This window comes from Gordonia mangrovi (genome assembly GCF_024734075.1).
Classification (GTDB): domain Bacteria; phylum Actinomycetota; class Actinomycetes; order Mycobacteriales; family Mycobacteriaceae; genus Gordonia; species Gordonia mangrovi.
This window is the reverse complement of sequence record NZ_CP102850.1, coordinates 3,622,189-4,083,561: the sequence shown is the minus strand read 5'-3', so window position 1 is coordinate 4,083,561 and position 461,373 is coordinate 3,622,189. Positions and strand designations below refer to the sequence as shown.

Sequence of the window (461,373 nt, the reverse complement as noted above, 5' to 3'; positions counted from 1 at the left end):
GTCGTCAGCCGCTGAACCACATGTGGCGCATAATTATTCGCCACTGCCGGTGACCGCGGCCACCGCCGAAGGCGCGTGGATCACCGACGTCGACGGACGTCGCTACCTGGACTGCCTCGGCGCGTACTCCGCGGTCAACTTCGGACATCGCCATCCGCGGATCGTCGCAGCCGCGCTCGATCAGATCGGGCGGGTCACTCTGACCAGCCGCGCATTTCGCTCCACGGAACTCGAACCCTTCTGCGCCGCACTGGCGACGCTGTGCGGCAAGGACATGGTGCTGCCGATGAACACGGGCGCCGAGGCCGTCGAGTCCGCGATCAAGGTCGCCCGCAAATGGGGTTACGACGTCAAGGGTGTCGCCGACGGTCGAGCGAAGGTCATCGTGGCGGGCGGCAACTTCCACGGCCGGACCATCAGTATCGTCAGCTTCAGCGACGACCCCGATGCCCGCACCGGATTCGGTCCGTACACACCGGGATTCGTTCAGGTGCCCTACGGCGATGCGGACGCGATCGCGGCCGCAATCGACGACGAGACGGTGGCCGTGCTCCTCGAACCGATCCAAGGCGAGGCCGGCATCATCGTGCCCTCCGACGACTACCTGCCGCGTGTGCGTGCACTGTGTACCAACCACAACGTGCTGATGATCGCCGACGAGATCCAGTCCGGGCTCGGGCGCACCGGAACCACCTTCGCCTGCGCGCATTGGGGTGTCGAGCCGGATGTCTACACCCTGGGCAAGGCACTCGGCGGTGGCATCCTGCCGGTGTCGGCGGTCGTCGCCGACTCCGACGTCCTCGGGGTTCTGCATCCCGGCGAGCACGGGTCGACATTCGGCGGCAACCCGCTCGCGGCGGCGGTGGGCCACACCGTGGTCGACATGCTCGCCGACGGTTCGTGGCAGCGTCGGGCCGCCGACCTCGGTGCGCACCTGCACACTCGGTTGGGTGAACTCGTCGGCAATGGCGTCATCGCGGTCCGTGGGCTCGGCCTGTGGGCCGGCATCGACCTCGAGCCCGGGGTCGGCACCGGTAAGGATGTCTGCCTGCGACTTGCCGAACGGGGCGTGCTGGCCAAGGACACCCACGGGTCGACGCTGCGCCTGGCTCCGCCACTGGTGATCACCACCGAGGAGATCGATTGGGCGGTGGATCAGTTGGCCGAGGCCGTACGCTCATCCTCGTGACCGATCCCAGCACCAGCCCGTCGCCGCCCGTCACCCGCCGCGTCCTGCTCATCCGGCACGGCCAGACCGAATGGTCGCTGACCGACCGCCACACCGGTCGCACCGACATCGATCTGACGCCGCGCGGCGAGGAGGACGCCCGCGCGCTGGTCGGCATCACCGACCGGCTCGGACTGACCAACCCGTATGTGTTCGCCTCCCCGCGCACCCGGGCACGGCGTACCGCCCAACTGGCCGGTCTCACCGTCGACGAGGTCGACGACAGATTCGCCGAATGGGATTACGGCGACTACGAGGGGCTGACCCGGGCGCAGATCCACGCCGCCGGGGATCCGGCATGGACCATCTGGACAGAGGGCGGACCGCACGGTGAGTCGGTCGAGGACATGACCCGGCGGGTCGACGGGGCCGTTGATGCCGTCGAGCAGCGGCTGGCCGACACCGACGTCATCGTCGTGTCGCACGGACACTTCTCCCGCTCGTTCATCTGCCGCTTCCTCGGCTGGCCGATCGGACAGGGTTCGGCGATCGATCTGCGTCCGGCCGGCGCGGCGATGATGATGCAACTCGGCGCCGACCGCCGCCTGTGCACGCTCGTCGGGCCGGAGGGGGCCGCCGCCACGCACGCCGCGTTGTGACAGTCGACCCCGACCGTCACCCGATCTACTCCAGCCGCAGCCCCATCTCGAGCGAGTCCCAGAGTTCACCGTTGCGTCGCCGATACTGGCCGGGACGCAGCCCCTCACGAACGAAGCCGTGCCGTTCGTAGAGCGCGATGGCCGCATAATTGTGCGGCCACACCTCCAGGACCACCTTGTGCGTTCCGCGGTCCCGGGCGTCGTCGGTTTCGGCCACCCGCACCCCGAATTCCGTGTGCTCGTCCATGGCGTCATCCGATTGCGGCAGCCAGCGCATCCCGATCGGTAACCGGGAGATCGCACACCGTTCCGCGGCAGACGTAGGCGGCATCGGCGCCGTCAATGGGGCCCCGACCATGCAGTAGCGGGATCGAATCCCGCTCGCCCGCAACCACGATCGCCCCACCCGGAGCCATAGCACGGGCCGATGTGGCAAGCTCACCCGCACTTCGATGGCTTTGCGCGACCGCGATCTGCAACGGACCGTGCAGTCGAGCCACCGCGACGGCCAGCCAATGGCCCGCAGACCGGGGCATCTTCGCCAACAGCACGATCGACCGCGCAAGTGTCTGATCGAGCAGCTCGGCATAGCGATTGGCCGGACCGAATTTCGCCAGCGCGGAGGCCGCCAACAACGCCTCGGCCATGAGTGAGGCGCCGGCCGGGGTCGCCCCGTCGACGGGGTCGCGAGGGCGGGTCATGAGATCGTTGCCTGTCGCGTCATACCAGGCGCCCGGCTCGGCGTCGTCGGAGAACAGCTCTATCGCAGCGTCGAGGATCGCCAATCCCTCATCACACCAGGATGTTTCGCCGGTCACCTGATGCAGGGTGAGGAGAGCGGTGACCAGCGCCGCATGATCGTCGAGCGCCGCGACGGGCGCACCGACGTGCCCGTCGAGCGAAGACCGTCGTAGTGTGCCGTCGACGAGATGGGTGTCGAGGAGCGCTCGGGCACACCGGGCGGCGAGATCGATCCAATCGGTGCGGCCCAGCGTCGCGCCCGCCTCGGCGAGTGCGGTCACCGCCATCGCATTCCAGGCGGTGACCACCTTGTCGTCGCGGGCAGGCTGTGGCCGCTGCGCGCGTGCCGCGAGCAGCCGGGACCGCACCGAGGCGAGTCGGTCGGCATCATCGGCGTCGCGTCTCAACTGCAGCGTCGACGTCCCGTGTTCGAACGTCCCGGCCTCGGTCACGCCGAACACCCCTGCCGCCCACGGGCCGTCATCGGGCCCGAGGACGTCGACGAGTTGTTGCGGCGACCAGACGTAGGTGGAACCCTCCACACCGTCGGCGTCGGCATCCAGCGACGAGGCGAAACCGCCGCGGACACCGAGGTCGCGGCGAAGGAACTCGACGGTCTCGGTGGTGATGCGCCGCGCGAACGCATCACCCGTGCGGCGCGCGAGGTGGGCGTAGGCGCGGATCAGCTGCGCGTTGTCGTACAGCATCTTCTCGAAATGTGGCACCACCCAGTCATTGTCGACCGAGTAGCGGGCGAAACCGCCGGCGAGTTGGTCGTAGATGCCACCGCGCGCCATCGCGACACACGTCCGGTGTACCGCGTCGAGCGCGGCGGTGTCGCCGTTGCGTTCCGACGCGCGCAGCAACCCTTCGAGCAGCGCTGAGGGCGGGAACTTGGGTGCCCCGCCGAATCCGCCGGCTGCCCGGTCCTCGTCACCCAGCGAGGTGGCCACGATATGGTCCAGCAGACGGTCGTCGAGGTCCACGTCGGCGACGGGCAAGGCGGAACTGTTCGCGTGCACATGGTCGCGGACCCGGCGGCCCATCTCGTCGATCTCGTCGCGACGGTGGACCCAGGCGTCGGTGACGGCACTCATGATCTGCGGAAACGACGGCATTCCGCCACGGGCGGTGACGGGAAAGTAGGTGCCGCAGTAGAACGGTTCACCCGTCGGCGTCAGGAAAGAGGTCATCGGCCAGCCGCCCTGGCCGGTCATCGCCACCGTCGCATTCATGTAGATGGCGTCGATGTCGGGCCGTTCTTCCCGGTCGACCTTGACACAGACGAAGTCTCGGTTCATCTGGGCGGCGACAACGTCGTTCTCGAACGACTCGTGTGCCATCACATGGCACCAGTGACACGCCGCGTAGCCGACCGACAGCAGGATCGGCACATCACGCTGCGCGGCCTCTGCCAGTGCCGAGTCGCCCCACTCCTGCCAGGCGACCGGATTGTCGGCATGCTGCCGTAGGTACGGGCTGGTCGAATTGCCGAGCAGGTTAGGTGTCGGCTTTCCTTCGCTCATCGGCCTGCACCCCATCTGTTGTGTCCGATGTGCCGTCGTCGTCGGTGTCGACGGAGTCGGTGCCGTCGTCGAACGCCTGATCCGGTTCCGGATGGTCGGCGTCGAACTTCTTCGGCAGCTTCTTGAGCTGAGTGTTCATCGACCTGATCAGGAATGCGGTGGCGACGAGCAGAACGATGATGACCAGCAATCCCAGTGGCGACGCCTTGCCGAACTCGGGCCCCTCGGGTTCCTCCACCGCAGCCAGGAACTGCACACCTGCGGTCCAGATCGTCGGGTCCATCGCGCTCACGGCTCCTCGATTCCGGCGAACAGGTCGGTCTCCGGGATCGACGTCTTCACCCGCGTCTTGGCGAGCTCGAACTCCTCGGTGGGCCACAGTCGCTGCTGCCACTCGAGCGGCACGGCGAAGAACACCCCGTTGGGATCGATCTGGGTGGCGTGGGCACGCAACGCGTCGTCACGCTGCGGGAAGTACTTTGCGCACTCCACCTGCGTGGTCACCCGACCCATCAGGTCTCCGCGACTCGGGTCGCGCTCCCACCGTTCGAGCCATTCGGTGAACGGACTCTCCTGGCCGTGGCGCTCGAACTCGTCGGAGAACAAGACCATGCGGTCCTTGATGAAGCCGTGCGTGTAGTACAGCTTCGAGACGGTCCACGGTTCCCCGGTGCCCGGATGGGCGTCGGGGTCCCCGGCACGCTCGAACGCTGCGACCGACACCTCGTGGTCACGGATGTGGTCCGGGTGCGGATAGCCGCCGTGCTCGTCGTAGGTGATCATCACGTGCGGCCGGAACTCCCGGACCACACGGACGAGGGCCTCGATCGGCTCTTCGATGTCGATGTCGGCGAACGATCCCTCCGGGACCGGCGGAAGCGGGTCCCCCTCGGGAAGCCCGGAGTCGACGAAGCCCAACCAGGTCTGTGCGACGCCCAGCGCGGCGGCCGCGTTCGCCATTTCTTCCTCGCGGACCTCGCTCATGCGCTCCTTGATGCCCGGGCGATCCATCGCCGGGTTCAGGATGTCGCCGCGCTCGCCACCGGTGAGGGTGACGACGAGCACCTCATGTCCCTCCGCCGCATACTTGGCGGACGTGGCGGCACCCTTGCTCGACTCGTCGTCCGGGTGTGCATGCACCGCCATCAGACGAAGACCGGCGTGGGGTCCACCAGTGTGAGATTCGGTCACGCTTCCTCACCTTCGGATCGTTACTCCTCCCATGGTAGGTATTGACCCGTGAACAGTTCAGTCGGGGGCACCGGCGCAGGTGACGGCGAAGGTCCGCGCAGCGGACCACGCGCCACCTATCCGGCGGCACAATCGGCGAGGAGCCGTCGGAACTGGTTCATCGCGCTGTCTGTGCTGGTCGTGGCCGCAGGTATCGGGCTCGCCGTCCTCGGCTACTCGAGATTCGCCAGTCCCGACGTGTCCGGGGAGGCGACCGGCTACGACATCGTCGACCAGTCGACTGTGGTCGTCCAGTTCACGGTGACCCGTGCGGATCCGGGACGGCCGGTGGCGTGCGTGGTGCGCGGCCGGTCGATCGACGGTGACGAGACCGGCCGGCGCGAGATCCTGATCCCGGCCGGCTCGCAGACCCAGGTCGGCATCCGGACCGAGGTCGCCACGTCCAAACCGCCGGTCATCGGTGAGGTCTTCGGCTGCACTGCAGACGTTCCCGCCTACCTAACAGAATCGACACCGTGACGCAGAAGCACCGGGACAGGGCCGTGTTCGCTACGCTGTCCAGCCCGTACTACGCCTATCTGCTGGCCCTGTTCGTCGGCGTGATGCTCATCAGCAACATCACCGGCACCAAGGGCGTCATCCTCTTCGACGACTGGCTGCATGTCTCGCTGGGCCCCATCCAGATGGACGGCCTGGTCACCGACGGTGCGTTCTACCTGTTTCCGCTGGCCTATGTGCTCGGTGACGTCATCAGCGAGGTGTACGGATTTCGCGCCATGCGCAGGGCCATCCTGGCCGGTTTCGTGGTGCTGGCGATCGCGTCGATCTGCTTCTGGCTCACGATCGAACTGCCCGCCGCGGAGTTCTACGAAGGTCAGGAGGCCTTCCGGACAGTGGCCGGGGTGGTGCCCCAGTTCCTCCTCGCCGGGCTGGCCGGCTACCTCGCCGGCGAATTCCTCAACTCGTTCGTGCTGGTGAAGATGAAGGAGCGAGCAGGTGAGCGTCACCTGTGGGCGCGCCTGATCGGTTCCACGGTGGTCGGCGAGTTCGCCGACACGCTGGTGTTCTGCTCGATCGCAGCCTCGGCGCTGGGCATTTCCACCTGGGGTGATTTCATCAACTACACCATCGTCGGATTTGTCTGGAAGACGTTGGTGGAGATCGTGATCATGCCGCTGACCTACCTCGTCGTGGGGTGGTTGAAGAAGCGCGAACCGAGCTATCAGCAAGCGCTGAACGAGACACGTTCGCAAACATCGGATGTGCTTTAGCTCTCAGCGACTGGTATCCTCGGTAAATACACGGCTCCGCGAGGGGTCGTGTTGCTGCATTTAGAGCAGTCCATATGCCCAGGTCCAACAATGTGCCGAGGGCGCGGACAACACAAAGGAGTAACCGATGACCGACACACAGGTGACGTGGCTGACCCAGGAGTCGCATGACCGCCTCAAGGGCGAACTCGATTCCCTGATCGCCAACCGACCGGTCATTGCTGCCGAGATCAATGAACGTCGCGAAGAGGGCGACCTCAAGGAGAACGGTGGATACCACGCGGCCCGCGAAGAGCAGGGCCAGCAGGAGGCGCGTATCCGCCAGCTCCAGGAACTGCTGAACAACGCCAAGGTCGGCGAGGCCCCCACCCAGTCCGGTGTGGCGCTGCCCGGTTCGGTGGTCAAGGTCTACTACGACGGCGACGAGAGCGACACCGAGACCTTCCTGATCGCCACCCGCGAGGAGAGCGCCAAGGACGGCTCCATCGAGACCTATTCGCCCAGCTCACCGCTGGGTGCCGCCCTGATCGACGCCAAGGTCGGCGAGACGCGCGAGTACACCGTGCCCAGCGGCGCGGTCGTCAAGGTCACGCTGCTGAGCGCCGAGCCGTACCACAGCTGACCGGGCGCAGTACCGGTCCACAACACGGCGGCCGGTGTCGAGGCGATGTCTCGACACCGGCCGCTACGTCGTCTGCTCGGCGAGAAGTCGCCGCAAAGCGTCCTCGACGCGAGAGAGTTCACGAACCGTCGCCTGCTCAGGAGACCGACGGCGAACCAGGTGGTCGAGATCAGGTAATAGGTAGGCAGGTGGGACCTCCAACGCCCGCGCCAGCCGGTACACAGTCGACAACTGCGGGTCCGCGATGAAAGGGTCGCGGTTACTCCTGTTGCGCTCGAGGTTCGACACCTGGTTGTGATGCATGCCGCACAACTGAGCGACCTCTTGTTGAGACAGTCCGCGAATCTGCCGGATCACTCTGAGCCTATGCCCGAACGAGTCGCCGTAGGTTCCCCAATCCAGGGATCCTCGTTCGCGGGCAGGCACAATCCCAATCTGTCCGACACACAACGTATTGTCTGCACAACATGATGTGCGTCGATGCGCTGGGAGAATCCCGTGAAGCTGAGTGATCTGTCGCCCGGCATCTCCATTGCGGGACGGTGGCCGCAAGCCGTAACGGTCGTGTCGGTGGCCCACCACGGCGACGACGCGGCGTCACTCGTACTTCGCTACGCTGATGGCACATTCGCCGAAGAAATGGTGTTCGCCGCAGACGTGACGAGCCTGACGACGGTCGACGACACAACCGTCGACTGGACATTTTCTGCTGCACCTGGCCAATTCAAGCTGGCCACCGAGGCACTGCGCATCAGAATGGCCGGCGTACACGACCCGATGGTCGCAGTCGCCACCAGCGACATATCTCCGCTTCCCCACCAGATACGTGCGGTGTACGGAGAACTGCTGCCGCGCACACCGTTACGCTTCCTCCTGGCAGACGACCCGGGTGCCGGCAAGACGATCATGGCCGGGCTCTACGCCAAGGAGCTGATCCTTCGGGGCGACCTGACACGCATGCTCATCGTCGCGCCCGGCGGCCTGGTCGAGCAGTGGCAGGATGAATTGGACAGCAAGTTCGGCATCACCGCTACGCTTCTCACGCGCGAAGTGATCAATGCAAGTATTGACTCAGACCCGTTCAGGACCCATCCCTTCCTCATCGCACGCATGGATCAGCTCGCACGGGACGAGGAGATCGCCGAACGGCTCGGACGCAGCGAATGGGACCTCGTCGTGGTTGACGAGGCCCACCGGATGTCGGCGAACTGGTGGGGCGGCGAGCTCAGGAAGACCAAGAGGTTCGCTCTTGGTCAGCTTATGGGCTCCATCACTCGGCATCTCCTCCTCATGACGGCGACGCCGCATTCCGGCAGTGAAGAGAACTTTCAGGCCTTCCTCAGCCTGCTCGATCCGGATCGCTTTGAAGGTCAGTTTCGTCCCGGCGCCCATGCCACCGAGACCGCCGGGCTCATGCGGCGCATGGTCAAGGAGGAACTGCTCACCTTCGACGGCAGACGGCTCTTTCCCGAACGTATCGCCGAAACCGTGCCGTACCGGCTCTCACCTGGCGAGCGGCAACTGTACGACGCAGTGACGCACTATGTCCGCGAAGAGATGAACCGTGCTGAACAGCACAGCGATTCGCCTCACCGACGGACTGTCGGGTTTGCACTCACCGTGCTTCAGCGCCGGCTGGCGTCCAGCACGCATGCCATCGTGCGCAGTCTGGAGCGGCGACGCATACGTCTCACAACGAAGCGCGCTGAGATGGCCTCTGGACAGCACCCGATCTCAGAACCGGGGCTCCGGTTGCCGAATCCGGACGATTTCGATGATCCTGACCAGTTCAATGCCGAGGAGTACGAGCGACTCGAGGAAGAAGTCGTCGATGCAGCGACTGCGGCTCGCACCGTCGCGGAACTCGACGTCGAAATCGCAATTCTCGATGACCTCGTCGCGCTCGCCCGCCAGGTTCGCGACAGCGGTGTCGACCGTAAGTGGGCCGAACTCCGCAACCTCCTGACCGATCATGACCTTCTCAGTGCACCCGACGGCGAGCGGCGGAAGTTGATCGTCTTCACCGAGCATCGGGACACACTGGAGTACTTGACGCGGCAGATCCGCAATGTGCTCGGAAACGATGAGGCCGTTGTGACCATCCATGGCGGCACGCGGCGCAGCGAACGCAAGTCAGTCCGCGAGCGGTTCACTCAGGACCCGGCCCGGCAGGTGCTGGTCGCGACCGACGCCGCAGGCGAAGGACTGAATCTGCAGGCCGCTCACCTCATGATCAACTATGACCTGCCCTGGAACCCCAACCGTCTAGAACAACGATTCGGCCGGATTCACCGCATCGGCCAGAGTCACGTCTGCCGACTGTGGAACATCGTCGCCGACGAAACCCGCGAGGGTCACGTCTACGCCCGATTGCTGGAGAAGATGGAGCAACAGCGAAATGCATACGGCGGCAAACTCTTCGACATACTCGGCGACGCGTTCGCGGAGAAGCCGCTCAGGACACTACTGATGGATGCGATCCGATACGGTGACGACCCAGCACGAATCGACGAGATCGAACGTGTGGTGGACAGCCAGATCGCAGAGGGCTGCGGCGACCTCGTGCGCGAACGCGCGTTGGCCAAGGAGACGTTGAATCCGCTCGAACTCGACAGACTTCGTCGTGAAATGGACGAGGCCTCCGCCCGCCGTCTGCAGCCATACTACATCGAGAAGTTCTTCGTCGATGCGTTCAGCGAGTTGGGGGGCCGACTGTCCCGCCGCGAGAAACGTCGCTACCAGATCACCAACGTTCCTGGGCCGCTACGACATCGTCCTGGACGCCGGGAGCATTTCGGCAAGCCCGTGGTGGCCGCGTATGAGCGGGTCACATTCGAACCCAATGCGCTCGGCGGCCGGGACACAATGCGGGCTGAACTGTTGGCGCCGGGTCACCCGCTCCTTGATGCGGTGCTCGATGCAACGATCGAAAAGCACCTTCCCGACCTCCAGCGAGGTACCACTCTGTTCGATCCGCTCGACAGCGCCACGGAACCCTATGTGTTGCTGGCGATCTCCAGTGAGGTGCTCGATGGGCACCAGCACGTCGTGAGCAAACGGTTCGCCTTTGTCGAACTGCGGGCCGATGGATCGGTCGTGGATGCGGGGCCTGCACCTCATCTCGATCTCGCGCCGCCACCATCGAGCGCAGCAGACGCTGTCGACCGCGCTCGGGAGCATCGCTTGCTCGATGCGGGACTCGTTGACCGCGCGATGGGTTGGGCCGCGAGCATCGCCGCACCGCACCACCTGGCGGATGCGCGGTCGAGACTTCTCCCAACGATCGAGAAGACCACAGCGGCTGTGCGCACTCGCCTGATCAGCCAGGTGAACTATCTGGACGGCGAGGCAGCCCGCCGGCGCGAGAGCGATGCCACCGGACGGACACGGAAACCGCGCAACACGCAAAGTCCAGATCGCCTGGAAGCGCGTGCTCGAGAACTGGAGCGCAGGTTGGCGGTTCGGACCGATGAGCTCTCGAAAGACGCAGCCCTCGTTGCACGGCCGCCGACGTTGACCGCTGCCATGCTGGTCGTCCCGGCCGGGATGGTCGGTGGTTCGCTGGCAACGCTCGCCCGCGACACAGCGGTTACCGAGCGACGGGCAGTCGACGCGATACTCGCCGCGGAGACCGCTCTCGGCCGGCAACCCGAGGAGATGCCGCACAACAACAAGGGTTACGACATTCGGTCGGTACCGCCACGCGACTCCTTGGGCGCCGCGCGGCCAACGGTGTTTCTCGAGGTGAAGGGCCGCGTCGAGGGCGCCGAAGACTTCTTCGTCACCTACAACGAGGTCCTGCATGCCCGCAATACGGGTGAACAGCACCGATTGGCGCTGGTCTCGGTCAGCGACGCGGGACCCGAGCATGATCGAATCCGATATGTCACCGACTACTTCCGGGACTTCGACATGGGCAGCACGGACGTATCGGGTGTGCAGCTCGATTGGCACAAGGTGTGGTCGAAGGGAAGGCCTCCGCACTGACGTTCCGCGGAACGCCGTCATCGACGTTCCGCGGAACGCGGGTGGCTATCTCAGCGACACCGCCACACCACCCGAGAACATCGAATCGTGCAGTTCGATGCTCGCAGGGACAGCGTCAACCGGCATGTCATAGATGACCTGGACGTCGACAGCATTTCCGGGATTGATGTTGTCCCACACAGCGATATCGTTGCTGTCGCTGTCCAGGGCGATCTGCGCGGACGTGTCTGACTCGAAGCTGCGCTCCTGCGCGTCAATGAGCTTCTGATTGCTCGGCGAGAATCCCTTCGCTTCATCACCGATGTTCGTGACCGTCATCGTCACGATCACGAACTGTCCCTGCGCCTTTTGTGCGAGGTAGGGGTTGTCGCCAACGCTCTGCAGGCCTTGCTGGACTTCTGTGACGACGAACTCGAACTTGCCGTCGCGTACCGGGGTATTGATCGCGGCGACTGCGTCGTCGGCTCCTTCGTCATCGGCTCCTACTTCCGCGGCCGGCGGCGCTGGTGTCTCCGCGACAGGATTCGCCGCACCAGCGCTGACCTCATCTGCGGGTTCGTCGGACCCACCACCGGACAGTGCCGCGATCACCATGAAGATCACAACGATGCCGCCGACGATCCACGGCCACTTGCGCTGTTTCTTCGGCGACTGCGCCGGCGGGACCGGCGGTTGCCCGTAGCCCCACTGGGAGTACGGCTGTTGGGCATACGGCTGCTGAGACGGGTACTCCTGACTATACTGGGGCGCTCCCTGCGGAGCGTTCAGGTGCTGTGGTTCACCCGGATTCACCGGGCCATTCTCTGGTGTATTCGTCATGGCCGGAGATACTGCACCAACGGTCTGACAAAAACGGCGAACCCCGCGTTCCGCGGAACGCCGACAAGTGGAGCAACCGCTGCGAACCAGCTCGTGAACCACCAACATGTTGTGCTACGTTTACCGGCTCTGTTCGGTACGCGAGAGGTGGCCATGTCCGTCGCTACACAACATGTTGGTAAACGCAAGCTGATCGAGGTCAGCCTGCCGCTGGAGGCGATCAACAAGGAGTCGGCCCGCGAGAAGTCAATCCGGCACGGGCATCCGTCGACGCTGCACCTGTGGTGGGCTCGGCGACCTCTGGCGGCCGCCCGCGCCGTCCTCTTCGCGCAACTCGTCGACGACCCTGGCTCACGTCCAGACCTCTACCCGACCGAGGAGGAGCAGACCACCGCACGCAAGGAGCTGCACAGGCTGATCGAACGTCTCGTCGTCTGGGAGAACTCCAACGACGAGGATCTGCTCCGCGAAGCGAACCAGAGAATCCTCGAATCGACAGATGGCAACCCCCCGCCCATCCTGGACCCGTTCGCCGGCGGTGGCACTATCCCGCTCGAAGCCCAACGACTCGGTCTGGAAGCGCATGCCTCGGATTTGAATCCTGTTGCGGTGCTCATCAACAAGGCTCTCATCGAGATCCCGCCAAAGTTCGCGGGACAACCACCCGTGTACCCCGGCGCCGCAGCGGAGACAATTCAGTCCTGGCCTCGTGCAACAGGTCTCGCCGAGGATGTCCGCCGGTACGGCCAATGGATGCGCGACGAAGCTGAGAAGCGGATCGGGCACCTCTACCCGAAGGCGACACTGCCGAATGGATCGAAGGCAACTGTCATTGCGTGGATCTGGGCGCGTACGGTCCAGTGCCCGAACCCGAACTGCGGGATTGAGATGCCATTGGTCCGTTCGTGGTGGCTAGGCAAGAAGAAGGGCAAAGAGGCCTACGTTGTGCCCATGGTCGAGGACAAGGCAGTGCGATTCGAGATCGGTCACGATCTGAAGAACGCGCCGACTGCGGAGACCGATGGCACGGTCGGCCGAACCGGGGCGGCGTGTGTGCGGTGCGGGGATGCAGTCTCACTCAAATACATCCGCGCCGAGGGTCAAGCGGGCCGGATGGGCGCGCAGTTGATGGCGACCGTCGCCGCAGGCAAGCGCACCCGGATCTACCTGGAGCCCACGGCCGAGCACGCGCACGCCGCCGACGTTGAGATCCCGGCCTCGGCACCCACGGGGGTGTTACCCAAAAACCCTCGAGACTTCAAGACGCCCAACTATGGGATGACGACATTCGCGTCTCTCTTCACCCCACGCCAGCTCACCGCGCTGACCACCTTTAGCGATCTAGTGGGCGAAGCACGCGAAGCCGTAGTTCAGGACGCGCTTACCGCGGGACTGCCAAGCGGCGATCGGCTTGATGCCGACGGGGGTGGCGCCGAAGCGTACGCGGATGCGGTGGCGACCTATTTGGGGCTCGGTGTCAGTCGACTAGCCGACATCTCGAACTCACTCTGCCGCTGGGAGAATACGAAAGAGCAGGTCCGAAATCTCTTCGCACGTCAAGCCATTCCAATGATCTGGGACTACCCGGACACTACGCCTTTCGGAACGGCTGCGGGATCATACTCCGTGAGCCTCGGCAGCATCATCAAGGGAATTCGCGCAGTCGGCCCCACCCCGGCTGTCACACGTCAGGAATCGGCATCCGTAGCTGATCTCGGCTATCTGATATCGACTGACCCTCCGTATTACGACAATATCGGCTACTCGGATCTATCAGACTTCTTCTACGTCTGGTTGCGACGGTCCCTTCACAAAATCCACCCGAGCATTCTCTCGACGATGCTGGTACCGAAGGCGGAGGAGCTCGTCGCCAATCCCTACAGACATGACGGCAGGGAGGGCGCACAGCGCTTCTTCGAGGACGGATTCCGCGAAGTGTTCCGGCGGGCACGCGAAACCGCGATGCCTGACTTTCCGATCACGGTCTACTACGCATTCAAACAACAGGAATCGGCACTCGGAGGCGAGTCTTCCACTGGCTGGGAAACCCTGCTTGAGGGCATGATCCGCTCCGGTTGGGTGATTACGGCCACGTGGCCGATGCGATCAGAACTGAGCAATCGGATGCTGGCCAGTGGCACCAACGCACTCGCCTCATCCATAGTCCTAGCCTGCCGCCCCCGTCCAGAAAACGCGCCGCGCACCGACCGCCGGGGCTTCATTTCGACGCTCCGATCCGAACTACCCGACAAGCTCCGCGAACTCCAGCAGGGCGCCATCGCCCCGGTCGACCTCCCCCAGGCCGCGATCGGACCGGGTATGGCCGTCTTCTCCCGCTACAGCGCGGTCCTCGAAGACGACGGCTCGAAGATGACCGTCCGATCGGCACTCCAACGGATCAACGCCATCCTCGACGAGGTGCTCACCGAGCTCGAGAACGACTTCGACAACGAGACGCGGTTTGCGCTCACATGGTTCCGTCAGGCCGGATTCGACAGCGGCAAGTTCGGCGAGGCCGAATCGGTGTCGAACGCACGCGGCGTCTCGCTCGATGCCCTCGAACGCGCCGGGATTCTGACCAAGGGCGGCGGCAAGGTCCAGCTCATCCCGCCACCGAACATGCCGGCCGATTATGACCCGTCGTCGGACACTGCCATCTCCCAGTGGGAGGTCGTCATGCACCTCACCCGGGCGCTCGCCAACCACGGCGTGCCGGCAGCGGCGTCGTTGCTCGGCCGCGTTCCGCGGAACGTCGACTGGGATCTGTGCAAGGAGCTCGCGACGCTGATGTTCAAGCTCGCCGAAAACAAGAAGCAGACCAAGCTCGCCGTGGACTTCAACGACCTCGGCGCCGCCTGGAACGACATCGCTCGGCAGGCTCCCGAATCGTCCTACCAGCCGTCCCTCGTGGACTGAGTTCACGCGGTCGATCTGCCCGATAGAGTCGCAGTTGTTCACAACATGATGTGCAAACTGCGAAGTGAGGCGAGCATGGCGCTCAGCAACCGGGACCGGATCAACCGAGCGATGGAGTTACTCGGGCCTGCGTTGGATCGGTTCATCACCTCGGTCCTCGAACCCGAGATGCCAAATGGTCACACCTGGATCCAGCTGATGCAGCTCCGCGATCAGAGCCGCGGCAGCGGGTCGTCGAACAACCGTCACTACGACCCGAACGACCCCTCCGACGGCCTGCGGATGATCATCGACAACATCCCGAACACTGTGCGTCGCGGGTGGTACCCATTCGACGACCGCCTCTCGCGGACGCAGAAGAGCTACGCCACCGAGCTTCGCGACTACCGACACGACTTCGCCCACATGAAGCCCTTCGACAACGAAGAGGCCCAGCGCGCGCTCGACACCTGCGAGCGCTTCCTCAAGGCGATCGGTGCACCGAAGGAGGCTGACGAGGTCCGCAGGCTGCGGCTGGACCTGCGTCGCGTGGCGTCGGAACGAGAGGACACCCAGGCCGCCCGCAAGCTTGATCTCGCGTCTGTGGGGGCCGACAACCTTCCGGCGTGGCGCGAGATTCTGAGCCCCCACCCGGACGTCGCGAGCGACAACTTCAACGCCGCCGAGTTCGCCGCCGACCTGTACACGGTGGCGCAGGGCAAGGAGGCGGGCGAATACTCCGACCCGGTGCAGTTCTTCGAGCGCACCTACCTCACTCAAGGGCTGCGCGACCTCATCGAGCGGAACGTCCGGCGGCTGACCGGCGACCTCAACGCTTCCCCGGTCGTCAACCTGCAGACCAACTTCGGTGGCGGCAAGACGCACTCGATGCTCGCCCTATGGCATCTGGCGTCGGGCCGGCCCAGCACCGCATACCCCGACGACGTCGCTGCATTGGCGGCTCCGCTCGACAGCGTGCCTCAGGGCGTAAGGCGCGTCGCGATCGTCGGCAATCAGATGGAGCCGGCGCGGATCAACACCGACGACGGCCGCCCCGGCATCCGGACCATGTGGGGTGAACTCGCGTGGCAGCTCGGCGGCCAGGACGCTTACGAGATCGTCGCCGAGGCGGACCGCGCCGGGACCAACCCCGGCGCCTCACTTCGTGAGCTGTTCGAGCTCTACTCGCCCGCTGTCATCTTGATCGACGAGTGGGTGGCCTATGCTCGCCAACTCGTGAACCCCGCGGCAAATGTGGTAGCCGGTGACTTCGACACGCAGTTCACGTTCGCGCAGACACTGACCGAAGCCGCCAAGGCCACCGCGGGCGTGCAGGTCGTCATCTCGATTCCGGCGTCGTATGACAACCGCACCGATGCCGATGACATCAACGACGAAGAAGTCGGCGGCGAACATGGGCGAGCCGCACTGGAGAGACTCAAATCAATCGTCGGCCGCACCGCCGATCACTGGCTGCCGGCCAACCCGCAAGAGAGCTTCGAGATCGTCCGCCGGCGCATCTTCACCGCTCCCGACGGGGAGACGCTGGCTAAGATCAGCTCAATCGCCAAGACGCTGGTCGAGTATTACCGCAAGCATGCCACCGAGTTCCCCAGCGAGGCGCTCGAACCTGCCTACGTAGACCGCATCCGGCGGTCATATCCGATTCACCCGGAACTGTTCGATCGGCTCTACGAGGATTGGTCGACCCTCGATCGCTTCCAGCGCACACGCGGTGTGCTCCGGATGATGAACAAAATCGTCGGCACGCTCTGGCGCAGCGCGAACCCTGCACCCTTGATCATGCCGGGTTCCGTCCCGCTCGAGAAGGATTCGGTGGTCACCGAGATCAGCCAGTACCTCGACGACAACTGGCGACCGATCCTGACCAGCGATGTCGCCGGTGACCACTCGGTGCCCTACAACCTGGACAACGACCACGATCTCTTCGGCAAGCGCAGCGTCACCCAACGGCTCGCACGCTCGATCTTCATCGCAGCGACACCGAGTCTGCACACTGCGCACAAGGGAGTCGACAAGCCAAGGATCTTTCTCGGCACCGCAATCCCCGGCGACGTCCCTGGCAACTTCCACTCGGCGCTCGACCATCTGGCAAACAAGGCGACCTACCTCTACACCGATGCCGCGCGCTATTGGTACGACACCCACGCCAACACCACCCGTGCCGCCCGAGATCATGCCGCGGGACTCCCCAAGGCTGATGTATGGGCAGAGGTCGAGGCTCGGCTCGACGCTGCCCGACGCGCATCCCGCGACACCAGCTTTGTCGGCATCCACGTGTGCCCATCGAACTCAGCCGACATACCAGATGAACCGTCGACCCGACTCGTCATCGCGTCCCCCGAGGTCACGCACGTGAACAAGTCGACGAGTTCATCAGCAATGTCCTGGGCGGCGGACGTCCTCGAACATCGCGGCGCGGGAAACCGCTCATATAAGAATTCCCTGGTCGTGCTTGCTGCCGACGACAAACGAGCCCGGGAACTCGAAGAGGCGGTCCGCGAGTTCCTCGCTTGGCGATACGTGCACACGAACGCCGATTCTCTTGGCCTCGGCGGTCAGCAAACCCGACAGTCCGAGTCGCGCATGAACAAGGCCGATGCAGTGGTTGCCGACCGACTCCTCGACACCTTCATCTGGGCAATCCTGCCGGAGCAACCGGTCGATCAGGCGACATACTCACTGGGTGCCGTCAACGCAGGCGGCACCACAGATGACCTGATCGCACGAACCGGGAAGAAGCTTGCCGACAGCAACCTGCTGTCGACGACACGTTCATCTCGATTGCTGAGCATGGATCTCACGGGCCCACTGGAGTCGGCATGGCGGCCAGGGCATATCAGCGTCGGCGAACTCCACGGCTTCTATGCCACCTACCCCTACCTTGCTCGACTCCGGAACCGAGACGCGCTCGTCGAGGGCCTTCTCACGGTCTACAACGACATGGCTTGGCAAGCCGAAGGCTTCGCATTCGCCTACGCCTGGGACGAGACCGAGCAGAAGTACGTCGACCTCCACCTTCCGACCGACTCCGCGACGCCGCAGCTCTCGGACACAGTCCTTGTCGTCAAGCCGGATATAGCCCAAGCACAACGCGATCGAGAGGTCGCCGAGGTCGCCGAAACCTCCGACAACGATGGTGGTGAGGCCAGCGCGAACGACGACACCCGGCGGACTGACACCGATTCGGAAGACTCCAGCGCGACGAGACAGACACCTCGAGCGACCCGCTTCTGGGCATCGACGACCCTCGACGGGGACTTTCCGGCCCGAGATTTTTCGACTATCCAACAGGAGATTCTGCAGTTCTTGTCGGGGGCGCCGGGTACAACTGTCGAAGTACGGATCGAGATCGATGCCGCGTCGCCGGAGGGCTTCGACGACGCGGTGCAACGGACGGTTCGCGAGAACTCGAACACCCTTGGGTTCGAGCAGTCAGGGTTCGAAATGGAGTGATTTGTGGCGGGGACAGAACTCGGGTGTCGATCGTTGTTCCGGGTCGAGAACGACTCGGACATCACAACCAAGGTCCACCAGCAGCTCTACGCATGGTGCAAGAATCCACGCAAGAACTGGGATGCCGACAAGCTCAGTGGCCCCGGCGTTGCCGAGGTTGCACCAGGCGTAACAGCCTCACTCGTCCGAGATGACCGCCAGGACGGCAGCACAATCGAGCGGTGGCGCTTTCACCAAGACGAAGGCCACGGTGTGTGGATCACCCAGTTGACCACCTTGGTGGACCGCAACGACGACGGCTGGGTATGGACAGACGTTCTCAGACCTTCCGGTGCTGACGCGAGTGTTCCGCGGCTGGTGAGCAACATCCTCGAGGTCGCTGACGGTCTGGATGGCCGTCATCGTCTCACTGCTGAGCCCTTTCGCGCACACATCGATGATGTCGACTACCTGTACGACGCATTACTCGACCCGCAACGTCGTGGATACCTGTTTCTGGCCGGGGCAGACGACAACGTCACCGTCCCACTTCCGGAGTGGGCCGACTTCGTCGCCAAGTTGCTGTCGCGGACCCGCGGCATCGCGAGCGCGTATGCGCTCGATGCGGAGACGACGCTCGCGCTCAACTCACGCCTGCCAGAGTCTCATCGGCTTCGGCCATGGTCGATTCGGACATACCTGCCGCATCCGGAACTGAACGATCCGCGCGACTCCACTCGACACCGCATGCTGACGACAGCGCGCATCATCGATGACTCCCAGTACCGGTTGCGAGATCTGCTGGGCCGGTCAGCGTGCAGACATTCGACAACCTTTGCTCTGCCTTCGGAGCTCATCCGAATAGACCGCAGGCTGCGCGAATTGTTGGACGAGACCATCGTCGACCGAGTCGTGGTCACGACACAGGTCCCGCAGGCGTCCAGTGAAACGCCGCGAGAGGTTGCCGAGCCACCGCTCATCGACACTCCCCCGGTCGACACCGCAGGCCCTGCACCAGACCGCGCATCCAGCGGAATCCTCGACACCCTTCGCACAGTGGTGCGATCTGTTATCGGCACCGCAGAGGTGACCACAGAAGCTGTCAGCCGCCTCGGGCAGCTCGCCTCCGAGGCCCTTCGACAACAGGACAGCGTTCGCCTCGTTCGATCTCGTATTCAGACGATCGAGTCCGAGCGCAGTGCACTTGAAGACCAGAACACCGAACTGACACGCACCGTGGATGATGGCCTCATCGACCTCGCTGAAGCGCTCAGTGACCTCGACACGGCGAACCGCGAGCTCCGTCACCTTCGCGGCGAGCTCGCGCGCGTGGGGCGAGACCAGGCCGACTGGCAACCGCCCGAGAATTCACTCGACATGCCGCCGGGTAGCTTTCAGGAACTTCTTGAGCGTCTCGACGAGCTGGTCTTTGTCGAATTCACCGGTCAGGAGAAGTATGCGCTTGAGCTCGACGAAAAGAACCCTCTCGACTCGTGGGCCAGAAAGACATGGAATGCGCTGCGCGCCCTGAACGACTATTGCCGTGTGCGGACATCCTCCGAGTTCACGGGAAGCGTGGACGACTACATCATCCAGACGCCTCCAGGGTGCGTGTCGATCCCGCCGAACAGCCACGCCAGGGACGAGACGGGTGCCACCGAAAACCACAAGCAATACGGAAAGGCCAGGACCTTTCCCGTACCGGTGGCGGTCGACGCCGGCGGCACGCTCTTCATGGGTGCGCACGTTAAGATCGCCAAATTCGGGAGCATCAGCCCGCGGATGCACTACTACAACGACGCAACCGGCACCGGCAAGATCTACGTCGGTTACATCGGACCCCACCTACCCAACTTCCGAACCAACTGACAGCTGCCCTCGTCGCTGGTGCTCGGTCAACTCGGACACACCTGCGACGCTGGACCAATTCACGATGCGCCGCCCTCACCTACCGCTGCCGGTAGACATGGGCTCGATGATCCACCCGGATCACCAGAACCGTTGCATCATCGGGCAATTCATAGATCACCCGGTATGCGCCCCGACGAGCCGAGTAGAAGCCCAGCAAATTGCCGCCGAGCGGTTTGCCGACACGCCGCGGATTCTGCGCGAGTGGACCGTAGATGAAATCGATCACAGCGTGAACGTAACGTGGTGAGAGTCTGTCGAGCGATCGCACAGCGCTCGGCGCGAGCTGCACGCGGTACATCATCAGCGCGCGTATCGAGCACGAACCGCAGCTTCGTCGAGGGTCGACTCATCAGCAAGCGCCTCGCGCGCCTCACGGATATCGTCTGCCAGCCCGGGCCGACTCTGCCAGTAGAGGGTTTCCTGCACGGCGTCCCACTCGTCGGCGCTGACCAGGACGACCGCCGCTGATCCATTACGCGTCACGGTGACGTGTTCATGCGTACGCATCACCTCGTCCACCAGCTCACTGAGCTTGGCCTTGGCGACCGACAGCGGAAGAATACGCACGTCGCCCATCATAGACCTGTTAACAGACCAGTTATAGACCAGAATTCGAACCATCCGGAGCATCGCGCGCCGCACCCGTCCACCCCGGTCATGCGGCCAGCACGGACACCGACGTCATTCCGGGCAGTTCCGGCCAACCAGGCTTCACATACTCGTACTTGTTCTTCGGGATGGCGACCTGATTCAACCGGAGCCGGCTTCTTTCGACTGCTGTGCCGAGTCTGCAGCACCGTGATAACCGGCTCGATGTCATCGGCTTGCGTCACCTTCAGATCGCGCGTGAGCGGCACGACGACCCGCGCGGCATCGGCCAACGTCGATGACCGCCACGGACTCAGAAAGTCGACCCGTTCGGACGGGCGAATCCGGGTCAGGACGTGCAGGATCAATGCATCGGCCCGCAACTCGCCACGGTCGCAGGCTCCACCGTCCTCCTCGTCCGGTTCATCGTCGGCATATCCCCACCACAGCACACCGTCCACACCGACGTCGGTCACGTCGAGCCTGAACAGGTCGAAGGTCGCCCAGAGCCGGGGGACGTCCTGTGGTGCCCACTGCGGTGTTGGTGTCCGGTTACGTCCCATGAACCGGAAAGCTAGCCGTCATCGACACAGGCGCCGCGAAACGATCCACAGGCCGCCGAGGCATCCACAGCGTCCCCACAGCAACGCCCAAGATGGTCCCCAACCCGCGGCATCATCCTTGGATCATGAGGAAGAACACACGCAGTCCCCATGTCGCACTGGTCGTCGTCGACGACGATCCCGCCGTCAGAGACCATGCTCGCACCCTGTTCGCACACGACATCCCGTTCGGCGTGGTCAGCGGCCACTACTCGGCGGTGGTGCCGTTCATGCTCGGCAACAACGGCCACACGGTCGCGCTCGTGGCCGACGTCGACGACCCGGATCAGCTCGCCGAGGCGATCGTCGCGACCGAACGCCGCCTGGGTCCGGTGGGTGCGGTGATCCGCTACGCGTCGGATCTGCCCGGCGGTACCGCAGCAATTGACGGGGCCGGCTCGATCGACGGGGCCGGCAGGGGCGGCGCCGCGCCGGCCGCCTGACGCCACGGCAGGTAGATGATCACCATCGCGACCGCGATGACCGCGGCGATGGCGACGATGTCGAGGATGTAGTGGTTCGCGGTCCCCACCACGACGAAGAATGTGGTGAACGGGTACACCGCACCGAGGACCCGCACCCAGCTGCGCCGCGCGTAGAGCACGATCATCAGACCGGCCCAGATGGCCCACCCGCAGTGCAGCGATGGCATCGCCGCGAACTGATTGGTCATCGACTCCGGTCCGGGCGATCCCGACGTCTCCCACCATCCCCAGGTCGCCGTCTGGGCCATCACGTCGTGATAGCCGTCGTACATCCGCGGGGGCGCCGTCGGAATCAGGTAGAACCCGGCCAGTGCGATCAGCGTGGTCATGGCGAGGACCAGCGATGCTCTCCGGTAGCCGGGTCGATTCGTCCAGTACAGCCAGACCGCGACGCCGATGGTGACCCACCAGTGCAGCGTGTGATAGTGCAACGCACTGATGTCGGCGATCCACCGGTTCTCGTTGACCCACTGATTGATGGGTTGTTCGATGGCGATGTAGAGGCGCTCTTCGAGGTCCTCGATGGCGGTGCCGTTGGCGAAGGCGGGTGCGACGTCCTTGCCGCCGAGGTTCCGGACAAATGAGTACGTCTGGTAGATCACCCAGACCAGCGCGACCTCGATCCACCATCGTGGTTGCGCAAAAAAGCCCCGGGTCCGGGCCAGCGACGGATATATGCGAAACCACAGGCCGGCCGGTACCGACCGTTCTGTGGTCACGTCTTCCTGCGCCGTTGTGGTCATGGCCTCCCCATCGGTGAACGTTCGACCAACAGCGGTTGTTGCTAGCTACAACTAAGCAATACCTCAGAGTAAACCCTGAGAGATTAGCGTGACGGGCGACATCCGGACAGACAGCCGCCCGCGATCGGTACGGACGCCGATGTCCGCCCCGAATGGCCGAGCACCCACGACGTTCCGAGGTGCCGTGTATGAATGAATGCCATGGCGCGTAGCTACCCACTCGAGTCCATCGATCTCGACTTCTTCGACACCGCCCCCGTCACCTATCGCATCGACGTGCATCTGCCCGTCAGTCCTCAACGTGCCTGGGCCGAACTGACCCGGCAGCACACCCTGGATTGGTGCCGGGCGATCAAATCGATCGAGTTCGTCTCACCCCCGCCCTACGGCGTCGGCACCAAACGCAAGGCGTCCCTCGGGCCCGGATTCGCCGGACTGTCCGAACACTTCTTCGTGTGGGACGAGAACCCCGACACCGGTGAGTACCGCAACGCCTTCTACGCCGAGAACGCATCCACCCCCGGGCTCAAGCGGTTCGGCGAACTCACCGAGATCTCGCCGGCCGATGTCGGCTGCCACCTCGTCTGGTCCTTCGCACTGGAGCTGTCCAGTTCTGCGAAGGCGGTCACCGCGTTCTCCGGCCCCACCGCGGCCACCGTCTTCAAGACCGTCGAAACCGACACGATCCGCCACTTCGCAACCCTGTCTCCGCAGATCTGAAGTGCGCGGCGACGGTCGGTGTCACCCCCGCAGGAAACCCGCGCCGGCCAGTGCCCGTTTCACCTCACGCTGATGTTCGGGGCCGCGGGTCTCCACACTGACGGTCACTTGCACCTCGTCGAGGTAGAGGTCATCGGCGACGCGGGAGTGAACGACGTCGACGACGCTGGCACCGCGGTCGCGGAGCAGTTCGAGCAGGGCGATCAGACCACCGGGCCGATCCGACACCGTGGCCGTGACCGTGAGGAATCGTCCGGCAGCGGTCAGTCCGTGGGTGGTCACGTGGCTGAGCAGCAACGGGTCGATGTTGCCGCCCGAGACGACCACACACACCTTGCCCGACAGGTCGAGGGTCCCGGCGGCCAGTGCGGCGACGCCCGCGGCGCCGGCCGGTTCCACCACGAGTTTGGCGCGCTCGAGCATCAGCAGCAATGCGGTGCTGAGCGATTCCTCGCTGACGGTGACGATGGAGTCGACCAGTTGGGTGATGTGCTCGAACGGCACGTCGCCCGGTCGGGCCACCGCGATGCCGTCGGCCATGGTGTTCATCGCCGCCAACGCCAGTGGGTGGCCGGCGGCCAGCGACTGCGGCCATGCCGCCGCCTGCGCCGCCTGCACGCCGATGACGGTGGTCTCGGGGCGTCGCGCCTTGACCGCCGAGGCGATCCCCGCGAGCAGCCCGCCCCCTCCGGTCGGCACGACGATGGCATCCACGTCGGGCATCTGCTGCAAAATCTCGGCTCCGACGGTGGACTGACCGGCCACGATGTCACGGTGATCGAAGGGGTGGATCAAAATCGCACCGGTCTCGTCGGCGTACCGGCGGGCCGACTCGAGTGCCTCGTCGACGGTCGAACCCTCGAGGATGACCTCGGCTCCATAGGCCTTGGTCGCGGCGATTTTCGGCAGCGCGGCACCGGTCGGCATGTAGACGCGCGCACGGATACCGAGTTCGGCGGCCGACCAGGCCACCCCCTGTGCGTGATTGCCGGCGCTGGCCGCGACGACGCCGCGGGCGCGTTCCTCCGCCGACAATCGGGAGATCCTCAAGTAGGCCCCGCGTGGTTTGAACGACCCGGTGCGCTGGAGGTTCTCGCACTTGAGCCAGACGTCGCAGCCGATCCGTTCGGACAGCACCCGCGAGGCGACCAGCGGCGTGCGTCGCATCACCGTGGACAGCGCGCGCACCGCGTCGTCGACGTCGGCACCGGTCAACATGGCCGCGGCCCTCGCCTCACCCCAGCGCGTTCTCGAGGTCGCCGAGCAGGTCGGCGATGTCCTCGATACCGACCGACAGCCGCACCAGGTCGGCAGGCACCTCCAACAGCGAACCCGCGGTCGACGCATGCGTCATCGCTCCCGGGTGTTCGATGAGCGATTCGATCCCACCCAACGACTCGGCGAGGGTGAACACCTCGGTGCGTGCGCAGAACTCCTGCGCCGCAACCTGTCCGCCCGTCAGCCGGACCGAAACCATGCCGCCGAAACGCCGCATCTGTTTGGCGGCCACATCGTGTCCTGGATGCGTTGCGATACCCGGGTAGAGCACGCTGTCGATCTTCGGATGCGACGACAAGAAGTCGACGACTTTTTCGGCGTTGTCGCAGTGTCGGTCCATCCGAACCGCGAGCGTCTTGATGCCGCGCATGGTCAGGTAGGCGTCGAACGGCCCGGGCACCGCACCCGCACCGTTCTGCAGGAAGGCCACCGCCTCGTCGAGTTCCTCGCTGTTGGTGACCAACGCGCCGCCGACGACATCGGAGTGGCCACCGAGATACTTGGTGGTCGAATGCAGCACCACATCGGCACCCAGGGCGAGCGGCTGTTGCAGATACGGTGAGGCGAAGGTGTTGTCTACCACCAGTTTCGCGTCGGCCTCGTGCGCCACCGCGGCCAGCGCCTCGATGTCGCCGACATTGAGCAGCGGATTGGTGGGCGTCTCGATCCACACGAGTTTGGTCGCCGGGGTGATCGCCGCGCGCACCGCGTCGACGTCGGTGACCGGCGCCGCGGAGTAGGTGATGCCCCACTGGCTGAACACCTTGTCGATCAACCGGAAGGTGCCGCCGTAGGCGTCATTCGGGATGACCAGGTGATCACCGGGCCGCAGCGTGGCACGCAGCAGCGCGTCGGTCGCCGCCATACCGCTGGCGAAACCACGCCCGTAGGTGCCGCGTTCGAGGGCGGCGATGTTGGCTTCCAGCACCCGCCGCGTGGGATTGCCGGTCCGGGCGTACTCGAATCCGTCCCGCAACCCGCCGACCCCGTCCTGTGCGAACGTGGAACTGGCGTAGATCGGGACGTTGACCGCCCCGGTCTGCGGGTCCGGGTCGTACCCGGCGTGGATGGCCTGGGTGGAGAACCCCTGCCAGCGAGACGAATCCGCAGCGCTGCGCTGTTCACTCACTTCGATGCTCCTCGGGTCGCGTGCCGGCCGGCTCAGCCGACGGTGGGATGGCTGCTGACGAAGGCCAGCAGGTCGTGCCGGGTGATGACGCCGATCGGCTTGCCCTCTTCGACCACCATGAGCGCGTCGCTCTCCGACAGCGCCTTGGTGGCAGCTGACAGCGGTTCACCCGAACCGATCAGCGGGAACGGGTTGCCCATGTGCTCGGAGACCGGATCGGCAAGGTTGGCGCGGCCCTCGAAGACCGCGCTGAGCAGGTCGCGTTCGGTGACCGCGCCGGCCACCTCGCCCGCCATCACGGGTGGCTCGGCGCCGACGACGGGCATCTGGGAGACGCCGTACTCGCGCAGGATCTCGATGGCATCGCGCAGCGTCTCCTGCGGATGGGTGTGCACCAGGTCGGGCAGCGCGCCCGTCTTGCCCCGCAAGACGTCGCCGACCAGCGACTCCTTGGTCTTGCCGTCCAGCGGGGTACGCAGGAAGCCGTAGCTGCTCATCCACTCGTCGTTGAAGATCTTGCCGAGGTATCCACGGCCGCCGTCGGGCAGCAGCACCACGACGACCGCGTCCGGACCTTCGCGCTCGGCCACCTGCAGCGCCGCAACCACGGCCATGCCGCAGGAGCCGCCGACCAACAGGCCTTCCTCCCGGGCGAGGCGTCGGGTCATGTCGAACGAGTCGGCGTCGGAGACGGCGATGATCTCGTCGGGCACGGTCGGGTCATAGGCACTCGGCCAGAAGTCCTCGCCGACACCTTCGACGAGATACGGCCGACCGGTGCCCCCGGAGTAGACCGACCCCTCGGGGTCGACGCCGACGATCTGCACCGACCCGTCGGACACCTCTTTGAGGTAGCGGCCGGTGCCGGTGATGGTGCCGCCGGTGCCCACGCCGGCGACGAAGTGGGTCACCTTGCCCTCGGTGTCGGCCCAGATCTCCGGGCCGGTGGTCTCGTAGTGGCTCTGCGGTCCCGCGGGGTTCGAATACTGGTTGGGCTTCCAGGCGCCGTCGATCTCGCGGACCAGTCGGTCGGACACCGAGTAGTAGCTGTCGGGATGCTCGGGCGGCACGGCGGTCGGACACACCACCACCTCGGCGCCGTAGGCACGCAGTACGTTGCGCTTGTCCTCACCGACCTTGTCCGGGCACACGAACACGCACTTGTAGCCGCGTTGCTGAGCCACCAGGGCCAGACCGACGCCGGTGTTGCCCGAGGTCGGCTCGACGATGGTCCCGCCCGGCTCGAGTGCGCCGGACTGCTCGGCCGCGTCCACCATCCGCACGGCGATGCGGTCCTTGCTGCTGCCGCCTGGGTTGAGGTATTCGAGCTTGGCAGCAACCAGTCCCGATCCGGGTTTGGTCACCGAGTTGAGTTTGACCAGCGGGGTGTCGCCCACCAGATCCACGACGTGATCAGCGATACGCATGTGTCCATGGTCCCAGAGGCGTGGGAACGACTCGAACTCGGACTAAGCTGGCTGCCGTGTCGCGCAGGTGTCATCGGTCAGGCCGCCGGTCAACTGGCCGGCTCACCGGCAAGTCAGGTCAGTATGGACAGCAATCGAATCCTGCGTGATGTGGGCGCGACCGTGGCGGCGACCGCGGCCAGCGCCGGCGCCTCGTGGGCTGCCTACAACTACCTCAATGGTCAAGCAACCCATGCGCGTACGGTGATCCCGCACCGCACCGACGACGCACCCAACGGCGACGGTATCTACTTCCCCGACGGCACCGGCCCGCACCGGTACACACGCGGTACCGCGGTCGATGTGTTCCTCGTCGTCTTCGGGGACTCCACCGCCGCCGGGCTCGGCGCCGACGTCGCCGAGGAGACCCCGGGGGTGCAGGTGGCACGACGGGTCGCCGCCGAGACCGGCAAGATCGTCCGGTACGCGAACAAGGCGATCGTGGGGGCCACGTCCAAGGGGCTGGCGGCGCAGATCGACGCGATGTTCATCACGGGCGAGCGTCCCGATCTCGCGGTCGTCCTCGTCGGCGCCAACGACGTCACCGCCCGCAACGGCATCCGTACCTCGGCGCGCCGCCTCGGCGAGGCGGTGTCGCTCCTGGTGGCGCAGGAGGCGGAGGTCGTGGTGGGCACGTGTCCCGATCTGGGCGTCATCACCGCGATCCCGCAACCGTTGCGCACCGTGTTGCGCCGCTGGGGACTGTCGCTGGCCGCAGCCCAGCGGGGAGCCGTGCGCGCGGCGGGCGGGCGGGCGGTGCCGATGGCCGACCTGCTCGCCAGTGAGTTCCTGGCCAAACCCGAGCACATGTTCTCACCCGACCAGTACCACCCGTCGGCGGCCGGATACGCGCTGGCCGCCGACATCCTGCTGCCCGAGGTCCTCGCGGCCATCGACGAGTGGGGCCCGACCCCGCTACCACAGCCGCCCGAGGTGTCCGAGGCGGTGGAACAGAGACGGGTCGTCACCCGGATGCGGCGGCTGCTCGGCCGGACCCGGGACCAGGTCTCGGCCGGGGAGTAACGTGACGCACATGCCTGAAGCAGTCATCGTCGCCCACGCCCGCTCCCCCATCGGCCGCGCCGGAAAGGGTTCCCTCAAGGATGTCCGCCCGGACGAACTGTCCCGCCAGATGGTCGCCGCGGCCCTGGCCAAGGTGCCCGAGCTCGATCCGAAGGACATCGAGGACATCCACTGGGGCATCGGGCAGCCCGGCGGTCAGGGTGGCAACAACATCGCCCGCGTCATCGCCGTCGAACTGGGCTACGACCACATTCCTGGTGTGTCGGTGAATCGTTACTGCTCGTCGTCGCTGCAGACCACCCGGATGGCGCTGCACGCCATCAAGGCCGGCGAGGCCGACGTGCTGATCTCCGGTGGTGTGGAAAGCGTCTCGAGTTTCGGGGTCTCCGGCGGTGCCGACGGTGCGCCGAACTCCATGAACCCGGTCTTCGACGAGGCCATCGCGCGCACCGAGAAGGCCGCCGAGGGTGGTGCCGGCACCTGGCACGATCCGCGCCAGGACGGATTGATCCCGGACGTCTACATCGCGATGGGGCAGACCGCCGAGAACGTCGCCAGCTTCACCGGCATCTCCCGTGAGGACCAGGACCGCTGGGGCGTGCTGAGCCAGAACCGCGCCGAGGAGGCCATCAAGGCAGGCTTCTTCGAGCGGGAGATCGACCCGGTCACTCTGGTCGACGGTACGTCGGTGACCACCGACGACGGCCCGCGCGCGGGCACCACCTACGAGAAGGTGAGCCAGCTCAAGCCGGTGTTCCGTCCCGACGGCACCATCACCGCCGGCAACGCGTGCCCGCTCAACGACGGTGCGGCCGCACTGGTGATCATGAGTGACACCAAGGCCAATGAACTCGGCCTGACGCCGCTCGCGCGCGTGGTGGCGACCGCCGCCACCGGCCTCTCGCCGGAGATCATGGGTCTGGGTCCGATCGAGGCGATCCGCAAGGTGCTGCGCATCTCCGGGATGTCGATCTCCGACATCGACCTCGTCGAGATCAACGAGGCGTTCGCGGTGCAGGTACTCGGGTCGGCCGACGAACTCGGCATCGACCATGACAAGTTGAACGTGTCCGGTGGCGCGATCGCCCTGGGCCATCCGTTCGGTATGACCGGCGCCCGCATCACCACCACTCTGCTCAACAACCTGCAGACCCACGACAAGACCTTCGGCATCGAGTCGATGTGTGTGGGCGGCGGTCAGGGCATGGCGATGGTGCTCGAGCGGCTCAGCTGAGAAGTTCTTCCCCCCTGGAGTCGTCGACCCCTCCACGAGTGTGTGGAGACTCTGGCGATACCAGGGGGAGGACCCGCGGCGTGCCGGCAGGGTGTGAGTAGCCGGCACCGAACGCCGGTGGCCTCCGACGCGTCCGGGCCCCGCACCGGATACGGTGCGGGGCCCGGATGTCGAACCGGTCGGGGTCGACCTACTCGGAGTTGAAGTAGCTCAGCAGGCGCAGGATCTCGACGTAGAGCCACACCAGCGTGACGGTCAGGCCCAACGCGACACCCCATGCGGCGCGTTCCGGTGCGCCGGCACGGATGAGGCGGTCGGCGGCGTCGAAGTCGAGCAGGAAGCTGAAGGCCGCCAGCGCGATGCACACCAGCGAGAAGATGATCGCGAGCGGTCCGCCGTCGCGGAGGCCGAAGCCCTCACCGCCGTTGAAGAACCCGATCACCAGGTTGCCCAGCATCAAGACGATGACGCCGATCATGCCCGCGAACAGCATCCGGGTGAAGCGCGGTGTGACACGGATGGCACCGACCTTGTAGACCAGCAACATCCCGAAGAACACGCCGAACGTGCCGAGCACCGCCTGACCGATCAGAGCTCCGGCCGAGGTGTCGCCGGAGACCATCCAGTTCGCGAACACGAACGAGATGGAACCCACGAACAGTCCCTCGAGGGCGGCGTAGGCCAGGACGATCGCCGGGTTGTCCTGCTTGCGGCCGAAGGTCGCGACAAGGACCAAGGCCAGGCCGCCGAGCGCGCCGACCAGCATCAGCGGCGTGGCGAGCGCTTCGTTGGAGTCGACCAGGAAGTACGCGACGATCGCGGAGATCGTCAGCACTCCCAGTGTCATGGCGGTCTTGGTGACCACATCGTCGATGGTCAGCTGACGGCTGACCGATGGGGCCCGCTGCGTGTACGGGTCGGTCTGCTGCCCGTACTGATTCCACATGGCACCTTGCCCGGCGGCCGCCGCTCCGGCACCGAACCCGGCAGGGCCGGTCTGGTTATCGCGGACCACCCCGCGCATAACCGGATTGCTGCTCTCTCGCACCTACGTGCTCCTTCGTGCTTGATGGTCTGCGGTGACGTCTTGCAGTGACAACGTGTACAGCTGCCGTCGAGTTCCGACTTTACCTTCTCTTGACCCTGGTCGTCGGCACCGTCTCACCCACCGTCGCTTCCGTCCGGTGATCGATGTTGCGCATGCAGCCAAGTGCGGAGGTCATCACACTCGGTGTCCAGGCCGAGCATGCCCAACGTGGTCCGCCCCAGACACACCGCTCGCAACAGCGTCTCTGCCAATCGGAAGTCCTCACCCCAGGGCAGCTCCGGCTTGGCCAACATCAGTGATGCCACCCCGTGCGCCGCGGCCCAGAGCTCCAGGACCACCTCGCCGACATCGGATTCCGGGTAGAAGCCCTCGGCGGCGAGTTCGGCCACCGTCGTCGCGATCCGGGTGAAGGCCGACGCCGAGAGCACCTCGTCGACCTTCGACGGCCCGGGCGCCGACTGGCGGAAAGCGATCCGATAGAGGACCGGGGTCGAGGTGGCGAAGCGCACATAGGCAATCCCCATCTGCAACGCCCGTTCCAGCGGGTCGTCGACCCCGTCGGCGACCGCGGCGAACTCACCGTCGAGCTGCTCGAAATAGCGAGCACACACCGCGTCGAGCAGCGCGTCCTTGTCTTCGAAATGCAGGTAGATCGACGGCGGCGTCACTCCGACCCGGGACGCGACCGCGCGGATCGACACGGCGGTGTCGTCACCGTGCTCCAGCAAGAGCTCACTGGCCGCGGAGATGATCTCCTCGGCCAGCAGCTCACCCGATCCGCGGGGTGATCTGCTCCTCTTCGGAATGCTCTGCACTGTTCTCCTGTGTCGATGGTCGGCGCGCGGCGAGCGCATCCGGCGCGGGTCCTTCCGACAGGCCGATCCTGTCGTGCAGCTGTCGCAGCGGTCGCGGCGCCCACCAGTTCGCACGGCCGGCCAGACGCATGAATGCGGGCACCAGCAGCATGCGGATGATGGTGGCGTCCATCAGCACCGCGAGCGTCAAGCCCACACCGAACATACGCATGAACGACACCTCGGAGGCCGCGATCCCAGCGAAGACGATGCTCATCAGCAGGGCGGCAGCGGTCACCACCCGCCCGGTGCGGGCGATACCCACCGCCACCGCATGATCGCTGGCGGCGCGAGACCGGTCCGAGGTGAGCCACTCCTCACGAATCCGGCCGAGCAGGAACACCTCGTAGTCCATCGACAGACCGAAGGCGATGCAGAACATCAGCACCGGCATCGTCGCCACCAGATATCCGGTCGCGGTGGTACCCAGCCCGCCGGCATGACCTTCCTGGAAGAACCAGACCATCGCGCCGAACGTCGCCGACAGCGACAAGATGTTGAGGACCAGGGCCTTCAACGGCAGCACGACACTGCCGGTGAACAGGAACAACAGCACGAAGGTCGCCACCGCGATGGAACCGAGGACCCACGGCAGGTGCGCGTAGATCGAGTCGACGGTGTCGGCGTTGGTCGCCGCGAGACCGGTGAAGAGCACGTCGACCCCATCCGGAGGCTCGACCGCGCGCAGGGCGTCGAGTTGTTCCTGCCCGTCGTCGCGCATGGGTTCGACGCTCGATCCGACCGACACGATGGCCACGTCACCGCGTTGGTCGCCGCTCGAGCCAGGTCCCACGACATCGCCGTCGACGAAGGTGCCCGTCGGCGTCGAGACGGAGTCGACCCCGTCGACGCGGGAGAGTTCGCCCGCGTATCCCGACAACGAGTGCGGGTCGCCGACGCCGGTGGCCACGATCGTCACCGTGGAGGCCAGATCCTGGGCGAAGTCGTCACGGATCTCCTGCGCGATGGTGTGCGCCGACGCCGACTCGGGCAACACCCGGTCGTCGGGGAAACCGAACCGGATGCCCAGGAACGGGGCCCCGAGGACGAGCAGAATCGCAGTCACCGTCAACGCCACCGGCAGTGCGTGGCGCAGCACGAACTGCACCATCCGGTACCAGCGGGTCTGCTCTATCGGCAGCGGCCGAGGCGTCGGACGGCGGAACAACCGCCGGATCGGCCGACGCACATCGAGGGCATCCACCCGATCCCCCAGCACCATCAACAATGCAGGGGTCAGGATGAGCGCCGCGCATGCTGCGACCGCCACCACCCCGACACCGGCATAGGCGAACGAGCGCAGGAAGTACATGGGGAAGATCGCCAGCGCGGCGAGCGACAGCGCGACGGTCACCGCGGAGAACGCCACAGTCCGTCCGGCAGTTGCCATCGTCGTCACGATCGCGGCGCGACGCTGCGAACCCCGAGTCACCTCCTCGCGATATCGGGTCACGATGAGCAGTGTGTAGTCGATGGCCAGGGCCAGACCGAGGGCTGTGGTGAGGTTGAGCGCGAAGATCGACACGTCGGTGAACTCGGCGATGACCCGCAGCATCGCGAACGTCCCGACGATCGCCACGATGCCGATGATCACCGGCAACGCCGCCGCGACCAGACCACCGAACACCACGATCAGCACCAGGAAGCTGATCGGGATGGCGATACCTTCGGCCACCGCCAGGTCCTTCGTCGTCTGTTCGTTGACCTGGTTGAACACCAACCCCTGCCCGCCCACGCGGAGGGAGATGCCGTCCCGCTCGCCGGTGAACTGCTCTTCTATCTCACTGGCGTATTGGGGCGCGTCCTCCTCACCACCCTCCAGCGTGACGATCACGAGCGCCGACGACGAGTCCTCACTGACCAGCGACGGCGCCAGTTCGGGGTTGTCCCAGACCGACAGGATCGGTCGCTGGACGTGGCTGTTGGTGCCGAGTTCGGCAACGATCGAGTTGCCCACTTCGCGCGCTGCCGGGTCGGTGGCCATGTTCGTACCCGGCGGGCCATCGAGTTTCACGACGACCTGCATGCCACCGCGGCCGAAGGTGTCCACCAGGATCTCGTCGGCGCGGGCCGAGGCCGACTGGGGATCGCTGTAGCCCCCGGACAGCAGGTGCTGGGCGGCGGTCGCCCCGTAGAGCCCCGCGAGCACGAGCAGCAGTACCGCCCCGGCGAGCACTGCTCGCGGGGCGCGCAGGACAAGCGCGGTCGTCTTCGCCAACATCACTACCCCCGAACCTTGGTTACCGTCGTTAAGTTATCAGCATTAACCGATCAGGGTCAATCGTTCCATCGGACGAAATCGAGGCCGGTAGGCGAATCCAGCCGACTCGCCCCACCGTCCGATTGGAACGTGTTCTAATTCACTCCTCCCCCCAATCGTCGGATGGATGCCCCCGATGCCGGAAACCGAGTCGACTCGCGACAGCGAGGTCGCGCGTCCCACCGCCTCACGCCGTGACCCGAAATGGTTGCGCACGCGCCTGGCCGAATGGCTTCCGCAGGCGGTCGGAGGTCCGGCGACCGTACGTCACCTCGAGGTCCCGTCCGCCAACGGCATGTCGAGCGAGACGCTTGTGCTCGATGCCGACTGGGATGGCGACGTACATCAGCTCGTCGTGCGCGTGGCCCCGCTGCCGGAGAGCGACCCGGTGTTCCCGGCCTATGACCTCGACCGGCAGTTCCGAATCATCGAGCACCTGAGCGCCACCACCGACACGGCGCTACCTCAGCTGTACTGGTCCGAACCCGACCCCGCCGCGTTGGGCGCACCGTTCTTCGTCATGGGTCGCGTCGAAGGCCTCGTGCCACCCGACGTGATGCCCTACACCTTCGGGTCGTGGCTCACCGAGGCCGATGATGCACAGCGCGCGCTACTGACCGGGAAGACGCTCGAGACGCTGGCCATGATCCACGCCGCCGACGTGCCCGACAATGTACTCGACCCACCCTCCCCCGGTGAGACGCCGTTGCAGGCGCATGTCCGCCGACTGCGGGATTTCTACCGATGGACCTCGGCCGGACGCCCGGGTTCGCCGCTGATCGAGCGTGGTTTCCGCTGGGTGGCAGAGCATCTGCCCGACGAGTCCACTCCGGTGTTGACGTGGGGCGATGCCCGGATCGGCAACATCATCTACCGCGACTTCGTGCCGGTCGCGGTGCTCGACTGGGAGATGGCCGCCTATGGACCGCGCGAGCTCGACGTCGCGTGGTTGATCTTCTTACACCGCTTTTTTCAGGACCTCACCGAGATGGCCGGCCTGCCGGGGCTGCCGACCTTCCTCCGCCGCGACGACGTAGTGCGTACGTATGAACGGATCAGCGGCCACGAACTTCGCGATCTGGACTTCTATCTCACCTACGCCGCCCTCATCCACGCGGTCGTCATGTTCCGCATCCAGTGCCGCGCCATCCATTTCGGCCAGGCCGAACAACCCGCGTACACCGACGACATGATCATGCACCGCGCCACTCTCGAATCGATGCTGGCCGGAACCTACTGGGAGCACATCCGATGACTCTGTCGCCGATGGCCGACCACCCCATCCACCAGATCGCCGAGGTCATCGGAACACGTGGAGGCCTCCGACCGAAACTGCTACAACCGGTGCTACTTCAACTGTCATGGGCCGGAATCTGATTCGCCATAGCCCAGCATCGGCCTGGGGGTCTACCCCAACCTCGGGGTGGCGAACTGCTTCGCGGCGGTCTGTTCGAATTCGCGGCGATCGGCCCGCACGAGCAGTACGGGTTCGCCGAGTACACCGAAACGGCATAGGTCGGCGACCGAGCGCGAGCGGGCCCGTGCCATGCTGGTTGTCGATCACGCCCCTATAGCCCAATTGGCAGAGGCAGCGGACTTAAAATCCGCCCAGTGTCGGTTCGAGTCCGACTGGGGGCACGGGTGAGCGACACCTCAGGGCTTCGAACCATCCTCGGGGACCTCCTCGGCATCCTGGCCGGACACGCCGTAGAACGACGCCTCCGCCAGCTGCGGCGCAGCGCCCTCACCCGGTTCGGTCTTCTGGATGGCGATGCCGAAGGCCGCGTAGATGAACGAGATCAGCGGGTTGATCCAGTTGAAGAACGCGAACGGCAGGTAGGCGATCGTCGTCACGTTCAGGACCCCAGAGGCGTAGGCGCCGCAGGAGTTCCACGGAACCAGCACAGAGGTGACCGTCGCGGTGTCCTCCATCTGCCGGGACAGTGTCTGCGGTGCGATGCCCCGCTTGCGGAACTCCTCCTTGAACACGTTCCCGGTCAGCACCAGGGCCAGGTACTGGTCACCGGCGACCACGTTGAGTCCGATCGCGGTACTGCCGGTCGAGGCCATCGCGCCCCGCGGGCTCTTGGTGCGCTTGCGCAACGGTTCGATCAGTTTGCCCAGGAACCCGGTGTGGTTCATGATTCCGCCGAACGCGAGCGCCGTGATGATCAACCAGACGGTGTTCAGCATGCTCTCCATGCCACCGCCGCTGAGCAGGTCGTCCACGGCCTCCACGCCGGTGTCGGCGACGTAGCCGGTCGCCATCGCGTCCCAGACACCCTTGAGCATCACCAACGGTGTGCCCAGCGAGTCGTCGTCGACGAAGGCGCGGACCACATCGGGCTGCAGGATGATCGCCAGCAGCCCACCGGCCAGTGCCCCGCCGAGGATCGCGAACATCGGCGGAATCTTGCGCAGCGCCAGGACGACCACCACGAGCAGCGGGATGAGGGTCGCGACGTTGATGTTGAACAGGGCCTCGATGTCGTTGAGTTCCTCCGGGGTGTCGATCCCCCCGGCGGGATTGGCCCGGAACCCCAGGATCAGATAGATGCCCAGGGTGATCAGGATGGATGGGACGGTGGTGGCCATCATCGACCGGATATGTTTGAACAGATCGGCCCCGGCGATGCCCGCGGCCAGGTTCGTCGTCTCCGACAGCGGCGACATCTTGTCGCCGAAGTACGCGCCGGAGATGACCGCTCCGGCAGCCATGGCCGTGCTCAGACCAAGCCCTTCGGCCACCGCGACCAGTGCCACCCCGATCGTGCCCATCACCGTCCATGAGCTGCCGACCGACACCGCGATGACCGCGCACAGGATGGTGGCGGCGACGTAGAAGAAATCCGGGTTCAGGACCCGAATCCCCCAGTCGGCCAACGTGGCGATGGTCCCGGACATGTTCCATGTGCCGATCAGCGCGCCCACCGAGAAGAGGATGAAGATCGCGCCCATCGCGGAAGCGACGCTGTCGACCGCGGCCTTGGTCAGGTCGGAGATGGTGTGCCCGTTGAAGTAGCCGACCTGGGCGGCCAGGGCGGCGGACAGGAGCAGCGCGACCTGCACCGGGCCGTAGACGGCGTCCTCGCCGTACAGCGTGATGGCCAGTGCCAGCGCCACGACGAGGAACACCAAGGGGATCAGTGCCTGCCAGAACCTTGGTGGCCGCAGTACGCGTTCCCGTCGCTCGGAGTTCTCGTCGGCCATGTCCGATCGCTCCCATTCGCATGGTGGCAGACGGAACGAAACGCAAGGCCCGTACTGCGACGTGACGTTGCCCTCGGACCCGACGCGCAAGGGTCACGGGGCGTGTACCAGCACTTACGCTAATCCACTCAGCTGGATTCGGCTGGGTTTCCTCCCGGCCGATTCGAGTCCGACCGGGGGTTCCGGTGGCTGGGCATCTACTCGCAGCGTCGGCCGACCGGCATACGAAGGTCCACCCACAGCGGTCGGCGCGACAATGGGGAATTCGACCGATGACGGCTCGTCGAACGGCTCATACCGTCGATATATGACCAGCTCAACGCCACACGACCGCCACTCCACCATCGCCGTCGGCGAGTTCCTCGACGCCCAGCAACGGCTGCTCGACCGCTTCGGGGTACGGGCGCAGTCGCGGTTCATCGACATACCGGCCATCAGCGGTCGGGCACACGTCCTGGTCGCCGGCCACGGCCCACCACTGATCATGGTGATCGGCGGTCTGATCCCCGCTGCCTTCTGGGTGCCCTTGATGCCAGAGCTCCGGGGCCACACCCTCTATGCCGTTGATCTGCCGGGCTTCGGTCTGACTGATCCCGTGGACTACCCACACCAGCCGCTGCGCCCGCTGGTCGTCGGGTTCCTGGCGCAACTTCTCGACGGCATCGGGTGCCGAAACGCCCAGTTCGTGACCCAGTCACAGGGGTCGCTCTGGTCGACCTGGCTCTCGCTGGATCACCCCGGGACTGTGGTCGCGCAGGTCATGGTGGGATGTCCGGCACACATACTCGGCACTACCGCGCCCGCACCGATGCGCCTGATGTCGGTGCCCGGGATCGGGCGGGCGATGCTGAGGATGCAGCCACCGTCGGCCCGCCAGGCCGGCCGGGTGTTCGCGTCGGTCCACGAGGATGTGTCCGGGCTCGACGAGATCCGCGATGTCCTGGTTACCTGCGAGCGCCTGCCCGCCTACGCCGACAGCTTCCTCGGACTGATGCGTGCGGTGATGCGGCTGGGCCGGGTGCGCCCCGAGATCAGTCTGACCGAACCACAACTGGCACAGGTGGATCATCCCGTGCTGATGATCTGGGGCGACAACGATCCGTTTGGCTCGCCGGAGGTGGCTCGCCGAGCGGCCACGTACCTGACCGATGCGCAGCTGCATCTGGTGCCCAGCGGTCACGCCCCGTGGTTCCGCAACGCTGAGTTGGTGGGTGACCTCGTCACACGATTCGTGGGCGAACGTGGCGAACGAAACTCGTCGACACTCTAGCCGGCTCCCTAAGACTTCTGCGGCACAACATACTTCGAGGGACGCTTGTCGGCGCCGACCGGTATCCTGAATTCGTTGCTTTTCCAGCCTGATTCACACCGATGGCCACCGACGATTGCGGCGTTGTCAGACCTGAAGTTGTCCATGGGGATGGCTACCCTGTCGACATGCTCCGAACGTGCTCGCGAATGCCGTTGGCGCCGATCTGATCTTGTCAGACCCCGTCGATACTCTGAATGTGTCCGATCTGCCCGCCACGGTTTCTCCGCCTGACCACAGCCGACGATTCTTGTCGTACCCACCCGTTAGCCTGACCGTAGTTCCTGTTTCCCACCCGCATGCCTGCGCCGAGAGGTCGTTTCGTGTTCTCCTTCACCGATCATGACGCCGACGACACGGTGTTGTCGGCGCCGCTCGACGGTGTCGCCGAGGAGATGGCCTACACCGACGGCGTGCGCGACATGCTGCGCCTGAGCCGCCAGTCCGAGGCACGAGCCGTGCTCGGCGCCGGCATGATCGGCGACCGCGCCTACAACGACCGCATGAACGGCCAAGGCCCGCACGCCACCTCCCGCTCCCACACCAAGGCCCACAAATACGCCATCGGCGAGATCTCCCTGCAACTGGGTATCACCCGCGGCAAAGCCGGCGAATGGTCCTCGCTCGCGCAGATGCTGGCGCACCTGCCCAAGATCCGGTTGGCCTACCTCGCCGGGGACTTCAGCACCCACCGCGTCACCGAGCTGGCCAAGAGCTCCCAAATCGCGCCCACAGGCAATCTGCGCGAACGCATCAACGAGATCATCGACGCAGCGCTCGGCCCCCGACCCAACCTCGGCACCGACGACCACCCGGACTCCCCGGACGACCCAGTCGCAGACGAGGCACTCGAGGACCCGGCCCAGGCGCCCATCGATTTCGAGGACATCGCGCTGGAACTGGCCTACCGGCCCACCCCCGACACCGTGCTACGCGACGAACTCGACAGCGCACTGATCAGCCTGGACCCCGACGCCCACGCCCAAGCCCGCGAGGACGTGGCTCGAGCCTTCCAGAACGTCACCTTCGCCAAAGAAGCCTTCGGCCACATGGAGATGTCGGCCTGCCTGAGCGCCGAACACGCCATCCACCTACAACACCGCATCGCCGACCTCCTCGACGAACGCGTCTGCCGCCGCGACCCCCGCCGCGTCGGACACCGCCGCGCCATCGCCCTCGCCGAAATCCACGGCGTCCCCGACGTGCGCCTGCAATGCGAATGCGGTTACGACACCTGCACCGCCCGCACCCGCACGACCACGCAAACCGAACCCGTCGACCAAGACATCCCCGAGACCCACCGGCGGCCTGCCGAACCCGTCACAGAGACCGGGGGATACACCCGCCCCGCCGAGCCCACCGAGCCCACCGAACCGGCTGCTGCACACTCGGATACGGCAGACTCCTCCCCCGACCAGACGCCTGCGGACGAGTCCGGCGACGATGGCGAATCGACACCACCACCGCGGACCGCACGTTGCGACGCACCCCCACCCCACGACAGCCCTTCGTCACCCGCCCACCCTTCGTCACACGCCTGCGCCGGCAACGCCGGGTCGGCACACGGCCCCGCCAACGTGAGCCGGCTCGAACACCTCGTCGTCGGCGAACGCACGGAGGGTGGTGAAAGCCCAGTCGACGTGAGGCGGGTGCGCGGCGTCGGACCGGCACCTGCGGTTGTCGCACCCGCACCCACGGTGCGCGAGACCCTCTGCGCAGCGACCCCGCGGGTACACCGGATCTTCCGCTACCGCGACTATCGCTGCCGACACCCGTAGTGGCGCTGCGCGGCGCCTCGCACGCGAGGCCGGAACCATGCACGACGCCCCTAACCGACCGGTCCGGCCGGTCGCCGAAACGTGCCATCTGAGGTCCCACAATCCGACTACGCGCGCCCATGACAGGTTCAGCTACCCAAATCGTCAATTCAGTTTCATTCATTTGATCGATGGATTTGCTATGTCGAATCTCCGTAACGTGATCAGAAGTATCGGGCATCGCACGGCACTCATCTGTCCTGCACAGCCCACCGCCACCTACTGACGGAGATAACGACCTTGGCGCATCGGGGTAAGCATCGCCGACCCCCACAGTGGTCAGCGAGCCGATTCCGGAGTACGTCGACGCGTGCCACGGCGATCTCGGCTGTCGCCGGCGCCATCTGTATCGCGACGCTCGGCCCCCTCGGACCCGCGGCGGCGGGCGCCACAGCCGTCGTTGATGACCTGATCGACGATGGCGTCGTCTACGACGCGACCGACGACCAGAACGGCCTCGACTTCTTCGACGACGTTCCCGGAAACGCGATCATTGTCGTGACGCCGGGAACCGATGACGCCACTCTCTTCCCCCGGATCTATCCGCTGATGGGCAGCCGGACGACCCTGGTGGTGAACTATCCCGAATCCTTCGGGCCCATCATCGCCGGCAAGTCCGGACAGTTGCCCTTCCTCGCCCCGCTGTACGACGACTCGAAAACGGTCGCCATCGACCGCAACCTCGAGGTGATGCGGGCATTCGACGCGGCCGCTTCGGGCGGTCCTCCCCTTGTCGTGTACACCGGGTATTCACAGGGCGCTGATGCGGTCGGGAACGCCGCCGAGATCGCCCACCAGGAAGGCTACCTCGATCCTTCGCAGACCCGCGTCGTTCTGGTCTCGGATCCGCGGAGCCCCTGGGGAATCAAACCGTGGCTGGCAGACATGCCGATCCTGCCTCAGGTCGCGACCGTTATCGGTATCGAGTCCGACGGCGCCCGCGACCCCGGGGCAACCGGGGACACCCCCGTGACCTCGGTGATCATCGTCGGCGACCCGGTCGCGAACTTCCAATGGGTCTGGTGCCGCCCCGTGTCGTCGTTGATCGTCGATGCTGCAGGCTTTCTCACCATCCACACCGGCAATGGCCCCAGCACCTACGCCGACATCGACAATTACGATGCGCCAACGATCTACCACAGTGTCGACGGCGACACGCGATACGAGGTGTACGACGTCGGACACCCGCTCGCGGTGGCCACCCAGTGGGTGTACGACGAACTGGGCATCTCCTACACCGACGACGACATCGAGAACTGGAATCGGCAGGCCGAGATCTTCTACCCGCTGCAACGACCCGAGGTCGGCAATGCGAGCGTCCCGGTCGTCGAAGAGCCGCCCGCGCCACCCTCCCCGTCGTACCGCGTGACGATGTCCGCGGCGGCGGCAACCGGCGCTGCGGCGCCGGCGGTGGACGACGCCGACAACCTCGACCCCACACCGACAACACGCACCGCACCGAAAACCGGCAGCGACCCGACAACCACGACACCCGAGCCGACGGGCGGCGCACCGGCCGAGTCCACTCCGGGTGGTCCGACCGCACCGACCCCCACCGAGGAAGTGGAGCGCGAGCCGGCCCCGAACTCTGGTACGGACGATTCCGCACCAACCGCCGACAGCCAATCGGTCGACCCGACGTCCGAGGCGGGCTCCACCACCGCCCCCTCTGGCGAGGCAACGAAGCCGGCGGCCGAGTCGGAGTCCGGTGGCCAGGCCGAGTCCGGTGGCGAGGCCGAGTCCGGTGGCGCCATCACCTCCGACACCTCAGACGACGCGGGGCCGTCGTCCGACGAGGACACAGGTGAGACCACCTCGTCCGAGGGTGACGCCGGCGCGTCCGGACAGTCCGGCAGCTGACCTTCGGCTCCGGCACGGCCGACCCGCCACGGAGCCGGGCTGCGGTTGGCTGATCAGCCGAGCGTGATCTTCCCGTCAGCGACACTGACCGGCCGCGACGCCAGCGGTTCGGTGGCCGGCCCCTCGATGACACTGCCGTCGGAGGCGGAGAACTTGCTGTTGTGGCAGGGGCAGATGATCTCGTTGTCGGTGACATCGCTGACCGTGCAGCCCTTGTGGGTGCACACCGCCGAGAACGCCTTGTACTCGCCATCCGCAGGGTGGGTGACGACGGTCTTCACCAGATCCATCACCACACCTCCGCCGACGGCGATCGACGCCGCGTCGGGCAGAACCCCACCATCGCCGGACGATTCGGCGGCCGAGGCCGTCGTGGAGGACTCGCTGCTGTCGTCGGAGCCGCACGCCGCGAGTGCGGCCGCGCCGGCGACAGCAGCCGCCGCACCTCCGAGCACCTTGCGTCGTCCGATACCGGTGGGGATGTTGGCGTTGCTCATGTTTCTCCCGGGCTGTGGATGGGCTCGCATGATCTGCGTTCATCGTGCCAAAGGTCGGGGCTCCGCACACCCGGAGCAACGGATTCCCCAGCGCGTCGCCGCCCGGCAGGTACGACGACCGAACCGACGAAGTCGGCCGTCTCGGCCATCTGGGTCGACGCGTGGGCATAGGCTCGCGGCGTGACCGATGCACACGTCCCGCGCTCACCGGGTGACCTGGCGGAGGCCCTCGAATCGACCGGCTACCTCGCCGATAGCGGGCTGGCCATGGCCGCCTTCCTCGCACTGCGGATGGGCCGCCCGCTGTTCTGCGAGGGCGAACCCGGAACCGGCAAGACCTCCCTCGCGGTGGGCCTGGCCCAGGCACTCGAATTGCCACTGATCCGGCTGCAATGCCACGAGGGCATCGATGCCTCACAAGCGCTCTACGACTGGGACTTTCCCCGGCAGCTGCTGCACCTGCGCACACTCGAGGCGGCAAGCGCAGGCTCCCTCGATGCCGAAGCTGCCGAGAGTTCTCTCTACACCGAACGATTCCTGCTCGCCCGGCCATTGCTGCGCGCCCTCACCGAGGCGCCCTGCGTGCTGCTGGTCGACGAGATCGACCGCGCCGACGACGAATTCGAGGCCTTCCTGCTGGAACTGCTGGATGAGAACGCGGTCACGATCGCTGAGCTCGGACACATCCGGGCCACCACACCGCCCCTGACGATCCTGACCTCCAACCGCACCCGCGAGGTACACGACGCCCTCAAGCGGCGCTGCCTCTACCACTGGCTCGAGCACCCCGCGCTGGACCGCGAGATCGCCATTCTGCACCGCCGCATCCCGGGTATCGGTGGCGACCTCGCCGCACAGGTGGCCCACGCCATCCACGCACTTCGGCGCCTGGAATTGCTCAAACCGCCGGGTGTCGCCGAGACCCTGGACTGGGCGCGCGCGCTGCGCGAACTCGATCGTGACGTGCTCGATGCCGAGATCGCCGCGGCGACGCTGGGCGCGGTGCTGAAGTACCGCGAAGACCTCGACCGTGTCACCCGCGAGGGCCTGGACCGGCTGGTGACGTGAGCGACGAGTTGGTGGGCCTCGCCGGATTCGCACGCAGCCTGACCCATGCGGGGCTGCCGGTCGCGACCGACTCCGTCGACGCGTTCGTCCGCGCTTTGCGCGAGATCGACCTCGGCGACGTCGACCAGGTGTATTGGGCGGGCCGGTCGACGTTGTGTCGCGACCCGGACGATCACCCGCGCTACGACCTGGCCTTCGACGCCTGGTTCGGGGGCCGGATGCCGCGCGCGGCCCGTCGTCCCGCGCAGCCGAAACCGAGCCGGATCGCGGCGCTGCGTACCTCCGGCGAGCAGACCACGACCGGGCCGGGCCCACAGCTGGCGGTGGCCGCCGACGACACCGAGGTGTTGCGCCACCGCGACATCGCGTCGCTCTCGGCCGCCGAGCGCGCACACCTGGCCGAACTGATCGCTGCGCTGACACCGCGACCACCCAGCCGTGCCGCACTGCGCCGAGCCCCGTCGCGACGAGGTCGGGTCGATCCGCGCCGCACCGTGCGCGAGATGCTCGCCGCCGGTGGCGAACCGGTGCGCCCGAGCCATCACCGGCCGGCGACCCGCCCCCGCCGGGTGGTGCTGCTCATCGATGTCTCCGGTTCGATGAGCCCATACGCCGATGCACTCCTGCGGTTCGCGCATGTGGTGACGCGCGCCGATCCGAGCGGGACCGAGGTGTTCTCGCTCGGGACCCGGCTGACCCGACTGTCGCGGGCCCTGCGCGCCCGCGATGCGGAACTGGCGCTCGCCGCAGCCGGGCGGGCCGTGCCGGATTGGGCCGGCGGCACCAGACTCGGTGAGACGCTGCAGGCGTTTCTCGACCGGTGGGGGCGGCGCGGTCTGGCCCGCGGAGCGGTGGTGGTGATCTTCTCCGACGGCTGGGAACGCGGCGACCCGACGCTGCTCGGAACGCAGATGGCCCACTTGCATCGCCTCGCCCACGCCGTGATCTGGGTGAACCCGCACGCCGGCGCGGAAGGCTACCGCCCGGTGCAGGGCGGGATCGCCGCAGCCCTCCCCCACGTGGACCGGCTGCTCGCCGGCCATTCGCTGGCCACCCTGCAGCAGCTGCTCCAGACCGTGTCCGAGGCCTGACAATCCACGCCGGCCGGCCCGGCGAATCCGATTTGTCACAAACGTATTCCAGCGTTTCGCATGTCTGGCGAGCGCTCGTGGAGCACAGTGATTCGGGAGTGCCCGCCAAGCACCCAGCCCACCGATTGGCGATCGCAATTGGAGACCATATGCGAATCACAGTCACTGTCGACGGAACCAACTACAGCGACGACGTCGAGCCCCGCACCCTGCTCGTCCATCACCTACGGGAACGACTCGGCAAGGTCGGCACCGTCGTCGGATGCGACACGAGCAACTGCGGCGCCTGCACGGTGCTCCTGAACGGCCACAGCGTGAAGTCCTGTTCGGTGCTCGCCGTCCAGGCCGACGGCGCCGATATCACCACCGTGGAAGGTCTCGCCAGAGATGGCACTTTACATCCGGTTCAGGAGGCGTTCCGCGACAATCACGGCCTGCAGTGCGGATACTGCACCCCCGGCATGATCATGTCGACCATCGACCTGCTCGGCGACGATCCCCGTCCCGACGAGCATGCCGTGCGCGAAGGCCTCGAGGGCAACCTCTGCCGGTGCACCGGCTATCAGAACATCGTCGCGGCCGTACTCGACGCGGCCGACCGGATGCAAGGTGCGGGAGGCACGCAATGACCGCAACCGTCGAACCGAGCGCCGCCGCCGAACACGAGGTCGGCCGGGCCCGGGTCCGCAAGGAAGACGAACACCTCGTCACCGGGCGCACCCGGTGGACCGACAACTTCGTGTTGCCGGGCATGCTGCACGCCGCGATGCTGCGCAGCCCGATGGCACATGCGCGGATCGCGAGCATCAACGTCGACCAAGCCCGCCAGATGCCGGGCGTCGTCGCCGTGTACACCGGCGCCGACCTCGCCGAGGAGCAGGGCAGCCTGCCCAACGCATGGCAGATCACCGAGGACATGAAGGCCCCGTCCGCACCATCGCTGGCGGTGGACGCGGTCCGTTTCGCGGGCGAGGCCGTCGCGATGGTGATCGCCCGCACCGCCGCCGAGGCGCATGACGCCACCGAGGCGATCGACGTCGACTACGAGGACCTGCCCGTCGTCCTGGACCTGGCCGCCGCGGCCGCCGACGGTGCAGACCTGGTGCATACCGACCTGGGCACCAACGTCAGCGCGGTGTGGAAGTTCGACTCCGCGGAGGCCGGGACCGGCAGCGATGTCGAAAACGCCATCCGGGATGCGGAGGTGCTCGTCGAACGCACCTTCCGGCAGCAACGGCTGATCCCCGCGTTCATGGAACCCCGCTCGGTGGTCGTCGATCCCACCGCATCGCAGATCACCATGTGGTCGGCCACGCAGGTGCCACACATCCTCAAGCTGATGCTGGCGATGACCCTCGGTATCCCCGAACACAAACTCCGGGTCATCGCCCCCGACGTCGGCGGCGGCTTCGGCGGCAAACTGCAGGTCTGCCCCGAGGAGCTGCTCACCCTGCTCGCCGCCCGACGGCTGGGAAAGCCGGTGAAGTACACCGAATCCCGCAGCGAGTCGATGCAGGCCGCCCACCATGGCCGCGATCAGATCCAGAAGCTCACGCTGGCGGCCCGCCGCGACGGCACGGTCACCGGGCTCAAGGTCGAACTGCTCGCGGACATGGGCGCCTATCTGCGGTTGGTGACATCGGGGGTGCCGATTCTCGGCGCGTTCATGTACAACTCCATCTACAAGTTCCCCGCCTATCACTTCGCGTGTACCAACGTCTTCACCAACAAGGTGCCCACCGACGCCTACCGCGGCGCCGGACGACCCGAGGCGACCTTCGCGATCGAACGGATCATGGACGAACTCGCCACCGAGCTCGAGATGGATCCCCTGGAACTGCGCGAGAAGAACTGGATCAAGCACGAGGAGTTCCCGTTCGACACCGTCTGCGGCTTGACCTACGACTCCGGTGACTACGAGGCGGCCACGGCCAGGGCCACCGAACTGTTCGACTACGAAGGGCTGCGGCGCGAACAGGCCGCACGCCGCGAACGCGGCGACACCGTGCAACTCGGCATCGGCGTCTCGACCTTCACCGAGATGTGCGGACTCGCCCCGTCGCGCGCCCTCGGCGCCCTGGCCTACGGCGCCGGCGGCTGGGAGCACGCGGCAGTCCGAATGCTGCCCACGGGGAAGGTCGAGGTGGTCACCGGAAGCTCGGCGCACGGCCAGGGCCACGAGACGGCCTGGAGTCAGATCGTCGCCGACCGCCTCGGCGTCGCGTTCGAAGACGTCGAAGTGCTCCACGGCGACACCCAGTCTTCGCCGCGCGGCCTGGACACCTACGGTTCACGGTCACTCGCCGTGGGCGGCATGGCGGTGGTCATGGCAGCCGACAAAGTCATCGACAAGGCACGCCCGATCGCGGCCCATCTGCTGGAGGCGGCCGAGGATGACCTCGAGTTCACCGACGGCAGGTTCGCGGTGACGGGGACGGAGAAGGCCGTCGGCATCGCCGACGTCGCGCTCGCGGTGTTCGCGGCGCACGATCTACCCGACGGGGTCGAACCGAACCTCGACTCCGAGGCGACCTACGACCCGGAGAACTTCTCCTTCCCGCACGGCACCCACCTGTGTGCGGTCGACGTGGACACCGAGACCGGATTCGTGAAGATCCACAAATACGTGTGTGTCGACGACGTCGGCCACGTGGTCAATCCGCTGATCGTGGAAGGGCAGGTGCACGGCGGCCTTGCCCAGGGCATCGCGCAGGCGCTGTACGAGGACGCCATCTACGACGAGGCCGGCACGCTGCTCACCGGCTCGTTCGCGGAATATCTCGTCCCGGGCAGCCCCGATCTGCCGACGTTCATCACCGACCGCACCGAGACACCGGCAACCGGAAACGCGCTCGGCGTCAAGGGCGTCGGCGAGGCCGGCACCATCGCTTCCACCCCTGCGGTGGTCAACTCCGTCCTCGACGCGCTGCGCCACCTCGGCGTCCGGGAGGTCGAGATGCCGTGCAGTCCGATGCGGGTGTGGAAAGCCATCCAGGCAGCCCAGTCCTCGTCCACACACGGAGGTGCCCAGTGATTCCATCCGAATTCGACTACGTCGCCCCGACCACCCTCGATGAGGCGGTGTCCGCACTGTCCGACGCCGGCGAGGACGCCAAGGTGATCGCGGGTGGGCAGAGTCTGATGCCGGTCCTGCGGCTCCGGCTCAATTCGCCGAGCACGATCATCGACCTCGGCCGGATCGAGGAACTCCGCGGGGTCCGCGAGGACGGCGACGCGATCGTCGTCGGCGCGATGACCACCCATCACGATGTGATGACCGACGACCTCGTGGGCCGGCATGCCGCGCTGCTCGCCGAGGCGACCACGACGGTGGCCGACCCGCAGATCCGCCACCGCGGGACCTTCGGCGGTTCGCTCGCCCACGCCGATCCGGCGGGCGACCTGGGTGCGGTGGCGGTTGCGCTGGACGCCGAGCTGATCGTCGCCGGACCCAACGGGCGACGCACCATCGACGCGGCCGACTTCTTCACCGATTTCTTCACCACCGCACTCGAACCCGACGAGATCCTGGTCGCCGTGCGCATCCCCAAGCACACCGACTGGACGGCGCACTACGAGAAGTTCCATCGGGTGGCGCAGAGTTGGTCGATGGTGGCCGTGGCGGCAACCGTCGCCGTCGACGGCGGCACGATCGGCAAAGCCGCGGTCGCCCTGACCAACATGGGTGCGGTGCCGGTACGAGCGCGCGCCGTGGAGGAGGCGCTGGTCGGACAGTCGGCCGATATCGATGTGATCCGCGCGGCGGCCGAGCACGCCGCAGAGGGCACCGACCCGATGAGCGACGCGAACGCCGACGCCGAATACCGCACCCACCTGGCGAAAGTGCTCACGCGCCGGGCCGTGGTGACCGCGGCGGGAGTCTGACCATGGAACTGCAGCACACATTTTCGGTTGATGCCCCGATGGCCGACGTCTGGCAGGCGCTGACCAACCCGGAACGAGTGGCGGGCTGTATGCCCGGGGCCACCCTGACCGAGGTCGACGGCGACACCTTCACCGGGCAGATCAAGGTCAAGATCGGTCCGGTCGCCCTGGTGTACAAGGGCGTCGGCAAGTTCATCGAGAAAGATGAGGACGCACACCGAGCCGTCATCGAAGGCAACGCGAAGGAGTCCCGGGGTCAGGGCACCGCCAAGGCCACCGTCACGATGACGCTGTCCGAAGACGGCGCCACGACCACAGGAACGGTCGTGACCGACCTGGCGATCACCGGCAAGCCCGCCCAGTTCGGCCGCGGCATGCTCTCCGACGTCGGTGGCAAGATCATCGGCCAGTTCGCCTCCTGCCTGTCGAAGAAACTGGGCGAACCGGAACCCGCCGCGGAACCTGCGAAGACCGAGGCCACCGGCGCGGCACCGGCGGCCACCGCCCCCACGCAGCCGTCCGCGGCGCCCCCGGAGGAAGAAGCCGAGGCGCTCGATCTCATGCAGTATGCCGGGGGGTCGGTGGCCAAACGCGTCGCGCCGATCGTGGGCGCGGTGCTCCTGGGTGCGATCGTGTTCCTGCTGGTGCGCCGATTGCGGAGCTGATTCGGACGCGGCGTCGGCGGCTGCGTGTGACGGCGATCGGCCGGGCGCGAACTGTCCGGCAGACTGGTAACCTCCGTGGCGAAACTGCGCCCTGACCAGCAGTTGAGCGGGGGAATGTCGTGACCGTGTCGGTCTGCCGAACCATCTGTCGAACACTGGCGAGCGTGCTTGCCGTCGTGGCGATCGGTGTGCCGGCCGTCCCGGCGGGAGCCGGTCCGTCGGCACCGGCGGGTGCCGGTCCCGGGTCGGACACGCCTGCTGTCCTCGCGGCCGAGATCGTCGCCGAACCTCCCGTCGCCGTCGACGCCGGCACGACATACCGCCTCCGGTACAGCTCCACCTCGGTGCGCGGCGCTCCCACAGAGATGACCGGGACCCTGGTGCTGCCCGCCGGACGGGCGCCGGCCGGCGGTTGGCCGTTGGCGGTGTGGAATCACATGACCGTCGGCGCCGCCGATCGGTGCGCACCGTCCACCGCGACGCCGACCCATCCGGAGTTGTCGCGGATGACATCCGGCGACCGACTGATCACGCACCTACTCCACGGCGGGTTCGCGGTGGTACGGCCCGATTTCGAGGGAATTGGCGGGCCCGGCGCCCACCCGTATCTCATCGGGGACTCGCTGGCGCGGTCGGCGATCGACGCCGCGGTGGCGGTCGCCCGATACGACGCGCGGATCGGCCGGGACGTCGTCGTCGCCGGCCATTCCGAAGGGTCGGTCGCCGCGCTGGCCGCCGGCGCCCAGAGCGCAGATCAGTGGCACGGCATGCGACTACGTGCCGTGGCTGCCCTCGCTCCGCCGACGCAGGTGGCCACCATCCTCGACGCACTGTCCGGGGTCCCGGTGGCCGGACCGGCGATCAACGAGTTGGTCGGTCTCGCGGCTCTGCTGGGCAGCGGTGCAGCCGCAGCGGACCCGGATTTCGACGACCTGTTGCGCGGCGGCGGCCTGAGTCGACCCGCCGCCGCGCTGTTGGGACACATCGAGGACCGCTGCTATGCCGAGCTCACCGAACCCGACTCGTTCGGCGGGCTCGCCCCGGCGGAGTTCTTCGGTCCTCGCGGCGCCGAGATGAAGGCGCAACTGGTGCAGATCCTGGAACACAATGACGTGGCGAACGTGCGCATCCCCGAAGCGGTTCCGGTGCGTCTGGACGCGGGGTGGGTCGACACCGTGGCCGCCCAGCCGTTGGTGTCGCGGTTGGCCGACACCTACCGTCGGCACGGCATGTCGGTGACTTACGCCGACCACCCGGTCGGCCATGCGGGTGTCGCCACCGAGCCGGCGGCGGCGAGCGAGATCGCCCGTTGGCTCATCGCACAGATGTGACTCCGCGCCGGCCGCGCGCCCGGAGGACCCACCGACCGCGCGTGGTGTACTCATGCCATGACGACGACGTTGCCCGCTCCCGTGACCCTGGCCCCGTTGGCGATGGCGGACTCGAACGCTGCCGCACTCACTCTCGGCATCGCCGTCTACGCCGCAGCGATCCTGATCGGCCTCGGCGTCGGCGTCAACGCTCTCATCCAGGGGCGTCGGCGGCGGGCGGTGATCGCCTGGGCAGTCGTGGCGGTCCTCACCCTCGCCGGTGTGGTGATCGCGATCGCCAGCAGCATCGGTTAGGTCCCATCCCGGCCCGGGGAGGCGAACGCCGTGCGCAACGCCGCCGTCTGCATCCGGAAGAACTCTCTGGAGACGGGCGCCTTCGTCTGCATCAGGTCGAACGCGTGGTAGGCGCCGGGGATCACCTCCAGATCGCAGTCGACCCCCGACTCGCGTAGCTGCTTCGCGTACGCCACGTCCTCGTCGTGGAAGAGGTCCAGGTCGCCCACCCCGATCCACGCCGGCGCGAGGCCGGCCAGATCCTCGCGACGTGCGGGCGCGACGATCTCCGGCGCGGCCCCACCCAGGTATGAACTCCAGCCGAACCGGTTGGAGCTGCTGTTCCACATCCGCAATCGGCTCTCCATTGGCGACGGCCCATCGGCTGCGGTGCGGTCGTCGAGCATCGGATACGCGAGCAGTTGCAGGACCGGGGCGGTCTCGCCGCGTTCCTTCACCCGAAGCGCCAGCTGGGCCGCCAGCCCACCGCCTGCGCTCGCCCCACCGATCGCCACCCGCATCGGGTCCACACCGTCGAGGTCGCGCGCGAGGGCGAGAGCTTCATGGCAGTCGTCGAGGGCGGCGGGAAACGGATGTTCCGGCGCAAGTCGGTAATCCACCGACACGACGACCGCGCCGAGTTCCGCAGCGAAGCGCTGACACAGCTGGTCGTCCTGCGCGGCCTCGCCGAGGACAAATCCGCCGCCATGGATCCACACCAGCGCAGGCGCGTCGGCAGAGGCACCGGCCGGTCCGAAGATGCGCACCGATGCCCCGGACGGGAGCGTCCGGACGTCGACACCCCGAGCGCGCTGCACACGGGTGAGCCCTGCCTGCAGGACCCGGACGATCCGCAGGCTTCGGGGGCCGGCCAGTCCGTGCGGCAGCAGACGCGCCGCACGCGCCAGGTCGGGATGGTAATCACGGTGCGCTGTGGTCATCGCCGTCTCACCTTTCACTGCGATTGGTTGGATCCAGGTATAACGCGGCAGAATCTCGCCCGATGAACATCGACGAGATCGGCAGAAAACGCTTCGCCCTCCCTGCGGTTCTGTTGGTCCTCTTCACCACCGGGTGGGGGGCCAATCATTTCGCGTCGATGATCCCGGTCCTCAAGGCCGACGAGGGACTGTCGTCGACGGTTCTCACCGGTGCGTTCGGCATCTACGCGCTCGGACTGCTGCCGGGCCTGTTCGGCGGCGGGACCCTGTCGGACCGGACCGGCCGACGACCGGTGGTGCTGACCGGCGCGGTCCTCGCCGGGATCGGCAACCTGATGATGGTCGTCTGGCACGACCAGGCCGGTGTGCTCATCGGCCGCCTGGTCGTCGGCCTCGGCGCCGGACTCACGATCGGCGCGGGCACCGCCTGGGCCGCCGACCTGCGCGGACGGTCCGGGGCGACGCTCGCCGGCGCCGTCCTGACCACCGGATTCGCCCTGGGCCCGGTCATCACCGGTCTGCTCGCCGAGTTCGTTCCCCATCGACTGGAGATGCCGTTCGCGGTGTCCGGGATCGCGTCGATCGGCGTTGCCGCGGCCGCGGTCGTCCTCACGCCTGCATCGCCGCCGCCATCCCCGCGCGGCGCCGCCGCCGACGACCCGGGCCACCGCTCGGTGCGCGCCGCGCTGTCGTGGTCGGTGCCGATGGCCCTGTGGGTGTTCTCGTCGGTGACCGTGGCGGTGGTCGTGATGGCCGAACGCATCGCCGACCGCTACGACGGTGCGTGGGTGCCTGGTCTGGCGGCTGCGCTGAGTCTGGGGTCCGGGGTGATCGTGCAGTTCGCGGTGCGCCGGCTGCACAGCGGCCCCTTCGCCGGCGTGGCGGGCGCCGGCCTGGCCGCAGCGGGGTTTCTGCTGGCGGCCGCCGGAGGGGCGCATCCGAGCATGGCGGTGTTCGTGATCACCGCCATCGTGCTCGGTCTCGCCTACGGTCTGTGTCTGCGCGACGGACTGATGGACGTCGAGACGATGACACCGGCCGACCATCGCGGCCGGGTGACCGGAATGTTCTATGTGGCCTGTTACCTGGGATTCGGCTTGCCGGTCCTGCTCACCAGCATCCGGCCGTCGGTCGGTGTCGTCGCACCGCTGCTCGTCCTGGCTCTCGCCGCCGCAGCCGCCTCCCTGTCCCGAGCGGTACGTCTGCGCCACGCCTGACGTCAGGCCGGCAGAAAGACTCGTCCACGGACGACGGCCCCTACGGTCCGCGTCGCCACGGTCGCCCAGGCCGCCACCAGCACGACGTAGAGCACGGCTCCCAGACCGCGAATCGGGGCGCTGTCCACCGCGACACCCAATGCGCACATGCCCGTCACACAGGTACCGACGGGGAAGGTGAAGCTCCACCACGTGAGGGCGAACGGCAGGCCGCGCCGCGCGGTTCGCACGGTGACCGCCGTGGCAAGCGCGAACATCGCAACCCCGAAACCACCCATCACCAGGCCGTAGACGATGCCGAAGATGGTGAGGCCGCCGGCAATCGGGGCGCGTTCGCCGAGGAAGACCAGATGCGACTCGGCCGCCAGCAGGTTGGCCGCGGTGATCGATTGTCCGACCATCCCGAGCGTGATCCAGATCGTGGGCGCCAACCGGGACTCCGGCACCCCACCGTGGATCAATCGCGCATAGATCACCGTCATCGTCATCAATCCGAGCAGGAGGCTCATCCCGAACAGCGCATAGCAGCCCGCCAGCAACGCCAGTCGCGGTTGCCCCGCCGGTAGGTGGGCCACCAGCGCGGCACCTGTGGATGCCGACACCATCGGCGGCACGACCGGCATCAGCCAGGCGGGTAGAGCCGCGTTCTCCGATTGCCGTGCAGCGGTCATCATCGCGAACGGCACCCAGATCGCGGTGACCACCCCGATCGTGGTGCCCGATACCCAGAGCACTGCGCTGGTCGCCAATGCGACCGTCTCGCCCAGCATCGGCTCCCCGATGTGCAGGGTGCCGGCACCCACCGTGAGCAGCGCCATGGGCACCGCGCCGTAGAACTGCGACATCACGGGGTCGGCGGCATAGCGGCGGGCCGTGGCGCTGTGTCTGCGCCAGTGCACCACGAAGGCCGCGCCGATCCCGATGAGCAACAGCGCTGCCAGCAGCCAGATCGCGGTCGCGAATGCGGTGATCAGCGGGGACTGTACCGGCAGCACCATCGCTGCGTTCGCCACGATGCCGGTGCCCATCACGGCGGCGAACCAGTTCGGGGTCAGGTGCTCGAACACCTGACGCGGATGGTCGAGATCGGCGAGAAGGCGACGACGGGCACCGGCGGTTCCCTCAAGCGTGGCGGTCATGCCTCCACTGTCGAGCAGCCGCGGCGCCTACGGGAGAGGTCGCGATCTTGTGTGGTCACAACGACCGATTGTGACTGCCCACCGACCGCGGTTGTGCCGGAACCTGCGCACCGACGTCGGGCAACTCGACCGTTCGGCTCAGTCGACCGACATCTCCCCCAGCTCGGACCAACCGTCCTGATCGAGCGAGACGTTGATGATGTCCGGTGTGCGCTGCAGATACTTCGGCAGCTCGGTCGTCGCGACCTGGAAATGCGGGCTGGTCACATGCGCTTCGGCAGCGTCGTCATCGAAGGCCTCGGTGAGCACGTAGGTGTGCGGATCGTCGAGACTCCGCGCCCAGTCGAAGAACCGATTGCCCGGTTCGGCGCGGGTGGCCTCGGTGAAGTCCCGCACCAGATCGGGCCACTCGTCAGCGAATTCGGGCTTGATGGGCCACTTTGCCACGATGAATATCATGGCTCCACTCTAATGATCTTGAGCTCTTCAGCGGGCTCCCCGGCGTCTCAATCAGAGAACCTGCGCATCTGACAACCGGCGTTGCCCCAAAGCCTTGTCGGTCGCATCGCATACCCGGCATAGTGTGGTGGAGACAACACGTGTCGAGTCGGAGGTACTACATGCGCGAGATCACCAAGTTCTACATCGACGGTTCATGGACCGAACCGGCCGAACTCAACCTCATCGACGTGATCAACCCGGCCACCGAGAAGGCCGCTGGACACGTCGCATTGGGCACCGCGGCCGACGTCGACAAGGCCGTCGACGCCGCCCGCAAGGCGTTCGTCACCTGGAGCCAGACGTCCGTCGACGAACGGGTGAGCATCCTCAACGCCGTGGTCGCCGAGTACCAGAAGCGGATGCCCGATCTCGCGGCGGCGGTCACCGAGGAGATGGGTGCACCGAACGGGCTGGCCAACAACGTCCAGGTCCCGATCGGACTCGCCCACCTGATGACCGCAGCGGCCCAGCTACCCACCTTCAGCTTCAGCGAGGATCGCGGCAGCTCACGCATCGTCAAGGAGCCGATCGGTGTGTGCGGCTTCATCACTCCGTGGAACTGGCCGCTCAACCAGGTCATGTGCAAGGTGGCGCCGGCCCTGGCGACCGGGTGCACCATGGTGCTCAAGCCGTCGGAGGTCGCACCGTTCAGCGCGGCGATCGTCGCCGAGATCTTCGACACCGCCGGGGTTCCGGCAGGTGTGTTCAACCTCGTCAACGGCGACGGCCCGGGCGTCGGCACCGCGCTGGCCGCCCATCCGGGTATCGACATGGTGTCGTTCACCGGCAGCACCCGCGCCGGCATCGAGGTCGCCAAGAACGCCGCACCGACCGTCAAGCGCGTCGCACAGGAACTCGGCGGCAAGAGCCCGAACATCATCCTCGACGACGAGGACTTCGCGGCCAACGTGGCCGGCGGTGTCGCGGCGATGATGATGAACTCCGGCCAGTCGTGCAACGCACCCACGCGGATGCTGGTGCCCAAGACCCGGATGGCCGAGGCCGAGGAGTCTGCGAAGTCCGTCGAGGCCACCCTCACGGTTGGCGATCCGAGCGGCGACGTGCGGCTGGGACCGGTGGTGTCCGAGCCGCAGTTCACCAAGATCCAGGGGCTCATCGAACGTGGTGTCGACGAAGGCGCCAAGGTCGTGTTCGGCGGTCCGGGCCGTCCTGACGACCTGCCCACCGGCTACTACGTGCGCCCCACCGTGTTCTCGGATGTCACCAACGACATGGAGATCGCGCGCACCGAGATCTTCGGCCCGGTGCTCGTGATGATCGGCTACGACTCGCTCGACGACGCGATCGAGATCGCCAACGACACCGAGTACGGTCTGGCAGGCTACGTGTCCGGCAAGGACGTCGACGAGGTGCGCAAGGTCGGTTCCCGTATCCGCGCCGGGTCGATCTCACTCAACGGCGCGCAGCTCGATCCCGTCGCTCCGTTCGGCGGCTACAAGCAGAGCGGCAACGGCCGCGAGTGGGGCGACTACGCCTTCGACGAGTTCCTCGAGGTGAAGTCGCTGCTGGGCTACGACGCCTGACCACACCGCCCTAACCACCCCGCTTCTCCTCTCACAGCCGGGTGTTCACCCGACGACCGCTCTCGTGCACCCGACGAGGGCGGTCGTCGTGCATCTGTGGCCGAACCCACACTCAGCCGCGAAATCGCCCGTCTCACAGCGGTTTCACAGGTGATGCGACCGTGCGAAGCTGTAACGCGTCGATGCGCCCCGACGACACACGGGGCAGCACGGACGACCTCCGCAGCAGAGGCGTCGTGCGTCGGGGGAAGTCGTTGACGTCAGGAGTCGCATGCCCAACCAACCGCAGCAGCCGGATCAGACCGCGATCGCCGATGGTTGGCAGGTGATCCCGGACGTCGCCGGCGCGACGCCCCGGCGCAGCGCGCGACGTCGCATCGCAGGTCTCGCCACCGTGGTGGTGCTGAGTCTGGGACTGTTCGGCGTGGGTTCGCTGCTCTCCGGCGGCAACACGGCGTCGGCGATGGCCGGTCACCCCGAAGTACTGCGCGAGGGCTGCACCTGGGACTCGTCGGGCAACTATGTGCAGAACTGCAAGGTGTGGTCGGAGTCGCAGAACAAGTACGTGATCGTGCAGATCCGGGCTTCCAACGGCAGCGACCAGGGTGTCTACCTGCTCGACGGGATGCGCGCGCAGGAGGACCGCTCCGCGTGGACCAAAGACGTCCAGGCAGCCGAGGTCTACGACGGCAGCACCGACACCACCCTGGTGATGCCGGTCGGCGGGGCGTCGTCCTTCTACACCGACTGGGACGCCGGAGCCGGCGCCGACAACACCACCATCCAGCAAGAGACCTTCCTGACCGAGGAACTGCCGGACTATCTGGCCGAGAACTTCGGGGTCAGCAAGAACAACAACGCGATCGTCGGTCTGTCCATGTCCGGCGGTCCCGCGGTGACCCTGGCCGAGCGGCATCCCGACCAGTTCAAGGTGGTTCAGGCGATGTCGGGCTACTACCAGACCGACAACCCGATCGGCGCGCTCGGCGTGTTCGCCAGCCAGACGATCGTGTCGAACTACACCAACGGCATCGTCAACATGTGGGGTGAGCCGGGCAGCCAGCGCTGGACCGACAACGATCCGTCGAAGAACGTCAACAAGCTCAACGAGAACGGACAGGTGCTGATCATCTCGTCCGGCAACGGATTCCTCACCTCGAGCGAGATGGCCAAGCTCTCCCAAGAGGATCAGATCAGTGCCATGGCGCTCGAGATGCTCTCGGCGGTCTCGACCGTCCTGATGCAACTGCAGGCCGCACAGAGCGGCGCGTCGGTGATCTCATTGCCGAACTACGGCGGTCACACCTGGGAGAACTGGGGCCGAGGGCTCGCCGACGGCAAGGATCACGTCCTGGAGGCGCTGCGCAACAATCCTCCCGTCACGGAGAAGGTGCAGGTCGTCGACGCCTCCGGCACGCCGGACCCCGAGGGATCCACCAAGGCCACCCAGGCCGCACTCGTCGCGGCGAAGTCCACGCCGGTGCTCGACAGCGTCGAGCTCTCGGCCGACCCGAGTTCCTCCGCCGTATCGGCGGAATCGAGCACCCCGGTGGAATCGAAGCCCGGCGAATCGAGCACCCCCGCGGAATCGAGCTCGGCCACCGACTCGACGTCGGCGACCTCCGGAACATCCGGCGAGGTCCCGACCTCATCCACCGCCGACAGCCAGCCGAGCAGGTCGGTCGCGGCGTCGGAATCGCCCGCGGTTGCCGATACGGATGCGCCGACGACCTCGTCGAGTGTCCCCCCGGTCTCGATCCCGGCGCAGTCGTCGATCCCGACGACGACGCCGGTGCCCTGACCTGACGATTGCCGAGCGGTGCTCAGTTCGACGTGTGCGCACCCAGCCAGTCGACGACGTCGGAGATGACCTGATCGCGCTCGGGTTCGTTGAAGATCTCGTGATAGAGACCGTCGTAGATGGTGAGGGTCTTGTCCGGCGATCCCGCCAGGTCATCGACCATCTCACTGCCGGCCGGGTTGGTCAGTACATCGTCGCCGCCGTGCAGAACCAGTAGCGGCACCCGCAGCTGCGGCAGTCGACGCGGGAACGACTGCATCGTGGCCAGCATCGCCGCCCCGAGGTCGGCCGGGATCTTGCTGCGCGTGACCAGCGGATCGGCGTTGTAGTCGGCGACCACCTGCTCATCGCGCGAGATCGCGCTCGCATCGAGCGCCGCGGTCGGCAGTCCCGGTGCGACCCGCGCGAGCAGCGGCGCGAGCTTCATCGCGATCGGCGACATGTCGTCGCCCGGGACGACCGCCGCCCCCGACAGCACCAGCCCCGCCAACCGTTCCTGATGGCCGAGGGCGTAGTCGAGCGCGATACAACCTCCCATGCTGTGGCCGATCAGGAATGTCGGCCGATCGTCGAGGATCGTCTCGGTGATCACCCGGTCGAGATCGTCGGTGAAATCGGAGAATCGCCGCACCCGCAGTCGTTTGCCGCCTGAGCGACCGTGCCCGAGATGGTCGGGCACCACGGTTCGGAAGCCCGCACCCACCAGCCGCTCGACGACGTGGGCGTAGCGGCGACCGTGTTCGCCCAGACCGTGCGCGATGACCACCACCGCCCGCGGTTCGTCGACCGGGTCGACGATGTCGTAGGTGATCGTCTCGCCGTGCCCGCCCACGAAAGTGTTCTCGCTGCGCTGCATACGCTCTCCCTCAGTTCATCAATCCGAGCCGCGACGCGACTGTGCGTCCCGCCGATTCGATCGCACCGAGCGGACGCAACGCCGCCTCGCCGATGCCGACGAGCACCTCCACTCTGCTGACCACCTGTTCGAGTCGCTCGACGATGTCACCCATCGTGGCGATGGTGGTGTCCACCTGGTCGAGGGTTCCCGACAGCTTGGACAGGGTGGCGTCCATGGTGTCGATCGCGCCGTCGAGGCCGGTCATGGTCTTGTTCATGTCGACGAGTGTCTCCCCGACGTCGGCGAGTATGCCCTCGACCTGGTCGACGGTCATATCCGCGTTGAGCGCCGCCTGCGCGAGTTTCTTGAACCGCTGACGTTCCGGTCCGCGCGCGTCGGTTCCCCTGCTCCCGATATCCCGATTGCCCAGTCCTTTGTCGGCCATATCCTCAATTATTCATGCTCGGACCCGCGGGCGAGACCATATGAACGCGTGTGAGCGATCCGGCCGGAATATCTCGGGAGGCCGCCCGGTTGAGCCGGGTATCGCTCAGATTTGAGCTAATCGAGAGGAGCCCGCCATGCCCGCTGTCACCGCCGATACGCTCCGCCTGCCCCGGGTGCGCACGGCAAGCCCCGACGAGATCGAGCGCCCGGTGAAGTCCATCACCACCGGTCCCCGCGGCTACGAGGGCGAAGGATTTCCCGTCGTCCGAGCGTTCGCCGGTGTCTCGCCGGCCGACCTCGACCCCTTCGTCCACATGGATCAGATGGGCGAGGTCGACTACGAACCGGGCGAGCCCCGAGGAACATCGTGGCACCCGCATCGCGGTTTCGAGACGGTCACCTACATGATCGACGGACGCTTCCAGCATCAGGATTCGACCGGCGGCGGTGGACTCATCGAGAACGGCGCGACCCAGTGGATGACCGCGGGTTCGGGCATCCTGCACATCGAGACACCGCCGGCGGAACTGGTCGACTCCGGCGGACTGTTCCACGGCATCCAGTTGTGGGTGAACCTGCCGGCGGCCGACAAGTTCTTGGCACCGAAGTACCAGAATCTGGAAGGCGACCAGGTGGGCCTGCTCGCTTCGGCGGACGGCGGTGCGTTGATCAGGGTCGTCGCCGGTGACATCGACGGGCAGGGCGGGCCCGGTGCGACCCATACCCCGATCACGTTCGCGCACGCCACCATCTCGCCGGGTGCCCGACTCTCCATCCCGTGGCGCCCCGATTTCAACGCGCTGGTGTACGTGCTGTCCGGTCGCGGCACGGTCGGCGCCGCGGCACGTCCGGTGCGGCAAGGCCAACTCGCCGTGTTCGGCGCAGGTGACCGGATCACCGCGACGGCCGACGCCGGGCAGGATTCGAACCGTCCCGCGCTGGAAGTGCTGGTGCTCGGGGGACGCCCGATCCGCGAGCCCGTCGTGCAGTACGGCCCGTTCGTCATGAACACCCGTCAACAGTTGGTGGAGGCCATCGAGGACTTCCAGGCGGGCCGGCTCGGTGTCATCCCACCCGACGCGCTGATGCCACACACCGGCCGGTGAGCACCGATCCCAGACCGACCGCCTGGCGGATCTTCATCGAGACCAGCGCCCGGCTGCAGACCGTCCTCGACGACGACCTGAAGAACAATGCGGGCTTGTCGCTGGCCGACTATCAGCTCCTGATGTTGCTGTACGACGCGCCGCAACGCCGGCTGCGCATGCGGGAGCTCTCGGATCGTCTGGTGTTCTCCACCTCGCGGCTGTCGTATCAGATCGACACGCTCGTCCGGCGCGGCTGGTTGTGCCGCGAACGCGCCGACGAGGACCGGCGTGGCAGCTACGCGGTACTCACCGACGACGGCGCTGCGGCCTTCCGTTGCGCCGCAACAGATCACGCACGGTGCGTACAGGACCTGTTCTTCGACGCACTCTCCGTCGACGACGGTGCGGTGCTGCTCGAGATGATGACGCGTCTGTCGGACCATCTGTCCGAGAGGGGCTTCCGCTGACACCACCCGGTCAATGACGAGCCCCTCTCGGTGTCTACATGGGAAGGGACGCAAGGACGTCATACGATGCCGGCCGAGGTTCGATTGGCGAGGGTAGGATCGGGGAGGCCGGGCCATAGAGGTTGTCCGCATCTGCTCTGGGAGCGGTCGGTGTAGACCGCGAGCACCACGCGCCCGCCCGGGTGGGCAGCGGCCTCGGCGATCACTTGCAAATTCGTAGAGGATCTTCGGACAGCACCACTCAGAGCATCAGAAGACGCCATCTGTGATGGCTTGCGTCACTTCTGCCTGGTTTTGCGAGTCGCATCCCACTTGTGCCACGCACCACCGGATCGGCTGCTCTGAACCGTAGGGTTTGCCCTATGACGATGAGTCGGGGGATCATCGCGGTGCTGGTGGGCGCTGTTTCAGCGTTCTCGGTCTCCGCCTGCACGCCGGGCAGCACTGAGCCGGCTTCGGTGTCGAGCAGTACCGCGGCACTGCCATCAGGAATTCAACACACTGCCAACGGCGACGAAATCGTGTGGTGTGCAGTGTCTCCGGTCTACCAGCACATGTACTGGGCGGTGGTCGTCGGTGATCCGACCGGTGGACCATGTGTTGCCGGGGACGTGATCACCCAGGAAGAATTCGAGGCCATTCACGCGACCTGGGTGTGCCAGGTCGCGCTGCCCGATGGCGGGACCGCAGACTACTACGCCGATTCTCCCGCTCGTGCCCGCAATCTCGCACAAGGGGCATGCCTGGCGAGTTGATCTCCGCCATCGCGGTCGATCCGCAATCCCTGTAGAGGGCAACCGGTCCCGGTCCAGGGGTGCAACCGGCGCGATGTGCTTCGGGTGGGCCGCCGCGATCGCCCTGTCCGCACCCGCAGCGACGGGGGCGTGCGGGACTCCGGATGACCGCAATGACCTCATGGAAGAGGACTACGCGACGCAGACCGATATCCGCACCACCGCGGTTGAGTTGTTCGAAGCGATGTCGCGCAACGACTGAGACCGCTACAACGCCCTGCAATGCCGTCAGCAGCGTTCAGACACCCATCGACCCAGAACTGGCCAAGAAGATGTCACGCCTGCAAGTCATCGGGGTCGTCGTCAAGAGCCGCACAGAGGGCTCCGCGCAGGTAAGTGTGGTTCCACTACGCTGACGAGCCCACCGGCGCCACTCACACCGAAGAGATCATCGTCATTCGGCAAGGCGGCGAATGGCTGGCATGTTGACACCGGGCCGAAACACTCGGGGGAGCCCCAGTTGCGGCACCTGCGAAGCAGCGGCTCACCCTGGCGGGCTGTCGTGAGCACCCGTCTAGTTGACTGGAAGGTCTGTTGGACAAATGATGTGGTGGGTGTGGCTCTTGATCGCTTTCCTCGCTGCTGTGGTGTTGGCGGTCGGCGGAGTAGTTGGACGTCGAACTCAAAGCCTCGCAGCTGGATTGGTGGTGTTGGTGGTGGCTGGAATTGTCTGCTACGTCACCTTTGTGATCGTCCTTCTCATCGTCGGCTATTGAGAAGTGCCGGCGCCTGAGTCGGATGAATTGCCGCTGATGAGTCGCCCTTTTCCCGGCTGGACGAGCCACGCCGCGGTCATCGGTTATGACGCCGTTGCGGGTGCGCAAGGAGTCGCCCACGGTGTGCTTCGGGCATCCGCGGGCCACCAGCTTCAATGGGTTACTCGCCTCGGTGACCTGGCGCAGCGGAATCCGCACCTCAGCCGAGGCGCGATGCGACGTCGGCCGCGACGACCTCCAGGTGGTCGAGATCGCTCAGGTCGAGCGTCTGGAGATAGATCCGGTCCACGCCGGCCTCCCGATAACGTTCGATCTTCTCGACGACTTCGTCCGGGGTTCCGGCCGCACCGTTCTCGCGAAGTTCGCCGACCTCGCGCCCGATGGCTTCGGCGCGGCAGGCCACTTCGGCTTCGGTTCGGCCGCAGCAGAGTACGAGTGCGGTGGAGAAGGTCATCGTCTCGGGCCGGCGGCCGGCCTTGGCGCACGCCGCCCGCACCCGCCCGATCTGCGCGGACGCGACATCGATTGGAGCGAAGGCCACATTGAACTCGTCGGCGAAGCGTGCGGCGAGCGCTGGGGTGCGCTTCTTGCCGGCGCCGCCGATGATGATCGGTGGCCGTGGCTGCTGCGCCGTTTTGGGCAGCGCGGGCGAATCGGACAGCTGAAAGTGTTTACCGAGATGGTCGAAGTGGCGCCCTACCGGTGTCCCCCACAGCCCGGTGATGATCTCGAGCGATTCCTCGAGCCGGTCGAAGCGTTCGCCCAGCGGCGGGAACGGGATGCCGTAGGCGGCATGTTCGGCCTCGAACCAGCCGGCGCCCAGCCCCAGTTCAACTCGTCCGCCGGACATCTGATCCGCCTGTGCGACGGAGACCGCCAACGGCCCGGGCAGGCGGAAGGTCGCCGAGGTGACCAGTGTTCCGAGCCGGATGCGCGACGTCTCGCGCGCCAGCCCGGCCAGGGTCAGCCAGGCATCGGTGGGGCCCGGCAGTCCGTCGACATTCATCGCGACATAGTGGTCGGAGCGGAAGAATCCGTCGAAACCCAACTCCTCGGTCGCCCGCGCCACGCGGAGGAGATCGACGTAGGTTGCGCCCTGCTGAGGTTCGGTGAAGATGCGTAGATCCACGGGAGCCAACCTACGCCCCGAAGGACTCACGGCGTCAGCGACGGTTCGGCGGCGGTGGACAGGGTCAGGACCGCCTCGACGATCGGGTCGTGCGCCTCGATCTCGCGTTCCACCCGCCGCAGCCGTTCGGCGAGTTCGTGCTCGGCGAGGTCGCCGACCATGTCGACGGCGGCGACCAGGTAGTACTGCAGCGGTCCGACGTATTCGATGTGCAGGTAGGTGACCCGCTCGATGTCGGGATGCGCCAGCATCTTCCGCAGGATCGCCGAGCGGGTGCGCGGCATCGCGGTCTGGCCCAACAGAAATTCGCTGTTGCGCTTGATCAGGAATAGCGCGATCACGCCCAGGAGGATGCCGACGAGAATCGACCCGATCGCATCCCACACCGCCGATCCGGTGATCTGGTGCAGCGCCATGCCGAGCGCCGCGATGGCCAACCCGGTCAACGCCGCGGCGTCCTCGAAGAACACCGCCCGCAGGGTCGTGTTCGATGTCCTGTTGAGGAAGCGGAGCGGATGGATGGCGAATCGCTCACCCGCCGCCCGTGCCTGTCGGATCGACTGCGCGAACGAGACACTCTCCAGCACAGCAGATATCGCCAGCACCACGTAGCCGATGAGGTAGTCCGTGTCGGGCTCCGGCTCGGTCAGCGATGTGATGCCGTGCATGACCGAGACCGCCGCACCGACAGCGAACAGGCCGAACCCGGCGAACATCGACCAGATGTAGGTCTCGCGTCCGTAACCGAAGGGATGGCGTTCGTCGCGGCCCCGCGAACCGCGGCGTTCGGCGATGAGCAGGAACACCTCGTTGCCGGCGTCGGCCCACGAGTGCGCGGACTCCGCCAGCATCGACGCCGACCCGGTGATGGCCGCCGCGACCGTCTTCGCCACCGCGATGAGGACATTCATCACGAAGGCGATGAGCACGGTCAGCATCGATTCGCTCGAGCCACCCGGCGAGTGGTCGACAGCCGGTTCGGACTCCGGTCCCGACTGCTCCGACGGTGGCGTGGGCGGCTCGGTCATGCGCCGATCGTCTCACGCAGATGGTGGCATCTCAGGATGTGACCCGCGTTGTCGCGCTTCGACGCGGCGTCCCGACGAGACCGCGCCACCTGGTGGTCTATGCCGGGTGGCCCCGCGTCCGCCGGTGACTTCCAGACCTTCCGGGGCTGCGTGTCGCAACCGCTCGGGGTGCGCCGAACTGTCGACTCAGCCCATCAGTCCCCGGATGTAGGCGGCCTGCCCGATGTGCTGCGCGTCGTCGTCGAGGACGCTGACCAGGCGCACGCCGAGGGTCACCGGCGGATCCCAGTTCTCGTCGATCACCCGGTCGAGGTCATCGTCGGACAGCGTGCCCAGATAGTCGACGGTCGCGGCATGCGACGCGTCGTGGTACTCCGCCAGCAACGCGGGCTCGACGACGACCTCGGCCACCTCGTCCGGGGACTGACCGTAGCCGGATGCGGAACGGTCGAACGGCAGCGCGAATCGGTCGTAGAAACCGCGTGCCGTCCACACCTCGTCGGTTCCCGCCACATCGGCCACCTGCGCATCCTGAACCCGGGAGATGTGCCAGATCAGCCAGGCGATCGTGTTCGCCTCCGGCGCGATCCGGGCGACGAGTTGCTCGGCCGTGATGCCGTCGAGGACTGCGTGAACGTTCTCCGAGACGCGGCCGAAACCATCGATCAAGATGTCTGTAGAGCGCATACTTCCACTTCTACTCCTCGATTCACGCCCGCATGGCCGTCTGCGAGGGCCGCGGGCTACGACCCACCGCTAAGGTATCGGCGTGAGTCATCCAGGTCGCGGGCACGGTCATTCGCACAACCTGTCGGAGATCCCCGCCGTATTGTCACCATTCGCGCGGTGGTTCGTGATCGTGACGCTGAGCGTGATCGGTGTCGGGGTGGTGATCGGCGCCGCCGTGCTGTGGCCCTCGGACAGCGAACACACCATTCCCATGCAGTTCCGCTCGGCCGACGGCGGATCGATCCAGACCGTCGATGCCCACGTCGTGGATCTGCAGCGGGCCGACTGCCTCAACCCGCTGACCGGCACCGTGCAGGACAGTGCCGTATTCCAGATCGAGGGTGCGGCGCCCGAGGGCCCCTGTGTCGCGGCGACCGCCCAGATCGACAGCGGCGACGACACGGGGCGACACACGCTGCTGGAGATCCCCACCAATCGCGCCCAGGCGGGCTCCGGGCCCGGATCGGTCGCCCCGAGCGCCGAACAACTCGATCAGCCCCAGGCCGGACAGCCGTCGCTGACCGTGGGTGACAAGATTCGCCTCGCCGTTGTCCCCGGACCGGACGGCAACACCCGGTACACCTTCTTCGACTTCCAGCGCACGGTTCCAACCATCATCTGGGCGCTGTTGTTCGTCGCCGCCGTGGTGCTCGTCGCGGCCTGGCGCGGACTTCGGTCGATCATCGGGCTCGTTTTCGCCTTCCTGGTCCTCGGCGTCTTCACCCTGCCGGCCATCCTGGACGGCAAGTCGCCGGTGGCCGTCGCGGTGGTGTCGTCGGCGGCGATCCTGTTCGTGGTGCTCTACCTGGCGCACGGGGTCAGTCTGCGGACCAGTTCGGCGCTGCTGGGCACGCTGATGTCGCTGGTGATGGCAGGAGTCCTGAGCTGGCTGGCCATCGAGACGATGCACCTGACCGGCCTGTCCGGGGATCAGACCGTCAATCTGCAGGTCTACCAGAGCAGCATCTCGATCAGCGGCCTGCTGCTCGCCGGCTTCATCATCGGCACCCTCGGTGTGCTCAACGACGTCACGATCACCCAGGCGTCGGCAGCGTTCGAGCTCGCGGCCGCCGGTGAACCCACCCGACTCGCGACATTCCGCGCCGCCATGCGCGTGGGCCGCGACCACATCGCCAGCACGGTCTACACATTGGTGTTCGCCTACGCGGGCAGTGCCCTGCCCCTGCTGCTGTTGTTCTCGGTGGCCCAGCAGCCTTTCGGGTCGCTGGTCACCACCGATGCGCTTGCGGTGGAACTGGCCCGATCGTTCGTCGGCGGCATCGCCATCGCGCTGTCGGTCCCACTCACCACGGTCATCGCGGCAGCACTCGCCCGACCGGCCGGCGCCGCACCCATCGGCACGGAATCATCGGCCTCCCCGCCACCGGCGGCGTCACCACCGTCGGGCGGCCGACACTCACGTCCGGACGCCTGACCGTTCGCGACTGCGCGGCCGCGGCGTTCGGTCCGGCCGGTCAGCACCGCCCGGTCGGAAGCTGTGCGAGGTTGCGCTCCAACCAGTCCCCGACTCGATTGAGCATCCGGGTGCCGGTGGTGAACGAGCCGTTGCGCGGTATCGCGGCCATCGAGACCGCGACGTCGCCTCGGCGCGTGGTGATCACCGCGAGCTGGCGCACCAGGTAGCCCGCCGAACGCGATGTCGCCGGCCCCCAGCCACCCTTCACCGCGGTCACCGCACCCTGCTTGCGTCCCATCGTCGCGACACCCCACTGCTGATTGGCCGCCACATTGCTCATCAGCCGGATCACATCCGCGCTGCCCGGCATACACGGCAGATGCGCCCCGAAACGCGCCTGATCTGCCAGTGCCCACGGCGTGTATCCGGGATAGGACGGCGGGTCGTCGGCCTCCGAACTGACCTGCGTACGGATGTCATGCCCTTCGCGCAGCACGGCGGTCACGGCGTCCACCGAACTCCGACCACCACCCAGCGCACCCCAGAGTTCGCCAGCGGCGTCGTTGTCGGAGAACGTGATCGCCTTGTCCTCCTCCGCGGCCACCGCGGCACCGAAACGGCGTTGCGCAGCGAGCGAGACCGGCACCTTCAGCGTCGACCACGCGCGACCGGTGGTGAGGTCCCCCATGGTGATCACCCGGTCTGATCCGACGGCCACCATGGCCAGGCCGACCTTGCCCGGCATCGACTTGCGCATCCCCTTCTGCATCTTCGCAAAGCTCGTGATCAGTTTCTTCTCCGTGGGCACCGGCGGCTCCAGGAACGTGGCGATCTGCGGAGGCAGCGGCGGGAGTTGTGGCGGCCACCACGACGGTGAGGCCGCGGCAGACGCCGATCCGATCATCAGCGAACCGGCGATCGTCACGGCCGTCACCGCGACGATCCACTTAACACGAGTCACTTGCGTCTCCCTGGTCACATCAGTAACAGGGAGACTAGCTGCATCTATCACACGACGCCCAGCCACGATGCGAAGTTGTAGCAATCAGGGAGCAGCGGGTGCAGAGGGAACGGCAGCCTACTCTGGCGAGACCCGCCACTGTCCCATGCCGAGGAACACCATCACGAGCTGACGCTCCGTTCGGGCGACGATCTCCCGCTCTGCCTCTTGACCCCGATACTCATTGTCGAGCAGGTCGGCAACCGCCGTCAGCATGATGGTGACGATGAGTTCGGCAGCCAGTTCGAGATCCTCGGGCGACCACTGAGCGAGATCCGGGAGCCGCGACAGATCGATGGCGAGCTCTCTCGAGAACAGCCGCAGTTCGGTGTCGATGGCACGGCGGATCTCGGCGATGCCGCCATGCTGCTCACGTACCAGGAAGCGGAACTGCGCCTCGTTATCGTGCACGTGGCGTAGCAGTATCGCCAGGGAGTTCTGCGCTGTCGGCAGCGCCTGACGCGCCGCGAGGTCGCGGCGACCTTCGCGCAGCGTGCGCCGCAACACCCGCATGGAATCCTCCACCAGGGTGACGCCCAGATCCTCCATGGAGGCGAAGTGCCGATAGAAGGCGGTCGGCACGATGCCCGCACCGCGCGCCACCTCACGAAGGCTGATACTGCCGAAACTGCGCTCGGCGACGAGTTCCATCGTGGCGTCCAGCAACGCCTGCCGGGTGCGACTCTTGCGCTCGGCCCGGCTCTCCGACGTCCGCCCCTCCGACTCACCGGCGCCGCGCGACGGCCGTTGCCGCGCGGTGTGTCGAGACCTGGTCACGGTGTGAGTCTAGGTCTCCCTGGCGGCCAGGATGGCGGCGCCGCCCCACGCCACGCACCGCCGGTGACAGTCGTCACACAGAAAGTGCTTGACGATACGGCGTGTGACCATGCCACACTGATTCGTGTACATCTGTTCACTCAAGTGAGCACACCGAACGGAGCCAGCCCATGAGCATCCGCCTCCCCTCGGTCCTGGGGTCCATCGTCGAGAGCGCCCTCTCTCCGCATCCCGTCGACCGCTATCTCGAACTGATCGATCCGATGATGACCTGGCGCGACCTGCGCGCCAAGGTCGTCGCGGTGGACCGTCCGACCAGCCGAACGGTCCGCCTGCAACTGCGCCCGACACGTCAGTGGACCGGACATCTGGCCGGACAATACGTCCAGTTCAGCACGGTGATCGACGGCGTTCGACACACCCGGTGCTTCTCCCCCGCCAACGCCGCCGGCGAGCGCGGCGACCTCGAGTTGACCGTGACCGCCCACGACGACGGGTTCGTCTCCCGGCACCTGCAAGAGAACGCCCACGTCGGCATGGTCGTTGGCCTGTCACCGGCGTCCGGAGAATTCGTCCTGCCCGCGGACAGACCTCGGTCCATGGTCTTCATCAGCGGCGGCAGCGGCGTTACACCTGTACTCTCGATGCTGCGAACGCTCGTAGCCGAGGGCTACGGTGGAGCCATCACGTTCCTGCACTACGCCCGGACTCCCGCCGATGTGGCGTATTCCGCGGAACTCGCCGCACTGACCGCGACCCATCCGAGTATCGACCTGCGTCTGCACTACACACGCGGAGCTGCGGCCGAGCATTTCACGGGAGAACATCTCGCCGGCATCGTCGACTTCGCGGATGCCGAACTGTTCGTCTGCGGACCGGGCGCGCTGATGGACGCCGTCGAGCGGCATCACGACGAGGCCGGCCTGACCCAGCCGCTACACCGGGAGGCCTTCACCCTCGCCGCACCGATCGCCGTCGACCCCGACGCACCCGTCGACGGCGAACTGACATTTCTTCGCTCCGGCAGATCGGCGACCAACGACGGCCGCACCATTCTCGATCAGGCGGAATCCGCCGGACTGCGTCCGGATTCCGGCTGCCGGATGGGGATCTGCTTCTCCTGTACCGCAATCAAGAAATCCGGATGCACCCGCAACGTGCTGACCGGAGACACCGACAGCGAAGCCGACACGCAGATCCAACTCTGTATCAACGCACCCGTCGGCGACGTGGAAATCGAGGTTTGACATGACCACCATCGACCAGCCCACCACCGGCGCCGAGCTCGTGCCGATCGCCCCGGCCGACGCCACCGACGGCCGCGACCCGAAACACATCGTGCTCAGCTACGAGCAGGTGGAAGCGCTCGGCCGCGAGCTCGACGAGCTCAAGGCCCGCGTCGTCGCCGACCTCGGCGAGAAGGACCGCGAGTACCTGTACTCCATCATCCGAGCCCAGCGCGGTTTCGAGATCACCGGCCGCGCACTGATGTACCTCGGCTTCTTCCCGCCCGCCTGGATCGCCGCGGTCGGCGCGCTGTCGGTGTCGAAGATCCTGGACAACATGGAGATCGGCCACAACGTGATGCACGGCCAGTACGACTGGATGCGGGAGGACACCTACAACTCACGCGAATTCGAGTGGGACACCGTGTGCCCGGCCGATCAGTGGCGCCACAGCCACAACTACATGCACCACACCTTCACCAACATCGTCGGCGAGGACCGCGACATCGGTTACGGCATCCTCCGCATGGACCGGGACCAGAAGTGGAACCCCTACTACCTCGGCAACCTGGGCTACGCGACCGCGCTCATGGTGTTGTTCGAGTGGGGCGTGATGCTCCACGACCTCGAGGTCGAGAACATCCTCGCCGGCAAACGCAAATGGTATGACGTCAAGGGGCTCGTGACAGGCATGTGGCGGAAGGCCGGCCGCCAGGTCCTCAAGGACTATGTGGTGTTCCCCGCACTTACCGGGCCGCTGTTCGTCAGCACCCTGCTGGGCAACGCGTCGGCCAACCTCGTCCGCAACCTGTGGACCTTCTCGATCATCTTCTGTGGCCACTTCCCCAGCGGCGCCCAGACATTCACCCCCGAAGAATGCACCGACGAGACCCGCGGCCAGTGGTATCTGCGCCAGATGCTGGGTTCGGCGAACATCACCGGCAGCCCGCTGTTCCACATCATGAGCGGGAACCTGTCGCATCAGATCGAGCATCACCTGTTCCCCGACCTCCCGGCCGCCCGGTACCCGGAGATCGCCGGCGAGGTGCAACAGATCTGCGAACGTTACGGGCTGCCGTACAACACGGGGTCGCTGCGCCACCAATTGGCCTCGACATGGAGAAAGATTGCCAAACTCTCGCTACCGAACTTCATGACCCGCGATGACAATGACCTGGTGGTGACCGTCGAACGCGCTCCGTCGGCAGTTGCGTGAGACACCGGCGGCCGGTGCGGGTGGCAGAATACGAGGCATGGTCGACAGCATCGAACGCAACAAGGATCTCGTCCAGGAACTCGTGGAATCGACGGCCACGCACGTCGGCCGGATCGCCACCATCATCACCGGCGCTGTCGCCGACGTCGCGCGCGAGATCGGCGACCTCGTCACCGATGGCTTCGAGATGCGCGACGCCGCGCGGCGGGCACGCGACGACGACGAACCCACCGTTCTCGAGGCGGTCGAGCTCGAACAGGCCCAACTCGAGGCCACCGACCCCGACGTCGGCGACCCGGAAGGCGTTGCCCCCAGCACGGCCGAAACCGCAGTCGACGCCGAGTCGGGTGAGGTCGCCGACGACGATCTACCCGGTGACCCGGTCGATCTCGGCGAGATCAACGAAGCCGAACTCGGTAGCGCCGAGGCCGTTCCGGAAGAGCCGGTCGACCTCGGCGAGATCCCCGGCGAGGCCCCCTGAGGACTGCCCACTCGGGTCGGTCGGTTCCCGCCAGTATCGTTGTGCCCTGTGGCGGACATGTGGCAGGTACTGGCGTCGACATTCGGCTACGAGTCGTTTCGCGGGGATCAGGAACAGATCGTCGAGCATGTGGTCGCCGGCGGTGACGCGGTTGTCCTGATGCCCACCGGGGGCGGCAAAAGCCTGTGCTATCAGGTGCCCGCGCTCGTGCGGGACGGCTGCGGGGTCGTCGTCTCTCCGCTGATCGCGTTGATGTCCGATCAGGTGGCTGCCCTGCGCGAGCTCGGGGTGCGCGCCGCGTATCTGAACTCCACACAGAACCCCGACCAGCGCGCTGAGGTGGAAGCGGCTTTTCGCGACGGCGAGCTCGACCTGCTCTACGTCGCGCCGGAACGACTCAACACCGCCGGCTGCCGCGCACTGCTGCAGCGCGGCGAGATCTCCCTGTTCGCGATCGACGAGGCGCACTGCGTGTCGCAGTGGGGACACGACTTCCGGCCGGACTATCTCGCGCTCGGCGAACTCGCCGAACTGTGGCCGGATGTCCCGCGCATCGCATTGACCGCGACCGCCACCCGCCGCACCCACGCGGAGATCACCGAACGTCTCCACCTCGGCGGGGCTCGCCACTTCGTCGCGGACTTCGACCGGCCCAACATCACCTACCGCATCGTCACCAAGTCCGAGCCGCGCAAACAGCTGCTCGACTTCATCCGCACCGACGGTGTCGTCGACGGGCAACCCGCCACCGGTATCGTCTATGCGCTCAGCCGCGCGTCGGTGGAGAAGACTGCGGACTTCCTGGTGGCCAACGGGGTGGACGCGATGCCGTATCACGCCGGCCTCGACCGCACCGTCCGGCACGACACCCTCGAGCGTTTCCTGCGCGCCGACGGCGTGGTGGTGGTGGCCACCATCGCCTTCGGCATGGGTATCGACAAGCCCGACGTGCGATTCGTCGCCCACATCGACCTGCCCAAGAGCGTCGAGGGCTACTACCAGGAGACCGGTCGGGCCGGCCGAGACGGCCTGCCGTCGGTGGCGTGGATGACCTACGGACTGGCCGATGTGATGCAGCAGCGGCGGCTGATCGACCAGTCCGACGGCGACGCGAACCATCGGCGGGTGCAGCAGCAGCATCTCGACGCCATGCTCGCACTGTGCGAGACCGTGGACTGTCGGCGCGCTCAGCTGCTGCGGTATTTCGGGCAGGACGCGCAGCCGTGCGGAAACTGCGACACCTGCCTGAGCCCGCCGAACACCTGGGATGGCACCGTACCGGCGCAGAAGCTGCTCTCGACAATGGTGCGACTGCACCGCGATCTCGGTGATCCGCCCTATGGTGCGGGCCACCTCATCGACATCCTGCGGGGCGCCGACACCGCCCGCATCCGCGATCGCGGACACAGCCGGCTGACCACCTACGGCATCGGCACCGATCTCGACGCCGCCGGGTGGCGCAGCGTGATCCGGCAGCTGGTGGCATCCGGGATCATCGCGCCCCAGGGCGACTATGGGGTGCTCACCCTGACCGACAAGAGCGGGCCGGTCCTGCGTGGCGAGACCACCGTGATGTTGCGCACCGATCCGGCGCGGTCGGCCACCCGCAGCACCCGGAGTTCGCGCTCGGCACCCGACCTGGCCGACGCCGACCGCGGGCTCTTCGAGCACCTGCGCGTCTGGCGCAAGTCCGAGGCATCGCGACGTGGTGTGCCACCGTATGTGGTGTTCAACGACGCCACTCTGCGTGAACTCGCCACCATGCGACCCGCCACGGAATCGCAGTTGCGGTCGGTATCCGGTATCGGCGACGCGAAACTCGAACAGTACGGTGAGGACGTGCTCGCCGCCATTTCCGGGTTCGATTCGGAATCCGAACCGGCGTGAGCGGAATCATTGCCCGGGGTCGCGACGTTGTCTACCTTCGGCACAGCTGTTGTTCAGGAGGTATTGCGTGTCCCCAACGTTGCCATCGGCGCTGACGTTCCCCAATCCGGTCAATGACTACGCGGCTCGCTCGACCGCCGGTCTGGTGATCGCGCTCGCGGTCGTCGCGATCGTCGTCGACCACCCGGTGCTGTATGCGCTGCTGGCACTCGGATTCCTCCTCCGCGTGATGGCCGGTCCCCGGTTCTCGCCGTTCGGGCAACTGTCGGTGCGGGTCATCGCCCCGAAGATCTGGCGCAAGACCAAGCTCGTCCCCGGCCCGCCCAAGCGGTTCGCCCAGACCATCGGACTCGTCTTCAGCGGCAGCGCACTGGTGCTGTCGTTGCTCGGCCTCGGTCTCGCGGCACAGATCGTCACCGCCGGCCTCGTCGTCGCGGCCACGCTGGAGTTCGCCTTCGGGCTGTGCCTCGGCTGCGTCGCCTTCGGCTTCCTGCAGCGCCGCGGCATCATTCCGGAAGAGGTGTGCGAAGCCTGCAACAACCTCTCACTCCGGATGCCCGCGGTGGCGGCCGACTGAGCCGGCTGCTCAGCGCTCCACCGGCCGGAGCAGCGCTTCGGCGGCGTCGACGATCGCCGGATGGTCGAGGTCGAGGTTGTCGACGGCCACCACCTCCGGCCGCATCCACGACGCCAGCACACTCCACTGCGGCCGGTGAAACGACCACCACGACACCGCGTCCCACGCCCGCTCACCGCGCGCATCGGTCTCGGCGTGGATGTGCTCGCCCCACCGCTGGGTGACGGTGAGATTCCGGACGACGACCTGCGACGGTCGCAGGCCGAGACGCACCAGCTGGGTGGGATCGTCGAGGTCCAGGATGCGCAGGTCGTCGGGCAGCCGGAACGTGCCGAGCGCACGACGGGCTCCCGGCACCTGCGGGAACTCGAACATGTCGTCCACCCAGGCCCGGAGATTGCCGAAGGTCTCGCCGCAGGCTGCCTCCGCGTGGCGGGACAGGTACCAGACGTGCCGGTCGGGGTGGTCGATGCGGCCGCCGATCTGCGGCCGGTGCTCATACAGCGGGTGACCGGGCCGTCCGGGTGCCGCCGAGTCGAGGTAGGGAAAGACCCGGTAGACCAGCAATCAGGCCGCCCCTCCCCATGCCTCGGCGTCGAGCGCGGTGAGCACCGCCGCTGCGCCGGACAAGCGCAGGGCATCGATCGGGCGAGCACCACCGAGGTGCACATTCTGACTGATCAGCCACGTCTGCGCTGCTCGTTCGCCCCAGATCAGCCGGGCACGGGCGAAGATGTGCTCGAGGTCGATCAGCAGTGGTCCCGCGATCGGGCCCGGGTACTCCTCACCGGAGATCCATCGGGTCGGCTGTGATCGGCTGACACCGATGAGCTCGGCGAGACGAGCCTTGCCGAAACTATCGGCGAGGTAGCTGACCCGCGCAGGCGCCAGCGGATCGGCGGGATCGGTACCGCGGGGACGTCGCGAGCCGGGCATGTCGCGCACACGTGCAGAGGTCATGCCACCATCCTACCCAACAAAAATGTTGGGCGAATCATGTCAGCAGTCCCATCGCGATCCCGTCGAGGATGTCGTGTTCACTCACCACCAGCTCGTCGACGTCGGACCGGTCGGCAATCACCCTCGCCAATTCCATGGTCACCAGTGCGCCACCGCCGATCACGTCGACCCGTCCCGGGTGCATCGGACCCAGCGCGGCGCGCTGCGCCCGCGGCATGTGTACCAGCCGCTCACACACGTCGGCGAGATCGGCGAAGGAGATCCGGGACAGGTGAATCGCCTCGGGGTCGTACTCGGCCAGCCCGGCACCCACCGCGGCCAGGGTCGTCATGGTGCCGGCGACACCGACCCAGGTGTGCACGCCGTCGACGGCCACCGCGTCGAAGGCCGGGGCCAGGCGCCCGCGCGCGAGGTCACGCGCGGCCGCGATCTCCGATTCGGTGGGTGGATCCGACGGCAGGCAGCGCTCGGTGAGCCGAACGCACCCGATGTCGGCGGAATGCGCGGCATGCACACCTGCCGCATCGCCGACGACGACCTCGGTGGACCCCCCGCCGAGATCGGTCACCACGAACGGGCCACGGGCAGAGTCCAGTTCGCCCACCGCACCGGCAAACGACAGGCGGGCCTCCTCGTCACCGGTGATCACCTCCGCGCGGGCACCCGCGACCACCGAACCGAGCAACTCCGCGGTCATCCCGAAGAATTCGTCCCGATTGGCCGCGTCCCGGGTCGCCGACGTGGCCACCATGCGGACGCGTTCGGTGGTCAGCGACGCCATCGTCGCCGCGTAGTCGGCCAGCGCGACGCGCGTCCGCTCGATGGCCTCGGCGGCAAAACGGCCGGTGGCGTCGACACCCTGCCCGAGCCGGACGACACGCATCTCCCGATGCAGATCCACCAGACGACCGGTGTCGTCGGTTCGCGCCACCAGCAGGCGAATCGAGTTGGTGCCGCAGTCCACGGCCCCGACGACTGTCATCGCCCCTCCTCGTCGCCGCCGTCCGGCTCCGCGGTGGCGCGTGGCCAGTCCGCCGGGATGGCGGTGCCACGCAGTTCGCCTTCGGCGGCCAGCGCGACGGCCTCGTCGCCGAGCGGGTTGACCCCCGGGCCCTTCGCCAACGAGTGAGCCATCAACACGTGCAGACATTTGACCCGGTCGGGCATTCCGCCGCCGGAGAAGTCGGTCCCCAGCGAATCGAGCTCGTCACGTTCGGTCAGATACGACTCGTGCGCCCGGCGGTAGGCCGCGGCCAATGCGGAGTCGGTGACCAGACGCGCCGTCATCGCCTTCATCACCCCCGCGGACTCCTGTCGACTCGCCTCGGCGGTCAGCCGTGGGTCAGTGAGGTAGTACAGCGTCGGGAAGGGGGTGCCGTCGGGCAGGCGGGGCGATGTCTTGATCACCGCCGGCTGGCCGTCGGGCGTGTAGTAGCTCACCTCGATCACGCCACGCGGTTCACGACCGAGCTGAACCGCGATGGTGGCGAGATCGGCCTCCGACACACTCACTTGATGGTCGGCGGGGTCGCCACCGACTCCCACAGGTTGCCGTACCACGGACTCCGCGCACGTTCCTCGGCCTGCTTCTGGGCCGCGATCCGCGCGTCGTCGCCGGGGAACATCATCACCAGCGCCTTCTCCCCCGGCCGGACGAACTGCAGGCGCTCTCGCGCCTCCGCCTCGATATAGGCCGGATCACTCTGTTCGTTGACCTTCTGCTGATAGTCGCTGACCTCGGACCGGAGCTGGTCGTTGCTCGCACGCAGCTGCTCGAACTCCGCCCGCTGCGAGAAGTACGTACGCACCGGCATCGCCAGCGTCAACGCGACGACACTCACCACGAGCGCGAGCACGATGGCACGCTTTGCGTCGAGCCCCTCCCACCGGGCCAGCAACGCGGCCCGATCGACGCGGCGTCGGGCCGGTCGTGACCGGCCCGACGCACGCGGCGATCGTGGTGGTGGCGATTCATCGGCGTCCTCGACCGGCGCCGAATCGAATTCCTCCTGCGGCTCTTGCTCCCCATGCAGCTCTTGTTCACCCGTCTCGGTGACCGCGAGCGGCTGCGCACGAGCCGACCCTGACCGCGCTGAGGCAGCGCTGGGACGGGCGGGACCGCGTGTGGTCGTGGCACGCCGGCCCCGGCGCCCGGACGCCTGGGGTCGCCGCTCACCACGCCCTCGGCGTCCGCCTGATGTCATGGGGTCCAGCTAATCACGAACCAAACGAGAATCGTGGGAAGGCGAGGTCACCCGCGTAGCGTGCCGCATCGCCGAGGCCTTCCTCGATACGCAGCAGCTGGTTGTACTTGGCGACGCGCTCGCTGCGGGCGGGTGCGCCGGTCTTGATCTGTCCGCACGCGCAGGCCACGGCGAGGTCGGCGATCGTGGTGTCCTCGGTCTCACCGGACCGGTGGCTCATCATCGTCTTGTAGCCGTTGTTGTGCGACAACGCGACGGCGTCGAGGGTCTCGGTGAGCGAACCGATCTGGTTGACCTTCACCAGCAGGGCGTTGGCGACGTCCTCGGAGATGCCGCGTTCCAAACGCTCCGGGTTGGTGACGAACAGGTCGTCGCCGACGAGCTGGACCTTGTCGCCGACGGCTTCGGTGAGCTTCGCCCAACCGGTCCAGTCGTCCTCGGCCAACCCGTCCTCGATCGACACGATCGGGAAGTCGTTGACGAGCTTCTCGTAGAACGGCACCATCTCGTCGGTCGAGTAGTCACGTCCCTCGAGCTTGTAGACACCGTCGCGATAGAACTCGGTCGCCGCGGCATCCAGTGCGATCACGACGTCCTTGCCGAACGAATACCCGGCCTTCTCGACCGCCTCACCGATCACACTGATCGCGGCGTCGGTGTTCGGCAGATCCGGGGCGAAACCGCCCTCGTCGCCCAGCGCGGTCGCCAGTCCCTGCTTGGCGAGCACCGACTTCAGCGCGTGATACACCTCGGCGCCACACCGCAGCGCCTCCTTGAAGGTGGGGGCGCCGATCGGAGAGATCATGAACTCCTGGAAGTCGATGCCGTTGTCGGCGTGCTCACCACCGTTGATGATGTTCATGCACGGCACGGGCAGAATGTGCGCATTCGGGCCGCCGATGTAGCGGAACAGCGGCAGTCCGGCCGATTCCGCGGCGCCCTTGGCGACTGCCAGCGACACACCGAGGATGGCGTTGGCGCCGATGCGACCCTTGTCCGGCGTGCCGTCGCAGTCGAGCAACGCCTGGTCGACGAGCCGCTGCTCTTCGGCCTCCAGACCGATGACCGCCGGTGCGAGTTCGCCCAGCACACCCTCGACCGCTTTCGTGACACCCTTACCGACATACCGGTCGCCGCCGTCACGCAGCTCGACCGCCTCGTGTTCGCCGGTCGACGCGCCGGAGGGAACCGCGGCGCGGGTGAAGGTGCCATCATCCAGAACAACTTCGACCTCGACGGTCGGATTGCCCCGCGAATCCAGGATCTCGCGTGCACCGACCTGCTCGATCATTGCCACAGTTCTAGCCCCTTTGTCCTCGACGGAACGACGCCACGTCGGCGCCGCCAGGTACGGGTCAAAGCCTAATCGCTGGACGCAGCGCCCACGCGGCAAGGGCCGGAGTCGTTTGCCTACTCTTCGGTAGTGGTGCCGGGTCCGGGTCAGTAGCGGACGTTGATCGAATACGCGTTGGCGCGATCACGCACATCCAGGACGTACGGTGTCGAGTTGTTGTAGACCTTGACAGCCTTCTCCCAGCCCTCGGGGGTGGTCATGTCTCCGCCGGAGGACACGCAGAGGTAGCGTGCGGCCGACAATGCGGCGTCGTCGATGTTGTCCGGGTCGGCCCGCCCGTCACCGTTGGCGTCGACGCCATAGCGACTCCACGTCTCCGGGATGAACTGGAACGGCCCCATCGCGCGATCGTGGACGGAGTCGCCGTCCATCGTGCCGCCGTCGGTGTCGTGGATCTGCATGTTGCCGCGGGTGCCGTCGAGCGCGACGCCGCGGATCGGCGGTGACGTGTCCCCATTGGCGGCGATGTCGGTGCCGCGATGGGTGCCGTGCTTGCTCTCCACCGCGGCGACCCCGGCCAACGTCGTCCAGGCCAACCCGCACTCGGGGTGCTGCTGACGCTGGATCTCCGCGGCGTTGCCGTAGGCCTCCAACGCGATCGCCGGGATCCGGGTCGACTCCGCGATGGGGGCAGCCCACTCGCCCAGCAGGTCGGCGGTCCGGCCAGGGGCGTTGATGTCGATATACGGGGTCGGCACACCCGCGCCGGGTGGGATGCCGTCGGGGATGTCGGGCCGATTGAGCGACGGCAGGTCCAGACATGCCGATGCCGCCAGGGCGGTCACCACCAACGTCAACGGCGCGACCACCAGTCGCCTACCGGCTCGGCGCCGTGCCATCCTCGGTCCCTCCAGTCACATCGCCACCCGGTCGTTTCGTCGCAGGGCGGATTGGCCCCATTCTCCATGACAACTTTGCGACAGCACTTTTGGTTCCATTCAGGCGTGGTCACCGTCGACCTGGGCACTGGTCACTGTCGACTGGGCACCGGTCTCGCCCGCCTCGTGAAACACCGACAGCCAGCTGTCGCGGTCGGCGAGCGTCAGCCCCTCGGCCTGCGCCCGTTGCTCCGCACAGCGGATCTGCGACATCAGTCGCCGGACGCGTTGTCGAGCGATCTCCTCGGCACTGTCACCCCCGGGCTGCACCGACACCCGGGTCAGGTCCGGATCGACACGGTCCATCGGGAAACCGGCGGCGTCGAGCCGCTCCAGCACCTTCTGCGCCAGAGCCAGCGCCGGCGCCGTCGTCGCGACCCCGTCGAGCACCGAACCGCGGGCCTTCTCGGCGGCCTTGCGTTCCTCCCACTCCCTGATCTGGGTGTCGAGATCGGCATGTGCACCGGACAAGATGCCGGGCGTGCGACCACGCACCTTCGCGGTGAAACTGCGTGCCACGTCATCGATGTCGAACGGGTGGTCGGGGTGATCGGCGGCGATGCGAGCGTGGAACAGCACCTGCAGCAGCAGATCGCCGAGTTCTTCGCGGAGCAGGTCATGGTCGCCGTCGTCGATCGCATCGAGCAGTTCGTAGCATTCCTCGAGCAGGTACCGGCGCAGCGATGCGTGCGTCTGTGTACTCTCCCACGGCCCGTTACGACGCAGTGTGTCCATCAGGGCCACCGACTCGAGCAAGGCGTCGCCGGGGACCGGCGCCGCGCCGATGACATCCTCGCCCCGCGCCATCCGGGCGAGCACGAAGCGGTGTGCGCGGTCACTGCTGAGCAGAGTGGCCCCGGGGTCGTCGTGTTCGGCCCAGGATGCCCCGGTGATGCCGAGGCCCCACAGGGTCGTCGGATGAATGTCCTCCGTGACGGCCAGCGGCCCGGACAGCAGTGGCACCGCACGCGTCGGGATCGTGTCCGGCCGTAGCGGATCGAGCAGGATGACGGTCATCGACGATCCATTCCCTTCGAACGCAGGTGGCTCGAACGTATCCCAGACTCCGCGGATCGGAGGTCATGACCCGCCGCCCCGAGCGCGTTGGCGGTCAGGCGGGGTCGGCGCGCAGGGCCAGTAGGAACGTCGTCAGGTAGTCGATCAGCTCTTCGTCGCGCACTCGGGCCGATCCGACACCCCCGGTGCGTGGGATCGGCAGGGTGATGACCGACGTCGTGGCGCGATAGCCCGCCGACGGGTACAGGCGCTTGAGCCGGACCTGCTCGCTGTCGAGGAGGGTCATCGGCGAGATCTTCACGCCCGTGCCGGCCAGGCCCACCTCGGCGACGCCACGCTCGCGGCACCGCAGCCGGAAACGTGCGATGGCGGCCAACCGACGGGTCTCCTCAGGTGGCTCGCCGTAGCGGTCGGCGAGTTCGGCGAGCACACCGTCCACGGCCGCGTCGTCGGTGGCCCCGGCGAGTTTGCGGTACGCCTCGAGCCGCAGACGGTCGGAGTCGACGTATTCGACGGGGATGTGGGCGTCGACCGGCAGGTCGATGCGCACCTCGGTCGGTTCGCTGGTTTCGACGGGTTTGCCGTCGGCGGCGGCGCGATAGGCCTCGACCGCCTCTCCGACCAGCCGCACATACAGGTCGAAACCGACCCCGGCGACGTGTCCGGATTGCTCACCGCCCAAGACGTTTCCGGCGCCGCGGAGCTCCAGGTCCTTGAGCGCCACAGCCATGCCGGCACCCAGTTCGTTGTTCTGCGCAATGGTGGCGAGCCGGTCGTAGGCGGTCTCGGTGAGCGGACGATCCGGACTGTAGAGCAGGTACGCGTAGCCGCGTTCGCGGCTGCGCCCGACCCGGCCTCGGAGCTGATGCAGCTGCGAGAGCCCGAGATTCTCGGCGCGGTCGACGATCAGGGTGTTGGCGTTGGAGATGTCGAGTCCGGTCTCGATGATCGTGGTGCAGACCAGGACGTCGTACTCGCGATTCCAGAACCCGGCGACGGTCCGCTCCAGCTGATCCTCGTTCATCTGCCCGTGCGCCACCACGACCCGCGCCTCCGGCACCATCGCCGCGATGTCGCGGGCGGTCTTGTCGATGGTCGAGACACGGTTGTGCACATAGAACACCTGGCCGTCGCGGAGCAGTTCACGCCGGATGGCCGCCGCGACCTGTTTCGCCGAGTAGCCGCCGACGTAGGTGAGCACCGGATGCCGCTCCTCTGGCGGGGTCAGGATTGTCGACATCTCGCGGATACCGGCCATCGACATCTCCAGAGTGCGCGGGATCGGCGTCGCCGACATCGTCAGCACGTCGACATGTGTCCGCAGCGATTTGATGTGCTCCTTGTGCTCCACACCGAAGCGCTGTTCTTCGTCGACGATGACCAGCCCGAGGTCTTTCCAGGTCACCCCGGTCTGCAGCAGCCGGTGGGTACCGATGACGACGTCGACGTCACCCGCCGCCATCGCGTCGACGATCTCCTTGGACTCCTTGACGTCGGTGAAGCGCGACAACCCGCGCACGCGCACCGGAAACCCGGCCATGCGCTCGGTGAAGGTCTGCAGATGTTGTTGCGCGAGAATAGTTGTCGGAACCAGTACGGCGACCTGCTTGCCGTCCTGCACCGCTTTGAACGCCGCCCGGACGGCGATCTCGGTCTTGCCGTACCCCACGTCGCCGACGATGACGCGGTCCATCGGGACGGGTCGTTCCATGTCGGCCTTCACCTCGGCGATGACCGTCAGTTGATCGACGGTCTCGGTGAAGTCGAAGGCGTCTTCCATCTCCCGCTGCCAGGGTGAATCCGGGCTGAAGGCATGCCCGGGGGCCGCGTGGCGCGCGGCGTAGAGTTGCACGAGCTCGCCGGCGATCTCCCGAACGGCCTTGCGCGCCTTGCGTTTCGTGTTCTGCCAATCCGAGCCGCCGAGTTTGGACAGCGACGGCTGTTCGCCGCCGACGTAGCGCGAGAGTTGGTCCAGCGCATCCATCGGAACGAACAGCCGATCACCGGGCTGACCACGCTTGCTCGCCGCGTACTCCAGCACGAGATACTCCCGGCGAGCACCCGAGACGGTCCGCTCGATCATCTCGACGAACTTGCCGATGCCGTGCTGATCGTGCACCACGAGGTCGCCGGCGCTCAGCGCCAGCGGGTCGACCTGGTTGCGACGTTTGGCCGGCAGCCGGCGGCCGTCCCGTACGCCGGCGACCCGGTTGCCGGTCAGATCGCTCTCGGTGACGATGACGAGTCCTGCAGCTGGACAGACCAATCCGGCACGCAACGTGCCGTGAAACACCGACACCTGGCCGGGTTCGGGCCGGGCCCCGGGCTCGACGATCACGGCGGGCACCTCGGCCTCGGCCAGCCGCTCGCCGACGCGCTGCGCCGTGCCCTTGCCCGCCACGACGATGGCGGCGGACCCGCCGGTGGTCACGTGCGCACGCAGACTCGCGAATGTGGCGGCGATCTCGTCGTCGTTGCCGCGCGGAGCCGGCCCTGCGGCCAGATCGAGCGCGACTTCGTCGTCGCTGCCGGTGGCCAGCGGACTCATCGTCCACCACGAGCGACCGGCCGCGACCGTGGTCTTCTCGACGTCGCCCATGGACCGATATGCGCTGGCCTGCAAGTCGATCCCAGCGCTGCCGGCATCCCGGCCGTCGAGCGGGGCGTCGGCGCCCAGCGCCGCCGCCGTCCAGGACGCCTCCAGGAACTCCGCACCGGTCTGCGCGAGATCTGCGGCGCGGGTGCGGATCTTCTCCGGGTCCAGCAGCAACACCCCGGTACCGTCGGGCATGACCTCGGTCAGCATCTGCATCTGCCCGTCCACCAGCATCGGGATGAGGGCCTCCATCCCCTCCACGGGGATGCCCTCGGCGAGCTTGGCGAGCATGTCGGCGAGTACCTTCTCCCCGGCGTGCTCGACGGCGAGGTCGGCGGCCCGGGCGCGCACCTCGGTGGACAGGATCAGCTCGCGTCCCGGGTGGATGCGCACCGTCGATGCGTCGATCTCGGGCTGACTGCGTTGATCGGCGACCGAGAACGCCCGCATCTCGGTGATCTCGTCGCCCCAGAACTCGACGCGGACCGGGTAGTCGGCGGTGGTGGGGAACACGTCCAGGATGCCGCCGCGCACGGCGAACTCGCCGCGGCGCCCCACCATGTCGACGCGTTCGTAGGCCATCTCCACCAGATCGGTGAGCAACTGCTCGAAGTCCAGTTCCAGGCCCTCGCGCAGCAGGATGGTGCGGACCGATCCCAGGCCCGGCGCCATCGGCTGGACCAGCGAACGCACCGTGGTGACCACCACGCGCAGCGGCGCGGCGTCATCGGGCTCGGCGAGTCGGTGCAGCACGGCCAGTCGCTGTCCGACGGTGTCGGCGCTGGGCGAGAGCCGCTCATGCGGCAACGTCTCCCAGGACGGGAACTGCGCGACGGCGGACGGGTCGTCGAGCAGTTCGGCCAGTTCGGCGGTCAGATCGTCGGCTTCGCGACCGTTGGCCGACACCACGAGCAGCGGCGCGGGTGCGGATTCACCGGGGGTCGCGGACGCGAGGCAGGCAACCACGAACGGCCGGGCCGCGTCCGGCGCGGTGATGTCGAGGCGATCCTGGCCACGACGCCCGAGCAGGTCCGCGATCGCCTTGTCGGCACATGTCATTGCGGCGAGCCCGTGCAGGGCGGGGGTAGTCGACACTCCTGCGATTCTAACGACGGCGTCTGGCCCCACCGGACCCGCCTGTGGCCGGGATCAGCCCACCGACCGCTGGAGGTAGACGCAATCGATCCACTGGTCGAATTTGTATCCGACCGCGGGTGTGCGACCCACCTCGACGAAGCCGTTCGTCAGGTGCACGGCGATCGAGGCCTCTCCCCCGGTGGCGGCGATCACCGCGATGATCTGGCGCACGTTCGCGGGGTCGGCGGCGGAGACGAGGGCGGCGAGCAACCTCGTCCCCAGTCCGCGCCCGCCGGCGCCCGGCCGCAGGTAGATCGTGTCCTCGGCAGTCCGGTCGTAGGCTCGTTTGTCGCGGAACGGACCGAGATAGGCGAACCCCAGGACGTCGTCACGGTCCGCCACGACGAGGAAGGGCCGCCCCGCCGAGGTGATGCGGGAGATCTTGGCTGCCCAGTCCGACGACGTCGGCGCCTCGTAGTCGAATGTGGCGACCGTGTTGTCGACATAGTGGCGATAGATGTCGGCGATGGCCGCGCAGTCGGGGTCGGCGGCGGGACGGATGGTGACCATGGCGACGATGATGCCCCGGGGGCGGCGGTGCGGGCGGTCAACCCTGCTCGTCGTCAGCGGTGGTCCGCTCGCGGGCCTCGATGTAGTCGGGGCCGACGAGTTGCGGGGACGGATCGAGTCGGGTCAGTCCGTTCCAGCACAGGTTGACCAGATGCGCTGCGACGACCTCCTTGGAGGGTTCGCGCACGTCGAGCCACCATTGCGCGGTCACCGACACCATCCCCACCAGGGCCTGCGCGTACAGCGGCGCCAACGCCGGATCGAATCCCCGACGTTCGAAGTCGCCGGCGAGGATGTGTTCGACCTGGCTGATCGCGTCGTTGAGCAGGCTCGAGTACGTCATCGTGTCGGTGGCGTCGGTGCGGTCGCCGCGCACCAGGATGCGGAACCCGTCGGTGCGTTCCTCCATGTACGTCAACAAGGCGAGGGCGACCTGCTGGATGCGATAGAGCGACCGGTTCTTCGACAGCGACGACGTCACCATCTCCAGCAGTGTCTCCATCTCTCGATCCACCACAACGGCGTACAGACCCTCTTTGCCGCCGAAGTGTTCGTAGACGATGGGTTTGGACACCCCCGCGCGTTGGGCGATCTCCTCGACGGATGTGCCCTCGAAGCCCCGCTCCGCGAAGAGCCCGCGCGCCACCTCGATCAGCTGCAGCCGACGCTGTGCACCGGTCATCCGGGCCCGGGGCGCACGCTGCACCTCTTCGGAGGGGTCGGTGGGACGGCCAACTGCCATACCCATAACCCTAACGACGACCACCGCACATGGGGTAATCAATAGAGATGATGACCGTTGACGAGATCTCCGCACGGCTCGAGATCCAGCAGGTACTCACTGACTACTCGACTGCCGTCGATGCGGGGCGCTTCGACGACCTCGACGACGTCTTCACCCACGATGCCACCATCGACTACCGCGCGATGGGCGGGATCACCGGTGACCTCACCACGGTCAAAGCGTGGCTCGCGCAGGTCCTCCCGGCGTTCTCCACCTACTGTCACCTGCTCGGCAACCACGACATCCGTGTCGACGGAGACACCGCGAGAAGTCGCACGCTGTGCCTGAACCCGATGCAAACACCCGACGACACAACATTTCTGCTCGGTCTCTGGTACCGCGACACTTGGCGCCGTTGCGAGCAGGGTTGGCGCATCGCCGAACGCACTCTGGAGAAGTGTTTCGACAAGCAGCTGTGATCTTTTCGCGGCCAAGCGGCCGATTCTCGTGACAATCGTAGTGTCGGGTATCAACACAGCTCAGCCGAAGTCGACATGCGTTCGCACATCACATATCTGCGCGTCGACCATTCGTAATACCCTCGGGTCATGGCCTTTCCGCGTTGGTGTGAGAACGGTCCGGCTGTGCACCTCGGTGCGTGGCCGGCGACAGCCGTCGGGGCCGTGACTGCGAGCGGGTTCGATGTGCAGCTGTGGGACTACGTTCAGGGTCACGCGGCAAATCTGACGTTTCTGACGTATCGGCATGCGTCACTGGCGTTCCAGACCGTCCTGGTCGGCACAGTGGTCGCGGTCGAGATTGCGGTGCTGGTCTACCGGGCACCGTTCTTCTCGGCGTTCACAGCCGATCATCGGCAATGCCATCGTGGGCCTTCGCTCGGTACCGCCGACGGTGATCGAATCCGCACGCGGGATCGGACTTCCGCGCTGGCGCATCCTGTTGTCGGTGGAACTTCCCATTGCCTGGCCGGTGATCCTCACCGGGATGATCCCTCCGATGTCGCCTACGAGTGGCTCAGGGACGAAGGAGTGATCGAGTAGGGGTGAGCGGTCGCCGCGACCTCCTCGTCGAGGGTCGCGCGGCCACGTTCGGCGACCTCGGAAAGGTCCTGGGCGAACGCACCGACAATGAGTTCATCGCGATTGGCGAAGGTCGACAGTGCGGACATGGCGCACAGAGTTCCGAACGACACCCCCGCTCTCTGTGGAGAGGGTCTCACCTATCGCTACCCCCGGCCGAACACACTCACCCAACACAGGGGTCAGCGCGGGTAAGTGACGATGCACTGACCGGTGCGGGCGTTGCGCCAGGTGATGGTGCGGTCGGTGTGCATGGTGGGGAGCCACGGGCCGTCGTGTTTGCGGTCGTGGTCGGGTCGGCATAGGGGTGCGAGGTTGAAGGCCACGGTCCAGCCGCCGGCCAGCGGGTCGGCGTGGAGGAATTTGTGTAGGTGGTCGAGTTCGCACTCTTCGGAGGGGCGGCCGCAGTAGGGGTAGCGGCAGCGTCGGTCGAGTTGGATGATCTCGGCGCGTAAGGCTGCTGAGGGTGCGTAGGTCAGTGCCCCGGGTGGTGGGGTGGCGAAGCCGCCGTGCCCGGTGGGGTCGATCGGCGGGGCCGGTGTGCGGTTGCCGAAGATGATCAGGCCGCTGGCGGTGCGGGTTTCACTCGGTGGGGCGGTGATGGTGGTGGCGTGGGGTGCGATCCGTGCGGCGTGGGCGGGGTCGATGGCGCCGTAGCCCATCAGGCGGGTGGGGTCGAGGCCGGTGGGGTCGTGCAGCAGGGTCAGGCCGGGGACGACGAGGCCTTTGTTGGTGTCGGAATCGGTGTCGGAGTCCGGGTCGGTGTCGGCGGGGTCGTTGTCAGAGTCATCGGCTACCGCGGCGTCTGCTGTGTCCTCGGCGTGTTCGTTATCGGTGGTGAGTTCGACCTCTGCGGCCGTGGTGACTTCAGTGTCTGCGTCGTCTGAGTCGGGGGCGTCGGTCGGCTCCGTATCGGCCCCGTCGGTGTCGTGCTCGGCGCGAGGTGCGGTGATGAACTCTCGTCGGGATTCCGCGGTGGGCTCGACGTCCTCAGCCTCGTCATCGGCATCGGCATCGATTCCGGTGCCCGACTGTTCGCCGTCAACCTCGATCGCGATGTCACGGTCATCATCGAGGTCGGCGAGGGTGATCGGCTGTTCTTCGGCCGCGTCAGGCCCACCCACTGCGGGTTCGTCGGCGGTGTCGACGGGTGCAGTGGCGTCGCCGCCCGTGCTGGTGTCGACCGACGAGTCGCGGACACTGCTGCCACCCACACTCGGGGTGGTGGCCGATGCTGGGTTGCTGGTGCGGGTTTGCGTGGCCGGGCAGGTGTCGTCGCCGCAGTGGCAGCGCAACTTCGCCCCGGGAGCCTTGATGATCTCCGCGAACGCCGCCACACGTTGGGCTTTGATACCGCGCCCATCCCGACGGCACACCCGCCGACCGATCAACGCGCTGATCCGCTCGCGCAGGTGCACACCGTGTTCGGCGGGAATGCAGGCGTCGACGGTCATGTGTCCGAACGCTTCGCTACCGATTTTCACATCGCCGAACAGGTCGGCGACGTCGTCGTGGGCCTCGACAGCCCGGTCGGGGTCGAGGGTGATGATGATGGCGTCGAGATCGGCCTGCAGCGCGGTGTCGGTGGTCGGGCGGCTGGCCAGATCGAGCACCACATCGTCGAAATCCCACGGCTCATCGTCGGTGGGATCGGTGTCGGCCGCACCATCACCGGCATCACCGGCATCACCGGCGTCACCGGCATCACCGGTGTCATCGGTGCCGTCACCGTCGGTGCCAGCATCAGTGTCGTCGTCGAAGTCGAGGGTGAGTTCCTCGTCATCGTCATCGTCGTCGGTGTCGGCGGTGTCGGTGTTGTCGGTGAGTTCGGCCAGTCGTGCTCGCAGGTCGCCGGTGGGGCCGGTGGCGGCGGCGCGGATGGCCACGCCCAGGCGGTGGGGGCTCAGGTCGCCGGCGCGGAAGGCGTCACGGATCTTGGGGTGTTCGTCGAGGAGTTCGTCGAGGTGGACCCATTCGCCGGCTTTGGTTCGGGCGATGCCCAGTTGCAGCGAGATTTCGCCTATGGCGGCTTTGTCGGCGGCGTTGCGGATTCGGTTCGGGGCGTAGTCGTTGTATCCGGTGAGGCGCTCGTTGTAGGTGGATTGGCCGATTTGGCGGGCGATCTGCATGGCGATGGCTTGGGCTTGGTTGCTCAGCCGGAGGGCGTCGCGGCCGTATTGGGCCAACTCGTCGAGGCTGCTGGTGGCCAGCAGGGCGTCGTCGGCGGCACGGTCGGTGAAGGTGAACACGACACGCTCCTTTCCGGCGACGACAGCGAGATCGGGATCGGGTTTGGTTGGTGGGGAATCGAACTGCTACCAGAGCATCGGGTGGGTCCGACAGTTTCGGTGGGCTGCAGGTGGGGTGTGGATTGATTGGTCGTTGAGCTGTTGGGTTCAGGATATCGGCGGGGTGTGACAATTCCGTTCGGGTGACATAGCCTGCGGGACAATGCTCGTGGACTGTCTGTCTCGGGTGGTGGTGGTCTCGATACGTCCTCGGCTGGCGCCTCGGCCTACTCGACCACCGGAGGTGTCGTCGCGGGATTGGTTGGTGGGGAATCGAACTGCTGTCAGACTATCGGGCGGGTCCGACAGTTTCGGTGGGCTGCAGGTGGGGTGTGACAATTCCGTTCGGGGTGACATTGCCTGCGGGACAATGCTTGCGGCGGCTCTGCCCCGGGTGATGGTTGTCTCGATACGACCTCGGCTAGCGCCTCGGACTACTCGACCACCAGAGGGTGGATTCGCGGGATTGGTTGGTGAGGAATCGAACTGCTATCAGAGTATCGGGTGGGTCTGACAACTTTGGCGCGCTGCGGGTGGGGTGTGGATGAGTCATTGCGATGAGTTGCGGGTTCAGGACAACGGCGCGGTACGACAACTTTCCTGGCCGAGAACAGTTGCAGTGGAGGGCTCTTCGTGACGATTCGCCCGATTCTCGCTGCCCTCCTCATGGGTCGGAGGATGCGTGCTCGCAAGCTTGGTCAGATCCCGTAGTGCTGGGTCACCCGATTGCCCCAAGAGCACCACATCGCCCATCTGCCAGGTACATCGGAAAGTGGCCTCCGGCTTGGTGATGCGATTCTGTAGCAGCCGGTGCAATTCTCCGAACTCGGCCGACTTGCGTCCTCGAGACTCTCACGTCATGAATTGCCGCCGGTTCGTTCTGTCGGGGGCTGATCGGGCGGTTCATCACCGTGCGCGGTATCACCGCCGGCCACCTGATCGGCCAACTCCAGACCGGCACCGGCGTACACGTTGAAGGCGATCCCCACGCCGTGGTCCTTGGCCCACTGCACCTCGTCGTCGTAGCGCGCGACCGACGCCACCTTGCCGCTGAATCCGGACTCGCGCAGGCATTCGAGTGCGGTCACATTGGCGCCGTGACGCGGCATGGCCAGCACGGCGATGCTCACCGAACCCGACCGGCGCAGCTGATTCCAGAAGTCCAGGTCGGTGGCGTCACCCTCGATGACGCGCAGACCCTGATCTTTGAGCCGCCCGATGCGTGGGCCGTCGTAATCGACACCCACCACGCGGAGCCCGTAGTGGTCGGTGAGCCGCTGATAGGCGGCGAAACCGACGCGGCCCATACCGATCACCACGACCTCGGCGTCGCCGGCGTCCCCGGGACGCTCCTCGGGATGCAGCGTCTGTTCGTCCTGAGCTGGTAGCCGCGCGGCGATCTTCTCCACCATCAGGTGCCCGCGGCCGTTGACCAATGCCGAGACGACGAAGCTCAGAGCCACCGCGATGGACATCTCCACCAGCCACGCCTCGGCCAGCAGACCGGAGGTGACCCCGACCGACACCACGATCAGCCCGAATTCGGAGTAGTTCATCAGGCCCAGCCCGGCGAGGATCGCCGTGCGGTAGCGCAACTTGAGAAATGACAGCAGCGCGACGTACCACGCCGCCTTCAACGGCAACAGCAACACCATCAGGACCGCGACAGCGATGGTGGGCAGGTCGGGCAGACCGGTCAGGCCGATCGACACGAAGAACGCGACGAGCAACAGCTCCTTGAGATGGAACAGCGAGCGTGCCAGTTCCGACGACGCGGGATGAGACGCCAGCAGGACACCGACGATCAGCGCGCCGAGGTCACCTTTGAGGCCGACGGCGGTGAACCAGGCGTAGCCGGGAACCAGCGCCATGACGATGCCGAACAACGACTGCATCTCGCCGTGGCCGAGCCGGCCCCAGATCTGCCGCAGCACGCGGGTCAGCGGCCACAAGGCCACCAGCGTCAACGCCCACGGACTCGGCGGATGCCCGCCGCTGACCGTCAGGAAGACCACCGCGACGATGTCCTGCATCACCAGGATGCCGATGGCGATGCGGCCGTAGAGCGAGTGGGATTCGCCACGCTCCTCGAGGATCTTCACCACGAACACCGTGCTGGAGAACGACAGCGCAAACGCGAGCAGAGCGATCGTCTGCACGCTCTGGCCGGCCAGCATCGCCATCCCGGCCACCGCGGCCAGCCACAGCACGATGGCACCGAGGACCACGCTGATGATCATGTGCACCGACGTCGTCAACCACACCTCGCGGCGCAGCAGGATGCGGACGTTGAGTTTGAGTCCGATCGCGAACAGCAGCAGCGTGACGCCCAGATCGGCGAGTACCTCCAGCTGGGGCAACTCTTCGACGTCCATCGCGTTGAGGACGAACCCGGCCGCCAGGAACCCGACCAACGGAGGCAGGCGCAACGCCATGGCGAGGCCACCCAGACCGAAGGTGACGACGAGATAGACGGCGATGACCTCGGTCACGATGCTCCCTACTTCTCACCCTGAGTCCAGGGTGTGCGCGGTCATCGGAGGGCCGACGACCACAGATGTGCGGTGTGAGGTCTCTCAGTATTCCGACAAATGCCGGATTCCGCTGTGGACCGTTCCCACCGGGAAGCCGATTGGCGCGACGAGATTCAGTGCTCCCCCACCAGGACTCGAACCTGGAATGCCTGAACCAAAATCAGAAGTGTTGCCGATTACACCATGGGGGATTGCGCGCAGACGATTGTGCCACAGGCACCGCCCACGCTTCTGGCCGCACCTGCAGGGTCTGGTCGCAGTCTCCACCGCAAGCCGGAACCCGCAGGTGCGGCCGGAACGCGATCAGTCCTTCGGCCCGCCCGCGGCGTAGACGACCTGGCCGGAGATGAAGCCGGCGCCCTCGCTGACGTAGAACGAGGCCAGGTGTGCGATGTCCTCCGGGGTGCCGACGCGGTTCACCGGGATCTCCTTGGCGGCGGCGGCCTTGAAGTCCTCGAACGACACCTTCATGCGGTCGGCGGTCGCGGCGGTCATCTCGGTGGCGATGAAGCCGGGGGCGATGGCGTTGGCGGTGACGCCGAACTTGCCCAGCTCGATCGCCAGGGTCTTGGTGAAGCCCTGCATGCCGGCCTTGGCGGCCGAGTAGTTGGCCTGCCCGCGGTTGCCCAGAGCCGAAGTACTCGACAGGTTGACGATACGGCCCCAGCCGGCATCGACCATGTGCTTCTGGCAGGCCTTGCTCATGTTGAACGCGCCGCGCAGGTGCACCCCCATGACCGCGTCCCAGTCGTCGACGGTCATCTTGAACAGCATGTTGTCGCGGATGATGCCGGCGTTGTTGATCAGCACCGTCGGCGGGCCGAGCTCCTCGGTCACCTTGGCGACCGCCGCGGCCACCGACTCCTCGCTGGACACGTCGGCGCCGACCGCGATGGCCTTGCCGCCGGCGTCGGTGATCGCCTTGACGACATCGGCGCACGAATCCTCGTTCAGGTCGAGGACCGCGACGGCGAGTCCATCGGACGCGAGGCGCTTGGCGACGCCCGCGCCGATGCCGCGGGCGGCTCCGGTGACGATCGCGACTTTTTGAGTGGTCATGGGTGTACCTCCGTTGGTCTGGGGCGGTCTGTCGCCTCACTGTTTCTATCAGGCCCGAACAATCGCTCGGTACCACGTGGCGGGTCAGGGGCTCCACGGTGCGGCAACTGCGTACTATCGGGCCACATGACGGAGACGTCCACGCCCTCGACCGCTGTCATCGTTCTCGCCGCCGGCGCCGGCACGCGGATGAAGTCGAAGACACCGAAAATCCTGCACAGCCTGGCCGGGCGACCACTCGTCGGGCACGCGCTGCATGCCGCCGCAGGAATCGACCCATCGGATTTGATCGCCGTCGTCGGTCACGAACGCGAACGAGTGAGCGCCGCGATCGCCGACATCGCCGACGGCCTCGACCGCGAGATCGCGATCGCCATCCAGGATCAGCCGCACGGCACCGGCCATGCCGCGCGCGCGGGCCTGTCCGCGCTGCCAGAAGATTTCGCAGGGACTGTCGTGGTGATGGCCGCCGACCTGCCACTTCTCGATAGCGCCACCCTCGACGCGCTGGTCACGGCCCACACCTCCCACGGCGGCGCTGCCGTGACTCTGACCAGCTTCCGCGCTCCCGACCCCACTGGATACGGCCGGATCATCCGCACCAACGACTCGATGGTGCAGGCCATCGTCGAACACAAGGACGCCACCGACCGGCAGCGCGCGATCACCGAGGTCAACGCCGGGGTATATGCGTTCGACGCGGTCTTCCTCCGTTCAGCGCTGGGACAGCTCTCCACCGACAACGTGCAGGGCGAGTACTATCTCACCGACGTGATCGAGATCGCGCGCGACGCAGATCAGTCGATTCACGCCCTGACCGTCGACGACCCGACACTGGTCGCCGGCTGCAACGACCGAGTGCAACTCGCCGACCTCGGCGCGGAACTCAACCGGCGCATCATCCGCCGACATCAACTCGCGGGTGTGACCGTCGCCGATCCGACCAGCACCTGGATAGACGTCGGTGTGGTCCTGGGCACCGATGTCCGGGTGGAGCCCGGCACCCAGTTGCACGGCGCGACGACCGTCCACGACGACGCGGTCATCGGTCCCGACACGACTCTGAGTGACGTCACCGTCGGGCCCGGCGCCTCGGTGATCCGGACCCACGGCAGCGAGTCGGAGATCGGCGCGGGAGCACACGTGGGACCGTTCGCCTACCTGCGACCGGGCACCCGCCTCGGCGTCGGCGGCAAGATCGGCACGTTCGTGGAAACGAAGAAAGCGGACATCGGCGCGGGGTCCAAGATTCCGCACCTCACCTACGTCGGGGACGCGACGATCGGCGAACACACCAACATCGGCGCGTCGAGCGTGTTCGTGAATTATGACGGCGTGGCGAAACACCGTACGGTGATCGGGTCCCACTGCCGCACCGGGTCTGACAACATGTTTGTCGCGCCCGTACAGGTCGGGGACGGCGCCTACACGGGAGCAGGTACGGTTTTGCGGGACGATGTCCCGCCCGGCGCGCTGGCGGTGTCGGCAGGACAACAACGGAATATCGAGAATTGGGTGGTGCGCAAGCGCCCGGACACCGAGTCGGCCCGTGCGGCGCTCGATGCCCAACAGACCGACCGCCCGGCAGACCGCCACACCGGCGCCTGACCGCAGCAAGACTTCTAGCAGAAGAGTTTTCATGACCTGGACAACGGACAACCAGAAGAACTTGATGCTGTTCTCTGGCCGCGCGCACCCCGATCTCGCCAAGGCCGTCGCCGATGAACTCGGTATCAAGGTGACCCCGCAGACCGCGCGCGACTTCGCCAATGGCGAGATCTTCGTTCGTTTCGAGGAGTCGGTCCGTGGCTCCGACGCCTTCGTGCTGCAGAGCTGCCCCTACCCGTTGAACCAGTGGGTGATGGAGGCGCTCGTCATGATCGACGCCCTCAAGCGTGGATCGGCCAAGCGCATCAGCGTCATCCTCCCCTTCTATCCGTATGCCCGCCAGGACAAGAAGCACCGCGGCCGTGAGCCCATCTCGGCGCGACTGATCGCCGACCTGCTCAAGGCCGCCGGCGCCGACCGCATCATCACTGTCGACCTGCACACCGATCAGATCCAGGGCTTCTTTGACGGCCCGGTCGACCACATGCACGCACAGGGCCAGCTCGCCGAGTACGTGCGCGACACCTACGGCACCGAGAACATCACCGTCGTCTCCCCCGACTCCGGCCGTGTGCGGGTGGCGGAGAAGTGGGCCGACGCCCTCAACGGGGCACCGTTGGCCTTCATCCACAAGACCCGTGACCCGCTGGTGCCCAACCAGGTGAAGTCCAACCGGGTGGTCGGTGAGGTCGAGGGCCGCACCTGTGTGCTGATCGACGACATGATCGACACCGGCGGCACCATCGCCGGCGCCGTCCGGGTCCTCAAGGATGCCGGCGCCGGCGACGTGATCATCGCCACCACCCATGGTGTGTTCTCCGACCCGGCCGCCGAGCGGCTCGCGAGCTGCGGCGCCAGGGAGGTCATCGCCACCGACACCCTGCCGATCGGCGAGGACAAGCAGTTCGAGAACCTGACGGTGCTTTCGATCGCTCCGCTGCTGGCTCAGACGATCCGCGAGGTGTTCGAGAACGGCTCGGTGACGAGTCTGTTCAACGGCAGCGCGTAGTCCTCGGACACGCGATTTGCCTGCGGCCACACCAGGTATGGTGTGCTGCGTGGACGCGACGATCTATCACAACCCGAAATGTTCGACCTCCCGTAAGGCGCTGGAGAAGCTGCGGGAGGCGGGCGTCGAACCGACGATCGTCAAGTACCTGGATCGGCCGTACACCCGCGACCAGTTGAGGACGATGTTCGCCGACGCGGGTGTCACCGCACACCAGGCTGCCCGCAAGCGCGAAGCCCTCTACAAGGAACTGGCACTCGCCGACGCGTCCGAGGACGCGGTGCTCAATGCCATGGTCGAACATCCCGTTCTCGTCGAACGGCCGTTCGTGGTGACCGACAAGGGGACCCGACTGGGACGACCGCTGGAGTCGATCGACGAGATCCTCTGAGCCGACGCGCTATACGGCCACGACTTTCGGCGGCAGCGGCTTGCGCAGTGCCGGGATGACCGCACCCAGCAGCCCGCGCACAAGGGCCTTGGTCATGTCGTAGTAGTCGAAATAGTCCCGCCACACCGCGATTCGCCCCTCGCGGATCTCGAAGCGACCGCAGACCCAGAACTGCATGACGACCGGCCCGAACCGGAGCTCGTCGACGCGTTCGGTGAGCACGACCGGACCGTCGGCGGTGACGTTGACCATCCGATAGTTGAAGCCGGCCCAGGAGTACTTGTCCATCCCGGAGAAGATCCCCGCGACCTTGCGTTTCCCGTGCACCGTCGGCAGTGAGACGTTGGTGTAGGCGATGTTGTCGTCGACGTTGTCCAGAGCTGCCGCCGTGTCCGAACGGGCGAGATCGTCGAGGAAGGTCGTGACGATGTCGATCGGTGTCTGCGATGTCATGGGGCCAGTATGCCTGTGACGGCGGGTTGCGGATAGGTTCCGCCGGCCCGCGCGCCCACTTCCCTCCCGCGCGTGAAGTTGCGCGCGCGAGAGCACGGCGGCCGCGCGAGAGCGAGGTAGCCGCGCGAGAAGGTGGGCCGCAATCGACGAACAGGTCCGAGCCGGCGAATGTGACATCCGCCCTGGCCATCGGCTATCCTTGCCGACGTTGTCACGGCGAGGGTGGACATCCACCGTAATCGGCGCGACCATCGTGAATCCTCTTGCGGGCCTCTGGGGCGCCCGCCGGCTGGTTCCCGGTCGTCGTCACTCGCCGCGACCGAGACCAACCACCGCGGTTCATCACCGAACCGCCGAACGAGGAGAAGAACAATGGCAACTCAGGCTTCCAAACTGGCTGTCACCGTGCGCACCGAAAAGGGCAAGGGCGCTGCCCGTCGCGCCCGCCGCGAGGGCAAGGTTCCCGCCGTGCTGTACGGCCACGGCACCGACCCGCAGCACTTGAGCCTGCCGGCTCTCGAGTTCGCTGCGATCCTGCGCGCGAACGGCGTCAACGCGGTCGTCGACCTCGACATCGACGGCAGCAGCCAGCTGGCGCTGACCAAGCAGGTCGACGTCCACCCGATCCGCAACTACATCGAGCACGCCGACCTGCTCGTCATCCGCCGCGGCGAGAAGGTCACCGTCGAGGTCTACGTGGTCGTCGAGGGCGAGGCTGCTCCGGGCACCCTGGTGACCCAGGACGCGAGCACCGTCGAGATCGAGGCCGACGCGCTGTCGATCCCGGAGCAGATCACCGTCGACGTCGAGGGTGTGGAGGCCGGCAACGCCGTGCACGCATCGGATCTGGCGCTGCCCGAGGGTGTCACCCTGATCAGCGACCCGGACACGCTGATCGTCGCCATCAACGCCGCCCCGTCGTCCTCCGAGCTCGAGGAAGAGGCCGAAGAGGCCAGCGCCGAGACCCCCGGCACCGACGAAGCGGCCGAGTAGTCTCCGGTCCACGACAAGTGAAATTGGTTGTCGGGCTGGGTAACCCCGGCCCGAAGTACGAGAAGACGAGGCACAACATCGGCGCGATGGTCGCCGATGGCCTCGTCGCCTCGGCCGGCGAGCGGTGGAAACTGCACAAGAAGTCGGGCGCGCAGGTCGCCCCGATCACCCTCGCCGGTCGGCAGGCACTCATCGCCAGACCCCGCAACTTCATGAACGAATGCGGCCGGCAGATCGGACCGTTGGCCAAGTTCTACTCGATCGCGCCCTGCGACATCGTGGTGCTCCACGACGAACTCGACATCGATTTCGGGCTGGTGCGGCTCAAGCAGGGTGGCGGCGAAGGCGGGCACAACGGTCTGCGCTCGATCAGCCAGGCCATCGGTTCCCGCGACTACCTCCGGGTCCGACTCGGCATCGGCCGCCCGCCGGGACGTCAGGACCCGGCCGACTACGTCCTCAAACCTTTTCCGTCCTCGGCCCGAACCGACGTGGACCTACTCATCGGCCACGGGGTCGACGCCACCGAATTGCTGATCTCGCAAGGCCTCGAGCCCGCACAGAACACCGTGCACGCCTGGTAATCGGCTCTCGGCTCCGCGACATCGACTGCAGGGTGACCGACGTGATGCAACGATGAGACGGTGTCCGACGCCACGTTGAGCCTGGTGATCCTCGCCGTCACCATCGTCTTGTTCGTCTGGAACCGCCTGCCGGTCGGTGTGGTCGCGATCGCGTCTGCCCTGGCCCTCTACTTCGCCGGGCTGGTCGACCTGGCCGGACTGACCTCGGGGCTCGGCGACAACGTCATCGTGTTCATCGCCGCCTTGTTCGTGGTGAGCGAAGGCCTCGAGGCGTCCGGCATCACCGCATGGGCGGGTCGTCTGCTGACCCGCGCCGCCGGCACCGATCGGACGCGAGTACTCGGCGCGATCACCGTCCTGTCGGCGATACTGTCGGCCCTCATCACCATCAACGGCGCCGCCGCGGCTCTGGTACCCGTGACCGTCTCGGTGGCGCGGCACGCGCTGATGCTGCCTTCCAAGGTGCTCATCCCGCTCGCCTACGCGTGTAGCGCCGGATCGATGCTCACGCTGAGCGGCAGTCCGGTGAACGTCATCGTCAACGATGCGGCGCGCACCGCCACCGGGGACGGTTTCTCCTATTTCGAGTTCGGCCTGATCGGTCTCCCGCTGGTCATCGTCACCTTCGTGGTGATCGCGCTGCTCGGTGACCGGCTGCTGCCCGACCGGCAGTCCACCACGCTGCCGGCGGACTTCAGCAATTATCTCGGCACGGTCGTGGACCACTATGGCCTCGGCGAGCGGGTCTATCGGCTGCACGTTGAAGCGGAATCGACATGTCTGGGCGAATCCGCGGACGACGCGGTCGCGCTGGACTACCCGGAGGTGGCGCCGATCGCCACACAGGGAAGTCTGGGTGCGGGATTGGTGGATTCCGGCCACAAACTGCGCGAGGGCGACGTCCTGGTGGTGTCCGGACCGGGTCCGGCCGTCGAGGAACTCGCCCGCCGCCACGAGCTGACCGTGGAGGACATCGCCGGACGCCACGCCACCTCCGGCCGTCTGATCGACCGCGATGCCGGCGTCAGTGAGATCGTCATCCCACCACGCTCGGAGTGGATCGGTGCCACGGTGTGCCCAGGCATGGTGCGGCCGGAAGACGGGCTGCTGGTGATGTCGATCCGACGTCGCAACAAGGACGTCGGGCCGCGTTCGGTGGAGCTGGTGGAGGGCGACACGATGCTGGTCCACGGCCCGTGGCGAGCCATCGAAGCCCTGGCCGACAACCAGCAGGTACTCGTCGTCGGATCGTCGGAGCAACTTCGTCGCCAGACCGTGCCGCTGGGCCGCAGCGCACCACGGGCCGCCGCCATCCTGGTCGCCATGATCGCGCTGTTGGCCTCGGGCGTCGTGCCGCCGGTGGTGGCCGGTCTGCTCGGCGCGCTGGCCATGATCGTCACCAAGGTCATCACCTCCGAGCAGGCCTACCGTGCGGTGTCGTGGCCGACCGTGGTGCTGATCGCGGCGCTGATCCCGATGTCGGCGGCGATCACCGACAGCGGCGGGGCCGAGCTGATCGCCGCGCCCATCGTCGATCTCGTCGCCGATCGCAGCACGTATCTGCTGCTGGTCGTGTTGTTCCTGCTGACGGCCATGCTGGGCCAGTTCATCAGCAACGCGGCCACCACACTCATCGTCATCCCCATCGCACTCGCCGCCGCTGCCGACATCGGCGTCGACCCGCAGCCGGTCCTCATGTTGGTGTGCACAGCGGCCGCCGCGGCGGTCCTCACCCCGATCGCGACTCCGGCGAACATGATCGTGATGAATCCCGGCGGTTACCGGTTCGGCGACTACTGGCGGCTGGGCATCGTCGTGATGGCGTGCTGGCTGGTCATCGCGCTGGCGCTGGTTCCGGTGTTCTGGCCGCTCTGACTCCCCAAGAGAGGAAACGCCGGAGGTCACTGGGTTACTTCCAGGTAAACACGTGCCTACAATCGCAGCGTCCGATCGACGGAGAACGGAGTCAGCGTGGGGATTGCGGCGAACACCGGCCACCAGAACGTGGCAATGCTGGGCATCGGCGCCTACCGACCGCGCCGACTGGTCTCCAATGACGAGGTGTGCGAGGTCCTCGACTCCTCCGACGAGTGGATCTTCGAGCGCAGCGGTATCCGCAATCGTCGCTGGATCAGCGGCGGCGAGTCCGCGCGGTCGATGGCTGCTGCGGCCGCGGAGCGGGCGATCCGGAACTCCGGGATACCCAAGGAGAGGATCGGCGCACTGATCCTGGCCACCAACAGCTGGAAGACCAAGATCCCGCACGGCGGCCCGATCGTCGCCTTCGACATCGGACTCAACGGCATCCCTGCCTACGACGTGGCGGCCGGCTGCGGTGGCTTCGGGTACGGCCTGGGTATCGCCGCCGACACCGTGCGGGCCGGTTCTGCCGAATACGTCCTCGTCGTCGGGGTGGAGACGATGTCGGTGGTGATGGAACCCACCGATCGCAACACCGCCTTCATCTTCGGTGACGGAGCCGGCGCGGTCGTCGTCGGGCCGAGCGAGGAGAACGGTATCTCGCCGACCGTCTGGGGCAGCGACGGCGAGAACGCCGAGGCCATCGGCCAGAACTACGACATCCCCGAATACATGGACCGTGCGCAGGAGTTCCAGCACAAGGAGCCCGACACCGATCCGGTCGGCCGGATGGTGGTGACCATGCAGGGACCGCGGGTGTTCCGGTGGGCCGCCATCACACTGCCCAAGGCATTGACCACGGTGCTGGAGACCTCCGGGGTCGGGATCGACGACATCGAGGTGTTCGTGCCGCATCAGGCCAACGCCCGGATCAACGAGCTGATGAAGAAGAACCTCGGCCTCGCCGACGAGATCCCGATGGCCAACGACATCGAGAACACCGGCAACACGTCGGCGGCCTCGATCCCGTTGGCCATGGAAGAGATGCTCGCGACCGGCAAGGCCACGGGCGGGCAGACCGCGTTGCTCCTCGGATTCGGCGCCGGGCTCAGCTATGCCGGAGCGGTCGTCACGCTGCCGCCGGCGCCGACCGAGACGAGCGGCGGCTGAGCGGAGCGGTTGTCGCGGTGGGGGCTACTTCCGAGTAGAGCCCAGATGTGAGACCGTCTATGGCGGGTCGCATAGTGAAAGGGACACGCATGGCTGTCATCGCGGACACCGCCGGGATAAACAACATCGGCATGCTCGGCATCGGTGCCTACCGGCCGGAGCGGGTCGTCACCAACGACGAGATCTGTGAGCAGATCGAATCGTCGGACGAGTGGATCTACACGCGGACCGGGATCAAGACCCGACGCTTCGCGCGCCGCGACGAGAACGTCATGGAGATGGCGGTCAACGCAGGCCGCAAGGCCATTGCCAACGCGCTGCTGTCCGGCTCCGACATCGACGCCGTCATCCTGGCCACCAACACCCACCTGCTGCTGACCCCCGCCGGCGCGGTCAAGGTCGCCACCGACCTGGGCGCCAACGGCGTCCCGGCGTTCGACATCACCGTCGGATGCGCCGGATTCGGCTACGGCATGGCGGTCGCCTCGGACATGATCCGCGGCGGCAGTGCCACCAACGTGCTGGTCATCGGCGCCGAGCAGCTGTCGGTCACCATGGATATGACCGACCGCACCAACTGCTTCATCTTCGGCGACGGCGCCGGCGCGGTGGTGGTCGGTCCCACCGACGATCAGCAACTCGGACCGGTCATCTGGGGTAGCGACGGCTCCCAGTTCAACGCGATCGCCCAGGACATCGACTGGGTCACCTTCCTTGACAGCGACCGCACCCAGCGCCCCTACCTGCGCATGGAGGGCACCGCAGTGTTCCGGTGGGCCGCCTTCGAGATGGGCAAGGTCGCTCAGCGGGCCCTCGAGGCCGCGAAAATCGGTGCGGAGCAACTCGACGTCTTCGTGCCGCATCAGGCGAACTCGCGGATCAACGACCTGCTCGCCAAGAACCTCAAGCTGCGCGACGACGCCGTGGTCGCCAACGACATCGAGCACACCGGCAACACCTCGGCGGCCTCGATCCCGCTGGCCATGGAAGATCTGCTGTCGACCGGCAAGGCCAAACCCGGCGACACCGCACTGCTACTCGGCTACGGCGCCGGGCTCAGCTATGCCTCGCAGGTCGTCAAGATGCCTCCGGTGCCGTTCGAGTAGCCCACCGCTTGCCGCTCTCGCGCGTCCGGCCACCGCTCTCGCGCGTCCACTCACCGTTCGCGCGCGCCGCCTCACGCGCGAGAGCACGGTACACGCGCGAGAACGTCCCGCCGCGGCGGCACGGTTTTGCCCGGTGAGCGCGCCGGACGGTAGCCTCGTCGGGTGAGTTCCGATGCTGCCACCGTGGCCCAAGAGGTCAAGCGTCGCCGAACCTTCGCCATCATCAGCCATCCCGACGCCGGCAAGTCGACGATGACCGAGGCGCTCGCGCTGCATGCACGCATGATCAGCGAGGCGGGTGCGATCCACGGCAAGGCCGGCCGCAAGTCGACCGTCTCCGACTGGATGGAGATGGAGAAGGCGCGCGGCATCTCGGTCAGCTCCACCGCGCTGCAATTCAACTACGCGGCCGAGCGCTCCGACGATGACACCCCCAACGTGATCAACCTGGTGGACACCCCCGGCCACGCCGACTTCTCGGAGGACACCTACCGGGTGCTCACCGCGGTCGACGCCGCGGTCATGCTCATCGACGCCGCCAAGGGCCTCGAACCGCAGACCCTCAAGCTCTTCCAGGTCTGTCGCCACCGCGGCATCCCGGTGATCACCGTGATCAACAAGTGGGACCGCCCCGGCCAGACCCCGCTGGAACTGATCGACGAGATCACCGAACGTATCGGCCTCATCCCGACGCCGCTCTATTTCCCGGTCGGCATCGCCGGCGACTTCCGCGGCCTGCTCGACCGACGCACCGGCGAGTACATCCGCTTCACCCGCACCGCCGGCGGCGCCAAGGTCGCACCGGAGGAGATGCTCGACGCCGACGCAGCACAGGAACGCGAAGGCGACGAGTGGACGGCCGCGGTCGAGGAGAGCGACCTGCTCGCGGAGATGGGCCAAGACCACGACCAGGAGATGTTCCTCGCCGGTCAGACATCGCCGATGATCTTTGCTTCCGCCATGCTCAATTTCGGTGTGCGCCAACTCCTCGAGACGCTGGTCGAGCTCGCACCCGCCCCGGCCGGCCGCGAGGACATCGACGGTGCGGTACGCGAGGTCACCGATCCGTTCAGCGCCGTCGTGTTCAAGGTGCAGGCGGGGATGGACACCAGCCATCGGGATCGCCTGGCCTACATGCGCATCGTGTCCGGCGAGTTCGAACGCGGCATGGTGGTGACCCATGCACAGACCGGGAAACCGTTCGCCACCAAATACGCCCAGGCGGTGTTCGGCCGCGACCGTTCCACCGTCGACCGGGCCTATCCGGGTGATGTGGTCGGTCTGGTGAACGCGATGGCCCTGGCCCCCGGCGACACGCTGTACATCGACGCGAAGGTGCAGTATCCCCCGATCCCGTCGTTTGCGCCCGAACACTTCTCGGCGATCCGGGTGAACACCGCCGACAAGTACAAGCAGTTCCGCAAGGCCATGGAACAGATGGACAGCGAGGGCGTGGTGCAGGTGCTGCGCAATGATCTGCGCGGCGACGCCTCACCGGTGCTGGCCGCAGTGGGTCCGATGCAGTTCGAGGTGGTCACGGCCCGGATGAAGTCCGAATTCAACGTCGACACCACGATCGAACCGCTCGGCTACTCGTTGGCTCGGCGCACCGACCCCGACAGCGCAACCGAACTCGGCCGGCAGCGCGGTGTGGAGGTGTTCACCCGCACCGACGGGGCACTGCTGGCGCTGTTCAGCGACAAGTGGCGATTGCAGTTCATCGAGAAGGAGCATCCCGACCTGATGCTCGAACCCCTTGTCGCCGCGGCAGACTGAGCTTCCGGTACGAGGTGTCGCAGGGTGGGCCGCCGTGCCGGCCACGGTGGCAGCGCTTGCTCTGCTAGCCGGCTGCGGGCCCACCGACAGCGCCGGCACCGGACCGTCGAGTACGGCTTCTGCGACAGCCGGAGCGGCCCCTCTCGACGCCGACGCGTGCCGCGAGACACCCAGCCGGGGGCGCATCGATCGCGCCGGTCACGCTCTCGAATTCCGTTCCGGCAGCATGCATGTCGCCATCGATCGGGCGGATTCAAGAAACGCGGCCGGATCTATGTGTTACGGGTTCACGAAGTCGGGCAATGCCGATCCGTCGGTACCGCCGGACAGCCTGCTGTTCGTGTTCACCGGACCCGGCGCCGACGGCGCGCAACTGGAGTTCCTGGTGGGAGATCTGACCGGTGGTGTACTGCCGCCGATCGGTGGGGTTCGCCCACGGGTGGGTCCGCTGGACGGGCCGATCAATTCGTCCGTCGGGGTTTCGGTGGGAGGTACCTACCACCATTCGACGACATGTCCCGTGACACTGACCGCGGTGTCATCGGAGCGGGTCGCCGGAACCTTCACGTGCTCGGCCGTCACACGTTCGGAGAGCAACCCGTTCGCCCCCGACGACAACATCGATGACGATGCGGCCCCCACCGAGATCACCTCCACCGAAACAGATGTGACACTGGCGGGTTGGTTCGAGACGACCCCCTGACCGAGCGCGTCGGTGGTTTCAGGCTCCCACGATCCGCGCGACGACGTCGGGGTCGACGTCATCGATGGAGGCCGGATCGAAGCGGGGCCGGCGATCCTTGTCCACCAGGACCGCGCGCACCCCTTCGGCGAAATCGCCGGTGGTGGTGATCTGTTCGGCGGCATGGAGTTCGCGTTCCAGGCATTCGTCGAGCACCGACCGTGCGCCCGCCGTGAGCATCGCCGCGGTCACCCAGAGACTGGTGGGTGAGGCCTGTTCGATCAGATCCACCATCTGCTCGGCCCAGGGGTCGCCGACCGCACCGCGCAGCCCGCCGACGATCCCGGTGACATTGTCGTCGGCGAAGTACTCCTTGATCTTGGCCAGCGGCAACTCGGCGGCCGGGCGATCCTGCCGGTCGCCGAGCACGTCGACGAGCGGAACCCCGGCGCGGATCTGCTCGGCGACCTCACCGATCTCGGTCGAGTCGACGAAATGCGTTGCCATACCGATCTCCACGGCATCGGCACCGCGGATGCGCGAGCCGGTCAGGCCCATCCACATACCGACGCCATCAGGGAGGCGAGGCAGGAAGTAGGTGGAGCCGACATCCGGGACGAAGCCGATCGCGGTCTCCGGCATGGCGATCACCGCGTTCTGGCTCACGACCCGCACCTCGCCGTGCACGCTGATGCCAAGACCGCCGCCCATGGCCGCACCGTCGATGACACTCACATAGGGCTTCGGATAGTCGGCCACGAGCTGATCGAGTCGGTACTCGCTGGCGAAGTAGTGACTCACCGCGTGGGTGTCACCGGCGAGCGCATGGTCGCGGATCGCGCGGATGTCGCCGCCCGCGCAGAAGGCGCGCTCACTCGCCGACGTCACCAGGACGGTGTCGATACCGTCGTCATCTCCCCATTCCGACAGCACCCGATACATGTCATCGATCATGGTCTGATCCAGTGCGTTGAGGGCGGCGGAACGATCGAGAACGATCTCGCCGACCCCGTTGACGATCGAGGTGCGGATGAACGACATACCGGCCACGTTAGCGCCTCACGCGTCAGAAAAGCGTTGGCACCATATGGGTGGGCGGCGCTATGGTGCACGCACAAGCATTTCCGCCGTCGCCGACATGAAACCTCGACCTCGACACCACCGAGAAGCTCGTCACAGCTCTGCGGCAGTGACAGGGTGCGCTGCTGGTGGTGTCGCACGACCACGGGTTCCCCGACCGGATCGGCATCGACCGCAGCGTCGACCCATCGGCCGGCCGCGACAAGGCCTGACGCTCACGGCGTACTGGCCTCTGATGAGTCATAATTGCGCGCGATGAGCGCAGCGCAGGAAGTCTCACCCACTCCCGTCGTCCTCGTCCACGGACTCCGAGTCAGTGGCGCGGCCCTACATCGCATCGCCGCAGGCATCACCGACCGGCCGGTGGGCACCCCCGATCTCCCCGGACACGGAGAGCGGTCTGCCGAGCACTTCGACATCGACGGGGCCGTACGGGCGGTGCTCGATGCGATCGACGCGCTCGGCAGGCCTGCGGTGGTCGCCGGCATGTCGCTCGGCGGCTACGTGGCGATGGCCACGGCGGGCCGTCACCCCGACGCCGTCGCCGGGCTGCTGGTCATGTGCGCGACTGCGCAACCCAGCCGCCTGCTCGCCGCCCCGTTTCGCGCCTTCGGTGCGGCGACCAGCGTCCTGCCCCGCCAAGCCGCGGCGATCAGCAAGGGCCTCACCCGGATGGCGGTCGGCGGCCAGGTCGCCCGGGACATGGAGGCCGGCGGCCTTGCGCTGCACTCCATTCGCGACGTGGTCAACGAACTGGCCGACCTCGACGCGCTGGCCGAGGTCGCGCGCTATCCGGGCCCGATCGAATTCCTCAACGGCGGTTGGGATCAGTTCCGGATCCACGAGCAGCGTTTCGCCTCCGCCTCACCGTTGGCGCAGGTACAGGTGATCCCGCGGGCCAGCCACCTGTTCCCGCTGATCCAGCCCGCCGAGACAGCCACGATGATCACGCGGTTCGCCCGCCGATGTGACGCACTACGAACTGTGTGAGCCGGATTGACCCGCCGATTCGCCCCACACGCCCGAGGAGATGTCCCCTACAATCCCAAAGAACATTCAGGGGGGATGCACCGCATATGGTCTTTCGTCGCTCGTCCACCGGTCCGGGCCGGACGCGGGTCAACGTAGCGGTGTTCGCATTCATCGTGCTGACCGCGATCACCACCGCAGTGGCACCGCCCGCCGAGGCGGCTCCGGAGGCAACCCCGGCGCGCTACACCGGCGGGGTGTATGTCGCAATGGGTGACTCGCGGGCGTCGGGCGGCTTCTTCTCCCCCACGCCCGAGTACTTTCTGGGCTGCAAACGCTCGGCGCTCAACTATCCGTCGATCGTCGCGGTCATGACGTTGCCGCGCCGCTTCATCGACACCTCATGCGCCGGGGCGCAGGCCCCGGATCTCTACCGCACCGGCCAGCGCACCAATCGAGGTGTCAAGCCCCCGCAGCTGACCCTGGTTCCGCGAGATGCCCAGGTCATCACGGTCAGCATCGGCGGCAACGACATGCGGTGGGGCGCCATTCTGGCCCAATGCAACACAGCTCCGCTGACCGATCGTCGGTGTCGGCACAATCCGCGCCTCGAGCAGGAGGTGCGCTGGCGGATCGCCAGAATGGAGAACCGGGTGACCCCGGCGCTCCGCGCCATCCGCGCTCGGGCGCCACGCGCACAGATCATCGTCGTCGGCATCGGCGGCTTCATGGGCAGCCATGGGTGCTGGCCGATGGTGCCCGTCAGCGACGCCGACGTCCGCTGGATGAACCGGGTCTTCGACCGTGCCGGTGACGCGCTACGGCGCGCCACCGGCAAGGTGGGCGCGACATTCGTCGACGCCAACCGCCGATCGGCCGGTCACGACCCCTGCAACCTGGTCGCGCCGTGGTACGAGAGCTCACTGTCCAACGGCAGTCTGGCCTACCCCTACCACATCAACCAGCAGGGGGCCGTGGCCATCGCGTCGATGGTCAACGGCGCGATCCGTCGGTGACCCCCGCCGCTCACTCGACCTTCTCGGCGGCTTCCAGCCAGGCGGCCTCGGCGGCCTCCTTGTCGGTGACCACCTGCCGCAGTTCGGTGTTGAGCGTCTGAAGGCGGTCGGGGTCGGTTGCCGCCTCGACGAGTGAGGCGTGCAGTTGTTCCGCGCGCTCGGCGAGCTGGTCCATCTGACGCTCGAGCCGATTCATTGCTTTGCGCGCCTCCCGGTGTTCGGCGGCACTGACGGTCGGTGTGGTGGTCTCGGGCGCGGGCGCAGCGTCGGTGGCCGCCCGATCGGCCGAAGCGGCCTCCGACGACGCCGTCTTCTTCGGACGCGCTGGGCCCGACCTCATCTCGCGGCGACGCTGCAGGTACTGCTCGATCCCGCCGGGCAGGTTGGTGAGATCTCCGTCGCCGAACAGCGCCCACGTACTGTCGCAGATCCGTTCGATGAGATAGCGGTCGTGGCTGATGACGACCAGCGTGCCCGCCCAGCTGTCGAGCAGGTCCTCGAGCTGTTGCAGGGTGTCGATGTCGAGGTCGTTGGTGGGCTCGTCGAGGAGCAGGACGTTGGGCTCGGCCATCAGCACCCGGGTCATCTGCAGACGCCGGCGCTCGCCACCGGAGAGATCCCCGACCGGAGTGCGCTGGCGGGCCGGGCTGAACCCGAGCCGCTCGGCGAGCTGCGACGCCGACATCTCTTTGTCGCCCACCATGATCCGCGTCGCAACTTCCTCCACCGCGTCGAGAACCCGCTGGTCCTCGTCGAGGTCGTCGAGTTCTTGACGCAGCCAACCGATCGTGACCGTGGTGCCCTCGATCCGACGCCCCGGCGACACGTCGACCCCGCCGGCCAGCGCACGCAGCAAGGTGGTCTTGCCCGAACCGTTGACCCCGACCAGACCGATGCGTTCGCCAGGCGCCAACCGCCAGGTCAGATCGTCCACCAGCACATCTCCGGCGGGCGTGGCGATGCGCGCATCCTCCAGCTCCACCACCACACGACCGAGCCGACGCTTGGCGAAGGCCGACAAGGTCACCGTGTCGCGGGGCGGCGGGACGTCGGCGATGAGACGTTCGGCGGCCTCGATCCGGTACCGCGGCTTGGACGTCCGTGCCGGCGGCCCACGACGTAGCCAGGCGAGCTCCTTGCGGGCCAGGTTGCGTCGTCGCTCTTCGGCGGCATCGGCCAGCCGGGACCGTTCGGCCCGCGCGAAGATCCAGTCGTTGTAGCCGCCCTCGTACTCGTCGACGACACCCGAATGCACCTCCCAGGTACGGGTGGCGACGGTGTCGAGGAACCACCGGTCGTGGGTGACGACCACCAGAGCGCTGCGCCGTGACACGAGATGTTGGGCGAGCCACTGCACGCCTTCGACATCGAGATGGTTCGTCGGTTCGTCGAGGATCAGCAGATCGGCGTCCGAGATCAACGCGGTCGCGAGTCCGACCCGGCGGCGCTGCCCACCGGACAGTTCGTCGACCCGGGAATCGAGCAGTTGGTCCACACCGATACCGGCGAGGATGCCCCGGATCCGGGGATCGCCGGCCCACTCGTGTACTGCGACGTCCGGTCCGCCGACCACCACATCGGCCACGCTGGCGCCGGCGGGCAACTCACCGCGTTGGGTCACCGTCGCGACCCGGATGTCGCCGGCGCGCGACACCCGTCCGCTGTCCGGTTCGGTGATGCCGCCCAGGATCTCGAGCAACGTCGTCTTGCCGCCACCGTTGAGACCGACGACGCCGATCCGCTGCCCCTCGTGGACGCCGAGGGACACCGAGTCGAGCAACGGCTTGATGCCATAGCTCTTGCTGATCCGGTCCACGTTGATCAGCGCGACGGGGTTTGCGGGTGCCACCCGCATGACCCTAGCAACGGATCGTCACGTGACCGCCGTCACCGCCGGGCACGGTCGGCGCCACGCCGGGCACGGTCGGCGGGATGCCGGGCACGGTCGGCGAGGTCGAGGCAGGGGCACGGGCAGCGACACGGGCGGGGTCGGCAAACCTTCTGCGCGATTCTGGATCGGTGCAATAGCGTGGAGCCGTGATCCTCCGGCGACTGATGATGACCTCGGCCACGGTGGCCACCGTCGGGCTTGCGGGAGCGATGACAGATCCGCCCCAGGCCGGCGCCGCTCCGCAGGTCGGGCCGGATGTGTCCAGCCATCAGCATCCCGGCGGCGCGAGCATCAACTGGTTCGCGGTACGCGCGTCCGGCCAGCACATGGCCATGGTCAAGGCCACCGAGTCCACCTGGTACGTGAATCCACACTTCGTGCCCGACAGCCTGGCGATGCGCGCCGCCGGGCTCGTCCGCGGCACCTACCACTACGCCGACCCGAGCCGATCGGCCACCCAACAGGCGATCTTCTACGCCACGATCGTGCTCGGCCAGAACGGCATCCTCGATCTGCCGCCTGTCCTCGATCTGGAACACTCCGGTGGCCTCGGCCCCCGCGCCCTGGCCGCCTGGGTGCGTGAGTTCTTCGCCGTCCTCGAGCCGTTGACCGGACGAAAAACGATCCTCTACACCTATCCGAACTTCTGGAACACCGCGATGGGCGCCACTCGGGAGTTCGCCGATCACCCGTTGTGGATCGCCTCCTACAACGGTGGCGCGGTGCCGCAGATGCCTCGGGGCGGTTGGCGCACGTGGACGTTCTGGCAGTTCACCAGCTCGGGCCGTCTCCCCGGCGTGTCCACTCCGGTGGACCTCAACCGCTACAACGGATCTGTCGCCGGTCTGCGCGCCTACGGCAACGCGATCAACGTGTTCGGCAGCTGAGCGCTCTCACGCCGACAACAACCGAGCGCCCGGAACCGGCCCGGTGGCCGTGCGCACCGCGCGGGCCACCCCGGCACCCGACAACTCGGCGGCGACATTGACCGCCGACGTCTCGTCGGCACACAGGAAGGCACACGTCGGGCCGGACCCGGAGACGATGCCGTTGAGCGCTCCCGCATCGATACCCGCACGCAGCGTACGGCGCAGCACGGGCTGCAGACTCAGCGCGGCGGGCTGGAGGTCGTTGTGCAGCAACGGCGCCACGGTCCGCGGGTCGCCCGAGGTGAGCGCGGCCATCAGATCGTCGGGCCGTCGGGCCTCGACATCAGAGACGGATCGGTTGCCCCGGAGGCGATCCAACTCACCGTAGACGGCCGGCGTGGACAGCCCGGACCGTGCGATGGCGAGGACCCAGTGGAACTCTCCGCGCGCGAGGATCGGCATCAACTGCTCACCCCGACCGGTTCCCAACGCCGTCGCCCCGTGCAGCGCGAAGGGCACGTCGCTCCCGAGCCCGGCAGCGATCTCGGTCAATTCGTCGCGGCCGATGTCGAGGCCCCACAGGTTCACGGCACCCACCAGCGCACCGGCGGCGTCCGCGCTCCCGCCGGCCATGCCCCCGGCCACCGGTATCCGTTTGTCGATGTCGATCGCGACACGCGGGCTCCGATCGGCGCGCCGCGCGACCTCGGCGACCGCGCGGGCCGCGAGGTTGGTGCTGTCGCCTGGAACGTCGGCAGCGCCGTCACCGCGCGTGGTCACCCGCAATTCGCTCGACGGGCTCAGCCGGACATCGTCGTAGAGCGACAAGGCCTGATACACCGTGACCAGATCGTGGAATCCGTCGTCGCGCAACGGGCCCACACCCAGGTGGAGATTGACCTTGGCCGGCACCCGTACCGTGACCGCATCGGACACCACCGATAACGACGCTCGAGACACAGCTATTCAGGATAATCGAGAGTGGACCACGGGTCGCGCACCGCAAGCGTCGATCAGGACGCCGCCACCGCTGCCAGCCGGACGAAATCGTCGATGTGCAGACGTTCGCCGCGGACGCCGGGATCGATACCCGCGGCCCGCAACCGTCGCTCGGCCTCGGCCGGGCTGCCCGCCCAGCCGGCCAGCGCCGAACGCATGGTCTTGCGGCGTTGGGCGAACGCCGCGTCGATCACCGTGAACACGTCGCGACGCACCGCCGGGTCGTCGGGAAATGTTGCCGTACGGTCGACCCTGACGAGGCCGGATTCGACCTTGGGCTCGGGCCAGAAGACGTTGCGCCCGACGGCCCCGGCACGACGGACCGTGCCGAAGTAGCGCGCCTTGACACTCGGCACACCGTAGACCCGGCCACCCGGTTCGGCGGCGAGACGGTCGGCCACCTCCGCCTGCACCATCACCAGCGCTGTTGCGATGGTGGGACATTCGGCGAGCAGATGAAGCAGCACCGGAACGGCGACGTTGTAGGGCAGGTTCGCGACCAGCGCGGTCGGCGAGCCCGGGAGGTCGGCGCCGGTGACCGCCATCGCATCCGCGGTGAGAACCGCGAAGCGATCTGCCTGCGCCGGCGCGAACTCGTCGATGGTGGCGGGCAGACGGGTGGCCAGGACGGGATCGATCTCCACCGCGATCACCCGTCCCGCCGCTCCGAGCAGCGCCAGGGTCAACGATCCCAGTCCGGGGCCCACTTCGAGGACCGTGTCGTCGGCGCCCACGCCGGAGGTGGCGACGATGCGCCGCACCGTATTGGCGTCATGGACGAAGTTCTGCCCCAACGTCTTGGTGGGTCGCACACCGAGTTCAGCGGCCAGTGCGCGGATCTGGGCGGGCCCCAGGAGACGTGGTGAGTCGCTCAGCGCAGTCCCAGCCTCGACGAGCAGGACGGCCATGCGCCCCAACCCTGGGCGGCCTGGGTCTTCTTCGCGATGGCGATCTGTTCCTCGCGGGTGGCGAGGTCGGCGCGCGGCGCATACTCGGTGCCGCCCCACCGCTCCCAGGTGTTCTGGTCGAACTGCACGCCCCCGTAGAAGCCGTTGCCGGTGTTGATCGCCCAGTTGCCGGTGGCCTCACATTGCGCCAGCGCGTCCCAGACCGATCCCGGCGGGACGAACGGTGCACCGGGTTTGGTGCCGATGCGGACCGTGGCGGCCAGTGGTTCGGTGAGCACTACGGAGTCCAGCTTCTCCCGCTTGACGACCTTGCCGTTGACCGTGGTGACCGCATAGGTGACCTTGGCCTCGCCCGGCTTGCCCGGATTCACCACGACCTTGCGGTCGCGGACCAGGTTGGGATCCTCTTTCTCGATCTCCGGTGGGGCGACGTCTTCGGTGACCGTCGAGTCCACGGTGCGGATCCGCGTCACCGCGATCTTCATGTTCTCGGTGACCGGGGTGTCGGCGGCGGGCACCACCTCGTCGTCACCGGAGAGCGGCTTGCCGGTCTCGGTCAGCAGGTCACCCACCGTCTTGGCCGCGACGACCGGCCGGAATGTCGTCACGCCGTCGGTGAGTCGCACCTGTTTGGGCGTGGTGACGTCCACCACGGCGCCGTCGACCGGCAGGGAATTCCCGCTCGGGAAGTTGGTCTCGGTGGCGGTGTCGGTGAGGCCGTGCTCGCTGAGCAGACCGTGCAGGTCGGCAGCGGTCGTCTCGACCATCTGCCGTTGGCCGTCGACGTCGAGGGCCACTTCCTTGAGCCTGTTGAACGTGATGGTCTGGCCGTCACCGACCCCGGCGTCGAGCGGCGGGGAGACGTGGTCGCCGGCATCCGGGTCGAACCCCTGCGAACGCAGCACCGAATCGACCGACATCGACATGGTCGAGACGTTGCGCACCTGGCCGTCGACGTTGAGCTCGACGTCCTTGTGCATGGCGATGCCCATGACGCCGCCTGCGGTCAGGGTCGTCAGCACAGCGCCGACGGCTACCCGCGCACGGGTGGACTTCGAGTTGTTGATGTGGGCGAGAACAGACAAGAGGGAACATCCTGGTCGGGGACAATTGCGTCCGCACTGCGCTCATCAGCGACCCCGAAACCCCCGGACGGCACAGCCCTCTCTGGCCGGAATCGCTGCCCCCAGGCAGCGGGATCACAATACGATAACGAACAGGCGTGATTACTGCAAAGGCAACCGGTAGACGCGGCGCGCGTTGTCGCCGAGGATGCGCGCCATCGTCGCGTCATCGACGCCCCGGACCTCCGCCAGCGCGCGGGCCGTGTACGGCAGGCAATAGGACTGATTCGGCTGGCCACGATAGGGATGCGGAGTCAGGAACGGTGCGTCGGTCTCCACCAGGATCTGCTCGTCGGGCACCAGTTCGGCGGCGAACCGCAGTTCGGCGGCGTTGGCGAAACTGACCGTGCCGGCGAAACTGAGCACATAGCCGCGTTCGACACATTCCTGTGCAACGGTTCGGTCACCGGAGAAGCAGTGCATGATCACGGTGTCCGGCGCACCCTCGGCGGCGAGGACGGCCAGCAGGTCGTCGTCGGCCTCGCGGTTGTGGATCATCAGCGGCTTGCCGATCCGCTTGGCCAGGTCGATATGCCAGCGGAATGCCTCCGCCTGAACCGCGGGGGTGGCACAGCTGTCCGAGCGGCTCGGCCAGTAGTGGTCCAACCCGGTCTCCCCCACGGCGACGACCCTCGGGTCGGCGACCATCTGCTCGAGTTCGGACTTCGCGGCGTCGTCGAGTTCGGCGGCATGGGTCGGGTGCAATGCGACCGCGGCGAAGGCCCGGTGGTCCCAGCGACTGGCCTCGAGTGCCCAGCGCGCATCGATCATGTCGTCGGCGACCGTGACCACCTGACCGACACCCGCGCGTTCGGCGCGATCGAGGATCGCGCGCACCGTATCCGGGTCCCGTCCACCGCAGGCGGCCAGATGGGTGTGCGCGTCGACCAGCCCCGGCAGCGGCGTCGGCTCCGGCGGCGGCTCTTTGCGACGACGTTTGCGCGCGGCCTTGTTGCTCTCCGAGGTCGAGGTGTCCTGGCTGTCGGCACCCGACCCGACGATCCCGGCTGTCTCGCTCACAGCACCACTGTGCCAGCGATGACGGTGGTCGCCACACCGCCCACCCAGATGTCGGTGCCGTCGTCGGCGACGTGCACGCGACCGGATCGACCCAGTGCGCCACCCTGCGCAGCGACGTAGGCGGCGGGTGCACGACCGTCCTGCCGCAGCCAGACGGCCAGACCCGCATTCAGACTCCCGGTCACCGGGTCCTCGGCGATTCCGTACCCGGGAGCGAAGGCGCGGACCTCGAACAGCACGCCGGGCTCACCGGGCAAGCCACCGGAATACGGGCCGATCAATCCCACCTCGTGCATGCCCAGCGCCGCCATGTCGGGCTCCACCTCCAGCACCCGATCGCCCGAGGCGAGCAGCAACGCCATCCAATCCGGACCGTTGGCCACCCATTCGGCGGCGACGACCTCGGCACGGTCCAGGCCGAGCGCGTCGGCCACCGACTGCACCGTCTCCTCGTCGACCGGGCCCGAGCGGACTCGTGGCGGAGCCGCGAACGACAGCCGGCCCCGCTCGGTCCGGATGGGCACGAGCCCGACGCCACATTCCTGCACGATGCGGCCCCCGTCCGTCGACCCCCCGTCCGTCGACCCCCCGCCCGCCGATCCCCCGGCCTCCAACCAGGCATGGGCCGAACCGAGGGTGGGATGGCCGGCAAACGGTAGTTCCCCGGCAGGGGTGAAGATGCGCAGGCGGTAGTCGGCCGCGGGATCGTCCGACGGCAGCACGAACGTCGTCTCCGAGAGGTTCGTCCAGCGCGCGAACGATGCCATCTCGTCGTCGGTGATCCCGTCCGCGTCGAGCACAACCGCAACCGGGTTGCCACCCACGGGCACACCCGAGAAGACATCCACCTGAGCAAAGCGTCGGGTCGTCATCGCTCCATCCTCTCCATCCGGGGTCACCCGTCCAATCGAATTTCTCCGGCCGAGGCACCATTCCGCGCGGTTTCAGGTTTCATATATGAAACCTGGTGCGATACCGTGCTCAGTGCGCGACACAGATCACAGTCACGTTCGGGGTGGCTGTGCCAGAAATCGAGTGCGCAACGAAGAACAGGGGGGCCGCATCATGGCCGGGCGATACCTAGCGTCAATCGAGGAGACCACACCGGAGCTGACGAACGCACAGACCCGGATCACGATCCCCGCGCGCAGACAGCGCGTGGCCACCAGCCGCAAGCCGGCCCGGATTCAGGAGGCGATCGACTTCTGGGCCTTCGCCGGCGCCGCGGCCAATGTGGTCATGCAGCTGGGGTGGCCGGAGGTGGCCTACGGCGTGATGGAGAGCAAGGTCGAATCCGGATCGCTGATGAAGCACCCATGGAAACGCGCACGCACCACCGCGCAGTATCTGACCGTGGCGATTCTGGGCAACGACGAGGAGAAGGCGGCCTTCCGGGAGGCGGTCAACGCCGCCCATCGGCATGTCCGCTCCGACGACAAGAGCCCGGTCAAGTACAACGCGTTCGATCGCGAACTCCAGATGTGGGTCGCCGCTTGCCTGTTCGTGGGCATCGAGGACACCCATCAGCTGCTGCACGGGATCATGGGTCCCGCAGATGCCGAGGAGTTCTATCAGTCTGCCAAGACATTGGGCACCACACTGCAGGTGCCCGACGACATGTGGCCGGCAACCCGCGTCGAGTTCGATCGCTACTGGAATGTTGCCGCCGGCCGTGTCGCCATCGACGAGACCACCAAGGCGTTCCTCAACGACCTGGTCGACCTGCGCATGATCAGTCCGGCGCTGCGGGTTCCGTTCGCACCGCTGCTGCGTTTCCTGACGATCGGGACCCTGCCGCCGCTGTTCCGCGAGCAGTTGGGACTCGAGTGGACCAAACGAGATCAGCGGCGGTTCAACCGTCTGTTCGCGTCGGTCTCCACGGCCAACCGGGCACTGCCCAAACCGATCCGATTCGGCGGGAACCGCCTGCTGATGCGCGACCTGCGCTTCCGCATGAAGCACGACTGGTCGCTGGTCTGACCAGGGTCGCCTCGCGGGATCGTCGTGTCGCAGCGCCCACGATCCCCACGCTCGCGCCGGAAAACGTACCGTTGACGGTGAGCCCCATCACTGTCGCCGGCGAGGGGCGCAACGGCGATGCACGACAGCAGCATCACGAGTGAAAGAGAAGTTCGTGGATCACGATCACCGCGACGGGGAGCAGACGGCATGAGTCGCATGTCGCTGCGCCGCACGCAGCTCACCGACGAGGTGGCCGATCACCTGCGCAACCGCATCATGACCGGCAACCTGCGGCCCGGTGAGTACATCCGGCTCGATGACACCGCGTCGGCGCTCGGCTGCAGTGTCACCCCGGTGCGTGAGGCGCTGGTGACGCTGCGCGGTGAGGGTCTGGTCCGATCGTCACCGCATCGCGGTTTCATCGTCGAACCACTCAATCGTGGCGACATCACCGACATCTTCTGGATCCAGGCCGAACTCTCCGCACGGCTGGCCTGCCATGCCGTGGACAACCCCGACCTCGGCATCCATCTGGCCGAGATGCAGACCATCGTCGACCAGCTCGAGCTGGCGGTGGATGCGGGTGACGATGCGCAAGTACTCAATCGGGAGTACGCGTTCCATCGTCAGGTCAATCTCGCCGCCAACAGCAAGAAGCTCGCCTGGTTCGTCTTCTCCGCCAGCAAGTACAACCCCTACGACCTGTACGCCCGGGACTCCGAGTGGGGCCGTGAGGCGGTCGCCAGTCATCGACGCCTGATCGGCTATCTGCGCTCCGGGGATTCGCGCGCGATCCGCGACGAGATCCACACGCAGTTCGCCGACGCCCGAGATCGACTGGTGCAGCGGCTCGAGTCGATCGGATTCTGGGACGACGCGGCCGCGGACACCGCTGCCTCGTCGGCGTGAGCCGACGCCGGCACCACAGGTCGGCGGCGAATACCCGCGCATGGCGCGCGGAGTACCCGCTCGGGCGGGTAGCGTTCGGGGAGTGTTGGGTTTGCCAGAAAGCACCTCGGTCGCACTGTTCGATCTCGACGGTGTGCTGACGTCCACAGCGGTCCTTCATCGCAACGCCTGGAAGCAGGCGTTCGATGCCTTCCTCTCCGAACGGGATCCCGAGAACTGGGTACCGTTCACCGAGCAGGACTATCTCGACCACGTCGACGGCCGACCCCGTGACGACGGCGTGCGCGCGTTCCTGCATTCACGGCAGATCGACGATGTCGACGAGGAGACCGTCGCCGCGATCGGGACCGGCAAGAACGCCGAGTTCGTGTCGACCCTGGAGACCAACGGTGTCGATCCCTACCCCGGTTCGGTGCGCTACCTCGAAGCAGCGCGGGCTGCCGGCCTGCGGATCGCCGTGGTGACGTCGTCGAAGAACGGAGCAGCAGTGTTGGATGCCGCCGACCTGACGAAGTTCGTGGAGGTGAGAGTGGACGGACTCGACATCGTCGCGAAAGGACTGCGCGGTAAGCCGGCTCCCGATTCCTTCCTGCTCGGTGCCGAACTCATGGGCGTGACACCCGACAAGGCCGTGGTGTTCGAGGATGCGATCTCCGGGGTGGAGGCGGCGGTGGCCGGCAAGTTCGGCTATGTCGTCGCGATCGACCGGGTGGGCGGCGGCCAGGCCGCGGCGATGCGCTCGGCCGGTGCCGATCGGGTCGTGAACGATCTCGACGAGTTGGTCTCCGCGTGAGCCCGGGCGCCATGGAGCACGGATTCGACGTCCACCCCTGGCAGCTGCGCTGGCGTGGTATCGACGTCGATGTGCTGGGCCGGACCGAAACGCTGTTCGCACTGTCCAACGGCCACATCGGCCTGCGCGGCACATTCGAGGAGGGCGAGCCGGTCGACCATCCGGGGACGTACCTGAACGGCTTCTATGAGTTGCGCGGTCTGCCGTATGCCGAAAGTGGCTACGGCTACCCGGAATCCGGGCAGACCGTGGTGAACGTGACCGACGGCAAGATCATCCGACTGCTCGTCGAGGACGAGCCGATGGATCTGCGCTACGGCCGCACCGTCGAGCACGAACGCACCCTGGATTTCCGGACCGGTACGCTGCGTCGCCATACGTTGTGGACGTCGCCGACCGGTCGCACCGTACGGATTCGCTCCGAGCGGCTCGTCTCCTTCACCAAGCGGACCATCGCGGCCATCCACTATGAGGTGGAACCGGTCGACGAGGACATGAAGTTGGTGCTGCAGTCAGATCTGCTCGCCAACGAGCCGGTGCCGGCGCCCGGCAACGACCCCCGCCTCGCTGCCGCGCTGGAGTCGCCGTTGATCTCCGATCTCTCGGCCTGCCGCAACTACTGGGGCATGCTGGTGCATCACACCAAGCAGTCCGGTCTACACATCGCTGCCGGGATGGATCACGAGATCGACTTCCCGGACCGGGCCGACGCCTTCATCCGCGCCGACGACGACCTGGCACGTCTGACCGTTGCCGCCAACGTTCCGCAGGGCACCAAACTGTCGCTGACCAAGTACATGGGATACGGCTGGTCGGCGCGTCGATCGGTCCCGGCGCTGCGCGCACAGGTCGACGCGGCTTTGGCGATGGCGATGGAAACCGGTTGGGAGGCGCTGAAAGCCGACCAGATCGAATACCTCGAGGACTTCTGGCGAGACGCCGATGTGGAGCTCGACGGCGACCCCGAACTGCAGCAGGCGGTGCGGTTCGCGCTCTTCCACGTGCTGCAGGCGGGTGCGCGTGGTCAGTCCCGCGCGATCCCGGCCAAGGGACTGTCCGGCCCCGGCTACGACGGCCACACTTTCTGGGACACCGAGAGTTTCATCTTGCCGATGCTGACCTACACGGTGCCCGCGGCGGCCGGCGAGGAGCTGCGCTGGCGACACTCGACGATGGACAAGGCCAAGAGCCGCGCCGCCGAACTCGGACAGCGCGGCGCGATGTTCCCCTGGCGTTCGATCAACGGCGACGAGTGCTCCGGGTATTGGCCGGCCGGCACCGCCGGTGTGCATGTGAGTGCCGACATCGCCAACGCGACGGCCCGGTACCTGCGCGCCACCGACGACGAACAGTTCGAGACCGAATGCGGCGTCGAACTGCTCGTGGAGACCGCCCGCCTCTTCGCCGGCCTCGGGCATCACGACGTGAACGGCAAGTTCCGCATCGACGGGGTCACCGGCCCGGATGAGTACACCGCCGTCGTCAACAACAATGTGTTCACCAATCTCGCTGCGCAGCAAAATCTTCGAGATGCAGTCGCAGCGGTGCACCGTCGACCCGATCTCGCTCGCGAGTTCGGTGTCACCGACGCCGAGGCCGCGCACTGGGAGTCCTGCGCCGATGACATGTCGATCCCGTTCGACGAGGCTCTTGGCGTGCATCAGCAGTGCGAGTCGTTCACATTGCTGGGGGCGTGGGATTTCGAGGCGTCTGTCGGGCGCTATCCGCTCCTGTTGAATTACCCGTACTACGACCTCTATCGCAAGCAGGTGGTCAAGCAGGCCGACCTGGTGTTCGCGATGTACAGCTTCGGGTCGGCGTTCACCCCCGAGCAGAAGGTGCGCAACTTCGACTACTACTACCCGCTGACCGTGCGGGATTCGTCGTTGTCGGCGTGTTGTGAGGCGGTGGTCGCGGCCGAGGTCGGCTACCTCGATCTGTCGTATGACCTGATGTGCGAATCGGTGTTCACCGACCTGCACGACCTCCACAGCAACGTCTCGAGCGGACTGCACATCGCGGCGCTCGCCGGCGCGTGGACCGACTGTGTCGCCGGGTTCGGTGGTATGCGCGACTTCGGCGGCAACATCACCTTCGCGCCGCGGCTGCCGAGCCGTCTCACCTACCTCTCCTTCCGGATGGCGGTCGGCGATTCCAAGTTCGTCGTCGCGGTGGATCGCGACAGCGCCACCTACCGGTTGCTGTCGGGACCTCCGATCGACCTCGCCCACCACGGGGACAAGTTCACCCTGCAGGAGCGTCATCCGGTCACCAAGGGCATCCCGGAACTGGTCAAGCGCGAGCCGCCGAAGGCCCCGCCGGGCTGCGAACCGTATCGTCGTAACGAGTGAGCCCGCATCGCCCGTACCGTCGATGACGGGACGGGCGATGCGCGGGGTCGGCCACCAAGTATTCTGACGACACCATGACCGACCCGACCCGCACCGAATCCGCTGATCACGCCTCCCACGGCGCCGGCCGCCCGTACTACATCACCACGGCCATCGCCTATCCCAACGGCGTCCCGCACATCGGCCACGCCTACGAGTACATCTCGGCCGATGCCCTGGCCCGGTTCAAGCGCCTCGACGGCTTCGACGTCCGTTTTCTCACCGGCACCGACGTCCACGGCCAGAAGATGCAGCAGACCGCAGTCGCCGAGGGGATCGCCACCGCAGAGCTCGCCGACCGGAACTCCGATCGGTTCCAAGCCTTGCAGGAGCGACTCGGATCGAGTTTCGACCGCTTCATCCGCACCTCCGACGCCGACCACAAGCGGGCCTCGGAGGCCATTTGGCAGCGCATGACCGACGCGGGCGACATCTACCTCGACACCTACTCCGGGTGGTATGACATCCGCGACGAGTTGTTCTACAGCGACGCCGACACGACGGTTGCCGCCGATGGCAGCCGGGTCGCCACCGACAACGGACACCTCCTGACCTGGACCGAGGAACAGACCTACTTCTTCCGACTGTCGGCATATCAGGACAAGCTGCTCGATCTGTTCGCGACCAACCCGGAGTTCCTCGGACCCGAGGTCCGCCGCAACGAGATCGTCAGCTTCATCAAGGGCGGGCTGACCGATCTGTCCATCTCCCGCACCACCTTCGACTGGGGTGTGCCGGTGCCGGGACATCCCGAGCACGTGATGTACGTCTGGGTCGACGCACTCACCAACTACCTGACCGGTGTCGGATTCCCCGACGACATGGCGGCGTTCAACCGGTACTGGCCTGCCGACCTCCACGTCATCGGCAAGGACATCATCCGGTTCCATTGTGTGTATTGGCCGGCGTTCCTGATGAGCGCCGGGATCGACCTGCCCAAACGTGTGTTCGCCCATGGTTTCCTGTTCAACCGCGGCGAGAAGATGAGCAAATCCGTCGGCAACGTGGTGGACCCGGATGTGTTGATCGACGAGTTCGGGCTCGACCCGGTCCGCTACTTCTTTCTGCGCGAGTTCTCCTATGGCCAGGACGGCTCGTACTCGACCGAGGCGATCATCAGCCGGATCAACGCCGACCTCGCCAACGAGTTCGGCAATCTGGCCCAGCGCACGCTGTCGATGATCGGCAAATACTTCGACGGCGCGGTACCCGCCCCGGGCGCACGCACCGACGAGGACGTGGCGCTGCTGGACCGCGTCTCCCAGTTGCTCCCCCGGGTCCGCGACCATTTCGACGCGCAGGCCATTCACCTGGGTATCGAGGCGCTGTGGTCGGCGTTGGCCGAGACCAATCGCTACATCTCCGCACAGGAGCCGTGGAAGCTCGCCAAAACCGATCTCGAACGCACCGCGACCGTCCTCTATGTGTGCGCGGAAGTGGTCCGGGTGGTGGCGCTGCTCGCCCAACCGGTGATGCCGACCTCCACCGCGCGCATGCTCGATCTGCTCGCCGTCGATCCCGATCGGCGGCAGTTCACCGCGATCGACGAGCAGCTCGTGGCAGGAACGGCTCTGCCCAAGCCGGCGCCGGTCTTCCCCCGTCACGAGGCGTGACGACCCCGGCGCTCGACGTCCTGCGTGCGCTGCACGCGCACACCCGCGCGGCCGGGATGCCGCCGCCGGCCGCGCTGATCGGCGACTGGTGGGACGCCGATGCCGTCATCGCGCCGTCGGTCCGGCTGCGGCCGGGATTCGCCCCACCGGACGATCCGGACCGATTCTGGTTCGGCTACCTCGGATTCCCGGTGGGTGCCACCGAGTCGGCATTGCCCCCGGCCGTGGGCGGGATGACCGACGAGATCCTGATCCTGCGTGACGGTCGGTGGACCCACCACCACGTCGACGGGGCCGCATGTGCCCCCTGGGTCGCCGCCACACTGACCGCCCGCGCATCAACCGCCGCCGGCACCTGGACGGCACAGTGGCAGCAACCGACACCCGAACCCCACCTGGCCGCCATCGACGAGTGTCTCGAGGCGATCCGGGCCGGCGAGGTCTACCAGGCGTGTGTGTGCACCCGCTTCACCGGCGTCGTCAGCGGCGAACCGCTCGAGTTGTTCGGTGACATCACCGCAGCCACCCTCCCCGCGAAAGCCGCTTTCCTGCAGGGCACGTGGGGGACCGTGGCGAGCTTCTCACCGGAGTCCTTCCTCCGCCGTACCGGCCATCTCGTCACGTCATCCCCCATCAAGGGAACCCGCCCGGCGTCGGCCGACCCGGAATCGCTGGCGCGCTCGGCGAAAGACGTCGCGGAGAACGTGATGATCGTCGACCTGGTCCGCAACGATCTCGGCCGGCTGGCCCGCACCGGATCGGTCCGCGTCGCCGACCTGCTGTCGGTGGTGGCGGCACCCGGGGTGTGGCATCTGGTCTCCCGGGTCGAGGCACTCGTCGATCCCGGGGTCGGCAACACCGAGTTGTTGCGGGCGACCTTCCCGCCGGCATCGGTCACCGGTACCCCCAAGCTGCGGGCCATGGAGTTGATCGCCGGCTGGGAAACCGATCCGCGCGGGGTCTACTGCGGCGCCGTCGGGATGGCCGGGCCGGGCCACGCGCTCGATCTCAACGTCGCCATCAGAACCGTGGCCGTGACTCCCGACGGGTCTGCCACCCTCGGCGTCGGAGGCGGGATCACCATCGATTCCGACCCGCACCGGGAATGGCAGGAATGTCTGGACAAGGCTGCCAGCATCGTCGGTGATGTCGACCGCCGATCCGGCTGACCGACGCTGCTGGGGTAATATTCGAACATGCGGGGTTCCATACTTCCCAGTACGGGAGGTGCGGGGTCGGCTCGCAGTCGGGGTGATGAATCAACGATCGAGGTCACTGCCGAACTGCCGGTGCCGACCGAACGTACCGAGGTGGTCGCGTCCTGGGGGCGCGCGAATGCGGCCGGCGCGCGGGCGGATCGGCACGCGCCCGTCCATCTCGCGGCGTCCGACGTCGACAGCCGACAGGCGACCAGCCCGCTGGCCGGTGGTGCCGCACGGCTGCAGCGGATCTTCGTCGACAGCATCGACGACGCCGAGTTGATGATGGGCGTGTTCGACGCCGAAGGGGTTCTGCTGTGGCGCGGCGGAACCCAGCGATGGCTCAGTGTCGCCGACACCCTCGAGTTGGTGGAGGGCAGCCGCTGGGACGAGCGGTCCACCGCCACCACCGCGGTCTCGCTGGTGATGGCCGAGCACCGCGCGACCCGGGTGGTCGGTACCGAGCACTACAACCACGCGTTGCAGTCGCTGTACTGCGCGGCCGCCCCGATGCACGATCCCCGGACCGGCGCGTTGTCCGGGATCGTCGGGCTCGCCGGACCTGCCGATGCCGTCCAGCCGTCGTCGACGGCGTTCGCGACGAGTCTGGCCGCTCTGGCCGAACACGAGATCGCTGCCGCGCACGCGCGATCCCTGGCGGACCTGCGCCGGACAGCGGGGGCCCGCCTCGCCGGGGTGCGCGGACCCGCCCTGCTGGTGGACCGCGACGGCTGGGTCGCCGACAGTCGGGGGTGTACCGCGCCGTCCGCTGTCGCGGTGCCCGCCGAAGACGCCCCCCAGTTCGTCCCGGGCATCGGTAGTTGTGTCGCACAAGCGGTCGGCACCGGCTGGCTGCTGCGCCGCGTCGGTCCGGCCAGCCCGATCGTGGCCTCACTCGACCTGCGCGGCGAACCGTCGTTGACCGTCGACGGCGACGGGGACGAGTGGCGCACGGTGCTGACCCGGCGCCACGCGCAGATACTGCTCCTACTCGCCGAGGCCGCCGATTCCGGGCTGACGTCGGCTCGGCTCAGTCGCCTGATCTTCGGCGACACCGGTCATGTGGTGACGGTGCGCGCCGAGATGTCGCGGTTGCGGCGCGCGGTGGGCGCCCTCATCACCAGCCGGCCCTATCGGCTCGCCGCCGGGGTCACCCTCCATGTCGCGACCGAGGATCCGAGCACCGACACCCGCGGCGTCATCGATCCCGCTCCTGCCGACGCCGCTCCAGTACCGCTTGATACACCTCACGTCGGGAAACACCGCCGCCCTGCGTCACCTGCGCACATGCATCCTTGAGTCGCATGCCGCCCTCGACGAGCCGCTCCACCTCGTCGACGAGATCCGCGGCGTCGGTCTTCCGGGCGACGGCACCCTCGACGACCACGGTGATCTCGCCACGCACGCCGTCGGCGGCCCAGCCGGCGAGTTCTGCCAGAGTGCCGCGGCGGATCTCCTCGTAGGTCTTGGTGAGTTCCCGGCACACCGCGGCCCGACGGTCCGGCCCCAGCACCTCGACGGCGTCGGCCAGCGTGTCGGCGAGCCGATGCGGTGACTCGAAGAAGACAGTGGTGCGGGGTTGGTCGGTCAATCCGGCCAGCCAGTCCCGTCGGGCCCCGGGACGTCGGGGCGCGAAACCGTCGAAGCAGAACCGCTCCGACGGCAACGCCGACACCGCCAACGCGGTCGTGACCGCCGACGGGCCCGGAAGGCAGGTGACCCGCAGCCCCGCCTCGGCGCATGCGGCGACGATCCGATAACCCGGATCACTGACCGAGGGCATGCCGGCATCGGTGATCAGCAGTACCGTCGAGCCGCCGCGGACGGCCTCGGCCAGTGCGGGCGTACGGGAGGCCTCCACCTGGTCGTAGTAGCTCACCAGCTTCCCGCCGATCACCACCTCCAGCGCGGCGGCCAGTGCACGCGCGCGGCGGGTGTCCTCCGCGGCGACGATGTCGGCACTGGCAAGTGCTGCGCGTAGGCGCGGCGAGGCGTCGTCGACCTGCCCCATCGGGGTCGCCGCCAGCAGCAGGCAGCCCACGCCGTCGTCGTCGACGTGCGGTGTGGGTGCGCCGGCGGAGTGTGGTGCTGCATTCATCAACAGTCAGCTTACGAGGGCGCACTACGATCGATCGGGTGACAGACTCCGCCGTCCTCGATCGAGACCGGCCGGCCGACGGCGACCATCCCACTCCTGTCGATCGCGGCCGCGCCGAGGACCTGGGCACCGCCCCCGGTCCGCCGCTCCCGGCCCCGGTCTTCGGGGCACCCGATCGGTGGCGGGGACTGCTCGTCGGAGTGGTGCTGGCGGCTGTGGCGGCCATCACCCGGCTCTGGGGGCTGGCCCGGCCCACCGATCAGGGCACGCCGGTGTTCGACGAGAAGCACTATGTGCCGCAGGCCTGGCAGGTGTTGACCGGCGGCAACTGGATCGAGGACAACCCCGCCTACGGCCTCGTCGTCCACCCACCGGTGGGCAAATGGCTGCTGGCGGCCGGGGAAGCGCTCTTCGGCTATGGGCCCGTCGGCTGGCGGATCGCGCCGGCGATCGCCGGCATCGCGATCGTCGTGATGGTCTACTGCGCGGTGCGCCGCATGTCGCGATCAACGCTGGTCGGTGCGATTGCCGGAGTGTTCGCGATCTGCGATGGGGTGCTGTTCGTCCAATCCCGCATGGGGATGCTCGACATCTTCCAGGCAGCGTTTGTCGTGGCCGCGTTCGCCGCCCTGATCGCCGACCGCGACCAGGTCCGCGCCCGGATGCATCGGGTCCACGTGGAAGGCCGGATCGCCGCCAGCGACTACGGCCCCCGGCTGGGTTTCCGCTGGTACCGCTTCACCGCCGGCGTCATGCTCGGCCTGGCCTGCGGCACCAAATGGTCCGGCGCCTACTTCGTGCTGTTCTTCGCGCTGCTCGCCATCGGGTTCGACGTGGCGGCGCGCAAGGCATATCACGTCCGCCGGCCGTGGCTGGGGGTGCTACGACGCGATCTGGTCCCTGCGGGCATGAGCCTCGCGGTGTTGCCGGTGATCCTGTACTTCGTCACCTTCATCCCCTGGTTCACCAGCGAGACCGCGGTGTACCGATACGAGGTGGGCAACCAGATCGGGGTCGGGGGCTCCTTCGCGTGGGTACCGGGTGCGTGGCGGTCCTTCTGGTTCTACGAATCGGGCATTCTGGAGTTCCACGCCGGGCTCACGAACTCGGCGGGGAACCACCACCCGTGGGAATCGAAGCCGTGGACGTGGCCGATGAGCCTGCGCCCGATGCTGTACGCCATCGAGAACGGTCCAGACCAGTGCGGCGCCGGAGAGTGCGTCCGCGCGCAGATGCTGATCGGTTCACCGGCGATGTGGTGGCTGGCACTACCGATGGTGCTGTGGGGGCTGTGGTCGTGGATCGTGCGCCGCGACTGGCGATATGCCGCGGTGCTCACCGGCTACCTGGCCGGCGTGCTGCCCTGGTTCGCCGATCTGGACCGCCAGATGTACTTCTTCTACGCCACGGTGATGGCGCCGTTCCTGGTGATGGGACTCGCCTTGGCCTGCGGCGACCTCCTCCGCACGGCCGGGCGGACGGCGCAGTCCCGTCCCGAACGCCGCACGCTGGCGGTGCTCCTCGTGGCCGTGTACGTCGGGCTGGTGGTGGTCAACTTCATCTGGTTGTGGCCGATTCTCACCGCGAGTCCGATCTCACCGGCACAGTGGCAGCAACAGATCTGGCTGCCCAGTTGGGGCTGAGTTGGACGGGTCGGCCGGACGGGTTGCGGCCGGGCGCGTCGATGTCGAGGGCCGGTCAGCCCTGGATGACCTGCCGCACCATGGCGACGATCATGTCGTCGTCGATGCCCAGCTGGCGCAACGCGGCCACATGATCGACGGTCGCCTGCTGGGCACGGTCGCGAGCGGTGTCGCCGCCGGCCTTGATGAACGAGCCGTGGCGGCCACGGGTCTCGATGATCCCGGCCGATTCGAGCTCGCGGTAGCTCTTGGCTACCGTATTGGGCGCCAGGTCCAGATCGGCCGCCGGCCGGCGGACCGTCGGGATGCGCTGGCCCACCAGGAGATCACCGCGACGAATGAGATCGATGATGCCGCTGCGCACCTGCTCGAACGGCGGTGGCCCGTCGGGGTCGAGAGCGAGCCGGTCGGCCAGGTCCATCGGCGGTCCTCGTCACAGCTCGTCGCGTGCCAGCGGACAGGACATACAACGCGGTCCGCCACGTCCGGAGCCCAGCTCACGGCCCTCGATCTCGAGGACTTCGATTCCCGAATCCCGCAGGCGGCGATTGGTCTCCACGTTCCGGTTGTAGGAGACCACGACCCCTGGTGCCAGCGCGAGCGTGTTGTTCCCGTCGTCCCACTGTTCGCGTTCGGCGGTGACCGGGTCGAGTCCGGTGTCGATCACCCGCAACTTCTCGATGCCCATCGCCTCGGCGGCCGCATCCACGAAGGGGCGGGGGCCGGACACGACCACCGTGTCGCCGACCGATCGGAGTGTGTATGCCGCCATGGTCTCGGCGATGTTCGGGTACATGACCACCGCATCCACGTCGACCATCGTGCAGACGGTGTCGAGGTGCATGAAAGCGCGGGCCTGTTCGATCGGGACGGCGAGCACGGTGTGCGCCAGCCCGTCGTCGAAGAGGCTGCGGGCCAGCGCCTCCGCACCGGCCGGAGTGGTTCGCTCCCCCACCCCTACCGCCACGATTCCCGGCGCGAGCAACAGCACATCGCCACCCTCGACGGGCGCCACCTGCGATTCGTAGGCCCGCCGCGCGCCGAGGAACCGCGGGTGGTGCGCGTAGATGATGTCGGTCAGCGAGGTCTCGCGTACCCGTGCGGGCAGTGCCAGGGAGGTGATGGCGAATCGCGCACCGATCCAGAACGAGCTGTCGCGGGTGAACAGCAGATTCGGCAACGGCTCGATGGCGAACTCGGGTCCGTGGTGCATCCGCCGCACCAACGACGACGACGCGGCCGCGGGGGTGACCGGCAGTTCGTCGAAGGTCATCCCGGCGGTGAGCACATGCGCGAGATCCATGGCCGGCAGGGAGCGCAGATGGGCGGCCAGATCCTCGGCGAGGTGGGTCCCCAGGCGTCGCGGGCTCACCGCCGAGCTGATGCCCTGGATGCGCGCGGCCCCGCTGTGCTCGATCGTCTCGGTCAGCAGGTCACCGAGGAGGTATACGTCGACGCCGTTGGCGCGCAGCACGTCGGCGAACGCATCGTGCTCTTCCTGAGCCCGCGCCACCCAGGGCAGGCCGTCGAAGAGCAGCTGATCGTTGTTACGCGGGGTGAGCCGAAGCAGTTCGTCGCCGGGGCGATGCAGCATCACCGCGCGCAGCCTACCGACCTCGGATCGTGATCCCAGCGGATAATTCGCAGCCGTCATGCTCATGGATCAACGGTAGTTCGTCACGCGCGATCTCACCCGACATCACGAATCAGTCGTGTCGCGGTCCGCCTCGGTCAGGTGCGGGCCGGTGCCGACCACCGCGGGAGCCGTCTCGCCGGCGAAGGACCACAACACGAACGCCACCGCCGTCACCACCCCGGTGAGCACGAACGCCGGCCCGAAGCCGGCCCGGTCGGCGACAAAGCCCACCACCACCGGTCCGCTGACCGCGCCGAGATCCGAGGACATGCCGTAAGCGGCCAGCGCCGACCCGCCCTGCTGCCGATTACCCAGCACGTCGGCCAGCGCCGCCTGGTGTGTCGGTGCGAACAGTCCGGAGCCCACGCCCGCGACGAGACAGAGCCCCAGCGCCGCCAACAGGTTCGGGGCCAGACCGAGCAGGCCGGTGGCGATCGTGGCGGTCGCGAGGCCGGGCAGCATGACCGGGCGGCGGCCGAAGGTGTCCGACAGTCGTCCGGCCACCACGATGGCGGCCACATTGCCGGCGGCGTAGATGGCGAGTGCGACACCGGCCATTGCGGGGCCCTCGTCGAGGCCTTCGGTGATGAACAGCGGCACCACCGCGACCCGAACGCCCATGGACGCCCACCCCTGGGCGAAGTTCGACGTCAGGATCGCCCGGTAGGTGCTGTTGCGCAGCGCAGTCCGCAACGCGATCACACCGGGTTGTGGAGTCGACGACGACGCAGGTCGACCACCCTGGTCGCGCAGCTGGGTGGCCACCACAGCCGCCGCGATCATCAGGGCGATCGAGTACACGACGAACGGCATGCGCAGTCCGAAACCGACCAGTGCGCTCCCGATCAGCGGACCGGTGATGTTGCCGATGAGGAATCCCGCCGAGAAATACCCCGAGACCCGTCCCCGGATCTCCCCGGGCGCCATCCGGATCAGCAGCGCCATCGCCGAGACGGTGAACATGGTGGAACCCACGCCGCCGGCCGCGCGAAACAACAGCAGTTGCCAATAGCCCTGGGCGAATGCGCATGCAAAAGTACTGCCCGCCACGATGAGCAGTCCGATGAGATAGATCCGACGCTCCCCGAACACCGTGACAAGTCGGCCGGTGGTGGGCGCGAACAGCAGGCGCATCACCGCGAATGCGGAGACGACTGCCGAGGCCGCGGTGAAGCTGACGTTGAAGCTGCGGGCGAAGGCCGGCAACGCCGGCGCGATGAGCCCGTAGCCGAGTGCGATGACGACATTGGCGGCGAGCAGAACCCAGATTCCGCGGGGGATCTGTCTCACGATGCCGGTCTGGTCGTGTCGAATGCTGCACCCATGGTGATCATGAGCCTATCGACCACGCGCCGACCGGCGGCCGCGGCACCGGCGAATCGACCCGTCGCTCAGTCGCGCATCAGGCGCCGCGGACCGGGACCGAGTTTGTTCATCTCGTCGCCAGGATTGAGCAGATGACATTCGCCCAGCGACAGACAGCCGCAACCCACGCAGGAACCGATCATGTCGCGCATGTTCTCCAGAAGCGCGATGCGATTGTTGATGTCGTCGATCCACCGCTTCGATGCGGCCTCCCACATCGACTTCGGCGGCGATTCGTGATCGCCGAGTTCGGCGAGCACATCGGCGATCACGGACAGTGGGATACCGGCGGTCTGCGAGGCGCGGATGAAGGCGACGCGGCGCAGCATCGCGCGATGATATCGGCGCTGGTTACCCGAGGTTCGGCGACTGAAGATCAGCCCCTGATCCTCGTAGAAGCGCACCGCGGACGGCGCGATGCCGGCCCGCTGCGCCAACTCGCCCACCGACAGCTCGAGCTTCTTCAGCGACACGCCACCATGGTAGGTCGCCGCCACCCCCGAGGGTTGCCGTGCTGGGGCAACCCTCGAGACCGGGTCACTCGCGAACGACCATGACCGGGCGCTCCGCCTGATGCAGGATCTTCTGGCTGGTCGATCCGAGCAGCAGCCCGGCGAACCCACCGCGGCCCCGGCTGCCGACCACGATCAACTGGGCGTCGCCGGCTGCATCGAGCACCGCCTTGGCGGGTTCCTCCGGGATCACCACCCGTTCCACGACGACGTCGGGATAGTCGGCGGCGTAGCCGGCGAGGCGTTCGGCGACGGCCTCGACCGCTTCACCCGACATGCGGGTGATCTCCGCCGGTTCGATGCCGTAGCCGTGCAGTGCGTCGACGTCGAGGGGAGTCCAGGTGTGCACGGCCACGAGCTTGGCGTTGCGCAGCGAAGCCTGCCGGAACGCCTCGGACACCGCCACATCACTGACCGGCGAATCGTCGACGCCCACCACGATGGGGCCGTCACCGCCGGGGCCGGCCACCACCACGACCCGACCGTGGAAGTGCGCGGCGACGCTGACGCTGACCGACCCCAGGAACAAGCCCTTGATGGAACCGAGTCCGCGGGTGCCGAGCACGATGGTGCCCGCATCCTGTCCGAGCTCGAGCAACACGCGCGCCGCGTCACCTTCGGCGGTGGACGTCTGCAAGGTCACGCCAGGAGCGGTCTGCTTGGCGAGTTCGGCGGCCGCATGCACCGCGTCGGTGGCGTCCTGCCTGATCGCGTCGACGACATCTTGCGGGATGATCAGGCCCGGCGCGTAGTTGCTGGTGCTGATGTCGTAGACACCGACCAGCTTCAACTCCACATCTTCGGTGGTGGCGGCCTTCGCAGCCCACCGTACTGCGGTGTCCGAGGCATCCGACCCGTCCACACCGACGAGAATCGCACTCATTTTCGGTCCTCACTCCTCACTGGTCTACGCTGGTGTCCTCATCTTCCATCCTGCCAACAAGACAGCGGATCGAAAAGGGCAAAAAGTCCCGGTCACAGTAGAATTCGTCACCGGGTACCGAGGAACCGAGGGCACGAATGACCGATCAGAATCCGGACGCAGGTGACCGGCGAGGACCGCGGCGATCACGTGACGAGTTCCGCCAGGCACTCGTACATGGTTCGGTGACAATCGGATTGGCACTTCTCGTACTCGTCGCCGCAGGGTTGACCGACGGAACTGCGCGCACGGCCTTGATCGTTACGGCACCGATTGTCGTCCTCGTGGGCGCCGTCGCCGCACTCTGGCGCACCTACCGCAATTGGCGGGCGGGGGGCCGATGGCAGGTGTGGCAAGGCGCCTCGTGGTTCCTGCTGGCGATGTTCATCTTCTTCCTCTTCGGGACCGGACCGGCACTGGTCAGCTGAGGGCGCCGATCATCGGCGCAGGCCCGGGTAGCGACGATGGAACTTCTCGACTCGTCCGGCGACGTCGCGGACACGTGCCACGCCGGTGTAGAAGGGATGGGACTCATTGGTGACATCCACGGTGATCCGCGGGTAGGTGTTGCCGTCGGTCCACTCGACGTGATCGTCGGACGTCGCGGTGGACCGGGTGAGGAATTGCGATCCCGTCGACGCATCGCGGATGACGACGGGATGGTAGTCGGGGTGGATGTCTCGTTTCATGGGTCAGGCCTCTCGCGGGTCGATGTGGTCGATGATCGTCACAGCGTCGACGACGTCGCCCACCGGCGGGTCGAGGTCGTCGCAGGGGTCGGCATGGAACCCGCCGAAGGGGTCGTCAAACGTCGCCCAGAAATCTTGTCCGGCAGCGAATTCCACTTCATTGAGGCAGGCGCTGCGAAGCGCGGCATGGATCTCGTTGACGTCGGCGCGATGAACCAGGGCCACCAGCGAGGTGTGCCGGTCGCCGTGGTCCGCATCCCAGCGCAGCGCTCCCATCGCGCGGCGTTCGAGGGAGACCGAGTTGATGTCCTCGTCGCTCATGGCGGCCAGCCACCGACCGCCGTGAGCCACCTGCAGTGCACCCCCGGCCGATTCCAGCCATAGTGCCTCGTCGGACTGCGTGGCGAGCCAGATGCGCCCGCGGGCGGTCACCACACCGTCGAGCAGTGCGTCGATGGCGTCGTGCAGACGTGCCGGATGCATCGGTCGGTCGGCGTGAAATTCCATCCAGCGCACTCCGCAGTCGGCGTCGAGTGGCGGCTCGCCACGCAGGAGCGGATCGTGTGGCGCATCCACCCGACCGCGCCGCGACGTCGGACTCACATGCGCGAGCAGCCGCGCGACGAGGAGCGGCGTCGCCGGCCGTTGTGGCAGTTCCATCATGATCGGCGCATGCGGCGCGAGTCGTTTCAGGACGGCGGTCAGACGTGCCGACTCCCACGCGTCGCGCATCGCCGGGTCGCAACCGGCCACCACCAGCGCATCGGCGAAGGCCACCTGACCGACCGCCACCTGGGCCAGGGTTCGCTCATCGTCGACGGGCCCGAACCCCGCCTCGGCAAGGGTGGTGTCGCCGGTCGCGGACTCGAGCCAATCCTGCTCGGCGACACACGCAATGGTCGCCTCGATCCGGACGTCGCGGGAGGCCGGTCCGTCGACGAAGCCAGGCATTCCCTCGACCACGACCTCCGCCACCGCCCAGGCGATGCGCTCGGGCTCGAGGATCGGGTCCAGGGTGAGCACGATCCGCCGCACCGCGCTGCGCCGATGCAGACGCCGCAACAGGGGCAGCAGATCCTCTCTCAGCGTGCAGGACACGCACCCGTGCGCGAGCTTGACGCCGACCGTCCGCTCGCGCCGACGCCCGTCGGGATCGACCCAACTCATCCGCCGCGCCACCCGGCCATCACTCACGTCGGAGAGGTCGTGATGCACCAGAACGGTCCCGGCGGCGACCCCCGGCTCATCGGCCGTGAGCGCATCGCCGACCCGGGACACCACTTCCGAATCCAGGCCGGTCACCAGGACGACCGGCGTCCGGCCGTCGCTCGTCGCTTCTGCGCCCTGCTCCTGAGCCGACCCTCTGTCGTTCACCGTCCACCACCTTGTTGACAACAATTTCCATTTACCTCGGCTCGACGGTACCGTGACAGTCGGGCTAACGCCAATCATTGTCAATAACCCATTTCTGACGACCAAACACGAGAGGAGGCACCGTGTCCCGACGGTGTCAGGTGACCGGCCGCGAACCCGGATTCGGCAAACAGGTCTCGCATTCCCACAAACGCACCTCACGTCGGTGGAACCCCAACATCCAACGGCGCCGCTACTTCGTCCCGAGCGAGGGACGTCACATCACGCTGCGCGTGAGCGCCAAGGGGATCAAGACCATCGACAAGATCGGCATCGAGTCGGCACTGGCCACGATGCGCGCACGCGGAGAGGAAGTCTGATGGCTCGCAACGAGATCCGGCCGATCATCAAGCTCCGATCGACGGCCGGTACCGGCTTCACGTACGTCACGCGCAAGAACAGACGCAACGACCCCGACCGAATGGTGCTGCGCAAATACGACCCGGTCGTCCGCAAGCATGTCGACTTCCGAGAGGATCGCTGATGGCGAAGAAATCCAAGATCATCCGCAACGAGCGACGACGCGAGACCGTGGCGCGGTATGCCGAGGTCCGCGCCGAACTCAAACGAGTCATCGCCGCGCCGACATCGTCCGATCAGGAACGCGCCGACGCCCAACGCAGGTTGCGGCAACTACCCCGCGACGCCAGCCCGACACGCCTGCGCAACCGGGACGTCGTCGACGGTCGCCCCCGTGGCTACATCGGTAAGGCCGGCCTGTCCCGCGTCCGGTTCCGCGAACTCGCTCACCGGAGCGAACTCCCGGGCATTCAGAAATCCAGTTGGTGACACGCCACCCGAGATAGAGGTGATCCCATGACCCGCAAGCCGACTCGACTTCGCCGAGAGGATTCCACGAAGCGCGCCCGCAACCTGTTGCACAGCCAGGGCGTGTACGTCGACGGGCGCAACCCGATCGACTACAAGGATGTGGCGCTACTGCGACAGTTCCTGTCCGACAAGGGACGCATCCGCAGCCGCCGGGTGACCGGTCTGTCACCTCAGGAACAACGACAGGTCGCCACCGCCATCCGCAATGCGCGGGAAATGGCTTTGCTCCCCTACGATTCCCGTCGCTGACACCAGTCCAAGACGCTCCGGGGTCACCCGTCGTCGACCCGCATGTCGAGACTGATCTCCTCGGCATCGAGTTGTGCCAGTTCGTGACTCAACAGCGACGAATGATAGCTGCCGGTGGCCCGCATCCGTAGCAGCAGGTCTCGCTGGGCGTCGATCACCGCCCGCCGGGTCTCCTCGAACGCCGCCCGGAACGCGAGATTGGTGCCGATCACGGTGTCGTCGCTGTCGGCCTGGCGTTCCATCCGCTGGATCCGCTCGCGAATCCAGGGATAGCGAGCCGCGACGTCGGAGGCCGCGAGGGTCTCCGACGCGGTTCGCGACAGGGCGGCGTGCAGTCGGGCACGCTCGGCCGCGCGGTCATCGGAGACATCGGCCAGCCGCAGCACCCGGATCAACCAGCCGAGCGTGCCTCCCTGCACGATCAGCGAGGCCGCGGCGACCACAAACGCGAGGAGCACCAGCAGTTCGCGCGACGGGGTGTCGGCCGGCAACGTCTGGGCCGCCGCGAGGGTGACGACGCCACGCATCCCGGCCCAGACGATGATGGCGCCCTCCTTCGGCCCCATGGGCGCGGCCGTGTAGTAGTCGATGTCGGCCATCCTTCGGGTGATGCGATCGCGCACCCGCTGCGCCGATTGAGGATCGGCGGCGAATGCCGCCGTCGACAACTGCTCGTCGCCGCCGTCGTTCCGGGTGGCGCGACGGAGCCGAAGCGGGCGACGTGGTCGCCCGCGGTCGGGGCCGGCTCCGGGGCGATCAGCCGCTACGGCGGCCTTGCGGGACTTCTCGACGATGGTGGCGTCCATGCCCGCCAGATACGGACGCATCGCGGTGCGCCGGCGCGCGACGCGGTCGAGCAGGAGGATCAGCGGGGTCACATACAGCGCACGCACGGCCACGGTGAGCGCCAGCGCCGACAGGCCGATCCAGACGGCCGTCACGATGCCACCGTGGTCGTCGCGGACGGCCACCAGCAGACCCCACAGTTCCAATCCCATCAGCAGGAACACCCCGCCCTCGGCGAGAAACTCCACCGTTCGCCAGTTCTGCGCATCAGAGACGCGATGGCGCGGGGACAGATACCGGACTGCGCCGGCGCCGGTGATCAACCCGGCGGTGACCGCGGCAACCAGTCCCGAGGCCCCGAGCTCCTCCGCGGGGAGATAGGCAAGATACGGCACTGTGAACGAGATGGCGGTGTTGACGGTCGCGTCACCGATGCGGCGCCGAATCCAGAGGTTGCCCCACCCGACCACCGCGCCGATGGCCACCGCGGCGACCACAGCCCAGAGAAAGCTGGCCGCCACGTGGCCGAACGAGAATCCGGCGGCGGTCGCGGCGACCGCCGCCCGCAGCAGCACCAGCGCGGTCGCGTCGTTCAGCAGGCTCTCGCCTTCCAGGATTGCGATCACCCGACCCGGGACGCCGAGCCGTTTGGCGATCGACGTCGCGACGGCGTCGGTGGGCGAGACGATCGCCCCCAGCGCGATACCCGTGGCGAGATCGACGCCGGGAAGAACCTGGTCGAAGAACAATCCCAACAGCACCGAGCTGATGACGACCAAGGCCACGGACATCGCGCCGATGGCGGTGAAATCTCGACGGAATTCCATCGTCGGCATCGACACCGCCGCCGAATAGAGCAGCGGCGGGAGGACTCCGATGAGAATCCACTCCGGATCGACCGTGACCTCCGGCACGAACGGCAGCACACCCACGACGGCGCCGACGACGACCAGCAACAACGGTGCGGCAACCCGGATACGGGGTCCGATGACATGCGCGGCGGCTATCCCGAGGACCGCGATGACGACGAACAGGATCTTCTCCATGCCGACCATCCTGTCGCACGCGTGGCGACCATTGGCGCCACGCCGTGCCATCACAAATTGTGACATTGACTGTTGACATATAGGTGGCCACCGAACTACTTTCGACATCCATCGACCATCCGTCGGCACGCCCCTCGGTCAATCGACCTGGACAGCAGGACTCTGAGCGCAGAAGGACCCGCACCATCATGACCAACGCCATCGAACGCCTCGGTGCGCCGTATGTTCCCGAGCGACCGGAAACGTCGGCCGACGACTACCCGCAGGTCCTCGACGACCTGTCGGCCGCATCCGTGCACCGCAATTTCGACCCCTACCTCGACATCGACTGGGACGACCCGAAAATGGCGATCGTGCCCGACGACGACCGGTGGATTCTGTCGCCCGAGGTCGACCCGGTCGGCCGGCACCCCTGGTATCGGCAACTCCCCCGCGACAAGCAGATCGAGATCGGCATGTGGCGGCAGGCCAACGTCGCCAAGGTCGGCCTGCAGTTCGAATCGGTGCTGATCCGCGGACTCATGCAGTACAGCTTCAAGCTGCCCAACGGCGCCAAGGAGTTCCGCTACACCACGCACGAATCCAAGGAGGAGTGCAACCACACGCTGATGTTCCAGGAGTTCGTGAACCGCTCCGGCATGGACGTCCCGGGCGCCAAGGTCGGCTACCGAGTGATCTCCCCTCTGGTGCCACTGGCATCGACGATCTTCCCGACCGTCTTCTTCTTCGGGGTACTCGGCGGCGAGGAGCCGATCGACCACATCCAGAAGGACTTCCTGCGCACGCGCGCCAATCTGCATCCGACCATGGCCGCGGTGATGCAACTGCACGTGGCCGAGGAGGCCCGCCACATCTCGTTCGCGCATCACCTGCTGCGCGAGACCGTTCCGCGCAAGGGTCGAATCCAGCGGTTCCTGCTGTCGCTGATGTTTCCGCTCACCATGCGCATCCTGTGCGGCGCCATCGTGGTACCGCCGAAATCGTTCCAGAAACGATTCGACATCCCCGACGACGTGATGCGCGACATCTTCTGGCGTTCACCGGAGTCGAAAAAGTTCCTGCGCAACGTGTTCGGTGATGTCCGGATGCTCGGTGAGCAATGCGGCCTGATGAATCCGGTCTCGCGACTGCTGTGGAAGTTGCTCGGTATCGGCGGCCGCCCGTCCCGGTTCCGCAGCGAACCCACCTACACCGCCGCCTGAGCGCATTCACCCACAGCCGTAACGGAAGCCTATGCCCCACGTCGTCACCCAGGCGTGCTGCGGAGACGCGTCGTGCGTGTACGCATGCCCGGTCAACTGTATTCACCCCACCCCCTCCGAGCCCGACTTCGGCACCTCGGAGATGCTCTACATCGACCCGTCGACCTGCGTCGACTGCGGCGCCTGCGTGAGCGCATGCCCGGTCGGCGCCATCATGCCCGGCCATCGCCTCCCCGAGGATCAGGCCCGCTTCGCCGACATCAACGCCGCCCACTTCGATCCCGCGACGTCGGGCACGGTCCGGTTCCCGGTCGACGCCGGACGCCGACTTCCGTTGGCGCCGATCGACAAGCCGCGACGACTCGCCGTCGATGAACCGTTGTCGGTGGGGATCGTGGGCTCCGGGCCGTCGGCGATGTACGCCGCCGATGAGCTGCTGCGGCATCCACAGGCCACAGTCACCATCTACGAGCGGCTGGACCGTCCGTTCGGTCTGGCCCGCTTCGGGGTCGCCCCCGACCACCTCGCCACCCGCTCGGTGATGCGGCTGTTCGACGACATCGCCCGCGAACCGCGATGCGACATCCGCCTGAACGTCACCGTGGGCGCCGACGTCTCGCTGGACGCGCTGCGACGCCGGCATCAAGCGGTCATCTGGGCGGGCGGCGCCCAAATCGACCGACGGCTCGACCTCGAGAACGCCGACGCACCAGGTGTTCTCAGCGCCACTGCACTGGTCGGCTGGTACAACGGCCACCCCGACCACGCCGACCTCGACGTGGACCTGTCGGGCCTGCGGGCAGTGGTCATCGGCAATGGCAATGTAGCGCTGGACGTAGCCAGAATCCTCACCACAGACCCCAAATCACTTGCCGACACCTCGATCTCGCGGCAAGCACTGAATGCACTCCGACGCTCCGCCATCGACGAGGTGATCGTGCTCGGACGCCGCAGCGCCGCGCACGCCGCATTCACCCTGCCCGAGTTGGTGGGCCTGGTCGACACCGGGATCAACGTGGTCGTCGACCCCGCCGACCTCGACTCGGCATCCGACCTTGTCATCGATGATGCCACCACACAAGCGAAGCTGGAACTGCTCGGCGAGGCGTCCCGACGCACCCCCGGTGACGGCCCGCGCATCCGGCTGGCCTTCCACCGTTCCCCGTCGGCGATCCGCCTCGGTCCCGACGGCCGGGTCGTCGGGCTGGTCACCGACCACACCCGAGTCGGCCCCACCGGCGCGATAGAGCCCATGGGCACCGCCGAGACGATCGACACCTCGCTGGTGCTCACATCGATCGGGTACCGCGGAGTCGCCGTCCCGGGTCTGCCCTTCGACGACGCCCGCGGCGTCATCCCGCATGATGCCGGACGCATACTCGACGACGGTGGGCTCCGACCCGGCATGTACGTGACCGGTTGGATCAAGCGCGGACCCTCGGGGTTCATCGGCACGAACAAAACCGACTCCGCCGAGACCGTCGCCTCGCTGCTGAGCGACCACGAGTCAGGGAAGCTGTCGGCCCGATCGGCGGTGTCCGGGATGCCGGGACCGCTCGACTGACCGGACGGCGTAAACCGCTGGGCTCACCAGCGCCGGCACGGATAGATTGTGCCGATGCATGACCTGCGCCGAGCCGACACGTACGACGCGAGGCCATCGGCATCGTGAACACCCGAACCCGCACGTCGACGGGACTGCTACTCGGACTGGCCTCCTCGGCCGCATTCGCGCTGTCCGGCGTACTCGCCCGCGCGATGATCGACTCCGGGTGGACCGCCGGAGCCACCGTGACGCTCCGGATCACCTTGGGTGCGGCGCTACTGGTGGTCCCCGGGATCATAGCCCTCCGCGGCAACTGGAATGCACTACGCCGATCGTGGTCGTTTGTGCTCGCCTACGGAGTCCTCGCCGTGGCCACCTGCCAGCTCGCCTACTTCTACGCGGTCACCTATCTGCAGGTCGGGGTGGCGCTGCTCATCGAGTACACCGCGCCGGTCGCCGTCATCGGCTGGATGTGGCTGCGTCACCGGCAACGACCGGGACGGCTCACGATCCTGGGCGCGGCGGTGGCGCTGGCGGGCCTGGCGCTCGTCCTCGACCTGCGCGGAGGTGTCGGCATCGACGCCCTCGGTGTGGTGTGGGCACTGATCGCGATGGTGGGCGCGGCGGCCTATTTCGTGATCTCCGCGGACGACCGGATCGATCTGCCACCGCTGACGCTGGCGGCCGGCGGACTCACGATCGGCGCCGTCGGCCTGTCGCTGGCAGGTCTGGTCGGGCTGCTACCGATGGCGGCAACCACCGATGCCGTGACGCTCGCCGGCCGGTCCATGGCGTGGTGGGTCCCGGCCGCCCTGTTGGGGGTGGTGACCGCAGCTCTCGCATACTCGCTGGGCATCGCCGCCGGGCGGCGCCTGGGGTCACGGGTGATGAGTTTCGTCGGACTCTCCGAGGTGTTGTTCGCGGTCCTCTTCGCGTGGGCCGCACTCGCCGAACTACCCACCTCCGGGCAACTTCTCGGTGGTGGGCTGATCGTCGTCGGTGTGATCGTCGTCCGGTCCGGCGAGGCGTCGACACGGGGCGAGGAACCGGTGATCTGACGCCGACACTCGGACCACCGTCTGGGACAACCGTCCCAGACGGTGCGACCGGCCGCGCACTGACCGCAATTGGATTCAGCACCGCGCATCCAGGCCGGGCCATTGCGATTTCCCTGTCCGCCAAACGGTTCCGCGATATCCTGACAGACACTTGGCCAGGGGGGTACCACGGATGCGAACCATGTACTCGCGCTTCGACTACATTGACACCGCACGCGATACCGGGAAGCGCTTCGTCGACCTGGTACGTACCGTCGCCGAGCCCGACGTACGCCTCGCAGGCACTCCGGGATGGACCGTCGTGGACTGCCTGGGCCATGTGGCGACCGCCCCGGGCCGCTACCTCGAACTGATCGAGGGCGCGGGTTCGTGGCCCCACCGGCCGGGCGATCTGCCCGACTTCAACGCCAAGCAGATCGCGAACATGTCGACGCGTGACGTGCACCGGCTCACCGAACGATTCCTGGACGACCTCGAACGCCTGCTGGACACCGTCTCGCACTTCGGCGCTCGGGTACCGGTGATGAACTTCGACGCCGATTCACGGGTCCGGTCCGACGCGGCGCTGGGCATCCTTATCGGCGAGTTCGTCGTGCACGGACATGACGTGGCGAGAGCCGTCGGCGCCTCGTGGCAGATCGATCCACGAGTGGCCCCGCTCGTGGCGCGCGGGCGACACCAGGTGCTTCCCCGGTGGCTGATGGAGTCGACATGCGGTGGCCACACGGCCACCTATGACATCCGCCTGCGTGGATCCGACGAGCGGTATGTCTACGAGTTCACCGACGGCCGACTGGTGATCGACCCGCCAGACTGCCGGCATCCCGACGTGCACATCAGCGTGGACCCGGTGGTCGCCATGCTGACCGCCTACGGTCGGATGTCGCCCACCTGGGCGGCACTGACCGGACGGGCATTCGCCTGGGGCGCACGACCGTGGCTGGCAGCCGGCCTCTGCCAACGATTCGCGCCGGCCTGATCAGGTCGATTCGCTGACCATGACGGCCACCGTGTCGGGCTCGAGCGCCGCGAACACGTGCTCGACATCGCCCGCATACGAGACATAGTCACCCGCAGCCAGTTCCACCTCGCTGCCGGTGGGGCCGACCCGTGCCCGCCCGCTGCTGATCACCACCAACTCCACGACCCCGCGGGCGTGCGGCGCCGAGATCCGCGGCTCCCCCGGCTGAGCCCGGATGAGATACAGGTCGCGACGTGTCCCCGGCCGCGCGGTGGACAGCAGTGTTGCCGAGTAGTCGGCGGCGGCCGCCGGGATGACCGGACCATCGCCGAACCTGATCACCTCCACCGAGCGCGCCGGAGAGTCGAGCAACGCCGAGAACTGCACCCCCAGCGCCGTGGACAGGGCCCACAGCGTCTCCACGCTGGGGTTGCCCTCGCCTGACTCCAACTGCGACAACGTCGACTTGCCGATCCCGGCGCGGCGGGCCAATTCGCCGATCGACAGACCGGCCCGGGTCCGCTCGCGTTTCAGTGCGGCTGCCACGACCCGTTTGGGATCCAATGTCTCGGCCATCCCGGAACCGTTCGATTCATCGGACGATCGTCCATCTTGACGAACATCAACCATAGTGTTCACTATAGTAGCCATGCGTTCGATTCGAGGAACACTCACCTGGTCGACAGTGCGCACCGTCCTGGTGATGAGCATGTCCGTGCTGGTCATCGGCGCGTCATATGGCGTGACGGCCCACTCGGCGGGTTTGGCGTGGTGGCATGTCGTCGTCATCGCGACGGTGGTACTCGCCGGATCGTCGGAATTCGTGTTCGTCGGCATCCTCGCCGCCGGTGGCGCTCCCCTGCTCGCCGCCCTCGCCGGCCTGGTGGTCAACACGCGCAACTTCGGCTACGGCCTGTCGGTCGGGCGATTCCTGCCACGGGGATGGTCGATGGCACTCGGTGCCCACCTGATCAACGACGAGACCGCCGCGATGACGGCTGCCGAGTCCGATCCCCGGCGGGCCCGGGCCACGTTCCTCCTCTGCGGTGCAGGGGTGCTGATCAGCTGGCCGCTCGGGTCGGCCATCGGGGTGGCGATCGGCGAGGTCGTGGCCGACCCGGCATCCCTGGGCCTCGACGCAGCCTTCCCGGCACTGCTGGTTGCTCTCGCCGTGGGCGCCCTACGCGACCGAAAGACGCTGTGCGCCGCGCTGATCGGCGGAACGGCGGCCATCGCGGCCACCCCGTTCCTGCCGCCCGGACTGCCAATCCTGTGCACACTGACCGGCCTGGCCGTGGTGGCACGAAGGCCCGCCCGCACACCTCGCGCATCGGGCGCGCATGCCGAACCCCTCGACCACCGACCACGGGAGTACACACGATGACCACAGCCCAACTCATGACGGGCGTCGCGGTGCTGGCCGTCGGGACGTATCTGATCCGGGTGACCGGCCCCGCCCTGCGCAGCCGATATGAGGTGAGCCCGGGTGCCGCGGAGTTGATGGATCGCGCGGCGATCGTGCTGCTCGTCGGCGTGGCATTGACCGGCGCAGTATTCGCCGGTCAGGAGATTGCCGGCTGGGCCCGACCGGCCGGCGTGGCCGTCGGCATCGTCGCCGCGGTGTGGCGGGCGCCCCTGATTGTTGTGATCGTGCTCGCCGCGGGCGTCACGGCCGGTCTGCGGGCCTGCGGCGTTGCCTGATCGCCACGCCGCACCGAGGACCGGCCGCCGACGCGACTATCGGCCGGCGGTCTGTCGCGCTCCGGCGCCGCCGCGGTTGCCCGAAGCAACACGGCTACCCGAGCCGGCCGCGCCACGGCCACGGCGCGCGGCGCCGCCACGACGCCGTTGTCCGTCACTCGGACGACGTGCGTCGTGGCCGCGACCGCGACCGGCGTTGCCGCGCTGCCCACGCGGCGCCCCGCTCCGCGGCTGGTTCTGCGCCGGCTTCGGCTGCGGTGCCACGAACTCGGCACGGGGACCGACGAGGTCGTCGACCTCGGCGGAGGCCGCCACGACGCGGGTCGGCGCCACCTTGATGTTCGCCTTGCGCAACAGACCCGCGACGTCGCGTCGCTGATCCGGCAGGCATACGGTGACGACGTCACCGCTGCTGCCCGCGCGTGCGGTACGTCCCGAGCGATGCAGATAGGCCTTGTGCTCGGCAGGCGGGTCCACGTGGACCACGAGTTCCACACCGTCGACGTGGACTCCGCGGGCCGCGACGTCGGTCGCCACCAGGACACGCACATCATCGCCGCCGAACGCCTTGAGGTTGCGGTCCCGTTGAGCCTGGCTGAGGTTGCCGTGCAGGTCGACGGCCGGGATGCCGCCATCGGTGAGTTTCTTGGCCAGCTTCTTGGCCTGATGCTTGGTACGGGTGAACAGGATCCGTCGACCGCGGCCGGCGGCCAGCTCACGGACCAGATCGTTCTTGGCGCCGGGATCGACCTCGAAGACGTGGTGGGTCATCTGGACCGGAGCCGTGGTCTTCTCGGTGGAGTGCACCGTCGGGTTGTCGAGGAAACGCTTGGCCACCTTGTCGACCCCGTTGTCGAGCGTGGCGGTGAACAGCATGCGCTGCCCGTCGCGCGGGGTGGCGGCAAGAATGCGCGTGACACCGGGCAGGAAGCCGAGATCGGCCATGTGATCGGCCTCGTCGAGCACGGTGATCTCGACGTCGGCGAGCCGCACGATGCCCTGGCCCATCAGGTCTTCGAGTCGTCCCGGGCAGGCGACCACGATGTCGACCCCGCGGCGGAAGGCCTCCTCCTGCCGGTTCTGTCGGACACCGCCGAACACGGTGGTCACGGTGAGGTTCAGCGCCTTGGCCAACGGGGTGAGCACGGCGGCGATCTGGGTGGCCAGTTCGCGGGTGGGCGCCAGCACCAGGCCGGTGGGAGAACCGGGGCGCCGGGTCACGCCCATCTCGGCCAACCCGGCAACCATCGGGATGGCGAAGGCGAGGGTCTTACCGGAACCGGTCTTACCGGAACCGATCACATCGTTGCCGGCCAGGGTGTCGCCGAGGGTCTCGGCCTGGATCGGGAACGGTTCGGTCTTGCCCTCGGCGGCGAGGACTCGGACGATCTCGGCAGGTACGCCGAGGGAAGCGAAGGTAGTGGACAAGGTCCGTCTTTCTCTGTGGACACCGAGCAGCGTCAGACCGCAGGTCGGGGTCGGATGGCGAAGACGCATCTGTGCGTGTTCGTTCGCCGTATGAAGTCAAAGAGCAGGCGCTTGCAGCCTGTCGAAGAAGCGTTCTACGACGCGTTGACCGCACCTCCATGGGTGCATCAATGACTTCAGGCTACGCGAGGCCGGTCAGCCCGGCCAAATCATCGTGATGACCGTCATGTGGCCAGGGGCCGCGTACCGCGTGAGGTGAACGCCGCGGAAATCGGCACGCTCGCCTCAGTCGATATCGACGAGGCGCTGCGGGAAGGCATAGAAGAAGCCTTGGGCGAAGTCGCATCCGGCCCGCTCGATCGCCGCGGCCTGCCGAGACGTCTCCACACCTTCGGCGACGACTGTGATGCCGAGCGCGTGCGCAGCGCTTGCGATGCCCGTCACCATCAGTTCGGCGCGGTCGGCCTCGTCGGCCGCACCGTCCTCCATCTCGTCGACAAACGCCTTGGCCGTCTTGACCGTGGTGATAGGCATTTGGTAGAGGTCACTCAAACCCATTCCGCCCGTGCCAAAGTCGTCGACCGCTATCTCGCACCCGAGGTCGCGAATCGACGTCATCGTCGCCTTGATGCCCTTGGCGTCACCGGCCGCGAGGTCACGCTCGGATATCTCCACACACAAGCGGCTGGGCACCAATCCGGAGTCACCGAGCGCCAATTGCAGACGGGGCACGAAGTGACGGTCCGCCAGTTCACGGCGCGTGAAGTTCAGGCTCAGCACCAGCCCGTCCGTCGTCGCCTGGTTGTCGACGAACTCACGCATCGTGGTGTCCACAAGGTGTGCCCCCAATTGCTCGATCAAGTCGCTACGCCGGGCGATGGTGATGAACTCGCCAGGCGACACCTGCCCCAACTTCGGATGCCGCCAACGCATCAGCGCCTCCAGCGCGACCCGCTCGTGGCCACGTCCGACATCCACCACCGGGTGATAGTCGAAGTACAGCTGGCCGGGGTCAGATTTCACCGAGTTCCGCAATTCGTACTCGATGCGTTGCCGGCGCAGTCGATCCGACCGGTAGTGCGGACGAAACCACGCATACGGCCGGACCGTCGTGTTCGTCCGGGCCTCATACAGGGCGATCTCCGCATCGCGCAACAAGTCCAGCGGCGCAGGATGATCCGCACCGTGGCGCGCGACGGCCACCCCGATGGAGGCGGAGACCCGTTCGGTGCGGCCGTCGAGAGCTATCGGCTGGTCGATCGCGTCACGAATGCGAGCCGCCTGATGGTCGAGCCGATCGCGCAGGTCGTCGCGGATCAGCTCCACCACCACGAAGTCGTCGCCACCGAGCCGACCGACGGCGGCGGTGTGGCCCAGCGCATCGCGCAACCTGCCGCCGATCGTGGTGAGGATGTCGTCACCGACCGCCCGACCCAGCCCGTCATTGATCATGCCGAAACCGTCGAGGTCCACGTAGTGCACCGCCACACAGTCCTCGGGTGCGGACAGCTTCTGCAGGTGCTCACCGATGGCGGTGAGGGTGCCCGCCCGGTTCAACAGATCGGTCAGGTCGTCGTGAAACGCCTGCCATTCGAAGCGGTTCGCGTCCCACTCGAGTCGCGCGGTTTCCCGGTGACGTTCGGTGATGTCGGTGATGGTGACCACCACCGCGGCCGCGCCGTCGTCGGCAATGGGGCGACCATTGCACGACAGCCATCGCCGGCCCTGCGACGCGACGATCGTCGCGACCTGATCGTCGAATGCCTCGCCGGTCCGCGCACACACGGCGATCGGCGAGGATTCGGTGGCGGCGAAGTCGATGCCGACGTCCTCCAGCGGAATTCCCGGCACTGATGCGGACCGTAGATTCAACACATGGAGCGCGGCGGGGTTCGCCATCGCCACGCGCCCGTCCGCCCCGACGAGGATCACCGGTTGCGGCATGGCCGCAAGCACATGCGCCGCTCGACGGCCGGCCTGTTCATCACCCCGATCGGCGTGATCGCCCCGACCGTCTGACATCCAGGATCACTCCCCGCTCGGAGCACGCTGTTCACCCAACACATCCGAGAATATACGTCGGGTTCGACGTCGCGCGTACCCAGGGCGGATGTGCGGGATACGTGTGCGGGATGATTCTCCGATGACAGAACCCGCCCCGATCATCGATCGAGACGGGTTGTCGGCGTGGAGCTAAGGGGAATCGAACCCCTGACCTACTCGATGCGAACGAGTCGCGCTACCAACTGCGCCATAGCCCCGGGCGGTCGCGTGACCGGCCGTTGGCCACTCTAGCAGCCCACACCCCGATGAACCCAAACCGCTGCGCAACGCGACGAGAGGTTTGCCGGAACCCGACCGGGATAATCTCGCGGCATGGCGAAGATGTCCGATGAACAGGTCGCAGCGGTGCTCGATCGGGCCGTGGCCGGCATCAACCCGGTCCTCGAGGCGTTGGCCCAGCGCGATCCGCTGGGACTCAAGAGGCACACCTTCCACGAGGATGAGCACACCGATTCGCGGCTCCAGCGGGTCCTGCATCTGCTCGCCCAGGGCCTCGACGTCACCGACTGGCCCGGCACGCTGGGCTGGACTCAGCGGTCGATGAACAGCCGCGCGGATTGGTGGATCAGCCGGATCGGGACGATCAACACCGTGGCCGTCGCGTACCCCGGTGTATTCGGCGGCTGGACCCGTCGACTCCCGTTGGCCTCACTACTCGGATTCGCCAATCAGGCCATCGTGCTGGTTGCGATCGCCCGGGAATACGGCGTGACCGATCGTGGACATCAGGTGCAGTTGCTGGCGTCGGTGTTGTGCGGCCGAGATGTGCCGGCGGCGGTTGTCGACGGCGACGCCGAGGACCTCGAACCCGACCAGCGCGAGGGCACCACCTTGATCGGCGCGATCTGGGACATCGCCAAGATCATGCGTGGATTGTCCGACGAGTTCGATCGCCGGCCACAACCCCTGTTGCCGTTGCGCATGCTCGCCTACATCCCGGTGGTCGGGGCGCCGGTGACCTACATCGGTGAACGGCTCGCGCTGTCGCAGGCCACTCGGCGGGGCCGGCGGTGGATTGCCGATCACCCCGCGGCGGTCAGCCGGCGACCCTCCTGAGACCGTCGTCCTCTCGCATGAGACGCCGACGCTGGAACGGCGGCAGGTGATCGAACACCGGGTCCTCGTCGTCGATCTCGAGCACGGTCGCACCGCCCGGTCGCCGCAAACGCGGCGGCGGTGGAGCGGACTCGAATCTCGCCGCGGCGTCGGCCCGACGCCGACGCTGGGCTTGGTCGCGTTCGGACCGACGCGCCCGCGCCGCGCGCTGAGCCCGGATCTTCTGTTCCATCGCGACAGTACGTCGCAGGTAGCCGAGATACGCCACCAGCATCACGCCGACGACACCGGTGGCGATCCAGCCTGGTAGCCCGACGAAGAAGCCGACCGCCCCGGCGATCACGAGGAGTGCGAGCAACCCGATCAGGACGCGTTGGCGTTCCCGGTAGCGAAGTTCGGACTGGCGGGCGTCCGGCGAGTAGACACTTCGTCGCCGTGACGGGTCGGGCCGGTCGGCCTTCCGACGACCAGACCCAGTCCCCGCCGCGGGCGCCTCCGACACCTGCTCGATGTCCTCGTCGAGGTCGTCGTACACGTCCTCGTACTCGTCGTCGGTGTCGTACTCGTCGGTGTCGTACTCCTCCTCGGCGTCGTACTCCTCCTCGGCGTCGTACTCGTCGTCGAGGTTGTCATCGTCGTCGTCGTAGGCGTCGTCGTAGGCGTCTTCGACGTCGTCGTCGACCACGAACGCGGAGTCGTGGTGGCCGTGGCCGTGATTGTCGTCGACGCCGTCGGCAGACTGTGCTGCGGCTTCCTCGGCGGCCATCTCCTCCGCCGACGCGATCTCCGCGTCCTCGACGTCCTCGAGTTCCTCGTCGACCGCGTCGCGGTCGGCGTCGACGAACTCGCCATCGAGGGTGATCTCCTCGTCGTCGTCGGCGCTCGTCTCATGCGCGGTTGCGGTGTCGGCGTCGATGTCGATCTCATCGTCGTCGGCCGTCGGCGCCGCGGCCTCGGCATCCATGGCGCGCCGCATCGGCGTCGCGTTGTCATCGGTGGCGGCGTCCGAATCGATGGCGTCCGTGACGTTCTCGGCGTCGCCCTCGACGCCCTCGGCGTCGCGGTCGTCCTCGTCGTCGAGAACTGCGGTGGCCGAGTCGGCACCGGACTTCGCGCGCCGCGACGTCCAGGACGGATCGTGCGGGTGGGAGCCGGCGGAACGCCGCCGAGTGCCCCGGGCACGCGTACCACCTCGGTGCAGCAGACGCGTCTCCTTGGCTGCCACCGTGGACTTCCGCATCTGCGGGCGGCCCTTGATGACCATCGGAACCAGTACGAAAAGCCATACGGCCACGAGGCAGACCCACAAGACTGAGTTCGGCATGCGACTCTCCCTTCTTTCACTCTGGTTACACGAGGCCACCTCACAATCTAGGTGCGCGGGCGGTCGACCCAGCGCAGACGCGCCGAGGCCCGCTCACTTTCACGGATTCACAGGGCGTTCTCAGCACCGCCGGATCGGGTGGTGTCAGTCGAAGGAGGCGCGGCCCGCGCGGACCAGCGTCGCTGCGGCACTGCCGGTGACCTCTTCGACGGTGAGCGCGAACAGGATGTGATCACGCCACCGCTTGTTGACGTCCATATACCGTTCGAGAAGTCCCTCGCGGCGGAACCCGACCTTGGTCAACACCGCCTGAGAGGCGACATTGGCGGGCTGAACGGTGGCGTCGAGCCGATGCAGGCCGACCTGACCGAAGCAGTGGTCCACGCCGAGTGCGACTGCCGCGGTGGCGATTCCCTGACCCACGTGTGTCGCGTCGATCCAATAGCCGATCCAGGCGCTGCGCACTGCTCCGCGCTGCACGTTACCGATGGTGAGCTGACCGATGTAAACGCCGTCGAGTTCGATGACAAAGGGCAGCACGGTCCCGCGTTTGGCCTCCGACCGGAGCACCGAGTACAGCGGCGGCCAGGCACTCGGCTGGTGGCGCTCGGCCCACGACCCGATCCCGGTGGGTTCCCACGGCATCAGCGTGTTCTGGTTGCGGATGCGCAGGGTGCTCCAGGCCTTGGCGTCGCGCATCCTGACCGGGCGCAACGTCACCGCACCCGCCTGCGTGTGCAGGGGACCCAGTGTCGCGGGCCAGCCAGGATTGATCTGCGCCCCCGACAACCACCTCAACACGAGAGTGAGTTTATGTCCGCGTCAACCCCGCTGCGCCAGGAACGCCACCTCGACCTCGTCGCCGGTGGCCAGCTCCTCCACGTCGGGTTCGACGATGATCAGGCAGTTCGCCTCGGCGAGTTCGGCGAGCAGGTGGGAACTCCCCGTCGGCGAGGCGCCGATCACCTGCACCAGGTATTCGCCGGAGCGTTCGTCGCGCATCAGCTGTCCGCGCAGATAGCCTTTGCGGCCCTGGACGGAGGCGATCGGGCCGATGGTGCGGGCGGTGATGACCCGGCGCATCGGCTGACGCTTACCCAACGCGATCCGGATCAGCGGTCGCACCATCACCTCGAACGTCACCAATGCACTGACCGGGTTCGCCGGCAGCAGGAAGGTCGGTACCTCGTCGCGGCCGAGCCGGCCGAATCCCTGGACCGAGCCCGGATGCATGGCCACACGGAGGATCTCGAGCTCACCGAGGTCGCTCAGCGCCTCCGCGATGGCCCGCGATGCACTCCCGCCGACCGCCCCGCAGATCACCACGATCTCGGATCGGATGAGCTGCGCCTCAACCACTTCCCGCATCCGCGAGGTCTCGCGTTCGGCGATGCCCACCCGGTTGACATCGGCACCGGCGTCACGTGCGGCAGCTGCCAACGCATAGCTGTTGACGTCGTAGATCTGCCCCGGACCCGGGGATCGGTCTATGTCGACGAGTTCGCTGCCGATCGAGATCACCGACAGTCGCGGCCGCGGATGAACCATCACCCGGGCCTGCCCCACCGCGGCGAGCAAGCCGACCTGCGCGGGCCCGATGATGGAACCCGCGCGTACCGCGACATCGCCCGGCTGCACGTCGTCGCCGACTCGACGCACATAGTCACCGCTTTCCACGGCGTGGCCGACCTTGACCTTCTGCTCGCCACCGTCGGTCCACCTCAGCGGCACCACCGCGTCGGCCAGCGTGGGCATCGGCGCTCCGGTCTCGACGCGGACCGCCTGTCGCGGCTGCAACCGCGTGGGTGTTCGCGCACCCGGTTCCACCGAACCGACCACCGGCAACGACACGATCATCTCCGCGCCGGGTTCGAGGTCCACCAATTCGGCGCCACCCGGGTCGAAGTCCTCGACGTCGTCGGGCGCGATGGTGCCGGCCAGGTCCACATCGACCGCCCGCACCGCGTATCCGTCGATCGCGGCATGGTCGAAACCCGGCATCGGCCGCTCGGTGACGACCTCCTCGGCGCACATCAGGCCCTGCGCCTCGGAGATCGCGACACGCACCGGCCGTGGTGCCACCGCGGCAGCGGTCACCCGGGTCAGATGATCTTCGACCGAACGCATCTCACCTCTCGCCCCATCTCGGCTGACAGACTTGACCAGACATTAGCCGGAGGTGGCCGCCGGGTGTCGCAGGCGCGCTGGCCAGGTCGCCGGTCAGCCCTCGGCGAGGCGCTTACCGAGCCACTCGCGCAGGTCGGGCCCGTAGTCGTCGCGGTCGAGCGCGAAGTCGACTGCCGCCTTCAGGTATCCGCCGGGATTGCCCAGATCATGCCGCGTACCGTGATGCACCACGACGTGAACCGGCTCGCCCTCGGCGATCAGCAACGCGATCGCGTCGGTCAGCTGCAACTCACCGCCCGCGCCCGGCTCGATGCGACGCAACGCGTCGAAGATCTTGCGATCCAGGATGTATCGCCCGGCCGCCGCCAGGTTCGACGGCGCATCCTTCGCGGCGGGCTTCTCGACCATGCCCTTGAGTCGCTTGACGTTCGGGTTGTTGGCGTCGGGCAATTCCTCCACCTCGAAGACGCCGTAGGCGCTGATGCGATCCTCGGGCACCTCGATCGCACACAACACCGAGCCACCACGGCGCTGCCGGGTGCGCGACATCACCTCGAGCACTCCACCGGGCAGCACCAGGTCATCGGGCAGCAGCACCGCGATCGCGTCCTCGTCGTCGTCGAGATACTGCTCGACGCAACCGACCGCGTGCCCGAGTCCGAGCGGCTTCTCCTGGACCACCGAGGCCACCTCGAGCAGCGACGGCGCCTTGCGCACCTTCGCCAGCATGGCCGCCTTCCCCCGGGTGGCGAGGGTGTTCTCCAGCACCAGGTCTTCCACGAAATGCGCGACCACGCCGTCCTTGCCCGGCGAGGTGACGATCAGGAGCCGCTCGGCGCCCGCCGATTTCGCCTCCTCGGCAACGAGTTCGATGCCTGGGGTGTCCACCACCGGCAGCAGTTCCTTGGGAACCGTCTTGGTGGCCGGCAGAAAACGCGTACCCAGACCCGCAGCGGGAACGACCGCGGTGCGCGGGATCGGCGGGGTGTTGGGCACGGATTCGTATTCGGTGAACACGTCGGTATTCTGGCTCACGTCACTGGTGCTCATGCGACCACCCTAGTGCTGATTGCTGGCAAGATCCTCCCGTGAAGCCAGTCAATTCCCGGGTGTGATGGCGTACGGCGAGATGCGACGAGGAGAGGGCGGTCGGGTGCGGTCCACCAAGAGACGATTACGTGCCGAACTCGAGCAGCGGCGGGTGGCGCGACCGTTCGCGGCACGCAAGACGGCGGCCGACAACCTCGCCGGATGGGTGTCCTCGGCACCGTTTCGGCTCGAGTACGACGTCACCGTCGCCGCGTATGTCCCCTTCGGCGCGGAGCCCGGATCGCCCGCCCTGCTCGACGCGTTGACCGACCGCGGCGTAACCGTCATCGTGCCGGCGGTACCCGCGGGCGAGCCCGCGGCACTCGACTGGGTGCGCTACGACGGCGCCGAGTCGCTGGCGCGGGGGCGCTGGGGGTTGCTGGAGCCCACCGGCCATCGCCTGGGTGCCGACGCCATCGAGGCGGCGTCGATCATCTTCGTCCCCGCCTACGCGGTGGACAGGGCGGGCAATCGGCTCGGGCGGGGCGCCGGCTACTACGACCGAACCCTCACCGGGCTGACCGCCGACATCGTCGCGGTGGTCTACGACGAGGAACTCGTGGATTCACTGCCCACCGCACCACACGACGTCCGGGTGCGATGGGCGTTGACGCCCGACGGCGGGTTCCGCGAACTGGGCTGAACGACGTCCGCGCGCAGGGCAGCCGGGTTGGGGCCGCCGGGGTTCGGATCAGGACGCGGCGGACGCCGTGGCCGACGTGCTGTCGGATTTCGACGACGAGCTGCTCGACGAATCCGACGACGAGCTACCCGACGTCGAGCCACCCGATGAGGAGCCACCCGATGAGGAGTCCGAGGACGACGACTCGCTCGACGACGACGACTTCCGCGAATCGGTGCGGTAGAAGCCGCTGCCCTTGAACACGATGCCGACCGAGTTGAATAGCTTGCGGAGCCGGCCGGTGCACTGGGGGCACTCGGTGAGTGCATCGTCGGAGAACGACTGCACGATGTCGAACTTGTTGTCGCACTCCGTGCACGCATACGAGTAAGTGGGCACCGATAACCTCCGGAAGACTTGTGATCGTTGCACAGTGTAACCGATTTTGGCACTCCACCATTCCGAGTGCCAACGATCATCGTTCGCCGTGCGGTTCGCGGGCGGACATGCGATTGTGTTACGCACATCAATCCAGGCGTCGGGGACCTGGGACCCATCTGACTCCGAGAGGGCGGATTCCGCCGATGAGCGACTTCCTGAGCGACATCAATGGGTACATCTGGAGCAATGCACTCGTGTTTCTGTGCCTGGCCGCGGGTGTCTTCTTCTCGATACGTACGCGACTGCTGCAGGTGCGCCAGATCCCCGAAATGGTCCGGCTGATGTTCCGCGGTGAGAAGTCGCCGTCGGGTGTCTCCTCGTTCCAGGCACTGACGATCTCACTGGCCGGCCGAGTGGGTACCGGCAATATCGCCGGCGTCGCCACGGCCATCGCCTTCGGCGGTCCGGGTGCCCTGTTCTGGATGTGGGTGGTCGCCTTCCTGGGTGCGTCCACATCCTTTGTCGAATGCACCCTCGGCCAGATCTACAAGACCAAGGACCGACTCACCGGTGAGTACCGCGGCGGACCGGCCTATTACTTCAGCCGGGCGATGGCCCACACCAACGCGAGCGGGGCGTTCAAGGTCTACGGCCTGATCTTCGCCGCGGTGACCGTCCTCGCCTGCGGCCTGCTGCTGCCCAGCGTCCAGTCGAACTCGATGGCGCTGGCGATGAACGAGGCCTGGGGCATCTCCGAATGGGTCGTGGCGGTCGGCTCGGTCATCGTGCTGTCCTTCGTGATCATCGGCGGCGTCAAGCGCATCGCCACCTTCGCCTCGATCGTCGTGCCGTTCATGGCCGTCGTCTACATCGCGCTCGCCATCATCATCGTGGCACTGAACGCCTCCGAGGTGCCCAACGTGATCGGCACGATCTTCTCCAGCGCCTTCGGCGCCGACGCGGCCTTCGGCGCCATCGTCGGATCGGCGATCATGTGGGGGGTCAAGCGCGGCATCTACTCCAACGAGGCCGGTCAGGGCACCGGACCGCACGCGGCCGCGGCCGCCGAGGTCTCCCACCCGGCCAAGCAGGGCCTGGTCCAGGCGTTCGCCGTCTACATCGACACCCTGTTCGTCTGCACCGCCACCGGATTCCTGATCCTGTCCACCGGCGCCTACCGGGTGTTCGAGGGTGAATCCGCGGACGGCTCGGTCATCGCCGAGGGCGGCATCCTGCCGGCCGACGTGGCGGTGGGACCGACGTTCGTGCAGACCGGGTTCGACTCCTTCTGGAGTGGCGCCGGGTCGTCGTTCGTCGCGATCTCCCTGCTGTTCTTCTGCATCACCACGATCATCGCCTACTACTACATGGCCGAAACCAACCTCCGGTTCCTGATGGGCAAGGCAGCCACCATCGAGATCCGCCCGCTGCGCAGCACGCTCGGCGCCAACCTCACCCTGCTGCTCCAGGCCCTGATCCTGGTGTCGGTGGTCATCGGATGCGTGTCCACCGCCTCGGAGGCCTGGACCCTCGGCGACATCGGTGTCGGGTTGATGGCCTGGCTCAACATCGTGGGCATCATCATCCTGCAACAGCCCGCCTTCAAGGCGCTGCGCGATTACGAGCGCCAGCAGAAGCTGGGCAAGGACCCGACCTTCGATCCGAAGGCGCTCGGCATCATGGGCGCGACCTTCTGGGAGAACTACGATCCGGTCACCGGCAAGACCCGGGAGGCCGTCGACGCTCCCTGACCGGCGAGCCCAGCGGTCCTCGACCGACGTTTCACGCGGCCACCTACCTGCCCGGTAGGTGGCCGCTGTCGTTGCTGACACGGCGGGAATCGCCGGGGTTCACCAGTGGAAGACCGCTGTTGTCGGCGGGAATCTGGGTTCGGTCGGCAGCGATCTGGGTTCAGTCGGCGACAAAGCGGGTTCCGTCGGCGACAAAGTGGGTTCAGTCGGCGACAAAGCGGGTTCCGTCGGCAACAAAGCGGGTTCTGTCGGCAACAAAGCGGGTTCTGTCGGCAACAAAGCGGGTTCTGTCGGCGACGAAGCGGGGCTTACGTCCGCACGAGGCCGAGGGCCTCAGCCGCCGATGACGTCGATGTTGCGGTCCGGCACGTTGTCGCGGTTCATGTCCGCGGCGCGGGCCTGACGCGCATCCCACCGCAGCCAGAGAGCGGCGAGGATCGCAGCGACCAACGAGCCCACCAGGATCGCGGTCTTGGAGGCCTCGGCATGCGCGTCGGCGTCCGTGAACGACAACTCGTCGATCAGCAACGCGACGGTGAAACCGATTCCGGTGAGGAAGCCGACCGGCAGCAGGTCCCGCACGCCGATGGCGTCGGGCAGGCGCAGCGGCGTGAACCGGGTCATCAGCGCGGTCACGCTCATCGCACCGATCAGCTTGCCCGCCACGAGGCCGAGGAAGATCCCGATCGACACCGGTTGGATCAGCTCGGCGTCGGTACCCACCACGGTGACACCCGCGGCCAGGAAGGCGAAGATCGGCAGCGCCACCGCCGAGGACACCGGCCGGACCGCGTCGTCGAAGTGGTGCGTGCGCGATTCCTTCTCGTCGTACATCAGCTTGGCCGGCACCACGAAGCCGAGCAGGACACCGGCGACCGTCGAGTGCACGCCGGAGGCGTGCATGAAACCCCACGCGGCCACGGCGACCGGGATGAGCATCCACCAGTGCGTCTTGCGCATCCGGACGAGGAAGGCGAACACCACGATCAGCGCCAGTGCGATCACCAGCATCAGGAAGTCGATGGATTCGGTGTAGAAGGTCGCGATGATCGTGATGCCCAGCAGGTCGTCCACAACGGCCAGGGTGAGCAAGAAGGTACGCAGAGCCAACGGCAGACCACGTCCGAAGATCGCGAGCACCGCGAGCGCGAAGGCGATGTCGGTGGCGGTGGGGATCGCCCAACCGTTCAGTGCATCGGGGTCGCCGATTCCGACGATCACCACGTAGAACAGCGCGGGGACGACCATGCCGCCGAGGGCCGCCGCGATCGGCACGCCGGCCTGTTTCGGCTGCCGGAGGCTGCCCATCACGAACTCTTGCTTGAGTTCCACACCGACCACGAAGAAGAAGATCGCGAGCAGTCCGTCCGCGGCCCACTCCTCCAGCGACAGATGCAGGTGGAGAGCCTCGGGCCCGAACTCGAAACCGGCCAGGGAGTGGTAGGCCGCTTCCCACGGCGAGTTCGCCCAGACCACCGCGAGGACGGCCGCGATCAGCAGCAGTGCGCCGCTGGGGGTGTCGAGGGAGATCCACCGACGGAAACGGTCACGGGCAGACGGCTGTCGGTCAACTGTTGACATCAAGTCTCCTGGTCATCGGCCGCAGGACGGACGTGCGTACAGTACATCCCTGCCCAGTCGACGGCAGGGGCCGACCAGACTTCCCGGCGCACCGTTGGTCCATTCTCCCCGATGCCTCCGGCGCGGTCCAATCGGCACGTGGACAACTGAGCGGACGACGACGCGGTGTGTGGCGGGTTGTGAGTGGTCCACCCACGTGTCCACAGATCCGCTGCGGGCCCGTCACGCCGGGTCGCAGCGCCTACGTTCGCCGTATGCCGGCCTTGTTCCGCGGTGAGTTGTCTCCACGCCTCGTCGACCGTGTCCGTCATCTCGCGCGTCCAGGGTGGGCCCGGTCGATCGTCGTGCGCCGGGTGGTGTCGGGAGCACTTGTCCTCGCCGCGGTCGTCACCACCGTGGTGGGCCATCGCAACGACGAGTCGCGTTCGGTGGTGGTGGCCGCGCACGATCTGCGACCCGGTCAGACGGTTGCTCCCGACGATCTGTCCGTCGTCAGCGTACCGGGCGGGCTGATCCCGACTGGCGCCCTGCGCATGACCGCCGATGCCACGGGACGCACGTTGGTCGGCCGTGTGCGCACCGGCGAGATCCTCACCGATGTCCGACTCCTGTCCTCGCACCTGCCAGCGCAGCTGACGGGACGGCGGGAGGCACGGCTCGTCCCGGTCCAGCTCGCCGACGACACGGTTGCGTCACTGCTGCGCGAAGGCGACGTCGTGGACATTCTGACCGTGCGTGGCGGCGAGTCTGCGCCAAGCGCGGTACTCGCTCGCGCAGCCATCGTGGCGCTGACGGTCGGATCGGGTCGCGACAATGCGCTGTCACCGTCGGGCGCAGCCCGCCGGCCCGTGTTGCTGGCCATGGCCGAGGTCGATGCCCATCGCGTCGCAGCGGCCGGCCTGGACGGCCCGCTCACGGTCGTCGTGCACTGACCTGGTAAAACGGCGCGCTTCCGGCGAAACAGTGCAAAGGTCGTTTACGATCCTGGATAGGTTTGCCGAGCGCGGCGCGCGTCTGGCGTACTCATCAGCGTTGACCTGCAACAGAAGCGAATACCGGAACCGAGCGGCAACTGATTGCGAGAGGACCGCACACCGTGCTCAAGGGCTTCAAGGAATTCATACTCAAGGGCAATGTCGTCGAGTTGGCCACCGCGGTCATCATCGGTGCAGCGTTCACCGCCATCGTCACCGCATTCACCGATCAGATCATCCAGCCGCTGATCAATGCGATTCCGATCGGCACCGACGCGGCAGAAGGGCTCGGCTTCCAGATCACCGACAACCCGTCGACATTCGTCGACATCGGCGCCCTGATCACCGCGATCATCAACTTCCTGATCATCGCGGCGGTCGTCTACTTCCTGATCATCGTGCCGTACAACAAACTCTCCGAACTCGGCGGTTTCGGGAAGAAGGCTGAGGTGAGCGAGGTCTCGCTGCTCACCGAGATCCGTGATCTGCTCGACCCGGAGGGCACGTCGAAGGCCAAGGAAGAAGCCCAAAGCGACCTCCCCGATCACCTGCGCGAGCCGGGCACACCGTCTGACCACACAGAATCGGGTGCGACGCAACGCCTTACCACTCCCCCGCCCGCGGCCGTGGAAGCTCAGACCCGTTCCGCCGCCAACCCGCCCTACCCCACACCGCAGCCCGCGCCGGGGTCGTATCCACCGCCGGGCAGTTACCCCCAGGGGACCTATCCCCCGAGCGGTTACCCGCAGGGCACCTATCCCCCGGGAAGCTATCCGCAGCAAGGACAATTCCCCGGCGAATACCCGCCGTCGGACACACCGGGACGTCATTCCCGCTGACCGTCAACGACTTCGGGCCGCGCTCATCACGAGCGCGGCCCGAAGTCGTTGAGGGGCATCCGTATCGGCGTTCAGTCGGGCTCCCAGCCCATTGACAGCGGGCCAGGCAGGCAACGACAAGGTTGCCCTCTTACCGTCGCAGAAGTCGACGGAGAGATCCGCCGGCACCACGAGAATCAAACGACACGGAGGTTGCATCAGCAATGCCGCAGAAGCAGAGCCCGAACACCCGCACCAACAATCGCACCACTCGCCGTACGCCGAGCCCTCAGCCGCGTCGCCGTCAGCAGCCGCAGCCGTTCTTCCCGTTCCCGTTCTTCGGGAGCTGATCCACGCCGGTCACGGCACCAGCGACGCCGAAGGGGCGGGATCGGAACTCCGATCCCGCCCCTTGCGGTGGTGTGTTCAGGCGCCCGCGGTAGCAGGCTCCGATGCGATCAGCCCAGGCTGAACGGCTGGCCGTACAGGGTCACAACACCCTTCACCGCGTCGGTGTTCACCGTGACGGTGATCTTGGCCTTGGCCTCGGCGAAGCCGCCGCAGTCGACGCGCGGCAGGGCTTCCTGGCTGTAGGCCACGCCACCGCTGTTGCCGGAGAAGGTGAACGCGTTGACAGCATCGCCGTCGCCATTCTCCTCGGTGATGACCGGCAGGAAGGCGACGTCACCCGGCCCGAGGTCCAGGCTCGAACCGCCACCCGGGTTGCCGTAGTTGCCGCCCCAGCGAGGCGCGGAATCGACACCACCATCAGGGCTCGGCGCGGCGTCGAAGCCGATGCCGCCACCGAGGTCGGCGCCGATGCCGACGTTGACCTGGCAGCCGACGATGTAGCCGGCTGCGATGGTGCCGCCCTCGGCCTCACCGCCGACGGTCACCTTGACCTTGCCGGTGACCCATGCCTCACGGGTGGTCGGGAAGGCGATGAGCGGGCGCTGCACGTTCACGGCCTCATCGAACAGCCGGACGGAGACCGGAGTTCCGTCGACCAGCGTCTTGGTCAGGTAGCCACCCGGTAGCGGGCCGGCCGCGGCGCCACCGGCGCCGAGGCTGGTCAGGCCCATCACCGCGACACCGGCGGCGCCGGCAGCCGCGGCCACGCGGCGCGAGATGATCTTCTTCATGATTCCCCTTCGTGGAAAGTAGATCTGCTCAGTCGCAGATAAGTCTCAGAGTTGCTGGTTATCTGCTGCCGTCAGCTCACAAAGAAGGGCTGGCCGTACAGGGTGGACTTGATGAGCGAGCCTTCACCGGTGACCGTTTCGCCGTCGTCCTCGATCTCGTAGCCCTGGGCCGCGATGGTCTTGACCACCGTGCGCGCGGTTGCATAGCCACCGCAGTTGGGGAAGTTGATCTCGTAGTCGGACAGCTGGATCGCGGAGGTACCGCCCTCCGGGATGTCCTTGTCGGTCACCGAGTAGATCGCAGCCTGACCCGGTGCGAGCGGGATGCTGATGCCGCCGTCGAGTGAGATACCGGGCACCGGGTTGCTGAAGTCGCCGAGCGAGATACCGGCGCCACCGTCGAGCGAGATGCCCGCGACGTCGATCTGGCAGCCGGCCAGGATCGAGACGGCGAGGCTGCCGGAGACACCTTCGGAGGCCTTTGCCTGGTAGAGACCGGAGAGCAGCGCGGTGCGGCCGAGGCCGCCGTTGTAGGCCACCCGCTTGACCGAGTACTGCGACTCGGCCTTCCGCCAGGTCTGGAGCGTCTCACCGTCGACACCGCTGGCGGACTTGTATCCGTTGGCCAGCGGAGCTGCTGCTGCAGTGCCCGCCCCCATACCGGCCAGGCCGACAGCCGCCGCTGCGGCAACTGCGCATGCGCCGGCCGCGCGACGCAGCCCAAGCTTGCTGAACTTGCTCATTCGTTCCCTCTCACAGGATTCGGTTGTTGCCCCACGCGCACACCTCTGTACGCGCGGGTCGACCCTCGTGGGCTGCGGACCCCCGCCCCGCAACCGAACCCATGCCGGTTTCGGTTCGCTGGAAGTCACCTTCCGCACACCCCTGGTCACTGCTGCGTTGCCACTCGCGACAGATCGCAGGACTCCCCGTCGGTGCCCCCTCGAGTGCACCGCGCGCTTCGTCGTTGCGAACGTTATCGGAGCGATATCCAGCGGGGCAACAGATACGTTCAGCCGTGTCTCAGGTTGGACACTGTCGATATTGAACTTCACATTCGCCATCGCTAGATGAGTGAATGTTAACGGAGAGAAAACACGCTGGGTCGGCCATGTCGCAGGACGCCTGTTCATTCGTAATGCGGCGGCCGGTTCGCCTCATACCAGTCGCGCGTTACGCCTTTGTGACCTTGCTCACACTCGTCGGCGGTCACGTCCGGAAGGTCCGAGCCGAACACTTCGTCGATCCTGCGCCGAGCGCGCCAGTCGGTACGACCACGCGTCTCAGCGCCGGAACCGCCGCTCTGCTGCGGTTCCGGCGGATGATCCGCGTCGGCGCTCATCGGTCGGACAACGGGCGAATCGATGCGCGACTCAGAACTCGCTGATCTCCTCGATCACATGCTTGGCGAGCGGGGCGACAGTCGCCATCCCGTCGCGCACCGCAGCGCGGGTGTTGGACAGATTGACCACCAGGGTCTGACCGGAGATGCCGGCGAGCCCGCGGGAGAGTCCACCGTCGGCGGAGCCCGCCGCCAGGCCGGAACTGCGTACGGCCTCCTCGATCCCGCGCAGCCTGCGATCCAGCAACGGTTCAGTGGCTTCCGGTGTGACGTCACGCGCGCCGACACCTACGCCGCCGACGGACACGACGAGATCCACGCCACCGATGACCGCGGTGTTCAGCGCGTTGCGGATCTCCACCTCGTCACCCGAGACGGCGACAGTGGCATCCACGTGGAAGCCGGCCTCGCCGAGCAACTCACCCACCAGGGGGCCCAACAGGCTCTGTTCTTCTCCGTGTGCCGCCCGATCGTCGACGACCACGACCAGTGCACGACCGATCTCGTCGCCGCTCTCGGCGGGCCGGATGTCGTCGTCGCGATGTCGGGCGACGAACTCACGGGCGGCCGCGTCGGCGGCCACCACGTCGTCGGGGTCGATGGCGGTGGATCCGGTGTCGCTCATTGTCTGCCTTTCTGCTCCCGTTCAGGAGAATCGTGCTCCGGGCGTCAGCCGACCTGCAAGGTCTCGAAGGTGACCTGGGTCGTCTTGGTCTGCCCGTTGATGACGTAGGTGATGGTGACCGTGTCACCGGGGGCGTGGGACCGCACGGCAGCCACCAGCGCGTCTCCGCTGGAGATGGTGCGGTCGTCGACCTTGGTCACCACCGCGCCCTGCGGAATTCCGGCCTTGTCGGCCGGGCCACCGGCGGTCACGTCCGAGATATAGGCGCCGGGCTGGTCGACCTCGGTATTGGCCCGCACCGATACACCCAGGCCTGCCTGAGTGGCCTGGCCCGTCTCGGTCAGCTCGTCGGCGACCCGTTTGGCCTGGTCTATGGGGATGGCGAAGCCCAGGCCGATACTGCCGCCCTGCTGTTCGGCGGACGCCCCCAGGGTGGCGATGGCGGTGTTGATGCCGATGAGTGCCCCCTTGGCGTTGACCAGCGCGCCACCGGAGTTGCCCGGGTTGATGGCCGCGTCTGTCTGGATCGCGTCGATCACCGATGTGGTACCCGATTCGCGCGAGGTCGACACCGGTCGATTGAGCGCACTGATGATGCCCGTCGTCACAGTGCCCTCCAGTCCGAGCGGAGCACCGATCGCGATCACGTCCTGACCCACGGCGAGGTTGTCGGACGTGCCCACCGTGATCGGCTTGAGACCGCCCTTGTCCACCTTGATGACCGCGATGTCGGAGATGGGGTCGGCACCGAGAACGCGGGCAGGTGCGCGCGAACCGTCGGAGAAGATCACCAGCACCTGACTCGCGGTCGCTGCCCCGGCCTCGGAGACCACGTGGTTGTTGGTCATGATGACGCCGTCCTCGGACAGAATGACCCCGGAGCCGCCGCCCTCGGCGTTGCCGGAGCGCACGATGATCGAGACCACCGACGGCAGCACGTTGGCCGCGACTTCCTGAACCGAACCGGCCGGCGCCTGCACCACGTCCTGACCGCTGCTGTTCGGATCCCCGCCGAGCGGGCCGTTGAGCGACGACGACGAACCGGCGTCGACGAGGTTGGCACCGACCACACCACCGATCCCACCGGCGACCAGGGCAAGAATCAGGGCGCCGATGATCAGCCCCGTCTTGCCGCCCGACTTCTTACGGGGAGCGGGTCCGGCCGGCGAGGGACCGCCGTAGCCGGGACCGGGATACGCATGCGCGGGCAGCTGTCCGGTGGTCGGCGGGCCGTACTGGGGCGGACCGGATGGGGGTTGACCATAGGGGTTCGGCTCATAGGGGTTCGGCTGCGGGGTGGCCGCGGCGTGTTGGCCGTAGCCGAAGTCCTGGGCGGGCGGCGCGTACGGCGACGGCGACGTATTCGGGCCCGCGCCGTAGTCCGGCGCCCGATACTGGCCCGCAGCAGCGTGCGATCCCTGCCCCGAACCGCTGCCGGTGCCATACGGATCGCCGTGCGAACCGCCACTGGTCATGTCCTCGTCCTCAGCTTTCCCGAACCCCGCCACCATGGCGGGTGTCCCGATCGATGTGCAGGCCTCGACTCGCGCCGACCCTGGTCCTCAACCCTAAGTGATCGAGGCGGCAGGTTAATGGCCGAATGCGGGTCGGCCTGCGCAGCAGCGGCCGACATCCTATTGACGAACGACCTGCGGCGAAGGTTCCTCAGGGCTGGGACTGCCCGGCAGCGTCATCCGGATCAGCGTTCCCCCCAGATCGGACTGCTCGGCCCGGACGGTGCCACCGTTGCGCGTCACCACTTGTCGCACGATCGCCAGGCCCAGACCGGAGCCGGGCATCGACCGCGACTGCGTCGATCGGTAGAACCGTTCGAACACCAACTCCCGATCCTCCTCCGGGATACCGGGTCCGGCGTCGGCCACCGTGAGTTCGGCAGTGCCTGCATCGATCTGACTCAGCGTCACCAGCACCGGCCGCCCCCGTGGGCTCCATTTGGCCGCGTTGTCCAGCACATTGAGCACCGCCCGATTGAGCCCGTGCTCCTCACCGAAGGTGAACCACGGCGTCACCGTGGTGTGGAAATCGACATCGGTTCGTCGCCGACGCACCCGGTCCAGCGATCGGGTGATCACCTCCACGAGGTCCACCTCCTCGTGCACCACCTCCGGCGCATCCTCGCGCGCGAGGTCGACGAGATCGCCGACCAGCGTCGACAATTCCTCGATCTGCGCCATCACATCCGAGCGCAACTCGATCATGTCCTGCGGCGGCATCGCGGGCGCACCCGGCTCACCGGCGGCGATCAGCAACTCGAGATTGGTGCGCAACGAGGTGAGCGGTGTCCGCAACTCATGACCGGCATCGGCCACGAGCCGGGCCTGGCGATCGCGCGAGTCGGCCAGGGCACGCAGCATCGTGTTGAAACTCTCGGTCAGCCGCGCCAATTCGTCGTTGCCCGACACCGGGATCGGCGTCAGGTCCTGCGTGCGCGCGACCCGCTCCGCGGCCCGCGTCAATCGGGCGACCGGGCGTAGACCGGCGCGCGCGACGGTGGTGCCGGCCAGCGCGGCCAGTGCGACTCCCCCACCGCCGACGACGAGCAGCACCCACGCCAGACGCTTGAGTACGCGGTCGGTGTGCAACAGGCTCTGCGCGAGCACGAGAGTGTTGCCGTCGGCCAGTTTCCGGGCGAGGACCCGCTGGTTGTCGACCGTTCGCAGACTCTGCATGTTGTTGACCGGCCGCGGTGTGGAGCGGGCGATGGTGCGTTCCACGTCCTCGAAGGGCACATCGCCGATGAGATAGGTACTGCCGTCCGGGTGCACCAGGGCCAGGGAGATGTTCGTGGAGAAGACCGTCCCGGTGACCAGCGACTCGGGTCGTTCGTTCAGCAGACCCGTCTTGGCCAGCGCGGTCATGCCGTCGGCACGGCTCTCCAGTTGCGAGTCCACCTCGTTGTACATCGCCCGGTAGACGACGAAGTAGGCGGCGGCCGCCATCAGACTGACCGACACCAGCACCACAGTCGCCGACAGCAAGGTCACCCGGGTCGTCAACGACACCGCACGGGTCAGCGGCATCGGCGCCCGCATCTCCTTCGGATCATGCCGACGCACACGAAAGACGGACCGTCGACGCGCCGCCGCCGATCCCGACTGCGGCGCCGACTCCGGGGTATCGGTGACCACTAGGGCGGGGTCTCCCGCAGCACGTAGCCCACCCCGCGCACCGTGTGAATGAGCCGGGGTTCGCCGTCGGCCTCGGTCTTGCGTCGCAGATAGCCGACGTAGACCTCCAGGGCGTTGCCGGAGGTCGGGAAGTCGTAACCCCACACCTCCTCGAGGATGCGACTGCGGGAGAGCACCCGACGCGGATTGGCCATCAGCATTTCCAGCAACGCGAACTCGGTACGGGTGAGACTGATGCTGCGCTCACCGCGCGACACGTCGCGGGTCACCGGATCCAGGGTCAGATCGGCGAAGGACAGCGCCTCGCTCTCGGCCTCGTCGTCGGGACTGGCCCGACGCAGCAGCGCGCGCAGCCGCGCCAACAGCTCCTCCAGTGCGAAGGGTTTGGGCAGATAGTCGTCGGCGCCGGCGTCCAGTCCCGAGACCCGTTCGGACACGGTGTCGCGGGCGGTGAGCACCAGGATGGGCAGGTCATCACCGGCCGAGCGCAACCGGCGACACACCTCCAGACCGTCCAAGCGCGGCATCATGACGTCGAGAATGGCCACGTCCGGCCGCTCGGCGACGATCTTCTCCAGTGCCTCGAGACCGTCGGCGGCGATGTCGACGGTGTAACCGTTGAACGACAGCGACCGACGCAGCGACTCGCGTACCGCCCGATCGTCGTCGACCACAAGGATGCGCATGCCTACAGTCTTATCGCGTGGGGCTGAGATGTGTCTGAGGACGGCCACCGTGTCACGGAACCGATCGCCGCAGGTCTGCGGTATTGCGGGTCGGGTATCGCCTCGCCCCCGATCCGGTACGCACATCGGTTGCCGGCCCCTGTGAGGTCAAGTTGATAGGCGTGTAACTGGACGATTCGCATCAGGAAACACACCCCGCCGACGCTGGAGATCGTGAAGTCCGTCGACATCGTGCATTCGCTGTGCGCCTACTGCGGAGTGGGCTGTGGGATGGATCTGGCGCTCGGCGCCGACGGCCAGGTCGCCAAGACCGTGGGCCGCAAGGACCATCCGACCAACTTCGGCCGGTTGTGCACCAAGGGTTCGACCACCGCCGACATGCTGTCGGCGGGTGGGCGCCTGGCCGCACCGATGGTGCGCGACGAACGCGGCGCCCCGCCCCAGCCCGCCGACATGGATCAGGTGATCACCGACACCGCGGCGCGGCTGCGCGCCATCGTCGACGAACACGGCCCGGATGCCGTCGCCCTCTATGTGTCGGGGCAGATGTCGATGGAGGCGCAGTACCTCGCGACCAAGCTCGCCAAGGGCTACCTCCGGACCACCCAGATCGAATCGAACTCGCGGCTGTGCATGGCCAGCGCCGGCACCGGCTACAAACAGTCCCTCGGCGCCGACGGTCCGCCCGGTTCCTATGAGGACTTCGACCACGCGGACGTGTTCTTCGTGATCGGATCCAACATCGCCGACTGTCACCCGATCCTGCATCTGCGCATGATGGACCGGATCAAGGCGGGCGCCAAGCTGATCGTGGTGGACCCGCGCCGCACGGCCAGCGCCGACAAGGCCGACCTGTTCCTGCAGATCAAGCCCGGCACCGACCTGGCCCTGCTCAACGGGCTGTTGCACCTGCTGATCGCCGGTGGCCACACCGACGACGACTTCATCGCGTCGTTCACCGACGGTTTCGAGCAGATGCCGGAATTCGTCGCACAGTACCCCCCGGAAGTGGTCAGTGAGATCACCGGTATCCCGGCCGACGACATCCGGCGGGCGGCGGAGATGATCGGCTCGGCGGGCAACTGGATGAGCTGCTGGACCATGGGGCTCAACCAGTCCACACACGGCACCTGGAACACCAACGCCCTGGTCAATCTGCACCTGGCCACCGGAGCGATCTGCCGACCCGGCAGCGGACCGTTCTCGTTGACCGGGCAACCCAACGCGATGGGCGGCCGCGAGATGGGGTACATGGGTCCCGGTCTGCCAGGGCAGCGGGCGGTGATGTCCGACGACGACCGCGCGTTCGTCGAGCAGGTGTGGGGTCTGGCGCCCGATACCGTGCGCACCGAGGTCGGCGGCGGCACCATCGACATGTTCGAACGGATGGCCGACGGCGAGATCAAGGCGTGTTGGATCATCTGCACGAATCCGGTCGCGTCGGTGGCCAATCGGTCGACGGTCATCTCCGGACTCGAGCGCGCGGATCTCGTCATCACCCAGGATGCCTTCGCCGAGACCGAGACCAACGCCTACGCCGACGTCGCGCTGCCCGCCGCCTTGTGGACCGAATCCACCGGCACCATGGTCAACTCGGAACGCAACGTGACCTTGTTCGAGCCCGCACTCGACGCACCCGGTCAGGCGCTACCGGACTGGGAGATCATCGCGCGGATCGCCTGCGAGATGGGGTATGCCGAGGCGTTCTCCTACACCGACGCCGAGCAGATCTTCGACGAGATCCGCCGATTCGCCAATCCCCGCACCGGCTACGACCTGCGCGGAATGACCTACGACGGGCTGCGGCGCACCCCGATGCAGTGGCCGTGCCCACCGACCGACGCCACCGCGGACCCGGCTGATCGAGGCCGCAATCCCATCCGCTATCTCAACAACGGTGTGAGCCAGACGTTGCACACCACCGACGACGGGACCGTGCCCGCGTTCGCGTTCGCGACCCCGAACCGTCGTGCCCAGTTCTTCGCCCGACCGCACGTCGATCCCGCCGAGATGCCCGACGATGCCTATCCGATCCTGCTGAACACCGGCCGGCTGCCTCATCAGTGGCACACCATGACCAAGACCGGTCGCGTCACCAAACTCAACAAGCTCAACCCGGGGCCGTTCGTGGAGATCCACCCCGAGGACGCGCAGCGGTACGGGATCGGCTCGGGCGACCACGTGGAGGTCGCCTCGCGACGAGGTCGCGCCGTGCTCCCGGCCACCGTGTCCGACCGGGTCCGGCCCGGTAACTGTTTCGTACCCTTCCACTGGAATGACGTCTTCGGCGAGCATCTGACGATCAATGCGGTGACCTCCGACGCGGTCGACCCGATGTCGCAGCAACCCGAGTTCAAAGTGTGTGCGGTGACGCTGACGAAGGTCGCTCGGCCGCAGACGGACGCAGCGCCGACCACAGAGGACTCCGACAACCTGTCCTCGACGGCCCGGCGCGACGCCGACCCCGTCGACGCGCTCGCGTCGGCCCTCGGGGTCACCGCGGTCGACATCATCCCCTCTGATACCGAGCGCACCTATCTCGCCGGACTGGTCGCCGGGCTTCGCGCACAGCCACCGGTCGACGACCGGCCCTACCTGCCGACCGGTGCACCCCTACGCAGCGAGGTCCACGCGTGGGCGTCGGGACTTCTCGACGGCATCTTCGCCCGGGCCGCTCATCCGGTCGGCGGCACTCCGGTCACCACCGGAACCGACGAGGCGGTCGAGGCGGTCCGGGAGACGATCACCGTTCTCTGGGCGTCACAGATGGGCAATGCCGAGGAGTTCGCGACAGAGACCGCGGATCACATCCGGGCCAAGGGATACGACGTCAATGTCACCGAGATGGATGCCGTCGATGTCGGGGCGCTGGGCGGGACCGCCCTGTTCGTCAGCTCCACGACAGGCGACGGGGAGCCGCCGGACAACGGCTCGGCGTTCTGGGATGCGCTCAGTGGCGACGCGGCTCCGGACCTGTCGGGGCTGCGGTATGCCGTGCTCGCCTTCGGCGATTCCAGCTACGACAACTTCTGCGGACACGGACGCAACCTCGACGAGCGGTTGGGCGAACTCGGCGCCCAGCGAATACTCGAGCGCGTCGACTGCGAGCCGGATTTCGAGGAACCGGCCGGCCAATGGCTCGATCAGGTGGACACCGTCATCACCACGGACCAGCCGTCCGACGCGTCGACGGACGGCCGGGTCACTGTGCTCAGCGAGCCGGCCGACTCGTCCGCACAGCCCTCGGTGCGTTCGGCACCGGCCTTCTCGAAGAAGAATCCGTTGGTCACCCACCTGTCGCGCAACATCAAGCTCAACGGCGAAGGGTCGGCGAAGGATGTGCGCAACTTCGGCTTTCATCTTCCCGGCGACACCCTGAGCTACAAGGCCGGAGATGCGCTGGGCGTCTGGCCGCTCAACAGCAATACGCTCGTCGACGAATGGCTGGACGTGACCGGTCTCGACGGGAGCGAGATCGTGAACGCTCCGGGCGGCGACGAGATGCCGTTGCGCCGCGCGCTTCGTGAACGCCTCGAGTTCGCCAAGGTCACCCCGGACTTCATGCGATTCGTCGCCGACCGCAACGGTTCTGCTCATCTGCACTCGCTGGCGGCGGCGGGCAACAAGCAGGAGCTCGAAGCGTGGACCTGGGGTCGGCAGTCGGTGGACGTCCTGACCGAGTACCCGGTGAAGGCCGACCCCGACGAATGGGTATCGGTGCTGAAAACTCTTCAGCCACGGTCGTATTCGATCTCCTCGAGTCCCCTGCACAACCCGGAGGAAGTGGAACTCACCGTCTCGGCCGTGCGTTACAACCTGCATGGCAAGCAGCGTGGTGGCGTGTGTTCGACTTTCCTCGCCGACCACTGCGACGGCCAGGACATCGGGGTGTTCGTCACGTCGACAACGCATTTCCGTCCACCGTCCGACCCCGACACCCCGATGATCATGATCGGGCCGGGTACCGGCGTGGCACCCTTCCGCGGCTTCCTTCGGGAGCGGGAGGCCATGGGCCACGAGGGGAAGAACTGGCTGTTCTTCGGTGAACAGTATTCGGCCACGGACTTCTACTACCGCGACGAACTGACCTCGATGTTGTCCGACGGTCTGCTCACTCGCCTCGACGTCGCATTCTCGCGCGACCAGGACCGCAAGATCTATGTCCAGGACCGCATGCGCGAACACGGCGAGGAGCTCTACCGCTGGCTACATGAGGGCGCCCACGTCTACGTGTGCGGCGACGCCACCCGGATGGCCAAGGACGTCGATGCCACCCTCAAGGAGATCGTCGCCCACCACGGTCGCCGCTCACCGGCGGGCGCGGAATCCTACGTCAAGGCACTCGCCGCCGACAAGCGGTACGTCCGCGACGTGTACTGAGGCGTCGTCGGGACACGCGCTGCCCAGGTGTCCGGCAGGGCGCGCGGGCCACGGTAGCACCAGTGAGGTGGCATCGAGTTCGACCTCCAGCGAGGGGCGCGAGCTCTTCCTCCGCGAGCGCGTACGCCTCACCCGCGACGAGCGCATCGGCGCAGCCGGCCGTCCCGGCATCCCTTGCACCGTCCGGCACCGGCTCACCATCCTGTCGATCCCGATCGGAGAGGCCAACCCTCACCTTCGGGCCCGAGCGATACATCGTGCCGGACGCCACCGTCAACTGACCACGTGTCCCAGATGACACGCCAGCCGCCCACCACCGGGCAGTGGAGGTCTGCCGGGCTGCTGAGGTGTCATCTGGGACAGGGGTTATGGGTGCGCTCTGCACATTCTCGGATCTGTCCACAGATATCGTCCGGGAACCAGCCGACCACCTCGTCCGCGCCTCACCGGATGTCAGGCTGCACCCCATGGATCAACCCGACTACTCCGAGGTCCTCGCTGCTGGGTTCGGCGTCGCTTCGTGGAAACAACTGCGTGAGGCCGGCATGACGCGAACCGAACTCCGGGCCGCCCTCAAGAACGGCACACTGCGATGTCTGCGGCGAGGGTGGTACGCCACACCGTGGGCCGACAGTACTGTGGTGTCGGCAGTGGCCGGTGGCGGCGTGCTGAGTTGCCTGTCGGCACTACGACTGCTCAAGGTCTGGGTTCCCGGTACATCCGATACCGTTCACATCCGGGCCCGCGCCTGTGCGCACCGCACGCCCGGCGCGACGTTCTGCGAACAGTACGGCCGACCGGAATCGGAGATCACGTCCGTCGACGAACTGGCAGTCGCGCTGCGGCACGCACTGAAATGCCTGGACGACGAAGGCATCGTGGTGGTCTGCGACTCCATCATGAATCTGGGGCTGCTCGAACTCTCCGACCTCCGGGTCGTGTTCCGGTCCGCACCCGCGCGGATCCGCCGCCTGCTGGACCGATGCGACGGCAGTTCTCAGTCCGGTACCGAATCGATGAGCCGATTCCGGCTCCGATCACGCGGTATCGGTGTGCGCTCACAGGTCGACATCCCGGGAGTGGGCATCGTCGACCTGGTGGTCGGCACTCGCTTGATCATCGAGGTGGATGGATACGAATTCCACAGCAGCAAAGAACAATTCGAGAAGGACCGCGAGCGCGACCGCACAGCTGTCGAACTCGGATACCTGGTCATCAGACTGACGTATCACCAAGTGGTGCACGAGTGGCCGGCCGCCGAAGAGACGATCATGGACCTCGTGCGTCGGCGCGAACACCTCAAGCCACTGATGCCCACCAGGGAACTCGTCTCAGATGACACCGGAGCGCGACACGATCGCTGCTGAGACGACCGCGCGGCGCTGAGGTGTCATCTGGGACAACCTCACGGCCAGACGACGATCCGCCCGTCGCGATCCTCCACGCGGTACACGCTCAGCGAGCCGATCCCGTCGGCGGTACAGCCGCCGTCGGCGAAGCGGAACACGTACTGGTGCAGCGGACACACGACGTGGCCGAGATCGAACTGGCCGTCGGCGATCGGACCTCCCCGATGGGGGCAGACCGCGTCGGTGGCCCGTAGGCTGCCGTCGGTCATCCGGAACACCGCCACCTGTCGGCCGTCGACCGCGTAGGCGCGCCCTTCGCCGGGGAGCAGATCATCGGTGGGGCCGACCGGGACGCCTGTCTCGACGCTGGTCATCGGACCGGCACCTGCGGCAATGGGAGCAGTGGCAACGCGGGGGTGAACTGTGCGGGCGAGCGCGGCTCCTCGCGGTCGAGCCACGGGTCCACGTAGTCGGCGACGGCCTCGTCGATACGTTCCTGTAGGCCCGCGACGATGCCATCACGATCCTCGACGAGGATCGCCCGCAGTTCCTCGATCCCGACCCGAGGCACCCACGCGTAGGTGCGCTCGAGCCATTTGGCCTGCTCCCGGTAGTACTGGATGAAGATGCCGCACAGCCGAATGACCTCCTCGGGCGAGTCGACCGTGGCGAGCAAATCACCCTTGCGGATGTGCGCACCGGCGGCACCACCGACGAGGATCTCCCACTTGCCGTCACCGATCGCCACGACACCGAAGTCCTTGCACAACGCCTCTGCGCAGTTGCGGGGACAGCCGGTGACCGCCAGCTTGAGTTTGGCCGGCGATTCCAAACCCTGATAGCGGGTCTCGATCGCGATGCCCAAAGCGGTGGAGTCACCCAGCCCGAACCGGCAATAGTCGGTTCCGACACAGGTTTTCACGGTCCTGAACGACTTTCCGTACGCATATCCCGACGGCATGTCCAGGTCTGCCCACACCTTGGGCAGATCCTCCTTTTTCACACCCAACAGGTCGATGCGCTGACCACCGGTCGCCTTGATCATCGGGATGTCGTACTTCTCGGCCACGTCGGCGATCTTGCGCAGCTGCTGGGGCGAGGTGACCCCGCCCTTCATCTGCGGCACCACCGAGAACGTGCCGTCACGTTGGATGTTGGCATGTACGCGGTCGTTGACGAACAACGCTCCGGGCTCCCGGTTCCAGCCGGTTCCCCAGATCACCCGCAGCAGCGACGACAGCGGCATCTTGGCCGTTGCGTCCTCACCCTCGGGAGCGAGGTTCGCGAAGACCTCCGACACCGAGCGCAGATTCTGGCGTTTGATGGCGTCGATCAGCTCCGGCTTGGTCAACGGGATACACGGCACGTACCAGTCCGCCGACTTGTCGACGGTGAGTGCGTCGCCCGCCGCGAACTCCACGATGTCGGCGACCAACGGTTTGCACGAGCCGCAGCCCTTGCCGGCCCGTGTCTTCGCGCAGACATCACCGATGCTGGTGCAGCCGGACTGCACGCAGGCCACGATGTCACCCTTGGTGACACCGTTGCAGTTGCACACCTGCACGTCGTCGGCGAGTTCGGCGGCGCCCGTCTCGGCGCTGGGTGCGCCCATGTCGAACAGCATCGAGATGCGTTCGTCGGGCAGTGGGACCTTCTCGTCGAAAGCCTGGGTGAGGAAGTTGGCCTTGGAGATGTCCCCGAGCAGCATGGCGCCGATCAACTTGTTGTCGCGGACCACCACGCTCTTGTAGATCCCGCTGCGCGGTTCGTAGAACTGGACGAATTCGTCGTCCTCGCGTTCGGGTCCCTTGACACCCATCGCGGCGACGTCGACCCCGGCGACCTTGAGCTTGGTGGTCAGCCGCGAACCGTGGTACTCCGCCGCAGGATTCGCACCGGTGATCACGTCGGCGAGCACCACCGCCTGCTCCCACAGCGGCGCGACGAGCCCGTACACCTCACTGCGGTGCTGGCAGCATTCCCCGACTGCGTAGATGGAACCCTCGTCCTCGCACCGCATCTGGTCGTCGACGACGATGCCGCGTTCGACGATGAGTCCGGCACTGCGCGCGAGTTCGACATTCGGCCGGATACCGGCGGTGACCACGATCATGTCTGCCGGGAGCGACTCGCCGTCGGCGAACCCGACTCCGCTGACGGTCCCGTCGTCGTTGCGGAGCACGGCGGTGGTGCGCTGGCCGGTGTGCACGCCGACGCCGAGTTCCTCGATCTTGTTGCGGAGCACTTTTCCGCCACGTTCGTCGAGCTGCTGGTTCATCAGATGGCCCGGCGAGTGGACGACGTCGACATCGACGCCCTGGGTCTTGAGCCCGTACGCCGCCTCGAGACCGAGCAGGCCACCACCGATCACGACGGCCCGCACACCGTCGCGGGCGGTCGCCATCTGCAACATGCCGTTGGTGTCCTCAATGGTCCGGAAGCCGAACACCCCGCGTGCAAGGCGTCCGTCCGGCTCGCGCAGTCCATCCATGTTGGGGAAGAACGTGTTGGAGCCGGTGGCGATGATGAGGATGTCGAAATCGATGACGCGTCCACTGGCACAGGTGACCGTCTTGGCGAAACGATCGATGCCCTCGGCGCTGTCCCCGGAGTAGAGGGTGACGCCGTTCTCCCGATACCACGCCATCGGGTTGAGCATCAGGTCGTCGTCGTCGAGGGTCGCCTCACCCGACAACACGTGACTGAGCATGATCCGGTTGTAGTTGCCGTACGGTTCGTCGCCGATCATCGTGACGTCGAACAACTCGCCGCCGCCGCGCGAGAGGATCTCCTCGACCGTGCGGGCCCCGGCCATGCCGTTGCCCACGACAACCAGGCTGCGCTTTCGGCCCGGCTCTTCTCGGACGGGCGTCACATCGACGGGCATCAGAAGATGACCATCCCGAAGTCGATGACGACCTCGCCCGTGGTGGCCTCCGGAGCTGCGAGCACCAGTTCGAGCGTGGTGTCGGGATCGACGTCCTCGACGACTCGCAGCGGCACGTTGACCGAGGACTTCGCGCCCATCGGGAAGATCCGCATGGGCTGTCCGTCGCGCAGGAGCGTCACATAGATCAGCTCGCCCGAACTGTTGCCGCCGCGGAAGTAGAGGGGCTGCGCCGTCATGCCGGCCGGAACCACGAAGGTCAGCGACGGATCGATCGGAGCGGGCTTGGTCAGCCCCGTGCCGGTGAACGCGTAGACGCCTTGCAGAAATCGCGGTGTGCTGGACATACGGCCACTATCGCCATCGCTCGTGAATCGCTTCTTGCCTGGGTGTTACAAGGCGATTGTCAGGACCTCACCGACGGTCCCCGCACGAGTGATGTGATTGTGCCCTCCCCGGAAAGCGACATCCACCTTCGTGTCGTGACGAAGGTGGATGTCGAGAGTTCGGGCGGATGTGCCCAGCCCGAGGGATCTACCTCTTGCGCCACCCGGCGGCACCGACCATGTCCGACACCTCGGTGTACTTGACGCGTGGACGGCCCTGCGTGACACCGCGGCGCCGTTCGCCGGCGTCGATCGCGCGCACGCCCCGATAACCGATCACGTTTCGGGTGCGGCGCCGCAGCAACGCACCGAACGCCTTCGACGACCGACCGGTGCGCGGCAAGCGTCCCTCGGCGGCGTCTCGGATGAAGTGCTCGACGGTCGCCTCGGCGCAGACCTTGTTGGTGCCGATCCCGCCGCTCGGGCCGCGTTTCGCCCAGCCCAACACGTAGGCACCGGGGATGACATCGCCACTCACCGTGGTCATTCGGCCGTCGGTATTCGGAAAGACCCCGCGGTCGCCGTCGAACGGCAGGCCGTCGATCGGCGTGGATCGGTACCCGATCGAGCGGACCATCAGGTCGGTCGCGATGGTGTGACGGTGCTCGCCGGTCCGCACCGTGACCCCGTCGACCCGCGACTGGCCGAGAATCTCTTCGGGAGCACTGTGGAACAGGAAGATGATGCGGCGATTGTTCGGATCTGCCGACGAATCGAAGTCGGGCAGCGCGGCGGCGGGATCGTCGTGGACCACCACCTCGACACCCGGGATGGTCGACAACGCCCGGTATTCGGCGGATGTGTATGCCGCGTGGGCCTGATCACGGCGGCCGAGCACCGCCACCTCGTGGATGTTCTGCTGCTCCAGGATGCGTAGTGCGCGATCGGCGATATCGGTGGTGGCCAGCATCTCGGGCGGCGACACCAGGATGCGCGCAACGTCGAGGGCAACGTTGCCGGTGCCCACCACCACCGCGCGACCGGTCCCGTCGCGCGGGATCGGTGGCGCCTCGATGCCGGGCACCGCGTTGTACCAGGCGACCAACTCGGTCGCGGACGTCGAGCCCGGCAGCGATTCCCCGGGGATCCCGAGGCGACGTGACTCATTGGCACCGACCGCATAGAACACCGCATCGAAATGCTCGGCCAGTTCGTCGGGCGTGATCTGACCCGGACCGGTACCGACCTCGACGTTGGTCGCCATGGTCACACGCGGATCACGGTAGAGCAGGTCGAAACCGCGCAGAACTCCCTTCGTGCCGGGATGGTCTGGAGCGACGCCCGCACGCACGAGCCCGCCCGGAGTCGGGAGCTTGTCGATGACGGTCACCAACGCCTCGGTGCGATCCAGGATCGTCCGCAGCGCATAGCCACCCGACGGTCCGGTGCCGACCAGCGCAACGCGAAGGCCGGCAGGGAGTTTCGGGATGTCCGGATAGGTGACCGACGACCACCCGGAGGTCACGTCCGGGTTGTTCTTGTAGTAGTCGGCGTTAATGTCGATGAAGACCTTGTCGCGGGTGCCGAGTTTGTCGGCCGGGTAGATCGCGTCCACCGGGCAGGCGTCTGCGCAGGCCCCGCAATCGATGCAGGCCTCGGGGTCGATGTGCAGGATGTCGGAACTGCCGAAGCCGCGTTCCTCCGGCGTCGGATGGATGCAGTTGACCGGGCAGACCGACACACAGGCTGCGTCGCTGCAGCAGGACTGGGTGATGACGAACATCAGAGCATGTTCGCTTTCCGGTAGTAGTACATGGCCGGCCGGGTGAGCAGCCCGACCTCGTCGAGGAAGTCCATGAGGTGTGCACAGCTGCTGCGGATCATCGACTGAAAGTGCGAGTTCGATCGCATCTCGGCCACGGCGCGGTCGGCATCGAGCCCGGCGTCGGCGAAGGCCGTCTTCTGCACCAGGCTGGTGACGATGAAGTAGGCACCCAACGCCACGTAAAGGGCGCTGAACTGGCGACGCGCCCAGCCGACCCCGTCCATCGACTCGCGCACCTCCTCGCGGGCGAAGCGCATGTGGCGCGATTCCTCGAGGACATGGATCTCGTTGACCGTCCGGATGAACGGCAGCACCCGATCGTCGCGCATGCAGCCACGCTGGAAGACGTCGAGCACCTCCTCGGCGACCAGAATGCCGGCGTAGGCGACCTCGTTCTTTGCGGTGCGCTTGAACAGTTTGCCGAGTCGGCCGACCTTCTTGGTCGGCTTGTAGGAGGTGCCGACCATCTTCTCCGACGCCTTGGCGAACATGATCGAATGCCGGCACTCGTCGGCGATCTCCGTCAGCGCGAACTGGAACTCGGCACTGTGATACTCGCCGAGATACTGATCGCGGATCACCATCTCCTGCAGGATCATCTCGAACCAGATGCCGATGTTCATGATCGAGGCGAACTCATGGCGCGTCACGGATATGCGCTGTTCCTCGGTGAGCTCATCCCAGTAGTCGGTGCCGTAGAGCGATGACCATTCCGGGCTGCAGCCGTACTTCGACGGGTCCATCGGTGCAGACCAGTCGATCTCGGTCATCGCGTTGCGCGACAGCCGGGCCGCCGAGGCCAGGAGACGTTCGGAGACCTCGTCGGTCCCCTCGTCACGCATGCTGACCACGTTGTCGGTCTCGGCGACACCCCCGCGGATCGTGTCGTCGCGGGTGCGGTCCATCGCTGCAGTCATCTGGTCTCGACCTCCGGGCAGTTGGTGAACAACTGTTCTTTCATGACAATGAGCACTGTTATGACAATGCGTGTTGTCACGATAGCATCGGGTCATGCGGAAGTGAACAGCGGCGGATATATACTCGCCGGTAAGTTTCACGTGGGCACACGAACACGCAGGTCAAACGCAGGAGAAGCACATGTCATCGATCTTCATCACGGGCGGCGCCGCAGGCATCGGACTGGCGACCGCGGAACGCTTCGGGCGCGAAGGATGGACGGTTGGCGTGTTCGACGTGGACGCCGAGGCGCTCGCGAAGGTGAAGGCCAACCATCCCGGGTTCATCACCGGGACACTCGACGTCCGTGATCCGCAGCAGTGGGAGAACGCACTGGCCGAGTTCACCAGCCACACCGGGGGCACCCTGGACGTCCTCGACAACAACGCCGGCATCCTGGTCGAGGGCCCGCTGCACGAGATCTCCCCCGACGCCGTCCGGCGCCAGATCGACATCGACGCGCTCGGTGTCGCGTTGGGCGCGCAGGCCGCCTATCCGTACCTGAAGAAGACGCCGGGGGCGCACCTGGTGAACATCGCCTCCGCCTCGGCCATCTACGGCCAGCCCGGTATCGCGACCTATAGCGCGACCAAGTTCTTCGTCGCCGGCCTGACCGAAGCACTCGAGCTGGAATGGGAGAACGACGACATTCGCGTCGTGGGCATCTGGCCGCTCTGGGCAAAGACGGCCCTGGCCATGAACGAGGCTAAGTCGACCAAGACCCTCGGCGTCCGGATCACGCCCGAACAGGTCGCCGACAAGGTGTGGGAATCCGTGCATCCCACCCGCCAAGACAAACTGTTGCACCGCACCAGCTACTCGGTCGGCACCCAGACGCTGGTCCTGGGCAACGCGTCGAAGTTCATTCCCAACTTCCTCAACCGGGCCGTCAACAAGGTGATCGCCCAGTAGCCGAGGCCCCTTGTCGAGCCCGTGGTCGGCTCGGCCGAACGGCCCCGCCACGCCCGCACAGCGGCCGACGACCATGGCGACTACGCTGTGTTCGAGCATGAGTTCGCGACTCGGTGCGGTGTGCTCCACCGAGATCCTCGAGTGGAGGGAGACGTCTATCCGCACGGGTTTGCGATCACCGGCATCGGAGTCGGCAGGTGTCGTGCGTCTCACGCACCACCGCTCGATCGGTGCACTCCGGGGGCGCTCACGTGCACGTCACCACGATTGACCGTTTTCGCCCGGAATCGGGTGAGCTGCTGACGTGGTCGGTGGACTCGTCAGACGCGACGCCGCAACGCTCTCGGATACCGCTGTCATTCAATCAAGGCATTCATCTCGCCGGCGCAGGCGAACACAGCACGTGGCTCGCCGCCGCGTTCCGGGTCGAGGGCCCGATAGACCGGCACGCACTCGGACTCGCCTATCACGCCCTGATCGTGCGACATGGAACCTTGCACAGTTCGTTCGTGAAGTGCGGCGACACCATCGTGCGCGAGGAGTTCGATCCGCTCGCACTACGGCTCGCGGCGACCCCCGGCGTACGGGTGACGTCGGATGTGGCGCTCCAACAAGTCCTGTGGGCAGCACTCGACGCTGCCTGCCATCCCTTCGGGTTCCCCGCATACCTGTTGGGTGCGATCGACCGGCCCGACAGTTCCACGATTCTGTGCGGTTTCGACCACTCGCATGTGGACGCCTACTCGATGTCGATCATCGTCGACGACGTGCACCGTCTCTATCACGGCTTCCGGCGCTCTCCGGAACTGTTCGCCGCCGAAGAACTCCCGATGATCGGAAGCTACGTCGACTACTGCGCGGCAGAAGCGGAGACGACCGAGATCAGCTCTTCGGACTCCCGGCTGCTCTCCTGGCTGCACTTCTTCGACCAGCACGACGGTCATCCGCCGACATTTCCGCTCGACCTCGGTGTGCGTGAGGGTGGGACGGCCCCGCAGGGGGCCGACGTCCGGCCGTTGCTCGGCCCGTCCGAGACCGAAGAGTTCGCCGACTTCTGCCGACGTAACGGCGGCAGCGTTTACGCGGGCGTGTTGTCGGCGATGGCACAGGCGGTCAACCGACTCGGTGGTGGTCCGCAACTGTCACTGCTGTTCCCGATGCACACACGCCGCACCGAGCCCTGGCGCAACGCCGTCGGGTGGTTCACCACCAACGCCCCCATCCGCGTGGACGGTACCGACGACCTCTGCACAGGCCTCCAGCGGACCGGACCCGAATTGCGTCGGGCAGTGCGGCTCGGGGATGTCCCCATCGCGCGGGTGATCGCGGCACTCGGCGGATTCACGCCGATCCGTAACGACATCTTCATGGTCTCTTACGTCGACTACCGCAATCTGCCGGGCGCCGACCTGCACGACGAGATCGACGCGCACCACATCTCGAATGTGACCACTGCCGACGATGCACAGTTCTGGATTTCCCGTACCGGCCGCGGGCTGGCGGTCCGGAGCCGATTCCCCGACACGGCGGTCGGACGCGCCACGGTGGGCGAGTTCCTCGAGGAGGTGCGCACGATCCTGCGTACCGCGGTGCCGACGGCACGCCGAGTCGCGGTGGTCACGCCTCTCGACGGCGGCGACGGACCCCTGCGGGCGCCGTCGGCAGGCGCCAGCCGAAGATGAGTCCCAGCACTCGGAGGCCGGTCGCCACGATCGTGCCGGCGACGAGCCAGATCCAGATCGGTACCGACGTTTGGCCGCCACCGAGGGCAACAACCGCGGCACCCAACAGAGCAGGTACCGCGTAGAGGTCGGCCGGCTGCAGCAGCAACGGGATCTCGTTGGCGAGCACGTCACGCAGGATGCCGCCACCGACGGCGGTCAGCAGACCCACCAGCGTGGCGGCAAACGCGCTGACCTGGTGATCGACCGCGATCGCCGCACCACTCGTCGCGAAGACACCCATGCCGACGGCGTCGAAGAGCAACACGCTGCGCCGCAACTGCGCGAAGGCGGGATGAAAGAAGAACACGACGACGCTGGTGGCGGCCGCGATCACGATCGGCAACCAGTTCTCAATGGACGAGGGAGGGGTGATTCCCAGCATGACATCGCGCAGGATTCCCCCACCCACCCCGGTGAGGGCGCCGACGGTGACGATCCCCCAGAGGTCGAAATCCTTGCGGACACCGAGCAGCGCGCCGGAGGCGGCGAACACCGCGATACCGACGTCGTTCAGGATCTCTTGCAGCATTGGGCCATCGCGTCCATCTGTTCAGCGCACAACCTCTCCGGGCATGACAACGACCGCCTCGAAAGTCCGAGGCGGTCGTCGAGTCCGATCAGAGGTGTGCCGTGGCTCCCGTGCGGGAGTCAGCAGGCAACGCTCAGCGACGATCCAGGTCGATGACGCCGGCCTTGGCCGCCTTCACCAGGCGACGCGGGATGCGCTGCGCGACACCGTTCACCTTCACCTCTTGCAAAGCGGGGTTGTCCGCCTTCCACTGCGAACGACGGCTGCGGGTGTTCGCCCGCGACATCCGGCGCTTGGGTACAGCCATGGTTGAGCCCTTCTCCTACGTATGATTCCGCTGGGTCCGCCGATATCATCGGTCGGACCGCCGATCGGTGCGCCCGGTCTGTCACAGCCTTCGGCCGGTCAGGCGCGGCACACAACCTCACTAGACTACCGGGCTGCAGCCGTATCCTCCAAAACGCCGTCGGGGGCCGTCGTCAGACCGAGGCAACGGCGCCGATGATCAGCGCGATCAGCACCACGAGCAAGGCCACGACGACCAGGGCGATCGAGATCCACCCGAGGATGACACCGGCCTTGGCCATTCCTTCGCCCTCCTGGGTGCCGGCCGACGCGACGATCTCGTCGCGCGCCGAGTTGCCGAGGATCACCGCGACCACCCCGAGCACGCCGGGACAGGCGAGGAAGGACCCGATGCCGCAGATCAGGGCGGCGATGGCCTTGGCGTTGGTCTGCCGCATGGTCGGGTACCCACCCTGCGCGTAGGGCCCACCGAATTGCGGGGACCCGTATGGTTGGGCCCCGTACTGTTGCGCCCCATATGGAGGTTGCGCCCCGTATGGAGGTTGCGCCCCGTATGGAGGTTGCGCCCCGTAGGGCTGGTCCCCGTACTGCTGTGCCCCGTACTGCTGTGCCCCGTATTGGGGATCGCCATATGGTTGACCCCCGTACTGCTGGGCTCCACCGTGCTGCTCGCCGTATGGCGCAGCCCCGTAGGTTTGGCCGCCGTAGGTTTGGCCGCCGTAGGGCTGGGTCCCGGATTGCTGGTCGCCATCGGGTGGCGTCCCGTAGTGCGGGCTCCAGGCTTGCTCGGTTCCGTCCTGCTGCCTCTCATACGGCGGCCCGGCCGACTCTCCCGACGGTTCGCCCTCGGGTTTCGGGGTGCCGTCATTCGGGTTGGTCATCAATGCATCCTTCCCCGGGCGCCGCCCCGGCGTCGGTGAAGATCGGCGGCCTCAGTCCGGGCGTGCGGCCGAGGTGGTCGTTCCAATGTAGTGAATTGCCCCCGACGCGCCGACGGTCCGCCCGCCGTGTCGCATGTCGAGTGTGGCCGGCCGGGTCGGTCGGCACACGGTGAATACACTCGACCGGTGTCTGGCGTGGTCTCCGGTTTCACCGTCATCTTCATCGTGGTCGGTGTCGGTTACCTCCTCGGCCGGACCCGGGTCCTCGGCAAGAGCGCCCATGAGGTGTTGTCCCGCCTGGTGTTCTTCGTCTGCACACCGGCCCTGCTGTTCCATTCGCTGGTCACCTCCGACCTGTCGGTGATCTTCTCGAAAACGCTGGTCATCGCTGGCGGCAGTGCACTCGTCATCGGGGTGGTCTACGTGCTGGTCGCTCGGCTCTGGCTGCACCGTCACATCCCCGAACTCGCCATCGGCGGCCTGGCGGCCTCCTATGTGAACAGCGTCAACCTGGGCCTGCCGATCGCCATCTTCGTGCTCGACGACGCCTCGTTCATCGCTCCGCTGCTGTTGTTCCAGATCCTGATCTATTCGCCGATCGCGCTCATCACCCTCGACCTGACCGTCACCGATCCCGCACTCGGCCACGCGTCCCGGTCCGCCACGTTGCGCGATGCGGTCGTCGCTCCGCTCACCAATCCGATCGTGCTCGGCGGCGTCGCCGGTCTCACCGTGTCCGCGCTGGGGCGGCAGCCACCGACGGCGATCCTCGAACCGATGAGAATGCTGGGCAATGCATCGGTGCCCTGCGCGCTGCTGGCCTTCGGACTCTCGCTGACCGGTGTCGCGGTGTTCAAGAAGGGCGAGAGTCCCCGCCGCGACATTGCGCTGGCCACCGTGTTGAAGATCGTCGCCATGCCGGTGCTGGTGTACATCATCGCCCGCTGGGGTTTCGGTGAGACCGGCCATGACCTCTTCGCGCAGGTGGTGATCGCGGCACTGCCCACCGCACAGAACGTGCTGGTGTACTCGACCCGGTATCGACGAGCCCAGATCCTCGCTCGCGACACCGCGCTGATCACGACCCTCGGGTCGATCCCGGCGATCGCCGTGATCGCGCTCCTACTGGCCTGACCATCCCCGCACGCGTCCCACGCACGGAACTATCGGCGGGGCTCGCGGTCCTTGCGTTTGACCTCGACCGCTCCCATCAACGCCAGACCGACGACACGCACCGTCGGCGCCCCGGGCGCTCCCGGACCGGCCGCACGTCCGCCGAATCCGCCCATGACGGCCCAACCGTTGACATCGACACCCACGTCCGGAGGCACGGTGATGTCGATACCGCCCATCAGTGCGGTGCAGCGAATGGTGAGTTGGGGCGCGGTGAACTCGACCTCACGCAGGTCGATGTCGATACCGCCCATCACCGCGGTGGCGGTGAGGCCATCCCCGACGGGGACGTTGCCGCGCAACTCGGTCCCCGACATCAGCGCGAACCTGTGTTGGATCGGTCGACGACCCGACGGCGGCGCGACACGGCTGACCGTCGTCTCCCCGACGAAGGGCATCGGCACACCGAGTTGTCCCACCGGTAGGTCGTCGGTGAGGGCGTCGAGCTCGCCGAACGTCTTCGCCGCGACGGCCCGGCCGGCGCGCTCTTCGTATTCGCTCAGCGTCAGGCTGCCCCGCTCCACCGCCGCGGAGAGGATCTGATGCACCAGTTCGCGATCGGCGTCCGCCGCACGCAGACGCGCCCGCGCATCGTCGGGCGCCGGAAGGTCGTCGGGAGTGGTCACACCGGAGAGCCTACTGACGATCGCAGCACGCAACCACCCTGATCTTCAGTGTGCATCGTCGGGTCCGACGACAGGGAAAACCCTGAGGACGACCCCGATTCGATCGGCTCAGGCGCGCCGACCGCGCCGCGAACTCAGGTAGTCGCCGACCACGGCGGCACCGAGTCCGTCGATGTCGGGAGCCACCACCCGTCCGCCGATCCGTCGCGCGATCTGGTCCATGAAGTGCGCGAGACCGGGATCTTCGCCGAGCCGGAAGAATGTGACCTGTGCGCCCAGCCGGGCGACATGATCGAGTTCGCGAACCGTCAACGCGATGGTCTGCGGATGCGGCGGGTAGAAGAAGAAGGGCTCGCCACTGGGGTCGAGGTGGGCGGTGGGTTCACCGTCGGTGACCACCAGCACCACCGGTTGGGCATTGGGGAACCGTCGCAGATGCCGCTGCGCCAGGAGAAGTGCGTGGTGCAGGTTGGTGCCCTGTTCCATCCGCGGTTGCAGGCCGGTCAGTTCCGCGATGTCGATCGAGCGCGCGTACCGACCGAACGCGATCAGATGCAACTCGTCGCTGCGGAACCGGGTGGAGACGAGATGGTTGAGCGCGATGGCGGTGCGCTTCATCGGTGTCCACCGGCCCTCCATCTCCATCGAGAACGAGGTGTCCACCAGCAACACGACGGCGGCCTGGGTACGTGCCTCGGTCTCGGCGGTCTCGACGTCGCGCACATCGATCCGCACTCCGGCGCGCGCCATCTCGCCGGCCGCCAGCGTCGGCTCGTCGGTCTCCGAGATGGTCCGCAGCACCGCATTCGACACCGTACGGGTCACATCCCAGGGGTCGGTGTCACCGAACTCCCACTCCCGCGATGCGCCGGTGGGCTCCCCGAGTGCGCCGCTGCGCCGGGTCTGACGGTCCCCCCGCCCCGACAGTTGCTCGGCGATGTCGCGGAAGATCGATTGACCCAGCTGCCGCATGGCCTTCGGGCTCAGCCGGAGTTGCCCATCGGATGTCCGATCGAAGAACCCCTGCTCCGACAACGCCTTCTCGAGCTCCTGCAACGTGCGGACGTCGACCGCAGCTTGATCACCGAGTTGCCGTGCGAGCGCATCGATATCGATGTCGTCCAGCTGCGCACCGGCATACTGCTGGGAGAGCTGCTCGCTCAGCGCCTCGAGTTCGGAGATGTCGCGCAACGCGGCCGCGCCTTCGCCGAGGCCCATCGGCTGGTCGCCTGAGAAGGACTGCGCATCGTCCCAGTCCAGCCCGGGACGCGCTTGGCGTAGCGCCGAATCCATCTGGGCCAGTTGGCTCATGAGGTCGGGCGAACCGAACGCCTGCTGGGCGAGCTGATCGAGTTCGGCGCGTTGCTCCGGAGTCAGCGAGTTGTAGAACTGCTGTGCCGCGGCCGCACGCTGCGCCAGCGAGTCGATGAGTTCCTCGGTGTTGCGTGGGTTCTCCGGGAAGTACTCGCCGTGCTTGCGCATGAAATCGTCGAACTGCTCGGTGGTGTCCGCACCGCGGTTGTGCGCGTCGAGCAACTCGTTGAGGTCCTTGAGCATCTCGGAGATGCGCTGCCGATCTTGCTCACCGGCCCCTTCGAGGGCTTCCTTCATCCCGGCGAAGCGCTGGTCGAGCAGTTCCCGGCCGAGCAGATCCTTGATCTTGTCGTAGTCCTCGCGGGCCTGCGGGCTGCGCCAGTTGTATTCGGACAGTTCCTCGACGGCCTGGGCGGTCGAGGGCGGCAGGCTGCCGATCTGCATCTCGGCGAAGCGCGCGTCGTCGTCGAGGTCACGCGCGAGTTGTTTGCGCTCCTCCAGAACCGCCCGATCGAGCAGTTCGCGGATCTCGCCGAATGTGCCGTCGAGATTGCGCTTCTTGAGCATCTCCTGGCGTCGGCGGTTGACCTGCTCACGCAACCGGTCCAGACCCCGCATGTCCTCCGAACCCCGCCGCAGGAACTCGCGCAACGCGCGCTGCGGCGACGCGCCGGCCATCACGTCGTCGCCGATGTCGCGTAACGCCTCGCGGAGGTCGACCGGTGGTGCGAGCGGATCCGGTCCACCCGCGTAGCGCTGATATCGGGATCGATGAAAAGTTCTGCGGGCCATGGCTTGTGCCCCCTAGGTCAGGGTTGTCGGGATCGCTCGCCCGGATGGCGGTTCGGCGCACTTCGCCGCACGCATCGCCGCCGGGGCTCACCCATACATCGTCTGTCCGGATTCGTCGGCTTCCTTGCCGATGCGACGGGCCAGGAACAGGCCCTCGAGCGCCAACTCCACGGCGCTGGCGCGCTCACCCTCGGCCTCGGCGTCGAGGCGGTCGGCGATCTCGTCGAGAACTCCCGCGGTGGTGTCGGGGTCCGGGATGGAATCGAGGAAATCGTGCGCGGTGACCCGGTCACCGGTGACCACCGGTTCGCCGCTCTCGAGCGCTTCGACCAGCGCCGCCATGTCGATACCGCCGAGGTGCGCGCGGACGGTGTCGGCCACCGACTTGCGCATCAGGTGTTCGAGGATCTCGAGTTCCCGGCCTTCCTCACCGGACTCGAATTCGATCTTGCCGCGCAGCACCTCGACCACCGATTCGAGGTCCACCACGCGCGCCACCGGGACGTCCTCGCCGGTGACGGTGGCGCGGTGCAGCGCGGCAGCGGCCACCGTCTCGGCGCCCGCGATGGAGAACCTGGCGGACACACCGGAACGCTGGTCGATCGACGGGTGATCACGTGCATACCGGGTGAATCGGGCCAGGATCTCGGTGACAAAGGTCGGCACCGACGCGGTCAGGTCGGCTTCCTGCTCGATGACCGCGATCTCGTCGTCCAGTTCGAGCGGGTAGTGGGTGCGGATCTCCGCTCCGAACCGGTCCTTGAGCGGAGTGATGATGCGGCCGCGGTTGGTGTAGTCCTCCGGGTTGGCGCTGGCCATCAGCATGACGTCGAGCGGCAGCCGCAATGTGTAGCCGCGCACCTGGATGTCGCGTTCCTCCATCACGTTCAGCATCGACACCTGGATGCGCTCGGCGAGGTCGGGCAATTCGTTGATGGCCACGATCCCGCGGTGCGCCCGGGGGATCAGTCCGAAGTGGATGGTCTCCGGGTCGCCGAGGCTGCGACCCTCGGCGACCTTCATCGGGTCGATGTCGCCGACGAGGTCGGCCACCGAGGTGTCCGGCGTCGCGAGTTTCTCGCTGTAGCGCTGGCTCCGATGACGCCATTCGATGGGCAGGTCGTCGAGCAGGTTGGCCGCCTTGCGGATCGACGCCGGAGTGATCGGCTCATACGGATGTTCACCGAGGTCGGCACCCGCGATCACCGGGGTCCACTCGTCGAGAAGTCCGACGAGGGTGCGCAGGATGCGCGTCTTGCCCTGTCCGCGTTCCCCGAGCATCACGACGTCGTGTCCGGCGATCAGGGCGCGCTCGAGTTGCGGGATGACCGTCGCCTCGAAACCGACGATGCCCGGCCACGGATCGCGGCCCTCGCGCAAGGCGGTGAGCAGATTGTTGCGGATCTCGTCACGCACGCTGCGCTGGATGTGACCGCTCGCGCGCAGTTCACCCAGGGTACGGGGCGATGGGTGGCGGGTCTCGGTGGTCTGGGAGGTGTGGGCGGTGAAGTTCTCCTCTGGCACCTTGTCCACGGTACTCCGGTGGCCGCCGAGCGCACGGGCGGTTGTCGCGCCCGTGCGCTCAGGACGCGGGCCGCCAGGCGGGGTCGCGGCCGATGAAGCCGATCAGTCTGCTGACCGCGTCGGCGTCCGCGGCCACCGGCACCGCCGGTCCGTACTGTCCCGACGATCGCAACAGGTCCTCGATGCCGGACATGCCGTCGAGCAACTGTTCGGCGAACGCCGGGTCGAGGTCCGCCGTGCGCCCGGAGGCCGCCGCGAGATCCCACGTGTGCATGAACACGTCGGCGGTGTAGAAGCGGTCGACAGCATCGGCGAGCCGATGCTCACCGGCCATCGGATGGCGGAACGTGTCGTCGGCCGCAGGCCCGTCGAGCAGGGCCTGCACGGCCGCACTGTGCGCCCGCCAGGCCACGGCCGGGTCGTCGGCCACCGGCGGGGCCGGCGGCAGTCGGACTCCCCCACCGGCGAGGAAGCCGCCGAACCACTCGACCAGATGGGCGACGACGTCGCGCGCCACCCAGCCGTCGACCGGCGTCGGCGCATCCCAGTCCGTCACGGCGGCAATCTCGTCGGCGAAGCCGGCGGCGACGACCCGGTGCCGCTGGGCGGGGGTGAGGTCGCCGATGGAGATGGCCATGGTCAGACCTCGCCCGAACCGAGCAGTGCGTCGAGTGCGGCGTAGCCCTCGTTCACTCCGACGTCCATCCCGGAGGCGAGCCAGCCGTCGCGCGCTTCGAAACTGTCACAGAGCGATTGTGCGTGCAGGCGCGTCGTGCCGTCACCGAGATCTTCGAGCCACAGGGTCTCCAGAGCCACGTGGTCGGGCATCCCCTCGAAGGCGAAGGTCTGCACGATCTTGTCGTCGGAGACGGTGTGGAAGCAGCCGCGGAAGCCGAATTCCTCGTCGCCACGCGAGGACACATACCGCCAGCTTCCGCCGTCGCGGACGTCCCAATCGATGATCCGGTTGTCGATGGAGTCCGGCCCGACCCATCGGACGAAGAGCTCCGGATCGGTGTGTGCCTTCATCAGCTGGGCCGGTGTGCCGCGGAAGTCCCGGGTGATCCGGATGATCGGGACCTGCTGATCCGCTTCGATCGCCGCCTCGCGGTAGCGGGTCTGTACTGCGCTCATGACGCCTTCCCTTTCTCGGTGGTGTTGTCGTCCCCGCCGGTGCGCATTGCGGGTCCGTCGTTCATCTCCTCCAGCAGCCGGTCGAGGCGCTGGTAACGCTCCTCCGCCTGTCGGCGGTACCGCTCGATCCACTTGGTCATGAGGTCGAACACCTCCGCTTCCAGGTGGACCGGACGGGTCTGCGCCTCCCTGGTGCGGGTCACCAGGCCGGCGTCCGCGAGCACCTTGAGGTGTTTGGACACCGCCTGGATGCTCACGTCGTAGGGCTCGGCGAGCTGACTGACCGTCGCATCCGAGACCGCCAGCCGCGCAACCATGTCGCGTCGCGTCGGATCCGCGAGTGCGGCGAACACCCTGGACAACTCGTCGGCCACTCGTCCTCCTCAACCATTCGGTTGAATACGACTGTGCGCCGTCGCGGAAGCTTTGTCAACCCCCTGGTTGAATACGATCCCGGACGCTCTGTGCGCCATCGGCGGGATTCTGGTTGTCATCGGCGGGATTCTGGTTGCCATCGGCGGGATTCTGGTTGCTGTCGCGCCGGAACGGTGACGTCAGCCGAGCGCGAGCCAGACGGCGAGTCCGAGCCCACCGATCCCGACGACGATCCGCAGCGGTTCGGCGGGGAGGCGTTTGACCACCGGCGGACCGCACCAACCGCCGGCCAGACACCCGATGGCCATGGCCAGTGCCGCGGTCCAGTGCACCGGGCCGAAGATCATGAATCCCACTGCGGCGACGGTGTTCGCGATGCCCAGGAACAGCGACTTCGACAGCGCTGCCCGCCACAACGGTTCGCTGGTCAGCACCAGCATCAAGGCGAGCACCATGATCCCGGCACCCGCACCGAAGTAGCCGCCGTAGATGGAGATCAGCACCAGACCGAGCAACCACACACCCGGCCGGTCCTGATGACGTGTCGCCCAACGGCGCAACACCGGTTGTCCCAGCAACGCCAGCGCGGCCAGCGCCACCAGGAACGGCACGATGGCCTCAAAGGCGTCGGCCGGGGTCAGCAGCAGAGTCACCGCGCCGATCGCCCCGCCCACCAGAGACGCCACCGCACCCCCGATCAGGCGACGACGATCCCCGTCGAGCAGTACCCGACCGGACTGGCCGGTGCTGCCGATGCCGACGGCGACCAACGACACCGTGTTGGTGACGTTTGCCGCGATGGGGCTCAGCCCGACGGCAAGCAGCGCGGGATAACTCACCACCGACGCGAGGCCGGTGATGTAGCCGATCAGACCGGCCGCGAATCCGGCGACGATCAGGAAGGCGACGTCGGCCGGGCTCACCGGCCGACGAACTCAGTGCGCGAAATGGCGTGCACCGGTGAGGTACAGGGTGACCCCGGCCTCCGACGCGGCCTCGATCACCTCGTTGTCGCGGATCGAGCCGCCGGGCTGGACCACCGCACGTACCCCGCCGTTGAGCAGCACCTGCAGACCATCGGGGAACGGGAAGAACGCGTCGGAGGCGGCGACACTGCCGGACGCACGATCGCCGGCCCGGTTGACGGCGAGGTGGGCCGAGTCGACCCGGTTCACCTGTCCCATACCCACTCCGACCGAGGCGCCGTCGTGCGCGAGCAGGATGGCGTTGGACTTGACCGAGCGGCATGCGCGCCAGGCGAAGAGCAGATCGGCGAGGGTATCCGGGTCGGCCGGCGCGCCGGCCGCCAGCGTCCAGTTCGCCGGATCGTCGCCCTCGGCGTCGAGCACGTCGCGCTGCTGCATCAGCAGGCCGCCCGAGATGGGTCGGGTCTCGACCCCGGCGCGCGGTGGCGCCGTCGCGGTGAGCACACGGATGTTCTTCTTGCGCGTCAACACCGAGAGGGCGCCGTCGGCGAAGCCGGGCGCGATGATCACCTCGGTGAAGATCTCAGCGACCTGCTCGGCCATCTCGACGGTGATCTCGCGGTTGGCGGCGATCACACCGCCGTAGGCGCTGACCGGGTCGCAGGCGTGGGCCTTGCGATGCGCGTCGGCGATGTCGGCGCCGACGGCGATGCCGCACGGGTTGGCGTGCTTGATGATCGCGACGGCCGGAGCGTCGAAGTCGTGCGCGCTGCGCCAGGCGGCGTCGGCGTCGGTGTAGTTGTTGTAGCTCATCTCCTTGCCGTGCAACTGCTCTGCGGACGCCAGGCCGCCGCCGGTGCCGGCGATGTAGAGTGCCGCCGCCTGGTGCGGGTTCTCGCCGTAGCGCAGCACGGCCGACCGGTCCCAGGTCGCCCCGACCCAGTCGGGGAAGGTCGACGAATCGGTGGCCGGCGCCACCACGCTCGACATCCAGGAGGCAACCGCCACGTCGTAGTCTGCGGTGTGGCGGAAGGCTTTTGCGGCGAACTGCTTGCGCTCGGTGAGATCGAATCCGCCGGCGCCGACGGCGTCGCGAACCCGGTCGTAGTCGGCGGGGTCGACGACCACCGCCACCGACGGGTGATTCTTCGCCGCCCCGCGCACCATCGACGGGCCGCCGATGTCGATCTGTTCGACGCACTCGTCCGGGGCGGCACCCGAGGCGACCGTCTCGGTGAACGGGTAGAGGTTGACGACGACGAGATCGAACGCGGCGACACCCAGTTCGGCCAGCTGCTCGACGTGGCCGGCCTTGCGGGAATCGGCCAGGATGCCCGCATGCACCTTGGGGTGCAACGTCTTCACCCGGCCGTCGAGGCACTCCGGGAACCCGGTGAGCGCCGACACCTCGGTCACCGGGACACCCGCGTCGGCGATCTTCTTGGCCGTCGAACCGGTGGAGACGATCTCGACATCCGCTGCGTGCAACGCGGTCGCGAGTTCGTCGAGGCCACTCTTGTCGTAGACGCTGACCAGCGCGCGACGGATGGGCCGGCGGGTGTCGTCGGCGGGGCTCTGTGGGTTCACGGGATGTCGGCCTTTCGTCCGTCGATCACTACACCTTTGGTGACCAGGTTCGTCACCACGTCGGCGAGCAGCTCACGCTCCACCGATTTGATTCGTTCGTGAAGAGTGTCCTCGGTGTCGTCCGGGCGGACGGCCACCGGTTCCTGCGCCAGGATGGGGCCGGTGTCGACGCCCGCGTCGACCAGATGCACCGTGGTACCGGTGACCTTCACACCGTGGGCCAATGCGTCGGCGACACCATGGGCACCCGGAAACGAGGGCAGCAGTGCTGGATGCGAATTGACGATTCGTCCGCCGAACCGGGACAGGAAGTCCGGCCCGAGGATCTTCATGAAGCCCGCGGTGACGACCCAGTCCGGCTCGAACGCGGCCACCTGTTCGGTCAATGCCGTATCCCAGGCTGCTCGGTCCGGATGGTCACCGACCCGGCAGTCGACCAGAGGGATGTCGTGGCGGTGGGCGATGTCGGCGGCCGGACACTGCCGGTCGACGACGATCCCGACGATACGGTAGGGCGCTTGCCCTTCGGCCCGACCGATCAGGGCGGCGAGCAACGATCCGGCGCCCGAGGCCATCACGACGATCGGCACACGGTCCGAGGAGGGTACGCGAACTGCGGACTCCGATGGCCCTGCAGCTGCGTTCACACATGGGAGCCTAGTGGTCGGCACCGATCCGCTGGTGGCCGGGGTTCTCGGAGCAGACGCGTCGCGGAGCGGAGATCGTCAGCGGGGGTCGGCCGAGTACTCGTCGGCGTAATACACGTCGGAGTCGTCGACGCCGTACTCCTCGGGGGGACGTCCGACCGCGTCGTGCTCGATCGTCGCCGACTCGACCATGTCGTCGCCGTCGGCTGCCGTACCGCCGCGGTCATCGTCGTCGACATACCCGTCTGTCCCGAATTCCTCGGTGACGTACTCCTCCGGGTAGTAGTCGTCGGTGAGGTACTCGTCGGTGAGGTACTCGTCGTCGTAGCCGTCGTCCTGGTCGAGGTCGTACTCATCGAGGCCGATGAGAGCGGCCGCGCGGCGTGCGTGGCGGGTTCCCGGCAACGCCGCGTAGATCAATCCCACCACGAGACCGACCACCACGAACCAGCCGAGGGTGAACACACCGACCGTCGGCATCGTGACGCCGGTGCTGCCGAACTCGCCGAGCTCGCCGCCGGCCAATGCACACAGGATGACCATCGCGGTGGCTGCCACGGCGCCGGCCAGTGCCACCGACCGCAGGTTCGCCAGCGGGTCGATGTCACGACAGCGCAGGCCCACCACCACGGCAATCGATGCCGGCACCACGAACCCGAGCAACCCCATTGTGCCGACGCCCGCGTCGGGGAGGACGCCGAGCAGCGGCAGGGGCGGGACCGGACCGCCCTGCACGTCGACGAGATCGACAGCCGCGGCGCCGACATGCACGTCGGCACCGATGAGCACGGCGGCGGCGGCGACGATCACATTGGGCAGATACAACAACGACAACACGGTCAGTCCGAGGTAACCATCTAAATCGTTGCCGCCGGCGATGAGGTCGCCGACGGTCTCCCAGCGCATCGCCAGCCGTACCACCACTACAGCGGCGGCAGCGGTGAGCAGGGCGATCACGCCGGCGGCGCCGTAGCGCATCCCACGTCGCACGGACGCGGGGACGGCGAGCCGATCGCAGATGTCGGTGCGACGCCGCCAACCGATGCCGGCGATCGCGGCGCCACCATGGATGCCGAGGGTGGCGGCGAAGGCGACCAGCGCCGGCGGGCTCTGCAGCGGCAGCACCGACGTTCCGTCCATGACGACCGCCAGCGACAATGCGGTCACCAGCAGCGGTCCGCCGAGTGCCGAGAACAGTACCGCGATCAATTCGCTCGTCGGCCGTTGCGGTCCCGACGCCGACGCTGCCATTCGCGCGGTGCCCACCGCGATGAGAATCGTCGGCAGCAACGGTAGGACACCGATCGTGACCCCGCTGATCGTCACCGGCACCTGATGAATCGCCAGCCACATGCTGCCGACCGCCGGGCCGAGGCCCTCGAGGCCGCTGCCCGCGAACAGCAGAACGGTGAGGGTGGCCACCGCGATCGTCAACATGGTGACGACCGGAACCGCGAACGCCACCACGATCAGTTCCCGCGCCGACCCTTCGGTCACCGACCCTTGCGCACGGTTCAGTTGCCGCATCTGTCGCAGACGCGACGCTAGGCTCTCGGCTGTCGGTGGCATCGGCTATGAGCCTGACACGGGACCAGACGCACGCCGAGCAGACGCGCCGCGTGAACCTCAGAAAGCGACAGACGCCTCAGCCGTCGCAGCATCGTCGTGACCAGAAACGACGTGTTCAGACCGGAAACGACGTGATACCCCGCCGGATGGACGGGGCATCACGCACTTCACGAGACCGGCGGGTCAGTGGCCGCCGTGTTGTTCGGGTCGATTGATCTTTGTCGTCGCGTCGGGGCCCTCCGCGGCCGGCGGGTAGCCGGCCGACGAGCCACCGGCGTCTGCGGCCCCGGCGGCCGGGGTGTAGGGCTTCGCCTCCGACACGGCGCCGCCGGGCGAGGTCCCGCTTGCGTGAGCGGGTGTCGACGGGCTCTGCGTGTAGGCGGACGGATCGTAGGTGGGCTGCGGGGCGGCGCTCGCGCCGGCAGTCGCGCTGCCGTATGCGGAGGCCTGGGCGTCACCGAACGCCGTGGTCTGCGGTGCAGACGTCTGCGGGCCGGTCGTGGGCGCCCCGGCCGGCTGTGCGGCGGCGGCGCTGGAGGCGTCGGACGACGCGACCTTCATGATCTCCACGGCGACGAGCAGCCAGAACACCGCGAGCCCGGCGGCGATGATGCTCAGCGTCAGCTGGGCGTAGTCGACACCTGAGTTGGTGATGATGCCGGCGCCCTCGGAGGCGGTGTAGCTGACGTCGTAGATCTGGGTGATCGCCGTCGCGACCGCCGCAGCCGCGACCACCGGGACCACGACCTTGGCCTGCACCTTGGGCAGCAACGTCAGCAGCGCGAGCAGCGCGATGAACACCAGGTACGGAAGGTAGGAACCTCGGTTCCAGAAACTGACCAGGGCGTCGACGCCGGCGACCGCAGCGATGGCGACGGCGAGCAGCTGGCCGATGTTGGCCGGCAGACCCTGACCCGCCGGTGTGGGCGCGCCGTATCCGGGCCGGCCATATCCCTGGGGGTACTGCTGGCCGTAGCCCTGCTGCGGATACTGCTGGGTCTGACCCGCGTATTGCCGGCCGTACGGGGATTGTTCCTGCCCGTAGCCCTGCTGCCCATATCCCTGCTGGCCGTACCCCTGCTGGCCATACCCCTGTTGGCCGTAACCCTGCTGGCCGTAGCCCTGCTGGCCATAGCCAGGCTGCCCGTAGCCCTGGTGGCCGGAGCCCGGCTGCGACTGTCCCGCCTGCTGACCGTAACCGGGCGCGCCCCCCGGCTGGCCCTCGGTGGCGCCTTGGCCGTAGTACCCCGGATATCCCTGCTGGCCGTATCCCGGCTGCTGGCCCTGCTGGCCGTACCCGCCGCCTTGCTGGTAGGTCATCGCATCTCCTGCTCGGTCGTCTTCGCCCCCGCGGTGAGCGCGTGTCGCGCCCCACGCTAGTACATGCCCGAGCCGTCACCGGGCGGCGTGTTCACTCCCTGGCCGCACCTCCGGCCGATCAGCCCTGATCGGCTACCAGCGGTGGGCGCGGCCCTGGTCGGCGTACCAGTCGATCAGCCCGAAGTCGTCCACCGACTTCGGGTCGATGGAGACCTCGGCGCGTCCGGCGAGGATGCCGGTGACCGGTACCTCGAGCTTCTTGCCGGTACGGGTGTGTGGGATGCCCGGCGCCTCGATGACCTCGTCGGGGACGTGTCGTGGCGACAGTCGGGACCGCACCTCGGACGCGATGCGTCGGCGCAGATCGTCGTCGAGGGCGGCACCGGGCACCAGGGTGACGAACAACGGCATCCAATACGCGCCGCCCGGGCCGTCGACACCGAGCACGAACGCCTCGGCGACCTCGTCGATGCCCTCGACCACCTCGTAGATGTCGGCAGATCCCATGCGGATACCGTGGCGGTTGAGGGTGGCGTCGCTGCGCCCGTGCATGATCAGCGAGCCCCGATCGGTGACGGTGACCCAATCGCCGTGGCGCCACACCGGCGCGTCGTCCGGGGAGTCCCATTCGTGCTCGAAGTACGCGCGGCGATAGCGCACGCCGTCCGGGTCGTCCCAGAAGGACACCGGCATCGACGGCATCGGCGCGGTCACCACCATCTCCCCCACCTCGTCGATCAGGGGTGTGCGATCGGGCGCCCAACTCTCCAACGCGACACCGAGGTAGCGGACCGACAGCTCACCGGCGACGACCGGCACGTCGGTGGACCCTCCGGCGAACGCGGTGACGACGTCGGTGCCCCCACTGATCGACGAGATCGGCAGTCCCGCCTTGACGTTCTCGTCCACCCAGGTGAACAGGTCGGCGGCGAGCGTCGATCCCGTACTGCCCACGGTGCGCAGGGCCGTGAGGTCGTGTTCCTTGCCCGGGACCAGGCCGGCCTTGCGGGATGCCTGCAACTGGCCCGGGCTGGTGCCGAAGTAGGTGACGCCTTCGGACTCGACGAGCTGCCACAACCGGTCGGCATCGGGAAACAACGGTGATCCGGAGTAACAGACGATGCGCGACCCGCAGAGCAGACCGGCGACCTGGAAGTTCCACATCATCCAGCTCAGCGCCGTCTGCCAGAAGAAGACGTCGTCGGCGCCCAGATCGCCGTGCAGACCGGCCGCTTTGAGGTGCTCGACGACGACGCCGCCGTGGCCGTGCACGATGCCCTTGGGTTTGCCGGTGGTACCGGAACTGAACAGCACCCAGAGTGGGTGGTCGAACGGGACCGGCTGCGGTCGCAGGGCAGAGCCGTCGGCAGCGCAGGCATCCGCGTAGGCGATCCGCCGGATGCCGCCGGCAGACCGCGCTACCGGAGATGCGCCGACCACGACGTGGGCCACCAGTTCCGGGAGCAATCGTGCGAGTTCGTCGCTGTCGGCGGACTTGTCCACCACCTTGCCGCTGTAGCGGTAGCCGGCCGCGCTGACCAGCACCTTCGGCTGCAGTTGCGCCAGTCGTCCGGCGGCCCCCTCGGGCGCATAGTCCTGACCACAGCCCGACCAGATGGCACCGACATGTGCCGTTCCCAGGAAGGCGACCACCGCCTCCGGGATGTCCGGCAGGTAGGCGGCGACCACATCTGCGCGTCCTACGCCGAGGTCGGTCAGGGTCTGCGCGAACCCGGCGGCGGCGTCGGCCAGTTCGGCCCAGGTGAGTTCGGTACGTCGGCCGTCCTCATCGAGGCCGACGACCGCGGCGCCGGGGCGTTCGCGGTGGCGCAGCACGGCAGACACGTAGTTGAGCGAGATGTGCGGAAACCATTGCGCGCCGGGCATCGACGCATCCTGCAGGACGTCGGCGTCGGTTGTCACCGGCGGCGCGTCCACGGCGATCGCGCCGAGGTCGTAGAAGTCCCACACCGCCCGCCAGAACGCCGCCGGCTCGTCCACCGACCACTGCCACAGCGATGCGTAGTCGTCGATCGTGCGATCTGTGCGATCACCGACGAACCGGGTGAACGCCTGGATCTGCGTCTGGCCGGCCCGGGTGTCGATCACGGTCACCCGCGCCGCTCCGCCGCCGACCCGATGCCGAGGATCTCGACGGCCTCCGCGCGCATCTCGACCTTGCGCACCTTGCCCGTCACCGTCATCGGGAACTCCTTCACCACATGGACATACCGCGGGATCTTGTGTCGCGCGATCTTCCCGTCGGCGAACGCCCGAAGGTCGTCGGCGGTGAAATCGGTTGCGTCGTCCCGCAAGCGGACCCACGCCATGAGTTCCTCGCCGTATTTCTCATCGGGTACGCCGATGACCTGGGCATCCAGGATGTCGGGGTGGGTGTAGAGGAATTCCTCGATCTCGCGCGGGTAGATGTTCTCGCCGCCGCGGATCACCATGTCCTTGATCCGGCCGGTGATACGCACGTAGCCGTTGTCGTCCATCACCGCCAGGTCACCGGTGCGCATCCAGCCCTCGTCGTCGAGTGCTTCGGCGGTCTTCTCCGGCTCGTTCCAGTAACCCTTCATCACCGAGTAACCCTTGGTGCAGAACTCACCGGTCTCACCGCGTCCGACCGTGTTGCCGGTCACCGGGTCGATGACCTTGATCTCCAGGTGCGGACCAACCCGCCCGACGGTGCCGACCCGCAGTTCCAGCGGATCGTCGACCCGGGTCTGCGTGGAGACCGGGGAGGTCTCGGTCATGCCGTAACAGATCGACACCTCACCCATGTGCATACGGTCCACCACCTGCCGCATGGTGTGCTCGGGGCACGGCGACCCGGCCATGATGCCGGTGCGCAGACTCGACAGGTCGAATCCGTGCTCGTCGCCGCGTTCGTCGAGCAGCGCGAGTTCGGCGATGAACATCGTCGGCACGCCGTAGAGGCTCGTGCACCGATGGTCCGACACCGCCGCGAGGGTGGCCTGCGGGTCGAAGGCCGGCGCCGGGATCACCATGGCCGCACCATGACTGGTCGCCGCCAGGTTTCCCATCACCATCCCGAAGCAGTGGTAGAACGGCACCGGCAAGCAGATGCGGTCGGACTCGGTGTAGTCGAGCAGCTCGCCGACGAGATAGCCATTGTTGCCGATGTTGCGATGAGTCAGCGTCGCCCCCTTCGGGAATCCCGTTGTGCCCGAAGTGTATTGGATGTTGATCGGGTCGTCGGGGTCGAGCGACGCGGCGATCTGCGCCAGCCGCTCGGCTTCCTCGGCGGTGGGATCGTCGAGCAACTGCGTCCATTGCGGCGACTCGAAGAGCACCACCTCGCGCAGCTCCGGGCAGCGCGGGCGCGCCTCGGCGAGCATCGACGCGTAGGCGGAATCCTTGAATCGCTCGGCGGCGAACACCACCGAGGTACCCGACTGTGTCAGTGCGTACTCGATCTCGTTCTGCCGATAGGCCGGATTGAGATTGACCAGTACGGCGCCGATCTCGGCAGCTGCATACTGGGTCAGCACCCACTCCGACCGGTTGGGCGACCACAGTCCCACGCGGTCACCCGGGTTGACGCCGAGGCGCAGCATGCCGGCCGCGAGTGCACGCACGTCGTGGTGAAACTCCGTGTAGGTCCACTGCCGCGACGTCGGCGCATCGATCAGGGCGTCGTTGTCGCCGAACGACGCCACGGTACGTGCCAACGTGGCACCGATGGTCTCGGTGAGCAGTTCGGGTGTGTTCTCTCCGCGTGCATACGCCGGTAGCGTCATGATGGGCTCCGATTCTTCGCGGGTGGTCACTCTGATTGGTCCGGCACGTCGCCGCCGGCTCCGGCGCGGGTGAGCACGACCTCCGCCTGGCGCAGGACCGGGCCGTCGATCATCTGTCCGTCGAGCTTGAACACACCGCCGGCGTGCTCGGCCGATCCGTCCACCACCCGCCGCGCCCAGTCGACCTCATCGTCGGAGGGCCGGTACCCGGCGCGGATGTGGTCGACCTGGGAGGGGTGGATGCAGGCGGTGGCGGTGTAGCCGAGGGCGACGGCGTCCCGCACTTCGGCGACCAGGCCGGACACGTCGTCGATGTCGAGGTGGACCGAGTCCACTGCGAACTTGCCATGCGCGGCCGCGGCGATGCGCACCGTGGACCGCACCCACCGTGCGACGTCGCGATACTGACCGGCCCGCTCCTCCCCCGGTCCGAACCGGCTCGATTTGCCACCGAGCCCGGCCACGAGATCCTCGGCACCCCACATCAGGCCGATGCAGTTGACCGCCGCGGCGATCTCGTTGACCCGTGTCGCGCCCAGGGGTGTCTCGATGAGCGCCACCGTCTGCAGCGCGGTGTCGATGATGGAATCGACGTCCTCGGCCTTGGCCTGCATCACCACCCGATAGTTGGTCTCCACCACGGCGGCCAGATCCCGCCGGTAGTCGCCGGTACCGGCCGGATTGATCCGCACGATTGTCCGGTCGGGATCGATCGGGTTCGCGACCAGCGCCTCCCGGGCGGTCACCCGATTCTCCGGGGAGACGGCATCCTCGAGGTCCAGGATCACCACGTCGGCGCGGTCGAGGGCTTTCTGGTAGCGCTCCGGACGGTCGGCCGGACAGAACAGCAGTGCCGGTCCGGGCGGTGTCCAGGCGTTCGCGAATTGCATCATCACTCCGTTGGCTGTCGTCGCACCAGCGTGGCCCGAGCGGCGCGCGCAACGACCTCGCCGTGCTGATTGCGTCCGATGTGAGTCAAGTTCACCACGCCTTCACCGGGCCGCGATCGGGATTCACGTTTACCGGTGCACTCGGTCTCGGCGTAGAGGGTGTCGCCGGCGAACAGGGGCGCGGGGAAGGCGACCTCGCTGAACCCGAGGTTGGCGACCAGGGTGCCCTGGGTCAACTGTGACACCGACAGCCCGACGATCGTCGACAGCGTGAACATCGAGTTGATCAGTCGTTGACCACCAAATCCGGGTTGCTGCGCCGACCACGCGGCGTCGAGGTGCAAAGCCTGCGTGTTCATCGTCAACGTGGTGAACAGGACGTTGTCGGCCTCGGTGACGGTGCGCCCCGGACGGTGCTCATAGATGGCGTCCTCGGTGAACTCCTCGAACCAGAGTCCGCGTTGGACGATCCGAGTCGATTCGCTCATGCGAAGCCCAACTCGCGCGCGATGAGCATCAGCTGCACCTCGGTGGTGCCCTCACCGATCTCCAGGATCTTGGAGTCGCGGTAGTGCCGCGCCACCGGGTACTCGTTCATGAATCCGTAGCCGCCATGGATCTGGGTGGCCGTCCGCGCGTTGTCCATCGCGGCCTCGCTGGAGATCATCTTGGCGATGGCGGCCTCCTTCTTGAACGGCTTGCCCGCCAACATCTTCGCGGCCGCGTCGTAGTAGGCGGCGCGCGCGACGTGAGCGCGGGCCTCCATCCGGGCGATGGCGAAGGAGATGGACTGGTACTCGCCGATGGGTTTGCCGAAGGACTGCCGCTCTTTGGCGTACTTCACGCTCTCGTCGACGCACCCCTGCGCCGCCCCGGTCGCCAGGGCGGCGATGGCGATGCGCCCTTCATCGAGGATGGAGAGAAAGTTCCCGTATCCGCGTCCGCGTTCGCCGAGCAGGTTCTCCGCGGGCACGCGTGCGTCGGCGAAACTCAACGGATGCGTGTCGGAGGCATTCCAGCCGACCTTGTTGTAGGCGGGTTCGGGGGTGAAGCCCGGGGTGTCGGAGGGGACGATGATCGTCGAGATCTCTTTTCGCCCGTTGTCTTTCACTCCGGTCACCGCGGTGACCGTGACCAGCGACGTGATGTCGGTGCCCGAGTTGGTGATGAACTGCTTGGCGCCATTGATGATCCAGCTGTCACCATCCCGCTTGGCGGTCGTCGCCGTGGCGCCGGCGTCCGAACCCGCACCGGGTTCGGTGAGCCCGAATCCGGCCAACGCCCGGCCCGAGGTGAGGTCCGGCAGCCACTTCTGCTTCTGCTCTTCGGAACCGAACTTGTAGATCGGCATGGCGCCGAGGCCGACGCCGGCCTCCAGTGTGATGGCCACCGACTGGTCCACCTTGCCGAGTTCTTCGAGCGCCAGGGCGAGAGCGAAGTAGTCGCCGCCCATGCCGCCGTATTCCTCGGGGAACGGCAGGCCGAACAAGCCGATCTTGCCCATCTGGGAGACGACTTCGTACGGAAAGCTGTGTTCTTCATCGTGTTTCGCCGACACCGGCGCCACCACCGACTGCGCGAAATCGCGCACCGTGTGGATCAGATCGGTGTGGTCCTGACTGAGTTCCATCAGTTCTCCTTCTGCACATCTGCCAGCGCCTGACCGGCCGCGACCTTGTCTCCGACGCGGACAGAGACCGCGACGACACCGTCGATCGGTGCGGTGAGCGTGTGTTCCATCTTCATTGCCTCGACCACGACGATCGGGTTGCCTGCCGCGACGGTGTCACCGGCGGTGGCGGGTACGGCGACCACGGTGCCCGGCATCGGGCTCAGGATCTCCCCGGCGTTGTCGGCCGCCGCTTCGTCGAGCAGCGGACGCGCGAGTTCGAGTTGCCACGTACCGTGCGGCCCGGACACCCACCAGGTCCCGTCGATCTCTGCTTTCGACCAAGACTGACTCACGCCGTCGATGATCAGACGGCGGGTTCCGTCGGCATCCGCTGTGCCGCGCCGTATCCGGCGGTATTCGACGTCGGCGTCCCAGTCACCACGGTCCTGTTCCTCGTAGGTGACCCGCGCCCGACCGGACACCGCGTCCTCGGTCGCCGCGGTCACCGCGATGCCGACCGTGAAATGCTGCCCGCCCCAGGTGAGCCGGGTGACCACCGGTTCGATTGCACCGATCCGCCAGCCGACCGCCGACTGCCACACGTCACCGCGGTCGCGGCTACCTATCCGGGCGACCGCCGCCAGCACGAGTGCTTCGGGTTCCGGTTCGGCGACCGTGTAGTCGACGACGAGCCGGTCGAGCAACTCGGTGTCGAGTTCGGCGTCGCGAACCTCCGGACGCGCCAACACGAAGCGGCAGAAGTCGACGTTGGTGACCACCCCCAGCACCCGGGTGTGTGCGAGCGCCTGATCGAGCCGTTCCAGAGCCTCCTCGCGGTCACGACCGTGCGCGATCACCTTCGCCAGCATGGGATCGTAGTCACTGCCGACCACCAGCCCCTCGGCCATCGCCGAGTCGACACGGACGCCGCTGCCGGGCCCGGTGTCGGGATGAACCAGGCGCGTGATGGTGCCGCCGGTGGGCAGGAAACCGTTGGCGGGATCCTCGGCGTACACCCGGGCCTCGATCGCGTGACCGGTCAGTGCGATGTCGGCCTGGGTCAGGGCGAGGATCTCACCGCGCGCCACCCGGATCTGCTGTTCCACCAGGTCGACGCCGGTGACCAACTCGGTGACCGGGTGTTCGACCTGCAGCCGGGTGTTCATCTCCATGAAGAAGAACTGGTCGGGCCGGTGTGCGGAGACGATGAACTCCACCGTGCCCGCGCCGGCATAGCCGACACTGCGGGCGGCGTCGCAGGCCGCCTCGCCGATGCGGGCCCGGGTCTCGGCGTCGAGTAGCGCCGAGGGCGCCTCCTCGATCACCTTTTGGTGGCGGCGCTGCAGGGAACACTCACGTTCGCCGAGATGGATGACGTTGCCGTGCTCGTCGGCGAGGATCTGCACCTCGATGTGACGTGGGGTGTCCACGAAGTGTTCGAGGAACAGGCTGTCGTCGCCGAATGCGGAACCGGCCTCGCGGCGGGCGCGCTGCAGCGCCGCGGGCAGGTCGGCGGCGTCGGTGACCCGATGCATGCCCTTGCCGCCGCCACCGGCGCTGGGCTTGATGAGGACGGGGAAGCCGATGGCGGGGGCGGCGGCGACGAGATCGCCGTCGGACAGGCCCGGCCGTGACACACCGGGCACCACCGGCACATCCCGTTCGGTGACTGCGGCGCGTGCGGTGATCTTGTCACCCATCGTCGCGATCGCCTCGGCGGGCGGCCCGATGAAGACGATCCCGGCGTCGTCGAGGGCGGCGGCGAACTTCTGGTTCTCCGAGAGGAAACCGTAACCGGGGTGGACGGCGTCGGCGCCGGTGTCGAGGGCGGCACGCACCACCGCGTCGATGTCGAGATAGCTCTGGGTCGCGGCGGCCGGGCCGACCCGCACGGCGACGTCCGCCTCACGGACGTGCCGGGCGTCGGAATCGGCGTCGGAGTAGATCGCGATGCTGCGGATGCCCATGCGGCGCAGGGTGTCGATGACGCGGCAGGCGATCTCGCCGCGATTGGCGATCAGCACGCTGCGGATCGGCCGGGAGGAGTTGGGGCTGGTCTGATTCATGGTCAATCACATCCGGAAGACGCCGTAGCGGGGTTCGGTCAACGGTGCGTATCGGCAGGTCTCCAAGGCCAGCCCGAGGAGCGTGCGGGTCTGCGCCGGGTCGATGATGCCGTCGTCCCAGAGCCGGGCCGTGGAGTAATAGGCGTCGGACTGCTCCTCGAACTGTTCCCGGATCGGCGCCTTGAAGGCTTCCTCATCGTCGGCCGGCCACTCGTTGCCGGATCGTTCGATCTGGTTGCGGCGCACCGTGGCAAGGGTGTCGGCGGCCTGCGGTCCACCCATCACCGAGATCCGGGCGTTCGGCCACATCCACAGGTAGCGCGGCGAATACGCGCGGCCACACATCGAATAGTTGCCGGCACCGAAGGAACCGCCCACCATCACCGTGAGTTTCGGTACGCGCGCACAGGCCACGGCGTTGACCATCTTGGCGCCGTTCTTGGCGATGCCGCCTTCTTCGTAGGCACGGCCGACCATGAAGCCGGTGATGTTCTGCAGGAACACCAGCGGAATGCGTCGCTGATCGCACAGTTCGATGAAATGCGCCCCCTTGAGCGCGGATTCGCTGAACAGCACGCCGTTGTTGCCGATGAAGCCGACCGGGTGGCCGTGCACGTGGGCGAACGCGGTGACCAGCGTGGTCCCGTAGTTGGCCTTGAACTCGGTGTATTCGCCGCCGTCGCTGATGATCTCGATCACCTCACGCACGTCGTAGGGCGTGCGCGAGTCGGTGGGCACCACGTCGTAGAGGTCGGTCTGCGGCCGCAGCGGTTCGCGGGCCGGCACCGTCTCCCATTGCGGTTGCTCCCGCGGGCCGAGGGTGGCGACGATCTCCCGCACCTTGGCCAGGGCCTGCTCGTCGTTGTCGACGAGGTGATCGGTGACGCCGGAGACCGATGAGTGCATCGCGCCGCCGCCGAGTTCCTCCGCCGTCACATCCTCACCGGTCGCCGCCTTCACCAGCGGTGGGCCGGCCAGGAAGATGGTGCCCTGGTTGCGCACGATCACGGTCTCGTCGCTCATCGCCGGGACGTAGGCGCCACCCGCGGTCGACGACCCGAGCACCGCCGCGATCTGCGGGATACCCGCGGCACTCATCGTGGCCTGGTTGTAGAAGATGCGACCGAAGTGTTCGCGGTCGGGAAACACCTCGTCCTGCTGCAGCAGCATCGCGCCGCCGGAGTCCACGAGGTAGATGCACGGCAGCCGGTTGGCGGCCGCGATCTCTTGTGCGCGCAGGTGCTTCTTCACCGTCATCGGGTAGTAGGTGCCGCCGGAGACGGTCGCATCGTTGGCGATGATCATGCATTCACGCCCGGCGACCCGCCCGACGCCGGCCACCACACCCGCCGACGGCACTCGCCCGTCGTACATGCCGTGGGCGGCGAGCGGCGACACCTCGAGGAACGGCGAACCGACGTCGAGGAGGCGGTCCACGCGGTCGCGAGGAAGGAGTTTGCCGCGGGAGATGTGCCGCTCGCGCGCTTTGTCGCCGCCACCACGACGTGCCTGCGCAAGTCGGTCGCGCAACGTCGCGACATTGGCGACATGCGTGGCCCGCGGACCGGGCGCGTTGCCGTCCACCCGGGGAACCTCGGCATCGAACGTGCTGGTCACCATCGACCTTTCAGTTAGCGGTCATTAACTGAGTTCATCGTACGGCACAACCTGCCGCGTTGTCACGCGTCGATCGATCCGCCATCACATTGTCGCAGCCAACGTGACGTAGCTCACGCCTATTGCGTAGTGTTAAAGGCAGGCCCACCACCCCTCGGGCCGCGACAACCGATGCCCGCAGCACCCCACACCCACGGGTGCGAGCGGACCGATATAAGAAGAAGGCCAGGTAATCCCATGACCCTCGCAGACGACCGCGCGCACCGCCTCGGTGCGCCCACCGACGAGACCGCGACGTTCTCCCCGAGCTCGTCCTCGGCGGCCTCGTTCTCCCTCGACGACCGCTACACGCGCGAAACCGGGACCATCTACCTGACCGGCATCCAGGCGCTGGTCCGCATGGTCCGCGACCGCGCCCGCATCGACCGCCGACAGAATCTGCGTACGGCCTCCTTCATCTCCGGCTACGAAGGTTCTCCGCTGGCCGGCTACGACCTCGAGATCGCCCGGCGGTCGGACTACCTCGAACCGTTCGACATCGTCCACCGCCCCGGACTCAACGAGGAGATCGCCGCGACGTCGGTGATGGGGTCGCAGGTCGCCGGCCAGATCGCAGATCTCTCGCCCGACGCCGAGGGGACGGCTCGTGACGGCGTGGTCGGCTACTGGTACGGCAAGGCTCCCGGCCTCGACCGCGCCACCGACGCCCTACGGCACGCGAACATGATCGGCACCCACCCCTGCGGCGGCGCGGTGGCCCTCGTCGGCGACGACCCGGGCGCGAAGAGCTCCACCATCCCGTGCGCGTCGGAGATGGCGCTGGCCGACTTGTACATGCCGATCCTGTACCCCGCCGACTCTCAGGACATCCTCGATCTCGGTGTGCACGCCGCGGTGATGAGCCGGATCAGCGGCTTGTGGACGTCGATGAAGATCTCCGCGCACGTCGCCGACGGCGCATCCACCGCCGAGGTCGACCCCAACCGGATCATGCCGGTCTACGGCGACCTGGGCCGCAGCCCGCATGTCCCGAGTGGACGGCTGCTGGGCGCCAGCCTGATGGAGTTGGAGCAGAATCAGCTCACCACCCGCATTCCGCGGGCGCTGCAGTATGCCCGGCTCAACGGACTCAACCGGATCGTCACCTCGAGCCCGGACGACCGGATCGGCATCGTCGCCGCCGGCAAGACCTACCTCGATCTACGGGAGTCGTTGCGGCTCATCGGCATCGACGACGCGCAGCTCAATCGACTGGGTATCCGCATCCTCAAACTCGGCATGGTCTACCCGCTCGACCGCGACATCCTCGACCGGTTCATGTTCGACACTGCCACCGGCGACCTCGACGAGGTGATCGTGGTGGAGGAAAAGCGCGACTTCATCGAGACGATGATGCGCGACATCCTGTTCCGCCATCCGCGCGCCCCACGCATCGTCGGCAAGACCAACGAGGACGGTTCGACACTCTTCTCGAGGTTCGGCGAACTCGACGTGGATGCGGTGTCACGGGGGCTGGCCACCCGGCTGGCGCATCACCATCATGTCGATGCGGCACAGGACTGGCTCGAACGGAAATCCAGGCGGCGCGGCCGAATCGAGCTTCCGCTGGCCGTCCGCACACCGTACTTCTGCTCCGGCTGCCCGCACAACAGTTCCACCAAGGTCTCCGATGACACGCTCGTGGGCGCGGGCATCGGCTGCCACGCGATGGTGCTGTTGATGGATGAACGTCAGGTCGGCGACATCGCCGGCGTCACCCAGATGGGCGGCGAGGGTGCGCAGTGGATCGGCATGGCTCCGTTCGTGACCGCGAATCACTTCGTGCAGAACGTCGGCGACGGTACCTTCATGCATTCCGGCTCGCTGGCGCTGCGCGCCGCGGTCGCCTCCGGCGAGAACATCACCTACAAGCTGCTCTACAACGGCACGGTCGCCATGACCGGCGGCCAGGATCCGGTGGGCGCGATGAGCTTGCCGCGATTGACGTCATTGTTGCTCGACGAGGGGGTGTCCCGGATCGTCGTCACCTCCGACGATGTGGCTCGGACCAAGGCGCTCGGACTGCCCAAAGACGTCACGATCCGCCACCGCGACGACATGCTCGACGTGCAGACCGAACTGGCCGCCGTCCCCGGCGTCACCGTGCTCGTGCACGACCAGCATTGCGCCGCCGAGAAGCGTCGCAAGCGCAAGCGCGGCACCATGAGTACGCCGAACCAGCGCGTGATGATCAACGAACGCATCTGCGAGGGCTGTGGTGATTGCGGCGAGAAGTCCAACTGCCTGTCGGTGCATCCGGTGGACACCGAGTTCGGCCGCAAGACCCACATCGACCAGAGTTCGTGCAACCTCGACTTCTCATGTCTGAAGGGTGATTGCCCGTCGTTTGTCACCGTGACGCCGGGTACCGGGCGGCAGCGCCGCCGCGCCGAGGACATCGCCGCGTCGCTGATGCCCACCCCGTCGGTACCCGCCGTGCGCGATTCATTCGCGATCCGGGTGACCGGTATCGGTGGCACCGGCGTCGTCACCGTGTCCCAGGTCTTGGCCACCGCCGCGGTGCTCGACGGAAACGCCGCACGCACCGTCGACATGACGGGTCTGGCCCAGAAGGGTGGTGCGGTGGTCAGCGATGTGAAGATCACCCCGGAGATCGTGGAGCAGGCCGGAAAGGTGGCCTCCGACGATTGCAGCCTGTACCTGGTGTGCGACCCGCTCGTGGGCACCGATCCGGTGAATCTGAAGGTCGCCGATGTCGACAAGACGGTCGCCGTGGTGTCGACCACCAAGATCCCGACCGGCGCGATGGTCATCGACACCACCGTCGGCTTCCCGGCGGACGCCCAGGTGCATTCGGCGATCGATGACAAGGTCCGTCGCGCGGTCTATCTCGATCCCGGGGAGCTGTCGACGGATCTGTTCGGCGACGAACAGTACGCCAACATGCTCATGGTGGGTGCGGCCTATCAGGCCGGGGCCTTGTCGATCTCGGCCGAGTCGATCGAGCACGCCATCGAGCTCAACGGCGTCGCAGTGGAGGCCAACATCCAGGCCTTCCGTCGTGGACGTCAGGTGGTGGACGACCCGGACGCGGTGGCGCACACGCTCACCGGCCTGCACGGGGCAGCGGCCACCGGCGACATCGAGCCGTCCGAGTACGCGCGGTCCGTGGTGGCCGCCATCGACTCACTCGACGCCGACCTCGCTCGCACCATCGCGATCCGCTATGACGAGCTGATCGCCTACGCCGACGAGCGTTATGCGCGTGAGTACCTCGAGTTCGTGACCCGGGTTCATCACGCCGGCCACGGTGCTGAGTTCACCGATGCGGTTGCCCGCAACCTGTACAAGCTGATGGCCTACAAGGACGAGTACGAAGTGGCCCGGTTGACCCAGGATCCCACATTCGCGGCCCAGATCGCCGAGCAGTTCGGCGACGACGCGCACGTCGCGGTGCGTCTGCATCCGCCGACGCTGCGCAGCATGGGGATGAAGGAGAAGCTGTCGCTCGGCGCCTGGGCCGACCGGCCGTTGTCGGCGCTGGCGACGATGAAGCGCCTGCGCGGCACCAAGCTCGACCCCTTCGGCCACAACGAGATCCGTCGGACCGAGCGCACATTGATCGGCGAATACCGGGAGCTCGTCGAAGATCTCCTCGGCGGGCTGGCCGACGGCCGGGTGAACGCCGACCGGCTGGGCTCGGCCGTGGAGTTGGCCGGCCTGCCCGACATGATCCGCGGCTACGAGAGCATCAAGATGGCCAACGTCGCGCGCTACCGCGAGGAGGTCGCGCGCCGACGGCAGGCGCTCGGCATCTGAGGGCGCAGCGGGCCCTCCGCTTGCGCAACCGCGCACCAGTCCCGCTCGCGCGCATGTCGCGACGTGCGCGCGAGCGGATCGAATGCGCGCAGACCGGCCGTCCCGGCGGCCCTTACTCCCAGAGGGTGCGGTTGCGCTCCAATCCGTCGAGCACCACGTCGAGTCCGATGCCGAACTCATCGGCGTACGAATAGCCCGGCTGCATGACGTGCGCCGTGGTCAACTCGGTGAGATGCGGGAGATCGGTCGGGTCGATACCTGACTGGATCGACTCCGCGACCTCCCGTGTGTCGGCTTCGTCGGTGGAGTCGAACGGCATGGTCGTCTCCTGCAGCACGAATCCGTACAGATAGCTGTCCAGCAGGGAGAATGCATGGGCCGCACCGCCGATCGTGAAGCCGGCTCCGCGCAACACCCCGATCACGGCATCGTGATGCCGGAGCGTCTCCGGGCCGGGGTCGCGCCGGGAATCCATCAGTCCCAGTGCCCACGGGTGCCGCACCAGTGCGTCGCGCGCGGACTCGGTGCGCACCCGCAACGCCTCCCGCCATGCCACGCCCGTCGGGATCTCGATCTCCGCGAAGACATGGTCGACCATGATGTCGAGGATCCCGTCCTTGTTGCGGACGTGGTGATAGAGCGACATCGCCTCGACACCGAGTTGCTGGGCGATCTTGCGCATCGTGACCGCGCCGATCCCGCCCTCATCGGCCATCTGCACTGCGGTTGACACCACCGCGGTGCGGGTCACCGGCTTGCGTTCGGCCTGTCGTGTTGTCGCCACTTTCCCTCCTCCTCTGGACATCACTTCACCTTACCGCGTAAGGTGAACTTACATCGTAAGGTACCGCTGATCGAGAGGACCGCACCATGGCCACCGACCACAATCCCAATCCCCCTGCCGAACACCCGCTACGGATCTGCATCGTCGGCGCCTCCGGCAAGCTCGGGCGCTACATGATTCAGCACTGCCTGGATCGCGGCTACCAGGTGGTCGGCGTGTGCCGACCGGAGAGCGTGTCGAAACTCGACGACGTCGCCGACCGCATCGAGATCATTCCCGGGCGCACCGACGACCGCGAGACGATCGCCCGGGCCGTCGCCGGCTGTGACGGCGTGTTGACCGTGCTGGCGCCGTGGGGTGTGCACGACTACTCCTCGGGCACCGCCAGAGCCGTGCTGGATCACGCCGAACCGGACGCCCGGCTCATCTTCTCCTGCGGCTGGCACATCTCCCGCGACGGCCTCGATCGGTATTCGTGGCGTCTGCGCTACCTGGTGCCCATCGTCAGCACGCTTGCCCGATGGGCGCGGTTCGTCGACATCGACGACCAGGTCCGCGCCACCCGGCTCATCTTCGACTCCGACACCCGATGGACCGTGGTGCGCGGCAGCGACCTCGAGGAAGGCGAGAGCCAAGGCCTGCCGGTGTGGAGCCGGCACGTCGGCGATCCGATCCTCGCGAGCAACCGGACGCGTCGCATCGACTTCGCGTTGTTCATGGTCGCCGCCTTGACCGACGACACGCTGGTGCGCGAAGCGCCGGCGATCAACGGATGTGCGACAGAATCGGCGCGGGCCTGCGCAGCCGATCAGCCCCGGGTGGAGTCCGAACGTGCCGACATGCCGTGATAGACGCGGGTCAGGTGCACCCGGCTGCTGATGTCGAGCTTGCCGTAGATGTTCTTCACGTGCTGCCGCACCGTGTGCAGACTGAGCACGAGTTCATCGGCGATCTCCCGATCGGTGAATCCGGCTGCGACGAGTCCGGCGACGTCGTACTCGCGTGTCGACAGAACATCGAGACCGGCGACGCCGGGACGGTCGCGCGACGACTCGAGCTCGAGTTCGAAGAGCTGGGCGCCGGGCTCACCGGGTACCGGACGCGACGTGCATTCCAGGACGTCCTTGACTCCGCTCCGCATCCGCACCAGGTAGGAGCGATGAACCACGGAGCCGGCGCCACCGACATCACGCAGGAGGCGGTACAGGATGTCCTGCCCCTCATGCAGGTCCTGGAGCAACTCGGTGGCCCCACGGCTGATCGCCGGTTCGATTGTGTTGGCCGCGAAATACACCACTGCGGCCGAGGTCGTTTCCATCGCGAGTTGGTACACCTCGAGTTGGTGCTGCAGGTCCTGGCGCGTACGCAACGTGGTGACCGCGCTACCGACAGTCTGAGCAATCGCGGACGCCATCCTGATGTCGTCGGTCTCGACCTTCATTCCCACCGAATCCGACGCGAAGTCCACCGTCCCGATGATCGAACCGTGATCCAGGATCGGCGCCTTGACGACGTGGACCATGTTCTCGAGGCAGTCGACGCGCTGGTAGACCTCGGAACGGCGCCATTCGGCCAATGACTGGTCTGCCAGGTTGTACACCGGAACCGAGTTCGCCAACAACGACCGCAGTTCTCCGTCCACTTGACGACCGCAGCGCTCGTAGGTCGCCATGAAGCGATCACTGACATTGCGCGAGTCGTACCAGTCCGGTGACGGCCCCTTGTCACCGAACAGGTAGATGGCGCTCATCGGTAGGTCCATCACCGCGCCGATTCCATCGAAATAGGTGGCGCTGAGCTCATCGAGATCGTCGGCTTCGGCCATGGACGCACTCAACCCGATCAGTGCTGCATATCGTGTGCCCACATCCGGCGAATAGCGATCAACGCCCCCGCACGAAGTTGTGGTCGGCAGAACTTTTGATGGTGGTCTCATCCCGAGAAAGACTCCGTCTCGATTGCTGTCCGGTTGACCGCGATTGCGCGGGACATCGAATCGCTCACTCCAGACGGAATTCGCCGGGGCGCGACATGGCCGACCGTCCTTGCACGGCCGGAGCGTACGGTGTCCCCCGACCGATTGCGTGTTCCCACTTTATTGCGTGGGGACGCGCCCCGCTGACCACGAGTTCCGCATCACATCTGAGGCATCATCGATGACTCTCACGCCGCAGATGGGAGAGCACTGCGTCCACGAACGCATCCGGACGCTCGAACGGCGGCCAGTGCCCGCACCTGCCGAGCAACCGGATGTCGGCGTGGGCGATATACGACCCGATTGCGAGTGCCTGCTCGTAGGGCACCATCCGGTCGTTTCGACCATGAACCACGGTGACCGGCAATTCCAGCTCGGCGAGCGCTGCCATGTTGCTGTGCGGAACACTCACCGAGGCCCGGTCGGCCAGGCCATGATCCGCACGCAACCGCCGCAGGTCAATCATCTCGCGCACGATGTCGTCGGTGACGAGGCGCTCGTCATACCACAACGCGCGCAGCATCCTCCGTAACCGATCGGTGCTGTCGGGGTCCTCGTCGAGTTCCGTCGACAGCCGCCACACCTCGGAAGGAAACGGCGAGAGCAGGTAGGGGTCGCCACCAGTGGATGCGTGACACGCACCCACCACAAGGGAGTCGACGCGACCAGGATGAGCGAGAGCCAGGTCGATCGCCGTCGTCGCGCCCATCGACGAGCCGATCACCGGGGCGTGTTCGATGTCGAGGTGGTCCATCACCGCGAGTACGCCGCGCACAGCGACGTCGTGCACGGGTTCGTGATACTCGACGGGACCGGTGAGCCCATAGTTCGGCAGTTCCACCACAACGCAGCGATACCTGTCTGCCAGTGCATCGCACACGGCCCGGTACGCGAGTGACGCGGTCGCCCCGGGCCTCGGCCCCCACGCACCGATCATCACCAGCACCGGGCCGGTTCCACGGTCGTGGTAACCGACGGTCATCTCGCTGGTCGACACGAAGCGCAACCATGTGGGGTCGACGAGCCGCGCGGGCAGTTCTGTCACGGAGGTGGTCATGCGGCCACCTTCTTCACCAGCGCACGCAGATCGGCACCGGTGTCGGCGATCTCCGCGTCGGTGACGTCCACGCCGCGGTCCATCAGCATCATCGCTGCCCGTACGTCTCGTGGCATATTGACACCCACGGCACCGATCACCCGGCCATTGCGGACATAGAACCAGCTGACCGAGTCCTCGGTGTGCTCGCGCGTCACGATCGTGGCCGTCTCGTCGATGTGACCGGCCATCTGCACATTCAGACCGAGATGGTCGGACCAGTACCACGGGACCTGCCGATAGGCCGCCGTGTCACCCATCATCGCCCCCGCCACGAACTGGCCCTGGTTCTGCGCGTTGAGCCACATGCCGTAGCGGACGCGACCACCGACGAAGGGATCGACGAAGTTGGCCACGTCGCCTGCCGCGAATATGCCGGGTACCTCGGTTTCGAGTCTCGCGTCGACGGACAGTCCGTGCCGGGTGTCGAATTGTGTGGGATCGAGGAAATCCAGTGCGGGTCGCTGACCTATCGCCGTCAGGACGACGTCGGCCGGTAGCGTCCGTCCGTCATCGAGGATGGCCCCGCGCACCCGGTCAGTCCCTTCGAACCCGACCACCGAGACCCCGGCGATCAGATCGAAATCCGCCTCGCGATAGCGCGATCGGAGGTGGGCGGCGGCGTGGCCGCCCACCGCACCGGTCAACGGGTGTCGCGACCGGCACAACCAAACGACGTCGTTGCCGAGCGCCGCCGCGGCTGATGCCGCCTCCACTGCCAGCAGACCTCCACCGACGACCACCACCTTTGCCCGGCCCCGCCGCAACCGGTCACCAACGACGTCGCAGTCATCCGCCGTGCGCAGCGAATGAATCCCGGCCAGATTCGCGCCGGGGACCTCGAGGGTGCGGCATACACCGCCCGTGGCCAGCAGCACCTTGTCGGCGACGATGTCGATCCCGCTGTTGAGCCGGACCGAACCCGCTGCCGTGTCGACCGCGGTCACCGGATCGTCCAACACGAGGTGGACCGCCAGCTCCATCCAGGAATCCCACTCCCGAAGCGTCGTGGAGAACAGCGAACGCGACCCCTGTAGACACTCCTTGGACAGGGGCGGCCGTTCGTAGGGCAGCCGCCCCTCGTCGCCGACGAGGAAGATCCGATCGTCGAAACCCCTCGCCCGCAGCGATTCTGCCGCACGAGCGCCGGCCATACCAGCGCCGACGATCACGTACGATCTCTTGTTCACCACGTCGCCTCACCCTTCGATGTCAGAAGAAAACACTCAGGTTCTTCGCCAGAATCAGGTTCTGGTCGAGCAGGATGATGCGATCGGCGATGCGGAAGCTCCCGTCCACCAACCGCAGCACATCCCGACGTTCACCTGCCCACAGATCGACTTCGGCTTCCAACCGGTTGCGATAGATGAAGAAGTTCGACCGGACGAAGTACTCGCCCTCCGCATCGGCTCGCTGGACGCGGACATTTGTCACCAGATGCCGTGAGCGCGAGGGTGGATCCTCGGCCCAGTGCATGCCGCTCTCCAATTGCTCGATCCGCATCTCCAGCGAGGCTTTGTCGTCGTCGAAGTGCGCGACCTCCAATCCGTTGAGGTCGTCTGCCTCGTCGGTCTTGCGCTGGCGACGTAGCCGGTTGCGCCGAATGGGCATCCGATAGTGCGCATCGTCAGTGAACAGATCGAACCAGGTCCGCCACTGCCACTCATCGATCAACTCGGCCTCGGCGTACAAGAACTGCTCCACAGCATGCTGCTCATCGATGCTGACCGACGTCATCCCCAATGACCGGAACATCGGCGCCGATCGTTGCTTCGTCGACTGCTCACCTGTTGTCAGCATTGGCCACTCCCTTCATGATGGCGGCTGCACGTGGACCGATACCGGCGCCCATCGCGGTGGCCTCGTGCTCGTGTCGCTCTGGTTCCACCGCAGGAGCGACAGGCCACTCCTCACTGGTCATGAATTCGAGCCAGCGACGATAGAACGTGCGCTGCGGCCCCTCGCCGAAGTAGTTGCGCAGGACCCGGCCCGGGTACACCGGGTCGTGGTCGGTCTCGTGGCCGTGGCCCATCTGGTAGTTCCACGCCATCTTCCGCGTTTGCGTTCCCCGGTCCAGCATCTGTCCGATGAGATCCCAGTTCTCCCCGTCGTCTGTCTCGACGACACCGGCGGCGCCCTCCGTGAATGCGGCCGAGGTCCGTTGGGCGCGCTTGACCTCCTCCGGGGCGTCGGCATCGACGATCGTCCACGACCAGATCTCGAACTCGTTAGGGCCCTTCGGATGCCACACACGGAGGTTGGCCGAACCGGGCAGCCCGGACAGGTTGGGAAAGACCGTGAAGTTGCCGACCGTGTTCGCGCGGTCCTCACCCAAGCGCTCGAGGCGGGCGTCGAACTGGTCGCTGTTGTATCGCCCGAGCGGATCGTCGGCGAACCGCGTCATCCGGTCGAAGATCATCGAGTACCCGTGGCCCTGGCGGGAGGCGAACTCGATCCCCTGGATGTCGCGCAGGAAGCCCGGATCAAACGTACCCAGCGACGAGGCGTGGGTGATGATCGCGTGATAGCCATCTCCACCGAACTGTTCGGCACCGAGCTTCCAGTTGCCGTGAATCGTCCATTTGATGACGCCCGGCAGCATCTCGATGCCACCCGGGGTCCGGTCGACCCAGCTGTCGATGTAGTACGTCATATCGCCGAGAAAGTCCGTCAGCGGCACCGCATTCTCGTCGAAGGTGGCGAACCACATGCCCTTGTACTGGTCGATCTGGGCGACCTCAACCAAACCCCAGCGCTTCTGATCGAGGTCGTTGAAGTACGCCGTATCCAGGTTCGGCACATTGATCAGTTCGCCGGCGGTGTTGTAGGTCCAGCCGTGATACGTGCACATGAAATTCCGGGCATTGCCATCCTCGGCGCGGCAGATCTTCATGCCGCGATGTCGACATGCGTTCAGGAAGACGCGCACGCTTCCGTCCTTCTGGCGGATCGCCAGCACGGGATCGCCACCCATGTAGGTGTTCACGAAGTCACCCGGCTTCGGCAGCATCGAGTCATGGGCGATGAACAGCCATGCTCGCCCGAACACCTGCTCGAGTTCTCGTCGATAGATGTCGTCGTTGATGAAGATCTCCGGACCGATGAGACCGTTCTCCCAGTCCACCAGCTCCTGCAGCTGGTCATTGATGTCGCGCGTCATGATTCTTCTCTCTGTGAATGGAATCGGTTCAGGAATCGAGGAAAGCCGTCGCCACGGCAGCGAACTCGTCGGGCCGCTGCTCCTCCATGTGATGCGCCCCGTCGGCCATCACATAGACCGAACCGTCCGCTACCTGTCGGCTGAGTTCGAGGGCGTACTCGGGCACCGCGAAGGCATCGGAGTCGCCCCACAGGAACAGCGTCGGGGACGTCACGAGCGGCAGATGCGCACTGAGATCCTGCGGGATCCCGCGGCCGCCCTCGGCCGTCCAATCGGAACCGAGTTCGAGGAGGTCAGGCATCAGGCTCAGTTCCCACCGCAGGTCGAAGGTCCAACGGGGGATGTCGTCGCCGCCCTTCCATTCGAGCTCGGCCATGATGTCGAACAGCTTCTCCTTTGTCGGGCCCCCGTCGGCGTAGTAGCGGCCCCAGGCCTCACGTCCGAAGCGGCCGAGTTCCGGGGTGAGCGGCTGCGCACCCGGCACCGGTTCACTACCGGTGACGATCAACCGGCCGACCAGCTCGGGACGTTCGGCCGCAAGCGCGATGGCGGTGGAGCCGCCGACAGAGTTGCAGACGAAGTCGGCCTGCTCGATTCCGATCGCGTCCAGCGCCTTGCCGATGACCCCTGCGTGGTAACTCCAGCGTGGGGCGCGGAACGGTTCTTTGCTGGAGCGCCCGTAGTGCAACATGTCCATCAACAGCACGCGCCGGGATTCCGCGAATGTTTCTGCCACGGTGCCGAAGTCGGTCCAACTCGAGCAGCCCGGGCCGCCGCCGTGCAGAAAGACCGTCGGCCGGCCGGTCCCCATGTCGATGTAATGGATCAGGTGATCCCCCGCGCGGACCTGCTTGCCTTCGGGTTCGGTCAACTGGATATCTCGCATGTTCTTCTCTCTCAATTATTTCCGTCGGTCTCCACGAGCGGGAGGTCATCCAGCGAGCAATCGCGGTCGGCCGGCGCCACGTAATCGGTGATCGTCTCGCCGTCGACGATGGTCCCTGCGACCACGTACTCGGGCTGAGCTGTCCCGTCGATCGCATCGCGGGCGGCGGCGACCATCGCCCAGCCGGTGCACACCGGATCGGTGTCGATGGTGGCAGAGATGGTGCCGTTGCGGACCGCGGCGATGGCCGCCTCGTCTCCGTTGTTGCCCGTCACCACGATGCCCTCCGGGTTGCTCGGCGAATATGCCGTCAGACCCCGGGCTTGCATGGCGGAACCGATACCGAGTGCCGAACCGTCGTTGTAGGACCAGAACCCGTCGATCGAGGGATTCGCCGACAGCATGTCCTGTGCAAGCGCTGATGCACTGGCCGACGTGTCTGCGGTGTTGTCCTGTCGAACAACGATATTGAGACCCTTGTTCTCAGCCGCCTCAGTGAAGCAGTCGGTCATGGTGACGATCGATGGCGCCGGCGGGCCGGACATGATCGCGATCGTGCCGTTCGGTTTGGCTTCGGCGTAGTAGTCGGCGAGCCGATCGATGACACCACCCGGCTCACAGGTGGTGCTCTCCGTCCACACCGAGGCGTCCACACCGGTACCGCCCGAATTGATCCCGATGACGGGGATGCCGGCGGCGTCTGCACGAGAATAGGCACCCGAAATCGCCCCCTCGTCCAGCGCCCATGCACCGATCGCCGAGGCCGGACGGTCGACCATTGTCTGGAGGTTCGACACCTGCGTGTCGGGCGACAGGTTCGCATCGTAGACTTGCGCTTCCCAACCCAGCTCTTGCGCAGCGGCTTCCACACCCTCGGCCGTGAACTTCTGCCCTTCCTGCGAGAGCACCGGGGAGGAGAACCCGAAGAACTCGCTGCCGGAATCAGAGCTGCCGCCGCACGCGACCACGCCGACTCCGAGAGTGGCGGCCAACGCTGCCGTGACCAATGGTTTGGTGATCTTCATCGTGGTGTCTTTCCTTCTGTCACTCAATGGTCAGAGCCGGGATTCCGCGATGACGCATCGTTGCGTCGCCGCCACCTGGATCTGGTCGTCATGTACGCGAACCGAATACGTACCGACGGGTTCTGTGGCCGGAGCGGTCAATGCTGCGCCCGTCTTCACCGAGAAGGCCGCGTAGTGCAATTCGCACTCGACGGTGTCACCGTCGACATATCCCTCGGCTAGCGAGTACTCGGCGTGCGAGCACGTGTCGTCGATCGCGAAATATTCTCCGTCGATGTTGAACACGGCGATCGGCGGACAGGTACCCGGAACTTTGAGTCCGGTACCAGGTTCGAGGTCAGCGGTGCTGCAGGCGCTAATCCATGTGTCGGTGTCAGACACTGGTCGTCACCCCCGTCTGGCGTGTCGAGAGCACACGTTGCATCCGTGCAAAACCGCCCGAACTCCGAGCAACGCCGACGCCCACCGCAGCGATGAGCAGCACGCCGTTGACTGCCTGTCGCCAGAAGCTGGAGATGTCGGCCAATGTCATGACGTTCTGCACCACACCGAGAAACAGCACGCCGATCACGGTGCCCCAGATGCTGCCCTTGCCACCCTTGAACGATGTGCCGCCGATCAGGACTGCCGCGAGGACGCCGTTCAACAACGCCGGATCGACCTGGGGGGACGCACCTGTCAATCGCCCCACCTGCACGATCGCGGCCACGCCGGCGGACAGCCCGGCCAGCGCGTACACCCCGGTCCTGACGTTCTTGACGTTGATGCCGTTGAGCCGCGCGGCGTCGGCATTGGAGCCCACGGCGAACACCGCTCGTCCGAAACGCGTGTAGCCCAGCACACCCGCAGCGACGAGAACCAGCGCGATGTCGAAGAGAAGGATGATCGGGATCGAACCGATACGACCGGTGGCAAAGGTGTTGACTGCGCTGAAAGCCGGGATGTCGAACACGTTGACGGTGGAGCCGTCGTCGGCCAGTAGCGCGATGCTGGCGGCGATGGACGCCATGCCGAGGGTGACGACGAGAAATGAGATGTTCGCTCGCGCTACCAGGATGCCGTTGATGACGCCGAGAACTGCCCCGCTGGCCAGCGCCCCGGCGATGCAGAGCAGCGCGGGTGCGCCTGACTGGAGCAGAAGGCCGAAGCCCATGCCTGCCGCAGCGGTCATGGAGACGATCGACAGATCGATCCCGCCGGCGATGATGACGAATGTCGACCCGAGAGCCAACGACAACGCCACGCTGTTGGCACCGACGATGTTCATCAGGTTGGACCAGGTCAGGAAGCTCGACTGACTGATCGCCGCAACCACGACCAGGACGGCGAATGCCACCAGGACGCCACCGGTGTCACCCAGGTGTGGCATCGATGGTCTACTGCGCTGCGTGATCGGCGAATCCCCGGCGACATCCGGGCGTTGCTCGAGTGTGGTCACATCATTCTCCTCGTGGAGGTCGAATCGATTGTCGGTCAGGGTGATAGCAGCCCGAACCGGTCAGGACTGCAGGAGTGGTGCACGTCCGGTCACCATGGCCGTGTTGATGTTGTCCTCGGTGATCTCCTGCCCGATGAACTCGGCCACCACATCGCCTTGGTGCATGGTCAGAACCCGGTCACACATTCCGCACAGTTCGTTGAGTTCCGAGGAGATGATCACGATCGCGGCCCCGCGAGCCGCCTGCTCTCGCAGCATCCGGTAGATCGAGCTGCGTGCACCGACATCGATGCCGCGGGTCGGTTCGCTCATCACATAGACGGGCAGCGTCAGTTCGAACAGCCGCCCGATGATGATCTTCTGTTGATTGCCGCCGGAGAGCAGTCCCACCGCCAACCGAGCCGATGCGGTCCGTACGTCGAAGCGGGACACGGCTTCTGTCACGTATCGACTCTCCAACGCGGAACGTCGCAGGCCCTTGCGGAAGATCCTCGACCGCCAGGCGAGCGCAAAATTCTCCGCCACGGAACGGTTCAGCATCAGCCCCATCGCCTTGCGGTCCTCGGGAACAAACCCGATGCCTCCGTCGAGCACCTTGTCCGGTCGGCCACTGGGTACTGATTCACCATCCACCCAGATCTCGCCGTCGGCGACCACAGCACCGCCCAGAGCGTGGCCCAGGACCTCCTTGCCTGAACCGGCAAGACCAGCTACTCCGAGGATCTCTCCGCGAGCCACCGCAAAGTCGACGGGCCGCAGCCCTTTGGACTCGACCGAAACGGCTTTGACACCGAGCACGACGTCATTCGGATCAGCTGTGTGCGTGCGCTGTCCGTAGTAGTCACCGAGTTCGCGACCAACCATTTGCCGGACGATCTCGTCTTCGGTGGTTGTCGCGACATCGAGTTCGGCGACGATACACCCATCTCGCAGTACGGCGGCGGTGTCGGCGGCTCGGAAGATCTCGTTCATCCGATGCGTGATCATCACGACAGTCGTTCCGGCCCGACGCTGCGCCTCGACCAGTTCCAGCAACCGATCGGCTGCCTTCTCGGACAGGGAGCTGGTGGCCTCGTCGAGGATGAGTACCGACGGGTGTGTCGACAGCGCACGTGCGATTTCGATCTGCTGCTGTGTCTCGATGGGCAGGTCGCCCACGCGTGCCCGCGGATCGGCATCGATTCCGCACATCTCCAGAACTGTGACCGCCTCGGATCGCATGCGCCGCCACGACACCACCGCCGGTGCCCTCGCCGGGAGACGTCCCATGAAGATGTTCTCGGCGACGGTGAGGTCGGCAGCCAGTGTGAGTTCCTGACTGATCAGCGCGATGCCCTGGCGCCGTGCCGCATTCGGATCGTTGAGGCGGCAACTTTCACCGTCGATGACGATCTGTCCGGAGTCGGGGCTGATGAGCCCACCGATGATCTTGGCGATCGTCGATTTGCCTGATCCATTCTCTCCGGTCAGTGCCGTCACCGTCCCGCGACGAAACGACAGCGACACGTTCTCCAGTGCAACGGCATTGCCGAAGCGCTTCGCGATTCCATCGAGGTGTACGACCACGTCGTGCGGATCGATGGGGTGGGGGCTGGTCATGAACACGAGTCAAACACCGGGCCGACATATCTGGAATACCGCTGCGCGGTGAACCTTTGGGCTACCTCATTTGCGTCAGGCGGCGCAGGGTCGCCCCGTCGTGTGTGCCGACGACGTCATGCTCGTTACGTTCACATGTCGGATCGCGTAGGCCTGTTACGCCGCAGTGACATCGTGCCGAAGACGGCGGCGGGCCGCCACGATCGAGAGCGCGCATGTGAGCAGCGCCACCGCGCCACCGATCACGAACAGTGCGCGATAGGCGGCCTCGGACGGCACGACAGCGCCGTGATCGTCACCAAATGCCTCGAGCACGGCCACCACGAGCGCGGAAGCAACCGCTGTTCCCGCGAAGCGGGCCACCACGTTGAGCGCCTGTGCTGCCGCCATCCGCGTGGGCGGGGTCGACACCGAGATCATCACCGGGGTCGCTGTCATCCCCATGCCCACTCCCGCCGCCACGACGGTGACGCCTACAGACACCTGCCACGGAGCGTCGTGCCATCGCAGGAGCAGCAGGTACCCGACGGCGACGAACGCCGCGGCCACGGCGAGAGCCGTTGCTGCACCGCTGCTTCGGATGAGCCGGGCGGCGACAGGCGTGCTCACCACAATCACCAGGCCGCCGGGAGTGAGGAGGATACCGGTGATCAGGATCGACTCCCCCATGCCTGCATACGGGCCCACCGGCGCCGTCTGTAGCAGCTGCGCGGCCGTCAGGGTGGCGAGCATGTACATCAGTCCGATCAGACCCGACGCGATGTTCGCCACCGCGATCACCGGAGATCGAGCAGCACGTAGATCGACGAGTGGACACCGGTGCCGCATCTCGTACCGCATCCAGAAGACGGCCACGAGCACACCTGCCCCGAGCAGGCTCAGCAGTGCCGGTGATGTCCATCCCCACCGGGGTCCCTGCGAAACGGGTATGAGCAGACACAACATGACGGCGACCAGACCAAGCGCACCGACCGGGTCGAACGACTCGCCCGAGCGTGCCGGGTCGGGCGGCAGCAGCGCGCGGACGCCCACCGCGAGTGAGACGCCGGCGGCGGTGGCGATCCAGAAGAGTGCCGAGATGCCGAGGTCTTCGGTGATCCACGCTGCCAGCGGTAGGCCCACACCGCCGCCGAGGCCGACCGCCACCGACATCGTGGAAGCGCCGACGGCCGCCCGGGACGGCCCCAGCAGGCGACGGATGATGCTCATCCCCACTGGGATCACTCCGGCCCCGCATCCCTGCAGGGTGCGCCCGATGACCATCGGAACGAGGTCGTCGGTGAGTGCACAGACGGCGGTTCCGACCGAGATCGTCGCCACCAGGATGGTCAGTACCCGTCGATCTCCGACGAGGTCCGCGGCGCGCCCCGCAATCGGCGTACTCGCCGCCGCGGCCAGGAAGGTGGCGGTCAGGGCCCAAGACCCACTGGTGGCGCTGACTCCGAGGTAGGCGCCGATCATACCGGCTGCCGGGACCAACGCGGTGGCCAGAAATGAGGCGAGCATTCCGCACCCGCACAAGATGAACAGTCCCGCACGATACGATCCGCGTCGGGCATCGCCTGCTGGGGCTATGTCTTGGTGTCGTCTGGAACGTCGTCTCGCTGCAACGCCGCCACGGCGGGAACTGGGCATCGGATCAGTCCATCAGCTGGCGAGCCCACGACGCCATCGCTGCGCCGTGGTATCCGCACAGATACCGCATCGGAGGTATGGACGAGGATCGTCGGCGCCCCATACGATCTCATCCACCGAGATGTGTTGAGATGCAATTCCTCGGCCAACCCGACCCAGACATCGGTGTTTGCGAATGTGCCTTCCGAAAGCGAATCCCTATGTGTCAGAATGCTAATCAATTTCCGGGACTCGTACTCGGAACCGCGACCTTCGGTGTGGCTCCGCGCTCCGACGATGTCCCCGCACTGGTACGTGGTGCGCTCGAGCGCGGGATCACCTCCTTCGACACCGCCAATTCGTATGGCAATCAGCCCGAGTACGACCAGCCGTCGGTACCGTCACACCGGATTCGTCCCTCGTCGGAGGAACTGTTGGGGCGTGCGCTGCGGGGCATACGCGACGAAGTCCATCTGGCGTCGAAGGTGGGAGAACCACTCGGGCGGTCGCGCGTGGACGGCCCCTTCGTCGGATTGCTCACCCGGGACCACATCGTCGAGCAACTGGACCTGAGTCTTCGCCGGCTGGGCACCGATCGCCTCGATCTCTACTACGCCCATCTCCCCGATCTGCACACGCCGCTCGATGAGACGGTCGCGACCTTCAACGATCTGATCACCCAGGGAAAGATCCGCGCATGGGGTATCTCCAACTACTCCAGCGCCCAGACCGAGCAGCTGATGCATGTCGTGTCGGAGTCGGGCGCGCGGCCACCCGCCACCCATCAGGTCCGCTACAGCCTGGCCGAACGCGATGTCGAAGACAGCGGCGTCACCGCAGCGGCGCAGAAGTTCGATATTCCGATGCTCGCCTACTCCCCCTTGGCCGGGGGTCTACTGGCCGGACGCGGTGCTATCGAGCGCGCATACGTTGGCCACAGACGTTGGGGTGGAGGAGGGTTCAGCGACGATCAGATCGGTCGAGCCCGGCGGTTCGCATCCCTCGCCGACGATTGGGGAGTGACCCCCTCCTCACTCGCGCTGGCCTGGCTGTTCAGGCGACCGGGAGTAGCGGGTGTCGTCGTGGGCACCAGCGCGTTGTCGAATCTCGACGACGCCCGCCGCGCAACGGCGATCGACCTGGACGACGAACAACTCGCCTTGCTGGACGCTCTTCGGTTCGCGGAGGATCGACCCGGTCGATCGGATGCTGTCGACCGGCAGCTCAGTCAACGATGAACGGGCGCTACCGATCGTGAACCGAGCCTCATCGACGCCCGGCCAATGACCGCGTGGACGTGGCGACTTCGGATTCACTGTGCGTTGTTGAACAGTTGGAGTGCGAGGCAGGCTTCGACGACCGAGATGGGTGGGGCGATCATCTCGGTGAGTTCGTATGTGTTGCGCCGCTGTGGTGGCGGTGGTGTGGGTGGTGGGTGGATGCGGGCGCGTACCTGTTCGAGGTTGCGCAAGAACAGGGCGGCGACGTCGGGGCGTCGGTTGTGGCGTTTCGGATTCGGTGGGGCGCCGGGTTCGCTGTTGCGTCGCCACCACACCCGCCCGGCGTCGGGGCCGTCGGTGTACACCCCGGTGGTGAACTGGCCCGGGTTTGTGCCGACCATCCGGTTGTGCGGGCCACACGCGGGGGCGAGGTCGACGATGTCGGTCTTGCCGCCGTCGGCGAAATCACGCACGGCGTGATGCATCTCCACGTGGGCGGCGGGCTGGTCGCAGTCGGGTGCCGAACACACGTGCCCGTCGGGGCGGGCGAAGGACACCAGCCGTTGCGCGCGGGTGGCCAGTCGTTTGGCCTGCCCGAAATACAGCGGTATCGGACTGCTGTCGGCGAACACCGCCAAATACTGTTGCGCTTGGGCGGCCAACCGGATCACATCAGACATCGGCAGACTCGACCCGGTCGCGGTGATCCCGACCCCGGATTCACGGATCAGATCGTTGAGGTCGGCCTTGATGATCAACTGCACCGGCAGACCACGATGCGACTTACCGAGCAGGCCGTCGTCGAACACCGCCCGCAACAACGCCGCCAACGCATCGTGTTTGCGTTGCGCCGGGGACCGCAGATCCCGTGCGGCGGCTGCTTCCAACGCCTTGGGGTCGGCGTCGTCGACCCCGCCGCGTGGGGAGTCCGGGTCGTCGGGATTATTGAGGCCGGGTTTGGCCCACACCGCCCACAACGTTTCGATCAACGCCCGGGTTTCCGGGTCGAGGTGGCCGGTCAGTTTCGACATCTGCTGGGCGTCTTGCCGGTTGACCCACACATTACGACGCCGTTTACGGTCACTGTCGTCGGTCAACTCGCCGTCGGGGTCGAGGTTGTCGAGCAACCGCTGCCCGAGTTCGCCGATCTCGGCGGGCGTGTGCTCGCACGCCAACCCGGCCAGGGTCGCCTCGGCGGCCACCTTCTTGTCATGCGGCACCCGGTGCGGCAACGCGTCGAGGAACTCCACGGTGGTGTCGATGTGGGCGGGCCCGACCCGGCCGTCGGCGAACGCCTCGGCCAGGGTCGGATATTTCGGCTCGGCCGGCTGCCCGTCGAGTTGACGGAACTCACCGGTCGCGGTCATCTGCTGTCGGCGACGACCGGGGTGCGACACCCGCAACACCGCGTTCATGAAGTTGGGCAGACTGCGATACCCCATCGACCGGGGCACATCACGATCCGAGATCTCCAGGATCTGCCGGTTGCCCTCGAACAACATCCGGTTGATCGCCCGTTCCTGCGCGGTGGCCACCGCCACCAACTCGGCATCACTGCACTTCGACAGATCCGCCGACGCCAACCGATCCACCACAGCATGCAACTCGGCCAGCAGACCCGGCACCTCAGACAACGACACATCCGATACAGGTGCATCGACCGCATCAGACTCATGAGACCCGGCCATACTCACCCCCGACAGACCGCGTTGCGAACGTATGTTCGAGAGTAACCCATGATGGCCGAACCCGCAACCCTTGCTGTCCCAACATCGGCGACAGTGCGGGTGGTCGTGTGGAGACACCTTTGCGTCGAGGCTCAGGGGCTGGCTGCTCTTGAAAACTTGGTCTTGTCGTGCGTTTGGCCTTCTCGCGATGGCCGGACGTAGGCCGAAGCCGCAGACAGGTCTCGACGCTCCCGGCCGAGACCACGAACCGACAGGCTTTTCGACGAGATGAGCTCGCGGGACCCGGCACGGGACCACCAGAGGACATCTATCGACTTGAAAATTCCGAAGTTTCGGCGAAGCCTCACGCCGAAAGGACGAACGCTTCGGCGTGCTTGCCGTTCGACTACCAGGCTCACGTTCAGCGATTGTTGCCCTGAACGCCGCCAATCTTCATATCTAAGCGCAAACCATGCCGAACGCTGGCGCTCGAGGTGTTCCTCTAGACACTTCCACCCGCGTGGGCCTGCGACACCGTGACTTCGACGCCGTAGTCCCCCTCTCTGGCCTCCGCTCGGAACTCTCGATCGGGATACTGCTCCGAAGCTGCGCGCTCCCAGCCCCACGCCAACCATTCACCCAGGGTGAGCGCGACGACGGTCGGCATTGAATCCAGTCCTGGAAGGATGTCCCACAAATGAACATGGTTAACGACTTCTTCAACAGATTGTCGATCCGGCAACTGCCGGAGCCAGTCGCGAACGTTGTCGTGGTCCGAACCTGCCAGGATCACGCAGCCCTCAACTTCCTCAAACCGTGGTTTCTGTAATAACGCGATAGCTACGGCCGTGACTGGATCGCCAAGATTACGTAGATAAGTCTTGGGATCCATCCACGTGCCGTACTCACTGATCTTCGGAATCTGCTGCCAGATGTCTGCCATCACCGCAATCCTCTCGTCTCTTCAGGGGTCGCCGGCCTTACTTCTTTGGACTCCTTAATAAACAGGTTTCCGTCAGGCGCGAAATGCCGTTCAAAAACCATGACGTGCGGGGTCGGTACACCGCCGTGCGCTCGTCCCGTGACGTCGACTCGCTGGAGTGGGGAGCCATCGGAGTCGTAAGCCTGATATGAAGTGACCTGCGGGCCGTTCGAGCGGTACAGAACTTCCCCCGGCTGAGCAAGCTCCGGGAATCTACCGCTCACGCGCCGCGCACCCTCTATTGCGGTGCCCTCCAGACACGGTTCCGGCACCAACCCCAACGGATCCACCCACGCCGTCGGATTGAACGGATAGCCGGCCGGATTCGGTGACGGCGCCAGACCCAGCGGGTCCTGGGTCACGTAGCGGGCCGTCTCTGGGTTGTAGTACCGATGCAGGTTGTAGTGCCAGCCGGTCTCGCCGTCGAAGTACTGGCCGGGAAACCGAATCGGCGTCTGCGCACCGGACCACGTCGTCGAACCCCACACCGTCGACGCGGCGTGGCCCACCACCTCACCGGACTCCGGCACCACCAACTCGGTCGGCGACCCGACCAAATCGGTGACAATCGCGAAGAACTCGGCATCCACCGCATCCTGATCAGGTGCAAACCGGGCACAGGTCTGCGTGAGCGGCGTATGAGTACCCGGCCGATACGACCACCGCGTCGCCTCATCGGCCGAGTGCTGCTCAATGACCGTCTCGCCGTCCCAGACGAATCGCATACGGTCCGTGATGTTCCCCGCCGAATCGAGGCGCGCCTTGGTGATGCGACGGCCTAGAGCGTCGTAGGTGTACACCCACCGAACACCGTCCGGAGTCGTCACCTCTGCCAATTGGTCGAATGCGTCGTAGCGGTAGTGCCAGACATCGGTTGGCCGAGACAATCGACCCACGGACTTGCGCACAAGTCGGGCAGCCGCGTCATAGGAGTATCTGGTACGTCCGTCCCGCACCAGCAGATTGCCGCGAAACTCTCGACGCCCCATCGAATCACGATCGATCGATGTGGCAGAAGCCACCTGTTGACCCACCACGTTGCTCAGTGCGTCGTAGGCATACTCCTCGGTGACCGCGTCGTTGTCCACGACGCACGTGATCCGACCGACTGGATCGAGATCGAGAGTCCGCTGTCGCACTTCTCGTGGCGTCGTCGTTGCCTGACCCGTGAGGAAGCCGTCAGCACGATAGTCGTACGTGTCGGCCCGAATCACCAGCGGTTCTGGTCGAGTCGAGCCACCCAGACCCAGGTCGAGAAGTTGCTCTGGATGGGTGAGCACTCGCTGTCCACTCAGCTTGCCACCCGCGTCGTAGGCCCGTGACACCGCGAGCTCGCCGACACTCCACTTGGTCAACGCACCGCGGATGTCGTGCTCGAATCCGATGCGACGGCCGTCGACGATCATCGCCGACAGTTCGCCGGCGGGACCCCATTGCCACGACGTCACGGCCCCCGAGGAGGAGCGCCGTTCGATGCGGCGGCCCGCGATGTCATGGGAGATGCGAACGACGGATTCACCGTCGATCGATTCCGCAGAAGTTACCCCGGTAGCCGTGGTCCGGAAATTCACGGTGTGGGTGACGGTGTCGCCCACACCACTGACCGCCGTCGTGCACCGGCCCGCCAGATCGTATGTGTAGTTCCGAAATTCGCCGCTGTCGGCGCGGGTTTCGACCAGTTGTCCGAGGACGTCATAGCGGAGTCGGCGCGTCACCCCGGTCGCAGGTGTCACCGACGTCACCCGTCCGGTCGCCTCGTGGGTGTAGTCGGTGCGCGCACCCGAGAAGTCGGTTTCGGCGGTCAGTCGACCGTCGCCGTCGTAGGTATACGCCCACGTCTGGCCCAGTGGGTTTGTCACACCGACGAGACGGCGTTCGGTGTCCCACGTATAGCTGGTCACGGTACCGTCCGGCGCAGTTGTACTGGCCAGCAAATCGAACGCGCCATATGTGTGAACGGTGTGCGCACCCGCCGGATCGATGTGGCGCAGCAGGTTGCCTTCGCCGTCGTAGCTCCACAGGTCCTCGGTGGCATCCGGGTTGCCGCGCCGCAGCAGTTTCCCGTCGGGAGTCCACTCGTACGTAGTGACTCGTCCCAGCGGATCGGTCACCGCTTTCGGGCGCCCGAATGCGTCACGGTCGATCAGTGTGGTCGCACCTGCCGGATCGGTGACCTGGACCGGTAATCCAGCTGGGTCACAGAGGACACGGGTAATGCCGCCGGCGGCGTCGACGACCGTTTCGATGGTGCCGTCTGATCGGTACGTGTATTCCGTTCGAGCGCCGCGTTGATCGGTTACTGCCACCAGATTGCGCTCGGTATCCCACTCCTGGCGAGTCACGGTCCCGTCGGCATGGTGGACCGCGGATGGACACCCGGGCGCGGCGTAGTCGACGCGGATTGCCGCACCGTCGGGCCTCACCAGTTCGGCGACATCACCGTCCGGTGTGTAGAGGTATCGGGTCACTGCACCATCGGGCGCGGTGACCTCGAGTGGCGCGCGACGCGGATTGAAATCTGTATGCGTGCGTGCGCCACTGGGTAGTTGCCGATCCCGGAGTCGCAGGTCCGCGTCGAAGCCGTGCGCAGAACGTGCTCCGCTGGAGTCGGTGACAACGGTGACCGATCCCGTCCCAGTGGTGAGGTACTCGAATTCGGCTGACATGATGCCGCCGGTTCCGTCTTGCCGCACCACCCGACCGTCGCCGTCGTAGGTATTGCGCATCTCGTTGTCGTTGGAGTCGCGCCACGACAGCATCCGGCCATATTCGTCGTACGCATAGGTGGTCGCCCCACCCGACGCGGAGCTCACCGAGGTCAACTGTCCGGATTCGTAGTGGAATTCGCGGACGACGCGCGGCGTCGCACCGTCGTCGAGACCGACAGCCAGAGAGCGAATTCGTCCGCCATGCGCCTCGACGTGGACTCGATAACCGCCGGAATGCCTGATCTCCACGGGCTCGCCGCGTTCGTTGTAGTGGAAACGGATCCGATTGTGGTGACGATCGGTGATGGCGCTGATGGATAGATTTCCGAGTGCTACATCCAGACCCACGAGTTCGGATTTGGGCGCGAAGTGCCAGGTGAGATCACGATCTGGGTCTGTCACCCGGTAGCCGCCACCGTCTGTCCGCGACATCGTCCAGCGCTGCTGGGAGTGCCGCGCAGTCACCGGCTCGTCGACACGCGGATGCGGGTACGTCAGCATCACGCCGTCTTCTGCCAGCAGTGTGACACCGCTGTCTTCGACAACGATCCGCATGTCGAGGGTGCTCGACCACGTCGGCCCGAACCACCGTCCGAATCGATATCCGGAGCGATGGCGCCGGCCGATTGTCAGTGGTAGAACGCTTGGAAGTGTGAGATCTGTTTCCGGGAGCAGGAATTCGCCGGTAGCCAGATCGACGGGGTCACGGCCCGCAGTGACCTCGTGAGAGGTCTGGTCGCTTGCTGCACCCGCCTCGTCTGTGGCACTCGCAGCGCCGTGGTCGTGCACGGCCATGTCTGCCGGGCCCGACGCGGAATGAACATCACTCTGGCCGCCCGAATCGGTTTTCGCAGAGAGTGTTTCAGCTGAATCATCGATCGATCCAGGGCTATCGCCACCATGATCGGCGTGGGCCGCGTGTTCGGCCGACGGGCCATCGTTCCCGGTCGGAGCAACACTTCCGGATTCTCTCTCCGCGGACTGGCCATCCGGTTCGGAGCCTCGATCATCGGGCGCGTCCTGCTCGCTGGCATGCACCGACGGCTGTTCGGACCGCGAACCCTCGGATGCCTCCGCGGCCTTCGACTCCGCGCCGGACGCTGCGTCCGGCGATACCGGATGCCCGCCCGGTCGTGCCGTCGGACGTGCTGCATCGACGGCACGTTCAGCCCCACGTGCCGCACCCAGCGCGTCGCGTCCGATACCACCGACACGAGCGGCGTTCTTCCCCAATGCGGCCGCGGCACCACCCCCACCGGTCGCCGCAGTCAGGATTGCGTCACCGGTGAGACTGCCCATGGTCTCGAACGGATTCGCACGCGCATCCGACAACACTGCGTCGACAGTCGCTCCGGGGTCGGCCGCTGCGACGATCATGCCGGTGACCAGGTCACTGGAGCCCTTGATGAACTCGGCCGGATGGGTGATGTTGTATGGGTCGGTGGGGCTGAGTTGTCGGGCGAACTGGACGATCCCGGTGAGGCTGGTGGTGACGCCGGACGAGAAGGTCAGACGTGCGTGCTCGGCCACGCCTGTCGCGTCAGAGACGTTGGCAGCCATCCGATTCAGGAAGGGCGGCTCGGTCGGCGCGGTCGCGGTGTGAGCGGCGATCGCGCCGGCGATGTCACCGGCGATGTTGTCCCGTTCTGTGCGTGCAGACTTCAGAATCCGCCGCGCTTCCTCATATTTGGCGGTCCAGGAATCGACGAGAGGTGTCGCCGCGCGCTCTTCGCCGGACAGTGCGTTGTAGGCGGCCTTCTTCGCTCGCTCCTCGTTCTCTGCCTCTTTCCAGATGGCAATCGCCTCGTGCGCCTGGGACTGAGCCCACTCGACGGTGCTGGCCCACGCCGAGAGCTGAGCAGAGCTTGCTTCCATGGCTGCGGAGGCCTCGCTCCACAATGCCGGTTGTTGATCGAACACCGCGTTGAAGGCGTCGGCCCCCTCGCCTGTCCAACCGGCTGCATCCACCTGTCGCAGTGCCGATCCCGTCGATCCGACGTCGGCTCCGATCCCGTTCAAGGTGCTCGCCGATTCGTTGATCTTCCCGCTGTCACCGCGGATGAGTTCACGCTTGTCCTCGGTCTCACCCAGTTCGCGCTCGTCGACCGCGCCGCCGGTGATGCTGGCGACCTTGTCGCCGGCATCGTCGAGAGCTTCGGCGACGCCGTCGGCCCCCACCCCGCGTGCGACACCGGCAGCGGCATCCAAACCTGCGTCGACCGCCTGACCGGCGTGCTCGGCGGCACTCTCGAGAGCATCTCCGGCTGCGTCGCCGAGTCGGTTGACACCATCGGCGAGTCCGTCGAAGAGGCCCATCAGTCTCCGGTCCCCGGCGCCGGCGCCTGTGATCCGGCAACGATCTCGGATGCCTCTGCTGCTGCACCCGAGTGGTAGTGCGCGCCGTCGCCCACTCCCATGGCTGCAGCTGCCGGTGACAGGTTCGCCAGCGCCTGGTCGCCCACGGCACCGACCACGGCGCTATTGGTCTGGAAGTGGTCGAATGCCTCGTCGAACGATTCACCGCTGTAGTCGGGATTCATCACGTTGTTGATCGGATTGTCGGCGAACGTTTCGCCCCAACTTCGCTCGGAGATCTCCTCGTCGCTCAGATGCGGGTTGCCCAGAAGATGCGTCCACGCCGTCTTGAACGTGTCCGACGACTCCTCATCCATGATGTGATAGCGACCGGCCGAGAGGTCGAGGACCTCGGCGATCTCGTTGGCGGCCTGCACCAGGTATCGCACACCCCACGACCATCGCTCGGTGAATTCTTCGAAGTTCTTCTGCACCTCCTGTTTACCGGCTTCCTCCGGTGACAGGCCGAGCAATGAGAAGCCTCGACCGAGCGCCCCGGTCTGACCGACTCCCAGCCCCGACAATCCGCCGATGATGCCGGTGATGCCGTCGGCCGCTTCGTGGAGAACCTGAGGATCGACGTTCAGATCGCCCATGAGTCGACCTCTTGCCCCACTGCCGGCGGAAACGGCATCGGACGGTCGCCGCAAGGATCGACGACGATCCCGGTGGCGTCTGCGAAGCTGGTGGTGACGTCGTCGAGGATTCGAGACCCCGACAGTGCGTGATACTTCGCGGCACCGAATTCTCTGCGCGCCGACATGAATGCTGCGTATTCGTCCTCGCTGGTGAAGACACCAACCCAGCCGACGCCACCCACCACAACCCGCCAGACGCGGTCATCCGAGGTCAGCGGCACGAGTAGCACCGATGTCCGCAGTGCGGCAATCAGCTGCGCAGGCTGACCGAACCCCTGATGGAACGCGTCGATCTCGCTGACGAGATCAGCGCATCGTGCCACCGGTGATCCCCCATCGGCCACCCCGAACGGCCCATTCACCGGCAAAAACCTACCAGAATCTGGAGCGATCGACGCGGCCCGACCGCTTCCCCGGGCAAGAATCATTCAGACGGGCGACTCCTCCGACTCCACGACGACGCGGCCACCTCAACCGGCTCACGTCCGCGAGATGATCACCTTCAGGGCGTGCTCGTCGGCTGCATTGGCGAAGGTCTCGTACGCCGCATCCATCTCGTCGAACGTGAATCGATGAGTGATGAATTTCTGCGGGGCGATCTCGCCCTGTTGGATCCGCTCGAGCAATACGGGAGCGGTGGTGGCGTTCACCAGGCCGGTTGTGATGGTCAGGTTGTTGATCCAGTCACGTTCGATGGGGAATTCGACGCTCTCACCGTGAACACCGATGTTGGCCACGTGGCCGCCCGGCCGGACGCTGTCGAGCGCAAGAGTGAACGTCGCCGGTATCCCGACGGCCTCGATCGAGACGTCGACGCCGAGTCCGTCTCGACTGAGTTCCTTGAGCTTTGCGCTGATATCTCCGCCGGCGTTGACGTCGATGGTGTCGGTGGCGCCGAACTCGCGGGACTGTTCCAGACGGAACTTGTTGCCGTCCACGGCGATCACCTTGGACGCGCCTTGCGCAGCTGCCGTCATGACCGCGGCCAGCCCCACCGGACCGACACCGACGACGGCGACGACGTCGCCCTCTTTCACCGCGCCGTACAGGACACCGATCTCGAATCCGGTCGGCAGAATGTCACTGAGCATCGTGCCCTGTTCTGCCGAGACGCCGTCCGGCAACGGGATCAGTCCGTTGTCGGCGAACGGAACTCGGACGTACTCTGCTTGCGTGCCGTCGATCAGGTGGCCGAAGATCCACCCGATCCCGCCCACCGTCTGGCAGTGCGAGGTCATCCCGGCTCTGCAGTATTCACAGGTTCCACATTTGGTGACGCAGGAGATGATCACCCGGTCACCGACGGCGACCTTGGTGCACTCCGGACCGACCTCGGTGACCACTCCGACCCCCTCGTGACCCAGGACGCGCCCTTCGGTGACCGCGGGGACGTCGCCCTTGAGTATGTGCAGATCGGTGCCACAGATCGTGGTGGTCTCCATGCGAACGATGGCGTCGGTCGGGTCGATCACCTCCGGGTCCGGAACGTCTTCCCAGGCCCTCTCGCCAGGGCCGTGATACACGAGTGCCTTCATTGTCGGGATTCCTCCGTGGTCGTCGTCGCGCGCGGGGTACACGCCCTTTCACGATCCCGCCCGGATTCGGATGCTGCGCTGTATTCGCGCAGTCGTCTCATATTGCGACAGGGCAAGCGTGTGCCGGTCGTCGCCGACGAGAGTCACAGCCCTGATACGGGGGCCTACCGCAACAGGTTGGCCGCTACGCCAACAACGCCGACCATGCCATCGTCGTCAGCACCGAGCGCAGATCGTCGGCCCCGAACGCGGGCAGCCGCGGCGAGGAGTTCAGCAACCCGAACGTCGCATGGACTCGTACCCGCGCCTCAGCGCGGGTCAGATCCACGCCACGATCGCGCGCGAGCGCCAGGAGCACATCCACCCACTGTTCGACGTAGCGGCGCTGCAATGACCGCACCTGATGATTGGCCGCGGCGGTCATCGACGTCAGGTCGCGATCCTGCACGGTGATCAGATCCGGCTTGGTGACCAGCACGTCGATGTGAAATCCGATCAGGTCACGTAGCGTTTGGGCGGGCTCGGCGTCCCGGCCCACCACCTCGGCCCCGCCGTCGTGCAGGCGTTGACTGATGTCGACCAACATCTGATCGAGCAGGTCGGTCTTCGACGAGAAGTGCCGGTACATGGCCGGGCCGCTGACGCCGACGGCACGACCGATGTCCTCCAACGTGACGCCGGCGAATCCCCGTTCGGCCATCAACCGGGCCGCGGCCTCGAGGAGCTCGGCACGGCGCGCGGCCTTCGCCTGGCCTCGGCGCGTACGCGGAGGCTGTTCGGACGAGGGAGACGTGGTCATGGTGACCTCGGACTCTACCGCGCCCGGCGCACCATGACGGCCGTGTCACCACCCGTTGATGTGCAGGATGTCATCGAGGGGTTTGCGGCCGGCCGGCTTGAAGTCGGTGCCGGTGTAGTAGGCAACCGGCAGCAGGACGCCCTGATGGATGTTGGCCGGAATCCCGAGGATCTCGGCCACCTCCTTCTCGTAGACCAGGTGCAGCGTGGTCCACGCCGACCCGAGACCGCGGGCCCGCAGAGCCAGCTGCAAACTCCAGGCACCCGGCAGCAGCGACCCCCACAAACCCGCCTGGTTGCCCGCCGGCAACTCTCCCCCGCTGTAGATGGCGCCGATCACCAGTACCGGCACCTGCGCCATCGTGTCGGCGAGGTACTGGGCACTCGACGCGACCCGGCGGGCCGTGTCGTCGTGCCGCGGCTGATTGGCCGAGTACGCGGCGAACGACTTCGCGTACAGGTCGGCGACCTTCCGCTTGATCTCCGGGTCGGTCAGCACGATCCAGTGCCACGTCTGGCTGTTGCTGCCGGTCGGCGCCTGCAGCGCCACCTCCAACGCCTCTTTGACGATCTCCAGCGGCACCGGCCGCTCCAAGTCGAGACGCTTGCGGACGGAGCGGGTGGTGGTGAGCAGTTCGTCGGGATCGAGCGGCAGGAGGTCGGCAGTCATGATCACACCTTCCCGCCCGGCCGCGCGTCCTGGCAAGCCCGCAGGCCTCCGCCGACCCGACTACTCCCGCAGCTGAGCCCGCTCGAGGACCGGCCTCAGGAATCCGGGAGCCCACCAGTTCCAGACCCCGGCGATCCGCATGAACGCCGGTACCAGAACCATCCGGAGCAGAGTCGCATCGACGAGGACCGCAACGGTGAGCACCACGCCGAAGATCCGCATCAGGGAGACCTCGCTGGTGATCATCCCGGCGAACACCACCGCCATGATCAGCGCCGCGGCGGTGATCACCCGACCCGAACGTGCGATACCCACCGCCACCGCACGATCGTTGTCCGCGGCCGTCTTGGCGGAGCTGTCCCATTCTTCCCGGAATCGCGCCAACAGGAACACTTCGTAGTCCATGGAGATCCCGAAGGCGAAGCAGAACAGCAGGACCGGCACGGTCGCCACGGTGTAGCCGGTCACCGTGGTGCCGAGCCCGCCGAGGTGTCCGTCCTGGAAGATCCACACGACTGCACCGAAGGATGCCAGTAGTGACAACGTGTTGAGCACAAGGGCTTTGAGCGGGAGTATCACGCTGCCCGTCAGCAACATGATCAGGACGAACATACTCGCCGCGATCCACACCGCGGCGAGCGGGAAGCCGTCCATGATCGCGCGTTTGGTGTCCCGGGTCTGCTGCGCGAGCCCGCCGAACAGGACGTCACCGGGTGCGGGGACTGCGCGCAACGCATCGAGTTGTGCACGCGCCTGTGACGAATAGGGGTCCACGGTGGTGTTGACGCGTAGGTGTACGGCACCGTCCTGCGCGGCCGCGGCGTTCCCCGGTCCGACCCGTGTCCCGTCGACGAATGCCGCGCTGGGTGTCACCACCCCGGTGACGGCGTCGGCTGTCGACAACTCCCGCGCATACCCGTCGACCGCCTCTGTCGAGGCACCGTCGGCGTCCACAAGGACGATATCCACCGCGCCGGTCGGATCCGTACTCAAGTGGTCGCGCACCTGGTCACCTCCGACATGTGCCTGTGCGCTCGCGGGCAGCACCCGGTCGTCGGGCAGACTCACGTTGAGTCCGAGCGCCGGCGCACCCAGCGCGAGCAGCAACGCCAGCACCGGCAGTCCGAATGTCCAGGGGCGGGCCTGCACCGACCGTGCCAGTCGGAACAACCGGCTGGACTCCACTGGCGGAGGATCCGCAGGCACACGCTTGTTGATCCTGGTTCCCAGCAACGTCAGTGCCGCCGGCACACACACCGTCGCCAGCACAACGGAGAGAATCACCACGGCGATGCCCGCGTACGCCACCGAACGAAGGAACGGCATCGGGAACACCAGGGTGCCCACCAGGACAAGGGCCACGGTGATACCGGAAAAGCGCACCGCTCGTCCCGCGCGAGCGCACGCGACCGCGATGGCCCCGGTCTGATCATGCCCTCGCCCCAACTCTTCCCGGTAGCGGCTGATGATCAGCAACGAATAGTCGATGGCCAAAGCCAGGCCGAGGGCGGTGGCGATGTTGAGTGCGAAGACCGAGACGTCGGTGATCAACGTGAACAGGTACAGCACCGCACTGGTCATCACGATCCCGATACCACCGATGACAACGGGTATCGCGGCACCCACCAGGCTGCGCAGGAAGAGCACAAGAAGAAGGAAGGCAATAGGGAGTGCGAACATCTCTGCCCGCGTGAGATCCTCGGCTGCTTGTGCATTCACGTCGTGAAATACCACCGCCTGTCCGGTGGCACCGACCGTGACGTCGCCGAACTCGCCGGTGAGATCGTCGGCGATGGCTCGCGCGGCGGCGGGGGCCGTGGCATCGTCGCCGGCCATCGCCGCGACGATCACCCCGAGCTCGCCGTCATCGCTGAAAAGTGAGGCAGCGCTACCGGGGTCGGACCATGGCGACACCACGGCCCGCACCGCCGGATCGTCGCGTAACGTCTGCTCGATCGCATCGGCGCGTGCCGCGGCGTCACCGGACCGCACATCCGGCGCCGACACGGTGAGGATCAGCTGCATGCCACCGATGTCGTAGTCCTCGGCGAGGATGTTCGCCACCCGCGACGATTCCGATGAGGGATTCACGAATCCGCCCGCGGACAGGCGATCCTGAACCAGTCCACCGAGGAGAGCGCAGAGCAACGCCAGCACGCCCACGGTGCCCAGTACCAGCTTCGGGTGCCGGATCGACACTCCGGTGACGCGACCTGTCTTCGGTTGCGGTGGTGGGTCTCCGACTGGGCCGGCGCCACTCGGGGGTCTCCAGGTCAACGGGGTGATGGCAACTCCGTCGGTGAGTTCGACGTCGGGTCCCAGGGTCCACCCCAGCACCTCGCACATCTCGGCGACGCCCTCCCCTTTTGCTTCGCCGTAGCAGGGGATGCGGTGCTCACGGGCGTACGCCATGGCACGCTTGAACAGCAGACCGCCGCCGCCCAACGCTGACGATCCGACGTACCAGCAGTACAGGTGTGGCTCTTTGAGCTGATGCGACTTCGCCTTGCTGAGCATCGCGACCATCCGCAACGAGGTCAGCACACCGATGAGGAACATCGCCTTGAGTCTCAGGAACACCGAGAACCACGGGAAGGGTGAGCGCCCGGGCGGGTAGGCCAGCAGCACACCGGTGATCTTTCCACCGGAGCCGTAAGCGGCATGGACGAAGCCACCGGCACGAGCGCAGATCTCCACCTCGCCGCGGAAGTACTGGTACAGCGCCCGTTCCGCGCGATCGGCGTCGAACGGACGAACTTTGGCCCACAGCTTGTCGTCGGCGAACGCATCGGCGAGTACCTGCGCGGCCTCCGCCCGTCGCGATTCCGCGACATTCGTCTGCAATGCACTCGGCCGATCACTCAGCACGTCGGTCACCGCCGTACCCCGCTTCCCGTCAACTCCCGATTCCGAAGGTGCCCCTCGGCTGTCAGTGCATCGAGTTTGGCCTCCGTCGCTGCGGCGATGTCAGCGCCGACAGCAACCACGTAGAACGCCACATGCCCGGGTGGCAGCAATGGTCGCCACGCGCGCGGGTCGATCCCGCCGATGCCGGTCACACCCAACCGTCGCGCGGTCGCCTCCAGGTAGATGCTCTGACCAATGACGCCTGCCGCCAACAGCATGCGTTGCCGGTCCGGGTCGACACAGTTCTGATGCGGCTGTTCTGCGCTCATCACCACCACCGCGTCCGGCCCGCAGAGATGCCGCTGGCCGGCCAGCGCGACACTCAACTCATCCTGTGGCAGGTACCGATCGAGTTCCGCACGTCCAACCATCGTGAGATGGGGTGCGGCGATGTTCAGCCGCATGAGGTTCTCCCGCCCCGAGGCGATCGCCGCATCCAAGCAACCTTCGGCTTCGGCAACCGAACCGGGTGCGCCGAACCGCGGAGCCGACTTGCGCCGCGGCGACACCGCGGGCCAGGTGTCATCGAATCTCATCCCAGCGAGGTCGAGCGGTTCCGGGGACTGGTCCGGCGCTATGGCCACGGCGGTCTGTTCGAACTCGTTGCGAGTCCGCGGTGCCGCCGGGTCGGCGATGTCGAGGACCCATCCCGACGCCGCGCCAGACGCCGATGGGGCGATCACCCCGATCGCGCGCGGCACGCCGCCGAGTTGCTCGGAGAGTCCGACCGATCGCTCACGCAGTCTCGCGCTCAATGGATCTCGCCCCGATCGCATACCCAGATTGACCAGCGCATGCCCGATGTCGAGCAGGTGGTACAGGTAGCCACGGCGTCCGTACTTGCGCATTGACAGCCAGGGCCGACCGATCACCATCCAGCCGTAGTGATCTACGTCGGTCGGCAGGGGGGTGTTCTCGGGTACGCGCAGCTTGCGGGTCACCGGATCGAGCACGGCCGCCGAACAGAACTCGGGGTCGGTGATCACGACGTCATAGGGATACAACGCACCGGCCGAAGGAACGAAACGCCGCGCCGTGTCACCGTTGCGACCCACCGCAGCATCGATCTCGGCGATGGCCCGGTCAAGCGCACCCACGATCGGGGCCGAACGGCTCGACGAGTACGGGGGCAACGCAACCAGGTCATCCCAATTGATCGTGTGCCCACCGGATTCCGGAGGTGTCACGGTGTCCACGTCTGAACCTCCGGGCTTCGACGGCTGACGCTGCGCCGCAGATGATTCCAGTAGGACTTCACCGAAAGATCCGCGAAGATGTAATTACGTTTGGCGTCCACATCACTCGACGACGACACACTGAAGGGAAGGCGGGTCGACAGCGCCGTGAGTTGGAGCCGACACGCACGCTCGAGCATCAGCGCATGGACCACGGCATGCCGCACGCTCTTGCCGACCACCACGCTGCCGTGATTCACCAGGAAAACCCCGACGCCGTCACCCAACGATTCGGCGATGCGGTCGGCGACCTCGATGGTGAGGACCGTATTGCTGGTGTCGGTGAAATGCGACACCTGCCCGGACAGCAAGGCGCCCTCGTGACTCAGCGCCACGATCGGTTCGTCCAATGCGCCGAACACCAGGCCGTCCGGCGCGTGACTGTGCACAATGCCACCGACGTCGGGCCGCGCCGCATAGATCGCCTGATGGAGCGGCAACTCCGGTGGCGCCAGCCGGTGTGGTCGTGCAGTCGCATCGACCTGGGCTTCGACGAACTCCGCGGGTGTGACCTCGTCGAAACCCACCATGGCGTTCTTGATCGCGAACTCTGCGGCACCCGGAACGCGACAGGACACCTGGCCCTGGTTGAAATCGTCGTGCCCACCCTCCGACAGCGCCCGCGCGCCGATACATGCTTGTGTCACCAGGGACTGACCGATCCCTGCGGTTGCCACCGACATCTCATCCCTCCAACGATGTGTACGAACTGATGCTCACAGCCGCTCGGCAATGACCAGCCGCTGAATGTGATTGGTCCCCTGCAGGATCTGCAAGAGTTTGGCCTCACGCATATGCCGCTCGGCTGGGACGCCCGCCCGGTAGGCCTCCGCCCCGAACACCTGGACCGCGCTGCTGGTGACGGCCGCCGCGGTGTCGGTGGCGAACAGCTTCGCCTTGGCAGCCGACTGCACTGCCGTCGGCGCACCGGCCGCGTAATCGTCTGCCGCCGAGCGCACCAGAGCGCGAGCGGCATCGATCTGTGTGGCCATGTCGGCGAGCTGAAAGCCCACGCCTTGGTGCCGAATCACCGGCACCCCGAACTGAACTCGGGACTTCGCGTAACGGACGGCATGGGCGGCCGCGGCATCGGCAAGCCCCACCGCCGCGGCAGCCAGTCCCAGTCGCCCTTGAACCAGCATGACCTCGGCGAGGCGAGCGCCGCGATCCGGTCGGGACAGCAACCGCTCGGTCGGCACCGCAACATCCCGGAAGTCGATGTCGGCCGACGGCAGCGCCGCCGCGGCGTGCTTGTCCAGCACCTGTCCCACCTCGACTCCGGGGGTGTCGGCATCGATCAGAAAGCAGGTGATGCCGGTGAGTCCGGTGCCCCGGGTCCGGGCGTAGACGACGAGCAGGTCCGCGATGGGGGCATGCCCGACCCAGGTCTTCGTCCCGTTGAGGACGTAGCCGTCCTCGGTTCGCTCTGCGCACAGGGCGATTGCACCCATGTCGGAGCCCGCGGTGGGCTCGCTGATGCAGTTGGCACCGATCTTGCGCCCGGATCGCAGATCGTCGAGCACATCGGCGCCGACCGACGGTCCGGCACCCGCTGCCACGGTGGCCGCCACCAACGACTGCAGATGTACGGATTCAGCCAGCGACAGCCACGTGCGGGCGATCGTCGAGATGGCGTCGCAGAATATCCGCGCTCCACCGGAACCGTTGCCCTTGTCGATCATCAGATCGGCAATCCCGTAGCTCAGTAGCTCGCGGAACACCTTCGTCGGATGGTCGCCGGCTTGTTCGGCCGCATCGATGCCCTCCACTCCGGCGAGGCCGGCGTGTACGCGGTCAAGCAGACCCATGGCGCCGCTCACCGTCGACCGCCGATCCAGAACTCGGACTCGGGCCCTGGCGCTGGCGCTGGCTCGGCGACAGCCGAATTCATCGCGGAGAAGGCGTCCGACACTGTGTAGAAGCCCGGCTGCTGCCGCGCGAGCCAGACCGCCGTGGTGATTGCGGATCGTGCGGAGAGTCCGAGGTCCGCCACCGCGTGGGTGATCTGGATGCGGTTGCCGTCGACGGCGTACTCGACCCCGTGGTCGCATACCGGTCCCCCGGCACGCTCGACATGGGTGGACACGGGCCAATCGAACGCGTCGGCCATTTGCCGTGCGGTGCCAGACGGCGCATCAGTCTTTGAGACCGGGTGCCGCTCGGACACCACGGTGTGGCCCCGCTCCGGCAGGGTGGCGGCGACCCGCGCGAGCATCTGCACCGATTGCAGCATCACGTGCGCCAGCGGATTCAGGTTCGTCGCGCGACAGACGGCGACCCGGCTGCCGAGCTCGGTCAGCCTCTGCGTGCGCGCAGGACCCGGATTCGACACCCCGTACAGCACCGCTGCACCGGTCGCAGCACTGAGTTCCACGGTGGCGTCGAGCACGTCAGGTGCGGAGACATCGATGATCACGTCGGGTGTCGCGCCCCCCGGCCACGACTCCCGCGTGATCGCGAGCAGTTCCACATCGGGCGCTGTCCGGGCCGCCGCGCGGATGGCGGTCCCGAAGCGTCCGTCGGCCCCGATCAGGGCGACCCGGATCGTGTGGTCGCGACTACGCATCATCGACCTGATCCACTCACACCACGGCACCGATGTGGACGAGCTGATCGACGATGTGCTCGACCGAATCGTAGGGATCCAGTCCGCGGTCGTCGAGTCCCAACTCGATGCCGAACTTGATCTCGATGGCGTCGATGAGGCGCAGAAAGGCCAGCGAACTCATCCCTTCGTCGGCGAAGGTGCCCGGCATGGCGCGCGCAGACGACTCGGTGATCACCCCATCGGTCGCCGCTTCCACCATCACCGCCACATCGGCGAGCAGCTCATCGCGCATGGTGTCATTCACGTCCATCACTCCTCGACATCAGGGCGTTCTGCAGAAGTTCTTCCACCGCCGCGGACGGCACCTTGCCGGTCTGGCCCGTCGGCAGACGATCGACGGTGACGATCAGTTCCGGCACCTTGAAGGCGGCCAGATGGTTTCGGAGATGTCCGCGCAGTGCGTGCTCGTCACAACCGGTCTCGGATTGCACCACCGCGCCGAGCAGCTTGCGGTCCCCGGTTCCGGCGAATTGGACAACACGACAATCGATCACACCGCCGAAATCCATGATGGGCGCTGCCACGGATTCGGGGGTGAACTTGTTTCCGCCGACATTGAGCAGCTCCTCCACCCGGCCGTGCAGTCGTAGTTCACCATCGACGAATTCGCCTCGGTCCGAGGTGAGATACGCCCCGGACGCGCTCACCCGCTTCTCGAATTCACCCGGATAGTTGAGGTAGCGGGTGCCCATCGACGGGGTACGCACCCGCATTCGGCCCGGATGCGCTGCGGTCTGGTCGTCGAAATCGATTGTCACACCGGCCAACGGCCGTCCCTGCGAACCGTATGTACTGCCCGGGTTGAACGTGACCGGTCCGGTCTCGGCGATGCCGTAGTAGTCATTCACGTGTCCCGACATCTCGGCCAGCGCACGCGCGCTGTCCGGGTTCATCGGTGCAGCCGACGACAGCCGCAGCCGAAGGCCCCGCATCGCCGCTGCGGCCTCGGCATCGATGGACCCGATGTCGAACTGCGCGAGAGCGTCGTACAGGGCGGGAAAGGCCGTGAGCACCGTCGGACGCAACCGTCGCGTTTCCCGCAGGACGGTGCCACCACGCGGCAGTCCAGCCATCAGAACCATGTCCGCGCCGGTCAGCAGGCTCGGGATGAGCGTGGTGTTGAACGCGAGGCCGTTCGCGAAACCCGCTGCGAGCAGCGTCCGGTCGGCGTCGGTGAGGCCACTTCCCGCGGTCCAGGTGGTTGCCGCGGAGATGACGGCATCCGCCGAGAACTCGATGCACGCCGGCAGGCGCGTCGAACCCGAGGTCAGCCGTCCGAGCACCGAGTCGGATGCGAGTTCCGGCGCGACGCCGTCGAATCCGGTGGGCGCGATCCCCGATACGTCATCGATGGCCAGGCTGTCGGATGTCGGTGTCGCGGTGACGTGATGGCGGATTCCGCAGGCGTCGATGAGACGACGGATCTCGCCGCCGCCGAGCGCCGGATCGGCCAGAATCGGGAAGTGGCCGTCGGCGAGCAATGCAAGCAGCGTCGAGATGTAGCCCGGATGATTGCGGAGTGTGACCAGCACCCGCGACTGTGGCTCGACGACACGGCGAAAGTCCCTGCGCTTGCGGTCGGAATCGGTGAGTAGGGCGCCGAATGAGACGACCTGATCGAGATGATGGACCTCTGCGTGGGGATGCCGCGACATCCCATCGACCAGCGCGCGATAGAGCGCCGACTGCGGCATCATGACGGCACCGGCGTCGTGGGGTGGGCGACCGCGGCGATGATCGCTCGGTTGTTCCGTCGCAGTTCCCGTTCCGCGAGGGGGTTGAGCATGGCGGCCATCGACGGAATCCCGAAGTCGAACTCAGATCGGAACGTGATCACGCATCCGGCCTCGTGTTTCTCGACGCTCCAGTGGCCTTCGAGGTACGCGAGATCGCCGTCTATCAGCGAGAACGAGATCGTGCGGGCATCGTGATCGATGACGTCACGTTCGCGCCACTGCATCACACCTCGACGAAAGATCACCCCCCACGAGCTGATCTGCTCGCCCGGGCCGACCGGGGTGATCTCGATGCGCTCGACGTCGTCGACCAGCCCGGCCAGGGTTTCGAAGTCGCAGAGCCGCGCGAAGGCGGCGTCGGCGTCGCAGCCGTCGAGCGGATGGCTTTCGGTGACGACCGGGCGTGCGAGAGAGGTCATGTCATTTCCTGTTCTCGTGGGTGGGCGTACGCGAGATGGTCTATCGAACTGCCAGCGGTGACCGGCGTTGCTGCTGTGCGACATAGCGCACGGACGTACGCAGCAAGTCCTCGGCATCGGCGGTGGTCATCGCCGGTGGACCGTCGGGCAGCGTTCCCAGCGACGTCGGGAACTCGTCCACCGGGAAGAGCGAGGATACGGTCGCCAACAGATTGGCCACCTTCGTCTTCGAGCGATCGTCGAGATCGGCGAAGAAGGCCGGTCGCAACAGACGGTCGAAGAAGTCCATGTCCACGCGGCGGATCGGGCTCACGTCGACTCCGCACTCGACGGCGGTGTCGACGATGAGCTCGAGCACGCGCTCGGCTCGCAGTGCGGCGGATCCGGCGGTGGCCCAAAAGATTCCCTCGGCATCAGGATGGTCGATGAGGGCTGCGATGGCGTCGGCCACGACGTCGCATGCCACCAGATCGCCCCGGGCGTCCGCGTCCACGATCGCCATCGGGATTCCCTGGGTCAGAACCGACTTCGTCAGGCTGTGAAATCCCTGGTACTCACTGATCTGCCCGGTCACCGAGTGGCCGGTGATGACCGACGGCCGGACGATGACATGGCGAACTCCGCTGCGCTGCACGATCTTCTCTCCGCGGCGCTTGCTGGCGAGATAACGCGAGGGATGCATGGTGGCATATCCGCCGGTGATGTCGGCCTGGGCCTCTCGATCGACGTAGGCCGTGCTGACATGGATCACCCTGGCCTCTGCACGCCTGGCGAACTCGGTGATGTTCACGACGCCGCGGACGTTGAGTTCCTCGACGGTGTCGATGCCGGCCGTGAAGTCGACGTTGGCCGCGCAGTGCACGATGACGTCCACCCGATCAGCCAGGTCGTCCCACGCTGCCTGCGCCAGACCGAGGTGAGGCCGCCGTAGGTCCGCGGTGACCGAATCGACGCCCTCCACGGCCCGGCGATGGGCCAGCGCGATGACCCCCGGGCCGTCGAGCCGCTCGCGCACGGCGGTTCCCAACACACCGGACGCCCCGGTGATCAGAACGGTGGTCATGAGTTCCCTTCCACGTCGGCGGCACATGCGTCTCGGACAGCACGGCAGGCATTGGCCAGCGAGCGAAGCAGCCATTCCTCGTCGCCCGCCGAGAAGATCGCCGGCGGAGTGAGCCGCAGCACCGTCGACGAATTGAGCGAGTGATTGACGAGCACCCGCTGCTCGATCAGCGCACCGAGCATCTCCGCCGCGACGTCCGGCCGCGTCAGTTCGATGCCGATCAACAGACCGCGCCCGCGGACCTCGGCCACGAGTCCGGGGCACTCTCGCTCGCAGATCTCGCGGACCGCGGGCAACAGGCGCTGCCCGAGTTCCTGGGCCCTCCCCGGCAGGTCTTGCGCCTCGATCACGTCGAGAGCGGCGGATACTGCCGCCATCGCCATCGGCGATCCGGAGAACGTCGAGGTGTGCAGACAGAAGTCGGCGTCGAACGGCGCGAAGATCTCCGCGGTCGTCACCGCCGCCGAGGCCGGCACCACGCCACCGCCAAGGCTCTTACCCGTCAGCAGGATGTCGGGCACCACCCCCTCGGCCTCCGAGGCCCACCAGGAACCCGTCCGGCCGAGTCCGGTCATGATCTCGTCGACGATGAGCAGCGCTCCGAATTCACGGCACGCCGCCGCGACTCCCCGCAGATATCCAGATGGAGGCACGATGGCCCCTGCCTCACCCTGAATCGGCTCGAGGATCACACACGACGCGTCGCCCGCAAGGGCCAGCGCGTCCCGCAACGCGCCCACATCGCCGTAGGTCACCAGGCGACTCGCGGGCAGAACCGTTCGAAACGGCCCCTGGTATGTCTCGTTGCCGGTGACGCTCAGCGAACCGATCGTCTTGCCATGATATCCCCCGACCATCGAAATGAATCGCGATTTTCCCTGCGCAACAGCCATTTTCAGGGCAGCCTCGGTAGCTTCGGTACCCGATCCGGCGAAATAGACCTTGGTCAACCCGGCGGGGGTGACCGATGCGAGGCGCGCCGCCGCTTCGGCCACCGTGGATTCCAGCAGCACCTTCGACGCGACGGGATGTCGGTGCAGCTGACGACTCACCGCGTCGACAACCACGGGATGGCAGGCACCGAGGAGAAAAACCCCGTATCCACCGCAGTTGAGGTACTCCTCGCCCGTGTCGGTCCAGAGCCGAGATCCCCGACTTCGGACCTCCACCATGCCGCCGAAGACCCGGCCGAGCATCGCCCTGGCGGAGCCGAGATGCGCAGCGGTCGAATCGATTGTGGGAGTCGTCGTTTCAGTTACCAGACTCACAGCTGGCGCGCCCTTCTCTGAGGCGAGGAGTTACCTCGCTGGAAACCGGATGCCGCGACGTCGAGACTCGTTCAACTTCTGGATACGTCTGCTTCTGAATGTGTGCGCTTCTGAATACGTCCGTATTCAGTCAGGCAAGAGTACTGCCTCGTGACCCTCGTCTGTCAAACTTGACGGGCCATGAGTGATCTACCGAACAGGCCCTACAACGGGGTGGACAGCGAGAAGCGCGTCGCGATGCGCAAAGAGCGACTGCTGCATGCCGGCTTGGAGATCCTCGGAAACCCCCAGGGGCCCGAATCACTGACGTTGCGGACGATCTGCGGTCGGGCGCACTTGGCGCAGCGCTACTTCTACGAGAGCTTCGCCGACAAGGATGAGTTCGCGGCCGCTGTCTACGACTGGAGTATCGCGACACTGCTCGAAGCCGCGAAGGCAGCGTTCGCCCAGAAGGGTCCCGATCCGGCCCGCGCCGGTGTCGTCGGCGTCGTGGAGGCCATCGCCGACGACCAGCGAATCGGGCAGCTGTTGTTCAGTCCCCACCAGCTCAATGCCACGCTCGTTCGCAAACGGTTCGAGTCGACCGCGACCTTCGTCGAGGTGTTCAGCAAGTATCTGCGCAGCGAGTATCAACTCGACGAGCACGGCCAGGCGCCGCTGCTCGCGCACTTCCTCGTCGGCGGTGCCGGGCAGGCGATCGCGGCCTGGCTCAACGGCGACGTCGCGGTCAGCCGAGATCAGGTCATCGAGGATCTGGTGGAGATGCTGGCCGCACACGGCGTGGGCGGCGACGGCTCACAGCGGCTCGGGACGCAACGATACGTGTCGGAGTGAGCAGCAGTCCCCGACTCCTGACTCTCACGTCAGCGCATCAGGCCGTATCGGGACAGGTGCGCAAGCAGTCCGTGGGTCAACGGGAGGTCGCCGAGTTCCGGTACCGGCACCCACCGCGCGTCAGCGGCGTCGTCGCCCGCCCGTAGCGTCCCCGATCGCACCTCGGCGACGAAGTCGTGGACCTCGAAGACAACAGCGTCGGCGGGTATGTCGACCACCCACGCCTTCTCCCCGACCTCAACGTGCAGACCGGTCTCCTCCAGGACTTCGCGGGCCACCGCAGCCTCCAGGGACTCTCCCGCCTCGACCTTGCCGCCGGGCACGGTCCAGCGCCCTGCCTGCGGCGGATGGGCGCGTTGCACCAACAGCAACCGGTCGGCGTCGTCCCACACGATCGCGCCGACGCCGACGATGCGGCGGGTCATCGGTCACCGCCCGGTGTCCGGGTCCGACGTCGCATCGACGGGCGCGATCTGGCGTCCAACGCTTCGCCGATCACCGCCCGCAATCGAGCGGGTCCGTCGGTGGCGGTGAGATCGACCACGCGGTCGACCGTCCCGTCCGCGACCAGGGCTGCGGCCGCGATGCGCTGTGCGTCGGCCAGCGCGGCAGCATGGTCGGTGTCGTGATGCACGATGACGCTCGCACCTTCCGGGGGGAGAGGCGACAGCCACGCGTCGGCCGCGGCGATCCGCCAGTCCGCCGGGAACAACGCCAGTGCCGCGCCACCGGCTCCCTGTCCCAGCAGGACCGAGACCGTCGGCACGGGAAGCCGGATCAGTTCGGCCGTGCACTGCGCGATCTCGCCTGCGAGACCGCCCTCCTCGGCCGCCACCGAGAGCTCGGCACCCGGGGTGTCGATGAAGGTCACCACCGGCAATCGCAGGTCGGCGGCGAAGGCGAACGCCCGCCGCACCGATCGCAGGTCGGTGGGCGTGATCAGTTCTCCGGCCCCCTGACGGGCGCGATCGTGACCGATGACGACGGTGACGTGCGTCCCGAAACGGCACAGCGCCAAGCAGATCGGTCCATCACCACGCAGGATGGCGACGTCGGTCCGACCGAGGACGTCGTACACGGCGGGACGGTCCGACGACCGGCTGGTGACCACCGCGTGCCAGGCGTCGCTCACCGGCTCGGCATCGTGCCCGGCCCCGGATGTGTCGGCGCCGTCGGCGCTGTCGGCGCTGTCGGCGCTGTCGGCGCTGTCGGCGAGCACCCCCAGCACGTCCGAGATCCGCGCCGCGAGTTGCTCGATGGGGAAGACGGCGTCGATCAATCCGCGACGGTGCAGATTCTCCGCGGTCTGCACACCGTCCGGAAAGGCCTCGCCATGCAGGCCCGCGTACACCCGCGGACCGAGAAAACCGATGAGCGCCGACGGCTGCGCCCAGGTGACATGGCCGAGCGATCCCCAGGAGGCGAACACACCGCCGGTCGTCGGATCTCGCAGGTAGACCAGGTAGGTGAGGCCTGCCGCCTTGTGTGCGAGCACCGCGCCGGTGATCGCGACCATCTCCAGGAATGCGGGGGTACCCTCCTGCATCCGGGTGCCGCCGGATGCGGGCAACGCGAGCACCGGAAGGCGTTCTGAGGTGGCGCGTTCGATCGCCCGGACAACCCGGCCACCGGCGACCTCGCCGATCGACCCGCCGAGGAAGCCGAATTCGCTGACCACCAAGGCCACGGCGACGCCGCCGATCGAACCACGTCCGGTCAGCACCGACTCGTCGACGCCGGTCCGCTCGCGCGCACGCTCCAGGGCGCTGCGATACGCGGGCGAAGCCGAACGACGATCGCTCGGCTCACCCCAGGACTCCCAGGTGCCGCGGTCGACCACCAGGTCGATCACCTTATGCGCGTCGAGATGCCGCCGGTCCGTCACGATGCCAGCGTAGTGGGACTCAGTCATCCGATGAGTGACCCGGTTGCGGTCGGTCATACTGCATGCACACCATTCACGGGAAAAGGAGAACCCGACCATGGGCGACTACGAGGTGACCCGGTCCGCGACAATCGCAGCGGCTGCGGAGCAGATCTATCCACTCATCGTCGATCTGCACGAATGGCGGCGATGGTCACCCTGGGAGGACATCGATCCCGACCTGAACCGGGACTACTCGGGCGCGGATTCTGGTGTCGGCGCCAAGTACGCGTGGTCGGGAAACCGCAAGGCCGGTAAGGGCACGATGCAGATCATCGACGTCACCGAACCCACCCGTGTCGCCGTGCAGGTGGCCTTCGAGAAGCCGATGAAGTCGACCAGCACCAGCGTCTTCACCCTCGCACCACGCGGCGCGCAGACCGAGGTGACCTGGACGATGACCGGCCCGCACTCGTTGTTCTCCCGCGTCGCCGCACCGCTGGGCATCTTCGACAAGATGCTCGGCAAGGACTTCGAAAAGGGTTTGGCATCACTGAAATCCGCGGCCGAGGCCTGAACGCGTCGAAACTAACCCGGCGGATCAGCGTGAGTAGATGACGCGCGTTCCCAGGATCACGTCTTGGATGGACCGTCGTCTGAGGTCGACGGCGGCCCAGGCCAGGCCGATGGGGAAGAATGTGTAGAAGACCGCGCGGATCAGGGCGATGCTGGGGCGCATGACATCTCGTTTCCGACCGCGCACCCGCAGTCCCATCACGACACAGCCCAGAGTGCGACCCGAGATCGCCCAGCACAGCGTGTTGTAGCCGATCGACGCCACGATCAGGCCGGCCGCGGTGAACAGTGGGCCCGGGTTGGGGAAGGAGAACGAGGAGGCGTTGACAACCAGCATCGCGACGGCGAACCCGATGTAGGCGCTGCCCAGCAGCGCCCAGACGGTGGCCAGATCGATGAAGGCGGCGATGCCACGGCTGACGATCCCCGCCGTCTTGTCGGTGTCGTGCACAACATGGTGCGCCGGCCCTTGCGCGTCGGAAACCCGATGGGCATCTGCGTCCCTCGCGTCAGTCATCGAGGGCCGCCGCGTCAGGCTGTTCGGCGGTCCCGTTGGCGCGCCGACGAAGGACCCGGCTCACGATGTTGGCGACCGCATCATCGGCTCGTTCGCCACTGCTGCGGACATCGGTCATCACGTCGGCGGTGACCGACGTGCTGGCCTCCCGGATGATGTCGGTGAGGTCCACGCCGTCGATGATGTCATTGGCCAGACCGATCATGTCTACGCGACCGAGGATGGCCTCGATGTCGATCCGGGCTGCGATGGCGTCGATGTCGATGGCGCGAGCGATCTCGTCGAGGTCGACCAGGGCCACGGCACCGTTGAGATCGACCCGATCGCGGATCACCGCGTCGAGGTCGACCCGATCCAGAATCGCCTCGATATCGAGGCCGGCAGCGACCTCGTTCAAATCCACGTTGTCGCGCACCAACCGCGTGAGATCCAGTTCCTCGACGATCGCCGAGACCACGATGGCCACGAGAGATTTGCCGCGGTCGACCACTTCCGGCGCCAGTGCCAGCACACGCTCACCCTCGGTCTCCAACCGCACCAATCCCCGACGACCCAACGATCCGACGACCGGAAGGCCGAGCGCGAATCGTGCGGCGGATCGCGATGCCCGCGCCGACACGACCACCGCGCGGGCGCCGACGGCGATCGCGCCCACCGTCAGAATGGCCTCCCGCGGCACCTCATTGTCTCGACCCACGGATGAATCGTAGTCGTGCACAGGTCGAAACACGGCAACAACGACGCAGCCGTCGTTCCCGTGGCGGGAACGACGGCTGCCTTCGGTGCGAGGTGCGGGTCAGAGGCTCTGGTAGAGCTCCCGGGCCAGCTTGGCGGTCTCGCTCGGCGTCTTGCCGACCTTGACGCCGGCGGCCTCGAGGGCCTCCTTCTTGGCCTGCGCCGTGCCCGAGCTGCCCGACACGATGGCGCCGGCGTGGCCCATCGTCTTGCCCTCCGGCGCGGTGAAACCGGCGACGTAGCCGACGACCGGCTTGGACACGTTGGCCTTGATGTAGTCGGCGGCACGCTCCTCGGCGTCACCACCGATCTCGCCGATCATCACGATGACCTTGGTGTCGGGGTCCTTCTCGAAGGCCTCGATCGCGTCGATGTGCGTGGTGCCGATGACCGGGTCGCCACCGATTCCGATCGCGGTGGAGAATCCGATGTCACGCAGCTCGTACATCATCTGGTAGGTCAGCGTGCCCGACTTCGACACCAGGCCGATCGGACCGGTGCCGGTGATGTTGTTCGGCGTGATGCCGACCAGCGACTCGCCGGGGGTGATGATGCCCGGGCAGTTGGGGCCGATGATGCGCGTCTTGTTGCCCTTGGACTGGTTGTAGGCCCAGGCGTACGCGCTGTCCTGTACCGGGATTCCCTCGGTGATGACCACGAGAAGCGGGATCTCCGCGTCGATGGCCTCGATGATGGCGTCCTTGGCGAACTTCGGCGGCACGAAGGCGATCGAGGTGTCGGCGCCGGTCTCCGTCATGGCCTCCGACACCGAACCGAACACCGGCAGCTCCACGCCACCGTCATGGCTGACGGTGGTGCCGGCCTTGCGGGCGTTGACACCGCCGACGATGTTGGTGCCGGCTTTCAGCATCAGGGCGGTGTGCTTGGTGCCCTCACCACCGGTGATGCCCTGGACGATGACCTTGTTGCTCTTGTTCAGAAAGATGGACATTCTGCTGCTCCTACTTGCTCGCCAGTTCGGCGGCCTTGTCGGCGCCGCTGTCCATGGTCTCGGCCAGCGTCACCAGCGGATGGTTCGCGTCGGCCAGGATCTTGCGGCCCTCCTCGACCTTGTTGCCGTCGAGGCGGACGACCAGAGGCTTGTTCGCCTCGTCCCCGAGTTTGTTCAGCGCGCCGACGATGCCGTTGGCGACCGCATCGCAGGAGGTGATGCCACCGAAGACGTTGACGAACACGCTCTTGACCTGCTCGTCACCCAGGATGACATCCAGGCCTGCGGCCATCACCTCGGCCGACGCGCCGCCGCCGATGTCGAGGAAGTTGGCCGGCTTGACACCCTGGTGCGCTTCGCCCGCGTAGGCGACGACGTCGAGGGTCGACATGACCAGACCCGCACCGTTGCCGATGATGCCGACCTGTCCGTCGAGCTTGACGTAGTTGAGGTCGTTCTCCTTGGCCTTGAGCTCCAGCGGGTCGGTGGCCTCTTTGTCCTCGAACGCCTCGTGACCGGGCTGACGGAAATCGGCGTTGGCGTCGAGGCTGACCTTGCCGTCGAGGGCGAGGATCTGATCGTCGGGGGTGCGGACCAGCGGGTTGACCTCTACGAGCAGAGCGTCTTCGTTGATGAACACCTCCCAGAGCTTCTGGATGGTGACAGCCGCGGCGTCGAGCACCTCGGCAGGCAGCTTGCCGGCCTCGGCGATGCTGCGCGCGAATGCGAGGTCGACGCCCTTGACGGCGTCGACGGGGATCTTGGCGAGAGCGTCGGGGTTCTCCTCGGCGGTGACCTCGATCTCGACGCCACCCTCGACCGAGCACATGGCCAGGTAGGTGCGGTTGGTGCGGTCGAGCAGGAAGGAGATGTAGTACTCCTCGGCGATGTCACTCGCCTCTGCGACCAGCAGCTTCTTGACAACATGCCCCTTGATGTCGAGGCCCAGAATGGCCTCGGCGTTGGCCACCGCGGCGTCGACGTCGGCGGAGTACTTCACGCCGCCGGCCTTACCGCGGCCGCCGACCTTGACCTGGGCTTTTACCATCACAGGTTTGCCGATTTCCTCGGCAATCTCACGTGCCCCGGCGACCGTGTCGGTAACGCGGCCGGCCGAGGTGGGCACCTCGTGCTTGGCGAAAAGTTCCTTCGCCTGGTATTCGAAGAGATCCATTCAGCTCACCATCTCGTAGATTTGTCCGCAGAAGGATGTAACACCGCAGGGGTGTTGTGCGGGCCATATCGGACTCTAAACCTGCCGCGTATGGGCTTTGTCAGTGCACCCACCGCTTGTGCGACAGATCACTCGGTCGGTAGCGCACGAGAGCCGCCCAGCACCCCGAACGGAGCACCACCGCGCCTGCGTGCTCTCATAGATCGTCCGCCGACAGACGGACTTCGGGTGCGGTATCGCGAACTTCGTGTTCACGTCATCCGAGTTGGGCTGCCGCACCGTGTGACCCGCCTCACATACCCCGGATTTTGCGGTCCCAGCGTTGGACTTGCCGCAATCATTTCGTTACCGTCGGCTGGCAGATCACAAAAGGATTACGGACGGTAACGCGGTAGTCCTCGCTAGTACAGAGATGAGGTGGACGATTTGACGGGACGTGGCCACTCCAGCCCGCCGGTCGCGACCACCGGGCGCCGCACCGCCCGCGACGACGACCAGACCGGCACCGAGGTCACCACGATCATCCCGATCGATGAGTTCGCCGACGCCGCGCCTGCGTGGGAATCCAGCGACGACACCTGGGACTCGAGTTCCTGGGACCGCTACTACCAGCCCACCCGCTCGGAGATCACCCAGGACATCCTGCTCCCGGAGAGCGAGTTCGACGGCTACGAGGTCGACGAGCCGCTCGACATGGCGGGCGCGCGGCCCGACGACTTCTCCCTGACGAGCACCGAGAGCGGCGAGATCCCGCTGCCGCTCGGGCCCGATGCGAAGCCGTTCCGCACCCGCACCGACACCGGAGTCACCCGCCGCCGCGGCAAGCACCGCATCAGCGCCCCGCCGACCGCACTGCAGGGTGGTCGTGCCGCACTCGTGGCCATGGCCGCCGGCGCAGCGGTCGCCGCCGTCGCGCAAGTGGGATCGTCCGACAACGCCACCACCCCCACACCCTCCAACGCAGCCAACGTGGGCACCACCGGGCAGACACCCGACCTGGGGCCCGGACTGGCCGCCACGACGCCGACGAAGGACATGAGCACCTTCACCGAGCAGCTTGCCGTCGGCGAGGCCCGGGCCGTTGCGGAGGCAAAGCGAGAGGCCGCTGCGCGCCGACCGTTGTTCGCCGCGCCGATGCTCGGCCAGTACGACTTCACCTCGGCGTTCGCGATGCGCTGGGGCAGCTTCCACGGCGGCATCGACATGGCCGCTCCGCTGGGCACGCCGATCCACGCGGTGACCGACGGTGTCGTCGTCGAGGCCGGCCCGGCGTCGGGCTACGGCAACTGGGTCCAGATCCGCGCCGACGACGGAACCATCACGATGTACGGGCACATGTCGTCCTCCGGCGTGCTGGTGCAACAGGGTCAGCGCGTGACCGCCGGCGACACCATCGCCCTGGTGGGCAACGAGGGCTTCTCCACCGGCCCCCATCTCCACTTCGAGGTGTGGAAAGACGGTACGACCAAGATCGACCCGGCCCCCTGGCTCGCGCAGCACGGCATCACGCTGTCGGGCTACACCGGCGGCTAGAGCCACCGCGCTCCCCACCGCGCACCCGGCTCCCCAACGCGCCCAGCACGGCAGCCGACAGAACCCAAGAATTCGCCGACAGAACCCTCAGGTTCCGGCGAAACTTTCGCTGGAAACTCGGGGAGGGTTTTGTCGGCGAATTCTTGGGTTCTGTCGGCGCGAAACCGGGTTCTGTCGGCCTCCGTGCTGGGCGCGATGCGCGCTCGGGTGCGGTTGGCGCGGGCCGCTAGAGCTTGTCGCCGGGGAGACCGCCGGCGGTCAGGAGCGTGACGCGCCCGACGTTGCCACCGAAGTCGAAGGTGATGCGTTCGGTGGCGCCACTGCCCTGCTTCTCCACGGCCTTGCCCATCCCGTACTTGGGGTGGTTGATGCGGTCACCGACCTCGTAGTGCACCTGTTTGTTGCGGCCACGGGTCGGATCCGACGAGTACGAGGAACGACCGAGGCGGTCGCTGCCGAAACCCGAGTCACCCCGCCCGAACACGCCACCCGTCGACCCGAGATGCCGACTCGTCGACCGACGCGGCTCAGCGCGACGCCAGTCGAGTAGGTGTTGCGGAATCTCTTGCAGGAAACGGGATTCCGGGTTGGACACCGGCTGACCCCAGGATGCCCGCGTCATCGAGCGGGTGAGGTACAGCCGCTCCTTGGCGCGCGTGATGCCCACATAGGCGAGGCGTCGCTCCTCGCTGAGTTCAGCCGGATCACCCAGCGCCCGCATGTGCGGGAAGTGTCCGTCTTCCCAGCCGGTCACGAACACGACCGGGAACTCGAGGCCCTTGGCCGTGTGCAATGTCATCAGCGTCACCACGCCGTCACCCTCGTCGGGCACCTGGTCGGCGTCGGCCACGAGCGACACCTTCTCCAGGAACGCTGCCAACGATCCGGGTTCGGGCTCACCTTCTCTCGCGTCGGCGGCCTCGTCGTCGATGTCATCGAGGTCGACGTCGTCGGAGGCGGCCAGGCCGGCCGCATCGGCACTGAATTCCCGTGCCACGGCGACTAATTCGTTGATGTTGTCGAGGCGCGCACCGTCCTGCGGATCACGGGAGGCCTCGAGTTCGGCGCGATAGCCGGTGCGGTCGACGATGGCGTCGACCAGCTCGCCGATGTCGGCGCCCTCCTCGGTGGCGTCGACGACGGCGACGTCCTCACCGCTCTCCCCGGCACCACCGAACGTCGCCACGAAATCGTTGCGCAGACCCTCGATCAACTCGACGAATCCGCCGATCTGCTTCACCGCACGCGTGTTCAACAAGGGCACCTTGCCCTCGGCGCCTTCCACGAGCGCTTCGTAGAAGCTGATCCCCAGATTCTCCGAATGCACGGCGACACACGCCTCGGCGCGGTCCCCGATACCGCGTCGGGGGGTGTTGAGGATGCGACGCAAGCTCACCGCGTCGTCCGGGTTGGCCACCACCCGCAGATACGCGACGACGTCGCGCACTTCCTTGCGCTCGTAGAACTTGGTGCCGCCGACCACCTTGTAGGGGATGCCGTGGCGGACGAACACCTCCTCCAGCGGACGTGAGCCGGTGTTGGTGCGGTAGAACACCGCGACGTCGGAGTACGAGTGACTCGACGAACCGCCGATCGAATAGTCGGTGAGGTCCTCGATCTCCTTGGCGATGAACAGCGACTCGTCACGGTCGGAGTCGGCCACATAGCCGACGATCAACTCACCATCACCGGAATCGGTCCACAGGCGCTTGTCGCGCCGGTTCTCGTTGCGGGCGATCACCGCGTTGGCCGCGGACAGGATCGTCTGGGTGGAGCGATAGTTCTGCTCCAGCAGGATCGTCTCGGCGTTCGGAAAGTCGCGTTCGAATTCCTCGATGTTGCGGATGGTGGCGCCGCGGAAGGCGTAGATCGACTGATCCGCGTCGCCCACCACGCACAGTTCCGACGGACCGACCGGCGAGTCGGGATTCTCGTGACCCACCAACTCCCGGACGAACACGTACTGGGCGTGGTTGGTGTCCTGGTACTCGTCGACCATCACGTGCCGGAAGCGCCGCCGATAATATTCGGCCACCTCCGGGTGGCGCTGCAGCAGCGCCACCGTCTCACCGATGAGGTCGTCGAAGTCGAAGGCGTTCGCCGACAGCAACCGCCTCTGGTACTCCGCATATATCTGTGCGATCACCTCGACCACCGGCTCGGCGTCGGTCGCCTTCTCGAGCGCCTCGTCCGGACCGATCAGCTCGTTCTTCAGATTCGAGATGCTGACCGCGACCCCACGCGCGCTGAACTTCTTGGGGTCGAGATCCATGTCCCGGATGATCATGCCCAGCAGTCGTTTCGAATCATCCGAGTCGTAGATCGAGAAGTTCGAGTTCCGCTTTCCCAGCAGTGCCGACTGGGCCCGCAGAATGCGCACACACGTCGAGTGGAAGGTCGAGACCCACATGTAGGCCGCACGGGGACCCACCAGGTCGATGACCCGCTCGCGCATCTCGGCAGCCGCCTTGTTGGTGAACGTGATCGCCAGGACCTGCCCGGGCGTCGTGTCTCGCGCGGCGAGCAGGTAGGCGATCCGGCGGGTGAGCACCGCGGTCTTGCCCGAACCCGCGCCGGCGACGATCAGCAGGGGCGGACCGGCGTGCAGCACCGCCGCGCGCTGCTGGGGGTTGAGACCGAGGAGGAGGCGGGCGGTGGGGTCATCGGGTGCGGCCTCGACACCGGCTCCCGGGGAGCCGTCGGCCGTCGCGCGGATAGAGCTTGTCATCAGGAAACAAGGCTACCCCCGACCGCAGACAGACCCGATGAGCGTCCCAGCCGCGTCCGCCGATACCCACGAACGGCCACCACGGCAGCCGATCCGTCAGCCGACCAGTCGGGCCTCGGCCACCTCGCCGACGCGGCCCTCCCCGGTGTGCAGTGCCAGCCCGGGCGTCAGCGGCCGTATCGAGATGCCGTGTCCGCGGCCTTCGAGCTGGACATAGGCGACGTGCAGACCCGCTTGCACCGTCACCTGCTGTGCGGGTCCGTCGTCAAGCGCCATCTCGATCTGCCCCGGGATGTTCGCGCAGTAGCCGACCCCGATGGTCCATCGCCACTGCAGCAGCGGCCCGGACAGCGACAGTTCGGTGGGACCGGTGATCTCCGGTCGGTCACAGGCACCGCGGCCCGGCTCGATCGTGCGGGCGGGGGTCACGGCTCCGTCCACCATGCGGCCGCTGCTGTCGAGGACCTGCAGCCGGTCGGTGGTCACCCCGAATTCGGGGCGCTCCCGCAGACGTCCGAACGTGTGGCTGATCTGGTTGTTCGGGTAGGCGACCGGCAGCAGGACCTCCAGCGGCAGCGCCTGATCGAACATGGTGTGGTCCTGGTGGTCGGCCAGCGAGCGTTTGGCGTTGGCGAGGTAGTCGCCGGTGGGATCGTCGCGCCACGACGAGGAGAACGACGCCAGCGAGATCATCGCCGACGCCACCGCGAGCGCACCGACGAGCGCCACGGCCAGGACGCCGGCCTGCCGCCGCTCGGGCCGAACGCCGGTGTGTCGTCCCGGAGCGTGGCGGCACGACGGTGGCGATGAGATGATCAGCGCGATCGCGATGGTGATGACCAGCGCGGTGTCCGGTAGGTATCGCATCGTCTGCGCGAGTTCCAGCGCGGTGTTGGCGCTCGAGCGGTTCCACATCACCGGGATCTGCGCGGCCACCACGTACACGATCACGCAGGCCACGACCGCGAGTGCGCCGCGCCGCATCATCACCGCCCACACGACGAGGGCCGCGAGCACCAGCCACCCGAGCACGATCATCCAGACGGGTGCGAATCCCATCGGTGGGCTCGGCACCCATCGCTCCCATTCCCATGGCCCGCCCACGAACGACGGCACCACCGCGTTGTTGATCGACCGCCACACCAGCCGCAGGGTCTGGCTGATCGAGTGCTCACCGGCGGTGGCGTCGGACACGGAGAAGAACACCAGCAGCCACACCACGAAGACGCCGCCGAGCACCACCCACAAGGTGCGGGCCCCGGTGAAGGCGCGGATCAGCGCGGTTTCCGTCGGTTCCGTCGAGGCGTCGAGGCGATCAGTGTCGCTGCCGACCGCGGTGTCATCGGGGCGTCCGCGGACACCGCTGCGGGCACTCAGCGTCGCGGCGGCGAACGCGACCGGCAGGATGAACAGCGACTTCTCGAAGAACGCCAGCGCCACGACGAACACCACCGTGGATCTGATCACGATGAACCGGGCATCGTGCCGACGGCCGCCCGACCGCACCAACAGCACCGCGTCGGCCACGATCCACGCCATCGCGGCCTGCAGTGGCAGCGAATTCAGCGCTGCCGCCCACCATGCGAAGGCCGGCACCGTCATGGGGCTGAACAGGTAGAACGCCAGCGCCGCGAGCGCACCGATCCCCGCCTGAGGTGCCAGTACCCGGATCATCCGCCACACCGCCAGCGAGGCGAGCGCCTGCAGGACCACCAGCGTGACGGCCGGGACCACCCAGTTGACCGGCGCGATCACCGTGGATACCCCCGCCACCAGAAATGCGGCGGGCATGAAATGCCCGTCGTGACTGTGTCCGAGGTAGTCCCAGCTCAGAATCGGGTTCGACGACGCACGCCCGATCAGGACGAGGTCATCCCAGTAGAAGTTGCCGGTCGCGGCGAGCCAACCGCGGACCACCAGTTGTGCCACGATCATGGTGATCGCCACCGACCAGATCGTCCGCCTGCTGAGCATGCGGTCCAGTCTCACGGCGTGGTGGGCGCGTGGCAAAATCGACCGGGTGACCGACGCCAACACCCCTGACGAGCGGACCTCCGCCGCCACCCCCTTCGACGCGGATGCCTACGACCTCTCCGACGACGTGTCGACGTTGGCCGACGACATCGACGATCTGCGGCTGGAGATCGACCGGCTCGATGCGATGATCCTGGCCGCCATCAAGCGGCGATCGGCGGTCTCGAAGAAGATCGGGGCGGCCCGAATGGCCTCCGGCGGCCCGCGGTTGGTGCACAGTCGCGAGGTGAAGGTCCTCGACCGGTTCGCCGAACTCGGACAGGAGGGCCACACCCTCGCGATGCTGTTGCTGCGTCTGGGGCGTGGCCCACTCGGCCGATAGCGGCGTTGCCGTCGGCGGCTCCCGTCGTGATGAGGATCGCGGCCCGGGGCCCGACAGCATAGGGTGAGACCCATGAGTGACGTCTCCGGCAGCGACCTCGACATCAGTGACCACGACGACATCACCGCCACCCAATCCTGGCAGGCCCTTGCGGCCCATCAGCCGCACGTCTTCGCCATGCACCTGCGCGAGGTGTTCGCCGTGGATCCCGACCGCGGCCGGGAGCTCACGCTCGACGTCGGTGACCTGCACATCGACTACTCCAAGCATCGCGTGCTGCGCGAGACCATAGAGCTGCTGTGCAGCCTCGCGCGCGAGGCCGGCCTCGAGGAACGCCGCGACGAGATGTTCGCCGGTGTGCACATCAACACCTCGGAGGACCGAGCCGTCCTGCACACCGCGCTGCGCCTGCCGGCCGATGCCGCACTGACCGTGGACGGCCAGGATGTGGTCGCCGACGTACACGAAGTCCTCACCGCAATGGGCGAATTCACCGACCGGCTGCGCAGCGGTGAATGGCAGGGCCATACCGGCAAGGCGATCACCGACGTCGTCAACATCGGCATCGGTGGGTCCGATCTCGGACCGGTGATGGTGTACCAGTCGCTTCGTCACTACGTCGACAGCGACATCCGCTGCCACTTCGTCTCCAATGTCGATCCCGCCGACATGGTCGGAACGCTGGCCGACCTCGACGCGGAGACAACGCTGTTCATCATCGCGTCCAAGACGTTCACCACGCTGGAGACGCTGACCAACGCGGCAGCCGCGCGCACATGGTTGCTCGATCAACTCGGCGCCGGCCCGGATGCGGTCGCCAAACACTTCGTCGCGGTCAGCACCAACGCCGACGAGGTGGCGAACTTCGGCATCGACACGGCCAACATGTTCGGGTTCTGGGACTGGGTGGGCGGGCGCTACTCGGTGGACTCCGCGATCGGGTTGTCGGTGATGGCGGCGATCGGCAAAGAGCGTTTCGGTGAATTCCTCGATGGTTTCCACATCGTGGACGAACACTTTCGGACCGCCCCGCTGGAGCAGAACGCTCCGGTCCTGCTCGGGCTGATCGGCCTCTGGTACAGCAACTTCTGGGATGCGCAGACCCGAGCGGTCCTCCCCTACTCCAACGACATGGCACGCTTCGCGGCGTATCTGCAGCAGCTGACCATGGAGTCCAACGGCAAGTCCGTCACCGCCCACGGGCATCACGTCACCACCGAGACGGGCGAGATCTTCTGGGGAGAACCCGGAACGAACGGACAGCACGCGTTCTACCAACTACTCCACCAGGGCACCCGCATGGTGCCCTCGGACTTCATCGGATTCGCCGAACCCACCGACGATCTGCCCACCGCCGACGGCACCGGGTCGATGCACGACCTCCTGATGAGCAACTACTTCGCGCAGACCAAGGTGCTCGCCTTCGGTAAGACCGCCGACGAGATCGCCGCCGAAGGGGTTGCGCCGAATGTGGTGGCGCACAAGGTGATGCCGGGCAACCGACCGTCCACATCGATCCTCGCCCCGAAACTGACGCCTTCGGTGATCGGCCAGCTCGTGGCCCTCTACGAGCATCAGGTGTTCGTCGAGGGAGCGATCTGGGGCATCAACCCGTTCGATCAGTGGGGTGTGGAACTCGGCAAAACCCAGGCAAAGGAACTGCTCGGCGTCATCGTCGATGATGCATCCCCTGCGGCACAGGGCGATTCGTCGACCGACGAGCTGGTGCGGTGGTACCGCGCTCACCGCGGCCGGTCGGCCTGAGGGCCCTTCAAGGCCCTTCGTGACGCTCGGCTGGCGCCTCGCTCCTCAGGGACCAGGGAACGCTACTGCCAACGGGTTTCGTCGAACACCTCGTCGGGGATCTCGTCGCCCGGCTGCACCCCGAGCTGTTCGAGTCGCCCCATCAGTGCGGCGGCCACGGCGATGAAGGTGACGAGATCCTGCGGATCGGTGGACCGCTCGGCCGGGTCACCGCCCATGAACTCGTGCACCGACGGCGGCACGCAGTCCCCCATGTCGATCGACCGTTGCCCGGTGGCGGTGCGCCACGCGTCGAAACTGATCGAATCGACCGCATCGGCGATGTCGCCGTTGCGGACCGCGGCGAGTACCTCGCCCACCGACGCGAGCGGGCCACTGCTGCCGCTGGACGGATCGAAGCCGACGACCGTGTCCGCCGGGATCTCGCCATCGTCGTCGAGGGTGAAATAGACGATGCCACGCCAGTCGGCGCCCAACGCCGAGACGTCGTCGCGCCCGAAGACGTCCGACAACACCTCACTGACCTCGCCCCGGCGTCGCTCCCCGAACAACTGGAACGCGCCATGGGCCACAACCTGTCCCTGCTTGGCCGACACATCGGCTACCTTACGCAACGTGAGGCCTCGCCCGATCGCGCCACCGCTGCGGCGGCGTGTGGTCGTGTCCGCGATCGCCGCGGCAGTACTGCTGATCGCCGGCTGTGCCGCCTCGACGTCAACCTACACACCGACACCGACGTCGGTACCCACCAGTGCGGAGGTGACCGTCCCGGCCGGTCCGGTCGAGCTCACCGAGCCGAGCACCGCGCTGGGGTTCGGGGACACCGCGGTGCTGCCCGCGAACGCATTCGCCGCGACCGGCCCGCGGGCCATGTTCACCGTCACCGGGATCACCCCGGCCGAGGGTGTCCCCGACGACATCAGCAACGGGGGTACGGCGTACTTCCTGTACGTGACGGTCACCTCGCTGGCGGGGCAGCCTATCGCAGCCCCGTCGGTCATCGGACTGAGCGGCAGTCCCGACGGTCGGACGCCGACCTTCACCCGTGCACCCACACCGAATCTCACGGGCTGCCCGGCCACGGCACCACCGGAACAGATGCGGCGCGGCGAGTCCTACACCGCGTGTCTGATCTCGGTGTCCGATGCCGGGCAGCGGCTCGAGCGGGTGATCTACTGGGCCGACACGAGTTCGGACACATCCCTGGATTACAAGAGCGCACCCGTGGTGTGGGCGCCACCAGGGCTGTCGGCGGCACCGTCGTCGGCGCCCGCGGGTTGACCCCGCCGGCGTCACACCATTCGGCGGGTGATAGCCGACGGCAGGTAACGCAGCGCCAGGGCGATCGGCCGCCATGGCCATGCCGGGACCGGCGCCCATGCCGACTCCTTCTCGATGGCCGCGACCATCGCGGCGACCCCCTTGTCAGTGTCGGTCATCAGTGCGGTCTGCACACCGCGGTTGATGTCGGTCTCGATGTACCCCGGCAACAGCACGGAGATGGAGATGGGCGAGCCGGCGAACTCGGCCTGCAGTCCCTGTCCCAGCGCGGAGAGTCCCGCCTTGGACGCCGAATAGGCGGCCTGGGCTTTCGGCAGGCCGCGTATCGCGCTCATCGAACTGATCAGTACCAGGTGGCCATGGCCCTGCGCCCGGAAGATCTCGAGAGCCGCCTCGGTCTGCGCCAGCGCTCCGACCAGGTTCGTCTGGACGGTCTCGAAGTTCGCCGCGGCGTTACCCGTCCCGATCGGCGCGCCCTTTCCCAGCCCGGCGTTGACGATGACCCGATCCAGACCACCGAGCTCCTCGGCGAGCCGCGCGAAAACCGGTGCGACGGATTCGGTGTCGGTGACATCGAGACGCGCGGTGGCGACCTGGGCGGCGGTCGGGCGCAGCTCGCCGGCCAGCGCATCGAGACGATCGAGCCGCCGAGCACACAATGCCAGCGCGCGGCCGTCGGCGGCGAACCGGCGAGCCATGCCCTCGCCGAGTCCGGAACTCGCGCCGGTGATCAGGATCTTCTGCCGTGTCGTTGCGGTCACGGCCCCCAACCTACCGACCGTGCCAAGCCCCACGCGGAGCACCCGCGACGAACTCAGGCGGTCATGGCGGTCACCCGCAACGCCTGGATCAGGCGATCGGTACTGTCCGCGTCGCCGACGGTGATGCGGATGCCGTCGCGGCCGACTTCTTTGGTCAGGACACCACAACTGCGCAGCAGTCGACCGATCTCCACACCCTCGTCGCCGGGTACGAACAGGAAGTTGCCCTGACTGGGCAACGTCGGGCAGCCGATCGCGGCCAACATGTCCTGCAGGCGTCGGCGCTCCTGCCGCATTGCCCGAACACGCTGTGCGAGTTCGGCGTGGGCGTTCAATGCGGCAGGGACGGCGGCGATGGCGGCCGAACCGACCGCGAACGGTATCTCACCACCACGCAGCGACTCGATGATCGGTGCCGATCCGAAGGCGTACCCGACTCGGAGCGCCGCCAGCCCATGCGCTTTGGAGAATGTCCGCAGCACCAGGACGTCATCATGGTCGGCGACGAGGGTGAGCACGTCCGGTGGGTCGTCGCAGAACTCGACGTAGGCCTCGTCGATCACGATCAGCACACCCGGCGGGATCGCCTCGATGAATGTGCGGAGCGCATCGGTGGTGAGCACCGCACCTGTCGGATTGTGCGGCGTGCAGATGACCACGGCCATCGTGTCGGCCGTGACCGCCGCGCGCAGCGCGGGTAGATCGACGCCGCCGACGTCGGAGAGCCCGACGGGATCGATGCGCAGCCCGGCGCTGTGCGCGAGAATCGGATAGCCGTCGAATGTGGGCACAGACGTCACGAGCGACGGTGACCGGACATCCGATACCCGCGCTCTGCGTCGGCACTCGCCGAAGACGGCCAACGCCACGCCGGTGGCCCCCGCACCCACGGTGACCTGATCCGCCGCGATCCCGAGGTGGTCGGCTATCTGGGCGCGCGTGCGGTCGGGACGGAAATCCGGATAGTGGTGGACGTCGGCCAGGCCCTCCCGGAGTGCCGCCGAGACCGACGGCAGCGGGCCGTAGGCCGATTCGTTGAGATCGAGCCGGACCGTCGCGTGCGGTCCGCCTGCCGGACGCGAGCGCGACCTCATGGGCGGCCACCCCACCGCAGTGCCGCGGCCCCGGCGAAGTCGCCGGCGTGCGCGAAGGCAGCGGTCATCACGATGTCGCCCACCCGAATCCGTCCGTCGCCGACCGCGGCGTCGAGGGTGACCGGAATACCGACGGCGAACAGATTGCCGCACTCGTCGAAGGTGTCCGGGTGCCGTTCGGAGGGCAGTTCGAGCGCTTCGCGCCAGTTGCGAAGGAAGATCCGATTCGGCTGGTTCGTGATGAACCAGTCGAGGTCTCGTGGCGCCACCCCGATCGTGTCGGCGACCTCGATGGCGACTTCGGGCACCATCCGGTTGCCGCGCGCGAGCACTTTCGCGATCTTGGCCTCGGTGAATCCGATGTGGAGCTGTCCAGAACCGGCCTCCCAGTACTTACGCGGCGGATCGGCGACCCCGGTCATGTCCCCGGAGTACTGACCGAACGAGTGACATGTCACCCCGAGGACCTCACTGCCCCGGCCGCGGTCGAGACCGATCACCGCGACCGCCGCACCATCGCCTGGGATGGACGCCTGCGGTTTGCCGCGCACCTGTGGTTGGGTGAAAACCTGGGCGGCACTGTTCTGCGCCAACCCCAGCAAGGCCGTGCGGCCTCCATTGGCACGCAACAGCGCGCCGGCGAGGTCGATCATATGGACGAACGCCGCGCACCCGCCGTTGTGCACGTCGAGGACGGTCGACGGCCGCAGTCCAAGGCGATGTGCCACCTCACCGCCACATCCGCGGATCGGGACCTCGGGCAGCTGACTGTGAGTGAGGACGACGTCGATGTCGTCGAGGAAGTCCGGGCCGTTGCGTTCGGTGAGAGTCTTCGCGGCCGCGATCATCATGTCCGCGGATGTCTCGCCGTCGGCGGCATGATGCCGGAAGGACGGCGCACGGAACATGGCGTTCCCGGTCAGATCGTCATCTTCGGCGTATTGCGCGAAATAGTCTGCCGGGACCCGCTTCTCCGGCAGGTAGCCGGCCAGGTCCACGAGGGTCAGATCGGTGTCGGCGATGGTCATGACCGCATCCAATCCGGGGTGATGGGCAGCTGATGGTGATGGCGGTACTCCGCGATCGCGGTGAGGTTCTCCAGTTCGAGTTGGTGGCCGGCAGAGAACGTATCCCAGAAGTCACCCACCCAGACCGGCCGCTCGGGCGGCGCCGTCTCGGGGTAGGGATTCTCGTCATAGAACGGATGCCGACAGTTGCACCACAGCACCACCGAGCCCGGCTTGTCGAGCACCACCTGGGCATCGACCACCCGCATCAGGTAGATCATCCACAGGTGCCGTCCCTGGTCCCAGGCACAGTGGTAGTCGACAGTCATCGCCGCCGGGTTGGCGATGGTGCGCACATAGATCCTGGTGTCCGATCCCAACCGGTCCTCGGCGACCCACAACCCGTCCTCATCGGTGCGGGTGAATCCACGCAAGCTGTATGTCCATTCTTCGAGTGATCGGGTGTCGGCGAGCCAGTCGTAGAGCTCCCGCGGTGGCGCATCGACGAAACCCTGCACCGGACAGAAGTCGCCGTAGATCTGATCGTGCGGATAGACCGAGCGCAGCCGGTCGAGCAGGATCGGGGTGGCGACCTGACGCGGATGTGACTCGATGCGGGTCAGCCCATCCAGGGTCGCGGCCGCGTCACCGAGGTCGGAAAGGGCCGGTAGCACAGTTGTCATGGGGATCCTTTCGGGATGAGGGGGGCAAACGGCGGGATCTCGTCGGGATCCACGTCGACCACCAGGCAGTTCGGTCCGGGCTGCGACAGCAGGTCGGCTGCCGCCTCGCGGAGCTCCGTGAGGTGTGCTGGATGGGCCACGGTGAGCCCGGCGAACATGGCGGCCAGTCCCGCGGCGATGTCGGTGGGGCGAAATCTGTTGATGCTGGGGGTGCTCGGAAAGAACTGCCGCTCCCGGGTGATACACATCCCATGGGCATCGTTGTTGAGGATCACGAAGGTGACCGACGCGTCGAACTCGATCGCAGTGTGGATCTCCATACCGTGCATGAAGAACGAACCGTCGCCGGCGATCACCACGGTGCGCTCATCGGTGCCGGCGATCGCCGTCCGGATGGCATTGCCGACGCCGGCCGCCAGCGCATACCCCATGCCACCCATGCCGAGTGCCACAACGAATCTGCCGTGTCCCCAGGGAAGGTGATGGATGGCAGCCGCTCCCGCGTTGCCGGCATCGGCGAACACCGTGGTGCCGGGTGCGAGTGCCGCGCCGACGGTCTCGACGACGGTTCGCATCGTCGGCCCGGGCGTGGCTGTCGGCGGTACCGGAAGTACGTCGATCTCACCCGAGGAACGACCCGGCGGATGGTCGAGGATCGCGCTCACCCGTTCGGTCAGATAGCCGAGCGCTGCGCCGAGGTCGCCGCAGGGCAGGTGATCGACGTCGCGGTACCTCGGTGCGTGTGCGCCGAGATGGATCACCCGCCGGCCGGTGAGCACGTCGTCGAGGCCCGCACGGTCGGTTATCGACATCCGGCAGCCCACGACGAGGCACACCGACGACCGTTCGAGTGCCCGCCGGGCCGAGGGATGTCCCATCACCCCGGTCACGCCCGCGCATCCGTGACCACCACACAGGATGTCGCGGCCGCCGGGCGATGCCACCACCGTCGCTCCCAGAGCGTCCGCGAGTCGGTCGACCGGCTCCCGCAGGTCCGCGACCGACGCCTCGTCACCGGCCCAGATCGCCACGCGGCCCGCAGAGCCGGCCACCTCCGCGCACAGTTCCCCGGCGAGGCGGTCCAGATCGGGTATGACGAATCCCTGGTTGTCGTGTCCTGTTTCGACGTGTACGAGCCGTCCGGACTCGGGCATCACCGAGGCCTGCACGTCCTTCGGCAATAGGATGGCGGCCGGCAGCGATCGGTCCAGCGTCGCCAGCGCGGTCGCCAACGCCGCCGGGACCTCCTCGGCCGAGGTGACCACACAGCACGAACCGGTCACCGCCGACATCACCGCGGCGACATCGATGGTGTCGGGTGGCGACAGCATGTCCTGGAACGCACCGCGTCCGACCAGCGCCGATGGCGCGGTGCCGATGATTGCGAGCACCGGCACTCGGCTGTCGTAGGATTCCGCCAGCGCGGCAACGACGTTCAGCGCACCGCCGCCAGATGTGGTCATCACCGCGGCAGGGCGGCCGGTGATCCGGGCGGCACCATCGGCCATCGCCCCCGCGGCGAACTCGTGTTTGGCCACGACCGGAGTCATTCCCGGGAGCCGGACTGCCGCGTCGTAGAGGTCCTCGACGTTGGCGCCGTGAACCCCGTAGACCACCGAGATCGAATCTGACAACAGTTGTTGCACAATGTAATCCGCGACTGATACCGTACCTCGAGGTCCGGCCTCCGACAGATCGGTGGCCGGGTTGCGACGAACGGTGGCGGTCATGGGCCAACTGTGCGTCCCGGCACCTGAAAAACCGCTGAAGACGACGAGCGGGCAAGCCCTGTCATGCATTCAGACGACCTCCTACCATGTGCACACACGTGCGGTGATCGCCGACGGCACGGGCCATCGTCGACGCCGTGAGGAGCGCCGATGATCCGATGGTCTGGTCCAGAGTCACGCCGACCGGCATTTCTGCGGCGCCACCAAGGGCTGAGGGTGCAGTCCACCGTGGTCGGGACGCTGCTGGTGGCGCTCGCACTCGTGATCGGCGCAGTCGCGATGTTGGTCATGTTGCACCGCGCCGACAGTCGATCGATGTACGACTCGACGAGCTACCGTGCCTACGAGACGGCGGACTACATCCGTGATGCCGGCGTCGCCGCGATACCGAGCGAGGAACTCGTCGCCGGCACCGGCGTCGACATCATCCAGGTGATCGACTCCGCCGGTCGGGTGGTGGCCGCCTCGCCGGGCGCGCCCGGCGAGGCCATCACCGATAGGCAACCGGCTCCCTGGACATCGGTGACCACGGAGCAGCACATGGTTCCCGACGACGAGGACGAGTACTGCGCGACGATTGTCGGCGCGGCGCACGCGGGCGACCGCTTCACGGTGGTTGCGGCGGTCGCCAGCGGCCCCTATCGCGACGGACTGTTCCATACCGCGGTCATTCTGGCGGCGGGTCTGCCGCTACTGGTCGCTCTCGCGGGTGTGGTCATCCACTACTTCGTGGGCCGCGCGCTGCGTCCGGTCGGCGAGATCACTCGGCAAGCCACCATGATCACGAGCTACGATCTGTCGCTGCGGGTTCCGGTCCCGGCCTCCGACGACGAGATCACCGGACTGGCCACGACCATGAATGCGATGCTCGATCGCCTCGAGAAGGGCCGCCAGACGCAGTTGCGCTTCATCGGCGATGCGTCCCACGAGATGCGCAGCCCGCTGACCACCGTCGTCGGCATCCTCGACCTGGCCGACGACACCGACTCCGATGTCGACCTGGACACGGTTCGCACCATTCTGCTGCCCGAAGCCCGGCGAATGCAGAACATGATCGATGATCTGTTGCTGCTGGCGCGGGCCGACGAACGTGGACTCGCCGTGCGCAGCGACGATGTCGATCTCGACGACCTGGTCGTCGACGAGGCGCGTCGCCTGCGGGCGCTCGGTCTGACGCAGGTGACCACCACCATCGTCCCCATCAGAGTGACCGGTGACCGCGACAAACTCGCCCGGGCGCTGCGCAATGTCGCCGACAACGCCGCCCGCTACGCCCGGTCGCAGGTGCGGTTCGACATGCACCGCGACGACGATGCCGGCACCGCGACGATCCGGGTCGTCGACGACGGTCCCGGTATACCCGCAGACCAGCGGGCCGACGTCTTCGACCGATTCACCCGACTCGACATCGATCGTCGGAACCGGAGCGGTTCGGGCCTCGGGTTGTCCATCGTCGCGGAGATCATCCGAGCACATGGCGGCACCGTCCGTATCGAGGATCCACCTGAGAGGCACAGGTCCGGGACGTCGTTCGCGATCACACTGCCGACCACCGCGGTGTCCGCGCATCGGACGCCGGCACCACCGGATACCGAACTCGCACCACCGAACCGCTGACGCCGCGTCTCAACCGATTCGGTAGCCCGCGCCGCGCACGGTGACTATGCTGCGCACGCCGAACGGCGCGTCCACACGCTTGCGGAGATAGGCGATGTAGACCTCCACGATGTTGGGATCACCTTCGAAGTTCTGGTCCCACACCGAATGCAGGATGTCGGCTTTGGACACCACGGTGCCGGTGTTGCGGATGAGGTACTCCAGGACGGCGAATTCCCGTGGCGTGAGGGAGATCGGACTGTTCCCGCGCCGCACCGTGTGGTCGGCGGGGTCGAGCACCAGGTCGTCGACGACGAGCTGGGCGGGGCGCTCCGGTGCACCTCGTCGGAGCAGCGCACGCAGCCGCGCCTTGAGGACCACCACCGAGAACGGTTTGACCAGGTAGTCGTCTGCGCCGAAGTCGAGCGCCTCGGCCTCGTCGTACTCGCCGTCCTTGGCGGTCAGGACCAGCACCGGCGTCCAGATGTCGCGGGTCCGCAACTCCCGCAGCACGGCGAATCCGTTCATCCCCGGCATCAGGATGTCGAGCACGATCACATCGAAATGACCTTCCGACGCACGCCACAGACCGTCGGTCCCGTCGTGGGCGACGGTGACCGCCCAACCGTCGGTGACGAGCATCCGGCGGACGGTTTCGGCGGCCCCCGAGTCGTCGTCAACGACGAGCGCGTGCACCGTGGCTCATTTCAGCAACCGCGACATCCGGCGGTCGGCCAACACCTTTCCGCCGGTCTGGCATCCGGGGCAGTACTGAAACGATCGGTCGGCGAATGAGACCTCCCGGATCGTCTCGCCGCACACCGGACAGGGCAGTCCGGTGCGGGCGTGCACCCGCAACCCGGTGCGTTTCTCGGACTTGAGTCGAGCCACCGTCTGGCCTTCGAGCCGGCCGATGGCATCGGTCAGCACCGTGGTCATCGCGTCATGGAGAACGTCGACCTGCTCGGGACTCAGTGACTTGGCCGACGCGAACGGCGACAGCCTGGCGGTGTGCAGGATCTCGTCGGAGTAGGCGTTGCCGACCCCGGCCAGCACCCGCTGATCGGTCAGCACGTTCTTGATCCGACCGGTCGTGCCCGACAGGATGGCACCGAACTCGTCGCGGCCGATGGCGAGCACGTCGGGTCCCAGCGTGGCGATGCGCTCCACCTCGTCGACGTCCCGCACGATCCACACCGCCAGACGCTTCTGGGTGCCGGCCTCGGTGACGTCGAAACCCTCACCCGGCAGCCCGCAGTGCACGCGCAATGCGATCGGGCCCTTGCCGCCGGGCCGCGGTGGCGTCGGGGAGAGTTGGTCGCTCCACCGCAGCCAACCGGCGCGCGACAGATGAATGACCATGACGATCGTCGGGTCGGCGGAGTCCGCGGCATCCGCTCCCGGCATGGTCCGCATGATCAGGTACTTGCCGATTCGGCTCACCGATTCGACGATGCGCCCGGCGAGTGCGCTGTACGGCGGGTCGGCGGTCTTCAGCACGGCGAGCGAGGCCACGTCGACCCGGCGGATCGGCAGTCCGGCGGCTCGTCCGTCGACGTAGTCGGCGATCGCCGCCACCTCAGGAAGCTCAGGCATGTCCCCAGTGTGCTCTAGTAGACGGATGATCTCGCGCCTTTCCGACGCCGACCTGGCGGCTCACATCGCCGAGGGCGCGGGGCAGATCCTTCTGGGCGTCCGGCACGGCGATCTGCTGACCGGCCGTCACCTCGGTGACATCGGCGACGCGATGGCCCAAGCGTGGATCGCCAATGTCGTCGTACGTCACCGGCCACACGACGCGGTGCTGTCGGAGGAGGGCGCCGACATCGGCGACCGATCCACCACCGACCGCGTGTGGATCATCGATCCGCTCGACGGCACGCGTGAGTTCGCCGCCGGGTCCGCCGACTGGGCGGTCCATGTCGCACTGACCCACGACGGCGAGGTGACCGATGCCGCCGTCGCGCTGCCGGCCGTAGGCGAGGTCTTCCGGTCCGACACCGTCGTGCCTCCCGACGGTCCGCTCACCGGACGGATGGCGGCCTCGCGCTACGGCGGATCGTACGAGAGCGCGTGGGTGTCACGACGGCTGTCGTTGGGCATGGTCGGGATCGGTTCGGCGGGTGCCAAGGCGATGGCGGTGGTCCGCGGCGACGTCGACGCCTACGTGCATGCCGGCGGACAGTACGAGTGGGACAACTGCGCGCCGGTGGGCGTTGCACAAGCCGCCGGCCTGCACTGCAGCCGTCTCGACGGAACACCCATCGTCTACAACCGACCACAGCCGTACATGCCGGATTTCGTCATCTGTCGCAAGGAGATCCGCGACGACCTGCTCGGCGTCATCGACGAGATCTGGTGAGTTGGTCGGCTGGTTTCGATACGACCTTCGGCTAGTGTCCCGCGTCGGAAATTCGTTTCATGAGTTCGGCGGTCCAGGTGGATGCATCGCGAGGCGGCGGAGGAAGCAGGTACTGGATGTACCTGCGACGACGCCAACGAAGCGAGGCGCCGCCTGGGCGTCGAAATCATCAACGAATTTCCGACGCGGGACACTAGCGCCTCGCGCTACTCAACCAGCAGAATGCCGGCCTCTGCGGAAGTCAGGACTTGCGCAGTAGGTAGATGTCCATGATCCACCCGACCCGTTCGCGGGCTCGGGCACGGACGGCGACGATGCGGTCGGCGACGTCGGCGACGCGACCGGAGATCAGGATCTCGTCGTCGGTGCCCACGTAGGCGCCCCACCAGATGTGGTCGTCGGGATCTGCCGTGCGGCGGAAGGTCAGATCGCCGTCGAGCATCACGATCTGGTTGCCGTCCGCACCGGCCGGGGTCTCGGCGAGGCGACGCCCGGTGGTGATGTGGATGGGTTCGCCAATGCGATTGGCGGTGATGCGGTGCGCTGCGGTGAGCGCACTCGCGCTGGTGACACCAGGAATCACTTCCACGTCGATGTCGAGGCCGGAGTGCTCGCACAGATCGTCGACGATGCGCAGCGTGCTGTCGTACAGCGCCGGGTCACCCCAGACCAGGAAGGCGGCCACCCCACCGTCGACCAGTTCCCCGGTCAAGACGTCGGTCAAGACGGTGGCGCGGGCCCGATGCCAGCGTTTCACCTCGGCGTCGTAGTCGTCGGGGGCGCGATCTCGCGGTGGGTCGGCGACCTCGATGACGCGGTGTGTGGGTGCGGCGTGACGTGCCAGGATCTCGCGCCGGGCATCGGCCAGGGTCTGCTTGGCCTGCCCCTTGTCGAGCATCAGGAAGACATCGACGTCGGCGAGCGCGTCGACGGCCTGCAGGGTGAGCTGCCGGGGGTTTCCGGGCCCGATACCGATGACCCGCAGGGCGATCCGCATCAGGCGCTCAGCTCCGGATCTTGCGCAGGCCGTGTTTGCGCGCGGTGATGTCCAGGATCAACTGACTTGGCAGCAGGCGCCGCAGCGCGAACACCAGCCCTGCTTGGTTGCCTTTGGCGTAGAAGGGCTTCGGATGTTCGGCCAACGCCGCGTCGACGATGACCTGCGCCATCGTGGACGCGGCGATTCCGGCGTCCTCGTTCGTGCGGGTCGCGGCGGCCAGCGTCTGGTATTCGGCCGCATACGGCGATCGGTCGCCGATGTGCACACTGCGCCGCTCGCCGATACCGGTGGCGATGGTGCCGGGTTCCACCGAGATCATCCGGACACCGTACGGGGCGACCTCGCGACGGGTGGCGAGCGCGAATGCCTTCAGAGCGGATTTTGTTGCGGCGTAGTTGGATCGGAATGCCACCGGAAAGCTCGAGAGCATCGACCCGACCATGATGACGGTGCCGCTGCCACGTTCCCGCATACCCGGCAGCACCGCCTTCGTCAGTGCGATGGGCCCGAAGACGTTGACCCGGAACAGATTCTCGATCGCGTCCATCGAGGTGTCCTCGAGTGCCCCGGCCTGACTCTCGCCCGCGTTGTTGACCAGGATGTCGACGATGCCGACGTGCTCGACGCAGGCCACGGCACTGTCGTAGTCGGCGTTGTCGAGTGCGACGTAGTGGACGCCGCGGATCGGGTCGGCCACGGTCTCGGGATTTCGGCTGGTGCCGTAGACGGTGTGGCCCTGCTCGACGAACTGTCGCGCGACCTCGGCACCGATACCGCTCGACGCCCCGGTGACCAGCACGACCTTGGACTGTGCACTCACACCGAACACCGTAGCGCGTCGGGGGCCCTCGTCGGTCAGTCGGCGTCGGACCTGCGAAAGTGCGCCGATTCGGCCGCGGATTCGCTGGCGAACCAGATGTCGGCCACCACGGCGTCGAACTGGGGCGAGCCCGGCACGTGATAGGTCCCGGAGGAGGCGTCCGCCTTGACCGGATAGCCGTCGGGTCCACGCCCGGGTTCGTCGAGGGGCAGGTGGGCGCCCAGCGGCACCGGGACCTTGTCGCCACCGCGGTAGTAAGATCCGACGCCGTCGCCGGATGCCGGCTGTGCCGCACCGATACCGAGCTCGGCATCGTCGGGCGGCGCCATCACCTCGGAGAGGTCCTCTGCCATCAGTTCCTCGAGCGACAGTGGCATCGTCAGATCGCTGACGCCAGTTGTCGGCCCGTCAGCCGGGCCCACCGGTGGCGACGCTTCGTCGAGTTCCGACACGGTTGCAGAAGGACCATCGCCGCCGGCCTCTGTGCGTATCGGCGCCACGGGCACCTCAGCCACTTCCGCCACCTCGGCGGACGGCTCATCCGTCGTCATATCCCCGCTGATTGTGGCTTCTGCCTGCTCCGTTGGTGCCACGTCAGCCGACGTCGCGGCCTCGGGGCCGACCTCGTCCGGAGGGAGGAAGGCCGTAGCGGCGGCGTCCTGGTCGGGATACTCCGACACCACGGCCTCGGGCCGGGCTGCCCTCTGACGGAATGTGCTGAACAACCAGATCAGCAGTAGGCCCACGAGAATGAGCAGAAACGGGATCAGCAGCCACCACCAGTCGCTGCCATCGGTCTCGTCGGCGGCGTTCGTATCGGCGCCGGAAGCACCGACTCCGGCTGGATCGGCACGTGCCTGCGACCCCATGAGGAGCACCCAACTCGCTGCGGCCGTCAGGCCCAGCGCTATGACGGCCGTCCACCGTGTTCGTCTGTGTGTACTCATGCTCTGCGTGTACTCATCGTCATGGCGCCCCGATCACGTTGTCATCGAAGTTGATCGATCCTGTCATCCGCGGCGGATGAAACCGCCCATGATATCAATCTTTTCAATTCGCCAATCGAACATACACCGATACGACGGTGACAACCGGTAAGCGCGCGCAAGCCCTTTCGCTTCATGGGAAAGGCCCCGACAATCGAACCACCCGAGGCAGGTCGACATTCGTCGACCTGCCTCGGAAATGCATTCTCCGGCGCCATTTCTGGCGCGCACGTAGCCCGGTCAGGCGAGCCGGGACACCTGCTCGACGAGATTCTTGTCTGTCTGGCGCACGGCTTGGCCGGCAAACGGTTCCACGACGGTGCCGAGCGCCCGTCCGGCAAGGCCACCGGGCAGTGTGTAGACGAATTCGACATCGACCTGCGTCCCCACGCCGACGTCGATGAAGTTCCAGGTGGTGTGGGCCGAGAACCCTTCGACGGACTCGAGCCGGATGAGTTCGTTCTCGACCCAATCCACGGTCTCCACCGTGGACCTCAGGGTCTTGGGACCGACTTTCATCGTCACCGCGAATTGCGACCCGAGCCCCTCGGTGGCCGCGGTTACCGGGACGAAACTGCTGACGCCGAAGAAGAAGTTCGGCACATTCTGATGATCGTTGATGTAGGCGAACACTCGATGACGCGGAACCTCGAGCGATGAACTGTGGCGGACCGTCCCCATTGTCGTTTCCCTCCCGGTTTCCCTTGACCACGCACCGCCGGTCAGATATCCGTCGGAGCATGCCGGATCAGGACCGTTCGTCACCGCCCGGTTCCGGCGCACCCGACTCTGCCACACCCGGAACCTGGCGGGAACTGTTCGACCGCGGCCACCGCGCCGCGGTCACCGTGTTCGCCGGCGGGATCGCGGTCTTCGCGATCAACACGTACCTGACCGCCGCGTCGCTGCCGACGGCAGTCGCCGACATCGGTGGCCAGCGGCTCTATGCATGGGTGATGACGGTCTTCCTGATCACCTCGGTGTTCTCGTCAATGCTGGTGACCCGAACGCTGTCCCGGTGGGGTGCCCGCGGCGCCTACGTCATCGCTTTCGGCCTCTTCGGTGCCGGCTCCCTGGTATGCGCACTCAGCCCGGCGATGCCGGTCATGCTCGTCGGCCGCGGACTCCAGGGTCTCGGCGGCGGATTGTTGACCGGCCTCTCGTTCGCGGTCATCCGGGTGGCGCTGCCGGAACGACTCTGGGTGCGGGCGGTGGGGTTCGCGTCGGCGATGTGGGGTGTCGGCAACCTCATCGGTCCACTGCTGGGTGGGTTCTTTGCCCAGATCGGGTTCTGGCGGGGATCGTTCTGGCTGCTGGTGGTCGCGTCCGTGGCAATGAGCTGGTTCGTCCGAGCGTTGCCGTCCCGCCGGCGCGAGGCACGCGACGCCGCCGCTCTGCCGTGGGCGTCGCTGGGCTGGCTGGTGGCGGCCACCGTCTGCGTATCGGTGGCCGGCATCGTGGACGGCCTGCGGACACCGCTGATCCTCGTCGCGGTGGCCGTGGTGCTGTCGGCCGGTTTCGTCCTGGTCGACCGACACACCGTCGTCGGACTTCTGCCGCGGCTGACCTATACCGGCGGCAACCCGCTCAAGTGGATCTACGTCTCCATCGCGGTACTGGCCATCGGGTCGACCGCCGAGGGGTTTGTTCCGCTGTTCGGCCAGCAGATCGCGGGGATGGCACCTCTGGTCGCCGGCATGTTGGGTGCGGCGTTGTCCTGGGGATGGTCGAGTGCGCAGCTGGCCAGCACCACGTGGGCGAACGGTCGGCGTGCCACGACGGTCCGGATTCTGGGTCCCGGACTCCTGGCCGCCGGACTCGCGGGGTACGGACTTCTCCAGTTCTCCTCCGCCCCGGCGGTCGTCGCGGCCTGGTTTCTCGCCCTCTTCGTCGCCGGCGCAGGCATCGGAATGGCTTTCCCGCACATCGCGACCGCCGCAATGACGATCACCCGGGACGAGACGGAGGCGGCGCGGGCGTCGGCCGGCATCAACACGGTGCAGATGGTGGCCAACACCTTCGGTTCCGCACTGGCAGGACTCCTGGTGAGCGTGGGCGCGACCGTCGGCGCCGGCACGGACGATCCGACGGTGACGTCGGCGCGGTTCCTGACATTCGGATTCGCGGCGGTCGCGGTGGCAGGCGTGGTCGCCGCGGTGGCATCGGTGCGGCCGGCGAGGGTCAGCCCGCGAAGGCCGGGCCGTCGTACCGATCGATCGTGACGAAGTCTTCGACCGGCTGTCGACGCAGCTTCGTCAACTGCTTCACCGGTTTTCCGATCGGCACGACGGCCGCGACGGCATGGTCGGCGGGGAGACCGAGCAGTTCACGCACGGCCGGTTCCTGGGCGATGGCCATCGATGTGATGTTCCCGCCGAACCCCTCTGCGCGGGCGCCCATCAGGATGTTCCAGATCAGTGGGTACACACTCGCGCCACTGACCAGGCCCACCCGGTCGAGGTACTGGTCGACCGCCGCGACTCGACCCAGATCCACCGAGACCACCAGCACCACGGGCGCGCGACGGATCGGTTCGACGAAACTGCCCGGCACGGCGGTGGAGTCGATGACGTCCTGCGGAACTGCCGACGGCGCCACCGGATTCCACGGGTTCTCACCGGCGTTTCGCTGGGCCACGTATCGCCGGACCGTCGGCTCACCCAGTTCGCTGAGCCGCTGCTTGGTGTCGGCGTCACGGACCACGACGATGTGGGCCCCCTGCCGGTTGCCGCCGCTGGGCGCAAAACGCGCGTTGTCGAGGATGCGCCACAGCACCTCGTCGGGCAACGGATCGTCGGTGAACTGCCGTGCGGCGAAGGTGGTCCGCATGATGTCGTAGAGCTCCATGCGTCCACTATGCCCCGCGCGCCGTGCGGCGTAGCGCATCTCAGACGTGAACCGCCACCGAGACCTTGCGCAACAACGCCGCCAACGACTCCCGTTCGTGGGGACTCAGCCCCGCCAGCGCGGCCTCGTCGTCGGCGAGGCGGCGCGGCAGTTCGGCGTCGACGAGTTCGCGACCGGCGTCGGTGGGCTCGAGCAGCACCACCCGACCGTCCCGCTCGGACTTCCGGCGCACCAGCAGTCCGCGGCGTGCGAGATTCTCGGTGATCTTGGTGATCGAGGCACCGCTGAGCATGGTCGTCGAGACGACCTCGCTGGCACGCAGCGGCCGCGGGGAGCGTGCGAGCGCGCCGAGCACGTCGTACTCCGAGCGGCTAACCCCGTGCGGCTCGAGGTGGCGGTCGAGGCGATGGTTGCCGGCGGTGGCGATGTGCTGGATACGGCCCAGAATGCCGATCGGCCGCATGTCGAGGTCGGGATACGCCTTGGCCCACTCGGCTTGGATCCGATCGACGACATCGGGCACTTCTGGGCCGGTCACAAAGGTCATCGTAGGCCTCCTCGCCCGCCCGCCATGTGATTCACCACCACGCTGCATTTATTTCACTACTAAAATAGTGATAAAGTACCCGTCGTGTCGATCTCCCTTGCCGAGCACGCACGCACCCGCCGCGGCGCGCTCACACATGCCGTTCGCCCGTCGGTGTGGTGGGGATCGATGTCGGCCGACCTCGACCGACTGTCCGTGGCCGCGCCATTGCGAGTGGGGCTGGCGGTCGCCTGCACACTGATCGTCGGCGGGGCGTCCGGACACCGCGACGTGGCGGGCCTCGCCGCACTGGGCGCATTGATCGCCGCGTTCTGCCGAGCCGATCCATACCGGGTGCGCGTGGGCCGCCTCACCGTTCTCGCGATCGGAATCGTCGGGTCGGTGGGGCTCGGCGCCGTCCTGGGACTCACCGACGCTCCGGTGGCCGTCGAGATCGCGGCGATCGCGTTACTGGGCGGCGCGGCCGCCCTCGGAGTTGCCGCACTCCACATCACCGGACCCGGTGCGATCGTTTTCGTCTTCGCCGCCAATGCCGCCACCGGATTCACCGACGACGCGACAGACCTCACTCGGGCACTGCCTGCCACGGCAGTGGGTGCCGTGGTGGGTGCCGGCGCATCCCTGGCACCGTGGGCCTGGCACCGTCACCGGGCACGCCGCCGCGGGACTCTCGACCAGCCGCCTGCGCTGCGATACGAACCGCTCCGGCAGATGCTGCGTCGTCGGCCCCGGCCCGAATTGCTCGCCAACAGTGGCCGGATCGTGGTCGCCACGGCGTCGAGTGCAGCGATTGCGGCCGCTATCGGTCTCTCGCATCCGGTGTGGGCAGCGATGGGCGCCCTCGCGGCCATGCAGGGCGTGTCGTATCACCTGACCGTCGAGCGCGGCGTGCAGCGCCTACTCGGCAACGTCGTGGGCGGCGTCGTGGCAGCGGCATTGCTGGGTGTCGGCCTCGGCTACTGGGGCGCGGTGATCGCGATCGTGATCTGCCAGATCACCGCCGAGGTCTGGGCGCCGGTCAACTACGCGGTCACCTCGCTGGCGGTGACCCCGATGGCGATGCTGCTGATCGCGGTGAGCGCCGGACTCAGCCCGCAGGCAGCAGTCGACCGCGTGGCCGACACGCTGATCGGGGTGGTGGTCGGGATCGTGGTGGCCGCGCTGACGATCTCGGGCCGCCACGCCTTGCCTGCCACTTCGGTAACGCGGCAGCCCGCTCTCACGGTTCCCGTCGGCGCACGCGAACCGACGTCGACGAACCGCGCAGTCACACACGACCCGCGCACCCGGAGGCGGCAAGGATGTCACCGTGCGCCCGCGTGAATCTCTTTCAAACCATGCAGTGGGCGCACACCAGCCGGAGGCTGGCAGGGATGTCACCGTGCGCCCGCGTGAATCTCCTTCAAACCACACAGTGGGCGCACACCAGCCGGAGGCTGGCAGGGATGTCACCGTGCGCCCGCGTGAATCTCCTTCAAACCACACAGTGGGCGCACACCAGCCGGAGGCTGGCAGGGATGTCACTGTGCGCCCGCGTGAATCTCCTTCAAACCACACAGTGGGCGCACACCGACCGGAGGGCGGCAAGGATGTCACTGTGCTCCCGGCAGGATTCGAACCTGCGACACCGGCTTTAGGAGAGCCGTGCTCTATCCCCTGAGCTACGAGAGCGGATCGGCCGGACCGGCCGACCACAGTGGAGTGTACGGCACCCCAGATGCGGCTCGGTGGGTCGTCTCCGCGGACCCGCACGGCCGCCCCACCACTCGCACCACAGCGCGAGGGCCCCCACCGAAACCGCCCAAATGAGCGTTGTCGCCTGTGTCCCAAACCACACACAAGCACGACTCCGCGACCCTGACCAGCACAAACTCCCTCAGCCGCGCGAATCGCTGATTCTTCTGCCAGGAATAGCCCGTAAACTGCGCGACGCATGGCCATCGGAATGACCAGGAGGGGTGGAGTTGCACAACGGCGCCGATATGACGCCGGCGGGGACGCGTGACAGCGTCACTGCTCCCGGCACCACCACCATCGCGCACGGGGCTGCGCCGGACGGCGCCGCACGTGCAACCGCGAAGGCCGACCGCGCCCACACCGCCGACCTCGTCCGGGTCCTGCTGTTCGCCGGCGTGGTGGTGGCCCACAGCATCAACGGCATCAACACGACGCCGGATGTGATCCGGTCGAGCAACCTGGTCGGCACACTGCTGCATCTGACCCGCTACGGATTCGTCGCGGTGACCCTGTTCGTGTTGGTACTCAGCACCCGGGACCGGCCGATGTCGCCGGGCACGTTCTGGCGACGCCGCTTCGGGCTGGTCGTCTGGCCGTACCTGCTGTGGACGGTCATCTATGCGATCACCGACCACCTCGTCATCGCGGGCAACCCGTTCGGATCGCCGTCACAGTTCATCGGTGATCTCGGTGTGAACATCGTGAACGGTGAGGGCAAGTATCAGCTCTACTTCCTGCTGATCTCCATGCAGATCTACCTGGCCTTTCCCGCCATCTCGTGGCTGCTGCGCCGTACCGAGAACCGCCACTGGGTGGTGCTCGGCGCGGCCGGCGCAATCCAGATGACGATGTTCGTGATCTACCAATATCTGCCGCGGCCACCGGGCGACGGCTGGGTCGTCGTGTACGAGAACCTGTGGAAGACGCTGCCGATGTATGCCCTGTTCGTGGCGATCGGCGCATTGGCCGCCCATCACCACGAGACCGTCGAACGTTGGCTACGCGACCACGCGGTGTGGGTGATCGCGGCGGGCCTGATCGCGACGACGTTCAGCGTCTGCGCCTACCTGCTGGCAACCTCGCCGGGCAACGTCCCACTACAGTCCAACACCCCGTGGAACCCGGCCACCCTCCCGTGGCTGGTGGGCGGTCTGGCAATGCTGTGGCTGGCGGCGATGGGCTGGAACGACCTGCGCGCCGCGGGCCGGTCGGTGGGCGCCCGCGCGGTCAGCGCCGCGACGGTCCGCGCCTTCGGCGTCTTTGCAGTCCACCCGCTGATCCTCGACCTCTTGGGTCGTTTCGGTTTCATGTCGGGACTTTTCGAGTGGTTCCCGAACTCGGCTGCGCTCCGGTCGGTGATCCTGGTCGTGGCGACGCTGGTCCTGTCGTTGCTACTCGTCGATCTGCTGCTGCGTACGCCACTGAGCCGCTGGCTCGTCGCCCGGTCGCGGATCCCGCTGCGCGCTCGCGACCGAAACGTCCAGAATTCACACAAGTGACGCCAGTTTTCCTGGTCGTCACATCCGGGAAATGGCTCAGGTATCTCCTGCCCATAGCGTCGTATCGCTTGCACAACGAGCTCGCCGGGGTCTGTGGTCCGGCGAGCGACGAACCCAGGAGTGACCATGAGTGGCAGCATGTCTCGCCGTCAGGCGATCGAAGCAGTGACGACCTACGAGGTGGAGACCGACGGCTTCGCCGAACCCTTGGCAGATACCTTCGGGCGTAACGTCTTCACGCTCTCGGTGATGAAGAATCGCCTGCCCAAGCACGTGTTCAAGGCGGTTTCGGCAACCATCGACAAGGGCGCTCCGCTCGATCCGGCCCTCGCCGACTACATCGCCGTCGCGATGAAGGACTGGGCCATCGAGAAGGGCGCCACCCACTACGCACACGTCTTCTACCCGCTGACCGGCTTCACCGCCGAGAAGCACGACTCGTTCCTCGAACCCGACTCCTCCGGTGCGTCGCTGGCCGAGTTCCAGGGCAAGACCCTGTTGCAGGGCGAACCGGATGCGTCGAGCTTCCCCAACGGCGGACTGCGCGGCACGTTCGAGGCTCGCGGCTACACCGGCTGGGATGTCACCAGCCCGGCGTACATCCTGGAGAACCCGAATGGCAACACCCTGTGCATTCCCACGATCTTCATCTCGTGGACCGGTGAGGCGCTCGACAAGAAGACGCCATTGCTGCGCAGTCAGCAGGCGATGAGCAAGCAGGCCATGCGTGTGCTGGAGTTGTTCGGCCACGAAGACATCGACACGGTCGTGTCGTACGCCGGTGCCGAGCAGGAGTACTTCCTGATCGACCGCCACTTCTACTTCTCCCGTCCCGACCTGATGACCACGAACCGCACCCTGTTCGGCGCCAAACCGTCGAAGGGCCAGGAGTTCGACGACCACTACTTCGGCGCGATCCCCGACCGCGTGCTGGCCTTCATGATCGAGCTCGACCGCGAGCTGTTCAAGCAGGGCATCCCGGCCAAGACCCGTCACAACGAGGTCGCGCCGGGACAGTTCGAGCTCGCCCCGGTGTTCGAGAAGTCCAACCTCGCCCACGATCATCAGCAGCTCATGATGACCACGATGAAGAAGGTCGCCGAGCGCTACGGGATGGTCTGCCTGCTGCACGAGAAGCCGTTCGCCGGTGTGAACGGGTCGGGCAAACACGTGAACTTCTCGCTGGGCAACAGCAACCAGGGCAACCTCCTCAACCCCGGCGACACCCCGCATGAAAACGAGCAGTTCCTGGTGTTCTGCGCCGCGATCATTCGTGGTGTGCACAAGTTCGGCGGTCTGTTGCGCGCCTCGATCGCGTCGGCGTCCAACGATCACCGACTCGGCGCCAACGAGGCACCACCGGCGATCATCTCGATCTTCCTCGGCGATCAGCTCGCCGACGTCTTCGACCAGATCGCCAAGGGCGGGGCCAAGGAGAGCAAGCAGACCGGGGTCCTCGAACTGGGCGTCGACACCCTGCCGCCGCTGAAGGCCGATGCCGGTGACCGTAACCGCACCAGCCCGTTCGCCTTCACCGGTAACCGTTTCGAGTTCCGTGCGCCCGGCTCCAACCAGTCGATCGCCGACCCGATGATTGCCATCAACGCGATGCTCGCCGATTCCCTCGACTACGTCGCCACCTTCCTGGAGAAGGAGATCTCCGACGGCACCGAATTCAATTCGGCGGTCCAGAAGCTGCTCTCCGACATCATCGTGGAGCACGGCAAGGTGGTCTTCAACGGCAATGGGTACTCCGACGAATGGCAGGAGGAAGCGGCCTCGCGTGGCCTGCTGAACCTGCGCACCACCGTCGATGCGATGGCTCAGTACGATGAGCCGGCGATCAAGTCGGTGATGAGCGACTACGGCATCCTCAGCAATCGCGAACTCGAAGCGCGTAAAGAGGTGGTCCTCGAGCAGTACGCGCTCGCACTGCTGGTCGAGGCCAAGGAGACCCTCGAGATCGCCAAGACGATGATCCTGCCGGCCACCAACCGCTACCAGGGAGAACTGGCGGCGACCGCCGCGAGCCTGAAGGCCGCGGGTGTCGAGACCGATCATCCGGTGATGCTGACGATGACCAAGAACCTCAAGGATCTCTACGCCGCGATGGCCACCCTCGAGGAGGCCGTCGACGAGTTCCACGGTGACACCGTGGAGGCCGAGGCCGAATACGCGCTGAAGTCGTTGATCCCGGCGATGACCGAGGTTCGGGAGGTCTCCGACATGCTCGAGAGCTTGGTCGCCGACGATCTGTGGCCGCTGCCGACCTATAATGAGATGCTCACCATTCTCTGATTCGACCGGCGCAAGCCGGCCGACCAGCACCGAAAGCGCCTCAGAGAAGAACCCCAGACAGTGCGCCCGTCGACATGGTGTCGTCGGCCACGCTGACGAGGGTGCTTCTCTGGGGCGCTTTTCGTCTTCTGGCCGGGGGTCGAGCAGGTCACCACCGGCGCGCGGAACCGCGCGACGCGCAGTCGATGCACAACCGTGCCGCCGGCAGCGCTTCGAGTCGCGCCTCGGCGATCGGCGACCCACAGTTCTCGCACTGACCGTAGGTCCCGGCGGTGACACGTATCGATGCGGCATCGAGTTCATCGAGCCGGACCCGTGATCGCTCCAGCTGAGCCACCAGATGGCCTCGTTCCACGGCGAGAGTCGACCCCTCTGGATCGTGCTCGTCGTCGGAGCTGGAGTCTGCGGTCGCCTCGATCACCGCGTCCAGGCGGGCCGACAGCTGGTCGATCAACGACACCGTCTCACTTCTCTCGCGGTGCAGTGTGTCGTGAATCCGGTCCGGGTCGTGCGTGGTCATCTGGTCTCCTCACCCTCGGACCGCCCGCAGCGACAGCGCCACCACGAGCCGTGTCGCCGGATCGTCGAGGTCCATGCCGGTGAGCGCCTGCAGGCGACGAACCCGGTACCGCAACGTATTCGGATGCACATGCAGAGCCGCCGCCGCTGCCCGGACGTCACCGAAATGGTCGAGGTAGGTGCGCAAGGAGAGCGTGAACTCGCTCCCGGTGAGCTCGTCGGTCTCGACCAGCTCGACGACCCGGCTGTCCACGAGCTCGGGGTTGGCCGCCAGATGCGCAACGATCTCGCCCAACAGCACTCCCGTCTGCGATTCCTCCACGGTGGCGACATCGTCGATCAGCTCGCCTTCCCGCTCGGCGGCGTCGAGAACCCGATCGGCCTGTCCGCGCAATCGCGGCACCGACCCCAGCCCGGTGTCGGGGCCCGCGACGACCGCCCGCAGCCGGGCCCCGAATTGCCGTTCGGCCGCGCCCAGCACGGCACGCGCCCACGTCACCGTCGCCTGTGCGGTGACCTCCGGCAGGACGACGTAGATGCGCGAACCCAGCGTCGCGGTCACCGACAACGGGCTGAAGGCACTGGCGTGCAGGGTCACGGCGGACAGTTCGGCCGCGCCACCGAGCGAGTGCGGCGCGCCGGAGGTCGCCGCGAGGCCGACGACGGCGACGGATGCGTCGGTCGCCAATCCGAGTTGCGCCCCGAGATATTCGGCGTCGACGATGTCGCCGCGCGCACCGAGTAGTCGACGGACGGTCTCGGCATGGTCGTTTCCGCGTGCACGTCCACGCGAGATCACCCGCGCGGCAACCGCTGCCGCGCCGGTCAACACCTCGTCGGTGTCATCGGCGAAGTCGACGCCGCCGCGCTGAAGCCAGATGACCCCGACGAATTCGCCGACCGCCGACCCCGATACCCGGATCGCCACCGCGCGACGAGCCCGGACCCCGAGGTCTGTATGCTCGGCCACCCGCACCACCTCCGACGACCTGCGCAGTACGTCCATCACACCCCAGTCCCGAAGCCACGCCATCATCTCCGGCGGGCCCTCGCGGCCCAGGATGGAGAGCCTGCGCAATTCATCGGCCTCGTCTCCGGCCCGACTGTAGGCCAGCACGTGCGATCGTTCGTCCTCGATACTCACCAGACCGCGGGTCCGGCGAGCGACTTCGGCGGCCAGATCGAAGAGGTCGCCGGTCGTACCCGTACGCATCGACTCGCCCGCCACACCACCGGGATCGGCTTCCAGCACCCGCATCACCAGGTGATAGATCCGCTCCCAGCGAGCATGCGGGTCGACGGCGACGACCGCCGTCCGGGTGACCTCCGCACGCGCCACCACCTGGGCCGATGGCGATTTGCAGAACACCGCCACCGGTTCGCGGGTGTCGAGACCGCACAGCCAGGTGAGCAACTCCTCGTCGGGCACTCCGACGAACAAGAACACGTCCGCACCCCGTGCTGCGCGCCCCAGACCGAGCCGCACGTCGTCGACGTCTAGCAGGGCGGCGGAGGAGACCACGGCATCCAGACCGGCGGGCGCAGTGACCAGTTGCGCGACCGTGCGGTCCAACGCCAGCAACAGCCGGCCGAGGGAGACGCCGGCGGCTACGGTCATGCTCCCAGTATGCACCCTGGGTATTGTCTGATCCGACAAACCGGTACGCAAAGTGTTGGCCGATGATCCATGTTCTCGGTGACCGACCACCCGGTGGACTGGGCATATGGATGCCGTCACCACTCCCCCGCGACCGACCAACGAACCGGTACACACCTACGCGCCGGGCACACCCGAACGCAGCCTGATCCGCGCCGAACTCAACCGCCAATCGGCTACCGCCGCGCAACACCTGCCGCACGTCATCGGCGGCCGCAACCACATCGGCACCGGCCGACTCGTCGATGTCGTGCAGCCACACGCCCATCACGAAGTACTCGGCACCATCCGCACCGCGACCCACGATGACGCCCGCGCTGCCGTGGACGCCGCGCTCGCCGCCGCGCCGCAGTGGGCGGCCACCTCCTTCGACGAGCGCGCCACCGTGTTGTTGCGCGCGGCCGATCTGATGAGCGGCCCGTGGCGCGAGCGGATCGCGGCGGCGACGATGCTCGGGCAATCGAAGTCGGTGCAGCAGGCCGAGATCGACGCCCCCTGCGAGCTGGTCGACTTCTGGCGGTTCAATGTCGCCTTCGCCCGCGAGATCCTCGCCGAACAACCGATGTCCTCACCGGGTGTGTGGAACCGCCTCGACCACCGCCCGCTCGACGGGTTCGTCTACGCGATCACCCCGTTCAACTTCACCGCCATCGCCGCCAACCTGCCCACCGCACCGATGCTGATGGGCAACACCGTGATCTGGAAGCCGTCACCTACGCAGGCATACGCGGCCGCGCAGACGATGGAGTTGCTCCGCGCCGCCGGATTGCCCGACGGGGTCATCAATCTGGTGCATGGTGACGGCAAGGATCTCTCCGATGTCGTGCTGGCCGATCCGAACTTGGCCGGAATCCATTTCACCGGTTCCACTGCGACGTTCCAGCACCTCTGGCGGGAGGTCGGCAGTCATATCGATCGGTACCGCAATTATCCGCGGCTCGTCGGCGAGACCGGCGGTAAGGACTTCATCGTCGCTCATGCGTCGGCCGACCCGGAGGTGTTGCGCACCGCCCTGATCAGGGGTGCGTTCGAGTATCAAGGACAGAAGTGTTCGGCGGCGTCACGCGCCTACGTGGCGCGCTCGGTGTGGGACCGCATGGGAGATGACTTCCTCACCGAGGCCAACGAATTGGCGTACGGCGACATCCGCGATCTGTCGAACTTCGGCGGCGCACTGATCGATCGTCGGGCCTTCGACAAGAACGTGGCCGCGATCGACCGGGCGAAGACCGTCGCCCACATGACCGTGGCGACCGGTGGCGGATGTGACGACAGCACAGGCTACTTCGTCCGGCCGACCGTACTGCTCTCGGATGATCCCACCGACGAGGCCTTCGCCACCGAGTACTTCGGGCCCATCCTCGCCGTGCACGTCTATGACGACGCATCGTTCGACGACACACTGCGACTGGTGGACACGACGGCGAAGTACGCGCTCACCGGATCGATCATCGCCACCGACCTCGATGCCGCCGCCCAAGCAAACCAGGTTCTACGGCACGCCGCCGGCAACTTCTACATCAACGACAAGCCGACCGGGGCCGTCGTCGGGCAACAACCGTTCGGTGGGGCCCGCGGGTCGGGCACCAACGACAAGGCCGGGTCCAAGGCGAATCTGATGCGCTGGACCTCGACCAGGACCATCAAGGAGACCTTCGTCCCGCCGACGTCCTCGGCGTACCCGCACATGGAGACCGATCCCTCATGAGCCTGTTCGACGCCACGATGCGACCGATGATCCTCGCAGCCGCACGCAACGACCGGATTCGGCAGACCTCGCAGCGCACGGCGATGACACGGCGAGTCGTCGAGCGCTTCGTACCGGGCGAGACGCAGACCGATGTGCTGGCCGCCACGCGCACCTCGCTCGACGCCGGCATGTCGGTGAGTATCGACTTCCTCGGCGAGGACACCACCGACGAATCGCAGGCCACCGGTACTGTCGACGCCTACCTGGCCCTTGTCGGCGCCATGGCCGACATCCCCGAAACCGGCCTTCCAGCAGGGCGTCTGGAGGTGTCGCTCAAACTCACCGCACTCGGGCAGGCGTTGCCCCGGCATGGTGCGAAGATCGCCGAGGAGAACGCGCGTACCATCGCCGCGGCGGCCCACGATGCAGGCGTGTTGGTCACCGTGGACGCCGAGGACCATGCCAGCGCCGACGAGCGGTTGATGATCGTGCGTGCGCTGCGGCGCGACTTCCGCGATGTCGGCACGGTACTGCAGGCCTACCTGCGCCGGACCGAGGACGATTGCACCGAGTTCGCAGAATCCGGCGCCCGTATCCGGTTGTGCAAAGGCGCCTACGCCGAATCCCCGTCGGTCGCCTATCCCACGCGGGAACTCATCGATGAGGCGTACCTCCGCTGCCTGCGAATCCTCATGAAGGGCAACGGGTACCCGATGGTGGCCAGCCATGATCCGGTCATCATCGACGCGGCGCAGGCGATGGCCGACGAGTTCGAGCGCACCCCGGATTCCTGGGAACACCAGATGCTCTACGGGATCCGCACCGACGAACAGCAGCGTCTGACGGCCGCGGGCCGTCGAGTGCGGGTGTACATCCCCTACGGAGGCGAATGGTACGGCTACTTGGTTCGGCGGCTGGCCGAGAAGCCGGCCAATCTCGGGTTCTTTCTGCGAGCGTTGGCCAGCTGACCTGCGAAAAGCGCCCCATGTCACGCGCCCTGCAGCCCTCAACCGAGCGGCTGAGCGCGCTTCACCTGGTCGGCGGCACGAGTTGCGTCGAGCTCCACATCCGTGGTGATCACCGCCGGACCAACGCGCAGGATGCCGGAGGTCAGCGGCTGCGCACGCAGTCCGCCCCGGCCGATCAACGCTTTACGCACACCCGCACCCGCCACGGTGTCCATCCAGGAGCACGGGTGCGCCGGACGGCCACCGCGAAACCGGATCGGTCCGTCACCGGTGTCGACGGTGAACTCCTGGGCGCGCAATGGATCGAGTTCGAGCCCACGAACGACCACGTTGCGGCGCGCGACAGCGGGATCGATGTCCCCGGCCGCAGCCTGCCAGGCCTCGAGCGCGAGGAAGGTCACCGCAGCCTCCGTGTGGGCGCGCACCCCGAAGAAGCGGTCGCCGCGAATTCCCTTGTCCGCCACGATCTCGACCTGATCAGGCGTCGATGTCATGACCTCGTCGGCCGGCCCGTCCTTGGGTCGTCCGAAGTAGGCGTGCCGAGGCGACACCAGCAGCGACACGATCAAGAAGCGATACTCCACACCCGTCGAGGGTAGAGGTCAGCGGCGCTCGGCGACCGGGACGTAGTGCAGTCCACGGAATACCGCACTGCTCGCGAAAACCGAGGCGTCGAGGTCGACGTCGCGGTGGCGCGCCATCCGCAGCGCCAGTCGCAGCAGCATCTTGATGTCGCGCGGGGTGATGTCGGGGAAGCCGCCGACGAGGTCGTCGAGCAGAGCCTCGCCGAGGACCACGTCGTTGCCCGCTGCGAGGATCTGCCAGATCTCCCGAGCATGCTTCGGCCCCGGCGGTTGATACTCGATGACGGCGGCACACCGCGCGAGGATCGCCTCGTCGACGCCGTCGACGCGATTGGTGGTGAGGAACAGCAGTCCGTCGAAATACTCCAGGGTGCGCAGGAATTCGGCCACGATGGCGTTCTGCGCCAGATCCAGACCACGTTCCATCACGAACACGTCGGCCTCGTCGAGCAGCAACACCGCGTCCCAGCGTTTGGCCCGGTCGAAGATCACCTCGAGGTTCTTGCGGACCAGTTCTGGCGTGGTGCCGAGCGAACCCGAGTGGATGGAGTAGAGGGGCCGGTGGGTCACCTCCGCGTACACCTCGGCGGTCAGTGTCTTGCCCACACCGGGCCGCCCCTTGGCCAGGATCACGTTGCCGGCCGACTTGCCGTCGATGATGTCGCCGGTGAACACCGAGATGTCGGTGGTCAGGATGTTGAGCAGTTCCCGCTGCTCGTCGGGCAACACCAGCTTGTCGCGCAGGTGGGTGTCGTAGACATAGGGCCGCAGGTCGGCCGTGTTGACGTCCAGGAAATCCTGTGCCCCGAGGTCGAAGACGCGCACGGCGGTGATGACCGGCACCGGTCCGTACGACTCCGCATCGAACAGGATCGACGACGCCACCATCCGCAGAGCCGCGACCTCGCTCGGGGCGACGTCGTGGACGACCTTGCGATTGCCCCGCTTGTTCGGTGCGCGGTGGTCATCGGTACGGATCACCCGTCCGGTGTAGCGGTACTGGTGGCCGAATCCCTCGGCGATGATCGTCTCGTACTCGGCGCGGCGACTCGCGTACGCGGCCTTGAGATCCGGCGTCTCCTTGTAGGCGCCGGCGGCAGCGAGAACGTCGGCCGGCACCTTGCCGACGACCTCGGTCTCCTCGAATGTCAGCACCCGGGGTTTGCGTGCGGGTCGTTTCACCGTGGCGTTGTCGGCCTCCGCGGTGATCTTGATGCGAGGGCCATGCGTGCGGTCGGCGTGCTCCATCGTGATGTCGGCGACCAGGTAGGGATGGAGGTGACCGTCCGACTCTCGCACATACAACCATCCGTCGATGAGGTCGTGCGACAGGAAGCTGCGGAAGATCTCGCTCGCCGCGTCGATATGCGGAATGACGGGGAATCGGCCGGCGCGTGCCGACCCAATCGCGGCCGCGGCCCGGGCGAAGGAGGGAGCCGACACCTTCGCCGTGGCCACCAGGTCGGCCAGCGCCGCATCGGTGAGGTCCCGATCGGCGATGGCCAGCTCTGGTGACCGCCACGTCTCGGCCTGCCGCCGGGGCGCGGCGAGGTCCGGAGAGGTCGTGGCGGCGACCACAGCGGTGGGTGCGACCAGCATGGATCAGCTCTCGGGGTCGAGGACGAAATCGTAGTCCACCGCAACGCCCTCGCCGGCCGGGTTGTCGCGCGGGTCGAGCATGAGCTCCGGCTTCACCGCCGACGCGATGTCGTCGTCGTTGTGCGGATCGCCGGGGAAGTACAGCTGGGTGGTGATCAGCTCGTAGCCCGGTGCGCTCACCTTGAAGTGCAGATGCGCCGGCCGCCAGGCGTGCCATCCGGCGGCGGCGATCAACTGGCCGCAGGCGCCGTCGGTCGGGATCTGGTAGGGCGCCGGCCGCAGTGTGTGGATCTCGAATCGGCCGTCCTCGTTGGCGATCCAGGTGCCGCGCAGGTTCCATTCGGGCAGACCGGGCGCGAACTGGGAGTAGAAGCCGAGGTCGTCGGCGTGCCACAGTTCGATCTTGGCGCCGGTGAGTGGGGTGCCGTCGACGGCGCGTACCTGCCCCGAGAACAACAGCGGGGTGCCAGGCTCGTCGTCACGCATCGGGATGGTGCCGTTCCAACCCAGCTCCGGTGATCCGTCGAGGTAGTACGGGCCCTCGATGGTGCCCTTACTGCCCTCGCGGTGCGCACTGGCCACCTCCTCGACCGAGTGCTCGAGCCAGACGTCGAGGAACAGGGGCCATTCTCCGTCCTCGCCGACCTTGATCAGCCACGCCTTGAGCGCGTTGTATTCGGCATAGCTGACCTGGTCCTCGATGACGATGTCGTTGATCGCCTTGATGACCTTGGAGGCGAGGTGGTCGACGCGGGCGGTGTCGACCACGCCTGCGCGCCCGGCCGTTTCCATGCGTTCGCGGAATCGGGCGGACGCATTGGCGCCGGATTCGGCGGCCTTCGCGGTGACTTCGGTGTCGAAGCTGATGTCGGTCATGGTGGGAACTCCTTCTGTGATCGGCCTGAGGGCTGACGATGCGGGTGAGGGCCGGCTCAGCCCGCAGCGATATCGGATGGGTGGGTGGCCAGCGGGGTCACCACGATGTCCATGTAGGGAAACAACGGAAGTCCGGACAGGATCTCGTGTAGTTCGTCGTTGTCGGTCACGTCGAAGATCGAGAAGTTGGAGTACTCGCCGACGATGCGCCAGATGTGCGGCCATTTGCCGCTGCGCTGCAGGTCCTGCGAATAGCCCTTCTCGCGGGCCACTATCTCGGCGCGCACTTCGGGGTCGAGGTCGTCGGGGATGTGAACGTCCATGCGGACGTGGAACAGCATCGTCAGCTCCGATCGGTTCGATAGTGGGCAAGTTTGTCCGGGTCGATCTCGATCCCGATTCCCGCACCGGCGCCGCGGTGTAGGTGACCATCGCTGATCTGCAGCGGCGTGGCGAGCAGATCATCGGTCATGTCCAGAAAGTTCGACAGCTCCCCGGCGTTGCGTGAGGTCGACTCGAAGGCCGTCCCGAATGTCAACGCGCACGCGGTACCGACCTGCCCGTCGATCTGATTGCCGATCACCACCTCGAGGCCGAGTCCCTCGGCGAGATGATGTACGCGGCGCGACGCGGTGAACCCGGTGCGTGCGGTCTTGATGCTGATGGCGGTGGCGGCACCGGCGAGGATCTCCCGGGTGACGTCGGCCGCGGTCGGCACCGACTCGTCGGCGATGAACGGCACGTCGAGCTGACCGACCAACCACCGCCGGCCGATCACGTCGTCGGCCGGGCACAGTTCCTCGGCGAACAGCAGCCCCAGATCGGCCATCTCCTTCATCGCCCGAGCCGACTCCGATGCCGACCAGCCGCGGTTACCGTCCACGTAGAGATCGACCTCCGCACCGAACCGATCGCGCAGCGCACGGACCACTGCGGTGTCGAGTTGCACCGGCCGACGCCCCACCTTCACCTTGAAGGTGCTGATCCCGTAGGTGTCGCGCATCTTCTCGGCTTCGGCGACCATGATGGCCGGGTCGTCGAAACCCAGCATGTGACTGACCCGCATGCGGTCGGTGTAGCCGCCGAGCAGTTCGGCGACCGGAAGTCCCAGCGACTTGCCCAACGCGTCCCAGATCGCCATGTCCACCGCAGATTTCGCGGTCGGGTTACCCACCGTCCGGGCCAGGCGGCCGGTCACCACCTCGCGCTCGAGCAGCGTCAGGCCGATCACCTGCGGAGCGAAGACCTTGTCGATCACCGCGACGATGCCGTCCTGGGTCTCGCCGTAGGTGAACGGACGTGGTGGCGCTTCGGCCACCCCGACGATCCCGTCATCGGTGTGCACCCGCACCAGCACGTGCTCGGCGGCATGCACCTCGCCGGACGCGAACCGCAACGGTTTCGAATACGGTATCGCGAACGGAATCGCCTCCACGGCAGTGATCTTCATAGTTGTTCTCCCACGTAGGTGTCGTTCGGGGTGCGCCGCGGGGAAGCCGTCTCCGCGGCGAAAGCCTGTGCGATGACCTCGGATACGGCGTCGACCACCGGGTTGTCCTGCCCGCTGCGCCAGGCGAGTGCGAGTTCGACGGTGCCGGCGTCCACCAGGTCTCGGATGACCAGCCCCTCGAGGGGGAGCGCACGAACCGAAGCCGGCACCACCGCGACTCCCATCCCGGCGGCCACCAGGGCGAGCAGCACGGCGGTGCCGGGGGCCCGATGCGCTCGTTGGGGGACGAACCCCGCACGGTGGCAGGTGCGGACCGCGGCGTCGTTCACCGCGGAGTCCTGACTGTCGTACATCACGAACATCTCGTTGCGCAGATCCTCCACTGCGACCACCGGTTCCACCGCCAGGCGGTGGTCCACCGACACGGCGAGAACCATCGGTTCGACGTCGATCAGTCGCATGTCGATGCCGTCTCCCACCACCGGCGGACGCAGCACGCCGAGGTCGATCGACAGGGCGCGCAGGCCGTCGCATTGCACCGGGGTCAGCATGTCCGACTGGATCTGCAAGTCCACGTCGGGCAGCTCCCGCTTGACCACCCGGGCGATGCGCGGCAGGTGCGAGAACGCGGCGATACCCGTCAGACCCAGCCGGATGACGCCACTTCGTCCGGCGGCGATTCGACGTACGCCGTCGACGGCATCATCGACGCCGGCCAGGATTCGCGCCGCCTCGGCCTGGAGATATTCGCCGGCCGGCGTCAGCGCCACCTGCCGGGTGGTCCGGGTGAACAGGGTGACGTCGAGTTCGGCCTCGAGTTGCCGGATCGCGTACGACAAAGCCGGCTGCGCCACGTGCAGTTGCGTCGCCGCCTGCCCGAAATGACAGGTGTCGGCGACAGCTGCAAAGTAGCGAAGATGCCGTAGTTCCATGTCCTGCGACTTTCTGTCCATCACTCGGCGGCGCCATTGTGACCGGCACCACGTCCATCACCCACGGTAGGCCGACGATCCATACCTGACAAGAACATGGTTTCCGCAGATTCATAATCTCTATCGATCAATCAGATACTGGGTCAGGACTGGCGTTTGCCCTGGTGTGACAGGCGCCACGTAGTGCGACAGTGCAGAGGACAGCCCACATTCTTGGAGGTAGGACATGACCGCGTCGATCACCGACAACCTGCAGCACGTGCACTCGGTCCTCGAAGATGCCGTGATCGACGACCGCGAGGCCGGCATCTACCGGGCCAACCGCCGCATCTTCACCGATGAGGACATCTTCGAACTCGAGATGAAACACATCTTCGAGGGGAACTGGATCTATCTGGCGCACGAGAGTCAGCTGCCGAACCCGGGTGACTACTTCACCACCTACATCGGGCGGCAGCCGGTCATGATCACCCGCGACAAGGCCGGTGAGCTGCACTGCCTGATCAACGCGTGCGCCCACCGTGGCGCGATGATCTGCCGGCGCAAGACCGACAACCGAATGACGCTGACCTGCCCGTTCCACGGCTGGACGTTCCGCAACGACGGCACGCTGCTCAAGGTGAAGGACCCCGACGGCGCCGGATACCCCGACACCTTCGACGTCAACGGGTCGCACAATCTCACCAAGGTTGCGCGCTTCGACAACTATCGCGGTTTTCTGTTCGGCAGCCTCAACGACGACGTCGTGTCGCTCGACGAGCACCTCGGCGACACCCGCCTGATCATCGACATGCTGGTCGATCAGTCGCCCGACGGTCTCGAAGTGCTGCGCGGTGCGTCGACCTACACCTTCGACGGCAACTGGAAGGTGCAGGCGGAAAACGGAGCCGACGGCTACCACGTGACGGCCACGCACTGGAACTATGCCGCCACCACCTCGCGCCGCAGCACCGGCGAGTCCAAGAACGAGACCAAGGCCCTCGACGCCGGCGGCTGGGGCAAATCCGGCGGCGGCTACTGGTCGTACCCGAACGGCCATCTGTGCCTGTGGACCTGGGCCGCCAACCCGCAGGACCGTCCGCTCTGGGACAAGATGGACGAGCTCAAGGAGAAGTTCGGTGACGCCAAGGGCGAGTTCATGGTCAAGGGCTCCCGCAACCTGTGCCTCTATCCGAATGTCTATCTGATGGACCAGTTCTCGACGCAGATCCGGCACTTTCGACCCATCGCACCGGACAAGACCGAGGTGACGATCTACTGCATCGCCCCCAAAGGCGAGAGCGATGCCGCACGCGCACACCGTATCCGGCAGTACGAGGACTTCTTCAACGCCTCCGGCATGGCGACCCCCGACGATCTCGAGGAGTTCCGGTCGTGCCAGCTGACCTTCCGGGCGCAGGCGGCACCGTGGAACGATATGAGCCGCGGCGCCGAGCACTGGCTCAGCGGACCCGACCCCGTCGCGGAGACCCTCGGGATGACCGGCGTCATCTCGGCCGGCATGAAGAACGAGGACGAGGGTCTCTACCCGGTCCAGCACGGCTACTGGCTGGAGACGATGCGCAAGGCCGCCGCCGCGGAAGAGACACCCCACCCGGTGGTCGAGTAGCCCGAGGCCCTGGCCGAGGGCGTATCGAGACCACGCCACCCGATCTCGATAGCCACTCACTCCGTTCACGGCAACTCGATCAGCGACATGCAACAGACGCAGGACACACCGCGGCCACTCGATCAGCAGGAAACCTCAACCGAAGACATCTCCCAGACAGGATGATTCGATGACCACCACCCAGCCCGCTTCCGCAGCCACCACGTCCGAGAAGCTCATCACCCAGAACATGATCGAGCAGTTCCTCTACCGCGAGGCCCGCTACCTCGACGACCGTGAGTTCGAGAAATGGCTCGACTGCTACGCCGACGACGTCGTCTACTGGATGCCGTCGTGGGATGACGCCGACCGCTTGACCGAGGACCCGCAACGCGAGATCTCGCTGATCTACTACGGCAACAAGGGCGGTCTGGAGGACCGGGTGTTCCGCATTCGCACCGAGCGGTCGTCGGCGACGTCGCTACCCGAACCCAGGACCAGCCACAACATCAGCAACGTGGAGGTGATCGAACGGCGCGGCGACCTCGTCGATGTCCGATTCAATTGGCACACCATGTACTTCCGGTACAACACCGTCGACCCGTACTACGGCACCTCGTTCTACACGATCGACTTCTCCGGTGAGAGTCCACTGATCCGGCGCAAGACGATCGTGCTCAAGAACGACTACATCCACCACGTCGTCGACGTTTATCACTTCTAGGACACATCCGATGACCGTCACCACAGACCGCGACACGGCCGCACCCGCCGGCACCGACGCCCCGTCCCATCAGGTGGCTCTCGCCTTCGAGGACGGCGTCACCCGGTTCATCACCTGCCGCGAGGACCAGACCGTCGCCGACGCCTCCTACCGCCAGCGCATCAACATCCCGCTCGACTGTCGCGACGGCGCATGCGGAACCTGCAAGGCATTCTGCGAATCCGGCGACTACGACGGCGGCACCTATATCGACGACGCGCTGTCGGCCGACGAATCCGCCGCGGGCTACGCGCTGCCCTGCTGCATGAAGCCCACATCCGATCTGGTGCTGCAGATCTCGGCGACCTCCGACATCGCCAAGACCCAGGCCGCGACTTTCACCGGTACGGTTGTCGAACTCGAACGGCTCTCGGAGTCGACGATGCGACTAGCGATCGAGATCGCCAACCGGGGCGATCTGGCATTCCTGCCCGGCCAGTACGTCAACATTGCCGTGCCCGGCACCGACGACGGAGACGGCGGTCTGCTCACCCGGTCCTACTCGTTCGCCAACGGGCCGCATGAGGAGCGACTCGTCTTTCTCGTGAAGCTGACGCCGGGTGGCGCGATGTCGACCTATCTGACCGAACGTGCCACGCGCGGTGAGTCGATCAGCTTCACCGGGCCGCACGGTTCGTTCTTCCTGCGCGAGGCGGCCCGGCCGGTGCTGCTGTTGGCCGGCGGCACCGGGTTGGCGCCCATCCTGTCGATGTTGCGCAAGCTGCACGACGACGACAGTCGCCGCAAGGTCCACCTGATCTACGGGGTGTCCACCGACACCGATCTGGTCGCGCTCGACGAGATCGAGTACTTCGCTCGTGAGTTGCCCGGATTCACCTGGAATCATTGCGTATCCGATCCCGACAGCACAGCGGTCAACAAGGGCTACGTGATGAGTCTGATCGCACCCGAGCACCTGTACGACGGGGACGTCGCGATCTACCTGTGTGGGCCCCCGCCGATGGTCGAGGCGGTTCGCACGCATGTCTCAGATGCCGGCATCGACCCGACCGGGTTCTACTACGAGAAGTTCGCGCTCGCGGTTCCGGCGACGAGCAGCACGGTGGCCGACACGGCACCCCCGAGCGCCGTGGCCACGCTGCCGGTTGTCCTCGAGGACAGCGTTGTTCCTGCCGCCGATGCACGCGCGATCGCCGGACAGATCACCCTGCCGGTCGCCGACATCTCCCCGTGGCGAGGGCCGATGGCCGACCTCACCGACGACGACGGTCGATTCCGGATCGCCGGCCAGCAGATGTGGCACTCGACCGGAAACGACCGGATTGTCGATCCCGATGACGGTCGGCTCCTCCCGGCCGATGCGCGCGGCATCGCGGGTCAGAATGTGTTCTCACCCCGCGACATCGAACCACTGGCAACACCCCAACCGGCCTCGGCCGCAGCCACTGTGGCCGCCGATACGCCCGTTGCCGTTGCCCCGGATGCCACGACCATCACGCCGGAGGGCTATCAGATCGGCGAGGAGCATCCGGAGATCCACGAATCCGACGCCATCTTCGAAGCTCGGGCCGCGCTCGAACTCGGTGCGCTGGAGCTGACCTTCGGACGACTGACCAGTCAGCAGCTCGCCGGATATCGACTGCTGGCCGAGACCACTGTGCCGTTCGTCGAGGGCGATCGCTTCGTCGACGCGGCCGAATACACCGAGACCAACGCGAACTTCCACGACTATCTGTTCACCCTCACCGGCAACACCCATCTCCTCGACGCCTATCAGGCGCTCGGGGTGAAAGGACGCATGAGTGAGGTGCTGCGCAACGCCACCTGGTGTCATCCGCTGTGCGCCCAGGACCACGTCGACATCGTCGCCGCCTTCGAATCCGGCGACCGCGACGCCGCTCGCGCGCTGATCTCGGCGCACGCCGACCGGTCCAAGCAGACGATGCGGCGCGCGATGGCCGATGAGATGGCCGCCCGCCGCCCGCGTTTCGTCACTCCGGGCCGGTTCGCCGGCAAGGTCGTCGTGGTGACCGGGGCCGCCCAGGGCATCGGCGCGGCGACGGCGCGACGGATCGGTGCCGAGGGCGGCACACTCGTCCTCGCCGATCGTTCGGACCTGGTGACGGAGCTGGCCGACGAACTGACCGCCTCCGGCGCCGCTGCGGTGCCGGCCATCGCCGACCTCGAGGGCTTCGGTGGCGCCGAATCGGTAGTGGCTGCGGCGTTGGCGGCATTCGACCGGGTCGACGTGCTGATCAACAACGTCGGCGGTGCCATCAACTTCAAGCCGTTCACCGAGTTCACCGACGACCAGATCCGCGCCGAGATCGACCGTTCGCTCATGACGACGCTGTTCGCGTGCCGGGCGGTGCTGCCGTCGATGGTGGCACGCGGCGACGGCGTCATCGTGAACGTGTCGTCGGCGGCCACACGAGGCGTCAATCGCATTCCCTACTCCGCCGCGAAGGGCGGCATCAACGCGATCACCGCGTCGCTGGCCATGGAGTATGCCGATTCGGGTATCCGCGTGGTCGCCACCGCACCGGGTGGGACCCAGGCGCCTGAGCGCCGGGTCTCTCGCGGCACACCGGAACCGGTCACGGCGACCGAACAGGACTGGTTCCAGGCGCACATCGATCAGACGCTTGCCTCGTCGTTGATGCACCGATACGGCACGCTCGATGAGCAGGCTGCGGCGATCTGCTTCTTGGCGTCCGAGGAAGCCTCCTACATCACCGGAACCGTACTGCCGGTCGCGGGCGGTGACGCGGGCTGACGGTGATCGGCACCACCGAGATGGGGTACGGACCTACGATGGGACGATGATGGTGGTCGCCGCCTGCGTCGGGCGGGAACGAGAGATCGAGACCATCCTCGCCCGTGCCGCCGCCGTTCGGCACACCGAGTTCGTGGTGATCCTCGGCGAGCACGGCATCGGTAAGACGACGTTTCTCACCCATCTGACTCACCGGCACACCGAGTCTGCGGGTGTCGGGCACACGCTGTGGGCACAGGCCTCGGACTGGGATCAGCAGTGCGCAGGCGCGGTCCTGCGTCAGCTCACGCAGTCTCCCGACGGTGGCGACTCTGCGCTGGCCGGGTTGCTCGGCGAGACCGGCGCACCCACCCTGATCGCGATCGACGACGCCGAGTTCGTCGACGAGGAGTCGATGCACACGCTGCTCACGGTCACCCGCGAGCACCGCGATCGTCCGACACTGGTGGTGATGTCGATGACTCCGCCGGTCGGCCGTCGGCCGTCGGGTCTGCTCGTCGACGAGTTCCGCCTCGCCGGCATCACCGCCCCGGCCGTCGCCGAGGTCGCCGCGCGGCGTGGCATCGTGTTGCACCCCGCGATGCTGGAGAACCTCACCGGCCACACCGGCGGGAACCCACGCCACGTGGTGACCCTGCTCGACGACCTGCCCGCCGGAACATGGTCGCGCACCGGCGTCACCCTCCCGGCGCCGAGTTACGTCATCGACGACGTCCGGACCCGACTGCACAAGTGCTCGGCACCCGCCCGTGCGTTGGTGGAGTCGATGATGATTCTCGATGACGCCGAACCACTGTCGACCGCGGTGGCACTGGCCGGGCTCGATACCCCACTGGCCGCGCTCGACGAAGCGGCCGACAGCGGGCTGATCACTCTCGGGTCGGCGCTGACTCCAGCCGATGCGCAAGCGCGACCGGCCGATCCGCTCATCCGCGGGGCGGTCCTCGAGATCATGGGGATGGAGGCCGTCGGCGCCGCACACCGACGCGCCGCCGGGTTGGTGAGCGATCCGGCACGACGGATGCATCACCAGGTGTCTGCCACCCCCACCACCGATCCCGATCTGGCCGACGATCTGGATGACCTGGCCCGCCGCCGATCCGCCGACGGTGCGTGGGCCGAGGCAGCGGGGTTGTTCCGCCAGGCCGCCCGGCTCACCTCCGACCCGGTGCTGCGCGACACCCGTGTCACCCTCGCCGTCGACGCCCTGCTCGCCGCGGGCGACTGCGTCGGCGCCGCAGCGTTGGTCCCACTCGTGGAGAGCCTACGCGAAACACCCTTACGCAACGCCACTCTCGCCTACCTTGCCATCCTGCGCGGACGCGCCGCCGAAGCCCGGGTCCGGCTCGATCGCGCTTGGGACATCGTGAACTTCGACCGCGAACCCGACATCGCTGCACTCATCGCCCAGCGCTATGTGCTGCACAACCTGGTGCGCTGTCAGGGAGATGAACTCGTCGACTGGGCGGATCGGGCAATCGCCATGGCGGGCAGTCAATCACCAGCGGGGGTCGAGGCTGCGGCCATTCGCGGGTTGGGGCTGGCGTGGTCGGGGCGTCCGGCCGAGGCGACCACCGAGTACGCCGAGCTCACCGACCGAATCCGATTCGGGGCACAGGCGCAGCGCGCCACCATGGGCCGCGGCTGGCTGCAGCTGGGCCTCGATGATGTCGGCGCTGCCCGCAGCAATCTGGAGACCGCTGTGTCGATGGCGAATCTCGGTGGCTCCACCCGCATCTCGCTGTGGGCCTTGGCGTGGCTGGCCCGAACACAGTTTCTGACCGGCGATTGGGACACCGCACTGCACAATGTCGAGCAGGGGCGGGCGCTGGCCCGGACCAGCGGCATCGAGTTGGCCAGTCCGCTGCTGAACTGGACTGCCACGGCGATCCATTCGTTGCGCGGCGATTGGCAGGACGCCGAGCGCAGCGTGCAGCAAGCCGCGACGCATGTCGGCGACTACGAGATCATGCGGATCCCGGAAATGCTCGCGCGTGCACAGATCGCCGAGGCCTCGGCCGACTACGAGAAGGTGCGCCGCACCCTCGAACCGCTGATGACGATGGCCGCCGAGGTGCCCGCCCTCGCCGAGCCCGGCTGGTGGCCGTGGGTTGATGTGCTGGCCAACGCTCTGGTCATCGGCGGCCAACTCGATGCCGCTGATGCCCTGCTGACCCCCTACGAGGAAATCGCTGCCGAGCGCGGCCACCGCTCGGCCAGTGCGCGCCTGAAGTACGCGCGCGGTCGACATCTCGGCGCGGTCGGCGATATCCAGCAGGCAAAGCGGACGTTCTCCGAGGGGCTCGAACTGCTCGATGGTCTGCCACTGCGCTATGACCGCGCCCGGGTCAATTTCGCCTTCGGTCAGACGCTGCGCCGGGCCGGGAAGCGACGTGCCGCCGACGCCGTGATCGGTACCGCCCGCGAACTCTTCCTCTCCCTTGGCGCGTCCACCTACGTCGAGCGGTGCGAGCGAGAATTGAAGGCGGGCGGGCTGAATCTGAGCCGCAACGAACGCGGCGATGTCGAGTTGACCCCGCAGGAGGAGGCAGTGACCACCCTGGTCGCCCGTGGATTGTCGAACCGCGAGGTGGCCGCGGAACTGTTCATCTCGCCCAAGACCGTCCAGTACCACCTGACCCGCATCTACGCGAAGCTCGGCCTACGCTCGCGGTCCGAACTCGCGGCGTCGCGCCGCCACTCCGGCGCCGAGTGAGGGCGCTGCCCGTCTCCGCAGGGCTCTGTCCGGGAGGACGACACTCGGCGACAGCAACGAAATCGATATGCGCCTGGGGGCCCAAAAGAAATAGACTTGGTCACTAGCACGGATCGCGCCAATGTGCAATCGACACTGGCTGACCCGCAAGCTCTGCTGTGGATACCGCGATGGGCAAAAGGAGCTGGCGATGACAGTTACAGAAGACAGACTCAATGCATTTCTTGGCAAGGCAATCGGAGACCTCGGCGCGTCGGCGAGTGCGGTGCTGGTGTTGATCGGCGACGAACTCGGTTTGTACAAGACGCTCGCCGGGAACCGATGGTCAGCCGAGGAGCTCGCGATCAAGACCGGGACGAACGAGCGCTATATACGCGAGTGGTTGGCGAATCAGGCCGCCGGCGGCTACGTCGAGTACGACGCGACCAGCGACGAGTACTTCTTGAACGAGGAACAGGCCCTGTGTCTCGCCGATCCGAACGGTCCGGTCGATCTGCCCGGCGCCTATGAGGTCGTTCAAGATCTCTTCCACGTGCGTGAGCGTGCTCTGGAGAACTTCCGAACCGGCACCGGGACGGAGTGGGGTGAGCACCATGAATGTCTGTTCGACGGCACCGAGCGATTTTTCAGGGGCGGATACAACGCGAACCTGATCTCGTCGTGGCTCCCCGCCCTCGATGGTGTGGTCGACAAGCTCACCGCCGGCGCTCGGGTGGCGGACGTCGGCTGTGGACACGGCGCAAGTACCGTCCTCATGGCACAGGCCTTCCCGAATTCTCAGTTCGTCGGCATCGACTACCACGGTCCGTCGATCGAGACCGCACGGGAACGGGCGTCGGAAGCAGGTGTCGGTAATACGACTTTCGAGGTGGCCGACGCCACGACGTACGGCGGAGACGACTTTGACCTCATCGCGTTCTTCGACTGCTTGCATGACATGGCCGATCCATCTGGTGCAGCTCGACATGCGAGAGCCGCGCTGAAACCCGATGGCCACTGCATGCTCGTCGAACCGTTCGCGGGCGACAGCACAGCGGAGAACCTGAATCCGGTGGGCCGCCTCATGTACGCGGCATCCTCGATGGTCTGTGTTCCGGTGTCGGTGGCACGGGGTGGACCGGCGCTGGGCGCGCAGGCCGGCGAGCAGGCCCTGCGGAAGGTGATGGTCGATGATGGCGGTTTCACGACCTTCCGGCGCGCGACCGAGACACCCTTCAACCTGATCTTCGAGGCGCGGCCCTGACTGCCCGCACCCGACCAGCGGATGCTGCGCTGCGGTCAGTCGACGGGAGCGGCAGTCCGGTCGGCGAGCGGGGCGCCGGTTACGGCCTCGGCGTCGGCGAGAGTGACGCCCGGGGCCAGCTCCACCACGTCAAAACCTGCTCCGGTCACGTCGAATACACCGAGATCGGTGATCACCCGGCTGACGACGGACCTACCGGTGAGCGGCAGTGAGCACTCGGCGACGAGTTTCGGGTCGCCCTTCTTGGTGGTGTGCTCCATCAGCACGATCACCTGGCCGGCCCCGTTGACCAGATCCATGGCACCGCCGATGCCCTTGACCATGGCGCCGGGCACCATCCAGTTGGCGAGGTCGCCGTTGGCGGCCACCTGCATCCCGCCGAGGACGGCGACGTCGACGTGTCCGCCGCGGATCATCGCGAAACTCGTTGCGGAGTCGAAGAAGGAGGCACCCGGCAACACGGTCACCGTCTGCTTGCCGGCATTGATGAGATCCGGGTCCACCTGGTCGTCGTAGGGGTACGGCCCGACGCCGAGGATGCCGTTCTCGGCGTGCAGGGTGATGCCGGAGTCATCCGGCAGATGGTCGGGGATCATCGTCGGGAGACCGATCCCCAGGTTCACATAGTCTCCGCGGCGCAACTCCTGTGCGGCTCGCGCAGCCATCTCAGGGCGTGTCCAGGTCATGGTGCTCCTCCTAGGTGAGAGCCGGCTCGGTGTCGACGGTGGGCCGCACACGGGTGGTGCGCTGCTCGATCTCTTTGCGGGCAGCCTGTTCCGGCGTCAGCTCGACGACCCGCTTGACGAAGATGCCCGGCAGATGAATGTCCTCGGGCGCGAGCTCGCCGACCTCGACGACCTTCTCGGCCTCGACGATCGTGGTGCGCCCCGACATCGCCGCCGGAGGGTTGAAATTTCTTGCGGCGGCATGGAACTTGCAATTGCCGGCCTTGTCGACAACAGCGGCACGAATCAGCGCGTAGTCGGTGACGATGGCCTCCTCGAGCACCATGTCCTGACCGTTGAAGGTCCGCACCTCCTTCGGCGGTGACGCCAGTGCGACGCTGCCGTCAGGGTGGTAGCGCCACGGCAACCCACCTTCGGCGACGAGGGTGCCGACACCGGTCGGGGTGTAGAAGGCGCCGATCCCACTGCCACCGGCCCGCATCCGTTCGGCCAAGGTGCCCTGCGGCGTGAGTTCCACGGTCACCTCGCCGGCGAGGAACTGCCGGCCGAACTCTTTGTTCTCGCCGATGTAGGAGGCGATGACCTTGTCGATCTTTCGTGCCTCCAGCAGCAGTCCGAGTCCCGCGCCGTCCACGCCGCAGTTGTTGGACACGATGGTGAGATTGCCGGCGCCCTGATCGAGCAGTGCCTCGATCAGGAACCACGGGATTCCGGCGAGACCGAATCCGCCGACGGCGAGACTGGCGCCGTCGGGGATGTCGGCGACGGATGCTGCGGCCGAGGCGGCCACCTTGTCGATACTCATGCCTGCTCCAGATGTTCGATGAGTGCGGGAGTGATGATCTCGGGTTGTTCGGCGTTGGCCAGGTGCGCCGCGTGCTCGACGACCAGCAGTCGGCCGTCCTTGACGTTCTCGGCGATCTCGGCGAGCTTCGGCGGCGGAGTTGCCGGGTCGTCGGCGCCGGCGACGGCCAGGGTGGGCGCCGTGATGGTGGCCAGATCGTCGCGCTGGTCCATGACCGCGATCGCCTCGCAGCAACCGGCGTACCCGTCGGCGGACGTGGCGGCGATCATCGCCTCGTGGTGGTGGCGGGAGTCCGGGTTCGCAGCGAGGTAGGCCGGGGTGAACCACCGTTGCACAACGGCTTCGGCGACGGCGCCTGTGCCCTGTGCGCGTACGGTGTCCGCACGGTCGGTCCACGCCGACGACGGGGTGAGCTGGGCTCCGGTGCACAGCAACGCGAGCCGGTCGACCCGTTCGGGGTTGCGCACCGCCAGACGCATCGCGGTCATCCCGCCGAGGGACAGACCGATGAGGTGTGCACGCGCGACGCCGAGTCGGTCCAGCAGTGCGACAACATCATCGGCGAGATCGTCGATGGTGTAGGGGCCGGCCGGAACCGGCGACGCGCCGTGTCCGCGCGTGTTGTAGCGGACGACGCGGAACCGCTCTTCGAGTGCGGCCAGCTGTGCATCCCACATGCGATAGGTGGCGCCCAGCGAGTTGGACAACACCACGACGGGTCCGTCGGCGCGCCCCGTGACGACGTGTTCGACCTCCACCGCACTCACTTGACCACCTCGAAGATCGCTGCCAGTCCCTGCCCGCCGCCGATACACATCGTCTCCAGTACGTGGCGCGCGTCGCGGCGGCGCGCCTCGTGTGCTGCGGTGGCGAGAATCCGCGCCCCGGTGGCGCCGATCGGGTGTCCGAGCGAGATGCCGGAACCGTTGGGGTTCAGTCGCTCGTCGTCGGCGTCGAGTTTCCATTCGGCCAGCACGGCGAGCACCTGAGCGGCGAACGCCTCGTTGAGTTCGATGAGGTCGATCTCGTCGAGGGTGAGGCCGGCTCGGTCGAGGGCGGCCGCGGTGGCACTCACCGGGCCGATGCCCATCGCCTCCGGCTCGCAGCCGGTGACCGCCCAGGAACGCAGTGCGAGAACCGGATCGAGTCCGCGGTGCAGCGCTTCGTCCCGGGTGGTGACGACACACATGGCGGCGCCGTCGTTCTGGCCGGATGCGTTGCCGGCGGTGACCGTTGACTCCGGATCGATCTTGGCCCGGATAGGCCGCAGCTTCGCCATTGATGCGACGGTGGCATCGGCGCGGGGATGCTCGTCACGGTCGACGACGACGTCCGGCTTACCCCGGCGGCCGGGCACCGTCACGGAAACGAGTTCGTCTGCGAAGCGGCCGGCCTCGTGCGCAGCGATGGCGCGCTCATGCGAACGCACCGCGAGTTCGTCCTGTTCAGCACGTCCGAGTCCGTAACGCAGGCGAAGATTCTCGGCGGTCTCGATCATGCCGCCGGGTATCGGATGACTGTGCCCGCCGGCGGTCAGCCGCCCCCGGTCGAGACGGTCCATCAGCTCGACGCCGCCCTGCCGCACTCCGGTGCGCAGACCGAGCGCGTAGTGCTCGACGTTGGACATCGACTCGGCCCCGCCGGCGATCACCAGCCGGGCGCCGCCGGTGGCGATCTGCGACGCCCCGTTCAGCACCGCCTGCAGTCCGGACCCGCATCGGCGGTCGACCTGCATACCGGGCACCCCGACGCCCAGGCCGGCGTCCAGCGCCGCGATCCGACCGATTGCCGGGGACTCGCCGCCGGCGTACCCCTGACCCAGGACCACATCGTCGATGTCCCCTTCCCCGAGTCCGGTGCGCGCAGCGAGTTCCCGCAACAACCCCGTGGCCAGGTCGGTCACCGTCAGCGGGGCGAGGGCGCCGCCCATACGTCCGACGGGTGTGCGCACTGGCGAACAGATGACGATGTCGGTTCCGGAGCTCATACGACCACGATAGGAACCTGCGACGATATTGAGAAGTATCGATTTCGCGCCCAGTGATATGCGTAGAGTCTTAATCATGGAGCTGCGCCATCTCCGGTACTTTCGCGCGGTCGCCGAGGAACTCCACTTCGGCCGTGCCGCAGAACGCCTGCACATCGCTCAGCCGCCGCTGTCCCAACAGATCAGGCAACTCGAGGCCGAACTCGGGGTGACGTTGCTGGTCCGGTCTACCCGGCGGGTGGAACTGACCCCGGCCGGACAGGCGTATCTGGAACGCGTGGAGTCGATCCTGGATGCCGTTGACGTCGCCGGGATCCAGGCGCAACGGGTCGCGGAGGGCCGCGCGGGCACCCTCGCTGTCGGCTGTGTCGGGTCGGCAACCTATTCGTTGTTGCCGCGGTTTGTGCGGGCACTGGGCGAACAACTGCCCGACCTGGAGGTCAGCGTGCACGGCGAGATGCTGGCACCGGCCCAGTTGGCGGCGCTGGCCACCGGCGAGATCGACCTCGCACTCCTACGACCGCCCGTCGGCAGCACCGACCTGGTGGTCGACATCGTCCGCCAGGACCGGCTGTTCGTCGCGGTGCCCGAGGGTGCACCGATCGGATCTGCCGAGGGTGTACGCGCGGAGGACCTGCGCGACGCCGAGTTCATCGCCCACGTCGGTCATGGCCGATCGGTGATGAACGGGGTCCTCGCGACGATCTGCGCCGGCGCTGGATTCGTGCCGCGCATCCGCCACGAGGTTGCCGAGACCTCGACGCTGGTCACCCTCGTCGCAGCGGGACTCGGTGTCGCGGTGGTCCCGGAACCGACGGCGGCGTTGGGCATCGCCGGTGTCCGCTATCTCCCCCTGAAGCCCGACGCGCCGAGCGTGGACCTGGCGGTGGCCCGGCTCGCCGACGAGCCGTCCCCGGCCATCGAGCACGCGCTCGCCGTGCTCCGCCGCGTCGCGACCAGCGCCTGAGTTCAGTGCCCAGCGCCTGAATTCAGCGTCCGGCGGCCGCCACGCGCGCCTGAATGGCGTCGACGAACACGTTCTGAATGTCCTCGGGGGTCTCGGCGACGTAGGTGGACCCGCCGGGAGTCGCCTCGGCTATCTGCGCGAGTGCGTCGGTGTCGGCATCGTCGGAGATGCCGATGGTCAGGATCAGCACGGGTCGAGCCGGGTCCTCGAGGCGCTTGAGTTCCGCCAGCAGCTCGTTGAGGCTGATGCTGTTCGGGTCCTCGTTCTGACCGTCGGTCATGATGATCACCGAGTTCGAGTAGTTCGGGTCGTAGGTGTTCTGCACCTCGGTGAACGCGGCCAGCGTGGTGTCGTAGAGTCCGGTGCCGCCACCGAGCTGGGATGGCGCGAGACCTCGCTGCACGGCGCGACCCAACTGGTCGCGATGAGTGCCGCCACCGGCAGCGGTGGCGTCGAGCCGACGAATCGGCGACATCCACTTCCAGTCCTGGTCGGGTCCGCCCTTGTCGATGCCGAACGCCCAGCCACCGATCGAGGCGTTGTTGGGGAACAGCTTCAGGCCCGTCATGGACGCGTCGATCAGCAGTTCGGCCCGGGTGGTGTCACCGGCCGGCGCAGCCATCGATCCGGATGTGTCCTGCACGACCAGCGTGCGGATCGGCACACCGAGCACCTGCCACTGCCGGATCGCCGTGTCGACCTGCGACGGGTCATCGAGTTGCAGCCGCTGCACCTGACCGACCCCGGCACCGTCGGGCAGCGGGTCGCCCTCCGGATTCCGATAGCCCGACCCGTTCAGAGCGGCGAGGCCATCCTCGGAGGAGAGTCGGTCCAGCAGGGCCTGACCGGCCTCGGCAGCGGTGTCCTGCCGAGCGGCGCTCGCCGTGTTGACCATCGGATAGTCGAGCATCACGGTGCCGTCCGAGGGCACCGATGCCGACAGTCCCGCATCGCTGTGCGTCCGCATGTACAGCAGATACTGCTGCTCGGTGGTGACCACCGGAACACCCGTGGCGTTTGCGAGGTTCAGTCGAGCACCGTCGCTGTCGTTCTCCAGGCGTGCGTTGTTCTGCTGGACCGCGAGCACCGTCATCGCCGAGGTCAGTTCGTCCTCGGTCAGCTCGCCTGCATCGACCTCGGTCAGTGCGCCGACGATGGGCGCGTCACCGGTACTGGTGTCGATGGGGCTACCGGTTCGCAGGTCGGGGAGTTTCATCACGTCGACCCAGTTGTTCAACTCGGGGACGTCCTTGCCGACGACGACCGTCGGTGAGGTGGCGATCGACGGGGCGACCAGATTCAGATCTCGCCGCACCTGGGTGACCACTCGGCGGGCCTGGATCTGTGAATCCGCCACCCACAGGTCGGGCGCTTGATCGCCACTGGTCAGCTGGCCGGGCACCTCCGCACCGGCCACGCCGTCGACCTGATAGTCGAAACAGGAGTTCTCCGATGCCTGCTGCGCGACCGACTGCAATGCGCTGGTCATCGCCGGGTCCGAGGCAACCGCCACCGACGTGCGGTCCCCACACCCGACCGCGCCGGTGCGCCACAGGACGAACCCGGTGACCAACGCGACCACCACGACCAGCGCTGCGATCCCCCAGATCAAGCCCCCGCGACGTCCCGACGACGACCGTCGATGCTCGAACCCGAACCCGTCGTCGGCGGACGGTCGGCGGTCGGACGCCGGCAACGGACCGCTGGCCGGCATGTCGATCGGACCGGTGCGTGGTGCAGACAGTTGGTTCAGCCGGCCCGCCCCCTGCGACCGAGGTCCATCGTCGTCTGAACTATGACGACCCACGCCGTCCCCCCTTTGTCAATCAGCCGAACACGCGGCAGATCAGCCGAAAACCGCGCGAAATGTCATCAGCGACTTGCGCAGATCCCCGGATACCGCCATGGCCGCCGCCTTGCCTGCGGGACCGATCAGCGGCAAACCACCCAGATCGACTGTGAACGTTACTGCCGAACCAGCATCGGTGGGAAGGATGCCGAGATCGAGCTTGGCCTTCACACCACCTTTGCCGTTGCCTTTCAGCCGGACCTGCTCGAACGGCTGATAGGTCTCGATGAGCCAATCGAACCGGACCCGGGTGCCTTTGACCTTCACCACCGACGCGAGGTTGACGCCTGCACCGAGTTCGCCGGGGCTCGGCAATGGTGAACGCCATCCGTCGTGCAACAGCATCCACTCGGAAAACCTCGACAGATCCGATGCCGCCGCCCAGGTATCCTCGACGGACAAGTCCAACTCGATGGAGTCACTCGTCTTGGCCATGGTCAGTGAGCCTAGCGTCAGCCGCAATGCCCGAGCCCTCCTGGGCACCGTTCTTATCGGCCACGGAGCCGCGGCCCGCATCACGGAGGTCGAGGCGTACGGGGGCCGCGACGACCCGGCGTCGCACGGCTATCGGCGCACGCCGCGCTCCGAGATCATGTACGGGCCGCCGGGACGCTTGTACGTCTACCGCATCCACGGCCATTTCTGCGCCAATGTGGTGACCGGCCCCACCGAGCAGGGGGCGGCGGTGCTGATCCGCGCCGGGGAGATCATCGATGGCCTCCGCACGGCGCGGGAGCGACGTCCCACCGCCAAGAACGACGCCGCGCTGGGCCGTGGGCCGGGCAATCTGACCCGCGCCCTGGGGATCACCATGGCCGACCTCGACAGCCATCTCGATGACGCCCGACCGGTCTGCCTCGACGTGGCGCCGCAACTCGGCGGCGTCCACACCGCCGCCGGTCCACGGGTTGGGGTGCGGCTGGCCGCCGATGTCGCATGGCGATTCTGGATCGTCGGAGATCCATCGGTGTCGGCCTACCGGCGCCACCCGCGCGCCGCTGACGCCGACGTCACGACGGAGTCAGCTCTCACGTCTGCGGCGGATTCTCACCCTGCCGGCCGGATTCCTGCTGGCCCGGATTCTGCTGGGGCTGCTGAGTCTTCGGGGCGTCCGACGACTCGGCGCCGACGGCCTTCTTGACCGCATCCTGCGCCTTGTCGACGTGGCCGGCGTACTTTCCGCCGGTCGCCTTGTCGACGTACGAGCCGCCCTTGTCGATGAGATGCGGGTTGCCCCGCAGCGTGTTCTTGGCCTTGTCCACGAGTCCTTTGAGATCCATGTTTCCCACCCTAGCGGGACACTAATGACCAACTGCCGGATACGAGGCCTGTGCGTCCCGAACCACGATGAACCTGGGCACCACCCGTGACACCGCTTCGACGGCGGCGACACCGCCGGCGCCCACCACGACCGCCACGGTGACCATCTGCAGGTTGGACGAGTCGAGCCGGAAGAGATCCTGCGTCCACGACCAGGTGAAGATCACGACGTAGGCGCCCGCCGACACCGCCAGCAGCACCACCTTCCACCAGTTGTAGGGGCGAGCCACCACCGCGAGGACGTAGAGGGCCACGATCAGCAGGGTGATCAGTGCCGCGGTGGCGGCCTGGGTCTGTTCTGGAGTGAAGTCGATCGAGTCCTTGGCTCCGACAGCCATCTCGTTGCCACCCGGATTGACGATGATGTACGTCGTGAAGGTGGCGACTCCGACGATGATCCCGTTGGGTACCGCCTGCGCCAGGACCCGTCGGACGAATCCGGTCCGCGCGCGCTCGGTGTTGGGTGCCAGCGACAGTACGAACGCCGGTATCCCGATGGTGAACCACGCCGAGATGGTGACGTGGATCGGCTGGAACGGGTAGCTGATCGACCCGAATCCGAAGACCTCACCACACACACCGGCCAATCCCACGAACAGGGCCAGCAGCACGGCATACACCGTCTTGGTGAGAAACAGATTGGAGACGCGTTCGATGTTGCCGATCACTCGCCGGCCCTCGGCCACCACGTACGGGAGGGTGGCGAACTTGTTGTCGAGCAGGACGATCTGGGCGACCGATCGCGCTGCCGAGCTCCCCGATCCCATCGCCACGCCGATGTCGGCGTCCTTGAGCGCCAGCACGTCGTTGACACCGTCACCGGTCATGGCCACGGTGTCCCCGCGCGACTGCAACGCAGCGACCATCGCCCGTTTCTGATCGGGCCGTACCCGCCCGAAGGTGACGCCGCGCTCGACGACGTCGGCGAGTTGGTCGGTGTCGGTGGGCAGCGATCGTGCGTCCACCGACGTCTCCGGGCTGCCGAGTCCGAGCGAGGCGGCGACCGCACCCACCGATGCCGCGTTGTCGCCGGAGATCACCTTCACGTGCACCCGCTGCCCGGCAAAGTACTCGAGTGTGTCTCGGGCATCGGACCGGACGCGTTGTTCGAGCACCACGAGCGCGACCGGCGTCACGGTTCCCGGCGCCACCCGACCGCTCGGCGGGGATGTCGTCACGGCCACGTCGGTGCGCGCCAACAGCAGCACACGCAGGCCCTGCACGCCGAGGTCTGCGGCATCGGTCGCGGCCGCGCTGTCCGGGTCGAGCAGCACGTCGGGCGCGCCGATCAGCCAGTTGCCCATGTCGGAGTCCGTGGCGTCGTCGCGAAACGACATCCCGCTCCACTTCTTCGCCGAGGTGAACGGTTCCAGCGCACTCATCGACCAGTTCGGTGGATCGGGGTAGGCCTCGGCGAGGGCCTGGATACTCGCGTTGGGACGCGGATCGTGTGCCGCAAGCGCGGCCAGGACGCGGTCGACGTCAGCGGCTGCCTCGTCTCCGGTGAGCTGGACACCGGCGAGCCGCATGCCGTTCTCGGTCAGCGTGCCGGTCTTGTCGGCGCAGACCACGTTCACCCGGGCCAGGCCCTCGATCGCAGGCAACTCGTTGACGAGGCACTGCCGTTGACCGAGCCGGACCACGCCCACCGCGAAGGCGATCGACGTCATCAGCACCAGTCCCTCGGGCACCATCGGCACGAGGGCGGCCACCATGCCGAGCAGTGAGGCACGGATACCGCTGTCGCTGATGAACAGCTGATTGATGATGGTCAGGACGCCGGCCGGGATCAACAACCAGGTGATCACCTTGAGAATCTGGTCGATACCCGAGCGCAGTTCCGAGGACACCAACGTGAACTTCGACGCCTCTGCGGCCAATTGCGCCGCATATGCGTCCGCGCCGACCTTGGTGGCGCGGTAGGCGCCGGCGCCGGCCACCACGAAACTGCCGGACAGGATCGTGTCGCCGGATGCTTTGTCCACCGCATCGGCCTCCCCGGTCAGCAGCGATTCGTCGACGTCGAGCGCCAGCGCCTCGACCACTTCACCGTCGACGACGATCTGGTCGCCGGGCCCGATCTCGATGATGTCGTCGAGCACCACCTCGTCGGGGGGCACGTCGATCGATTCGCCGTCACGTCGCACGACGGGCCGGGCCTGACCGACGATGGCCAATCTGTCCAACGTCCGCTTGGCCCGGAGCTCCTGGATGATCCCGACGCTGCTGTTGGCCACGATCAGCAGCCCGAACAAGCCGTTGATCAGCGAACCGGTCGACGCCACGATCACGAACAGCACGCCGAGGATGGCGTTGATGCGCGTGAGGACGTTGGCTCGAACGATGTCGACCACTGTGCGCCCGGAGCGGTCGGGGCGGTCGTTGACCTGTCCGGCCGCGATCCGGCTCGCGACCTCGGCAGCGGTCAAGCCGGGGTTGCCGGCGGTCTCGGTCGAGACCTGCGTCACGCCGTCTTCTCCCACCAATGCGGCATCTCGAGTCCGGATCCGGTGCGGTGCACCAGGTGGACGGTGCCGCCCGGCGGTGGAACCAGCACGTCGGTGGGATTGGCGGCGGCCGCGGGCAGGAGCCGCGCGATCGGATCCACCCAGGAATGGCGGGCCAGGTTGAAGGTGCCCCAGTGGATCGGGATCATCACCGACTCACGATCGCGGGCGAGCATCCGGTGCACCACCACCGCCTCCTCGGGTGTGACATGTACGTCGGGCCACACCGGGTCGTAGGCACCGACCGCGGTCAGCGAGGCGTCGACCGGGCCGAGCCGGGCCGCGACCTCCTCGAAGTGCTCCGAGAAGCCGGTGTCACCGGAGAAGAAGACCCGGTGCACCGGGCCGGCCATCACCCAACTCCCCCACAGCGCGAGGTTGCGGGACAGGGAACGACCGGAGAAGTGCCGGGCCGGACAGCAGGTGAAGGTGATGTCGCGGTCTGCCGTCGACACCGTGACCTCACCCCACCAGTCGGCCTGGTCGATCCGGCCGGCGGACACACCCCAGGCGATGAGGTGTGCGCCCACCCCGATCGGTGCGACGAACCGCGCGCCGGGGTGTGCGAGCGCGAGGTCGACGACGGTCGCCATGTCGAGGTGGTCGTAGTGGTCGTGACTGATCAGCACCACGTCGATGGGTGGGAGGTCGGCGACGGTGACCGGCGCCGAGTGCATCCGGGCCGGGCCCACGGTCTGCGACGGCGAGCAGCGGCGACTCAGCACGGGGTCGGTGAGCACCCGCACACCGTCGAGTTCCACGAGCACCGACGCGTGGCCCAGCCACGTGATCTGCAGGTCGGTGACATCGTCAGCGAAGTCGGGCGGCATCACCGGAACCGGACGACGCGGCCGACCAGGACGACGCGCCATGTCGAGCACCACGCGCAGATCGGCATCCACCTGCGACGGCTCGTGGTCGAGGTTGTGGAACACGCCGTCACGCAGATTCGGCGAGCCGTGGGTGAACGCCCTGATCTCGTCGGCGCCCGCACCCAGTGCCCGAGCTGCCGACAGCCCGCTGCGGGCCAACGAACCGGTCGCCGATTCCACCGCGAATCGGCCGGCGGCGGACAGTGTGGTGGCGGCCCGTCGCGCCAGGCCCGAAGGATCTGAGCCGATCGTGGAGGTCACGGACTCAGGGTAATCCCGCCGCGCCCGGTGTATGGAGTTGATCCGCCCACCACCGTCCCGGGTTCGGCGGACAGCCCGCCGGCCCCCGTTGTTGGGACCATCCGGCACACCCTGTCCGATCTGCACTGATATTCTTCGTCGGATATGTTCGCCGCGCATGCGCAGGTCGCAGGCGCTCAGGGGGGTTAGCGGTTTGGCACGGATGTCAGTCGAGCAACGACGGACGGCGTTGATCGAAGCCGCGTACCGGGTCATCGCCGACCACGGCGTGGAGGGTGCGACGACCCGACGGATCTGTTCGCACGCCAACATGCCGTTGGCGAGTTTCCACTACGCGTTCGACAGCCGCACGGCGCTGCTGTGCGCGGTGATGGAGACCGCGGTCCCGTCGGACATCAGTCGTATGCTCGACGCGATCCTCCCGATGGCCGCCGACCCCCAAGCCCGCGGCGTCGAGGCGATGCGCAAGAACATGCAAGCCCACCTCGAGGCCTTCTACTCGTTGCTCAAGGCCGACCCCGGGCGCATGCAGGCGACGATCTCCCTCGGCATCTACGCCCACAATCACGCCGAGCTGCAGGCCGTGGGCAAGCAGATGTACCAGCGGCTCTACGAGGTGGCCGCTCGCGGCCTCGAGATCGCGGCCGAACGCGCCGGGGTCCGCTGGACCGAACCGGTGGACAACCTCAGTCCGGTGATCATCGCGACGACGAACACCATCACGCTGACGTATCTCAGCACCTCGGACGACGTCGCGATCGCGAAGATCATCGAACTCATGGTCACCGCGATGAGTGCCTACTTCGTCGAGGACTGACCGCCGCCGGACCGTCGACCCGACGGTCCGGCGGCAGTTTCAGCTCGGGCGCGCCGACTCCGACGGCGCGGGCACTCCCGGCGGTTGGGCCGGCAGCACGTGCTCGCCGCTCTTGTCGCACGACAACGCCAGCGAACTGATGTACTGCTTCTCCCCGTTGGGTCCGGGCACGGCCGAGGCGATCATGTCCGGACGCTCGAACTCGATCCCGGTGACGCAGCACAGGAGTTTCACGTCGGTCGGGTTGCCGTGTTCGTCGTACATCGGGATGTCGATGCCGTCGTCGGTGCGCCGCAGGTAGTACTTACCCTTCGTGGCGAAGGCGATGATCGGCGGCAACACCAGTGCCAGGACCAATGCGACCAGCGGGGAGTACGGCTGGATGGCGTCGCCGAAGACGTGGAAGTACACCATGATCGAGACGGTCGCCGACACGATCACCGAGACGAATCCGACCGGGTTGATGTTGTAGAGCATGCCGCGGCGGAACTCGGGTTTCTTCGGCGAGATCTTCAGCAGGTACTTGTTGATCGCGATGTCGGTGGCGACGGTCACGATCCAGGCGATCGCGCAGTTGGCGTAGAAGTTCAGCAGTTCGGCGAGGAAGCTGAACATGTTGGCCTCCATCAGCACAATGGCGATGGTGACGTTGAACACCAGGAAGACCAGGCGACCCGGGTAGGTCTTGGTGACGCGGGTGAAGCTGTTGGTCCAGGCCAACGATCCTGAGTAGGCGTTGGTGACGTTGATCTTCACCTGGCTGATCACTACCAGGATGACCGCCAGTGTCATCGCCAGCCAGTGCGGCATGAATTCTTCGTAGACCGCCAGGAACTGGTGCACCGGTTCGCTTGCCACACCGGCCTCCTCGGCCAGGTAGACCATGAGGTAGACCGCCAAGAACAGACCGACGACCTGCTTGATGGCACCGAAGATCACCCAGCCCGGTCCGGCGGTCAGCACCGCGGTCCACCAGCGACGGCTGTTCTCCGGGGTCTTGGGTGGCATGAAGCGCAGGTAGTCGATCTGCTCGGCGATCTGCGCGATGAGCGAGAGACATACACCGGCGGTGAGCATCACGCCGGCGAAGTTGACACCCTGGTTGAGTGATTCCCCTGTTGCGGTGTCCATTCCGCCGAAGGACAGGAAGTCGTCGATCGCATCCGGGTGCTGCACCACCAGGTAGCCGAACGGGAAGACCATCATCACCAACCACAGCGGGGTGGTCCACACCTGCAGTTTGGCCAGTGTGTTCATCCCGTAGATGACCAGCGGAATGACCAGCACCGAGGACAACAGGTACCCGAGCCAGAGCGGGATGCCCAGGCCGAGTTCGAGGCCCTGGGCCATGATCGAACCCTCGAGTGCGAAGAAGATGAAGGTGAACGACGCGAAGATCACGTTGGTCAGCACCGACCCGTAGTAGCCGAATCCGCTTCCACGGGTGACCAGGTCGAGGTCGATGTTGAACCGTGCCGCGTAGTAGGACAGCGGGAATCCGGTCAGCATGATCACAATCGCAAAGAAGCCGATGCCCAGCAGCGCGTTGCCGGTGCCGTTGGCGATGCCGACGGTGGCGCCGATCGCGAAGTCGGCGAGGTAGGCGATGCCACCGAGCGCGGAGACCGCGACGACGCCGGGGCCCCACTTGCGGTAGCTGCGTGGAGCGAACCGAAGCGTGTAATCCTCCAGGGTCTCGCGCGCGGCCGCCGCCTGTGCGCCGGTGGCGACGATACTGTGTTCCGCGTTCTCGATCTCACCGATGTCCTCGGTGAATTCCGATTCTCTCGACATGCTTCTCCCTCACCGGACCCGGCACCGACCGGAAGTGGTCAACGCCTTGGCTGAACGTAGGGAGTGACAGTTTCGGTCACTTGATCGGTATGTTTCGTCCGTGAAAACTGCGGCGCGGAAAGGTCTTCGACGCACCGGATGTCCGTCGTGGGGGGGATTGCGGGGTGGCGTCGCCGAGTTCGCGCGGTCACCGATCACTCGCGCGTGATATCGCACGCGCGAATGATTGACGGGCGCGCGACTTCGGCGCACGCCACTACCGCCCGGAGAATTTCGGCGCGCGTTTCTCGGTACGTGCCGCGCGCCCTTCGGCGAGATCGGCGCTCTCCCATGCCCGCATCATCGCCGAGAGTCGTTCGGCGGCAGGCTCGGTGCGTGCACCGTCCGCGTTGAGGACCATCTTGTAGTGCTGCAGCGTGAGCGGCGCGAGGTCGGCGATGATCGACGCCCAATGCTGAGCGTCGGTGAGATCACCGATCCGGTTGGCAAACCCCACGGCGTGCGCCCTATCCGCCGACAACGGGTCGCACCCGATGAGCATGCCGCGCGCCTGACCCGCGCCGACCAGCGACACCAGACGGCGGATGGTCCACTCGTCGACCGCGACGCCGAGCTTGGCTGCCGGGATCCCGGCGATCGCGTCGGGCGCCATTACCCGCAGGTCGGCTGCCATGGCGAGTTGCAGACCGGCTCCCAGCGCCGAGCCGTTGAGCGCGGCGATGACGGGGATCGGAGTGGACTCGATCTGCTGGAGCGTGGCGACCAGCTTGTCCAGAAATCCGGGGTCGTACACGGGACCGGAGAGATCGGCACCCGCGCAGAAGACCGTTCCGCGCCCGGTGACCACGATGGCCCGCGCCGCGGCATCGACCGCCGCGGCGAAGGCCTCCGACAGTCCCGTGAGCATCTGCTCGTCGAGGGCGTTGCGTTTGTCGATCCGGTCCAACTCGATGGTCACAACGGTCCCGGTGGCAGACGAGTGGATCATGAGCCGAAGCCTACCCATGCTCCGGTATCCGATCCGGGTGGACGGCACCGGATACGACGCCAGGCCACGCCCGATGCCTGGTGCAGCGCGATGCCAGACTGAACACCGTGGACATGGCTGACCGAACCGACGTGGTGGTGATCGGAGGAGGTCAGGCAGGCCTGTCGGCTGCCTACTTTCTGCAGCGATTCGGCCTCGGCGATCGGTATCTGCTGCTCGATCACGCGCCTGGCCCCGGCGGTGCGTGGCAGTTTCGTTGGCCCACCCTGACCCTCGCCTCGGCCAACCGCGTGCACGATCTACCCGGTCTCGGCCTGATCGAGGCACTCGGTCGAGACTGCGACACCTTCCCCGCCGCCACCGCCGTTCCCGAGTACTTCGGCACATACGAGCAGCGGTTCGGGCTCAACATCCGGCGCCCGGTGAGCGTGCGGACGGTCGACTACGCCGACGACGGCTTCACCGTGACACTCGACGACGGATCCGTCATCGGCGCGCGTGCCATCATCAACGCCACCGGCACCTGGGAGCGGCCGTTCGTTCCGCATGTGCCCGGCATCGCCGACTTCCGCGGACGACAACTCCACACCCATGACTATGTGGGGCCGGACGAATTCGCCGGCCGCCGCGTCCTGGTGGTGGGCGCCGGCATCTCGGCGGTGCAGCTGCTGATCGAGATCGCCCGCAACGCACCCGGTGTCGAGACGTTCTGGTGTTCTCGCAGCGAACCCGTGTTCGACGACACTCCATTCGACCCCGAGAAGGGCAGACGCGCGGTCGCCCGGGTCGAGGAACGGGTGCGCGCCGGTCTGCCGCCGACATCGGTGGTGTCGGTGACCGGGTTGGCGTTGACCCCATCGATCGCGGCCGCCCGCGACGACGGCATCCTCGCGTGGCGACGGATGTTCACCCGGATCACCGACACCGGTGTGTGTTGGGACTGCGGCACCGACGGCACCGATCATCTCGACGTCGACGTCATCTTCTGGAACACCGGCTTCCGCAGCTCGTTGGACCACTTGGCTCCGCTGCGTCTGCGGTCCGCCGGTGGCGGCATCACCATGACCGGCCGCCTGGCGACCACGGTCGCCGACGAACCGCGTGTGCAGCTGTTGGGCTACGGACCGTCCGCCTCGACGATCGGGGCGAATCGAGCTGGACGAGAAGCCGCGCGCAATGTCGCGGATATCCTCGCGAGCGAACGCTCCGACGCAAATTCTTGACAGAACAGTCAACGAGTGCAGACATGGGAGGTGCACGATGAGGGACCCCAACTCGGCCGTCCCCCAGGAGGCCACCCCGGAACTCCGGCGCCGCTACGATCTGTGGCGCGCCAAGCGGCACCTGCGATTCAACAGTGTCGGCGCTCGACGAGATCGAGGCGGCACAACGGAACTCGGACCTCGACCTCACCGGCTACCCGGATTCTGCTGACCCCGAACGGAGCACACGATGACCGAACCGTTGATCATCGACGGACTGCACAAACGTTACGGCGACCTGGTCGCCCTGCAGGACATGACCTTCCAGGTGTCGCCCGGCGAGTTGTTCGGATTCGTCGGCAGCAACGGTGCCGGCAAGTCCACCACGATGCGCATCGTCCTGGGCGTCCTCGCCGCCGACGCAGGCAGGGTGACACTCGGCGACAAGCCGATCGATCTGCACACCCGTCGTCAGATCGGGTACATGCCGGAGGAACGCGGCCTGTATCCGAAGATGAAGGTCGGCGAACAACTCGTCTTCCTCGCTCGCCTCCACGGCATGTCCACCACGGCGGCACGCGAGAGCGTGGAACGCTGGACCACCCGACTCGGGGTCGACCAGCGGGTCGGCGACGATGTGGGCGACCTCAGTCTGGGCAACCAGCAACGGGTGCAGCTCGCCGCCGCCTTGGTCCATGATCCTCGCGTACTCGTCCTCGACGAGCCCTTCTCGGGCCTCGACCCGGTGGCGGTGGACGTGATGAGCGACGTCCTCAAAGAGAAAGCCGCCGAGGGGATACCGGTGATCTTCTCGTCACATCAGCTCGACCTCGTCCAACGGCTGTGCGACCGTGTCGGCATCGTGGCGCGCGGCCAGATGCGGGCACTCGGGCGGGTCGACGAACTGCGCGCCCGCGACGGCATCACCCTGGAGATCACCGGACCGCCGACCTCCGCCCGGTGGGCCGACGGCCTGCCCGGTGTGCTGGCCGCCGACTACCGGATCGCCGACAACCTGACGTCGTTGCGTATCGATCCCGGGATCGCCGACGACCAGGCCATCCTCGCCGCCGCACTGCGTTCCGGACCGGTCCACCGGTTCGCCCAATCGACTCCCGACCTGACCGAACTGTTCCGAGAGGCTGTCTCCGCATGACCAACTCCGCCCCGCAGGCGTCGGCCGCACAATCGATCTGGCTGGTCGCCGAGCGTGAGATCGTCACCCGTGCAAAGACCCGATCGTTTCTCATCAGCACCGGGCTGCTGATGGTGGTGATCGTCGTCGGCGCCGTCGTATGGTCGGCGCTGGCAGGCGATTCCGAACCCGACAGGGTCGGTGTCGTCGGCGGCGACTCCGCGTTGTCGAGCATGATCGAGGAGTTCGGCGACGCGACCGGCAATCCGGTCGACGTGGAACCGGTGGCGACAGCCGACGATGCCCGACGCCAGGTGGCCGACGGAGGCCTCGACGCGGCGCTCGTCGTCGGTCCGAACGCGCAGTTCGTCGCGATCTCCGACAGCGGGCTGACTGCGACGCTCGGCGGCATCCTGCGATCGGCGGTCGACCAGGCTGCACTGGACCAGGCCCTCGCCGAGCGTGGTGTCGATCCATCGGCGCTGCCGCGCGCGTCGCTCACGGTGGAACAGACGACCGCCGACCGCCCGGACGAGGGACAACGCATCGTCATCGCGCTCGTCGGAACGATCCTGCTCATCACCGCGATCATGATGGGCGGCTCGATGGTGGCCGTCGGCGTGGTGGAGGAGAAGACTTCTCGCGTTGTCGAATTGCTGTTGGCCACGATCAAGCCACTCCATCTCCTGTGGGGCAAGATCATCGGGATCGGCGCGATCGCGATGGCACAGGTGCTGCTGCTGGGTGCCACGGCGCTGATCGCCGGCATGGCCACCGGGCTGTTGACCATCCAGGGCACCGCCATCGGGATGTTCGCCGCGGTGATCGCGTGGTTCGTCCTGGGCTTCCTGTTCTTCGCGACGCTCTACGCCGCGACCGGCGCGCTCGTCTCCCGGCAGGAGGAACTCAACGCCAGTTCGGCACCGTTGACCATTCTGGCAATGGCGGTGATGTACTCGGGCATCTTCGGTATCCAAGCCCTGGATTCGACCTTGATCCAGGTCCTCACCTGGATTCCGCCGTTCAGCGCGGCCCTCATGCCGATTCGCATCGCGACCGGCGACACCTCCACGATGCAGATCGTCGTCACCTTCGTGCTGATGATCCTCGCCTGCGCCGCCGCCACCTGGTTCGCGTCGCGGATCTACCAGCGGTCCATCCTGCGCACCGGCACCAGGATCAAGTGGGGAGAAGCGCTGTCCCTCGCGCGGTGACCGGCGGTCAGATCTCCCGAAAACGCCGCAGCGCCTCCGCGCGTTCGGCCTGGTGATCCACCATCGGCTCGGGATAGTCGTCTGTTCCGTATTCCGGCACCCAGCGCGTGATGTACGTGCTGTCGGGATCGAACCGGCTGGCTTGGGTGTCGGGGTTGAACACCCGGAAGTACGGTGCCGCATCGGTTCCGGTGCCCGCCGCCCACTGCCAGCCGTGCTGGTTGGAGGCCATGTCACCGTCGATCAGCTGCTCCAGAAACCACTGCGCGCCCCACCACCACGGCAGGTGCAGATCCTTCACCAGGAAGGACGCGGTGAGCATGCGCACCCGGTTGTGCATGAATCCGGTCTGCGCCAGTTGCCGCATCCCGGCGTCGACGAGCGCGAACCCGGTCCTCCCCTCTTTCCATGCATCGAAGCGCTGGTACGCCGCCTCGTCGCTGTCGAGTTCGATGTCGTCGAACTGCGCATTCCAGTTGTGCCAGGCGCTGCGCGGCCAGTGGTACAGCACGTCGGCGTAGAAGTCCCGGAACGCCAGCTCACGCAGATACGCTTGCGCGCCTTTCGATCTGCCGAGATCGGCGGCCATCGTGCGCGGGTGGATGTTGCCGAACTTGAGATGGGCCGACATCCGGCTGGTGACGTCGAGGTCGGGGCGGTCGCGGTCACTGTCGTAGCCGGACAGGTCGTCGTCGACGAAGGCACGCCACCGCTGCGTCGCGGCCCGCTCGCCCGCCGCCAGGGACAGTTCGGTGGGCGCAGCGGGCACTGAGATGCGGCCGGAGCGCGTGATGCTGCTGGGGTCCACCACATCCGCGTCGGGCACCGGCGACGATGCGGGCTTTCGCCATCCGTGTGCCCGCCACTGTGTGAAGTAGGGCGTGAACACCTTGTACGGGTCGCCGTCGGGTTTGGTGATCCGTCCCGGCGACACCAGATACGGCGAACCCGCCGCCGCCAGCGGGGTGTCGCCCAAGGCGTCGGCCACCGCCGCATCGCGTCTGCGCCCGAACGGCGAGTAATCCTCGCTGACGTGTACCGACGTCGCATCGATGGCCCGCGCGAGCCGCGGTATCTCCTCGTCGGGTCGCCCTCGGACCACCAGCAGGCGCCCCGACAGCTGATCGTCGAGGTCGCGTAGTGAGTCGAAGAGAAAACTCAAACGTCGTGGACCCGACGACTTCTCGAGTCGCGGGTCCACGACGAAACAGATCAGTACCTCGTCACCGGACTCCTTCGCCGCGATCAGCGGAGGCAGGTCGCTCAGGCGCAGATCGCGTCGCAGCCACAGCAGCGAGGGTTGAGCGGAAATCGGCTACCCCACACCCAGCAGGTCGATGACGAACACCAGGGTCTTACCGGAGAGACGATGTCCCGCACCGGCCGAGCCGTAGGCGAGCTGCGGCGGGACGGTCAGCCGACGCCGACCACCGACCTTCATACCGGGAATCCCCTCCTGCCAGCCGGGGATGAGTCGGTCGAGCGGGAAATTCGCCGACTGCCCGCGGTCCCATGAGGAGTCGAACTGCTCACCGGTCTCGAACTCCACACCCACGTAGTGCACGTCCACGACGCCGCCGCGCTGGGCCTCGGCCCCGTCGCCGACGACCAGGTCGGTGATCTGGAGCTCGGACGGAGCAGGTCCTTCGGGGAAATCGACTTCGGGTTTCTCAGCGCTGGTCAACAGGGACTCTCCTTTGAGTCGTCGGTCGGAATCTCGGGCGGGACGACTACTCGTTGCCGTCCGCCGGCTCCCCGGGTGTCGGTCAGCGCCCGTCCATGGCGACGTAGTCGCGCTCGGTGTAGCCCGTGTAGAGCTGACGCGGACGGCCGATCTTGCCGGTCGGATCCTCGTGCATCTCGCGCCAATGCGCGATCCAGCCGGGCAGCCGGCCGAGCGCGAACAGCACGGTGAACATCCGGGTCGGGAAGCCCATCGCACGGTAGATGACCCCGGTGTAGAAGTCCACATTCGGGTAGAGCCTGCGCTCGATGAAGTAGTCGTCGGACAGTGCGACGTCTTCGAGACCCTTCGCAATGTCGAGCAGATCGTCCTGTACGCCAAGCGATTCCAGGATCGAGTCGGCGGTCTTCTTGACGATCGCGGCGCGCGGATCGTAGTTCTTGTAGACGCGGTGCCCGAAGCCCATCAACTTCACGCCGGCCTCTTTGTTCTTGACCTTGTTCATGAAGGCCTGGGTGTCCCCGCCGGACTGCTTGATCTCCTCGAGCATCTCGAGGACGGCCTGGTTGGCGCCGCCGTGCAGCGGACCCCACAGCGCGTTGATACCGCCGGAGATCGAGGTGAACAGGTTGGCCTGCGACGAACCGACCAGTCTGACGGTGGATGTCGAGCAGTTCTGCTCGTGGTCGGCATGCAGGATGAACAGCATGTCGAGCGCCTTGGCGACCTCGGGGTTGACCTCGTAGGGCTCGGCCGGGAAGCCGAAGGTCATCCGCAGGAAGTTCTCGACGAGGCTCAGCGAATTGTCCGGATAGAGGAACGGCTGGCCCGCCGACTTCTTGTAGGCATAGGCGGCGATGGTCGGCAGCTTGGCCAGCAGCCGGATCGTGGAGAGTTCCACCTGGTCGGGATCCTTGGGATCCAGCGAGTCCTGGTAGTACGCCGACAGGGCGTTCACCGCACTGGAGAGCACCGGCATCGGGTGCGCATTGCGAGGGAACCCGTCGAAGAACCGCTTGAGATCCTCGTGCAGCAGGGTGTGCCGGCGGATCTTGTCGGTGAACTCGTCGAGCTGTGACGCCGACGGCAGCTCGCCGTAGATCAGCAAGTAGCTGACCTCGATGAACGTCGAGCGCTCCGCGAGTTGGTCGATCGGGATGCCGCGGTAGCGCAGGATGCCCGCGTCACCGTCGATGTAGGTGATCGCCGACTTGGTGGAAGCGGTGTTGACGAAGCCACCGTCGAAGGTCGTCAGACCCGTCTCGGCCAGGAACTTGCCGAGACCGACCGAGTCCGACCCCTCGCTGGCCTTCAGGATCGGGAGTTCCAGCTGACCACCGGGGTAGGTAAAGGTCGCTGAAGCCGTATCGGATGCTTGGTCAGCTGGGACTGTTTCAGCGGACACACGAACCCCTTTACACAGGTTTGAGCTTATGTTCTCTGCAGATCCGGATAAGGATGCTGTTGGCTAACAACCTAGTCGCTTGTCAGCTCGCTCGCCCACGGAGGGTCGGCACCGGGCCGTGAAACCGTGACCGCAGCGACCTGACCTGCAAATTCCGCCACCGCACGCCACTGGTCCGCGTCGAGCTCCGATACTGCCGCCGGCGACAAGGCACCGATCCTGTCCAGGTACCGCAGAACGCCGCCAACAACGCTGTCACCAGCACCGATGGTGTCGGCGACCTGCGTGGGCGGGGCAGGCGCGCTCACCTCGCCGTGCCGGGTGCGCACCGTGATGCCGTCGGCACCCGCGGTGGTTATGATCGCGCTCACACCGGCGGCCAGCCAGTCATCGCCGGTGGTGGCATCCGGTCCACTCGAGAGCCAATCGGAGTCCTCGTCGGAGAGTTTGACGATGTCGACCGCGGACATCCAGGACGCGAACCGACGACGGTAGGCGTCGGGCTCGGCGATCACCACGGGGCGGATATTCGGGTCGACCACCACCAGCCACCCCTCGTCGCGGGATCGACGCAGCAGCGACTCATATACCGACGCACCGGGTTCCAGCACCATCGACAGGGTGCCGAAGCACACCGCGGCCACCGTACTGGCGAACGGGCCGGGATCGCCGACCTGCCGATCGGCGGTGCCCTCCACATAGAAGGAGTAGTGGGCGCCGCCATCCGGTCCGATGGTCGCCAAGGCCAGCGAGGTGGGTTCGGACCGCCGCTGCAGCAGGGTTGTGCCGACACCGGCCGATTGCAGCGCGCTCACGATCGCCTCACCGTAGGTGTCGGTGGACACCGCCGAACACAGCGAGACCGCGCTCCCCAATCTGCCGAGGGTGACCGCGACGTTGAACGGGCCGCCGCCGAGCGCCGGCTGAAGTGGTGCCAAAACCCCGGAAGCGGCCGGACTCGCCGACTTCTGCACCACGTCGACCAGCGCTTCACCACACACCACGATCTCGCGCATCAGCACCTTCCGTGGTCGATGACCCTGTTTCTGTGCAGCCATCATCGCCGCTGCACGGCCGGTAGGTTGGACATATGCGCGAGTTGCCCGCAGGTCACGACGCGGTGATGCTCGATTTCTCCGGCGACCCGGCGCCGGCCGACGCGGTCGCCCGGGCCACGGTCGCCCTGCGCGCCGCCCAGCAGGCGGGGACGTTGCACATCGCCGATGTCGTGCCCAGCGCGCACACGGTGCTCGTCCAGGCCGACCGAGGCGCCGGGATCGACACCCTCGGCGTGCACCGGGCGCTGCGTCTCGACCCGACCGACGCGGCGGCCCACGGATCGGCATCCTCCCAGCTCGAGGTTCCCGTCGTCTACGACGGACCCGATCTCGCCGACGTGGCGCGAGTCCTCGGTCTCGGCACCGAGCGCGTCGTCCAGTTGCACACCGGCATCCTGTGGCGAGTGCAGTTCATGGGTTTCGCCCCCGGCTTCGGCTATCTCGTTCCGGACGGTGACGAGGAACATCCGTTGCGCGATGTCGGCCGTCGGCCAGAGTCACGCACCCGTGTGCCGCGCGGCGCGGTCGCGGTCGCCGCAGGGTACAGCGCGGTGTATCCGAGGGTCAGCCCCGGCGGCTGGCATCTGCTCGGCCGGACATCGATGACGATGTGGGACGAGTCCGCGGTCCCCCCGGCGCGGCTGGCTCCGGGCACCCTGGTCAGGTTCGTCGCGCAATGACTCATCACCGGCATCTCATCGTCGTCCAGACCGGCCCACTGGCCACGGTCCAGGACCTCGGACGCTCCGGGTATGCCCACCTCGGCGTCCCGGTATCCGGTGGCGCCGACCGGGGTTCGTTGACGTTGGCCAACCGGCTCGTCGGCAATCCCGAGTCTGCCGCGGTGATCGAAACCACGTTGGGCGGCTTGCATATCCGGCTGCACTGCGATGTGCTGATCGCGGTGACCGGCGCCCGCGCGCAGGTGCACGTGGACGGCATCCCGGTCGGCACCGACGCCGCACTGCCCGTGTCCCACGGGTCCGAGGTGATCATCGGGAGCCCGACCCGCGGGTGCCGCAACTATCTCGCGGTGCGGGGCGGCATCGGCGTGCCACCGGTGCTCGGGTCCCGCTCGACCGACGTCCTCTCCGAGTTGGGGCCCACCGGACTGCGCTCCGGCATGGAACTGCCGGTGGGGAAACCGACCGGCGATTGGCCGGCCGCGTCGTCGGCGCCTCGGGCAACCGCCGACGACGACGTGACCGAACTCGAGGTCACCGACGGACCTCGCCGCGACCACGTGCAGACTCCGGGGCATCTCATCCGTGGCGTATGGGAGGTCGGCGCCGACAGCAACCGGGTGGGTGTGCGACTGTCCCGGCCCGCCGACTGCGACGACCCGCTCGTCGTCCACCGCTCCGGTGCCGGCGAACTGGCCTCCGAGGGTATCCCGCACGGCGCCGTGCAGATCCCGCCCAGCGGCCGACCCGTGCTGTTCCTTGCCGATCATCCGGTGACGGGCGGATACCCTGTCGTCGCCGTCCTCACCGCGGACGCCGTGGACCGCGCGGCGCAACTCGTGGCGGGCGACCGGGTGCGTTTCCGCGCGCGCTGACGAACCCCGCCCCGACCGCCATTCGCATTGACACCGCAGTGAGACGATTCTAAGCTTTCGTCTCATGACCGAGGTACTGACGAACTCTCCGGAGGACATGTCGATCGAGCCTCGTCGCTCGGCCCCCATGCGTGCCGAGGACTATGCGCCACTGGGACCCGACTCGCTGACGTGGCAGATCTGGGGCACCTGGACCGGCATGTTCCAAGGACTGTGGGCCGGCTCGATGCAGAACATGCACCCCAAACTCGGCGCGGCGGTCTGGGAGCACTCAGACTTTTTCGGTGAACGCTGGCAGCGATTGATGCGCTCGCTGTATCCGATCAGCGGCGTGGTGTTCGACCCCGTCCCCGAATCGGGCCCCACCACCGGGCAGGAGGTACGCGACTACCACCGCGACATCAAGGGCCAGATGGACGACGGCTCGCGCTACCACGCGCTCGACCCCGACGTGTTCTACTGGGCCCACGCCACGTTCTGGTACGGGAACGTGCGACTCTGCGAGCGTTTCGGTCCGTGGCTCAGCGACGACGACAAGCGGCAGCTGTTCGAGGAGTCCAAGGCCTGGTACGCCATGTACGGGGTTTCGATGCGCCCCGTCCCGGACACCTACGAGGACTTCCTCGAATACTGGGACTACATGTGCCGCAACGAGCTTCGCGACCATCCCGCCGTCCGGACCGTGCTCGACATCAGCAAGCTACCGCCGCCACCGTTCCTGTCGTTCATCCCGGAGTGGTTCTGGTTCCGCTTCATGGCCGAGCAGAATCAGCGGTTCTTCACCTGGTTGACGACCGGCTTCTACGACGAGCCGGTGCGCGAGATCCTCGGACTGCCATGGACCGAGAAGGACGAACGACGATTCCGGCTACTGGGCCGCGGGGTGAACCTGGTGATGCACCGACTGCTGCCGAAGCGCGTGCTGCGCCACCCACGACCGCGCGACGCGTGGGACCGTGTGGCCGGCCGCGTCCCGGCCGACGCCCCGCTGGTGCACACCCCCGCCCGCAACCTGCCGCCGGCGGCCGAGCGCGACAACCCGATGCACTACTGCCCGGTGCACGCTGCGCGCCGGGCTACATATCCAGGTGTCGTCAGCGCCGACTGAGGGCCGTCACGACTCGTCCCCCCGGTGTCATCGATTTCCCCAACCGTTTCGGGAGGATCGTCGAGAGTCCGGGGGGGAACGTGATGGGTCGGGCTACTGCTGGCCGAGCCCGCGGCGCATGGCCTGGCGGACGCGTTGCGCTTCGCGGCGGGCGTACGGATTCGACTGCCCGGCACGGGAGCCCGCCAACTTGGCGCCGATGTGTTCGCCGACGGTGATCGGCGAATAGCGACTACCCGCGCCGACGCACGACGGCAGGGTGGAGATGGTCGCATCGATGTTGCCGTCGTGGAAGAACGCGGCCGACCGTCGACGCTCGATGGTTCCGTCGACCACCGGCGGCTTGACCCGGTGCAGCGTCGACATCCACCGTTCGTTCGTCCAGCGCGCCATCAGATCGCCCAGATTGATCAGCAGCGCACCATCGGCCGGCTCGACATCGTGCCACTCGCCGTCACGGTCGAGTACCTGCAGACCACGAACCTGGTCGGCCCACAGCACCGTGACGATCCCGTAGTCGGTGTGTTCCCCCATCCCGGTCAGGTCACCGTCGAGCTCCACCTGGCCGGGCGGCAGCGCATAGTTGTTCATCCGCAGCACGTCGAGGGAATGGTCGGTGTAGCCGTCAAAGAAGTCCGGCGGCAGGTCGAGGGCTTCGGCAAAGATCCGGGTGAGTGTGTGCGCGACCCGCGAGGCCTCGGCGAAGTACGCGGAGACGGCGGCCTCGAAGTGATTGACGGTCGGCCAGGTGTTGGTGGCGTACTGATCGGCCGGCAGTTCGAGATCGGGGTAGGTGGCCGCCTCGACACCGACGTTGTACGCCTCGAAGAAGTCGTTCATGCGGTCTGCCGGCTCCACGCCCAGACTCAGCGACAACGACTCCGATTTCGGGGGCGAATACCCGCGATTGATCTCCGGCGGTGTCCGGTAGGCCTTCTTGTCGTCGAGCGGTAGCGCGAAGAAGTCGTCCATGACCGCGGTGAACTCTTCGATGACCGCGGCGGGGATCTGATGTCCGACGATCTGGATGAAACCGACGGCGCTGGCGGCGTCGTCGACCTGCGCGGCGACAACCGCACGCTGCGCCGCGCTCCCGTTGGCCGTGTACGGCGTGATGTCGATGATCGGCACGGCGAAGGTGCCCGTGGGGTTGTCGACGACCGCACTCATAGCACCATAGTGGCACCGAATTCGCGGCTTCGCTGAGCAGGCAATTCGTCCGCGTCGGGGCCGCCGGCCCAACGATCAGGCCGACTGCCCGGCCCGATATCGAATGAACGCCGGAATTGCCAGCGCAGCAACAATCGTCAGCACGATCACCGCGATGCCACCCCCTGCGGTCGCCACCGCAGTGCCGACCACAGCGGCGGCGGCGCCGTGCGCGACGTCGGCGATCCGGGGCCCGCCGGCCACCACGACGATGAACACGCCCTGCAATCGGCCGCGGACGTCGTCGGTGGCCGCCGCCTGCAGCATCGTCTGCCGGAATGCCGCCGACGCCATGTCGGCGGCGCCGCCGACCATCAACGCCACCACCACGATCGGCAGGATCGGCAACGCGGTGCCGTGCGCGAAGAACAACGCACTCCCGGCGACGGTGATGGCGGCGCCCCAGATCAGAATGCACACGATCACCGCCATGCCCTGGCGGCGTACCCCGCCGACCCACCCGGAGAACACCCCGCCGAGCACCGACCCGAGCGGGATCGCGGCGAACAACAGGGCGAACGCGATGCCACCACCTTCGGGTCCACCGAAACTCTCGTGCGCCATCTGCGGAAACAACGCGCGTGGCATGCCGAAGATCATCGCGATGAGATCCACCAGGAAACTGGCCAACAACACCCGATGATCGCGTAGGTAGCGGAATCCGTCGAGCACCGACCGCAATCCGGCCGCGGGACGCTGCTGCCCGGGCGCGAGCTCGGGACGCAGAGTGGGCAACCGCAGCACCGCCCAGAGCGTGGTGAACAGACTCACCGTGTCGGCCAGGTACAGCGTGGAGTATCCGAGCACCGGGATCAGTGCGCCACCGACGAGCGGCCCGGCGATGGCACCCGCCTGCATGACCGTCATGTTGAGCGAATTGGCGGCGGGCAGTTCGCGCAGCGGCATCAGCCGCGGCAGCACAGCGGTGCGGGTGGGCTGGTTGACGGCGAAGAACGCCTGCTGAACGGCGAAGACGCTCAACAGAAGCCAGACATTTCCGATGCCGAGTGCAGCCTGCACCCAGAACAGCGCGCTGCATCCGATCAGGCCGAGTGTCGTCACGATGAGGATGCGTCGGCGGTCGAAGACGTCGGCCAGGGCGCCTCCCCACAGACCGAACACGAGCAAGGGCACCAGCCCGAAGACACCGGTCAGTCCGACATAGGCAGAGCTGCCGGTGATCTGATAGATCTGCGCCGGAACCGCGACGACGGTCAGCTGCGCACCGACCACGGTGACGATGTTCGCGGTCCACAGCCGCCGGAAGTAGGCATTGCGCAGCGGTGTGGTGTCCGCGAGCAGACGATTCACCCGAGGGCCGTGGGACACCCCGCGAGCCTACGGTTGCAGCCGCACGGCCTCCCACCCAGCGTCGGACCTGGTGAGTCGGACACGGTTGTGCAGGCGATTTGCGCGACCCTGCCAGAACTCCACGGTGGTGGGTACGAGCCGGTAGCCACCCCACGCCGGCGGAACGGGGATCTCGGCGCCGGCGTCGAAGCCGCCGAACTGTGCGGCCACCCGCGCGGCCAGATCCTCCAACGCGGTGCGCGTGTCGATGGGTTGTGACTGCGCGGATGCGTAGGCCGACAGCTGGGAGCCCCGCGGCCGCATGTACCAGTACTCCTGGGTCTCCTCCATCGTGACGTGTTCGACGGGGCCGCGGAAATGGACCTGCCGCTCCAGCGCGATCCACGGGAAGGTCACCGACGCATACGGATTCGCGGCCAATTCGTGCCCTTTGTCGGAATCGTAGCCGGTGAAGAAGACGATGCCCGAGGCGTCGGCCCCCTTGCACAGGACCGTCCGGGTGGACGGGATGCCGTCGGCGTCGGCCGTGCCGAGCACCATCGCGTTGGGCTCGGGGATGTGGGAGTCGATGGCCTCGCGCAGCCACACATGAAACAGGTCGAGCCAGGGCGGATCCCCACGCAGCCAGCTGGGGTCGAGGTTCTCTCGGATGCCGTCGGCGCCGGCAGCACGGTCACCCTCGCCGATGTTCGGCGGGATGCCGCCGCCGTAGCCCACCCGCATGTTGGGGAGGTCAATCGCATCATCGGCCACGTGGTGAGGCTACTCTGCGACTCGCGGTTACTCCTCGGTATGCCACGCGTGCTCGACTGACTTACAGTCCTAGTGGGTTGCGACGTCATCCCCACGTCCGTGATCCCCACGATGAAGTGTCGAGGTGAGGCGGTCTTCGATGTCCAACATGGTTCCCGACGATTTCGTCGCCGGTCTCGAGGGTGTGGTGGCATTCACCACCGAGATCGCCGAACCCGACAAGGACGGCGGCAATCTGCGCTACCGCGGTGTCGACATCGAGGATCTCGTGGAGAACCACGTGACCTTCGCCGACGTGTGGGCGTTGCTGGTGGACGGCGGGTTCGGCGACGGTCTGCCACCGGCGGAGCCGTTCCCCCTGCCCATCCACACCGGCGACGTGCGCGTCGACGTGCAGGCAGCGCTGGCGATGCTGGCCCCGATCTGGGGTTACCGACCGCTGCTCGACATCGACGACGACACCGCGCGCGCCAACCTCGCCCGTGCTTCGGTGATGGCGCTGTCCTATGTCGCACAATCCGCGCGCGGCATCCATCAACCCGCTGTGCCACAACACATCATCGATGAATGCGACACCGTGACCGCACGTTTCATGACCCGCTGGAAGGGCGACCCCGATCCGAAACACATCCGGGCGATCGACGCCTACTGGGTCAGTGCCGCCGAACACGGGCTCAATGCCTCGACCTTCACCGCGCGGGTGATCGCCTCGACCGGCGCCGACGTCGCGGCTGCACTCTCCGGCGCGATCGGCGCGATGTCGGGCCCGCTGCACGGCGGCGCCCCGGCCCGCGTGCTGCCGATGATCGAGGAGGTCGAAACCACCGGCGACGCCCGCGGCCTGGTGCGCGGTGTCCTCGACCGCAAAGAGAAACTGATGGGCTTCGGTCACCGCGTCTACCGGGCCGAGGATCCGCGTGCCCGGGTGTTACGCCGCACCGCCCAGGAACTCGACGTCCCCCGCTACGAGGTGGCCGCCGCGCTCGAGCAGGCCGCGCTGACCGAACTCCGCGAACGACGTCCGGATCGGGCGATCGAGACCAACGTCGAGTTCTGGGCGGCGGTGATCCTCGACTTCGCCGAGGTCCCGCCGCACATGATGCCCGCCATGTTCACCTGCGGACGGACCGCCGGCTGGTGTGCTCACATCCTCGAACAGAAGCGCCTCGGCAAGCTCGTGCGGCCCGCCGCCATCTACACCGGACCGGGGCCCCGGCGCCCCGAAGACGTCGCCGGCTGGGGTGAGGTGAAGCCCGTACCCGGTCTCTAGAGACCCGTCGACACCCCGCGATGCGAAGGCAGCTGCGCTCACCCCGGTTCCCAGCGGGCACCCCACCGGTGTCGTAGGGTCATAAACCAGACATAACGATTGCCCGAATTCCACCGACCGCACACATGAAACCTGCGTAGCGTCCGGAGTGGGGTCGTCCGATTCACGTCGGCGCCGTTCTCGGACCCTGGCTCACTCGGGCCCGACGCAGGCGAAGCCGCGGGAGTGGCAGGACATCTGCCGCCCCGTCATCGGCCGTGTCGATTGCACACGCCGTGTGCACGAGTTGCAAAGGGAGCGAGATATGTTCCGGTCCGCCTGGCGAGAGCAGCACAAACCGGTGTTCGTCACCGCGTCGCTGATCATCTTCGCCTTGATCGCCTTCTCCGTGGTCTACGCGAGTACCGCGGCCGACGCGTTCCAACAGCTGAACGATTGGATCACCTCCGGCGTCGGCTGGTGGTACATCCTCATCGTCACCGGCTTCGTCATCTTCGCTCTGTACTGCGCGATCAGTCGGATCGGCACCATCAAACTCGGCAAGGACAACGAGGACCCCGAGTTCGGGGTGCTGTCCTGGTTCGCGATGCTGTTCGCCGCGGGCATGGGCATCGGCTTGGTCTTCTACGGCGTCGCCGAGCCGCTGTCGCACTACGTCTCGCCACCCGAAGCCGGCGGCATCGAAGGCTCCACCGACGCCGCCGCCAACCAGGCGATGGAACTGACACTGTTCCACTGGGGCCTGCATGCTTGGGCCATCTACGTGGTGGTCGGACTCGGTCTGGCCTACATGACCTTCCGAAAGGGCCGTCCGCTGGCGGTGCGCTGGCTGTTGGAGCCGCTGATCGGCCGTGAACGAGTCGAGGGCTGGATCGGTCACCTCGTCGATGTGGTCGCAATCGTCGGCACCCTGTTCGGCGTCGCCACGTCGCTCGGATTCGGCATCCAGCAGATCTCGGCGGGCCTGGAATACCTCGGCTGGCTGACGGTGAACAACTGGGTCGTGGTGATCATGATCATCGCCATCACCGCCCTGGCCACCTTCTCGGTGGTCACCGGTGTGACCAAGGGTCTGCGCTGGCTGTCGAACATCAACATGGCGGTCGCCGCGATGCTGGCCGCTTTCGTACTCATCCTCGGCTCCACCTTGTTCCTGCTGCAGTCGTGGGTGCAGAACATGGGCAACTACATCGCCAGCCTGCCGGATCTGATGCTGCGCACCGCGCCGTTCGCCGACGACGGATGGATGGCGTCGTGGACCATCTTTTACTGGGGGTGGTGGATCAGTTGGGCGCCGTTCGTCGGCATGTTCATCGCCCGCATCTCGCGCGGACGGACCATCCGCGAGTTCGTCGCCGGCGTGCTTCTGCTGCCGACCTTCATCAGCGCCATCTGGTTCACCATCTTCGGCGACTCCGGCATCCTGCGTCAGCAGGAGGAGGGCAACATGCTCGACGACGGCAGCGTCAACGCGAGCACCTCGCTGTTCCAACTGCTCGACGGCTTCCCGTTGGCCGCGGTCACCAGCGTCATCGCGATCATCGTGGTGGTCATGTTCTTCGTGACCTCCTCGGACTCGGGCTCGTTGGTCATCGACATGCTCGCCACCGGCGGCAAAATCGAGACCCCCGTGGTCACCCGCGTCTACTGGGCCTGCCTGGAGGGCTTCGCCGCGGCAGTACTGCTGCTGGTGGGCGGAACCGACTCGCTGACGGCGTTGCAGACGATGTCGATCGCCACTGCCGTGCCGTTCTCCATCGTCATGGTCCTGGCCTGTATCTCGTTGCTCCGCGCCTTCCACTACGACCTCGCCGTCCGGCCGAGGTTCCTGCATCTCAGCCTCAATGACGGTCATGAGCCGGCAGCAGGTGCCGCGGCAGCACCTGAGCACCACCACGAACGGCGCCGGCGAGCGATCTCGGCGACCTTCGCCGGTCTGCCCGAGGACGCCGATCAGCCCGACAGCGCGCTGATCGTCGCGGTCCACGAGGTACCGCACCATGCCGTGACCGTCGACCCGGACACCGGATCATTCTCGATGGGCGAGTACCACGAACGCGCGGACCCGCTGGCGCGTCACGGGAACGGTGACGGTCCCGACGACCACATGCTCACCCGATCCGGCGACGACGAAAAGACACCAAGCCAGTCGTGAGGAGCGCTGCGGCGACGCAGAGCATCACGAGGACCGGTGTCGGGCGCATCGGATCCACGGGCACCAGCGGCGTGTGGGTGTAGGGCGAGAGATCCGACACCCACTGCGGCATATCGAACATGCCGGCCAGCGGCCCCAGGAGGAGTGCGCCGGCCACCACGATCCAGCCGACGTGCACGAACACCGGACGAATCGCGTAGAGCGCCAACGCCAGGGTGATCACCACCAGGACGGCCGGCACCTGAGCTGCTGCAGACTGTGCGGCGTGGGCGGCAGGGATCGCCCAGCCGCCGCCGGCGAACCCGCAGCCGAGCACCATGCCGATCGCCGCCACCGCCATCAGGACGACGCCGCCGGCAGTCGCCACACCGGCGTGGGCGAGAAAGTACCGACTGCGCGACGTCGGTGTCACCAGCACCATCTCCGTGCGACCGGCGGTCTCTTCGGCGCGGAGTCGCTCGGTGAGGTTCACTCCCCACGCACCGGCGGCGACGGCGAGAAAACCCAGCATGGTGATGCCGAACACGGTGCTCAGCGTGGCGTCGCCGAGCACCGCCCGCATGATCCGATCGAACTGTTCGTTGCCCTGGGTGAGTTGCTCGACAGAAGGCTGCATGAAACCGATGACGAGGGCGTACGCGAACACCCCGGTGACCCAGGACATCAGTAGCGGCCCCGAGGCCCGTACGGCGAACGCCTCGATGCTCGACAGCCTGGCGGTCGTGGCCGGTCCGGGTCGCGCAGCGAGCAGTCCCGCGCCGAGGTCGCGTCGGGCCGCCACCCATCCCGCGGCCCCCGCACCGACGACGAAGACTGCGACCGACATCAGCGCGGGCACGAGGTTGTTGGCACCGAACGGGTCGACCTGTTCGGCCCAGCCGACCGGGTTCGTCCACCGCAACCAGTCCCACCCCTGCGTCGAGTCGGCCACACCGCGCACCAGAAATCCCAGCAGGACCACCGAACATGCGGTCAGGTTGGCGATGTGTGCGGTGGTGGCGACCTGAGCGGCGACCAGGGCCACCGCGGTGGCGGCCAGCCCGGTGCCGGCGTACTGGGCGAACACGGCGACGACGTCGCCTGCGCTCGCCCCCATCGGGATCAGGATCAGCGACATGGACCCCGCCACGATGACGGTGAAGAACACCGCCACGCATGCGGCTGCGGCCACCGGCGCCAGGGACCCGACCGCGCCGGCGCGCACGAGTTCGCTACGGCCGAGTTCCTCTTCCCTCCGGGTCTGACGCACCGTCATCATTGCCGCGCACACGCCGAGCGCGGCGATCAGGAACAGACCGACCCGCCAGGAGACCAGGGCGGCGGAGGGCTCGATGTGGTCGAGGTCGCCCAGCAGGAAGCGGAACGCGGGGTTGGCCCCCGGCCCCGACTGCAGACCCAGTCGCTGTTGCGGGGTCGCGTACATACCGGAGATCGCCTGCGCGGTGGCGAGAGTGATGAGGACGAACACGGCGATGATGACCGGGACGACGATCCGCTCCCGACGCAGCCCCAGGCGCAGCAGGATGCCGACGCGGGTCAGATGCCGGGACGCCGCCGCGGCACGGGGTCCGGTCCCGACCGGGGGCACCGCGCTGGTCGCCGTCATACCCGAACCCCTGTTCGGTCGCCGTAGACGTGCAGAAAGAGTTCTTCGAGACTTGGCGGCTCCACCGCCAGTCCGGTCACCTCCAGGTGAGCCAACACGCGCGTGACGCCCGACAAGCAGTCGTCGGCGACCGTGAAGGTCACCTGGTCGCCGTCCATTTCGAAGTCGTGCACTCCCGGCACGGTCTGCAATTGGCTCGCCCCGGAACCGATCGTCGCGGTCACGCGGGAACGCCGCAGGTGCCGCAACTCGGAGAGTGAGCCCGACCGGATGGTGCGGCCGCCACGGATGATGGTGACCGACTCGCACAGCTGCTCGACCTCGTCGAGCAGATGGCTCGACATGAGCACCGCCGCGCCGCCGGCCGCGGCCTCGCGCACACAGTCGGTGAACTCACGGGTCATCAGCGGGTCGAGGCCCGAGGTCGGCTCGTCGAGGACCAGCAACTCCGACGGCGCCGACAACGCAGCGATCAACGCGACCTTCTGCCGGTTACCCGTGGAGTACGTGCCCGACTTCTTGGTCGGGTCGAGCTCGAATCGGTCGATCAGTTCGGCTCGGCGCGTGGTGGCCTCACGGCGTACGCCGCGCAGTGACAGCAGCAGGTCGATGCACTCCCCGCCGGACAACTGTGGCCACAGGTTGACGTCGCCCGGGACGTAGGCGAGGCGTTGATGGATCGCGACGGCATCGGCGAGCGGGTCTGCGCCGAACACCGTGACACGACCGCCGTCGGGCCGGTACATGCCGAGCAGTGTGCGGATGGTGGTCGACTTGCCGGATCCGTTGGGACCGAGGAACCCGGCGATCTCCCCGGCCCGCACAGTCAGGTCGAGTCCGTCGAGGGCGGTGAAGGATCCGAAGTTCTTGCGCAGGCCGGCGATGTCGACCACCAGATCAGTCGTGTTGTGCATCGTTCTCCTCCCGATGGGCCAGCACCGCGTCCAGCAACGATTCGTCGGCCATCACACCGTGGACGGCCAACTCGGTGGCGGGGACCACCACCCGGTCGACATAGGACCGCAGAATGGCGCCGGCATCCGACCAGTCCTCCGGCGGATTCATCACCACATCGACCAACAGCGCACCCATCGAGTGCGCCACCATGTATCTCGCCCGCGCGGCCTCGTCGTGCGACGGCCGGATGGTGCCGGCCGCCACTCCTCCGCGGAACGTCGCCTCGGCGTCGGCGGCCAGCTGGCCGAGTAGTCGGCGGGCCAGCTCGCCACCGGCCTGCAGACTGCGGATGAGGTAGACGATGCGCGGGCCGTCGGATTCGAGATCGTCCATCCGGTCCAGGAATCCGGCGAACGGATGTGGGCCCGAGTGGTTGTCGAGGCCGCGCTCATTGGCCTCACGCGTCCGGCGCAGCACGTGCGCGTCACATTCGGCCCGCAGGTCGGCCTTGCTGCCGAAGTGATGGATCACCAGCCCCGGACTCACGCCGGCGGCATCGGCGATCGCGCGCACGGTCGCCGAGAACCCATCGCGCGCAAAGACCTCGATCGCAGCGTCCCGGACCCGAGCCCGGGTGGTGCGGTCGTCGGCGTTCGTTGAACGCATGTACAAGATCTTAAACGTGTGTTCAATCCACGTCAACGGCTCGAAGGCATTCCTGAATTCGTCCGGGTATTCGGTGGCGCAATCGGCGATTGGCAAGGCGGCGGAGGAGGGAGCGATGACGGCGTCATCGTGACCGACGACAACGCCGCCAGCCGTTCATCGAACGCCGAAGACCCCTGGGGATTTCACGGACAGCACCACTTAGACTTGGCGACATGAGTGACACCGCCACCGCACCGATCACGATTCCCGCCGACCTCCTGCCGTCGGACGGCCGCTTCGGTTGCGGTCCGTCCAAGGTGCGCCCGGAACAGCTGCAGTCCCTCGTCGACACCGGAGCGGCGGTCTTCGGCACCAGCCACCGACAGGCGCCGGTGAAGAACGTGGTCGGCTCGATCCGGGCCGGTCTGTCCGAGTTGTTCGCCCTGCCCGACGGCTACGAGGTGGTGATCTCCAACGGCGGCACCACCGCCTTCTGGGATGCCGCCGCGTTCGGCCTGATCAAGCAGCGCTCGCTGCACCTGACCTATGGCGAGTTCTCGTCCAAGTTCGCCACCGTCGCCAAGAAGGCCCCGTTCCTCGATTCCCCCGCGGTGATCTCCACCGATCCCGGGACCGCGCCGGACCCCGCGGCGCTGACCGCCGACGACTTCGGCGGCATCGACCTGATCGGCTGGGCACACAACGAGACCTCCACCGGGGTGGCCGTGCCGGTGACCCGTCCTGCGGGCTCCGACGATGCGCTGGTCGCCATCGACGCGACCTCCGGGGCCGGCGGCCTCCCGGTGAACCTCACCGAGGCCGACGTCTACTACTTCGCACCGCAGAAGTGCTTCGCCGCCGACGGCGGCCTGTGGATAGCGCTAATGAGTCCGCGTGCCCTGGAACGTATTTCGCAGATCGCCGAGACCGACCGGTGGTGCCCCGAGTTCCTCTCGCTGCCGACTGCGGTCGACAACAGCAGCAAGAACCAGACCTACAACACCCCGGCGGTGGCCTCGCTGCTGCTGCTCGACAACCAGGTGCAGTGGATGCTGGGGCAGGGCGGCCTCGACTGGTGCGTCTCCCGGACCGCCGACTCCAGCTCACGCCTCTACGAGTGGGCCGAGGCGAGCGAGTTCGCGACACCGTTCGTGGCCGATCCGTCGCAGCGCAGCCAGGTGGTCGGCACCATCGACTTCGACGATGACGTCGACGCGGCGGCCGTGGCCAAGACGTTGCGCGCCAACGGCGTCGTCGACACCGAGCCGTACCGCAAGCTGGGCCGCAACCAGTTGCGCGTCGGCATGTTCCCGGCGATCGACCCCGACGACGTGAGCAACCTGACGAAGTGCATCGACTTCGTCGTCGAGAAGCTCTGACCCCGTCTCCCGTGCGAGCGTTTCCCGGACCCCGCGAGACCGATCCGGCTCCCGTGGCGGGTGGAACACTCGCGACTCCTATCGAGGCCGCATGACACACCTGTAGCCTGTGCCCCATGGGTAACACCTGCCACAACCTTGCTGATCTGCGGTTTTACCGCGTGTCAGACGCCTGGGCAGGTGACGTCTGGATTAACCTGACCCCAATGCCCGCACTCGTGGTCACCGGAGGAGGAGCAGATGCGTGAGCTTCGCGTCGTCGGCGTGGAGGCCGACGGCACCCATGTGATCTGTCAGGATCCCGAGTCGGGTGAGAAGTACCGGATGGCTGCCGATGAACGGCTCCGGGCCGCAGCTCGCGGCGACATCTCACGATTGGGGCAGATCGAGATCGAAATGGAAAGCACACTACGGCCCCGGGAGATCCAGGCCCGCATCCGCGCAGGCGCCACGGTGTCGGAGGTCGCGGCCCTGGCCGGTGTCCCCGTCGACAAGATCGAACGATTCGCCCACCCCGTCCTGCTCGAGCGCGCCCGGGCCGCCGAGCTCGCCTCGATGGCCCACCCGATCCGCGAAGACGGACCCGCCGTGTCCACGCTCGGCGAGACCGTCGGTGAGGCCATGACGGGACTCGGCCACAACAACCAGGACGTGGACTGGGACGCATGGAAGGGCGATGACGGCTACTGGGTGGTCCAGGTGTCCTGGCATGTGGGACGCACCGACAACCACGCGCACTGGCGCTTTCAGCCGGGCAGCCACGGCGGTACCGCCGACCCGCTCGACGACCTGGCCGACGAGCTGACCCACCCCGAGATGATCACACCTCGCCGCCGGCTGACCCCGGTCGCCACCCCCGACCTCGCACCTCCGCCTGCGGTCGAGCACGAGCCCGACGGCCACGACGAGGTCACCTTCGACGCCGACCGGTTGATCGACGCCCAGCGCACCCGCAACGGCAAGGTGCCCCCGTCCCATGACGAGCACGGCACCGTGGCGATCGACTTCGGCACCCCCGAGGCGGACTCGATGTGGTCGGCGCCGGCCGAGGAATCCCCCACCGACGAGGACCGTGCACCGGATTCCTCGGTGCCCGCCGCGTCCGGCGAGCAGGCCCCCGACGACTCGGCGACGACCGCCAAGCCGCGTCGTCGGTCCCGCAAGCCTGCGGTGCCCGCGTGGGAGGATGTTCTGCTCGGCGTCCGCAGCAACGGCAACGGCTGATCGCTGACGTGTCGGCCCGCGCAGTCACCCTGTGGTTCATCGACAGTGACGACCCCATCGCCCTGCTGTCCGGCGACCCCGTCAACGACGTGGTGGCTGCGCAGAAGCTTGCCGCGACGATCTACGGCGACCGGGTGCTGGTGCCCGTCGCCGACACCGATCTCGCCACGGCGGCCGCCGCCCGAGACGCGCACGTCTATGCCGGCTGGTACGGTCGGCTGTCGGTGCTCTGCTGTTCGCTGTTCGACACCACCGAACCATCCACGTTGACACGGACCCTCGCGTCCATCCGGCCGAGTGCCGCTGCCTCGCTGCTGGTCACCGACCCGGACCGGTCGGTCGGTGCCTTCGCCCGGTGGGAGAACGGCGAGCTACGCCGGTCGTTCGCGGCCGACCCGGTGACGATCTTCGAGGACTCCGGACTGCCCTACCCGTTCGAGCGGCCGTTCTGGGCGGGCGAACACCCGCTCCGCTATGCGCCCGGCGTGCCGGCCGAACCACTCGCACTGCCGTTCCATCCGCAGGAACTCGCCGAACAGGCCAACCGGGAATGGCTGGGGTTCCGGTTCACCACCCCGCTGGCCGACACCGATCTCGATCCGACCCGAATCCCGGTCACCGCATTCGCGATCCATCCCGCCGACTACGTACCCGCCGAAGAGGACTGGGCTCCCTACCAGGGCAACCTCACGGTATCCGGGAGCGCCGTGGCTCCCGACGGCGGCGACGCCGGGCAGACCGGCGAACCTCCGGCCAAGCGTCGCGGTCGCCTCGCGCGGTACTTCGGCTTCGGCTGACCTGCCCCGGCCGCCACCGCTGACCGTCATCGACCCAAGGCGAGCAACACGATCGACGACCCGAGGCCGGCCAACAATCCGATCAGCGCACCCCAGACGATCCAGCGCCAGACCGGCCGGTCTCGCAGGTCCCACAACGTCCAGCCGAGCCCGATCGACACCACGAACACGGCAGCCAGCCCGAGCCAGGTCACCAGTGATCCGATCAGTTCGTAGACACCGACGAGCAGCAGTGTCGCGAACACCGCGCTGACAAGGGTCACCAGCAGACCCAACGCCCACGGCGTCGGCTCGTCAACTGGCCCACCGACCGCCCGCTCGTCCGCGCTCGGGCCGCGGACGAGCAACCGCCCACCCCACCAGGAATCGTCATGCTCGGCCGATCGCATGAGGACATTCTTCCCGATCCCCACGTCCGCAGAGAGGACAAAGGCCCTTCCCCCGGTTGCGACCGGCCCTTGGGGCGCTCGCCGAGGCGAGCGATGATGGCAGGGAGAGGAATGGAGATACCGATGTCCGGTGAGATTCCCGGCGGGGTCCCCGCCGAAGTCCCCGACGACGCAATGCTGCAGGACATCGTCACATTGGCCTGCCGGGCGCCGTCGATCCACAACAGTCAGCCCTGGATCTGGCGGTTACACGGGCCGGAGTTGCGACTCTACGCAGACTACGACCGGGCGGTCCCGGTCGCGGACCCCGACAACCGGCAGTTGATCATCAGCCTCGGCGTGGCTCTGCACCATCTCCGGGTCGCGGCGGCAGCGCGCGGACTGCGCATCGAGCTCACCCGGCTGCCGAGCCCGCCTCGACCGGACCATCTCGCGACGGTGCAGTTCGTGGGTGGACAGACACCGACGCCCGCCGATGTGGAACGCGCTCGCGCCATCACCGAACGGTTCACCGATCGCCTTCCCATGGGTCCGGCACCCGACGACCGACTCGGTGATCTGGTCGATGCCGTGTCGGCTCGATCCCGTACGCGGATCGTGACGCTGCCTGCCGACACCCATCCCACCCTGGCCCACGCGTCCCGGATCAGCGAGTTCCAACGGCGCTACGACGCGACCTATCACGACGAGTTGGCATGGTGGACCGCCGATGACCCCGATCGACGCGAAGGGATCCCGCCGTCGTCGCTGACCTCAGCGAGTGAGGCGGACCGGGTCGAGGTCGCCCGGGACTTCCCTCTCGTGGTCACCGACCACTCCCGTCGGCCTGCGGTGGAGGTGGATCACGCCACGGTGCTGGTGATCACCGGCCCCGGAGAGACCACCGCCGACCATCTCGCCTGCGGTGAGACGCTGTCGGACCTGTTGTTGGAGGCAACCGCGTCCGGACTGGACACCTGCATCATCTCCCACGTGTTGGAGATCGAGGCCAGCGCGACGATGATCGACAATCTGCTGAGCTCCGCCGATCCGGCGCAGGTGCTCGTGCGCGTCGGTGTCGGTGAGGGTCACCGGCCGCCGGTCACACCGCGTCGTCCGGTGGGTGAAGTGTTCTCCCGCATGTGATGTGACGTCACCGCGGGTGACGGTCGGTCTTGCCGAGGTCGAACGGTACCGTCCACCGGATCAGCGTTCCGGCGCCGGTGGGCGGTGTGGTCACCACGAGTTCGCCGCCGAACGCGGCCGCCCGCGCACGCAGATTCGCCAGCCCACTGGCGGTCACGTCGGCGGGCATCCCGACCCCGTCGTCGACGACCTCGACCGTGATGTCGTCGCCGACCGCCACCGACACCGTCACGGTGTCGGCGTGCGCGTGCCGGACAGCGTTGCTCACCGCTTCGCGAATGACCGCCACGACCTGCTCGGCCGCATCACCGTCGACCACCGACAACGGGCCGGACACCCGCACGTGGGTGCGCAGCTGTTGCTCGCCCACCTGGGTGTCGACGACCTCGTGGATACGTTGCCGGAGTCGCGTCACCTCGCCTCCGCCATGCTGGAGATCGAAGATGGCGGCCCGGATGTCCTGGACGATGTCCTGCAGGCTGTTGATCGAGTGGGTCAACCGGTCCCGGACATCCGGCGCGCGCACACGCTGCAACGTCGCCTGTAGCGACATCCCTTCGGCGAATATCCGTTGGATCACATGGTCGTGCAGGTCACGGGCGATCCGCTCTCGGTCGGCGAGGACATCGACCTCGTGGGCGCGGGCCGACGTGTCGGCCAGTTCCAACGCGAGCGCGGCTTGACCGGCGAAATTCGAACTCAACGCGAACAACTCGTCGGAAAACGGCGCGGCGTCCTGTTTCCGCATCACGACAAGGACACCCTTGGTGGTCTCCGCGGTGCGCAGTGGCGCCACCATGGCGGGTCCGTACGCTTTGGCGGCGTACTCGCTCGGCGTGAACTCGAGTTGATCACATCGGACCGGCCGACGGGTTCGGAACGCATGTCCGGATGTCGATTCGTCGACGGGGATGCGCGTGCCGAGAACGTCGGTGCCGTCGGCACCTTCCGCGATCGTGATGATCAGATCGTCCACCTCGTCGGGCGGCACCTCGGCGTCATCCGGAGTGGCGATGAACACCAGATCGGCCTCGGTGAGCGCCAACGCCTGCCGTGCGATCATCTCCAGGACCTCGTCGTTGTCCGCGCCCGACAACAGTTCCGTGAGGACATCCTGCGCCGCCTCGATCCACATGAGACGCGACTGCGACTCCGTGTAGAGCCGCGCGTTGTCGATGGCGATGCCGGCCGCCGACGCCAGCGCCTGGATGACGAGCTCGTCACCCTCGGTGAACAGCGCGCCGCCACGCTTCTCGGTGAGGTACAGGTTGCCGAAGATCTCGTCCCGTACCCGGATAGGAGCGCCCAGGAAGGTCTTCATCGTGGGGTGGTTCGGCGGGAACCCGACCGAGTCGGGGTGTGTGGAGAGGTCGTCGAGCCGCATCACCTTGGGCTGAGCGGTGAGCGCGCCGAGCACCCCCCGGCCGGTCGGCAGTGGACCGATGCGCATCCGGGTCTCGTCGTCGATGCCCTGATGGATGAACTCGCTGAGCTCCTGGCCGGTGCCGCGCACCCCGAGCGCGCCGTAGCCGGCGTCCACCAGATCGACCGCCGATGACACGATCGCCCGCAGCGTCGCCTCCAGGTCGAGCCCGGAGGTGACGACGAGCATGGCCTCCAACAACCCGTCGGTGGTGTCGCGCATCTCGGCGATTCGACCGATCCGTTCGGAGACCTCATCCAGCAATTCGTGAAGCCGCATCTGCGAGAGTGCATCTCGCAACTCCCGCGATCGATCCCCGGCGTCACCCGACCCCGCGCTCATGCCGTGATGATAGTTGCCCACCCACCGGCATGCGACCGTTCTCAGCGACGGCTCGGCGAATCCAGAGCGGCCCAGTCCTGATCCCAGAGCCGGAACCGGCGCCGATCGGCGATGCGGCGCACGCACAGGGACACGAAGAACCAGAACGCGGCAACGATTGTCGTCGACATCGCCGCCGCGGCCACGCCGGCGGTGACGGCATCGGTTCCCGACCTCGGCTCGGGTACCACAGCACCCTCATCGTCGAGCCAGATCGTCTGTACGCTCCCGCCGTCCGCATCCACCATGATGCTCATCGCGCCGGGTGGCGGAGCCTGCGACTGATCGATCGGGCCGGTCACCACCCGGCCGTCCGGGTCGGTCCAGCGAGCCATCACGGGTGCACCCGGATCGCGCGGGAGGATGGTTGCGCTCACCGAATGTCGTTGCTGCTGTTCGAGTACGGCAGCGTCCTGGACGTGGGCGAATGCGGTACTCCCGACCATCAACGCGGCGATCAGCCCGAATGCCGCCGCCACCGCCAACGCGATCAGCGTCATCGACTCCATCCGATCGACCGGCCGGATGAGTCCGTTCTTGGACAGGTGCATGACGCGCCACCAGTGCAGCTGCCGAGCCAGCGAACCGAGCATGATCGCTCCCGAAGTCGACAAGTGTTGTCCTCACGTCGAACGTTGCCAAATGGCGGCGGTCAACTCGCCTGGCGTTGGTTACCTTCTGCAGGGACTTTGGTCATCGCCGGGCGTGCTGCGGACACCAGCCGGCTGCGGTCAGGGTTTGCGACCGCCGAGTTTTGTCGCGTAGACCGCGGCCTGGGTACGTCGCTCCATGCCGAGCTTCGCGAGCAGTCGCGACACGTAGTTCTTCACCGTCTTCTCCGCCAGGTTCATCCGGGCGGCGATCTGACGGTTGGTCAACCCTTCGCCCAGCAACGACAGCAGAATCCGCTCCTGCTGGGTGAGCGCGTCGAGTGGGCCGGTGTCGCGTTCGTGGCGCAACTTCTCCATCAACGCCGCGGCGGCACGATTGTCGAGCAACGACCGGCCGGCACCGACGTCATTGATGGCCTTGGTCAACTCCATCCCGGTGATGTCCTTGACCACATATCCACTCGCACCCGCCAAGATCGCATCGAGCATCGCCTGATCTTCGGTGAAGGATGTCAGCATCAGACATTTCAGGCCGTCGACCTTGGCCAGGAGTTCACGACACAACTCGATGCCGTTGCCGTCGGGCAGTCGGACGTCGAGGACGGCGACGTCGGGCCGCAACGCGGGGATACGCGCGAGCGCGTGCGAATACGACCCGGCCTCGCCGACAACGGTGAGGCCGGGATCGGAATCGATCAGTTCGATCAGGCCGCGGCGGACGATCTCGTGATCATCGACGAGAAAGACTGTGATCATCTGACCCTCCAACCGTGGTCTCGCATCGGTTGCGCCGAGTCTAGCGTCACTGGACCACGAGTACCGGACACCTGGCGTGGTGGACGAGGTTCTCCCCCACCGAGCCCAGCAGTGTCGAGGTGGCCTCGCCGCGGCCGCGGGAGCCCACCACGACCAGGCCGGCGGATGCCGAGAGGTTGACCAACCCGCGCCCTGGGGAGCTGTCCTCATAGGCGTAGTCGACTGCCACGTCGGGGTATTTCTCGCATGCTGCCGCACAGCGACGGGCGAGCCACCGTTCTCCGTCGGAGCGGATGGTGTCCCAGTCGACGAGAGTCGTGGCGTAACCGACGCCCACGAGCGCCGACACCGGCCAGAACGACGCGACCGTGAGGCGGGCGCCGGTGGACTGCGCATGGTCGAGAGCCGCCAGTAGCGCGTCCTCCGATCCCGCGGACCCGTCGTACCCGATGACGATGCGCCCGACCTCGGTGCGCTGTGCCGCAGGTTCGCGCCAGGCCAGTACCGGGCACTGCGCCGCATGGACGATCGGCATCACGTGACTGCCCAGTACCAGCTCGCGTACCCGTCCGCCATGGCCGGCGCCGATCACCACCATGCGGGCCCGAGCGGAGAGATTCTCCAGGTGTTCCACGATCGACCCGTCGAGCAGCGACGTGACGACGTCGACGCCGGGCGCGGCGTCGTGCACCACTTCTTGCGCTTCGGTCAGCGCCTTCTCGCCGACCACGCGAAGGCGCTCGTGCACGCTCTGATCGCCGAGGAGCAGGGCTCCTTCGTGAGCCGCGTACCACCTGCTGTGCGTCACACCGTGGATCAGATGCATCGGCGACCGGGTGCGCGTGCAGAGTTCGGCCGCCCACCGCACCGCGCCGAGCGCGGTCTGTGAGCCGTCGACTCCCACGAGCACCGGAATGTTGTCACCGTGTTCGTTGTCGCCGTGTGCCATCGGTGGACTCCTTTCGGTGGGGATCATCTCGACCGTACGGCCATCGCCCCTGCGGGCAATGCTGGACTTCAGCCCTGGATCGGGGGCCTTTGGTCCCTGCGCCCGATGCTCAACGGCCGCTGTGCGACCCGGGAGCGGGGCGGTTGACTGGTGATCACAGGACCTGAGCACAGGACCGATCGCATGATGGGAGATCACGATGTCGACAGTCAGCGAGATCGTTGTGGGTGTGGACGGCTCACCGTCGGCCCAGCATGCTGTGGCGTGGGCCGCGCATGAAGCAGAGCTGCACGGCTACCGACTGCAGCTCATGTCGTCGTACGCGTCACCGGTCAGCGACCGCGTACCGCAGAGCTACGAGGACACCCTGCGAGCGACGGCCGAACGTGACGTCGCCGAGGCCGGCACCATCGCTCAGGCGGCCGTCGACGATCCCGACACGCTGGACATCAGCACCGAAGTCGCTTCCGGCGCAGCCATTCCCGAACTGTTGAGCCGGTCCGAGACAGCGAAGATGCTCGTTGTGGGCAGTCGCGGACTCGGCGCCATCAGTCGCGCTCTGCTGGGTTCGGTGAGCGCCGCGATGACCGCGCACTGCCGGTGCCCGCTCGCGGTGATCCGAGACTCGCGCAGCGCGCCGGAGACTGCACCCATCGTCGTCGGCACCGACGGGTCACGTGCGAATCGGCCGGCCCTGGAATTCGCCTTCGAGGAAGCCGGTGTCCGCAAGGTCGGGCTCACCGTGCTGCATGCGTGGGCGGACGGCGATCTCGCCCTGGTCCACGCGAGTCAGGGTCTGCCGGTGTGGGATTGGCCGACGCAACGTAAGGAGGAGAAGGCGCGGCTCGACGCCGAGATCGCCGACCTGTGCGCCAAGTATCCCGACGTACCGATCCGTTCGGTGGTGGTGCGCGACCGGCCCGTCCGCGCGTTGTTGGACCACGCCCAGGCCGCGCAGATGGTGGTGGTCGGCAGTCGCGGCCGAGGCGGCTTCTCCGGCATGCTGCTGGGCTCGACCAGCCGAAACGTGGTCTACTCGGCCCAATGCCCGGTCGTCATCGTGCCCGACGCACGATGACCCGAACACGCCGTAGCGGTTGAGGTCATAGGTCCCACGACCGGTGACCTTGGCCGCTATCGCCGTTCGCGCCGTCGCGCGACGATCGAATCATGAACGCCACGTTCGAGGTCCTGTTCGTCATCGCCTGGTTGCTCGCCGGGCTGCTCTCCGCGCTGTGGCTGGCCCGTCACGGGCACTCACCGCTGTGGATTCCCATCGGGTTGGTACTCGGCCCGTTCTTCGTGCTCATCGCCCTCGACCGGGCGAGTCGGCATCCCGAGCTCGTGGCGGGCGGGCCACCCGATACCCCCGGTCGTCGTAGCGGACCTCGGGTGATGGTGGGGCACGACGGTTCGGCCGAATCCCAGCACGCGCTGGACATGGCCGTCGACATCGCGGCCGGCCGCCAAGGAACGGTGACCCTGGCCGAGGTTCTGTCCTACGACGATGTCGTCGAGGGCGATTCGACGCCGATGATCGACACCGCGACGCGCAAGCTGGCGGAGGTGACCGCGCAGGTCAATGCGGTACCCGCGGAGTACGAGGTCCTCGTCGGCCCACCGGGCGAGGCATTGCGCGAGTTCGCGGACAAGCAGAACGCCGACCTGATCGTGGTCGGTCGACACGGGCGCGGGCTGTCGGAGAGGCTGCTGGGCAGCGTATCCGCAGATCTGGTCGCGCACTCGGCGGTTCCGGTGCTCGTCGTCGAACCGCATGCCACGCGTACCGAGAATCGGCCGGTGGCGCACTCCTGAGCACCGGCCGCTCGATACCAGGTCAGGTGGTCCCTGCGCGGGCGCGTTCATAGAACGCGATGGCCGCGGCTGTCGCCACGTTGAGTGAATCGGTGCCGCGGCTCATCGGAATGCGCGCACGCACATCGCTGGCGCGCATCACCGTCTCGGACAAACCCGGCCCTTCCGCCCCCACCAGGAACGCGACCTTGGCGGCGTCGACGGTGTCCGACAGCGGCATCGAGCCCTCCCCCGGGGTCAGTGAGATGGTCCGGAAGCAGTTGTCGCGCAGCACCGACAGCCCGCGCGGCCAGTCGTCGAATCGAGCGAACGGCACGAGCAGCGCGTGGCCCATCGAGACCCGCACACAGCGCCGGTACAGCGGGTCCGCGCATCCGGCACCGAACAGCACCGCGTCCACGCCGAGCCCGGCGGCGTTGCGGAAGATGCTGCCGATGTTCTCGTGGTCGTTGACTCCCTCGAGGACGGCGATCGTCCGCGCGGACGCGACCACCTCGGTCACCGCCAGCGCGTCCGGGCGCCGAGCCGCGCCCAGGACCCCACGGTTGAGGTGAAACCCCACCACCTCGGCCATGACCTCCGCGGACGCCCGATAGAAGGGCACCCCCTGCACCGAGGGGTCGGCAAGATCGTCGGCGAGTTCGGCCAGCCGCTTGTCGACCCCGAGAAAGGCGTGCGGGGAGAATCGTGAGGCGATCATCCGTTGCGCCACCAGCACGCCCTCGGCGATCACGAGACCTTTGCCGATACGCCCGCCTGGCAGAGCCGGGAGATCGGGGCGCCGGTCGACAGAGTTGAGGTCGCGGAAGTCGTCGACGCGCGCGTCGGTGGGATCATCGATGTCGATCACGTCGACACGGAGGCTGGGCACGTCGTCAGTGTGCCAACCCGGGCGGTCACCGGTGGGGGTGGCCCTCCCGCACCGGGCCGCGAAGGCGGGGCTGACCGCTCGCATCTTCGCCCGTTGTGAAACGGTTGAGCGGTGCGTATCTCGGAAGCCACCTCGTCCGCTCTCACTCTGGCGCGTGCCACCGATGACGATTGGGACGAGATCTTCGCGACGGATGCCCGCGCGTTCCTGATGACCGATCCGCTGTCGGCGGCCGAGCAGGCAGACCTGCGCGGCAAGGTCGACAACAGTGACGTCGTGCTGGTTCGCGACCCGCAGGGCCTGGTGGGGTCCCCGCTGGTCGGGGTCTCGATGTTCTATCGGATGACGATGACGGTGCCCGGCGGCGCCCAGGAGCCCGCCGCAGGCTTGTCGTGGGTGTCGGTCGCAGCGACCCATCGTCGTCGCGGCATCCTGCGCACGATGATCACCGAGTTGTTCGACCAGTGGGAATCCGAGGAGCAGGTGTTCGCCATCCTCACCGCCAGCGAAGCGACCATCTACGAACGATTCGGCTTCGGGCCGGCGTGTCACGCGCACGACGTCTCCATCGACCTCGGGTCGGCGAAGATGCGGCATCGAGCCGACAAACACGTCTCGCCGGTCAACTTCGCCTCCGGTGACGAGGTGGCCCGCCGGATCCCCGAGATCCACGCGCGTTGGGCGGCCACGCGCCCCGGGGCGCTGAGCCGGCCGACGTCATGGTGGGAGCCGATCCTCGCCGATCGTCGATCGCAGCGTCCCGCGCAGACCAGCGGCCTGCACTACCTGCTGCACGCCGACGGGTATGCGAGCTACCGGATCAACACGTCGGTCGATCCGTCGCGGGGCGATGTCGCGGAGGTGGTCGCCGTGACCGAGGCGGCACACACCGACCTGTGGCGCGTCCTGGTCGGCCTGGATCTGATGTCGTCGGTGACCGCGTCGATCCCGGTCGACGACCCGTTGCCGTTGAAGCTGACCGACCATCGGGCGGTCTCGGTGACGGGCGTGCGCGACAAGATGTGGCTGCGCATCCTCGATGTGCCGCGGGCGTTGACGTCGCGCGCCTACTCCGCAGATCTGGATGTGGTCCTCGAGATCACCGATGAGTTCCGGGGCCGGGGCGGGGTGTTCGACCTCTCCGTGCGCGAGGGCGCGGCGACCGTGACCCCGAGCACGTCGGTACCCACGATCCGCATGGACATCTCGGTCCTGGGGTCCTTGTTCCTCGGCGGCACCCCGGCGCGGACATTCGCGGCAGCCGAGCGCCTGTGGACCGCGGATGAGCAGACACTGCGAGCCCTCGATCGCACCTTCGCGACGGAGCGGGCGCCGTACTCGGGCACATTCTTCTGATCCCATGCGTCGGAAATTCGACGCATGAGACTAGTCGCGGTTCACTCAGCGGTCATCGTCGCTGGTGATGATCTTGTTGATGATCGGCACGACGGACGCGAGTGCCGCTCGCTCCTCCGGGCTCAGCTCCTCCAGACGGTCGCTGAGCCACTCCTCGCGGGCGTCGCGCTCGGCGGCGATCACCTCGCTGCCCTTCTGCGACAACGTCACGATGGCCTGCCGGCCGTCGGTGGGGTGCGGCTCCCGCTTCACCATGCCCAGATCCGAGAGCGAGGCGATGACCCGCGTCATCGAGGGCGGCTGCACCCGTTCGGCCAGCGCCAGCGCCCCAGGCGTCATGGGGCCTTCGTGATGAAGGGTGTGCAACGCCGAGAGCTGGGTGAGCGAGACCACTCGACTGGGACGTCGCCCTCGCAGGCGTCTGGCGAGTCGGACCACCGCCAGCGACAGTTCCCCGGACAACGTCCCGTCCGGGAGGGTGATGTCTTCGCGTTCAAGCTGTGTGAGCGTCATGCCGCTGTGTCCGTTCCGACCGAATCAAAATTTGAGCGAATCATCTGAAGAGAATCAACAATCTGAGACGACGTGGTTTCCAATGCTAAGCGTAATTCACTTCCACGATCATGCAACGCCTTAACGACAGTTTTTGCGAATGCGAAGCATCAATATCGTCCCAACGACGTACAGCGACGGGAGCGGTCAGCCCACGAGGTCGTAGATCGGTCCGCGGGCGAAGTAGGCGAGGAACACCGCGGCGATGATCCACAGCAGCGGATGGACCGAGCGCGCTCGTCCGGCTGCCGCGTTGAGGACCACCCAACTGATGAACCCGACGCCGATGCCGTTGGCGATGGAGTAGGTGAACGGCATGATGACCACGGTCAGGAAAGCCGGCAGCGCGTAATAGAACTTGGTGAAGTCGACCGTGGTGAGCTGGCCGATCATCATGGCACCGACCACCACCAGCGCGGGCGCGACGGCCTCGAGCGGCACGATCTCATACAGCGGCGTCAGGAACATGGCCAGCAGGAACAGGCCACCGGTGACCACATTGGCCAGGCCGGTGCGGGCGCCCTCGGCGATACCGGATGCGGATTCCACGAACACCGTGTTCGACGATGAGGAGGCGACACCGCCGGCGATCGCGCCGGTGCCCTCGACGACCAGTGCCTTGCCCACGCCGCGCAGGTTGCCCTTGGCGTCGGAGAGGCCGGCTTCCTTGCCGAGGCCCGTCATCGTGCCCATCGCGTCGAAGAAGTTCGACAGGACCAGCGTGAACACCAACACCGAGGCGGCCAAGACACCGATGCGCGTGAACGCACCGAACAGGTCGACATCACCGACCAGCGCGAGGTCGGGCATCCCACCGAGACCGTCGGGGATCTGCGGGATCGACAGGCTCCAGCCGTCGGGATTGACCGCACTCGACCCGAGGTCGAGGGCGGCCTCCAGGATGATCGACAGAATCGTCGTGATGACGATGCCGATCAGCAGGCCGCCGGGCACCCGTCGGACCACGAGCACCCCCATGAGCAGCACGCCGATGCAGAAGATGAGGGTGGGGATCGTGTTGATCGAGTTGTCGGTGCCCAGTTGGACCGGCACGGTGGTGTTGGCCGCGTCCGGGACGCGTCGGACGAAGCCGGCGTCCACGAAGCCGATGAAGGCGATGAAGGCGCCGATACCTGCGGCGATCGCGGCCTTGAGCTCGGGCGGCACCGCATTGAACACCGCGGTGCGGAATCCGGTGACCGCCAGCAGCACGATGATGATGCCGTCGATGACGACCAATCCCATCGCCTCCGGCCAGGTGACCTGGGGCGCGATGCTGACCGCCAGCAGGCTGTTGATGCCGAGGCCGGTGGCGATGGCGAACGGATAGTTCGCGACCAGCCCGAAGATGATCGACATGACGCCGGCGACCAGCGCGGTGACCGCGGCGACCTGCGCCAGTGGCAGCACATTGCCCAGGACATCGGCGTTCTTCGGTTCGCCGGGGATGCCGCCGATGATGATCGGGTTGAGCACGATGATGTAGGCCATCGTGAAGAACGTGACGAGTCCGCCACGGATCTCGCGGTTCAGTGACGAGCCGCGCTGACTGATCTTGAAGAAGCGGTCGACGCCATTGGTGGGCGCGCGCGGTGGCCGATCGGGTACCACAGCTGCCGGATTCGATGCTCTCGGCGCGTTCTCGGGTGCTCTCGGCGCGTTCTCGGGTGCTCTCGGCGAATTGTCAGCTGCTGCCGGCGGGTATACGGGTTCGGTCGACCCTTGCTCTGTCGACGCTTTGCTGGGCTCGCTCGACGGATCGGTGGGCACAGTCGAAAGTTACTCTGAAGCCATGGCCGACGCACAGGACGTACCCGAACTCCCGCGCGCGTTGCGCGCCCCCGAACCGGTCATCGTCGTCGGCATGGTGTCCTGGCTGATCGCCACGGTGGTCGTGTGGGTCACGGGTTGGGGCGAGGACCGTGCCATGCAGGTGTGCCTCGTCGGCCTCGCGGTCGGCGTCCTGGGGACCACGATCGTCCTGATCCAGCGCGCCGCAGTGCGCCGCGGCGATCGGACAGCGCAGCAGGGTTTGGACTGACTCCGGCGCCGCGCCGCCGCACGGTTCTGGCCGCAGCTACAGGTTCTGGCCGCAGTTCTCGCTCCAAGCCGGAATCTGAAGCTGCGGCCAGAACCGTGGTGCGCTATTTGCCGCTGAACACCGGAAACGCACTCGCATCGCCGTAGTCGGCAATGCGCAGGCTGCGCAGGGCGGTCATGTCCTCGCCGGAGATCGTGAAATCGATCTGCGCGTTGCTGCGCATGTGATCGGGATTGGCGGTCTTCGGCAGCGACACCGCCCCGAGTTGCACCGTGTAGCGGATGCAGAGCTGCGGGACACTCACGCCGTAGCGCTGCGCCATCGCGGCGATCTCGGAATTCTTCAAGACCGCGCCGTGCCCGATGGGCGAGTAGGCCTCGACCAGGATGTCGTGGCTCTCGCAGTAGGCGATGAGGTCGGACGGGGTGTTGCCGGCGTGCACGAGGATCTGGTTGACGTGCGGTGCGACGGTGCCCTCGCTGATGATGTTGTCGAGGTCGTTCTGCTGGAAGTTGGACACGCCGACGGAGCGGAGTTTGCCTGCCTGGTAGGCCTCTTCCAGTGCGCGCCATGCCTCGAGGTTGCCCTCGGCGTAGTCGCCGCCACGCCAATCGGCCCACGGCTGCGGGCTGTGGATCAGCATGAGATCGATGTGGTCGAGGCCCATCGTGCGCAGGGACTCGTCGATTGCTGCGGTCGCATCCTGCCGGCTCTTGATCTCGGCGGCCAGTTTGGTGGAGACGAACAGGTCGTCGCGCGCGACGCCGCTGGTGCGCACACCTTCGCCGACTCCGCGCTCGTTGCCGTAGGCCTGTGCAGTGTCGATGTTGCGGTATCCGATGTCGACGGCCGACCTGACGGCTTGCGCGGCCTGGTCGTCGTCGATGAACCAGGTGCCAAGGCCGAGCTTGGGGATCTGAACACTATTGGACAGGGTGTAGGTCTCGGTGAATGCCATGATGTTTCGCTCCCGCTCAGGCTGTGTACTCGTCGTCTGTCACCTGGTCGAGCCACGTGACGACCTCGCCGTTCTCGTCGGCTTCCTGCATCGCCACATGCGCCATGAAGCGATCTGGGGTGGCCCCGTGCCAGTGTTCCTCGCCCGGCTCGATGTAAACGACGTCGCCGGGACGGATCTCCTGCACGCCGCCCGCACGGGTGGCAACCAGGCCGATCCCGTCGGTGACGTACAGGGTTTGCCCCTTCGGGTGGTGGTGCCAGGCGGTGCGGGCACCGGGCGAGAATCGAACGTGCGCGCAGCCGATGGCCGACTGCTCGTCGGGGTTGCGGACGCCGTCGATCTGGACGGTCCCGGTGAACCAGGTGTCGGGTCCGGGGGCGGTCCGCCCGCCACTCTTGGTGTATCTCATGCCGTCCTCCTCAGAAGCTAAGCGGATCTCTCGCATCCACTTAAGCCACCCTACGAACATAAACGGATACTGTCAATCCACTTTGCTGCTACGGTGATGCCATGACGAAGGCGCAATCCTCCCGACCACTGCGCAAGGACGCATCGCTCAATCGTGACCGGTTGCTCGATGCTGCTCGGGAATTGTTTGCCGTGAAGGGACTCGGCGTCACGCTCAACGACATCGCCCACCACGCCGGCGTCGGCGTGGGCACCGCTTACCGCCGCTTTGCCAACAAGGAAGAGATCATTGACACGCTCTTCGAGGAGCGACTGCAGGCGGTGGAGACCGTCGCTCGCGAAGCGCTCGAGGAGCCAGACCCCTGGACAGCGCTCACCGACTACCTCAAACGCGCACTCGCCATGCAGTTCGGCGACCGCGGTCTCCATCAGATCCTCGACGACCCCACACTCGGCGACGCGCGGATCAACGATGTGCGGCTTCGCATCGCACCATTGATCGTCGAGCTGGTCGGCCGCGCGAAGGACGCCGGCGTGGTACGCGAGGACTTCGAACCGACCGACGTCACGTTCATCCAGTCGGCTATGGCGCCGATCATGGACAGCACCCGCGACGTGGCGCCCGAGGTCTACCAGCGCTACCTGACGTACTTCTTGGACGGCATCCGCAACGACGACCGGGGATTCACCCCGTTACCGGCGCCTGCACTCAGTTCGGAGTCCACCCACAGCGCCATGACACGTCGGCGCCGGTCAGCCGCTCAACGTCAGTAGACCGACTCGAGAATGCAGGAGCAGCCACCGAAGCCGAGGCGTGGGCTCCGGCACGTCCGACTCGTCGCCACACCGCAGCACTGACACAATCTGACTCATGGCACAAACACATTTGGCAGGAACCGTCACCACCACCAGCGGAGAGTTGCCCGCAGTCGGATCGTCTGCACCGTCCTTCACTCTGGCCGGGATGGATCTCAGCCCACTGAGCAGCGCGACGTTCGAGTCGAAGCCGTTGCTGCTGAACATTTTCCCTTCCATCGACACCGGCGTCTGCGCAGCGAGTGTGCGTACATTCAACGAGCGTGCCGCCACGACCGGCGCGACCGTTCTCTGCGTGTCGAACGACCTCCCGTTTGCCCAGCAGCGATTCTGCGGTGCCGAGGACATCACCAACGTCGAGGTGGGGTCCGCGTTCCGCAGCAGCTTTGGTGACGACTACGGCGTCACCATCGTCGACGGCCCCATGGAGGGGCTGCTGGCACGTGCGGTCGTGGTGATCGGAGCCGACGGCAACGTCGTCTACACCGAGTTGGTCCCGGAGATCACTCAGGAACCCGACTACGACTCAGCGCTGGGATCACTCTGAGGCCTGCCGATGCCGTCGGCGGCGACGGAAGACGACGCACCCGCGGCCGACCGAATGCGGTCAAGGACTATGCCGTCCCGTGCCGCCCGTCCGCGCAGGACGGCCGGTCCTGACGATCATCCGGTCGGCGTCACCGATCGTCGGCGACGCCGCCCTGTCCTCGCCCTTCGAATGGCCGCCTTCCACATCACCCGTGCCGCCGACGATGCGTGCGGGAGGGTGACCGTGTCGCGCGCGAGAATGGCAGTGGCCCGGGCGACTGTCGCGGCCGACGATGTGGCCACGCTGCCCGAGTCGAACGGCGGGCGTGGGTCGTACTCGATGGCCAGCTGGATGGCCTTGGCACGCTCCTCGCCGTCCATCTGCGCCGCGATCCACAGGGCGAGGTCGATGCCTGCGGACACGCCGGCCGCGGTGACGACGTCGCCGTCGTGCACGATTCGTTCATCGGCGCAGGGTGTGGCCCCGAACGCACGCAGGGTTTCCACGGCCTGCCAATGCGATGTCGCCCGCCGGCCACGCAGCAACCCGGCGGCACCGAGGATGACCGAGCCGGCGCAGACCGACGCGGTCCAGGTCGCGTGCTCACGCACGGCGCGCAACCACTTACGCAGTTCGGGATCGTCGGCGTGGATCATCACCGAAGCGCTGCCGCCCGGAACCAGCACGATGTCCGGGCGGGGAGTCTCCCGAAACGTATGGGTGGCGCCGATGACGAGGACCCCGGAATCTGCGGTGATCGGCCCGATCTCGTGCCAGACGAACCGGACGTCGGCACCGGGCAACATCCGCAACACCTCGTACGGACCGATCAGGTCGAGCGCGGTCAGACCCGGGTAGGTGACCAGCGCGATCTGGGTCACGCCGCGGTTCCGTCCCGAACGTCGGAACTCCGGAACGGTGTGAGCCGCAGGATGTGCCGAAGCAGGGAGCCGAGGAGCGGGCGGAGGAGCGGAGCAGTCCACCGCCAGGGGAGGAACCCGATCCACCGCGGCGACCCCGCGATCTCCCACGTGACGACGACCGTACCGGAACGCTCACCGTCGGCGATGGTGAAGCGCTCGACGAAGCCCTTCACCGCGAGCGGCACCGAGACACCGTCACCGGTGAGCGTGAGTCGCTCGCGATCGGCGACCTCGATGACCTGCTCACTCACCGCCAGGAACGTGCCCGACATCCACCGCCGCCGCCCCGACCGCACGGGGGATGACGCGTCGGCCGGGCCACTGCCGGTCGTCCAGTGCGGTCCGTGCACCAGCGGGAGATTGCCCAGGTATGCCGACCCGGCAATGCGGTCCCACACCTCGCGGCGCGACAACGGCGTCGTTTCCACCACCGTGATGGCCAACGACGCGCGTTTCGCGACGTAGGCGTCGACGTCGTCGAGACCGATCGCCCGCACCCGGAAACGGTCGGGTCGCTTCGCCAGCGCGTACAGGATCGCCAAACCGATCAGTCCGATGACACCCAGTGCGAGGATCACCCCGATCACCGTCCACATGATCTGCGTGCCACTCATACAGCTCCCGATTCTGTGTCGTGTTTCATATATGAAACCTGAACATACGACCGATGGTCCCACGAGGGCAATGCTGCGCGTCGACGACCGCGGCGATCAGCGGTCAGTAGCCGCGGATCAGGAGCCGCGGTCAGGAGCCGGCGATCAACTCGTTGAGCCGGCCCTCGACCATGCCCACCGCGAGCCCGAGCGCACCAAAGCGCTCATTGGTGGTCTGTCCGTGGTAGTAGCGGTAGTAGATCTGCTGGGCGATGACCGCGAGGCGGAAATGCCCGAATGCCTCGTACCACCGCCATTTCTCCGGTGTCATATCGAAACCCATACGCTCGCAATAGCGTTCGACGAACTCGGCGCGGGTGATCATGCCCGGCAGATTCGTGGGGACCCGGCGCATCGCCTGGGTGGCCTCGTCGTCGTCGGCCTGTACCCAGTAGGCCAACGACCCGGCCACATCCATGAGCGGGTCGCCGAGGGTGGCCATCTCCCAGTCGAGGATGCCGATGACGCGCGTGATGTCGTCGTGGGAGAACACCACATTGTCGAGTTTGAAGTCGTTGTGGATGACGCAGTTCGCGATGTCCTCGGGCTGGTTGTCGGACAGCCACGCCATCACCGCCTCGTAGTCGGGGACGTCGTCGGTGCGGGCGTTGCGGAAGCGCGCCGACCAGCCGTCGACCTGCCGTCGCACGTACCCGTACCCCTTGCCGAGGTCGGACAGGCCGGCCTGCTCCGGGTCCACCGAATGCAGCTCGACGAGCACGTCGATGAAGTTGACACACAGCGCACGCGCCTGCTCCGGCGAGAGCGTCACCTCGGGCGGGAATTCCTTGCCCGCGATCACGCCGTCGATCTTGCCCATCGCGTAGAAGTCCGAACCGAGAACCGAGTGATCGTCGCAGAATGCGATCATCGGAGCGATGTAGGGCAATACCGCCGACAGCTTGGACTGGATCCGGAACTCGCGGCCCATGTCGTGTGCGCCTTTGGCTTTGGTGCCGGCGGGCGCCCGCCGCAGGATCACTTCGCGGGTCGGATAGGTCAGCAGGTAGGTCAGGTTCGACGCTCCACCGGAGAACTGCTTGACCGCCGGCACCGCGTCGAGACCGGCCGGGTCGTCGGCGTGATCACGCAGCCACCCGGCAACAACCTCGACGTCGAATGCGTCCTCGGTACGCACCTCGCGCGCACCGGCCACCTGACTGCTCACTGTCGCCTCCTCATCGGTACTTCCCCAGTTCGAGCCGTGCGACGACCCCGCGGTGGACCTCGTCGGGGCCATCGGCCAACCGTAGCGAACGCGCCCCGACCCATGCGGCGGCAAGCGGGAAGTCGTCGGTGAGTCCCGCCCCGCCGTGCAGTTGGATCGCCAGATCGATGACGTCGAGTGCCATGTTCGGCACGTCCACCTTGATCTCGCTGACCGCCGACAGCGCCGCGCGGGACATCCCCTGGTCGAGCAGCCATGCGGCATGCAGCACCAGCAGCCGGGACCGGTTGATCGCGATTCGTGCGTCGGCGATCCGCTCGCCGTTGCCACCGAGCTTGGCCAACGGACGACCGAATGCCGTGCGGTCCATCGCGCGGCGCACACCCAACTCGAGAGCGCGTTCGGCAAGGCCGATCGCCCGCATGCAGTGGTGTACGCGGCCGGGGCCGAGCCGGCCCTGCGCGATCTCGAAGGCTCGCCCCGGACCCAGCAGGATGTTGGTCGCGGGGACCCGCACGTCGGTGAACGAGACCTCACCGTGGCCGAGGGGTTCGTCGAAATAGCCCATCGTGGTCAGCATCCGATCGACCCGGACGCCGGGCGTATCCATCGGGACGAGCACCATCGTGTGGCGGCTGTGTCGGTCGGCGTCCGGGTCGGTCACGCCCATGAACACCAGGATGCGGCATTCCGGATTGCCCACCCCGGTGGAGAACCACTTGGTCCCGTTGATCACCACGTCGTCGCCGTCGAGCACGGCGGTCGCGGCCATGTTGGTGGCATCCGAAGACGCGACGTCGGGTTCGGTCATGCAGAAGGCGCTGCGGATCTCGCCGGTCAACAGCGGCTCGAGCCACTCCTGACGCTGGTCCTCGCTCCCGTAGCGGAGCAACACCTCCATGTTTCCCGTGTCGGGCGCATTGCAGTTGAACACCAGCGGGGCGAGCATCGAGGCCCCCATCGCCTCGGCCACGGGGGCGTAGTCGATGTTGGACAGGCCCTCGCCCCGGTCGGTGCCGAAGTCCGCCGCATAGCGCCCGGCGTGCTCTCGGGGCAGGAACAGATTCCACAGCCCCGCAGCACGCGCCCTGACCTTGAGATCGGCGAGTACCGGCGGTGGCGTCCAACGATCCTCGCCGTGCTCTCGGCGGCGCGCGATGTCACGGTGCACCTCGGGTTCCACCGGCGCGATGTGCTCGGCGGTGAAGGCACGGATCCGTTCGCTGAGTTCGGCCGATCGCGACGACGGGGCGAAATCCATGCCCCGACGTTAACGTGCCGGTCTCGCCGCGCGTGGTGGAATCCGACCATGCCGCCGAAGCCGGGTGGCGCAGCGTCGAGAAATCCACGCACACAACATGACCCACAGCGCGCCGAGCACCCACCCGGCGACGACGTCGCTGGCCCAGTGCACCCCCAGGTACACCCGCGTACAGCCGATGGCGATCGATGCGGCCGGCGCGAGGAGCAGCACGAGCGGGTGCGCGCGCACCCAGGAACTGCTGCGGTGGGCGGCGACGGCGAGGAGCCCGAACACCACCATGCTGATCATCGCGTGACCGGACGGAAACGAGTAGGTGTCGATGGCGAACAGCCGGTCCGGCAACGGCGGACGCGATCGGGCGACGAGCTGTTTGATCCCGACCATGAGGACGTAGCCGCCGATCGATCCCGCGGCCACCAGGATCGCCTCGTCTCGTTGGCCTCGCAGCGCCAACCCTGCGGCCGCAATGGTCACCACCAACGCGAGCACCACCGTGTTGCCGATCGCGGTGACGACGAACGCGAGATCCGTGAGCACCGGAACCCGGAGGTCGACCGCCGCGTCGGTGACGGCGTCGTCGACGGGGTTGGCAGCGTAAATCACCTGCTCAGCGCCTCTCCTGTGACGGCCGGGTCCGCCTCAAGTCGGGCCCAAGCGGTCCACAAGTCATGCACCCCACCCTAGTGATGTCCACCCACCTGCTCGCCGGTGCTGACCGCACCCGCCACGGTTCCCGGAGCACTCACCGAAGGAAGATCCCCGATGAACACCACACTGCTGTATCGACTGGGTAGGGCGTGCGCAGCCCATCCGGTCCGCGCCCTCGTCGGTTTCGTGATGGCACTCGCCGTGCTGCTGGGTGCGTCCTCGGCTCTCGGCGGGCAGACCCAGGAGGACTGGGATGTCGCCGGGACCGAATCCCACCGCGGCATCGAACTGCTGCGCGAGCACGTGCCCGGAGCCGGCAACGCCTTTGCCAATGTCGTCGTCCATTCCGAGAACGGTGCGCTGTCCGCGGCCACCACGACCGAACTGCGCGAACGTCTCGAACGCATGCCCCATGTCGCAACGGTCGCCCAACCCCGGTTCAGCGCCGATCGTGACACCGCGATCGTCTCGGTCGGCTATGACGTCCCGGAGACCGATCCCGATCTGATGGGCGACGCGAGCGCGCTCACCGACGCCGTCGACCCGATCCGTGCCGACGGTCTTCAGGTGGAGATGAACGGCTCACTGCCGGAAACCGCGGCGGCGCCCATCAAGGGCCACGCGGAGATCATCGGCATCACTTTGGCGCTGTTGATCATGGTCTTCGCATTCGGTTCCGTCGTCGCGGCAGGACTGCCAATCCTGTCGGCGATCGCCGGCCTGATCGCCGGATCTGCCGGCGTGCTGGTACTGGCCGCCGCCATCGACGTCAGTCCCTCCGCTCCGATGGTGGCCAGCATGGTGGGCCTGGGCGTCGGCATCGACTACGCGTTGTTGGTGGTGAGTCGACATGTCGAGTTCCTGCGCCGCGGCCACGACCCGGTGGATGCCGCCGCCCGCTCGGTGGCCACTGCCGGCCGCTCGGCGGTGTTCGCCGCCACCACGGTGCTGGTGTCCCTGATGGGCCTGCCGTTGGCGGGACTGCCGACCTATTCGTCGTTCGGTTTCGCCACAGCGATCGCAGTGGTCGCCATGCTGGTGGCGACCCTGGTGCTGGTTCCGGCGCTGTGCCGACTGGCCGGTCGGCGGATCGTGCCGCGCACGGCGCGGGCGCTGTCGGCCGAACCCGACGCCGACACGATCACCGCCCGTCCGCCACTGACTGCCCGCTGGGCCACACGCGTCGGTGCCCGTCCGGTCGCAGCGGTCCTGATCGCGATGACCGTGATGCTCGCGCTGGCGGCACCCGCCATCTCGATGCGCACGTGGCCCCAGGACTCCGGAGCCCAGTCGGCCGAACTGACCACCCGCAAGGCGCACGATCTGCTGGCGGCCGAATACGGTGCCGGAGCCAACGCCGACGTGATGATCGTGGCGCCGACCGACCAGGTCACCACCGCGCAGCTGACCACCGCGCGTTCGGCGACCGAACGCGTCGACGGCGTGACCACGGTGGCCCCGATCGCCCAGTCCCCCGATGGCGCCCTCGAGATCATCGGTGTCACCATCGCCCACGACCCTGCCGACGCGGCGACCGTCGACGTTCTCGACGCGATCCGCGCACAGCTTCCCGACGGCGCGATCCTGACCGGGTACACCGCCTACCTCGACGACATCTCCACGCTGCTGCAGCAACGCCTGTGGGTCGTGATCGGATTCGTGGTGACGGCGTCGGTGGTGCTGCTGACCGTGCTGTTCCGTTCGGTGGTGGTCCCGGTGAAGGCGGCGCTGATGAATCTGCTGTCGGTCGCCGCCGCGTACGGGGTGATCACGATGGTGTTCCAGTGGGGCTGGGGTCTGTCCCTGCTCGGCGTGGATCACCCGGTGGCCGTGTCGAGTTGGGTACCGATCCTGATCTTCGCCGTGCTGTTCGGGCTGTCGATGGACTATGAGGTGTTCCTGCTGTCCCGCATCCGCGAGGAGTGGCTGGCCACCGGCGACGCCCGCGCCGCAGTGATCGGTGGACTGGCCAAGACAGGACGGGTCATCACCACCGCCGCCGCGATCATGGTCGCGGTCTTCATCAGCTTCGCCACCGAGACCGACATCGTGCTCAAGATGCTCGGACTCGGCATGGCGGTCGCGGTGCTGCTGGACGCCACCCTGATCCGGATGGTCCTGGTACCCGCGACGATGTCGCTGCTGGGACGGTTCAACTGGTGGCTGCCCGCGTGGTTGGACCGCGTGCTGCCCCGCATCGACGTCGAGGTCGACGACGACCGGCCGGTCACCGCTCCGGCCACCGAACGCGAACTCGCCCGGACCTGATGCATCACGTCTTCCGCTACGATCCCGACGCCGCACTCTGAGCCGACGTGGTCAGCGCGCGGCCAACGATCGTGCGATCACGAGGCGCTGAATCTGGTTGGTGCCCTCGAAGATCTGCGTGATCTTGGCCTCGCGCATGTACCGCTCGACCCGGAAGTCCCGGGTATAGCCGTAGCCGCCGAAGACCTGCACGGCGTCGGTGGTCACGTTCATCGCGGCGTCGGTGGCCACGAGCTTGGCGGTGGCGGCGGCCCGCGAGTACGGGCGGCCGGCATCCCGGCGGCGGGCGGCATCCAGGTAGGTGGCTCGCGCGGTGTCGACGGCCGCCGCCATGTCGGCCAGCACGAAACCCAGGCCCTGATGATCGATGATCTTACGTCCGAACGCCGTTCGCTCCTGCGCGTAGTCCACCGCCGCGTCGAGCGCCGCCTGCGCCAGTCCGGTCGCCACCGCAGCGATGCCGAGGCGGCCGGAATCCAACGCGGAGAAGGCGATCGACAGCCCCTCGCCCTCGGCACCCAGGCGACGTTCCGTGCTCACCAGGGCATCGTCGTAGGTGGCCGATGTGGTGGGGACCGCGTGCAGGCCCATCTTCTCCTCGGGTTTGCCGAACGTCAGCCCCTCGGTGTCGCGTGCGACGAGAAAGCAGCTGACCCCCTTCGACCCCTCGCCGGTACGGGCGAAGAGGTTGTAGACGTCGGCGATCCCGCCGTGGGTGATCCACGCCTTCGCCCCGTTCACCCGATATCCGCCGTCGACGGCCGCCGCGCGGCAGGCCAGCGCCGCAGCGTCGGATCCCGCCTGGGGCTCCGACAGACTGTAGGCGCCGACGAGTGTGCCGTTGAGCAGATCCGGTAGCCAGCGCTGTTTCTGTTCTTCGGTGCCGTAATTGAACAGCGGGTGGCAGGCGAGGCCGTGCACACTGACCGCCACGGCAACCGCCGCCCAGCGCGCACCGAGTTCTTCGAGGACCTGCAGATACACCTCGTAGGGCTGGCCGCCGCCGTCCCACTCGACGGGGTAGGGCAAGCCGAGCAGACCGGCCTCCCCCAACTCGGCGAAGAGCCCTTCGGGGTACTTCTCCGCCTTTTCGTACTCGTCGACGATGCCCGCGAGGCGCTTGTCGGCGAAGTCCCTGGTCAGCGCGATGAGATCGTGTGCTTCATCGCTGGGCAGTAGACGATCGACGGGCATACCAGGACCTCCGAGGGATCTAGAACAGTACTTAAGTACTGTCGATAGTACTATGTTCGGCATGGACGACACCATCGGCTTCGGCACCCGCCGACGCGAAGACCTGTTCGACCGGCTGCTCGCCCTACTGTTGGCCGAGGGTTTCGCACAGCTCGGCGTCGCCGATCTCGCCAAGCGGCTGCACTGCTCCAAATCGACCCTGTACACCCTGGCCGACAGCAAGGAACAGTTGGTCGCCAAGACCGTGACACAGTTCTTCCGCACGGCCACAACGCAGGTCGAGTCGGCAGTCGCCGGGGCCGACACCGCCCGAGACAGGGTGATCACGTACCTCATCGCGGTCGGCGATGCATTGGCCCCGGCATCGGATGCGTTCATGACCGATCTGCACGCGTTCGGGCCGACGCGGCAGCTGTACGAACACAACACGGCCGCCGCCGCCCGCCGGGTGCAGCAGCTCATAACCGACGGCGTGGCCGCCGGCGAGTTCCGCGATGTGGACGCCTCCTTCGCCGCCGACCTCGCGGCCTCGATGATGAGCCGCATCCAGCGCCGGGAGGTCGCGGTGACCACCGGGCTCGACGATGCGTCCGCCTATCGGCAGCTGGCCTCGATCCTCACGGTCGGGATAGCCGCGGCAGGTGCGTGACCCCGTGCTCATCGACCCACCAACCGACGCGTTTATCGCGTCGATCTCCGTTGCGCCACAATCTAACCCAGAGTTCCTCGTGTAGCCGTACGTCGGCCCGGCCGATGTCGTGTCCCCACTGCACGGCAAACAGCGTGGCCTCCGGGCAGTCACGGGTGGCGGCGACTCCCTCGCCGACCACCTCCGCACGCACCTCGTCGTCCACCATCGGCAGGTCGAGTATCTCGGCCAACGCCGCAGCGTCGTCGCGGTCGGGCCGCACCCCGGCGAGGACCAGCTCACCGGAGCCGAAAACCTGCACCATCCACGGCCGGTCGAGCACCACGGCGTCGGTGACCGCTTCGCCGGAGGCAGCGCGCACCCGTTGCGGCACAGCGAGCTCTGCCGCATCGCAGACGCCGATTCGCACCGCCCGGACCACGGCGGCATGCACGGCAGCCGCGATACCGGGGGCGATGCGGCGGTCGGGGTCACCTAGGTGGGTCAGCACGGTGTCGGCGTCGTCGGCGGATTCGATCTCGATCCCGCCGAGCGCCGCCCCCAACGCATCGGCGTGGGGGTGGTCGAGCACGTCGCGGACTCCCACCATCGACAGATCCGAGGGCGCGCGGTACCACCCGAGCCGATGGCCACCGATGACCGCGTGGTGACGCAACCACCACGCGGTGTAGCCGGATGGGTCGTCGAGCATCACCGCGGTCGTCGAGTCGGCGGCCAGCAGCGTCAACGCCTCGTCCCAACAACCATCGTCGACGAGGTCCAGATCGCGGACTGCCGCAAGGGTGTCCGGCGGCGCATCCAGCGTCGACCACCAGCGCTCCTCGTCGGGTAGGTCGTGGTCGGGTGCCACCGGCAGTTCGTCGACGAGAGTGAGAAAGCCCCAGCCGACACCGATGCGGCGCAGTACGTCGCCGCCGACCCGACCGACCAGATCCGGGGACACCTGCCCGAACGGCGCGTCGTCGACCAGCACCGCCGCCAGCGGGCTGTCGGGTAACAGCAGTTCGTCGGCCGCCCGGAGCTCACCCTGCGCGTCGGGCAGGGGCAGACCTGCCAACCATTTCGGCACGGCCGCATCCGCATCCGCGCACAGCAGGGCGAGGACCTCATCGGCCACCCGCCCCAGTTCGTCGTCGTCGGCCTGTTCGACCAGCTGTTGCAGCGCCGGGTCGGCCACCGCCTCGGCCACCGCCACCGTCCGGGCACCGAGTCGTTCGATCAAGGGATGACGTGCCCGGGTGTGCACGGTGGGCAGCCAGCTCATCGCGGTGTCGATGCCGTCGGCGAGAAACAGGCCGCGTGCGCCGATGCCGAGCCGTTCGTCGGAACGCGGAATCGGTAGGGCGCCCAGTTCCTCCGCGTCTGCCGCGGTGGTGACCAGCGGGGACAACGCCGCGTACAGGTCACACCACCAGGACGGGTCACGCTCGGTACCGACCAGGCGTTCGGCGAGCTCGGCGAGGCCGATCACCGTGACCCCGACCGATTGCAGCCGCGCCAGATGACGCCGCTCGGACATGTCGGGATGGGCCAGGTCGGCCATCAGCGGGGCGAGCACCTCGGCGAGTTCAGGGGTGAGGTCGCCGAAGACCACCGACCGACTCGGCACCAGATCGTTCCCGGCCGCACCCGGCAACCACTCACGTTCGGACAGGTTCTCGACTACCGCGTGGCCGAGAGCTGCGTCGTCACGATTGCGGGCATGTGCGGCGATCGGGATCAGCGCCGGCCGGTCCGACAACGGCAACGCATGCAGTAGCTCCGCGTACCCCTGTGCGGCCGAGCTGATGTCGGCGTCGGGATGGAGATGACGCCGGTCCGGGGTGAGCGGGAGATCGGTGATGCAGATGGCGGGCATCGACAGTTCGACGTCGGTGGGTGTCGGGGCGCGCAGCACGTTCTCGGTCAGCGCGGAGCGCCGCGCGCACACCGCACCGCCCTCGTCGACCTCGATCAGCCATCGGGTGTCTCGCCCGGCCTGCAGCCATCGATGGACCACGCAGTCGGTCGGCGACGAGGCGGTGATGGTGAGCAGTTGCGTCGCGGCCGACAGGCTCCCCTTCCTCGCACGCTCCTCGGCGAGCGGGGGCATCTCTGCGCGCTCGATTCTCACCGTGGTGTCGGCGACCGTGATCGCACCGAGTCCGTCGAGCTCCACCAACAGCTCGGGCGCCTGGCGGCGGGCGGTCGCGAGGAGGTCGGCGGCCGCGACGCCATCGCAGAGATGCAGCACGATCTCCGTGTCGTGACCGCCAGACGGTACGGCGGCCACCGGCCAGGCCAGCCGCAGCAACGGCGGGCGGCGGGCGGCGGGATCGATGCCCTCGGCAGTGAGGGTCGCCGCGGTACGGTCCCGATCGAATACGAAGGAGGCCGACGTCGAACGCACCTCCACGCGATCGGCGACCGCCGCGGTGGCGGTGAAACCGACGCCATAGCGCCCGACCGTGTGCGATTCCGACGATTTCGCCGAAACCCGTAGCGAGAGGAGGGACCGAAGGCCATCAGCCGAGACGGGCGCTCCCGTGTTGGCGACGTGCACCGTCCCGCTGTCGCCCGCCCAGATGCTCACCCGCCCCGTGATGCCCGCCGCACCCGCAGCGTCGGCGGCGTTGGCGATGAGTTCGGTGAAGAGCCGGTCGCGGTAGCCGACGGTGACCAGATCGTCTTCGGTGGTCGCGTCCTCGCGATAGCGGTTGGCCGACGCCCGCCACGACGACACGGTGGCGGCGCGCAGGTCGCCGGTTCCGAACGGGTCGGGGGCATCGGCCCCGCAGTCGGTCAGGAGACCGCGTCCCCGCCGGAGTCCGCGGTCACCGCGACGATCTCCACGACACCGTCATCGAACGCGTCGTAGGCGGGTGACCCCTGGCCGCGGGGCGCGGCGACGTCGGAGTGGGCGCCGCAGCCGTAGCCGGCGGCCACCACATGTCCGTCGGCCGAGTACTCGTTGGCGCAGACACCGAACGCCGGCCGCAGGGCGCCGGCGAGCGGCACGTAGAAACCACAGGTCGCGCAGTTGAAGGGCGCCGCGGTGGCCATGTCGCTGTGCGGACCGAAATCGCCGTCGTGCCACCGCTGGGCCGCCTCCTCACGCCCCTCCGGGCTGAGCAGGCGTCGACGTCCGAGACCGATCTCACCGGCGATCTGACCGATGTCGTCGGGATCGGCGGTGTCGTCGTCGAAACGGAACTCGTCGGCGGTGTCGATCTGGTTGGGCACCAACCGGTGGTCGTCGGGTTCTGCCGCCAACATGTCGCCCGGTGTCAGGTCACCGGCGGCGATCCGTTCGTTCCACGGCACCCAGTTGGGCGCCAACAGCGAGTCCTCGCCGGGCAGCAGGACGATCTCGCTGACGGTGATCTCGTCGTGGCCAGGCGCACCCGCGACCACGACGCACCATTGCCACCCGCGATAGCCGGGCAGGTCCGCCTCGAAATAGTGGGCGACCGCCCACTCCCCCTCCGGGGTGCTCTCCAGGTGCCGTCCCGGACGCTGGCCGTCCTCGACGAGCGCTGTGCGCGCCACGTCGGCGGCGGCGAGCAGTCGGTCACCGTCGAATACTAGAGTCACCCCTCCAGTGTGCAACACGAGCGCGCGGTCGTGGCACGGACCCGCCTCGCTGGTGCCGACCATCCGCAACCGGGCGGCCGTCATGAGGAACAATTGTCGGTGTGAACCGACCCAGTCCCCACTCGCCCCGCCGGGACGACGGTGACCCGACCCGCTTCCCAGGCCGCGACGGCGCGGTGGGCAGCGGCCACGATCGGCGCAGCCCACGACAGCATCCAGGTACCGCGAACTACCCTGCCGACGAGGGCCGTTCCGGACGCGCCGGTGGCCGGGGGGCGGCCCGCGGCCCCAACGATCACGCGTACCTGCCGCCGCGCACCCACAATCCGCACCTGCCCCCACTCGACGACGATCCCGCCGATCCGGCGGCCACCGACCGAGTCGGCGGAACACGCGCCATGCCGTCGACGGCCTCCACCGATCCGCGGATGCCCAAGAAGCTCACCGTCGCCCGGGTGGCGGCGATGCGCAGCCGCGAACTGACCGGGCGCGGGGTGGGCAAGATCTACCAGGCGGCCACCGCCGATGGCGCCGACCGGTCGGGTATGACCGCGTTGACGCTGCCCGTCATCGCGAACTTCGCCGTCGACGCGGCGATGGCGGTGGCCCTGGCCAACACACTGTTCTTCGCGGCGGCGACGGGCGAGTCGAAAACGAATGTCGGCCTGTACCTGGCCCTGACAATCGCACCGTTCGCGCTGATCGCCCCGCTCATCGGCCCCCTGCTCGACCGACTCCAGCACGGACGCCGGATCGCGATGGCCACCACCTTCGGTCTGCGTGCCGTGCTCGCGCTGCTGATCATGGCGAACTCCTCGTGGGACTCGGCCGCGCAGCAATTGCAGTACGACCCGTGGGTGCTGTACCCGTGCGCGCTGGGCTTGTTGGTGTTGTCGAAGTCGTTCGGTGTGCTGAAGTCGGCGGTGACCCCACGCGTGGTGCCGCCGTCGATCGATCTGCCCCGGGTGAACTCCCGGCTGACCACATTCGGCCTGATCGGGGGGACGCTCGTCGGCGGTGCCGTCGCCGCCTTCTTCGAGCTGCTGCTGGCCAAGGTGCTGCCATTCCACATTCCGGGTGCCATGGTGTGGCTCGCCATCATCGCGGTCATCGGCGCCTGGCTGTGCATGCGTATCCCGTCGTGGGTGGAGGTCACCGAGGGCGAGATCCCGACCACCCTCACCTATCACGGCGAACCGGCGATGTCGCGCGCCCCCGAACACGATTCCGGCGCCGGCGGCGGGCTGAAGGGTGCGCGGGAGACGGCCAACGAACTCGCCCAGAAGATGCGGCAACCCCTGGGCCGCAAGGTGGTGGCCGGGTTGTGGGGCAACGCGACCATCCGCATTCTCACCGGGTTCTTGACGCTGTACATCGCGTTCTACGCCAAGGCCCAACAGGATGTGCACTCCGACTGGACGCAGCTGGTGCTGCTGGGTGCGGTCGGCGCCGCTGCGGCGGTCGGCAACATGCTCGGCAACGGCCTCGGCACCCGGCTGGAGTTGAAGAATCGGCCGATCATCGTGGTGTGGTGCACCGCGGCGTGTTTCGTCGTGGCGATCCTGGCCGCCATCTTCGGCAGCATCGTCGTCGCCACCGTTGCGGCCTTCGTCGCCTCCGGTACCAGCGCGATCGGCAAGGTGTGCCTGGACTCCTCGATTCAGGACGACCTGCCCGACGAATCGCGGGCATCGGCCTTCGGCCGGTCGGAGACGGTGCTGCAACTGGGTTGGGTCTTCGGCGCGACCCTCGGTGTGGTGTTGCCGACGACGCTGTGGATCGGGTTCACCGTGGTCGCCGTGCTGCTGGGCATCGGTTTGGTACAGACGGTGCTGACCAATCGCGGGTCCTCGCTGGTCCCGGGTATCGGCGGCCGCCGACCCGACTACGCCGAGCCGACGGTGGCGTTCATGGCGGTCGGCGACACCGACCGACCCTGGCGCCGGGGTTCGCACGGGTCACCGTCGACAGCGCCGACCCGTGCGCATCGGGCCGCCCACGACCCACGCCGGCCCGATCTCGATCCCGGCCGGACCACGCCCCCGACCAAACCCCATCACACAGGACGGCACTAGACGGTGAACCTCAGCAGTGCGGACAAGAAGGCCCTGACCATCATCGCGGCGGTGGTCGTCGCATTCGTGGTGATCGTCGGCGGGACCGTCGCGGTGTTGACCAGGGACGCGTGGTCGGGCGATGGGTCCGACGAGGAACCGTATCTGCACCTGGCGGTGGGTGATCGGCTGGTACAGGTGGAACCCACCCGGATGTGTGACGTGTTCCTGGAGAACTGCGAGCCGGAGGACCCCACCGACATCGACGTGGCGCGCGTACCGGTGCCGGTCGGCGAGTCGATGATGCTCTCGGTGTCCCAGGACATCGCGGAGTGGCCGTGGAATCTCGTCGTGCAGTACCTGACCCCGGAGGGTCCGGATGGCACGGTCGTGCCGATGCGGTCGAACTCCACCTACACCACGGTCCTACACTCCTCCCCGGAACGCATCCTGATCGCGATAGAGGTCCAGCTGCCGTCGGTCGTCTCTGCCGGCGACGACACCGTCAGCATGCGCGGTTACCTTGCCGCCGACACGTCCCCCGAGGGCATGGAATTGCCGGGGAGCGGCGCGGGCCTCAGCGCTCCAGCTCGCGGGTGACCGCGCGCACCACCTCGGAGATCCGCTGTGAGGTCTTGCGGTCGGGGTAGCGCCCCTTGCGCAGTTCGGGTTGGACAGCCCCCTCGAGGAGGGTGATCAGATCGGCGACCATGCCGTGCAGTTCGTCGGGGGTGTGTCGCTTGGTGTCCTTGCGGGCGGCCTCACGGGCATTCTTCGCCACACTGGGCGCAGGATCGAGCACGGCGACCTTGAGCGCCTGTGGCCCACGGCGACCGGCGGCCATGCCGAATTCCACGCGCTGACCGGGCTTGAGTGTCTCCACTCCCTCCGGAAGTGCGGACGAACGGACATAAACGTCCTCACCGCTCTCTTGCGACAGGAAGCCGAAGCCCTTCTCCGCGTCGTACCACTTCACCTTGCCGGTCGGCACTGTGCTCACCCTCATCTGCGTTTTCGGACGTGTCATGACAAAAGCGCCCCTCACCTGACCCAGCAGCCGGCCCGAGTCCGGGCGCGGCCCTCCATCAGATGAGCAGAGGCGCCTATGAGCACACAGTCTAGCCAACCCGCGCGGGCGCGGTCACATGGAATACCTCACCCCAGGCCGAATACCACCTCGAGCGCGTCTTCTCTACGCACGCCGCCGCCACCGGAGGGCCCGGTGTTCTACCGTGGAGGATATGCAGAGCCACTCCTCTCCCCGCCTTCTGCAGGCGGCCGGGGTCGTCTTCGCGATCGGGATTGCGGCGATCGTCGCGTTGTTCGTGACGCCGCTGGTCACCGACGGCGACACGGCGCCCACCTTCGTGTATCTGCTGACGATGTGCGCACCGTTGGGATTCGTCCTCGGGATCGCGTTCGCGCTGCGGGCGGGGCGGAGGACCCGGTGACCGTCGATTCCGTGATGCCCGTCGCCGAGGATCTGAGCCCGGCCGCCGACTCGGCGACGCTGCGCCGCGCCTACAGCTGCTTTCCGTCCGGAGTGGTCGCCGTGGCCTGCCGACTCCCGGATGCCGACGGCACCGCCTCTGCGGCCGGCATGGCCGCGAGCGCATTCACGACCGTCTCCCTGGACCCACCCCTGGTGTCATTGTGCGTCCAGAACACCTCGACGACCTGGCCGCGGCTGCGTACCGCGCCGGCCATCGGAGTCAGTGTGTTCGCCCAGGACCAGTCCGAGCTCTGTCGCCAGCTCGCCGGCCCCGCGGAGTCCCGCTTCGACGGCATCACACCGATCCGGACCGCCGACGGCGCGGTGTTCATCCCGGACGCGGCGGCGAGCCTGTCCTGCTCGTTGTTCAACGAGATCCCGGCCGGCGACCACACCCTGGTGCTGTTGCGGATCGAGGCATTGCGCTTCGATCCGGGCGTGGAGCCATTGGTCTTTCACGCCAGCACATTCCGGTCGCTGGAAGCACTGAGGGAGGGCCGATGAGCACCGTCGCGCTCGGCCTGCCGACCACTCCCTCCGACCGGGCGGAGCCCACCGATGCCCCGACCACCGGGCCGCTGCGCGACCGGTTCGGGCGGGTGGCAGCCGACCTACGGGTGTCGGTGACCGACCGCTGCAATCTGCGGTGCACCTACTGCATGCCCGCCGAGGGACTCGACTGGCTGCCGACCGACGCCGTCCTCACCACCGACGAACTGATCAGAGTGATGACGGTCGGGGTTCGTGATCTCGGCATCCGTTCCATCCGATTCACCGGCGGCGAGCCGCTGTTGCGCCGGGACCTGGAGGATCTGATCGCGGCGATGTCGGCGCGACCGGAGCGTCCTGAGATCGCGATGACCACCAACGGGCTGGGCCTCGCCCGCCGCATGGACGGTTTGGTGGCGGCCGGCCTGGATCGGGTGAACATCTCGTTGGACACGGTGGACGCGACCCGATTCGCCGAGATCACCCGGCGCGACCGCCTGCACGACGTGCTCGCCGGTCTCGCCGCGGCCCGTTCTTCCGGGCTGAGTTCGGTCAAGGTGAATGCTGTTCTCGCCGATCACACCGACCTCGGCGGGCTTCCCGAGCTGGCCCGGTACTGCCTCGATCACGGATACCAACTCCGCATCATCGAACAGATGCCACTCGACGCCGATCATCGGTGGGACCGCGCATCCATGGTGACCGCAGACGAGATCCTCGCGGTCCTGCGCGACCACTTCCCGTTGCGACCCGACCCCCGCCCGCGCGGCAGCGCGCCCGCGGCCACCTGGCTCGTCGACGGTTTCCACGTCGACGGTGCGCCGGCACGGATCGGGGTGATCGCCTCGGTGACCCGCCCGTTCTGCGGCGACTGTGACCGCACCCGACTGACCGCCGACGGCGCGTTGCGCAATTGTCTGTTCGCGCAGGGCGAGACCGACCTGCGCAACGTGTTACGCAGTGGGCTCACCGGCCAAGACCTCGACGACGCACTCGCCCGACGCTGGCGGGGCAACACCTGGGTCAAGTCGGCCGGTCACGGTGTGAACGACCCGGGGTTCCTGCAACCGAGCCGGCCGATGTCGGCCATCGGAGGCTGACACGTGCAGCTGACCATTCGGTATTTCGCTGCGGCACGAGCGGCGGCCGGTACGGACTCGACGGTTCTCGAAGTGGCCGACGACGCGACTCTGGGCGATCTGGAGGCCGTGATCGCCAAGGACAACCCGGATCTCGAACGAGTGCTCGAACGGTGTTCGTATCTGCGGGATTCCATCGCCCTGTGCGACCGCACCGTCCAGCTCGGTCGGTGCGAGACCGTCGACGTCTTGCCGCCATTTGCCGGTGGCTGACGCCACATCCGCTTGTGAGCTTGATCACATAACGGATTGATCACGGCTAGGACACGACTCGACCATCAGGCCGTGAGCAGGCAGGACGCGAAATCTGAGTCGAAAGCCCCACTCAGACTCGGAAAATGCACTTGCCAACAACGTGATTAGCGATGCGAGAAGTCGTAGTGTGACTGAACGACGCCCCTGGGGGTCACGAGAACGTAACCAAATGCATACGTCGCATCGGCCGCGCCGAACCTCGCTCCACCGATGAGACGCACGAGAACGACATCTAGGAGCGAGGACGGGGGACCCACCTCCCGCAAGGGAATCGGACGTCGCACGACGTCCTTGGGGTCAAGTCCCGCGTTGACAACCGTCACCGACGGGGCCGGGCACCTCTCGCCCGAACCCGACAGCTGACTTCGTAGGCGCGTGGAGAGAGGAAACAGCAATGTCCGGACGTCATCGCAAACCGACGACAGCCACCACCACCAAGACCTTCGCCAAGGTCGCGCTGACCGGGGCCGTCCTGGGCGGCGGCGCCGCTCTGCTGGGTACCGGTACCGCCAACGCGGCCACCGACGCCGAATGGAACCAGGTCGCCCAGTGCGAATCCGGCGGCAACTGGGCTATCAACACCGGCAACGGCTACCACGGCGGCCTGCAGTTCAGCCCCAGCACCTGGAGTGGCTACGGCGGCGGCGAGTTCGCCCCGACCGCCGACCAGGCCACCAAGGAGCAGCAGATCGTCGTGGCCGAGCGCGTACTCGCCGGACAGGGCAAGGGCGCCTGGCCGACCTGTGGCACCGTGCTGTCGGGCCCCACCCAGCGCTCCGCACCGGCTGCACCGAAGCCCGCCCCGGCGTTGCCGAAGCTGCCCGAACTGCCCGCTCCGTTCGACTGGGCCACCACTCCGGACGCCGGGAGCACCGCAGATGTGACCAAGCAGGTCGACCAGGCTCTGGGGCAGGCGATCGACAACAACCAGATCACCCCCGAGGTGCGCGACCTGTGGAAGGCCGCCAAGCAGAGCGGCTACGAGCTCACCCCGGAACAGATCGAGCTGTTCAACCAGCACAAGGATCAGCTGCCCAACCCCTGATCGGCGGCAGCCGACCGCGCCCACACGGGCCCCCGTCGAAGGGCCCCGCACGATGGCTCGTGAGCCCGTGCGGGGCCCTTGTCCAATTTCTGGGCTCGGGCTGCTGCGCCGTCCGCTCAGTCGTCGCCCAGGCGCCGACGCTCGTTCACCGGGAGCACCACCCACATGCAGGCGAAGACGACCACGGCCATCGCCGCCGCCGACAATGCCGCCCACCCGCCGAACACGATGTCGAAGATCACGGCGAGGACGCCGGTGAGTGCCATCCCGAGGAATGTGATGCCGATCAGGGTCAGTCGATGGGCACGGTTGACCAGCCGATCGATCGCGTGCCGGCGAAACAACAGTCGATGCAGTGCGACCGGTGAGATCAGGGTGATGGTGGACAGCACCGCGAACACCAGGCTGACCACGAAGACGTACTGCTGGCGCGCCGTGAGTTCCTCGAAGCCCTCTTGAAACGGGACGGTGAGCATCAGGCCGGTCAGGATCTGGCCACCGGTCTGCACCACCCGCAATTCCTGCAGCAGACTCGCCCAGTTGCGGTCCAGGCGTTCGGTGCGGGTCTCGTTGCGCTCGGTGTCGCGCGGCGATGCGGCAGGCTCGTCGTCGGTGGTCACGCCGATCCCACCCATTCCTCGGTGCCGTCACCGAAGTGCTGATGCTTCCAGACAGGCAGCTGCGCCTTCACCTGATCCACCAGTTCCGCGCAGATCTCGAAGGCGGCACGACGATGGTCGGCGGCGACCGCCACGACAAACGCCGCATCGCCGATCGCCAGATCACCCACCCGATGGGACACCGCGACAGCACGAACCCCCTCGGCATGCGACACCACGGCCTCCACCACCTGCCGCAACACGTCGGGCGCGGTCGGATGTGCCGAGTAGTCGAGTCGGGTCACCTCCCGGCCATCGTCGTGATTGCGCACGGCGCCGACGAAACCCACCACGGCCCCGGCACGGCCGCCGGCCGCCCGGGCGACGAGATCCTCGTGTTCGCTGAGCCCGATCGGCTCATCGGCCAAAGCACTACGCACGACCTGCACCGCTGCGGTGTCACTCACCTGTGATCGCCTCCTCGGATCTGGTCGAGTGCGTGATCGAGTACCCCGTCGAGCACGGTCAAACCATCGCGCACGCCACCGGTCGATCCCGGCAGGTTGACGATCAGGGTCACGCCGGCGACCCCGGCCAGGCCACGCGACAACACCGCGGTCGGAACCCTCGGCAATCCTGCCGAGCGGATCGCGTCGGCGAGCCCGGGAACCTCCAGATCCAGGACCTCGCGGGTTTCCTCAGGGGTGTGATCGGTCGGCGTCAGCCCCGTCCCACCGGTCGTGATGATCAGGTCGGCATGGGCGGCCACACCGGCGCGCAAAGCTGCGCCGACCGGCGGTCCGTCGGAGACCACCATCAGTTCCTCGACCACGAAACGACGCGCGGTGAGCCATTCGCTGATGATCGGCCCGGTACGGTCCGGATATTCGCCGCGGCTGGCGCGGGTGGACGCCACCACGATCCGCGCCACTCTCGGATGACCGCTCGGCGCGGGATCAGTCACGGTGCCACGGCCCGGATTTCCCACCGGTCTTCTCCAGAAGTCGGATATCGGTCATGCAGGCCCGGCGGTCCACCGCCTTGACCATGTCGTGCAGAGTGAGCCCGGTGACCGCGATGGCGGTCAGGGCTTCCATCTCCACGCCGGTCTGACCGCTGGTGGACACGGTCGCGGTGACGTCGATGTGGTCGTCGGCGATGGCGAAGTCCACCTCGACCGACGACAACGCCAGTTGATGACACAACGGGATGAGTTCGTCGGTGCGTTTGGCAGCCATGATCCCCGCAATTCGCGCGGTCGCCAGGACGTCGCCCTTGGGCAATTTGCCGTCGCTGAGCAGGCCGATGACCTCGGCGGTCGTTCGGAAGGTGCCGCCGGCCACCGCGCGCCGCGTCGTCGCCGCCTTGCCACCGACATCGACCATGCGCGCGGCGCCGGTCGAGTCGATGTGACTCAAACCGGCCGGACCCGACGATCGGTCCTGTTCAGACACCCGAGGATCAGCGATTGATGACGGTCTTCGACTGGACGAAGGGAAGGTCATCGACCGGGATCGGGAATTCGACCTCGCCGAACGGGGAGAGCGCACCCGAGATGTGGGTGGCGAACTCGGAGACCGCGTGCTCGGCGGCGTCGCCGTTTCCGTCCTTCGGCCAACCGTTGTCGACATACTTCTTCTTCTCAGCCACGCGCTCATTGTGCCATGCGCCCCAGGGCGCCGTGACGGGGAAACCGCCTGGCTGCCCATGCTCAGTAGAATCGGCCGAATGAGTGCGGATGACCAGGGAGTGAGCCTGGCCGACGATCTGGCGCTGCGCAGCGACGACGATCTCTTCGAGTTGCTCGCCGCGCGGCCGGATCTGGCGTCGCCGCCACCCGCCGGCACCGGGGTGCTGGCCTCCCGTGCGCTGGCAGCCCCGTCGTCGGCGCTGGTGGGCGAGGATTTGGATCTGCTCGACATCGCGGTGCTCGAACAGGTGATCGCGCTGGGCACCGGGTCCGCCGGACGCATTCCCGCTCCGACCTCGATCGACGCCGTCGTCGCCGCCCTGTCCGGACGTGCCGACGATGATGAGATCATCGCGCGTGTGCACCATCTGCGCACCCGCGCCCTGGTGTGGGGACCGGACGACGCGATCGTGTCCGGTGCGCACGCGTCGGCCGCGCTCCCGTGGCGGGCGCACCACCTCACCGGGCCCCTGGCGCGGCACTCGGCCCAGGAGCTGCAGTCCCGACTCGATGATCTCGACGAACGGGAACGCTCGCTGCTCGACACCTTGTCGCGTGGGCCGGCGCTCGGACGCAGCCGCGACGCGGCCCCGGATGCCGATCCGAATCAACCGGTGGCACGTCTCATCGCGCAGGGGCTCCTCGCCCGCATCGACGCCCAGACCGTCGAGTTGCCGCCGATGGTCGGGCAACTCCTGCGGGGCGAACCACCGCTGCACACCACCGACCTGCGTGCACCCGCACTGCACGACGCGACGGCAAAGAAGCGCTTCTCGCACTCCGCCATCGACGCCGCAGCCGGCGGTGAGGCGATCGAACTGGTCCGCCACACCAGCACGGTGATCCGGGTGCTCGGTGCCACTCCGGCGACGGTGCTCCGCAGCGGTGCGCTCGGCGTGCGGGAATTGCGCAGGCTCGCGAAGGTCAGCGGATTGGAGCAGCAGCGCGTCGCCTTCATCGTTGAACTCCTCGCCTACCTGCGGCTGATCGACGCCGGATTCCCGGACCCGCCGCCGGCCAACGACAACGGCGAACTCGCCTTCGCCCCGACCGCGACGGTCGATGGGTGGCTGCATCATTCTCCCGATCGGCAGTGGGCGGCTCTACTCGGCGCCTGGCTCGAGATGCCCCGCCGGGCATGGCAGATCGGTGAACCCGACCGCGATGGCAATGCGCTCGCCGCGCTGTCCGGCGAACTCCACGACGCCTATGCCCCGCGTCAGCGGCGCGCGATCCTCGACACCCTCGCGACGGCCACCCGATCGGTCCCGGTGGACACCGATGCACTGGTCAGTGCGCTGCATTGGCGGCATCCGCGGCAGATGCGCCGCTACTCGCGTCGTGTCGTCGAGCAGACACTGCGCGAGGCGCGCGAACTCGGGGTGGTCGCCCACGGGGCGCTGACCGGGGTCGGGCGCGCGGCGATCGGGCCCGGCGAACCCGCAGACGCGGAATCACGGCTGCTCTCCGCGATGCGTCTGGCCCTGCCCGAGCCCGTCGACCACTTCCTCACCCAGGCGGACCTGACCCTGACCGTACCCGGGCCGATGACCCCCGAACTCGCCGAACAGGTCGATCTGGTGGCCGACCTGGAGTCCGGCGGCGCAGCGTCGGTGTACCGCGTGTCGGAGAACAGCGTGCGCCGCGCGCTGGATGCCGGACGCACCAGCAGCGAGCTGCTCACGATGTTCACTGCGCACTCCAGTACACCGGTCCCCCAGTCACTGACCTATCTGATCGAGGACGTCGCCCGAAAACACGGTCAGCTACGTGTCGGGGTGGCCGCGGCGTTCGTCCGGTGTGAGGACGCCGCCACGCTGGCAGCGGTGATGCGCAGCAACGCTGCCGAACACCTCGCGCTGCGCGCGCTCGCGCCGACCGTGGCGGTGTCGCAGGCGGAGGTCCGGGACGTGATCGATCGCCTGCGGGAGGCCGGATTCGCCCCCGCCGGTGAGGATTCCACCGGCACCCTGGTGGATTTGCGCGAACGCGGCGCGCGGGTCGGCGTCACGCGGGCGCGGCGCCAACCCCAGTCCCGGCGCCCGGCCGCGTCGCCGGATCAACTGCGCTCGGTCATCTCGCGGATGCGTTCGGCGGATCGCGCGGCATCGGCGCGTCCCGCGGCCGCCGACACCTCGCCGGCGCCGGTCCGCGCGTCCGGCGGTGGTGAGTCGGCCACCGCGCTCATCCAATTGGCGCTACGGGTGAACCGCCGCCTGCGCGTCGACTACGTCGACGCCCAGGGCTCGGCGAGCCGCCATGTGGTCACTCCGCGCACCCTCGGAGCCGGGCAGCTCATCGCGGTCGACGCGGGAAGTGACGAAGAACAACGCTTCTCGCTGCACCGGATCACCAGTGTCGAACTGCTGGAGGCCTGAGGTGCGCGGTCGATGAGATCCCGGCGACCCACCAACGTCGAATCGGTGATCGAGGCCCGGACCGACGCGTCGAGGAACTCACCCGTGTGCGTCGGGTTGTCTGCGGTCGAGTGACCGGGATCAGCCCGCTGACCTGCGTCCGGGAGGATGTCCCCCGCATCGCCGCCGGGCAGGCGCTTCCGGCAGCCTGACAGGACTTGCACCCATCTGGACAATGGATCCGGTGACCGATGGACCTTTGATCGTGCAATCCGACAAGACGCTGCTGCTCGAGGTGGATCATCCCGACGCCCCGGCGGCGCGCGCGGCGATCGCGCCCTTCGCCGAGCTCGAGCGCGCGCCCGAGCATGTGCATACCTATCGCGTGACCCCGCTGGCGCTGTGGAACGCGCGCGCCGCCGGCCACGACGCCGAGCAGGTGGTGGACGCACTGGTGACCCACTCGCGGTACGCGGTGCCGCAGCCGCTGCTCATGGACGTCGTGGACACCATGGGCCGCTTCGGTCGACTCCAGCTCGTCAAACACCCGGCGCATGGACTTACGCTGGTCAGCCTCGACCGCGCGGTCCTCGAGGAGGTGATGCGTCACAAGAAGGTCGCGCCGATGCTCGGCAACCGCATCGACGACGACACGGTGATCGTGCACCCCTCCGAACGGGGACGCCTCAAGCAGATCCTGCTGAAGGTCGGCTGGCCCGCCGAGGATCTCGCCGGCTACGTCGACGGCGAGGCACATCCGATCGACCTGCAGCAGGACGGCTGGCACCTGCGTGACTATCAGCAGCTGGCCGCCGACTCGTTCTGGGCCGGTGGCTCCGGCGTGGTGGTGCTGCCGTGCGGTGCGGGCAAGACCATGGTGGGCGCCGCCGCCATGGCGAAGGCCGGCGCGACCACGCTGATCCTGGTGACCAACACGGTCGCGGGCCGGCAGTGGAAGCGCGAGCTGGTGGCCCGTACCACGTTGACCGAGGACGAGATCGGCGAGTACTCGGGTGAGCGCAAGGAGATCCGCCCGGTCACCATCGCGACCTACCAGGTGATGACCCGCAAATCGAAGGGTGAGTACAAGAACCTCGATCTGTTCGACTCGCGTGACTGGGGTCTGATCATCTACGACGAGGTGCACCTGCTGCCCGCACCGGTCTTCCGGATGACCGCTGACCTGCAGTCGCGTCGCCGCCTGGGGCTCACCGCCACTCTGGTGCGCGAAGACGGTCGAGAGGGCGATGTGTTCAGCCTCATCGGCCCGAAGCGCTACGACGCCCCGTGGAAGGACATCGAGGCCCAGGGCTGGATCGCGCCCGCCGACTGCATCGAGGTGCGTGTCACGCTCACCGATGAGGAGCGTCTGCAGTATGCGGTTGCCGAGTCCGACGAGAAGTACAAACTCTGTTCCACCGCGCACACCAAGGTGAACGTGGTGAAGTCGATCCTGGCCCGGCACAAGGGCTCGCAGACCCTGGTCATCGGCGCCTACATCGACCAGCTGGAAGAACTCGGCCGGGAACTCGACGCACCGGTCATCCAGGGGTCGACGAAGAACAAGGAACGCGAGGCCCTGTTCGACCGCTTCCGATCGGGCGAGCTGCAGACGCTGGTGGTGTCGAAGGTGGCGAACTTCTCGATCGACCTGCCGGAGGCGTCGGTGGCCGTCCAGGTCTCGGGCACCTTCGGTTCCCGGCAGGAAGAGGCCCAGCGCCTCGGTAGGCTCCTGCGTCCGAAGAAGGGAGGCGGCCAGGCCCACTTCTACTCGGTCGTCTCTCGCGACACCCTCGATGCCGACTACGCGGCCCATCGTCAGCGGTTCCTGGCCGAACAGGGGTACGCATACCGGATCACCGATGCCGACGACCTGCTCGGGCCGACGATCGGCGAGGAATCCGCAAGCTGATCACGTCCGCGGCGTACGGCCGCATCGGCCGTACGCGCCGGGGTCAGGGTTCGCCGAGGCAGTATCCGATCGGGTTGGGCAACGCGAAGAACACTCCCAACTGGGCACTGCTACATGTCGGCTGGCCCTGTGTCCGGCTGTCGACCCGCAAGACCTCGGTGCCGGCAGACCTGATCGCCCCGCACTCGACCTGCTGGTAGTCCGAGAGGCTCGCCGTCGGCAGTCCGCCGACCGGGATCTGGTAGCACTCGCCCTGGGTCAGATTCGGGACCAGGCACAACTGCTCCCCCGTTTCCTCGCCGTCGCGCAGCCAGTACAGCCGCGAGTAGTCGTCGTTGGGGCACGAACCACCGCTGATCTTCTGCGCCACATAGAAGGTGAAGTCGGTGTCCGATCCGCAGTCCGCCTTGGCCGCGCTGATGTTGTCCTCGGCTTGGCTGCCGCTGATGGTGACACAATCGCCGACAGCAACGTCGTCGCTGTCGGTCACCGCGTCGCGGGCGACGAATGCGATCAGCGCGACGATGAGCGCCAGCAGCACCACGACGATCCCGATCACCCACCACAACCGCTTACTCGACCGCTTGCCCGATTCAGGTGGCGGATACGCCCCCGACGGATAGGGCTGGCCGGGATAGGGTTGTTGGCCGGAGTCCGGCGGTGGCGGATACCCGGGGTAGGCCTGCTGACCTGCGGCGTACGGCTGTTGGGGCCCCGGGTACGGCGATTGGCCACTCGGGCTTACCGATTCGCCCCCGGGATACTGCTGGGCACCGGGATACCGCTGCCCTCCGGGATACTGCTCGGCACCGGGGTATTGCTGCCCTCCGGGATACTGCTGCCCTGCCGGATACTGACCTGCTGGATACTGCTGACCTGCTGGATATTGGGGCTGCTCCGGCGACGGGTATTGTCCGCCGACCGGTTCCGCGCCCGGATACTGTTGCCCGCCCGGATATTGCGGGACACCCGGAGCCTGCTGCTGACCACCGGGATACTGCTGCCCACCGGGATACTGCTGCCCAGCCGGATACTGCTGGGCTCCCGGGTGCGGTTGCCCACCGGGATACTGGTGGGGTCCGGCATCCTGTTGCCCGACCGGTCCGCCCGTCTCCGGTGTGCCGGAGTCGGGTCCTACTTGCGATTGCGCGCCGCTCGCTGCCGACGGCTCGTTCGATTCGGTGCCCTGCTGCTCCGGTCCGTTCGTCGACTCCGGATCGGGTGGTCCCGGCGGCGTGGTCATAGTGGCAGATGCTACCGCTGTCGACGGCCGGTCGGGGCGATGCCGTCAACCCGATGACCGACAGCTGCGCGTCCGACACCGCATATGTCAGCCTGGACTGCGTGCGCACCGTTTCTCGCCTCCGCCCGTTCGGCACCACGGTCTTCGCCGAGATGTCCGCGCTGGCCGTGGAGCATTCCGCGGTGAATCTCGGGCAGGGCTTCCCGGACACCGATGGACCGACCTCGATGCTGGAAACCGCACAGCGGGCGATTGCCGACGGCCACAACCAGTATCCGCCTGGCCTCGGCGTTCCCGAGCTCCGTCGGGCCGTCGCCCGGCACCAGGAGAACCACTACGACCTCCGGTACGACCCGGACAGCGAGGTGTTGATCACCGTCGGCGCCACCGAAGCCATTGCCGGTTCGGTGATCGGATTGGTGGAGCCCGGCAGCGAGGTGGTGATGATCGAGCCCTACTACGACTGCTACGCCGCCACCGTCGCAATGGCCGGCGGCATCCGGCGCACCGTCCCACTCGTCGGTGACGGGGACGGGTTCCGGCTCGACCGAGACCGCTTGGCCGCCGCGTTCACACCGCAGACGTCGCTGATGATCGTGAACTCCCCGCACAACCCGACCGGCACCGTGCTCGGTGATGACGACCTCGCGGAGATCGCCCGGCTCTGCGTCGAGCACGACGTCGTCGCCGTGACCGACGAGGTGTACGAACACCTGTTGTTCGATGATCGGTTTCACCGGCCGCTCGCCACATTCCCGGGCATGCGTGAACGCACCCTGCGTATCTCCAGTGCTGGAAAGACGTTCAATTGCACCGGCTGGAAGGTCGGCTGGGTCAGCGGGCCCGCCGACCTGGTGGCGGCGGCCCGAGCGGCCAAGCAGTTCATGTCCTACGTCGGGTCGGGCCCGTTCCAGCCGGCGGTCGCCCACGCTCTCGACCACGAGATGGACTGGGTCCACACATCATCGATCGAACTGGCCACCAAACGCGACCTGCTGTCGGCGGCACTGAGCGATGCCGGATTCGGCGTTCATCGCAGCGAGGCGGGCTACTTCGTGTGCGCCGACCCACGCCCCCTGGGCTTCTTCGACGGCGTCGAGTTCTGCCGGATGCTGCCCGAACGGATCGGCGTCGCAGCAGTGCCGGTCAGCACCTTCGTCGATGACACCGCTCCGTGGCGGCATCTGGTCCGATTCGCGTTCAGCAAGCGTGCGGACGTGATCGCCGAAGCAGCGCAGCGACTTCGGCGGCTCTGACCCCGGTACGGGCTGGACCGGGTACGAGGCTTCGTGGCCCTGTCCGTGAATTCGTCGGGGGTCTTCGGCGTTCGATGAACGACTGGCTGCGGGGTCGTCGTTCAGCGCAGCGCGGGCATCACCTGTTGCTCGAAGAGTTCCAGACCGGCGGTGTCGTGCGCGATATCCGGGAAGTAGAAGATGCCATAGGACATCCCGCGGTCGATCATGCCGGAGAGGTTGTCGATCACCTGTTGCGGCGTACCCACCGCCGGCATGCCCCGGAACGCACCCATCGTCGCCTTCGCGGCGTCGGCCGGCACGTATGTGGCGAGCTTCTGTTCGAGTGCATCCAGTCGGCGGTCCACCTCTGCCGACGTCTCCCCGACGATCACGTTGTAGTTGGCCGAGCGAACGATCGAGTCGTAGTCGCGACCCAGGTCGGTGCAATGCTGCTGCAACACCGCAGACTTGTGCGCAAACCCCTCGGGAGTGCCGTCGAAATTCGTGAAGTCGGCGTACTTCGCGGCGATGCGCAGCGTCTTACGTTCGCCGCCGCCGGCGATCCACAGCGGGATCCGTCCGGCCGACGGGCGCGGCGCGCAGATGGCGTCGTCGACCCGATAGTGCTTGCCGTCGAGCGTGGCACGGCCGCGCTCCCAGGCCTGTCTCATGATCTGCACACCCTCGTCGAGCCGCCCGAGCCGCTCACCGGCCGAAGGGAAACCGTAACCGTAGGCGCGCCACTCGTGCTCGTACCAACCGCCACCGATGCCCATCTGCACCCGGCCACCGGAGATCAGGTCGGCGGTGGCCGCGACCTTCGCCAGGTACATCGGATTGCGATAGCTCATGGCCGTGCACATCTGCCCGATGTCGACGCGGGAGGTGGTGGCCGCGAACGCCGACACCAGCGTCCACGCCTCGTGGGTCGCCTCGTCGGTCGGCATCGGCACGGTGTGGAAGTGGTCGTAGACCCAGATCGAGTCCCAGTCGCCGGTATCGGCGCGGTCGGCCAGGCCCGACATCACCGACCATTGGTCGGCCGGGGCTATCCCGGTGAGATCGAGCCGCCACCCCTGGGGAATGAAGAGACCGAAGCGCATGTCCTCACGCTACCGTCGTGACTCGCCGGACGACCTAAAATGACCGGGGAGTCCGACGGCGGGGTCGGCGGGGGCAGGCAGGAGAACGAAACCGATGGCAAAGGGCCGCACCGAACAGGTGGCGATGACGCGGGGGATTCTTCTCCGCACCGCCGAACGGCTGTTTGCCGAGCAAGGCATCTCGTCGGTGTCCAACCGACAGATCAGCGAGGCCGCCGGCCAGGGCAACAACTTTGCGGTCGGCTACCACTTCGGTGGCAAAGTCGAACTGGTGCGGTCGATCCTCGCGCACCACAACGCGGCGATCGAACCCCTTCGCCATGCGATGCTGGCCGATCTGACCTCGGAGGTGGAACTCCGTGACTGGATTCGCTGCTTGGTGCGCCCCCAGACCGACTATCTGGACTCGCTGGGCGCACCAACCTATTTCGCGAGATTCTGCGCCCAGATCACCACAGACCCGCGGTATGGCCGCACACTGTACGAGCAGGCCGACATCTCCGCCGAACTGATCGCGTTGCTCACCGGTCTGTATTCGTCGCTACCGCCGTTGCCGCCGCGCGTCCTCGAGATCCGCGACACCATGGCACGCAACATGATCCTGCTGACCATCGCCGACCACGAACGAGCCTGCGCCGACGGCGCCGCGTCCCGCTCGTGGTCGGATGTCTCCGATCAGATCGTCGACGCGCTGGTCGGCATGTGGCTGGCCCCGGTCACCGGGGCGTCCGACGATCCGTCGTCGTAGGCAATGACTCAGATGATCGACCCGACATCGCCGCACACCGACCCCATGTTCGCCCCGCCGAGTGCTTGCCACGTCGAGGGCACCACTGCATTGGCTCGGTGAGGATCGTTCGGGTGCCGGCGATTCGCCACGAAATGGATCCCGGAGGGACACAACGCGGTCCGGTCCGCCGCCCGACGAATCGGGGGCGACGCACGCGGTTCGGTCGTCGACCTGTTCAACATCCCAATGGCGGCACCTTTCCCCACCGCCTCGGCTGGCGGCTCCGAGGCGACTGATCCAGCGGCGGGGTCAACCAGTGATAGGGCGGCAGGCTCGCTAGCTCGTTGCTGGGTTCGCGCCGGCCTGCGGTGTCGCATATCGCGCACCACGAGGGTTGGGTGTCAACCGTTGTGGCCGTCGGGTACGCGACACCGTGGTGGCGCCGTCTACGCTGTGGAGTTCTCAAGGGACGGTTGCGGTCCCGACCGGGGCCGGGTGCGTGGGAAGTGGTGGGCCTGGCTTCAGGCGGCTGCGGGCAGGTTGTCGAGGTTGAGGGTGCGTCGGTTGTAGGCGGGTATCGGTCGGCGTTTGGGGTCGACCGAAACGGGTGGGATGAGCCAGGGATGGCGGTCGTGGCCCATGATCACCTCCCATCCGTTGTGGTGGATGTCGGCGTGACACGATGGGCACAGCAGACATCCGTTGTCCAACACTGTGATTCCTCCGTCAGCCCAATGCACGAGATGATGCCCTTGGCAGCGGGTGGCCGCTACTCCGCATTTGATGCAGCACTGATCCCGCTTGTGCAAGGCTTTGCGTAGGTGGGGCGGGAACAGGCGTTTCTCCTTGCTCATCTCCATCGGCACCTGCTCACCGTCGACGATCGCGACGGTCGCGGTGGTGTCGCAGGTCAGGGTGCGCAACGTGGCTTCGGTGAGTGACCCCATGAACGGTAGTTCGGCCAGGTCCGGGGTATCGGCGGGCACGGAGACAAGCATCTGGTGTCGTGGTGCGGACGCGGCATCCCCGCTGCGGGCGGCGATATCCAAGAGCGCTTCGAGGGCGTCGGCGTGGCGGCGCTCCGGGCTGCGGGCATCGGGTGAGCCGTCGGGTTCGGGGCGGGGTGCCGCCAACTCTTCCATCGCCGCACTGAATTTTTCGCCGACTTCGGTGTTGAGGTCGGCGCGCACCTGCAGGCGGCCGTCACCGTCGACGTCGTGGGTGAGGGCGTTGAGGTTGCGGTCCTCGGATGCGGGTAGCCCACCGGTGTCCTCGGCCTGCTGGTTACCCAGCCGGCGGGCGTGTTTTCCGATCTCGGCGGGGGTGGCGCCGGAGAAGAATTGGGCGAGGAGGTCGGTCACGACGTTCAGACGCGCCGGGTCGTCGATCGGTTCCGCCGATCTTGTCGCGACGTGCTCGACACCTTTGCCGACCGCGTCGACATGTTCGGCCGAGATCGCCCCATCGGCGGCATGGGCGCCCAGGGTCGGCAGTTTCGTGCGGGCGGCGGCGATCCGGATCAACCGGGAGGCGACTGCCGGGGCCAACCCCATCACGATCAACAACTCACTCACCTTGCGGCCGTGATCGGTGGCCACGCCGAGTCGGTCGAGATGGCCGACCACCGTCGCGGCGTGATGCTCGATCAGATTGCGCAACGTGACCAGCGCGGTCATCGCGTCGAACGCCGCCCGCCCCGACATGTCGTCGGCGAAACGCAGTTCACGCAATGAATCAGTGATGGTGGTGAGATCCCCCGAAGCTCCCATGACTCCAAGGTATTCGAACGCCCGTTCGACGTCAAGGAATTTCTTGAACATAGTGCAGAGAATTTTTCTCGGGGTGGGGTGGTTTCGATACGCGTCGGGCTCGCAAGCTCGCTCGTCGCTACTCAACCAGCGAGTTGCCGACGGATTGTCGAGATCAGCGAAACCGTCAGAAGTTCTGCGACCACGACATCGACTCCACCCAACAGTGAAAGGCCGGAGGCCCTTTCGTTTCAGCGCCTACCCCACGGCTACCGGATGTCTCAGAGCGGCAGTCCCTGCTCGAGCAGATGCACCGCGTTGAGCAATGTCGACAGCAGGTCATCGTCGGGGGCATCATCGACCGTCTGCGCAAAGTGGAACATCACCCCGCCCGCGGCCGCGATGAACACCCGCAAGCCCATGTCATCAGGTGGCACACCGAGGTATTCGGCGAAGAAGTCCGTCGCCTTAGAGATCGCCCCGTCACTCTCGATCTGGTACGCGGTCCGTAGGGCGGGCTCCGCCTGGATCAGACGCATGCGTTCGGTGCTGCTGGCCCACTCGTCGGCGGTGCCGATGCGGAACATCTCCGTGATCAACCTGCGCAACAGGTCGAAGTGACTCAGGCCGGACGGAATCGCGGCGATCGCCTCCTCGCGCGCCTCCTCGAGATCGTCGGAGATCACGACCTGCTCCTTGGAGGCGAAGTAGCGGAAGAACGTGGTGTGCGAGACCTCCGCCTCCCGCGCGATCTGCTCGACCGTCGTATGCGTGTAGCCGTTCTCGGCGAACAACGTCATCGCCGCGTCGCGGATCGCCTTGCGGGTGCGGATCTTGTTCTTCTCCCGCAAACCGATGCGACGCCCCGGTCCGCAGCCCGGGGACGTCGTCGGTGTGGCCATGCCCATGACCTCCTCGGATCAGGTCGCCGACGCGACCGTGTCCCGTGTCGTGTCGGTGTCGAGGTGCTCGAGTCCGCGGTTGCGGACGGCACCGCCCTCGATGTCGAAGTCCACCACGAGTCGATCCAACCACTTCGGCAGACCCCAGGCTCGATCACCCAGCAGCGCGATGATGGCGGGCACCACCATCATGCGGATGATGAACGCGTCGAAGGCCACCGCCACGGCCAGGGAGAAGCCGAGCATCTTGGCCGTCGTGTCCGGCGCGAGCATGAAGGCCGCGAACACGCTGATCATGATGATCGCCGCCGAGGTCACTACCCGGGCGCCGTGCCGATAGCCGGTGACGATGGCGTCCTTGGCGGTCATCCCGTGTATGTATTCCTCGCGCATCCGAGTCACCAGGAACACCTGGTAGTCCATCGCCAGGCCGAAGACCACACCGATCAGGAAGATCGGCAGGAACGACAGGATCGGCTTGGTGTTGTCGATCAGGCCGAGCGCACCTTCCTGGAAGAACAGCACGGTCATGCCGAACGTCGCGAGCACCGAGAAGATGAAGCCGAGCGTGCCGATCAGGGGCACCCAGATCGACCGGAACACACCGATCATGATCAGGAACGCCAGACCCACCACCACCACGAGGTACGGGATCAGCGCGCTGTCCAACTTGGCCGACAGGTCCGACAAGATCGCGGTCTGGCCGCCGACATGCAGTTCCACTCCCGCGGCCTCGGCGGTCGGCGTGTAGTCGCGGATCGTCTCCATCAGATCGTGTGTGGCGGCATCCGACGGAGCGCTGATCGGGGTCACGGAGATGAGTGCGGTGTCCGCACCCACCTGCGGCTGCGGGGTGCCGTTGCCCATCCACGTCAGAGTAGCCGCATTGGCGACACCGTCGAGGGTGGCGATGTGGTCCACGGCGCTCTCGGCAGCGGCGCTGACGTCGCCGTCCTCGGTGTGCAGCACCACCAGCAGCGGACCGTTGATTCCCTCGCCGAAGCCGCGCTGTAGCAGGGTCTGCGCCTGCGCTTCATCATCGCTGGTCAGCGACATACCGAGTTCCATCTTGGACATCGGGATGGCGGCCAGCGCCAGCACCGCCAGGCCCGCGACGATGAACGGGATCGGCCGGTTGACCACCGTGCGGCCGAACTTCACGCCGACGGTGTCGTAGGTGGGGCTCTCGGCGGCATGTTTGATCCACGGGATGCGCGGGGTGAAGGCGAATCTGCCCACCGCCCCCAGCAGCGCGGGGATCAGGGTGAGCGCGGCGAGCACCGCCATGAAGACCGCGACGGCCGCGCCCATACCCATCTGGGTGATCAGCGGGATGCCGATGACCATCAGTGCCGCGACGGCGATGATGACGGTGAGCCCGGCGAAGACGACGGCGGTGCCGGCTGTGCCGACCGCACGTCCCGCCGCGTCGGCGGGATCTCCGCCGCGCATCCGTTCGGTCCGGTAGCGCGACACGATGAACAAGGCATAGTCGATGGAGACGGCGATGCCGAGCATCGTGACGATCGCTGTCGCGGTCTCGTTGATGTTGAGGAACTCGGCGGACAGCGTCAGCAGCATGATGGTGATCATCACGCCCACCAGACCGGTGATCAGCGGAATGAAGGCGGCGACGAGCGCGCCGAACGCCACGATCATGACCACGAATGCCACGGCGAAGCCGATCAGCTCGGCGGTGCCACCCGGCTCCATCACCTGCATGAGTGAACCGGTCGCCTCGACCTGCAGGCCATCGCCGCGGTGCTCGGCCAGGATCTCCTGCAGCTGCTCCTTCTCCTCGACTGTGAGATCCATGATCTCGATGTTCTGACGGATCTGGATCAGTCCGACGCGGCCTTCGTCGCCGAGCACCGACCCGGCGATCGCCGGATTGGCCTGCGCGGCGACGACCGGATTCACCACGGTCGACGGATCGGTCAGCTCGGGCAGTGTCGTGAGGTCGTCCACGAGTGCGTTGATCTGGTCCGTGTGCGCGGCGAGACCGTCGTCGGCGGCCACCAGGACACTGGTCGACGCCTGCGACTGCTGTTCCATTACCTGCGGGAAGTACTCCTCGATCTGCGAGGTCGCGGTTCCCGAGTCAGTCCCCGGCAGGCTGAAATCCTTGGCAAATTTCGGGCTCAGGGCGCCGACGAGCCCACCGACTGTGATCGCCGCGAGCAGCCAGGTCGCAATTACCCACCATTTGTGTCGGAAGCAGAACCTTCCGACTCGGAACAGCACTGACGCCATGGTCTCCCCTATCGAATCGGCAGCCGAAGCAGTCAAAAGTGTTAGTGACTACCACTTGGTACTGGATAACAAGAAACGCCCGATCTCGCCAGCGAGACCGGGCGTGGAGTGGGCAACGCCTCGCCGAACCGCCGCGCGTGACGCAAGCTATATCGAACACGCGTTCGCATGCTGCGGTAAGCTCGTGGTCATGACCGCCGGCATGCAGTGGTCGCTCTTCGATCAGGCGACCGAGGACGCGGAATTGCTTCCACTGGACGTCACCACCCGACGACACCTGTCCGACGGCGCGTGGGTCGACGTCCGACCCGGCTGGATCTCGGGGTCGTCGGCACTGTTCGACCGGCTACACGCGGGGGCCGCGTGGCGCGCCGAGCGACGGCGCATGTACGACCGGGTCGTCGACGTTCCGCGGCTGGTCGCCACCTACCATTCCGCCGAGACGTTCCCCGATCCGCTACTGGCCGCAGCGCGCGAGGCGCTCGGGCGGCACTACCGCGACGAGTTGCCCGAAGGTTTCGCCACCGCCGGTTTGTGCCTGTACCGCGACGGCTCCGACAGCGTCGCCTGGCACGGGGACCGGATCGGCCGCGGGTCACGCGAGGACACCATGGTGGCGATCGTGTCGCTGGGGTCTCCGCGCCCGTTGCTGCTGCGACCGCGCGCCGGCGGCTCCTCATTGCGGTTCGAGGTCGGCCCCGGCGACCTGTTGGTGATGGGCGGAAGCTGCCAGCGCACCTGGGAACACTCGGTGCCGAAGGTATCCGGGGTCGGTCCACGCATCAGCATCCAATTCCGACCGCCCGGCGTCTGGTGATCGCACCAGCCGGGCGGAGGGCACGTCGTCGACGACCCCGCCGGGATGGGCACGCGGGCGGTGGTGATTCAATCGATGGGAAGTCCACGCCTCGGGGGGGTTGTCCATGAGTCTCAGGTCGCGCACGTCTGCTCTCGCCGTCGCAGGCGCGGCGGCGATCATCGCCGTCGGCGCCGCTCCGGCGGTGGCCGGCCCGCTGGACACCGTCTTCGGCAGCGCCGGCAGCTCGGACTCCGGTAGCGCTGGATCCGGTAGCGCCGGATCGGGCAGCTCCGATCTCCTCGACGCCGGCAGTTCGGCGCTCGGTTCGTCCGGCAACGAGCCCGAGCACTACGGCAAGCTGGGACGCGACAACGCACCCAACGGGGTGAGGTCGATCAACGTCTGGGTGTACGCGCCCTATGCGCAGCCCATCAGCCCGGGCGTGTATCCCCGGAACTCACAGCTCGGTGTCCGCTACAACTCGACCATCGATGCCGGACCCGTGGTCGATGGGGACGAATGCCGAATGGAGGTCCGGCTGTCCGGCCCGAAGGTGCCGGAAAAGGCCAAGCTGTTCAAGACACAGGACTGCACGTCGGTGAAGCCCTACACACTGCGCGCTCCGGGCGCCTACTAATGGGAGCTACTGGGTCTGGTCGTGAGTTTGGGTCAGACTTGGTGTTGGTGGCTGCTGCTGGGTGAGCACTCGTGCCTACGGAACCGTTGATGGCGAGTTCTGGATCGAGACCGTGCCCCTGGTGGTCGGCCAAGAGGGTGTGATTGCTGCTGGGATGTCGTGCCGGCTCCGATGTGGTTTCGGGGTGTGAGCACTGAACCATTAGTTCGCGAGGGTCCTCCGGCCAGCTGCCGTGTTGAACAATCGACGGCTTGGTAGCTGTGAGGAGGCACCGGCAGTGGCAGTGTTGTTCGTCGGGGATGATTGGGCCGAAGACCACCACGATGTCGAGTTTCAAGACGAGCGTGGGCAGGTGTTGCGGCGGGCGCGGTTGCCTGAGGGGATCGCCGGGATCGAGAGGTTCGGGGAGATCGCGGCGACCTTCCTCGACGAGGGCGATCAGCCTGACCAGGTGCTGGTGTGTATCGAGATCGATCGCGGTCCGTGGGTCAACGCGTTGATCGCTGCGGGGTATCGGGTATTTGGAGTCGATCCCAAACAGGCCCATCGCTACCGCGAGATCGTGGTCAGTTCGGGCGCCAAGAGCGACAAGGGTGATGCGCATGCGCTGGCCGAGATGCTGCGGAGTCGTCGCCACCAGTTGCGGGAAAGTGGTGGGGACTCCGAGATCGCGGACGCGGTCAAGGTGGTGGCCCGCGCGCATCAGACGATGATCTGGGAACGCACGCGCCACATGCTGCGGGTGCGTGCGGCGCTGCGCGAGTACTTCCCGGCGATCCTGCTGGTGTGTTCGGCGTTGGATCTGGAATTGACGAGCCGGCCGATCCTGGGCTTGCTGACCAAGGCGCCGACCCCGGCGCGGGCGGCGAAGCTGACCAAAAGCCAGATCCTGCCCCTCCTCAAGGGTCGCCGCAACAAAGACACCAAAGCTGTTGAGATACAACAGATCCTACGCGGACAGCACCTCGGCCAACCTGATCGGGTCACCGACGCCTACGCGGCCTCGGTGCGCGCCTCGGTGGCGGTGCTGGGTGTGGTGATCGAGCAGATCGACGAGCTCGCCGGCGAGGTCGATGCCCATTTTTCCCAGCACCCGGACCATGAGATCTACCTCAGCCAGCCCGGCATGGGGCCGACCGTGGGACCCCGGGTGCTCGCCGAGTTCGGGGACGACCCGTTACGTTTCCGCAACAGCAAAGCCCGCCGCAACGCGGCGGGCACCAGCCCCATCACGAAACAGTCGGGCAAATCGCGGATCGTCTCCGCCCGCTACGTCCACAACGACCGACTCGTCGACGCCCTGATGGCCCAGGCCCACGGAGCCTTCATGCACGACGACGGCGCCCGCGCCTACTACCGCAAACAACGAGCCCGAGACGTCGACCACAACGCCGCGCTACGCCAACTCGCCAACCGCCTCGTCGGCATACTCCATGGCTGCCTGGCCCGCGGTATCCCCTACGACCCCGCCACCGCATGGAAGGACCAAACCCCCGCCGCGGCTTGACATCAAACCTTCAGGGATGTCTCGATCAGCGTCACCGACACCATTTCCGGTGCCTCGAACGCGATTGCCTTCGACGTGCAGTAGGGGCCGATCAGATTGCGAACTCGGTCTTCGTGAGTTGTTCGGAGAGCGCCCACAACTCACCACGGAATGCCGTGTCGTCGGCACGCTTGCGATAGCCGGAGACGCCGGGGGCGCCGCGACTCCCGAACAACTCGGTCGGACCGTAGAACATGCCGTTGGCGGCATCGGGTGAGGTGGCCGCATACAGTGTGGGCAGAGCGCCGCCGGCGGCGCTCTGCGCAAAGATCTTGTTGCCGAACTTCATGAAGACGTCCTCGACGGTCTCCGACCGACCCTGTAGCTCTGTCGCTGCGTAGCCGGGGTGCGCGATCATCGAGGTCGCCGACGATCCGGCCGCGGCCAGTCGCTCGGCCAGTTCTTTGCCGAACATGAGGTTGGCCATCTTCGAGTCCCCATACGCACGCCAGCGACGGTATTTGCGCTTCTCCCAGTTCAGGTCATCGAGATCGATGCGACCGATCTGGTGCATGCCGGACGACAATGTCACCACCCGATCGGTGATCGTGGGCAGCAGCAGAGCGGTCAGCGCAAAGTGCCCGAGATGGTTGGTACCCATCTGCATCTCGAAACCATCCGCGGTGCGCCGCATGGGAACTGCCATCACTCCGGCGTTGTTGATCAGCACGTCGGCGCCGTCGAAGTTCTCGGCGAACGCTCGCACGGAGGCGAGGTCGGCCAAATCTAGTTGTGCCACCGTGGCATTCGGGCCTATTTCGGTTGCCACGGGCTGCGCCTTGTTCAGGTTGCGGCACGCCATGGTGACGGTGGCACCGGCGTTGGCCAACGCCTTGGCCGTCTCGGCCCCGAGACCACTGTTGGCACCGGTCACCACGAACCGCCTTCCCGTCTGATCCGGGATGTCCGCGGTCGTCCACTTGCTCATCAAGCCTCCCCGTTGACGCTGTGCACTTCCTGCCGGCGACGCTATGGCCTCGGGCCACCGCCGTCAATGAACTGTCCGGTGACCCGGCGCGCGGGCCGCAACAGACCGGCCACGACCGAGCCCATCGAGATCCCCGGTGCGCGGCGTGCGATCGACCGTGGCGCGAAGACCTGGGTCGGTTCGGTCCGGCCACGTAGAGAGCGCGTCCCCACCGGAATCCATTCGCCTGCCTCACCTTCGGCCGCACAGGCGAGCGCGGCACCCGACGCCACCACGAACGTGCCGGACTGTTTCGCCAGATCCGACAGGCGTGCACTCTCGTTCACCGCATCGCCGATCACCGTGTACTCGTAGCGGGTCTCGGCACCGATGTTGCCGGCGAACACTGTGCCGTACGAAATGCCCATCCCCCAGCCGATGTCGAGCTCGGCACCGAGCCGGTCGGCGAGCTCGCGGGCCGCGGACAGCACCGCCGTGGCCGGGTCGTCGAGTTCCACCGGTGCGCCGAAGATGGCGAGGGCAGAATCGCCTTCGAACTTGTTGACGAATCCGTGGTGGCTGTCCACCACATCGGCGACGATCGTGAAGAAGTCGTTGAGCAGGTCTGCGGTGGCACCCGGGTCCTGGCGTGCCGCAATACCGGTGGAGTCGATGATGTCGACGAACAACACGCCGACCGCCGCATTGACACCATGCATACCCTCGCCGTGTTCGAGGGCCTGCGCTGCGACGGTGTCGCCGACGTGCCGGGCGAACAGCCGCCGCATCCGCTCCCGCTCCTCGAGTCCGGTGACCATCGTGTTGAAGCCGTGCTGCAGCACGCCGAGCTCGGAGGAGTCGTACACGGGCACCCGCACTGTGTAGTCGGCGGCATCAACCCGCGTGACCGCGTGGTGCAGGTCGCTGAGCGGATCGGCGATCGAACGGCCCACGAGAGTGATCACCCGGATACCGGCGGTCAGCGCCACCACCCCGAGAACGACGATCGTCCAGTCGACCGGGCCGCTGACCGGCGGCAGCATATCCAACCACCGGCCGAGATTGAGCAGCAGCAGGCCGAGCATCGGCACCGCCGAGCTCACCAGCCACACGGCGATCATCCGGGTGCGGACACCGTGAAAGACGTGCCGCGCCGGGAAGTCACGGAAGGCGACCACGGCCAGTGGCCGGGCGGCCCGCTCGGCGAACAGGTAGGTGATACACGAGCTCGACATCGCCGCGAGCAGAAAGGCGGCGGCCACCCCGGCGGTGCGCGACGACGACGGATCGTCGGCGACCACGGCATACGAGCCAACTGCGGTGGTCCAGGCGGCAAGCGTCGCGATCACCTGGTTACGCGGGATGTGACGGATGGCTTTGCGGCGGGCGTGATCGGCGGGTAAGCCACTCACGAACCAATCCACCTGCGGTTTGATCAGCAGGACACCGAGCAGCATGTTGGTGATCGTCCCGACGATGATGCCGGTGACCACCGCCGGGAAGTTGGGGGCACCGACGGTGCTCTCGAAGGTGAGCTGGCTGCCGTTGTAGGCCAGCTGCACCAGTAAGAAGGTCTCGATGCCGATCGCGCAGTTCGTGCCGATCAGCGCGATCGCCGCAGCCGCTGTCGCCCGACGCGACATGCGGGCGCGCTGTACGCGCGGCATCTCGGCGAGCTCGTGGACGTCGGTCCGGCGATGGCGGCCCCACAGGTATCGCGGCAGCGCCTCGCCGTGGATGTACGGCCACGCCCGCTGCAGAGCGGCGTGGCCGAGTGGTCGCGCCATGACGGCCACCTCCTGCGCCGGTAGGTACCTGCAGGGTACCCATGACCCTCACCGGCGGACAGCGGTCCGAGACGTCCGGGCCCTCGAGACGGAGAAGGGCCGGCTCCGCGGCCTCGGGGGATGAGGGTGACCGCGGAGCCGGCCGCACGCGCCGGCCGGTGAGGCCGGAAGTCTCTGGCGAATCAGGCAGGCTGGTTGGCCTCGATCTCGAGGGTGATGGTGACCTTGTCGCCCACCACGACGCCGCCGCCCTCGAGCGGCATGTCGATGTCGATGCCGAAGTCCTTGCGGTTCAGGACAGTGCTGGCCTCGAACCCGGCGACCGCGCCGTGGCCCATGCCGGGGTTGGTGCCGTTGAACTCGAGGTCCAGCTCGACCGACTTGGTGACGCCCTTGAGGGTGAAGTCGCCGGTCAGGACGTAGTCGTCGCCCTTGGGTGCGACACCGGTGGAGACGAAGGTCGCCTTCGGAAACTGCTCGGCGTCGAAGAAGTCGGCGGACTTGATGTGTCCGTCGCGCTGGTCGTTGCCGGTGGTGATCGAGGTGACGTCGATCTCGGCCTGCACCGACGGGGTGCCGTCTTCGGCAATGGTGATGGTGCCCGAGAAGGCCTCGAAGTTGCCGCGCACCTTGCTGACCATCAGGTGCTTGACGGAGAACGCGACGGCCGAGTGGGCCTGGTCGATGGTCCAGGTGCCGGTGGCGATCGGTGCGGATACGGCTGTGGTCATGGTGATTCCTCCAGTGAGTGGTCTGTGGGTCTTGTGGGCCCTCTCGACCCAACACCACTCTAAACGGACCATGGTCCGATTCCATTCCCGGGGCGGCAAAGAATTTTTCTGGCGACCTCAGCGCGTGGTGGAAATCCCTCCGTCCACGGGGATGACCGCACCGGTCAGGTAGCTGCCGGCCCTGCTCACCAGGTACACCGTCGTGCCGATCACGTCGTCGGCACGTCCGATGCGGCCCAGCGGCGAGGACGCCGCGATCTCGTCACCACGTTCGGCCAGGAAGTGCGCCATCATGCGCGACTCGAACGGGCCCGGCGCGATGGCGTTGACGGTGATGTTGCGCGACCCGAGATGACCGGCGAGGTGCCGGGTCAACTGGTGCACAGCTGCCTTGCTGGCGGAGTAGGAGTACGACTCGGTCTGCGGTACCCGAATGCCGTCGATGCTGCCGATCATGATCACTCGCGCGGGGTCGTCGGCGGTTGCGGAGGCGAGCAACTGCGGCAGCAGCGCCTGGGTGAGGACGAAGGGGGCCTGCACGTTGAGGTCGAGGACCCGGTCCCAAGCGGCATCCGGGAACTCCTCGATCGGAGCACCCCAGGTGGCTCCGGCGTTGTTCACCAGAACGTCGAGTTGCTCCACCTCGCCGGCGACCTGGGCCGCGAGTTCCCGGCAGGCCTCCGGGGTGGACAGGTTGGCCTGGAATGCGATGAGGCCGGCGGCTCTGGCGTCGGCCAGCGCGGACTCCTTGCGTCCGGCGATGATCACCCGCGCGCCGCGTTCGGCCAGACCGTGCGCGATCATCGCGCCGATCCCGCTGGTGCCGCCGGTGACGAGTGCGGTCTTTCCGCGGATGTCGAAGAGGTCTGCGGTCATCGTCGTCGGTACTCCGGTCGTCGTTTTTCGAGGAACGCGGCGGTCGCCTCGCTCCGGTCGTCGGTCATCGCGGTGATCATCTGTTGCCGGTTCTCGAACTCCACGGTCGCGGAGAACGAGTTCGATTCGACCGCCGCCCACATCCCTACTTTGGTCAACTCGACCGAGAGTGGCGGGTTCGCCAGGATCGATTCGGCGGTGGCGATCGCAGTCGCCAGCAGGTCGGCCTGCTCGACGACGTCGACGAGCAGGCCGTAGCGCAACGCGTCGCCGGCATCGAACTTCCGGCCGGTCAACATCAGCTCATGCGCCCGGCCGGTGCCGACCAGGCGCGGCAGCAGCCAGGACACCCCGATGTCACAGGCGGAGAATCCGGCCCGGATGAACCCGACCGCATAGACGCTGTCCGCCGACCCGATCCGGATGTCGCTGGCGCAGACCAGCGCCAGTCCGCCACCGGCGGCCGCACCGTTGACGGCGGCGATGACCGGCTGGCGCAGTCCGTGGATTCGCCGTGCCAGGCCGGCGATGTCCTGTTGCCGTTCGAAACTCGAGATCATGGCGCCGCGGTGCTCGTCCGCGCCGTCGTCGCCGTACCCGCGCAGATCCAAACCGGCGCAGAACGCCCGACCGGCACCGGCGAGGATCACCACGCGGCACCCCTGGTCACCGTCGAGGTCGTCGAGTGCGGCCGTGAGATCGCGCACCATGTCGGCGTTGAGCGTGTTCATCGCGTCGCGGCGGTCCATCGTGACGATCGCGATCTGCCCGCGATGCTCGACGGTCACAGTGCTCATCGGCCACACCGTGCCATGTCGGAAATCACATATATGGTCATGATGTTGTTCGTACCACCACGTGGCGGATCGATCCGAACAGGGGCCGCCGAATCTAACGCCAGGCGAATACCGGCTGCTCGAAACCGTCTACACGGGTATGACGTTCGCGCAGGACCACTTCGGCGAACTGGTAGATCACGGCCGCGGTGGGCGCGTGGACCAACGCACCGACGATGGGCAGCTGGATGACGGGGCGATCGGATTGCGGAATGGTGAGGAACCGAGGCTCCACCATCAGTTCGTCGAAGGTCACGAAAAACAGCTGAGCGACCTCGTCCGGGTTGGGGGCGGGTACGTGCGACCCGTCCGACCAGCACACGACCGGCGTGATGACGAACCCGGATCGGGTCGGATAATCGTCGAGCATGCCGAGCACGCTGCCGGCCGGCAACTGCACGCCGATCTCTTCGTGCAACTCCCGCAGTGCCGCCGTCGGCTGGTCCTCACCCGGATCGAGCCGCCCCCCGGGCAGCGCGTACTGCGCTGCATGGCGACGCATCGTGGCCGGACGTTTGGTCAGCCAGATGCCGTGCCGCCCGTCCCGCTCGGCGATGGTGATGGCGACCGCAGCAGCGCGTGCGTCGGGCAGGTCGACCGCCCGGCGCTCGAATCCGGAGAGCCGCGCGGCGACGGCGGCGCGGTCGAGAGTGCTCACCCTCCCAGTTGACCATGACCACGCTCGCCGGTGCTGGGTGTGTCCACATGGGTAACTGTCATCCACGGTGGTTGTTTCGTGTGTGAATGTCAGATCCGTATGTGGTTGCGGGCCGAGTTCTGCCGCCCGAGGTGATAGCTGATCACGGCAAGCCCGAACAGCCCGATACCGAGATTGAGCAGGGCACCGAACCCTTCCAGGGCGAAATCGACCAGCGCGTTGGTCAGGGTGAACACCAACGCCGCCATCCGTAGTGACCGTAGCGGCCACGCCCTGTCGATGCGTCGGCGCGCGAGCATCGCCGGCAACGAGAACCCGAGGGTGACGATGCCGCTGACGAACAGAATCCAACTCGCCGTCGCATTTCGGCTGATCTCGAAGTAGAGGTCGACCTCGTCAGTCCCCCGGCTGTTGAAGATCCAGGCCAACACACCGATCACCAAGGTGTAGGCCGAACTGGCAACAAGTAACCAGCCCACCACCGATACCCAGTGCGGGCTGCGGAACACTCTGGGTATCAGTCCGGCCGCCTGATCACGCAGCCGCATCAGCCGATCCGGCGTCTCTGCGCTCGCCTCGAGCAACCCCCGGATGTGACCGATCGCGGTGGGGTCGGCACCTTGTGCCGCCGCGACCTCGAGGAAGCCGACCGCCTGCCGACGCCGGCGAGCTGGCAGACCATGCGAGATTCCGTCGGCTGCGATGGTGGCCGCGTTGGCCATCGCCTCGGCAACCGTCGGCGTCTTGACATCCCGGACGAGACGGCTGATGAGCAAAACCAGGACGACGAGGATGTACATGATCTCGGCCGAGGGGCCATAGAAGTAGTCGTTGTCCTTCGTGATGAACTTGCCGATCTCGTCCAGGAACAGACCGAAGCCGATGCCCCCCATCACAATCGTGGTGATCCTGGTGGCCGGCCCCAGGAACAGCCAGTTGATGACCAACGCCAGCATCATGAGCGCGCCACCCCACAGGGCGTGCGCGATGTGCAACGTCCCGCCGCCGACCTGCGGATACCCGGTGAGCTGAAGGCAGAGCCGCGTCACCAGGATGGTCCCGATCGCGAAGATGAGGAACCATTCCACCGACGTGGTGCCGTAGATGCTGCGGACCACCACCGCGTTCGCCCGATTGCGCGTCGCTCGCGATGTCACCGGTCGCGATGTCATTGACGCAGTATTGCGCGATCATGACCACTGACGGGCACGTTCACGCGATCAGATGAGTCGGTGCAATGGTCAGCTCAGACGCGGTTCTCCGCTCGTGTGCCCGCACGGGAGGGCAGGGGTGCCTCCATGTCGACACTCACCAGAGTTGTTCGTCCTCGAGCAGGCCGCCGGCCCCGAAGAGGTCGAAGAGCAATCGCGTCGGGCGCGTCGGCGCCAGGACCGTGATCCGGCCGGTCCCCGCGATCGGGTGTTCGGCGATTGCGCCGACCGCGCGCGGGCTCATGAAGGTGACGTCGGAGAGATCGACCAGCACTCGAGCAGACCCGAGACTCGCGCGATTCAGCGCCCGCTGGAGGTCACCGCATGCCGCGAGGTCGATCTCGCCGGCGACGTGCACGTGGACGCTACCTTCGGAGCGCTGCTCGATGGTGCACTCGTACAACGGAACCGATTGTTGCCGAGTGCTTTCCATTGAGCCGATGACATCGACGACGTCAATCGTGTCGTGCTGGTCATCAGTGTGGAACGGAGCAATCGTCATGGCATTCACCGATCGTCGCAGGGGTACTCGTCCGCCGTCACGGACGCGCTCTGTGCCACATCCCGCCGGTGGTTCCAAGCTACCGACGGGAGCCGACATTCACGCCCGCGCAGGAGACCAGTGATACCGCACCGAGATGGCCGGTCTCGGAACAGTCACGGAACACCATCTCGGCGCGCACTCGCTCCGAAACTCAATGGGCGGTCCGGCTGCTGGTCATCGACTCCGCGGAGTCCACGAGTCGCGGAATGCCTACGTCAACTGGCCGAGGGTACGGGAGCCGAGATGCGGTCGATTCCGCCTAACAGCGGATCTGCGCACAAGCCATGGAAGAACGATTCCTGTGGCAACCGATCCCCGGAGGGGTCCGGCGGCAGCGCAGATTCGTTTGAGTCCGTGCTCCCCGTAATGGAGTTCGCCGGAGCGGGAGCCGGTGGAGGCCGGAAGGCGGGAACGCAGGACCGGAGCCTGGAGGCTGGGAGCGGGAGCGCGGACGGTGGGGTGCCCGGAGGGTGGGGCCCCGACGGTCGCGCAGGAGCGGGAGGCCGGGAGGCGCAGGGCCGTAGGGGGGTGTCCCTATGGTTCTTGTCAAGCGGCTGCTGGTGATGGTTGGCGGTAGGGTTCGCGGTTTCTGAGCATGGCGTGGAGGACGTCGCAGCGTCGGCGGGCGAGGCAGATGAGGGCGGCGTTGTGTTTCTTTCCTTCGGCGCGTTTGCGGTCGTAGTATGCGCGGCTGGTGGGGTCGTGCAGCGCGGCGAACGCGGAGAGGAAGAAGGCGCGTTTGAGTTTGCGGTTGCCGAATCGGGCGGGGTGCTCGCCGCGGATGGAGGTGCCGGATCGGTGGGTGACTGGGGCGATGCCGGCGTAGGCGGCCAGGTGGCCGGCGGTGGCGAACGCGGAGCCGTCACCGACTTCGAGGAGGATGCGGGCTGCGGTCCTGACGCCGATGCCGGGCATCGAGGTCAGGACTTCCGAAAGAGGGTGCGCATCAAGCATTTCCTCGATCTGGTCGGCGATTGATTTTCTTTGCAGCAGTGTCTCTTTCAAGGTGTCGGCGAGTTTCGGTAGAACGGTGTCGGCTGCGGTGGTGCCGGGCACGGTGACTGTCTGCGTGTCGAGTGCGGTGAAGATGTCATCGACGAGGCGGGCACCCATGCGGGGTGCGTGCTTCGTGGCGATAGTGGTCGGTTTGCGGCGCCCAGCTTTGCGCAGTCCTTGTGGCCCGCCGTGACGGGAGAGCATCTCCAGCACCGCCGGATGGGTGACGCGTGGCCCCAGGACACGTTCGAGGGCGGGATGGATGCTGGTGAGCAGTCCGCGGATGCGGTTGCTGATCCGGGTGGCTTCACCGGCGAGGTCGTCGTCGAAACCGACGAGGACGCCGAGTTCGGCCAGCGTCTCGTCGCCGGTGTCCACGTGGCGCAAGGTGTGGGGCATGGTGCGGGCAGTGTCGGCGATGATGAACGCGTCGCGGGCATCGGTTTTTGCCTGGCCTGGGTAGAGGTCGGCCACTCGCCGCATTGACAGGCCTGGCAGGTAGCCGACATCGTGGCCACAGGCGCGGGCGACGGTCACCGGTAGGGCGCCGATCGTGTTGGGCTGATCGACGACTATCAGCATCGGTCCGTGGCCGGTGAGCCGGTCGAAGACCGCACGCAATCGGCGATCGTCGTTGGGCAGTGCCTTGTCGTAGACTCGGGCGCCGTCGGCGGTCAACGCGACGGCGTGATGTTCGCTTTTCCCCACGTCAATGCCGCAGAACACGGCGTAGTCGGTGTTCATCAGGTCCCTTCTCGTCGAACGAGAACGGTCGCCGATCCGACGTCCATGCCCGGCACCCACGTTACGAGGAGACCTGCTCCACGATCGAGCGGCCCTGTCCCTATCAGCGGTCCATCGACGTCCACCACATCCGGCGACACCACCCCCGGATCATGCGTGCGACAGGGGCAGGAAGTCATACCGGATCTGGCGACCGTAGCCCCTTGGTCAAGAGCTACGAAAAAGGTAACGGGGAGCCTGGAGGCCGGAGACGGCGGGAGCGCCGGCACTTCAGGATCGTGTGCGCAAGTGCGGTCTGAGGATCCCCAGTTTCAGTGGACACCCGAGATAGCGGGGCGAGGGGTCCTGCTGGAAGGATGTCGCCATGTCCAGGACGCGTCGGTCGTTCACACCTGAGTTCAAGGTGGAGGCTGCTCGTCGGGTGAACGACGGCGGCCGGCCGATCATTGAAATCGCACGTGAGTTGAACGTGCATGAGAACTTGTTGGGTAAATGGGTTCGTACCGAACGACTTCGCGACGGTGTCATCGACCAGGTGCGTGACGCCCCGCCCGATGGCGAGCTCTCGGGCAGCGGGCGCGCGGAGTTGACCCGACTTCGTGCGGAGGTCACCGAGAAGCATCGGGACATCGCGTTCCTGAAAAACGTATCGGCGCACCTTGCGGCGCAACAACATCGGTGAGCAAGTTTGAGCTCATCACCGCGGAGTGCGCCGACCACGACACCTCGAAACTGGCTGGTTCGCAAGGTGTTTCACGCTCCGGGTTCTATGCCTGGGGGACTCGGCAACGCCACACCGAACCGACGGCACGTCAGCAGTGGCGTCGGGATCTCGAGGTCAAGATCGCCGCGCACTGGAAGGCGTCGCAACGCACCTACGGCTCGCCGCGGATCACCGCTGACCTGCACGCCGAAGGCGTGGCGGCCTCGGAGAACACCGTGGCCAAGATCATGGCCGAGATGTGCATCGAGGGCATCAGCCCACGCACGTTCAAGACCACCACTCAGGTCGATCCGAACGCGCCGTTCCCGCCCGATCGGGTAGGCCATCAGTTCGACCAGGGGCGGATCGACGCCGTGTGGACCTCGGACATCACGTACCTGACCTGCGAGGAAGGTGATGTGTATCTGTGCGCGATCCGCGATGAGCACTCGCGCCGGATACTGGGCTGGGCGGTGGCCGACCACATGCGCACCGAGCTCGTCGTGGCCGCCGTCGACGCCGCGGTGCACACCCGCGGCGGGTCGGTGGCCGGCACCGTGATGCACAGCGACCGAGCCAGCCAATTCACCAGCCACGACATGGCTGCCGCATGCTCCAAGCACGGCCTCAAACGCTCTATGGGCGAGACCGGGATGTGCTGGGACAACGCCGGCGCGGAGGCGCTGTGGTCGACGGTCAAGCGCGAATACTACAAACGCCACGCCTACGACACGATCTCGAATCTGACTGCAGGACTTGATAATTACATCCGATTCTACAATCCTGACAGGAGACACACGGCGTTGGGAATGATCTCACCTATCCACTTCGAGACCGCCGAACCGACAAGCCAACAATCAAGCTAACCGTGTCGACTATTTCGGGGGAGCCCCACCCTCAATCCGGAGGAGGCACTCACAACCTGAGCTCTCCGGAAACACCGGGACGGATCATGGGGACCGTAAGGTCGTCTACATGTTCGACAGCAGTTCGCCAAAGGCCGAACTCAACCGTTTACTCGCATCATGAGGGCTTAGTTCACAGCAGGGTTGCCCCGGCATCAGCGGGCAAGGCGACACCGGTCACATGACGGGATTCATCTGAAGCCAGCCACGAGACGACTGCACTGATGTCCTCTGGCTCGGCCCACGGGACCGGCAACGCATTTAGCGAGCGAAAAGCGTCAAGACAATCATCCGCAGTAGGATTGTCAAGATCAGGACGGAAGAGTCGAAACAATCTGTCGCTGAGCAACATATCGGTGGCAACAGACGATGGGTTCACCGAGTTCACTCGGATCCGATATGGAGCGAGTTCGAGAGCGAAAGCCTTCATCAGACCCGTGACTCCGTGTTTGGCGGCGATGTAAGCCGCCAGGTTGCGCTGTGCTTTAATTCCGAGCGAAGAGCCGACGATGACGATCGAGCCGCCCTTATCGAGTTCAATCATGGACGGAATCACCGCTTTGAGGGTGCGCCAGACCCCCGTGAGGTCGATGTCGAGAACGTCCTGCCATGTCTCATCGGTTATCTCCCAAGCATTTCCAGGTCGCTGCGCGATCCCAGCATTGGCACAGACCACGTCGACACTTCCGAACGAGGACATGGCAGATGCGACGGCGTCATCCAGACCGGATTGGTCTCGTACGTCAACAGCAAGTGGCAGCACCCTCGAGCCGGTCTCCGTGACCAGTCGAGCCGTCTCCTCGAGATCCGACTGTTTCGACAGCAGATAGTCAACCGAGAGAGCCGATTCCGCCGGTAAGTCGAGGGCGACTATGGATGCACCCTCTCCGGCCAGCCGGACGGCATGTGCCCGTCCTTGGCCACGTCCGGCGCCAGTTATCAGTGCGACCTTTCCAAGAAACTGACCCACTTCATTACCCTTCGCTCCGGCACGTATTCTGTTTGACCAGCCGGTCTGGCCTGGGTGGTCATGGGTTGGTCGCCCCTTTGAATCACTCTAGTACTAGAGTTTGTCAACGTCAACGGACGTTGATAGCCTGAGATCGATTTCGAGCGCGACCTTCAAAGCAATTCACGAAATGCCTACGAACGATGCCCCCTGGTGACATATATGTGCGTTCACGACTATAGATACAACGACTACTGCAACGCCCTAGGGAGGCATCCATGACGCGGCTTGCGGGTAAGGTGGCCATCGTCACGGGTGGTGCGCAAGGGATGGGAGCTTCACACTGCCGGGCGGTAGTTGCTCACGGTGGTGCCCTGGTCGTCGCAGATGTTCAAGATGGCGTCGGTAGCCGACTCGCAGCCGACCTCGGTCCCGCTGCGCATTACGTGCACCTAGACGTCACCGACGAGGCCGGTTGGACAGACGCGATCGCTGAAACACTCCGTCACTTCGGCAAACTCAACGTTTTGGTGCACAACGCGGGAATCGTCCAGCACGCCCGGCTCGGGAAGTACACACGGGCCGATTGGGATCGAATGTTGGCCGTCAACACCACCGGACCGTTCATCGGAACCACGATTGCGCTGCAAGCACTCACCGACGCGGCTCCGTCGTCGGTGATCAACATCGCCTCCGGTGCCCGCTTTCGAGGTCAAGCCGGCATGCACGGCTATACCGCGAGCAAGTGGGCGTTGAGAGGCTTCACACGTTCGGCTGCACTGGAATTAGGAGGCCGCGGCACCCGTGTCAACTCGATCTGCCCGGGCGTCATCGCCACACCGATGACGGCGGAGGGTGATTTCAGTTCCCACTTCGGCCCCTTGGTCGAGCGGGCGATCCATCTGAAATCTCTAATCTGGTCGTCAACCTTGCGAGCGACGATTCGTCATATTCCACTGGCGCGGACTTCGTCGCTGACGGGGGCGACCTCGCTGGTCCGCTGCTGGTATGAGCGCGAACCGTGCGAACAAGCGCGCTCGCGCAATGTAATCCCGGCAGGTCCGCATCATCGAGGGAGTGGAAGAAGTGTTGAAGACCGCGTTTACCGAGACATTCAAAATCGACCATCCGATCGTCTGCGGTGGAATGACCGCAGTCGGAACGGCCGAGCTGATCGGCGCTGTGGCAAACGCGGGAGCACTCGGCTTTCTGACAGCACTCACGCAACCCACCCCTGAAGCGCTGGCAAAAGAGATCGCCCGCACACAGTCGCTGACCGATAAGCCGTTCGGCGTGAATCTGACAATTCTGCCTACCATCGAACCGGTCCCCTACGACGAGTACCGGGATGCCATCATCGACGGCGGGGTCAAGATCGTCGAGACCGCCGGCGCCAACCCCGCCCCACATCTGCCGGCGCTCAAGGGTGCCGGGGTCAAAGTTGTCCACAAGGCTGTCTCAGTTCGGCACGCCGTCAAGGCAGAGAAGCTCGGAGTCGACGCGGTGTGCATCGACGGGTTCGAGTGTGCAGGGCACCCGGGTGAAGATGATGTCTCGGGCCTCGTCCTGATCAATGCCGCAGCACGGCAGCTGACGATTCCAATCATTGCCTCTGGCGGGATCGCGAACGGCGCCGGACTCGTTGCGGCACTCGCGTTGGGTGCATCCGCGGTCAACATGGGCACCAGATTTGTGGCCACTACTGAAGCGCCCGTCCACGACAACGTGAAACAGCAGATCGTGGCCAATGACGAGCGCTCGACACAAATCGTGTTTCGTCAGTTCCGCAACACCGCCCGCGTCGCTCGCAACGCGGTCTCCGAAGAGATCGTCGAGATCTCGAGTCGTCCCGGCGCAACCTTCGCAGACATTGCCCACCTCGCCTCAGGCGCACGTGGGCGGTCGGAGGTCCTGGATAAAGGCGTCATGGATGGCGGCATGTGGTGGGCGAGTCAAGCTCAGGGACTGATCTTCGAAGTCGACTCCTGCGCCCGGGTGGTCGCCACGATCATGGATGAGGCCCAAGCACTGATATCGGACACACTTCCTGCCCTCACCCAGTAAGCGTGTGCGGATTGCCCAGGAGAAACCGATCCGTCCCGGTGTTTCCGGAGGTTCGTCTTAAAGGGAGAAAGCCCAGACGGGCGAATGGGATCCTGAAAGCGGCATCGGCTTTCTTCGCGGCCGAGATCGACCGGCCACACCGGCAATCGAGGACTTCATCCGCACCGACCAGGGACATCGGGTGGGTGCGGATGGTCTTGTCTGGGGTGTCGATTCGATGTGTACTGTGCTCTCTGAGCATGGGTGGCGCATCGCCCCGTCCACGTACTACGAGCATATCAATCGCGGCCCGAGCGCCCGTGTGCTGCGCGATGCGTACGTCATCGACGCGATTCACTCGCTGCGCAAGCAGCAACCGCTGGCGCAGATCCTGGGTTCACGTAATACCTGGATAGTGTTGCGTGGCAGAGGTATAGATGTTGCTCGATGCACTGTTGAACGGGTTATGCGGGAGATGGGATGGCGTGGCGCGAGCAAGAAGAAGCGGGTACGCACAACCGTGCCCGACTCGGGTGCGCAGCGGCCGGCGGATCTGGTCGACCGGCAGTTCTGTGCCGCGGCACCCAACCGGTTGTACGTGGCTGATTTCACCTACTGTGGCACCAAATCAGGTTGGGCGTATACGGCTTTCGTGATCGATGTGTTTGCCCGCACGATTGTTGGCTGGAAGGTGGCCACGGAGATGACGGTGAACCTGGTGACAGATGCACCGACCCGGTCTCCGATCGCCCAATCCGTGACCCCAACACCCAACTTCGAGATCACGCCAGCCGGTTCGTGCCCGAGCACGATGGGCCGTCGCGGGAAGTAGCCCAACCACGCTGGGTCGTCGACGGCCGAGACATCCGAATGACACAACCCGGATGCCTTATGGCAATCAACGCCTCACCCGGTGCCGGCTCCGGGTCAGGCCACTCGACCAATTCCACAGGGGTGCCCGTTTCGGTGAACTGCCAGGCCCTCATACGTGTCCCCGACACTCGGCTCGATCATGCGACATTGACGACCATCGCAACATTCTGCGGCCCACCGGCATTCGTCACCGCAGCAACCTTGGCCCCGGGTACCTGTCGCTCCCCTGCCTGCCCACGAAGTTGGACCACCGCTTCGGCAAGGAACTGCAATCCGTGGACTCTGCCCTCCGCGATGTGCCCGCCGCTGGTGTTCATCGGCATCTTCCCGCCGGGGCCGATCGTCTTTCCGCTGTCGATCCAGTCGCCGAACTCACCATCGCCGCACAATCCGAGCGCCTCGGCCCAGGCGATGGTCAAGTAGGTGAATCCGTCATAGAGCTGGGCCGTGTCGACATCTGCTGCCGTGAACTGAGACCGCGACCAGAGTCGGTCCGAACACAACTTGGCGCCGCCATACAAGAAGTCGTCGCCGAAGATCCACCGGGTATCCGGATTGCCCCCGTTCGAATACGCGATCGCGTCAACGAGCACAGGCGTCTGCTGCAGATCTCTGGCACGTTCTGCCGTGGTGACGATCACCGCGACCGACCCGTTGACCGGGTAGTCGCAGTCGAACACCCTCAGCGGGTCAGCGATCATCCGGCCGTTCATGTAGTCGTCCATCGTGATCTGCTCGCGCAGCACAGCCTGCGGATTGAGTGCGGCCCACTTTCGCGCGTTCAGGACAACGTGACCGTAATCCTCCTCACTACCGCCGAGTTCGGCTAAACGGCGCCGCTTCCGCATTCCGATGCCCATCAGGACACCTGCCCAGCCGTACGGCGCAAGATATTGCTCGGCACCACGAACGGGAGCACTGTCGGTGGAGACCGCTCCGGCGTAGCCGGTCGACCGGGTCATACAACGCAGCGCGAGGACGGTCTCGGCGGCACCGGACGCAACCGCCATGATTGCTTCTGTCGCGCTGACAAGCCCCGAGGGCCCCGTACTGGGCGACAGATCACCCCACACCGCCAGGTCGCTCATGCCGAGCATTCGCGCGACGTCGTGCGTCGGTATGTCGTCTTCGAAACGATAGTGGTACATGCCGTCGATATCGTCGGCGAGCAGGCCGGCATCTGCCAGTGCCCCTGTGCACGACAGGTATGCCAGCTTTCTCGGGTCGTCGAGCCCTCGACGACTGAAGGGCGAAAAGCCCACGCCGACAATCGCAACATCACGCGAGAGAGAACCCATGTTCACAGCTCCTTCGACACTCTGAAGACCGGAACGGTCTGCTCGCCGCGGTCGTCGAAGTCGACGATGAGCGGAAGCCCGATCGAAAGTTCTTCGAGCGGGGTGCCGACGATGTTGGTTATCATCCGTAGGCCAGGTTGTTCTTCGAGTTCGACGAGGGCGATGACATACGGAAGATGATCGGCGAATCCGGCGTGGAAGGCCTGGCTCAAGCCGGCATAGCTGTAGAGGGTCGCGCGCCCCGAGACCTCGACGTATTCGAGGGTTTCCCGTCTAGTCCAGGGCGACACCGTGTCCGGCGGATAGATGTAATTGAGGGTCTCGCTGCAGCGCTGGATCTTCAACTTGTGTTCGTTGGCGCCTGCCCAGAACTCGACACTTTCGAATGCCGGCCACGGAGCCGGTTTGGCGACGACGGATGGTGCGGTCACAGGACACTCTTTTCGACCGCGGTCACAAGATCATCGAACAAACCCACGTAGAACTCGCCGTACTCTTCGGCGAAGGAATTCGGCAGGACGTCCGTGATCCATACGAGTCTGCATCCGGCGCCGTCAGTTTCGAATATCTGCATCGAGGCGGCGTGGAAGGTAGCGCCGAACAGATTAGGAACCGTATAGGTCGCGCGGCGGTGCTCAGGGTCGACCGCAACGCCCAGTTCCCAGACCTCGTTGCCTTCCAAGTCCGTCACGACTCGGTAGTCACCCTCTTGGCGTTCGGCGGAAGCTCCGGAGAACACGTGGACCTCGGACCTGGTGAACCTATCGATGAAGTCCCACGCCTGCTCGGGAGTTACCGACAGATCGGCTGACTTGTAGATTGACGCCATGTCGTTTCCGTTCTCGTGTGGTTGAAGTGATCCGGACGATTGCCGGACCGAGTGTTCAGGGGAGCTTTGACAGCGACTTGATTTCAAGGAACTCCTCGAATCCCTGCTGTCCGTACATTTTTCCATTGCCTGATTGGCGATATCCGCCGAAGGGCGCGTCCGGGTCGAAGGTGACGCTATTGATGTCGACCTTGCCTGTACGGAGCGCCCGAGCCACACGTTCGGCGCGGACGATGTCCTCACCGTAGACGGCGCCCGCCAACCCGTAGACAGAGTCGTTGGCGATGCGGATCGCGTCTGACTCACCATCGTGGGGAATGATCACCTGAACCGGTCCGAAGATCTCTTCCTGCGCGATGGTCGCTTTCGAGTCTTCCACCACGAACACTGTAGGTCGCACGAAATTTCCGGCTTGGACTCCGTCGGGACGGCCGGTCCCGCCGCCGACGAGACGAGCGCCCTCGGCGATTCCGGTCTCGATATAGCCTTCGACGCGCTTGCGGTGAGCTTCCGAGGCCATCGGTCCGACAGTCGATCCGGAGTCGAGCGGATCACCGACCTTGATGTCGGCTAGGTATTTCTCGGCGAATCCCACCGCTTCCTCGAGCTGCCCGCGCGGGACGATCACCCTGGTGAGGCAGCCGCATCCTTGGCCATTGGCCGTAGTGACCGAGTCCATTCCGGCACGGATCACAGCGTCGAGATCTGCATCGTCGAGCGCGACGAGTGCCGATTTGCCGCCGAGTTCGAGGGAGACCCGTTTGACAGTGTCTGATGCGAGGGCACTGATCCGCTTGCCCACCGCGGTCGATCCGACGAAGGAGACCATGTCGACCATCGGGTTGGTGACGAGCGCTTCGCCTACTTCGGCGCCGGTACCCACGACAAGATTGAACACTCCCGCCGGCAGGGCGGCCGCGTCGATTGCCTCGGCGAGCAGGTACCCCGTGAGGGGTGCGATCTCGGCCGGCTTGAGAACGATTGTGTTACCGGCGGCAAGCGCCGGGGCCACCTTGATCGACATGAGTAGCAAAGGGAAATTCCACGGCGTCATCGCACCGACGACGCCGATCGGTTCGAACGCCAGCGTCGAGTGCTCGAGCTGCTGTGTCCATTCGAACGCTCTTGCCCGCTCGCCGTAGCTGGAGTAGAGACTCGCCGCCAGCCCTTGGAAGGCCTCGGCCTGTGGGCGGATGATTCCGACCTCCTGGCAGAACAGCTCGACGAGTTCGGGCATCCGCGCGTTGAGTTGTTCGGACACAGCCGACAGGTAACCGGCACGCTCGTCCGGACTCAACGCGGCCCAGGCCGGTTGGGCACGGGCCGCAGCATCGACAGCGTCGCCGGCGTCGGCCGAAGATCCCAGCGCCACCACTCCGATGGGTTCCTGCGTCGCCGAGTTGTTGATCGTCAGATTCTCGGTCCCCTGAGATGCGGTCCATTTCCCGTCGATGTAGAACTCGTCTCGCTGATACATCTCAATCACCTTTTCAGTGCGGTTGTTCTGGGTAGGCAGACTCTCGGATCAGAAATCGGCGTCACGGATAGACTTCGCCCCCATCGACCTTCAAGCTGGCTGCACTCACGTACGAGGATGCGTCGCTTGCGAAGAAGAGCGCCGCGCCGACCACGTCTTCTGGTTCACCGAGACGTTGCAGCGTGGTGCCCTTGACTTCCTCGAGAACTTGGTCCATGTCCCAGGCCTTGCTGATGTCTGTACGGAACCTTCCGGCCATGATGCAGTTGACACGCACCTTCGGCCCGTAGGCCCGGGCCAGGGACTGCGTCATGTTCAGTACCCCAGCTTTCGCTGCTACGTATGGCATCGCGATCGGCGTCGGATGGATGGCACCGATGGAACTGATGTTCAGTATCGACCCGCCATCACCGTCAGACATTCGTTTGGCAATCAAGGTGCTGAGCCGGAACACGCTCTTGAGGTTCACGTCCAGTGTCTTGTCGTAGAGTTGCTCGGTGATGGACTCGAGCGATTCGTAAGGCACTGACACACCGGCGTTGTTGACAAGGACATCGACTCTGCCGAACTCTGCGTACGCGACGTCGGCGAGGTTCTTGAGGTCGTCCCACTTGCCGACGTGGCAGCCGACTCCCAGTGCACGACGTCCGTACTTCTCTGTCAATTCGCTCGCCAGCTTTTCGCAGTTCTCCGCCTTCCGGCTCGCCACGATCACCTCTGCCCCTGCCGCCGCGAACCCGCGCGACATGGCCTGACCCAGTCCTCTGCTGCCGCCGGTGATCAGTGCGACCTTTCCCTCGAGTGAGAAGTTCGGAAGTGCTGGATCTGTCATGGGTGGATCTCCTTGTCTGGGCCCTGAGGGCGTGAAGGATTTAACGGTTGACGGATATCGCGGTCGGCAGAACCTCGGAAGTGTGTTCGCCGAGGCGAGGCGACCTCGCCGGCGGACGTTCATCAAACGCCGAGAACCGATAGGGCGCACCCGGTGTTCGGGCGCTCGCGGCATCGGCGAAGTCGACTTCGTTGAAGAACTCACGGACGCGGAGGTGTTCGATTCCGAGCACCTCCTCCGGGGAGTACACCGCACCGATTGGCATACCGCGCTGCTGGCCTTCACGGAAGGCCGTCTCCGCATCGATCATCAAGAAGAAGACCTCCAGCACTTCGTGGATGTGCGCGAAGTTCTCTTGGCGATATGCGGGGTCCAGAAACGCTTCGTCCACGAGGTCCATCGAAAGCCCATGGCTATCCAGCCATTCGAGCATGATCATCCACGCCTTCTGTTCGTTGAGTATGAAAACGAGCACAACATGTCTGCCGTCGGCGCACACGAACTGAGCAGGTGCGGTCTGAGTCGGTGATGCAAGGCGAGCAGTCTGGCGTCCGATCTTGACCCTGGGGTAGAACCAATACGCATTCGCCAGCTCGACGGTAATGGCCATCGCATCGTGAACGGCCAGATCAATGAAGTCTCCACTGCCAGTGGAGAGTCTGTGGATCAACGCCAGCAGGGCCGCTGAATGCGCGAAACTCGCGGCCGTGTGAAAGGTCTGGTTGCCGGTCGGCCTGATGGGCGGGATGGAGTGGTCGTCATAGCCGCAATTTGCGAGAACTCCACTGGCCGCGAACGCGACGAGGTCACACGACTTCAACTCGGACCACGGACCGGTGAGGCCGAACGGGGTGATCACGATGCTGATCAGCTTCGGGTTCAGCCCCGTCAGCAGTTCACTTGAGAGTCCGAGTTCACGGAACTCGGCAAGATGACCGCTGAAGACGAATATGTCGGCATCTCCGAGCAATGTGGTCAAACGGTGTCGTCCGGACTCCGTAAGTACGTCAAGCACAACGCTCTTCTTGCTCACGTTGTAATGCCAATAGGTGAGACTGTGTTCGAGATCCTCTCGGTCGCGGAGATACGGTCCGATCCGACGGCTGGGCGATCCGCCCGGGGGCTCGATCTTGATGACGTCCGCACCCATTTGGGCAAACAACTTGCCAACCAGCTCACCGGCAGCATTGTTGGCGAACTCGACCACTTTGAGGCCACTGTACGGCCGCTGTGAAGCCATCGTCAGATCACCCCACTATCGTGGAGATCGGAAAATTGTTCCGACGGCATCTGCAACAGCTCCTTGAAAACGTACTCATTGTCCTCGCCCAACAGTGGAGAGGACCGCCAGTGAACAGGTTTGCTCGCATCCGCCAGGAATGGCGTCCCTTCGAACGGTGCAGGCCCGATCTCGGGATGGTCCATTTCCACGAACACGCCGCGATGAGCCAACTGAGGATCACGATCAACGACGTCCTCGGCGTCTTGCACCAGAGAAGCCCGAACCCCGTGCTGTTGAAGAAGACCTGCCACTTCGCGGCCACTGCGGGCCCCCGTCCACTCCGCCACCTTCTGGTCGAGGCTCGCCACTGCACCGCGTCGTCTGGCTTGATCGGCGAACTCGGGCGCCGCGGCCCACTGCGGCCGACCGAGCGCATCGACAAACCTGTCCCACTCCGCATCATCGAAGACCGCGACCGCAACCCAGCGGTCTGGTTCGCAAGTCGGGTAGACCCCATGTGGTGCCGCATCTGAGAACTCCAACAGGTTCCCAGGCGGGAAATCCGAATCCCGATAGGTTCTGTTGTTCACTTCCGCATCGAGGAGGGCCGGTCCGATCAGATGGACCGACGCTTCGAGAGCGGACACGTCGATCTCCGTGCCCTCGCCTGTCAGGGCCCGATGATAAAGAGCCATCAGTATCGCGGCGCTGGCGTTGTACGCCGCCTGGTTGTCCATATAGGACATACCCCAACCAGAGGGTTCCCGATTCGGCAGGCCGCTCGAAAAGGTCAGTCCACCAACAGCTTGCACAACCGGACCATAGCTCCGGTAGAACTCGTCGGGTCCGGAATGCCCGAAGCCACTCATTCGGGCTGAGATGATCGACGACTTGATCTCCCGTAGCGCGTCATAGGCGAGATCCCATCGCTCCATGATCCCCGGAGCGAAGTTCTCCGTCACAACATCGCTTCTCGCGATCAACCGTCGCACCAGCGAACGCCCCTCCTCGGTCCTCATGTTGATGGTGACGCCGAGCTTGTTGCGGTTGTAATTGTTGAAGTGGCCGCTCATGTTCGGGCTCGCACCAGCGACCTCTTGGCTCATGGCGCGACTGGAGTCGCCCTTGTAGATAGGCATCCGCCTGGTGAGGTCGAGCCTGGTGCGATCCTCGATCTTGATGACCTCGGCGCCGAAGTCCGCAAGGAATCGCGTCGCGAGGGCTCCGACTCCCACCCAGCAAAAGTCAGCGATCCGGATCCCCGCGAGTGGCCCCTCTCCACGCTCACGCCGCGCAGCGGCGGATCGGCCGGTTTCCGGCACACGTAATTGCACTTGAGAGTCCTTACAGCTTGTGGTTTCGAATGCCATGACTTCCCTGACTACGCTGCTTTTTCGGAAGTGCAGGCGGTGGAGAGCCCGTTAGTCCGAAGCGGGCAGCGGCTTGCTGTCTTTGAGCGTCAGGACGACGCCGTCAATACTCAGACTTCCAGAACCCCCGCGCGTAGCCATGACCTCGACAGCCTCACTCTCGGGCAACACGTACCTCTTGCCGATAAGTGTTCCGGCGTCCAATCCGTCGGCCGGCGTACCGATCTCGCCACCCGACAGGTCAGCTGACATCGGGTGTCCACCACATTCGAGGCTGAACTCCTCGGCGGCCTTGATGATGATCACCTGGGTCGTACACACCGTGCTGGCCAACCGTTGACCGGCTTTCAAGACCGACGCAGTCTGATCCGTCATCAACTTCTCCATCATCTACTCGTTGAATATTCAATTCACTCTTCGGGTCACCGTAGAAGGACCGGACCGTGTGCGAAGACCTTTCGCGATTCGACCTCATCCGTAACCTGCGACAGCTCGGTCAATCAGGTTTGACTGAACCGCTGTCGCAACTACTCTACCAGTAGAGTAGTTTAGTTGTAACCCACTTCACAACCCAGCTTGTGCCAGCACGCAGGCCACAACGACGTAGGAGAATCATGCCCCTGGGAATGATCTTGGAGATGGCCGCAAGCGCCTACGGCCCCCGAGAGGCCCTCACCGATGCGAATGGCGAGCGAACGTCCTTCGAGCAATGGCACCGGCGCGCAAGCCAAGGCGCCTCGTGGTTGGTGGACCGAGGCACTACTAACGTCGCCTACCTGGGGCTGAATGGTTCAATGCTGCCCACGGTGATGTTTTCGTGCGCGCTCGCGGGCGTCCCGTTCACGCCCCTCAATTTCCGCCTCTCCGACGAACAACTTCGTGATCATCTCGAAGCGCTCGGAAGTCCCCTGCTCATATCCGACCCCCGCTATCTGGCGAAGTTCGGTTCGCGAGACCAGGCGATCGGTTCCGACGAGTGGTTGCACCAGATCACCGAAATGAATCCACTCCTGGACAAGCAGATCGAAGACGACGCAACCGCCGTTGTGCTGTTCACGAGTGGAACCACCTCAAGGCCCAAAGGCGTGCGGCTCCGTCACGAGAACCTCGTCAACTACGTTCTGCAGACTGTCGAGTTCGGATCGGCCGACGAGAGCGACGCAACCCTGACCACCGTCCCCCCGTACCACGTGGCCGCGATCGGCGCCGTGATCAGCAATCTCTATGCAGGCCGCCGCGTGGTATACCTTCCCGATTTCCGCGCCGACGAATGGCTGCGGGTCGCTCGAGACGAGGCCGTCACAAATGCCATGGTCGTTCCGACGATGCTCAGCCGGATCGTCGACGAGCTCGGAGACCAGGATGCAGAGCTACCACAGCTGAGAGGACTTGCCTACGGCGGCGCGAAGGTGTCGCAGCGAGTCCTGAAGAAGGCGCTGCAGAAGTTCCCCACAGCCGACTTCGTGAACGCATACGGCCTGACGGAGACGAGTTCGACAATCGCGCTGCTCGGCCCCCAAGACCACCGCGACGCCCTCCAGAGCGGCGATCCCGACGCCCTTGCCCGACTCGGGTCGGTCGGTCGTCCGGTGCCGGGGATCGAGGTCGAGATCCGCGACACCGACGACAACCCACTACCCACAGGTACCCAGGGGTTGATCTGGGTACGCGGACCTCAGGTATCCGGCGAATATACCGAGCAGGGGTCAGTTCTCGACGACAGTGGGTGGTTCCCGACGAAGGACGGCGGATACCTTGACAAGGCCGGATACCTCTTCGTCCTGGGTAGGCTGGACGACACAATCATCAGGGGCGGCGAGAATATCGCCCCACACGAGATCGAGTCGGTCCTCCTCGACCACAACGAAGTTCGGGAAGCAGCCGTTGTGGGAGTCTCTGACGACGAGTGGGGTCAGCGGATAGTCGCCGTGGTCGTCCTCACGGAAGCTGCGCGGACCACCGAGGAAGAGCTCACCGACTTCGTCCGAACCCGACTCCGCAGCTCGAAAACCCCCGACCAGTTCATCCTCGCGACCGAACTCCCCTATAGCGCGACGGGGAAACTCTTGCGCCGAGAACTGGTCAACAATCTCACGACCACACCCTCAGTTCACTGACCGATCAGACCGAATCGGCATTGACTTCTTAACAGCAGCGACCTAAATTTATCTAGTACTAGAGTATCTATTTTTCTGTTTTAACGCCGAGACCCAGTGGAGCGATGACGTGTCGTGGAACTTCGAAACCGATGGTGAATTTCAGAAAGAACTCAACTGGATTGAGGACTTCGTACGAGACGAGATCGAGCCGATCGACCACATCGTGGCCGACTACGGGTTTGATCTGAATGACCCGGTCCGCAAGGCCCTCATTCCCCCACTGCAAGAAGAGGTCCGCAAGCGAAAGCTCTGGGCCTGTCATCTGGGCCCGAATCTCGGTGGGCCGGGCTACGGTCAGGTCAAGTTAGCTCTGATGAACGAGATTCTAGGCAAGTCGAAGTGTGCCCCAATCGTTTTCGGTTGCCAGGCGCCAGACTCGGGTAATGCCGAGATCCTGGCTCACTTCGGCAGTCCACGTCTGAAAGAGAAGTACCTCCAACCGCTTATCAACAACGAGGTCGTTTCGTGCTACTCGATGACCGAACCCGAGGGCGGTTCCGACCCGACGGGGTTCAACACCACGGCCACACGCGACGGTGACGATTGGGTGATCAACGGTTCGAAATGGTTCTCCTCTCATGCCCGCTTCGCAGCATTCAACATCGTGTTGGCGAAGACGGCACCCGACGCCGAACCCCACAAGCGGATGTCCATGTTCGTGGTACCCGCTGGGACGCCTGGCCTGGAGAACGTACGCGATGTGCGCGTGTTCGGACACCACGAGCACAAGGGAACCCACGCCTACCTTCGCTACAACGATGTTCGAATCCCCAGCGACCACTTGCTCGGCGGCGAAGGTGACGGGTTCGCGGTAGCGCAAACCCGCCTGGGCGGTGGCCGCATCCACCACGCGATGCGGACCGTGGGTCTCGTTCGGAAGGCTCTGGACCAGATGTGCGAGCGAGCACTGTCCCGGCACACCCAGGGAGAACGTCTCGCCGACAAGCAAATGGTCCAGGAGATGCTGGCGGACTCCTGGATTCAGCTCGAGCAGTTTCGCCTGCTGGTCCTGCAGACCGCATGGAAAATCGACAAGTTCGATGACTATCGCGTCGTGCGTCGTGACATCGCAGCCGTCAAGGCAGCCATGCCCAAGGTGTTGTCCGACGTCAGCGGCCGCGCTCTTCAACTCCACGGATCGCTGGGGGCCTCCGACGAGATGCCCTTCGGCGAGATGATCATGGAGTCCTACCGAATGGGTCTGGCCGACGGCGCCACCGAGATCCACAAGATCACAGTCGCCAAGCAGACGCTTCGCGGCCATGAGGCCGCACCCGGCCTGTTCCCGTCCGGTCATTTACCGGCACTCAAGGCCGCCGCCCTCGAGCGATTCGGCCCGATCATCGCGGAGGCGACAAAATGACAACACCCGACGAGACACCAGAACTGGCGCCGGTCAGGCCCGGAGAAGAACTCGACTGGGACAAGCTGGTTGCGTATCTGGGCGGCAGACTGGACGTATCACCGAAAGGCTGGTCGGTGCAGCAGTTCCCCAACGGCTCCGCGAATCTCACGTACCTGCTCACGCTGAGTGATGACCTAAAAGTGGTCATACGTCGACCACCACTCGGCGAGATCGCCGTCGGCGCCCACGACATGGGCCGCGAGCATCGTGTGCTCTCGCGCCTCAACAAAGAGTTCCCCAGAGCCCCCCTGTCACTGCTGTTCTGTGACGACAAGTCGATCATCGGTTCCGACTTCGACGTGATGGAGTACCGGCCAGGCGTCGTCGTGTGGCGGACAATTCCTCAGGTTCTGCAGGTCGGCGATAACGTCGCGCACCGTGTCGGCCTGGCCGTTGCAGAAGCTCTCGGCGATCTCCACCTCGTGGATCCTGAGGCCTGCGACCTAGGCGATCTCGGTCGCCCGCAAGGCTTCTTGCAACGGCAGGTCGGTGGTTGGACGAAGCGGTGGAACGCGGTGGCGTCCGACGGGGAGACCGATCTGATGGCGGATGCGGCGAAGCGGCTCGCGAACGCGATCCCGGAGAACCCCACTGTGTCGATCCTTCACAACGACTACCAGTTGAGCAACGTCCAGTTTGCTGCGGGCAAGCCCGATTCCGTGTACTCGGTGTTCGACTGGGACATGGCTACTCTCGGTGACCCGCTGCTCGACTTTGCCACCTTGCTCAATTACTGGCCGGATCCGTCAGACTCCGAAGGAAGCAGCGGACTATACCTGCCCGAGGTGGGCGCTCTCGGGTTGCCGAGCCACGTCGAGATGACACAGCAGTACGCAAAGACCACGGGCTATGACATCGGCGCGTTCGGGTGGTACCAGGCGTTCGCGTCGTTCCGTGTGGCTGTCATCCTGCAGCAGCTCGCAGCACGTTACTACCGCGGAGAGACCACCGATCCGCGTATGAAGCAGCGAGGCGAATTGGTGCGTCCGCAGGTGTTGCGCGCGATTGAGTTGCTCGATCTGAACGGGATCCACTGAAGATGCGCAACCTCGACCGAACCCGGAGGCGGTGACCAGTGGCAGCTGTGGCGGCCTACGACACGCCGCCGAGAGTGCGTGTTGTTGCAGATGGTATTTCGGTCATTCCAGTCGAGCTTCCTATCAAGTCGCTCGGCTACGTTCTCGTGTACGTCATCGACGGTGACGACGGGATACACCTCGTCGACACCGGATGGAACAACGAGCAGTCCTGGCGGTCACTCACCGACGGCCTCGCCGAGCTGGGACGGTCTGTGACCGATGTGCGTGGCGTGGTCGCAACGCACATCCACCCCGATCACTACGGGCTCGCTGGACGCATACGAGAGGTCTCCGGCGCGTGGGTCGGCCTGCACAGCGCCGATGCCGAACTGGTTGACGCGCACTATCTGCTGCCGACCGATCAACAGCCCGACCTGACAAACGAGTTGATGGCGGCAGGCGTTCCTGATTCGGATCTCGGCGAGGTCCAGGGTGAAGAACTGCCCGAGAGCGGCTATGTGACCAAGGTCATCCCAGATCTCGATGTGGCCGATGGCCAGGTGCTCCCGATCCCGGGGCGAGGGGTGAAAGCACTGTGGACACCGGGCCATTCACCGGGCCACCTGTGTTTCGCCATCGCGGATCAGGCCGCTCTCTTGACCGGCGATCACGTCCTTCCCCGGATAACGCCCGGGGTCTCCGTGTTCTCGTGTGCCGGTGCCAACCCGCTGGGCAACTTCCTGCAGTCACTCACCCGTCTCGCCGGCGTCCCCGCGGACATAGTTCTCCCGGCCCACGAGTACGAGTTTCGTGGCCTCGAAGAGCGGATCGCCGAATTGATCAAACACCACCGCGCCCGTTTCCTGGACGTGTATGACCTCGCCTCTTCCGGCAATCGAACGGCCTGGACGATTGCTTCGATGATGCGATGGTCCCGCACATGGGAGACCATCGACAGCCTCATGAAGCGGTCCGCTGTCGGTGAGACACTCGCACATTTGATTCATCTCGAAACGCTCGGAATGCTGCAACGTTCGACGGACCTCCCTCACCGCTGGTCCGCGTCGTCGGGTCGCCATCCGAACGGCAGGGACGACCTCCTCTCGCTGCTCTCCATACCGCGATGACAAATACCGGACACTCCGAAGACAATGTGATCATCGGACTCCACCCCGCGGTCACCGACACGACCATGCCGGTCCGAGACCTGCTGGTCGCCGCGGAAGCCCGAAGAATCGGGGGCTTCTACCTGCCGGAGCACACGCATCTGCCAGTGGACCGGGAACGTTCTCAGTATCCCGGCGGCGGCACCATGCCTGACCGCTACAAACGGCTGGTCGATCCGTACACGACGCTCGCCTACGCGGCCGCGCTGACAACTGGGATGGAGCTGGGGACCTGTGTCGGTCTGATCGGGAACCACGACCCGATCGCACTTGCCAAAGCCATTGCCACAGTGGATATGCTCTCGGGCGGACGAATGTTCCTCGGGGTTGGATTCGGTTGGAACAACGCCGAGTTCGTCGCCCACAACTCCGCCGATATCAGCGCAAAGGCTGATGTCACCCAGGAGAAGCTCGAACTGATGCGGAGTTTATGGACCGACGATGAGGCCTGCTACCAAGGCAAATTCGTCACTCTAGAGCCGAGTTGGGCTTGGCCGAAACCATCTCGCCGACCAGCCATCCCATCGCTTCTCGGTGCGCCGCCCACCGAACGGACATTTGAGAGAATCGCGACCTGGGCCGATGGCTGGCTGACGATGGGCACAACGTTGGCATCCGACGACTTCCCAGCGCATCTCATCTCCCTCAGAACAACCTGGGCCCGTCATGGGCGAGATCCCGATGACCTGCAGATCGCCGTCATAGAAGCGCCCTGCAAACGGAGCGAACTCGCACAAGTCCGCGATACGGCACGCACGCTCGGTGTGGGCAGGGTGATCCTCCACGTCGAGGACGCACCCGAGAAATCATTGCTGGAAGTAATGGACGATATCGCGGCTGTGCAGTCGAGTTGACTTGTTCCGCTCGCGTATTCGCGAGCGGAACAAGTCAGGTTTGCCATTCAGCATACGGGCGCATGATTGAACCCAGGAATCAAATGCTTCCCGGCATCTACAGGTATCGCCGCACCGGTGATCTCTGATGATCGATCTGACGCCAGAGACAACATCACATCGCTGACCCGCTCCGGCGGAATGGCTAAACGACCGGCCAAGATCGCCGCGTGACGCGCGCCTCCGATGAGGACCTCGACAGTCCCGCCCGGCCCGCCATTGACCACGTCATAGATCCCTTGCCAGTGATTCATGGGCGAATCGATCACGCCGGGACACACTGCGTTGCATCAGATGCCACAGGGTCCCAACTCAAGTGCGATCGCACGCGTATGCCCGATCAATCCGTGCCTCGACGAAATATCGTGCGCATAGTTCGCCGCGCCTTCCAGACCGTTGATCGATGATGTGATGATCACAGAGCCGGAACGGTTCTCGATCATTTGAGGCGCCGCCGCCTTAACCGTGCGCCCACACGCCACTCAGATTCACGTCGACCATTTTCGTCCACTGGTCTTCCGATAGTTCCCAAAATGGAGTAAACCCAACGATTCAGGCATTGGCGATACCGACCGGATAGTCCACCGTTTCGATTTGCTCATCGATGTCGACCGCGATCACATTGGCTCCGGCGCCGGCGAAGGCGACCGCATGGGCACGCCCTTGGCCCCGCGCTGCGCCCGTGATGAATACAGTCTTCCCTTCGAGTTCTTGCATCTAGGCCTTCGAGGTGTGCGTCGGCAATTCGCCGCGGCTGGAATTCGCGACACCCGCGCCGTGACTTCGCCGAGGAGAGGATCCCGACCCTCGGCGAAGTCACGGATCGATCGTCGACCTACTCGAACTTCTTGTTCAGGAAGGCAATCCGTTCGGGAATGCCTCGGCAACGGTCGCGCTCACATCGATAGGGTCTACCTGATCGGGAATGACCTGCTGAGCAAAGTCAGGTCCTGGTCCGATCTCGTACATGTAAATGCCCCAACCACACACGGTCGGCAACGCGGCGACCGTTCCACCGCATTCGTAGTTGCCTCCGAGCGCGACCTTTCCGGTCTTTGCAGGCCCGGCGAGGGCATCCTTCACAGCTTTCGAGGTGACCTCGGACGAACCCATCGGCTTGAGGATGTTGTTGTACGTGGTCATCACTGTCGAGAATGCCAAGGCTGCCTGACCGGCGCCCGGCTCGGTGCCCTTGGCGTATGTTGACATGATCTTGCGATACAGAACGGCATCCTCGGTCTCACCCATTGGATCCGCCGTCAATTGCGTCACCTTCCACCCGACCATGTTCTCGCCTGCTGCAGCTAGAACATCAGGGGCATAACAGGTCTGGTTCGCGATCACCGGTGTGTTGAGGTTCTGCTGGCCGTAGGCGTTCGCGAACGCGACGCATCCGTTGGACGCGAGAATGCCGGTCAGCCCGCCGAGCTGGGCTGGGTTGATCGAGAGCAGCGACGACGAGTAGTCGGTGGCGGTGGGGCTCACCGCTGTCTGCTGGAAGCTGTATCCGGCCTGCTCGAGGGGTACTTCGAGCAGAGTTGCCGCAGCCAGAGCGGCGGGGTTCTGGCTCACTAGTGCGCCAAAAGACTTGTTCTGGGTCGGATGGAGCTTCAAATAGGCGGGGATCACGGGGCCTGACCCCGCCGTGCCTGAATTGAAGAACGCGACATTGGGTGCGTTGAAGTCCGGAAGCGACAGGGGAACCTCACCAATGACCATCAGACCAGCACCGTCGAGTATCGGATAGGTGACGCCCGAGTTGTAGTCGTTTCCAAGGAAAACGAAGGCCGGCTTGTTCGTTACCATCTGCTGCGCGCATCGCTGCGACGAGGTCGGCGTTCCGTCCACCGCGCACGAATCTAGCTCGATCTTCTTTCCACCAACGCCATCGAGCTCTTCGTTGATGTATTGCACAGTGGCTTCGAAGGCCGCCTGCACCTCTGGATACGTTCCGACTGACCCGGCGGTCTGATTGATGAATCCAACCTTGATCGTTCCCGACCCTCCGGAATCAGCCGAACCCCCGTTCTCGGTGCCGTTACACGCTGTAACTGCAACCAGTGCAGTCACACACGCGACAATCCCCAGTACCTTGCGTAGTCGGCGAGGACGCCGCGCACTGCTCGGGTCTGTTCTCATGACCGTCCTCAACTCTTTCTATGCGGCACCGATCGGCACCGACGGGATGGAAAGACGATCTCCCTCTCGATATGTACTCGCGTACTCGATAGTCGGAGGTGCGACCGTCTTGCTACAGCGTCCCACGCGACTGCGCACGTTGGAGTAGGTTTCGAAATTTTCGCTGCAATGCGCTTTCCAGCAGGCGAGACCCGGGCGATACTGGCACCGGCGCCAAAGTGACAGCGAGCGTGGTCCATGGTTTGGGTGGGGATACTTGATGCGCACCCTCTTTCGGAAGTCCTGACCTCGATGCCCGGCATCGGCGTCAGGACCGCAGCCCGCATCCTCCTCGAAGTCGGCGAGGGCTTAGCGTTCGCCACCGCCGGCCACCTGGCCGCCTACGCCGGCATCGCCCCAGTCACCCACCGATCCGGCACCTCCATCCGCGGCGAGCACCCCGCCCGCTTCGGCAACCGCAAACTCAAACGCGCCTTTCTCCTCTCCGCGTTCGCCGCGCTGCACGACCCCACCAGCCGCGCATACTACGACCGCAAACGCGCCGAAAAAAAGAAACACAACGCCGCCCTCATCTGCCTCGCCCGCCGACGCTGCGACGTCCTCCACGCCATGCTCAGAAACCGCGAACCCTACCGCCAACCATCACCAGCAGCCGCTTGACAAGAACCATAGGGACACCCCCCGACAACGCGACGAGTCCAGTGTGCGTAACTGAACTGCAGGTTCCGCAACCTCCAACCTCCCTGCTGCCGCCGGCCGGTCGCCCGGGCATCCATACGTGATCTGGATCTCACCCAATGTCGCGAACCCATAGACAGCGGGACACGAAGGGAATTAGTCTATGTCCCGAGTAATCGGTCAACGACCTTTCCTCGTCACGCACGCCGCATAGCATCTGTCGGCGGCGGGTGAGTTCACGGCCGGTCGACCCTCTTCTGCGATCGGAAGTCACTGACGATGTCCAATTATGTAATCTTCGCCCTCCTCGGCATGGGTTCGGGCGCAGTGCTCGGCATGCTTGCGATCGGCGTTCTGCTCGGTTACCGCGGTTCCGGCGTGGTCAACTTCTCCCAGGGCGCAATCGCGATGTACGTCGCGTACGTCTGGTATCAACTCAAGACAACAGGCATCTACATGCTCCCCGTCCCGGGGTTGCCCAGCGGCATTCAGGTCGGCGACTCCACCGGCGCCAACACTGCAGTGTCGCTGATACTTTCGCTGTTCACTGCTGCGGCCCTTGGTTTGATATTGCATTTCCTCATCTTGCGGCCGCTACGTACAGCCCCGATGCTCGCGCGCGTAGTGGCAACAATCGGGTACATGTTGCTGCTTCAGGCAGTGGTCGGCTATCGGTTCGGCACCACGACTGTGTCGGTTCCCAAGCTTTTGCCGGACACGGGCACGGTGGAAGTGCTCGGCGCGCAGATCGGTATCGACCAGTTCGTCCTGGCCGCGATCAGCATTGTCCTGGCAGTGGTGCTGGCAGCCTTCTTCCGATACACGCGATTCGGACTCGCCACCCGCGCTTCAGCCGAAAACGAGCAGGGCGCGATCCTGCTTGGGTTCTCCCCGGACTTCCAGGCCGGTGTCAACTGGGTGATGGCTTCCGTGCTCGCCGGCGTCGCCGGAATTCTGATTGGGCCTCTGACGCAACTGACCCCGACCGCGTTCAGTCTCTTGATCATCCCGGCGCTTGCGGCTGCACTTCTGGGCCGATTCACATCGTTCATCATCACCGCAGTGGCCGCAATCCTCATCGGGATGACGCAGGGGCTTCTGGTCGAGTTGCCCAGCAAGCTCTCCTGGTTCCCTGCCGTCGGTGCTCAGGACGCGCTCCCCTTCATCGTGATCATCATCGCGATCGTCTTTGTCGGTAAATCGATTCCGACCCGCGACATGTCGCTTGAGGCCCGACTCCCGTCCGCTCCACCCCCGGGTCGCATCGGCGTATATTCCGGCGCAGCATTTTTCGTCATCCTCGGCCTCCTGTTTCTAGTGATGGGCAGCGGACTTCGCGTTGCGGCGATCAACTCCATCATCGCGGCTCTTGTCTGTCTGTCACTGGTCGTCCTGACCGGCTACGTCGGACAAATCTCGTTGTTCCAACTCGCAATGGCGGGCGTGGCCGCCTACATGGTCGCCTACCTGGCCACCAAGGTCGGGATCCCCTTCCCCTTCGCCCCCATCATCGCAGCGCTGGTTGCGTCGGTTGTCGGCGTCATTGCCGCTACGCCCGCACTTCGAGTGCGGGGCGTAAACCTCGCTATCATCACACTGGCCGGCGGTTACGCCATCGAGACCTTCTTCTTCAACAACCCCAAATACACCGGTGGTTCGTCGGGCGCCAAGGTCCCCCAGCCTGAAATCTTCGGCTTCAATCTCGGTTTCGTTCAAGGCGCGGTCGTCGGTACTCCGCAGTTCGGCATCATGTGCGTCGTCGTGCTTGCAGTCTCCGCTTTGGGCGTCGCCAACCTCCGTCGTCGGCAAACAGGCTTGCGGATGCTCGCGATGCGCGCCAACGAACGGTCGGCTGCCGCATCCGGAATCAACATCGCATCGACAAAGTTCATGGCGTTCGGGTTCTCCGCCTTCCTGGCCGGGCTCGCAGGGTGCCTCATGGCATACCAGCAGACCCAGGTCAGCGGTCCGTTCGACGCGCTGTCGTCGGTAGGCATCCTCGCGATCGCGTATGTCGGGGGCATCACCAGCATCTCGGGATCGCTGGCCGCCGGAGCGATTGCCGCTGGCGGCCTCTCGTTCTACGTGTACGAGAGCTACATCTACGCCGACAACGCGGTGGTGATTTTCAACCTCATCGCCGGACTTGGCTTGATCCTGACTGCGATCTTCAACCCTGAAGGCATCTCCGGGGCGACCCGGGACGGCGCGCGAGCGGTCGACCGATTGGTGCGCGGCCGGTTCGCAAAGCCGTCGAATGCGGTTCCTACGGACGGAGCGACGGACCAGTCTGAGGAAGACGCGCCCAGCGCCCTGGAGGTCCCCGCTGACTCCACCGCAGAATCATATGCCAGCAAACACATGGCCAAGCCCCAACCCCATTCCGGAGGTGTGCGCTAGCATGCAATCCCTTGTAGCACAAAATGTCACCGTAACGTTCGGCGGAGTTCGCGCCCTCGACAACGTCTCGTTGGAGATTCCCACTGGCAAGTTGGTCGGGCTCATCGGTCCCAACGGCGCCGGCAAGACCACCTGCATCGACGCCCTTTCTGGCTTTGTCTCCGCCAAAGGTTCGATAGCGGTGGACGAGCACTCCTTGAAAGGGCTACCGGCATACCGTCGGTTCCGGTCCGGGGTCTCCCGAACATTCCAGGCGCAGGAACTCTTCGATGACTTGACAGTTCGAGAGAACCTGTCTGTGGCGTCGAGCACAACGCGCTGGTGGTCGATGATTGCCGACATCGCGCTGCCCCCCTACAAGGTCGACACCTCTGACATCGACGCAGTTGCTGCGGAACTCGGACTCGAAGATCTGCTCGACGAATTGCCGTCTTCACTCTCACTCGGTCAGCAGAAGCTGGTCAGTGTGGCGCGAAGTGTCGTGTCGCGACCAGCATTCCTGCTGTTGGACGAACCAGCTGCCGGTCTCGACACCGACGCAACAGGGGAGCTGAGTCCACTACTCCGCAGAATTGCGGCAAGGGGAATCGGGGTGCTACTAATCGATCATGATATGGGTCTTGTGCTCAATGCCTGCGACTACATCTACGTCCTCGAGTTCGGAAAGATCATCGCCGAAGGAACACCCGCACAAGTACGCACCGACCCCAAGGTCGTGGCCGCATACCTCGGTAAACAGGAACTTCCCGACGACATCGCACAAGACGCAATCGCGTTGAGTGAAAACAAGATTCCAGACGAGGTGGCATGATATGAGTGAACCGGTCGTTGAACTCAAGGGAGTCCACAGCGGGTACAACACCATCTCGGTCATTCGCGGCATTGACCTCATCGTCAATCCCGGCGAGGTCGTGGCACTTCTCGGCGCCAACGGCGCGGGCAAGACGACCACCCTCCGAACGATTTCCGGCATCGTGCCAATTTCCGAAGGAACACTCACCGTGATGGGAACGCCGATACTCAAGAACCGGCCATGGTTGGTTGCACGTCGCGGGGTCTCACACGTTCCAGAAGAGCGTGGGCTGTTCTTCCAGCTCACGGTGAAAGAGAACTTGATACTCGGTGCACGACGGGGCAAACCCGACTATGACCGAGTTTTCCACTACTTCCCCGCCCTGGCCAAACTGTCGAACCGTAAGGCCGGGCTCCTGTCCGGCGGCGAACAGCAGATGCTCGCAACGGCCCGCGCCGCCATCAGCGGATCGAAGCTGATCATGGTCGACGAGATGAGTCTTGGACTGGCGCCGATCATCGTGGAACGGCTGCTCCCGGTCCTCAAACAGGTGGCCGTCGACACCGGTGCAGGCATCCTGCTGGTCGAGCAGCACATCGAACTCGCCCTCGAGGTCGCCGATCGGGGCTACGTCCTGAGTAAAGGCGTGATCGACCGAACCGACACCGCAGAAGCCCTCTTGCGAGACCGCCACCTCCTCGAACAGAGCTACCTCGGTGAGATCGTCATCTGACCGAATCCCACGCCATGGCACCGCGTCGTCTGATCCTCTGGCGCACCAGACGAGAACCTCCGGACACTCGCCACCACTGATGTCGTTGCACAGGAACTGATCCGCGCTCTGCGCTTCAACTGAACGGAACAGCGGGACACGTTGCAGCTCAATTGGTCGGCGAGTCTACGTAGCACTCACCGAGATCTCGGGCTGACGACGAGTTCCGAATTTTCCTCCTTACAGGGCCGAACTATCCTCTACCTCTATGTCGCATTCTATGTCGACGCCGGCGACGGCGGTGAGCTGTTTCCGTGCCGCTGGTGCCGCGCGCCGTCCAGCAGATCAATTCAACGGCGCTGTTTCGGAGCTGATGGCCGATCTGTTTGAAGATCGGACCGAGGAGGGGGTACCGACTAGCTGACCAGTTAGCGATCACGACCGAGCGACAACTGCAACTCTTTCCGCCAACGCACCACGAGCATCTCGTATTCGAGCTCGGCCGAGGCCAGCGCCATCCCCGGGAAGGTTCGGAACAATCGCGGAAGTGCTTCCATGAGCTGTACTCTTGCCAAGGGCGCACCAAGGCAGAGATGCGGGCCTCCTCCGAACCCGACACCGCGATTCACTTGCCGTCGTATGTCGATCACGTCAGAATTCTCGTATTCGAGTTCGTCTCGATTTGCAGAACCCAACAGGCACATGCCCGTCTGCCCCACCTCGAACGTCACGCCACCGTATTCGACATCTTCGAACACATACTGGATCAACCGCCGGCTTCTTACGTTCGCCCGGGGTGCGCTCACCATTGAGGTGGGCCCGGATCGTCTTCCTATCGTGACCGGTGTGGCGGGCGATCGCCGAGATCGTCCACCCCCGTTTGTGCAGTGCATGTACTTCCAAATCGCTCTCCCGTGTCAACATGAAAGCGGGCCTCCCGAGGTTGCTGGTGAGTGGTCAGAGACCATCAGCATCAGGGGAGGCCCGCCTACTCTGGCGGAGCCACACGGGTGGGGAATTCAGATGAGCATCACTGGGGTGCCTCTCTATTTGTCAAGCGGCGCTGGCGGGTTCCTTGGCGCGTTGCCTGTGACTGCGTTTTTCGTCGGCGATCATGATGCGCCAGACGTGATCGGACAGGTGTCGTTTCAGGCTGCGCCTGGCCGCGCGGGGGCTCTTGCCCTCGGCGACCTTCTTGTCGTAATACGCGCGCCCAGCGCTGGCGGGCATCCGGATCTGGACCATCGCGATGGTGTGCAGCGCTGAGTTCAGCTGCCGGTCGCCGTAGCGGGACAGTCGGTGCCGATTGGAGTCGGCGCTGGCGACCTGGACGGGTGCCGTCCCGTTGTAGTTCGCAAACGCAGCAGCGGTCGCGAACCTGCTCGCGCGCCCGGTGCGGCCGATCAACCGGGCGGCGGACACTGGACCGATCCCGTCGACCCCCCGCAAACTTGTGCCATGCTCGTCGAGTGCTCGCGTCATCTGCTTGCCGTTGTCGGTGAGCCGGTCATCAAGTCGACCGATGTCGGCGATCAGGTCGCGACACAGCCCGACACGAATGCGGTCGATCTCGCTGCGGGCACGAAAACCCCGCAGCACCGAGCTGGCAGCGGTCGCGGTCAGCGAGGTCGGTGCACCGCCGGCCAGCAGCTGCCGCAACAGCGCGTGCAGTTGATTGACCAAACGAGTGCGACTGTTACACAGATTGGTTCGACGTTCATCGAGCAGAGCCAAGACATCGGCGGAACCCTCCGGGTCCACCGGGCGGGCATCGCCCTGCAGTACGGCGACACAGGCCGCTGCGGCGGCGTCGATACGGTCGTTCTTGCGGCGTCCGCCGCGGGAGAGTTGCCGAACCCGGGCGGTGGCGGTGGTCGGGACGTCGAGAACCACCTCACCGAGGACCAGCAACCACTGCGCCAGGTGATGGCCCAATCCCTCTGCGTTCTCCAGTGCCCACTTGCGCTCAGGCCAGGCCTTCGCCCAGGCGATCATCGCCTTGTAGCCAGCGACAGTGGCGTCGATGCGGATCGAGCCAAGGTCGGTGTTGGTAGCCGGATCGATCGCGGTGGCGGTGTGGCTGGACTTGTGAGGATCGATACCAATGACGATCATGGAAGTCGGGTTCCCTTCTCTGCACGGACGGGGGAATCCGCGGAGGACAATCCGACTTCAAGTACCTCTCACAGCAGCTTGCAGTCACGCCTCTCTTCAGTCACTCCGCGAACGTAGACCGGAAGGGCGGACACACCCCACTAGGGTCAACCCCAACCAACGGGTGACAGGAATTTCGCGAGTCAGCCCTTCTGGTCTGCTACCGAACGCTACGGACCGAATCCGCAGCCGAACCGGTGACACGAACATAAGTCGGGATTTCGATGAGCGCCGTCAGAACGTCAACTCAGACCAATACGGCGCCCGCATCCACGGCCAGGCTGACTCCGTGATGTACCGAGCCTCGTCTAAGTGCACGAACAACACGGCGTTGGCGACATCGATGGCGTCGATCCAGGGAACCCCGAGAAGATTCTTCGCCCGTGCCGCTTGATCGAGTTTCTCGGAGCCGCCGGCATTCTCACTCATCAGGCGTTGCGTTACCGCATTGGTGATCATGTGCGCATTCGCACTGGTCGGGTAAATCGCAATTCCGCGAATACCAAAGGGGGACAACTCAATCACAAGACTCTTTGTCAGCCTGACTTGGCCATGTTTGGCCGTGACATAGTGGGCGATATAGGCCTCGGCACGTAGGCTGCCGGTAGAACTCGTCAACACAATCGACCCAGCATCCGATCGGCTGAGAAACGGGGCGGCTGCCCGCACCGTATTCCAAGATCCGGTGACATGGACGTCCATCACATCGCCCCACTGCTCGGGCGTCAGGTCAAGGACGCCTCCGTAAGAAGCCAATCCGGCATTGGCGCACAACAGATCCAGCCCACCCAGTTCATCCACTCCCCGCCGGATTCCCTCGTTGAGAGCCGTATAATCCAGAACATCGGCGCGAGCGGTGACTATCCGTCGGCCCCAGCGCTCGGAGATCCGCGGCGGGCTGCTCCAAATCGGCGCTGGTACTCATTCCGTATTGCGCGGAGTCGACGGCGGCGCAGAGGTCGAGCGCGATCATGTCGGCACCTTCTTCGAACAGGCGGAGTGCGAACGCCCGCCCGAGCCCCCCTGCCGCGCCGGAGATCACGCGACCTTGCCCTCTACACGCCCCGTGACACCTATATGTCTCCTCAAGTCCTGGTGGATACGTGCAGGATTCCGCAAGAACTAGTCGTTAATACGACTAGTGAGGAGAAGACCTTCCTGTGTTGTGCACGACCGCACCCTCGCCTGATCGCCGGGTTACGCAGGGGCCGTCCGGAGCGGAACGTCAGAGTCACCTGCTGCAGAACGCAGGCGACCGAGCACGTCCACCAGTTCACGCTGATCGTCAGGCGTGCTTCCAGCGAAGCCGAAGTCGACGGTCTTCAACGAGTCCGTGACGACAGAAACCAGCGCCCGCCCCTCCTTGGTGATGGAGACCACCGTTGCGCGGCGGTCCGTCGGGTGTGGGTTTCGAGCGATGAGACCACGACCCTCGAGCCGATCGGTCGCGAGCGTGGCCGTCGTCGCGTGCACCATCAACGCCTTGGCGAGCTGGCTGATCAACCGAGTGCCGGTCTCGCTCAGCAGAAGCGTCATCAGAAGCATGTAGTCCGTGATGTTCAGTTTGTGACTGCGCAATTCGGCTTCAACGGCATCAGCCATCAGTCGATGGAATCGCAACACCGAACTCATTGCGATGAACGCATCTTCGGAGTCCCCCATTCCGTGCCTTCGCCAAAAGTGCCGCGCCCAGTCGACCGGGTCGTGGAAACTGTCGCCGTCCTTGCTGTTGGCCCGCTTTGCCATGCCTGCCCCCTTCGGACACCTCGTGCGCCACGTGTCGACGCAAACTGTCTATGGACAAAATATACAGGTAGCGAGGTTGAGGAAGCGACATGTCGAGCATAGACACCGTCTATTTGGTAACCCGAACAGGCAGATCGCGCGAAATGGCCACCATTTGCTGCGCTGTCGTGTGTGTCGCCAAGGGCAGGCCGCGGTCCCGAGTGGAGGTTGACAGGACATTCCTGAGTCCAATACTCTAGTACACGACTATTATTGATATATGTCGCCTCGGAGTGAATCCACCGAATCGACGTACCCCACAGAGGCAGTCTCGCGGTCGCCGACCGGGCTGGCTCGTCAAGGAGGAGTTGCAGCATGGGTAGTCTTGACCAGCTCGTAGCGGTTGTCACCGGATCCGGGCGAGGAATTGGGCGCGAGCATGCCCTGCTTCTGGCGCGTGAAGGAGCTGCGATCGTCGTCAATGACCTCGGTGGTGGTCGCGACGGCACTGGTTCGGAGTCGTCACCGGCTCAAGACGTCGTGGACGAGATCACCAAGGCGGGTGGCCGCGCGGTCGCGAACAATGATGACGTCTCGGATTCCGCGGGTGCCCAGAGAATCGTGGACACAGCGGTAAACGAGTTCGGACGTCTCGACATTGTCGTCAACAATGCCGGGATCTTGCGTGACCGGGTACTGGTCAATCTAACCGACGACGACTGGGATCTCGTCAACAAGGTCAACACGCGCGGCACGTTCGCCGTGCTCCGTGCTGCCGCCAACTACTGGCGCGCCGAGAGTAAAGCCGGTCGGCCTGTGAGCGCATCGGTCATCAACACCTCCAGCGAATCCGGAGTATTCGGCAATCCCGGGCAAGCCAACTATGCAGCCGCCAAAGCCGCCGTAGCATCGTTGACACAGGTGGCAGCCAAGGAACTCGAGCGCTACGGCGTACGTGTCAATGCGATTCTCCCGCAGGCTCGAACAAGGTTGACAGAGGCTACCTTCGGAGATTCCCTATCGGCGAGCGATAACAAGTTCGATCGCTGGGACCCCGCAAATGTTTCCCCGTTTGTAGCCTATCTCGCCTCTCCGACAACGCAATTGAGCGGAGAAGTATTCGTTGTTGGCGGCAGCCGCGTGCAACGAGTCAAACCCTGGGAGCGCGACCCCAATTGGAAGTTGCAGACCGGCGGACGATGGACCGTTGCAGAACTGGAAAAAGCTGTCTCTGACGCCGGCATCCCCACCGGACAGAGTTGGACGGCAAACCCGAACAAGGCGTCGAAATGAGCACGTCGGCAACCCAGGAACCACGCTCGACCGAAGCCCATATGCCTGAGGCCGTCATCGATGACGCGATGATCGAATCAATGAAGGCAAAAGCTGGGGTTGATCTGCGAATCAGTCACTCGATCAACAACGAAGAGGTCACCCGCATCGCGGTGGCCAAATTCGCCGGCGGCATCGGCGACATCAATCCGTTGTGGACCGACAGCGAGCACGCCACCAATTCGGACTACCTTGCGCCGGTGGCTCCGCCATCCTTCGTGATCGGATGCTTCTCGGGCATCCAGTTCGGGTGGCCGGGCCTGGGCTCGTTCCACTCGTCGACGGACATGGACCTGCTCGCGCCGATCTATCTGGGCGATGTCATCACAGCCACCTGCCGCTACGACGGGTTCACTGGACCCCGGCCGTCGACCTTCGCCAATCAGATGGTGACCGACATGTTCACCAACACCTACACGAATCAACGGGACGACAAGGTCGCTGAAATACGCTGGCAAGTTGTCAACTATGAGCGAGCGACGGCGCGAACTGCATCGAAGTCGAAGCGTGAACGGCTGGTGTTACCGCACCCATGGAGGACCGAAGAAATAGAGGCCGTAGAAGCTCGGGTCCTTGCTGAGAAGCCGCAGGGCGCCGAACCCCGATGGTGGGAGGACATCAACCCGGGTGATCCGATCTCGTCGCTGACCAAGGGACCGATCGGTTTGACCGACGAAGTCGCATTCATCGCCGGTGGTGGAACCCCGATTCCCCGATTGAAAGCGCACGCCGCAGCACTGGCGGACTACGCAGACCACCCCGCGTGGTCATTCCGCGACCCCGTGACCGGCGCCCAAGAGCCCATCTACGCTGTTCACTACAACAATTCCGCCGCCCAGGCGATGGGTGTGGCATATCAGTACGACGTCGGCTTCCAGCGCCAGTGCTGGCAGATTCAACTGCTCACCCACTGGGTCGGAGACAAGGGATGGGTCAAGCACCTCGATTCTCAATATCGCGGTTTCGTCTACCTCTCTGACGTGATCGAGTTGGGCGGTGTTGTCGACAGCAAGGAAATCGACGCCGACGGCGAACACGTCGTCCACGTCACCACGTTCGCGCGCAATCAGCGCGGTGGGGACGTAATGCCGGGCCATGCGACCGTTGCGTTGCCGTCGCGTGAGAGGGAGCTCTCACCGGCCGGGAGTCGGGCGCGGGTGAAGTCGTGACCTCTTTGACCGACGAGCAGCTCGAGTTGCGATCGGCAGTTCGTCGCGCGATCGACGGTAGTAGCGGCTCTCGAATGTTTCTGCAGGACAGCGAATCAGGGACCATTCCTCACGACCCTGAGCTCTGGCAGGTGCTGAGCAAGGAGATCGGGGTCAGCGGCTTGTTGATACCGGCATCGGATGACGGACCTGAGGGCACCTTCGCCGACGCTGCGATCGTGGCAGCGGAGCTGGGGGCGAGTCTGTCGCCCGTACCGTTTCTCTCGACCGTTGCACTTGCCACGTCTGTGTTGCGCCTGACCGACAACAACGGACACGGCCCTGGCCTCCTCCGCCGGATCGGTGAAGGTGACACCATCGCAACCGTTGCCTGTTTCGACACGTCCGGGTCATGGGACGCATCGTCGCGGGACGTGTCCGCCACCAGCGAACCCGATGGTTGGACGCTGACCGGACGCAAGAGATTCGTCCTGGATGCAGGGATCTGCGATCTTGTCCTGCTGGCGGCCTCGACCCCTGACGGACCGAGACTGTTCGCGGTCGAAACCGCCGCGGCGAATGTCTCAGTCGATTGGAGTATCTCGCTCGACAAAACCCGAGCTTTCGGCTCCGTTGCTCTCGATGGCGCCCGCGCCGAAGTCGTCGAGATTGCCGACGACTTGGCAGAGATGTTCGACATCGCTCGGGCCATGGCTCTTGCGCTGCTCGCCGCGGAGCAGGTGGGTGCAGCGCAGCGTTGCCTCGACGGCGCGGTCGACTATTCCAAGCAGCGAATCCAGTTCGACCGGAAGATCGGCAGCTTTCAAGCGATCAAACACACCTTGGTGAATGTACTGTTGCGGGTCGAATTCGCCCGATCCGCCGCCGCCGAAGCCGTGGCGGCAGTAGACAAGTATTTGATCGACCCCGGGCCCGCGACCAGGAAGCAAATGGACCTGCTGTCGGCGATCGCGAAGTCGGTCTGCTCGGATGCGTTCATGTTCGCGGCCGACGAGACCCTGCACGTATACGGTGGCCTCGGGTTCACATGGGAACACGACTCCCATCTCTACTTCCGACGAGCAAAGGCTACCGAGTTGATGTTCGGATCACCTGCGGCGTACCGCGAAACGGTCGCGGCAACGGCCGGATTGATCGGTGCTCGATGAGTACGGTGTTGGTCGAGAGATCACTCGGCGTCGTCACTGTCACGATAGATCGCCCGAAACGTCGCAACGCCATCACCGGCGCAGTTGTCGAAGACCTGTTATACGCATTCGAGAAGATTGCGCGCACCCCGGCCGACCGTGCGGTGATATTGACCGGTGCGGGTGGTGCGTTCTGTTCGGGAATGGATTTGTCCGAGCCAGTGTCTCCGGACCCGTTGACATTCATGACCAGGGTCGGGCAGCTATGTACGGTGATCCACGACCTCCCCCGACCCGTCATCGCCAAAGTGAGTGGTGCGGCGATGGGATTTGGATGCAACCTGGCTCTGTGCTGCGACTTGGTCGTGGCGTCGCAGGATGCGATATTCGGCGAGATATTTGCCGACCGTGGCATCGCGCTCGACGGTGGCGCATCATGGTCGTTGCCACGCTTGATCGGCATCGCGAAAGCGAAAGAACTCGTGTTCTTCAGCCGCCGGGTGGAGGCTGACGAAGCGGAGCGAATCGGATTGATCAATCGAGTGGTGCCGGCGACCGAGATCGACAACGTTGTTGCTTCCTGGGCACAAGACCTTGCCGATGGTCCGACACTTGCTCTGTCGATGATGAAATCGGCTCTGAACAACTCGTTCGAGAGCTCGTTCAAGAGGGCCATCGATTCCGAATCCCTGAATCAAACGGTGGCATTCGGCACCTCTGAAGCCAGAGAGGCAGGTCGGGCGTTCGCACAGAAGCGGTCACCACAGTTCCGAGCCGACGAGAATCCTGGCTAGCGAACAGCGATGCCTGAATGGTCCGCGGGTACGATCAAGGAGTTAACGGTGCTCTTGAAGCGCGACACCCCCGCACCCGAGAGTTCGGCGAGCTTCTTGGCCAGATCCGTTCCTACGGAGAGTAACTCCGACGGTTCCACCACGTCATCGATGAGACCGGCCTTTAGTGCCGAGGGCGCATCGATCCGTTCGCCCGTCAAGCACCAACGACGAGCCTTGCCCAGGCCCACCCGGCTGATGAGCAAGGCGAGCGTCTCGGCGCCGACCCTGGCGCCCACACTCAACTGCGGGAACTGAAAATAGGCGTCGTCGCCCGCAAGTATGAGATCTGCCCGCAGAGCGAGCTCGGCTCCCCCGCCCACCGCCGCTCGTTGAACGCAGACGACAGACGGTGAAGCCGTCAGAATCTCACCAAACAATGACTTGAGACCGGTCACGTAAGCGCGGAACTCGTCCGTCGACAGCTTCGCCAGTTCGTCATGGTCACCGCCAGCGCAGAAGTTCCGGCCTTCGGCTGAAAACAGCAGAGTTTCTGACGCAGTAGACTTCTCGATGGCCGTTCGCAGTTCCATCACCATCTGAGGCCCCAGCGTATTGTTACGTTCGGCGTCGGACAACTGGATGTGCCGTATGCCGTCAGCAGAAGCGCACCGTATAACAGAGAAGTCTTGCGTACGAACGTGGTTCATTTCGTCGACCTGCTCCGTGCGAACTCGTGACGCCCAATGACCATCCTTAGAACTTCCGAGGTGCCTTCACCGATAGTAAAAGCTTGACAGTCCCGGAAGAACCGTTCGATCGGTACCTCACTCGTGAATCCGATTCCACCATGGAGATGTAGCGCACAGGCAGTGGTGTCAATGGCGACCTCAGATGCGAAGACTTTCGCGATAGCCGCCTCGGCCGTACATCTCTCGCCTGCATCGAACATGATCGCCGCACGTTCGGTCAACATACGCGCGCCGTCTAGCTTGATACGCATGTCGGCGATGGCGGCAAGAATCACGTCGTTGTCCGACAGCTTCCGCCCGAACGATACTCGCTCAGTCAAGAATTCAACCGCCGAGTCGAGTGCGCGCTGGGCAATACCCACGCACATAGCGGCAACTCCAGTGCGTCCGAACTCGACCATCGCCATCATCTGATAGAACCCCCGCCCGATGTCACCGAAGACATCGGCATCGGGGATGAAGCAGTTCTGGAGCGTGAAATGACCGACCCCTGCACCTTTGAGACCGAGAGTCTCGTAGGTGCCGCCGAAGTGAAATCCGGGATTGTCGCGCCTGACAACAAACATCGACATCGCGCGACGCGGTGGTCCATCGAGGTCGCTACGTGCGCCGACGATGATGAAGTCGGCCTTCGCCGCATTGTCGATGAGTCGCTTGGATCCCGACAAGAGCCAGCCGCCCTCCACCCGAACGGCTGTCGTTCGCAGCGACGCGGCATCTGAACCACCATGGGGTTCGGTCCAGGCAACTGCACCCATGGATCGACCTGTTGCGATGGCAGCGAGCAACTCTGCCTGCTGGGCAGGAGTGCCGAACTTCGTGAGCAAGATGCCGCTAAGATTTGTCCATGTCGCTGCCACCGCTGCCGTCGGCCATACCCTGGCGAGCTCTTCCTGCTGAATGCAGAACGCGCGCAGCCCTTCTCCGGTTCCGCCGAAATCAGCGGGCAGGGCTCGTCCAAAACAACCCGTCTCCGACATGGCCACCAGGGCAGCCGATGGGATAATGCCGGTCGTCTCGGTCTCGTTGACGAACGCGGACAGCCGGGATCCGGCCAGCTCCTGAATCCTCTCCCGCAATTCGGACAGATGGTTGGGTGTGATCGGATCGACCGTCATCGCTGGACGCCTCAGATCCTCTCGATGACGGTGGCGGTCGCCATGCCACCGCCGGTGCACATGGTAATCAGTCCTGTGCTCAGCCCACGACGCTCTAGTTCATCGAGGACCGTCTGAAACAACATCGGTCCGGTTGCGCCGATCGGATGACCGAGAGCGATTCCGCCGCCGTTCACGTTCACGCGGTCTTCGTCGATCTTCAGGTCCTTGATCACCTTCAGTGGCACGGCCGCGAACGCTTCGTTGATCTCCCACAGGTCGATGTCGGATACTGACATGCCGGCTTTGGCGAGGACTGCCTCCGAGGCAGGACCCGGGGCTGTCAGCATGATGACTGGGTCGGCGCCGGCGACAGCGACCGACGTAATACGGGCGCGGGCATTGAGGCCGTGGGTTTTCGCGTAGTCATCGGACGTCACGAGCACGGCGGATGCGCCGTCGACGACACCCGAGGAGTTTCCTGCGTGGTGTACGTGGTCGACAGCGGTGACCTCCGGGTAAACCTGCGAACACATCTGGTCGTATGTCAGGCCACCATCGCGTACTTTCGAACCCTGTCTCGCAAATGACGGGCTCAGAGAGGCCAGCGAGTCGACGGTCGTCCCGGCCCTGGGGTGTTCGTCGTGATCGATCGCGACATTGCCTTCGGCGTCCAAGATGGGAACGATACTGCGCTTGTGCCTGCCGGCGGCTTGCGCGATGGCCGTGAGGTCTTGACTGCGTGCTGCAAAAGCATCCACATCAGCCCGTGTAAAGCCCTCGCGCGTCGCGATCAAGTCAGCCGAGATCCCCTGCGGAACCAGCGGATAGATCTCCAACAAATGCCCGTTCCCGGCGGCCGTTGGGGTAGCAACCCCTCCGGGGTATCGGGACATCGATTCGACGCCACCTGCGACGACAACGTCTTGCCACCCCGACCTGATTCCCATGGCCGCGAACATGATCGCCTGTTGTCCCGACCCGCAGAAACGGTTCAGAGTCACGCCGGGGACTGTGACCGGCCACCCGGCCGCAAGGGCCGCCAACCGGCCGATGTCGTTGGCATGATCGCCGGACGGATCACCATTGCCGATGACGACATCCTCGACATCCTCCACCGCGACACCGGACTGTTCGATGAGCGCGTTGAGTACTTGCGCGAGAACTTCTTGCGGATGGATACCGTGAAGCCCGCCGGTCGCCTTGCCCTTTCCGCGCGGACTTCTGACGCCGTCGATGATCACTGCCTGCCGTGCCACTGCCACTCCTTTGTATGTCTGACCTAGCGCTCCCAACGGGACTGACGCCACGAACGGTCTGATCAAGATGAACTATTGCTACGAAAGTCACTTCAATCTCGCGCGATGACAGCTGGGTCGCCGGCCGTCCACCAGAGCTCGAGTGAGCGTTCACTGATCCGCCATCCGTCTCCGGTTCGCACCAGCGAGTCCGAGTACTGGCCGGCCAGGATGAAGTTCCACGATGGTTTCGCATTGTCTCTGAGGTGTTGGGCCTGCAGGTAACACACACAGGTTGCCGAGTCACCGTCGAGCAGGACCACGTGATTGGTGAGGATGTGCTGTGTCTGGGCAAGGTAGTCCATTCCGTCACTCACCTGTTCGATGATGGCGTCTACGCCCGTGCAGTCCGCGATGACCCCGTAGCGGGCAACCGCGTCAGGCGTGAAACACTCGCGTAACCGCTGCCAGTCCTTGGTGTCCAGCGCTGTGGCGTACCTGATGGTTACGTCCACAATCGCCTTCTCGTCGAGGAGCGCCATCAACTCGGTGTTCATAGCTGTCCTACATTGCTCGCATAGTGCTCGAGGAGCGGTGCCATGCTGGCCCCGACGTCCTCGGGGACGAGGTAACCTTGCTCGTCTAAAATTTCTGCTTCCCTGGCGGCGATGTTCTCGATCGTCGGGTTCGCCTCGAAGATGCCTTTCGTCTCGGCAATAAACACCTTGGTGACCAGGCCCCCAGCGGTTCCAAAGACCTGGCCCGTCACGTCGGTGTCCTCGTGGGAGAGCCACGCGACAACAGGTGACACTTTCGCGGCGTCGAGGACGTCGGCGCTCGCACCATCGAACAGTTGGCCGAGGAGGTTTTCCGTCATTCGGGTATGCGCGGCCGGGGAGATTGCATTTGCCGAGATCCCAAACTTGGCACCCTCGATCGATACCGTTCTGGTGAGCCCGACTATTCCGGCCTTCGCCGCGGAGTAGTTCGCCTGTCCGAAGTTCCCATACAGTCCCGCAGGGGATGCCGTGTTGACGAACCGGCCGTACCCTTTCGCCCGCATGTGGCCGAAAGCTGCTTGCGTGACGAGGAAGGTTCCCAGCAGGTGTACATCAAGAACGGCGCGAAAGTCGTTCGGCTTCACTTTGAGGAGTGATTTGTCGCGCAGAATGCCGGCGTTGTTCACGACGATGTCAACACCACCGAACGCCTCCAGCGCGGTCTCGATGAGTTCCGCCGCACCCGCGGGCGTCGATACCGAGTTCGCATCCGCTACTGCAGATCCCCCCAATGCGATGATCTCATCCGCGGCACGTTGAGCCGCACCGCGGTCGCTGCCATCACCGGTCACCGAGCCGCCGATATCGTTGATCACTACGTGTGCCCCTCGGGATGCGAACAATCTTGCGTGCTCGAATCCCAACCCACCTCCCGCCCCAGTGATGACGGCAACCCGACCGTCAAAGCGTTTCTCACTCAAAGGAATCGTTCTCCTCATGTTCTGCAGTACTGGGACAACTCAGTCATCGATGAGCGAGATTGCTCGCTCCGGGCAGTTCTGGACGGCTTCGCGGACCGCCCCAAGGAGGTTGTCGGGCACCACCTGATCCTCGATGTCGAGGAAGCCCTCGTCCCCCAACTCGAACAAATCCGGCGCGAATGCAACGCAGCGGCCATGTCCCGTGCAGTAGTTGCTGTCTACGCGGACAATCATGTCTACGGCTCCCAGCGCAGCGGCAGCGATGAAAGTCGCGTCACTGCCCAGCCCATACTTGGATTCAGGTCAGCGCCTTTCTCGATGCTGTAGTTCGGGATTCGCTTGTGCCACTCTTCGAGCGCGACGTTCAGCTCGAGCCGCGCAAGATGGGATCCGATGCAGCGATGGGGGCCGATTCCGAAGGCGATGTGCCGATTGGGCTTACGCGTAGGATCGAACTCGTCGGCGTCGGGAAACTCCTGCGGATCGCGATTGGCGGCCGAGATGAGGGTGACGACCCGATCATCCTTCTTGATCGGGCAGCCTTGCACGTCAGCGTCTTTCGCGGCAATCATTGTATGGGAAAGAACACTGAAACAGCGGAGGGCCTCTTCGACGGTGCCGGAGATCAAATCCGGGTCTTCGACGATCGACTGACGTAGTTCATCGTTTTCCGCCAGATGTTTGAACGTCCATCCCAGTTGGCTGGCCACTGTGTCGAGACCGGCCTGGAAGAACAGGTACGCAACCGCAACCTGCTCTTTGTGCGAAATCACCTCGCCGTCAACAGCCAGCTGACTGACCGCGGTCATGAAGTCGTCCTGTGGGTTCTCTTTGCGGTCCACCAGCGACTCCGCCAGGAAGGCAAGCACCTCTTGTTCAGCTTGTACGGCTGCCGAGATCGCTTGTTCGCTACCCATCATGGCCGAGAACGCGTTCACCCAACCCATCAGCTGGTCTCGATTCTCCTTGGGTAATCCCATCAACTCCATGAACACTGATGTAGGGAACTGCAACGCGAAATCGGTCACGAAGTCGCACGCGCCGTGTGGCTGAAATCCTTTGATCAACGTGATCGCAGTTTCCCGGACCGCGTCTTCCAGTTTCTTGATGGCTGAAGGCGCGAAGTACGGATCCAACGCGCGCCGCATCTTCGTATGATCAGGCGGATCGAGCTCCCCTGGCAGCATGCTGTAAGGGTCTCCCTCGGATAAGGGATGCGCCGATCCAACATTGGAGAAAACGTCCGGTGTGCGCAACGCGTTGTAGACCGAGTCGTAGTCGAGTAGGTACCACAGGGTGGATTTCTCGTCGACCGGATTCACGAAGTCACTTCGGAACACTGGTGTTTCGTCGCGAAGGCGACTAACTTCGTTCCAGGTATCTGCCTGCAGAGCCGGATGCGTGGAGTGCAGAAACCCTTCGCGAGCCGGTCCCGACGGATCCGTCTGGGCGGGGGACTTAGTATCCATGTTGTGAACTTCCTTGTACATCAATAGATCTCTGATGCTCCAGATGATGGGCATCTCGCGGCTGGAAGACAGAGGTATCGCCCACCTCAGCACAAGGCACGTAGATAGCGAGTATGTTGGCGTGCAGATACTCTAGTCTGCGACTAATCTACCCCTGTCGACGTGATTCAGGCAATAGTTCGCCGATTTCTCACAGCATTCGGCCAAGAACGTCCCCCTGGCGAGTCGCGTACGTGAGGCGGCGCGAAGCGTACGCATCACCGATCAAGTGCAAATGCTCTACTTTGCCCTCGAGCTCGGCATGCAGATGCGAATCCGAACGTGATCCACACGCGAGTACCACGCTGTCCACGTCCTCGAATGACGTGAGCGAGCCACCGTAGACGTCCTCCGTGTGCACGGTCCTGTCTTCGATCGCGGCCAATCGATGCATGGGTAGTAGTACGGTTCTAGCGGCGAACAAGCGTGCCATCGACGGCCCAATGTTGTACCGGCCAACCAAGGGAGCGAACTCAGCGGTCCGGTACACAATCGTCAGATCGTGTCCGCGCGACGACAACAGATCCGCAGTGCCCAACGGAGCCATGTGGTCGTCTTCGACGACCATCACGACTCTGTGACCGACACCTGCCGGGTTTCGCAGCACGTCGCGTACGTCCTTGACGTGCGCGGAGGTGATACCAGGAATGTCGAGCGGTGTGTGCGCGCGTGCCCCGGTGGCCACGACGACTTCGTCGACGTCGGCAGCAAGAACTGCCTCGGCGGTTGCCCGGCAACTCGTCTCCACTGTGACTCCCGCGCGTTCGATCCGAGTCGATTGGTAGTCGAGGTACCGGCCGAAGGCGTCCTGGTAAGGCATCCGGGCGGCGGTCAACAGTTGTCCTCCGAGTTGGGCTCCTTCTTCCCATAGAGCAACCCGATGACCGCGTTCTGCCGCTGTGGCCGCAACCTCGATACCTGCCGGGCCGCCGCCGATGACGAGTACATTCTTGGGTCGGGCCGCAGTGTCGACGACCAGTTGTTCCATACCAGCCCTGGGGTTCACGGCACATCCAAAACTGATGCCGTCCAAAGTGACGCGACTCAGGCAGTCGTTCGACGCCACACACGGCCGGATCTCGGCGACCCGCCCGGTTGCGGCCTTGTTCGCAAACTCGGGGTCGGCGATGTTCGACCGTACGATGCCCACGATGTCGGCGTGCCCAGATGCCACGATGTGTTCGGCGGCCTCGGGAGTCGTCACTCGACCGGTGTAGATCACCGGGCATCCGACCACCGCCTTCATCGTTCCCGCCATCTCGATCCAATGCTCGGTGTCGAAGTCCGGCAACGGGAGGTATGTGGTTTCGCCCCAGTTGTTCCCGACGTTGAGATGCAGATAGTCGACCAGCCCCCAACTGTCGATCAGCGCCAAGGACTCCCGAGCGATATCACTGTCATAGCCGCCCGCGATCCTTTCGTCCATGCAGATACGCGCGCCGAGCGTGAACTCTTTCCCGACGACGCCACGGATGACGGACAGAACCTCGTGCAGCAGGGTCAATCGAGAGGCGACGGATCCGCCGTATCTGTCGTCGCGATCGTTGGTCATCGGCGACATGAACCATTGCAGTAGATCGTCGTTGTTGGCGTGCAGTTCCGCGCCGTCGAGACCGGCCTCCCGCATCCGGCCGGCCGTGAACGCGTACTCGGCAACGATCTCGCCGATCTCTCCGGTGGTCAACGCATGTGGCACCCGGTTGTTGGCGAACCCGTGGGCTCGCTGACTGGGTCCGAACGGGGTTCCTCCCATAAACACGATCTGCATCGACGCGTACGCGCCTTCACTGTGCATCGCGTCGGCGAAGAGTCTCGCGCGCGGTACGAAGAGGTCGTTTCGGAACATGCCCTCCTTGGACGCACCCATCCCACTGGGCTCGAAACCGACCCCGACCGGGGTTCGCAGATGCATACTGCCGCCGCATACCCACGACGAACCTCCGCGAGCCTTCGCCTGGTAATACGCAATGAACCTGTCCGCCTCTGCAGACGTTCCCACCAGATTGCTATCGGCAAAGGCGTGGGTAGGCACCATGATCCGATTCTGCAACTGCATGGTCCCCACTCGGATCGGGCTGAACAGGTGGGGATAGTCGGTTCTGGTCATGCCTTCTGCCCTACCTTGGGTCGACTCTGACCTTGATCACTCGGCCGTTCGTGGATCGGCTCAGACGGCAGCTTCATGTCGCCAGAGGAGACGTGGTCGGGCCGCCAGATCACCCCGGATTTAGCCAGATCTTGCAGCTTCTTCTGGTCCAGTCCCCATTCACCCAACGCATCGGGGTCATGCGTTCCCGGCCGCGGCGACGGACCGGAAATCCCCGATGGCGTCCGTGAGAAACGCGGCGCCGGCGCCGGCTGGCTCTGCCCGGCCACGTCGACGAAACCCGCCCTAGCAGTAACCTGCTGATAATGGGGCACTTCGTGCATTTCGAGTACCGGAAAGACACACGCGTCGCTCCCTTCGAAGATTCGGGTCCACTCTTCCCGGCTTCGCTTTGCGAACTCGGTCGCGAAACGCGCTCGCTGTTGCGGCCACGACTTCGGATCCATTCGGCGAGGGAACTCAGACGCCTCGATTCGGAGTCCCTCGAGCAATAGTTTGTAGAACTGCGGTTCTAGGGCACCGACACTCATGTATTTGCCGTCGGCGGTCTTGTACGTGTCGTAGAACGGCGCACCACCGTCGAGGAGGTTGCTGCTCCGTTCATCGTTCCAGCTACCTGCATCTCGCATGCCGCGAACAGAGGCCATGAGCAGCGAGGCCCCGTCGATCATCGCTGCGTCGACTATTTGGCCGTGGCCGGAAAGGCTACGCTCGACCAAGGCCGATAGGATACCAACTGTCAGCAGCATTCCGCCGCCGCCGAAGTCCCCGACGAGGTTCAGGGCGGGCGTTGGCGGCGAGTCGGTTCGACCGGTCGAATGAAGCGCGCCCGCGACAGCAACGTAGTTGATATCGTGCCCAGCTCGCTCGGCCAACGGGCCGGCTTGACCCCAACCCGTCATACGTCCGACGATCAGCCTCGGATTGCGGCCGATCAGCATCTCCGGGTCGAGACCCAGCCGCTCCATGACGCCGGGCCTGAACCCCTCCACCACCACATCTGCCGGGTCGCAAAGGCTCAGAACGAGGTCGCGCCCCTCTGGCGATTTCAAATCGACCGCGATCGACTGACGTCCACGCCCCAATGGATCGAGCGCCGGATCGGGATAGCCCTCGACAGAGACTTTTTTGTTCGGGCGATCAACGCGCAACACGTCCGCACCCATGTCCGCAAGCATCATGCACGCAAAAGGCGCAGGCGCCGCGCTTGCAATCTCCAAGACCCGCAAGCCGCTGAGTGGCCCCATCGTATCTCCCTAGCTGTTGACCCCAAGGTGGCGTGCGATCGACTCCACCATTTGATGATCGTAATTTAGTCGTGGGCTCTATGATAGATCTTACGAGTAAGTTAGCCTTCGGAAGGCCCAAATCGACATGCACGCACCTCTCCAGGAGTCACCACGATGACGTTTGATCTCTCGGCCGTCGGAGCCACGTCCAAACCCACAACGATCAGTTGGGATTCCAAGGACTGCATTCTCTATGCGCTTGGAATCGGGGCCGGTACAGATGATCTCGCCTTCACCACAGAAAACACCAAGGACGTGGTGCAGGTCGCATACCCCACGATGGCGGTCACACTGGGTGTCGACTTCAGCGTGATGGCCAACCTCGGAACCATTGACTGGACCCGTCTGGTACACGCGGAGCAAGGCGTCGATCTCTTCCAACCGCTACCGGTGCAGGGCACCGCAACAGCAGTAACCAAAATCGCGAACGTGTGGGACAAGGGCAAAGCGGCCGTCATAGTCACCGAGACCACGGCAACAGACGACGCGAGCAGGAAGAAACTCTTCACTTCCCGCTCGTCGGTCTACATCAAGGGCGCCGGCGGCTTCGGCGGTGAACGCGGACCGGAGCGCAAAGCAACCAAGGAACTCGGCGAACCCGAAAACACAACAACATACGCGACTACCGCCGACCAGGCACTGCTGTACCGGCTCTCCGGGGATCGGAATCCGTTGCACTCTGATCCTTGGTTCGCAGAGAAGGCCGGATTTGAGCGACCCATCTTGCATGGGCTGTGCACCTACGGCATCACCGGACGGGCTGTGCTCGACGCAGCTGCCGACGGTGACCCAGCCAGGATTCGATCATTCTCCGGTCGATTCGCTCATCCGGTCATGCCGGGCGACACGCTTCACATCGAGACGTGGCCAAATGTGGATGGAACCGTTGAATTTCGGACCCGCATCGACGATGGCACCACCGTGCTGACCGGTTCTGCCGCGATCAGCTGAAGACCGCCGGGGGGGGGTGTCATGAGACAGCACGTCACCCCCGCGGCTCGACTTCAGAGCAGTTCGAGGATAGTGGCGTTCGCCATTCCGCCGCCTTCGCACATGGTCTGCAGTCCGTATCGGATACCGTTGTCGCGCATGTGGTTGATCAGCCCGGTCATCAACACTGCGCCGGATCCTCCGAGTGGATGACCAACGGCGATCGCGCCACCGAGGGGATTGACGAGCTTGGGGTCGGCGCACGTTTCTGCCATCCAGGCCAAAGGAACCGACGCGAATGCTTCGTTCACCTCGAAAGCACCGATGTCAGACAACTCGAGCCCGGACTTCGCTAACACCCTCGCAGTGGCAGGAATCGGCCCGGTCAACATCGTCACGGGATCGCTGCCAACCACCACCGACGTGTGAATCCGCACGATCGGGGCCAGTCCCAGCTCGTGCGCCTTCTCACTCGAGGTAACCAGAACAGCGCCGGAACCGTCCGCTATCTGCGACGAATTGCCTGCCGTGAACATTCCGTTCTCCTTTGAAAGCCGGCTTCAGCATCGCCATCTTTTCGATCGTGGACCCCTCCCGGATGCACTCGTCCACCTTGAAGACCGCCGAAGCATCCGCGACGTCCACAATCTGCGCCACCGACGCACCAGCGTCCCGGGCTGGGGCCGCGCGCTCATGAGACTGCAATGCGTACTCGTCCAGTTGAGTTCGGCTCAGCTCCCAATGGGCTGCAATCATTTCCGCGCCGAGACCTTGGTTGAACGTTGTCTGGTATCGAGCTGACAAACGATCCGACATAGGGAAGCCGTGACCGGACGTGACCGGGGAGCCCATGGGTACCCGAGTCATCGATTCCACGCCACCGGCAATCGCGATGTCATATTGCCCAGACACGACTCCGGCTGCAGCGAAGTGGACGGCCTGTTGGCTCGATCCACACTGGCGGTCCACGGTCGTCGCGGGGACGGACTCGGGCCAGCCGGCTGCGAGCACCGCATTTCGCCCCAGGTTCCCGCCCTGGTCCCCGATTTGGCTCACACATCCTCACACGACGTCGTCGATGACGTCAACGGGAATTCCTGCCCTCTCCACCAGGGCCTGCAGGACCAGCGCGGATACGTCCACCGGATGAATCTCGGCGAGGCTACCTTTTAGACGTGCCACGCCGGTCCGGACCGCTTCGACAATTACTGCATCACGCGTTCGTCAACTCCCATCGATGAGATACACGGTTGTGTACTCTATGAATAGATACTAGATATATAGACAATCAGCTGGTCGGTCGCGATCCCAGCACTTCACAGATGGACACCGCCAGCGATGGACCTTCGTCTCACCGAGCACGTTGTGATCGTCACGGGAGCCAGCCATGGACTCGGCCGGTCGATCGCGAATGTTCTCGCCGAAGAGGGCATGAAGGTTGTTGCCGTCGGCAGGGATACACCCGCGCTGACAAGCCTGGCAACTGAGCGAACCGACTCGATAGCACCCTTCGTGTGCGACATTTCCGACCTCGACGCCATCGCCGGGATCCCAGCCTTCGCGATAGCCCGGTTCGGCAGAGTCGATGCACTGGTGAACAACGCCGCGCAAGCCTCGAACACACCCCTGGCGGATCAGACGCTGGACGACTGGGAACAGATCTTTCGAGTGAACATCACAGCGCCGATGCTGCTCACACAGTCGGTGGGCACTCGCTTCATCGGGCAAGGTCGGGGAAAAGTCGTGAACATCGCATCGCTGGCAGGAATCACCGGCCGACGGGGCATGTCTGCGTACTCAGCGACAAAGGGCGCGCTTCTACGCTTCACCGAGTCGGTAGCCGACGAGTGGGCACGGCACAACGTCCAGGTCAATGCGATAGCGCCCGGGTCAATCGACACAGAGGCAATGCGCCGGGCTCGGCCTGACGCCGCCGACATCGCGGCAGTCACCAAACACATCCCGGCTCGGCGCCTTGGTGCACCAGCCGAAGTAGGCCGAGCGTGCGCCTTTCTCCTCTCGCCCCAAGCGGACTACATCACCGGAACGACAGTCGTCATCGACGGTGGCCTGCATGTCCACACTCGCCCATAATCCGGTGCGAACTCACGAAACTGCAAAAACAACTCTAATGCTGGACTAAACTGGCGGTGACCATCTCGCCGCAGCAGGAAAGCAGGCTCGCATGACCTTCGTGATTCTTCAGCCCTGCTGCAACGAGGCGTCATGCGTCGACGTGTGCCCCGTGGACTGCATTCACCCGAAACCTGGAGAGCCGGCTTTCATGCGGTCGGAGACGCTGCACATCGATCCGACGACATGCATCGACTGCGGCGCATGCGTCGACGCCTGCCCCGTCGACGCCATCAAGCCCGATTACGAACTGGACCAGAACGAAGAACGCTATCTCGAGATCAACTCCACCTATTTCGAACACCATCCCACCTCTGACGGCGACCCCGAGCCCGCTCGGACAGTCCACTCGTCGTCCGATCACGCGGGCCTTCGGGTTGCGATCATCGGAACCGGACCCTCCGCATTTTATGCAGCAAGGGAGCTAACGGACCAAAAAGGTGTCGAGGTCAACATGTTCGACCGCCTACTGACTCCCTACGGGCTGGTCCGCGGCGGCGTAGCCCCCGATCATCAGGGAACCAAAGCCGTCGCCGATGTCTTCAGGTCCTCAGCAGCCCGAAAGAACCTCAAGATCAACCTGGGGGTCGAGATCGGCGAAGTGGTCACTCACGATGAGCTTCTCGCCCACCATCACGCGGTCGTCTACGCCGTGGGCGCATCGGGTGACAGGCGCATGCAGATACCAGGAGAAGACCTGCCCGGAAGCCATTCCGCCGCGGAGTTCGTGGGCTGGTACAACGGGCATCCTGATTACGCCGACCGCAAATTCGACCTCTCCAACGAGCGGGCAGTTGTGGTCGGCAACGGCAACGTGGCTCTAGATCTCGCACGCATTCTGCTATCCGACACGAAGCTCTTGGAGTCCCGGACCGACATTGCCGAACATGCCCTGGCCGCTCTCCGTGACAGCAACATCCGCGAAGTGGTGATCGTCGGACGTCGCGGCCGCGCCCAGGCGGCCTATACGAATCCTGAATTGCTCGCCCTCATCCAACATCCTGACATCGGCTTGAGCATCGACGCCGATAGCATCGCGGACGACCCCGTCGACGACATCCTCGAGTCCTCCATGTCGGAGCCCCATATCCGACTCAAGGTTGCACTGACGCAGGAGATTCTTGCCACCGCAACCTCACCAGGGAAGAACATCGTCCTCACATACCTCTGTGCACCGGCGGCGGTACTCGGGACCGACCGGGCCGAGGGAATTCGTGTGAAACGAACCCGACTCAGCGTCGGGCCCGACGGTGCACGCTACGCCGAACAAACGAGCGAATCAGTCGAGATTCCAGCCGGGTTGGTGCTTCGCTCCATTGGATTCGAAGGCCGCCGAATCAAAGGGATACCCTTTGACGAAAGCAACGGTGTCATACCGAATGTCGATGGCCGTGTCATCGATTCCGATTCAGCCGAAGTTCTGCCCGGCGTGTACACGGTCGGCTGGATCAAGCGGGGAGCCAACGGCGTCATCGGCACCAACCGCAAGTGCTCTGCCGACACGGTCGCATTGCTTCTCGCCGATCACGAGGAGGGTCGATTACCCTCGCCCACCAGAGACCTCGAGTCGCTGGATTCACTACTGTCAGAACGAGTTCCCGAACACTTGACCATGAACGATTGGGCCACCATCGACAAGGCTGAACGCGTCGCGGGAAAAACCATCGGCCGCCCGAGGGTGAAATTCGTGCAGAATTTCGATATTTACGAGGCCTTACAGGCGTGACCAAGGCCTATTTAGTCTAGCATGCGACTAATGCGTGTTAGAGTTGTGCGGCAAGTCAGAGTCCCGCACAGATCGGATGACATCCATGGCGAACCAGATACCGGTAGTCGACTACCTGGTCCTCGACACAGCTCCCCATCTCAGAGCGCACCAGTGCACGTCTTGCGACGCCCTGTTTTTCGACCGGCGAAACGCCTGTGCGCACTGCGGTAGAACCGATTTCGCGCAAAAGGCTCTCGCGGCCACCGGTACGCTACGGGCGTACACCCAGGTTCACCGGGCTGGACCGAGTGTGAAGGTCCCGTACATCTCGGCCGTGGTCGATCTCGCCGGCGGCGGTGTGGTCAAAGCCAACCTGCTCGACGCGGAACTAAGCGACATCCGGCCGGGCCTGCCCGTGCGTTTGCGGACATTCGTTGCCGGTATCGATGACGACGAGACCGAGGCCGTGGCATTCGGATTCGAAATTGAGGACACACAATGAGTAGTGGAGACATCTGGATCATCGGCGCTTCGATGAGCCCGTTCGGTCGGTTCCCGGACCGAGATCTGATCGACCTCGCCGCCGACGCAGCGTTGGATGCGCTGGGTGACGCTGCCATCTCCATCGCCGATGTGAACATCTTGGCCATGGGCAACGTCTACGAGGCGAACTCACACAACGGGCAACGCCTACAGAAGCAGATCGGCCAGACCGGCATACCTGTGTACAACGTCGTGAACGCGTGCGCGACTGGGGCCACCGCCGCGAGGGTTGCGATCATGTCGATCAAGGCCGGCGAATCGGATATCGGCCTCGCCGTCGGCGTAGAGAAGATGGGCAAGATGGGGCTCATCGGAGGCGCGGCGAAAAAGCGCGACGCACGAAAGGTATATGCGCCCTCCGGCCGATACGGATCGGTCCTGAAGACAGAGGGTGTACTCGGAACCGGCATCATGCCGGGGGTATTCGCACAAGCGGGCACCGAATACGCACTTGCTCACGGCGTGACGGCAGAACACTTTGCGAAGGTTGCCGTCAAGAATCACGAACATTCCGTCCTCAATCCACTCGCCCACTACCGCAAGCGTTTTTCGTTGGACGAAGTTCTGTCGTCCGATGTGATCGCCTACCCCAACACTCTGCCGATGTGTTGTCCCAACACTGACGGCGCGGCCGCGATTGTCGTGGTTTCCGATGCTCGCCTCGCCCGAATGGATCCGGACGTCCGACGGCGAGCAGTGAAAATTTCCGCGTCGACCCTGACCTCCGACCCCTGGGTCGAAGGAGGTCAGGTCCAACCGGACGTCAGCACCCTGACACGTCAGGCTGCCGACGCCGCCTATGCGGAATCCGGAGTCGGCCCGGGCGACCTGGATCTGGTCGAGTTGCACGACTGCTTCGCCACGGCAGAACTGATCCACTACGACAATCTGCGACTGTGTGAGCCCGGTGGCGCCGGCGACTTCCTCGACTCCGGCGCCCCCTGGCGTGACGGCACAACCCCGGTGAACGTGTCTGGTGGGTTGTTGTCTAAAGGTCACCCGTTGGGTGCGACCGGAATCGCGAACATCTACGAGGTCGCAACCCACCTCCGCGGCGAGGCGGGCGAGCGCCAGATCCAAGGGGCGCGCGTCGGCCTGACCCACGTCATCGGACTCGCATCCGCCTGCGCGGTTCACGTGCTCGAGGCTCGGGCGTCCTGATGGCATCCGTTGACACCGCGCATTCGGCGCCCGCGATATCGAACCCAGATCTCTCCATCGACGACATGCGCGGAGTGTTCCGTGCCTGGCTGACCGATCACGCGTCCGAACTCGAGCGGTTCCGGACGCTGCCGACCGATGTCGAGGAGATTTTCAGCGGACACGGCGCCGCACTCCAGAAGCTTCTCTACGACGCCGGCTGGATTCGCCTCGGTTGGCCCGCGGATGTCGGTGGGATCGGCGGCACCATCGCACATCGGGCCTTGATCGGCGAAGAATTGGTCCTGGCCGGCTATCCCACGCCCTTCTCATTCGCTACGCAGGAAGTAATGGGTCCAGCGCTCGCACGTTTTGGCTCTCCCGAACTACGGACCGAATTCGTTCCGCGGCTGCTTCGCGGGCAGGAGAGCTGGTGTCAGGGGTTCTCCGAACCGGGTGCCGGCAGCGATCTCGGTTCATTGCGGACCAAGGCCGTCGAGCAGGGAGACAACTGGTTGATCAGCGGCGAGAAGGTCTGGACGAGCTGGGCTCAGTACGCCTCCCGTTGCTTTGTCCTGGCGCGTACCGGCACCCAGGAATCGGCCCACCGCGGCATCACGGCGTTCTTCGTCGACATGGATACCGCTGGTATCACCCGCAGCCCCCTGCGCGCGATCACTGGCCAAGACGACTTCTCGAGTTTGCACTTCTCCAACGTCGTTGTACCGAAGTCGCGGGTGGTCGGAGAAGTAAACGGCGGCTGGGGTGTATCGATGTTCATCCTGGGCTGCGAGCGCGGTGCTGCCGCCTGGCAGCGGCAGGCCTGGATGCGGTGGCAGCTGGAGCAACTCGTGACCCAGAGCCCATCACTGTCAGACGAGACGATCGGCGAAGCGTTCGAATTGATCAGTGGGCTGAGGCTACTCGCGCGCCGGACACTACGTGCGCTGTCCGCAGGCGAAGAGCTTGGCGTCCGCCCCTCATTCGACAAATACCTCATGTCGTCGGCAGAGAAGTTCCTGTTCGACGCGGCTCTCACGTCCATGCCCGAGCGATTGCTGATGGGTGACGATCAGGAATCAGCGGACTGGCGCAACGACTACCTGTATTCCCGCGCATCGTCGATCTACGGCGGCGCCAAAGAGATACAACGCAACATCATCGCCGAGCGCATCCTCGGCCTGCCCCGGGAGAAGTGATGGACAACAGCGAGCGGTCCGAGGTGTACGAAGCGGTCTCACAGATTCTCGAGGCTGCCGGACCCACCAACTGGTCACCGGCACTCGATCGCTTCGGCTGGGACGAGCTGTGCGCCCACCAACCGATCGATGCTCTCCGCATCATCGCACCGCTGCAAGGCAGATTGCTACCGAATGCCTCCTTTGTTGACCGCCTCATCCTGTCGATGTCCGCCGCACCCGGAGCGAAGCAACAGGCGATCCGAATCCTGTATCCCGCTCTGGGATCGGACCAGCCGACGAGCACCGTGAGCGCCGATGGCACAAGAGTTGATGCACGCGGGACGGCCAACTTCGGTCCGCTGGAACCTGGTTCGCTGATCATCCCGGCCCTTCGCGAGGGCGCCCCCGTGCTGGCCCGGGTCGCCAACTCCAGAAGCCTGATGACAAACGTTGCCGGCATAGACCCCGACTCAGGCTGGTTCCGGGTCTCCGAATTGGCCGAGTGCACAGTGGTCTCCACCGGTGACGACGCCCGCAGACAGTGGTTGGACATCCGCGCACACAGCATGCTGGCGATATCCCTCGAGCTGAACGCGCTCGGAGCCAGAATGCTGGAACTTACGGTGGAACACGTGTCCTCCCGCAGTCAATTCGGTCGTCCGCTAGGGTCATTTCAGGCAGTCAAGCAAGGCCTCGCCGACACCAGAGCGTGGAAAGAGTGCGCCGACCTGTCCTCCGATGCGGCACCGGAAGATCCAGGCATAGAAGCAGCACTCGTGGCCAAATCGCTGGCAGGTAGATTCTTCAGGAGCGCGGCTGAGAATTGCCAGCAGTATCTCGGAGGCATGGGGTTCACGTGGGAACATCCCTTCCACACCTTCCTACGCCGCGGACTGATCCTCGAGCGACTTCTCGGTTCGTCGGCCCAAGCCCGGTCAGAGCTCGGGGCGACAATTCGATCAGGCGAAATGCCTTCGCTGTCGGCGATCTGAGATGACGAAGGCCCAACAGGAGAGCATCTCGACCACAACGGATTCCGGGATCCTCACCATTCGCTTCGATCAGCCCGACAAGAAGAACACTATCGGGCCTCCCATGATCAAACGGATCTGTGCAGAACTCGACAAGGCTGATGCCGACGACGAGGTCAGGGCTGTTGTCTTCACTGGTACAGGGGACTCGTTCTGCTCTGGGGCGGATCTCTCGAGCGGGAGTCTGGTCAATTCGTCAGATGCGGATGTGGTGCGAGAGACGCGCCGAGACTTCGGTGGGATTCTGACGTTGCGAATCTACTCGTGCACAAAACCAATTATCGGTGCGATCAACGGCGTCGCCGCGGGTCTAGGGGCAACCATGTTGTTGCCGATGGATGTTCGGATCGCCTCTGACAGAGCCCGATTCGGCTTCGTGTTCAGCCGTCGCGGTATTGTTCCCGAAGCCTGTTCCACATGGTTTCTACCCCGCATCGTAGGGATTTCACGCGCCATGCAATGGACGTTGAGTGGACGTATCCTCAGCGCCACCGAAGCGCTCGAAGGTGGCTTGTTGACATCGGTGCACCCGACTGATCAGGTACTCGACGAGGCCTATCGAATTGCGGTCGAACTGACTTCGCAGTCATCTCCGCTCTCGGTGTCGGCAACCCGTCGCCAGATGTGGAATGGCCTCACGCAATCACACCCGATGGACGCCCACCGCGTGGAGACAGCACTAGTCCGGTCCTTGGCTCGCAAGCCCGATTCCAGAGAGGGAATTTCGGCGTTCCTCGAACGCCGTCCAGCTCTCTTTGAATCCCGCCCCAGTGAGGATCTGGCCGAATTCTCGCATCTTTGGCCTGAACCACCGTTCGACCTTGATCACCCTGGATAGTCGCCGGTTCAAGCCTTGCTGCCGAGGTAACCCTCCTGCATGACGATGCAAACCAAATCCCCCGATCGGTTATAGATGTAACCGGTCGCCAACCCCCGCCCGTCCGCGGCGCCGGGCGAAATCTGGTCGTACAGCAACCAATCCGCGAAATCCGCCGGACGCTGAAACCATATCGAATGGTCCAGCGACGCGACTTTGCCTGGGCCTCTGCTGGTCCGCCGGTCGACCCGCATCACCGTGTCGAGCAGTGTCATGTCGGTGAGGTAGGTGACCAGTGCTGCATTGAGCGCCGGAGCCGAAGTAAAATCGGAACTTGACCGCATCCAGATCTGATTCTCCGCCTTCTGAGGGTGCGGATCATCTAGGGCCAACCTGGGCGGTGCGTGAACATACCGCATGTCGAAGGCCCGTGGCCGGACCCACCAGCCATCTTGCTCGTCGGCATACGGTTCGAGCACCTCTTCTATCCGCCGAAGTCTCTCCGGGCCGGTCGTTTCGGGCATCGGTCGGTGAAAGTCGGGGCCCTGCCTTCGTACGCAAAAGGACATCATTGCCTCGAAAATGACAACGCCATCTTGTTCTGCTGTGACCTGACGATTAGCGAAAGCTCCACCGTCACGAACACGACGGACGGAGTATTCCGTCGGTCTCCCGGTGTCGCCCGCGCGTAAGAAGTAGGAGTGCAGACTGTGCGGTACCTTGTGCTCCACCGTTCTGCCGGCGGCCACAAGTGCCTGCGCAGCAATCTGTCCCCCGAAGACGTGGCTGGACGCATCCGACGGCTGCGCTCCGAGAAACCGGTCCTCGGCGATGGGATCCAGGTCCAACAGGCCCAGCAAGGTCCTCGGGTCGGAGATCACCGGGGTGCGGGAGCGCCCGCGAGTGCCGCAAGGATAGTCGTTCTCAGGTCTCGCGCCGACACGTCGTGGGGATGCGCGCGGGTCCAGATCGCGAGCGAGCGGTTCAGTTCGACCAGGCTTGCGGCCTCACTTCGATATACTTCATCCAGTTCGTCGTAAGTTGCCGGTAGCTCCGTACAAATGTTCGCTGGAGCGACAGCCGCGAAGTGCTCGACACGGTCTAGTGATGCCGATCTCCAGCGATCGATCTCTGCTAGTAGCTGACGTTGGACGAGCACGTCCTGGCGAAGGCGTAGTGCGGCATCGTTCCAGTCCACTTGAGCAAGTACAGCTCTTACCTCCGCGAGTCGACTGCGGGCATACTCCGATGCCACTTCGGGTCCGACGACGTCTTTCAATATGCGACGAACACCGGTGATCACATCAGCAGGACTAGGTCGCATCACGAGCTCCTTGTGCTTCTATTACGGCTTCCATGACCCGATCAATGACGAATCGCGCGGGAGCAGCTGGGCGATCGCTGCCTTTCGTGCAGAAGTTCTTGATCCCCGCCAGTGCCATGACAGCCAGCCGGAACGTTGACATGACTTGCCAGAATCTCAGGGCGTGTGGATCAACTTCGATATTGGTCCGTGCTGTATAGAGTTCGAGGAAATCTTCTTGCTCCCAGAATCCTTTGATGAAGTGTTCCTTCTGGTACAGCGGTGCTGTGTACCAACCGAGGTCGTCAAGTGGATCACCGAGGTGCGCAAGTTCCCAATCGAGGAGTACTTCGACGCGGCCCTCGTGAATGAGGAGATTCGCAGGGCGGAAATCACCGTGTACCACGACTAGACGATCAACAGGTCCTGGTAGGGAATCACGAAGCCATTCGGCGGCGGCCTGCAAAGCGGGCTGCGGCTCCATTTGGCACCGCTCCAACTCCGAACGCCAGTGTTCGAGCTCATATGCAGCTGGGTTGGGCCCTGGATGATGGAGTATCCCTCGAAATCCGGCCGCTTCGGTGTCAATGTTGTGTAGATCTGTCAATGTAGTGCAGATCTCACGTGCAAGTAGCTCCCGTTGTGCGATCCCGAGTTCCAAAGGATCGGCGTGACGAAGAACCGCTCGGTGTGCTTGGCCGACATAGCGTTTGACAACGATCGACGGCCGCGTCAGTTCACCACCTTGGTCGTCGAGCCAAAGCACGTCGGGGGTTGGGACATCAAATTCTCCGAGTCGTCGCAGGAGTTCGAACTCCATCGCGCGACCGGTTTCGACCACTGCGGCGGGTGGATCTCGGCGTAGAAGTAGATGATGCTCCTCCTTCGCACCGTCGACTGTCCAGGTTGCATCGAAGGGCCAGTTCTCTCGAGAGCTCCCTAGGCCAGTTCGATAGATCCGGTCGATTGTGGGATCGGCGCCAGGGCTCAGTCGCTTTGCGATGAACTCGCGCAGTGCTGCCGTGACGGTGTCGGTCTCACTCACCACTGTTGGATTCACGAGTTGACCCCCGAGTCCGGCTTGGCCGGGATGGCATCTTGGTACCGCGGGTATCCTGGCAGCACCATGTATTCCATGATTCCGAACCCGGTCTGTCCTGCATAGTGGACTTCGATCATGTGGTCACTGCCGGCCTTGGCATACCGGTAGATCTGGCTGCGGTCGGTGAGGTCCCACGTATCGTGTTCAAAGGAGTCGTCGCCCTTCCAATGCCCTTGGTACCAACCGTTCCACCCTTCGTATCCGCCTCCGCGCAGATGCGCTCGCCCCTCCTGCGCAGTGATTTCGAACTTCATCTTGTCGCCGCTGTGCAGCAAAAGCGTGATGGTCCCACTCCGCAGTGTCGGTGCCGCGGCCGAACTGTCCCAGACCAGATCGTGATCGATGTGGACGACCAGATCTTCTTCGTCGGGCGCGCCGGCCCGACGCGAGAAAGCTGCCGACAGATGCAGTGGCCGGCCGGGTTCGGCTTCATAGAGGTAGAAGTGAACGCCGAAATCCTCGAACTGAATCGGGCAGAACATCAGCATCCGCCACTCTGGTCGAACTCCCGGAGGCGTTCCTTGAGTGCTGGGCAGTGTGCGTGTCCCCCACGAGTGGTCTCGTTCACCCCACCATCGATCGGGGGTCAATGTGGTCGCAGTTCCGTCGACGCTTAGCTCACCCTCGATACGCCCGAGCTGCACATACCGGATCGCATCGTAGGTCACCCGCGTTCGACTCACCTGGAAGTGGCGTCCCTCGAGGATGGGCTCGAGCTCACTCTTCCAGTGGAAATCGAACTCCACGCCGGACGGATTCTCAGCGAGGATGAACCGAACGTCCTTCATCGGCTCGACGATCTCGATCCGGAGGGGGCCCACGGCCATCTCGTCACGACGACGCCCCAACGACCGCGCCATGCGCATATTGCGTTGCTCACCCGACTTCGAGTGGACGACGAATGCCTCCTGGGTGTCCTGATTGGGGTACTGGCCGATGCCCAGACTCACCACGGTGTCTCTTGCCACCGTGTCTTGCAAACTGAGCCAGTACCTTTCCCGCCAACTCGGATCGCTCGATCCCACCAACGCGTGTGGCTGTGAGATCTGGTGTGAAAAGTATTCATCTGACGGACTCAGGAAGACCACGTCGTCGACCTCACTTCGTATCTGCAGGTGCGTCGGCAAATGCCGCGCGCAAGGTTTTTTTGTCTGTCTTCTCGCCGGCAAGCGTGGGCAGCCGCTCCTGCTGGATCTGCCACCGAGTCGGTACTTCGAAGTAGGCGAGCTTGCCTTTGAGAAAGCCGCTCAGCTCATCCGGCGTGGGCGGCACTTGACCACGATGGACTATCACGGCCGCGACTTCTTCACCCAGATCAGGATGCGGCACACCGAATACCGCAACCTCGACCACAGATTCATGCTCCGCCAAGGTGATCTCGACATGAGCACAGGAGATGTTTTCTCCGCCCCGGATGACGATGTCTTTGCTCCGGCCGTCGAGGAACAGATAGCCGTCGGCGTCGAGATGCCCCAGATCGCCGGTGTGCAGCCATCCTTCCTCGCTGACGGCTCCCTCGATCCCGAGATATCCGAGCATCACCGTCGGGCTCCGGACAAGGATCTCGCCACTCTCGCCATCCTGCTCGGCGTCGATCTCGATCTCGACAACCGGGTAGGGCCGACCGACCGTACCCGGACGTTCCTGCAGCGCGCGATTGCCTGCCACTGTGAGGAATCCGCCGGATTCGCTCATCCCCCAGGTGTTTCCGAGGCCCCGTGCCGCGAGTTGCGGAACCTTGCGCTGCATCAGCGCCAGGAGTGTAGGCGGGAGTGGTGCGCCACCAAGGGGCCATGATCTCAGGCTCGAAAGATCCTTGGATCCGAAGCCCGGGTCCTCGAGTATACGAATCGCCATCGTGGGCACGCCGCCGAAACTCTGGACCTTCTCGGTCTCGATCAGGTCGAGCACCTGACCGGCATCGAACCGCCCCTTGTTCAGGACAAGCTTCCCCCCGGTGATCAGATTAGTGAGCAGATTCGAGATCCCGCCGATGTGAAATAGGGGCGTACACACCAGCGTCACCGACGGCGGCGCGGTCCCGTCATCGTCGTCGGTCGGAAGGCGTCCCGATCGCATCAGGAGGTTGTGCTGATTGGCGATCACCGAACGGTGCGACAGGAGGACGCCTTTCGGGGCTCCGGAACTACCGGATGTGAAGATCACCAGTGCCGGTGAGTCCTCATCCGGAACAGGGAACGAACCGCAGATGTTTGCGATCTGGCCTTCGTCTGCTGTCTCCTCGAATACGAACCCCTCCAACGAGAGGGGATCATTGAGTCCAGTGCGCGATGCATTAGGTAGGTCGGTGATCACTATCGCTGGGGCCGTCACATCAACGGCATGGGCAATCTCTTTCTCACTCCACCAACGGTTTCCGAGAACGGGCACCGCGCCGACAGCCCATATCGACCAGAGCGCGACAACCCAGCTCGGACTGTTGTATCCGATCAGGAGCACATTGTCTCCGGCGCGGACCCCTCGCTCTTCGAGCGTTTTGCGTCCGGGCCCTATCGCGCCGAAGAACCCGCCCACCGTCACCCGGTGATCGCCCTGGATCAGATATTCCCGATCGGCGAACCGTTCGACTCGGGTCAACAGTGCGCCAAGTGATCGCGGATGGGGGGTGAGGACCAGCCCTTCGTGTCCTGCGTACTCTCCGGGTTCGACGTCCCGGCCCCACACCTCCGACAACAACGCGGCGCCCTTCTCTCCTGTTCTCATCGTCCGGTCCAGACACCTGGACGCTTCTCGGTGAATGCTGCGACAGCCTCTCTCAAGTCGCTGGTGGACGCGCTAATCGCTTCGAGGTAAAAGGCGGTGTCGAAAACCTCGTCCGTCCGTGCCGCCAGGACCTTGTTCAGTGCGCGTTTCGTAAGTTGCACCGCCACGGGGGGCAACTCGGCGACCCGTGCTGCCAGTTCGAGCGCGGTGGTCCGCACTTCATCGGGCCCATCGACCAGATCCGTGACCATACCGAGTTGGTAGGCGTCCTCGGCAAGGATCGGTTCGCCCCACAGCAGGTGACGCTTTGCCCTGATCAGCGGCAGGTTGGCAGGCCACGTCACGCATCCACCGTCGCCAGCGACGAGCCCCAGATGAACGTGCGGGTCCGAAATCCTGACTCCTGCGGTTGATACCACCGCGTCGCCGGTCAGGACGAGGCTTGTCGCGACGCCGAACACATGGCCGTGCAGCGCGACGATCAAAGGCTTGGAGAAGTCCGCGAAGGCTTTGAACAGTCGGCGTCCGTCGTCGATCTGCGCTAGGAGGACCTGTAGATCCTCGTTCGCATTGATCATCGTCTCGGTGTCGCCTCCGGCCGAGAAGTGTTTGCCGGTGGATGAGAGGGCAACCGCGCGAACATCCTGGTCCGCCCGCACCAAGTCGAGGGCGTCCGTCAGCTCCTGGAACATCACGTCGTCGAAGCGGTTCTGGACGTCGGGTCTGGAAAGTCGGAGCTCGGCCACCCGGCCGTTCTTGATGACCTCGAGTACCTGAAATTCCGTCACGTGGCAACCCTTCGATATGAACCGGTGTTGGCTCGACCAGACCTTCCCTGCACGATAGCCGGAAAGCTAGAAATTAGTATAGGGGTAGAGTTATTTTGGTAGTCCGGTAGTCGCCGGATAGCACTCGACTCCGCCAAACGCCTCTCGACAGATCGTCTGATGGCGATCATTCAGAAGCATCATTGTCGGATGCTAGACTTTTCCGCGTCCTAGGAGACGAAATGACCAACGCGCCCGCGACCCTGATCAGCATGGACGACTTCCGCAAGGAGGCGGAAGAATTCCTCCGGGGCCACGTGCATCCACGCCAGAAGGCAGACCGCTCCGGGGCCGCCTTCGGTACCGGCGACGACCGCGTCAGCCTGTTTCGTGGCGCCACGGCGGCGGAGGCCGAAGAGGCAAGGCAGTGGCGACGGACGGTCTTCGACGCGGGTTTCGGCTGGATCAGTGGCCCTGAAGAACTCGGTGGGCGCGGGCTACCGAGGCGCTATGAAAGGTTGTACGACTCCGTGGAGCGAGGGTTCGACACTCCCTCGCGGTCACCCCTCGGTGTGAGCCTGGGAATGGTGGCACCCACCATCGCGCAGTTCGGGGGCGAATCGGTCCGCACACAGTGTCTCAAAGCGCTGTACCGGGGCGACTCGGTCGGATGCCAGCTGTTCAGCGAGCCCGGCGCCGGTTCGGACCTCGCGGCCGTTTCAACGAAAGCGGAGGCAAACGGTGACAGTTGGACGATCACCGGGCAGAAGGTCTGGACCTCCGGCGCGCATTTTTCTGACGTGGGACTGCTGCTCGCGCGTACGTCGAGCGGCCCGAGACACGGAAACCTGACCGCTTTTGTGATCGACATGCAGGCCCGAGGAGTCCAGGTAAAGCCGCTGCGACAGATGACAGGTGGGGCAGACTTCAACGAGGTCTTCCTCGACAGAGTCGTGATCCCGGACGAGAACCGGCTTGGTGCAGTCGACCAGGGATGGAAGGTGGCAATCGCCACGCTCGTCCACGAACGCGGCGCCATCGGAGGATCGGC

The 461,373-nt window shown here is 66.1% G+C and carries 422 protein-coding genes, 4 tRNA genes, 9 pseudogenes and 1 riboswitch (2 of these 436 cut by a window edge); of the genes and pseudogenes, 176 read left to right on the top strand and 259 right to left on the bottom strand.

The features are described from left to right. Both rocD and NWF22_RS18570 read left to right on the top strand, forming a co-directional pair. On the top strand, positions 1-1,189 hold the 3' portion of the coding sequence (rocD, locus tag NWF22_RS24525) for an ornithine--oxo-acid transaminase (RefSeq protein ID WP_160903151.1). The gene continues 860 nt to the left of window position 1, outside the view; 1,189 of the gene's 2,049 nt are visible here — the last part of the coding sequence; its start codon lies off the left edge, out of view; the stop codon is at positions 1,187-1,189. Further along, positions 1,186-1,827 (top strand): histidine phosphatase family protein, encoded by a 642-nt coding sequence (locus NWF22_RS18570; protein ID WP_373691942.1) that lies wholly within the window; start codon positions 1,186-1,188, stop codon positions 1,825-1,827. Before rocD ends, NWF22_RS18570 begins: the two co-directional genes overlap by 4 nt. Before the next feature lie 25 nt (positions 1,828-1,852). On the opposite strand, the gene NWF22_RS18565 is transcribed toward NWF22_RS18570, so the two are convergent. Genes NWF22_RS18565 through mca form a run of 4 tightly spaced genes read right to left on the bottom strand, consistent with a single transcriptional unit; the run spans position 1,853 to position 5,285 of the window. Further along, positions 1,853-2,074 carry a GNAT family N-acetyltransferase gene (locus NWF22_RS18565; protein WP_160903150.1) on the bottom strand — a complete coding sequence of 74 codons (222 nt, stop codon included), beginning with the start codon at positions 2,072-2,074 and terminating at the stop codon, positions 1,853-1,855. Between the two features lie 4 nt (positions 2,075-2,078). After that, positions 2,079-4,094 (bottom strand): thioredoxin domain-containing protein, encoded by a 2,016-nt coding sequence (locus NWF22_RS18560; RefSeq protein WP_160903149.1) that lies wholly within the window; start codon positions 4,092-4,094, stop codon positions 2,079-2,081. Continuing rightward, positions 4,069-4,377, bottom strand: a complete 309-nt coding sequence (locus NWF22_RS18555) for a hypothetical protein (RefSeq protein WP_160903391.1) — start codon at positions 4,375-4,377, stop codon at positions 4,069-4,071. Before NWF22_RS18555 ends, NWF22_RS18560 begins: the two co-directional genes overlap by 26 nt. A 5-nt stretch (positions 4,378-4,382) precedes the next feature. After that, entirely contained in the window at positions 4,383-5,285 is a 903-nt protein-coding gene (gene mca / locus NWF22_RS18550) for a mycothiol conjugate amidase Mca (protein ID WP_160903148.1), read from the bottom strand. 48 nt (positions 5,286-5,333) lie between these two features. Here mca and NWF22_RS18545 point away from each other — a divergent pair, with 48 nt between their 5' ends. From NWF22_RS18545 to greA, 3 genes are all read left to right on the top strand, one after another. Beyond that, positions 5,334-5,804, top strand: a complete 471-nt coding sequence (locus tag NWF22_RS18545) for a DUF4307 domain-containing protein (RefSeq protein ID WP_160903147.1) — start codon at positions 5,334-5,336, stop codon at positions 5,802-5,804. After that, positions 5,801-6,556: a queuosine precursor transporter gene (locus NWF22_RS18540; RefSeq protein WP_258321203.1), complete on the top strand. Its 756-nt coding sequence runs from the start codon at positions 5,801-5,803 to the stop codon at positions 6,554-6,556. The genes NWF22_RS18545 and NWF22_RS18540 overlap by 4 nt, the downstream gene beginning before the upstream one ends. Positions 6,557-6,683: 127 nt before the next feature. Next, complete coding sequence (greA, locus tag NWF22_RS18535; protein WP_160903146.1) at positions 6,684-7,178, top strand: transcription elongation factor GreA; 495 nt, start codon at positions 6,684-6,686, stop codon at positions 7,176-7,178. A gap of 63 nt (positions 7,179-7,241) precedes the next feature. Here the strand turns inward: greA and NWF22_RS18530 are convergent, their stop codons facing one another. Beyond that, positions 7,242-7,535, bottom strand: coding sequence for a helix-turn-helix domain-containing protein (locus tag NWF22_RS18530; RefSeq protein WP_309249720.1), 294 nt, complete (start codon positions 7,533-7,535; stop codon positions 7,242-7,244). 141 nt (positions 7,536-7,676) lie between these two features. Here NWF22_RS18530 and NWF22_RS18525 point away from each other — a divergent pair, with 141 nt between their 5' ends. After that, positions 7,677-11,165: a helicase-related protein gene (locus NWF22_RS18525; RefSeq protein ID WP_258321202.1), complete on the top strand. Its 3,489-nt coding sequence runs from the start codon at positions 7,677-7,679 to the stop codon at positions 11,163-11,165. A gap of 45 nt (positions 11,166-11,210) precedes the next feature. On the opposite strand, the gene NWF22_RS18520 is transcribed toward NWF22_RS18525, so the two are convergent. Further along, the gene (locus NWF22_RS18520; protein WP_233751278.1) at positions 11,211-12,092 is read right to left on the bottom strand and encodes a DUF4352 domain-containing protein; all 882 of its coding nucleotides are present in this window, start codon (positions 12,090-12,092) and stop codon (positions 11,211-11,213) included. Positions 12,093-12,137: 45 nt separating this feature from the next. Here NWF22_RS18520 and NWF22_RS18515 point away from each other — a divergent pair, with 45 nt between their 5' ends. The 3 genes from NWF22_RS18515 to NWF22_RS18505 all read left to right on the top strand — a co-directional run bounded on the left by NWF22_RS18515 (position 12,138) and on the right by NWF22_RS18505 (position 20,204). Then, positions 12,138-14,900 carry a DUF1156 domain-containing protein gene (locus NWF22_RS18515; protein ID WP_160903144.1) on the top strand — a complete coding sequence of 921 codons (2,763 nt, stop codon included), beginning with the start codon at positions 12,138-12,140 and terminating at the stop codon, positions 14,898-14,900. 75 nt (positions 14,901-14,975) lie between these two features. Beyond that, positions 14,976-18,356, top strand: coding sequence for a DUF499 family protein (locus NWF22_RS18510; protein ID WP_160903143.1), 3,381 nt, complete (start codon positions 14,976-14,978; stop codon positions 18,354-18,356). Between the two features lie 3 nt (positions 18,357-18,359). Beyond that, positions 18,360-20,204 carry an intermediate filament family protein gene (locus tag NWF22_RS18505; protein WP_160903142.1) on the top strand — a complete coding sequence of 615 codons (1,845 nt, stop codon included), beginning with the start codon at positions 18,360-18,362 and terminating at the stop codon, positions 20,202-20,204. 79 nt (positions 20,205-20,283) lie between these two features. Here NWF22_RS18505 and NWF22_RS18500 read toward each other — a convergent pair whose 3' ends face one another. The 3 genes from NWF22_RS18500 to NWF22_RS18490 are packed head-to-tail and all read right to left on the bottom strand — an operon-like array spanning position 20,284 to position 21,397. Further along, positions 20,284-20,544, bottom strand: a complete 261-nt coding sequence (locus NWF22_RS18500; RefSeq protein WP_309249719.1) for a type II toxin-antitoxin system RelE family toxin — start codon at positions 20,542-20,544, stop codon at positions 20,284-20,286. Between the two features lie 2 nt (positions 20,545-20,546). Further along, positions 20,547-20,813 (bottom strand): type II toxin-antitoxin system Phd/YefM family antitoxin, encoded by a 267-nt coding sequence (locus NWF22_RS18495; RefSeq protein WP_160903140.1) that lies wholly within the window; start codon positions 20,811-20,813, stop codon positions 20,547-20,549. A gap of 8 nt (positions 20,814-20,821) precedes the next feature. Further along, positions 20,822-21,397 (bottom strand): hypothetical protein, encoded by a 576-nt coding sequence (locus NWF22_RS18490; RefSeq protein ID WP_160903139.1) that lies wholly within the window; start codon positions 21,395-21,397, stop codon positions 20,822-20,824. A 125-nt stretch (positions 21,398-21,522) separates the two neighbouring features. Between NWF22_RS18490 and NWF22_RS18485 the strand changes: the two genes are divergently transcribed. Then, the gene (locus NWF22_RS18485; RefSeq protein ID WP_160903138.1) at positions 21,523-21,879 is read left to right on the top strand and encodes a hypothetical protein; all 357 of its coding nucleotides are present in this window, start codon (positions 21,523-21,525) and stop codon (positions 21,877-21,879) included. Here the strand turns inward: NWF22_RS18485 and NWF22_RS18480 are convergent. After that, complete coding sequence (locus NWF22_RS18480) at positions 21,786-22,664, bottom strand: phosphatase PAP2 family protein (protein WP_160903137.1); 879 nt, start codon at positions 22,662-22,664, stop codon at positions 21,786-21,788. The genes NWF22_RS18485 and NWF22_RS18480 overlap by 94 nt on opposite strands. Positions 22,665-22,865: 201 nt before the next feature. On the opposite strand from NWF22_RS18480, the gene NWF22_RS18475 reads away from it, so the two are divergent. After that, positions 22,866-23,384, top strand: coding sequence for an SRPBCC family protein (locus NWF22_RS18475; RefSeq protein WP_160903387.1), 519 nt, complete (start codon positions 22,866-22,868; stop codon positions 23,382-23,384). Between the two features lie 21 nt (positions 23,385-23,405). Here NWF22_RS18475 and ilvA read toward each other — a convergent pair whose 3' ends face one another. From ilvA to NWF22_RS18460, 3 genes are read right to left on the bottom strand one after another with little or no spacing between them, the layout of a single operon-like run. Continuing rightward, positions 23,406-24,602 (bottom strand): threonine ammonia-lyase, encoded by a 1,197-nt coding sequence (gene ilvA / locus NWF22_RS18470; RefSeq protein ID WP_160903136.1) that lies wholly within the window; start codon positions 24,600-24,602, stop codon positions 23,406-23,408. 16 nt (positions 24,603-24,618) lie between these two features. Next, positions 24,619-25,791, bottom strand: coding sequence for a cystathionine gamma-synthase (locus NWF22_RS18465; RefSeq protein ID WP_160903135.1), 1,173 nt, complete (start codon positions 25,789-25,791; stop codon positions 24,619-24,621). Positions 25,792-25,823: 32 nt separating this feature from the next. After that, positions 25,824-27,218 carry a cystathionine beta-synthase gene (locus NWF22_RS18460; RefSeq protein ID WP_160903134.1) on the bottom strand — a complete coding sequence of 465 codons (1,395 nt, stop codon included), beginning with the start codon at positions 27,216-27,218 and terminating at the stop codon, positions 25,824-25,826. 123 nt (positions 27,219-27,341) lie between these two features. Here NWF22_RS18460 and NWF22_RS18455 point away from each other — a divergent pair, with 123 nt between their 5' ends. Both NWF22_RS18455 and NWF22_RS18450 read left to right on the top strand, forming a co-directional pair. Continuing rightward, positions 27,342-28,280, top strand: coding sequence for an SGNH/GDSL hydrolase family protein (locus NWF22_RS18455; protein WP_202398829.1), 939 nt, complete (start codon positions 27,342-27,344; stop codon positions 28,278-28,280). Positions 28,281-28,290: 10 nt separating this feature from the next. Next, positions 28,291-29,514: an acetyl-CoA C-acetyltransferase gene (locus tag NWF22_RS18450; RefSeq protein WP_160903133.1), complete on the top strand. Its 1,224-nt coding sequence runs from the start codon at positions 28,291-28,293 to the stop codon at positions 29,512-29,514. A gap of 190 nt (positions 29,515-29,704) precedes the next feature. On the opposite strand, the gene NWF22_RS18445 is transcribed toward NWF22_RS18450, so the two are convergent. From NWF22_RS18445 to NWF22_RS18435, 3 genes are all read right to left on the bottom strand, one after another. Next, on the bottom strand, positions 29,705-30,562 hold the full coding sequence (locus NWF22_RS18445; RefSeq protein WP_160903132.1) for a Bax inhibitor-1/YccA family protein: 858 nt from the start codon (positions 30,560-30,562) through the stop codon (positions 29,705-29,707). A gap of 113 nt (positions 30,563-30,675) precedes the next feature. Further along, on the bottom strand, positions 30,676-31,377 hold the full coding sequence (locus tag NWF22_RS18440; protein WP_373691940.1) for a TetR/AcrR family transcriptional regulator: 702 nt from the start codon (positions 31,375-31,377) through the stop codon (positions 30,676-30,678). Next, a complete protein-coding gene (locus NWF22_RS18435) occupies positions 31,331-33,637 on the bottom strand; it encodes an MMPL family transporter (protein ID WP_160903130.1) in 2,307 nt (768 codons plus the stop codon). Before NWF22_RS18435 ends, NWF22_RS18440 begins: the two co-directional genes overlap by 47 nt. Positions 33,638-33,812: 175 nt before the next feature. Between NWF22_RS18435 and NWF22_RS18430 the strand changes: the two genes are divergently transcribed. Both NWF22_RS18430 and NWF22_RS18425 read left to right on the top strand, forming a co-directional pair. After that, positions 33,813-34,931, top strand: a complete 1,119-nt coding sequence (locus tag NWF22_RS18430) for a phosphotransferase family protein (RefSeq protein ID WP_160903129.1) — start codon at positions 33,813-33,815, stop codon at positions 34,929-34,931. After that, positions 34,928-35,123, top strand: a pseudogene (locus NWF22_RS18425) (Rv3169 family protein); the annotation flags it as partial. The gene NWF22_RS18430 and the pseudogene NWF22_RS18425, both read left to right, overlap by 4 nt. Here the strand turns inward: NWF22_RS18425 and NWF22_RS18420 are convergent. Next, positions 35,084-35,224 carry a hypothetical protein gene (locus NWF22_RS18420; RefSeq protein ID WP_160903128.1) on the bottom strand — a complete coding sequence of 47 codons (141 nt, stop codon included), beginning with the start codon at positions 35,222-35,224 and terminating at the stop codon, positions 35,084-35,086. The pseudogene NWF22_RS18425 and the gene NWF22_RS18420 sit on opposite strands and share 40 nt — an antisense overlap. Before the next feature lie 16 nt (positions 35,225-35,240). Here NWF22_RS18420 and NWF22_RS18415 point away from each other — a divergent pair. Further along, a tRNA-Leu gene (locus tag NWF22_RS18415) sits at positions 35,241-35,314 on the top strand. A gap of 15 nt (positions 35,315-35,329) precedes the next feature. On the opposite strand, the gene nhaC is transcribed toward NWF22_RS18415, so the two are convergent. Beyond that, the gene (nhaC, locus tag NWF22_RS18410) at positions 35,330-36,886 is read right to left on the bottom strand and encodes a Na+/H+ antiporter NhaC (RefSeq protein WP_160903127.1); all 1,557 of its coding nucleotides are present in this window, start codon (positions 36,884-36,886) and stop codon (positions 35,330-35,332) included. A 307-nt stretch (positions 36,887-37,193) separates the two neighbouring features. Between nhaC and NWF22_RS18405 the strand changes: the two genes are divergently transcribed. From NWF22_RS18405 to NWF22_RS18395, 3 genes are all read left to right on the top strand, one after another. Beyond that, on the top strand, positions 37,194-38,156 hold the full coding sequence (locus tag NWF22_RS18405; protein ID WP_160903126.1) for an alpha/beta fold hydrolase: 963 nt from the start codon (positions 37,194-37,196) through the stop codon (positions 38,154-38,156). A gap of 362 nt (positions 38,157-38,518) precedes the next feature. After that, complete coding sequence (locus NWF22_RS18400; protein ID WP_160903125.1) at positions 38,519-39,973, top strand: hypothetical protein; 1,455 nt, start codon at positions 38,519-38,521, stop codon at positions 39,971-39,973. Between the two features lie 279 nt (positions 39,974-40,252). After that, positions 40,253-41,872: a hypothetical protein gene (locus NWF22_RS18395; protein WP_160903124.1), complete on the top strand. Its 1,620-nt coding sequence runs from the start codon at positions 40,253-40,255 to the stop codon at positions 41,870-41,872. Positions 41,873-41,925: 53 nt separating this feature from the next. Here NWF22_RS18395 and NWF22_RS18390 read toward each other — a convergent pair whose 3' ends face one another. After that, a complete protein-coding gene (locus NWF22_RS18390; protein WP_160903123.1) occupies positions 41,926-42,369 on the bottom strand; it encodes a Rieske (2Fe-2S) protein in 444 nt (147 codons plus the stop codon). Positions 42,370-42,549: 180 nt separating this feature from the next. On the opposite strand from NWF22_RS18390, the gene NWF22_RS18385 reads away from it, so the two are divergent. The 8 genes from NWF22_RS18385 to NWF22_RS18350 all read left to right on the top strand — a co-directional run bounded on the left by NWF22_RS18385 (position 42,550) and on the right by NWF22_RS18350 (position 50,703). Then, positions 42,550-43,437, top strand: coding sequence for an AAA family ATPase (locus NWF22_RS18385; protein ID WP_160903122.1), 888 nt, complete (start codon positions 42,550-42,552; stop codon positions 43,435-43,437). Further along, complete coding sequence (locus NWF22_RS18380; protein WP_160903121.1) at positions 43,434-44,528, top strand: vWA domain-containing protein; 1,095 nt, start codon at positions 43,434-43,436, stop codon at positions 44,526-44,528. The genes NWF22_RS18385 and NWF22_RS18380 overlap by 4 nt, the downstream gene beginning before the upstream one ends. 149 nt (positions 44,529-44,677) lie before the next feature. Continuing rightward, on the top strand, positions 44,678-45,157 hold the full coding sequence (locus NWF22_RS18375) for a (2Fe-2S)-binding protein (RefSeq protein WP_160903120.1): 480 nt from the start codon (positions 44,678-44,680) through the stop codon (positions 45,155-45,157). Then, positions 45,154-47,562 (top strand): xanthine dehydrogenase family protein molybdopterin-binding subunit, encoded by a 2,409-nt coding sequence (locus NWF22_RS18370; RefSeq protein ID WP_160903119.1) that lies wholly within the window; start codon positions 45,154-45,156, stop codon positions 47,560-47,562. The genes NWF22_RS18375 and NWF22_RS18370 overlap by 4 nt, the downstream gene beginning before the upstream one ends. Then, positions 47,559-48,413: an FAD binding domain-containing protein gene (locus NWF22_RS18365; RefSeq protein WP_160903118.1), complete on the top strand. Its 855-nt coding sequence runs from the start codon at positions 47,559-47,561 to the stop codon at positions 48,411-48,413. The genes NWF22_RS18370 and NWF22_RS18365 overlap by 4 nt, the downstream gene beginning before the upstream one ends. A gap of 2 nt (positions 48,414-48,415) precedes the next feature. After that, the gene (locus NWF22_RS18360; protein WP_160903117.1) at positions 48,416-49,078 is read left to right on the top strand and encodes an SRPBCC family protein; all 663 of its coding nucleotides are present in this window, start codon (positions 48,416-48,418) and stop codon (positions 49,076-49,078) included. Between the two features lie 164 nt (positions 49,079-49,242). Further along, entirely contained in the window at positions 49,243-50,409 is a 1,167-nt protein-coding gene (locus NWF22_RS18355) for a lipase family protein (RefSeq protein ID WP_258321201.1), read from the top strand. Positions 50,410-50,466: 57 nt separating this feature from the next. After that, positions 50,467-50,703: a hypothetical protein gene (locus tag NWF22_RS18350; protein WP_160903116.1), complete on the top strand. Its 237-nt coding sequence runs from the start codon at positions 50,467-50,469 to the stop codon at positions 50,701-50,703. On the opposite strand, the gene NWF22_RS18345 is transcribed toward NWF22_RS18350, so the two are convergent. Further along, positions 50,700-51,623, bottom strand: coding sequence for an alpha/beta hydrolase (locus tag NWF22_RS18345; RefSeq protein ID WP_160903115.1), 924 nt, complete (start codon positions 51,621-51,623; stop codon positions 50,700-50,702). The genes NWF22_RS18350 and NWF22_RS18345 overlap by 4 nt on opposite strands. A 62-nt stretch (positions 51,624-51,685) precedes the next feature. On the opposite strand from NWF22_RS18345, the gene NWF22_RS18340 reads away from it, so the two are divergent. Beyond that, complete coding sequence (locus tag NWF22_RS18340; protein ID WP_202398767.1) at positions 51,686-52,840, top strand: MFS transporter; 1,155 nt, start codon at positions 51,686-51,688, stop codon at positions 52,838-52,840. Positions 52,841-52,842: 2 nt separating this feature from the next. On the opposite strand, the gene NWF22_RS18335 is transcribed toward NWF22_RS18340, so the two are convergent. Together NWF22_RS18335 and NWF22_RS18330 are read right to left on the bottom strand one after the other, a co-directional pair. Then, positions 52,843-53,979, bottom strand: coding sequence for a TDT family transporter (locus NWF22_RS18335; RefSeq protein WP_160903114.1), 1,137 nt, complete (start codon positions 53,977-53,979; stop codon positions 52,843-52,845). Between the two features lie 138 nt (positions 53,980-54,117). Next, entirely contained in the window at positions 54,118-54,438 is a 321-nt protein-coding gene (locus NWF22_RS18330) for a putative quinol monooxygenase (RefSeq protein WP_160903113.1), read from the bottom strand. A gap of 161 nt (positions 54,439-54,599) precedes the next feature. Between NWF22_RS18330 and NWF22_RS18325 the strand changes: the two genes are divergently transcribed. Beyond that, a complete protein-coding gene (locus NWF22_RS18325) occupies positions 54,600-56,024 on the top strand; it encodes an aldehyde dehydrogenase family protein (protein ID WP_160903384.1) in 1,425 nt (474 codons plus the stop codon). 271 nt (positions 56,025-56,295) lie between these two features. Further along, positions 56,296-57,825, top strand: a complete 1,530-nt coding sequence (locus NWF22_RS18320; RefSeq protein ID WP_160903112.1) for an alpha/beta hydrolase — start codon at positions 56,296-56,298, stop codon at positions 57,823-57,825. A gap of 22 nt (positions 57,826-57,847) precedes the next feature. Here NWF22_RS18320 and NWF22_RS18315 read toward each other — a convergent pair whose 3' ends face one another. Together NWF22_RS18315 and NWF22_RS18310 are read right to left on the bottom strand one after the other, a co-directional pair. Further along, the gene (locus NWF22_RS18315) at positions 57,848-58,681 is read right to left on the bottom strand and encodes an alpha/beta hydrolase (RefSeq protein ID WP_160903111.1); all 834 of its coding nucleotides are present in this window, start codon (positions 58,679-58,681) and stop codon (positions 57,848-57,850) included. A 10-nt stretch (positions 58,682-58,691) separates the two neighbouring features. Continuing rightward, positions 58,692-59,108, bottom strand: coding sequence for a hypothetical protein (locus NWF22_RS18310; RefSeq protein ID WP_160903110.1), 417 nt, complete (start codon positions 59,106-59,108; stop codon positions 58,692-58,694). 136 nt (positions 59,109-59,244) lie between these two features. Between NWF22_RS18310 and NWF22_RS18305 the strand changes: the two genes are divergently transcribed. The 5 genes from NWF22_RS18305 (at position 59,245) to NWF22_RS18285 (ending at position 62,175) form a co-directional block, all read left to right on the top strand. Further along, positions 59,245-60,216, top strand: a complete 972-nt coding sequence (locus NWF22_RS18305) for a pirin family protein (RefSeq protein WP_160903109.1) — start codon at positions 59,245-59,247, stop codon at positions 60,214-60,216. Beyond that, entirely contained in the window at positions 60,213-60,665 is a 453-nt protein-coding gene (locus NWF22_RS18300) for a MarR family winged helix-turn-helix transcriptional regulator (RefSeq protein WP_160903108.1), read from the top strand. The genes NWF22_RS18305 and NWF22_RS18300 overlap by 4 nt, the downstream gene beginning before the upstream one ends. A gap of 362 nt (positions 60,666-61,027) precedes the next feature. Next, complete coding sequence (locus NWF22_RS18295) at positions 61,028-61,420, top strand: hypothetical protein (protein ID WP_160903107.1); 393 nt, start codon at positions 61,028-61,030, stop codon at positions 61,418-61,420. Positions 61,421-61,493: 73 nt separating this feature from the next. Continuing rightward, the gene (locus tag NWF22_RS18290) at positions 61,494-61,661 is read left to right on the top strand and encodes a hypothetical protein (RefSeq protein WP_160903106.1); all 168 of its coding nucleotides are present in this window, start codon (positions 61,494-61,496) and stop codon (positions 61,659-61,661) included. A 352-nt stretch (positions 61,662-62,013) separates the two neighbouring features. Further along, on the top strand, positions 62,014-62,175 hold the full coding sequence (locus NWF22_RS18285; protein WP_160903105.1) for a hypothetical protein: 162 nt from the start codon (positions 62,014-62,016) through the stop codon (positions 62,173-62,175). 199 nt (positions 62,176-62,374) lie between these two features. Here NWF22_RS18285 and NWF22_RS18280 read toward each other — a convergent pair whose 3' ends face one another. The 3 genes from NWF22_RS18280 to NWF22_RS18270 form a co-directional block, all read right to left on the bottom strand. Further along, the gene (locus NWF22_RS18280; RefSeq protein ID WP_160903104.1) at positions 62,375-63,304 is read right to left on the bottom strand and encodes an LLM class F420-dependent oxidoreductase; all 930 of its coding nucleotides are present in this window, start codon (positions 63,302-63,304) and stop codon (positions 62,375-62,377) included. A gap of 26 nt (positions 63,305-63,330) precedes the next feature. Next, positions 63,331-64,242, bottom strand: a complete 912-nt coding sequence (locus tag NWF22_RS18275) for a cation diffusion facilitator family transporter (protein WP_160903383.1) — start codon at positions 64,240-64,242, stop codon at positions 63,331-63,333. A gap of 276 nt (positions 64,243-64,518) precedes the next feature. After that, positions 64,519-65,019, bottom strand: a complete 501-nt coding sequence (locus NWF22_RS18270; protein ID WP_160903103.1) for a mycothiol transferase — start codon at positions 65,017-65,019, stop codon at positions 64,519-64,521. A gap of 82 nt (positions 65,020-65,101) precedes the next feature. On the opposite strand from NWF22_RS18270, the gene NWF22_RS18265 reads away from it, so the two are divergent. Next, complete coding sequence (locus NWF22_RS18265; protein ID WP_258321200.1) at positions 65,102-66,496, top strand: YibE/F family protein; 1,395 nt, start codon at positions 65,102-65,104, stop codon at positions 66,494-66,496. 40 nt (positions 66,497-66,536) lie between these two features. Here the strand turns inward: NWF22_RS18265 and NWF22_RS18260 are convergent, their stop codons facing one another. Continuing rightward, positions 66,537-67,382 (bottom strand): serine hydrolase, encoded by an 846-nt coding sequence (locus NWF22_RS18260; RefSeq protein WP_160903381.1) that lies wholly within the window; start codon positions 67,380-67,382, stop codon positions 66,537-66,539. Between the two features lie 174 nt (positions 67,383-67,556). Further along, the gene (locus NWF22_RS18255) at positions 67,557-68,255 is read right to left on the bottom strand and encodes a TetR family transcriptional regulator (protein WP_373691937.1); all 699 of its coding nucleotides are present in this window, start codon (positions 68,253-68,255) and stop codon (positions 67,557-67,559) included. Between the two features lie 170 nt (positions 68,256-68,425). Between NWF22_RS18255 and NWF22_RS18250 the strand changes: the two genes are divergently transcribed. From NWF22_RS18250 to NWF22_RS18230, 5 genes are all read left to right on the top strand, one after another. After that, positions 68,426-69,502: a ferredoxin reductase gene (locus NWF22_RS18250; RefSeq protein WP_160903102.1), complete on the top strand. Its 1,077-nt coding sequence runs from the start codon at positions 68,426-68,428 to the stop codon at positions 69,500-69,502. Between the two features lies 1 nt (position 69,503). Next, positions 69,504-70,697 carry a fatty acid desaturase family protein gene (locus tag NWF22_RS18245; RefSeq protein ID WP_233751277.1) on the top strand — a complete coding sequence of 398 codons (1,194 nt, stop codon included), beginning with the start codon at positions 69,504-69,506 and terminating at the stop codon, positions 70,695-70,697. Positions 70,698-70,734: 37 nt separating this feature from the next. Next, positions 70,735-71,178: a hypothetical protein gene (locus tag NWF22_RS18240; protein WP_202398882.1), complete on the top strand. Its 444-nt coding sequence runs from the start codon at positions 70,735-70,737 to the stop codon at positions 71,176-71,178. Positions 71,179-71,226: 48 nt separating this feature from the next. Further along, positions 71,227-73,065, top strand: coding sequence for a DNA helicase RecQ (recQ, locus tag NWF22_RS18235; protein WP_373691935.1), 1,839 nt, complete (start codon positions 71,227-71,229; stop codon positions 73,063-73,065). 67 nt (positions 73,066-73,132) lie between these two features. Continuing rightward, positions 73,133-73,642, top strand: a complete 510-nt coding sequence (locus NWF22_RS18230; protein ID WP_160903101.1) for a DUF4395 domain-containing protein — start codon at positions 73,133-73,135, stop codon at positions 73,640-73,642. A 9-nt stretch (positions 73,643-73,651) separates the two neighbouring features. On the opposite strand, the gene NWF22_RS18225 is transcribed toward NWF22_RS18230, so the two are convergent. The 11 genes from NWF22_RS18225 to NWF22_RS18175 form a co-directional block, all read right to left on the bottom strand. After that, positions 73,652-74,209 (bottom strand): RES domain-containing protein, encoded by a 558-nt coding sequence (locus tag NWF22_RS18225; protein ID WP_160903100.1) that lies wholly within the window; start codon positions 74,207-74,209, stop codon positions 73,652-73,654. After that, positions 74,210-74,602: an MbcA/ParS/Xre antitoxin family protein gene (locus tag NWF22_RS18220; protein WP_233751276.1), complete on the bottom strand. Its 393-nt coding sequence runs from the start codon at positions 74,600-74,602 to the stop codon at positions 74,210-74,212. 34 nt (positions 74,603-74,636) lie between these two features. Then, entirely contained in the window at positions 74,637-75,584 is a 948-nt protein-coding gene (locus tag NWF22_RS18215; RefSeq protein WP_160903099.1) for a Ppx/GppA phosphatase family protein, read from the bottom strand. Then, positions 75,581-76,114 carry a DUF501 domain-containing protein gene (locus NWF22_RS18210; protein WP_160903098.1) on the bottom strand — a complete coding sequence of 178 codons (534 nt, stop codon included), beginning with the start codon at positions 76,112-76,114 and terminating at the stop codon, positions 75,581-75,583. The genes NWF22_RS18215 and NWF22_RS18210 overlap by 4 nt, the downstream gene beginning before the upstream one ends. Beyond that, positions 76,111-76,806, bottom strand: a complete 696-nt coding sequence (locus tag NWF22_RS18205) for an FtsB family cell division protein (protein ID WP_160903097.1) — start codon at positions 76,804-76,806, stop codon at positions 76,111-76,113. Before NWF22_RS18205 ends, NWF22_RS18210 begins: the two co-directional genes overlap by 4 nt. Before the next feature lie 13 nt (positions 76,807-76,819). Continuing rightward, entirely contained in the window at positions 76,820-78,103 is a 1,284-nt protein-coding gene (gene eno, locus NWF22_RS18200; protein ID WP_160903096.1) for a phosphopyruvate hydratase, read from the bottom strand. A 143-nt stretch (positions 78,104-78,246) separates the two neighbouring features. Continuing rightward, a complete protein-coding gene (locus NWF22_RS18195) occupies positions 78,247-78,999 on the bottom strand; it encodes a lytic transglycosylase domain-containing protein (protein ID WP_160903095.1) in 753 nt (250 codons plus the stop codon). Positions 79,000-79,098: 99 nt separating this feature from the next. Continuing rightward, entirely contained in the window at positions 79,099-80,055 is a 957-nt protein-coding gene (locus NWF22_RS18190; RefSeq protein WP_160903094.1) for a nucleoside triphosphate pyrophosphohydrolase, read from the bottom strand. A gap of 94 nt (positions 80,056-80,149) precedes the next feature. Beyond that, entirely contained in the window at positions 80,150-83,746 is a 3,597-nt protein-coding gene (mfd, locus tag NWF22_RS18185) for a transcription-repair coupling factor (RefSeq protein ID WP_160903093.1), read from the bottom strand. 54 nt (positions 83,747-83,800) lie between these two features. Further along, positions 83,801-84,298: a GNAT family N-acetyltransferase gene (locus tag NWF22_RS18180; protein WP_160903092.1), complete on the bottom strand. Its 498-nt coding sequence runs from the start codon at positions 84,296-84,298 to the stop codon at positions 83,801-83,803. A gap of 37 nt (positions 84,299-84,335) precedes the next feature. Continuing rightward, positions 84,336-85,040: a TetR/AcrR family transcriptional regulator gene (locus tag NWF22_RS18175; RefSeq protein ID WP_160903091.1), complete on the bottom strand. Its 705-nt coding sequence runs from the start codon at positions 85,038-85,040 to the stop codon at positions 84,336-84,338. 47 nt (positions 85,041-85,087) lie between these two features. Between NWF22_RS18175 and NWF22_RS18170 the strand changes: the two genes are divergently transcribed. Continuing rightward, positions 85,088-85,501, top strand: coding sequence for a nuclear transport factor 2 family protein (locus NWF22_RS18170; RefSeq protein WP_160903090.1), 414 nt, complete (start codon positions 85,088-85,090; stop codon positions 85,499-85,501). A 225-nt stretch (positions 85,502-85,726) separates the two neighbouring features. Next, positions 85,727-86,030, top strand: a pseudogene (locus NWF22_RS18165) (ABC transporter permease subunit); the annotation flags it as partial. Between the two features lie 16 nt (positions 86,031-86,046). Here the strand turns inward: NWF22_RS18165 and NWF22_RS18160 are convergent. From NWF22_RS18160 to NWF22_RS18140, 5 genes are all read right to left on the bottom strand, one after another. Beyond that, positions 86,047-86,211 (bottom strand): hypothetical protein, encoded by a 165-nt coding sequence (locus NWF22_RS18160; protein WP_160903089.1) that lies wholly within the window; start codon positions 86,209-86,211, stop codon positions 86,047-86,049. Between the two features lie 93 nt (positions 86,212-86,304). Next, complete coding sequence (locus NWF22_RS18155; protein WP_160903088.1) at positions 86,305-88,371, bottom strand: HNH endonuclease signature motif containing protein; 2,067 nt, start codon at positions 88,369-88,371, stop codon at positions 86,305-86,307. Positions 88,372-89,267: 896 nt separating this feature from the next. Continuing rightward, positions 89,268-90,845, bottom strand: coding sequence for a cation:proton antiporter domain-containing protein (locus tag NWF22_RS18150; RefSeq protein WP_160903377.1), 1,578 nt, complete (start codon positions 90,843-90,845; stop codon positions 89,268-89,270). 218 nt (positions 90,846-91,063) lie between these two features. After that, a tRNA-Gln gene (locus NWF22_RS18145) sits at positions 91,064-91,135 on the bottom strand. Positions 91,136-91,247: 112 nt separating this feature from the next. Continuing rightward, positions 91,248-92,003 (bottom strand): SDR family oxidoreductase, encoded by a 756-nt coding sequence (locus NWF22_RS18140; RefSeq protein ID WP_160903087.1) that lies wholly within the window; start codon positions 92,001-92,003, stop codon positions 91,248-91,250. 126 nt (positions 92,004-92,129) lie between these two features. Here NWF22_RS18140 and glmU point away from each other — a divergent pair, with 126 nt between their 5' ends. From glmU to arsC, 3 genes are read left to right on the top strand one after another with little or no spacing between them, the layout of a single operon-like run. Beyond that, the gene (glmU, locus tag NWF22_RS18135) at positions 92,130-93,611 is read left to right on the top strand and encodes a bifunctional UDP-N-acetylglucosamine diphosphorylase/glucosamine-1-phosphate N-acetyltransferase GlmU (protein WP_160903086.1); all 1,482 of its coding nucleotides are present in this window, start codon (positions 92,130-92,132) and stop codon (positions 93,609-93,611) included. A gap of 31 nt (positions 93,612-93,642) precedes the next feature. Beyond that, a complete protein-coding gene (locus NWF22_RS18130) occupies positions 93,643-94,620 on the top strand; it encodes a ribose-phosphate diphosphokinase (protein WP_160903085.1) in 978 nt (325 codons plus the stop codon). A gap of 49 nt (positions 94,621-94,669) precedes the next feature. Continuing rightward, positions 94,670-95,011, top strand: coding sequence for an arsenate reductase (glutaredoxin) (gene arsC, locus NWF22_RS18125; protein ID WP_160903084.1), 342 nt, complete (start codon positions 94,670-94,672; stop codon positions 95,009-95,011). Between the two features lie 9 nt (positions 95,012-95,020). Here arsC and NWF22_RS18120 read toward each other — a convergent pair whose 3' ends face one another. Then, on the bottom strand, positions 95,021-95,464 hold the full coding sequence (locus NWF22_RS18120; protein WP_160903083.1) for a limonene-1,2-epoxide hydrolase family protein: 444 nt from the start codon (positions 95,462-95,464) through the stop codon (positions 95,021-95,023). Positions 95,465-95,836: 372 nt separating this feature from the next. On the opposite strand from NWF22_RS18120, the gene NWF22_RS18115 reads away from it, so the two are divergent. The 7 genes from NWF22_RS18115 to NWF22_RS18085 all read left to right on the top strand — a co-directional run bounded on the left by NWF22_RS18115 (position 95,837) and on the right by NWF22_RS18085 (position 103,656). Continuing rightward, entirely contained in the window at positions 95,837-96,457 is a 621-nt protein-coding gene (locus NWF22_RS18115) for a 50S ribosomal protein L25/general stress protein Ctc (protein ID WP_160903082.1), read from the top strand. A 17-nt stretch (positions 96,458-96,474) separates the two neighbouring features. Beyond that, a complete protein-coding gene (gene pth, locus NWF22_RS18110) occupies positions 96,475-97,041 on the top strand; it encodes an aminoacyl-tRNA hydrolase (protein WP_160903081.1) in 567 nt (188 codons plus the stop codon). A gap of 60 nt (positions 97,042-97,101) precedes the next feature. After that, complete coding sequence (locus NWF22_RS18105) at positions 97,102-98,916, top strand: SLC13 family permease (RefSeq protein ID WP_160903080.1); 1,815 nt, start codon at positions 97,102-97,104, stop codon at positions 98,914-98,916. A 135-nt stretch (positions 98,917-99,051) separates the two neighbouring features. Further along, positions 99,052-100,071: a beta-ketoacyl-ACP synthase 3 gene (locus NWF22_RS18100; protein ID WP_160903376.1), complete on the top strand. Its 1,020-nt coding sequence runs from the start codon at positions 99,052-99,054 to the stop codon at positions 100,069-100,071. Positions 100,072-100,160: 89 nt separating this feature from the next. After that, entirely contained in the window at positions 100,161-101,177 is a 1,017-nt protein-coding gene (locus tag NWF22_RS18095) for a beta-ketoacyl-ACP synthase III (RefSeq protein ID WP_160903079.1), read from the top strand. A gap of 162 nt (positions 101,178-101,339) precedes the next feature. After that, positions 101,340-102,953 (top strand): peptide chain release factor 3, encoded by a 1,614-nt coding sequence (locus NWF22_RS18090; RefSeq protein WP_160903078.1) that lies wholly within the window; start codon positions 101,340-101,342, stop codon positions 102,951-102,953. A gap of 274 nt (positions 102,954-103,227) precedes the next feature. After that, on the top strand, positions 103,228-103,656 hold the full coding sequence (locus tag NWF22_RS18085; RefSeq protein ID WP_233751275.1) for a hypothetical protein: 429 nt from the start codon (positions 103,228-103,230) through the stop codon (positions 103,654-103,656). A gap of 18 nt (positions 103,657-103,674) precedes the next feature. Here the strand turns inward: NWF22_RS18085 and NWF22_RS18080 are convergent, their stop codons facing one another. Then, a complete protein-coding gene (locus NWF22_RS18080) occupies positions 103,675-104,676 on the bottom strand; it encodes an enoyl-CoA hydratase/isomerase family protein (RefSeq protein WP_160903077.1) in 1,002 nt (333 codons plus the stop codon). Positions 104,677-104,970: 294 nt separating this feature from the next. On the opposite strand from NWF22_RS18080, the gene NWF22_RS18075 reads away from it, so the two are divergent. Together NWF22_RS18075 and NWF22_RS18070 are read left to right on the top strand one after the other, a co-directional pair. Continuing rightward, positions 104,971-105,705 (top strand): alpha/beta fold hydrolase, encoded by a 735-nt coding sequence (locus tag NWF22_RS18075; protein WP_160903076.1) that lies wholly within the window; start codon positions 104,971-104,973, stop codon positions 105,703-105,705. Between the two features lie 86 nt (positions 105,706-105,791). Beyond that, positions 105,792-106,700 carry an SGNH/GDSL hydrolase family protein gene (locus NWF22_RS18070; RefSeq protein ID WP_160903075.1) on the top strand — a complete coding sequence of 303 codons (909 nt, stop codon included), beginning with the start codon at positions 105,792-105,794 and terminating at the stop codon, positions 106,698-106,700. Positions 106,701-106,710: 10 nt separating this feature from the next. Here NWF22_RS18070 and NWF22_RS18065 read toward each other — a convergent pair whose 3' ends face one another. After that, complete coding sequence (locus NWF22_RS18065; RefSeq protein ID WP_160903074.1) at positions 106,711-108,555, bottom strand: ABC-F family ATP-binding cassette domain-containing protein; 1,845 nt, start codon at positions 108,553-108,555, stop codon at positions 106,711-106,713. A gap of 203 nt (positions 108,556-108,758) precedes the next feature. On the opposite strand from NWF22_RS18065, the gene NWF22_RS18060 reads away from it, so the two are divergent. After that, positions 108,759-109,478 (top strand): glycoside hydrolase family 25 protein, encoded by a 720-nt coding sequence (locus NWF22_RS18060; RefSeq protein ID WP_160903374.1) that lies wholly within the window; start codon positions 108,759-108,761, stop codon positions 109,476-109,478. Positions 109,479-109,484: 6 nt separating this feature from the next. Here the strand turns inward: NWF22_RS18060 and NWF22_RS18055 are convergent, their stop codons facing one another. The 5 genes from NWF22_RS18055 to NWF22_RS18035 all read right to left on the bottom strand — a co-directional run bounded on the left by NWF22_RS18055 (position 109,485) and on the right by NWF22_RS18035 (position 114,383). Continuing rightward, a complete protein-coding gene (locus tag NWF22_RS18055) occupies positions 109,485-110,420 on the bottom strand; it encodes a 4-(cytidine 5'-diphospho)-2-C-methyl-D-erythritol kinase (protein WP_160903073.1) in 936 nt (311 codons plus the stop codon). A gap of 53 nt (positions 110,421-110,473) precedes the next feature. Continuing rightward, a complete protein-coding gene (rsmA, locus tag NWF22_RS18050) occupies positions 110,474-111,367 on the bottom strand; it encodes a 16S rRNA (adenine(1518)-N(6)/adenine(1519)-N(6))-dimethyltransferase RsmA (protein ID WP_160903072.1) in 894 nt (297 codons plus the stop codon). Beyond that, on the bottom strand, positions 111,331-112,452 hold the full coding sequence (locus NWF22_RS18045) for a resuscitation-promoting factor (protein WP_233751274.1): 1,122 nt from the start codon (positions 112,450-112,452) through the stop codon (positions 111,331-111,333). Before NWF22_RS18045 ends, rsmA begins: the two co-directional genes overlap by 37 nt. A 141-nt stretch (positions 112,453-112,593) precedes the next feature. After that, on the bottom strand, positions 112,594-113,511 hold the full coding sequence (locus NWF22_RS18040; protein WP_160903071.1) for a TatD family hydrolase: 918 nt from the start codon (positions 113,509-113,511) through the stop codon (positions 112,594-112,596). Beyond that, positions 113,508-114,383 carry a PhzF family phenazine biosynthesis protein gene (locus NWF22_RS18035; protein ID WP_160903070.1) on the bottom strand — a complete coding sequence of 292 codons (876 nt, stop codon included), beginning with the start codon at positions 114,381-114,383 and terminating at the stop codon, positions 113,508-113,510. The genes NWF22_RS18040 and NWF22_RS18035 overlap by 4 nt, the downstream gene beginning before the upstream one ends. A gap of 193 nt (positions 114,384-114,576) precedes the next feature. On the opposite strand from NWF22_RS18035, the gene NWF22_RS18030 reads away from it, so the two are divergent. The 7 genes from NWF22_RS18030 to NWF22_RS18000 all read left to right on the top strand — a co-directional run bounded on the left by NWF22_RS18030 (position 114,577) and on the right by NWF22_RS18000 (position 123,676). After that, the gene (locus NWF22_RS18030; RefSeq protein WP_160903372.1) at positions 114,577-115,491 is read left to right on the top strand and encodes an oxygenase MpaB family protein; all 915 of its coding nucleotides are present in this window, start codon (positions 114,577-114,579) and stop codon (positions 115,489-115,491) included. A gap of 189 nt (positions 115,492-115,680) precedes the next feature. Next, positions 115,681-116,382 (top strand): GntR family transcriptional regulator, encoded by a 702-nt coding sequence (locus tag NWF22_RS18025; protein ID WP_160903069.1) that lies wholly within the window; start codon positions 115,681-115,683, stop codon positions 116,380-116,382. An 82-nt stretch (positions 116,383-116,464) separates the two neighbouring features. Next, a complete protein-coding gene (locus NWF22_RS18020; RefSeq protein ID WP_160903068.1) occupies positions 116,465-117,175 on the top strand; it encodes an HAD family hydrolase in 711 nt (236 codons plus the stop codon). A gap of 11 nt (positions 117,176-117,186) precedes the next feature. Next, entirely contained in the window at positions 117,187-119,526 is a 2,340-nt protein-coding gene (locus tag NWF22_RS18015; RefSeq protein WP_160903371.1) for a glycoside hydrolase family 65 protein, read from the top strand. A 74-nt stretch (positions 119,527-119,600) separates the two neighbouring features. Beyond that, a complete protein-coding gene (gene metG, locus NWF22_RS18010; RefSeq protein WP_160903067.1) occupies positions 119,601-121,178 on the top strand; it encodes a methionine--tRNA ligase in 1,578 nt (525 codons plus the stop codon). Then, the gene (locus NWF22_RS18005; protein ID WP_160903066.1) at positions 121,175-122,347 is read left to right on the top strand and encodes an aminodeoxychorismate synthase component I; all 1,173 of its coding nucleotides are present in this window, start codon (positions 121,175-121,177) and stop codon (positions 122,345-122,347) included. The genes metG and NWF22_RS18005 overlap by 4 nt, the downstream gene beginning before the upstream one ends. Positions 122,348-122,467: 120 nt before the next feature. Further along, positions 122,468-123,676, top strand: coding sequence for a GAF domain-containing protein (locus tag NWF22_RS18000; protein WP_202398764.1), 1,209 nt, complete (start codon positions 122,468-122,470; stop codon positions 123,674-123,676). Here NWF22_RS18000 and rsmI read toward each other — a convergent pair. Next, positions 123,576-124,475, bottom strand: coding sequence for a 16S rRNA (cytidine(1402)-2'-O)-methyltransferase (gene rsmI / locus NWF22_RS17995; RefSeq protein WP_160903065.1), 900 nt, complete (start codon positions 124,473-124,475; stop codon positions 123,576-123,578). The two genes, NWF22_RS18000 and rsmI, sit on opposite strands and share 101 nt — an antisense overlap. Before the next feature lie 38 nt (positions 124,476-124,513). Between rsmI and NWF22_RS17990 the strand changes: the two genes are divergently transcribed. Beyond that, the gene (locus NWF22_RS17990) at positions 124,514-126,118 is read left to right on the top strand and encodes a dolichyl-phosphate-mannose--protein mannosyltransferase (RefSeq protein ID WP_160903064.1); all 1,605 of its coding nucleotides are present in this window, start codon (positions 124,514-124,516) and stop codon (positions 126,116-126,118) included. A 55-nt stretch (positions 126,119-126,173) separates the two neighbouring features. Here the strand turns inward: NWF22_RS17990 and NWF22_RS17985 are convergent, their stop codons facing one another. From NWF22_RS17985 to NWF22_RS17965, 5 genes are all read right to left on the bottom strand, one after another. Further along, positions 126,174-126,539 carry a GntR family transcriptional regulator gene (locus tag NWF22_RS17985; protein ID WP_160903063.1) on the bottom strand — a complete coding sequence of 122 codons (366 nt, stop codon included), beginning with the start codon at positions 126,537-126,539 and terminating at the stop codon, positions 126,174-126,176. Positions 126,540-126,551: 12 nt separating this feature from the next. Then, positions 126,552-127,778: an arginine deiminase gene (locus tag NWF22_RS17980; RefSeq protein WP_160903062.1), complete on the bottom strand. Its 1,227-nt coding sequence runs from the start codon at positions 127,776-127,778 to the stop codon at positions 126,552-126,554. A gap of 39 nt (positions 127,779-127,817) precedes the next feature. Further along, a complete protein-coding gene (locus NWF22_RS17975; RefSeq protein ID WP_160903061.1) occupies positions 127,818-129,044 on the bottom strand; it encodes an MFS transporter in 1,227 nt (408 codons plus the stop codon). A gap of 101 nt (positions 129,045-129,145) precedes the next feature. Next, entirely contained in the window at positions 129,146-129,592 is a 447-nt protein-coding gene (soxR, locus tag NWF22_RS17970) for a redox-sensitive transcriptional activator SoxR (RefSeq protein ID WP_160903060.1), read from the bottom strand. Between the two features lie 64 nt (positions 129,593-129,656). Continuing rightward, complete coding sequence (locus NWF22_RS17965; protein WP_160903059.1) at positions 129,657-130,514, bottom strand: universal stress protein; 858 nt, start codon at positions 130,512-130,514, stop codon at positions 129,657-129,659. Positions 130,515-130,738: 224 nt separating this feature from the next. Here NWF22_RS17965 and NWF22_RS17960 point away from each other — a divergent pair, with 224 nt between their 5' ends. Continuing rightward, on the top strand, positions 130,739-130,981 hold the full coding sequence (locus tag NWF22_RS17960) for a hypothetical protein (RefSeq protein ID WP_160903058.1): 243 nt from the start codon (positions 130,739-130,741) through the stop codon (positions 130,979-130,981). 9 nt (positions 130,982-130,990) lie between these two features. Here the strand turns inward: NWF22_RS17960 and NWF22_RS17955 are convergent, their stop codons facing one another. Next, a complete protein-coding gene (locus NWF22_RS17955; RefSeq protein WP_160903057.1) occupies positions 130,991-131,242 on the bottom strand; it encodes a type B 50S ribosomal protein L31 in 252 nt (83 codons plus the stop codon). A 3-nt stretch (positions 131,243-131,245) separates the two neighbouring features. Then, the gene (mrf, locus tag NWF22_RS17950) at positions 131,246-132,616 is read right to left on the bottom strand and encodes a ribosome hibernation factor-recruiting GTPase MRF (RefSeq protein WP_258321198.1); all 1,371 of its coding nucleotides are present in this window, start codon (positions 132,614-132,616) and stop codon (positions 131,246-131,248) included. A 122-nt stretch (positions 132,617-132,738) separates the two neighbouring features. Between mrf and rpmB the strand changes: the two genes are divergently transcribed. The 4 genes from rpmB to rpsR are packed head-to-tail and all read left to right on the top strand — an operon-like array spanning position 132,739 to position 133,735. After that, entirely contained in the window at positions 132,739-132,975 is a 237-nt protein-coding gene (gene rpmB / locus NWF22_RS17945; RefSeq protein WP_160903055.1) for a 50S ribosomal protein L28, read from the top strand. Further along, on the top strand, positions 132,975-133,139 hold the full coding sequence (gene rpmG, locus NWF22_RS17940) for a 50S ribosomal protein L33 (protein ID WP_160903054.1): 165 nt from the start codon (positions 132,975-132,977) through the stop codon (positions 133,137-133,139). Before rpmB ends, rpmG begins: the two co-directional genes overlap by 1 nt. Then, on the top strand, positions 133,139-133,444 hold the full coding sequence (gene rpsN / locus NWF22_RS17935; RefSeq protein WP_160903053.1) for a 30S ribosomal protein S14: 306 nt from the start codon (positions 133,139-133,141) through the stop codon (positions 133,442-133,444). Before rpmG ends, rpsN begins: the two co-directional genes overlap by 1 nt. A 27-nt stretch (positions 133,445-133,471) precedes the next feature. After that, the gene (rpsR, locus tag NWF22_RS17930; RefSeq protein ID WP_160903052.1) at positions 133,472-133,735 is read left to right on the top strand and encodes a 30S ribosomal protein S18; all 264 of its coding nucleotides are present in this window, start codon (positions 133,472-133,474) and stop codon (positions 133,733-133,735) included. Between the two features lie 23 nt (positions 133,736-133,758). Here the strand turns inward: rpsR and NWF22_RS17925 are convergent, their stop codons facing one another. Next, on the bottom strand, positions 133,759-135,567 hold the full coding sequence (locus tag NWF22_RS17925; protein WP_160903051.1) for a cation:proton antiporter: 1,809 nt from the start codon (positions 135,565-135,567) through the stop codon (positions 133,759-133,761). Between the two features lie 188 nt (positions 135,568-135,755). On the opposite strand from NWF22_RS17925, the gene NWF22_RS17920 reads away from it, so the two are divergent. The 4 genes from NWF22_RS17920 (at position 135,756) to NWF22_RS17905 (ending at position 140,352) form a co-directional block, all read left to right on the top strand. Then, positions 135,756-136,769, top strand: coding sequence for an AurF N-oxygenase family protein (locus NWF22_RS17920; RefSeq protein WP_160903050.1), 1,014 nt, complete (start codon positions 135,756-135,758; stop codon positions 136,767-136,769). A 31-nt stretch (positions 136,770-136,800) separates the two neighbouring features. Continuing rightward, on the top strand, positions 136,801-138,333 hold the full coding sequence (locus NWF22_RS17915; RefSeq protein ID WP_160903049.1) for a 4Fe-4S binding protein: 1,533 nt from the start codon (positions 136,801-136,803) through the stop codon (positions 138,331-138,333). Between the two features lie 101 nt (positions 138,334-138,434). After that, entirely contained in the window at positions 138,435-139,373 is a 939-nt protein-coding gene (locus NWF22_RS17910; protein ID WP_373692020.1) for an EamA family transporter, read from the top strand. Positions 139,374-139,545: 172 nt separating this feature from the next. After that, the gene (locus NWF22_RS17905) at positions 139,546-140,352 is read left to right on the top strand and encodes a maleylpyruvate isomerase family mycothiol-dependent enzyme (protein ID WP_160903048.1); all 807 of its coding nucleotides are present in this window, start codon (positions 139,546-139,548) and stop codon (positions 140,350-140,352) included. Here NWF22_RS17905 and NWF22_RS17900 read toward each other — a convergent pair whose 3' ends face one another. Continuing rightward, positions 140,353-140,910, bottom strand: coding sequence for a helix-turn-helix domain-containing protein (locus NWF22_RS17900; RefSeq protein ID WP_233751273.1), 558 nt, complete (start codon positions 140,908-140,910; stop codon positions 140,353-140,355). A gap of 73 nt (positions 140,911-140,983) precedes the next feature. On the opposite strand from NWF22_RS17900, the gene NWF22_RS17895 reads away from it, so the two are divergent. Next, on the top strand, positions 140,984-141,718 hold the full coding sequence (locus NWF22_RS17895) for an AzlC family ABC transporter permease (RefSeq protein WP_160903046.1): 735 nt from the start codon (positions 140,984-140,986) through the stop codon (positions 141,716-141,718). After that, on the top strand, positions 141,715-142,035 hold the full coding sequence (locus NWF22_RS17890; protein WP_160903045.1) for an AzlD domain-containing protein: 321 nt from the start codon (positions 141,715-141,717) through the stop codon (positions 142,033-142,035). The genes NWF22_RS17895 and NWF22_RS17890 overlap by 4 nt, the downstream gene beginning before the upstream one ends. A 36-nt stretch (positions 142,036-142,071) precedes the next feature. Here NWF22_RS17890 and NWF22_RS17885 read toward each other — a convergent pair whose 3' ends face one another. Both NWF22_RS17885 and NWF22_RS17880 read right to left on the bottom strand, forming a co-directional pair. Continuing rightward, positions 142,072-143,463, bottom strand: a complete 1,392-nt coding sequence (locus NWF22_RS17885; RefSeq protein WP_233751272.1) for a DEAD/DEAH box helicase — start codon at positions 143,461-143,463, stop codon at positions 142,072-142,074. A gap of 285 nt (positions 143,464-143,748) precedes the next feature. Next, a complete protein-coding gene (locus NWF22_RS17880; protein WP_233751307.1) occupies positions 143,749-145,362 on the bottom strand; it encodes a sensor domain-containing protein in 1,614 nt (537 codons plus the stop codon). On the opposite strand from NWF22_RS17880, the gene NWF22_RS17875 reads away from it, so the two are divergent. After that, positions 145,339-145,482 (top strand): hypothetical protein, encoded by a 144-nt coding sequence (locus tag NWF22_RS17875; protein ID WP_233751503.1) that lies wholly within the window; start codon positions 145,339-145,341, stop codon positions 145,480-145,482. The genes NWF22_RS17880 and NWF22_RS17875 overlap by 24 nt on opposite strands. Before the next feature lie 169 nt (positions 145,483-145,651). Here the strand turns inward: NWF22_RS17875 and NWF22_RS17870 are convergent. Beyond that, positions 145,652-145,724 (bottom strand) — tRNA-Ala (locus NWF22_RS17870). A gap of 115 nt (positions 145,725-145,839) precedes the next feature. Between NWF22_RS17870 and NWF22_RS17865 the strand changes: the two genes are divergently transcribed. Then, on the top strand, positions 145,840-146,583 hold the full coding sequence (locus NWF22_RS17865) for a hypothetical protein (protein WP_160903042.1): 744 nt from the start codon (positions 145,840-145,842) through the stop codon (positions 146,581-146,583). Here the strand turns inward: NWF22_RS17865 and sepX are convergent. The 4 genes from sepX to NWF22_RS17845 form a co-directional block, all read right to left on the bottom strand. Next, a complete protein-coding gene (sepX, locus tag NWF22_RS17860; RefSeq protein ID WP_160903041.1) occupies positions 146,564-147,907 on the bottom strand; it encodes a divisome protein SepX/GlpR in 1,344 nt (447 codons plus the stop codon). The genes NWF22_RS17865 and sepX overlap by 20 nt on opposite strands. A 144-nt stretch (positions 147,908-148,051) precedes the next feature. After that, positions 148,052-148,708 carry a GNAT family N-acetyltransferase gene (locus NWF22_RS17855; RefSeq protein WP_160903040.1) on the bottom strand — a complete coding sequence of 219 codons (657 nt, stop codon included), beginning with the start codon at positions 148,706-148,708 and terminating at the stop codon, positions 148,052-148,054. 21 nt (positions 148,709-148,729) lie between these two features. Beyond that, the gene (gene glp / locus NWF22_RS17850) at positions 148,730-150,034 is read right to left on the bottom strand and encodes a molybdotransferase-like divisome protein Glp (protein ID WP_160903039.1); all 1,305 of its coding nucleotides are present in this window, start codon (positions 150,032-150,034) and stop codon (positions 148,730-148,732) included. Positions 150,035-150,127: 93 nt separating this feature from the next. After that, the gene (locus NWF22_RS17845) at positions 150,128-151,084 is read right to left on the bottom strand and encodes a UTP--glucose-1-phosphate uridylyltransferase (RefSeq protein WP_160903038.1); all 957 of its coding nucleotides are present in this window, start codon (positions 151,082-151,084) and stop codon (positions 150,128-150,130) included. Positions 151,085-151,187: 103 nt separating this feature from the next. Here NWF22_RS17845 and NWF22_RS17840 point away from each other — a divergent pair, with 103 nt between their 5' ends. Continuing rightward, positions 151,188-151,766, top strand: a complete 579-nt coding sequence (locus NWF22_RS17840; protein ID WP_258321197.1) for a 5-formyltetrahydrofolate cyclo-ligase — start codon at positions 151,188-151,190, stop codon at positions 151,764-151,766. A 48-nt stretch (positions 151,767-151,814) separates the two neighbouring features. On the opposite strand, the gene NWF22_RS17835 is transcribed toward NWF22_RS17840, so the two are convergent. Then, positions 151,815-152,144 carry an FmdB family zinc ribbon protein gene (locus NWF22_RS17835; RefSeq protein ID WP_160903037.1) on the bottom strand — a complete coding sequence of 110 codons (330 nt, stop codon included), beginning with the start codon at positions 152,142-152,144 and terminating at the stop codon, positions 151,815-151,817. Between the two features lie 185 nt (positions 152,145-152,329). Here NWF22_RS17835 and NWF22_RS17830 point away from each other — a divergent pair, with 185 nt between their 5' ends. Further along, positions 152,330-153,877, top strand: coding sequence for an alanine/glycine:cation symporter family protein (locus tag NWF22_RS17830; RefSeq protein WP_160903036.1), 1,548 nt, complete (start codon positions 152,330-152,332; stop codon positions 153,875-153,877). Positions 153,878-154,210: 333 nt separating this feature from the next. Here NWF22_RS17830 and nhaA read toward each other — a convergent pair whose 3' ends face one another. Continuing rightward, positions 154,211-155,458 (bottom strand): Na+/H+ antiporter NhaA, encoded by a 1,248-nt coding sequence (gene nhaA, locus NWF22_RS17825; RefSeq protein ID WP_160903035.1) that lies wholly within the window; start codon positions 155,456-155,458, stop codon positions 154,211-154,213. Positions 155,459-155,712: 254 nt separating this feature from the next. Between nhaA and NWF22_RS17820 the strand changes: the two genes are divergently transcribed. The 3 genes from NWF22_RS17820 (at position 155,713) to NWF22_RS17810 (ending at position 157,600) form a co-directional block, all read left to right on the top strand. Then, positions 155,713-156,390 carry an SAF domain-containing protein gene (locus tag NWF22_RS17820; RefSeq protein WP_160903034.1) on the top strand — a complete coding sequence of 226 codons (678 nt, stop codon included), beginning with the start codon at positions 155,713-155,715 and terminating at the stop codon, positions 156,388-156,390. Positions 156,391-156,554: 164 nt separating this feature from the next. Continuing rightward, positions 156,555-157,271: a large-conductance mechanosensitive channel protein MscL gene (gene mscL, locus NWF22_RS17815; protein ID WP_160903033.1), complete on the top strand. Its 717-nt coding sequence runs from the start codon at positions 156,555-156,557 to the stop codon at positions 157,269-157,271. A 203-nt stretch (positions 157,272-157,474) separates the two neighbouring features. Further along, positions 157,475-157,600 (top strand): hypothetical protein, encoded by a 126-nt coding sequence (locus NWF22_RS17810; protein WP_258321196.1) that lies wholly within the window; start codon positions 157,475-157,477, stop codon positions 157,598-157,600. 108 nt (positions 157,601-157,708) lie between these two features. Here NWF22_RS17810 and NWF22_RS17805 read toward each other — a convergent pair whose 3' ends face one another. The 7 genes from NWF22_RS17805 to NWF22_RS17775 form a co-directional block, all read right to left on the bottom strand. Continuing rightward, positions 157,709-158,392, bottom strand: a complete 684-nt coding sequence (locus NWF22_RS17805) for an MspA family porin (protein ID WP_160903032.1) — start codon at positions 158,390-158,392, stop codon at positions 157,709-157,711. 71 nt (positions 158,393-158,463) lie between these two features. Continuing rightward, positions 158,464-159,135 carry an MspA family porin gene (locus tag NWF22_RS17800; RefSeq protein ID WP_160903031.1) on the bottom strand — a complete coding sequence of 224 codons (672 nt, stop codon included), beginning with the start codon at positions 159,133-159,135 and terminating at the stop codon, positions 158,464-158,466. A gap of 386 nt (positions 159,136-159,521) precedes the next feature. After that, on the bottom strand, positions 159,522-159,734 hold the full coding sequence (locus tag NWF22_RS17795; RefSeq protein WP_202398762.1) for a hypothetical protein: 213 nt from the start codon (positions 159,732-159,734) through the stop codon (positions 159,522-159,524). A 31-nt stretch (positions 159,735-159,765) separates the two neighbouring features. Beyond that, a complete protein-coding gene (locus tag NWF22_RS17790) occupies positions 159,766-160,359 on the bottom strand; it encodes a MogA/MoaB family molybdenum cofactor biosynthesis protein (protein WP_160903030.1) in 594 nt (197 codons plus the stop codon). Between the two features lie 44 nt (positions 160,360-160,403). Continuing rightward, a complete protein-coding gene (locus NWF22_RS17785; RefSeq protein WP_160903029.1) occupies positions 160,404-161,834 on the bottom strand; it encodes a S1C family serine protease in 1,431 nt (476 codons plus the stop codon). A 159-nt stretch (positions 161,835-161,993) separates the two neighbouring features. Continuing rightward, complete coding sequence (locus NWF22_RS17780; protein WP_160903368.1) at positions 161,994-163,412, bottom strand: HAMP domain-containing sensor histidine kinase; 1,419 nt, start codon at positions 163,410-163,412, stop codon at positions 161,994-161,996. A gap of 95 nt (positions 163,413-163,507) precedes the next feature. After that, on the bottom strand, positions 163,508-164,194 hold the full coding sequence (locus tag NWF22_RS17775) for a response regulator transcription factor (protein WP_160903028.1): 687 nt from the start codon (positions 164,192-164,194) through the stop codon (positions 163,508-163,510). 270 nt (positions 164,195-164,464) lie between these two features. Here NWF22_RS17775 and NWF22_RS17770 point away from each other — a divergent pair, with 270 nt between their 5' ends. Both NWF22_RS17770 and NWF22_RS17765 read left to right on the top strand, forming a co-directional pair. Beyond that, entirely contained in the window at positions 164,465-168,574 is a 4,110-nt protein-coding gene (locus tag NWF22_RS17770) for a bifunctional nitrate reductase/sulfite reductase flavoprotein subunit alpha (RefSeq protein ID WP_202398807.1), read from the top strand. A gap of 467 nt (positions 168,575-169,041) precedes the next feature. After that, on the top strand, positions 169,042-169,941 hold the full coding sequence (locus tag NWF22_RS17765; RefSeq protein WP_160903026.1) for a type IV toxin-antitoxin system AbiEi family antitoxin domain-containing protein: 900 nt from the start codon (positions 169,042-169,044) through the stop codon (positions 169,939-169,941). 38 nt (positions 169,942-169,979) lie between these two features. Here the strand turns inward: NWF22_RS17765 and NWF22_RS17760 are convergent, their stop codons facing one another. The 5 genes from NWF22_RS17760 to NWF22_RS17740 form a co-directional block, all read right to left on the bottom strand. Beyond that, positions 169,980-170,297, bottom strand: coding sequence for a Rieske (2Fe-2S) protein (locus NWF22_RS17760; RefSeq protein ID WP_160903025.1), 318 nt, complete (start codon positions 170,295-170,297; stop codon positions 169,980-169,982). After that, entirely contained in the window at positions 170,294-172,810 is a 2,517-nt protein-coding gene (gene nirB / locus NWF22_RS17755) for a nitrite reductase large subunit NirB (RefSeq protein WP_160903024.1), read from the bottom strand. The genes NWF22_RS17760 and nirB overlap by 4 nt, the downstream gene beginning before the upstream one ends. Beyond that, positions 172,810-173,157 (bottom strand): molybdopterin oxidoreductase, encoded by a 348-nt coding sequence (locus tag NWF22_RS17750; RefSeq protein WP_160903023.1) that lies wholly within the window; start codon positions 173,155-173,157, stop codon positions 172,810-172,812. Before NWF22_RS17750 ends, nirB begins: the two co-directional genes overlap by 1 nt. Positions 173,158-173,344: 187 nt before the next feature. Beyond that, entirely contained in the window at positions 173,345-174,919 is a 1,575-nt protein-coding gene (locus NWF22_RS17745; RefSeq protein WP_160903022.1) for a 4Fe-4S binding protein, read from the bottom strand. After that, on the bottom strand, positions 174,919-175,878 hold the full coding sequence (locus NWF22_RS17740; RefSeq protein ID WP_160903021.1) for an AurF N-oxygenase family protein: 960 nt from the start codon (positions 175,876-175,878) through the stop codon (positions 174,919-174,921). Before NWF22_RS17740 ends, NWF22_RS17745 begins: the two co-directional genes overlap by 1 nt. Positions 175,879-176,059: 181 nt before the next feature. Between NWF22_RS17740 and NWF22_RS17735 the strand changes: the two genes are divergently transcribed. Beyond that, positions 176,060-176,830: an SDR family oxidoreductase gene (locus NWF22_RS17735; protein ID WP_160903020.1), complete on the top strand. Its 771-nt coding sequence runs from the start codon at positions 176,060-176,062 to the stop codon at positions 176,828-176,830. A 197-nt stretch (positions 176,831-177,027) separates the two neighbouring features. Continuing rightward, positions 177,028-178,512, top strand: coding sequence for a condensation domain-containing protein (locus NWF22_RS17730; protein ID WP_309249718.1), 1,485 nt, complete (start codon positions 177,028-177,030; stop codon positions 178,510-178,512). Here the strand turns inward: NWF22_RS17730 and NWF22_RS17725 are convergent. The 3 genes from NWF22_RS17725 to NWF22_RS24520 all read right to left on the bottom strand — a co-directional run bounded on the left by NWF22_RS17725 (position 178,448) and on the right by NWF22_RS24520 (position 180,270). Then, a complete protein-coding gene (locus tag NWF22_RS17725) occupies positions 178,448-179,083 on the bottom strand; it encodes a trimeric intracellular cation channel family protein (RefSeq protein WP_160903018.1) in 636 nt (211 codons plus the stop codon). The two genes, NWF22_RS17730 and NWF22_RS17725, sit on opposite strands and share 65 nt — an antisense overlap. 133 nt (positions 179,084-179,216) lie before the next feature. Further along, the gene (gene rpmF, locus NWF22_RS17720; protein ID WP_160903017.1) at positions 179,217-179,390 is read right to left on the bottom strand and encodes a 50S ribosomal protein L32; all 174 of its coding nucleotides are present in this window, start codon (positions 179,388-179,390) and stop codon (positions 179,217-179,219) included. Positions 179,391-179,562: 172 nt separating this feature from the next. Then, the gene (locus tag NWF22_RS24520; RefSeq protein ID WP_160903016.1) at positions 179,563-180,270 is read right to left on the bottom strand and encodes a DUF4190 domain-containing protein; all 708 of its coding nucleotides are present in this window, start codon (positions 180,268-180,270) and stop codon (positions 179,563-179,565) included. 186 nt (positions 180,271-180,456) lie between these two features. On the opposite strand from NWF22_RS24520, the gene NWF22_RS17710 reads away from it, so the two are divergent. Continuing rightward, a complete protein-coding gene (locus tag NWF22_RS17710; RefSeq protein ID WP_258321195.1) occupies positions 180,457-181,404 on the top strand; it encodes an AEC family transporter in 948 nt (315 codons plus the stop codon). 29 nt (positions 181,405-181,433) lie between these two features. Here the strand turns inward: NWF22_RS17710 and NWF22_RS17705 are convergent, their stop codons facing one another. The 18 genes from NWF22_RS17705 to NWF22_RS17620 all read right to left on the bottom strand — a co-directional run bounded on the left by NWF22_RS17705 (position 181,434) and on the right by NWF22_RS17620 (position 203,212). Next, on the bottom strand, positions 181,434-182,069 hold the full coding sequence (locus NWF22_RS17705) for a DUF1707 SHOCT-like domain-containing protein (RefSeq protein ID WP_160903014.1): 636 nt from the start codon (positions 182,067-182,069) through the stop codon (positions 181,434-181,436). Positions 182,070-182,177: 108 nt separating this feature from the next. Further along, the gene (locus tag NWF22_RS17700; RefSeq protein ID WP_160903013.1) at positions 182,178-184,175 is read right to left on the bottom strand and encodes a vWA domain-containing protein; all 1,998 of its coding nucleotides are present in this window, start codon (positions 184,173-184,175) and stop codon (positions 182,178-182,180) included. Between the two features lie 87 nt (positions 184,176-184,262). After that, positions 184,263-185,708, bottom strand: a complete 1,446-nt coding sequence (locus NWF22_RS17695; RefSeq protein WP_160903012.1) for a sigma 54-interacting transcriptional regulator — start codon at positions 185,706-185,708, stop codon at positions 184,263-184,265. Between the two features lie 49 nt (positions 185,709-185,757). Next, entirely contained in the window at positions 185,758-186,336 is a 579-nt protein-coding gene (locus NWF22_RS17690) for a maleylpyruvate isomerase family mycothiol-dependent enzyme (protein ID WP_160903011.1), read from the bottom strand. Positions 186,337-186,338: 2 nt separating this feature from the next. Beyond that, entirely contained in the window at positions 186,339-186,833 is a 495-nt protein-coding gene (locus NWF22_RS17685; protein ID WP_160903010.1) for an SRPBCC family protein, read from the bottom strand. Then, entirely contained in the window at positions 186,830-187,207 is a 378-nt protein-coding gene (locus NWF22_RS17680; protein WP_160903009.1) for an ArsR/SmtB family transcription factor, read from the bottom strand. Before NWF22_RS17680 ends, NWF22_RS17685 begins: the two co-directional genes overlap by 4 nt. A gap of 180 nt (positions 187,208-187,387) precedes the next feature. Further along, positions 187,388-188,131, bottom strand: coding sequence for a sulfite exporter TauE/SafE family protein (locus NWF22_RS17675; RefSeq protein WP_160903008.1), 744 nt, complete (start codon positions 188,129-188,131; stop codon positions 187,388-187,390). Between the two features lie 12 nt (positions 188,132-188,143). Further along, on the bottom strand, positions 188,144-189,721 hold the full coding sequence (gene purH / locus NWF22_RS17670) for a bifunctional phosphoribosylaminoimidazolecarboxamide formyltransferase/IMP cyclohydrolase (protein WP_160903007.1): 1,578 nt from the start codon (positions 189,719-189,721) through the stop codon (positions 188,144-188,146). Then, positions 189,718-190,296: a phosphoribosylglycinamide formyltransferase gene (gene purN / locus NWF22_RS17665; RefSeq protein WP_202398802.1), complete on the bottom strand. Its 579-nt coding sequence runs from the start codon at positions 190,294-190,296 to the stop codon at positions 189,718-189,720. Before purN ends, purH begins: the two co-directional genes overlap by 4 nt. A gap of 150 nt (positions 190,297-190,446) precedes the next feature. Beyond that, positions 190,447-191,895 (bottom strand): cell division protein PerM, encoded by a 1,449-nt coding sequence (locus tag NWF22_RS17660; RefSeq protein ID WP_233751271.1) that lies wholly within the window; start codon positions 191,893-191,895, stop codon positions 190,447-190,449. 225 nt (positions 191,896-192,120) lie between these two features. Further along, a complete protein-coding gene (locus tag NWF22_RS17655) occupies positions 192,121-193,257 on the bottom strand; it encodes a hypothetical protein (RefSeq protein WP_160903004.1) in 1,137 nt (378 codons plus the stop codon). A gap of 132 nt (positions 193,258-193,389) precedes the next feature. After that, positions 193,390-195,336, bottom strand: coding sequence for an acetoacetate--CoA ligase (locus tag NWF22_RS17650; protein ID WP_258321439.1), 1,947 nt, complete (start codon positions 195,334-195,336; stop codon positions 193,390-193,392). Between the two features lie 32 nt (positions 195,337-195,368). After that, entirely contained in the window at positions 195,369-197,024 is a 1,656-nt protein-coding gene (locus tag NWF22_RS17645) for an AMP-binding protein (RefSeq protein WP_160903003.1), read from the bottom strand. 26 nt (positions 197,025-197,050) lie between these two features. Then, a complete protein-coding gene (locus NWF22_RS17640) occupies positions 197,051-197,917 on the bottom strand; it encodes an HpcH/HpaI aldolase/citrate lyase family protein (protein ID WP_160903002.1) in 867 nt (288 codons plus the stop codon). Further along, a complete protein-coding gene (locus NWF22_RS17635) occupies positions 197,917-198,402 on the bottom strand; it encodes a MaoC family dehydratase (RefSeq protein WP_160903001.1) in 486 nt (161 codons plus the stop codon). Before NWF22_RS17635 ends, NWF22_RS17640 begins: the two co-directional genes overlap by 1 nt. Further along, positions 198,399-199,544 carry an acyl-CoA dehydrogenase family protein gene (locus tag NWF22_RS17630; RefSeq protein WP_160903000.1) on the bottom strand — a complete coding sequence of 382 codons (1,146 nt, stop codon included), beginning with the start codon at positions 199,542-199,544 and terminating at the stop codon, positions 198,399-198,401. The genes NWF22_RS17635 and NWF22_RS17630 overlap by 4 nt, the downstream gene beginning before the upstream one ends. Then, a complete protein-coding gene (locus NWF22_RS17625) occupies positions 199,544-201,592 on the bottom strand; it encodes an acetyl/propionyl/methylcrotonyl-CoA carboxylase subunit alpha (RefSeq protein ID WP_160902999.1) in 2,049 nt (682 codons plus the stop codon). The genes NWF22_RS17630 and NWF22_RS17625 overlap by 1 nt, the downstream gene beginning before the upstream one ends. A 6-nt stretch (positions 201,593-201,598) precedes the next feature. Beyond that, on the bottom strand, positions 201,599-203,212 hold the full coding sequence (locus tag NWF22_RS17620; RefSeq protein WP_160902998.1) for a carboxyl transferase domain-containing protein: 1,614 nt from the start codon (positions 203,210-203,212) through the stop codon (positions 201,599-201,601). A gap of 234 nt (positions 203,213-203,446) precedes the next feature. Between NWF22_RS17620 and NWF22_RS17615 the strand changes: the two genes are divergently transcribed. Then, positions 203,447-207,028: an indolepyruvate ferredoxin oxidoreductase family protein gene (locus tag NWF22_RS17615; protein WP_160902997.1), complete on the top strand. Its 3,582-nt coding sequence runs from the start codon at positions 203,447-203,449 to the stop codon at positions 207,026-207,028. Positions 207,029-207,140: 112 nt separating this feature from the next. Here NWF22_RS17615 and NWF22_RS17610 read toward each other — a convergent pair whose 3' ends face one another. Beyond that, positions 207,141-207,743 (bottom strand): TetR/AcrR family transcriptional regulator, encoded by a 603-nt coding sequence (locus NWF22_RS17610; protein WP_233751298.1) that lies wholly within the window; start codon positions 207,741-207,743, stop codon positions 207,141-207,143. A gap of 155 nt (positions 207,744-207,898) precedes the next feature. On the opposite strand from NWF22_RS17610, the gene NWF22_RS17605 reads away from it, so the two are divergent. Beyond that, positions 207,899-208,660: an NAD(P)-dependent oxidoreductase gene (locus NWF22_RS17605; RefSeq protein ID WP_160902995.1), complete on the top strand. Its 762-nt coding sequence runs from the start codon at positions 207,899-207,901 to the stop codon at positions 208,658-208,660. Here NWF22_RS17605 and NWF22_RS17600 read toward each other — a convergent pair. The 11 genes from NWF22_RS17600 to NWF22_RS17550 all read right to left on the bottom strand — a co-directional run bounded on the left by NWF22_RS17600 (position 208,621) and on the right by NWF22_RS17550 (position 220,497). After that, the gene (locus NWF22_RS17600; RefSeq protein ID WP_160902994.1) at positions 208,621-209,637 is read right to left on the bottom strand and encodes a LuxR C-terminal-related transcriptional regulator; all 1,017 of its coding nucleotides are present in this window, start codon (positions 209,635-209,637) and stop codon (positions 208,621-208,623) included. The two genes, NWF22_RS17605 and NWF22_RS17600, sit on opposite strands and share 40 nt — an antisense overlap. A gap of 325 nt (positions 209,638-209,962) precedes the next feature. Continuing rightward, positions 209,963-210,844, bottom strand: coding sequence for an alpha/beta fold hydrolase (locus NWF22_RS17595; RefSeq protein WP_160902993.1), 882 nt, complete (start codon positions 210,842-210,844; stop codon positions 209,963-209,965). Beyond that, entirely contained in the window at positions 210,841-212,073 is a 1,233-nt protein-coding gene (locus NWF22_RS17590; protein ID WP_258321194.1) for an NAD(P)/FAD-dependent oxidoreductase, read from the bottom strand. Before NWF22_RS17590 ends, NWF22_RS17595 begins: the two co-directional genes overlap by 4 nt. A 22-nt stretch (positions 212,074-212,095) precedes the next feature. Next, entirely contained in the window at positions 212,096-212,638 is a 543-nt protein-coding gene (locus NWF22_RS17585; RefSeq protein WP_160903366.1) for an aromatic-ring-hydroxylating dioxygenase subunit beta, read from the bottom strand. Between the two features lie 28 nt (positions 212,639-212,666). Beyond that, positions 212,667-214,043 carry an aromatic ring-hydroxylating dioxygenase subunit alpha gene (locus NWF22_RS17580; RefSeq protein ID WP_160902991.1) on the bottom strand — a complete coding sequence of 459 codons (1,377 nt, stop codon included), beginning with the start codon at positions 214,041-214,043 and terminating at the stop codon, positions 212,667-212,669. 28 nt (positions 214,044-214,071) lie between these two features. Further along, entirely contained in the window at positions 214,072-214,929 is an 858-nt protein-coding gene (locus tag NWF22_RS17575) for an alpha/beta fold hydrolase (protein ID WP_160902990.1), read from the bottom strand. A gap of 11 nt (positions 214,930-214,940) precedes the next feature. After that, the gene (locus tag NWF22_RS17570; protein WP_160902989.1) at positions 214,941-215,954 is read right to left on the bottom strand and encodes a sugar ABC transporter substrate-binding protein; all 1,014 of its coding nucleotides are present in this window, start codon (positions 215,952-215,954) and stop codon (positions 214,941-214,943) included. 30 nt (positions 215,955-215,984) lie between these two features. Beyond that, positions 215,985-216,335 carry a bifunctional 3-phenylpropionate/cinnamic acid dioxygenase ferredoxin subunit gene (locus tag NWF22_RS17565; protein ID WP_160902988.1) on the bottom strand — a complete coding sequence of 117 codons (351 nt, stop codon included), beginning with the start codon at positions 216,333-216,335 and terminating at the stop codon, positions 215,985-215,987. Further along, a complete protein-coding gene (locus NWF22_RS17560) occupies positions 216,328-217,392 on the bottom strand; it encodes an ABC transporter permease (RefSeq protein WP_160902987.1) in 1,065 nt (354 codons plus the stop codon). Before NWF22_RS17560 ends, NWF22_RS17565 begins: the two co-directional genes overlap by 8 nt. Positions 217,393-217,452: 60 nt before the next feature. Beyond that, positions 217,453-218,991: a sugar ABC transporter ATP-binding protein gene (locus NWF22_RS17555; RefSeq protein WP_160902986.1), complete on the bottom strand. Its 1,539-nt coding sequence runs from the start codon at positions 218,989-218,991 to the stop codon at positions 217,453-217,455. A 156-nt stretch (positions 218,992-219,147) separates the two neighbouring features. After that, the gene (locus NWF22_RS17550; protein WP_160902985.1) at positions 219,148-220,497 is read right to left on the bottom strand and encodes an MFS transporter; all 1,350 of its coding nucleotides are present in this window, start codon (positions 220,495-220,497) and stop codon (positions 219,148-219,150) included. 260 nt (positions 220,498-220,757) lie between these two features. Here NWF22_RS17550 and NWF22_RS17545 point away from each other — a divergent pair, with 260 nt between their 5' ends. After that, positions 220,758-221,843: an aldo/keto reductase gene (locus NWF22_RS17545; RefSeq protein ID WP_258321193.1), complete on the top strand. Its 1,086-nt coding sequence runs from the start codon at positions 220,758-220,760 to the stop codon at positions 221,841-221,843. A 74-nt stretch (positions 221,844-221,917) separates the two neighbouring features. Here NWF22_RS17545 and NWF22_RS17540 read toward each other — a convergent pair whose 3' ends face one another. The 18 genes from NWF22_RS17540 to NWF22_RS17455 all read right to left on the bottom strand — a co-directional run bounded on the left by NWF22_RS17540 (position 221,918) and on the right by NWF22_RS17455 (position 244,414). Continuing rightward, positions 221,918-223,465 carry an HNH endonuclease signature motif containing protein gene (locus NWF22_RS17540; protein WP_309249717.1) on the bottom strand — a complete coding sequence of 516 codons (1,548 nt, stop codon included), beginning with the start codon at positions 223,463-223,465 and terminating at the stop codon, positions 221,918-221,920. Between the two features lie 529 nt (positions 223,466-223,994). Then, complete coding sequence (locus NWF22_RS17535; protein WP_160902982.1) at positions 223,995-224,435, bottom strand: hypothetical protein; 441 nt, start codon at positions 224,433-224,435, stop codon at positions 223,995-223,997. Beyond that, on the bottom strand, positions 224,435-229,498 hold the full coding sequence (locus NWF22_RS17530; protein WP_160902981.1) for a putative T7SS-secreted protein: 5,064 nt from the start codon (positions 229,496-229,498) through the stop codon (positions 224,435-224,437). The genes NWF22_RS17535 and NWF22_RS17530 overlap by 1 nt, the downstream gene beginning before the upstream one ends. After that, positions 229,498-230,133 (bottom strand): hypothetical protein, encoded by a 636-nt coding sequence (locus NWF22_RS17525; protein WP_160902980.1) that lies wholly within the window; start codon positions 230,131-230,133, stop codon positions 229,498-229,500. The genes NWF22_RS17530 and NWF22_RS17525 overlap by 1 nt, the downstream gene beginning before the upstream one ends. Beyond that, a complete protein-coding gene (locus NWF22_RS17520; RefSeq protein ID WP_258321192.1) occupies positions 230,121-230,498 on the bottom strand; it encodes an SseB family protein in 378 nt (125 codons plus the stop codon). The genes NWF22_RS17525 and NWF22_RS17520 overlap by 13 nt, the downstream gene beginning before the upstream one ends. Before the next feature lie 156 nt (positions 230,499-230,654). Then, on the bottom strand, positions 230,655-231,710 hold the full coding sequence (locus tag NWF22_RS17515) for an alcohol dehydrogenase catalytic domain-containing protein (protein ID WP_160902978.1): 1,056 nt from the start codon (positions 231,708-231,710) through the stop codon (positions 230,655-230,657). Between the two features lie 184 nt (positions 231,711-231,894). Further along, a complete protein-coding gene (locus tag NWF22_RS17510) occupies positions 231,895-232,509 on the bottom strand; it encodes a TetR/AcrR family transcriptional regulator (protein WP_160902977.1) in 615 nt (204 codons plus the stop codon). Between the two features lie 45 nt (positions 232,510-232,554). Beyond that, positions 232,555-233,178 (bottom strand): nitroreductase family protein, encoded by a 624-nt coding sequence (locus NWF22_RS17505; protein ID WP_160902976.1) that lies wholly within the window; start codon positions 233,176-233,178, stop codon positions 232,555-232,557. 60 nt (positions 233,179-233,238) lie between these two features. Then, on the bottom strand, positions 233,239-236,055 hold the full coding sequence (locus tag NWF22_RS17500; protein WP_160902975.1) for an MMPL family transporter: 2,817 nt from the start codon (positions 236,053-236,055) through the stop codon (positions 233,239-233,241). Continuing rightward, positions 236,052-237,281 carry a nitroreductase family protein gene (locus NWF22_RS17495; RefSeq protein ID WP_160902974.1) on the bottom strand — a complete coding sequence of 410 codons (1,230 nt, stop codon included), beginning with the start codon at positions 237,279-237,281 and terminating at the stop codon, positions 236,052-236,054. Before NWF22_RS17495 ends, NWF22_RS17500 begins: the two co-directional genes overlap by 4 nt. Next, on the bottom strand, positions 237,269-237,997 hold the full coding sequence (locus NWF22_RS17490) for a class II aldolase/adducin family protein (protein WP_202398760.1): 729 nt from the start codon (positions 237,995-237,997) through the stop codon (positions 237,269-237,271). Before NWF22_RS17490 ends, NWF22_RS17495 begins: the two co-directional genes overlap by 13 nt. 39 nt (positions 237,998-238,036) lie before the next feature. Then, complete coding sequence (locus NWF22_RS17485; protein WP_160902972.1) at positions 238,037-239,128, bottom strand: acyl-CoA dehydrogenase family protein; 1,092 nt, start codon at positions 239,126-239,128, stop codon at positions 238,037-238,039. Positions 239,129-239,136: 8 nt separating this feature from the next. After that, positions 239,137-239,889 (bottom strand): dihydrodipicolinate reductase C-terminal domain-containing protein, encoded by a 753-nt coding sequence (locus NWF22_RS17480; protein ID WP_160902971.1) that lies wholly within the window; start codon positions 239,887-239,889, stop codon positions 239,137-239,139. A 13-nt stretch (positions 239,890-239,902) separates the two neighbouring features. Continuing rightward, the gene (locus NWF22_RS17475) at positions 239,903-240,172 is read right to left on the bottom strand and encodes a phosphopantetheine-binding protein (protein WP_202398759.1); all 270 of its coding nucleotides are present in this window, start codon (positions 240,170-240,172) and stop codon (positions 239,903-239,905) included. Further along, on the bottom strand, positions 240,165-241,625 hold the full coding sequence (locus tag NWF22_RS17470; protein WP_160902969.1) for a class I adenylate-forming enzyme family protein: 1,461 nt from the start codon (positions 241,623-241,625) through the stop codon (positions 240,165-240,167). The genes NWF22_RS17475 and NWF22_RS17470 overlap by 8 nt, the downstream gene beginning before the upstream one ends. Beyond that, entirely contained in the window at positions 241,622-242,083 is a 462-nt protein-coding gene (locus tag NWF22_RS17465) for a type II toxin-antitoxin system RatA family toxin (RefSeq protein ID WP_160902968.1), read from the bottom strand. Before NWF22_RS17465 ends, NWF22_RS17470 begins: the two co-directional genes overlap by 4 nt. Positions 242,084-242,123: 40 nt before the next feature. Next, positions 242,124-243,146, bottom strand: a complete 1,023-nt coding sequence (locus NWF22_RS17460) for an SDR family oxidoreductase (protein ID WP_160902967.1) — start codon at positions 243,144-243,146, stop codon at positions 242,124-242,126. Continuing rightward, entirely contained in the window at positions 243,143-244,414 is a 1,272-nt protein-coding gene (locus NWF22_RS17455) for an aspartate aminotransferase family protein (RefSeq protein ID WP_325064868.1), read from the bottom strand. The genes NWF22_RS17460 and NWF22_RS17455 overlap by 4 nt, the downstream gene beginning before the upstream one ends. A gap of 180 nt (positions 244,415-244,594) precedes the next feature. On the opposite strand from NWF22_RS17455, the gene NWF22_RS17450 reads away from it, so the two are divergent. Next, positions 244,595-245,248, top strand: coding sequence for a TetR/AcrR family transcriptional regulator (locus tag NWF22_RS17450; RefSeq protein ID WP_202398758.1), 654 nt, complete (start codon positions 244,595-244,597; stop codon positions 245,246-245,248). A 29-nt stretch (positions 245,249-245,277) separates the two neighbouring features. Here NWF22_RS17450 and NWF22_RS17445 read toward each other — a convergent pair whose 3' ends face one another. Further along, entirely contained in the window at positions 245,278-245,673 is a 396-nt protein-coding gene (locus NWF22_RS17445; RefSeq protein ID WP_160902966.1) for an NUDIX hydrolase, read from the bottom strand. Continuing rightward, positions 245,670-247,133 (bottom strand): carboxyl transferase domain-containing protein, encoded by a 1,464-nt coding sequence (locus NWF22_RS17440; RefSeq protein WP_373691932.1) that lies wholly within the window; start codon positions 247,131-247,133, stop codon positions 245,670-245,672. Before NWF22_RS17440 ends, NWF22_RS17445 begins: the two co-directional genes overlap by 4 nt. Positions 247,134-247,230: 97 nt before the next feature. Here NWF22_RS17440 and NWF22_RS17435 point away from each other — a divergent pair, with 97 nt between their 5' ends. Next, a complete protein-coding gene (locus NWF22_RS17435) occupies positions 247,231-247,689 on the top strand; it encodes an SRPBCC family protein (RefSeq protein ID WP_160902964.1) in 459 nt (152 codons plus the stop codon). Positions 247,690-247,713: 24 nt separating this feature from the next. Here NWF22_RS17435 and NWF22_RS17430 read toward each other — a convergent pair whose 3' ends face one another. The 4 genes from NWF22_RS17430 to sucC all read right to left on the bottom strand — a co-directional run bounded on the left by NWF22_RS17430 (position 247,714) and on the right by sucC (position 251,066). After that, a complete protein-coding gene (locus NWF22_RS17430; RefSeq protein WP_160902963.1) occupies positions 247,714-248,205 on the bottom strand; it encodes an RDD family protein in 492 nt (163 codons plus the stop codon). After that, positions 248,198-248,902, bottom strand: a complete 705-nt coding sequence (locus tag NWF22_RS17425; RefSeq protein WP_160902962.1) for a hypothetical protein — start codon at positions 248,900-248,902, stop codon at positions 248,198-248,200. The genes NWF22_RS17430 and NWF22_RS17425 overlap by 8 nt, the downstream gene beginning before the upstream one ends. 99 nt (positions 248,903-249,001) lie before the next feature. Beyond that, positions 249,002-249,892: a succinate--CoA ligase subunit alpha gene (gene sucD, locus NWF22_RS17420; RefSeq protein ID WP_160902961.1), complete on the bottom strand. Its 891-nt coding sequence runs from the start codon at positions 249,890-249,892 to the stop codon at positions 249,002-249,004. Between the two features lie 10 nt (positions 249,893-249,902). After that, positions 249,903-251,066: an ADP-forming succinate--CoA ligase subunit beta gene (gene sucC, locus NWF22_RS17415; RefSeq protein WP_160902960.1), complete on the bottom strand. Its 1,164-nt coding sequence runs from the start codon at positions 251,064-251,066 to the stop codon at positions 249,903-249,905. A gap of 417 nt (positions 251,067-251,483) precedes the next feature. On the opposite strand from sucC, the gene NWF22_RS17410 reads away from it, so the two are divergent. Then, a complete protein-coding gene (locus NWF22_RS17410) occupies positions 251,484-252,599 on the top strand; it encodes a M23 family metallopeptidase (protein ID WP_160902959.1) in 1,116 nt (371 codons plus the stop codon). A 226-nt stretch (positions 252,600-252,825) separates the two neighbouring features. On the opposite strand, the gene NWF22_RS17405 is transcribed toward NWF22_RS17410, so the two are convergent. Continuing rightward, a complete protein-coding gene (locus tag NWF22_RS17405; RefSeq protein ID WP_160902958.1) occupies positions 252,826-255,327 on the bottom strand; it encodes a UvrD-helicase domain-containing protein in 2,502 nt (833 codons plus the stop codon). Between the two features lie 96 nt (positions 255,328-255,423). Beyond that, positions 255,424-257,301: a hypothetical protein gene (locus NWF22_RS17400; protein ID WP_160902957.1), complete on the bottom strand. Its 1,878-nt coding sequence runs from the start codon at positions 257,299-257,301 to the stop codon at positions 255,424-255,426. Here NWF22_RS17400 and NWF22_RS17395 point away from each other — a divergent pair. Together NWF22_RS17395 and pgi are read left to right on the top strand one after the other, a co-directional pair. Next, entirely contained in the window at positions 257,300-257,683 is a 384-nt protein-coding gene (locus NWF22_RS17395) for a chorismate mutase (RefSeq protein ID WP_160902956.1), read from the top strand. The genes NWF22_RS17400 and NWF22_RS17395 overlap by 2 nt on opposite strands. A gap of 72 nt (positions 257,684-257,755) precedes the next feature. After that, positions 257,756-259,447, top strand: a complete 1,692-nt coding sequence (pgi, locus tag NWF22_RS17390) for a glucose-6-phosphate isomerase (protein WP_160902955.1) — start codon at positions 257,756-257,758, stop codon at positions 259,445-259,447. A gap of 62 nt (positions 259,448-259,509) precedes the next feature. Here pgi and NWF22_RS17385 read toward each other — a convergent pair whose 3' ends face one another. Further along, positions 259,510-260,043: a hypothetical protein gene (locus NWF22_RS17385; protein ID WP_160902954.1), complete on the bottom strand. Its 534-nt coding sequence runs from the start codon at positions 260,041-260,043 to the stop codon at positions 259,510-259,512. A 19-nt stretch (positions 260,044-260,062) separates the two neighbouring features. Here NWF22_RS17385 and NWF22_RS17380 point away from each other — a divergent pair, with 19 nt between their 5' ends. Further along, positions 260,063-260,728, top strand: a complete 666-nt coding sequence (locus NWF22_RS17380; RefSeq protein WP_258321190.1) for a hypothetical protein — start codon at positions 260,063-260,065, stop codon at positions 260,726-260,728. 11 nt (positions 260,729-260,739) lie between these two features. On the opposite strand, the gene NWF22_RS17375 is transcribed toward NWF22_RS17380, so the two are convergent. Genes NWF22_RS17375 through NWF22_RS17355 form a run of 5 tightly spaced genes read right to left on the bottom strand, consistent with a single transcriptional unit; the run spans position 260,740 to position 266,003 of the window. After that, the gene (locus tag NWF22_RS17375; RefSeq protein ID WP_160902953.1) at positions 260,740-261,489 is read right to left on the bottom strand and encodes an SDR family oxidoreductase; all 750 of its coding nucleotides are present in this window, start codon (positions 261,487-261,489) and stop codon (positions 260,740-260,742) included. A gap of 53 nt (positions 261,490-261,542) precedes the next feature. Next, positions 261,543-262,583: a pyridoxal phosphate-dependent aminotransferase gene (locus NWF22_RS17370; protein WP_160902952.1), complete on the bottom strand. Its 1,041-nt coding sequence runs from the start codon at positions 262,581-262,583 to the stop codon at positions 261,543-261,545. Beyond that, positions 262,580-263,611, bottom strand: coding sequence for a 3-oxoacyl-ACP synthase III family protein (locus NWF22_RS17365; RefSeq protein ID WP_160902951.1), 1,032 nt, complete (start codon positions 263,609-263,611; stop codon positions 262,580-262,582). Before NWF22_RS17365 ends, NWF22_RS17370 begins: the two co-directional genes overlap by 4 nt. Beyond that, positions 263,608-264,273 (bottom strand): SRPBCC family protein, encoded by a 666-nt coding sequence (locus tag NWF22_RS17360; protein ID WP_160902950.1) that lies wholly within the window; start codon positions 264,271-264,273, stop codon positions 263,608-263,610. The genes NWF22_RS17365 and NWF22_RS17360 overlap by 4 nt, the downstream gene beginning before the upstream one ends. After that, a complete protein-coding gene (locus NWF22_RS17355) occupies positions 264,270-266,003 on the bottom strand; it encodes a thiamine pyrophosphate-binding protein (protein WP_160902949.1) in 1,734 nt (577 codons plus the stop codon). The genes NWF22_RS17360 and NWF22_RS17355 overlap by 4 nt, the downstream gene beginning before the upstream one ends. Before the next feature lie 216 nt (positions 266,004-266,219). Here NWF22_RS17355 and NWF22_RS17350 point away from each other — a divergent pair, with 216 nt between their 5' ends. Then, the gene (locus tag NWF22_RS17350; protein WP_258321189.1) at positions 266,220-267,620 is read left to right on the top strand and encodes a HAMP domain-containing sensor histidine kinase; all 1,401 of its coding nucleotides are present in this window, start codon (positions 266,220-266,222) and stop codon (positions 267,618-267,620) included. 9 nt (positions 267,621-267,629) lie between these two features. Here the strand turns inward: NWF22_RS17350 and NWF22_RS17345 are convergent, their stop codons facing one another. Then, positions 267,630-268,295 (bottom strand): response regulator transcription factor, encoded by a 666-nt coding sequence (locus tag NWF22_RS17345; RefSeq protein WP_160902947.1) that lies wholly within the window; start codon positions 268,293-268,295, stop codon positions 267,630-267,632. 6 nt (positions 268,296-268,301) lie between these two features. Then, positions 268,302-269,195 (bottom strand): Fpg/Nei family DNA glycosylase, encoded by an 894-nt coding sequence (locus NWF22_RS17340; RefSeq protein WP_160902946.1) that lies wholly within the window; start codon positions 269,193-269,195, stop codon positions 268,302-268,304. Positions 269,196-269,220: 25 nt separating this feature from the next. Between NWF22_RS17340 and NWF22_RS17335 the strand changes: the two genes are divergently transcribed. Beyond that, entirely contained in the window at positions 269,221-269,961 is a 741-nt protein-coding gene (locus NWF22_RS17335; RefSeq protein ID WP_160902945.1) for a 3'(2'),5'-bisphosphate nucleotidase CysQ, read from the top strand. 241 nt (positions 269,962-270,202) lie between these two features. Here NWF22_RS17335 and cobF read toward each other — a convergent pair whose 3' ends face one another. From cobF to NWF22_RS17315, 4 genes are all read right to left on the bottom strand, one after another. After that, positions 270,203-270,958 carry a precorrin-6A synthase (deacetylating) gene (gene cobF / locus NWF22_RS17330; protein ID WP_160902944.1) on the bottom strand — a complete coding sequence of 252 codons (756 nt, stop codon included), beginning with the start codon at positions 270,956-270,958 and terminating at the stop codon, positions 270,203-270,205. A gap of 7 nt (positions 270,959-270,965) precedes the next feature. Next, positions 270,966-271,781, bottom strand: coding sequence for an SDR family oxidoreductase (locus tag NWF22_RS17325; RefSeq protein ID WP_160902943.1), 816 nt, complete (start codon positions 271,779-271,781; stop codon positions 270,966-270,968). Between the two features lie 35 nt (positions 271,782-271,816). Further along, entirely contained in the window at positions 271,817-272,728 is a 912-nt protein-coding gene (locus NWF22_RS17320) for a sunset domain-containing protein (RefSeq protein WP_160902942.1), read from the bottom strand. Positions 272,729-273,007: 279 nt separating this feature from the next. Continuing rightward, complete coding sequence (locus NWF22_RS17315) at positions 273,008-273,448, bottom strand: SRPBCC family protein (RefSeq protein WP_160902941.1); 441 nt, start codon at positions 273,446-273,448, stop codon at positions 273,008-273,010. A 59-nt stretch (positions 273,449-273,507) separates the two neighbouring features. On the opposite strand from NWF22_RS17315, the gene NWF22_RS17310 reads away from it, so the two are divergent. Continuing rightward, positions 273,508-274,989 (top strand): MFS transporter, encoded by a 1,482-nt coding sequence (locus NWF22_RS17310; RefSeq protein ID WP_160902940.1) that lies wholly within the window; start codon positions 273,508-273,510, stop codon positions 274,987-274,989. Here the strand turns inward: NWF22_RS17310 and NWF22_RS17305 are convergent. Continuing rightward, the gene (locus NWF22_RS17305) at positions 274,949-275,614 is read right to left on the bottom strand and encodes a nitroreductase family protein (RefSeq protein ID WP_160902939.1); all 666 of its coding nucleotides are present in this window, start codon (positions 275,612-275,614) and stop codon (positions 274,949-274,951) included. The two genes, NWF22_RS17310 and NWF22_RS17305, sit on opposite strands and share 41 nt — an antisense overlap. 40 nt (positions 275,615-275,654) lie before the next feature. Continuing rightward, on the bottom strand, positions 275,655-276,161 hold the full coding sequence (locus NWF22_RS17300) for a MarR family winged helix-turn-helix transcriptional regulator (RefSeq protein ID WP_160902938.1): 507 nt from the start codon (positions 276,159-276,161) through the stop codon (positions 275,655-275,657). Positions 276,162-276,245: 84 nt separating this feature from the next. On the opposite strand from NWF22_RS17300, the gene NWF22_RS17295 reads away from it, so the two are divergent. Then, positions 276,246-277,484 (top strand): FUSC family protein, encoded by a 1,239-nt coding sequence (locus NWF22_RS17295; protein ID WP_373691931.1) that lies wholly within the window; start codon positions 276,246-276,248, stop codon positions 277,482-277,484. Between the two features lie 275 nt (positions 277,485-277,759). Here the strand turns inward: NWF22_RS17295 and NWF22_RS17290 are convergent. Then, positions 277,760-277,832, bottom strand: a tRNA-Arg gene (locus tag NWF22_RS17290). A 293-nt stretch (positions 277,833-278,125) separates the two neighbouring features. Here NWF22_RS17290 and NWF22_RS17285 point away from each other — a divergent pair. Both NWF22_RS17285 and NWF22_RS17280 read left to right on the top strand, forming a co-directional pair. After that, entirely contained in the window at positions 278,126-279,397 is a 1,272-nt protein-coding gene (locus NWF22_RS17285; protein ID WP_233751290.1) for an acyltransferase, read from the top strand. Positions 279,398-279,523: 126 nt separating this feature from the next. Further along, positions 279,524-281,695, top strand: a complete 2,172-nt coding sequence (locus NWF22_RS17280; protein ID WP_160902937.1) for a glutamine synthetase III family protein — start codon at positions 279,524-279,526, stop codon at positions 281,693-281,695. A 148-nt stretch (positions 281,696-281,843) separates the two neighbouring features. Here the strand turns inward: NWF22_RS17280 and NWF22_RS17275 are convergent, their stop codons facing one another. After that, the gene (locus NWF22_RS17275; protein ID WP_160902936.1) at positions 281,844-282,215 is read right to left on the bottom strand and encodes a TraR/DksA family transcriptional regulator; all 372 of its coding nucleotides are present in this window, start codon (positions 282,213-282,215) and stop codon (positions 281,844-281,846) included. Between the two features lie 9 nt (positions 282,216-282,224). Further along, positions 282,225-283,832: a PucR family transcriptional regulator gene (locus NWF22_RS17270; RefSeq protein WP_160902935.1), complete on the bottom strand. Its 1,608-nt coding sequence runs from the start codon at positions 283,830-283,832 to the stop codon at positions 282,225-282,227. Positions 283,833-283,938: 106 nt separating this feature from the next. On the opposite strand from NWF22_RS17270, the gene pruA reads away from it, so the two are divergent. After that, a complete protein-coding gene (pruA, locus tag NWF22_RS17265) occupies positions 283,939-285,579 on the top strand; it encodes an L-glutamate gamma-semialdehyde dehydrogenase (protein ID WP_160902934.1) in 1,641 nt (546 codons plus the stop codon). Then, the gene (locus NWF22_RS17260) at positions 285,576-286,529 is read left to right on the top strand and encodes a proline dehydrogenase family protein (protein WP_160902933.1); all 954 of its coding nucleotides are present in this window, start codon (positions 285,576-285,578) and stop codon (positions 286,527-286,529) included. Before pruA ends, NWF22_RS17260 begins: the two co-directional genes overlap by 4 nt. A 38-nt stretch (positions 286,530-286,567) precedes the next feature. Here the strand turns inward: NWF22_RS17260 and NWF22_RS17255 are convergent, their stop codons facing one another. The 6 genes from NWF22_RS17255 to NWF22_RS17230 are packed head-to-tail and all read right to left on the bottom strand — an operon-like array spanning position 286,568 to position 291,970. Then, entirely contained in the window at positions 286,568-287,113 is a 546-nt protein-coding gene (locus NWF22_RS17255; protein WP_160902932.1) for a molybdenum cofactor biosysynthesis protein, read from the bottom strand. Between the two features lie 18 nt (positions 287,114-287,131). Beyond that, a complete protein-coding gene (locus NWF22_RS17250) occupies positions 287,132-288,712 on the bottom strand; it encodes an AAA family ATPase (RefSeq protein ID WP_160902931.1) in 1,581 nt (526 codons plus the stop codon). A 3-nt stretch (positions 288,713-288,715) separates the two neighbouring features. Then, complete coding sequence (gene catA / locus NWF22_RS17245) at positions 288,716-289,588, bottom strand: catechol 1,2-dioxygenase (RefSeq protein WP_160902930.1); 873 nt, start codon at positions 289,586-289,588, stop codon at positions 288,716-288,718. A 56-nt stretch (positions 289,589-289,644) separates the two neighbouring features. Beyond that, positions 289,645-289,929 carry a muconolactone Delta-isomerase gene (gene catC / locus NWF22_RS17240; RefSeq protein WP_160902929.1) on the bottom strand — a complete coding sequence of 95 codons (285 nt, stop codon included), beginning with the start codon at positions 289,927-289,929 and terminating at the stop codon, positions 289,645-289,647. Positions 289,930-289,931: 2 nt separating this feature from the next. Next, on the bottom strand, positions 289,932-291,038 hold the full coding sequence (locus NWF22_RS17235) for a mandelate racemase/muconate lactonizing enzyme family protein (RefSeq protein ID WP_160902928.1): 1,107 nt from the start codon (positions 291,036-291,038) through the stop codon (positions 289,932-289,934). Then, positions 291,035-291,970: a LysR family transcriptional regulator gene (locus tag NWF22_RS17230; protein ID WP_160903360.1), complete on the bottom strand. Its 936-nt coding sequence runs from the start codon at positions 291,968-291,970 to the stop codon at positions 291,035-291,037. The genes NWF22_RS17235 and NWF22_RS17230 overlap by 4 nt, the downstream gene beginning before the upstream one ends. Positions 291,971-292,196: 226 nt before the next feature. Here NWF22_RS17230 and benA point away from each other — a divergent pair, with 226 nt between their 5' ends. The 5 genes from benA to NWF22_RS17205 all read left to right on the top strand — a co-directional run bounded on the left by benA (position 292,197) and on the right by NWF22_RS17205 (position 301,017). After that, on the top strand, positions 292,197-293,579 hold the full coding sequence (benA, locus tag NWF22_RS17225) for a benzoate 1,2-dioxygenase large subunit (protein ID WP_160902927.1): 1,383 nt from the start codon (positions 292,197-292,199) through the stop codon (positions 293,577-293,579). 169 nt (positions 293,580-293,748) lie between these two features. Further along, on the top strand, positions 293,749-294,282 hold the full coding sequence (gene benB / locus NWF22_RS17220; protein ID WP_160902926.1) for a benzoate 1,2-dioxygenase small subunit: 534 nt from the start codon (positions 293,749-293,751) through the stop codon (positions 294,280-294,282). A 10-nt stretch (positions 294,283-294,292) separates the two neighbouring features. Further along, positions 294,293-297,058, top strand: a complete 2,766-nt coding sequence (benC, locus tag NWF22_RS17215) for a benzoate 1,2-dioxygenase electron transfer component BenC (RefSeq protein ID WP_160902925.1) — start codon at positions 294,293-294,295, stop codon at positions 297,056-297,058. 46 nt (positions 297,059-297,104) lie between these two features. Further along, the gene (locus NWF22_RS17210) at positions 297,105-299,774 is read left to right on the top strand and encodes a helix-turn-helix transcriptional regulator (RefSeq protein WP_160902924.1); all 2,670 of its coding nucleotides are present in this window, start codon (positions 297,105-297,107) and stop codon (positions 299,772-299,774) included. Between the two features lie 190 nt (positions 299,775-299,964). Beyond that, the gene (locus NWF22_RS17205; protein WP_160902923.1) at positions 299,965-301,017 is read left to right on the top strand and encodes a class I SAM-dependent methyltransferase; all 1,053 of its coding nucleotides are present in this window, start codon (positions 299,965-299,967) and stop codon (positions 301,015-301,017) included. 35 nt (positions 301,018-301,052) lie between these two features. Here the strand turns inward: NWF22_RS17205 and NWF22_RS17200 are convergent, their stop codons facing one another. The 4 genes from NWF22_RS17200 to NWF22_RS17185 are packed head-to-tail and all read right to left on the bottom strand — an operon-like array spanning position 301,053 to position 304,495. Next, positions 301,053-301,703: a 3-oxoacid CoA-transferase subunit B gene (locus NWF22_RS17200; protein ID WP_160902922.1), complete on the bottom strand. Its 651-nt coding sequence runs from the start codon at positions 301,701-301,703 to the stop codon at positions 301,053-301,055. 10 nt (positions 301,704-301,713) lie between these two features. Then, positions 301,714-302,508, bottom strand: a complete 795-nt coding sequence (locus NWF22_RS17195; protein WP_160902921.1) for a CoA transferase subunit A — start codon at positions 302,506-302,508, stop codon at positions 301,714-301,716. Continuing rightward, complete coding sequence (gene pcaD, locus NWF22_RS17190; protein ID WP_160902920.1) at positions 302,505-303,275, bottom strand: 3-oxoadipate enol-lactonase; 771 nt, start codon at positions 303,273-303,275, stop codon at positions 302,505-302,507. Before pcaD ends, NWF22_RS17195 begins: the two co-directional genes overlap by 4 nt. Next, positions 303,272-304,495, bottom strand: coding sequence for an acetyl-CoA C-acetyltransferase (locus tag NWF22_RS17185; protein ID WP_160902919.1), 1,224 nt, complete (start codon positions 304,493-304,495; stop codon positions 303,272-303,274). Before NWF22_RS17185 ends, pcaD begins: the two co-directional genes overlap by 4 nt. 76 nt (positions 304,496-304,571) lie before the next feature. Here NWF22_RS17185 and NWF22_RS17180 point away from each other — a divergent pair, with 76 nt between their 5' ends. Further along, entirely contained in the window at positions 304,572-305,462 is an 891-nt protein-coding gene (locus NWF22_RS17180; protein WP_160902918.1) for a LysR substrate-binding domain-containing protein, read from the top strand. A 22-nt stretch (positions 305,463-305,484) separates the two neighbouring features. Here the strand turns inward: NWF22_RS17180 and NWF22_RS17175 are convergent, their stop codons facing one another. Together NWF22_RS17175 and NWF22_RS17170 are read right to left on the bottom strand one after the other, a co-directional pair. Then, positions 305,485-307,176 (bottom strand): substrate-binding domain-containing protein, encoded by a 1,692-nt coding sequence (locus tag NWF22_RS17175; protein ID WP_160902917.1) that lies wholly within the window; start codon positions 307,174-307,176, stop codon positions 305,485-305,487. A gap of 132 nt (positions 307,177-307,308) precedes the next feature. Then, a complete protein-coding gene (locus NWF22_RS17170; protein WP_160902916.1) occupies positions 307,309-307,746 on the bottom strand; it encodes a type II toxin-antitoxin system Rv0910 family toxin in 438 nt (145 codons plus the stop codon). Here NWF22_RS17170 and NWF22_RS17165 point away from each other — a divergent pair. Next, on the top strand, positions 307,724-308,452 hold the full coding sequence (locus NWF22_RS17165) for a DNA-3-methyladenine glycosylase (RefSeq protein ID WP_160902915.1): 729 nt from the start codon (positions 307,724-307,726) through the stop codon (positions 308,450-308,452). The two genes, NWF22_RS17170 and NWF22_RS17165, sit on opposite strands and share 23 nt — an antisense overlap. Here NWF22_RS17165 and NWF22_RS17160 read toward each other — a convergent pair. The 3 genes from NWF22_RS17160 to NWF22_RS17150 are packed head-to-tail and all read right to left on the bottom strand — an operon-like array spanning position 308,340 to position 312,271. Continuing rightward, entirely contained in the window at positions 308,340-308,591 is a 252-nt protein-coding gene (locus NWF22_RS17160) for an antitoxin (RefSeq protein WP_160902914.1), read from the bottom strand. The genes NWF22_RS17165 and NWF22_RS17160 overlap by 113 nt on opposite strands. Positions 308,592-308,612: 21 nt before the next feature. Next, positions 308,613-311,099 (bottom strand): HAD-IC family P-type ATPase, encoded by a 2,487-nt coding sequence (locus NWF22_RS17155; RefSeq protein ID WP_258321187.1) that lies wholly within the window; start codon positions 311,097-311,099, stop codon positions 308,613-308,615. Beyond that, positions 311,096-312,271 carry an MBL fold metallo-hydrolase gene (locus tag NWF22_RS17150; protein WP_373691930.1) on the bottom strand — a complete coding sequence of 392 codons (1,176 nt, stop codon included), beginning with the start codon at positions 312,269-312,271 and terminating at the stop codon, positions 311,096-311,098. The genes NWF22_RS17155 and NWF22_RS17150 overlap by 4 nt, the downstream gene beginning before the upstream one ends. A 193-nt stretch (positions 312,272-312,464) precedes the next feature. On the opposite strand from NWF22_RS17150, the gene NWF22_RS17145 reads away from it, so the two are divergent. Next, positions 312,465-313,088, top strand: coding sequence for a TetR/AcrR family transcriptional regulator (locus tag NWF22_RS17145; protein WP_160902911.1), 624 nt, complete (start codon positions 312,465-312,467; stop codon positions 313,086-313,088). Between the two features lie 39 nt (positions 313,089-313,127). On the opposite strand, the gene NWF22_RS17140 is transcribed toward NWF22_RS17145, so the two are convergent. Further along, complete coding sequence (locus NWF22_RS17140) at positions 313,128-314,882, bottom strand: purine-cytosine permease family protein (RefSeq protein WP_160902910.1); 1,755 nt, start codon at positions 314,880-314,882, stop codon at positions 313,128-313,130. Between the two features lie 256 nt (positions 314,883-315,138). Continuing rightward, positions 315,139-315,870 carry an enoyl-CoA hydratase gene (locus NWF22_RS17135; RefSeq protein ID WP_160902909.1) on the bottom strand — a complete coding sequence of 244 codons (732 nt, stop codon included), beginning with the start codon at positions 315,868-315,870 and terminating at the stop codon, positions 315,139-315,141. A 113-nt stretch (positions 315,871-315,983) separates the two neighbouring features. Between NWF22_RS17135 and NWF22_RS17130 the strand changes: the two genes are divergently transcribed. From NWF22_RS17130 to NWF22_RS17120, 3 genes are all read left to right on the top strand, one after another. Then, entirely contained in the window at positions 315,984-317,093 is a 1,110-nt protein-coding gene (locus tag NWF22_RS17130) for an NAD(P)-binding domain-containing protein (RefSeq protein ID WP_160902908.1), read from the top strand. A 229-nt stretch (positions 317,094-317,322) separates the two neighbouring features. Further along, complete coding sequence (locus NWF22_RS17125) at positions 317,323-318,228, top strand: ABC transporter ATP-binding protein (protein WP_160902907.1); 906 nt, start codon at positions 317,323-317,325, stop codon at positions 318,226-318,228. Further along, on the top strand, positions 318,225-319,421 hold the full coding sequence (locus NWF22_RS17120; RefSeq protein ID WP_160902906.1) for an ABC transporter permease: 1,197 nt from the start codon (positions 318,225-318,227) through the stop codon (positions 319,419-319,421). The genes NWF22_RS17125 and NWF22_RS17120 overlap by 4 nt, the downstream gene beginning before the upstream one ends. A 7-nt stretch (positions 319,422-319,428) precedes the next feature. Here the strand turns inward: NWF22_RS17120 and NWF22_RS17115 are convergent, their stop codons facing one another. The 4 genes from NWF22_RS17115 to NWF22_RS17100 all read right to left on the bottom strand — a co-directional run bounded on the left by NWF22_RS17115 (position 319,429) and on the right by NWF22_RS17100 (position 323,526). Further along, on the bottom strand, positions 319,429-320,706 hold the full coding sequence (locus NWF22_RS17115; RefSeq protein WP_160903359.1) for a cryptochrome/photolyase family protein: 1,278 nt from the start codon (positions 320,704-320,706) through the stop codon (positions 319,429-319,431). 30 nt (positions 320,707-320,736) lie between these two features. Beyond that, entirely contained in the window at positions 320,737-321,105 is a 369-nt protein-coding gene (locus NWF22_RS17110; protein WP_160902905.1) for an FKBP-type peptidyl-prolyl cis-trans isomerase, read from the bottom strand. 82 nt (positions 321,106-321,187) lie between these two features. Next, a complete protein-coding gene (locus NWF22_RS17105; protein ID WP_160902904.1) occupies positions 321,188-322,510 on the bottom strand; it encodes a citrate synthase in 1,323 nt (440 codons plus the stop codon). A gap of 71 nt (positions 322,511-322,581) precedes the next feature. Then, positions 322,582-323,526, bottom strand: a complete 945-nt coding sequence (locus NWF22_RS17100) for a carbohydrate kinase family protein (protein ID WP_160902903.1) — start codon at positions 323,524-323,526, stop codon at positions 322,582-322,584. A gap of 74 nt (positions 323,527-323,600) precedes the next feature. Between NWF22_RS17100 and NWF22_RS17095 the strand changes: the two genes are divergently transcribed. The 3 genes from NWF22_RS17095 (at position 323,601) to NWF22_RS17085 (ending at position 326,234) form a co-directional block, all read left to right on the top strand. After that, positions 323,601-324,248 carry a 5-oxoprolinase subunit B family protein gene (locus NWF22_RS17095; protein ID WP_160902902.1) on the top strand — a complete coding sequence of 216 codons (648 nt, stop codon included), beginning with the start codon at positions 323,601-323,603 and terminating at the stop codon, positions 324,246-324,248. After that, positions 324,245-325,126 (top strand): 5-oxoprolinase subunit C family protein, encoded by an 882-nt coding sequence (locus NWF22_RS17090; RefSeq protein WP_160902901.1) that lies wholly within the window; start codon positions 324,245-324,247, stop codon positions 325,124-325,126. Before NWF22_RS17095 ends, NWF22_RS17090 begins: the two co-directional genes overlap by 4 nt. A gap of 97 nt (positions 325,127-325,223) precedes the next feature. After that, positions 325,224-326,234 (top strand): oxygenase MpaB family protein, encoded by a 1,011-nt coding sequence (locus tag NWF22_RS17085; protein WP_233751286.1) that lies wholly within the window; start codon positions 325,224-325,226, stop codon positions 326,232-326,234. 93 nt (positions 326,235-326,327) lie between these two features. Here NWF22_RS17085 and NWF22_RS17080 read toward each other — a convergent pair whose 3' ends face one another. From NWF22_RS17080 to pdxH, 3 genes are all read right to left on the bottom strand, one after another. After that, the gene (locus NWF22_RS17080; protein ID WP_160902899.1) at positions 326,328-327,404 is read right to left on the bottom strand and encodes an isopenicillin N synthase family dioxygenase; all 1,077 of its coding nucleotides are present in this window, start codon (positions 327,402-327,404) and stop codon (positions 326,328-326,330) included. 75 nt (positions 327,405-327,479) lie between these two features. Next, entirely contained in the window at positions 327,480-328,754 is a 1,275-nt protein-coding gene (locus NWF22_RS17075) for an MFS transporter (protein ID WP_160903358.1), read from the bottom strand. Positions 328,755-328,781: 27 nt separating this feature from the next. Next, positions 328,782-329,477 (bottom strand): pyridoxamine 5'-phosphate oxidase, encoded by a 696-nt coding sequence (gene pdxH, locus NWF22_RS17070; protein ID WP_160903357.1) that lies wholly within the window; start codon positions 329,475-329,477, stop codon positions 328,782-328,784. 169 nt (positions 329,478-329,646) lie between these two features. Here pdxH and NWF22_RS17065 point away from each other — a divergent pair, with 169 nt between their 5' ends. Further along, complete coding sequence (locus NWF22_RS17065) at positions 329,647-330,777, top strand: citrate synthase 2 (RefSeq protein ID WP_160902898.1); 1,131 nt, start codon at positions 329,647-329,649, stop codon at positions 330,775-330,777. Positions 330,778-331,081: 304 nt separating this feature from the next. Beyond that, positions 331,082-332,932: a BCCT family transporter gene (locus NWF22_RS17060; protein WP_160902897.1), complete on the top strand. Its 1,851-nt coding sequence runs from the start codon at positions 331,082-331,084 to the stop codon at positions 332,930-332,932. Here NWF22_RS17060 and NWF22_RS17055 read toward each other — a convergent pair. From NWF22_RS17055 to NWF22_RS17045, 3 genes are read right to left on the bottom strand one after another with little or no spacing between them, the layout of a single operon-like run. Further along, positions 332,889-334,538 carry an ABC transporter permease gene (locus NWF22_RS17055; protein WP_233751268.1) on the bottom strand — a complete coding sequence of 550 codons (1,650 nt, stop codon included), beginning with the start codon at positions 334,536-334,538 and terminating at the stop codon, positions 332,889-332,891. The genes NWF22_RS17060 and NWF22_RS17055 overlap by 44 nt on opposite strands. Next, positions 334,535-335,452, bottom strand: a complete 918-nt coding sequence (locus NWF22_RS17050; RefSeq protein ID WP_160902896.1) for an ABC transporter ATP-binding protein — start codon at positions 335,450-335,452, stop codon at positions 334,535-334,537. The genes NWF22_RS17055 and NWF22_RS17050 overlap by 4 nt, the downstream gene beginning before the upstream one ends. Then, the gene (locus NWF22_RS17045; protein ID WP_160902895.1) at positions 335,436-336,101 is read right to left on the bottom strand and encodes a TetR/AcrR family transcriptional regulator; all 666 of its coding nucleotides are present in this window, start codon (positions 336,099-336,101) and stop codon (positions 335,436-335,438) included. Before NWF22_RS17045 ends, NWF22_RS17050 begins: the two co-directional genes overlap by 17 nt. Before the next feature lie 18 nt (positions 336,102-336,119). Between NWF22_RS17045 and NWF22_RS17040 the strand changes: the two genes are divergently transcribed. The 4 genes from NWF22_RS17040 (at position 336,120) to NWF22_RS17025 (ending at position 339,483) form a co-directional block, all read left to right on the top strand. Beyond that, positions 336,120-336,320, top strand: coding sequence for a hypothetical protein (locus NWF22_RS17040; protein WP_202398754.1), 201 nt, complete (start codon positions 336,120-336,122; stop codon positions 336,318-336,320). Continuing rightward, a complete protein-coding gene (gene serC, locus NWF22_RS17035; RefSeq protein ID WP_160902894.1) occupies positions 336,317-337,462 on the top strand; it encodes a phosphoserine transaminase in 1,146 nt (381 codons plus the stop codon). The genes NWF22_RS17040 and serC overlap by 4 nt, the downstream gene beginning before the upstream one ends. A gap of 240 nt (positions 337,463-337,702) precedes the next feature. Beyond that, the gene (gene sepH, locus NWF22_RS17030; protein ID WP_160902893.1) at positions 337,703-338,686 is read left to right on the top strand and encodes a septation protein SepH; all 984 of its coding nucleotides are present in this window, start codon (positions 337,703-337,705) and stop codon (positions 338,684-338,686) included. A gap of 8 nt (positions 338,687-338,694) precedes the next feature. Then, positions 338,695-339,483 (top strand): DUF6928 family protein, encoded by a 789-nt coding sequence (locus NWF22_RS17025; RefSeq protein ID WP_160902892.1) that lies wholly within the window; start codon positions 338,695-338,697, stop codon positions 339,481-339,483. 26 nt (positions 339,484-339,509) lie between these two features. Here the strand turns inward: NWF22_RS17025 and NWF22_RS17020 are convergent, their stop codons facing one another. After that, on the bottom strand, positions 339,510-339,872 hold the full coding sequence (locus NWF22_RS17020) for a DUF2537 domain-containing protein (protein ID WP_160902891.1): 363 nt from the start codon (positions 339,870-339,872) through the stop codon (positions 339,510-339,512). A gap of 123 nt (positions 339,873-339,995) precedes the next feature. On the opposite strand from NWF22_RS17020, the gene NWF22_RS17015 reads away from it, so the two are divergent. Then, the gene (locus NWF22_RS17015; protein WP_160902890.1) at positions 339,996-340,997 is read left to right on the top strand and encodes an Acg family FMN-binding oxidoreductase; all 1,002 of its coding nucleotides are present in this window, start codon (positions 339,996-339,998) and stop codon (positions 340,995-340,997) included. Between the two features lie 7 nt (positions 340,998-341,004). On the opposite strand, the gene NWF22_RS17010 is transcribed toward NWF22_RS17015, so the two are convergent. The 4 genes from NWF22_RS17010 to NWF22_RS16995 all read right to left on the bottom strand — a co-directional run bounded on the left by NWF22_RS17010 (position 341,005) and on the right by NWF22_RS16995 (position 345,117). Then, positions 341,005-342,762, bottom strand: coding sequence for a GAF domain-containing sensor histidine kinase (locus NWF22_RS17010; protein ID WP_233751267.1), 1,758 nt, complete (start codon positions 342,760-342,762; stop codon positions 341,005-341,007). A gap of 41 nt (positions 342,763-342,803) precedes the next feature. Then, on the bottom strand, positions 342,804-343,415 hold the full coding sequence (locus NWF22_RS17005) for an Rv1733c family protein (protein WP_160902889.1): 612 nt from the start codon (positions 343,413-343,415) through the stop codon (positions 342,804-342,806). Between the two features lie 117 nt (positions 343,416-343,532). Further along, complete coding sequence (locus NWF22_RS17000; RefSeq protein ID WP_160902888.1) at positions 343,533-344,168, bottom strand: response regulator; 636 nt, start codon at positions 344,166-344,168, stop codon at positions 343,533-343,535. A gap of 46 nt (positions 344,169-344,214) precedes the next feature. Continuing rightward, complete coding sequence (locus tag NWF22_RS16995) at positions 344,215-345,117, bottom strand: universal stress protein (RefSeq protein WP_160902887.1); 903 nt, start codon at positions 345,115-345,117, stop codon at positions 344,215-344,217. A 199-nt stretch (positions 345,118-345,316) separates the two neighbouring features. On the opposite strand from NWF22_RS16995, the gene NWF22_RS16990 reads away from it, so the two are divergent. Further along, complete coding sequence (locus tag NWF22_RS16990; protein ID WP_160902886.1) at positions 345,317-346,195, top strand: universal stress protein; 879 nt, start codon at positions 345,317-345,319, stop codon at positions 346,193-346,195. 92 nt (positions 346,196-346,287) lie between these two features. Then, positions 346,288-346,932, top strand: a complete 645-nt coding sequence (locus NWF22_RS16985) for a universal stress protein (RefSeq protein WP_160902885.1) — start codon at positions 346,288-346,290, stop codon at positions 346,930-346,932. Between the two features lie 22 nt (positions 346,933-346,954). Here NWF22_RS16985 and NWF22_RS16980 read toward each other — a convergent pair whose 3' ends face one another. Further along, the gene (locus NWF22_RS16980; RefSeq protein ID WP_160902884.1) at positions 346,955-347,803 is read right to left on the bottom strand and encodes a TrmH family RNA methyltransferase; all 849 of its coding nucleotides are present in this window, start codon (positions 347,801-347,803) and stop codon (positions 346,955-346,957) included. Positions 347,804-347,914: 111 nt separating this feature from the next. Between NWF22_RS16980 and NWF22_RS16975 the strand changes: the two genes are divergently transcribed. After that, positions 347,915-349,159, top strand: coding sequence for a GNAT family N-acetyltransferase (locus tag NWF22_RS16975; protein WP_160902883.1), 1,245 nt, complete (start codon positions 347,915-347,917; stop codon positions 349,157-349,159). 45 nt (positions 349,160-349,204) lie between these two features. On the opposite strand, the gene NWF22_RS16970 is transcribed toward NWF22_RS16975, so the two are convergent. Both NWF22_RS16970 and NWF22_RS16965 read right to left on the bottom strand, forming a co-directional pair. Continuing rightward, positions 349,205-349,672, bottom strand: a complete 468-nt coding sequence (locus tag NWF22_RS16970; RefSeq protein WP_160902882.1) for a MarR family winged helix-turn-helix transcriptional regulator — start codon at positions 349,670-349,672, stop codon at positions 349,205-349,207. 186 nt (positions 349,673-349,858) lie between these two features. Continuing rightward, positions 349,859-351,322: an NCS2 family permease gene (locus NWF22_RS16965; RefSeq protein ID WP_160902881.1), complete on the bottom strand. Its 1,464-nt coding sequence runs from the start codon at positions 351,320-351,322 to the stop codon at positions 349,859-349,861. A 181-nt stretch (positions 351,323-351,503) separates the two neighbouring features. Between NWF22_RS16965 and NWF22_RS16960 the strand changes: the two genes are divergently transcribed. Then, complete coding sequence (locus NWF22_RS16960; protein WP_160902880.1) at positions 351,504-351,752, top strand: DUF2530 domain-containing protein; 249 nt, start codon at positions 351,504-351,506, stop codon at positions 351,750-351,752. 103 nt (positions 351,753-351,855) lie between these two features. On the opposite strand, the gene NWF22_RS16955 is transcribed toward NWF22_RS16960, so the two are convergent. Both NWF22_RS16955 and NWF22_RS16950 read right to left on the bottom strand, forming a co-directional pair. Then, the gene (locus tag NWF22_RS16955) at positions 351,856-352,710 is read right to left on the bottom strand and encodes an aldo/keto reductase (RefSeq protein ID WP_160902879.1); all 855 of its coding nucleotides are present in this window, start codon (positions 352,708-352,710) and stop codon (positions 351,856-351,858) included. Between the two features lie 16 nt (positions 352,711-352,726). Next, positions 352,727-353,122 carry a (R)-mandelonitrile lyase gene (locus tag NWF22_RS16950; protein WP_160902878.1) on the bottom strand — a complete coding sequence of 132 codons (396 nt, stop codon included), beginning with the start codon at positions 353,120-353,122 and terminating at the stop codon, positions 352,727-352,729. Between the two features lie 101 nt (positions 353,123-353,223). Between NWF22_RS16950 and NWF22_RS16945 the strand changes: the two genes are divergently transcribed. Together NWF22_RS16945 and tpx are read left to right on the top strand one after the other, a co-directional pair. Then, positions 353,224-353,895, top strand: coding sequence for a TetR/AcrR family transcriptional regulator (locus NWF22_RS16945; RefSeq protein WP_160902877.1), 672 nt, complete (start codon positions 353,224-353,226; stop codon positions 353,893-353,895). Positions 353,896-353,992: 97 nt separating this feature from the next. Next, positions 353,993-354,484 (top strand): thiol peroxidase, encoded by a 492-nt coding sequence (gene tpx / locus NWF22_RS16940; RefSeq protein WP_160902876.1) that lies wholly within the window; start codon positions 353,993-353,995, stop codon positions 354,482-354,484. Positions 354,485-354,600: 116 nt separating this feature from the next. Here tpx and NWF22_RS16935 read toward each other — a convergent pair whose 3' ends face one another. From NWF22_RS16935 to NWF22_RS16915, 5 genes are all read right to left on the bottom strand, one after another. Next, on the bottom strand, positions 354,601-355,347 hold the full coding sequence (locus NWF22_RS16935) for a DJ-1/PfpI family protein (protein ID WP_160902875.1): 747 nt from the start codon (positions 355,345-355,347) through the stop codon (positions 354,601-354,603). Next, positions 355,344-356,003 (bottom strand): hypothetical protein, encoded by a 660-nt coding sequence (locus NWF22_RS16930; protein ID WP_160902874.1) that lies wholly within the window; start codon positions 356,001-356,003, stop codon positions 355,344-355,346. The genes NWF22_RS16935 and NWF22_RS16930 overlap by 4 nt, the downstream gene beginning before the upstream one ends. Positions 356,004-356,133: 130 nt before the next feature. Then, complete coding sequence (locus NWF22_RS16925; protein WP_160902873.1) at positions 356,134-357,210, bottom strand: phosphotransferase family protein; 1,077 nt, start codon at positions 357,208-357,210, stop codon at positions 356,134-356,136. Positions 357,211-357,220: 10 nt separating this feature from the next. Next, positions 357,221-358,471 (bottom strand): acyl-CoA dehydrogenase family protein, encoded by a 1,251-nt coding sequence (locus NWF22_RS16920; protein WP_160902872.1) that lies wholly within the window; start codon positions 358,469-358,471, stop codon positions 357,221-357,223. 9 nt (positions 358,472-358,480) lie between these two features. Further along, on the bottom strand, positions 358,481-359,077 hold the full coding sequence (locus NWF22_RS16915; RefSeq protein ID WP_258321186.1) for a phosphatase PAP2 family protein: 597 nt from the start codon (positions 359,075-359,077) through the stop codon (positions 358,481-358,483). Positions 359,078-359,236: 159 nt separating this feature from the next. Between NWF22_RS16915 and NWF22_RS16910 the strand changes: the two genes are divergently transcribed. Beyond that, the gene (locus NWF22_RS16910; RefSeq protein WP_160902871.1) at positions 359,237-361,390 is read left to right on the top strand and encodes an MMPL family transporter; all 2,154 of its coding nucleotides are present in this window, start codon (positions 359,237-359,239) and stop codon (positions 361,388-361,390) included. 51 nt (positions 361,391-361,441) lie between these two features. On the opposite strand, the gene NWF22_RS16905 is transcribed toward NWF22_RS16910, so the two are convergent. Then, complete coding sequence (locus tag NWF22_RS16905; RefSeq protein WP_160902870.1) at positions 361,442-362,584, bottom strand: acyl-CoA dehydrogenase family protein; 1,143 nt, start codon at positions 362,582-362,584, stop codon at positions 361,442-361,444. Between the two features lie 61 nt (positions 362,585-362,645). Here NWF22_RS16905 and NWF22_RS16900 point away from each other — a divergent pair, with 61 nt between their 5' ends. After that, on the top strand, positions 362,646-363,233 hold the full coding sequence (locus NWF22_RS16900; RefSeq protein ID WP_160902869.1) for a TetR/AcrR family transcriptional regulator: 588 nt from the start codon (positions 362,646-362,648) through the stop codon (positions 363,231-363,233). Here the strand turns inward: NWF22_RS16900 and NWF22_RS16895 are convergent. Next, positions 363,202-365,955: a sacsin N-terminal ATP-binding-like domain-containing protein gene (locus NWF22_RS16895; protein ID WP_160902868.1), complete on the bottom strand. Its 2,754-nt coding sequence runs from the start codon at positions 365,953-365,955 to the stop codon at positions 363,202-363,204. The genes NWF22_RS16900 and NWF22_RS16895 overlap by 32 nt on opposite strands. 59 nt (positions 365,956-366,014) lie before the next feature. Next, positions 366,015-366,806: a DUF3027 domain-containing protein gene (locus NWF22_RS16890; RefSeq protein WP_160902867.1), complete on the bottom strand. Its 792-nt coding sequence runs from the start codon at positions 366,804-366,806 to the stop codon at positions 366,015-366,017. 101 nt (positions 366,807-366,907) lie between these two features. On the opposite strand from NWF22_RS16890, the gene NWF22_RS16885 reads away from it, so the two are divergent. Continuing rightward, on the top strand, positions 366,908-368,881 hold the full coding sequence (locus NWF22_RS16885) for an MFS transporter (RefSeq protein WP_373691927.1): 1,974 nt from the start codon (positions 366,908-366,910) through the stop codon (positions 368,879-368,881). Positions 368,882-368,884: 3 nt separating this feature from the next. Next, positions 368,885-369,460: a DUF2771 family protein gene (locus tag NWF22_RS16880; protein ID WP_160902866.1), complete on the top strand. Its 576-nt coding sequence runs from the start codon at positions 368,885-368,887 to the stop codon at positions 369,458-369,460. Here NWF22_RS16880 and NWF22_RS24515 read toward each other — a convergent pair. Continuing rightward, positions 369,438-369,851 carry a cold-shock protein gene (locus tag NWF22_RS24515; RefSeq protein ID WP_160903352.1) on the bottom strand — a complete coding sequence of 138 codons (414 nt, stop codon included), beginning with the start codon at positions 369,849-369,851 and terminating at the stop codon, positions 369,438-369,440. The two genes, NWF22_RS16880 and NWF22_RS24515, sit on opposite strands and share 23 nt — an antisense overlap. Positions 369,852-370,101: 250 nt before the next feature. Between NWF22_RS24515 and NWF22_RS16870 the strand changes: the two genes are divergently transcribed. From NWF22_RS16870 to NWF22_RS16850, 5 genes are all read left to right on the top strand, one after another. Further along, on the top strand, positions 370,102-370,311 hold the full coding sequence (locus tag NWF22_RS16870; RefSeq protein ID WP_160902865.1) for a hypothetical protein: 210 nt from the start codon (positions 370,102-370,104) through the stop codon (positions 370,309-370,311). Positions 370,312-370,325: 14 nt separating this feature from the next. Further along, complete coding sequence (locus tag NWF22_RS16865) at positions 370,326-370,856, top strand: flavin reductase family protein (protein WP_160903351.1); 531 nt, start codon at positions 370,326-370,328, stop codon at positions 370,854-370,856. Beyond that, the gene (moaA, locus tag NWF22_RS16860) at positions 370,853-371,941 is read left to right on the top strand and encodes a GTP 3',8-cyclase MoaA (RefSeq protein WP_160902864.1); all 1,089 of its coding nucleotides are present in this window, start codon (positions 370,853-370,855) and stop codon (positions 371,939-371,941) included. The genes NWF22_RS16865 and moaA overlap by 4 nt, the downstream gene beginning before the upstream one ends. A 3-nt stretch (positions 371,942-371,944) precedes the next feature. Next, positions 371,945-372,193, top strand: a complete 249-nt coding sequence (locus NWF22_RS16855; RefSeq protein ID WP_160902863.1) for a MoaD/ThiS family protein — start codon at positions 371,945-371,947, stop codon at positions 372,191-372,193. 258 nt (positions 372,194-372,451) lie between these two features. Beyond that, positions 372,452-372,625: riboswitch (cyclic di-AMP (ydaO/yuaA leader) on the top strand. Positions 372,626-372,629: 4 nt separating this feature from the next. Next, on the top strand, positions 372,630-373,280 hold the full coding sequence (locus NWF22_RS16850) for a transglycosylase family protein (protein ID WP_160902862.1): 651 nt from the start codon (positions 372,630-372,632) through the stop codon (positions 373,278-373,280). Positions 373,281-373,396: 116 nt separating this feature from the next. Here NWF22_RS16850 and NWF22_RS16845 read toward each other — a convergent pair whose 3' ends face one another. From NWF22_RS16845 to NWF22_RS16825, 5 genes are read right to left on the bottom strand one after another with little or no spacing between them, the layout of a single operon-like run. After that, on the bottom strand, positions 373,397-373,900 hold the full coding sequence (locus NWF22_RS16845) for a DUF6328 family protein (protein WP_258321185.1): 504 nt from the start codon (positions 373,898-373,900) through the stop codon (positions 373,397-373,399). Next, the gene (locus NWF22_RS16840; protein WP_160902860.1) at positions 373,897-374,346 is read right to left on the bottom strand and encodes a molybdenum cofactor biosynthesis protein MoaE; all 450 of its coding nucleotides are present in this window, start codon (positions 374,344-374,346) and stop codon (positions 373,897-373,899) included. Before NWF22_RS16840 ends, NWF22_RS16845 begins: the two co-directional genes overlap by 4 nt. After that, positions 374,343-374,843, bottom strand: coding sequence for a MogA/MoaB family molybdenum cofactor biosynthesis protein (locus NWF22_RS16835; protein ID WP_160902859.1), 501 nt, complete (start codon positions 374,841-374,843; stop codon positions 374,343-374,345). Before NWF22_RS16835 ends, NWF22_RS16840 begins: the two co-directional genes overlap by 4 nt. Then, positions 374,836-375,333, bottom strand: coding sequence for a cyclic pyranopterin monophosphate synthase MoaC (moaC, locus tag NWF22_RS16830; protein ID WP_258321184.1), 498 nt, complete (start codon positions 375,331-375,333; stop codon positions 374,836-374,838). The genes NWF22_RS16835 and moaC overlap by 8 nt, the downstream gene beginning before the upstream one ends. Before the next feature lie 7 nt (positions 375,334-375,340). Beyond that, positions 375,341-375,529, bottom strand: a complete 189-nt coding sequence (locus tag NWF22_RS16825; protein ID WP_160902857.1) for a hypothetical protein — start codon at positions 375,527-375,529, stop codon at positions 375,341-375,343. 78 nt (positions 375,530-375,607) lie between these two features. Between NWF22_RS16825 and NWF22_RS16820 the strand changes: the two genes are divergently transcribed. Then, positions 375,608-377,947: a helicase-associated domain-containing protein gene (locus NWF22_RS16820; protein WP_160902856.1), complete on the top strand. Its 2,340-nt coding sequence runs from the start codon at positions 375,608-375,610 to the stop codon at positions 377,945-377,947. Between the two features lie 223 nt (positions 377,948-378,170). Then, positions 378,171-379,838: a DNA repair helicase XPB gene (locus tag NWF22_RS16815; RefSeq protein WP_325064867.1), complete on the top strand. Its 1,668-nt coding sequence runs from the start codon at positions 378,171-378,173 to the stop codon at positions 379,836-379,838. 43 nt (positions 379,839-379,881) lie between these two features. Here NWF22_RS16815 and NWF22_RS16810 read toward each other — a convergent pair whose 3' ends face one another. Next, complete coding sequence (locus tag NWF22_RS16810) at positions 379,882-380,397, bottom strand: LppU/SCO3897 family protein (RefSeq protein WP_258321183.1); 516 nt, start codon at positions 380,395-380,397, stop codon at positions 379,882-379,884. A gap of 182 nt (positions 380,398-380,579) precedes the next feature. Continuing rightward, on the bottom strand, positions 380,580-380,924 hold the full coding sequence (locus tag NWF22_RS16805; protein WP_258321182.1) for a hypothetical protein: 345 nt from the start codon (positions 380,922-380,924) through the stop codon (positions 380,580-380,582). Positions 380,925-381,134: 210 nt separating this feature from the next. Between NWF22_RS16805 and NWF22_RS16800 the strand changes: the two genes are divergently transcribed. After that, on the top strand, positions 381,135-382,337 hold the full coding sequence (locus NWF22_RS16800; protein ID WP_160902854.1) for a pyridoxal phosphate-dependent aminotransferase: 1,203 nt from the start codon (positions 381,135-381,137) through the stop codon (positions 382,335-382,337). 101 nt (positions 382,338-382,438) lie between these two features. Here NWF22_RS16800 and NWF22_RS16795 read toward each other — a convergent pair whose 3' ends face one another. After that, positions 382,439-383,422, bottom strand: a complete 984-nt coding sequence (locus NWF22_RS16795) for an LLM class F420-dependent oxidoreductase (RefSeq protein ID WP_160902853.1) — start codon at positions 383,420-383,422, stop codon at positions 382,439-382,441. A gap of 94 nt (positions 383,423-383,516) precedes the next feature. Between NWF22_RS16795 and NWF22_RS16790 the strand changes: the two genes are divergently transcribed. After that, positions 383,517-384,170, top strand: coding sequence for a TetR/AcrR family transcriptional regulator (locus NWF22_RS16790; protein ID WP_160902852.1), 654 nt, complete (start codon positions 383,517-383,519; stop codon positions 384,168-384,170). A gap of 503 nt (positions 384,171-384,673) precedes the next feature. Here the strand turns inward: NWF22_RS16790 and NWF22_RS16785 are convergent. From NWF22_RS16785 to NWF22_RS16775, 3 genes are all read right to left on the bottom strand, one after another. Then, positions 384,674-385,921: an HNH endonuclease gene (locus NWF22_RS16785; RefSeq protein ID WP_160902851.1), complete on the bottom strand. Its 1,248-nt coding sequence runs from the start codon at positions 385,919-385,921 to the stop codon at positions 384,674-384,676. 260 nt (positions 385,922-386,181) lie between these two features. After that, positions 386,182-386,802 carry a TetR family transcriptional regulator gene (locus NWF22_RS16780; RefSeq protein WP_160902850.1) on the bottom strand — a complete coding sequence of 207 codons (621 nt, stop codon included), beginning with the start codon at positions 386,800-386,802 and terminating at the stop codon, positions 386,182-386,184. A gap of 18 nt (positions 386,803-386,820) precedes the next feature. Beyond that, positions 386,821-389,055, bottom strand: a complete 2,235-nt coding sequence (locus NWF22_RS16775) for an MMPL family transporter (RefSeq protein WP_160902849.1) — start codon at positions 389,053-389,055, stop codon at positions 386,821-386,823. A gap of 190 nt (positions 389,056-389,245) precedes the next feature. On the opposite strand from NWF22_RS16775, the gene NWF22_RS16770 reads away from it, so the two are divergent. The 3 genes from NWF22_RS16770 (at position 389,246) to NWF22_RS16760 (ending at position 391,998) form a co-directional block, all read left to right on the top strand. After that, the gene (locus NWF22_RS16770; protein ID WP_160902848.1) at positions 389,246-389,872 is read left to right on the top strand and encodes an alpha-ketoglutarate-dependent dioxygenase AlkB; all 627 of its coding nucleotides are present in this window, start codon (positions 389,246-389,248) and stop codon (positions 389,870-389,872) included. Positions 389,873-389,978: 106 nt separating this feature from the next. Continuing rightward, positions 389,979-390,491, top strand: a complete 513-nt coding sequence (locus NWF22_RS16765) for a hypothetical protein (RefSeq protein WP_160902847.1) — start codon at positions 389,979-389,981, stop codon at positions 390,489-390,491. Positions 390,492-390,774: 283 nt separating this feature from the next. Then, positions 390,775-391,998, top strand: a complete 1,224-nt coding sequence (locus NWF22_RS16760) for an IS110 family RNA-guided transposase (RefSeq protein ID WP_373692009.1) — start codon at positions 390,775-390,777, stop codon at positions 391,996-391,998. Positions 391,999-392,089: 91 nt separating this feature from the next. Here the strand turns inward: NWF22_RS16760 and NWF22_RS16755 are convergent, their stop codons facing one another. The 9 genes from NWF22_RS16755 to NWF22_RS16715 all read right to left on the bottom strand — a co-directional run bounded on the left by NWF22_RS16755 (position 392,090) and on the right by NWF22_RS16715 (position 401,327). Next, a complete protein-coding gene (locus NWF22_RS16755; RefSeq protein ID WP_160904342.1) occupies positions 392,090-392,965 on the bottom strand; it encodes an oxidoreductase in 876 nt (291 codons plus the stop codon). Between the two features lie 41 nt (positions 392,966-393,006). Next, positions 393,007-394,611 (bottom strand): adenylate/guanylate cyclase domain-containing protein, encoded by a 1,605-nt coding sequence (locus tag NWF22_RS16750; protein WP_160904421.1) that lies wholly within the window; start codon positions 394,609-394,611, stop codon positions 393,007-393,009. A 302-nt stretch (positions 394,612-394,913) separates the two neighbouring features. Next, positions 394,914-395,462: a YceI family protein gene (locus NWF22_RS16745; RefSeq protein ID WP_160904343.1), complete on the bottom strand. Its 549-nt coding sequence runs from the start codon at positions 395,460-395,462 to the stop codon at positions 394,914-394,916. Between the two features lie 117 nt (positions 395,463-395,579). After that, positions 395,580-396,338 carry an SDR family oxidoreductase gene (locus NWF22_RS16740; RefSeq protein WP_160904344.1) on the bottom strand — a complete coding sequence of 253 codons (759 nt, stop codon included), beginning with the start codon at positions 396,336-396,338 and terminating at the stop codon, positions 395,580-395,582. Then, positions 396,335-397,135: an enoyl-CoA hydratase/isomerase family protein gene (locus NWF22_RS16735; RefSeq protein ID WP_160904345.1), complete on the bottom strand. Its 801-nt coding sequence runs from the start codon at positions 397,133-397,135 to the stop codon at positions 396,335-396,337. The genes NWF22_RS16740 and NWF22_RS16735 overlap by 4 nt, the downstream gene beginning before the upstream one ends. Positions 397,136-397,229: 94 nt before the next feature. Then, on the bottom strand, positions 397,230-397,832 hold the full coding sequence (locus NWF22_RS16730; protein ID WP_160904346.1) for an NUDIX hydrolase: 603 nt from the start codon (positions 397,830-397,832) through the stop codon (positions 397,230-397,232). An 89-nt stretch (positions 397,833-397,921) separates the two neighbouring features. Then, positions 397,922-398,953 (bottom strand): hypothetical protein, encoded by a 1,032-nt coding sequence (locus tag NWF22_RS16725; RefSeq protein ID WP_160904422.1) that lies wholly within the window; start codon positions 398,951-398,953, stop codon positions 397,922-397,924. A 187-nt stretch (positions 398,954-399,140) separates the two neighbouring features. After that, positions 399,141-399,545, bottom strand: coding sequence for an STAS domain-containing protein (locus NWF22_RS16720; RefSeq protein ID WP_160904347.1), 405 nt, complete (start codon positions 399,543-399,545; stop codon positions 399,141-399,143). 588 nt (positions 399,546-400,133) lie between these two features. After that, positions 400,134-401,327, bottom strand: a complete 1,194-nt coding sequence (locus tag NWF22_RS16715) for an IS110 family RNA-guided transposase (RefSeq protein WP_160904348.1) — start codon at positions 401,325-401,327, stop codon at positions 400,134-400,136. 421 nt (positions 401,328-401,748) lie between these two features. On the opposite strand from NWF22_RS16715, the gene NWF22_RS16710 reads away from it, so the two are divergent. Then, positions 401,749-402,009 (top strand): transposase, encoded by a 261-nt coding sequence (locus tag NWF22_RS16710; protein WP_258321181.1) that lies wholly within the window; start codon positions 401,749-401,751, stop codon positions 402,007-402,009. Next, entirely contained in the window at positions 402,006-402,896 is an 891-nt protein-coding gene (locus tag NWF22_RS16705) for an IS3 family transposase (RefSeq protein ID WP_160904350.1), read from the top strand. Before NWF22_RS16710 ends, NWF22_RS16705 begins: the two co-directional genes overlap by 4 nt. Positions 402,897-403,068: 172 nt before the next feature. Here NWF22_RS16705 and NWF22_RS16700 read toward each other — a convergent pair whose 3' ends face one another. Continuing rightward, positions 403,069-403,905, bottom strand: a complete 837-nt coding sequence (locus NWF22_RS16700; RefSeq protein ID WP_160904351.1) for a mycofactocin-coupled SDR family oxidoreductase — start codon at positions 403,903-403,905, stop codon at positions 403,069-403,071. 257 nt (positions 403,906-404,162) lie between these two features. Between NWF22_RS16700 and NWF22_RS16695 the strand changes: the two are divergent. From NWF22_RS16695 to NWF22_RS16685, 5 genes and pseudogenes are all read left to right on the top strand, one after another. Next, positions 404,163-404,807 (top strand): annotated as a pseudogene (locus tag NWF22_RS16695) (SDR family NAD(P)-dependent oxidoreductase); the annotation flags it as partial. Then, on the top strand, positions 404,792-404,896 hold the full coding sequence (locus tag NWF22_RS24595) for a hypothetical protein (RefSeq protein ID WP_373692019.1): 105 nt from the start codon (positions 404,792-404,794) through the stop codon (positions 404,894-404,896). The pseudogene NWF22_RS16695 and the gene NWF22_RS24595, both read left to right, overlap by 16 nt. Positions 404,897-404,970: 74 nt before the next feature. After that, positions 404,971-405,948 carry an NAD(P)H-dependent flavin oxidoreductase gene (locus tag NWF22_RS16690; RefSeq protein ID WP_160904423.1) on the top strand — a complete coding sequence of 326 codons (978 nt, stop codon included), beginning with the start codon at positions 404,971-404,973 and terminating at the stop codon, positions 405,946-405,948. A 74-nt stretch (positions 405,949-406,022) separates the two neighbouring features. Next, positions 406,023-406,225 (top strand): annotated as a pseudogene (locus NWF22_RS24590) (IS3-like element IS987 family transposase); the annotation flags it as partial. Positions 406,226-406,312: 87 nt separating this feature from the next. After that, positions 406,313-406,657 (top strand): annotated as a pseudogene (locus NWF22_RS16685) (DDE-type integrase/transposase/recombinase); the annotation flags it as partial. Here NWF22_RS16685 and NWF22_RS16680 read toward each other — a convergent pair. From NWF22_RS16680 to NWF22_RS16640, 9 genes are all read right to left on the bottom strand, one after another. After that, positions 406,540-406,806 carry an alcohol dehydrogenase catalytic domain-containing protein gene (locus NWF22_RS16680; RefSeq protein WP_325064881.1) on the bottom strand — a complete coding sequence of 89 codons (267 nt, stop codon included), beginning with the start codon at positions 406,804-406,806 and terminating at the stop codon, positions 406,540-406,542. The pseudogene NWF22_RS16685 and the gene NWF22_RS16680 sit on opposite strands and share 118 nt — an antisense overlap. 131 nt (positions 406,807-406,937) lie before the next feature. Continuing rightward, positions 406,938-408,098 carry a thiolase family protein gene (locus NWF22_RS16675; protein ID WP_202399090.1) on the bottom strand — a complete coding sequence of 387 codons (1,161 nt, stop codon included), beginning with the start codon at positions 408,096-408,098 and terminating at the stop codon, positions 406,938-406,940. A gap of 2 nt (positions 408,099-408,100) precedes the next feature. Next, entirely contained in the window at positions 408,101-408,529 is a 429-nt protein-coding gene (locus NWF22_RS16670) for a Zn-ribbon domain-containing OB-fold protein (RefSeq protein ID WP_160904354.1), read from the bottom strand. Beyond that, positions 408,526-408,927, bottom strand: a complete 402-nt coding sequence (locus NWF22_RS16665; protein ID WP_160904355.1) for an SRPBCC family protein — start codon at positions 408,925-408,927, stop codon at positions 408,526-408,528. The genes NWF22_RS16670 and NWF22_RS16665 overlap by 4 nt, the downstream gene beginning before the upstream one ends. A gap of 55 nt (positions 408,928-408,982) precedes the next feature. Further along, positions 408,983-410,404 carry an aldehyde dehydrogenase family protein gene (locus NWF22_RS16660; protein WP_160904356.1) on the bottom strand — a complete coding sequence of 474 codons (1,422 nt, stop codon included), beginning with the start codon at positions 410,402-410,404 and terminating at the stop codon, positions 408,983-408,985. Positions 410,405-410,465: 61 nt separating this feature from the next. Then, positions 410,466-411,236 carry an SDR family NAD(P)-dependent oxidoreductase gene (locus NWF22_RS16655; RefSeq protein ID WP_160904357.1) on the bottom strand — a complete coding sequence of 257 codons (771 nt, stop codon included), beginning with the start codon at positions 411,234-411,236 and terminating at the stop codon, positions 410,466-410,468. 40 nt (positions 411,237-411,276) lie between these two features. After that, positions 411,277-412,443, bottom strand: a complete 1,167-nt coding sequence (locus tag NWF22_RS16650; protein WP_258321180.1) for a CaiB/BaiF CoA transferase family protein — start codon at positions 412,441-412,443, stop codon at positions 411,277-411,279. A 35-nt stretch (positions 412,444-412,478) separates the two neighbouring features. After that, positions 412,479-413,792, bottom strand: a complete 1,314-nt coding sequence (locus NWF22_RS16645; RefSeq protein ID WP_258321179.1) for a CaiB/BaiF CoA transferase family protein — start codon at positions 413,790-413,792, stop codon at positions 412,479-412,481. Positions 413,793-413,879: 87 nt separating this feature from the next. Then, positions 413,880-414,218: a hypothetical protein gene (locus tag NWF22_RS16640; RefSeq protein ID WP_233752057.1), complete on the bottom strand. Its 339-nt coding sequence runs from the start codon at positions 414,216-414,218 to the stop codon at positions 413,880-413,882. A gap of 224 nt (positions 414,219-414,442) precedes the next feature. On the opposite strand from NWF22_RS16640, the gene NWF22_RS16635 reads away from it, so the two are divergent. The 5 genes from NWF22_RS16635 (at position 414,443) to NWF22_RS16615 (ending at position 420,431) form a co-directional block, all read left to right on the top strand. After that, positions 414,443-415,945 (top strand): class I adenylate-forming enzyme family protein, encoded by a 1,503-nt coding sequence (locus NWF22_RS16635; RefSeq protein ID WP_202399099.1) that lies wholly within the window; start codon positions 414,443-414,445, stop codon positions 415,943-415,945. A gap of 109 nt (positions 415,946-416,054) precedes the next feature. Beyond that, positions 416,055-417,350, top strand: coding sequence for an acyl-CoA dehydrogenase family protein (locus tag NWF22_RS16630; protein WP_160904360.1), 1,296 nt, complete (start codon positions 416,055-416,057; stop codon positions 417,348-417,350). Continuing rightward, the gene (locus NWF22_RS16625; protein WP_160904361.1) at positions 417,347-418,429 is read left to right on the top strand and encodes a phosphotransferase family protein; all 1,083 of its coding nucleotides are present in this window, start codon (positions 417,347-417,349) and stop codon (positions 418,427-418,429) included. The genes NWF22_RS16630 and NWF22_RS16625 overlap by 4 nt, the downstream gene beginning before the upstream one ends. 146 nt (positions 418,430-418,575) lie before the next feature. Continuing rightward, positions 418,576-419,538: an MBL fold metallo-hydrolase gene (locus NWF22_RS16620; protein WP_160904362.1), complete on the top strand. Its 963-nt coding sequence runs from the start codon at positions 418,576-418,578 to the stop codon at positions 419,536-419,538. After that, positions 419,535-420,431 (top strand): TIGR03619 family F420-dependent LLM class oxidoreductase, encoded by an 897-nt coding sequence (locus tag NWF22_RS16615; protein ID WP_160904363.1) that lies wholly within the window; start codon positions 419,535-419,537, stop codon positions 420,429-420,431. The genes NWF22_RS16620 and NWF22_RS16615 overlap by 4 nt, the downstream gene beginning before the upstream one ends. A 47-nt stretch (positions 420,432-420,478) precedes the next feature. On the opposite strand, the pseudogene NWF22_RS24510 reads toward NWF22_RS16615, so the two are convergent. The 3 genes and pseudogenes from NWF22_RS24510 to NWF22_RS16595 form a co-directional block, all read right to left on the bottom strand. Beyond that, positions 420,479-420,913 (bottom strand): annotated as a pseudogene (locus NWF22_RS24510) (SDR family oxidoreductase). A 109-nt stretch (positions 420,914-421,022) separates the two neighbouring features. Continuing rightward, complete coding sequence (locus NWF22_RS16600; RefSeq protein ID WP_233752059.1) at positions 421,023-421,187, bottom strand: hypothetical protein; 165 nt, start codon at positions 421,185-421,187, stop codon at positions 421,023-421,025. Between the two features lie 135 nt (positions 421,188-421,322). Next, on the bottom strand, positions 421,323-422,540 hold the full coding sequence (locus NWF22_RS16595; protein ID WP_160904364.1) for an ABC transporter substrate-binding protein: 1,218 nt from the start codon (positions 422,538-422,540) through the stop codon (positions 421,323-421,325). 324 nt (positions 422,541-422,864) lie between these two features. Between NWF22_RS16595 and NWF22_RS16590 the strand changes: the two are divergent. The 4 genes and pseudogenes from NWF22_RS16590 to NWF22_RS16575 all read left to right on the top strand — a co-directional run. Next, positions 422,865-423,269, top strand: a pseudogene (locus tag NWF22_RS16590) (transposase); the annotation flags it as partial. A gap of 297 nt (positions 423,270-423,566) precedes the next feature. Further along, positions 423,567-425,687 (top strand): ABC transporter permease, encoded by a 2,121-nt coding sequence (locus NWF22_RS16585; protein ID WP_160904365.1) that lies wholly within the window; start codon positions 423,567-423,569, stop codon positions 425,685-425,687. A gap of 1 nt (position 425,688) precedes the next feature. Next, the gene (locus NWF22_RS16580) at positions 425,689-426,498 is read left to right on the top strand and encodes an ABC transporter ATP-binding protein (RefSeq protein WP_233752060.1); all 810 of its coding nucleotides are present in this window, start codon (positions 425,689-425,691) and stop codon (positions 426,496-426,498) included. Between the two features lies 1 nt (position 426,499). After that, positions 426,500-427,213 (top strand): ABC transporter ATP-binding protein, encoded by a 714-nt coding sequence (locus tag NWF22_RS16575; protein WP_160904366.1) that lies wholly within the window; start codon positions 426,500-426,502, stop codon positions 427,211-427,213. Between the two features lie 407 nt (positions 427,214-427,620). Here the strand turns inward: NWF22_RS16575 and NWF22_RS16570 are convergent, their stop codons facing one another. The 5 genes and pseudogenes from NWF22_RS16570 to NWF22_RS16550 all read right to left on the bottom strand — a co-directional run bounded on the left by NWF22_RS16570 (position 427,621) and on the right by NWF22_RS16550 (position 431,092). After that, complete coding sequence (locus NWF22_RS16570) at positions 427,621-427,896, bottom strand: cytochrome P450 (protein WP_233752078.1); 276 nt, start codon at positions 427,894-427,896, stop codon at positions 427,621-427,623. Positions 427,897-427,954: 58 nt separating this feature from the next. Then, a pseudogene (locus NWF22_RS16565) lies at positions 427,955-428,116 on the bottom strand (IS21 family transposase); the annotation flags it as partial. 129 nt (positions 428,117-428,245) lie between these two features. Then, complete coding sequence (locus NWF22_RS16560) at positions 428,246-429,307, bottom strand: IS110 family RNA-guided transposase (RefSeq protein ID WP_160904367.1); 1,062 nt, start codon at positions 429,305-429,307, stop codon at positions 428,246-428,248. A 273-nt stretch (positions 429,308-429,580) separates the two neighbouring features. Next, positions 429,581-430,186 (bottom strand): SDR family oxidoreductase, encoded by a 606-nt coding sequence (locus NWF22_RS16555; protein ID WP_233752079.1) that lies wholly within the window; start codon positions 430,184-430,186, stop codon positions 429,581-429,583. Between the two features lie 357 nt (positions 430,187-430,543). After that, positions 430,544-431,092 (bottom strand): MarR family winged helix-turn-helix transcriptional regulator, encoded by a 549-nt coding sequence (locus NWF22_RS16550; RefSeq protein ID WP_233752061.1) that lies wholly within the window; start codon positions 431,090-431,092, stop codon positions 430,544-430,546. Positions 431,093-431,446: 354 nt separating this feature from the next. Between NWF22_RS16550 and NWF22_RS16545 the strand changes: the two genes are divergently transcribed. Genes NWF22_RS16545 through NWF22_RS16530 form a run of 4 tightly spaced genes read left to right on the top strand, consistent with a single transcriptional unit; the run spans position 431,447 to position 435,493 of the window. Then, a complete protein-coding gene (locus NWF22_RS16545) occupies positions 431,447-432,364 on the top strand; it encodes an SDR family oxidoreductase (protein WP_160904368.1) in 918 nt (305 codons plus the stop codon). After that, positions 432,361-433,572 carry an FAS1-like dehydratase domain-containing protein gene (locus tag NWF22_RS16540; protein ID WP_160904369.1) on the top strand — a complete coding sequence of 404 codons (1,212 nt, stop codon included), beginning with the start codon at positions 432,361-432,363 and terminating at the stop codon, positions 433,570-433,572. The genes NWF22_RS16545 and NWF22_RS16540 overlap by 4 nt, the downstream gene beginning before the upstream one ends. A 5-nt stretch (positions 433,573-433,577) precedes the next feature. Further along, the gene (locus NWF22_RS16535) at positions 433,578-434,720 is read left to right on the top strand and encodes an acyl-CoA dehydrogenase family protein (RefSeq protein ID WP_160904370.1); all 1,143 of its coding nucleotides are present in this window, start codon (positions 433,578-433,580) and stop codon (positions 434,718-434,720) included. Next, on the top strand, positions 434,717-435,493 hold the full coding sequence (locus NWF22_RS16530; RefSeq protein WP_160904371.1) for an enoyl-CoA hydratase/isomerase family protein: 777 nt from the start codon (positions 434,717-434,719) through the stop codon (positions 435,491-435,493). Before NWF22_RS16535 ends, NWF22_RS16530 begins: the two co-directional genes overlap by 4 nt. Here NWF22_RS16530 and NWF22_RS16525 read toward each other — a convergent pair. The 9 genes from NWF22_RS16525 to NWF22_RS16485 form a co-directional block, all read right to left on the bottom strand. Continuing rightward, positions 435,490-436,071, bottom strand: a complete 582-nt coding sequence (locus NWF22_RS16525) for an enoyl-CoA hydratase/isomerase family protein (RefSeq protein WP_258321177.1) — start codon at positions 436,069-436,071, stop codon at positions 435,490-435,492. The genes NWF22_RS16530 and NWF22_RS16525 overlap by 4 nt on opposite strands. Before the next feature lie 107 nt (positions 436,072-436,178). Then, complete coding sequence (locus NWF22_RS16520) at positions 436,179-437,342, bottom strand: acyl-CoA dehydrogenase family protein (RefSeq protein ID WP_160904373.1); 1,164 nt, start codon at positions 437,340-437,342, stop codon at positions 436,179-436,181. 11 nt (positions 437,343-437,353) lie between these two features. After that, positions 437,354-438,580, bottom strand: a complete 1,227-nt coding sequence (locus NWF22_RS16515; RefSeq protein ID WP_258321176.1) for an acetyl-CoA C-acetyltransferase — start codon at positions 438,578-438,580, stop codon at positions 437,354-437,356. Between the two features lie 92 nt (positions 438,581-438,672). Further along, positions 438,673-439,116, bottom strand: coding sequence for a nuclear transport factor 2 family protein (locus NWF22_RS16510; protein ID WP_160904374.1), 444 nt, complete (start codon positions 439,114-439,116; stop codon positions 438,673-438,675). Continuing rightward, positions 439,113-440,057 carry an SDR family NAD(P)-dependent oxidoreductase gene (locus NWF22_RS16505; RefSeq protein WP_233752062.1) on the bottom strand — a complete coding sequence of 315 codons (945 nt, stop codon included), beginning with the start codon at positions 440,055-440,057 and terminating at the stop codon, positions 439,113-439,115. Before NWF22_RS16505 ends, NWF22_RS16510 begins: the two co-directional genes overlap by 4 nt. A 21-nt stretch (positions 440,058-440,078) precedes the next feature. Beyond that, entirely contained in the window at positions 440,079-440,273 is a 195-nt protein-coding gene (locus tag NWF22_RS16500; protein ID WP_160904376.1) for a ferredoxin, read from the bottom strand. A 2-nt stretch (positions 440,274-440,275) separates the two neighbouring features. Continuing rightward, positions 440,276-441,508, bottom strand: a complete 1,233-nt coding sequence (locus tag NWF22_RS16495; protein ID WP_160904377.1) for a cytochrome P450 — start codon at positions 441,506-441,508, stop codon at positions 440,276-440,278. 190 nt (positions 441,509-441,698) lie between these two features. Further along, positions 441,699-443,654, bottom strand: a complete 1,956-nt coding sequence (locus NWF22_RS16490; protein ID WP_160904378.1) for an oxidoreductase — start codon at positions 443,652-443,654, stop codon at positions 441,699-441,701. Next, positions 443,651-444,901, bottom strand: a complete 1,251-nt coding sequence (locus NWF22_RS16485) for a CaiB/BaiF CoA transferase family protein (RefSeq protein WP_160904379.1) — start codon at positions 444,899-444,901, stop codon at positions 443,651-443,653. Before NWF22_RS16485 ends, NWF22_RS16490 begins: the two co-directional genes overlap by 4 nt. A gap of 156 nt (positions 444,902-445,057) precedes the next feature. Between NWF22_RS16485 and NWF22_RS16480 the strand changes: the two genes are divergently transcribed. Next, positions 445,058-445,894 (top strand): MaoC/PaaZ C-terminal domain-containing protein, encoded by an 837-nt coding sequence (locus NWF22_RS16480; RefSeq protein WP_160904380.1) that lies wholly within the window; start codon positions 445,058-445,060, stop codon positions 445,892-445,894. Positions 445,895-445,947: 53 nt separating this feature from the next. Here NWF22_RS16480 and NWF22_RS16475 read toward each other — a convergent pair. Next, a pseudogene (locus NWF22_RS16475) lies at positions 445,948-447,079 on the bottom strand (thiolase family protein). A 132-nt stretch (positions 447,080-447,211) separates the two neighbouring features. Here NWF22_RS16475 and NWF22_RS16470 point away from each other — a divergent pair. The 7 genes from NWF22_RS16470 (at position 447,212) to NWF22_RS16440 (ending at position 454,447) form a co-directional block, all read left to right on the top strand. Beyond that, positions 447,212-447,967 carry an SDR family NAD(P)-dependent oxidoreductase gene (locus NWF22_RS16470; RefSeq protein WP_160904381.1) on the top strand — a complete coding sequence of 252 codons (756 nt, stop codon included), beginning with the start codon at positions 447,212-447,214 and terminating at the stop codon, positions 447,965-447,967. 91 nt (positions 447,968-448,058) lie between these two features. Next, a complete protein-coding gene (locus tag NWF22_RS16465; RefSeq protein ID WP_160904382.1) occupies positions 448,059-449,732 on the top strand; it encodes an FAD-dependent oxidoreductase in 1,674 nt (557 codons plus the stop codon). Between the two features lie 76 nt (positions 449,733-449,808). Then, positions 449,809-450,216, top strand: coding sequence for a Zn-ribbon domain-containing OB-fold protein (locus tag NWF22_RS16460; protein ID WP_309249716.1), 408 nt, complete (start codon positions 449,809-449,811; stop codon positions 450,214-450,216). Beyond that, on the top strand, positions 450,213-451,418 hold the full coding sequence (locus NWF22_RS16455) for a thiolase family protein (RefSeq protein WP_160904384.1): 1,206 nt from the start codon (positions 450,213-450,215) through the stop codon (positions 451,416-451,418). The genes NWF22_RS16460 and NWF22_RS16455 overlap by 4 nt, the downstream gene beginning before the upstream one ends. Next, positions 451,418-452,596 carry an acyl-CoA dehydrogenase family protein gene (locus tag NWF22_RS16450; RefSeq protein WP_160904385.1) on the top strand — a complete coding sequence of 393 codons (1,179 nt, stop codon included), beginning with the start codon at positions 451,418-451,420 and terminating at the stop codon, positions 452,594-452,596. Before NWF22_RS16455 ends, NWF22_RS16450 begins: the two co-directional genes overlap by 1 nt. Beyond that, complete coding sequence (locus NWF22_RS16445) at positions 452,596-453,570, top strand: acyl-CoA dehydrogenase family protein (protein WP_202399092.1); 975 nt, start codon at positions 452,596-452,598, stop codon at positions 453,568-453,570. The genes NWF22_RS16450 and NWF22_RS16445 overlap by 1 nt, the downstream gene beginning before the upstream one ends. Before the next feature lies 1 nt (position 453,571). Continuing rightward, positions 453,572-454,447 carry an enoyl-CoA hydratase-related protein gene (locus tag NWF22_RS16440; protein WP_160904386.1) on the top strand — a complete coding sequence of 292 codons (876 nt, stop codon included), beginning with the start codon at positions 453,572-453,574 and terminating at the stop codon, positions 454,445-454,447. 8 nt (positions 454,448-454,455) lie between these two features. Here the strand turns inward: NWF22_RS16440 and NWF22_RS16435 are convergent, their stop codons facing one another. From NWF22_RS16435 to NWF22_RS16415, 5 genes are all read right to left on the bottom strand, one after another. Further along, positions 454,456-455,307, bottom strand: coding sequence for an acyl-CoA thioesterase (locus NWF22_RS16435; RefSeq protein ID WP_160904387.1), 852 nt, complete (start codon positions 455,305-455,307; stop codon positions 454,456-454,458). Positions 455,308-455,739: 432 nt separating this feature from the next. Beyond that, positions 455,740-456,774 (bottom strand): phosphotransferase family protein, encoded by a 1,035-nt coding sequence (locus NWF22_RS16430; RefSeq protein ID WP_258321175.1) that lies wholly within the window; start codon positions 456,772-456,774, stop codon positions 455,740-455,742. Positions 456,775-456,785: 11 nt separating this feature from the next. Further along, entirely contained in the window at positions 456,786-457,856 is a 1,071-nt protein-coding gene (locus NWF22_RS16425) for an Rv3169 family protein (protein ID WP_507237297.1), read from the bottom strand. A gap of 73 nt (positions 457,857-457,929) precedes the next feature. Beyond that, positions 457,930-459,429 (bottom strand): class I adenylate-forming enzyme family protein, encoded by a 1,500-nt coding sequence (locus NWF22_RS16420; RefSeq protein WP_233752065.1) that lies wholly within the window; start codon positions 459,427-459,429, stop codon positions 457,930-457,932. A gap of 122 nt (positions 459,430-459,551) precedes the next feature. After that, on the bottom strand, positions 459,552-460,343 hold the full coding sequence (locus NWF22_RS16415; protein ID WP_160904391.1) for an enoyl-CoA hydratase/isomerase family protein: 792 nt from the start codon (positions 460,341-460,343) through the stop codon (positions 459,552-459,554). A gap of 221 nt (positions 460,344-460,564) precedes the next feature. Here NWF22_RS16415 and NWF22_RS16410 point away from each other — a divergent pair, with 221 nt between their 5' ends. Continuing rightward, on the top strand, positions 460,565-461,373 hold the 5' portion of the coding sequence (locus NWF22_RS16410) for an acyl-CoA dehydrogenase family protein (protein ID WP_160904392.1). It continues 409 nt past the right edge of the window; only the first 809 of its 1,218 coding nucleotides appear in the window; it begins with the start codon at positions 460,565-460,567; the stop codon falls past the right edge of the window.

Bases quoted from the DNA above. Each gene is read 5' to 3' on its own strand.
- NWF22_RS17555 (WP_160902986.1), bottom strand. From the start codon at position 218,991: ATGACCAGCCCCCACCCCATCGATCCGCACGACGTGGTCGTACACCTC.
- NWF22_RS17360 (WP_160902950.1), bottom strand. From the start codon at position 264,273: ATGACAACTGTGCTACCGGCCCTTTCCGACCTCGGTGACGCGGCCGCG.
- NWF22_RS17575 (WP_160902990.1), bottom strand. From the start codon at position 214,929: ATGCGAGATATCCAGTTGACCGAACCCGAAGGCAAGCAGGTCCGCGCG.
- NWF22_RS17205 (WP_160902923.1), top strand. From the start codon at position 299,965: ATGACAGTTACAGAAGACAGACTCAATGCATTTCTTGGCAAGGCAATC.
- NWF22_RS17865 (WP_160903042.1), top strand. From the start codon at position 145,840: ATGGCGAAGATGTCCGATGAACAGGTCGCAGCGGTGCTCGATCGGGCC.
- NWF22_RS17480 (WP_160902971.1), bottom strand. From the start codon at position 239,889: ATGATGCGTAGTCGCGACCACACGATCCGGGTCGCCCTGATCGGGGCC.
- NWF22_RS18270 (WP_160903103.1), bottom strand. From the start codon at position 65,019: ATGCGCTCTACAGACATCTTGATCGATGGTTTCGGCCGCGTCTCGGAG.
- NWF22_RS18420 (WP_160903128.1), bottom strand. From the start codon at position 35,224: ATGGCACGGGCCCGCTCGCGCTCGGTCGCCGACCTATGCCGTTTCGGT.
- sucD (WP_160902961.1), bottom strand. From the start codon at position 249,892: ATGTCCATCTTTCTGAACAAGAGCAACAAGGTCATCGTCCAGGGCATC.
- catA (WP_160902930.1), bottom strand. From the start codon at position 289,588: ATGACCGACATCAGCTTCGACACCGAAGTCACCGCGAAGGCCGCCGAA.
- NWF22_RS17395 (WP_160902956.1), top strand. From the start codon at position 257,300: ATGCGGTCCAGTCTCACGGCGTGGTGGGCGCGTGGCAAAATCGACCGG.
- NWF22_RS17805 (WP_160903032.1), bottom strand. From the start codon at position 158,392: ATGAAGAAGATCATCTCGCGCCGCGTGGCCGCGGCTGCCGGCGCCGCC.
- purN (WP_202398802.1), bottom strand. From the start codon at position 190,296: ATGGCCTCGGGCGCCGGATCGTTGCTCGCCGCCCTGATCGGTCGGGCC.
- NWF22_RS16450 (WP_160904385.1), top strand. From the start codon at position 451,418: ATGGCATCCGTTGACACCGCGCATTCGGCGCCCGCGATATCGAACCCA.
- NWF22_RS18520 (WP_233751278.1), bottom strand. From the start codon at position 12,092: ATGTTGGTGGTTCACGAGCTGGTTCGCAGCGGTTGCTCCACTTGTCGG.
- NWF22_RS16525 (WP_258321177.1), bottom strand. From the start codon at position 436,071: ATGGTGATGGAACTGCGAACGGCCATCGAGAAGTCTACTGCGTCAGAA.
- NWF22_RS18490 (WP_160903139.1), bottom strand. From the start codon at position 21,397: ATGGGACGTAACCGGACACCAACACCGCAGTGGGCACCACAGGACGTC.
- cobF (WP_160902944.1), bottom strand. From the start codon at position 270,958: ATGCGGATCGCCCTGCGGGTCATCGGTATCGGGCCCGGAAACCCCCGG.
- NWF22_RS17090 (WP_160902901.1), top strand. From the start codon at position 324,245: ATGACTCATCACCGGCATCTCATCGTCGTCCAGACCGGCCCACTGGCC.
- NWF22_RS17630 (WP_160903000.1), bottom strand. From the start codon at position 199,544: ATGGAACTCAGTCAGGACCACACCGATCTGATCCACACGGTGCGCGAT.
- NWF22_RS18290 (WP_160903106.1), top strand. From the start codon at position 61,494: ATGTGCTTCGGGTGGGCCGCCGCGATCGCCCTGTCCGCACCCGCAGCG.
- rpsN (WP_160903053.1), top strand. From the start codon at position 133,139: ATGGCGAAGAAATCCAAGATCATCCGCAACGAGCGACGACGCGAGACC.
- NWF22_RS16850 (WP_160902862.1), top strand. From the start codon at position 372,630: ATGTCCGGACGTCATCGCAAACCGACGACAGCCACCACCACCAAGACC.
- NWF22_RS18205 (WP_160903097.1), bottom strand. From the start codon at position 76,806: ATGACATCAGGCGGACGCCGAGGGCGTGGTGAGCGGCGACCCCAGGCG.
- NWF22_RS17140 (WP_160902910.1), bottom strand. From the start codon at position 314,882: ATGTCGAGAGAATCGGAATTCACCGAGGACATCGGTGAGATCGAGAAC.
- NWF22_RS17020 (WP_160902891.1), bottom strand. From the start codon at position 339,872: ATGCGATCGGCCGAGCATGACGATTCCTGGTGGGGTGGGCGGTTGCTC.
- NWF22_RS16600 (WP_233752059.1), bottom strand. From the start codon at position 421,187: ATGCAAGAACTCGAAGGGAAGACTGTATTCATCACGGGCGCAGCGCGG.
- NWF22_RS18345 (WP_160903115.1), bottom strand. From the start codon at position 51,623: ATGACCACAGCGCACCGTGATTACCATCCCGACCTGGCGCGTGCGGCG.
- NWF22_RS17000 (WP_160902888.1), bottom strand. From the start codon at position 344,168: ATGATCACAGTCTTTCTCGTCGATGATCACGAGATCGTCCGCCGCGGC.
- NWF22_RS16720 (WP_160904347.1), bottom strand. From the start codon at position 399,545: ATGACGATTGCTCCGTTCCACACTGATGACCAGCACGACACGATTGAC.
- NWF22_RS16775 (WP_160902849.1), bottom strand. From the start codon at position 389,055: ATGGCGTCAGTGCTGTTCCGAGTCGGAAGGTTCTGCTTCCGACACAAA.
- NWF22_RS16580 (WP_233752060.1), top strand. From the start codon at position 425,689: ATGCAATCCCTTGTAGCACAAAATGTCACCGTAACGTTCGGCGGAGTT.
- NWF22_RS18295 (WP_160903107.1), top strand. From the start codon at position 61,028: ATGACGATGAGTCGGGGGATCATCGCGGTGCTGGTGGGCGCTGTTTCA.
- NWF22_RS16985 (WP_160902885.1), top strand. From the start codon at position 346,288: ATGAACGCCACGTTCGAGGTCCTGTTCGTCATCGCCTGGTTGCTCGCC.
- NWF22_RS17180 (WP_160902918.1), top strand. From the start codon at position 304,572: ATGGAGCTGCGCCATCTCCGGTACTTTCGCGCGGTCGCCGAGGAACTC.
- NWF22_RS16460 (WP_309249716.1), top strand. From the start codon at position 449,809: ATGACATCCATGGCGAACCAGATACCGGTAGTCGACTACCTGGTCCTC.
- NWF22_RS17615 (WP_160902997.1), top strand. From the start codon at position 203,447: ATGACCCTCGCAGACGACCGCGCGCACCGCCTCGGTGCGCCCACCGAC.
- benC (WP_160902925.1), top strand. From the start codon at position 294,293: ATGACCGTCACCACAGACCGCGACACGGCCGCACCCGCCGGCACCGAC.
- moaA (WP_160902864.1), top strand. From the start codon at position 370,853: ATGAGCACCGTCGCGCTCGGCCTGCCGACCACTCCCTCCGACCGGGCG.
- NWF22_RS16905 (WP_160902870.1), bottom strand. From the start codon at position 362,584: ATGCCCGTCGATCGTCTACTGCCCAGCGATGAAGCACACGATCTCATC.
- NWF22_RS16920 (WP_160902872.1), bottom strand. From the start codon at position 358,471: ATGGATTTCGCCCCGTCGTCGCGATCGGCCGAACTCAGCGAACGGATC.
- NWF22_RS16665 (WP_160904355.1), bottom strand. From the start codon at position 408,927: ATGGCGTCAATCTACAAGTCAGCCGATCTGTCGGTAACTCCCGAGCAG.
- NWF22_RS16960 (WP_160902880.1), top strand. From the start codon at position 351,504: ATGGCCGACGCACAGGACGTACCCGAACTCCCGCGCGCGTTGCGCGCC.
- NWF22_RS16805 (WP_258321182.1), bottom strand. From the start codon at position 380,924: ATGCCGGACCCCACCAGTATCCCGGTGGGCAACCGCACCCGGGAGCCC.
- NWF22_RS18115 (WP_160903082.1), top strand. From the start codon at position 95,837: ATGGCAACTCAGGCTTCCAAACTGGCTGTCACCGTGCGCACCGAAAAG.
- NWF22_RS16465 (WP_160904382.1), top strand. From the start codon at position 448,059: ATGACCTTCGTGATTCTTCAGCCCTGCTGCAACGAGGCGTCATGCGTC.
- NWF22_RS16440 (WP_160904386.1), top strand. From the start codon at position 453,572: ATGACGAAGGCCCAACAGGAGAGCATCTCGACCACAACGGATTCCGGG.
- NWF22_RS16455 (WP_160904384.1), top strand. From the start codon at position 450,213: ATGAGTAGTGGAGACATCTGGATCATCGGCGCTTCGATGAGCCCGTTC.
- NWF22_RS17570 (WP_160902989.1), bottom strand. From the start codon at position 215,954: ATGAAGATCACCAAACCATTGGTCACGGCAGCGTTGGCCGCCACTCTC.
- NWF22_RS18160 (WP_160903089.1), bottom strand. From the start codon at position 86,211: ATGTCCGCACTGTCGACCTTCGCCAATCGCGATGAACTCATTGTCGGT.
- NWF22_RS16530 (WP_160904371.1), top strand. From the start codon at position 434,717: ATGAGTACGGTGTTGGTCGAGAGATCACTCGGCGTCGTCACTGTCACG.
- NWF22_RS17770 (WP_202398807.1), top strand. From the start codon at position 164,465: ATGGATCTGGCGCTCGGCGCCGACGGCCAGGTCGCCAAGACCGTGGGC.
- NWF22_RS17745 (WP_160903022.1), bottom strand. From the start codon at position 174,919: ATGTTCGTCATCACCCAGTCCTGCTGCAGCGACGCAGCCTGTGTGTCG.
- NWF22_RS16640 (WP_233752057.1), bottom strand. From the start codon at position 414,218: ATGATGGAGAAGTTGATGACGGATCAGACTGCGTCGGTCTTGAAAGCC.
- NWF22_RS17925 (WP_160903051.1), bottom strand. From the start codon at position 135,567: ATGGAGAAGATCCTGTTCGTCGTCATCGCGGTCCTCGGGATAGCCGCC.
- NWF22_RS17635 (WP_160903001.1), bottom strand. From the start codon at position 198,402: ATGAGCGAATCGACTCGGATCGTCCAACGCGGACTCTGGTTCGAGGAG.
- NWF22_RS17790 (WP_160903030.1), bottom strand. From the start codon at position 160,359: ATGAGCGACACCGGATCCACCGCCATCGACCCCGACGACGTGGTGGCC.
- NWF22_RS17545 (WP_258321193.1), top strand. From the start codon at position 220,758: ATGCAATTCCTCGGCCAACCCGACCCAGACATCGGTGTTTGCGAATGT.
- NWF22_RS17015 (WP_160902890.1), top strand. From the start codon at position 339,996: ATGTCCGGTGAGATTCCCGGCGGGGTCCCCGCCGAAGTCCCCGACGAC.
- NWF22_RS17230 (WP_160903360.1), bottom strand. From the start codon at position 291,970: ATGGAACTACGGCATCTTCGCTACTTTGCAGCTGTCGCCGACACCTGT.
- NWF22_RS24520 (WP_160903016.1), bottom strand. From the start codon at position 180,270: ATGACCAACCCGAATGACGGCACCCCGAAACCCGAGGGCGAACCGTCG.
- rpmF (WP_160903017.1), bottom strand. From the start codon at position 179,390: ATGGCTGTACCCAAGCGCCGGATGTCGCGGGCGAACACCCGCAGCCGT.
- nhaC (WP_160903127.1), bottom strand. From the start codon at position 36,886: ATGGCCGACGAGAACTCCGAGCGACGGGAACGCGTACTGCGGCCACCA.
- NWF22_RS17900 (WP_233751273.1), bottom strand. From the start codon at position 140,910: ATGGCCGAGACATTGGATCCCAAACGGGTCGTGGCAGCCGCACTGAAA.
- NWF22_RS16910 (WP_160902871.1), top strand. From the start codon at position 359,237: ATGAACACCACACTGCTGTATCGACTGGGTAGGGCGTGCGCAGCCCAT.
- NWF22_RS16560 (WP_160904367.1), bottom strand. From the start codon at position 429,307: ATGATCGTCATTGGTATCGATCCTCACAAGTCCAGCCACACCGCCACC.
- NWF22_RS17525 (WP_160902980.1), bottom strand. From the start codon at position 230,133: ATGGGCGATCTGAACGTCGATCCTCAGGTTCTCCACGAAGCGGCCGAC.
- NWF22_RS17530 (WP_160902981.1), bottom strand. From the start codon at position 229,498: ATGGGCCTCTTCGACGGACTCGCCGATGGTGTCAACCGACTCGGCGAC.
- NWF22_RS18305 (WP_160903109.1), top strand. From the start codon at position 59,245: ATGCCCGCTGTCACCGCCGATACGCTCCGCCTGCCCCGGGTGCGCACG.
- NWF22_RS18405 (WP_160903126.1), top strand. From the start codon at position 37,194: ATGACCAGCTCAACGCCACACGACCGCCACTCCACCATCGCCGTCGGC.
- NWF22_RS17195 (WP_160902921.1), bottom strand. From the start codon at position 302,508: ATGAGTATCGACAAGGTGGCCGCCTCGGCCGCAGCATCCGTCGCCGAC.
- NWF22_RS17130 (WP_160902908.1), top strand. From the start codon at position 315,984: ATGGCTGACCGAACCGACGTGGTGGTGATCGGAGGAGGTCAGGCAGGC.
- NWF22_RS16945 (WP_160902877.1), top strand. From the start codon at position 353,224: ATGACGAAGGCGCAATCCTCCCGACCACTGCGCAAGGACGCATCGCTC.
- NWF22_RS16800 (WP_160902854.1), top strand. From the start codon at position 381,135: ATGACCGACAGCTGCGCGTCCGACACCGCATATGTCAGCCTGGACTGC.
- pdxH (WP_160903357.1), bottom strand. From the start codon at position 329,477: ATGCGGGTGGGCTACGGCGGCGGCATCCCGCCGAACATCGGCGAGGGT.
- NWF22_RS17235 (WP_160902928.1), bottom strand. From the start codon at position 291,038: ATGAAGATCACTGCCGTGGAGGCGATTCCGTTCGCGATACCGTATTCG.
- NWF22_RS18250 (WP_160903102.1), top strand. From the start codon at position 68,426: ATGAGCATCCGCCTCCCCTCGGTCCTGGGGTCCATCGTCGAGAGCGCC.
- NWF22_RS17750 (WP_160903023.1), bottom strand. From the start codon at position 173,157: ATGTCCAGCACACCGCGATTTCTGCAAGGCGTCTACGCGTTCACCGGC.
- NWF22_RS16655 (WP_160904357.1), bottom strand. From the start codon at position 411,236: ATGACAGATCCAGCACTTCCGAACTTCTCACTCGAGGGAAAGGTCGCA.
- greA (WP_160903146.1), top strand. From the start codon at position 6,684: ATGACCGACACACAGGTGACGTGGCTGACCCAGGAGTCGCATGACCGC.
- NWF22_RS17365 (WP_160902951.1), bottom strand. From the start codon at position 263,611: ATGACCATCGCCGACACCGATCTGACCCTCGTGGACCTGGCCGGCTAC.
- NWF22_RS17275 (WP_160902936.1), bottom strand. From the start codon at position 282,215: ATGACCACGCACGACCCGGACCGGATTCACGACACACTGCACCGCGAG.
- NWF22_RS18370 (WP_160903119.1), top strand. From the start codon at position 45,154: ATGACCGCAACCGTCGAACCGAGCGCCGCCGCCGAACACGAGGTCGGC.
- NWF22_RS17605 (WP_160902995.1), top strand. From the start codon at position 207,899: ATGGCCACCGACCACAATCCCAATCCCCCTGCCGAACACCCGCTACGG.
- NWF22_RS18075 (WP_160903076.1), top strand. From the start codon at position 104,971: ATGAGCGCAGCGCAGGAAGTCTCACCCACTCCCGTCGTCCTCGTCCAC.
- NWF22_RS16735 (WP_160904345.1), bottom strand. From the start codon at position 397,135: ATGAGCACTGTGACCGTCGAGCATCGCGGGCAGATCGCGATCGTCACG.
- NWF22_RS16750 (WP_160904421.1), bottom strand. From the start codon at position 394,611: ATGCCGCGCGTACAGCGCGCCCGCATGTCGCGTCGGGCGACAGCGGCT.
- NWF22_RS17915 (WP_160903049.1), top strand. From the start codon at position 136,801: ATGCCCCACGTCGTCACCCAGGCGTGCTGCGGAGACGCGTCGTGCGTG.
- NWF22_RS18430 (WP_160903129.1), top strand. From the start codon at position 33,813: ATGCCGGAAACCGAGTCGACTCGCGACAGCGAGGTCGCGCGTCCCACC.
- NWF22_RS17550 (WP_160902985.1), bottom strand. From the start codon at position 220,497: ATGCTCGCCTCATTTCTGGCCACCGCGTTGGTCCCGGCAGCCGGTATG.
- NWF22_RS17435 (WP_160902964.1), top strand. From the start codon at position 247,231: ATGGGCGACTACGAGGTGACCCGGTCCGCGACAATCGCAGCGGCTGCG.
- metG (WP_160903067.1), top strand. From the start codon at position 119,601: ATGACCGACCCGACCCGCACCGAATCCGCTGATCACGCCTCCCACGGC.
- NWF22_RS16770 (WP_160902848.1), top strand. From the start codon at position 389,246: ATGACCGCCGGCATGCAGTGGTCGCTCTTCGATCAGGCGACCGAGGAC.
- NWF22_RS17120 (WP_160902906.1), top strand. From the start codon at position 318,225: ATGACCAACTCCGCCCCGCAGGCGTCGGCCGCACAATCGATCTGGCTG.
- benA (WP_160902927.1), top strand. From the start codon at position 292,197: ATGACCGCGTCGATCACCGACAACCTGCAGCACGTGCACTCGGTCCTC.
- NWF22_RS18350 (WP_160903116.1), top strand. From the start codon at position 50,467: ATGACGACGACGTTGCCCGCTCCCGTGACCCTGGCCCCGTTGGCGATG.
- NWF22_RS17905 (WP_160903048.1), top strand. From the start codon at position 139,546: ATGCGAACCATGTACTCGCGCTTCGACTACATTGACACCGCACGCGAT.
- NWF22_RS18175 (WP_160903091.1), bottom strand. From the start codon at position 85,040: ATGGCAGTTGGCCGTCCCACCGACCCCTCCGAAGAGGTGCAGCGTGCG.
- catC (WP_160902929.1), bottom strand. From the start codon at position 289,929: ATGCTGTTCCACGTCCGCATGGACGTTCACATCCCCGACGACCTCGAC.
- NWF22_RS18555 (WP_160903391.1), bottom strand. From the start codon at position 4,377: ATGGACCCGACGATCTGGACCGCAGGTGTGCAGTTCCTGGCTGCGGTG.
- NWF22_RS17400 (WP_160902957.1), bottom strand. From the start codon at position 257,301: ATGCTCAGCAGGCGGACGATCTGGTCGGTGGCGATCACCATGATCGTG.
- NWF22_RS16790 (WP_160902852.1), top strand. From the start codon at position 383,517: ATGGCAAAGGGCCGCACCGAACAGGTGGCGATGACGCGGGGGATTCTT.
- NWF22_RS18065 (WP_160903074.1), bottom strand. From the start codon at position 108,555: ATGCGGGTGGCACCCGCAAACCCCGTCGCGCTGATCAACGTGGACCGG.
- nhaA (WP_160903035.1), bottom strand. From the start codon at position 155,458: ATGTCAACAGTTGACCGACAGCCGTCTGCCCGTGACCGTTTCCGTCGG.
- NWF22_RS16550 (WP_233752061.1), bottom strand. From the start codon at position 431,092: ATGGCAAAGCGGGCCAACAGCAAGGACGGCGACAGTTTCCACGACCCG.
- NWF22_RS17210 (WP_160902924.1), top strand. From the start codon at position 297,105: ATGATGGTGGTCGCCGCCTGCGTCGGGCGGGAACGAGAGATCGAGACC.
- NWF22_RS16445 (WP_202399092.1), top strand. From the start codon at position 452,596: ATGGACAACAGCGAGCGGTCCGAGGTGTACGAAGCGGTCTCACAGATT.
- glmU (WP_160903086.1), top strand. From the start codon at position 92,130: ATGACGGAGACGTCCACGCCCTCGACCGCTGTCATCGTTCTCGCCGCC.
- glp (WP_160903039.1), bottom strand. From the start codon at position 150,034: ATGCGTTCGGTCGAAGATCATCTGACCCGGGTGACCGCTGCCGCGGTG.
- NWF22_RS18475 (WP_160903387.1), top strand. From the start codon at position 22,866: ATGGCGCGTAGCTACCCACTCGAGTCCATCGATCTCGACTTCTTCGAC.
- NWF22_RS17505 (WP_160902976.1), bottom strand. From the start codon at position 233,178: ATGACTGCCGACCTCCTGCCGCTCGATCCCGACGAACTGCTCACCACC.
- NWF22_RS18275 (WP_160903383.1), bottom strand. From the start codon at position 64,242: ATGCTGACCGTGCTCATCGCCTTCGTGATGAATGTCCTCATCGCGGTG.
- NWF22_RS18070 (WP_160903075.1), top strand. From the start codon at position 105,792: ATGGTCTTTCGTCGCTCGTCCACCGGTCCGGGCCGGACGCGGGTCAAC.
- NWF22_RS18450 (WP_160903133.1), top strand. From the start codon at position 28,291: ATGCCTGAAGCAGTCATCGTCGCCCACGCCCGCTCCCCCATCGGCCGC.
- NWF22_RS18500 (WP_309249719.1), bottom strand. From the start codon at position 20,544: ATGTACCGCGTGCAGCTCGCGCCGAGCGCTGTGCGATCGCTCGACAGA.
- NWF22_RS16820 (WP_160902856.1), top strand. From the start codon at position 375,608: ATGAGTGCGGATGACCAGGGAGTGAGCCTGGCCGACGATCTGGCGCTG.
- NWF22_RS18030 (WP_160903372.1), top strand. From the start codon at position 114,577: ATGGCCGGGCGATACCTAGCGTCAATCGAGGAGACCACACCGGAGCTG.
- NWF22_RS17335 (WP_160902945.1), top strand. From the start codon at position 269,221: ATGATCTCGCGCCTTTCCGACGCCGACCTGGCGGCTCACATCGCCGAG.
- NWF22_RS17405 (WP_160902958.1), bottom strand. From the start codon at position 255,327: ATGACAAGCTCTATCCGCGCGACGGCCGACGGCTCCCCGGGAGCCGGT.
- NWF22_RS16715 (WP_160904348.1), bottom strand. From the start codon at position 401,327: ATGAACACCGACTACGCCGTGTTCTGCGGCATTGACGTGGGGAAAAGC.
- NWF22_RS18565 (WP_160903150.1), bottom strand. From the start codon at position 2,074: ATGGACGAGCACACGGAATTCGGGGTGCGGGTGGCCGAAACCGACGAC.
- NWF22_RS17820 (WP_160903034.1), top strand. From the start codon at position 155,713: ATGCCGGCCTTGTTCCGCGGTGAGTTGTCTCCACGCCTCGTCGACCGT.
- NWF22_RS16485 (WP_160904379.1), bottom strand. From the start codon at position 444,901: ATGGGGCCACTCAGCGGCTTGCGGGTCTTGGAGATTGCAAGCGCGGCG.
- NWF22_RS17740 (WP_160903021.1), bottom strand. From the start codon at position 175,878: ATGACTGCAGCGATGGACCGCACCCGCGACGACACGATCCGCGGGGGT.
- NWF22_RS17700 (WP_160903013.1), bottom strand. From the start codon at position 184,175: ATGGCCCGCAGAACTTTTCATCGATCCCGATATCAGCGCTACGCGGGT.
- NWF22_RS18375 (WP_160903120.1), top strand. From the start codon at position 44,678: ATGCGAATCACAGTCACTGTCGACGGAACCAACTACAGCGACGACGTC.
- NWF22_RS16970 (WP_160902882.1), bottom strand. From the start codon at position 349,672: ATGACGCTCACACAGCTTGAACGCGAAGACATCACCCTCCCGGACGGG.
- NWF22_RS16755 (WP_160904342.1), bottom strand. From the start codon at position 392,965: ATGAGCAAGTGGACGACCGCGGACATCCCGGATCAGACGGGAAGGCGG.
- NWF22_RS18485 (WP_160903138.1), top strand. From the start codon at position 21,523: ATGAGGAAGAACACACGCAGTCCCCATGTCGCACTGGTCGTCGTCGAC.
- NWF22_RS17250 (WP_160902931.1), bottom strand. From the start codon at position 288,712: ATGCTGGTCGCACCCACCGCTGTGGTCGCCGCCACGACCTCTCCGGAC.
- NWF22_RS17170 (WP_160902916.1), bottom strand. From the start codon at position 307,746: ATGGCCAAGACGAGTGACTCCATCGAGTTGGACTTGTCCGTCGAGGAT.
- NWF22_RS16585 (WP_160904365.1), top strand. From the start codon at position 423,567: ATGTCCAATTATGTAATCTTCGCCCTCCTCGGCATGGGTTCGGGCGCA.
- pruA (WP_160902934.1), top strand. From the start codon at position 283,939: ATGGATGCCGTCACCACTCCCCCGCGACCGACCAACGAACCGGTACAC.
- NWF22_RS17845 (WP_160903038.1), bottom strand. From the start codon at position 151,084: ATGAGCACCAGTGACGTGAGCCAGAATACCGACGTGTTCACCGAATAC.
- NWF22_RS16575 (WP_160904366.1), top strand. From the start codon at position 426,500: ATGAGTGAACCGGTCGTTGAACTCAAGGGAGTCCACAGCGGGTACAAC.
- NWF22_RS16470 (WP_160904381.1), top strand. From the start codon at position 447,212: ATGGACCTTCGTCTCACCGAGCACGTTGTGATCGTCACGGGAGCCAGC.
- NWF22_RS16570 (WP_233752078.1), bottom strand. From the start codon at position 427,896: ATGTGCCTGTTGGGTTCTGCAAATCGAGACGAACTCGAATACGAGAAT.
- NWF22_RS16865 (WP_160903351.1), top strand. From the start codon at position 370,326: ATGCCCGTCGCCGAGGATCTGAGCCCGGCCGCCGACTCGGCGACGCTG.
- NWF22_RS18260 (WP_160903381.1), bottom strand. From the start codon at position 67,382: ATGATCGGATCGGCGTCTGCCGCGGCCTCACCGTCGTGGTGGCCGCCA.
- NWF22_RS18320 (WP_160903112.1), top strand. From the start codon at position 56,296: ATGCCCAACCAACCGCAGCAGCCGGATCAGACCGCGATCGCCGATGGT.
- NWF22_RS17760 (WP_160903025.1), bottom strand. From the start codon at position 170,297: ATGACCAGCGTCGAGACAGGCGTCCCGGTCGGCCCCACCGATGATCTG.
- NWF22_RS17810 (WP_258321196.1), top strand. From the start codon at position 157,475: ATGCCGCAGAAGCAGAGCCCGAACACCCGCACCAACAATCGCACCACT.
- NWF22_RS16675 (WP_202399090.1), bottom strand. From the start codon at position 408,098: ATGGGTTCTCTCTCGCGTGATGTTGCGATTGTCGGCGTGGGCTTTTCG.
- NWF22_RS17625 (WP_160902999.1), bottom strand. From the start codon at position 201,592: ATGAATCAGACCAGCCCCAACTCCTCCCGGCCGATCCGCAGCGTGCTG.
- NWF22_RS17320 (WP_160902942.1), bottom strand. From the start codon at position 272,728: ATGAGTACACACAGACGAACACGGTGGACGGCCGTCATAGCGCTGGGC.
- NWF22_RS17300 (WP_160902938.1), bottom strand. From the start codon at position 276,161: ATGACCTTTGTGACCGGCCCAGAAGTGCCCGATGTCGTCGATCGGATC.
- NWF22_RS18560 (WP_160903149.1), bottom strand. From the start codon at position 4,094: ATGAGCGAAGGAAAGCCGACACCTAACCTGCTCGGCAATTCGACCAGC.
- NWF22_RS17660 (WP_233751271.1), bottom strand. From the start codon at position 191,895: ATGCGGCAACTGAACCGTGCGCAAGGGTCGGTGACCGAAGGGTCGGCG.
- NWF22_RS17065 (WP_160902898.1), top strand. From the start codon at position 329,647: ATGTCCAACATGGTTCCCGACGATTTCGTCGCCGGTCTCGAGGGTGTG.
- NWF22_RS16505 (WP_233752062.1), bottom strand. From the start codon at position 440,057: ATGAGGAGAACGATTCCTTTGAGTGAGAAACGCTTTGACGGTCGGGTT.
- NWF22_RS17595 (WP_160902993.1), bottom strand. From the start codon at position 210,844: ATGACCACCTCCGTGACAGAACTGCCCGCGCGGCTCGTCGACCCCACA.
- NWF22_RS16785 (WP_160902851.1), bottom strand. From the start codon at position 385,921: ATGGGAGCTTCGGGGGATCTCACCACCATCACTGATTCATTGCGTGAA.
- NWF22_RS17315 (WP_160902941.1), bottom strand. From the start codon at position 273,448: ATGGGGACGGTCCGCCACAGTTCATCGCTCGAGGTTCCGCGTCATCGA.
- NWF22_RS16495 (WP_160904377.1), bottom strand. From the start codon at position 441,508: ATGGATACTAAGTCCCCCGCCCAGACGGATCCGTCGGGACCGGCTCGC.
- NWF22_RS18100 (WP_160903376.1), top strand. From the start codon at position 99,052: ATGCTGGGCATCGGCGCCTACCGACCGCGCCGACTGGTCTCCAATGAC.
- NWF22_RS18460 (WP_160903134.1), bottom strand. From the start codon at position 27,218: ATGCGTATCGCTGATCACGTCGTGGATCTGGTGGGCGACACCCCGCTG.
- NWF22_RS17795 (WP_202398762.1), bottom strand. From the start codon at position 159,734: ATGAGCGCCGACGCGGATCATCCGCCGGAACCGCAGCAGAGCGGCGGT.
- rsmA (WP_160903072.1), bottom strand. From the start codon at position 111,367: ATGGCCGTCCTGCTCGTCGAGGCTGGGACTGCGCTGAGCGACTCACCA.
- sepH (WP_160902893.1), top strand. From the start codon at position 337,703: ATGCGTGAGCTTCGCGTCGTCGGCGTGGAGGCCGACGGCACCCATGTG.
- NWF22_RS17340 (WP_160902946.1), bottom strand. From the start codon at position 269,195: ATGCCTGAGCTTCCTGAGGTGGCGGCGATCGCCGACTACGTCGACGGA.
- NWF22_RS16615 (WP_160904363.1), top strand. From the start codon at position 419,535: ATGACAAATACCGGACACTCCGAAGACAATGTGATCATCGGACTCCAC.
- NWF22_RS18180 (WP_160903092.1), bottom strand. From the start codon at position 84,298: ATGGTCACCATCCGTCCCGCCGCCGACCCCGACTGCGCGGCCATCGCC.
- NWF22_RS18245 (WP_233751277.1), top strand. From the start codon at position 69,504: ATGACCACCATCGACCAGCCCACCACCGGCGCCGAGCTCGTGCCGATC.
- NWF22_RS18325 (WP_160903384.1), top strand. From the start codon at position 54,600: ATGCGCGAGATCACCAAGTTCTACATCGACGGTTCATGGACCGAACCG.
- serC (WP_160902894.1), top strand. From the start codon at position 336,317: ATGAGTGACACCGCCACCGCACCGATCACGATTCCCGCCGACCTCCTG.
- NWF22_RS16540 (WP_160904369.1), top strand. From the start codon at position 432,361: ATGAGCACGTCGGCAACCCAGGAACCACGCTCGACCGAAGCCCATATG.
- NWF22_RS17280 (WP_160902937.1), top strand. From the start codon at position 279,524: ATGAGTGGCAGCATGTCTCGCCGTCAGGCGATCGAAGCAGTGACGACC.
- NWF22_RS16520 (WP_160904373.1), bottom strand. From the start codon at position 437,342: ATGACGGTCGATCCGATCACACCCAACCATCTGTCCGAATTGCGGGAG.
- NWF22_RS16490 (WP_160904378.1), bottom strand. From the start codon at position 443,654: ATGACCAGAACCGACTATCCCCACCTGTTCAGCCCGATCCGAGTGGGG.
- NWF22_RS18120 (WP_160903083.1), bottom strand. From the start codon at position 95,464: ATGACATCGCAGACACCGATCGACATCGTCACGACCTTCCTCGACGAT.
- NWF22_RS17690 (WP_160903011.1), bottom strand. From the start codon at position 186,336: ATGGCCATCTCCATCGGCGACCTCACCCCCGCCCAGCGGCACCGGGTC.
- NWF22_RS18215 (WP_160903099.1), bottom strand. From the start codon at position 75,584: ATGACAGTCGTCGGGGCCGTGGACTGCGGCACCAACTCGATTCGCCTG.
- rpsR (WP_160903052.1), top strand. From the start codon at position 133,472: ATGACCCGCAAGCCGACTCGACTTCGCCGAGAGGATTCCACGAAGCGC.
- NWF22_RS17610 (WP_233751298.1), bottom strand. From the start codon at position 207,743: ATGGCCGATGAGGGCGGGATCGGCGCGGTCACGATGCGCAAGATCGCC.
- NWF22_RS17470 (WP_160902969.1), bottom strand. From the start codon at position 241,625: ATGATGCCGCAGTCGGCGCTCTATCGCGCGCTGGTCGATGGGATGTCG.
- NWF22_RS17370 (WP_160902952.1), bottom strand. From the start codon at position 262,583: ATGAGGTCGCGCTCGCGTCCGGCAGGCGGACCGCACGCGACGGTCCGG.
- NWF22_RS17880 (WP_233751307.1), bottom strand. From the start codon at position 145,362: ATGGCGAACCCCGCCGCGCTCCATGTGTTGAATCTACGGTCCGCATCA.
- NWF22_RS18455 (WP_202398829.1), top strand. From the start codon at position 27,342: ATGGACAGCAATCGAATCCTGCGTGATGTGGGCGCGACCGTGGCGGCG.
- NWF22_RS18085 (WP_233751275.1), top strand. From the start codon at position 103,228: ATGTGTTACGGGTTCACGAAGTCGGGCAATGCCGATCCGTCGGTACCG.
- NWF22_RS16995 (WP_160902887.1), bottom strand. From the start codon at position 345,117: ATGGCACACGGCGACAACGAACACGGTGACAACATTCCGGTGCTCGTG.
- NWF22_RS17510 (WP_160902977.1), bottom strand. From the start codon at position 232,509: ATGACCACGTCTCCCTCGTCCGAACAGCCTCCGCGTACGCGCCGAGGC.
- NWF22_RS17645 (WP_160903003.1), bottom strand. From the start codon at position 197,024: ATGACGCTACCGGCGTATGCACGCGGAGAGAACACACCCGAACTGCTC.
- NWF22_RS17175 (WP_160902917.1), bottom strand. From the start codon at position 307,176: ATGCCGGCCAGCGGTCCGTTGCCGGCGTCCGACCGCCGACCGTCCGCC.
- NWF22_RS17685 (WP_160903010.1), bottom strand. From the start codon at position 186,833: ATGAGCGCAGTACAGACCCGCTACCGCGAGGCGGCGATCGAAGCGGAT.
- NWF22_RS17485 (WP_160902972.1), bottom strand. From the start codon at position 239,128: ATGGGTCTGCTTGACCGCGTACACGCCGGCCTCGCCGGAGTGGAGGGC.
- NWF22_RS18340 (WP_202398767.1), top strand. From the start codon at position 51,686: ATGAACATCGACGAGATCGGCAGAAAACGCTTCGCCCTCCCTGCGGTT.
- NWF22_RS18390 (WP_160903123.1), bottom strand. From the start codon at position 42,369: ATGAGCAACGCCAACATCCCCACCGGTATCGGACGACGCAAGGTGCTC.
- NWF22_RS18510 (WP_160903143.1), top strand. From the start codon at position 14,976: ATGGCGCTCAGCAACCGGGACCGGATCAACCGAGCGATGGAGTTACTC.
- NWF22_RS17980 (WP_160903062.1), bottom strand. From the start codon at position 127,778: ATGAGCATGACGGCTGCGAATTATCCGCTGGGATCACGATCCGAGGTC.
- NWF22_RS18315 (WP_160903111.1), bottom strand. From the start codon at position 58,681: ATGCAGCGCAGCGAGAACACTTTCGTGGGCGGGCACGGCGAGACGATC.
- NWF22_RS17310 (WP_160902940.1), top strand. From the start codon at position 273,508: ATGCCGGATCAGGACCGTTCGTCACCGCCCGGTTCCGGCGCACCCGAC.
- NWF22_RS17830 (WP_160903036.1), top strand. From the start codon at position 152,330: ATGAGCGACTTCCTGAGCGACATCAATGGGTACATCTGGAGCAATGCA.
- NWF22_RS17800 (WP_160903031.1), bottom strand. From the start codon at position 159,135: ATGAGCAAGTTCAGCAAGCTTGGGCTGCGTCGCGCGGCCGGCGCATGC.
- NWF22_RS17355 (WP_160902949.1), bottom strand. From the start codon at position 266,003: ATGACCGCCACCGTTCGTCGCAACCCGGCCACCGATCTGTCGGAGGCC.
- pgi (WP_160902955.1), top strand. From the start codon at position 257,756: ATGAGTGACGTCTCCGGCAGCGACCTCGACATCAGTGACCACGACGAC.
- NWF22_RS17600 (WP_160902994.1), bottom strand. From the start codon at position 209,637: ATGGCCGAAGCCGACGATCTCGATGAGCTCAGCGCCACCTATTTCGAT.
- NWF22_RS18140 (WP_160903087.1), bottom strand. From the start codon at position 92,003: ATGACCACTCAAAAAGTCGCGATCGTCACCGGAGCCGCCCGCGGCATC.
- NWF22_RS16990 (WP_160902886.1), top strand. From the start codon at position 345,317: ATGTCGACAGTCAGCGAGATCGTTGTGGGTGTGGACGGCTCACCGTCG.
- sucC (WP_160902960.1), bottom strand. From the start codon at position 251,066: ATGGATCTCTTCGAATACCAGGCGAAGGAACTTTTCGCCAAGCACGAG.
- NWF22_RS17055 (WP_233751268.1), bottom strand. From the start codon at position 334,538: ATGACGGCGACCAGCGCGGTGCCCCCGGTCGGGACCGGACCCCGTGCC.
- nirB (WP_160903024.1), bottom strand. From the start codon at position 172,810: ATGCCCGTCGATGTGACGCCCGTCCGAGAAGAGCCGGGCCGAAAGCGC.
- NWF22_RS18515 (WP_160903144.1), top strand. From the start codon at position 12,138: ATGTCCGTCGCTACACAACATGTTGGTAAACGCAAGCTGATCGAGGTC.
- rsmI (WP_160903065.1), bottom strand. From the start codon at position 124,475: ATGAATGCAGCACCACACTCCGCCGGCGCACCCACACCGCACGTCGAC.
- NWF22_RS16930 (WP_160902874.1), bottom strand. From the start codon at position 356,003: ATGAGTGGCACGCAGATCATGTGGACGGTGATCGGGGTGATCCTCGCA.
- NWF22_RS18195 (WP_160903095.1), bottom strand. From the start codon at position 78,999: ATGGCACGGCGCCGAGCCGGTAGGCGACTGGTGGTCGCGCCGTTGACG.
- NWF22_RS16545 (WP_160904368.1), top strand. From the start codon at position 431,447: ATGGGTAGTCTTGACCAGCTCGTAGCGGTTGTCACCGGATCCGGGCGA.
- NWF22_RS18025 (WP_160903069.1), top strand. From the start codon at position 115,681: ATGAGTCGCATGTCGCTGCGCCGCACGCAGCTCACCGACGAGGTGGCC.
- NWF22_RS18095 (WP_160903079.1), top strand. From the start codon at position 100,161: ATGGCTGTCATCGCGGACACCGCCGGGATAAACAACATCGGCATGCTC.
- NWF22_RS17460 (WP_160902967.1), bottom strand. From the start codon at position 243,146: ATGACCACCGTTCTGATCACCGGGGCGTCCGGTGTGTTGGGAACCGCC.
- NWF22_RS16780 (WP_160902850.1), bottom strand. From the start codon at position 386,802: ATGGCCACACCGACGACGTCCCCGGGCTGCGGACCGGGGCGTCGCATC.
- NWF22_RS17580 (WP_160902991.1), bottom strand. From the start codon at position 214,043: ATGACGCGCGACATCAATGACCAGCTGCAGGAGCTGGTGGACTGGGAG.
- NWF22_RS17305 (WP_160902939.1), bottom strand. From the start codon at position 275,614: ATGGAGCTCTACGACATCATGCGGACCACCTTCGCCGCACGGCAGTTC.
- ilvA (WP_160903136.1), bottom strand. From the start codon at position 24,602: ATGTTGACCGGTGCCGACGTCGACGACGCGGTGCGCGCGCTGTCCACG.
- NWF22_RS17765 (WP_160903026.1), top strand. From the start codon at position 169,042: ATGGATCAACCCGACTACTCCGAGGTCCTCGCTGCTGGGTTCGGCGTC.
- NWF22_RS16660 (WP_160904356.1), bottom strand. From the start codon at position 410,404: ATGTATCAGCGAGACGAGTTCTACATCGACGGGAAATGGACCGCATCT.
- NWF22_RS17585 (WP_160903366.1), bottom strand. From the start codon at position 212,638: ATGTTCCGGTCATTGGGGATGACGTCGGTCAGCATCGATGAGCAGCAT.
- NWF22_RS18220 (WP_233751276.1), bottom strand. From the start codon at position 74,602: ATGACCTCTGCACGTGTGCGCGACATGCCCGGCTCGCGACGTCCCCGC.
- NWF22_RS17955 (WP_160903057.1), bottom strand. From the start codon at position 131,242: ATGAAACGAGACATCCACCCCGACTACCATCCCGTCGTCATCCGCGAT.
- NWF22_RS18190 (WP_160903094.1), bottom strand. From the start codon at position 80,055: ATGACCGTCATCCTGCTCGATCCGCTACGGCCGGACACGATCCCGACG.
- NWF22_RS17725 (WP_160903018.1), bottom strand. From the start codon at position 179,083: ATGCTGCAAGAGATCCTGAACGACGTCGGTATCGCGGTGTTCGCCGCC.
- NWF22_RS18080 (WP_160903077.1), bottom strand. From the start codon at position 104,676: ATGTCGTTCATCCGCACCTCGATCGTCAACGGGGTCGGCGAGATCGTT.
- NWF22_RS17080 (WP_160902899.1), bottom strand. From the start codon at position 327,404: ATGAGTGCGGTCGTCGACAACCCCACGGGCACCTTCGCCGTGCCGATC.
- NWF22_RS17985 (WP_160903063.1), bottom strand. From the start codon at position 126,539: ATGGACCTGGCCGACCGGCTCGCTCTCGACCCCGACGGGCCACCGCCG.
- NWF22_RS17965 (WP_160903059.1), bottom strand. From the start codon at position 130,514: ATGAGTGCGATTCTCGTCGGTGTGGACGGGTCGGATGCCTCGGACACC.
- NWF22_RS17655 (WP_160903004.1), bottom strand. From the start codon at position 193,257: ATGACCTACCAGCAAGGCGGCGGGTACGGCCAGCAGGGCCAGCAGCCG.
- NWF22_RS17430 (WP_160902963.1), bottom strand. From the start codon at position 248,205: ATGACTGACGCGAGGGACGCAGATGCCCATCGGGTTTCCGACGCGCAA.
- NWF22_RS17200 (WP_160902922.1), bottom strand. From the start codon at position 301,703: ATGACCTGGACACGCCCTGAGATGGCTGCGCGAGCCGCACAGGAGTTG.
- NWF22_RS17640 (WP_160903002.1), bottom strand. From the start codon at position 197,917: ATGATGCAATTCGCGAACGCCTGGACACCGCCCGGACCGGCACTGCTG.
- NWF22_RS17050 (WP_160902896.1), bottom strand. From the start codon at position 335,452: ATGCACAACACGACTGATCTGGTGGTCGACATCGCCGGCCTGCGCAAG.
- NWF22_RS17010 (WP_233751267.1), bottom strand. From the start codon at position 342,762: ATGAGCGCGGGGTCGGGTGACGCCGGGGATCGATCGCGGGAGTTGCGA.
- NWF22_RS17060 (WP_160902897.1), top strand. From the start codon at position 331,082: ATGTTCCGGTCCGCCTGGCGAGAGCAGCACAAACCGGTGTTCGTCACC.
- NWF22_RS16740 (WP_160904344.1), bottom strand. From the start codon at position 396,338: ATGACCGCAGACCTCTTCGACATCCGCGGAAAGACCGCACTCGTCACC.
- benB (WP_160902926.1), top strand. From the start codon at position 293,749: ATGACCACCACCCAGCCCGCTTCCGCAGCCACCACGTCCGAGAAGCTC.
- NWF22_RS17895 (WP_160903046.1), top strand. From the start codon at position 140,984: ATGCGTTCGATTCGAGGAACACTCACCTGGTCGACAGTGCGCACCGTC.
- NWF22_RS17445 (WP_160902966.1), bottom strand. From the start codon at position 245,673: ATGACCCGCCGCATCGTCGGCGTCGGCGCGATCGTGTGGGACGACGCC.
- NWF22_RS17045 (WP_160902895.1), bottom strand. From the start codon at position 336,101: ATGCGTTCAACGAACGCCGACGACCGCACCACCCGGGCTCGGGTCCGG.
- NWF22_RS17515 (WP_160902978.1), bottom strand. From the start codon at position 231,710: ATGAAGGCACTCGTGTATCACGGCCCTGGCGAGAGGGCCTGGGAAGAC.
- NWF22_RS17450 (WP_202398758.1), top strand. From the start codon at position 244,595: ATGAGTGATCTACCGAACAGGCCCTACAACGGGGTGGACAGCGAGAAG.
- NWF22_RS17135 (WP_160902909.1), bottom strand. From the start codon at position 315,870: ATGATCCACTCGTCTGCCACCGGGACCGTTGTGACCATCGAGTTGGAC.
- NWF22_RS18060 (WP_160903374.1), top strand. From the start codon at position 108,759: ATGACCTCGGCCACGGTGGCCACCGTCGGGCTTGCGGGAGCGATGACA.
- NWF22_RS17620 (WP_160902998.1), bottom strand. From the start codon at position 203,212: ATGGTGACCAGCACGTTCGATGCCGAGGTTCCCCGGGTGGACGGCAAC.
- NWF22_RS16635 (WP_202399099.1), top strand. From the start codon at position 414,443: ATGCCCCTGGGAATGATCTTGGAGATGGCCGCAAGCGCCTACGGCCCC.
- NWF22_RS18335 (WP_160903114.1), bottom strand. From the start codon at position 53,979: ATGACCGCCACGCTTGAGGGAACCGCCGGTGCCCGTCGTCGCCTTCTC.
- NWF22_RS16950 (WP_160902878.1), bottom strand. From the start codon at position 353,122: ATGAGATACACCAAGAGTGGCGGGCGGACCGCCCCCGGACCCGACACC.
- NWF22_RS16870 (WP_160902865.1), top strand. From the start codon at position 370,102: ATGCAGAGCCACTCCTCTCCCCGCCTTCTGCAGGCGGCCGGGGTCGTC.
- NWF22_RS16625 (WP_160904361.1), top strand. From the start codon at position 417,347: ATGACAACACCCGACGAGACACCAGAACTGGCGCCGGTCAGGCCCGGA.
- tpx (WP_160902876.1), top strand. From the start codon at position 353,993: ATGGCACAAACACATTTGGCAGGAACCGTCACCACCACCAGCGGAGAG.
- rpmG (WP_160903054.1), top strand. From the start codon at position 132,975: ATGGCTCGCAACGAGATCCGGCCGATCATCAAGCTCCGATCGACGGCC.
- NWF22_RS17185 (WP_160902919.1), bottom strand. From the start codon at position 304,495: ATGAGCTCCGGAACCGACATCGTCATCTGTTCGCCAGTGCGCACACCC.
- NWF22_RS17270 (WP_160902935.1), bottom strand. From the start codon at position 283,832: ATGACCGTAGCCGCCGGCGTCTCCCTCGGCCGGCTGTTGCTGGCGTTG.
- NWF22_RS18310 (WP_160903110.1), bottom strand. From the start codon at position 59,108: ATGGCCGACAAAGGACTGGGCAATCGGGATATCGGGAGCAGGGGAACC.
- NWF22_RS18240 (WP_202398882.1), top strand. From the start codon at position 70,735: ATGGTCGACAGCATCGAACGCAACAAGGATCTCGTCCAGGAACTCGTG.
- NWF22_RS18435 (WP_160903130.1), bottom strand. From the start codon at position 33,637: ATGTTGGCGAAGACGACCGCGCTTGTCCTGCGCGCCCCGCGAGCAGTG.
- NWF22_RS18015 (WP_160903371.1), top strand. From the start codon at position 117,187: ATGGAGCACGGATTCGACGTCCACCCCTGGCAGCTGCGCTGGCGTGGT.
- NWF22_RS17735 (WP_160903020.1), top strand. From the start codon at position 176,060: ATGTCATCGATCTTCATCACGGGCGGCGCCGCAGGCATCGGACTGGCG.
- NWF22_RS18035 (WP_160903070.1), bottom strand. From the start codon at position 114,383: ATGACGACCCGACGCTTTGCTCAGGTGGATGTCTTCTCGGGTGTGCCC.
- NWF22_RS17100 (WP_160902903.1), bottom strand. From the start codon at position 323,526: ATGCGCGAGATCGTGGTGTGTGGTGAAGCGCTGGTCGACGTGGTGCAG.
- NWF22_RS16500 (WP_160904376.1), bottom strand. From the start codon at position 440,273: ATGATTGTCCGCGTAGACAGCAACTACTGCACGGGACATGGCCGCTGC.
- NWF22_RS17095 (WP_160902902.1), top strand. From the start codon at position 323,601: ATGCGCGAGTTGCCCGCAGGTCACGACGCGGTGATGCTCGATTTCTCC.
- NWF22_RS17260 (WP_160902933.1), top strand. From the start codon at position 285,576: ATGAGCCTGTTCGACGCCACGATGCGACCGATGATCCTCGCAGCCGCA.
- NWF22_RS18360 (WP_160903117.1), top strand. From the start codon at position 48,416: ATGGAACTGCAGCACACATTTTCGGTTGATGCCCCGATGGCCGACGTC.
- NWF22_RS17535 (WP_160902982.1), bottom strand. From the start codon at position 224,435: ATGGCAGACATCTGGCAGCAGATTCCGAAGATCAGTGAGTACGGCACG.
- NWF22_RS18170 (WP_160903090.1), top strand. From the start codon at position 85,088: ATGATGACCGTTGACGAGATCTCCGCACGGCTCGAGATCCAGCAGGTA.
- NWF22_RS17085 (WP_233751286.1), top strand. From the start codon at position 325,224: ATGTCGATCGAGCCTCGTCGCTCGGCCCCCATGCGTGCCGAGGACTAT.
- NWF22_RS17875 (WP_233751503.1), top strand. From the start codon at position 145,339: ATGGAGCGCGGCGGGGTTCGCCATCGCCACGCGCCCGTCCGCCCCGAC.
- NWF22_RS16765 (WP_160902847.1), top strand. From the start codon at position 389,979: ATGAGTCTCAGGTCGCGCACGTCTGCTCTCGCCGTCGCAGGCGCGGCG.
- NWF22_RS17165 (WP_160902915.1), top strand. From the start codon at position 307,724: ATGGAGTCACTCGTCTTGGCCATGGTCAGTGAGCCTAGCGTCAGCCGC.
- NWF22_RS16900 (WP_160902869.1), top strand. From the start codon at position 362,646: ATGGACGACACCATCGGCTTCGGCACCCGCCGACGCGAAGACCTGTTC.
- NWF22_RS16745 (WP_160904343.1), bottom strand. From the start codon at position 395,462: ATGACCACAGCCGTATCCGCACCGATCGCCACCGGCACCTGGACCATC.
- NWF22_RS17920 (WP_160903050.1), top strand. From the start codon at position 135,756: ATGACCAACGCCATCGAACGCCTCGGTGCGCCGTATGTTCCCGAGCGA.
- NWF22_RS17125 (WP_160902907.1), top strand. From the start codon at position 317,323: ATGACCGAACCGTTGATCATCGACGGACTGCACAAACGTTACGGCGAC.
- sepX (WP_160903041.1), bottom strand. From the start codon at position 147,907: ATGCCGAACTCAGTCTTGTGGGTCTGCCTCGTGGCCGTATGGCTTTTC.
- NWF22_RS18480 (WP_160903137.1), bottom strand. From the start codon at position 22,664: ATGACCACAACGGCGCAGGAAGACGTGACCACAGAACGGTCGGTACCG.
- NWF22_RS16510 (WP_160904374.1), bottom strand. From the start codon at position 439,116: ATGAACACCGAGTTGATGGCGCTCCTCGACGAGAAGGCGATTGTGGAC.
- NWF22_RS17775 (WP_160903028.1), bottom strand. From the start codon at position 164,194: ATGCGCATCCTTGTGGTCGACGACGATCGGGCGGTACGCGAGTCGCTG.
- NWF22_RS16955 (WP_160902879.1), bottom strand. From the start codon at position 352,710: ATGGCATTCACCGAGACCTACACCCTGTCCAATAGTGTTCAGATCCCC.
- NWF22_RS17160 (WP_160902914.1), bottom strand. From the start codon at position 308,591: ATGGATCTCAAAGGACTCGTGGACAAGGCCAAGAACACGCTGCGGGGC.
- NWF22_RS17465 (WP_160902968.1), bottom strand. From the start codon at position 242,083: ATGACCTCTCTCGCACGCCCGGTCGTCACCGAAAGCCATCCGCTCGAC.
- NWF22_RS17785 (WP_160903029.1), bottom strand. From the start codon at position 161,834: ATGACCAGTGGCGGTTCGCACGGCGATCCGTATGGCACCGGCAGCGGT.
- NWF22_RS16795 (WP_160902853.1), bottom strand. From the start codon at position 383,422: ATGCGCTTCGGTCTCTTCATTCCCCAGGGGTGGCGGCTCGATCTCACC.
- NWF22_RS17780 (WP_160903368.1), bottom strand. From the start codon at position 163,412: ATGCGGGCGCCGATGCCGCTGACCCGTGCGGTGTCGTTGACGACCCGG.
- NWF22_RS18330 (WP_160903113.1), bottom strand. From the start codon at position 54,438: ATGATATTCATCGTGGCAAAGTGGCCCATCAAGCCCGAATTCGCTGAC.
- NWF22_RS18130 (WP_160903085.1), top strand. From the start codon at position 93,643: ATGACCTGGACAACGGACAACCAGAAGAACTTGATGCTGTTCTCTGGC.
- NWF22_RS17890 (WP_160903045.1), top strand. From the start codon at position 141,715: ATGACCACAGCCCAACTCATGACGGGCGTCGCGGTGCTGGCCGTCGGG.
- NWF22_RS16480 (WP_160904380.1), top strand. From the start codon at position 445,058: ATGACGTTTGATCTCTCGGCCGTCGGAGCCACGTCCAAACCCACAACG.
- NWF22_RS18150 (WP_160903377.1), bottom strand. From the start codon at position 90,845: ATGGCGTTGCGCCTGCCTCCGTTGGTCGGGTTCCTGGCGGCCGGGTTC.